Origin of the sequence: Thalassospira povalilytica (genome assembly GCF_002844235.1) — a bacterium.
Taxonomy (GTDB): domain Bacteria; phylum Pseudomonadota; class Alphaproteobacteria; order Rhodospirillales; family Thalassospiraceae; genus Thalassospira; species Thalassospira povalilytica.
The window spans coordinates 576182-983613 of sequence record NZ_PGTS01000001.1; the positions used below are offsets into that span (position 1 = coordinate 576182).

Consider the following 407432-nt stretch of genomic DNA (forward strand, 5'->3'; position numbering starts at 1 on the left):
AGTGCTCTTGGATCGTCCATCGCGGCAAAGGCGTCATTGACCTGACCGACATCAAGTGACATGCGACGAACAGTCCCGTCACCAACCAGTGTGAACCAGTCTTCCGGGGCGGTTGCATCTGTGTTGATTTTAAGTTGTTGCGTGTTCGACGGTTCGGGTGCACTCAATCCACCCAGTTTGAGCATGCGTGCAACCTTGATGCCCGAACGCAGGATCGAGTCATCAATGACCATAATGGTGACCGTTGCACCGGAAATAATATTCAGCTCATGGTCTGCATCTTTTGTTGCGGCAACCAGGTCAAAGCCGACATATCCCTCGGTGAGTGACGCGATCCGCTCTTCTGGAATGCCAATAAGAACAATCGGTTCGGAATGCTTTACTAGTTTGACACCGATGATCCGGGCCTTTGAGTCAACAGCAACCATCACATGGATTGGTTTGCCGGAATAGCCGGTGGTGCCAACAAAATCAGAGGTAATAAAGGCCCAGCCGATTTGGTCGCCGTTCTTGAGAACCGGTGCTACCGGCGTGTCTTTTTGAATCGGGCCATAACCATCAGCACCCTTGACCAGGGATGCCGCGGGAACCTTATCAAGAAACTGTGCCAGAACAGGTTTGGTTTGCGCAGTTGCCGGGGATGCACACAGCACAACAGAAAGAAGGCAAACAACAGCAACAACCAGAAGCCAATGCAGGGGCGTCATCGCGCGCGGGGCGTGGTGTCTGGTCTGAGGATGAAGCGGGACACATGGGGTGTTCATGAATTCAAACCTTGTAGGGAGGCGCGCGTGCGCTTGCAGGCGCAGTCGGGGCTGTGTCTGCGTGGTCAAATGACAGGGGCACCGTCGCCCGGATGACAGCGCGGGGATGCCCGAATGCATCAGTCTTGTTGGGAAGTTCGAGCGCAGATCCGTTCAGACAATTCATACAATTTGGGCAATCGCATTCGACAGGAGCGGGAACCTTGTTGCCGTTCCGGTCGATCAATATTGTCACGGGATTTTGGTCTGCGGAGCAGATCGTGATTTGAACAAGGTCAGTAGGTGTGGCGTGCTTCGTCACGTGGGAAAACGCTTGAGCAACACCGGTTCCGGTCAGGGAAAGTGCGATCAGAAATACCAGAAATGTGCGAAGCATTTTTTCCATAATGCTTCTCATATTTCATTGTGGATTCTGGATCCTTGATACTGGTCAAGCGGGAAGAAGCTCGCCTGTCAATCGATTGCAGAGGACCTATAGATGTTGAGATTGGTTCAAGTCGTTTCTGAACCAATCGTGACAAATAATGAACTCGTTTCATTGCGGGACGAACAACCAGCGAGCAGAGTATGAATGAGGACAGGTTCAAGACCCAACCAGCAAACGTATCTGGAGCAATAAGTCCGCAAACAATTTCCTTGGCAAAGGTACTTTGAGAAAAATGTCAGCTTTTCTGTCAATTCTGCAGGTTTTTGTCATCTTTTGTGACAATCGATGACAACTTATCTGGCAATCGGAAATGCTAAGACATTGATTTCGCGGAAAGTCGAATGTCAGCTTTTGTGGCACCTGACATTTTCCCGAAAATTTATGCCGCCTGAAGCCGACGCATATATGCGTCGGTACCGCCAATGGTTTGTCATAATTCGGGGTAATGGGATTTTTGTTCAGCGTGGATAAGCGGTGCAGAAGCCTTTCTTGCCCCTGAACTAAATCAGTTGCCAAACGTCTTTCCAATAAGAGTTCCAATCAAGAGGAAAGACGTAAGATGCTTCAGCAACGCGAGTCATCAATTGACGCCCTTCGCGCGTTCGCCCTGTTCGGGATACTTGTGGTCAATTTGCCCTTCTTTGCGATTACGTTCGGTTTTGCTGGCGGGGGATGGCAGGACGGGGATCCGCTTTGGTTGAATGTGCTTGCCGCGAGCGTGATTCAGGGATTGTTTGAAAGTAAATTCATCCTGATTTTCTCGGCCCTGTTCGGGTTTGCTGCGTTACAGCAGTTCAAACGATATGGGGTCGGTTTTTATGTTCGGCGGCTTTGTGTGCTGGCAATGTTCGGCGTTGTGAATCTGGTATTCCTTTTCGAAGCAGACATTTTGCTGCCCTATGCGGTGATCGGGCTGCTTTTGTTGAGTGTTCGGCATATGTCTGTTCGCGGGCTTTTGGTTTGTGGTGTTGCTCTGTGGGCGATGGCTGTGCTTGGCAATGCGCTTTTCGGGGTGAACCTGACAGTGAACCCGTCGCCTTATGTCGCGCCGGAAATACCGGTTTCGGTGGTTCTGGCCACAGGCAGTTTCGCCGATGTAATGGCGGTACGTCTTGAGAGTTGGGCCGGTTTCCAGCTTTATTGTCTTTGGAGCAACTATCTGCTTGTTGCGGCTGCCATGGTCTCGGGCCTTGCTGCCGCGCGGTTTTGTGATGAAAACGGCTTTGAAGCCCTTGTTGGCAAATTACGCACCATTGCGGCGTTTGCCGCCTTTCCGGGAATCGCTGGAAGCCTTTTTTATGGGACGATTGCATCGCTGCCCGCAGCATTTGAGCCAGAACGATTCTTTATGATGACATTGGTGATGCGTCCGCTGTTTGCGGTGCCATTGTCCATTATTCTTGTCGCATATGGTCTTTTGGCTTTTCGTGCAACGGCTTCTCGCAGTTTGGTTGCATTCATTGCGCCGGCCGGTCGCATGTCGCTGACAATCTATTTGGGGATGTCATTGGCCATGGGGTTGGTGTTCCTTGGTTACGGTGCCGGTATGCACAATCAGGTTCGTCTGGCTGATTGTTTGTGGATTTCAGTCGTGATGTATCTGGGCTGGATCGTTTTTGCCAAGTTTTGGTTCCGCTTTGCATCACGCGGACCGCTTGAATTGATTTTGGCCGTTCTGACAAGGCCGAATTCGCGACAGGGAGTTGTGTCGGTTGGCAGTTAAGCCGCAACAGTCAGAAATGCAAAAGGGCGCCAGTTTGGCGCCCTTTATTATTAGGAGCGTGGCCCAAGCCTTGGCCTTAACTGGTTACCCCGGCACCGATTGCCTGTTCCAAATCTGCGAGAAGGTCAGACGGGTTTTCCAGCCCGCAGTAAATGCGCACAAGTTGCGGATCCAGTTGGAAATGACGAAACGCACTGATTTCATATTTCTGGTGCAGTACAGCAGCCGCGGGAACGACCAGACTTTCAGGTCCCCCCCAACTTACGCCTAACCTGAATGTTCGAAGGGCGTTGCTGAAATTCCGAATGTCGACCGTCTTATCAAGAATGATGGAAAACAGGCTTGAATGGCCATGTAATGTACGTTTCCCGCAATGGTCACTGAACCCGGTATAGAGCACTTGGGAAACCTTAGGGTGCTGGGTCAGGCTTGCGGCCAAATACTCGCCGGTTTGAGCGTGTCGTTGCATGCGCAGCTCAAGTGTGTCGAGGCCGCGGAGTAAAAGCCATGCTTCAAACGGACCGAGTTTCCCGCCGAGATAGGGGAAGGTTGAACCGTTGATTTTATTGATCAGGTCCTTTCGCCCGGTGACGACGCCGGCAACCGTGTCGCTGTGACCAGACAGGAATTTCGACGCGGCATGGATGACAAGATCGATACCGTGCTCGGCCGGGCGCTGAAAAACCGGTGTGGCCCACGAGTTGTCGATAACGGTGATCACGTTTTTCTGCTTTGCAGCTTGGGCCAGGTTTTCCAGGTCCTGTAGCTCAAATGTCAGAGACGTCGGGCTTTCAAGGAACAATAGTTTTGCACCTGAAATGGCGTCAATTACGGCATCTGTCTTGGTGCCATCGACATAATCGATGGCGACCCCCATTGGTCTGAGCATGGTTTCAAAAAGTCGATATGCATCGGAATAGACATTGTGAACGGTGACGATCCGGTCTCCGGGTTCGACAAGTGCCATGACAGTTGCACTGATTGCCCCCATCCCGCTTGCAAAGGCGCGGGATGCTTGGGTGTTTTCCAATCTTGCAATTTCCCGTTCAAATGCCATTACGGTGGGGTTGTCACCACGCGCATAGATGGGGCCGCCAGGATTTCCGGCATAGGCGTTCGCCATGTCGTCAAAGTCGCGAAATGCAAATAATGACGTTTGATAGATCGGCTGGGAAACCGCCCGGAAGTGGCGCTCGTAGTTGGGATCAAATGCGCCGTGATGCCGGGTCTCGTGGTCTTGCAGCGGAAGTGGCTTTGAAGGCAGCTCGTTCATGATGAAAGCTCCTTGATCAAGAGTGTTTTGCGATCAGAAAACGTCAGAGAAACAGCAAGGAGTGCCGTCAGGCCGGCCGCAAGCGCAGGTGCCATGACAATTCCGTCCAAGCCGAATGCCATGGGCAAAAATAGAGCTAGCGGTATTTGAATGTAGCCCTGTGGTGCCATGCTGACGATGGCTGCGCGCCGCGCATTGTGAGCAGCCTGGAACCGCGATACCATTGGTTGATAAATGCCAACGAACGCGATTTGTATGGCAAGGATATCGAGCAGATGCGCACCAAAGGTGATCAATTCCGCTTTGCTGACGAAGGCCGCAATCAACCAGTCCCCGAACAGGAAGGCAATAACTGCGCAGGTCATCGAAAAGCCCGCGCAATAGAGAAGGATGCCCTTAAACACGGCCTCAAACCGTGCCTGATTACCTGCACCCGCAGCGTAGCTCAGGATCGGTTGCGCACCCAGGCAAAATCCGATGATCGGAAGAATGGCAAGAAGCACAATACGTAACGAGATGGCCAATCCAGCCAGTTCTTCTTCGGTGCCATGCGTGGTGGCGGCCTGCATCAGAACGGCAAAGCATATTGAAGCCAGAATGGTGGTTGTACTGGCTGGAATGCCAAGCTTGCCAAACGGTATGAGGGCTTTGCGCCAAGAAAGTGTGCGAAGGGCCCCGACATCGGGATGTATTCGGCCAAGGCGTCTTTTGAAGTAATAGACATACGCACAAAGGGCTGCGATCTGCGAGATGATCGTTGCCCAAGCCGCCCCTGCCACCCCCAAATCCAATCCGAAGATGAGTATCGGGTCCAGCACCATGTTCAGACCAAACGATCCGAGCAAGGTATACATCGAAAACCGACTGTTACCTTCGCCGATTGCAATGAAATCGCAAACGATCTGCAACAGCACCAACACAGAGCAAGCCCCGAGAATTCGCATGTAAATGGAAGCTTCGGTGAAAACCTCGTTGCGCGCACCGAGCAGATGCAGAATTGGGCCGTTAAACAATGTGATCAGGATGGCAACGGCAACACCAAAGCCAATGGCCAAAGCCAAGGAAAGGGACGCGCTTCTTGCGGCATCATTGACATTGTCCCTGCCAAGAGCGCGACCGATTTCGGTTGAGGCCGTCAAACCCAATCCGTGCCCGATTGCACCGACCAGCATGAAACAAGGAATGGATAAAGTTACACCCGCCATCGCACTAAGTGCATATTGGGAAACAAAAAAGGCGTCGACGACCTGATTGATGGCATTGATCGAAAGCCCTGCCACAGATGGCAGGGCCAGTCGCAGGATCAATCGCATGATCGCCGGATCATTCAGGTCCGGAAGAGCACGCTTTCGCATCAGGAAGCATCCTCATCGCGGACAAAGTCCGGAACATACAGCCGGTCATCAAAGAAGCGTTCGCGCAGCAACATGACAAGAAGGGACGTCTTGTGGGGGAACCGAACCTGTTTAATGCCGGCAAAGCCCGAACGCAGAAGGTTGCGGATTTGCTGATTGTGGCCGGCATCAGGTTCGCCAACAATGCGCTGCGTTCTTGGGTCATCAAGGAACATGTAATGCATCAGAGACGGCAGCCATGCGGTCAGATATTCCTTGCCGCGAAATGTTTCTTCACCAATGGCAACATGCCAGCCGCGATCAAAGTCATCTGCATCATAATGTTCGCCAAGGCGATCTTCTTGTGCCCAGTAGAGCTCGAAATACCCAAACGGGATGTCGTTGAAATACCCTATCAGCGGTTCGGTTCTGGGGTCATCCAGTCGGTTTTGGATGAAGGCTTTGTGCTTTTCCTCTGAGCCGGATTCTTCCCAGAAGACATCGACACGCGGGTCGTTCATCCATTTATGGAAGCACCCGAGATGACGCCGGATATCTGCGCGTTCGAACCGGATTGTTTTGTCAATCCAGGGAATGTAACGCGCATAAAGTGTGTGCGAGGCACTTGGACGACGGACTGGATGGCGACGTCCGTTGGTTGACATGTAACTCAACGGGAGAGGGTCGCGTTCGGGATGGGACAACCAGTTCAGCGTCAATTGATAGAGATAGCGTGAACTGACAACAAGGCCGTCATTGGAATGAGAGATCAAACCGCTGCGAACCATGTTCGCTGTCCATTCCGGGTCCAGTTGCGGGGGAAGTTTGATTTCAGACCGGGAAGGATGCGCAATCAGAAGCGCCTCGCCCAAGGCAGCCAAACCCTGGGCATCCAGAACGTTCAATGTCAGGCTTGCGACATCATCAAGGATGATCTGGTTTGGTGACAGGGTGAAATAGAAGTCATGATTTTCACTTTCACCACATAGCTGAATATGTCCGTTCTCGATGGATGAACGCCATTTTCCCGCGTTCTGAAAGTGCGGAATTTCCAGTTTTCGGGATGAGTTTTGAGTTGGCGTTTCTAATGCAATGACATTCATGTCCGGATCTCCTGATGTCGAAGTTTCCAACCCGGTTGGGTTCGTTAAGTCGCTGTAGTCCGGACGGATGAGGGGATGCGAAGTTCAGGTGCATTTTTTCGGTTCGAGATGCAGAAACTTCTGAACTTGGCGCGCGACGGTTCGTCTTCGGTGCAAATGCTTGAAACTTGCTTTGCCAACGTGGAGACGACCATGAATGGTTCTCAGGCGGTAAATGCCGCGTCCTTAAACCCATCAAACGAACCGATGTCAAAGCCCGGATTTCGTTCAATTTCAGACGATGCTGTTGGTTTGCCATGGGCGGTGGAACCCTGGGGAATGACGGGATATCCGCATCAAGTCATTGACCGTTTTTGTAGTGACGATCCCGACCGCCCGGTCATCCTGACAACAGATGAGGTTTGGTCACGAAAGCGCCTGAAACAAACGTCAGATGCGATTGCATGCGCCTTGATTGCCAAAGGTGTCGGGCGTGGTGATGTTGTTGTTGTGGCGCTTCCGAAATCGGCAATGGCGATTGCCGCCATTCTGGGTGTCTGGAAGGCGGGCGGGGCCTTTGTTCCCGTGGACCCACAGCACCCCGAGACCAGAAATCAGCACGTATTGAAAGACTGCGGTGCACGTTATGCTGTTACCACCGGCAGGGATTTGACGGTTCTTGGTCAGCAGGCGCTTGATGTTGTTCTTGTCGATGAGCTCGACATGTCGGAAACCGACTTCCTTGCCGTTGCCCCGCTTGCCGATCAGCTTGCCTATATTATCTACACGTCCGGTTCGACTGGTAAGCCCAAAGGGGTCATGGTGGATCATGGCCCGTTGATTGACCATCTGAATGCTACCGGGCCGATCTATCTGATGGATGAAGATTCGCGAGAATTGCCGTTTCTTCCATTTTCATCGGATGGCGGTCATGAACGCTGGATCGTGCCGTTGATGGCAGGTGGCAGTATTTTGTTGCCTGACCAATTGCTTTGGACGCCGGAAGACACGGTTAACGCCATTCGCAAACATGGCGTGACCCATGCTTCATTTCCGACCAGCTATGTCCATGAGTTGGCAGGATGGCTTCGCGAGAAAGGCCAGACTCTTGATCTGACACTTTGTTCCTTTGGCGGTGAAGCGATGCCAAAGGAAACCTTCAACCGGATCGCGCGGGCCATCAATTCTCGTTATCTGATCAACGGTTACGGTCCGACGGAAACCGTGATGACACCCATGTTGTGGCGTGTCGATCAGGACCGGCTTTGTGAAACCGTTACAGCCCCGATCGGAAGACCGGTCGGAGATCGTTGGGCCTATATCCTGGATGCGGATGGCAACGCGGTCGCACCTGGCGAAATCGGTGAGATACATCTTGGCGGCTATTGTGTTGCGCGTGGCTATAACAACTTGCCTGAAAAGACCGCCGATCTGTTCATTCACGATAATTTTGCGCTCAATGATCATGCACGAATGTATCGCACCGGTGACTTGGGCCGCTTCCTTCCCGATGGCATGATCCAGTTTGCCGGACGGGTCGATGATCAGGTTAAAATTCGTGGACATCGTATCGAACCGGCAGAAATTGAAACAGTTTTGCGCGGCTTTGATGATGTTGCCAACTGTGTCGTCATCGCGGCTGAAATTGCTTCGCGGTTGGAACTGATTGCCTATGTCGTGCCGCGTTCCGGAGCATCGGTTGATACGCGATCAGTTCGTGCGCGTTTGCAGGACCTGCTGCCAAGCGCCATGGTGCCTGGTTACATCATCGAAATGACGATGTTGCCGCTTAATGCCAATCATAAGGTCGACAAATCACAATTGCCGCTGCCGCGTCGCGAGGGGGCCATAACCAAGCCAGCCAATGACGACGAGTCCGCTTTGCTGGAAATTTGGAAATCCGCGCTGGGTCTTGATGAAATCGGCGTGACCGATAATTTCTTTGAGATCGGCGGGAATTCGATAACTGCCCTGCGTGTATTGGCAAAAGTTCGTGATCGGTTTCCTGAACGTGACGCTGAAATTACAGACCTTTTTAACTTTCCAACCATTCGAAGCTTTTTGTTGGCGCTGTCTGAGCCTGACTGCAAGCCGGGCGCGGATATCGTGCATTTGCAGCAAGGCAAGCCCGATCAGCCGGTTCTTTATTGCTTCCCCGGGCTGCTTGTCAGCACGCGCGAATATATGAAGCTGGTGAAAAGCCTGGGCAAGGATCAGTCCGCTGTGGGCTTCATGTGCCACTCGCTTACAGACAATCAGGAACTTGATGTTTCGGTCACCGATATCAGTTCGCGTTATGCAGAGCTGGTTTATCGGGAAGCGAAGGGACGCACCTGCGCCTTTCTGGGGTGGTCCTGGGGTGGTTTGCTTGCATACGAAGCTGCGCGAATGCTGGGCAACGACATTGATTTGCGCGTGATCGGGATGGTCGATGTCTGTGACATGGACGATGATTTTGATCTGAACGCACGGCCAAAATTCCAGCCGGGGCAGCGTGCCGAGATTGAAGGGCGCATTCGGGCTTGGTTACAGAAAACCAGGATGCGCGAAGAATGGGAACGGCTTCTGGCGCTGATGGATGACCTTGCCTATGCGCAGTTTGTTCATTTTGTGGGGAAAAGCGAATTCGGGCTGCCCACGGACGGGCCGGGGATTGGCACGCGCGAACATACGTTCTGGGTGCTAATCGATAATGCCCTTGTTTTCCGCCGTCACGAACTTTGGCCCTATGACGTGCCGATTGCTTCATGGCTTGCCGGCGATACGGTCAGTCGAAAACTTGATCTGATTGATTGGCAGTCACTTTCACGTCTTGCCGAAGCCCCTGAACATATTCCCGGAACGGATCATCTGACCATCATCGGTGATCCGGCATTCCACAAGCGGTTTGGCAAACGTTTGACGAACGCTTTCGCACAACCAGCCGATATTAAGTTTTCAGGCAAATAGAAGGACTTGAACGATGGATAAATTGGATCTTGTCGGGATCGGAATTGGTCCTTTCAATCTTAGTCTTGCTGCGCAGCTCGACGGGGTTGCTGATGTGTCTTCAATCTTTCTCGAGCAACGTTCTGAATTTGCCTGGCATCCGGATATGATGCTGCCCGGTGTCGAGCTTCAGACGTCGTTTCTGAAAGATTTGGTGACGCTGACCAATCCGACCAGCAAATGGTCGTTCCTGTCTTACATGGTCGCCCGGAAACGCATGCTTGATTTTATGAACGCCGATTTCTCTGCTGTGCCAAGGCGGGAATTCGCAGCTTATCTGAAATGGGTTGCAGACCATCTTGATGGTTTGGCCTTTGACAGTTCAGTTCGCGAAGTCACTTTCGATGGCCAGGACTTTAAGGTTCGCACGGATCATGCAAGTTACGTCGCGAACAATCTTGCCATTGGTGTCGGCAAGCCTGCATTTGTTCCGGCCTGGGCGCGCCAGTTGCCCAAGCATAAATGCTTCCACACAAGTCAGGCAAAGTCGAATTTGCCAAAGCTGCGCGGCAAGAAAATTGCCGTCATTGGCGGGGGGCAGAGTGGTGCTGAACTTGTTGAGTATCTGCTTGGTGGCAACATCAAAGATGTTGAAGAAGTTCTCTGGTTGTCGCGGCGCGACAATTTCGAACCTCTTGATGATACTCCTTTTGTGAATGAATATTTCACCCCCGGATATGCCGATGTGTTCGCAGGTTTGCCGGATGCCTGCAAACAGGATCTGATGTCTCGGCAAAAGCTTGCCAGTGATGGTGCATCGCTTTCGACGCTCAAGTCGATTTATCAACTGCTATACCGGCAGCGTTACCTGCAGGAGGGCAATGTTGCCGGCCGGCTCCTGCCGCAACGTGAAGTCTTTCAGGTTCAGCAAGACGGCGAAGCAATGAGGATTGCTGCCCGGAACGGGCTCAATCAGGATGTCGAGTTCTTTGATGCGGATGCGCTGATTCTGGCAACCGGTTATGAAACAACATTGCCGGAATTCATGGCGCCACTGCGTTCACGTCTGGAAGTGGGGGCGTCTGGTGCGTACCGTCTGGATGCGGATTTCCGTGCCCAATGGGATGGACCATCGGACCGCAACATCTTTGTTCAAAATGCCGGCAGGATCGATTTGGGGATCTTTGAGCCTCAATTAAGCCTGATGGCTTGGCGAAGTGCCAAGATTGTAAATGCACTGACAGGCAAGAACGTCTTCAATCTCGATCAAAATCCACCGATTGTTGACTGGGTTGCAGGAAGTGGTGACCTGGCTGGTGGTGCCGTCGTGCAAGCGTGGGGCTAGGGATTGCAAACTGAAACCTGCAGCCTGTTCGACGTTGGGAACAGGCTGCAGATCGCTAAACCTTATGCCGGACGTGTCAGTTCTACATTATGAAGAGCCTGACGGCATCGCTGATCGGCCTGATGGATATATGCGCAAACAGATGCTTTGGAGACGCCGATATCCTTTGCTATGACGTTTTGTGCGAAACCATCCACGCGGTGACGGTAAAATGCAGTGCGCACGTGCGATGGAAGTTCCTTCAACGCATTTTCGATGATGCGTAGGGCTTGGCAACCACTTAGGCGTGCCTCCGGGCAGTTGGCGTTTCCAGCCGGACAAAATTCGGTTTGGTCACTGTCAGCGAAAAGAGTGCGTTCGAACGTAATTTGGCGGACCTTGTCGATTGCCATGTTTCGTGTAATTCGCGTAATGAAGGCACTTGGTGTGGTGACCTCGTCATCGATCTTTGCTGTAAGCAGTTTGGCATAGGTATCTTGAACAATGTCATCTGCCAGATGGGGACATTTTACGATAGATCGCGCCACGCGTCGCAATTTCCCTTCTTGATTTTTGGCGATGGTTAGCAAGGCTTGTCGTTGAAGTTGGCCTTTGGGAAGTGGATCAGTTTGGTTCGCTTGATGCATTTCCAAGTGTCTCCGTTGGTTTGCTCGTTAGTGAAAATAATAGTCACTTGCAAATCTGGGACGTGGTTTGCACTCTCCACTGGGTCGATCACCATTTGTCATTCGGACGGATCTGACGCACATCAGATCCGTCCGTTGTTCATATGACGGGATTTTCGCAGAGACTCAGTAAGGAATTCTGCAGTGCGGATCTATGCCGCAGGAAAGCGGGCTACCTAATGGAAATCTAAAGCTTTGCCAGCGGGCAGGTCGGGCAAATGTCGACGGATGTCAGCAGGTAGCGAAGGCAACAGACGCGTCTTGATGGACTGCCATCCTCGGATTGTTTGGTGCTATATGGATTTGCCATCGGGTTTCGATTGCCATCAGGTCGCTTGGCATCGCTGATCAATGGCAAAAGCGATATCCGGGTGTTTTTCAGGACATGTTTCTCAACGTAAGAAACAACAACACCGATATTTGACCAGAACACTTTTGGTGAGACCTTTGACGATGCAGCCAGTGACGCAACCATCGGTTCGAGATGGCCGTCAATCAGGCTTTCAAGATGTGTCCAAGGATCAGGTGCAGCTGATTGGTCTTTCATTTCAGACAATTGCCAATCTCGAATGTCGAAGCCTGTAGGACATTGATTGTCATCTGTTTTCAGGCTGACGAAACCGGGCTGAAATGGGAGTACGACTTCGCCCGCCGCGGCCATAACCAGCATCGGGGATAAAAATATTCCGAAATACCATTGTGACCACATCGAAATGGCAGCCCGGCGATCATCATTCGGATATTTTGCCTGGCAATAGTGATCAAGAATTGGTGCGAGACATTCAGGATCATGGAGTGCGAAGCAGTCAATTCCGTTGCTTTGCGCGGCCAGAATATGATGTCGGTCACCGAGCCCCTGATAGGGACCCTGAAACAGGTCGGTCTTGATATTCGACAGTGCGCGGGTGATAGGTGCATCGCCGACGGAAGAAGAAGCGTTGTTTTCAGAACCGTTCTGGAGGGGAAGCGAGTTCATCATGTTGCACCTCTTCCGATGCGTAAAAGCAGCCAGACCATGATTGGTCCTGCGATGATGGCCGCCATCAGTCCGGCCGGGATTTCCCAGGGGAAGAACAACATCCGCCCAAGCCAGTCAGCGGCGATCATCAAGGCCGCCCCGATCAGTGCTGCCCCGATCATATGCGACAATGCATGACGCAATCCGGCCAGTTTTGCCAGATGTGGTGCAATCAGACCCGCAAAGCTTAGAGGGCCGACCAATAAAGTTGCCGCCGCTGTAAGGATCGATGCAAACAGCAACATCACCCCGCGCGAGAGTGAAAGATCGACACCAAGGGACTTTGTTGTCACCGGCCCCAATGGAAACAGGTTAAGCCAACGGGCAAAGGCCGGCAGGACGGGCAAGGAGGCAACCGCGATGCTTGCCAGTATCGTCGCACGGTCAAATCCAAGGCCGTAAGTAGACCCGGAGCTCCAAGCCAGCAGGCGTGTTGCACGGGGATCACCACCGGCCATCAGAAATGCGATAAATCCGTCAAACAATGCGCTAATCGCTATACCTGCGATCAAAATTCGTTCCGGTGCATAGCCGGACTTGCGGGTGAGCGCAAAGATCGCCCCCAAGGTGATAAAGGCGCCAATCGTTGCGCCCGCGATTTGCAACCAGGCCGTTGGGGCATCCATCGAAAACACGATCGCGATCATCCCGATTGCCGCACCTGCACTGACGCCAAGGCTTTCGGGACTTGCCATCGGGTTTGCCGTCATGCGTTGTAGCACGGTACCCGCAATCGCCAGCATGGTCCCGGCTGCCATCGCACCGAGAATACGCGGACCGCGCCAAGGCCAAACGGTTTCAAGCGCGCCATTCCATTGAAGTTCCCAGTCACCGTGAACGTCACGACCGATCAGGATCGCACCCGTCACCACCACGAACACACCAGTCAGAACAAGCAAATGGTTTCGAAGGTGACCCCGGTCAGCTGTGCTGACGGCGATCGTGTTTTGCGGCGGTTGTGCATCACTTCGAAGTTGCCGGATCAGGATGATCAAAAGCGGGCCACCCAGAATACCCGTCAGGGCACCCGCAGGTACCAGTGTCCCGATATATCCCGATAAAACCTGCACGCCCTGGTCTGCGGCACATAACAGCAAGGCGCCAAAAGCCGCAGACATCATAAGTTTTGTTCGTAATCGCCTGATGCCAAGCATACGTGTGATGGCCGGACCGGCCAGCCCGACAAATCCGATGATGCCAACTGCGGCAACAATTGTCGCCGTTAGCCAACACCCGATCAAAAGACATAGCAGTCGCAGTCGCGCTGGCGACGCGCCAAGGACAGTTGCCTGATGATCACTGAGATTAAGCATCTCAAGCGGGCGGGCCAGGGTAGCTGTAATTGCGGCGCCCACCATGACCTTTACGGTCAGAGGTTCAAGGATATACCAACCGTCTTGGGTAAGGTCGCCACTTCCCCATATAAAAAGACTTTTGAGCCATTCATGGTGGATAATCGCCAGCGCAGTTGTCACAGCCCCGCAATAGAGCGCGATGATCATGCCCGTCAGGATGACGATCAACGGCGAAAAGCCACTGCGACGCGCCAAGGCAAAAACCAGAAATCCGACACAGAGGGCGCCCAACAGTGCGATCGTATCCTGACCAATCACGAGTGCGCCTGGCACATAAAGGGTCACCAGTGTCAGCACCAGCTTTGCGCCGCCCGCAAGCCCCAATGTAGACGGCGATGCCAAGGGGTTCTTTAACGTGTGCTGAAACAGTCCACCGGCAATCGCAAGCCCGGCACCCGCGACAAGCGCAATCAAAAAGCGGGGGACCCAGCCCTGAGTGAGCAACAACGATCGCGTATCGGATCCGGTGGCAAGGTCGATTATTTCGGTCGGATTCAAGCTGCCGACCTCAATGTCGAGCGACAGCAGGGTTAACACAGCTGAAAGGACGCACAGCACAGCCGGAACCGCATTTAGTTGGATGGGGTGTTTATACATGGCTTGGCTTGTCATGATGCGAATTCCCCATGATCTGCACTTTGCGCTGTCAGACTGCTGGCAAGAAGGTCCGCAAACCGCCCGGCGGCATAGAGCCCGCCAAATGTCGCAACTGGTGGCATCGTGATCAGTCCAAAGCGCTTGATGGAGGGGAGCTCCGAAAGGATCGGGCTATATTGAATGGCGCGGTCAACAGTGTCGGGAACCGGTTCGATCGCGATGAGAGCTGCGTCTGAATATTGCGCGATCTGATCAATTGTTACGGTGGCAAAACCCCAGTGATTGGTGGGGCCTGTCCAGGCATTTTTGATGGGAAGTCGATCAATCACATCCTGCATCAGGCTGTTTTGCCCATAGACGCGCATATGGCGCGGCGAAAGCATGCTAGTGACAAGCACCGAGCCGGCCCGTGACGTGGTCAGCCTGCTTGCCGCCTGATCTATCTTACTTTGGGTATTGGAAATCAGTGTATCGGCAGCATGTGGGTGCCCCGTAACGTCAGCAATTTTTCGTGCCGCTGCCATCGCATTCAGGAAGGGTGTTTTCTTCCTGTCATAAATGTCGATTTTCTCAATCGGGGCCAGATCTGAAAGACTGGCATACTGGTTTGCATAGAAACTGCTGGTCAATATCAGGTCAGGCTCAAGTTGCGCCAATCTTTCCAGACTTGGTTGAAAGCGTGCCCCAAGATTGATGACACTTTCCGGAACTTCCGGCTTCTGAACCCAGGCGCGATAGCCAGGCACATCGGCCATGGCCAGTGGAACAATCCCCATGGCAAGTGCGGTTTCTGCAATTGCCCCATCGGCGATGACCAATCGTTTGACAATGTTCGCCATAGCAGGATGTGCGAAGGTTGCAGGCAGAATTGGCGCAAGCGTTGCGAAGGTGTAGGCACCTGTAATGCCCTTGAGAAAAAGCCGTCTGGAGTATGCGCGATGGTTTTCATGCATTGAAATTGTCCCCATCACACATTGGCAAGGGCAATCGGGTGCCCGTGGGCAGGGTGGGGATGCACCAGCATATCCATACCAAAGATGGTACGAAGCATTTCTGACTGCATGATTGTTGAAGGCGGCGCATCTGCAATCAAATGACCGCCTTTAAGAGCGACAATCTGATCGGCAAATCGGGATGCCAGATTGATGTCATGCAAGACCGCAATAATGCAAAGGCCATCCTGTTTGCAAAGCTGTTCGAGTAAAAGCAGGATTTCGTATTGATGCGAAAGGTCCAATGCGGAAATCGGCTCATCAAGCAAAAGACAGGGGGCTTGCTGTGCAAGTGTAACCGCGATCCAGGCCCTTTGGCGTTCGCCACCTGAAAGGGTGTTGACCGCGCGTTTGCGAAGCGGGCCTAGTCCAGTCAAAAGGATAGCGCGTTCAATAGCTTGTTTGTCATGTTCGCGCAGGCGGCCAAACGGTCCATGCCATGGGTAACGTCCAAGTGCAATCAGCTCTTCGACGGTATAATCTGCGCCGTGCCCCGGGTCCTGTGCAAGATAGGCAACGCTTTTGGCAAATTCGCGCGCACTAAACTGTTCCACGTCATTCCCGTCAAGCGTGACAGATCCACTTGTTGGTTTGTTCAGTCCGGCGAGCATTTTAAGTGCGGTGGATTTTCCGGACCCGTTATGTCCGACAATCGCCGTCAGGCAGCCTGCGCGAAAAGTCACGGATATGTTGTTAAGGAGTGTCACACCCTGGGCCGTTTCAAAGCAGGCCTTTTGCATTCCAAGGACAGCGGGACGATCAGATATATCCATGGCCATAATTTGCTCTCGATAAACGCAGAAAATCCGCGGTGAACGCGGATTGCGAGATTGGGTCCGGGGCGCAATCGCGCGCCCCGGAATATTCGGTTACCAGTCGTATTTCAGAGTTGCGGCGATGGTCTGTCCTTCGATCTGGTAGCAGTAACCATTGTTACAGATACTGGCATCGTTATCGGCAAGGTTGGTGCCGTTAATCGCAAGGGTCAGGCCTTCAAGCTTGTTACTAAGTGCCGCAAAGTCATAGCGGATCGCAGCATCAAGCAGCGTATAGGGCTTGTTCTTGCTCGTGTTGGTATAGTTGGCATAGCTTGAGTCGGTGTAGCGAACACCGGCACCAAAGCCCCATCCATCAAGCGGGCCTTCATTGAAGGTGTAGTTCGCCCAAGTGGATGCTGTTTTTTCCGGTGTTACGAGCGGGGTGTTGCCGCGATAGGAACCTTTGACGATTTTGGCATTGTTGTAGGAAAGGTTCCCGACCAGGCTAAGGTTCTCGGTTACATTGGCGCTGCCTTCGACCTCAAGGCCACGCGTTTCCAGTTTGCCGATTGAGTCATAGTACGAACCGATAGACCCGCTATAGCCAGCATAGCGGGCGACATTGTCCTCGGTCAGGCGATAGGCGGAAACCGTGAAGAAGCCATCAAATCCGACCGGTTCGAATTTGATTCCGGCCTCATACTGCTCGCCCTCGGTCGGGGTGAGCATTTTGCCTTCGGAATTCTGACTGGTGCTAGGCAAAAAGGACGTACCCCAACTGACATAGGGGGATATGCCGTTATCAAAGGCATAAAGCGCACTGAGGTTAAAGGTCGTTGCCGTGTTGTAGTCGGTCGAACCTTTATTGGTCAGTCGGCTGATACGTTTGCGTTCAGCATAGTCAAACCGCACACCACCATTCAGATGCCAGTTGCCAAGTTCAATCTGGTCCTGAACATAGATGCCGGATTGATTGTAGGTTACATCATCAAATGTTGTGTAGGCTGGTGTCGTGCCGGAAATCGACCGGTTCGGATCATTGAGATAGAAGATGTAGTCACTGAGTACACCGCTTGAACCGAAACGGTAATCCGACTTGGAATACATCAGATCAAGACCGGTCAGGACTTCGTGTTTGGCATCGGCAGTCTCGAAAGTCGTGATGACCTGGTTGTCGACCTGCGCGCTCCAGAGGGTTTCCTCAACTGCCTGTGCTGCGCGATGGTATTCCGTATTGGAGTTCTTCCACCCGCCGCCGGTCACGCCGCCAGTCAGGTAGCGAGCCTCAAGATCGAAATACCCGAAGCGCGCTTTCTGCGCCAAAGTGACAGGCGCGTTGTTCAGGTCATGGGTCAAGTCATAGCCGACTTGGAACTGATCCTGCTTCTGGTAGTCGTAATCCGCGTCACTGGTCCGGTAATCAAGGATCGCGCCATTAAGGTTCAGAAGGGTTGCCGAGGCGTCCGTTTCGTCATGCTGGAAAAGGGTATAGATGGTCAGATCGGTATCCGCGTTGGGTTGCCAACGAATTGTTGGCGCGAACATTTGCCGATCATCCTGAATTTCGTTGCTGGTTTCGCCAAAACGCGCCATTCCGACAAAGCGTGATGCCCAGGTCCCGTTTTCTGTCAGGCCAAGATTGTAATCAAACCCGCCTTCGTATGAGTCGGTGTTGGTGAAGCGGCCATAGACATTGTTTTTTGCACCAAGGTGGGGGCGTTTGGTAACGCTGTTGAGCAAGCCCCCCGGTGTTGATTGCCCGTAAAGAGCTGCGGTGGGACCCTTAACGATTTCAAGCTGTTCAAGGCTGTAGGGTTCGGTGCGAAACGTCGCATAGACGCCTGTCATCTGGCGCAGGCCGTCACGGTAATCGCCATAAATATGCACAGGGTAGCCACGAACATAAACCTGATCAAAGCGCGGATCATATCCGTAATTGTTGGTTGCTACCCCGGCGGTATAAGCAACTGCATCTTCGATGCTGGCAACGGCGCGGTCTTCGATTTCCTGGCCTGATACGACGGAAATACTTTTTGCTGTTTCAATCAGGGCTTTGCTGGTTTTTGTACCTGCACTGCTTCGCGTGGCGACATAGCCATGTGCGAGGTCCTCTGAGTCCTGGGCGTTTGCTTCGACATAGACCGGGTCAATGACGTTTGCTCCGCTGCTGTCTGATGTTTCCAGCTTGGTAAGGGAAACCGTATTCTTGCCAGTAAAGCGATAGCTGACGCCACTGCCGGAAAGAAGGATTCTCAATGCATCGGCAGGGGAATACGTGCCGTTAAGGGCCGTGCTTTGCAATCCGGCAACCCGATCAACATCATAAAAGAGTTGCAGATTTGTCTGGTTGGCGAAGGTCAAAAGCGCCTGATTAAGGTCCTGAGCCGGGATGGAAAAATCGATTGCGGATGATGTGTCACTTTGCGTTTCCGTATTTTGCTGCGCGGTTGCAGGCGTCGATACCCCGGCAACAACAATACCCGCAGCCAATGCGACCAAGCTGACGCTATGTGCCAGACGATGGCCAAACCCGTTTACCAATCCGGCTTTGCCGGTTTTTATTACCTGCATTACGCAGACCCCCATTCTCGAAAGTTTTTCCGTAACGCAAATGATTGTCATTTGCTTGTATTGGATGAGACGGGATTTGCGTTCAGACTCAGTAAGATAAATTTCAGTTTTTTGATTTTTGTGTCGATAAAGACCAGAAGCCCAAGAAAAACGGGCCTCTCAGAATACAGAAATCCTTAGTAAAGAACGGTCATTAGCGGTGTTATCGAGATATTTTGTACCCCAAGTTCCCGTGCAATCAGTTCCAGTCCGGCCTGGGGATCGGTCATGTCAAAGACACCGCTGACAAGCTTGCGTGCCGCAGTCTCGTTCGCAATCATGATTTTGCCGCGCTGGTACCGCGAGAATTCCGAGACAACTTCGCGCAGTGTGACGCGATCAAATATCAGTTTGCCTTTTTGCCAACTAAGCGCACGGTCGGGTTTGATTGTGGACACCGGGCTGATTGAATGGCGGTTATAACGGACGGCCTGATTTTCCGCCAAGATCGCTATTTGCTCTGATGTTGCCGAGTTTGGCTTGACTTCAACCTGATGTTCCAACACGGCAACATTGGTGTGGTCATCAAAGCTGTTGACGATAAACCGGGTGCCCAACGCCTGCACCTGGCCATGCGGCGAGGTGACGGTGAAAACACGCTTGTTCGCACGTTCCATGGGGACAGCTTGAAAATCGGCAAGCCCGCTAATCAATGCGATGTTTCGGATTTGATCGGTAAACTGAACCGCGATTGCACTATCGGGGCCCAAGGTGACGGTACTGCCATCCTCAAGTGTAATGGCCCGCACTTCCCCGACAGCAGTGTGATAATCAGCGCTGAGGAAAATGGTCGGGTCACCAAACATAATGCGCGTAGAAGCAACCGCCAGCAGCAAGCTTGCGGCAAGTGCGACGTAGCTCCAGCGGCGTTTCTTTGCCGAGGGGGCCTTGGATGACGGTTTTGCAGGATGTTTAAGCTCGACAACCTTTGATGAAGGGCTTTCGGTTGTGCTATCTTTTGATCGGATTGCTTCATCCATTACAGCAAGCGCATTGTTGGCCTCAATGAAAGCTTGCTGGTTTTCCGGTGCGGCATTCAGCCAAATGTGGAGCTCTTCATGTTCAGATGTGCTGAGGTCGCCATTGATCATTTTCGCAACCCAATCGGCCGCGGCCAGATCAATGTTTTTCTGTGTTTCTTGCATCTGGCTCACGTTACCAACCCGCACTTGCCGACAACCCGGACAAAGCGTCCTTATCTGTTGGACGATAAAACTGCAAGAAATGCGTAAAAACTTTGTGCAATTTCATGACCGGCTTTCCCGCATGCGCTTCATCACATGGGCAATAGCGCGCGCGACATGTTTCTGCACGGAGCTGTCAGAAATGCCGAGCTGTTCAGCCGTTTCGCGATAGGTCAGCCCTTCAACGCGCACAAGAGTAAAGATTTCGCGCGTTTTTTCAGGCAGCTCATCAAGCGCGCGGCGTACATATTCAAGCTCAGACTGCCCTCCGACGATCTGTTCTGGCGAGGGTGAATTATTGGGAATGACATCAAGGGGAATGTCATCGGCACCGGCAACCGGGTTTCGCTTTTGCGCCCGAACGTGATCAATCGCAAGATTATGGGCGACGCGGTACAGGTAGGAACGGACATGGGTGACTTCGTTTGCCTTATCGGGGCTGGCATGTTCCGACACACGCAAAAATGTCTCCTGTGTCAGATCCATTGCTGTATCTGCATCACGCAAAAGGCGTGTCAGATAAATCTGCAATTCCCTTTGGTGAGACTGAAAGAGTTTTTTGAGGTCAGTTATTGCCAAGTCACATACCTGACTAAGGTGATGGGTTTTTATGGAGTTATCAAAAATAATACTCATTCGCAATTAATTAGTTGTGCAGGGTGTATGAAATTTGCATCCTGCACGTGTGTAAGGTGAATGTGTGTGGTTGCCTGAATACAGCTTGGGAAAGCAGCCATCTTCGTCGGGCCATACAGAAGCAGTCTGAAAAGTATGAGGTTAACCGTCATGTTTGCGGAAAGCTGCGTCGTGCAAAAGCTGGCATTAACCCGTGATGGAACCTTCGGAGGCTTTGGTGCCCCGGATATTTTGAAAGCGACCATTGCAATAATTGACAGGCAACGCCTTGGCCCGGAGGAAATCGAAAGTCTGGCGAGCAGATATTTACATACACACGAACAGCAAAGACGGCTGTCTTTCGAGTTTCCTCAGCGACGTGACAGTTTCACAATCGGACGGTTGGCTGCGAAGCTTGCTTTGAAATGTCATCTCGATGATGTGTCACCACATGATATCGCCATCGGTAGCGGTGTTTTTCACCAGCCTATTATTATGGGTACATCTGTCGGGTGTTGTGAACTTGGTGTGTCGATTTCTCACTCCGACGAGATTTGTGTTGCCGTTATTCACCATAAAGGTCACCCGATCGGCGTCGATGTTGAGCAATTGGCAGAGGCCGACATTGTGCCCGTTCTGAGTGATGTTGACGCGAGTTTGCGGCAACAGTTCTTCGAGCTTTCTCTGAATGAGCATGAGGCTGCATCCATACTTTGGTGTGCACGCGAAAGCTTGGGCAAGGTGCTGGCAACAGGTATGACTGTGCCGCCCAAACTGTATGAGCCGACCTTAGTATCGGAAGTCGGGGCAGGGGTCAGATTGAACTACAAGACCTTCACACAATACCAGACACAAGTTATGCCAATTGACAAAGCATGGTTGGCGATAACGCTTCCTGCGCAGACAAAAATTGATTTCGGGTGGCTGGAGGCACTCAGCAGTTGACGTGCCTCAACTATCTATCCCGGACGGATCTAGCATGTTGAAAATGTGTCGTGTTTTCTGTCACTAGGCACATTTTCCTTCATCCACTGTCTGTTTGTTGGAGTACTGTTATTGTCACAACGTTTGCACGGTTCCCTTTGCGTGTTCTTGCCAGCAGGCACCGCAGATGGATAGGTCCGCTTTCCTCCATCGCCCTCACCCCACCTGAAAGCTTTTGATTTGACTCTGATATCGGGCGTTCCTAAATAAGAACAAATAGAGAACATTTGTTGTGTTTGGGTAAGATGCTTGCTGAACGGATCAGGGATGCCCGGGCTGTCTTGGCACGGGCCGAAAAAAGTTGGAGGGGAAATGTATCCTGTTTTCCCGGCAAGGCAGGCGGTGTGGTCGGCTGCCTGTTTGGCGGTATGGCCTTGTCACGCAATATCAGCATCGGCGGTTTTGTGCCGGTTGGTATGCATGAGGTGATCTGTGCCCATGATGGTGGGGCGGCGTCGATTTTGGCCTGGTATCTGGCCCGGATTGCTCCGCAAGAGCAGAGGGCAGGATACGGAAGGTTACAAGGCTGCGAGCAAGACAGATCGCAAGGAAAACCGCAAAACAACGCACAGGACCATGCCCAGTCAAACCGGTCTGTTTTCTGGGTTCGGCAAAGACGGGCGATTGATCAGGGCGGGTTTTATCATCTGGCCTTGCCGATCGGGCAAGCAACGGATCCGCCGCCCTTGATGATGACAGTCGATCAGCAGGATATCGCCTTATGGAGCTGTGAGGAGGCCGCCAAATCCGGGCAGGTCGCATCGATTATTCTGGAAACCACCGATTACGACCTGACATCGGCAAGGCGTCTGCAACTGGCCTGTGAAGCGGGTGGAACCCGGATGATTGTTTTGCGTCGGGCATTTCATGGCGGGCGGTTGATGCCATCAAGTGCACTGACACGCTGGAAGATCGAACCGGCCCCAAGCACGCCAGATACCAAGACAGGGAATATTCATCATCTCAGCCTGATCGGGGGACGCGGGGTCCGACCGGGAAGCTGGAAAGTCAAAACCGATGCATCAACGTTTTCTTTATCTGTGGTTGACCCACTGGAAGACGGATTGTCAGAAAATCAGCAGGACCACGGCCGATACCCGCCACAAGGTGGACCAGGACGTGTCATCTGAAAACAGCAACCCCACCGAACCGGCAGATGATGCTGACGGGCCACATGTCATCACGCGCGCCGATCACAAAGGGGTTCTGGTGTGCGGCCTGAATGCCCGGGCCCGGGACGCGGGATTATACGGGGGCATGCGTCTGTCCGATGCGCGCAGTATCCTTCCCGGTTTGCACGACAGCCCCGAGGATGAGGCGCTTTATGACATGCATCTGGCGGGATTGATCCGTTTGATGGATCGATACAGCCCCTGGGTCGCGCCGGATCGGGAATTGCATGCGCACGGCCTGCAAGGCGATGGCGGATTATGGCTGGAAATCACCGGCGGCAGTCATTTGTTTGGCGGGGAAACCGCCATGATCGGTCACATCCTGCGTGATGTGAAATCCCGGGGCTATGGCGCCAGAATTGCCATTGCCGATACGGCCGGGGCCGCTTGGGCTGCTGCGCGCCATCATCCTGGTGCGCCGGCCGAGCATATCCTGTCCTTGCCCGCCGATCATGAAATCGCGGCAGGATTTCCGGTTTCGGCCCTGCGTCTGTCGGATGACATCATCGCCCTGTTGTCGCGGCTTGGCCTTAAGCAACTGGGCGATATTACACCCTTGCCGCGCGCCAATATCACCACCCGGCTGGGACCCGATGTGTTGCGCCGTCTTGATCAGTTTTATGGGCGCTTGCCCGAACATCTGAACTTCAAATTGCCCGATACCCCCTGGCTGATCAAACAAAGCTTTGGCGAACCGCTTGGCGATGCGGTCAATCTGGCACTGGCGATCGAAGACATGACCGGCAAGCTGTGCGAGATGCTTGCGGCTGAAAATCTGGGCCTGCGGCGGATATGTGTCCGTTCGATCCGGGTGGATGGTCATGCCCATACCATCACCACGACAACCGGGACCCCGTGTCAGTCCGCACCGCATATTCTGCGATTGCTGGGCGAAAAGATGCCCGGTGTCGATACCGGTTTCGGTATCGAGAAGATCATTGTCCATGCGCCGTGGGTCGAACATGTCGCCTTTCGCCAGGCCCGCCTTGACCATCAGCAGGATGACAGCAGTGACGGGCTTGCACTGGGGCAGCTGATTGACCGGATTTGTCATCATCTTGGACCAAATGACATTCTTTATCGTCCGGCCCATCACGCAAGCCACATGCCCGAACGGGCCGCCATTCGCCAATCCCCGGTTGGCGGGGCAAGGCCGGCACGGCTGCCAGATGCCCCGTTGCCAAAACGTCCTGTCAGATTGCTGGAGCCCCCCGAGCCGGTGGAAGTCATCGCACGCAGTGCCAATGGCGCGCCAACGCGGCTGCGCTGGCGCAAAATGATTGTGGATATCGCCTGTGCCGAGGGGCCTGAACGCATCTGTCCGGAATGGTGGGGGCATCTTGATGACGATCATTACGCCCTGTCGCGAATGACACGCGACTATTTCCGGATCCGTGATCAGAAAGGCCGGATGTTATGGCTGTTGCGCACCGGACATGCGGGGCAGGATATCTGGTCAATCCACGGGATTTTCGGGGGATGATGCCATGACACAGCAAGCCATTCGCACCGATGAACCGGTCTATGCCGAACTTCAGGTCAGCAGCAATTTTTCCTTTTTGCGCGGGGCATCCCATGCCGAGGAACTGGTTTTGACCGCCGCGACCAAGGGATTGCATGCCATTGCGCTGACGGATCGCAACACATTGGCCGGTGTCGTGCGCGGACATAGCGCACATCGCAATTATGCCGACCGGTTAAATTACATTGTTGGCTGCCGGCTTGATCCGATGGATGGCCCATCCTTGCTGTGTTATCCGACCGATCGGGTATCCTATGCGCGATTGTGCCGGTTGCTTACCCTTGGCAAGCGCCGTGCGCCCAAGGGGGCGTGCGAGATTTATCTTGCCGATATTGTCGATCACAAGGACGGGCTGCTGTTCATTGCCGTGCCACCACAGGTGCCGGATGATGCATTTCCCAGCGATCTGGTACGGCTCAAATCATGGTTCGGGGGGCGATTGTGGCTCTCTGTCGGGCGGTTCATGGACGGGTTCGACAGCGAACGCCTTGCCTTTACTGAGGAAATCGAAACCCGTCTTGGCATTCCTGCGGTCGTGACCAATGATGTTCATATGCATCTTCGGTCGCGCAAACCCCTGCAGGATGTGCTGACCTGTATCCGCCATCATTGCCGGATCGAGGATGCGGGCTATCGGTTATTCCCCAATGGGGAACGCCATATCAAGTCGCCGCGTGAAATGGCACGTCTGTTTCCTGATCATCCCCATTGGCTTGCCCGCACGGTCGAGATTGCCGATCAATGCACCTTCAGCCTTGATGAATTGCGCTATGAATATCCCGATGAAAATGACGGATCGGGCGAAGGTACACAGGAACGTCTGATCCGTTTGACCTGGGAAGGGGCGGCAAAACGCTATCCCGAAGGGGTGCCCGACAAGGTCAGAAACCTGATCGAGACCGAGCTTAAACTGATCGACGAGCTGGGCTATGCCCCCTATTTCCTGACGGTGCATGACATTGTGGCCTTTGCCCGGTCCAGGGGAATTTTGTGCCAGGGGCGGGGATCGGCGGCCAATTCATCGGTTTGTTTTTGCCTGCATGTCACATCGGTTGACCCCAATAAGGTGGAGTTGCTGTTTTCGCGCTTCATCAGCAATGCCCGTAATGAACCGCCCGATATCGACGTTGATTTTGAACATGAACGCCGCGAAGAAGTCATTCAGTTCATCTATGAACGATATGGCCGTGAACGTGCCGGATTGACCGCGACGGTGATTTCATACCGGTCGCGCAGTGCCATTCGTGATGTCGGCAAGGTGTTCGGCCTGTCCGAAGACACCATTGTCAAACTGACCAAAACCATCTGGGGATCAAGCAGCAAGGGTGCGCATGACACCATGATGCGCCAATCGGGCATTCATCCCGATGAGCCAAGGCTTAAGGCCGTGCTTGATCTGGCGGGCGAACTCACCGGATTTCCCCGCCATTTGTCGCAACATGTCGGTGGGTTTGTCATTACGCGCGGGCCGCTTTGTGAACTTTCGCCGATTGCCAATGCGGCGATGGCCGATCGCACGACGATTGAATGGGACAAGGACGATATTGATGCGCTGGGCATTCTCAAGGTCGATATCCTCGCCCTCGGGATGTTGACCTGCATTCGCAAGGCACTGGATGATTTGCGCGCGCACAAGAATATTGATTATGACCTTGCGACCCTGCCCAAGGAAGACCGGGCAACCTACCGGATGCTTGAAAAGGCCGACAGTATCGGGACTTTCCAGGTGGAATCGCGTGCACAAATGAGCATGCTGCCCCGTCTTAAACCCAAAAGCATCTATGACCTGACCATTCAGGTGGCGATTGTGCGCCCCGGTCCGATTCAGGGCGGCATGGTTCATCCCTTCTTGCAGCGGCGCATGGGACGGGAAAAGGTCGAATATCCGTCCAAACAGCTTGAAGCCGTTTTGAAGCGAACCTGTGGCGTGCCGCTGTTCCAGGAACAGGCGATGCAGATCGCCATTGTTGCCGCCGGCTATTCCGGCGGAGAAGCCGATAACCTGCGCCGGGCCATGGCGACCTTCAAACGCACCGGCACGATCGGCGAACATCGCACCAAATTCATCAATGGCATGCTCAAAAACGGCTATGATATCGAGTTTGCCGAACGCTGTTTCAAACAGATCGAAGGCTTTGCCGATTACGGATTTCCCGAAAGCCATGCGGCAAGCTTTGCCATTCTGGCCTATGCGTCATCCTGGCTGAAATGCCATCATCCGGATGTGTTTTTATGTGCGCTTTTGAACGCGCAGCCGATGGGGTTTTATGCCCCGGCGCAATTGGTCAATGATGCGCGCAATCACGGGGTGCGCGTGCTTGAAATCGATATCAATCACAGTTTCTGGGACAACCGGCTTGAACGTGAAATGGGCCGGGCCAGCGGCTATCACGCGGTGCGGCTCGGCTTTCGCCAGATCAAGGGATTTGGCGAACTTGATGCCCTTGCCCTGATGGCCAATCGTCCGGCTGGCGGCTTTCAGGATATCTATCTGATGGCGCGTCAGACCGGTCTGTCACCCGCGGCCCTTGAAAAACTGGCCGAAGCCGATGCGTTTGGATCTCTTGGTCTGTCGCGGCGCGAAGCGCTTTGGGCCGTCCGGCGCTTTGGCAAGGGGCGCAAACCACCCGCTGCCTTGCCCTTGTTTGAAGCAGCCCAGAATTTCAACCACAATATGGGGGTATCAGCCGAATTCGGGCCGGAAGCCCCGGTGGATTTGCCGGTTATGGGGCCGGGCGAAGAAATCATCGAGGATTATGCAAGCCTGCGCTTGTCGCTTAAGGGGCACCCGATCAGCATGTTGCGTGATGCCCTTGGCGGGGCCGGTATCAGCAAGGCGACGGATCTGGCCCGGGTTCGCGACGGCGACCGGATCAGTCATGCCGGTCTTGCCATTGTGCGTCAACGTCCAGGTACGGCATCGGGGGTGGTGTTCATCACGCTTGAGGATGAAACAGGCATCACCAATCTGGTGGTCTGGAACAAGGTAATGGAAAAATACCGTCGCGAAGTTATGACCGCTACGGTGATGGGGGTAACCGGCAAGCTTCAGCGTGAAGACGGCGTGACCCATATCATCGCCGACAAGCTGGTTGATCTGACCCCCATGTTGCAAGGATTGACCGAAAACAACAGAATTGCGCGCAGCAACAATACCCATCCGCGCAATCTGCGTTGGGCAAGCGGGCTTGATGGTTTGGGTTCCTCACCTGCATCAAAGGCGCAAACTGCCCCGACCCTGAAAATTGACAGTCATGATTTCCATTGACCGCCCAACAGATGCGGCGATTTTCTGTGCCGCAGTTATCGGGATTGGGGCAGCAATGCCTATGCTTCGAACCCTTCGTCTTCGTCGGCGGAATAGTCTTTTAGCTGATCAATGATCGACAGGGCCTTGGCAGACGGGTTTGCCACGCCCTCGTCAATCAGCAGCTTTTCAAGGTCACATGCCATTTCCCCCAGTCTGGGGAAGCCATATGTTTTTGCCGTTCCGGAAATGCGGTGGACTTCCATCAGAAGAACTTCGAAATCATCCCGGTTCGGAGTTTCGCAGTAACGCGACCAGGTGCTTACGATAAAGTCGATTTTCTCAGAAGTTTGCTCGGCATAGCGTTCACGCAACGCAGCAATTTTCGACTGAAAGCTGTTCATGTTTATCGAAGCGTTCATGACTATAAAATCTCCAGAACACGATTGAGGTGTATTCTACTGTTGATGGATATCCATTCCTTGGACGGTGCGGTTTGCGGGCTTCGTCCTTCTTCCCCCAGAAAGCAGAACTGCCCGCCCGAGAAAACGTTTTCCGGATGCAGCAGATACTCGTCAGACACGCCGGGAAGTGCGATGGTCACAGGCAGATATCCCGACTTTACCAGTGTCGTGATCAGATTGTCTTTCGCATCCAGAAGTGCGAGTGGACGGAACCGGCAACTTCCGCGTTCACCAATCACCCCGAATCTGGACTGTTCGTTCATGATATAGGTGACACCGGTTTCCAAACCAAGTCCGTCCTCGACCGGCATAAGCGGCCGGATCGATTTCCTCTTGAGAAAAGTCTCAAGAGATTCAATGCACGAGCGCGGCACATTGGCCGAAATCAGGACCGGCAAACAACCGGTGGAAAAGGTTTCCACAATATCCTTGAGAATGGGCACGCTGCCCGCCCCAGCCTTGAGCAAAAGCAGTTTGGGTTCTTTGCGTTTGACCAGGATTTCGATTTTCGGACTGTCGCCGATTTCATCCTGTTCCGATCCGAATGAATTGCGCCCCCAGAAAATGATCTTTTCAAGCATGGTTGCGGCAATACCATCGAGATCGATATCAAGCATCGATGCAGACTTCCAGATCACATCGACCGCACCAAGATTAAGCAATTCATTGGCCAGTGTATGGCGTTGCTCGCTTAATGAACTCAGAACGATGATCGATGTATCGGCCTCGGACAGAATTTCGCGGGTGGCAGAAATACCATCCTGATGGGGCATCGCGATATCCATCGTGATGACATCGGGCTGCAATCTTCGGGCGGCTTCAACGGCTTCAAGTCCGTTTTCGGCTTCCCCGACAATTTCGATTTCCGGATGATCCTCGCAAAGGGCAACCAAAGCCATTCGCATAAAGACGGAATCATCACAGATAAGCAGGCGTACCGGGCGTTGACCGCCTCGTTCTTGGGCAGCAAATTTTGTTATTGTCGCTGTCATTTTATCCACTCCTCTCCAGACGGGATCAGATCAACGGATCCAACGGATTTGGCAGCACATCGATATCCAGCGTTGCCGTCGTTGTCGCCACAGTATTGCTCGAAGAATCTTCAACCGTCGCCGTGATCGACAATTGCAGATCGTCTTCGGTGTCCGGCGTGATCGCCAGACCCACCAGATCCAGAAGCTCAAGCGTATAGGTGCCATCCGGGTTAAGCGTTCCGGCATTAAGCGTCGCACCGTTATCCACCCCGTCAATTGTCAGGGTGACATCCTCGGTAAGGGCAAGATCACTTACCGTAATCAAAAGCGGCGTGGGCGAGTCCTCGATCACAGCAGCAGAAAGCGACAGATCAAGTGTCGGTGCATCTGCGATATTGAGAACTTCCAGATTGATATTGGCAATCGTGCTGTCACTGGTGCCACTGATCGGATCACTGACAGTGGCGGTCACGGTCAGAAGCGAATCCCCCGGTTCCAGCGCGGTGACGGTCAAACCGACGAGTTCAGCCTGTGTCAGGGTCCAGCTACCATCGGGGTTTTCGATCCCGGCGGACAGGGTCGCATCGTTAGGCAATCCTTCGATGGTGACTTCAAGTACCTCGGTCGGGGACAACACACCAACATCGATGGTCAGACCACAAGCAGTGTCTTCGAGGCACAGTGCCGGCAGCCCCAGATTAAGCGTCGGGCCTTCTGCGACATTGAGGACCTCAAGATTGATATTGGCAATTGTGCTGTCGCTGGTGCCACTGATCGGATCATTGACAGTGGCGGTCACGGTCAGAAGCGAATCACCCGGCTCAAGGACAGTGACAGTCAGCCCAACAAGTTCGGCCTGGGTCAGGGTCCAGCTGCCATCCGGATTCTTGATGCCAGCCGACAGGGTCCCATCATTGGGCAGCCCTTCGATGGTGACTTCCAGTACTTCTGATGGTGCCAGTACACCAACATCGATGGTCAGACCACAAGCCGTGTCTTCGAGGCACAGTGCCGGCAGTCCCAGATTAAGGGTCGGGCCTTCTGCGACATTCAGGACCTCAAGATTGATATTGGCAATGGTGCTGTCGCTGGTGCCACTGATCGGATCATTGACGGTGGCGGTTACAGTCAAAAGCGAATCACCGGGCTCAAGGACAGTGACAGTCAGCCCGACAAGTTCGGCCTGGGTCAGGGTCCAGCTGCCATCCGGGTTTTTGATGCCGGCCGAAAGGGTCGCATCATTGGGCAGCCCTTCGATGGTGACTTCAAGAACTTCCGATGGTGCCAACACACCAACATCGATTGTCAGACCGCAAGCAGTGTCTTCCAGACACAGCGCCGGCAGCCCGAGATTCAGGGTCGGGCCTTCTGCGACATTGAGGACCTCAAGATTGATATTGGCAATGGTGCTGTCGCTGGTGCCACTGATCGGGTCATTGACGGTGGCGGTTACAGTCAGAAGCGAATCACCGGGCTCAAGGACAGTGACGGTCAAACCGACCAGTTCTGCCTGTGTCAGGGTCCAGCTGCCATCCGGGTTCTTGATGCCAGCCGACAGGGTTGCATCATTGGGCAACCCTTCGATGGTGACTTCCAGTACTTCTGATGGTGCCAGTACGCCAACATCGATGGTCAGACCACAGGCTGTGTCTTCCAGACACAGTGCTGGCAGGCCAAGGGTCAACTCAGGACCGTCTGCAACGTTTTCAACCTGAACCGTAAGCGTTTCAGAGACAGATGCAGAGTCTGAGCCATCAACCGAAGTCGCGGTAACTGTCAGATCGAACGAGCCATAGTAATCAGCAGGCGGCGTGATGGTCAGACCAGCCAGCTCACCGGCAGTCAGGGTGACGGTCCCATCCGGGTTTACAGTACCAGCCGACAAAGTAGAACCCGCCGGGATGTCGCTGATGGTGACCGACAGGGTTTCATCCGCATCGGTCAGGCCAGCGGTGATGTCGAGCGCAATGGCGCTGTCTTCGTTGCCCGAAGCCGGATCAACACTGAGTGTCGGAGCGTCTGCCTGGGCATCAACGGTGACGGCAAGTGTTTCACTAACAGATGCCGTATCCGATCCTTCGGTCGAAGTCGCCGTCACGGTCAGATCAAACGAGCCACTGAAGTCTTCCGGCGGGGTGATGGTCAGACCTGCCAACTCACCAGCGGTCAGGGTCACAGTCCCATCCGGGTTTACGGTACCAGCCGACAGGGTGGACCCAGCCGGGATATCACTGATGGTGACCGACAGGGTCTCGTCTGCATCGGTCAGACCAGCGGTGATGTTGAGTGCAATGGCGCTGTCTTCGTTACCAGAGGCAGGATCAACGCTCAGCGTCGGAGCATCAGCAACCGGATCAACGGTGACAGACAGGGTATCGGCTATGGATGCGGTATCCGCACCATCCGAAGACGTTGCAGTCACAGTCAGATCAAACGACCCGCTGAAGTCTTCCGGCGGGGTAATCGTCAAGCCAGCGAGTTCCGCAGCGGTCAGGGTAACCGTTCCATCCGGATTAACGGTACCAGCCGAGAGGGTGGAACCAGCCGGAATGTCACTGATGGTCACCGACAGGGTCTCATCCGCATCGGTCAGGCCAGCGGTGATATCAAGCGCAATGGCGCTGTCTTCATTGCCCGAAGCCGGATCAACGCTCAGCGTCGGAGCATCGGCAACCGGATCAACCGTAACCGACAGGGTATCGGCGATCGACGCGGTATCTGCACCATCCGAGGAGGTCGCCGTCACAGTCAGATCGAATGAGCCACTGAAGTCTTCTGGCGGCGTGATTGTCAAACCAGCCAACTCACCGGCAGTCAGGGTCACAGTCCCATCCGGATTGACGGTGCCAGCCGACAAGGTGGAACCAGCAGGAATGTCACTGATGGTCACCGACAGGGTTTCGTCCGCATCGGTTAGGCCAGCGGTAATGTCGAGAGCAATGGCGCTGTCTTCGTTGCCGGTTGCCGGATCGACACTGAGTGTCGGGGCATCGGCAACCGGATCAACGGTCACAGACAGGGTATCGGCGATCGACGCGGTATCCGCACCATCGGAAGACGTTGCAGTCACGGTCAGATCAAACGACCCGCTGAAGTCTTCCGGCGGGGTAATCGTCAAGCCAGCAAGTTCTGCAGCGGTCAGGGTAACCGTTCCATCCGGATTAACGGTACCAGCCGACAGAGTGGAACCAGCCGGAATGTCGCTGATGGTCACCGAGAGGGTCTCATCCGCATCGGTCAGGCCAGCGGAGATATCGAGCGCAATGGCGCTGTCTTCGTTACCAGAGGCAGGATCAACGCTGAGCGTCGGTGCGTCAGCAACCGGATCAACCGTAACCGACAGGGTATCTGCAATCGACGCCGTATCCGCACCATCGGAAGACGTTGCAGTCACAGTCAGATCAAACGATCCGCTAAAGTCTTCTGGGGGTGTAATTGTCAGGCCTGCCAACTCACCAGCAGTCAGGGTCACAGTGCCGTCGGGATTAACGGTACCAGCGGACAGAGTGGAACCAGCCGGGATGTCGCTGATGGTGACCGACAGGGTCTCGTCGGCATCAGTCAGACCCGCGGTGATGTCGAGTGCAATTGCACTGTCTTCGTTGCCCGAAGCCGGGTCAACGCTGAGCGTCGGTGCATCAGCAACCGGATCAACAGTAACCGACAGGGTGTCGGCAACGGATGCCGTGTCTGCACCATCCGAGGAGGTGGCGGTTACAGTCAGATCAAACGACCCGCTGAAGTCTTCCGGCGGCGTAATCGTCAAACCAGCGAGTTCCGCAGCAGTCAGAGTGACGGTTCCATCCGGATTAACGGTACCAGCCGAAAGAGTTGAACCAGCCGGGATGTCGCTGATGGTGACCGACAGGGTCTCGTCGGCATCAGTCAGACCCGCGGTGATATCGAGCGCAATGGCAATGTCTTCGTTACCTGTTGCCGGATCGACACTGAGTGTCGGGGCATCCGCGACCGGATCGACAGTGACCGAAAGCGTATCGGCGATCGACGCTGTGTCGGCACCGTCACTCGACGTTGCAGTGACGGTCAGATCAAACGACCCACTAAAGTCTTCCGGTGGGGTGATGGTCAGACCTGCCAACTCACCAGCGGTGAGGGTAACCGTCCCATCCGGGTTTACAGTGCCAGCCGACAGGGTTGCGCCTGCGGGAATGTCACTGATGGTGATTTCCAGGCCTTCACCGGCATCGGTTACGCCGGCCGTGATATCAAGCGTGATGGCACCGCCATCTTCAGCGCCGCTGGCGCCATTGACCGTCAGGGTCGGGGTGCCGGCAACGGCTTCAACCGTTGTCGAGACGTTTTCGGTAACGGTTTCGGTGCCGGCTCCGGACGTGGTTTCAGCGGTTACCGTGAAATCAAGGCTGCCATTGTAATCGTCAGGCGGGGTCAGGGTAAGACCGGCCAGCTCGCCTGGGGTCAGGGTGACGGAGCCGTCGGGATTGACGGTTCCGGCAGAAAGAGTGGTACCGGCAGGCAGGCCGTCAACAGTGACTTCGACAACACTTTCACCGCTTTCAACGGCGACACTGATATCGAGAGGTGTTGCAGCATCTTCCAGCACGGCACCATCGAAGCTGACAGTAACACTTGGCAGTGCGCCAGCATCGACCACATCGACAGTCGCACTTTGGGTCGTGCTGTCGGTTGTGCCATTGATGGTGTGTGTCACGGTGACATCCACCGTGAAGGAGATATTGACGGTTGTCGAAACCGTGAGGGTCAAGCCCGCAAGGTCGCCTTCGGAAAGGGTCCAGCTGCCATCCGGGTTCTGGGTGCCGGCACTGAGCGTTGCATCAGCGGGCAGACCGGTGACGGTGATTTCTGCGGTAACATCGGCCTCAAGCGGATCGAGGGTGATGGTCAGATCGGACGGAACATTTTCTTCGATGACCGGATCGATATCGATCGTGACGGCCGGTGCATCAGCAACCGGATCAACCGTAACCGACAGGGTGTCAGCGATGGACGCCGTATCTGCACCATCCGAAGAGGTAGCTGTCACAGTTAGATCAAACGACCCGTTAAAGTCTTCCGGCGGGGTGATGGTCAGACCTGCCAACTCACCAGCGGTCAGGGTGACGGTGCCATCCGGATTAACGGTGCCAGCCGACAAGGTGGAACCCGCGGGGATATCACTGATGGTGACCGAGAGGGTTTCATCCGCATCGGTCAGGCCAGCAGTGATGTCGAGTGCAATCGCGCTGTCTTCGTTGCCCGAAGCCGGGTCAACACTGAGCGTCGGGGCATCTGCAACCGGATCAACGGTGACAGAGAGCGTATCGGCGATGGATGCGGTGTCTGCGCCATCCGAAGACGTTGCAGTCACAGTCAGATCAAACGACCCGCTGAAGTCTTCCGGCGGCGTGATCGTCAGACCGGCCAGCTCACCGGCAGTCAGGGTGACGGTGCCATCAGGGTTTACAGTACCAGCCGAGAGGGTGGAACCCGCCGGGATATCACTGATGGTGACCGAGAGGGTTTCATCCGCATCGGTCAGGCCAGCAGTGATGTCGAGTGCAATCGCGCTGTCTTCGTTGCCCGAAGCCGGGTCAACACTGAGCGTCGGGGCATCAGCAACCGGATCAACCGTAACCGACAGGGTGTCGGCAACGGATGCGGTATCCGCACCATCGGAAGACGTTGCAGTCACAGTCAGATCGAAGGACCCACTGAAGTCTTCCGGCGGGGTAATCGTCAGACCGGCAAGTTCTGCAGCGGTGAGGGTCACAGTCCCGTCCGGATTAACGGTACCAGCCGACAGAGTGGAACCCGCCGGGATATCACTGATGGTGACCGAGAGGGTTTCATCCGCATCGGTCAGGCCAGCAGTGATGTCGAGTGCAATCGCGCTGTCTTCGTTGCCCGAAGCCGGGTCAACACTGAGCGTCGGAGCATCAGCAACCGGATCGACGGTGACCGACAGGGTATCTGCGATGGATGCCGTGTCCGCGCCGTCACTCGACGTTGCGGTGACGGTCAGATCAAACGATCCGCTGAAGTCTTCCGGCGGTGTGATCGTCAGGCCTGCCAGTTCCGCAGCGGTGAGGGTCACAGTCCCATCCGGGTTTACGGTACCAGCCGACAGGGTGGACCCAGCCGGGATATCACTGATGGTGACCGACAGGGTCTCGTCTGCATCGGTCAGACCAGCGGTGATGTTGAGTGCAATGGCGCTGTCTTCGTTACCAGAGGCAGGATCAACGCTGAGCGTCGGAGCATCAGCAACCGGATCGACGGTGACCGACAGGGTATCTGCGATGGATGCCGTGTCCGCGCCGTCACTCGACGTTGCGGTGACGGTCAGATCAAACGACCCGCTGAAGTCTTCCGGCGGGGTAATCGTCAAGCCAGCGAGTTCCGCAGCGGTCAGGGTAACCGTTCCATCCGGATTAACGGTACCAGCCGAGAGGGTGGAACCAGCAGGAATGTCACTGATGGTCACCGACAGGGTTTCATCCGCGTCAGTCAGACCGGCAGTGATGTCGAGCGCAATGGCGCTGTCTTCATTGCCGGTTGCCGGATCGACACTGAGCGTCGGTGCATCTGCCTGGGCATCGACGGTGACGGCCAGTGTTTCACTAACAGATGCCGTATCCGATCCTTCGGTCGAAGTCGCCGTCACGGTCAGATCAAACGACCCGCTGAAGTCTTCCGGCGGGGTGATGGTCAGACCGGCCAACTCACCGGCAGTCAGGGTGACAGTCCCATCCGGGTTTACTGTGCCAGCCGACAGAGTGGATCCCGCCGGGATGTCGCTGATGGTGACCGACAGGGTCTCATCCGCATCAGTCAGACCAGCAGTGATGTCGAGCGCAATAGCGCTGTCTTCATTGCCCGAAGCAGGGTCAACGCTGAGCGTCGGGGCGTCTGCACCGTCATTTGCAGCAAGTTCAAAAGACTCGCTATCGACGACTTCACCGGTTTCAGTGTTGATGACAGTGACAGTAACATTGTAATTGCCGATGGTTTCTTCGGTAATGGCAACGCTCAGCCCATCAAGTTCATCAACGCTGACCTGCCAGATCCCGTTGCCGAGATTGTCACCGGCAGAAAGGGTCGCGCCATCAGGCATGCCCTGGATCAGGATGATGTAGATCGAGGTGGAGTTATCTTCGAAAACATTGATGTTCAGTGTCAGGTTTTCACCACCCGCACCTTCGACATCATTTACCGAAAGAACATCGGAGCCCGAAGCCCCCGCCGCCGCATCATCGGCACTGGCACCAGCAATGGTTGTGGTACCGCCACCACCCCCGCCGCCGCCCACCGAGCGGGCAGCCGCAGATGAGCCGCCAGAACCCGATGTGCCACCAGCGCCACCCCCGCCGCCAAAGCCGTTGCCAAAGGTGTCGCCGGTGTCAGGCTGGGTAACCGGTTGCAGAGGCGGGCTGTTGGTTTCAATAATTTCCTGCCCGTTTCCTGCGATCGGGGCCTGATTGTTTACGATTTTGGTCGAGGAGGCATTGTTTCCGGTCCCGCCCAACTCTATGTTTGAAACAGAGCTGTCGCCATCCTGAAGGACAGATTCATTGTAGTTTTCGGAGGAGTTCGAAATATCGGGTGACTGCGTGTAGCCTTCATCCGGGGCCGCTTCGATACGGGGGTCATACCACTGACGGCTTCCCGTATGAACGCTGGAAAGCGAGGTATCCTGTCGCAGAGACACCTGAAGGCTCTGGCCATCGTCAGCCTGAACTTTCGGTGTGTTGACTTGTCCCTGATCACGTATGTCAGCCATCATTCGTCTCCAAGAATTCCGTCGGCGAACAGGATTTCGCCCATAGATTTGTCGTTATTCCGATGAATTCTGGAGAAGCGGGCGCAACAAAGAAATGCACTTTTGGTTGCAAAATGTTATTAAATTGTAATGCCTGGTGTACAATTGAATTGGGGTCTTTTTTGACACAAAGCCTGACCATCATGATCGTGGATGACGATCCTGATATCACAAATCTTCTTGAGGTTTATTTATCCGAAGAAGGGTATGAGGTCGTTGTTGCCCATACAGCCCAGGCAATGTGGGAATTGTTGGATAGCCAGACAATTGACCTGATACTGCTTGATATCATGTTGCCGGACGGAGACGGTTTCGACCTGACGCGGAAGTTGCGCGAAACGCTGACTTCGCCGCTGATCATTCTTTCGCGCAAAAGTGACAGCATCGACCAGATTGTCGGTCTTGAGCTTGGCGCGGATGATTATGTCACAAAGCCGCTGGAACCGCGTAACCTGTTGGCACGCATAAGAAGTTTGTTGCGCCGAACCAATCTGAACAATGCCGCCCAACCTGCAGCACCCGCAGCGGGCGACAAGCACATCCGGTTTGCCGAGTGGTCACTTGATGCCCAGACACATCGTCTGACGCATGACAATGGTGACGAGTTTACGCTGTCGGCAAACGAGGCAGAATTGCTGTATTTCCTGGCAAGCAATAGCGGTCAGGTTCTGTCGCGCAATGACCTTTCTGTCGCGGTGAGTGGCCGGGAATGGGAATATATGGACCGCAGTATCGATATCCTGATTGCGCGTCTGCGCAAACGGATTGAACGCGAACCCGCCGAGCCGGAATTCATCCAGACGGTGCGCGGCAAGGGATATGTTTTCAGCAGTTCCGGTGACAATTGACCGTTCGCCGGATGTATCGGCAAAAACAATCGCGTAACAATTCGCTACAGACCCAAAACTGAAAGGTGTTTCCGCCTCGTACTAAACTCCGAGCATGAACTGAGCTGGCAATTCGCAACCAGGGAAATTTCATGTCAGAGTCAACGACGAGCCAAACACAGGTTTTGCAGGCAGCAGGAAAGACACGCGGCATTCGTTTGAATGAAGCGCTAACCCTGTTTGCTGCGTCTGCAATGCTGAACCTGCTGGCTCTGGCGATGCCGGTTGCGATCCTTCTGGTTTATGACCGGGTATTGCCGAGCTCCTCTATTCCGACATTGACGGTCTTGCTGATCGGCATCGTCATCGTGGTGGCGTGCGACATGCTGTTGCGGTTCTCGCGGCAGGCCATTCTGGCCAAGGTTTCCGCCCGGCTTGATTATTCCCTTCGTGAAAAGACATTTTCGCGCCTGTTGCGTCAGAGCTTCCCGACGGCGGCACGCATTCCGTTCGGTGTTCTGAGTTCGACCTTCAATATCGCCAACAGCAAACGCGAATTTACTCTGCTGCGGGCACAGCTGATCGCAGATTTGCCATTTCTGATCGGCATTCTTTCGATCGTCGGGCTGATTGGTGGCTGGCTGGTCATGATGCCGATCACATTGCTGATGCTGTTTGCAATTGTCATTTCGATCTTGGCTGTTCTTCATACACGGGCGTCAAAAAGCTACTTCGATAGCGAAGATGCGCGTCAGCATTTTCTGTCGGGTGTTTTTGACAATCTTGGCCATGCCAAATCGCTGGCATGCGAGGTCGCGCTTTCCGACAAGTTTGTGAACATTCAGGGCGCGCATTCAGAAAGCCTGCGCCGGATGAAGTTCCTGTCAGCATCCAGTGTCGAGATCTTTACCTTTGTCACCCAGGCCCTGATCGGGTCGGTGATCGTGGTTGGTGCGCTTTCGGTTTTGTCGGGCAATATGACATATGGTGGTCTGGCGGCGTGCACGCTTTTGACCGGTCGTTCGATCGAGCCGCTTAAAACCTGCTATCAGTTCCTGATGCAGTTCCAGCTGCACCGTCTGAACAAACAGCGTGAAATCCTTAAACTGAAGCTGGGCCGTGCGACCGATGCGGCACCGTCAGCGGTCAAGTTGCCGCGTTGGAGTGCCGCGCCGAAACTTTCGCTTTATCAGGTCAGCGTCTGCCGGGTCGGTGAAGATCAGGCCTGCCTTGAAGACATCACGGTTGATATCGAACCGGGCACGATTGTCAGCATCGAAGGCGGCCGCGGTGATGGTAAAACCACATTTTCGCGAGCGCTTCTGGGGCTGTGCCCGATCGTGGGCAATATCACCATCAATGGTATCCGCCTTGAAGGCAGTTCGGCCGAACTCATTCGCAGCAACACAACCTACATCGGGACATCGCCCCAGTTGCCGGAAGGAACGGTGATTGATGCGCTGACCATGGGCAACCAGGATAACTATGCCGATGTGCGTTATCTGAGCCATCTGATCGGACTTGATCAGGCGGTCAAACGCCTGCCCAAGGGATATGCAACCGAAATCGGTTCAACCAATACCGCACTGCCGACCGGCTTCCTGCAAAAGATCGCAATCGTACGTGCCCTGGCGCTGAAGAAGAAGTTCATCATTCTTGATGATGCAACATTCGGTCTTGATGCCAACACCGAAATCCGTCTGTCGCGGTTGATCAAGGCCCTGTCGGGCAAGGCAACTGTCCTGATTTTCAGCGACCGTGAAACCCTTAAGGCTGTCTCGTCGCGGCGCTTCAAGCTGTCCGAAGGCCACTTACAAGAAATCAGAACCGTGGAGGCGAGAGCAAAATGACGCTTACTCCAGTTACCACAGCAGGCCGCACGACAACCGAGAATGCCAAGAATCCGTTCGAGGAACTTCGCTTCGAAGGTCTTCACAGGCTGTTCGTCAAGGCAGGTTTGGCTGTTACGACAACAGACCTTGCAACCATCACGCAGAATTATGAGCGTTTGCAGCTTGAAGATATTGCCAAATTCTCGCTAAGCCTTGGCGCATCCCCGGAACTGGTGAACGGATCGTTGCGCGATACGCTGTTCTTCGGGTTGCTGTGTGTTTTCGAAACCCGCGAAGGCAATCTGATTGCCATTACCCCGAACGGGGACGGCCCGCCCATCTGTTTGCGGATCGATAATGGTCTGGAAACAGAAATGCCGGCACTTGATTCGATCGGGCGTGCATTGGTGTTTTCGGTTGCCGAAAACAATCGCAGCAATGCCGGTTCAATCCGGGCCACCATTTTTGAACAGATTTCGCAATATCTTGACGGGCACGGACCGCTGATTGCGTTTTTGACGCTGGTATCAAGTACCCTTGGTCTGGCATTGCCGCTATTCACACTTGCCATTTATGACCAGGTTCTGGCCGCCGAAAATACAACAATCCTTGCCTATGTGATTGTCGGTTTCATGCTTGCCGTGGTGGGCGAGTTTTGCGCGCGGATGATCCGTGCCTGGATATTGGCCAAGGTTTCCGCCAATACCGAATTTCGGGGCAATACCCGGATTTTCAGCCGTTTGCTCAAAATCTCGCACACCGAATCCCGGATGTTTGACAGCCGCCTTGGCCTGACCAGGATGCGCGATGTTGAAACCGTGCGTAACTTCATCACCGGACCGGTCGGCATGGCGCTGATCGAAGGCCCGGTCAGCATCATCTATTTCATTGCACTTGCGGTGTTGGGTGGGTGGCTTGCGGCGGTGCCGGCACTTGTGGTTGGTGGTGGTGTGGTGCTTATTCTGGTGCTGTTGGCGCCGCCGTCATCACGCAACATGCTGACGATCCAGAAGGCCGATGATTTCAATCTTGTCTGTCATGAAATTGCCCGTCGTCTTTTGACCATCAAACTGGCGGCACGTACGCAGAACTGGCTCAACAGGTTCCGTGATGCATCAGCCCGCCTGTCAGAAGCAGACCGTCTGCGTCAAAGCAAATTGCATCTTGCCCGTATCATTTCGTCGGGTCTGGGGTCGCTTGCTGTCACAGCAACGCTTGGATTTGGCACGATTGCCGTTCTGGACCAGAATTTGACAGTCGGTGCGCTGATTGCCTCGGTTGCGCTGGTCTGGCGGATCATGTCCCCGGTGCCATCAATGCTTGAAGCCAAGCTGCGCTGGAACGACACCAAAAATTCGATGGATGTCTCGCAGGCCAATGCCGACATGATGTTTGACAATTCGGCGGCCGACGGCACGGGCAACCAGATCAAGGGCATCAATGGCAACATTTCGCTCAGCGGTGTGACCATTACCTTCCAGCGCGGTATTTCCCCGGCACTTCGCAATGTGTCACTTGAAATCACCGCGGGCGAAACCATTGCCATTACCGGTCATAGCGGTTCGGGCAAGTCGGTTCTGCTTGATGTGATTGCCGGGACAACCGCCCCGCAGATCGGCACAATCACGATTGATGGCGTATCGCCAAGCCATGTGCCGCCGAACGTTTTGCGTCAATCGATGTCCTATATGTCACGCGATACGATTCATCTGCCCCTGACCATTCGTGAATATCTCGAACATGCCGATCCGTTCGACAAGACGATCTCGGCAGAACTGATCTGCAAGCAGATGGGCCTTGAATTCGAAGTTCAGCGGTTGCCAAACCGCTATAACACGTCGCTTTGCGATCTGGACCCACGAAGCAGCCTTGGTCGCATTCTTTCGATGGCGCGTGCGTTCTATTGCCGTCGCGGGTTGCTTCTTCTTGATGAACCCGATGCCGCCAGCATTCAGTCGCGTCATCTTTTCATGTCGGAAATCGAAGAAAGACGCGGCAAATCGACAACCATTTTCACCACGCACGAGCCGGAATATCTTCGTGTTGCCGACCGCGTGCTGGTTCTTAATCAGGGAATGCTGGTGCGCAACTGTGCGCCAAGCGAACTGTCCCAGAAGCGGGGAGCTTGATCATGAGCAAGAACAAGTACGCCATCCCACAGGGCGATACCGGGAAACCAAACAACAGCAAGTTTACGGTCGACGCCCCTGTGACGGCAATCCAGCTGTTTGACAAAAAATCCACCCACCGGCCGGCCATGTTTACGGTGGTCTTCATGCTGGTCTTCTTCCTTGGGGCAACTGTCTGGTCAACCCAGACACCGATGGCCGAGATTTCGGTCAGTTCCGGCGAAATTGTGCCGGTTGGCGCGATCCAGCGTATCCAGCATCTCGAAGGCGGGATTTTGTCGCATCTTGCGGTCAAGGATGGTCAACACGTTACCGAAGGACAGTTGCTTGTCAGTCTGGCCCCCGATATCGCGCAGTCCGAACTTGAACAGCTTGAAACCCGTTTGATGGCCGTCACCATGAAATACGGGTTGCTGAAATCCGCCGCCGAAGGAACGACACCCGCCGAACTGATGCAGACCGGTGTCTATTCCGAAATTGCCGAAACGGCATTGAAAGCGTTGAACAGTCGTAAACAGCGTCTGGTAAGCCAGCTTGATGTTCTTCGTCAGCAGGAACGCGAACGCAAGGCTGAACTGACAACGATCACCCACCAGTCCAATGCGCTGGGCGAACAAATCGATCTGATGCAGAATCAGGTCGACGGGCGTCAGATTCTGGTCGACAAGGGACTTTTCCCGCGTCTGGACTTCATTCAGGATCAGCGTGAACTAGCCCGTCTTCAAAGCGAACGTATGGCATTGATCCTGGATGCGGACCGTATCAATGAACGTGTTGTCGAAGCACGCCAGCGTATGATCGAAATGGAAATGACGTTCCATGCCGAACTGACAGCCGAACTCAGTGCGCTTGCCACCGAGGCCGCTGAACTTCGTCTGGCAATCAAACGTGCGGTTGATCGTGTCAAACGTCTGGATATCACGTCCCCGGTGTCGGGATACGTCAAAGGGATCGATATTGAAACGATCGGCGGGGTGATTACCCCGGGTGCGCAGATCATGGAAATTGTGCCTGATGACAGCGAACTGATCGTTGAAGCCCGTCTGTCGACAAATGATGTCGGACATGTGACCGTCGGTCAAAGTGCCAAGATCAAAGTTCTGACATATGACTATACCCGCTATGGAACAATCGAGGGCACGGTACAGCGTGTTTCGCCATCGACATTCTTTGACGAAGACGGAACCCCGTTCTTCAAGGCGGACATCGCCATGAACAGCTATATCGTGGGTGAAGAGGACAAATTCCTGGTCAGTCCGGGCATGACGGTTCTGGTCGATATCATCACCGGCGAGAAAACCCTGTTCAAATATCTTGCATCCCCGATCATCAAAAGTTTCGATGGCGCATTGCACGAAAGATAAAAGGTTACATTGAAATGATGGCAACCAATGGTTTAACATCATAAAATAGTTAAACCATTGGCGGCGAATGAGTGACTTATATGTTCAGTGTCAATCCGTTAAGGCATGTGTGGGTCGTTGATGATGACCCGTTGATGCATGAGGTTTGGTTTGCTGCAATTGGAGAAGATCAGGAATTCGAGCTGAAGCTCTTTCATTCCGGCGCAGAAGTGATCAATGCGCTTGAAGAAACATCTGGTCCCCAATTGCTGGTGATTGACATGAATTTGTCAGATACAAGCGGCGATCAGCTGTTGCAGGAATTGCGCAACTTGCCAAACTTTCACCGAACAGCGGTCATTATATGTTCTGCCAACCTGTCATCTTATAACGATGAAGCTGGCACGACATTGCCGCCGATTGGCTGGATGAAAAAGCCCCTTAATCTGATTTCGATCAAAAACCAGATCCGTACGTTTTGGCGTGAGATCGGGTAATCAATCACAAATCAATCAAAACAGGCTTTGAAGAAGAACAATCAATGCCGATGATTTGCATCGGGCGATGATGCAAAGCCTTTTCTGGCAGGGGGGATTGCATAAGGGCCTATTGGCTTTTGGCAAGCTGCTTCTGGACCCAGTGCATGACCTTGTTCACCAGTCGGTCGGGTTCGATTGGCTTGGTGATATAGTCATTCATTCCGGCATCCAGGCATTTTTCCTTTTCACCCGACATTGCATTGGCGGTCATGGCGATGATCGGAATGTTTGACATGACAGGGCCAAGAATGCCGCTTCTGATCTGTTTGGTGGCTTCGAACCCGTCCATGCCCGGCATCTGACAATCCATCAAGACCGCGTGAATCGGCTCGGAAGCATGGCGCATGGTTTCGAGTGCCTCGGCACCGTTGGTTGCGGTCAGCAGGGTGAAATCCATTCCTGACAGCAATCCCTTGGCGACTTCGATATTGATGGCATTGTCATCGACAATAAGAATGGTCGCCAGTTTGTCAGATGCCGCATTGGCATCAGCGGTACTGGTTTGGGGGACGTCGGCAGTTATCGGTTGCAGGGCCTTTGTCCCGGACGGCGTATGCGGGGCGGGTTGCTGGCGATGATCCGGATCAAGATTGACAACCAGTTCGGAATAGCTGACCGGTTCGGACAGCCAGTTTGTCTTACCCGAATATTTTATCGGATTGCGCCGGAAGTTCTGCACGATCAGCAAATGCGGTGGCGTATCGCCATCGGTTGTCAGGTTGCTTAGAAACGCACAGAACTTTTCAAGTTCGCGATCGGTGTGATCGGTAATTGCAACATCGGGCAGCGGCCGTATTTTGTCTGATACCGCGTCTGTCTTTATGTTGATGACATCACCGCCAAGCCGTTTGATCAGGCGCGATACCGCAATGACAGCTTGTTCATGCGCAAGATCAAGCAAGACATATTTGTCTTTCAGAAGTGCCGGAACAGGACGCTTTTTGGCGGTTTTGGCATCGAAATACACATGGAAGAAAAAGCGGCTTCCGGTTCCTTTGGTGGAATCAAAATTGATGTCGCCATGCATCAGCCCGCAAAGCTGCCGACAGATCGACAATCCAAGGCCGGTGCCACCGAATTCAGATGAAATGGATGTGTCTTCCTGGGTGAAAGCGGTGAAAAGCTTGTGTTTGTTTTCTTCTGAAATGCCAATGCCGCTATCTTCGACGGAAACATCAAGGCGAATGCGTTCGCCTTCAACTTTGCTTGCGACAAAAATACCGACATATCCCTCGTCGGTGAATTTTATGGCATTGCTCAGAAGATTATTGAGCACCTGCTTCAAGCGTGTGGCATCGCCATACAGTTCAATATGATCAAGATCCACCGTATCAAGGATCAGGTCCAGACCCTTTTCACGTGATCGAATGACCGATGAACTTGCAATGGCTTCAAACAGTTGCAGGGGATTGAACGGCTTGCTTTCAAATTCGAGTTTCCCGGCTTCGATCTTTGACAGATCAAGGATGTCGTTGATCAATGTCATCAGGGTCGAACAGCTGGTTTCGGCCATCAGCAGGTATTTGCGCTGATTTTCGGTCAGTGGATCGCGTTCTATCAGTTTGTGGGCACCGACCATGCCGTTTAACGGGGTGCGCATTTCGTGACTGACATTCGAGATAAAAGCACTTTTCATGTCGCTTGCCTGCAGCGCCTTTTTGTGAGCTTCGGCAAGTTCGGCTGTACGTTTGGCGACTTTTTCCTCAAGCTCGGCATTGGCGCGGCGGATCTGGCGTTCGGCGATCCTTTCCTGGGTCACATCACGGGCAATTACCGCAGCCCCGGTGATCCCGCGACCGTCGCTAATGATCGGGGAACAGGTCAAAAGAAGTTCTTTTTTGTCGGTGCTGGCCGAAACAAATGTAGCGTCAAAGGACACAGGTGTTTTTGACGTCGTGACCTGTTTGATTTTTTCGACAAAATCGACATCCGGCAGGATGTTCAGATCGGCGATATTGCGCCCTATTACTGCATTCGGGTTTATTCCAAACATCTTTTCGGCGGTTTCATTGATGCTGGAAACCGTTCCGGATCGCTTGAGACCGATCACCCCGTCAGAAGAACTGCGGATGATTGCTTCATGTTCTGCGCGGGCATCGGCAAGCTGGATGCTGCTGCGATATCCCCGCAGCAAAAGCAACAGGGCAATGGTCATGATGATGATCGAAACTGCGGCAAAACCGTATGTCGACAGGCGCCTTTTCCAGATCACGTCGGCGACCCGTTGCGATGCTATTGCGGCATACAGGTGCAATACCGATGCCGGGTTTGACGCAAACTGAATGGTGGATGCCTGAATATAAAATCGACGGTTCGAACTGAGTTCAGTCGCGGTAATCAGGCCGGTTTGTTCGTTTTCGCGGGTGTCGTAATCTTTGTCCCAGCGATGTTCCGGCAGCAAATCCCGGCTGAACCGGTATTCTTCAAGCGGATGGGCAATATAAAATCCGTCATCATCGGTCAGGATGATTTCGAAATCGCCGGTGGCTTCCTTTTGCAAACGCGTCAGAAAGTTCTGCGCGTTGACATTCATGATCAAAAAGCCAAATCGCGTCCCGTCTTCGTTAAAGATCGGCAGGGACAACCGCAAGGTTGGGCGTATCGGGTACTCGATACGGCCAAATTCGCGGTTCAAATTGATGCGCGAGAGAAACAGTTCATCAGGTTCGAGTGCTTTGGAAGGGGCAAAATAGTCGCTTGCCCCTTTATCCTGTAACATCGGATCGGGTACAGCATAAATATTGCCGCCCTTGCGGTTTACCCGGATAAGTTCGGATCCGGCATCGTTACTCCGTATAATCCGCAATTGATCGATCGATGCATTATTATGAAGCATCGCGATGAAAATCGTCTCAAGACGAAGCTTCCACTGCTCAAAACTGGTGCCATCAAACGGGTCAATGCCACCATTGCTCTCCGCCCGCGTCAGTCCCGAGACAGGCGGGGTTGCATGTAGGAAGTTCAGATTGTCACGAAACCGCGAAAGATCATTGAGCAGAACCGAGCGCCCCTGCGCAAGAAGCTGTTGCAGGTCCTGATTGGTGTCGCTGAAGACTTCCTGTTCAACCGACTTTTCGTAAAAGAAGATGAAGCCCGAAGCAGCGCTCAGCAAACACAAAATGCATATCGGCAAAAGCCACCGAGATGTATCCTTCACATTCCCTGTCACGAAGCTGCGCATGCATTGGTTCCTCAAGTCACCTTATCTGGGCGACTTTGTTTGGGTGGCTTCGCCTATAGATTGTGTTTGTTGAGAAGGATTTAAACATCACAACCGAAATTAGCCCGATTGTTTCAACCGTGCGCCACAATGCAATCATAGCGTGTAATGAATTTCGGTCAATTGCGCGGGTAAGCAAACGCGATTTTCCTGCTGAAACCGGGCAGAAGTCGTTTCAACAAACTGCCATTTCCGGTATGCTCACAACGTCAGAAAAAGGACAGGCCTGCTTGGCAGCAGGTGTATTTAACCTTTTCAAATCCACAGGAATTTTGACGGTTGCAAGAACCCCATTTTGATCTGAACTGGGATGACTTAAAGCATCTTCTGGTATTGTCACGCGAAGGCACCCTGTCCGCAGCAGCAAGGGTTCTTGATACGTCGCGCGTAACGGTCAAGGCGCGGATATCCAACCTTGAAAACAGTATGGGGGTGCGTCTGTTTTCACAGGACAAGACCGGCTATAAACTGACCCGGGACGGGCGTGATCTGGCCAGCTATGCACTTGAATGTGAACGTCAATTACGGCTTGCTTTTGCGCAGCAGAACAGTCCCGCAGCCCCGCGCCTGAAAATCCGCGTCGGTGTTGTAGAAGGTATCGGGAACGGGTATCTCGGTGAAAAGATTTCCTGGTGGCTTCGTGGACAGAATATTGATTTTGAACTGGTTTCACTGCCCAAGCAGGCCCGGATCACGAACAGAGAAGCAGATATCTGTGTAACCCTGGAAGAACCCGAAGGTGAAAACATCATCAAAAAGGTTCTCACACCCTACACATTGGGTATCTATGCCAGCGAAGGCTATATTGCCGAACACGGCCCGCTTAAGGGATCGCAGGATGTTCTTGATCATATGTGGGTCGGATATGTCCGGGATCATATTTTCTCTCAGACCCTGAATTATCACGAAGAACTTTCACCAAATCTGAAATATGCGTTCCGCGGAACCAGCATGGTGTCGCAATTATTTGCCACGGCTGCCGGGTTGGGACTGGGGATTTTCCCGATCTATCTGATTTCGGAATTTGATCTGGTGCGGGTCTGTCCGGAAATTGCATTCGAGCGCAAATACTGGATTTCCTCGTCGAGCGACCTGCATCGGTTTCCCGGTTTGATGTCCGTTTGGAAATTTCTGCTCGAAACCTGTCAAAAAGACCGGCGACTGTTCTTTGAAGGAAATTAGCGGGACCGGATTTCTCCGGCCCCGCCAACTGTTCGGATTGCTTTATCCTATTGCGCGTAGATCAGGTCAGGAAGCCACAAGGTAATCCATGGCACATAGGTGATCAGGATCAGGGCAACAATCATGATCGCGATAAACGGCAGACAGCCGCGCAAGACATCGCGCAGCGACATCTTTGATACCCCCATCGCGACAAACAGGTTCAGGCCGACCGGCGGTGTCAGCATGCCGACCGAGAAGTTCACAACCGTGATCAGGCCAAAATGCACCGGATCAATACCGACTTGGGCGGCAATCGGCTGAAGCAACGGGGCAAGAACGATGATGGCCGATGCACTATCAAGGAAAAAGCCGGTCACCAGCATGACAACATTGAACAGGGCCGCGATGGTGAAGGGATCGCTCGTATTGCTCAGAACCTGTGATGACAGGTTCCCCGGCGCCCCGGTGATCGTCAGAAGCCACGAAAAGGCCGATGCCCCGGCTGTGATCAAAAGCAATGTCGCGGCAATGGCACCCGACGATTTCAGGATGCTTTTAAGCTCGTCAACGCCAATCTGCTTATAGATGACGGCCCCGACAAACCAGCCATACATGCAGGCAACTGCCGCGGATTCCGTGGGGGTAAAGATACCGGAATAAATGCCGCCCAAAAGCAGGAAGGGCAGACCAAGACCCCATGCCGAGCGACGAATGGCCAGAAGGAAGGCCGCGCGTGTCGGGAAGTCTTGGCGCGGATAACCGCGACGGATGGCAAAAATCACACAGGCTGCAATCAGAAGCGCGCCAATCAGAAGGGCCGGACCAACACCGCCGGCAAACAGTTTGCCGACCGATGCCCCGGTAACAGAGCCATAAATGATCAAGCCGATACTTGGCGGAACAATCGGGCCAAGCGTTCCGGCCACCGTGATCAGGCCGATAGCAAAGAAGCGGTCATAGCCCGCGGCCACCAGTGCCGGGAACATGATGCTGCCAATGGCAATGACCGTTGCCGGACTTGATCCCGAAATCGCCCCGAAAAACAGGCAGGACAGAACGGTTGCCGCAGCAATACCGCCCGGGATCCAGCCAACCAGAACGGTGGCAAGATCGACCAGTCGTTGCGACAGGCCGCCAATGCGCATCAGTTCGGATGCAAGAATGAAGAACGGAATGGCCATCAACGAGAAATTGTTCATGCCTGCGAACATGCGCATCGGAACAATTACCGGATCAAATGGTCCCCAGAAACCGACGGCAACAACAACGGCAAAGGCCAGTGCCGCAAAGATTGGCAACCCAAATAGCAAAAGGCCGCCGAATGAAAGCAATAGTCCTGATAACATTATTCTTTTGCCCTGTTAAAAACCGGGAATCAGCTTCGCGAAAAGCAGCTTACATGGCGCGAAGGTTTTCTTCTGATGCTGCGATCTGCTTGCCCTGTCGCAACTGCACGAACGCATAGCCATAGCGAAACAGCGACAGGAGCCCGGAAACGGGAATGATTGCGTAGATTGCTGCGACCGGGATGCGCAAGGCAGGCGACAGCTGGCCACGATCAAGCGTATTGAGGAAAAGTTTCCCGCCGAAATAGACCAGTGCACCGGCAAAAAGTATTCCGAGAACAATGGCAATCATTCGAAGAACGGGGATGTGTTTTTCCGGAACAAGTGCATCAAGAAGGTCGACCGAGATGTGGCTGCCAAGCCGGATGCCGATACTGATGCCGACAAAGCTCATTACGATGATCGAATAAAGTACAACTTCTTCGGCCCAGTAAAGCGGTGCGCTGAAGACATAGCGCATGACCACCTGAAGAAATGTCAGGCAAATTGCGACGGCCATCAGAAAGATCATGGATCCGTCTTCGAGCCGGGCAAGAGCCTTGTCAAATTTTTCGAACATGTTGCCGTCCCATTGTCAAAAAACCGACTTGCAAGAATGCGTTCCTGCAAGTCGGTCCATCATTTCAAAATGTGCAGATTACTTGGGGCCTGCGCCGGTAACTGCATAAATGGAATTGATCAGTTCCGGTGTAACTACATCGGCGAAGGCTTCATGGACAGCGAAACTGCCTTTGATGAAGGCTTCTTTTTCAGCATCGGTCAGGCGATGGACGGCAATGTCCGAGCTGATTTTTGCCAGTTCTTCTGCCTCATACTCATTGGTGAGTTCGCGGGCCAGATCACGGGCATTGTCGAATGCGGTAACAACAATGGCGCGCAGATCATCCGGAAGCGAGTTCCAGGCATTTTCGCTCATGACTGCGGCATAGCCGTGATAGGCATGTGACGACAGGGTCATGTATTTCTGAACTTCATAGAACTTCATCGCAACGATGTTGGCGATCGGGTTTTCCTGCCCGTCAACAACACCGGCCTGAAGGCCGCCGTAAACTTCGGCAAAGGCCATCGCGGTCGGGTTTGCACCCCATTCATTGTACTGGGTCAGGATGACCGGTGCCTGCATGGTGCGCATTTTGATGCCGGCAAGGTCTTCTACCGAGGTGATTTCGCGCACATTGTTGGTGATGTTACGGAAACCGGCACCCCAGAAGTTGACGCCATGCATACCGTGCTGATCAAGGGTATCAAGGATCGAACGACCGACTTCGCCGTCAAGAACCTTGACCATCATTTCTTCGCTCGGAAGGATGAAAGGAAGATCAAGAACCTGAAGCTTCGGTTCGAAGTTACCCAGGGTCGCGGTCGGCGGAATTGCAATCTGTACCAGATCGTTTTGCAGCTGCTCGATAATGTCGACATCACCACCGAGCCCACCAGCCGGGATCACATTGATCTCGATGCGGCCATTGGATTTTTCTTCGACTTCTTTTTCGAATGCGCGTGCTGCCTTGCCATTGGGCGTGTCTTCCATAAGAACATGCCCGAAGGTAAAGGTGAATTCCTGTGCCATGGCTGGTCCGTTGAAGCCGGCCAAAGCGATTGCAGTTAATGCCGCAAATTTGAACTTGCTGTTCATTGATGCCTCCGTACTGATAGTAATTATCTGATTGTTGCTGGTTGTTCGACCAGTTTTCGACCCCGAAGACGATCTGCCATCAGGGGGTAGTTGGTGCGGGCTTCGATGAGATCATCGACATTCAGTTCGGCCCGAATGGTTTCAGCTGCGAACTGTCCGGCTTGGGCAAGAATGCCGCTGTTTGGGGAAACAATCTGGCTCAGGCCAAGGCGTTCCCAGGTCCCGACTTTTTTGCCAAGGTCAAGGAAGCCGCAAGCGTTGCATGACACGACAAACGCCTGGTTTTGAATTGCGGTAACGGTCGGGACAGTTTCCCAGAATTTCTTTTTGGTTACCGGGTCACCAGCGCCGCCTTTGATGCCGCCAGACCAGAATGAAGAGGTGACTGCAAGAATTTCTACACCCTGTCTGAAATGCTCAAGTGCAATTTCAGGGAACAGGGTCTCATAGCAGATCACAATGCCGATTTTGCCCAGTGCGCAGTCAAAGGTCGTGCGATTGTAGTCCGGCGTGTAATACAGCTTTTCAATGCCCGGGAAGAAGCATTTGCGGGTGACACCAACGATGCCTTCCGGACCGATCAGGGCCGCGCTGTTATAGATGGTGCCAACCATCGACGAACGTTCGTTGAAACCGACGACGGTATAGATTCCAAGGGTCTTTGCCGCTTCGACAATCGCATTGAGTTCCGGGCCGTCAACATCAACCGATCCCTCATTCCAAAGCCGTTTCAAGCCGCCTTCTTCATGTTTGAAAAAGCTGGTCAGATTGGCTTCTGGAAAGACGACAAGATCACTACCGTTCGATGCTTCGAGCTGCATCTGATTAAGGATGAAAGCAAGATTTTCATCAATACCACCCAACTCTACGGGTTGGTGTTGGACCGCACTTGCTACGACCTTGCTTTGCATGGAGTTACTACCCTTCGCCTGTCAAATTGTTATCCAAAGAGCTTGCTGCCCTTGTTTGTTGGATAAACATTATCGAGGCCCGATCCGGGCGAACAGGTAGTCACTGCTTGCGCTATGTGTAAGAAAACTTACACCATGCGTGTTTATGGTAATTGTTTCAGTGGATTATTTGATGTGCGGCGCTTAACAGCGCATCGGTTGCGGGCCGCACATCACGGCATCTTATCGGTTCAGATCGACCAGATGCGTTGGGCGTTGCGGTGGGTCAGGGATGCGCGTTCGGTTTCTGACGCACCGGCGATCAGGGCCTGTGTTACCGCCATCCATTGGTCCAGTGATGAGTTCAGGGTGCAAACCGGGCTGTCTGATCCCCACACCACGCGATCCCAGCCAAAGCATTCAATGATATGTTCGACATAGGGACGCAGGGTTTCGAGTGTCCAGTCGGGTTTGGCATAGGCCGTGATGCCGGAAATCTTTGCATTCACATGCGGGCGTTTTGCAAGTGCTGAAATGGATTGTGCCCAATCGGCGAAGCCGTCCCCGGCAATATCGGGAACACCGCAATGATCAAGAACAAACACCGTATCAGGGCAGGCATCGACAAGATCGCGGGCCAAAGGCAACTGGCGTTGCAGAACACATATATCAAAAGGAAGCCCCTTTTGGCCGATCCGTCGGACATTCTCGCGGAACAGGGATCCTTGTGACAGGTCGTCAGGCACGACATGCAGCACCCGGCGAATGCCCTTGACGATATCAAGATCAAGCGTATCGAGGAATGCTTCACAATCCCCGGATTCCGGTCTTGCAGATGAAATTGCGCCGCGCATGAGGCTGCCGGGCTGTGCCATCAATTCCCCGACAAAGGTGTTTTCGGCGGCGATATCGGTTGGCGCGCAATCGACTTCCATATGCAAGACGCCCTCGATCCCGATCCGGCGTGCAGTGGTTTCATAATCCTGAAACGTCCAGTCACGATCCAAAGCAGCGACATCCTTAAGCCAAGGATAGGTGATCCGGTCGCGTGCAACGAGGTGAAGATGCGTGTCGATGAACATGGCGTTTCCTCTTTGGTTCGGCGTTTCCCGGTTGTCACGCGACAGGTGGTGCTACCTTGCGTCCCGGCGATCTTATGTTTTTTCAGCTGTAAGGTGATTTCTTGTGGAGTTCAACTTGACTCACCGATCAAGTCAAGTTTAAATATAAAAGATGCTTCCGAATATGAAAGTCACAGCAAGAATGACCTCGGAAGTGATAGTCGGTCGGGAAAGACCGTTCCTTCAGGGAGGATAGAATGAAAACGTTATTGAGCGGTGCGTCCCGTGCCGTGCTTGCGACTGCATCTTTGACGGCAGCAATTTCTGCATTCGGCACCGCGCAGGCGGGTGAATTTGACGGCGTAACCATCGAGGCAAAGCTTATCGGTGGTCAGCAATATGAAGCACTTTATGCCCGCATTCCCGAATGGGAAGCCGCCACCGGTGCCAAGGTAAATATCATCTCGAAAAAGAACCATTTCGAGCTGGACAAGGAATTCAAATCCGACATCGCAGCCGGAACCACCGACTGGTGCGTCGGATCGAACCATTCGTCTTTTGCATCCCAGTACCCGACCCTTTATACCGACCTGACCGGTCTGGTGGACAAGGGTGTGGTGGCCGAATTCGTGCAGGCCAATATCAAGGCCGCGACCTTTGACGGCAAACTTGTGATGTTGCCGCGTGCACAGTTCGATGTGTCGGCACTTTATTATCAAAAAGACCTGTATGACGATGCCGAAAAGGCCAAGGCATTCGAAGCCAAGTTCGGTTATCCGCTTGCCGTGCCGGAAACCTGGGAACAGGTAAAGGATCAGGCGACCTTCTTTGCCGATCCGCCGAACTTCTATGGCACCCAGTATGCTGGCAAGGATGAGGCAATTGTCGGTCGCTACTATGAAATGGTCGTTGCCGAAGGCGGCAAACTGTTTAATGACGATTTCTCGCCGGCTTTTGATTCCGAAGAAGGCAAGCGCGCCCTTCAGTGGTTTGTCGATCTTTATAATGCCAAAGCCGTTCCGGCCGGCACGACCAACTATCTCTGGGATGACCTTGGCAACGGCTTTGCGTCGGGCACCATTGCGCTGAACCTGGATTGGCCGGGCTGGGCTGGTTTCTTTAACGATCCGTCATCTTCGAAAGTGGCTGGCAATGTCGGTGTCGCACCGGCCCCCAAAGGATCGGCAGGTGTGCGCACCGGTTGGTCGGGCTTCCACGGTTTTTCTGTGACCGAAGATTGCGCGAACAAGGAAGCCGCGGCGTCGCTGGTCGAATTCCTGACCAACGAAGACAGCCAGAAACTTGAAAGTGCGGCCGGACCGCTTCCGACCCGCACCGCAGTTTGGGATTACATTTCCGAACAGGCCAAAGACGATCCGTATCGTCGTGAAGTGCTGGCGGCATTCAAGGAAACTGCGGCAACTGCTTTTGCTGTCCCGCCGACCCCGCTTTGGATCGAAGCAACCAACCTGATCTATCCTGAACTTCAGGCCGCCATTCTTGGTGATAAATCGGTTGATGATGCGCTTGCGGATGCGTCCGAGGCCGTTGACGATCTGATGCAGGAAGAAGGCGTCTACTAAGCCAGACTTGCGGCGGCGCAATTCGCAATTTCGGGTGTTGCGCCGCCTGACCATCCTCTGACCCAAATGCGCGGGCACAGGTCCGTGCCGATCAATGGGACATCCCGATGAATCGCTTGAAGCTTCCACCGTGGTTGGTTCTTTTGTTGCCAGCCATCATTATTCTATCGGCCGTCGTGCTGATCCCGCTCGTCCTGTCATTATATTCGAGTTTTACCTCGTATCGGCTGACCCGGCCTGACAGCATTTTCAACTGGGTGGGCTTTTTCAACTATGAAAAGGCCCTGACGGATGTGAAGTTCTGGGCGGCTTTCGGGCGAACAGTTCTGTTGCTGACCGTGGCACTCAATCTTGAGATGCTGTTTGGTCTGGGGCTGGCTTTGATGGTGTCCAAGGTGACGCAGGGACAACGTCTTTTGCGCACCATGATGATGTTCCCGATGATGTTTTCGCCGATCCTGGTCGGCTTTCAGTTCAAATTCATCTTCAATGACAATGTCGGTCTGGTGAATAACGCGCTTCAGTCGCTTGGCATCACCGATCAGGCGATCCCGTGGCTGGTTGACGGGCAATTGGCGATGTTTTCAATCATCTTTGCCGAGATCTGGACCGCAACCTCGGTCTTTGGAATTCTTATTCTTGCCGGTCTGTATGCGATCCCGCGTGATCCGCTGGAAGCTGCGAAGGTCGATGGATGCACCGCATGGCAGTCGTTCCGTTATGTGACCCTGCCGTTCCTGATGCCCTTCATCTATATCGCGATGGCGATCCGGTCCCTGGATGTCGCACGTGCCTATGACATCGTGCAGATCATGACCAATGGGGGTCCGGCACGTCGTACAGAATTGCTTTGGACCCTGATCGGGCGGACCGGCTATGTCGATGCCCGCATGGGGTACGCCAATGCCATGGGCTATATTTCGATCTTTCTGGCGATTTTCTTCACCATCTATTTCTTCAAGAAACTGACGCAGTCGCGCAAAGAACTCGGGATGGGGGCGTAAATCATGGCGAGTAACCTTAATCATCGCATGCGCCGCTATACCCTTAAGGGCCTGCACTTCTTTGGTCTTTTCAGTGCCATGATGGTGCTGTGTGTGCCGGGCCTGTGGATTGTTCTGAATTCTTTCCGCCCGACGGTCGAAATCATGGCCAAACCGCCGGTCTGGATCCCCAACGAGCTTAACCTTGATCATTACCGCGCCATGTTCAGCGGTATCGGCGAGGGCGGGGTGCCGGTTCTGACCTATTTTGCCAACTCGCTGGTTATTTCGGTTACCTCAACCGTGATTGCCATTCTGATCGGGATGGCAGGCGGCTATGCCTTTGCGCGCTACAAGTTCAATTTCAAGGGCGGCATGTTTGTCGGTCTGATGGTAACGCGGGCTGTTCCCGGTGTGGCGCTTTCGCTGCCGTTATTCATCCTGTTTGCGCGGATCGGGATCATCGATACCCATTTTGGTCTGATCCTGGCGTATGTCGCATTGAACATTCCGTTCACGATCTGGCTGATTGACGGGTTCTTCCGACAGGTACCGCCGGAACTTGCCGAGGCTGCCGAGATCGATGGCTGCACCCGTTGGCAGGCATTCTGGCGTGTCGAGTTCCCGGTCGCCCGTGCCGGTATTGCATCGGCGGGCATCTTTGCCTTCCTGACATCGTGGAACGAATATGCGCTGGCATCCCAGCTGACCCGTTCGACCACGTCAAAGACCATGCCGGTCGGGCTTCTCGATTTTACGTCTGAATTTACCCTGAATTGGGGCGGGATGTGTGCGCTTGCGGTGTTGATGATTATCCCCGCGCTGATCCTGACATTCCTCGTGCAGAAACATCTCATTGCCGGCCTTACTTTTGGCGGTGTGAAAGGATAATAAAATGGCTCAGGTCCACCTTCGCGATGTCGTCAAAAAATACGGCCCGCTTGAAGTTGTTCATTCCATCAATCTTGATATCGCGGATGGCGAATTTGTCGTGCTGGTCGGCCCGTCGGGCTGTGGCAAATCGACGACACTGCGCATGGTTGCCGGTCTCGAAGGCATTTCCGGCGGTGAAGTGCAAATTGGCGGACGTGTTGTAAACGATCTGCCACCACGTGAACGCAACATCTCGATGGTGTTTCAGAACTACGCGCTTTATCCGCATATGACGGTGCGTGAAAACCTTGGTTTCTCGCTCAAGATTGCCAAACAGTCACAGGCCGAAATCGACAAGGCCGTTGACGAAGCCGCCGAAATCCTGTCCCTGACGCCGTTGCTTGATCGTAAGCCGGGCGCATTGTCCGGTGGTCAGCGCCAGCGTGTGGCGATGGGGCGTGCAATTGTCCGTCACCCGGAAGTCTTCCTGTTTGATGAACCGCTTTCAAACCTTGATGCCAAGCTGCGTACCCAGATGCGTGTCGAAATCAAAAAGCTTCATCAGAAACTGAAATCCACCATCATCTATGTCACCCACGATCAGGTCGAAGCCATGACGCTGGCCGACCGGATTGTGATCATGCGCGATGGCCATATCGAACAGGTCGGCACGCCCCTTGATGTGTTTGAAAACCCGGTAAACACCTTTGTCGGGACTTTTATTGGCTCCCCGCCGATGAACCTTCTCGATGGTGTGGTGAAAGGCAATGAACTCGAATTTGCCGACGGCACCCGTCTGCCGGTTCCACCCGGCTATGCAATACAGGACGGTCAGGCTGTGACCTTTGGTGTGCGGGCCGACAATATCATGCCGGTTGGTCATGCCCTGCCACGTGGTGAACATATGGCGGAGGTCGAAATGGCGGTTGATCTGACAGAGCCGCTTGGTACCGAGACCCTTCTGTTTGCGACCCTTGCCGGAACCGAAGTCCAGGCCAAGATGCTAAATCCGCGTCCGGTCCAAAGTGGCGAGCGCATGACGTTCCAGATCATGCTCGACAAATGCCATCTGTTTGATGCCGAAACCGGCGCAAGCCTTCGTAAGTGAGGTTGATCAATGGCGCGCATTACATCTGCAAATGCCTTTATGGTCGATCTTGAACCCAAGGTCGTGCGCACGGATGCGATTCAGTCATTCAATTCACAGGAAACGATCTTTGTTGTTTTGCGTGATGCGGATGGCGCCAAGGGCATGGGATACAGCTACACCATCGGTGATGGCGGGCCAGCGATCCTGTCGCTGTTGAAAGAAACGCTGTTGCCGCGCCTGATGGGACAGGATGCCGATCGGGTCGAAGCCATCTGGCGGGATCTGTTGTTCTGTTCGCATGCCACGGCGGTCGGACCGATCATGTCGCTTGCGCTCGCGGCAATTGACACGGCCCTTTGGGACATGCGCGGCGTTAAAACCGGCTTGCCGCTTCATATTCTGGCGGGCGGGGCAAAATCATCGGTGCCGATGTATACGACCGAAGGCGGGTGGCTTCATCTGTCACCCGATGCACTGGTCGAAGATGCCATTGCCTCAAAAGAAGCCGGTTTTCTTGGCTCCAAGGTAAAGATCGGCAAGCCGACCGTGGCACAGGATTGCGAGCGTCTGGAGGCGGTCCGCAACGCACTTGGTGATGATTATGAAATCATGACCGATGCCAACCAGTCGATGACATCAGGTGAGGCCAAGCGTCGCCTGCCGATGCTTGAACGCCTTAACATCGCATGGTTTGAAGAACCGCTTCCGGCTGATGATATTGCGGGCCATGCCCGGTTGCAGTCCCAGTCACGCGTGCCGGTCGCTGTCGGTGAAAGCATGTATAGCCCCGGTCAGTTTGCCGATTACATCGCACAGGATGCCTGTGAGATTGTGCAGGCCGATGTGGCCCGGATTGGCGGGATTACGCCATGGCTTAAGGTCGCGCATCTGGCCGAAGCCCATAACATCGCGATCTGCCCGCATTTCCTTATGGAACTGCATGTAAGTCTTGTATGCGCGGTGCCCAATGCGCCCTGGCTTGAATACATCCCCCAGCTTGAAGACATCGCAGCCCCGATGGCACGCGAAGGCGGTAATGCCCTTGCACCGATGACGCCGGGCCTCGGGATCGAATGGGATCACGACAAACTTGCCGCACTAACGGTCGCAGGAAGCGCATTCGAAATTACGGAGGCACATCAATGACCCGTCATGGACAATTGATCGGGATCGGCGCGGACGCCATTGCCGAATATAAACGGCTTCACGCCGATGTATGGCCCGGCGTGCTTGCCAAGATAACTGATTGCAATATCCGCAATTATTCGATTTTCCTCAAAGAACCGGAAAACCTGCTGTTTGCCTATTTCGAATATGTCGGCACCGATTTCGAAGCCGACATGGCGAAAATGGCCGCCGACCCGGAAACCCAGCGGTGGTGGTCTCATTGCATGCCGCTTCAGCGTCCGCTGGACAGTCGGGCCGAAGGCGAATGGTGGGCCGAAATGCCGGAGGTCTTCCACCATGACTGATCTGCGCCAAACCGTCGAAATGCCAGAAAAGGTCACACCGGTTGTGATTTTCGGATCGGGGTCCATCGTGACCGATGCCCATCTTCCGGCCTATCGCGATTTGAAGGTGCCGGTGGCCGGGATTTATGATCCCGATCTCGCCAAGGCACAGAAAGTTGCAGGTGCGTGGGGCACAATTGCCTTTGAAACGCTTGAACAGGCTGCAAGTCAGGCTGGTGTCGTCTTTGATCTTGCCGTGCCGCCCGCAGCCATTCCGGAATTGCTCGAAGCACTGCCCGATGGTGCGATTGCCGTAATTCAGAAGCCGCTTGGTTCCGATCTGGGTGAAGCGAACCGCATCATCTCGGTCCTGCGTCGCAAAAACATCAAGGCCGCTGTCAATTTCCAGCTTCGTTTTGCGCCGAATTCACTGGCGATCAAGGATGCCATCGCCAAGGGCCTGCTTGGCGATATCGTTGATTTCGATGCGTGGCTGGCCCTTGACACGCCGTGGCATCTTTGGGCGTTTCTTGCCGATTTACCGCGTGTCGAGATCCTGTTGCATTCGATCCATTATCTGGATTTCGTCCGCGACTTGCTGGGTAATCCGGCGGGCGTCCATGCGCGCACCATTGGCCACCCGTCATCAACGGTTTCCAATACCCGAAGCGCGATCATGCTTGATTACGGCCGTGACGTTCGCTGCAACCTGTCGATCAATCACAATCATGCCTTTGGGCGCAAATTTCAGGCCTGCGAATTCCGGATCTGCGGCACCAAGGGGGCGGCCTATATGAAAATGGGCGTCAACCTTGATTACCCGAAAGGCGAGCCCGACGAGCTGTGGCTGAACACCGATGGGGAATGGCGCCAGATTGATCTGGTCGGCAACTGGTTCATCGAAGCCTTCCACGGGCGTTTTGCCCAGGTACAGCGTTTTGCGGCCGGGATGGATGATGCGCTTGAAGGTTCGGCCGAGGACGCATGGCATACCATGGCATTGGTCGAGGCCGCTTATGAAAGTTCGGCCCTTCCGATGCATCCGATCAAGGAGGCACCCGATGCTTGAGCAAACCAAATATTACGAAGATTACGAAATCGGCGAAGGGCGCGACACGGTTGGCCGTACGATCACGGAAACGGACTTTGTGGTTCATGCCGGTCATTCCGGGGACTTTTTCCCGCATCATCTTGATGAGGAATTCTGCAAAACCTTGCCGTTCGGACAACGGATCGCCCATGGCACGATGGTCTTTACCATCGGGGTCGGTCTGACCGCGACGATTATCAATCCTGTGGCATTTTCATATGGTTATGACCGTATGCGGTTCGTCAAACCGGTCTTTATCGGTGATACGATCAAATCGCGGGTCGAAATCATCGCCAAGGAAGTGATGGAAAAACGCCCGGGTTACGGACGGGTGACCGAACGTTTGACCGTCACCAAGCAGAATGGCGAAACCGCCCTTGTGGCTGATCACATCTATATGGTGGAGATGAAGCCATGACCGCACCGTTCCTGCATCTTCATCCCGATGACAATGTGCTGGTGGCCCGGGCATCTGCCCCGGCCGGAACGGAAGTCAAACTGGCTGACAGCACGGTTACGCTTGCCCATGCCATCCCGCTTGCCCACAAGATTGCCTTTCGCGATATCGCGGCGGGTGAACGCATCCTGAAATACGGGATGCCGATCGGTATTGCGACGGCTGATATCGCCGCAGGCACGCATGTTCACATCCACAATATCCGTTCTGCCTATACCCCGACCCATGCGCTTCAGGATGCGGATGGGCAGAGCCCGGAGACGCCGAAATGACAGAAAAATTCCAAGGCTATTTGCGTTCTGACGGGCGCAAAGGGATCCGCAATACAGTCGTTGTCGCCTATCTGGTTGAATGTGCGCACTTCGTCGCATCGAAAATCGTTGCCGGTTTTAATGATGAAGACGTGCAACTGATCGGATTTCCCGGATGTTTCCCCAATGAATATGCCGCCCGTGTGATGGGACAGCTTTGCACCCATCCCAATGTCGGTGCGGTTCTGTTTGTATCGCTTGGCTGCGAAAGCTTTGACAAGGTGCGCGCAAAGGGAACCGTTGCAAGCACCGGGCGCCCGGTTGAAACCCTTGTCATCCAGCGATCCGGCGGCACAGCCAAAACAGTTGAAACCGGTCGCGCCTGGGTACGTTCCGCACTTGATGAAGTCGCCAAGGTCGAACGTGCCCCGATGGGGGTCGATGAATTGATCATTGGCACGATTTGCGGCGGGTCTGACGGGACGTCTGGCATTTCCGGTAACCCGGCGGCGGGGAAGGCATTTGATCTTCTGATCGCCGAGGGGGCTGCTTGTATCTTTGAAGAAACCGGCGAACTGATCAGTTGCGAAGACATCATGGCCGAACGTGCCAAAACCCCGGAACTGGGCGAAGAACTTCGCGCGGCGGTGCAAAAGGCCGAACGGTATTACGCAACGCTTGGCTATGGCTCGTTCGCGGCCGGCAATGCCGCAGGCGGTCTTTCCACGATCGAGGAAAAAAGTCTGGGTGCCTATGTCAAATCCGGGGACAGCCAGATTTCCGGTCTGATCAAACCGGGCGATGTGCCGCCGCGCGGCGGGCTTTATCTGATGGATGTGGTGCCCGATGGCGAAGTCCGGTTTGGCTTCCCCAACATTTCGGACAATGCCGAAATCGTCGAGATGATCGCAAGTGGCGCACATATGACCCTGTTTGTCACCGGGCGCGGATCGGTTGTCGGATCGGCCATATCCCCGGTCATCAAGATCTGTGCAAACCCCGATACCTATCGCGCCCTTGAAGGCGACATGGATGTCAATGCCGGTGACATCATCGAAGGCAAACGATCCATCGCCGAGGTCGGTCAGGAAATCCGCGATCTGGTCGTCAATGTCGCCAAGGGCGCGCAAACCAAATCCGAGGCCCTTGGGCATCGGGAATTCATTCTGACTTACAAATCATTTGATCCGATCGGGCCGTCGTGCCTGCCAGCGGTCTGAGGAGGAATTATGAAAAGACTAGAAGGAAAACTGTGTTTGGTCACCGCTGCCGGTCAGGGCATTGGCCGGGCATCGGCCGAACGGCTTGCGGCCGAAGGCGGGCGTGTGATTGCAACTGACGTCAATGACGCTGCCCTTGCCGAACTTGGTGCCATTGACGGCATCGAGGCCCGCAAACTTGATGTCACCGACAAGGATGCGATCACGGTATTGATCAATGACATTGGTCCGGTCGATGTTCTGTTTAACTGTGCCGGGATTGTTCACAACGGCACCATTCTTGAAGCAACCGAAGAAGAATGGGACTTTGCGTTTGAATTGAATGTCAAATCCCAGTTCCGCATGATCCGTGCGGTCCTGCCCGGTATGCTTGAAAAAGGCAAAGGTTCGATTATCAATATGGCCTCTGTTGCGGGGCCGGTAACAGGGCCGGTCAACCGTCTGATCTATTCGGCGTCAAAGGCGGCAGTTGCCGGCATGACCAAGGCAATTGCCAATGATCACGTTACCCAGGGCATTCGGTGCAACGCGATTGCACCGGGAACCGTGGACAGCCCCAGTCTGCATGAACGTCTGCGGGCGACGGGGGATTACGAAGGTGCGCTTAAGGCATTTATCGCGCGCCAGCCGATGGGCCGTATCGGCAAGCCGGACGAAATTGCAGCACTGGTTGCGTATCTCGCATCAGATGAAAGCGGCTTTACCACCGGTGCTGTGCATGTTGTTGATGGTGGCTGGACCGCCTGATCAGAATTTGAACAAAGGATTGGACGTAATATGAAGTTCGCACGTTACGGAGAACGCGGTGCAGAAAAGCCCGCACTGGTCGATGCCAATGGCAATCTGCGCGACCTTTCGGCCCATGTCGATGATATCGCGGGTGACATTCTGACCCGCCTTGATGATCTGAAATCAATCGATCCGGAAAGCCTGCCGCTTGTCGAAGGCAATCCGCGTCTTGGTGCCTGTGTCGGTCAGACCGGCAAATTCATCTGCATCGGTTTGAACTATGCCGATCACGCCGCAGAATCCGGTATGGAAGTCCCGCCGGAGCCGGTGATTTTTGCCAAATATACCTCGGCAATTTGTGGTCCGAATGATCCGATCATTATTCCGCGCGGCTCGGAAAAGACCGACTGGGAAGTCGAACTTGGTTTCGTTATTGGCAAAAAAGCCAAATACGTGTCCGAAGCCGATGCACTTGATCATGTTGCTGGTTTCTGTCTGATCAATGACGTTTCCGAACGTGCCTATCAGATCGAACGTGCCGGCCAGTGGTCCAAAGGCAAATCATCAGACAATTTCGGCCCGACCGGTCCGTGGCTTGTGACCCCCGACGAGGTGGGCGATTTTGACAATCTTGGCATGTGGCTTGATGTGAACGGCGAACGGGTTCAGGACGGTTCGACCGCGACCATGGTTTATCGTGTGCCGCACCTGATTTCCTATTTGTCTCAGTTCTTTACCCTGCATCCGGGTGACATCATTTCGACGGGCACGCCCCCGGGTGTCGGTCTTGGCTTCAACCCGCCGCGTTACCTTAAGGCCGGTGATGTGGTCGAACTGGGCATTGATGGTCTGGGCACCCAGCGTCAGGTCTGCGTGAACGACGACTGATCCAATTGTATGACAAATAAAAAGCGCGGCATTGTGATGATGCCGCGCCTTTTTGTTTCGTGGATTTTGGCTTACCAGCCGGTTTCAAGCAACCCGTTCGCATCGCCAAGTTCCGGTGCAGCACGGGATGATGACGGGCGCACACCATCAATGCGCAACGGCAATTTGGTGGTTTTCATTGCAACATCACCGCGTTCGATATTCTGAACCATATCAAGTGTCTGCAAAACGCCGCTTGCAACCACGCCGTCCCAATCCATCACCGGGGCCGCCCAGATATCGTTGGCAACGAAATCATCCATCCAGCTTGCGCTGGTTCTGGTTTTAAGCTGTGCGGCAAGACCGGCCTTGATTTCATCGCGCTGTTTGAAGGCATCCAGTCCGGCGATTTCAGGCGCAAGGCCGGTGATCGTTGCCAGAAGGTCAAGCTTGCCCATCGCAATGGCGATATGCCCGTCAGCAGTTTCATAAACTCCGTACGGTGCTGCCAGATAGGCATGGGCCGGATTGTTTTTTGACCGTTCCGGGGTGCGGTTGCCGTCGTTAAACCAGGTGGTCAGCAATTCAAATTGCAGATCGGCCAGAACTTCGATCAGGGATGTCTCGACATAGCCACCGATATTTTGCGTCGCCTTGCGATACAAAAGGGCCAGAACCCCGTGTGCCAGGGCCGATCCGGCCAAAACATCGGCAATCGGAAGGCCCATGGCAACCGGGCCATGGTCGCGTCCACCGGACAACCACATGACCCCTGATCGTGCCTGTGCCAGCAAATCCTGCCCCGGAAGGTCCACCCACGGGCCATCCGATCCATATCCGGTTACGGTGCCATACACGACGGTGGGATTGATTTTTTTGACGGCTTCATAGCCAAAGCCAAGGCGTTCCATCACGCCGGGACGGAAGTTCTGCAAGATGACGTCGGCATCACGGACCAGTTGGGTCAGGCGGGCCTTGTCATCATCGGATTTAAGGTCGACCGCAACCGAACGTTTGTTGCGGTTGATCGCGTGAAAGATCGTGCTTTCACCGGCAATCCTGGTGTCGGTCAGATACAGATAACGCGACAGATCGCCAAGGCCGGATCGTTCGACCTTGACCACATCCGCGCCAAGGTCCGCCAGTTTCAGCGCGCAATAGGGGCCGGCAAGAAACTGCGAGAAATCAAGAACCTTAAGTCCCTTAAGCGGCAGCATGTCATTCATGGTCAAAGCTTTCGTCAAAACGTGTCTCAAGGGTGATAAGGGCCGATTTAGGATCGGTTTTTCCGGTCAGCGCATCGAGAAGGATGTGCGATGCGTCTTCCTGAAACGCCATATAGCCGTCATGGCGCGGACGCAGCCACGCGGCTTCGTGGGTCATGCGGGTATTGCTGTAACAGGACCCGACCGGCGCATTGACCGCCGGATCCCCCCAGGCAACCGCGTTGCCCGGTTGACCGTTATGGGTGGCATAAAGGCCGCGCTGAACATCGGCCGACGCAACCCAAAGGGCGAATTCAACGCAAAGATCGGGATGTTTGGTTTGTGATGACACCGCAATCCCCGTGCCACCAAGGGCGGAGCCAAGCGGGCCGGACGCGCCAAGCGACGGCATATCGTGGAAGACAATGCGATTGGCCCGGTAATTGGCCCGCGCGTAGGGCGCGTACAAATAGACATACGGGCACAGGGCAAATGTATTGTCCTCACACAGGGCATCAAGTGCTGCAATCGGATCCATTGTCAGGCAGGCAGGATCCACCAGATCAGCAAGCGTTGCCATCGCCCCGATCACATCAAGGGCGGCGGTGTGATTGATTGCCGTGCCACGGGTAACCGGAAAAGGCGCGCCGGAATTTGCCAGCAAGCTGAAGAATGACATCAGAACATGGGGGGCCAGAAGCGGCCATACGACCCGGCCGTCTTTGGCCAGCGCAATCACATCGGAAAATGTTTTGACGGGCGCAGAAACAAGGTCCGGGCGGATGGCTTGCACCTGGCAGGCGGCATCAACCGGCAGGGCCCATTGATGACCGTCATAGGAATAGCTTTGATAGCTTTTGCCCACGGTTTCGGCAAACAGACGTTCAAGCGCAGTTTTTTCGGCAAACCTGTCGATCGGCAACAGGCAGCTTTTTTCAACAACAGCCCCGACATGGGGATGATCAATGATGATCAGGTCATAGGTTTCTGCCAGTTCTTCGACCGGGGTGCTTTCAAACCCCTGAAGCGATCGTTTGTCCCAGACAATATCCGCATCGGGATGCCGGTCGCGGAATGTTTGGCTGGCCGCGACAAGCGGGTCATATCCCCGCGGATCAGACCAGGTCATGCCCCTGATTTTCTTGTGTTCAGTCATTCTTGCGTTTCCTCCTTGCCGCAGTTTAATGCTGAACATTTATAAATGAAAGAATGTTTTATATTTGATATTATGATTTGCGTATCACGGGGTCAGTTGCCACAATGAGGCTGGCCCGCATATACTCCGCCGACCGAAATCAACCGGTTTTTATCCGCCTGCGAGGACATATGAACGGCAAGACCGACGACCAGATTGATCAGGAAAAATACCGTGCCCCGGCATTGTCAAAGGGGCTCGATATCCTTGAACTGCTTGCCTCTGAAGTGGACGGATTGTCGCAGATCGCCATTGCCAAGCAGCTGAACCGCAACACGTCCGAAATCTTCCGGATGCTGATGGTGTTGTGTCAGCGCGGCTATATCGAACAGCGCGAAGAAGACGACCGTTATCAACTGACGACCAAGATGTTTGAAGTTGCACACCGTCATCCGCCGATCCGTCGCCTGACCTCGATCGCGGGCGATGCGATGCAGCGTCTTGCCAATGAAGTGAACCAGTCGATGCATCTGGCGATCATTCATTCGGGCAAGGTGCTTGTGATTGCGCAGGTCGACTGTCAGGACAACAACATCACCGCTGTTCGCCTGGGCGCGCAGATCAATATTTTTGACACGGCATCGGGTCGGGTGCTGGCGGCGTGGATGGATCAGGATGGGCTTGATAGCCTGATGAAGGATGTCGGCACCGAACCGGCAGACAAGTATCAGGCATTTCTTGATGACCTGCCCAAGGTGAAGGAAGCGGGATATTGTGAATCACAGTCGCTGACCATTGCGGGGGTCTTGAACCTTTCTGCGCCGATCTTTGATTTTTCGGGCAAGGTCGTGGCGGCATTGACCGTACCGTTTATCCAGCGCCTGTCGGGAACGTCGGTGGCATCGGTCGAAGAATGCCGTGAACGTCTGATCGCAGTGACAAAGGATATTTCCCGCCGTCTTGGTGCCGGCGCACATAGCTGATTGCGCCGAACGCCAACAGGCACCCGAGAACATCGCTGTGGTGCCTGTTCCTATTCCTAGGTGTTGTCGCTGGTGTGCTTGCGCAATTTGCGATGCAGGAAATCGATGAAAATGCGCACCTTGGCCGACAGGTTGTGACGTTCCGGATACACGGCATAAATATCGGCATCGACATGGGCATATTGCGGCAGCACGAGTTGCAGGCGGCCTGCTTTGACGTGTCGGGCAATATCCCATTCGGACCGCAACATGATGCCAAGCCCGTCCATCACCCAGCCCAGTGCAATTTCACCGTCATTGCTGCTGAGTGTGCCGTGCACCTTGACCGTTTCGGAATGCTGACCCCGCTGTAATTTCCAGACATCATAAACATCATTGTCCTGACGCAGGATGATGCAATTGTGGTTGATCAGGTCCGAAAGACTGCGCGGCATGCCGTGCTTTTCGATATAGGACGGGGCCGCACATAAAAACCGCCTGTTGGCGAGCAGCTTGCGCGCAGTGATACGCGAATTGGGCAATCCCCCGAACCGGATGCCAAGATCAATGCCTTCTTCAACCATGTTCATCGGTGCATCGGTCAAAAGAAGCTGGACCTCGACCTCGGGATAAAGGTGGGAAAACTCCGAAATCACCGGGGCCACATATTCACGCCCGAACCCGAATGTTGCATTGATGCGCAAAAGCCCGCTCGGGGTTTCGCTGGCATGGGAAACCCGTTCTTCGAGTTCTTCGATTTCGCGCATGATCTGGATCGCGCTTTGGTAATAGGCCTCGCCTTCGCTGGTCATGCTGATCCGGCGGGTGGTCCGGTTCAACAAACGCACTCCAAGTCGATCTTCAAGTTTGGCCAGCCGTTTGCTGACCGCAGGCGGCGACAGGTTCAGCTCCTGGGCGGCTGCACTCAGGCTGCCCTTGCGGACCAGAAGAACGAAAAAGCCGAGATCACTGTCTGATGACATTCTTAACCTGTGCGACACAATGAAATGAATAATCAGAAATTATAATGAATAACTAAAAAATCTACACTGCAAGAGTCATTCGGGCAAATGATTCAAGCCAAATACGCGTGTCCTACTGCGCCACAAAAGCCCGTAATGACATCAGGGAAACAGCTGGTGACGGGGCCGGGTGTGCTTTGCCGTCCCTTCGTGACCAGCCGGTGCCAACAAAGTTGGTGCTGTTCATTCTACGGGAGGAATACCAATGCGTAAGCTCGCAATCGCGGCAGCCATGGCTGCAACCCTGGTTTCAACACAGGCATTTGCCGAATATCCGGAAAAGACGATCAACTACATCATTCCGTTCAACGCGGGTGGCGAGTCTGATGTTTCCGCACGTTTCCAGCAGCCCTATCTGGAAGAACTGGCTGGCCAGTCCTTTGTGATCCAGTACATGGCGGGTGCCGGCGGTGCACAGGCCTGGTCACAGCTTAACGGCATGGAAGGTGACGGCTATACGATCATGGGCATCAACCTGCCCCATACGATCCTTCAGCCTATGGAAAAGGACGTTGGGTACGAAACCAAGGACCTTACCTATATCAACTTCTTCCATTACACCCCGAACGCCCTGTTCGTTCCAAAAGACAGTGAATTCCAGTCGCTTGGCGAACTTGTGGAATATGCAAAAGCCAATCCGGGCCTTGTCACGCTGAGCGGTTCGGGATCGAATTCGGCCAACCATCTGGGGCAGGTTCAGTTTGATGAACTGGCCGGTATCACGACCACCTATGTCCCGTTCAGCGGCACCGGTCCGGCGGTTACCGCGATCCTTGGCAGCCAGACCACCGGTGGTTTCAACTATGTCACGTCCGGTGTGAATAACGGTGATGGCATGCGTATGCTTGCTGTTGCGTCCGAACAGCGCGTCAAGGCATTCCCGGATGTCCCGACCTTCAAGGAACTGGGTTACAACATTGTCGGTGGTGCATTCCGTGGTGTTGCCGTTCCAAGTTCAACCCCGGAACCGATCCGCGAAAAGATTTCGCAGCTGATCACCGATGTGAACAACAACCCGGAATTCCAGAAAAAGATGGAAGATGCGGGCTTTGTTCTGACCGACATTTCCTATGACTTCATCAATGACTTTGTCGCGGCCAAATCCGAAGAATACCGCGAAATCGCAGAAAAACTGGGCATTGCCAACCGGTAAGTGCCCGGTCTGAAACATTTGAAACTGCGACAATAAAAAGATTGGGATTGGAAAGGTCCATCGTCATGGAGCTCTTGGGTTATCTTGTTAATGCCTTGACGCCACTAAATATTCTTATGGCACTTGGTGGCGTCATTCTGGGCACTGTAATCGGTGCTTTGCCGGGACTCTCGGCAACCATGGCGGTGGCCGTTCTGGTCCCGTTTACCTTTACCATGGATCCGGCGACCGGTTTGATTGCACTGGGTGCGATCTATACCGGCGCCATTTATGGCGGTGCCTTTGCCGCCATTCTGGTCAACACACCGGGAACCCCGTCGGCGATCGCCACGACCTTTGACGGTTTCCCGATGGCCAAACGTGGTGATGGCAGTCTTGCAGTAACACTGGCGACGCTTGCTTCTGTTGTAGGCGGGCTCGTCGGGGGTGTGTTCCTGTTGCTGCTGTCACCACCGCTGGCAAAGGTGGCACTTGCCTTTGGCCCGCCGGAATATTTCTGGTTGGCGATTTTCGGACTGACTTTGATTTCGGCCCTGTCGGTTGGCAACACCATCAAGGGATTGCTGGGCGGCTGTATTGGTCTGATGCTGGCGATGGTGGGTGTTGCTGTGGTGGGCGGTGATATCCGCTTTACGATGGGCACCCATATGTTGCTGGGCGGGTTTGATATCGTATCGGCACTGATCGGGCTTTATTGCATCCCGGTTCTGATTGATCTGGTTGCAACGCCTGACCCGCATTTGAAGGTAGAGCAGGGCAACCGTGGCATTCGCCTGCGCGAAGCATTCGGCATCGCCTGGGAAAGCAAATTCAACGTTCTGCGCAGCTCGATCATCGGGACTGTGATCGGGGTTTTGCCCGGTGCGGGTGGATCGATTGCCGGACTGGTTTCCTATTCCGAAGCACGCCGGTCATCGAAAAAGCCCGAAACATTCGGCAATGGCGCACCCGATGGCATTATCGCAACGGAATCTGCCAATAACGCAACAGTTGGTGGCGGTTTCATCCCGACCCTTGTTCTGGGTATTCCCGGTACGCCACCCGATGCGGTCATTCTTGGTGCGTTGCTGGTACAGGGGATCAAGATTGGTCCGACGCTGTTTTCCCAGCAGGGCGATATTGTTTACACCTTTATCTTTGGTCTTTTGATTGCAACGGCCCTGATGTTGCCGGCCGGTTTGCTGATCGGGCGCTATGCCTACAAGTCGATTGCATCAATCCCAAAGACCCTTCTGGTTCCGACCATTGCCTTTTTGACCGTTGTCGGCAGCTTTGCCATCCACAGCAACCTGCATGATGTGCAGATGATGCTGGCGCTTGGTGTGATTGGCTGGCTTTTGAACCGGTGCGGTTTCGCGCCGTCGCCGATTGTGCTTGGTCTGGTGCTGGGACAGATCGCCGAACAGGGATTTGTGCAGTCCTATCTGATCGGCAACGCGACCCATAATCTTGCCGGTATGTTCTTTGGGCGTCCGATCAGTCTGGCAATTGTTGCCCTTGCCGCCTTTACCCTGCTTTATCCGCTTGTCTTCTCCAAACGCAAGGAAAACGCCAAGAAGCGCGCGCTTGATGCGGCACGCAGCTATGCCGACAGTCAGGGATCAACCACCGTGGGTGACGTCGAGCCGGTTGCAAAAAGCGGTTTTGCACCCCTGGCAGGATTGAAAAAACAGCTGGCAAAACCACGTGATCATGCGGGCATGTTCTTGTCTGTATTGCTGATTGGTGTGGCTGTCTGGGCATTTGCGGAAACATCTGCCATGACCCCGATGGGGTCGGTCTTCCCCAGCACGATTTCGGTGGCGATCATTGTCATGTCACTGATGCTTCTGGGGCTCAATATATTGCGTAAACCGGCAGGTCCGGAGCAAGGGGGCGATGCTGACAATAGTTCAAATGCACGCCGGGTTGCTTTGGTCATTGCCATGGTTGTCTGGGTGGCGGTGATCCCGATGGTCGGCTTTGGCATTGCTGCCATTCTGGCCTTCCTGATTTTGGGACGCGTTGCCTGTTACGAGCATATGTCGGCCAAGCGCATCCTTGGCGAAGCGGTCGGCGGGCTTGTGATTGTCGGGGGGCTTTATCTTCTGATGGCCGAAGTGCTGCTGATCAGAATGCCAACCGGCGCGCTTTTCTAGGACACGCTTCAAACCCGTATAAAATTAATCTGCAAACTGAAGAGACTTGTGATGAAGAACTATCGTATTGCTGCCATTCCGGGTGACGGAATTGGTAAAGAGGTTGTTGCGGCCGGTGTAGAAGTACTTGATGTCTTGGCAAAGCGGGATGGTGGCTTCACCATGAGCTTCGACAGCTTTGACTGGGGATCGGATTACTACAAAAAACACGGCATCATGATGCCGGCCGATGGCCGCGATCAGATCAAGGATCATGATGCGATCTATTTCGGTGCCGTGGGTGCGCCCGATGTCCCCGATCATGTGACCCTTTGGGGGTTGCGTCTTGCGATTTGTCAGCCGTTTGATCAATACGCCAATGTGCGCCCGACCCGTATTTTGCCGGGCATTGAAAGCCCGCTTCGCAATGTCAAACAGGGCGAACTGGACTGGGTGATCGTGCGCGAAAACTCCGAAGGCGAATATGCCGGGCAGGGCGGTCGATCGCATGTCGGCCTTCCCGAAGAAGTCGCAACCGAAGTTTCGATTTTTACCCGTGCCGGTGTCACGCGCATCATGCGGTTTGCCTTTGACCTTGCCCGGTCACGCTCGCGCAAGAAACTGACCGTGGTCACCAAAAGCAACGCCCAGCGCAACGGCATGGTGATGTGGGATGAAATCGCCAAGGAAGTGGCGGCCGAATATCCGGATGTCGAATGGGACAAAATGCTGGTTGATGCAATGACCATGCGCATGACCCTGCGCCCGGAAACCATTGATACCATCGTTGCCACCAACCTGCATGCCGACATTTTGTCTGATCTTGCCGCTGCCCTTGCCGGGTCGCTTGGCATTGCACCGACGGCAAACCTTAATCCCGAACGCAATTTCCCGTCGATGTTCGAACCGATCCATGGGTCGGCGTTTGATATTACGGGCAAAGGCATCGCCAATCCGGTCGCAACATTCTGGAGTGCGGTGATGATGCTCGATCATCTGGGGGAAAAGGCGGCATCGGATCGTTTGATGCGTGCGGTGGAACGCGTTACCGCTGATCCGTCCCTGCATACGCCCGATCTGGGAGGTAATGCCACCACCCGTCAGGTGACCGATGCCGTGATTGCGGCAATCCACGGCGATAACGTCTGATCGTGGGGCAGGCAGATGACAGGGGATGACATGATGTCTGGCATTGGCGATAGCACGGCAATCAAAAGGTTCCTGACGGAGCTTTTTGAAACGGCTGTGCGTGCTGCTGATCCGGATATCTGTGTGCCGGCGCATCTGCCTGCGCCGCCAAACGGACGCACGATTGTGATCGGTGCGGGCAAGGCATCGGCAAAGATGGCGCGCGCACTGGAACAGAACTGGTCAGGGCCATTGTCGGGATGTGTGGTCACGCGTTATGGACATGCGGTACCGACCGACCATATTGAAATCATAGAGGCATCCCACCCGGTCCCCGATGCCGCGGGACTGGCGGCAACACCGAAGATCACCGAACTTGTGCGCGATCTGCGGGAGGATGATCTGGTCATTTGTCTGATATCGGGCGGGGGATCGGCGTTACTGGTTGATCCGGTTGCGCCGCTGGATCTTGCCGGGTTGCGCGACATCAATCGTGCCCTTTTGAAATCCGGTGCGGCAATTGACGAGATGAATTGTGTTCGCAGGCATATTTCAAACGTCAAAGGCGGTCGTCTGGCCGCGATGTGCCATCCGGCACGCGTTGTGACCCTGGCGATTTCCGATGTGCCGGGTGACAGTCTTCTGGATGTGGCATCGGGGCCGACTGTTGCTGATCCGACAAGCTGTGCAGACGCGCTGGCAATTATTGACCGATATGACATCGCGCTTCCCGATGCTGTGCGGGCCATGCTTGAAAATGGCGAAACCGAAAGCATCAAGCATGACGATCCGCGCATTGCAAAATGTGAGGCCGTTCTGATTGCAACACCGCAAATGGCGCTGGAAGCTGCCGCGCGAAAGGCGCGTGATATGGGAATTGCCGCCCATATCCTTGGCGATGCGATCGAAGGTGAAGCATCTGACGTCGGAACGGTCTTGGCCGGTATCGCACGTCAGATCGTGCTGCGCGGGCAGCCGTTTGCACGTCCTTGTCTGTTATTGTCCGGTGGCGAAACAACCGTCACCGTAAAGGGCAACGGGCGCGGCGGGCGCAATGTGGAATTCCTGCTGGGGTTGGCGGTTGCGCTTAATGGTTTGTCCGGGGTCTATGCGATTGCCGGGGATACCGATGGTGTTGACGGGCTCGAAGAAATTGCCGGTGGTCTGATCACACCCGATACCCTTGATCGCGCAATTGGTATCGGGATCAAGGCGCAAGAATATCTTGCAAACAATGACGGACACAGTTTCTTTGAGCGGCTTGGCGATGCGGTGATTACCGGGCCGACTTTGACGAATGTGAATGATTTTCGTGCAATATTGATTAATTGATATCTGAATTAAGTCCCACAAGGAGGAAATGGCTGAAATGGCTGGTAAACAACATAAGATCGCGGTGATCGCCGGGGACGGCATTGGCACAGAAGTCATGCCCGAAGGTGTTCGCGTCCTTGAAGCAGCCGCCGAGGTCTATGGGATCGATCTTGCGTTTGATACGTTCGAATTCGGGTCCTGCGACTATTATCTCAAACATGGCCAGATGATGCCCGATGACTGGAAGGCACAGATCGGTAATCACGATGCCATTTTCTTTGGTGCGGTTGGTTGGCCCGATACGGTGCCCGATCATATTTCGCTGTGGGGATCGTTGATCCAGTTCCGGCGCGATTTCGATCAATATGTCAGTCTGCGCCCGGCAAAACTGATGCCCGGTGTGCCATCACCCCTTGCCGGTCGCAAGCCGGGCGATATTGATTTCTATGTGGTTCGTGAAAATACCGAAGGCGAATATTCGTCGGTTGGCGGGAAAATGTATCCCGGCACGGATCGCGAGATCGTTATTCAGGAAACCGTCATGTCGCGGATCGGTGTTGACCGTATCCTGAAATATGCGTTCGAGCTGGCCCAAAAACGCCCGCGCAAACATCTGACATCGGCGACCAAATCCAACGGCATTTCGATCACCATGCCCTATTGGGATGAACGTGTTCTGGAAATGGCAAAGTCCTATCCGGATGTAACCTGGGACAAATATCACATCGATATTCTGACCGCACAGTTCGTCATGAACCCGGATCGCTTTGACGTGGTGGTCGCATCGAACCTGTTTGGCGATATCCTGTCCGATCTTGGTCCGGCCTGTACCGGGACCATCGGTATTGCGCCGTCGGGCAATATCAACCCGGAACGCAAATTCCCGTCGCTGTTCGAACCGGTGCATGGTTCGGCCCCGGATATCGCCGGCAAGGGTATTGCCAACCCGATCGGCCAGATCTGGTCAGGTGCGATGATGCTGGATCATTTGGGCCATACCGATGCCCATGACGGCATCATGCGCGCGATTGAAAAGGTCCTGTTGTCGACCGAATTGCGGACGGCCGATCTTGGCGGTACGGCAAATACGGTCACCTGTGGCAAGGCAATTGCCGATGCGGTTCGCGAACAAGGCTAACCTCCCCAAGAAACGATAAGAACAGTTTCCCTTATGTCCTGACCCGATCACGGCTTATTGCGGTGATCGGGTTTCTTTATGGCCGGTGACATGGGCCCATAACCGTTCGGCAAGCGCACTTCGGCGATGGCGCGGGCGGGTGATGCGGATTTCAAGCGGGATCGACGGGGCCGGGTTTGTGCCCGTGTTCGTGCCCGCGACAAAGGGCTGAAATGACTCGGATATCTCGAAGGGCTGTAGCTGTCCTGTTTCAAGATCACGCGCAATCAGGCTTTCCGGAAGCCATGCGAAACCGGCACCATTTCTGACCATCGAATGCAATGTCGCCGCCAGATGGGATGTGAAATTGGCGGTGCCTTGCGGTGTGATTTCGCCGTTTTGATCGCTGGCGGCAATGATCCGGCCAAGCCCGGATTCCGTGCTGTAGGCCAGATACGGCACGGGCGTCTTTGTTGCGTGCGCACTTGCGGCAAGTGACGGACTTATCACGGCCATCAGCCTGTCATGCCCGATCACACAGCTTTGAAACAGCGATGGCTGCAAACCATCAGGCGTATTGGAGGCATCGGGTCCATCTGGCCGGGCATGGGCAATCAGAAAATCTGTCTCACCCTTGAGCATACGGCTTTCACAGGCCTGCATGCTGTCTGACACCAGATTAAGCGGGCCCAGTGCGATGTCTTCATTCTGGCGGCGCAGCCATTCCGGGATGAAGGTAAAGGACAGCGCATGGGTTGCTGCAATATTCAGCGACGCATTGGCTGTTTTCGCAAGTTCTGCGGCCTCGCGCTTGGCCTGTGTCAGGGAAAAGCAGATTGCCCGTGCATGGGACAGGAAATGTTCCCCGGACGGGGTCAGGGAAACAGAATGCGTGGTGCGTTCAACCAGGGACGCCCCGACCCAGGTTTCAAGTGCCCGGATACGTCGGCTGAATGCCGGTTGGGTGATGTTTCTGATTTCGGCCGCACGTGAAAAATTAAGCGTCTCACACAATGCGATGAAATCTTCAAGCCAGCGCAATTCCATTCTGGTTATGCCAAATCTGTATAAATATAGACCCAGTTCACATTGGATGAGAGGGCTTTGCAAGCCTTAATATGTAGTCATTCATCACATTTACCGACGCCCATTACAGAGAGCTGGTCATGCAAATCGTCGATATCGTCGAAGTTACAAAACCCATCGCATCCCCGATCCGCAACGCCTATATCGATTTTTCGAAAATGACGGCCAGCTTGGTGGCGGTTGTCACCGATCAGGTGCGGGATGGCCGCCGGGTGGTCGGATATGGTTTTAATTCCAACGGACGTTACGGGCAGGGCGGCCTGATCCGGGAACGGTTCCGGGATCGCGTATTGTCGGCCGATCCGAAAAGCCTGATCAATGATGCGGGCGATAACCTTGACCCGCATCGCATCTGGGCGGCGATGATGCAAAATGAAAAGCCTGGCGGGCATGGCGAACGATCGGTTGCGGTCGGGACCATGGATATGGCGGTCTGGGATGCGGTGGCGAAAATCGCCGGAAAACCGCTTTTCCGTCTGCTTGCCGAAACATACGGGGTCGAAGCCGATCCCAGGGTCTTTGTTTATGCCGCGGGCGGTTATTACTATCCGGGCAAGGATCTTTCGGCATTGCGTGCTGAAATGCGCGGATACCTTAATCGCGGCTATACGGTTGTTAAAATGAAGATCGGCGGGGCATCGATTGACGAAGACCGCCGCCGGATCGAAGCTGTTCTGGAAGAAATCGGCAACGAGGCCCAGCTTGCGGTCGATGCCAATGGTCGCTTTGATCTGGAAACCGCAATTGCCTATGCCAAGATGCTGCGCGAATATCCGCTGTTCTGGTACGAAGAAGCCGGCGATCCGCTCGATTATCAGCTTCAGGCTGCCCTTGCCGATTTTTATCCGGGCCCGATGGCAACAGGGGAAAACCTGTTTTCCCATCAGGATGCCAGAAACCTGTTGCGTCATGGCGGCATGCGCCCGGATCGGGACTGGTTGCAGTTTGACTGCGCGCTTTCATACGGGCTTGTTGAATATCTGCGCACGCTTGATGTTCTTAAGGTTCACGGCTGGTCGCCGAAACGCTGCATTCCGCATGGCGGGCATCAGATGTCGCTTAATATCGCAGCCGGTCTGGGACTTGGTGGCAATGAAAGCTATCCCGACCTGTTCCAGCCTTATGGCGGTTTCCCCGATAGCGTAAAGGTCGAACAGGGCTATATCACCATGCCTGAACTGCCCGGCATCGGGTTTGAAGGCAAATCCGATCTGATTTCGGTGATGCGCGAACTGGCCGAATAACGCGCCCTGCAAACAAACACCCGACAATCGCGCACATGGTGTTGCGGTTGTCGGGTGTTTGCATTTGATCCGGGCGGACCGGGTTACTTCGGATCGTAAAGACGGGTCGGATTGTCGATCAAAAGGGCGCGTTGCTGTTCGGGTTTGGGGGCAACGCGTGCAATATGGTCAACCAGTTTGCCATCGTCTGGCACATGGCTTTTCATGTTGGGATGTGGCCAGTCCGTGCCCCAGATCACGCGATCGGGAATGTCTTCGACGATCGCCTTGCCAAAGGCCACCACATCGTCATAGGGCGGGCCAGCAACTGTCAGGCGTTCCGGGCAGGTGACCTTGACCCAGATATGGTCATTTTCGCGCACCAGTTTGCGGAAACGCTCAAAGTCCGGGTGATCAACGCCCTTGGTCACATCGGGGCGGCCCAGATGATCAATCACCACGGTTACCGGCATATCGATCAGGAACTGCTCTAGACCCGGCAGGTCGGCGGCTTCGAAATAGACAACAATGTGCCAGCCATAAGGTTTGATCTTTTCAACGATCTTGAGGAAATGGTCGCGCGGCGTATCATCAACCAGTCGTTTGACGAAATTGAACCGCACCCCCCGCACGCCAGCCGCATCAAGTTCATCAAGATGTTCCTTGCTGACATCCGGGCGGACGGTGGCAATGCCGCGATAGCGACCATCTGACGCCAGAAGTGCATCGACAAGCGCGCGGTTATCCGCACCATGACAGGTCGCCTGAACGATGACGGATCGATCAACGCCCAGATATTTGTGCAACTCAAACAGTTTGTCCTTGCCGGCATCGACCGGGGTGTATTTCCGTTCCGGTGCAAACGGAAAATCTGCCTCTGGCCCGAAGACATGGCAATGGGCATCCCAGGTTCCTTCGGGCAGGGTGAATTTCGGTTTGGACGGGTTGGGATGGAAGGGCAGATAATCTGGCGATGGGGGCATGGGTATCCTCGTAAATATCGTCAGGCGCCCGGCAGGCAGCGCCATATTTGGCGGCCGTGCTGGGACGCAGGATCAAGGCAAGTGGTGGTAAAGCCAAAACTTGGTCGGGCCGGATCACCCGACATATTTTGCAAGGAATTCGGCCGTGCGGGCATGTGCCACATCCGCCGCATCCGCGACATAGGACGGGCGCGCATCATTGGCAAAGGCATGACCGGCGTCATACATGTGAATTTCCATATCCGGCAAATAGGCCTTGGCCTGATCAAGCATTTCGGCGGGAACATGGTCATCCTTGCTGCCGAAATGGCCAAGGAATGCAGCCTTGAGCGGGCGGTCAAGATATTGCGGCAAACGCGTGCCGTAAAACGCAACACCTGCCGCAATATCAAGATCCTGTGCCGCGCGCAGAGCCAGTCCGCCACCCCAGCAAAAACCGATCACACCGACTTTGCCCCCATTGGCAGCAAGTGCTTTGACCGCGGCATCGATATCGGCAACGGTTTTCTCAAGATCGGATGCCAGCATCATGTCGCGGCCACGCGGGGCCTGATCAAACGGAATTACCGCATCGCGTTCCTGACGGTCAAACAGGGCCGGGATCGCAACTTCATAGCCAAGGGCTGCATATTTGGCCGCAACTCCTTTGAGCTGGTCGGTCACGCCGAAGATTTCCTGAAGGATAACAATCCCGCCGCGACGTTCGCCGACAGCCGGTTCAAACCAGCAATTCAGCGAATGGCCATCCGATGCGGTAATGGTCTTCATCATGTCATGTGTTCCTGTTGTCTTGTGCCTGTGATGGTCAATGCGTTACCGGCAAATCAGACCGGCAACGCATGATAGATCGCGGTTATTTGCCGACCGGAATGCCGGCTTCTTCAAAATATTTGATCGCGCCCGGGTGATAGGGCATCAGGTTTTTCGGGGCCATCTTTTCTGGTTGGGCACGGGCAAAGGCACCAAAGGTTGCCTTAAGCGCATCGCGTCCTTCGGCGATAGCCTTGGTCAATTTGTAAACCAGATCGTCGCTGACATCTGCGTTGGTCATCAGAACCCAGGGGATCTGCATCAGGTTGACGTCATAGTTCTGAAGGCCATTGATCTTTTCGTTCTGTTTCATCGAAACGATATCGCCGGCGGGCAAAAAGCCCTTGAACAGTGACGTGCCGATCACGGAATTATCCAGCGAGATATAGCAAAGACCGCCACGGTCCTGAAGTTTCACGCTGGCCTGCTGACCGGCACCGGCATTCAGGCTGACAAGTGCGATATCCACCAGACCGTCACCAAGGGCGTTGATCCCGGCAACAAAATTGGCAACCGGAACCATCTGGAAATCTTCGTATTTCAGGCCGGCATTGGCAAGGCCACCCATGATGTAATAGGGGATGATGGTCGATGACGTATATTCCGAGGCAATGCGAAGCTCGGATGCCCGATTTTTAAGGTCATCAACCGATTTAAGGTTGAGATCACAAGGCGCCATCAGGCCGGTGGTCAGCGGGAACATCGTTCCGACCAGACGCATATTGCCATTGGCGCGGTCATAGTTGCCCGTCCCGGAATAGGCATATTCCGCTTCGACACCGTTGGAGAAACCGAAATCAACCTCGCCCGAATTGATCAGCGGCAGATACCCGACCAGCGGCTGGGTCCGCGCGATGATGCCCGCATCATTGGCGACTTTGGCAACGGCCTGACCGGAATTATAGGCAAGTGATCCTTGTGCGCCGGTGGCGACCGTGACGACCTGGGCGGATGCGGCACTTGCACTGATTGCAAGGCCAATCAGCCCGGCAGACAATGCCTTGGTGAGTTTGTTCATTTTCAGTTTCCTCCTGATTTCACTTCGTTCTTTTGGTGTGTTCCCTGAAACCGCAGGCCGACAGCCAGCAAAATGGCTGCGATTGCGGCGATGATGTGAAGTTGAATGCTGAATGCGGCGGGCAGGAAGCCCAGCGGCAAGGCGGCAAAGCCAAGAATGGTAAAGGCGATGCGCAACATCGGCCCAAGACCACGCGACCAATACCCGACAATCCCGGCGGTTACGGCAATCACCCCGATGATCGCAAGACCAAGGTTAAGGGCAATATCGATCCAGCTTCCCTGCATCAGAATTGCCGGGGTTTCGACAAAGATGAAGGGCAGGATAAAGGCCGCCCAGCCAATGCGCATGGACGCAATCCCGGTGGCAAGCGGATCATCCTCGGTGATTGTTGCCGCGGCAAAGGCGGCAAGGGCAACCGGCGGGGTAATCATCGACATCATCCCGAAATACAGGATGAACAGATGTGCCGCGATCGGATCAATCCCGGCTTCGACCAGGGATGGTGCAACCAGTGCAGCCAACAGGACATAAACGCCCGATGTCGGCATGCCCATGCCAAGGATCACACAAATCACCGCTGATACGGCAAGCAGCAAGAAGGCGTTTGATCCAACCGCATCGACCAGAACCAGTGTCAGGGCAAAGCCAAGCCCGGTGATGTTGAGAATACCGATCACGAACCCGGCCGCCGCCACCACAAGGATCAGGTCAACCATCCCGGTTCCGGTTTCAACAAAGGTCCGGCCCAGCATTCGGGGTGTCAGTCGATATCCGCGATACCCGCGCACGAAACCGACAATAACAATTGCAACCGCCGCCATAAGTGCGGAATCTTCGGGATCCATCCGCCACCAGAACAGGGCAGCCAGAAGGACAGCAAACGGGATGATAAAGTGCCAGCCTTCTTTCAGAACCTCGCGAACCGTCATGGTGTCCGTATCGGCAGGCTGAATATTATCGCGTCCGGCAATCAGATCGACCTGGGTGAAGACGCTCAGATAATAAAGGATGGCTGGAATAAGGGCGGCGCCGGCGACCGTGAAATAGGAAATATCAAGGAACTCGGCCATCAAAAAGGCCGCCGCCCCCATGATTGGCGGGGTAAGCTGCCCGCCGGTTGACGCCACGGCTTCAATCGCACCGGCATCGCGTTTGGTATAGCCGCCGCGCTGCATCAGCGGGATGGTCACCACCCCGGTGGTGACGACGTTCGATACCGCACTGCCCGAAATCGATCCGAACAATGCCGACCCGACAACAGAGATTTTGGCACTGCCACCCCGTGATCGACCGGTGGCCGCCATGGCAAGATCGGTAAAGAAGTTCCCACCCCCCGCAGCAAACAGCAATTTGCCAAAAAAGACGAACAGCATGACGATGATCGTGCCGACCGCAAGAGGGGTGGAAAACACCGCATTCGGGTCAAAGCCGATATACTGGACCATCCGTTCAATGGTCAGCGCCTTGCCGATCAACTGACCGGGCACCTTGTCGGCGAACAGTGAATAGACCATGAAAACAAGGACGATGGCAAAAAGCATCCAGCCGGTCCGCCGACGGATCCCTTCGACCACGCCAAGCGTTACCACAGCACCAATCAGGGTAATCTGCCAGGGACGATAAGCCTGTTCTTGCAGCAGCCAGACAAAATCAAGTGCTGCATACATCAGAACCGCAAATATGATCGCGGCAACCGTGCCGTGGAACCAGCCGATGGTTTGCTTTTCCTCGCCGCGGAAATTGAACTTCAGATAGGCGATGGTCAAAGCCATGCCGAGCTGGAAGGCCATATATTGTTGTGGCAAGACAGCAAAGCCCAAGCGGATCGGTGCTTCAAGATTCCAAAGAATACAGGCAACCACCATGCTTGATGCCAGCACGGTAATCAGATGATTGCGCAGGGATGCCGAATTGATCATGGCCGTGCCCCCGTTTTTGCGCATATCGGCACGGCCCCGGCATGATGCGGGATCAAAAGGCAATGGATCGTCGCCAGACGCGCATCGGAAAACAATGCGCTGGTGTGTTTTGCCACACGCGGGTTCCGCGTCATGGGCTTCCTCCTACTTCCTTGTTTGTTCTTGTTATTATTGTTTTTGTTTTCGGCGGGGCATCGTCATCAATCGATGAAAACGGTCCCGTCAAACAGTTTGCGTGCCGTGCGCAGCAGGCCAGCCTTTTCGACCGCACCGTCTTTGGTCTTTTCGATGATCACGCTCATTTCGCCGGACGGATGTTCGACCGAAATCGTGCTGAGATCGGCGATATTGCCAACAGCAACGCTTGCGGCCGGTGATCCCGGCAGCAGACAGGCCGTTGCCACACTGACCGCGCCCAATACCCCGATCGAGGCATGGCAACGATGCGGGATGAAGGTCCGTGTGGAAATGGCACCGCCATTTTGGGCGGGCGAAACCATGGTCATTTTGGGAACGGATGCGTCGCTGACATCGCCAAGATTCATCAACGGCCCGCATTTCAGGCGGATGCTTTCAAGTTTGGCGCGAAGGGCAGAATTGCCTTCCAGGTCTTCCCGGCTTTCTTGCCCGGAAATGCCCATGTCGGACGCACGCAGGACAACAACCGGCATGCCGTTATCGATCATGGTGACGGGAACGCCGTCGATCACATCAACTTCGTTTCCGGTCGGAAGCAACGCACCACAGGTCGTTCCGGCAGTGTCACTGAACAAAAGCGGGATCGGTGCAGATGTGCCGGGAACGCCGTCAATGCGGGCGTCCCCGCCATAAACCGCTTTGCCATTTGGCGTTTCGATGGTTGCGGTTGCCGTCTGTCCGGTGTTTTCCATGAAGATGGAAACTTTGGTTTGCCCGGATGTGGCCGCAACCAGTCCCCGTTCAATGGCAAACGGCCCAACCCCGGCAAGGATATTGCCGCAATTCTGTTGATCGGTCACAACGGCGCGATCAACGAAAACTTGCAAGAACAGATAATCGACATCAATGCCCGGGCGATCGGATTTTTTGACAATGGCAACTTTCGATGTCAGGGGATCTGCCCCCCCCATCCCGTCAATTTGTTTGGCATCGGGCGATCCCATGACACGCAGCAAAACCGCGTCGCGTTCTGCAATGTCATTTGGCAAATCTTCTGCCAGGAAATAGCCGCCCTTTGACGTGCCGCCACGCATCCACATGCAGCGGATGCCGCCGGTTTGCTTGATCCCCCTAGACATATTTCAGGCCTTTTTCAGCCAGACGCGGGCGCATGTCATAAATATCCAGACCCAATTCCCCGGCCATCAGGCGGGCACGTGTCTTGGCTTCTTTTTCTTCGCGTGCGATCGACTGTTTCAGGACATTTTCCGCATTGGCATTGGGGACGACGCAAACACCGTCATCATCGGCCACAATGACATCGCCGGGATTTACCAGGGCACCAGCAATCGTCACCGGCACATTGACCGAACCAACCGTTTCCTTGACCGTGCCCTGTGCCGAAACAGCCTTGGACCAGACCGGGAATTTGATTTCGGTAAGATCAAGCACATCACGTACACCGGCCTCGATGATCAGGCCGCGGACCTTGCGATGCATCAGCGACCGGGCAAGAAGTTCACCAAAATACCCGGCATCACAGGGCGAGGTCGGCGATACGACCAGAATGTCGCCTTCCTGACACTGTTCAACCGCAACATGGATCATCCAGTTATCGGCCGGTGCGATGGAAACCGTTGCGGCATTTCCGGCAATGCGTGCGCCCGGATAGATCGGGCGCATATGCGACTGCAAAAGCCCGGTCCGGCCCTGTGCTTCGTGAACGGTGGCAACACCACATTTACCCAGACCGTCCACAATCGAAAGATCGGTACGGGTAATATTCTGCACAACGACGCCACCCATTACAGTTCATCCACGGTGCGCGGATAGACCGACTGGAAACCTTCGGCATATCTGGCGTTACGACCACCGGCCTGACCGCCCGAATTGCGGCGGAAATGGTTGCCGCGGTTCTCAGCAACATTTTCATAATAGTGCCAAAGATGTTCCTGGCCTTCCATGCACTGGATCGCCGCCCATTTCTGATCCCAGACATCGGTGATATCGAGGAAATGGTCAGGCTTCCATTCCATCTGTTCGGTCTGGTGGGGTTCAAACAGATAAAGCTGCGGCGCACCCAGAACCTTTTCACCCGGGTTGTGGCCCCAGGCCTGTGCGATCATGCGGCATTCAATCGCCACACGCGTCGCATAGGAATGGTCGGTATTGTAATTGTCGACAAAGCTGTGGCTCAGCATGAATTTCGGCTGAACAGCACGAATGGTGTCGACCAGTTCGAATTTCTGATCACGGGAAAGTTCAAGCGGGTAATCACCGACATCCATGAACTTGATGTCATGAACGTTAAGCGCCTTGGCAGCGTTTTCGGCTTCCTTGCGACGTTCGGTTTTGACCCGCTCCATCGTGCAGCCTTCCTGCTTCCACAGCTTCGCGGATTCACCGCGTTCGCCATAAGAAAGGCAAACGACCGTGACGTCGTAACCTTTCTTGGCATGCAGCGCGATCGCGCCGCCGCAGCGCCAGACAAAATCCGCAGAATGCGCACTGATGACCAGTGCGGTCGGTTTGGTGGTGGTCACGTTTCTGACTCCCTAGCTTGGTTTGGTTTTGTGAAATCATGCTAGGTGCCAAGCCGCGTCAGGTGAAATAGAACCAATGGTATTTGCTATAAGTTCTTTCTATAATGTGTGCGCGATCACAGGGAGAACGTCCTTAATGAGCCTGCAAAATCCGAACCTTAAACATCTGCGTGCCTGTCTTGCAGTGGCCCGCCGTCAAAGCATCAGTGCCGCTGCCGAAGACGTTTACATGTCCCAGCCTGCCGTGACGCAGGCAGTGGCAAAAGTCGAACGTCTTCTGGGGGTGGAACTGTTTGATCGCAGGCCCGAAGGCGTGTTTGTGACCGAACCGGGAAAGATATTTGTTCGCCGTGTTGAACGTTTGCAGGATTACCTTGTGCAGGCGACCGCCGAGATCATGCGCATCGGGCGGCGCAATCGCGGTCATCAGGTCAAATTGCATCAACTGGTCACCGGCGTGCAATTGCGCGCATTGATTGCCATTTCCGAGGCGGGCAGTTTCAGTCTGGCGGCACGCAATGTCGGTGTGTCGCAGCCATCCTTGCACCGGGCGGCGCGCGAACTTGAACAGCTTTGTGCCGTGCCGCTGTTTGAAAAGGCCAGTACCGGCATCCTTTTGACCAAACAGGCCGAAACATTCGTGATGTTTGCCAAACTGGCACTGGTCGAACTGGGGCAGGCCGAAGACGAAATTGCATCCTGGAAGGGCGGGCGTGGTGGCCGCATCGTGATTGGCAGCATGCCGCTGGCGCGCAGTGCGATCCTGCCCAACGCGATCAATGCCATCATGGAAGAATTCCCCGATACCCGATTGCGGGTGGTCGACGGACCTTATCAGGATTTGTTATTCGGGTTGCGGCACGGTGATATTGATCTTCTGATCGGTGCCCTGCGCGATCCGGTGCCGGTCGATGATGTGGTTCAGCACAAATTGTTTGATGATCCATTGGCAATTGTCGGGCGAGTTCATCATCCGTTGCTTCGCCAGAAAAAGCTGACACCTGCCGATCTTGCTGCGTATGGCTGGGCGGTGCCGCTACGGGGGGCTCCGACCCGGGATTATTTCGAAACCATGTTCCCGGTTGATGGTGGACTGCGCCCGCAAAGCATCGTTGAAACCGGGTCATTGATCCTGATCCGGCGGATGCTGTCAACCAGTGACAAGCTGACCATCATTTCGCGCCATCAGATCATGCAGGAAGAAAAATACGGTGAACTGACCATGTTGCCGATTGATCTTCCTGATACCGAACGTCCAATCGGGCTTACAGTGCGCAAAGGCTGGTCGCCAACATCGATACAGCAAAACCTGATAGAGCGACTGGAAGCGATCAGCGAAAACATTGCTACTTTGTGGTAGGCACACCTGATCCGGAAAACGGACCTATTTGCATTTTGAATGCCGATTTCGGGCAATCAATTTTCCCTGACAGCCACGAAATGATAGCAGTGAGGCAATGACTTCACATCTGCCGCCTTATGGCGGCCCATCACAACAAAAAATCAGATCGGGAACTTCAAGAACATGACAGTCACCATCAATACCATCGCCTTTCTGGGGTTCGGCGAAGCTGCACAGGCCTTTGTAAAAGGTTGGGGCCATGACATCGTGCCGGTCACACGGGCTTTTGACATCAAGACAACAAGTGCCGATACCGCCATCCGCGAAGCCAAGAATGCCGATTATGTCGCTGTCGGTGTCACCGGTGCAGTCAGTGGCCAGGTCGCCCTTTCGGGCGCGGAACTTGTTTTCTCGCTGGTGACGGCGGATCAGGCAGCAACGGTTGCCCGTGACGCCGCGGCATCGATTGAACCGGGGGCGTTTTTCTTTGATTGCAATTCATGTGCGCCGGGCACCAAGCGCCGCAATGCCGAACTGATCGAAGCAGCAGGCGCGAAATATGTTGATATGGCGGTGATGGCGCCGGTTTATCCGAAATTGCACAAAACCCCGATCCTGCTAAGCGGTCCGCATGCCGAGGCGGCAAAACCGGTTCTGGAATCTCTTGGCATGGAGCCGGGTATTGCCGGTGACACCGTCGGGGCCGGATCGGCGATCAAGATGGTGCGATCCGTGATGATGAAAGGGCTCGAAGCACTGTTTGCCGAATGTGTCCTGGCCGGGCGTCGTGCCGGTGTTGATGAAACCGTGCTGGCATCCCTTGATAAAACCTATCCGGGTTTCGACTTCATGGAAAAGGCCGCCTATATGCTTGAACGGTCCATGACGCATGGCATTCGTCGAGCAGCCGAAATGGAAGAAGTCGCACTAACGGTCGAGGAACTTGGCCTTAATAACGGTATGGCCAAGGCCACTGTCGATTGGCAGCGAACCATTGGTGAATTGAAGCTTGATGCCGGGGATCTTGGCTATCGCGAACGGGCCGACATGATCCTTGAGGCGATGGCAAAGAAGTAAATCCGTTCTGAGTTTGACCGGAAATGTAAAAGGCAGGGTTCGCACCCTGCCTTTGCCGTATCTGGATGAAGCTTGCAGATCACAAATGATTACTCTGAGGCGTTCGGCACCGGCGGGGTGCCATGGGTATGGAAGGATGGAATGGTTTTCAGTCCCCATGCCTGACCCTTTTTGCGGTCGCTTTCGGTCCAGGTGACGGTTTCCCAATCGGGTTGCAGGATCAAACGCGCGCCGGCGTTGCAAACCTCGACCCGGTTGCCGGCCGGTTCATAGACATACAGGAAGAACGTGCCCTGAACGGCGTGCTTGTGCGGGCCTGTTTCGATGAAAACATTGTTTTCAAGGAAGATGTCGGCCGCGCGCAGCACGTCCTCGCGCTGATCAAGTGCATAGGTCACATGGTGGAAACGGCCCGGCGTGCCGGTCGCATCCTTGGTATAGGCAATGTCGTATGTCTTGTTATTGACGGTGAACCAGCACCCGGCAAGCACGCCGCTATCAAGCATGATCTGTTCGGTGACGCGTGATCCCAGTGCCTTTTGCATGAAGTCACGAATGGCTTCGACATTGGTGGCCAAAAGGTTCAGGTGGTCAATACGGCGCACGGCAACACCACGGCCGTGATAACGCTGCGCGATATTTTTAAGAGCCGGCTTTTCTGAATCCGGGGCCTGGTATTTGACCGTGTCGTAATAAAGTTCAAACACATGGCCATCCGGATCGGTAAAGCGATACGCCCGTCCATGGCTCATGTCGCCATCGACCCAGCCAATGCCGCATCCCATTTCCTCGATCACTTTGACGCGGCGCATCAGGGCTGCTTCGGAACTTGCGCGATAGCCGATATGGCCGACGCCGGTGGTGTCGGATTTGGTCAGTTTCAGGCTGTGGAACTCGTAATCGTCCCAGGCGCGCAGATAGACAGAATTTTCATCACGGCCGCTTTCGGTCAGACCATAAACATTGACGAAGAAATCCAGGCTTTCTTCGAATTTGTTGGTCAGCAACTCGACATGACCGAGATGGGCAACATCAAAACAGGGTTCAGACATGTCCGTTTCCTTTCAGTATGGGCGTTATCGGATCGCGGCGTTACAGAAGTGCATAAACCAGCGACGGGAAAGCAATCAGCACGGCAAGACGCACGATGTCTGAAATGACAAACGGCATCACACCACGGAAAATCTGACCAATCGGGATGTCGGGCGCGACCGACTTGATGACAAAGGCATTCATGCCCACAGGCGGTGTGATCAGGCCAAGTTCGACCGTAATCACGGTCAGAATGCCAAACCAGACCGGATCAAACCCGGCGGCAATGACAATCGGGTAAACCACCGGTACGGTCAAAAGCAGCATGGCAATACTGTCCATGACACAGCCCAGCACGACATAAAGGGCCAGCACACAGAACAGAACCGCATAAGGCGGCATGTCAAGCTGTGCAACCAGTTCGACCAGCGAATGGGAAATGCGCGACACCGACAGGAAATAGCCAAATATTTCCGCCCCGACCAGCATGAAGAAAATCATGATCGACAGGGTCAGGGTTTCGCCAATCGCCTCGATGAACTGCGTACCGGTCATGCCGCGGACAAAGGCAAGGATCATGGTAAAGAACGCCCCGACAGCTGCAGCTTCGGTCGGGGTAAAGAACCCGCCATAAATCCCGCCAATGATAAAGGCAAAGATCGCCGCAAAAGGCAAAAGCCCCTTAAGGCCGATAATCTTTTCCATGATTGTTGTCGGCTGGCCGGGTTTGGCAACGTCGGGTTTGAAAAACACGATGGCAGCAATGGTTGCGCAATAAAGCACAAGACCCAGCAAGCCCGGAATGATCCCGGCCATGAACATCTGGCCAACCGAATGCTCGGTAATCAGCGCATATAGCAAAAGCGCAATTGATGGCGGGATCATGATGCCCAGCGTGCCGCCGGCAGCAAGCGTCCCGGCAGCAAAGGATGGCGCATATCCGTTCTTCTTCATTTCGGGCAGGGCAACGCGTGCCATGCTGGCAGCGGTGGCCAGTGAAGACCCGGAAATGGCGGAAAACACGCCACAGGACGTGACAGCAGCCAATCCCATACCGCCGCGCCAGCCGCCAAAGAATGTCTTCGCACCGTTAAACAATTCGGCCGACATGCGGGCTTTGGAGGCAAAAACACCCAGAAGGATGAACATCGGTACCGGGCTGAAACCATAAGCGGTCAGGGTTTCAAACGGTCCCTTTTCAAGCAGGGCAAAGGCCGGTTTGAATGCGACAATAAAGCCAAAGCCGACAAAGCCGACCGCCGACATCGCCAGTGAAATCGGGCAGCGAAACGCAATCAGCAACAGCATGACCGCAACGCAGATAAGACCAATCAGGGGCGCGCTCATGGTCGTTTAGCTCCTGAAACAAGATAGTCAATTGCAAGCAGGGTGCAGCGCAGGGCAAGGAACGCCAGCGCGCAGGATGCAAGGCTGTAGACAATGTGAAGAGGGATCAGAAGATCCTGACTGGATTCACCGGACCGTCGCATGCGACCGGCAACTTCGAAAAACCGAACCGTCATGCCAGATGACAGGGCGGCAAAGCCGAACATGTAAACGGCTTCAAGGATCATTTTGGTGCGGCGGCGCAGATTGTCGGTAAACAGATCGACAATCACCTGTCCCTTGTCGACGCCATAGGGAAAGGCCAGAAGAACCATCGCCATCATGCCATAGCTGACCAGTTCGACCGCCCCGGTAAAGGTGACATCAATGCCGCCATTCGTCGCGGCAAAGATCGTGCGTGCGATGACATCGACAAGCGTGACTGTCATGATAAAGACCAGAAGAACCCCGCTACCGATCCGCATCGCCTTGGCGATGCGGTCGGTCAGGTCAAGAAGGAAGAAAGCCTTGCGGGCAGGCTCTGTGGTCGAGCTTACTTGCATGTCGCGGCAAGTTCCTTGGCGCGGGCATAGACTTTGCGGGCCGGAAGACCGCGGCTTTCAAGATCGGCCAGATAGGTTTCCGTTGCTTTGTCCAGAACCGGTTTCCAGGCCGGGTTGTCAACGCCGCCTTCAACCGTCAGGAAGGTGTGACCGGCATCCTGTGCCTGTTTCAGGCCCTTGGCATCAAGGGCGTCAAACAGGTTCCCGGCCTTTTCCGACCATGCCATGCCCGAATTTTTCGTAATCACGTCCTGAAGGTCTTCGGGAAGGTCTTCAAAGCTGTCTTCGTTCATGGTGACAAGGAAGGACAGGGTGTAAAGGTCCCCGACGCTGGTATGGGCCTTGGCCAGTTCATTAAGACGGAATGCCAATGCGCCTTCCCATGGAAGGGCAACACCGTCAATCACTTCAAGCTGCATGGCCTGATAGGATTCCGGGGCCGGCATGCCAAGCGGTTGCGCACCTGCTGCTTCAAGGATATTGGCAACCACAGATGTCGGACGGCGAATGCGAAGGCCGGTCAGATCATCCGGGGTGGCAATCAGCTTGTCCCCGGTATGCAAAAGACCCTGACCGTGGGTGAACAGGAACAGGGGCCGGGTGCCCTTGTATTCACCGGAAATCAGGCCTTCGTCATACAGGCTCTGGATGATGCAGGAACCATGGGCAGCATTCTTGATCAGGCCCGGAAGCTCCACCACCTGGGTCAACGGAAAGCGGTTGGCGGTATAGCCCTGAATGGCGGCGGCGACATCGGCAATGCCGTCTTCGACCGCTTCATATTGTGCGGGCGGTGCGGCAAGGGTTGCGGACGGATACATTTCAACTTCGATCCGGCCATCGGATTCCTTGGCGATGGTGTCGGCCCAGACCTGGAACAGGTCCTTTTGCATGCCGGCAACCGGCGGCCATTGATGCGAAAAGCGCAGGGTATAGTCGGCGGCCTGTGCCTGATTGAACGAGACAGCAAGTGCCGATGTCATGACACCGGCAATCAGTAATTTGCGAAACATCATTTTCCTCCCGAGTGTTACGCAACGATTGGGGGCTTTGCATGCCGGGTCCGATGACGGCCCGTGCCACGAAAGCCAATTTGTTTTGTCTAATTGCGTTTGGCGACGTCTTGATCGCCGCAACCATGTTCGTGCTGCTCTGTCCAATGATGTTCAGGGCAGAGGCATAATTTTGGGTACCATTCGGGAGGTGCGCGGGGAAATTGAATGACCGGCAGGTCTATTCAAAATTGTTAATCGATGTTTGGAATGCGCCGTGTGACGCCAATGTCGGCTATCGGGCAGTAGGGGCCGGATGCGGAGAAACTGCCAGCAAAACACATGGGCGGTCGGTCGGTTTGGTGCTGGACCGACCGCAAATGTTTTGGTTGTGCTGATCTAATTGCTGCTGGCGACTGCGCCGGTTGCGATCATTTTTTCGATTTCACTGTCATTGTAGCCCAGCGTGTTTTTAAGGATATCGCTGGTATGTTCGCCAAGCAGCGCGGGCGGTGTTGATTTGTCCGGCCCCTGACCGTCAAAGCGGATCGGACCGCGAACGACCTGCATATCACCGGCAACCGGGTGAGTGACGGTTTCAATCAGTTCATGGCGGATGACATGTTCCTGATCAAGCGCGTCGCCGATGCTCAGGATCGGGGCATTGGGCACATCAAATTCACTCAGCCGGTCGAGCCAGTAATCGGTGCTGTGTTCCTGCATTCGAGTACAGATCACCGGTTCGAGTTCATCGCGGTTTGTTAGCCGGTCCTGATAAAGCGCAAAATGTGGATCAGTGATCAGGTCTTCTCTATCCAGACAGCGGGCAAAATTGTGCCAGAACCGTTCGGTCAAACAGGCAACAATCACATAGCCGTCCGATGTGGGGAAAGAGCCGTATGGCACAATGCTGGGATGGCGGGTACCGACCGGTTCAGGGCTTTTGCCCGAGACAAAGTAAATCTGGGAAAGATACCCCTGCATCGCGATCAGGCTATCTAGCATGGCGATTTCAACGTGCCGTCCATGACCGGTCTGATTGCGTTCATGCAGGGCGGCAAGCACGCCAAACAATGAAAAAATACTGCCCGCCATATCCCCCAAAGGCAGGCCAAGCTTGTTCGGGGCTTGTCCCGGTTCACGGTTTATGCTCATCACACCCGAAAGGGCCTGGGCAACGATATCGAATGCCGGTTTGTTGCCGTGCGGGCTATTTTTGCCAAAGCCGGTAATCGAACAATAGATCAGTCCCGGATGATCTTTTTTCAGGGTTTCATAACCAAGACCAAGCCGGTCCATAACGCCGGGCCGGAAGTTTTCCAGAACGATGTCGCTTTGTGCGGCCAGTTTTTTGGCGATCTCGATGCCCTGTTCCGATTTCAGATCAAGACTGATGCTTTTTTTATTGCGGTTAAGCGCGATGAAATAGTGACTGAGCGGGCCATGAAAAGGCGGAAAGTTGCGTGTTTCATCGCCTTTTTCAATCGGTTCGACCTTGATAATGTCAGCCCCCAGATCGGACAGCACCATGCTGGCATAGGGGCCAGACAGGATGCGTGAAAAGTCCAGAACCTTGACCCCCGAAAGCGGGCCTGAACGATGTTCGGTTTGATTTTGCATCGTCATATCAATCTGCCTTCCGCACGATTTTCATGACAGCCGTTGCCGTGGCAACAAGCCGGTCGCCCGACACAAGATCGGCATCGACAAACATCATTGATCCGCTGCCATGCCGGATGGTGGCGTGGGCTTCGATCAGATCGCCTGACTTTGCCGCACTGACAAATCGGGTATCCATCTGAACCGTTACGGTCGGCTGACGGTCAGCGGCCTTCCAGGCTTCCATCGCGATCACCTGGTCAAGCAGACCGGTAATGACGCCGCCATGAACAGAACCCAGCGCATTTTGATGCTGCTGACCGGTGTGTAATCCATAGATTTTCCGGCCTTCTTCCCGGCGCGAAAGAAGCGGTCCAATAAGATCGACATAGCCCTCTATCGGGACTTTTCGCCAATCATGCCGGCTTGATACGTTTCCTGTCATTGAAGCACTACCCTGATTAGATTTGGACGCTGTTTACATCATCGCGGATTTTTATAAGCGCGTTGGCAAGTTTGGGGATTTCCGCGTTTTTAAGGCGTTCACTGATGCCGATTGCGACAAGTGATCGCAGCATTTTGCCATCCGATCCAAAGACCGGGACGGCAACAACGGTAACCCCGGAAATATAGGCCCCCTGATCGACGGCATATCCGTTGTGGCGGACATCTGCGACTTCATTTTGCCATTCGTCAAAGCTTGGCGGGTGATCCCAGGCCAGTTTGTCGAACTTTGTTCGCAACTCTTTCGGATCGGGATTGTTGAAGGCCGCATAGCAACGGCCCGTTGCCGAAATCAAAAGGGGAAAACGACTGCCAAGGTCGACCTGCAAGCGGAATGGCAAGCTTGATTGCGACAGGGCAACCACGACCATCTGGCCGGGTTCGGAAATCTGTGTGGCAATGCCGGTAACCCCGAATTCCTTGGAAAGTTCGGACAGGTGCGGCTGTACGAGAACCGAGAAAGTGTTCTTCTGAAGGGCGGATCTGGCAAGTGGCAGAATACCGATGCCAATCGAATAACGTTTGGTTTTCTCTTCAAACTCAACGAGTCCCTCATCCTGAAGAACGCGCAGGATGTGCAGACATGTGCTGGGAACAAGACCCAGCTCGCGTGCAATCGGATTGACGCCGATCGGATCGTTCGATTTTGCCAAAAAACGCAGGATAGCCAAGGCACGCGTTACGGCGGGGACCTGTCTTTTGTTAGGTGCAGCTTTTTCTGAGTCAGTCATGTCCAGTCTCAAATACAGTGAATTTGTTGTCTATATACAATAAATGAATCATATTGACAATGATGTTCTGATCTCACTACCGTTGTCAACGATCACTTCGGGGCGCTGATGGCGAACCGGACAACAATTCGGGAGGAGACCGGACATGACCCGCTTGACGGATTTTCGATCCTACGGGGATGCCCAGAAGCATTTTTCAAGAGATGCCCTTTGGGCGCTTTTTGATGGAACGCGTGATGACTTCAACATCGCGCATGAATGCGTCGATCGTCACGTTGACGGCGACAATGTTGCTGTACGTGTTGCGCATTCCGAGGGCCGCGATGAAGTCATCACCTTTGTCGAGCTGGCGAAACTTTCATCGCAGTTTGCCCACTATCTTGCCGGGCGTGGTGTTGGTAAGGGCGACCGTGTTGCTGTCATGCTTGAACCGTCATTGGCGTTTTACGGGGCGCTGTTCGGGGCCATAAAACTCGGTGCGGTTGCCGTGCCAATGTTCACCCTGTTTGGCCCGGAAGGCATCCGGTTGCGCGCCGATGACTGCCAGCCGAGTGTGCTTTTTACTAATGAAGAAAAGGCAGGCGATGCGACAGCGGCCGGGAACCTTGATGTTGTTATTGTAAATGACGGGTTTCTGAATTCAATCGCGTCGCTGCCGACGGAATTTGCGTGCAACTCTGCCGGTGACGATCTTGCCGTGCTTCAATATACGTCCGGAACGACGCGGCTTTTGCCAGCGGCGGTGAAACATACGCACCGGTCGCTTGTGACATTGATGGTTGCGGCATTGTACGCAACAGGCATTCGTCCGGGCGACCGGTTCTTTTGCCCTTCATCCCCGGCATGGGGACATGGATTGTGGCATGGAACGCTTGCGCCACTCGCACTTGGTGTTTCGACCGGAACATTCAGTGGCAAGTTTGATGCGGTCCGCCTTCTTAAGGCGATCAGCGATTACAAGATCACCAACATGTCGGCCGCGGCCACGCATTATCGCATGATGCGCAACACCGGAAAGGCCGAAGACTTTTCATACTGCATTGAAAAGCTGTCCTTTACCGGCGAGCCGATCGACAGCGAAAGCGCGCGTTACATCGAAAATCTGTTCGGGACCAAAGTCTGTTCGATGTATGGCACCACCGAAATCGGTGTGATCCTTGCCAACTATCCCGGCGCCCCGGACTTTGACGTTCGCGAAGGATCGATGGGCAAAGCCGTACCCGGCGTCGAAGTCGAAGTTCAGGATGCTGATGGCAATCCGGCGAAGGCGGGCGTAACCGGCGAACTGATGGTCAGAAAACAGGGAGAATGGTTCCACACCAAGGACCTCGGCCGTGTTGATGAAGACGGCTATTTCTATCATGCCGGCCGTGCCGACGACGTCATCATCTCGGCGGGATGGACAATGAGTGCCGTCGAGATCGAAGACGCCATTCTTAAACATCCCAAAGTCGCCGAAGCGGCCGCCATCGGTGTGCCTGACAAGGTGCGCGGTCAGGTGGTCAAGGCCTTCATCGTGCTCAAAGACAGCTATGACGACAGCCTGACCGAAGAAATTCAGGATCTGGTTCGCACCAATCTCAGCCGGCACGAATATCCCCGACATATCGATTACGTGGCCGATTTGCCGAAAACACCGGCGGGCAAGGTCAATCGCAAAATTCTCAGAGATCAAGAAGCACAACAGGGAACTGCCGCCTGACGGCCGCAGTTGCCATTACGGAATTCAAGGAGGAAACAAGCATGAACGAGATTTCACAAAGACGGTTCCCGAAAATCACCGCCGAAGGTGTCGAAGAACTGAGCAAACGCATCGGCGTTAAAATCGAAAAGACGGTTGAACCGTGGTGCTATGAGGCAACCCGGGACAATATCCGCCACTATGCGCATGGCATTGGTGATGACAATCCGCTGTGGTGTGATCCTGAATATGCAAAAAACACCCGTTACGGCGATGTGATTGCGCTGCCGAGCTTCCTGTTTGCGACCAGCCGCATCATCTCGGGATATGTCGGTGGTTTGCCGGGCGTTCATGCTATGTGGTCGGGGGCGGACTGGACTTGGCACAAGCCGATTTACCGCAACACCGAAATCCGTACCGAGGCCTATCTCAAAGATCTGGTCGAACATAATACCCGCTTTGCCGGTCGTGCGATTCAGCAGATCTACCACGTTGATTTCTATGATGCGAAAACCGGCGACATGCTGGCCGAAGCGGATAGCTGGTGTTTCCGTACCGACCGCGACCATGCCCGTGAAAATGGCACGAAATATACCGAAGCCCGATCCAGGCCGGTCCGCGTCTATACCGACGAAGAACTTGCCGAATACACAAAATACTACGAGCAGGAAACCATTCGCGGTGCTGAAACCCGTTTCTGGGATGACGTGGCCGAGGGCGAAGAACTGCCGACCATGGTCAAAGGTCCGATGACAGTTACCGGTTTTGTCGCCTATGCGCAGGGTTGGGGCGGTCTTTATATTCGGGCCAACAAGCTGGCCTGGAAGCTTCAGCAAAAGCATCCCGGTGCGGGGATCAAAAACCGCTTTGGCATTCCCGATTGTCCGGAACGTGTGCATTGGGAAGAAGAGTTTGCTTTGGAAGTCGGCGCGCCTGGTGCATATGACTATGGACCCGAACGTACGTCCTGGTTGCAACATCAGATAACCAACTGGATGGGCGATGACGGTTTCCTTAGCCAGGCAAAATGTCAGGTGCGTCGTCACAATCCCGAAGGCGACATCATCCTGATCCATGGCGAAGTTGCGCGAAAATACGAAAAAGACGGGCGCTACTTCGTTGAAATTCGCCAGCGTGCGGAACAACAGGACGGTGAATTGTCGGCCATCGGTTCGGCAATTGTCGAACTGCCCAAGCGCTGATCTTTTTCACGCGTCAACCTGTAGGAGGCAGGGTTGGACAGCATTGGAAAGATATTGCAACGCCTAGAGGACACCCTTCATTGGGGAGGGTGCCTTGCCCTTGTGATCGTCGCGGTTCTGATCAACGCAGATATCGTGATGCGTCTTGTCGCGGGCATTCCGGTTCAGATCCAGTTCGAAATGACCGAGCTGTATCTGATGCCGGCACTGGCAACGCTTTCTCTGTCCCGGGTGTACCGGGACGGAGGCCATCTTGCACTTGATTTCATGACCAAGGATCTTTCCGGCCTGTTTGGAAAGATTGTCAGCAGGGGGCGTACGCTGCTTGCCGGGGTCTTCTTTTGCGCGGTGACCTATATGTCCGGGTCATTCGCGCTTAAGGCATTTCTAAGAGGCGAGATCGAATACGGGGTCATCGACTGGCCCCTTGGATGGGCCTATGCCGCAATCCCCCTGGGCTGCGGCGTTATTTCATTGAGACTGCTTTATGACACGCTCCAAAAACCGGCGGCTTAAGGTGTCTTGAATTCATCAATGTCTGGGAGGATACCAAGATGAAGAATACGGGAAAGTTACTGACAATCCTTGCCGGTGTCTTTGGCATCGGGATGAGCGTGAATGTCGCGCAGGCGGAAACGCTGCGGCTGGGGGATTTCCAGTCGACCAGCCATGTCGTGTCGCTTGAAGGAACAACGCGCTGGATGTTCGCCGTCGAACAGGCAACCAACGGGGCAATAAAATTCGAACATTTTCCGGCACAGCAGGCCGCAAAATCCGCAGCCCAGCTTGATGCGGTCAATAACGGTATTCTTGATGCGGCCCTGCTTGGCACGCTGTATCACAGTGAAGTCTTGCCGCTGAACTCGGTTATCGGGTTGCCGGGTTTCTATGGCACGGCGGTGCAGGGGACCGAAGCCCTGCAAAGCATGCTGGCCGAAGGTCCGCTGCGTGACGAGCTTCTTGATGCCGGTGTCATGCCGATCTTTGGCTTTGTCCTGCCGCCTTATCAGGTATTGGCCAAAAAGCATCTGGGCGGGGTAAGCGACTGGAAGACGCTTGATATCCGCACGTCTGGTTCGACGCAGGCGATGACTGCACGCGCGCTTGGTTCGGTTGGTATTTCGATCCCGGGACCGGAAGTCTACACCGCAGTTGAACGCGGACGCCTTGACGGGGTTCTGTTCCCGCTGGCATCGGTGCCGGGGTACAATTTGCAGGAAGTCGTCAGCCACATTTCGACCAACGGATCGTTTGGCGGTTACAGCTTTGTCATGGTTGTCGGTCGTGACAAATTCGAAAGCCTGCCGGCTGATGTGCAAAAGATCATGTTGGAAAAAGGCCGTGAAGTTGCAACCCATGTTGCCCGGGTTCAGGATGATTCAGTAGGCAGCCTTGCTGCGGAATGGAAAGCACAGGGCATTGAGGTCTACCAGTTCAGTGACGCAGAACTCACGGAACTGGGCGATGCGATGCAGCCGGTTACCGCAGACTGGATGGAACGTATTGGCGGGGAAAAGGCACAGCTAGTTCTTGATAGCTATCGTGCCCTGACCTCGAAAAAATAATCATAAATATCCGATATTTACCCTGACGGGTGGTTGTGTTCGCAGCCACCCGCTTCAAGGAGCATTTGTTCCATTCATGTTTACGTTTTTCCTGATCCTCGTCGTTCTTGCGGTGCTGATGATTTTGCGAATGCCAATTGCATTTGCCATGGGAATTTCAGGTTTCCTTGGCCTTGCCATGCAATTGGGGATGAAGCCGGCACTTTCTGTTCTTGAACGGACGTTTTTTGATACGTCGTCATCCTTTATCCTGGTGTCCATTCCGTTATTCATCCTTATGGCGGAATTGCTGACCGCCGGGGACGTGACACGACGCGCCATTATCGCCTGTCAGAACTGGGTCGGGCATTTCAAGGGCGGACTTGCCATGGCAACGGTTGCGGCATCTGTTCTGTTAGCAGCCCTTGTTGGCAGTTCGACGGCCTCGACCGCGGCCATGGCCGCGTCGGCCTTTCCGGAAATGCGCAGGCACAAATATCATGATCGCCTTTCGGCTGCCGTCGTTTCGGTCGGTGGGACATTGGCCGTGGTGGTTCCGCCAAGTATCGTTCTGGTCGTGTATGGCGTTTTGACCGAAACATCGATTGGCAAACTGTTCATTGCCGGCATCTTGCCGGGTCTTTTGACCGCAGCGGGTTTGTGTACGGTGATCAAGCTGATTGCCAACCGGACGGACTATGCACCAAAAGGCGATCCGTTTGAATTGCGCAAGGCCGCGCGATCAAGTGTCAATGTCTTGCCGATTGCCTTGCTGATTGTTGCGGTGATCGGGGCGATTTACGGTGGTTTGACTTCCCCGTCCGAGGCAGCCGCCCTTGGTGTTATGGGATCGCTTATTGTGGTCCTTGCCCAACGAACCCTGACGATCAAGGGGCTGGGCACATCCATCAGCAGTTCGATCCGCGCCACCGTCATGATTGTCGCGATCATTGCCTGTTCGGCGATCTTTTCTAATTATCTGGCATTTACGCGTGTCACCCAAAGCATTCTGGAATTCGTTTCGACCACAGACATGTCGCGCGAAGTCATTCTGGCCCTGATCGTTTTGATCTTGCTGGTGATGGGGATGTTCATGGATCAGTTGGCGATCTTGTCGCTGGCCATGCCATTGGCGTTTCCGACTGCCATGGCGCTTGGTTATGATGCGATCTGGTTCGGGATCATTGCGACCAAAACAGTCGAGATCGGTCTTCTGACCCCGCCGCTTGGTTTGAATGCCTACGTGGCTTCCGCGCAAACCGGGGTGCCGTTAGGGACAATTTTCCGCGGAATTGTACCCTTCCTGATCATGGAGATCATTGTTCTGATCGGATTGATCATGTTCCCGGAAGTGACACTGTTTTTGCCGGATCTGATGGGAAAGTGATCTTTTGAACGGGCGCGCCCGGCGGGTCGGTATCCGGGCAAAATCGGCAATTGTTATTTATCTTATCAACTTGTTTTACAAGTTGGCATTGGGTAGTTTTGGTCTTTGTTTGCCCCAATGAAAGTCTGATCATGACCCGGTCTGTTCTTGCGATTACGGATATTCGTCCTGCCTATACCGTGCAGCTTGCCAAGCGATATGACCTTCTTCGTTATGATCAGATCGATGACAAGGCGGCGTTTCTTGATCGCATGGGCGACAAGATAACTGCTGTTGTGACTTCGGCCAGGTTTGGACTGTCTGTCGATCTGATGGACCGGCTGCCAAATCTTGAAGTGATTACAAGTTTCGGGGTCGGGTATGACCAGATTGATCTCGAGGCGTGCCGGGCGCGCGGAATCCGGGTTTCAATTACCCCCGATATCCTGACAGATGACGTTGCCGATACTGCCATCATGTTGATGCATGCGACCTTGCGCAAACTGGTTGCCGGTGATGACTGGGCGCGCAGTGGCAAATGGGCATCGGTCGGGCCGATGGCATTGACCCGCTCAGTGCGGGGCAAGAGACTTGGCATTGTCGGCCTGGGCCGGATCGGTCAGGCGATTGCATCGCGTGCCGCGCCAAGCGGGCTTGAAATCGGTTATTTCGGACGCAATGCAAAGCCGGTCGATTACCGGTTTTTTGATCGTTTGACCGATCTGGCGACATGGGCCGATATCCTGATGCTGTCCTGTCCGGGCGGGCCCGCAACAGAGGGGATCATCAATGCCGATGTGCTGGCGGCATTGGGGGAAAACGGCTTTGTTGTCAATGTGGCGCGCGGTTCTGTCATTGACGAGCCTGCCCTGATCAAGGCCCTTGAAGCCGGGCGGATTGCCGGTGCCGGGCTCGATGTTTTTTATAACGAACCAAACATGGACCGGGCTTTTGCCGCGTTAGAAAACGTCGTTCTGTATCCGCATCATGCCAGCGGTACTGTTGAAACCCGCGATGCCATGGCGCAGCTTGTTGTTGATAATCTTGATGCCTGGGATACGCGCGGGGAACTGATCACGCCGGTCGCGTGACCGCGAATGTGACCAGTTGCCAGGCCCCCTGATCTTTGATCTTGGCGGGCAATTGCCGGTCGGGATAATGTAGCGTCATGACAGACGAAAATCTTACGGTCCGACTGAAAATTGAACTGCCCGACGGTGTTCGGCTTGGCTATGGCAAGGTCGATCTGCTGCGGGCGGTGGATGCGCATCACTCGATCTCGGCAGCGGCGCGGTCGATGGGGATGTCCTATCGCCGGGCGTGGTTGCTGATTGACGAGCTTAATCGCAGCTTTGCCGATCCGGTGATTGAAACAAGCATCGGCGGGCGCGGCCATGGCGGTGCAAGGTTGACCGCCACCGGCATGCGGGTGATCGAACTTTACGAAGCAGCCTGCACAAAGGCCCGGGCCGCCCTTGATGACGAGCTTTGCGAACTTGCGGGCCTGCTTGGTTCGGATATGCCAAATAATTGAATTTCAATATTTGTTAGCGCTAACATCATCAGATCGCCTGGTCGGCAACCTGACCGTCGACCGTGACGGATTTGATGACAGCGAAGACTTTCTGACCAAGACCGAGTTTCAGGCGGTGTGCCGACCATCGGGTGATGCGGGCATGCAGGACCGGTTGGCCATTTGCTGTGTCGTGTTGATGGCGGCCATCCGGATCATGGCCAAGCCGCAGGCTGATATCGACGGTATCGCGGTTTTCCTGGCTGATCTTGGTGATGGTGACCGGAATGACGTTATTGGCACTGATGCCGGTCGGTGCGGTTTTCGCGATCATGACATCGCGCGCACGGATATGCAGCCTGACATTCGGATTGGCCGGACGGCCGAGATAGGGCACAACAAGCCGTTGTCCGGCGCAATCAAGAAAACTGACTTCGGCCTTGGGATCGCGACTGACAATCCGGGCCGAAAGAACGGTACCGGCATCAAACCGACCGGCGAGGGGGGGCAAGTCGGTGCGACCCAGCATTTCAAATACCGATCCGCTGGCCAGTGTTTTGCCCTGATCAATCACCACCATATGGTCGGCAAGCCGTGCAACTTCGTCAATCGCATGGGTGACATAAAGCATCGGTATTTTGCGATGATCACGAAGCCATTCGAAATAGGGCAGGATTTCCTGTTTGCGGGCATGATCAAGTGCCGATAGCGGTTCATCGAGCAGCAGGATATCGGGGTTTGATAACAGCGCACGGCCAAGAGAGACGCGCTGTTTTTCCCCGCCGGAAAGTGCGGCAGGACGGCGTCCCATCAGCGGCAGAATGCCCAGCATTTCAAGGATGGCGCTTTGTTCTTCGCGCGGCAGTTTCTGTGCATTGCGGCGCGCCCCGAAATACAGATTTTCACTGACAGTTTTATGGGGAAACAGGCGAGCATCCTGAAACACATAGCCGACCCGCCGTTTCCGTGCGGGCAAATTGATCCGTTGGCGATGGTCAAAGACAACCCGGTCACTGATTTCGATATGGCCCTGACGGGGTGTTTCCAACCCGGCGATAATATTGATCAGACTGGTCTTGCCACTGCCCGATGGCCCGAACAGGGCGGTGATGCCGGTATCAGGAATGTGGAAGTCCGCATCCAGATCAAATTTGCCAAGCTTGTGGCTGATCGAAACAGTGATGCTCATGCCAGTGCCCTTTTGCGGATGTGGCGCATGGCAATTTCAGACAGTAACAATCCGGCAAAAGCCAAGCCGATCGACAGGGCAGCCAGCCGTGCCGCGGCAAGTTCGCCGCCCGGTGTCTGAATGGCGGTATAGATCGCAAGCGGCAATGTCCGTGTTTCGCCGGGAATATTGGAAACAAAGGTAATGATTGCGCCAAATTCGCCCAAACTGGCAGCAAAGGCCGTAATCGCACCGGCAATGATCCCCGGAAGTGCAAGTGGCAATGTCAGCGAGAAAAAGCGATCAACCGGCCCTGCGCCAAGTGTTTCAGCGGCCTGATAAAGGCCGTGATTGACGTTTTCAAGGCTGAGCCGGATGGCCCGGACCTGAAACGGGAAACTGACAATGGCCGATGCCAATGCCGCCCCGGTCCAGCTAAAGACAAAGCGGATATCAAAGGTTTCATAAAGCCACGAGCCAAGCGGGGCGCGGGTGCCAAACCCGATCAAAAGCAAATAGCCCATCACCACCGGCGGCAGGATCAGCGGCAAATGCACGATGGCATCAAGGATGAAGCGCCCCGGAAACCGGCCCAGTGCAAGTGCTGTGGCGACAAGAATGGCAAAGGGCAGGGCGCATAAAACAGCAACGCCCGAAATCCGCAAGCTCAGTAAAAGGGCCTCGATTTCGGTGGGCGTTAAACTGATCATTGCGGGGGCGTACCTGTTTTGAGTGTCTCAACCGGATCAAAGCCATAATCGGCAAAAATTCGACCCGCGTCATCCCCCAAAAGCCAGGCAAGGAATTTTGTGTTGCGATCGGTATGTGCATCCCTGGTCAGGGCGACCGGATAGGTGATGGGGAGATGGCTGTCTTTGGGGAAGGTTGCGACAATTTTGACATCTTGTGCAATTGCCGCGTCGGTGCCATACACAATTCCGAATGGCGCCTCGCCGCGCTCCACCAGGGCAAGGGCCGCACGCACATTATCAGCGCGCGCAAGACGGGATGACAGTTCATCCCACTGCCCCAGTTTGGAAAGCGCCTGCTTGGCATAAATACCGGCAGGAACATGGTCCGGGTCGCCAACCGCAATCCGGTCATCTTTTCCCAGCAGTGCCACAAGTCCAGGGTCCCCGGTCAGGGAAACCGTTTCAACCGGACTGTCGGTTGGCGCAATCACCACCAGCGAATTGGCAACAACATCGTGGCGCGTGCCCGGCGCGATCATGTCCTGATCAGACAGCCAGTCCATCCATTTCTGATTGGCCGAGATGAAGATATCTGCCGGTGCCCCCGCCGCGATTTGCCGGGCGAGTGTCGATGAACTGGCAAATGACATCTGAATATGATCGCCGGTTTGGTCTTCATAAGGCCGGGCTGCTGCGGTCATTGCATTGGTCAGGCTGGCCGCAGCAAAAACCGTAATGGTGTCCGCGCGAACGGAAAGTGACGCAAAAAGAATCACCGGAAGAACAAGAAAAGGGGCGAGATAGCGCATGGGGCAGGGTTCCTGACCGGTTATGATATATCGTTATATTTCATTGGATATAGCGACGCGTCAAGCAATTGATGCGATGGCCATTATGCGTATCGGGTGCCTTATGGCGGGTTCGTGTCCGCATAAACAAACAGCCCGCAAAAAGCGGGCTGTCGGGATCGGGTGATGAAGAATTCGGCGGTGGTTACTGGCAGACCGCCGCGCGCAGCGGATCGTCAGCATCCATGTCAAACCATTCCGTCATGTCGGTCGGAAAGCCGTTTTCATCAAGATTGTTATCGGCAGTGATATAGCCGCGTTTGCCCGATGCACAGTCCACAAGATGGGTCAGTGCCAGTGTTTCGGCACCTTTTTTCAGCAGCAATGTGGTGACCCGTTTCTGATCAGGATTGCCGGGATTGGTGACAAGCTTGTCACGGTCAATGGCGGTAAAGCGATTGATCGGCGCAGAAATCAGGGTCCAGGGGGCGAACGGGTTTTCGTCGGTGAAGGTCTGAATAACGGTGATGGTATCGGGAAGGCGGGCGTCATAGCGTTCAAACCAGCTATATTCATCCCAGATCATATAGCAGAACATCGCAACAGCCGCGATGAAGGGGATGACATATTTCGGTGCCTTGCGCCCCCACAGGCGAAAAAGCAACATGACCACCCCGGCCGCAGCAAACCCAACGACAACCGTCGTGAAAATAAAGACATACATGCGTGCGGCTCCCAGTTCCCTGTTATATTTGTTCGGGCCTTTTTTTAATGCCCTATCATCGGATTAGCGCAGTATCCGGTTGAGCTCAAGTTCGCCTTTTGGATCACGTTTGGCAATCTGTGCCAGAAACAGCCCCGAGGCGGCAATTGCATCGGACAATGCGTTGTGGGCGCGAAATGGTGGCAGGTTATGACTGCGTCGCAAATTATCAAGTTTCAGCGCCCCAGATTTCATCGGTTGCCCGCTGCGATGCAGGTCGCGCAATGCCAGAACCAGGGTATCAACCGTTGGAATTTGCAGTGGCGCACCAAAACATCGTTTGCAGGCCTGACCCAAAAAGCCGAGCTCGATCGGGGCGTGATGCGATATCAGAACCCGGCCAGCCATTTGGGGCAGCAAATGTTCCAGTGCGGTGGCAATGTCGGGGGCATCGGCCACGTCGCTGTCAAAGATGCGGTGAACAACAACCGAACTTTCACGAAGTTCTCCGCGCGGGCGAACCAGAATATGTTCGCAGCTGGCGAAATCGACACCAAGCTGGCGGATAATCACCCAGCCCAGGCTGACGATCTCGTCGCGTTTGGGATCAAGACCCGTGGTTTCGAGATCAAGGGCGATAAATTCGGTTTCCATCACGGACCGGGCCGGATCGGCAGGCGGGATATCATAATAGCGGCGCAACGGGCCGGTGGCCTTGCGCTGGATGAAATCGCGATAGAGCTGACTGTCGAAGATTTTCTGGCGCAACCCCATACCGATCAGGTCCCGCTTTTGCCAAAGGCGTGTTCAAGAGCACCCTGAAGGTTCTTGATCACCGAAAAGGCATCCTTAAGGTGGCTGCGCTCAAACGCAGACAGGCTTTCAGGATGAAGGAAGTTATCCGGGGCATCCCCGCGCCGGATTTGCCGGACCTGATGTTTCAGGCGCGTGATGCTGATGAATTCGAACGCATCAAGCAGATCGGATGCCCCCTGTGTGCTGATGGATGGCAATGGTTTGATGGCATGAAGACGTTCGAAGGTATTGACTGCTTCGACCCCATTTGCCAGCGCGTGGATACGCGCAATATCAACAATCGGGACCACGCCATTATGTTTCAGATCAAGGGTCCGGTCATGTTCCCCGCCGCGGATCATCACAAAGTTTTTAAAGAAGCCTAGCGGCACGTGATGGGTCAGGGCATTACCAACCATATAGGCCTGGAAAATACGGTTGTCGCGGGCCTTTGACACAATCAGGCGGTGCAGATTGTCAAACAGGCTTTTGGTGCCGTGGATCGGGCGCAAGTCGAACCAGACCGAACATAGCATCAGGGCCTTGGGTTCGGGTTGTTCGATCCATTTGTTGAAATATTGCTGCCAGACCCGTACGGGCTGACGCCACTGGTCGGTTTTTGCCATCATCTCGCCCGGGCAAAAGACATAGCCAACCGTATTCAGCCCGTCACAGACAAAATCAGCCAGCGCCTTGAACCAGGCCCCGTGCTGTTCGGGATCATAGGTGTCATCAATGATCAGGCAGTTATCCTGATCGGAAAGGGCGGTTTGTTCCTGTCGGCCCTGGGATCCGCCAGCCATCCAGACATAGGGAACGGGCGGCGGGCCAAGCTTTTCTTCGGCCAGTTGCAAAAGCCGCACGGTTGCCGCATCCGACAGGGTAGTGACGATATGCCCGGCATTTTGCGATGTTGCCCCCGCTTCGATCAGGTGGCTGAGAAGTTCGGGAACCTGTTCGATCACCTTTGCCATGTCTGCCGGATTGGTCAGTTTGCCGATCCGTCCGGCCATGTAAACGGCGGACAGGGATTGACGCGCCAGCAGGTTGTTGGTGGTGATCATGCCGACCGCCTTGCCGTCTTTCATGACCGGAAGGTGACGCACATTGTGTCGCGTCATGGTCAGAAGCGCGTCAAAGGCATAATCATCGGGATGAACCGAGATCGGGTTGGCAGTCATGATTTCGGTTACCGGTTCATCATAACTGCGTCCCTGGGCAACAACGCGATTGCGAAGGTCGCGGTCGGTCATGATGCCTGCAATCTCGTCGGCACCCTCGGTGATCAGCAGGCAGGAAACCCGTTCCTTGCTCATCAGTTTTCCGGCTTCAAGGATGGTGGCCGATTTGTCGATACTGACAAGATCGCGGGCAATCAGGTCGGCGACCTTGATGCTCATGAGTTTGAGCTGATCGTCATCGCGGCTTTCAATCAGTTGCATGCCGCTGCGCAGCCGGTCGCCCCCCATCTGGGCAAAGAAATATTTGAATTGCGGGTATTTCCCGGCCAGTTCGTGAAAGTCCTTTTCCGGCAACAGGTAACACAGGCTGTCTTCAAGGGTGGTGATGTTATTGGCAGCCTTGCCATTGCGGAACATTGCGCGCACACCGAAACATTCCCCTTCGGACAGGCGGGCAAGAAGCTGGCCGTCCGGATCGCGGGTTTCGGTGCCGCCAGTCCGGATGATGTAAAGATGAAGGCATTGTTCTTCGGGGGACAGGACCTTGGTGCCGGCGCGGAAATACCGGGCCGTCAACCGTTTGGGCAGGGCATTGATTTCTTCGTCAGGCAACAGCGCAAACGGGTGATGCTGTTTGAGAAATTCCGCGATTTCTTCGAGTTCGATGCTCATGCCTTTTGTCCTCCGCCAGAGGCTGTTTGATTTAATTTGCACAGCGCGGCCGGTTGGTGGGCCAACATAAATCAATGCAAACCAAATAAAACAGACCCGCCGTCATTGTTGCCTGATAGCAACCGAAAAGAAAAGCCCCCGGACCAGTGATCCGGGGGCCTGCAACAGATTTGGCAAACCGGTTGACCGATTAATGGTCAACCGCGCCACCGGCTCCTTTCGGAACGCGGATGTCTTCAACCATGTGCTGGATATGTGCCGGCGGTTCAGCGGTGACTTTCGACACAGCAAAAGCAACGATGAAGTTCAGGACCATACCCACGGTACCAATGCCTTCCGGCGAGATACCGAACAGCCAGTTGTCCGGCGTGTTGGCAATGATCGGATCGAAGAACACACCTTTATAGGCAAGGATATAGCCCATGGTGAAGATCAGACCCGTCAACATGCCGGCAATCGCGCCTTCGCGGTTAACCTTCTTGGAGAAGATCCCCATGATGATAACCGGGAACAGCGAGGATGCCGCAAGACCGAAGGCAAACGCGACCACCTGTGCCACGAAGCCCGGCGGGTTGTACCCGAGATAACCGGCAATCAGGATCGCAACTGCTGCTGCGATACGTCCTGCCATCAGTTCCTGGCCTTCTGTCATGTCCGGTGTGAAGGTACCTTTGAGAAGGTCATGCGACACGCCAGAGGAAATCACAAGAAGCAGGCCGGCAGCAGTCGACAGCGCAGCGGCGATACCGCCCGCAGCAACCAGTGCAATGACCCAGTTCGGAAGCTGTGCAATTTCCGGGTTGGCCAGAACCATGATGTCACGGTCCACGCTCAGCTCGTTGCCAGCCCAGCCATATTCGGCAGCCTTGGCAGCGAATTCTGCGTTCGCATCGTTGTAATACTGGATGCGACCGTCACCGTTCTTGTCCTCGAAGCTCAGAAGGCCGGTTGCTTCCCAGCGCTTCATCCAGTCCGGACGTTCTTCATAGGACAGGTTGCCGTCTTCGGCACCAACTTCACCGGTCTGGATGGTTTCGGTCAGGTTCAGACGAGCCATCGCACCAACTGCCGGGGCAGTGGTGTAAAGCAGCGCGATGAAGACCAGCGCCCAACCAGCCGACGAACGTGCGTCACGCACTTTCGGCACGGTGAAGAAGCGAACGATAACGTGCGGAAGACCGGCAGTACCAACCATCAGGGCGGCGGTGATGGCAAAGACATCAATCGTCGACTTGTTGGTGGTCGTGTATTCAAGGAAGCCGAGTTCCGTCACGACATTGTTGAGGCGTTCAAGCATATATTCGCCGGTACCATTGACGGTCGAGCCGAATGCCAGCTGCGGCAGCGGATTGCCGGTCAGCTGGAAGGCAATGAAGATCGCCGGAATGGTGTAGGCAACAATCAGAACGCAATATTGTGCAACCTGGGTATAGGTAATGCCCTTCATGCCGCCAAGAACGGCATAGATGAAGACGATGCCCATACCGACGATCAGACCGGTAAGAATTTCGACTTCAAGGAAGCGCGAGAACACGATACCGACGCCGCGCATCTGGCCTGCCACATAAGTGAACGAAATAAAGATCAGGCAGATAACAGCAACGATACGGGCCGCTTTGGAGTAATAGCGATCGCCGATGAATTCCGGCACGGTGAACTTGCCGTATTTACGCAAGTAAGGTGCCAGAAGCATGGCCAGCAGGCAGTAGCCGCCGGTCCAGCCCATCAGGTAAACCGAGCCGCCATAGCCAAGGAAGGCAATGAGGCCAGCCATAGAAATGAAGGAAGCAGCCGACATCCAGTCTGCTGCGGTCGCCATGCCGTTGACGACCGGGTTAACACCTTTGCCAGCGACATAGAATTCGCCGGTGGTGCTCGCCTTGGCCCAGATCGCGATGCCGATATACAGCGCGAAGCTCAAGCCTACGACGATATATGTAAGGGTAGTAAGATCCATTTTGTCTGTCTCCCCAGATCCAGCGTCAATCGTCGTCTTCGTGAACGTCGAACTCGCGGTCCAGTTTGTTCATCTTCGACACATAAACGAAAATCAGTGCGACAAAGACATAGATGGACCCCTGTTGAGCAAACCAGAAACCAAGCTGGAAGCCCGCTATTTCGATACTGTTAAGGGCATCGACAAACAGAATGCCGAAACCGTAGGAAACGATGAACCAGATCACAGTCAGAGTTGCGACCAGCTTCACGTTTCTCTTCCAGTAGGCTGCGCTTTGTTCATCCATCGCGCGTCTCCTTCCTAGAATTGATAACTTCCCCTGCCGACCGTTTGTTGTGTTTTTGTCAGTCGGCCGCATGTACTAAGCGGCAATGAAACTGTAACGACACACTCATTGCCTTCTAAGCTCGATACCAGTTTTCGGGATTCCCCAGAAGCTAATCATTAGTCGTATAGAACAGTGCGTTAGCGACGGTCTGGTTGAATGAACCGGCCAAAATCACAAAGATTTCCGCCAGTTTTTTCATTGTGCAATGCGGTATTTTTGGTTGAGTTTTCGGGGTGAATAAAACACTCATAGATTGCCGTTTGGCAGTGTTCCGGATGCTTTTGGTCTGTTTGGGGGCGATTGCCTGTGATGGTTTGCACATCGGTTGCGGATCAAATTTGCGCGTCGCTTGCACAAAAAATTGCCCGGCGCGGTTGCCCGATCACCAATTTCGACAAAGTTAGAGGGTGTCCTGCCCCCGCGTGCGGCTTGCATGCGGGCATGTGCGGTTTGAAGTTGTTAAGCGCAAGCACGTCGGTTACAAACGGGCACAGCTTTTCAGGCATGAATATGTGCATGCCGTCGTGATCCGGTCCCGATGGGGACGGACCCAATGACATTTGGATGGGGAATTTAATGGCATCCTACCAGTATATTTACGTCATGAAGGACCTGACCAAGATCCTTCCGGGCGGTCGTGAACTTTTCAAGGGCATTACGCTGTCGTTCCTGCCGGGCGTAAAGATCGGTGTTCTGGGGAACAACGGTGCGGGTAAGTCGACCCTGCTCAAGATCATGGCAGGCATCGAAAAGGATTTTGCCGGTGAAGCATGGCCGGCAGAAGGTGTTCGCGTTGGTTACCTTGAACAGGAACCGCAGCTGAACCCGGCCAAGGATGTTCTTGGCAACGTCATGGAAGGCTGCGGCCAGGTTGTTGACGATCTTGCGCGCTTTAACGAAATTAGCGCCAAATTCGCCGAGCCGATGACCGATGACGAGATGAATGATCTCCTTGCCGAGCAAGGTGAACTTCAGGAACGCATCGATGCGGCCAATGGCTGGGATCTTGAGCGTACGCTTGAAATCGCCATGGATGCGCTGCGCTGCCCGCCCAAAGATGCCGATGTGTCCAAGCTTTCCGGTGGTGAACGCCGCCGCGTTGCGCTTTGTCGTCTGCTGCTGGCCAAGCCGGACATTCTGCTGCTTGACGAACCGACCAACCATCTTGATGCGGAATCGGTTGCGTGGCTTGAACGTCACCTGGAAGACTATCAGGGTACCGTCATTCTGGTTACCCACGATCGTTACTTCCTTGATAACGTTACCGGCTGGATCCTTGAACTCGACCGTGGTCAGGGCATCCCGTATGAAGGCAACTATTCATCCTGGCTGGAACAGAAGCAGAAGCGTCTGGAACAGGAAGCCCGTCAGGAAGGCAGCCGCCAGAAGCAGCTGGCAACCGAGCTGGAATGGATTCGCCAGAACCCGAAAGGTCGTCAGGCAAAATCCAAGGCCCGTGTCCGTGCCTATGATGATCTTGTCGCCGAAGCGGCCAAGGCGGTGCCGGATTCGACCAAGATCGTTATTCCGATTGCCGAGCGCCTTGGTAACGAGGTTATCACTGCCGAAGGTCTGACCAAGGCATTTGGCGACAAGCTTCTGTTTGATGATCTTCATTTCCGTCTGCCGCCGGGCGGTATCGTTGGTGTGATCGGCCCGAACGGTGCCGGTAAAACCACGCTGTTCAAAATGCTGACCGGAACCGAAACCCCGGATTCCGGAACGCTGAAGATCGGTGAAACCGTCAAGCTTGGCTATGTCGATCAGTCGCGTGACTCGCTTGATCCGAACAAGACCGTCTGGCAGGAAGTTTCCGACGGCCTGGACGAGATCCTTCTGGGTAAACGTCCGATGTCATCGCGTGCCTATGTTTCGCAGTTTGCATTCAAAGGTGCGGACCAGCAGAAAAAAGTCGGTCAGCTTTCCGGTGGTGAACGTAACCGTGTTCACCTTGCCAAGATGCTGAAATCGGGCGCAAACGTGCTGCTGCTTGACGAACCGACCAACGATCTTGACGTTGATACGCTGCGCGCGCTTGAAGAAGGTCTTCTGGAATTTGCCGGTTGTGCTGTGGTTATCTCGCACGATCGCTTCTTCCTTGACCGTATTGCGACCCACATCCTGGCTTACGAAGGCAATTCGCATGTCGAATGGTTCGAAGGCAACTATCAGGAATACGAGGCGGATTACAAACGCCGCTATGGTGAAGAAGCAAGCCGCCCGCACCGCATCAAATACAAGCCGCTTACCCGTTAATTCGGGCAAGGGTATTGTGAATTGCGAAAGGCCACCTTCGGGTGGCCTTTTGTTTTTGGCGCGCAATGGGCTTATTTTCGGACAAAGAAAAAGCCACCATCTGGAAATGGTGGCTTTGAAATTTTGATGGTGTGGTCTGTGACCTAAAGGCCGGTTTTTGCCTTAAGGGCGCTGGTCAGGGCGCTGACATCATCGTTATTTTGCTGGATCACCGAGGTGAATTCGTCACGCTGGGTGATGCCCATGCTCAGACCTTCGATCGAAACATCAATGATCTTGTAATGGTTATCAAACAGACGCATACGCCAAACGATATTGACCGGCGGGCCATCAGGGCGGACGAACTGTGAATTGACGAAGGTGTCCTTGTTCTTTTCCGTCTCGCTGCCGACAACGAACTGTTCGCCGTTAAAGGCTTTGAACTGGTTGGCATAATTCAGCGCGAGATAGTTCTGAAGAAGCTTGGAAAACTCGTCGATTTCTTCCTTGGAAATGGAACGCCAATAGCGGCCGAGCACAAAGCGCGACACAACTTCCATTTCGAAGTAGCGATCCATCAGGGCAACAAATTTCTGGCGGCGGACATCATCGCCAAGCGTCTGGTCGGTCAGTTCGGCCATTGCCTGATCGGCAAGGGACTGAATGACATTGGCCGCACTTTGGTCAACGGCGACCTCTGCGATCACCGGGGATGCGGTGGTCGCGGCCATAACCGGGCCAGACCAGACCGCAGAAACACCAAAAAGTGCGGCTGCTGCGGGGATGATGATCTTGCTCTTGGTCATGGCTTGCTCTTACTGGCTTGCGGCTTCGACGGCGTCGTCAAAGCTGAATTCAGCACTTTCATCCTCGACCGCCGAAGCCGGTGCAGGTGCGCCGTTGCGAATCAGGGTGTTGCGCTGCTGACGATACAGGCTGCGCAGGGCTGCATAATAGTCGATTGACGATTTCTGCAACTCGTTAAGCTGATTGACGGTCGCATAGCGATAATGCAATGCGCTCACACCGATCGAGCCAAGATAAAGTGCTTCGGCGGTGTCGCTATTCTGTGCGCCCCAGGTCAGCGGGTTGGCAACATAGTCAACACCTAGGCCAACACTGTCACGCAAGTTGGACGGACCAATCAGCGGCAGAACAATATAAGGACCGGCACCGACGCCATAATGCGCAAGGGTCTGACCGAAATCTTCACGACGGTACGGAATGCCGAAATCGGCAGCGACGTCGTTGAAACCAAGGAAGCCCAGCGTCGAGTTCATGATGAAACGCTGGAACGAGGCCGCGGCCTGATCCGGATCACCCTGAAGCAATGCGTTGAGTGAGTTCAGCGGTTCGTTCAGGTTGCGCACAAAGCTTGCAACCGACGTCTTGACGGGTTCCGGCGCAATATCGCGGTACCACATCGCAGCGGGGTACAGAACCATGAAATCGACTGCGCCGTTTACACCGTGCACAACACGGTTTACCGGTTCAATTGGGTCGAAATCGCTCATATCCTGTGCGGGCTCTGTTGATGCACAAGCCGTCAGCAAGGACAGCGAACCAGCAGCACAGAGTGAAAGTAGAGCTCGAAACTTCATTATTTTCAGCCAACCGATTTTCGATACATAGACTTCCTTGACCCAAGACGTTTTTCGCGCGGGAACACCAAAAAACGTTACCGATCAACTTCCTGCTCTCGAAGTCGGATCATGTATCGCGTACGCCTCGAATATTTATGTGGTTAGCATAGGGCGAAATTAAACGCCAGCATACAAAAAGTTGAAAGGGTTCAAGCCGTTTTACCGTGTGACCTTTTTGCCATACCTCGTTTGGGTGGGAAAATAGTCGTTGATTAAATATAAACATATCTTTATATCTGTTTTTCGTGAATGGGAGAAACGGCTATGGAACAGGTTTTGGCAAGATTGCGCGCAGCCGCCGAAGCGACACGGCTTCGGTTATTGGCGATTTGCGCGGAATGCGAACTGACGGTCAGCGAGATCACGCAGATCATCGGCCAAAGCCAGCCACGTGTTTCCCGTCATCTGAAATTGCTGTGCGAAGCCGGGTTGCTTGTGCGGTTCCGTGAAGGGACCTGGGTGTTTTATCGTACGCCGCATTCCGGCCCGGGGGCCGATCTGGTGCAGCCGGTTCTGGCTTTGTTGCCGGCCGATGATGAAATTTTGTCCCTTGATCGGGCGCGCCTTGATCAGGTCAAAGCCCAGCGTGAAAAAATCGCCACCGAATATTTCCGCGCCAATGCCGAAGACTGGGACCAGATCAGATCCCTTCATATTGACGAGGCTGTTGTTGAACAGGCCCTGCTTGATGCGGTTGGCGATCTGAGCGGCGGGCGTATTCTTGATATCGGTACGGGAACGGGCCGGATACTGGAACTGCTGGGCCGAAATGCCGAAGAAGGTGTCGGTGTGGACATGTCGCGCGAAATGCTTGCCGTGGCGCGTGCACGCCTGCAACGTGCCGATCTTTCCAATTGTCTGGTGCGTCAGGCCGATATGTATCAGCTGCCGTATCCGGGGGGCATGTTTGATGTCGTGACCCTGCATCAGGTTCTTCACTTTGCCGAAAAGCCCGATGCGGCAATTGCCGAAGCCGCCCGCGTTCTGGCGCCTGGGGGCAGGCTGGTGGTTGTCGATTTTGCTCCGCATGATCGCGAAGAATTGCGGGAAGAGCACGCGCACCGGCGCCTTGGCTTTGAAGATTCGTCGATCAGTACGTGGTTTCGCGCATGTGAACTTGTATTCGACAATGTCATAAACCTGCCCGGCAAGCCGCTGACCGTCCGGATCTGGACAGCGCATGCCGCAACCCAGGCCGCCACACAGACACCAGATAAAAACACCGACAGGGCTGCGGAATAATCCGTATCGCCCGAGATCAAAAATAAAGCCCGATCCAAGGGAAAGCGAAGACAGGATTGAAATGATGACGGTTCAAGAAAAACAGGCAGCACGCAACGATCTGCGGGTTTCATTCGAATTCTTTCCGCCCAAAACGGAAAAGATGGAAGAAACCATGTGGCGATCGATCCATCGTCTTGCGCCGCTGAACCCGTCCTTTGTTTCGGTGACCTATGGCGCGGGCGGTACCACGCGTGATCGCACACATGGCAGTGTCACCCGAATTCAGGGCGAAACCGGCATTCCTGCGGCCGCGCACCTGACCTGTGTTGGTCATACCAAGGATGAAATCGAACAGATCGCCCGTAAATACTGGGACGAAGGCATTCGTTCGATCGTGGCCCTGCGCGGTGATCTGCCCGATGCCGGTGATACCTATGAACCGACCCCGGGTGGTTATCCCTATGCGGTTGATCTTGTTGCCGGGCTTAAGGAAATTGCCGATTTTGATATTTCGGTGTCGGCCTATCCGGAAATGCATCCCGATGCACCAAGTGCCGATTTCGAGATCGATTATCTGAAACGCAAGATCGATGCCGGGGCCAACCGTGCGATCACGCAGTTCTTCTTTGATAACGAGACCTATCTGCGGTTCCGTGACAAATGTGATGCTGCTGGCATCACGGCCCCGATTGTTCCGGGCATCCTGCCGGTGACCAATTTTGCATCGCTTTTGAAATTTGCCGATATGTGTGGGGCATCTGTGCCCGAACGCTTGCGCTGGCGTTTTGACGGTCTGGACGAAGATCCGGAAACGCGCCGCATGGTTGCATTCCACGAAGCCATTTCACAGGTTGAAGGGTTGATGAAGGAAGGGGTCAGCGACTTCCACTTCTATACTCTGAACCGTGCCGAACTGACCTATGCCATCTGTCATGCGCTGGGTATCCGCGGAACGGACAAGGCTGCGGCCTGAGTTCCGATTACCGATAACAGCAAAGCCTGACTGAAAGACTGGATGAAAAAGATGAATGATCGCAAGGAACGCGTCGCCCTGCTGCGCAAACGGGCCGAACAAAAGATACTGATCCTTGATGGCGCCATGGGCACCATGATCCAGAAACACAAACTGACCGAGGAAGATTATCGCGGTGAACGGTTTGCCGACTGGAAACAGGATGTCAAAGGCAATAACGATCTTCTGTCTCTGACCCAGCCAGACATCATCAAGGACATCCATCTGCAATATATTGCGGCAGGTGCTGACCTTCAGGGGACCAATACCTTCAGTGCGACGACCATCGCGCAGGCCGATTACGGCATGGAAGATCTGGCCTACGAGATCAATTTCGAAAGTGCCAAGATCGCGCGTCAGGCCTGCGACGAATGGGAAGCCGCCCATCCCGGCGATGTGCGTTTTGTGAACGGTGCCATTGGTCCGACCAACCGCACGGCCTCAATCTCGCCGGATGTGAACAATCCGGGCTATCGCGCGATCACCTTTGATCAGCTTAAAGACGCCTATAAGGAAGCGGCCAAGGGCCTGCTTGACGGTGGTGCAGATACGCTTCTGGTCGAAACCATTTTCGATACGCTCAATGCCAAGGCCGCATTGTTTGCCATCGACGAAGTTCTTGAAGAACGCGGTGAAGATGTTCCGGTCCTTATTTCGGGTACCATCACCGATGCATCGGGCCGTACCCTTTCAGGGCAGACCACCGAAGCATTCTATAATTCGGTCCGTCACGCCAAGCCGTTTTCGATCGGTTTGAACTGCGCACTTGGTGCTGCGCAGCTGCGCCCCTATGTGCAGGAACTGTCACGCATTGCCGAATGCCGCGTTTCGGTTTATCCCAATGCCGGCCTGCCGAACGAATTTGGTGAATATGATCAAAGTGATGCGGAAATGGCCGCACTGGTCAAGGAATGGGCTGAAACCGGCATGGTCAATTTGCTGGGCGGATGCTGTGGCACGACACCGCCGCACATCAAGGCGATTGCTGATGCCGTGGCCGATGCCAAGCCACGGGCGCTTCCGAAAATTGAACCCAGAATGCGTTTGTCCGGCCTTGAGCCGTTTGACGCTGCGTAAACCCGATATTGATTGCTGAAAAGAGATCGAACAGACCCATGACCGACATTTCCAGATTTATCAATATTGGTGAACGCACAAACGTTGCCGGATCGCTGAAATTCAAAAAGCTGATCGTTGACGAAGATTACGATGCAGCCCTTGAGATTGCCCGCCAGCAGGTCGAAAACGGCGCACAGATCATCGACATCAACATGGATGATGCGATGCTTGACGCCGAAACGGCGATGGTCAAGTTCATCAACCTGATTGCGGCCGAGCCCGACATTGCGCGCGTGCCGATCATGGTCGACAGTTCCAAATGGAACGTCATCGAGGCCGGTCTTAAATGTCTTCAGGGCAAGGGGATCGTCAACTCGATCAGTCTGAAAGAAGGCGAAGAACCCTTTATCGCCCAGGCCAAACAATTGCGCCGTTACGGTGCGGCTGTTGTTGTCATGGCCTTTGATGAAAAAGGCCAGGCCGACACCGTTGATCGCAAGTTTGAAATTTGCAAACGCAGCTATGACGTTCTGGTCGAAAAAGTCGGCTTCCCGCCGGAAGACATCATTTTTGATCCGAACATCTTTGCGGTCGCAACCGGGATCGAAGAACACGACAATTATGCGGTCGACTTCATCGAAGCCTGCAAGCTGATCAAAAAACACCTGCCCTATGCCAAGATTTCCGGCGGTGTTTCGAACGTCTCCTTCTCGTTCCGGGGCAATAACCCGGTCCGCGAAGCCATGCATTCGGTCTTCCTGTATCACGCCATCCAGGCCGGTCTTGATATGGGGATCGTCAATGCCGGGCAGCTGGTCGTTTATGAAGAAATTCCGGCAGAACTGCGCGAACGCGTCGAAGACGTCATTTTGAACCGTCGTTCGGATGCGACCGACCGTCTGCTTGAGGTTGCCGAAAAATACAAGGGTACGGGCGGTCCGGAAAAGAAAGCCGATCTGGAATGGCGCAAAAAGCCGGTCAATGAACGTCTGGCCCATGCGCTGGTCAACGGTATTGCCGAATTCGTCGAAGAAGACACCGAAGAAGCCCGCCAGCAGGCCGACAAGCCGCTTCATGTCATTGAAGGGCCGCTGATGGATGGGATGAACATTGTCGGTGACCTGTTTGGTGCCGGCAAGATGTTCCTGCCCCAAGTGGTGAAATCCGCCCGTGTGATGAAAAAGGCCGTCGCCTATCTGATCCCGTTCATCGAAGAAGAAAAAGACGGTGTGCGCGAAAGCAACGGCAAGATCCTTCTGGCGACGGTAAAGGGCGATGTCCATGACATCGGCAAGAACATCGTTGGTGTGGTTCTGCAATGTAACAATTTCGAGGTCCTTGACCTTGGTGTGATGGTTCCGACCCAGAAGATCATTGAAACCGCCAAGGCCGAAAAGGTCGACATGATCGGTCTTTCGGGCCTGATTACACCGTCGCTTGAAGAAATGACCTATGTTGCTGCCGAAATGGAACGCGAAGGTCTGGATATCCCGCTTCTGATCGGTGGGGCGACCACGTCAAAGGTACATACCGCGGTCAAGATCGCACCGAACTATAACAAGTCGGTCGTTTACGTGATTGATGCATCGCGTGCGGTGGGTGTTGCAAGCCAGCTGGTTTCGGAAACCCATCGCGAACGATTTGCTGCTGAAATCCGCAATGAATATCTGGCGATGGCGGAAAAACATGCCGCCCAGCAATTGCAGAAAAAACGCTTCGCCCTTGCCGATGCGCGCGCCAACAAGGTGCAGCTTGACTGGGGTGCCTATGACGTTCCGGTGCCGGCAAAGCCGGGGATCACCGTGTTTGATGACTTTGATCTTGAAGATCTGGTCGCGCGCTTTGACTGGAAGCCGTTCTTTGAAACCTGGGAACTGCATGGTCGTTTCCCCGATATCCTTAAGGACGAAAAAGTCGGCGAAACTGCGCGCGGTCTTTATGACGATGCGCAGGAAATGTTGAAACGCATTGTTGCGGAAAAATGGTTCAAGCCGCGTGCGGTTGTTGGCATCTGGCCGGCAAACTCGGTCGGCGATGATATCGAAGTCACCCCGGCCCCGGATCAGAATGAACCGGTCATGCTTCATACCCTGCGCCAGCAGATGTTCCGCGAAAACAACAAACGCCCGAACCGGGCTTTGGCCGATTACATCGCGCCGAAGGAAAGCGGCAAGACCGATTATATCGGTGCCTTTGTTGTGACGGCGGGACCGGAAGTCGAACAGATTGCCTCAAAGCTTGAAGCCGAGCATGACGATTACAATGCCATTCTGGTCAAGGCGCTTGGTGATCGCTTTGCCGAAGCCTTTGCCGAGCGTATGCACGAAAAGGTCCGCAAAGAGCTTTGGGCCTATGCTGCGGACGAGAATCTCGGCAATGATGATCTGATTGCGGAAAATTATCGCGGTATCCGTCCGGCACCGGGATATCCTGCGTGCCCGGAACATACCGAAAAACGCACCCTTTGGTCGCTTTTGAATGCCGAGGAAAATGTCGGCGTTTCCCTGACCGAAAGCTGTGCGATGACCCCGGCTTCGTCTGTCAGCGGTTTCTATTTCGCCCACCCCGAAGCCAAATATTTCGGCCTTGGCAAGATCGAACGCGATCAGGTCGAAAGTTATGCCGAACGCAAAGGCATGACCATGGCCGAGGCAGAACGCTGGTTGGCACCAAACCTGAATTACGATCCACGTCAGTCATAATGATCTGAAGTCATGATGATCTGACCGGTCGCATTGAAAAGCCCCGCAGACTGCACTCTGCGGGGCTTTTTCGTTGCGGGGCTCGTTGGGTAAAGGCCGTGACAGTGTCAGAGCCCGTGTCAGTGTGTCGCCTGACAGAACTTTCCGCGTTCGGTAATGCCGACAATGACAATGGCAATCACACCAAGACAGAAATATCCCCCCAGAAGCGGGATCACCGTGCCGTCAAACTTCTGGCCGATAATGCCCCCGGCAATCACGCCGATCAGGGTGCTATAGACGCCGATCATTGAAGACGCGGTTCCGGCAATGGCGCCAACCGGTTCCATGGCCAGCGAATTGAAATTCGGCATGGTCAGTGAAAAGCAGAACAGCGTCATGGTAAGGCCGATACCAAACAGCCAAAGCGGCGGCTTGCCGTCAAAACCGATTGCGATCAGAACGTTGACCAGACTGCTTGCCGTCATGAAGAACAGGGCGACATGGGAAATCTTGTGCATGCCAAGTTTCCGCACCAGACGGGCATTGACGAAGGACGAGAAACTCATACAGGCCGCAATCATGCCAAAGGCAAGAGGGAACCAGACGCCCAGTCCATAGACCTCGGTCTCGAAGATTTGCTGTGCCGAACCGATATAGGCCATCAGACAGGCAAACATCATGCCCATGACAGTGGCATAACCAAATGTCTGGCGGTTGGTCACTGTGGTTCTGATGTCACGGGCAATCCGGCGAACCGAGAGTTTATGCCGATATTCCGGATGCAGTGTTTCGGGCATCCGAAGCAGGTACCAGCACACTATTGCAATCGCGAGGACAAGCGTACTGACAAAAATCATGTGCCAGTTTGCCAGTGCCAGAATCAAGCTGCCCGATGCCGGGGCGAACACCGGAAGAATGATGAACACCATCATGACAAAGGACATGACGCGCGCCATTTCGCGACCTTCAAAACAATCGCGCGTGATCGCCATGGTCAGAACGCGCGGGGCAGCAGCACCAAGTCCCTGGACGAAACGGGCAATAAGCAAATGATCATAGCTGTCGGCAAAGATCGCCATGACCGTACCGACGGCATAGATGCCAAGTCCGGCGATCAGGGTCGGCCGGCGACCAAAACTGTCGGCAAGCGGGCCATAGACGATCTGCATCAGGCCAAAGGCAATCATGAAGACATAAATCAGCATCTGCATGCGGTTGCCGTCTTCGATGCCGAAATCGGCAGCAATCGGGCCAAAGGCCGGTAACAGGTTGTCAATCGACAGGGCGACAAGCCCGATGGTAATGGCCATCAGACAGACAAATTCAGCAAAGCCGGGTAGCGGTCGTACCGCAGTGCTACCCGTGGGTCGGGGATCATTCATTTTTGGATTCCGTATCAACACGGTTTGGGTGGCGTCAGAAATTCTGAACAGACGGCGAAGAATGCTGCATTTCCCCCGTCGATGGCAATGATCGTTTTTTGAAAGCTGTTTGGTTGTGGACACCGGCTGACGGGGGAGGGCGCGGCCAAAGATCGGAAAATATCCTTGATGTTTCGGGTGTTTACCCTTTATTCGCAGCAATCGCTGATCCTATGATCAACCCCATCGGAACAGGACCCCTTCGTATGTTTGCTCTGCGGTGTTGCGGCAATGGCTGAAAAACTGATCAAATCCAATCTGGTACTAAGCCGTCTGCGCCGTCTGGTGAAAAGCGAGCAACTGGTCCTGTCGCTTCTGGCGCTGGTGGTTGGTGCGATGGCCGGGGGCGGAACGATCCTGTTTCGGGACGGCATTTTGCTGGTGCAGGCGCTGGTTTATGGGTGGGGCGAAGAATCCCTTCATCAGCATCTGATGGGATTGTCGAACTGGCATCTGGTTCTTGGCCCGACCGCGGGCGGGCTGGTCGTCGGTGTTTTCATCTACAAGTTTTTACCCGGTCAACGCCCGCACGGGGTTGCGGATGTTATTGACTCTGCCTCGTTCAATGATGCGCGCATGTCGACCCGGTGCGGCATCAAAAGTGCGATTGCCAGCGCGGTGTCACTGGGAAGTGGCGCGTCACTTGGCCGCGAGGGGCCGGTTGTCCATATGGGCGCGTCCTTTGGGGCTTGGCTTGCACGCGTGTTGCATTTGCGCCGCGGGGCGGCGCGCACCTTGTTGGGATGCGGGGTAGCATCGGCCGTTGCCGCATCCTTCAATGCGCCGCTGGCAGGGATGTTTTTTGCCCATGAAGTGGTTCTTGGCCATTATGCCCGGACCGCTTTTGCACCGATTGTGATGTCGTCGGTGATGGGGACGGTGATTACCCGTCTTTATTACGGATCGGAAGTGGCGTTTTTGATCCCGCTCCATAACATTCAGTCGTTCTGGGAATTTCCCGCATTTGCACTTTTGGGGTTGCTGGCCGGGATCACCGCAATGCTGACGGTGCGCGCCATTCCCGTCGTTCAAAAGGTTGCCGATACCACGCGTGCGCCGCTTTGGTGTCGGCCGGCGATTGCCGGTCTGGTGGTTGGAATTGTTGGTCTTGGCTTTCCGCAGATCATCGGTGTCGGTTATGGCGCGATGAATGATGCGCTTTATGAAACATACAGCCTGACATTTCTGATCGGTCTGTTGTTTGCCAAGGCGTTTGTCGTGGCGATCTGTATGGGGCTTGGCTTTGCAGGCGGGATGTTCAGTCCCAGCCTGTTTCTTGGTGCGATGCTGGGCGGTGCGTTCGGGATTGTTGCCACCCACGCCTTGCCGGATTTCTCGTCCGGGCACGGGGCATATACCCTGGTCGGGATGGGGGCGGTGGCGGCTGCTGTTCTGGGGGCGCCGATTTCCACAACCCTGATCGTGTTTGAGCTTACCGGCGACTATCAGCTGACCATTGCGGTGATGCTGGCATCGGTTCTGGCATCGGTAATCATGGATCAGGCCAATGGCGGATCATTCTTCCACTGGCAGCTTAAAATGCGCGGGCTGTCGACCAATTGGGGGCGGGAGGTCAATCTTCTGCGCATGATCAAGGTTGCCGACATCATGAAGCGCGAATATGTCACCGTGCCTTTATCCCATGATTTACCAAGTGTTCGATCAGCCCTTTTCAATGCCCCCTATGCGGAGCTTTTTGTCGTTGATGACAAAGGCAAACTGCATGGCACCATTACATTGACCGATTTGCGCAATGCCGCATTTGATACGGATGCCGCCCAGAATATGACGGCCGGCGAAGTGGCGCGGTCAAAACCGCCGGTCCTGTTCCGCACTGACAGCATCGAAAAGGCCATCCGCCTGATGGAGCAAACCGGCGAGGAACATTTGCCGGTGCTCAATAACGGTGAAGATCGCGAGATGATCGGCTTTGTCCACGAAAAGGACGCGATGATGGCCTACAACAACGCGCTTCTTGAATTGCAAAGCGAAGAACGCGGCGACGCCCCGCCAAAGCTGTTCTGACGTTATCAAAGTCCCCGCATGAAAAAGAGCAGCACCGAAAGATGCTGCTCTTTTGCGTGGTCGGATCACAGACTGGTCTTTATGCAGCCAGTGCCGTGTCACCGGCTGATTTCCGGGTTTGCTGTCCACTTAGAAGCTGGGCTGTAAGGCGACTGTCCAGACCGGCAACATCTTCGGGAAGATTTGTTGCGGATTGTTCGATCTGATCAAGTTCCTGACGTGCCTGGCGTCGTTCGAGTTCAGCCTTTTCTGCCTTTTCATCATCCTTTATCGGAATTGAATTGGCATCACGCAGCGCGGTTCTGAATTCTTCTTCGGCGTCTTTCTTGGCGTTCAAGATGTCAGCTTCGGTAGAGTCAGATTGTGAGGATGACGAAAACACATCGCCCGCCGCATTGCTGTTCGGGTCATTGTCATTGCCTTGAACGTCAGCCATGGCAGACGCAAAGCTTGATGACCCCGAACCGATATTCTGAAATTCAAGCATGACGGACTGCATCGCATCGGAAAGCTGGCTTTTGGATGTGCCGGTTTCCGAATTGGTTTCGCCCGTTGTCAATACAGGTACTGCGCTACCTGCGCTAAAACCTTCGATACCTTCGTGTGCACCTGACCGCTCCGAAGAGCCGGCCCGGGAAGACATTGGCAACCCGTTGCCCAATCCAAAAATAGTACTCATGCCGAGATACCCTTCTTGTGGGATGCACAAAGCATCCCTGACAGCGGCAAATTTGCACAAACCACCGTCAGAGGATGCTAACCACCTGGAAACAAGCAATTCCCGGACCACATGAAGCAGGACAATCTTCTTGAGCGGACGGTAATTTAGGTGAATTGAATTTTGCGTGCGCGGCGGCCCCCGAAAGATGTGCAGCAGGCAAAATATACCGATACCAAAGAGGGTTATGAGCACCCCGCCTTATCCATTAGGCTGTTTGGCCTTGAAAACATGTCTGGCGGCAATGACGGGACGGGGATGAAGCTTCATCTGATTGCAGGGGCACGGCCGAATTTCATGAAGATCGCCCCGTTATGGCAGGGCTTGCGTGCCCATGCGGATATCAAGGCGGCTTTCATTCATATGGCGCAGCATCGCGATGCGGAGATGACGTCAACGATCTGGCGTGATCTGGGAATGGCGGATCCCGACCATATTGTGCAGTGGCAATCCAGTACCAATCAGGACCGGATTGCGCTGATGATGGCCGGTTATGAAAAGCTTTGTCGCCAAAATCGCCCGGACGCGGTCCTGGTGGTCGGGGATGTCAGTGCGTCACTTGCCGCGGCGATGACGGCCTCGAAGCTGCAAATACCGCTGATCCATCTTGAGGCCGGATTGCGGTGCTTTGATTTGTCTGTTCCCGAAGAACGCAATCGCATGACCATTGACCGGTTGGCGGACCTGCATCTGACCCCGTCTGTCGATGCGGACGAAAACCTTCTGGCCGAGGGGATCACGCCAGACCGCATCAGGCGTGTCGGCAATATCATGATTGATACCTGTGTCATGATGAATGATGCGATATGCAAGGATGTGACAACAGAAACGCTGGGGCTTGCCGGGGGGGGATATGTGCTTGTAACGCTGCATCGTCCGAGCAATGTTGATGATCGCGCAAAGCTGCGCCGGATCTGTCATGCAATTGGTGACATTGCCAGCCATGTTCCTGTTTGCTGGCCACTGCATCCCAGAACCCGCCATCAACTTGAACAGATTGACGGCATTGCGATGCTTGAACAAAGCGGGGTGAAGGTCTTGGCGCCGCTTGGGTATGTATCCTTTGGGGCCGTGATGGCAAATGCCGGACTGGTGGTAACCGATTCCGGTGGTGTGCAGGAAGAAACCAGTTGGCGTGCGATCCCCTGTCTGACCTTGCGCCCGTCAACCGAACGACCGGTTACGATTGACTTGGGGACAAACCGTCTTGTCAGCATTGAAGGTCTGTCCGCCACGGCAATCGACGCCATGACCGGGCAGTCCGCCCCGGAACGGCAGGAGTGTGAAATCCCGCTTTGGGATGGTCAAACGACCGGGCGTGTCATTGCGGAACTTGACCGATTCCGCAGAAACGGTGGCGTCAGGAAATAATCTGCGCCATCACCTTGTTGCCCAGGGCTTCGTTGCGCATGTCAAAGCCGCCAGTGGACAGGCTGCTGTCATCGGTATTTTCAGCCATATTTCGCGCGACGGTTTCGGGCATCGTGCCGTTATCGGTGACCGTATCCGTTTCCACGCTAGCGTCAGTACCGGATTCAGATTCCGAGCTGTTGTCAGGAAGGCTGCTTTGTGACGGGGTTGCATCCTGCGGGGCGGCAGCCATGATTTCCGACAGGCTGACCACACCGTCTTCGTTGGTATCAAGCGGGTCATAGGTGCCCTCGGACCCCATGGAAGCCAGCATGCTGTTCATGACGGTATCTTCGCTGCTGCTGTCATCGCTTGAAAGCACTGCCCCGCTTGGCGGTGTCATGGATGCCAGATAGTCATCTTCCGATATGCTTTGGGCATCGGACCCGGCCATGACATTCCAGAGATTTTCAGACATTTCATCGCTGACCCCATCGGGGGCCGATGCCATGAATTCATCCTTGGTCAGCGTTCCGTCGCCGTCGGTATCCATGTCAGAGAACAGGCGCTGGGCATCAAAGCTGCTGTTGCCGTCGGTGGTGGTGCTGGTTTCCTGCAACTCAAGAAGCATCGACATGATGGAGTCTGAAAGCTGACCGGTGATGGCTTCGCTTTGCGATGTCATTTCCGACATGCTGTCGGTGCCGGTCGATCCGCTGCCCTGCAAGGCATAAAGCGAAAATCCGCCAAATGCTTCAATGCCCGAAGAACCGTCGCTGCCTGTTGATGAATTGGCAGACTGGCTGTTCTGGCTAAGTATTTGCGCGATGCTGCCGCTCATGCTGCTGATGCCGCTCATATTTCTACCTTCATTCAGAATTGCGTTGTTATCTGAACTCACGCGAAAGACCGGAAAAACTGGCGCAAAAAGTTTTTGAAGATCGGGAAAGGGGTGGTTGATGTTCCTGTTTCGTTGCAGAATGGAAAAAATACCCGGCCGCATCCGATGCAAGGCTGGTCCTTGGAACACAGCGTGATATATATGCCGCCATGATGGATGATCCCTTCGAAATTGATGAATTCGCCGCCAGTCCGGAAATGCGTCTTGGTGATGCACCGGCCCCGGCATATCTCGATAATCTGAATGCCGAGCAGCGCGATGCTGTTGAAACGCTTGACGGGCCGTTGCTGGTTCTTGCAGGGGCGGGCACGGGTAAAACCCGGGTTTTGACCACGCGGCTTGCGCATTTGCTTGAAACCAAGGCCCAGACCGAACGTCTGCATCCGCAGCAAATCCTTGCCGTGACCTTTACCAACCGTGCGGCGAAGGAAATGCAGGAACGTGTGGCACAGGCATTGGGCCGTCCGGTCGAAGGTTGGTGGCTGGGAACCTTCCACTCGCTCTCGGCGCGATTGTTGCGCCGTCATGCCGAACTGATCGGGCTGCAATCAAACTTCACGATCCTTGATAGCGACGATCAGGTCCGTCTGCTCAAGCAGATCATGGACGCCGAACAGATCGACCCGAAAAAATGGCCGGCCAAGCAGCTGATGGGCATTATTCAGCGCTGGAAGGACAAGGGCCTGACGCCGGAACGGGTCAATGAAAGTGTCGAATTCGCCAATGGCGGGGCCAAACATCTTTACAAGATTTATCAGGAACGGCTGAAAGTTCTGAATGCTTGCGATTTCGGGGATTTGTTGCTGCATTGCCTGACCCTGTTCCAGCAGCATCCCGAAGTTCTGAAACAGTATCAGAACACCTTCCGCTATATTCTGGTTGATGAATATCAGGATACCAACGTTGCGCAGTATTTGTGGCTGCGCGCCATGGCGATGGTTCATCGCAATATTTGCTGTGTCGGCGATGATGACCAGGCAATCTATAGCTGGCGCGGGGCCGAAGTCGGCAACATCCTGCGTTTTGAATCCGACTTCCCCGGTGCCAAGGTCGTGCGCCTTGAACAGAATTATCGGTCCACCCCGCATATTCTGGCCGCCGCATCGAAACTGATCACCTTTAACGATGGACGTCTGGGCAAGCAGCTTTGGACGGAAATCGACACCGGCGAAAAGGTCTTTGTCAAAGGTGTCTGGGATGGCGAGGCCGAAGCGCGTCTGGTTGGCGAAGACATCGAAGCCCTGCAATCAAAGGGTATTGGTGCATCCCAGATGGCCATTCTGGTCCGTGCCGGTTTCCAGACCCGTGAATTTGAAGAACGTCTGATCACGTTGGGCATCCCGTACCGGGTTGTCGGCGGTCCACGTTTCTACGAACGTCAGGAAATCCGTGATGCGCTGGCCTATATCCGACTGGTCGCGCAGCCTGATGACAGTCTTGCGTTCGAACGTATTGTCAATGTGCCCAAGCGCGGGGTTGGCAAGGCCACGCTTCAGACCCTGCATCAATATTCCCGTGATCAGGCGATTTCATTGCCTGCGGCGGCGCGTGATCTGATCGATACCGAAGAACTCAAACCCAAGATGCGCCAAAGCATTGGCGGGCTTTTGGGGGATTTCAAACGCTGGCGCGAAATGCTGGCAGGCAGTTCCCATGTCGAGGTGATCGAAACCGTCCTTGATGAAAGCGGCTATACCGATATGTGGCGGTCCTCCAAGGAAATTGATGCGCCCGGTCGTCTGGAAAACCTCAAAGAACTGGTGTCTGCAATTGGCGAGTTCGAAAACCTGACCAGCTTCCTTGAACATGTTTCGCTGGTCATGGAAAACGAACAGAATGACGCGCAGGAAAAAGTCACCATCATGACCCTGCATGCGGCCAAAGGGCTTGAATTCGACTATGTCTTCCTGCCCGGTTGGGAAGAGGGCGTCTTCCCCCATCAGCGCGCCATGGATGAAAGTGGTGTTAAGGGGCTTGAGGAAGAACGTCGTCTTGCCTATGTCGGGATTACGCGCGCGCGCAAACGTGCAACCATTTTATATGCCGCGAACCGCCGCATCTATAATCAGTGGCAATCGGCGCTGCCGTCGCGCTTTGTCGACGAACTGCCAGATGAGCATATTGAACGGATCAGTGATACCGGTCTTGGCGGACATGGGGGGAATCATTCACCCGGTGCCTGGGGGGCTGATGACTGGATGAAAATGCCAAGCTGGGCCAACGAGGGTTCAAACAACCGCAATCCGGTTTCCGGCGCATCCGAGCGCAAATTTGCATCAAGTGGCTGGCAGGATCGCGTGCGTAAAAACGTGATTGATGTAAAGCCGGATGGCGAAACCAGCTATGCGACCAGTTCGAAATCATCGAAATACAAGGTTGGCGATACAGTGCGTCACCGAAAGTTCGGACCGGGAACGGTGCGTGCGGTGGATGGCAACAAACTTGAAATCCATTTCGAGGGTGCCGGCACAAAGAAAGTGGTCGACAGCTTCATTCTGCCGGGGTAAGCCCCGGTTCAAATATTCACGGAATACCGAACTAACCGGGCGGCGATCGCAAGCGGCCCTGACAAGCGAGAAGCGATATGACCCAACCCGTTCTTTGCTATAACTTCCAGTTCGAAGTTGATGGCGCCTATGCCGAGGCCTTTGCCGAAGGCCTATACGAATATTGTGATGCATTGTCGCATTTCGAACGTCCCGGTGACCCGAGTGCGCCCTGGAGAATCGAAGGTTTCTCGGGCGAGATGTTTGACAAGCCGGCAATTGAAACGGCGGTGTCGATCATGGCATCGGCGGTCGGGGTTGATGCGCCGGTTGTGACATTTGGTACATATGAGCCCAAAGACTGGGTCAGTGAAAACCTGCGCAGCTTCAAACCGATTTCGGTCGGGCGTTTCTTTGTCCATGGTTCGCATTGGGACGAAGATCTGCCGGTCGCAAAAATCGGGCTTCAGGTGGATGCCGGTCTGGCATTCGGTTCCGGTGAACATCAAACCACCAAGGGGTGCCTCGCAGCAATCGACTGGGTGGCAAAACGCGGTCCGCGCCATAATGCCCTTGATATGGGGTGCGGGTCGGGCATCCTTGGCATGGCATGTGCCAAAACCTGGCGCAGCACGGTGATGATGGCCGATATTGATGCCGCATCGGTGCGCGTTGCACAGGAAAATGCCCGGGTTAACAAGATCGCCGATCTGGTCACCGCCATCCATTCAAACGGTTTCCAGGATACCCGTATCCGTGACGGCGGTTATTACGACATTGTTTGTGCCAATATTCTGGCCCGTCCGTTGCGCGCCATGGCCCATGATCTGGTCGGGACATTGTCACAGGACGGCGTTGTGATCCTTTCGGGGCTGCTGTCCGAGCAGGAACAGTTTGTTCTTTCGGCCTATCGCGAAGTCGGCCTGTCGCTGATCAAACGGTTCAAGGTTGAAAACTGGACCACGCTTCTGGTCGGCTAAGCCATCAGGCTTCCGGCAAATCGATACAGCCCCAGAATGCCCAATGTGACGATCAGCACACCTACGGCGATCATCAAGGGTTTTCTGGGGATGACTTTGACCAGTACAGCCGCCAATGGTGCGGCCGGGACCCCGCCCAGAACAAGGGCCAGTGCCGCCATCCCGAAGCTTTCAAGCCCGAACGATCCGGCAAAGGTCACTGTAATCGCCACAGTAACGAAAAACTCCGCAGCCGCAGATGTACCAAGCATGCGGTGGGGTTCGCTGCCGCGATAAACCAGGGTGCTGGAGACAATCGGTCCCCAACCACCACCCCCGACAGCATCCAGAAATCCGCCAATCAGGCCAAGCGGCGTCAGACCGCGCATTGCCGCAGGCGGCTGAACCTTGCGGATGGCTTTGGCAATTACCAGCACACCCAATGCCGACAGATAAAGCGCAACCGCCGGGGCAAGGTATTTGCCAATCCCCGAGGACAGCAAGGCTGCGCCGACGCAACCGCCGACCGCACCGGCAATGGCCAGAACCCGGACCATCCGCCAGTCCACATTTCGGGCAAAATGATGCGCGGTCCCTGAAACAGCGGTGGTTGCGATTTCAGCGGCATGCACAGTTGCACTGGCATGGGCCGGCGGCAATCCGATTGTAATCAGCAATGATGTCGATGTAAGGCCATAGGCCATGCCAAGTGCGCCATCAATCAACTGGGCGACAAAGCCGATCAGAACGATCCACCAGAAATAGTCATCCATAAGACCACAGGCTCCTGCTGCGGGGATACTTTCCGGAAGTGTAGCAACTTGCCCGAAGCGCGATATGGCATTTTGGTTTCGGCCCGGCATTCCCGGTATGCATTAATGCCACGCGACATTTTTATGAATTTGGCGATGTGCCGGGATCGACCGCCTCATATTCCTACATTCGAATAACTATATATAAGTGGTAATCAGTTTACTACTTATGTATAGTCCACATCGCGCGTGACAGCGATGATATATTAAATCAGTAAGGGAGATGTCCTTGGCTGAATTTGAACATCGAATACTTGTGGTTGATGATGAACCGGTAATCCGCAAATTGCTGACCCGCGTTCTGGAGCGAGCCAACTTTGAGGTTGTGCAAGCCGTTGATGGCCTTGACGGGATCGAGCATCTGCAAAAGGATGCTGGATTGCGGCTGGTCATTTCCGATTTGCGCATGCCCAACTGTGGCGGCCTTGATTTTGTGCGTCGCGCCATTGGCGAATTTCGCCGTGATTTTGAATTCATCCTCCTGACCGGGGATGGTGACAAGTCAGACGCGATCGATGCGTTGCGTCTTGGCGTGCGTGAATTCCTTGATAAACCGGTGGATCGTGCGGACCTTGAAGCCGCCGTTCAGAAGGCGCAGGAACGTTTGCTTGAACGGGATCGCGAACATGAACGCGTCCGGAAACTTGAACTTGAAAATGTCAGCAAGGCAAAGACGCTTGATGACATCACGCGCAAGCTGGGTGGTGCCGAACAGGAAATGATCGACCGGCTCAGCCTGATTTCCCAATACAGGGATATTGAAACCGCCGAACATTGCGTGCGGGTCGGACTTTATTCCCAGTTGCTTGCCGATATGGCCGGACTTGATACGCAAACCCAGCGCTCCATTCGCCTTGCCGGTATTCTTCATGATATCGGCAAGGTCGGTGTGCCCGACAGTGTCCTTCTGAAAGAGGGGCCGCTGACGGATGCCGAATTCGAAGTCATGCAGCGTCATACCGAAATCGGTTTTTCGATGCTGAATGCGTCGGACAATCCGGTGCTTGATCAGGCGGCACAGATTGCGCGTTACCACCATGAAAAGTGGGAAGGCACGGGATATTGCAACGGGCTTTCAGGCGCAGACATTCCGATGGTTGCGCGCATCGTTTCCATTGCCGATGTGTATGATGCCCTGCGCAGTTCACGGCGTTACAAACCGCCATTCAGCCACAGGGAAGCCGTCGACATCATCACCAAGGGCGACGGACGCACGACGCCAGACATGTTTGACCCGAAACTGATGTCGCTGTTTCTTGAACATAATCAGCGCTTTGAGTCCATATTTGACAGCATGCCAGACCAGATGGTGTAAAGCCGGAGACGTTTAGACGATGAGCCAGAACGTAGACGTGATTTTGCACCGTACGCGAAATCGCATTGCCGATTTCATGTTGCTGGTCATGGTGATTGGCGGATTTCCGGCGCTGATTGCATCGTTGCTGCGTGAAACCAAACAGCCATTCTGGGTGATTGAAACCATCCAGCTTCTGGTGTTTGTTGCCGTGGTCGCAAGCCTCGTGCTGCGCCGTCGGCTTGAAACACGGACAAAATCGCATGTGATTGTCGGCGCAATGACAGTGTTGTCGTTGCTTTATATCATCATGTTTTCGCCGGCCAGTGGCATGGCGCTGATGATCGTATCAACAGTGACGGTGGCCATATTCCATCCGCTGGTTACGACATTCCGGTATGCGCTTTTCTGTTTTCTGACCATTACGGGCATCGGCATCATCCGTGTTTATGATCTTGACGGATTTCTGATTGATGATGCAGGCATGGTCGCACACACGTTGCCGGTGTGGATTGCGACATTGTTTGGCTATGCCTGGATGAGCTCGGCCGTGGTTGTCGGGGTCATCTGGATGCGCCAGGCGCTGTTGCAGATGAGTGTTGATCAACTGTTGTCCAAACGGGAACTGGTTTCCGGCAAGAAGTTTCTGGAAGAAATCCGTGTCAGCGCAGGGGAAGTTGCCAACTACTTTTCGTCGCTGGAACGTGTTGAAGACGTATCATTTCGCCCATCCTTGCAGCGGTTTGCCGAATTGCTCAATTGCGAACGGGCCAGCTTGTGGTTGCAGAATGACGATGGTGATGTGGCATGCTTTGGCCTTTACGATGCCAATAACCCTGATGCATCGCATGAAGGACTGGTTCTGCGCCGCAAGGATCTGCCGCGGTATTTTGCCGCCCTTGAAACCGGGCAGGCGATTGATGCCGAAAATGCCAAAGAAGACCCGCGGACATCGGAATTTACCGAAAACTACCTGATTCCCTTGAATATCGGGGCGATGCTGGATGTGTCGCTGATGTCGGTTGCCGGTCGCATGGGCGTTGTCTGTTTCGAGACCGTCGGAAGGACCCGCGTCTGGCGATCAGACGAGGTTGTCTTTGCCCATATGGCAGGCGGACTTCTTGCCGCGGCGGCCGGGATCAAGTCGATCATGGAAGCCGACGAGGCACTTAATTTCTCGCGCAGGCGGTTCGAGGCGGTTGCCAATTACACCTATGACTGGGAAAGCTGGGTGTCGTCAGACGGGCGTCTGGTGTGGGTCAACCCGGCTGTGGAACGTATTCTGGGCTATTCGGTCTCGGAATGCATGACACTTGAAAACTATCCGTTGCCGTTTGTCGCACCCGAAGATCAGGCGCGTGTACGCCATTATCTGGATGAAGGCCTGTCCGGGCTTTCGGGCAGTGATCGGGAATTCACCGCCATTCATAAAAATGGCAACCGGGTCAGTATCGGAATGTCCTGGCAACAGATTGCCGATAGTGACGGAACCAATCTGGGGGTTCGCATTTCATGTCGGGATGTCACCGAACGGGTGCGGTATCGCCGTGATCTTGAATATGCCAAAACCGATCTTGAAGCCAACCAGCGCCGTTTGCGTGCGCACTTCAATAACGCGAAGATCGGCGTGTTTTACTGGACCCCGGATCGTACGATCATTGAAGTCAACGACACCGCCTGTCAGTTGTTCGGGTTCAGCGCCGAGGAGTTTGTTGGCAAAAAGCTTGAACTGATTGTGCCGCCATCGGAACGCGCCCGGTTGGGAACGCTGATCAATGAAATCATGGAAACCCGGACCAGTGTGAATAACCGGTTCGAAAATGTGACGCGCAGCGGCAAGCGTCTGGTGTGTGAATGGTATGAAAGCCCGATCTTTGACACCAACGGGCAACTTGATTGTATTGCAAGCTTTGCGCTCGATGTGACAGACCGGCAGCGCTATCAGGAAACGCTTGAATCCATTTATCGCGGTGTACGCTATCAGGTCGGTGAAGACTTTTTTGACAACCTGACCAAGGTGATGTGCGAAGCATTGGGCATGCATTATTGCCATGTCGGGTCGATCGAAAATGGTCGCGTAAAGCCGGTTGCCCATTACAGCCATGACAAATCGCGCGGCGGGCTTGATTTCGAAGTCAAGGGATCGGCCGCCGAAAGGGTTATTGATAACGGCATCTTTGTCTGCCCGGACAATTTCAAGGAAGTGACAAGCGGCGTGCGCCGGGTGACCGACCTTAATATCCGCGGATATGTCGGGGCGGCACTGAAGGACAGCGAAGGCAACCCGATCGGGATATTGGCAACGGTTTCAGAACAGCCGATTGCCGATCCGGAACTGGCGCGGTCGATTGTTGAAGTGTTCGCTGCGCGTGCGTCAGCAGAATTGCAGCGCCTTCAGGCCGAACGCAAACGTGAAAAACTTGAACAGCAATTGCGTCATTCGCAGCGCATGGAAACGATTGGTGTTCTCGCAGGCGGGATTGCGCATGACTTCAACAATATTCTGCAACCGATCAGCGGTTATGCCGAACTGCTATATACGGATTTGCCCGAAGATTCGCCGCTGCGCGAAGATGTCATGGAAATTCGTCAGGGGGCAGATCGGGCGCGCGATCTTGTCAAACAAATCCTGTCATTTTCGCGCAATTCCGAAACCGAACGGTCGCCGATTGATGTCGCATCCATGATCAAGGGAACGGTCAGGTTCGCGCGCGGATCCATTCCATCTACCGTATCGCTGGTCAGTAACCTGGCACCCGACACCATGTCGATCCTTGGCAATGCCACGCAGCTTGACCAGTGTCTGATGAACCTGATCACCAATGCCTATCACGCGGTTGGTGAAGAGGGCGAAATAAAGATCGAAGCCGCACCGTTTGAGCTGACCGACGACAGTGCCGAAATGCATCCGCTTTTGACACCGGGGCCCTATATCCGCATTTCGGTGATTGATAACGGCACGGGCATGGATGCCGATACCGCCAAGAAAATCTTTGATCCGTTCTTTACGACCAAGGAACCGGGCAAGGGCACGGGGCTTGGCCTGTCGACGGTGCATGGCATCATTGCCGGTCACAAGGGCGAAATCACGGTCTATAGCCGATTGGGGCAGGGGACGCGTTTTTCGATCCTGCTGCCGGAATATGACCGCGAGGAAGAAGGCGAGGAGCGTATTTCGCGTGGTCTTGTTTCAAATGCCAGTGGTCATCTGGCGGTTGTCGATGACGAGGAAAAGAACCTCAAGCTTTGTTCGCGGATGCTTGAACGCATTGGTTATACCGTTGAAACCTTTACCAATGGTGCCGATGCGATTGAAGCGATCAAAGCCCCGGATGCAAAGTTTGACGGTCTTTTGACCGATCAGACCATGCCAAACATGACCGGGGTGAAGCTGGTGGAATTGCTCCGTCAGTCCGGACATGACATTCCGGTTGTCGTCATGACGGGATATGCCGCCGATGATATCGTGGCGGCCTATAAGGATCTTGGGGTTGAGACCATTCTGGCAAAGCCGGTTGATGTGGTTGAACTGCACGATGCACTGGCCACTGCCTGCAAGGGCGCGACAGAACATGCACCGTCATCCGAGAAACCCACACCCGATGCGTTGTCAACCGATGCGGTCGCACATGAAACAGCCTTGCCGGGGGAACCGCTGCCATGACGGGGGATATGCGATAAGGCGGGGCTGCGGGCGGCGGCGGGGCCTTGATAAGGGTTATCGCCCGCCGGAAACATCAAGGATCGCCCCGGTAACATAGGACGCGTCATCTGAAATCAGCCAATAGATACTTTGTGCGACTTCATCGGCATTCCCCGCACGGCCAAGCGGGCAGCCCGGCCCCAGTTCGGAAACCCGTTCCGGGCGTCCTGCGCTGGCATGGATGTCGGTATTGATAATCCCGGGTCGCACCGCATTGACGCGAATGCCTTTGGGGCCGAGTTCCTTGGAAAGTCCGATGGTCAGCGTATCGATCGCGCCCTTTGATCCGGCGTAATCGACATATTCGCCAGGTGATCCAAGCTTGGCTGCCATGGACGAAACATTGACGATCGATCCACCGTTCGTAAGCATCCGCGCCGCTTCACGGGCAACCAGATACGCACCAAGCACATTGGTATCGAACACATTTTTCATGCGGTCGACATCCATATCGGCAAGGGTGCTTTTGGGGGCGACAATGCCGGCATTGTTCACGACACCGTCGATTGCGCCAAAACGTTCATAGGCGGTCCGGAAGAAATCGATGACGCTGTCTTCGTCGCGGACATCGCATTTGCGGGCAAATGCATTGCCGGTAACGCCCGCGCGTTCGCACAAGGCACGGGTTTCGTCAGCACTTTGCTGATTTCCGACAAAGCTGAAAGCGACATTCCAGCCGCGACTTGCAAACAGCACTGCTGCCGCGCGACCGATCCCGCGCGAACCGCCGGTAATCAGAACCGTTTTTGCCATAACCACCCCGAAACAGTTTTGTTGTTTTGGCTACTATGGCGCGGATGGTGCGTGATGGTCAAAAAGAAACGGCCCTGCTGTGGAGAAGCAGGGCCGTCTCAGAGGGAAAAGACAAAACTGACCGCAAGGATCATGAACCGTGATCCTGCGCTTCGCCATTAGGCATCCGACCATTCCGGGCGGGACTGATCCTTCAATCCTTGCCTTTGGTGTCTGCCGATCCGGTTGGGGACCGGTCTGCTTCATCGTCTGCCAGATGGGCAGGGCCAATATCAAGACCGAGCGCGGCTTTGCGACCAATGGTCAGGCGCTCAAGGCCATCATAGGCCGTCTGACGTCGACGCGATTGTACGACACTTAGGGCAGTAATAGGAAAACGGATCACCGTTCATGGTCTCCTGCAAATTGACGTCCCGACGGGCCATCTTTTTGTCACGGAGATGTAATAAGTTAATCTTTGACTAATGTGCATTGCGAAGCTTGCAACGCATTCATTCCTGTGACGCATGTTACCGCTGTTGGGGGCCGGATCACGGGGTGATTATTTTATAAAATATGCACAAATATCATTGTGGCTTGCGCCGGATCGGCAGTAACCCTTACATAGATTAACTGCCCCACATATCAAAACGAGGACGTCTATGACCATTTCCGGCGATGCCCAACTCGCGACCCTTCTGGAACGCGACAATGTCAACAAGGATGTTAGCGCTGTCATCGCCCTGATTGACGGCGTGCTTGCGGCCGCCGACGGACATAGCCGGACAGACTGGATTGATCTTGTATGTGCCGATCCCAGCGAAGAACTGGTGCAAGTTCTGCTGGCGCTGCGCGATGAACGCAAAGGTCTGTTCAAAATGGCAAAGGATGATTTCAATCCGGCCGAACGGATCGCAGCTCTTCGGAAATATCTTGCGGCAAAGGGTGTGGACGGCTTTATCGTTCCGCGTGCCGACGAACATCAGGGCGAAAATGTCCCGGCTCGGGCTGAACGTCTGGCCTGGTTGACCGGTTTTACCGGGTCGGCCGGGGCTGCTGTGGTTCTGGCGAACAAGGCAGCGGTGTTTGTTGATGGCCGTTACACCATTCAGGTGCGCCAGCAGGTCAATCGCGACCTGTTTGAATATCGTCATCTGGTTGACGAGCCGGTGGTCGGCTGGCTGCATGACAATCTGAAATCCGGACAGAAACTGGCGTATGATCCGTGGCTTCATACCGTGCAGCAGGCAAATCATTTGCGCACAGCATGCGAAGGTGTCGGGGCGGAACTGGTTGCGATTGATACCAACCCGATTGATGCGCTTTGGCGTGACCAGCCGGCCATGCCGCTTGGCCCGGTGCGTCCGCATCCGTTGGAATATGCCGGAAAATCAAGTGCCGAAAAACGTCAGATGATTGCCGGGCAGCTGTCGCGCCTGTCATGTGACAGTGCCATTTTGTCCGCACCTGACAGCATCGCATGGCTTTTGAATATTCGCGGGGCCGATGTGCCGCAAACGCCGCTTGCACTTGGTTATGCGATTATCAACGGTGATGCATCGGTTGAATTGTTCATGGATGAACGCAAGCTGGCTGGTGAAACTGTCGCCTGGCTGCGTGACGAGGCAAGCCTGCGCGCGCCCGGTGAACTTGGCGATGCGTTGAAGGCTATGGGCAATCAGTCCGTCCGCCTTGACGAGGCAACAGCGGGTGACTGGTTGCGGATGCAATTGGCCGAGGCCGGGGCAACCGTTCGTGTCGGACGTGATCCGGTGGCGTTGCCCAAGGCCTGCAAGAATGACGTCGAACTCGAAGGATCGCGCAAGGCCCACAAGCGCGACGGCGAAAAGATCATTCGCTATTTCAAATGGCTTGATGAAACGGCAATCGATGGCGGGATTGATGAACGTACGGCAGCCGACAAATTGCTTTCGCTGCGCAAGGAAGATCCGCTGTTTCGGGATTCAAGCTTTGAAACCATCCCGGGCAGTGGTCCGAACGGGGCGCTTTGCCATTATCGCAACACCCCCGAAAGCAACCGCAACCTGACCCCGGGCGAGATCTTTTTGATTGATTCGGGCGGTCAGTATCTGGACGGCACGACCGACATCACCCGGACCACGATTGTTGGTGAACCGACACAGGAACACCGTGACCGGTTTACCCGCGTGCTCAAGGGGCATATTGCGCTGGCGCGGGCGATTTTCCCGGTCGGAACAACCGGTCAGCAGCTTGATACGCTGGCGCGCATGCCCCTGTGGGAAGCCGGTCTTGATTTTGATCATGGCACCGGGCACGGGGTTGGGAGTTACCTTGGCGTTCATGAAGGTCCGCAACGGATTTCAAAGGCCCCGAACAGCATCGCACTCAAACCGGGTATGGTTCTGTCAAACGAGCCGGGCTTTTACAAGGAAGGCGAATACGGCATCCGGATTGAAAACCTGATTGCGGTTTGCGAGATTGATGCACCGATCGGGGCGGACCGTCAGATGCTCGGTTTCGAGACCCTGACATTCTCGCCGATTGAACGCAAATTGATCGATCCGGAATTGATGACTGCTGACGAGTTGCAGTGGCTGAATGATTACCATGCCCAGGTCTATGCCATGTATGCCGATGAATTGGACGAAGATCATCGGGAATGGCTGCAAAAGGCAACCGCACCGATCAAGAAGAAAGTCATCTGATCTGGCCATCGGATGCCATGATGTGAAAAAGTTGAGCCGTCCCGTCCCGCGGGGCGGCTTTTTGTTGTTTCGGGCACTGACAAGCGCGCGGGAATGGCTTAAAGAGTATCTATTGGATCGATTCAATAGAAGGCGGAAAACCGCTTCTGATAATTGGAGGAAGACATGGCTGAAGTCGAAACACAGTGGATGGCAAACCCCAACCGCTATGACGACGAAACCTGGAACCGCTGTGGCAATAGTGGCCTTATGCTGCCGAAAATCACGCTTGGCCTTTGGCAGAATTTCGGCGGCGTGGATGTCTATGAGACCCAGCGTGCGATGATCCGCCGCGCCTTTGACCGCGGTGTGTTCCATTTTGATCTGGCCAATAACTATGGCCCGCCCCCGGGATCTGCCGAAGAAAACTTTGGCAAGGTATTGAGCCAGGATCTTGGCAAACATCGCGACGAACTGATCATTTCGACCAAGGCGGGCTATCGTATGTGGCCGGGGCCGTTTGGCGAATGGGGATCACGCAAATATCTGATTTCCAGTCTGGATCAGAGCCTCAAGCGGATGGGCCTTGATTACGTTGATATTTTCTATTCCCATCGTGTCGACCCCAACACGCCGCTTGCCGAAACCATGGGTGCACTTGATCAGATCGTCCGGTCGGGCAAGGCGCTTTATGTCGGGATTTCTTCCTATTCCCCGGAAATGACCCGTCAGGCGCACGCGATCCTTAAGGATCTTGGTACGCCCTGCGTCATTCACCAGCCGTCCTATTCGATGATGAACCGCTGGGTCGAGAATGGCTTGCTTGATACGCTGTCCGAACTTGGCATGGGATGCATTGCCTTTTCGCCGCTGGCACAGGGGCTTTTGACCAACAAATACCTTAACGGTGTGCCCGAAGAATCACGCGCCGCCCTGGAAGGTTCCTTCCAGAAAGGCATGTTGTCGGAAGAAAATCTTGATCGTGTCCGTGCACTTAATGAAATCGCCAAACGCCGCGGGCAGAGCCTTGCGCAGATGGCGATTGCGTGGGTATTGCGGCGTCCGGAAATCACATCGGCCCTGATTGGTGCCCGTCATGTGCAGCAGCTAGATAACAGCCTTGATGCGCTGAACAATCTTGAATTCAGCGCAGAAGAGCTGGCGGAAATCGACAAATATGCAGCCGATGGCGGTCTGAACCTTTGGCAGAAGTCATCGGACAGCAAGGCACCTGTCTGATCCGGTTTGCAGATAAGCTTATGAACAAGGCCCCGAACGGTATTGCGTTCGGGGCCTTGTTACATCCAAGGTCATTTTTCAGCCATTGGCATGGTTCCGGCCAGATCGCGCAATGTATCGACCACGGCCTTGGCCCCGGCACTGAGCGGGCGATCATGAAGCCAGGAAAGCATCACCTTGCGCGAGAGTTCCGGGCTGACGATCCGGCGGGCCTTGAGCCGCCCGGTTGACAGTTCCATCACAAGCGAACTGCGCGGCAAAACCGTATGCCCGACATTGCGATGAACCAGATCGACCAGCACACGCAATGCGTCGGCTTCGACCACCGGGGTCAGGGGGCGGCCGGCACGAAAGGCTGCTTCCTGCATTTTGGCCCGCAAACCGTGTTTGTTGGTTGGCATGATCAGCGGCAGTGACAGGACATCTTCATAGGCGATTTCGGTTTCCTGTTCGCCAACCTGTGACGGGTGGGAAATCAGAAACAGGTCTTCGCGCCAAAGCGGTTCGGCATGCAAACTGCGCGAAATCATGCCGTCATGCAAAATTCCGATATCAAGACGACCTGACAGCAAGCCTTCCTGTACATCACCGGTCAGGTCTTCGGCAACCGAAATATTCAGATCGGGATAGTGGGCGCGAAGGCGTTCAATCAGTGCCCCGGTAATGACAATCCCGGCACTTGGCGGGACGCCGACATGGACATGCCCGGTGACCTGGCTGCTGCGCGCTGTCAGGTCCGCTTCAAGGCGGGCCAGATCGGCCAGAATGACGCGTGCACGTTCGGCAAGCATTTGCCCCGCTTCGGTCAGTTTTACACCACGGCCGGTTCGTTCAAGCAGCTTGGTTTCAAGCGTTTCTTCAAGCAGGTTAAGCTGGCGGCTTAACGCCGGTTGGGAAAGGTTCAACCGTTCGGCTGCGCGTGACAGGCTTCCCAATTCGGCAATATGCACGAAACTTCGCAGCTGTTTGATATCCATGGATGACGGTTCCAAGCCGGATTTGTTGATGCGATCCCCTAAGATATAGCCAAAGCTGATATCTGATAGCAATTAATTCGAATTGAATAATGGCACCTTGCGGGTAACACTGAGCCCGAGAGAGGATCGGAGACCACCATGACATCACAGCCCCACGCGGATGCAGATGCCCCGACGGCATCTGCCCAGTCATCACCTGTCAGCACACAGAAAAGCGCAAATGCGGAAAAGCCGGTTGGCTCCGCTTTGACGATTGTGTTGCTCGCGACCGTCGCGCTTGCGATGAAGGGGCTGCTTGCCAAATTCGTGTATGCCACCGGTATGACCGTTGATGGTTTGTTGCTGTTGCGGTTTCTGATTGCGATGCCGTTCTTTTGGCTTGGCGTTATGCTGTTTGGCAAACAGCGCCCAGGTGATCGCAAGATGCAACCGGTCGATCTGGCATGGGGGGCGCTGTATGGCGGATTGTTCTTTTTGGCATCGCTGTTTGATTTTACCGCCGTATCCCTGATCGATGTGACCGTCTCGCGGATCGTGCTGTTTACCTTTCCTGCGGTGGTGATGATCCTGGAAGCTTTGCACAAACGGCGTTTCCCGCCATTCCGTCAGGTGGTGTGTTTTGTTGTGACCTATATCGGTCTGATGCTGGTATTGGCGCCGGGCGGTTTTGACATGGTGTCAGGCGGTTTGTGGTATGGCGCGGCCTGGGCGTTCGGATCGGCATTGACCTATGCCTGTTATCTGTATTTCGGGCAGCGCATGATCAAAACCATCGGGTCGATGCATTTCGCGGCCCTGATCAACACAATGGCGGGGCTGTCGATGGTTCTTTACGAGCTGGTGGTCCAGAAGCCTTTGAACCTTAATCCGGCTGGAATTACATGGACGGCGGGCATTTCGATCTTTTGCACCGTGATCCCGTTTTTCCTTTTGTATGAGGGGATCCGGCGAATTGGTGCGACCCAGGCATCCCTGATTTCCCTGTCAGGGCCGGCAATGACATTTTTTGCTGCCTGGCTGTTCCTGGGCGAAATTCTTACGGTTCCGCAAATGATCGGTTTTGCGGTTGTAACCTTGGGGGTGGCATCATTGAAAAACAGCTTCAGCCTTGCGGGGCTGGGGCGGTTGTTGGCACGGCCATTTGCCCCCAATACAAAACCGTAACCAGCCGGTGACCTTGCAGGTTTGCCGCCTTACCAGCGGCGGACTTCGATTTCATGTTCGGGAAGGCGTTCACCGCGCCGCCATTTCAACGGATCAATGAATTGCCCGGCCCAGATGCCGGTTCTGCTTTGTCTGGCGCGGGCTTCGATCGCGCCATATTCGGGCATCTGATCGGGGCGTGCGACCGCCATGCCTCGGGCAATCAGACTTTGTCCGATATCCATGCCATTGGCATTGCGACAAATGGCCAGATTGCGGTGATAGCGATTCTTGCCCTGAACCCGGCAGGTAATCGGGGTGGCCACCAGAAGATTGGTGGTGACTTGCCATGCCTCTGCACCGCAGGCCGTGCTTTGACCATTCACCAGGCATTTTTGGAACCGGTTCATGGCATCCGCGCCCCACAGGTCCACACGCCGAAATCCGAATTCCAATGTGTCGGCATCAATGGCCCGCGCCGTTCCCGACAATGTTTCAAAATCGGGGTCGGCTTTGGCCATGGGCGGTGCGCCTGCAAGCAGCAGCACAATGCATAAAATCAGAAACCGGTGGGGATCAGGAACGGCCATCAAGGGACCTCAATACAGGTCGCTGTAACGGATTTCATCAAGCTGGGCGAAAACGACCTTCCATTTTTCGTCCTGTTTCAGCAGGGCAAAGGCATAATCACAGTCAAAGATCAGGTTGTTTTCCGAATTGCCAAACCGGAAGGACACGATCGCACGTGCCCCGCCGGGAAGTGCGGAATGCTGTTCGACCACCATCGATTTGGCCATGGCCAGATCCGCATTTTTCAACTCGTCAAAGAATGACTGATGATATTTGTGCAGATCCTCGGCCTTGGAAATTGCATGAACACCGGAAAGGTCATTGATCAGACAGGGAAAGTGATAAAATTCGTCAAGCGCGCCTTCATCGAGCTTAAGATGTGCATCTACGTAGCGGCGAAAAAAACTTCCGAGATCTTCCATCTGCACCCATTCCTTCGGTCATGGACCGCCATTATTGCGTGGCAATCAGATCAAGCCATCCTTGCTCATCAAGAACAGTCACACCCAATTCTTCTGCTTTCTTTAATTTGGAACCTGCACCGGGTCCTGCAACAAGATAATCTGTTTTTGCCGAAACCGAACCCGCTACTTTAGCACCAAGACTTTCGGCTTTGACCTTTGCCTCGTTGCGCGAAAACAGTTCAAGTTTACCGGTAAACACAACGGTCTTGCCGCTAACCGGGCTGTCGGAAACGGTCGGCGCTTCGACATCGGTGATGGTCAGCAACGATTGCAGGTCATCAAGCACCGCCAGATTGTGTTCTTCGGCCATGAACTCGATCAGATCCTTGGCAACGCCGGGGCCGATCTGATCGATATTGATCAGTTCACGCAATGCGTCACTATCGGCCTGATTGGCGGCAATCATGGCGTTGCGCCATTCGCCCAGTGACCCGTAATGCCGGGCAAGCAGTTTGGCGGTTGCCTGACCGATCTGGCGAATGCCAAGCGCATAGATGAACCGGTCAAGCCCGATGGTCCTGCGTTCATTGATCCCGTCAAACAGCTTGGTTGCGGATTTATCCCCCCAGCCTTCAAGCTTTCTGATCGCATCGCCATGATCCGTTTCAAGCCGGAAAATATCGCCCGGTGATTTGACCCAGCCCAGTTCAAAGAATGTCTCGATATTTTTGGCCCCCATGCCGTCGATATCAAACGCATTGCGCGATACGAAATGTTTGAGCCGTTCAACCGCCTGGGCCGGGCAAATCAGACCACCGGTGCAGCGGGTGACAGCTTCGCCTTCTTCGCGCATGGCATGGCTGTGACATTTCGGGCATTCATCGGGGAACTGATATTCCTCGGTTCCCTCGGGGCGTTCATCAAGGATGACTTCAACCACCTGCGGGATCACGTCACCGGCACGCTGAATGACCACCATGTCACCGACCCGCACACCCAGACGTTCGATCTCGTCACGGTTATGCAGGGTGGCGTTTGACACAACAACACCGCCGACCGTGACCGGTTCAAGACGGGCAACCGGGGTAAGCGCGCCGGTGCGGCCAACCTGGATATCGATGGCATTAAGGCGGGTGCGGGCCTGCTCGGCCGGGAATTTATGGGCAATGGCCCAGCGCGGCGAACGGCTGACAAAGCCAAGCCGCAGCTGAAGTTCAAAATCATTGACCTTATAGACGATGCCATCAATGTCGTAATCAAGGTCCGGACGCTGTTTTGCCAGTTCGTCATAAAACGCCATGATATCATCGGCATCGTTCAGTCGGCGTGTCAGCGGGTTGATGACAAAGCCCCAGCCAGCGACCTTTTGCAAAAAGTCCCACTGTGTCTGGGCCAGACTTTCGGACAGTTCGCCAAAGCTGTAGGCAAAGAAACGAAGCGGGCGTTTCGCGCTGATGGAAGGATCAAGCTGGCGCAAGGAACCCGCAGCAGCGTTGCGCGGATTGGCAAATGTTTTGCCGCCGGTTTCTGCCTGTGTCTCGTTCAGCTTTTGAAAGGCGGATCGCGCCATATAGACCTCGCCGCGGATTTCGACCACATCGGGCGCATCGTCGGGCAGGGTTTTGGGGATGTCGTCAATATGGGCGACATTGGCGGTGACATCTTCGCCTTCGGCCCCGTCACCGCGGGTTGCCGCCGTAACAAGCGTCCGGCCTTCATAGCGCAGCGAAAGCGAAAGCCCGTCAATCTTGGGTTCGCCCACGACTTCGACCGGGCTGTGCGCCGTCAGGTTCAGGAAACGGCGGATACGGGCAAGAAAATCGACAATGTCCTCGCGTGAAAACGCATTGCCAAGCGACAGCATCGGACGGGCGTGCTTGACCTTGGCAAAGCCTTCGGCCGGGGCCGCACCGACTTCCTGTGTCGGGCTGTTTTTCTTAAGCGTCGGATAATGGGATTCAAGTTCGATCAAGCGATTGAACAATGCGTCATATTCGGCATCGGGAACGAGCGGTTCGTCATTGACGTAATAGGCTTCGTTATAGGACCGAACGCGATCGGAAATTTCCGCATGCTGTTTGCGTGCCTCGGTGCTGGTGGCGGGCATTTCCGGAAGGCTTGTGTTGTTTGACGCATGTTCGGCGTTCATATTCTTTTTGTTCCGTATTCGAAGTGGGTTCGGCGTGAATTGCCGGATCTTAATTGGGTTGTTCAAGCAGGCTGTCAGCCGCTGCGCGGGCCTCGGCGGTGACGGAATGCCCGGCCAGCATGCGGGCAATTTCTTCGCGGCGCGCACCATCAACCAGGGCGTCGACACGGGTCACCATGGTGCCGTCTGTTTCGCGCTTGGCAATATAGAAATGGGTGCGTCCGCGTGCGGCGACCTGCGGGCTGTGGGTAATCACCAGGATCTGGCGTTCCTTTGCCAACAGATACAAACGCTGTCCGATGGCAGCAGCAGTGGCACCGCCAACACCGCTGTCAACTTCGTCAAAGACAAGGCTGGGGACGGCTGATACACGTGCCAGAACGACCTTGAGCGCAAGCAGGAACCGGGATAGCTCGCCGCCTGATGCGATCTTGTTCAGCGCGCCCGGCGGGCTTCCCGGGTTGGTGGCAACGGTGAATTGCACCCGGTCGATGCCATCAATGCCCCATTCATTTTCATCAACCAGTTCGATATCGGTAACGAAGCGGGCCTTTTCCATGCGAAGCGGCGGCAACTCGGCATTGATCGCGCCGTCAAGCTTTGCAGCGGCTTCCTTGCGTGCAGCATGCAGCTTTTGTCCGGCTTCGATATAGGCATTGCGATGTTCGCCAACCGCAGCGGTCAGACGCGACAATTCCTTTTCCCCGAATTCAAGCTGATCAATCTGGGACCGGAAATCCTTCATCAGGGCATTCAGGCCATCGACGGGCACGTTATATTTGCGCGCGGCAGCCCGAAGGGCAAAAAGCCGTTCCTCGACATTTTCCTGATGGCCGGTATCAACATTCAGATCGGCAAGGGTGGCAGAAATGGCGCGATTGGCTTCTTCAAGTTCGATGGCTGCACGGTCCAGCGCCTCGATGATCGGCTCAAACCGGCCATCGGCCTTTTCAAGTTCACGTTCAAGGCAACGCTGGGCGCTGCGCAGTGCGCTTTCGGCGCCCTTGCCGCGCGAAAGTTCGGTGCCGGCATCATTGAGGGCGGCAACCAGCTTTTCACCATGCATCAGGAACTGGCGTTCCTCGGCAAGGCGTTCTTCTTCGCCTTCTTCGGGACCCAGTTTTTCAAGTTCATCGACCGCGTGGCGAAGCCATTCTTCTTCTTCGCGCGCCTTGTCGATGCGTGCGCGTGCAGCGTTGAGTTCTTTTTGCGTTTCCCGCCAGGCGCGCCAGTGGTCGCGCACCGTCATGGCAAGCGCCCCGAGATTACCATGGGCATCAAGGGTGGCGCGGTGGGTTGTCGGGTCAAGCAGGCCGTGCTGATCAAATTGCCCCTGAATTTCGACGCAATAATTGCCAACATCGCGCAAAAGCCCGACCGAAACCGACTGGTCATTGACATAGGCCCGCGACCGTCCGTCCGCGGTTACCACGCGGCGTACCACCAGTTCTTCGCTTTCAAGATCGATATCCTGATCGGCAAGCAGCCGGAAAACCGGGTGTCCCTGTGGCAGGGTGAAGGTGGCGGTGACGCTGCATTTGTCGCAGCCATGGCGGACCAGTCCGCTATCGGCGCGTGCGCCCAAAGCAAGCCCCAGAGAATCCAGCAAGATGGATTTACCGGCCCCGGTTTCACCTGTCAGGACGCTAAGTCCGTCATGGAAATCCAGATCCAGCTTGTCGATAAGGACTACGTTCCGAATGCTGAGGCGTCGAAGCATTTCTGGGTACTGATGTTGTTAACGGGGCAGCAGACAGTTTGGTCAAACAGCTTTGCGACTTGCAGAGTGCCCAATACCGACCCGGCTTGCAAGTATTGCAACACCCGGCACGTGATCAAAAACCGGGATCTTGTGCGGTCGGAGCAGAAGCGATTGGCAACAGGACCTTATTATCATTTGTTCCTGTTGTGTTCTATGGTTGTTTTGCCCCGGATGTCAAGAAGACCTGATGGTGATCAGGTCTTTTGCACGAGCGGCCTAGAAAAGGTCGGTGATCGACTTGGTTGCGGAATCCCACCAGCTTTCTTCGGTGCGTTCGGCACCGGCATCCCCGACCAGAAGGCTGTAGGATTCGCTGTAATATTCGCTGCCCGGGAAGTTGTGGCCAAGGACGGCTGCGGTGCGCTTTGCCTCACCCTCAAGACCCAGTGCCAAATAGCATTCGGTCAGGCGTGCAAGTGCTTCGGGAACGTGGGTTGTGGTCTGATATTTGTCGATAACCGATTTGAACCGGTTGATCGCAGCCAGATATTCCTGACGGTCCTGATAATAGCGCCCGACGCTCATTTCCTTGCCGGCAAGGTGATCGACCGTAAGGTCCTTTTTCAGTTTGGCGTCGCGGGAATATTTGCTGTCGGGGAAACGGCGGATAACGTCATCAAGCGCCTCCATGGCGTGCTGGGTCATCTGCTGGTCACGGCCGACATCAGAAATCTGTTCATAGTAGGACAATGCCTTGAGGTAATAGGCATATGGCACATCCGGGTTGGCCGGATGAAGCGAGATGAAGCGATCAAGTGCGTTGATGGCATCATCATATTTGTTGTCCTGATAATAGGAATAGGCCGACATCAGGGTCGCCTTGGTCGCCCAGACCGAATAGGGGTGCTGGCGTTCGACTTCGTCAAATGCCTGGGCAGCCTTTTGATATTCCTTGGCGTCCAGAAGATCCTGTGCACCGTTATACAGTTCGGATACCGGACGTTCGACATATTCCGGTGCCTCATTGCTTGAGCAGGCAGCAAGCAGAATGGCCATGCCACATGTTGCAATGATGTGTTTGGCGCGAACGGTACTAAGCACTGTGACCTATCCTTGAATTTTGTGACGCACTCACGGGAAAATCCGCCGGACTATATCATGTGAAGGGCGTGGTTGGGCAAGTAGTTGTGTCGCCAATCGGTGACTTTTATGCCCGATCTTGAGCCTGTGCTTTGATCTGTGCGGGAAAAACGCGGTCAGACAACAAAAAAGGCGACCCGACGGGCCGCCAATTTCGAATGTTTTGTGCCGGATTCCAAAACCCGTTATCGGTTTACGCAGTCGCCAGAACCGGTGCTGATGCACCATGCAGTGCTGATTTCGGCATCGGGACAACCTGATAGGCGCTTTCATCGGCCAGCAATGCCTGAAGCAGCAGGTTATTGACGTGGTGACCCGATTTATAGGCGGTTACCTTGCCCTGAAGCTGCAAGCCGGCAGTATAAAGATCGCCCAGCGCATCAAGGATCTTGTGGCGAACGAATTCGTCTTCGTAGCGCAGGCCTTCTTCATTCATGACTTCATCGCCCGACAGCACAACCGCATTGTCAAGTGAACCGCCACGGGCCAGACCGGCTGAACGCATGGCTTCGACTTCGTGAAGGAAGCCAAATGTGCGGGCACGTGCGATGTCGGCCACGAAAACACCGTCGTCGAATTTGACATTCATGCGCTGGTTGGCAATGGCCTTGCTGGCGAAATCAATTTCGAAATCGATTTCAAAGCCGTGGGCCGGCTCAACACGTGCTGTGCAGCCGTTATATTCGACTTCAACTGCCTTGAGCACTTCGATGACCTGACGCGGGGCATTTTGTTCCTCGATGCCGACACAATCGATCAGGAAGTTGAACGGTGCGGAACTGCCATCCATAACCGGAACTTCGTCGGCATCGATATCGATCAGAACGTTATCAATGCGCGATCCGGCCAGGGCAGCCATCAGATGTTCGATGGTGCCGATCTTGATGCCACGGGATGCGTCGCCCAGGCAAGTGCACAGGCGGGTGTCGATCACGCCATCGTAACGTGCCGGGAACAACGGCTGGTCATCCAGATCCGTGCGGCGAAATACGATGCCATGATTAACCGGGGCAGGGTGCAGTGTGATGCGGATCTTGTGACCGGAATGCAGACCGACGCCCGCACAGCCGATGGACGCTTTAAGCGTGCGTTGACGCACGTAATCGTCACCAGAGACGCCTGTCTGCGCGATGGCAGCACTAAGGTCGGCGATGTTGTTCACAGGAACCCCCAAATCAGGTCAGTCAGGTTGCAATCAATCTTGGTCGAAGTCATTGGCAGGGCCGTAACCCTTACTTCGTTAGCTTCAGACACTACAGAGGTTGTGAAAATCACTCAAATCACTCTTTGTTACGCTTTGTAAATTATCGAAAACGGCGAAAATTACAAATAAAACAATGACTTGAATTTATATTTCTCTGTTCTGAAACAACGATGTGAAACATTTCATTTCACAGGTGCCGGTCTTGGGCGTCAGATAAAATGGTCTGCCTATAAAAAAAGGAAGGCCGAAGCCTTCCCTTTCATCGCGCGGAGTTTTGCCGTCAGTTCGCCTGACGACGAAGGAAGGCCGGAATTTCAAGAAGGTCATCAGACGCGCCTTGCGCCTTGCCCCGGGAAGCGGGCTCCTTCTTCATGACAGAAGCACTGTCTTCGCCAAGAGACATTTCAGTCTGACGCGGTGCCGGTGCCTGCGGTTGCGAGACTTTCGGCTCTGCGTGCTGATGCGGTTCCTTGACGGTTTTGTTCTTGCCAAACAGACTGCTCAGAACCGAACGCGGAGAGGTTGCGTTCTGGGCATCTGCAGCTTCGAAGACGTCCGGGCTGTGACTGACCTGATCGGCTTCGCTTGGCGAAACGGCGCGCGGCGGGATAAAGGCCATGTCGCCGTTGCTGTTGGTTTTTTCCATCGGCTTGTTGGCGCGCAGAACCGGTTTCGGTTTCAGAACCGTCTGGCCCATTTCAATGGAACCGGTTTCCTGTGCTTCGGCCTGATGGCTCAGTTCCGGCTGCTGTGCGCTGCCGGTTGCGGCAAAGCGTTCGGCCGGAATGTGATCGATGGATGCGCCACCGGCATAATCGCCACCGCCCGACTGGGTGGTTTCAGCAACGCTGGCTGCTGCGTTGGCAGCGCCATGCTGACCAAAGGACGGCATGGACGGCTTTTCAGCCGGCTGTGCAGCTTTGGGCTGTGCAACGGAAACGGTGGTCGGCTGCGGACGGCGTACTTCTTCGGCGTCGATGCCCGTGGCAACAACGGAAACACGCAGTGCACCTTCGATGGTCGGATCAAAGGTCGAACCAAAGATGATGTTGGCTTCGGAAGCGACTTCTTCGCGAATGCGGTTTGCAGCTTCGTCAACTTCATACAGGGCCATATCCATGCCGCCGGTGATGTTGATCAGGACCGCACGTGCGCCCTTCATCGATGCATCTTCCAGAAGCGGGTTGGCAATGGCGGCTTCGGCTGCTTCAAGCGCACGTTTTTCGCCGGATGCTTCGCCGGTGCCCATCATCGCCTTGCCCATTTCGCTCATTACGGTGCGAATGTCGGCGAAGTCAAGGTTCACAAGACCCGGAACCATCATAAGGTCGGTAATCGAACGGACACCGTTGCGCAGAACATCGTCAGCCATCTGGAAGGCATCTGCGAAAGTGGTTTTTTCGTTCGCAACCCGGAACAGGTTCTGGTTCGGAATGATGATCAGGGTGTCGACATATTGCTGAAGCTGTTCGATGCCCTGTTCGGCAGTACGCATACGGCGCGTACCTTCGAAATGGAACGGTTTGGTAACGACACCAACGGTCAAAATGCCGGCTTCCTTGGCGGCACGTGCAATGACCGGGGCTGCACCGGTACCCGTACCACCGCCCATACCGGCGGTGATGAATACCATGTGGCTGCCTTCAAGCTGGGCCTGAATGTCTTCGATGGATTCTTCGGCGGCGGCACTACCGGCATCCGGTCGTGCGCCTGCACCAAGACCCTGGGTAATCTTGCGGCCAAGCTGCATCTTGCGCGTGGCTTTGCTTTGGGTCAGGGCCTGTGAGTCTGTGTTGGCAACGACAAAATCGCATCCTTCGAGTTCGGACGCGATCATGTTGTTAACGGCGTTGCCGCCCGCACCGCCGACACCGATAACGGTGATCTTCGGCTTTAGATTTTCTTCCGTTTCAGGGACGGAAAAATTGATTGTACTCATTGTTTGCTCTTCCTCTCCGCGCTTTAGAGCTGAGGGTCAGGACCTATTAATTTGGTTCGAATGGTCATTCGGATTAATGCGGATACGCGGATCAAGACCGAAGGAAGATGAATATCTTTCAAGGTTTTGAGACAAAGTAGCCCGCGAAAATCCGATTGACCCGAAGGGCAGTGTTTATATTTACGAACTCCGGCGTCAAATCCCTTGCCCGGGGTGCCAACCCGCTCTGCGGGCTTTTCCTTGGATTTCGCAAATATAAACACTGCCATTCCAATCAAATTAATAGGTCCTGACCCTTAAGATCACACAAGCCTTCCCTTTGCCTGTGCGTACCCGAAATGCATCGGGCACAAAGACCTCCGAGTCCGTTTTAGCGGGCAAAGAGTTATTGGCTTGTTAATGCGCGCGAAAGTTTTCGAAAAAATGCAGAAAAAAATGCACTTGTTTTTCGATTGCGCAGATTTCTGCGCCAGTCAGGGGAAAGGGCCGCAGGAAACTAGAAGTTTTCCTTGAACCAGGCCCCGAGACGGCCCCAGCGACCGCCCGATTGATGGATCGATGCCATCGCTTCGCTAAGGGGGTCATTGCCTTGTTCAACCGCCCGCAGCAACAAGCCTGCGCAGGCCGAAAATGCCGGGCCGGCGGTTGCTTCTGCAAGGCCGGTCACCCCGTGCGGATGGGCAACGGATGCCGGACGTTCAAACATCTGGTTGGCGAGATCGGCAATGGCATTCAGCTGACTTGCACCGCCGGTCAGGACAATGCTGCGTCCGCCGATTTGGGTCAGGCCGTGTTCTTCAAGCTGATCACGGATCAGTTCAAAGGTTTCTTCAAGGCGCGGCTTGATGATGTTGATCAGCATCGAGCGCGGCACATGGTTGAAGTTGTTTTCGTCTTCGTCACCAATGATCGGGACCGCAAGGATTTCCTGATCATCAGACGGTGATGTCAGCGCACTGCCATGCAGGGTCTTCATCCGTTCCGCGTGATTAAGCGACGTATTAAGGCCATAGGCAATATCGCGGGTGACATGCGCGCCACCAACCGGGATCGAGGCTGTATAGATCACCTGGCCGCCATTGAACACGGCAACGCTTGTTGTGCCGGCACCCATGTCGATCACGGTTGCGCCAAGGTCACGCTGATCAGGGGTCAGTGCCGAAAGACCGGATGCCAGCGGCGTGACCACGGTTTCCTCGATCGCCAGATGGCAGCGTCCCAGAAGCGTATCAAGGTTGCGCAATGGCGCGGTCTGGGTGCGCACGAAATGCAGATCAAGACCAAGCGTCGATCCATACATGCCGCGCGGATCGTTCATCGTACTGGCCCCGTCAAGCCGGAAGCCGAGCGGAACGGTGTGGATCAGTTCGTCACCGGCCTGACGCAGAAGGGCTTCTTTCTGGTCATTCAATTTGCGGATCTCGAGATTGCCGATCGGGCGCGACCCCAATGGCAGTTCAACCGTGTGGGTTTCTGATTCCGGGCGACCACCCGACAGGTTCACAATGACCGATTCAATGGTCTGACCCGCCATTTTTTCAGCCGCATTGACCGCTGCAAGTACGACTTCCTGTGCAGCATCAAGATTGGCGATCGAACCGCTTTGAAGGCCCTTGGACATGTTGTGTCCGATACCGATGATTTTCGGCGGATGGTCCTTTTCGCGTCGCGCAATGAAACAGCAGACCTTGGACGTTCCAATGTCCAAGGCCGCAATCAATCCTGATCTTGTCTTGCTGCGTGCCAATTTAATGCTCTGAATTATTCTAAAGTTATTGGAGGGAGGCGAACCTGCCCCAGGGTCATGACCCAAGTTATTAAGCCCGTTTTCCATCAAAAGCGGTTGCAATTTGGTTAAGGCAGCACCGAGTCTTCTGCATGTCACCATGCTTTTCACGGAAATGTCCGATTTTGCGATGCGATAGCGATCCTATATCAATCACGGGTTTCTCGGGCGGTTGATGTCATGCTGTACTGCAACGTTACAGGTGTAGCTTGACACTCAACTGTAACGTTGCAGTAATCAAGCGCCGAAACAATAACCGTACAGGGAGGAAGCAAAATGTTTCTTGGCAAGATGACGCGTGCCGGGCTTGGCATGATTGCGGCACTGGGGCTTTCCACAAGCATCGCATCCGCACAGGAAAGCGTGGAGGTTCTGCACTGGTGGACCGCCGGTGGCGAGGCAAAGGCGCTTCAGGTTCTGAAAAAGGATCTCGAAGGTCAGGGTGTTTCATGGAATGACATGCCGGTCGCAGGCGGTGGCGGGGAACAGGCAATGACTGTTTTGCGCGCGCGCGTGACATCGGGCAATGCACCGACAGCTGTTCAGATGCTGGGCTTTGATATCAAGGACTGGGCGGGCGAAGGTGTTCTGGCCAATCTTGATGAACTTGCCAGCAAGGAAGGCTGGGATGCGGTTGTTCCCGATGCGCTTAAGGGCTTTTCAAAATATGATGGCCACTGGATTGCAGCCCCGGTCAACGTGCATTCGACCAACTGGGTCTGGGCCAACAAGGCGATCTTTGACGAGCTTGGCCTGAAACAGCCGGGCAACTGGGATGAGCTGATTGCGGCCCTCGACAAGATCAAGGCTGCTGGCTACACCGCCGTTGCCCATGGTGGTCAGGCCTGGCAGGACGCGACCATCTTTGATGCGGTCGTCATGGCAACAGGCGGACCTGATTTCTATCAGGCATCGATGATCGATACCGATCCCGACGCACTTGGTTCCGACACCATGAAAACCGTGTTTGAACGCATGGCGAAGCTGCGCAGCTATGTGGATGACAATTTCTCGGGCCGTGACTGGAACCTTGCGACCGCGATGGTGATCAACAAGGAAGCCGGTGTTCAGTTCATGGGTGACTGGGCCAAGGGTGAATTCCTGAATGCGGGCAAGGTGCCCGATCAGGACTTTATGTGCTTCCGCTTCCCGGGAACGCAGGATGCCGTCACCTTTAACTCTGACCAGTTTGTCATGTTCAAGGTCGGTGAAGACCGTCAGGACGCCCAGATGAAACTGGCATCAGCAGTGATGTCGCCAACCTTCCAGTCGGCGTTCAACGTGGTCAAAGGATCGGTTCCGGCCCGTACCGACGTTCCCAATGATGCCTTTGATGCCTGTGGCAAAAAAGGCATGGCAGAACTGGCAGCAGCCAACAAAAAAGGAACGCTGTTCGGGTCCATGGCCCATGGTCACTCGGTCCCGGCCGGTGTCAAAAACGCCATGTATGACGTGATCACAGCCCACTTCAATGGCGAATACGATGCCGAGACCGCGGTCGAGGAACTCGTCAACGCCGTTGAGTCTGCACAGTAAGAATAAAAATGATCCTCGGCGGTCGGGTTTCCGACCGCCGAACCGAATTGCGGAAGTGCGGAGCATCATCAATGCAATACTCACTGCCCGGCAAGGCAGAAGCCACCCTGCGGGAAATCCTTCCGCGGCTGGTGCTGAGCCCCAGTCTGTTTTTAATCCTGTTATTTGTTTACGGTTTCATCCTTTATACCGGTTATCTGTCGCTTACCGACAGCCGGATGTTGCCATCCTATGATCTGCAAGGGCTTGATAACTACGCCCGCTTGTGGGGGCAGCGTAACTGGATCACGGCCCTTCAGAACCTTGCGATTTTTGGCATTCTTTACATTCTGATTTGCTCTTTGCTGGGGCTTGTTCTTGCCATCTTTCTGGATCAGAAAATCCGGGGCGAGGGCATTTTGCGCCCGATCTATCTCTATCCGATGGCGCTGTCCTTTATTGTGACCGGGACAGCATGGAAATGGTTTCTTGATCCGGGACTTGGTCTTGAAAACACCATGCATCTGTGGGGATGGGAAAGCTTCACCTTTGACTGGATCAAGGATCGCAATATGGCGATCTATACCGTGGTGATTGCCGCGGTCTGGCAGTCATCGGGCTTTGTCATGGCGATGTTTCTTGCCGGATTGCGCGGGATTGACAGCGAAATCCTCAAGGCCGCGCAAATGGACGGTGCCGGTCGCTGGAGCCTGTATACCAGGATCATGATCCCGCAATTGCGACCGGTCTTTTTGTCGGCTTTCGTGGTGTTGGCCCATCTGGCGATCAAGGCCTATGACCTTGTCATCGCGCTGACCAATGGCGGGCCGGGACGGGCGACCGAACTTCCGGCAACCTTTATGTATTCCTATACCTTTACCCGCAACCAGATGGGGGTTGGTGCGTCATCGGCGGTCATCATGCTGGCGATGATCGCATCCATTATTGTGCCCTATCTGTATGCAGAACTCAGGGAGCGTCGGTAATGGCACATTCTTCGCAACCTGCATTTTCATCGGCCCGTTTGCTGCGCGCATGCCTTTATGCGGTCCTGATCCTGTTTGCGGTTTATTATCTTTTGCCGCTGTTTGTGATGCTGGTGAATTCCGTCAAGACGCTTGATGAAATTCGCGGCGGTAACATGATGGCTTTTCCCGAAAACTTCACGTTCGAACCGTGGCTGACAGCCTGGTCCAGTGCACAGATCGGGGTCGAGCCAACCGGGCTTAGCCCATATTTCATCAACAGCATTTTGATGGTCGTGCCGGCGGTAACGATTTCGACCTTCCTTGGGGCGTTGAACGGGTATGTCCTGACCAAATGGCGGTTTCCAGGTGACAAGATTGTTTTCGGGCTGATGCTGTTTGCCTGCTTTATTCCGTTCCAGATCGTTCTGATCCCGATGGCGCGTGTGTTGGGCACCATCGGACTGGCCGGGACAACAAGTGGTTTGGTTCTGGTGCACGTGGTTTACGGGCTTGGATTTACCACGCTGTTTTTCCGCAACTATTACGCGGCTTTCCCGGACGAACTGATCAAGGCCGCCAAAATGGATGGTGCCGGGTTCTGGCGGACCTTTACCCGCATCCTTCTGCCAAGTTCGGGACCGATCATTGTGGTTACCGTGATCTGGCAGTTCACCAATATCTGGAATGACTTCCTGTTCGGGGCCTCCTTTGCCGACTTTGATTCGATGCCGATGACGGTTGCGCTGAACAACCTTGTGTCATCCTCGACCGGGGTCAAGGAATACAACGTTCACTTTGCCGGTGCGGTGCTTGCCGCCTTGCCGACCTTGATCGTCTATGTCGTATCGGGCCGCTATTTCGTACGCGGGCTGATGGCAGGCGCGGTCAAGGGTTAGGCCAAAAACAGAAAATTCAGGGGAAGAACCATGTCATTTCTTCAGATCGACAAGGTATGCAAAAGCTTCGGACCGATAAATGTCCTGCGCGATATTTCATTGGATGTCGAAGAAGGCGGATTTCTGGTGTTGGTCGGGCCGTCGGGCTGCGGCAAGTCGACCTTGCTCAATACCATCGCCGGGTTGGAAAAACTGACCACCGGGGAAATCCGGATCGAAGGTAACGTGATTGACGATCTGGAACCGGCAGATCGCAATATTGCCATGGTGTTTCAAAGCTATGCGCTTTATCCGAATATGAATGTCGGGCAAAACATCGCCTTTGGCCTTGAAATGCGCGGCATGCCCAAGGATGAGCGCGACGCGAAGGTCGCCGAAGTCGCCAAAACGCTTCAGATCGAACATCTTCTGGATCGCAAACCCGGTCAGCTTTCCGGTGGTCAGCGACAGCGCGTAGCCATGGGGCGGGCCCTTGTGCGAAATCCGAAACTGTTCCTGTTTGATGAACCGCTTTCAAACCTTGATGCCAAGCTGCGTGTGGATATGCGTACCGAGATTAAACGGATGCATCAGACGTTTGGCAGCACGATTGTCTATGTCACCCACGATCAGATCGAAGCCATGACCCTGGGCACGCGCATTGCGGTTCTTAAGGACGGGATTGTCCAGCAATATGGCACACCGGCCGAAATCTATAACGATCCCAGCAACATGTTTGTTGCCGACTTCATGGGCAGCCCGGCCATGAACCTGATCCCGGCGACTGTGCGGGGCCATGCAATCGAAATGAGCCGTGCGGGGGATGATCCGCTTGTTCTGTCCTTTGACGCCCTGCCGGTTACGGTCAGTGCGCGCAACGGGCAGGATGTGATTGTCGGCATCCGGCCCGAAGCCATAACCGATGCGGCCGGGCGCGGTGGCGAAAAATCCATTCAGGCAACCTGTCGTATCGACGTTGTCGAACCTGCGGGTGCGGATATCTATGCCATCACGACACTGGGCGGCAAAGAGGTCGTTACCCGCCTGCATCAGGACTGGTCCGGATCAGCCAATCAAGCAGCCGATTTGCTTTTCAATCTTGAAAAGATTGTGTTTTTTGATCCACAAAGCGGTGAACGGTTGCGTTAATTACGCGTTCAGCCCGGAGGTTGGGAAAACTGTCTGATCCATATCTGACCGGAAAGGGGGCAACATCCCCCCGGTCACGCCCCACACTTAAAACCATTGCCGAGATGACCGGGCTTGGGGTCACGACGGTATCGCGTGCGTTAAAGGATGCGCCCGATATCGGCGCAAAAACCAAGGAACGTGTCCGCAAGGTCGCCGATGCGGTCGGCTATCACCCTGATCGCGCCGGTGTAAGGCTGCGCACCGGCAAGACAAATGTCATCAGCCTGATCCTTGATCAGACCGACAAGGTGCCGGAATTCGCCCGGCGCATGATTGTCGGCATTTCAGAAGCCATTCGCGGCACGCCATATCATCTTGTGGTGACGCCGCAATCGCGTCTCGATGATCCGATGGACCCGGTGCGCTATATCCTTGAAACCCGGGCCGCGGATGGGGTGATCCTGACCCATATCCGGCCCGATGACGAACGGGTTCATGCCCTTAGGCAAAGTGGGTTGCCCTTTGTCACCCATGGACGGTGCCAGACGATACAGGATCATGCCTATCACGATTTTGATAACCGTGCCTTTTGCCGGATGGCGGCAGAACGCATGATCAAACGCGGGCGCAACCGTCTGGCGCTTTTGGCACCGCCGTCGGAATTTTCATATTATCAGGAAACATTGGCCGGACTTGCCGAAATCGCCGAACCGGCCAACATCCCGTTCAGGGTCCTGCCCGGTGTCGATCTTGACAGCAGCATCGAAGTCCTGCGCCAGGCGGGCATGGCCCTTCGTCATCAGGAATATGTCCCGGACGGGATCATTTGCGGCAGTGAATTATGTGCCATGGCGCTGATTGACGGCATGACGCAATCCGGGCTTGAGGTTGGCAAGCATGCCGACGTCATCGCCAAGGAAACGTCGGATTTGCTGGATCTGACGCGCCCGCGGATCGACAGTTTGCGCGAAGACCTGATTGTTGCCGGTCAGCAACTGGCTTCGCATCTTCTTGATGTGATCAAAGGGGCGGAACCCGATACGTTGCAAACGCTTAGCGAACCGAAACCGGTTTGGCGCGTCAATCAGTCCTGATTGGTGATTTCAGGCGGCCGTTCTAGACCGCTCCCTCCTTCTTTGGGGGATTACGGCGCTTTTCCGCCGCCCCCGGTGTCAGACGTACAAAGGTACGATCAGGCAAACGCAAATCGACAATCAGGATGTCGCGTTCAAGAAGGTCATGTTCGCGATCAAGCATCTCAAGCCGTTGCCAGGCCTTGTCCATGTCATGTTCGGGCAAACGGATGAACATGCCGTTCGACAGCTGAATATTCCAGCGACGATGACCGATACGCTGTGCGCCGGTGACCTTGGCATAAAGATCCGGGATGCTTTGAATGGTCTGAAGCATTTCGGCGGCATGTTGCGGGGCATCGTCCCCGACCAGAACCGGCAGATCAAGATAATCCCCAAGTTCATAGTTCTGAAGCTGTTCACCGTCCCCATCAATCAGGACGTGACCGCGATCTTCGGTCTGCCACAGTGCAAGTGGCTTACGTTCAACAATCGACACGATCAGGGTATCGGGCAACTGGCGTTCAACCGTTGCGGTGCGCACCCATGAAAGCTGCTCGATCCGTTCGCGCGCGGCATCAACGTCAAATGTAATGATCGGTGTGCCCGGCTTTTGACCGATTGCCGCCAGAAGCGCGTTGGTGTCGGTTTTTTCGCGGCCTGAAACTTCGATATTCTTGACCGTCATGCCCAGTTCAGCGGACAGGCGGACGCTTTCATCTTCGGCAATGGCAATCCATTTGTCTGCCTTGCCGGTATACCAAAGGGCTGCGGGAATGATTGTAATGACCCCGACAAAGCCCGCCCACCACATGACACGCGCCACCTTTTTCAGGTTGGAGGCGATGCCATGCTTTTTATCAAGCTTTTCGCGACGTTCGCGTGCCTGTTCTTCAAGCGTGCCAACGGGGCCTAGCGTTCGCATGAAGCATCCTCCACCATCCATGCGACGATATCGGCAAAGCTCATGCCGTCATGGCGGGCCGCATCTGGAACAAGTGATGTCGGTGTCATGCCGGGCTGGGTATTGATTTCGAGGATGGCCAGCCGGTCCTGTTCCGGGTCATAGCGGAAATCTGCGCGCGCCACACCACGACAGCCCAGCGCACGGTAAGCCTGCTCGGCATGGCGTTGCAGACGGTCGCGAAGATCGCCGTGAATGTCGGCTGGAATGATGTGTTCGGACCCGCCCTGGGCGTATTTTGATTCAAAATCATAAAAGGCATGGTTGCCGGTCAGGATTTCGATGACTTCCATCGCCTTGCCATCCTTTACCGCAACCGTCATTTCGCGCCCGGCAATGAATTCTTCCTGCATGACGCCATCGCCATGAACCCAATCGCGCGCCAGCATGTTCTGTTCTTCTTCGGGGGTCAGAATGATTTCGACACCGACAGAAGACCCTTCGTTATTGGGTTTAAGAACATAGGGCGGCGGCAGTGCCTTGCCATTGGCGATGTCGCCCCGGCTTACCCAGACATGTCGCGCACAGGGGATTTCATATTCGGCAAACATCGCCTTGGCCGACATTTTGTCCATGGCAATGGCCGATGCCCGGACACCGGAATGGGTGTAGGGGATGTTCAGAATTTCAAGCAAACCCTGAACCGCGCCATCTTCGCCCCAGCGGCCATGCAGGGCATTGAAAATCACATCGGGTTTGGGATCGATTGCGGCGATCTGGTTGGCAAGGTCCCGGGTCGCATCGATTTCGGTGACCTGATACCCCTTTTCACGCAGGGCCTTGGCGCATTCGCGCCCCGATGAAAGGGATACTTCGCGCTCTGCTGACCAACCGCCCAGAATGACAGCGACATGTTTGCTCATGCGTCTTTTCCTATGATCGAGTGGCCAAGGCGTTCGCCAATGCGCCGGATTTCCCAGCGCAGCTCAACGCCGCTATGTTCCTTAACCCGTTTGCGGACTTCATCGCCCAACTGTTCAAGATCAAGGGCGGTGGCATTGCCCGTATTGATCATGAAATTGCAATGTTGCTCGGACATTTGCGCCCCGCCGATAGTCAGTCCGCGACATCCCGCCGCATCAATGACTTCCCATGCGCGGTCGGGCACCGGATTGGCAAAGGTCGATCCGCCCGTCCGCGACTTGATCGGCTGGGACCCGGCGCGGGCCTGCTGGATTTCGTCCATACGTTTGGCAATTTCATCGGGATCGCCCGCTGTGCCGCGCAGGATGGCCGATGTGAAAATCCAGTCTTCGGGCAAATCGCAATGGCGGTATGACATCCCCATTTCATCGGGCGTCACGGTGTGTTTGATGCCCTTGCCGTCAATGGCGGTGGCGGAAATCAGAACATCCTTGATCTCGCTGCCATAGGCCCCGGCATTCATCCGAAGTGCCCCACCGATGGTTCCCGGAATACCCGACAGGAATTCAAGTCCGGCGATCCCGGCCTGCTGTGCCACTTGCGAGACATTCAGATCAAGTGCGCCGGCACCGACATGCAGATCGCCATCCTTGATCACGGCATCGGTAAACGGGCGGCCCAGGCGGATTACAACACCGCGAATACCGCCATCACGCACCAGAAGGTTCGATCCTACCCCGATCACGGTGACTGGCATGTCATCGGGTTTGCCTTTAAGAAAATCGGCAAGATCGGCTTCATCGGCCGGGCGGAACATCACATCGGCCGGGCCGCCAACCTGAAACCAGGTGACTTTTGCCAGTTGTGCGCCTTCACGCAGCTTGCCGCGAACCTTGGGCAGGCGATCGATCAGCGGTGTGTGGTGTCCCGGCGTGCTCATGGATGTCTCAGTTCTTCAGGGCTTCGAGTTGTGCGGGCAGGGCGTTGGCCCATGCACTGATGGAACCGGCACCAAGACAGACGACAAGATCGCCCGGCTTGGCTTCGTTCCTGATGACTTCGGCGAGTTTGTCCGGGCCTTCAAGGGCACTGACATGGCGGTGGCCACGGTTGCGCAACCCTTCGACCAGGGCGTCACGTGATGCGCCTTCGATCGGGCTTTCACCGGCTTCGTAAACATCGGCGACAATCACGCTGTCGGCATCGTTAAAGCAGGTACAGAAATCTTCAAACAGGTCATGCAGGCGCGAATAGCGATGCGGTTGCACTACGGCAATGACATTGTTCTGCGTCGCTTGGCGGGCGGCTTTAAGAACCGCTTTGATTTCGACCGGGTGGTGGCCGTAATCGTCAATGATGGTGACGCCATCGACTTCACCGGTTTTGGTAAAGCGGCGCTTGACCCCGGTAAAGCCGTCAAAGGCGGAAACGATTTTGTCGTCTGGAATGCCAAGTTCAAGCGCAACCGTGATCGCCGCAAGCGAGTTCGATACGTTGTGGTCGCCAACCATCGGCAGACGGACATCCTTGATCACGCGTTCTTCGCTATCGACACGTTCGCGAATGACGACGTCAAAGATGCTTTCGCCGATATTGGTGCGCACATTGACCGCGCGCACATCAGCCTGTGGCGAGAAGCCGAAGGTAAAGATACGACGATCCGTGACCTTGCCAATCAGGGCCTGAACTTCGGGATGGTCAATGCACAGAACGGCAAATCCATAGAACGGAATGTTCTGAACGAAGTTTTTGAAGGCTTCGCGCAGCTGATCGAAATCTTTCCAGTGATCAAGATGTTCCGGATCGATATTGGTCACAACCGAAATGGTGGAAGGTACTTTGACAAAGGTACCATCAGACTCATCGGCCTCAACCACCATCCAGTCGCCTTCGCCAAGGCGGGCATTGGTGCCGTATGAATTGATGATCCCGCCATTGATCACGGTCGGATCAAGCCCGGCAGCATCAAGCATGGTTGCCACCAGCGAGGTGGTGGTGGTTTTGCCATGCGTGCCACCGATCGCGATTGCTGCCTTAAGGCGCATCAGTTCTGCCAGCATTTCCGAACGGCGGACAACCGGGATCATTTCTGCGCGCGCGGCGACGACTTCGGGGTTGTTCGGTTTGACGGCGGTGGAAATGACAACGACCTTGGCATCTTCGACGTTGGACGCCTGATGACCGACAAAAACCGTGATGCCCAGATCGCGCAGGCGCTGCACATTGGCATTGTCCGAAATATCCGATCCCTGAACCGAATAGCCCAGGTTATGGAGAATTTCGGCAATGCCGGACATGCCGATGCCACCAATACCGACAAAGTGGATGGTGCCGATGTTGAGCGGCAGGGTATTCATTGCATGTCTCCTCATACCTTCTGGGGGTCTTTATTCATGTTCTCGTTATTCGGGCTTCCGGCCGGGTTCAGCCCCAGCATATCAAGCACCATATCGGCCAGCCGTTCGGCGGCATTGGCGCGACCGCTGCTTTTGGCGGCCTTTGCCGCGCGCGTCAAGGCCGCCGGATTGGTTAAAAGTTTCGCCAGCCGTTCGGATACCAGTTCGCTGGTAAAGCGATCCTGGGGCAGCAACCATGCGCCACCGGCATCCTCAACCTGCTGGGCATTAAAACGTTGATGATCATCAATGGCATGGGGCAGGGGAACCAGAAAACCCGGACGTCCTGCCGCGGTCAGTTCGGCAACTGTTGATGCCCCGGATCGTGCAATCACCAAATGGCAGTCCCGCAATTTTTCGGGAATATCGTTGATGAAGGACGCAAGGGTCACATCAATCAATGATCCCTCATAGGTCGCGCGCACGGCATCGATATCTTCTTCGCGGGCCTGCTGGGTGACGTGAAGACGTTTGCGAATGTCTTCTGGCAGGCTGACCAACGCATTTGGCAGCACCTCGGACAAGATGCGTGCTCCTTGCGAACCACCGGTGATCAAAAGGCGGATCGGACCATCGGCCGTAGGCGCCTCATACTCACTTGCGGCAAGGGCTGCGACTTCGGCGCGCACCGGGTTGCCGGTCCAGATGACCTTGCCTTCATCGCCGGACGCAATCATCGTCACTTTGGCAAAGGATGTGGCAATGCGTTCTGCATGGCTGGCAACCAGTCGGTTTGCCCGGCCCAGAACCGCATTCTGTTCATGAATGGCATAGGGGATGCCAAGCCATTTTGCTGACATGGTGGCCGGGATCGATGCATATCCGCCAAAGCCGATCACGGCGGCCGGTTTTGCCTTTTTGATCAGGGATCGCGCCTTTAACGTGCCAAGGCCAAGGCGAAATGCGCCGGTCAGACGACCCTTGATGCCTTTGCCGGCAATGCCACCGGCTGGCAGGATGACGGTTTCGATGCCTTCAACACCCTCGGTATAGCGGGCCGCACGGGCATCCGTGAAAAACAGAACCTTGGCACCGCGTCGGACCAGTGATCTGGACAAGGCAACAGCAGGGAACATATGTCCGCCGGTTCCGCCAGACGTGACGGCAATCACCTGACCCGCAAGCGGTGTGTCAGTGGCCGAAATATCAAGTTTGGTGAAGTCAGTCATCTTGTCCACATGTGAAACGACGTCGCATCGGGATGATCCCGCACAGTTACCCCATCAGAACCCGATAAAGGTTAATATCCCTTCAAACCGGGTATGGAATAAGGTCGGATTTTGTCGTTTTGATGCAGAAAATTCAGGTCAGGCAAAACATCCGGAAAACAGGTGTTATTCACCCGGACGTTTACGCGTAAGCGCAAGAACAAATCCCATGCCGATCGCAATGCCGATGGTGGCCGACCCGCCATAGGAAACGAACGGCAGGGTCATGCCTTTTGGCGGGACCAGTTGCAGGGTGGAGGCCATGTTAATGACCGCCTGCAAGCCGAACTGAACCAGAATGCCCGTCACGGCCAGAACCACAAACAGGTTGCGTTCCCCCATCAACCGCGAAAGCCCGCGCATGATGATAAAGGTAAAGACACCGACCACCAGCACACAGAACAGCAATCCGAATTCTTCACCGGCAACGGCAAAGATAAAGTCGGAATGGGCATCAGGGATGGAATTCTTGACCCAGCCTTCGCCGGGACCGCGGCCCATAATGCCGCCACTCATGAAGGCTTCCATGGATCGTTCGATCTGATAGTTGTCACCAGATGCCGGATCAAGGAAGCGATCCACACGGGACTGAACGTGCGGCAGGATCAAATAGGCACTGACCGCAAGGCCAACCGCGCCCAATCCAAGACAGAACACCAGAATGATCGGAAGTCCGGCCAGGAAGATCTGTACCGACCAGATGGACGTGACAACGACGGTCTGGCCAAAGTCCGGCTGGATCATCAAAAGAAAGATGCAAACCGCCAGCATCAGACAACTGACGATATAACCCGGGAAGTTCGGGTTCAGCCGACCTTCGGCAAACATCCATGCGACAACCACCGCAAAGGCCGGTTTCAGGAATTCCGATGGTTGCAGGTTGATGCCCGCAACGTTGATCCAGCGTACCGCACCCTTGATGTCCGATCCGATGAAGGGGGTAATGATCAAAAGGAAAATTACGCCCAAAAACATAATCGATGCCAGGCGCCGCACCCATTTCACGGGCAAAAGCGATATGCCGAACATGCATCCGGCCGCCATGCCCAGAAATACGAACTGACGGGTCACAAAGTGGAAACTGTCAACATTGATGCGATCGGCCACCGGCGGACTTGCCGACATGACCAGAAGCGCACCGATGCCCATCAGAAGAATGATTGCCGCCAGCAGCCAGCGATCAACCGTCCACCACCAGATGCCCAGAACAGATGTATCGGCACGTGAAAAGGCGATATTGGTGTTATTGCCAAACAACGATTTCATGCGCGTGCCTTCCCGTTTGTGCCGGCATTTGCCAGGCGGGAATACAAATTGCGGAATGCATCGCCGCGTGCCTCAAAACTTTTGAACTGATCAAACGATGCACAGGCCGGGGTCAACATGACAACCGGTGCATCCTCGCCGTCTGATCTGGCATCTTCAAAGGCGGCTTTGGTCGCGATATCAAGAGTTTTGCACTTTTCCCATGGCAGATCGTCGCCAAGGGTCCGGGCAAAGGCATCTTCTGCCTCGCCGATCAGATAGGCCTTCTTGATGTGGGGATAGAATTCCTCAAGCCCGGCGATGCCGCCTTCCTTGGGTTTGCCGCCAACAATCCAGTAGATGTTCTGATAGGCCGAAAGCGCCTTTGCCGATGCTTCGGCATTGGTGGCCTTGCTGTCATTGACGAAAACGACATTATCAATCGTACCCAGCCGTTCCTGCCGGTGGGCAAGTCCCGGAAATGTCATGATCCCGTCAATGATGCGGGTGGCATCAACACCGCGCGCCCTGCACAGGCCATAGGCAAAGGCGATGTTTTGCCAGTTATGTTTGCCCGGCATGTGGGTTACGGTGGCAAGATCAAGGATCGGTGTTTGGGCACCGCTAAGATCATCAATCAGCCAGCCCTTTTCATCGACATAAATGCCGTGATCGACCGGGTTCTTGACCGATACTTCGATAATGTGACGACCGCCTTCGCGGGCCAGTTCAACCGCCATCTTGGCACAAGGTTCATCATCAACCGAAATGATCGCCCATTTCGGACCCTTGTTACGTGCAAAGATCTGGCGTTTTGCCCCGATATAGCCATCCATCCCGCCATGACGGTCAAGGTGATCCGGGGTGATGTTCAAAAGCGCACAGGCATCAAAGGCCGCATGTTCAAGAAGGTCAAGCTGATAGGATGACAGTTCAAGAACAAGGCAATCATCGGCTGTTGACGGTTCAAGGCCAAGGGCCGCATTGCCAAGATTGCCGCCCGCCTGGGTTTTGATCCCGGCCTGCGTAATGATATGGGCGGTCAGGGCGGTGGTCGTTGACTTGCCATTGGTGCCGGTGATCGCCAGTGTCGGAACATCGGGCTGTGCGGTGCACAGAAGTTCGACATCGCAAATGATCGGCTTGGCCGCCCGACGTGCCTTTTCCGCGGCCGGATGCGGGGTCGGAAAGGTGGATGGAATGCCCGGACTGATCACCAGCATATCGGGTTCGGTCCAGTCACATTCCGCCAGATTGATCGGGGCAAGGCCCAGTGGTTCGATCTGTTCGCGGCCCGCGGGATTGTCATCCCACGCCCAGACGACGGCACCGGAATTGATCAATGCCTTTACGCTGGCAAGGCCGGATTTCCCGAGCCCCAGGACCGCAATGGTTTTGCCGCGCAGATGCGAAAGATCAATCACGATAGGACGTCCTTACCGGAGTTTCAAAGTAGCAAGACCAACCAGCGCCAGAATGACCGCGATGATCCAGAACCGGATCACGATGGTCGGTTCCTGCCAGCCTTTTTTCTCGAAATGGTGATGAAGCGGGGCCATGCGGAAAACGCGTTTACCGGTCAGTTTGAACGATCCCACCTGAATGATCACAGACAGGGTCTCAAGAACAAACAGGCCGCCAATAATCGCCAGAACAAGTTCATGTTTGGTTACAACCGAAACAGCACCCAGGGCACCGCCCAGGGCAAGCGATCCGGTATCCCCCATAAACACCATCGCCGGCGGGGCATTGTACCAAAGGAAACCAAGACCGGCCCCAACCAGGGCGCCAAGGAAGATGGTAAGCTCGCCCGATCCGGCGACGTAATGAACCTGAAGATATTCGGCAAACTGTACGTTACCGATGAGATAGGTGATCAGCGCAAAACTGGCAGCGGCAATCATCACTGGAACGATGGCAAGACCGTCAAGACCGTCCGTCAGGTTGACCGAGTTCGACGCGCCGACCATGACAAACATGGCAAACGGAATAAAGAACCAGCCAAGATCAAGCAGGAAGTTCTTAAAGAACGGGAAGGCAAGGGCGGTCGAAAGCGGATCAGCGGTATTGTAGGAAATCCACCAGGCAGCAAGGGCCGCGATCGAAAACTGCCCCAGCAGTTTGAGCTTGCCCGGAAGGCCTTTGGTGTTTTTCTTGGAAACTTTAAGATAGTCGTCAAGGAAACCAAGAAAACCATACCCGATGGTGACAAGAAGAACCGCCCAGACATAGGGGTTTTTCAAATCTGCCCACAGCAGGGTCGCAATCGATGTCGACAGCAACAGCAAAAGCCCGCCCATGGTCGGCGTGCCCTTTTTGGTCAGAAGATGGCTTTCAGGGCCGTCTTCACGGATCGGCTGGCCTTCGCTTTGTTTGGAACGCAACCAGTTGATCAGATGGGGGCCAATTACAAAGGCAAGGATAAGCGACGTAATGATCGCACCGCCCGTCCGGAAGGTAATGTACCGAAACAGGTTCAATACCGGCATCTGATCAGACAGTTGATAAAGCAGATTATAGAGCATTGCTCTTGTCGTTCCTTCTGCGACTTAATTCTGTGTTTCTGCGGGGCTATCCACCACGCCACAGGATTTTAGGGCCGATACAATTTTCGAAACGTAAATGCCAAGCGATCCTTTGACCAAAACCACGTCTCCGGACCGCAAATCGGCCTTTATCGGTTCAATCGCGTCTTCGGCGGTATCAAAGTGACCGGCATTTTTGTCTTCAGGCAGGGTCTTGTCGAGTTCAGCCATCAGCGGACCGACGCAATAAACCCGATCAATTTCAAGTGCGGTTAGCGGCTGATGCAAATCGGCATGCAGGCGAACGGCATCGTCGCCGAGTTCGCGCATATCGCCCAGAATGGCAATCTTGCGGCCACCATCGCCCGGTTTGGTTTGCGACAGAACCTTGATCCCGGCCATCATTGATGTCGGATTGGCATTGTATGCATCATCAATCAGGGTAAAGGTGCCTTCGCCTGACGGGACCTTGACGGTCGAGATTTCACCGCGCCCAGCAGGCGGGGTCACATCGGCCAGATCCTGTGCGGCGCGCAGCGGATCGGCCCCGATTGCATCAACACATCCAAGAACCGCCAGCGAATTCAAAACCCAGTGTTCGCCGGGGCACCCGATGAAATATTCAAGATCCCGGCCACCGATACGGGCGCGCACAGCACTGCCATCGGTGACAATGTTGGCTTCAAACAGGCGGTAATTGGCCATCGCATCGGTGCCAAAGCACTTGATATTGCCAAGTCCCAGTTCCTTGGCGCGCCGTGCCAAAGCAAAGTAATGCATGTTGTCACGGTTCAGAATTACCGCACCATCCGATTCAAGACCGTCGAAAATCTCGGCCTTGGCCATGGCGATTTCGGCTTCGTCCTTGAAGAATTCGGTATGCGCGCCAACCACGGTGGTAATCAGGGCGACCGATGGTTTGACCATCTTGACCAGCGGGCTGATTTCACCCGGATGGTTCATGCCGATTTCAAAAACACCATATTGCGCATCGACCGGAAGGGTCGCCAGACTGATCGGCACACCCCAGTGGTTGTTGAAACTTGCCGGGCTGGCATGGGTTTTACCCTGCTGGGACAAAACATATTTAAGGGCTTCCTTGGTGCCGGTCTTGCCGACACTGCCGGTAATCGCAACGATTTTTGCCGAACTGCGCGCACGACCTGCAAGGCCAAGGCGCACAAGCGCATCCATCGTGTCATCAACCAGAAGAACCTTGTCGCTATTGGTGATACCGTCGGTATCAGAAACCATGACGGCACTGGCACCGGCATCAAGGGCGGCCTGTGCAAATTTGTGCCCGTCGAAATTCGGGCCTTTAAGTGCGATGAAAAGATCGCCTTTACTGACTTTTCGGCTGTCTATCGAGATCCCGGTAACCGCCCAGTTCCCGGTCGTTTTGCCACCGGTTGCGGTTTCGGCATCCTTTGCCGTCCATAAAACAGCCTTTGTCATAACGTCACTTTCATTTCACTCAGGCCGTTACGGCCTGGGCGCCGTAACGGGAATTCAGGTCAATTGCCGCCTGCAAGGATGCTGCGGGCAACAGATGCATCGTCAAACGGAAGAACCGTATCACCGACAATTTGGCCTCTTTCATGGCCTTTTCCGGCGATAATAAGGACATCGTTACGTTGCAGGATGCCAATGCCGCGTTTGATGGCCTCTGCCCGGTCGGCAATTTCAACCGCACCTTCGCATTTGGCCTTGATCGCCGCACGAATAAGGGCGGGATCTTCGCTGCGCGGGTTGTCATCGGTGATGATGGCGATATCGGCAAAGTCATGGGCAACGGCACCCATCAACGGGCGTTTGCCGGTGTCGCGGTCTCCGCCGGCACCAAATACACAAACGATGCGGCCTTTGCAATGCGGGCGCACAGCCTTGATCACGGTTTCAAGCGCATCAGGCGTATGGGCGTAATCGACAAATACCGGTGCGCCAAAACTTGTCTTGCCCACCAGTTCCAGACGACCACGGACACCTTCAAGTTTTTCAAGCGCCAACACGGCCTGATCAAGATCGGCACCCGATGCCACAACAACCGAAAGGGCCGCAAGGGCGTTCATCACCTGGAAGCTGCCCATCAGGGGAAGATGAATGCTGTATTCACCCTTGTTGGCCAGAAGCGTGATTTTGGTGCCGGTGCTGTCCGGGGTTGCCTTGACCAGTTTGATGTCATCGGCATTCTGCCCGTAAGACAGAATATTCACGCCGCGCTTTTCACACATCTTTTTCAACAGCGCGAACTGTTCGACATCGGCATTCAGAACAGCAGTGCCGTCCGCCACCAGAAGGTCGGAAAACAGGCGTGCCTTGGCGGCAAAGTATTTTTCGAACGTGCCGTGATAATCAAGATGATCACGCGACAGGTTGGTAAAGGCCGCCACGGTGACCTTGACCCCGTCAAGACGATACTGGTCAAGTCCGTGCGAACTTGCTTCCATTGCGACATGGGTGACGCCGATGCCGCACATTTCATCAAGACTTTGGTGTAGGGCAACCGGGTCGGGGGTGGTCAGTGATCCGGGGATCTTGGCGCCGGCGGCACGAATGCCAAGGGTGCCGATGGACCCCGACATATTGCCAAGGATCGTCCACAGCTGTTCGGTAAAGATCGCCGTTGATGTTTTGCCATTGGTTCCGGTGATCGCCGCAATATTTGCCGGCTGCTTGCCATAAAAGCGCGCGGCAAGCTGGGCATAGCGTTTGCGCGGATTTTCAACCGGGATAAGGGGAACTGTCGCGGCCGTCGGTCTTGGCGTGCCGTCCTTTGCCAGGATTGCGGCAGCCCCAAGTTTGATTGCATCAGCAATATATTTGGAACCATCGTCGCGGGCACCGGACAGGGCGGCAAACATATAGCCATCCTTCACGGTGCGTGAGTCTGCTGTCAGGCCCGTGATATTCGGGTCCTGTCCTTGGGCATGTTTCAATGCCGCCTGATCACCTGCCATGAGCTCAGAAAGACGCAAGTTTGCGTTCCCCCTTGCGAAGTTCGATCTGCAGCGCTTGCTCGATCTCCGGCGCCTTCGCATTCGCCGGTTCAATGCCCAAAAGGGGAGCAATACGTGTCACAACCTTGCCAACCGCAGGGGCGGACACCCAACCTGCTGTGGCAAATCCATAAGTTTCTTTGGTGCCTTTGGGCTCGTCCAGCGTCACCAGAACCACATATTTCGGGTCCTGCATCGGGAAGGCGGCGACAAAGGTCGACATGCGGGCGTTCTTGACATAGCGCCCGTTCACAAGTTTTTCCGAGGTGCCGGTCTTCCCGCCAAGGAAGTAGCCGGCAACTTCGGCCTTTTTGCCGGAACCTTCGGTGACAACCAGTCGCATCAGGCGACGCAGCTGTTCCGAAGTTTTCTGGGAAAACACACGTTCGCCGGCCGGTGCACCATCCTGTTTAAGGATCGTGGACGGGCGGCGGATACCACCATTGACGATGGTTGAAATGCCATTGACGACCTGAAGCGGGGTGACAGCCAAACCATGACCGAACGAAATCGTCATGGTGTTCACTTCGCGCCACGGATTGGGCACAAGCGGCCCGCCGACTTCCGGAAGCTCGATTTCCGGTTTGTCGAGCATGCCAAGCTTTTTCAGGTATTTTTTCTGGTTCTCGCCGCCAAAGGCCATCGCCATGCGCGCCGATCCGATGTTGGAACTGTGGACCAGAATTTCCGGTACCGTCAGCCAGCGGTTTTCAGCGTGGTAATCGCGGATCGAGAAACGCGCAATCCGCAGCGGTTCGGTCGCATCGTAAACCGAATTGAGTGTCGATGTGCCGGTTTCAAGGGCGATGGCGGTGTTAAACAGTTTGAAAACCGACCCCATTTCATAAACGCCAAGGGTCGACCGGTTGAACCGTGCATCTGCCGGGGCCTGACCCGGGCGATGGGGATCAAAATTCGGAAGTGACGTCATCGCGATGACTTCACCGGTATAGACATCCATGACAAGACCTGCAGCGCCCACCGCGCTATAGGTCTCCATCGCGTTTTCGACTTCTTCTTCGAGTGCGAATTGCACACGGGTATCAAGCGACAGCTGAAGCGGGCCGTTATTGATGCGCAACTCGTTATCGAATTCGCGTTCGGCGCCAGCAATGCCGTTATTGTCGATGTCGGTAAAGCCAAGCACGTGCGAGAACAGCCGCCCATGCGGATACACTCGGCGTTCCTCGCGCTGGAAATTCAGACCGGGAATGCCAAGCGAGTTGACTTCATATTGCTGTTCAGGCGTCAGGTTACGGCGCAGCCATACGAATGCCTTGCGCGAGCTCAGATGCCGGATCAGGGTATCACGATCAAGATCGGGCAAAACCGTCAACAAAAGATCGGCAGACTCAACCGGGTCCTTTACCACGCGGGCATCGGCATAAAGCGAGTTGGTCGGAAGATCGGTGGCAAGCAACAGGCCGTTGCGATCAATGATGTCGGCGCGTTCGGTTTTAAGTTCGCGCGCATCGGTACCCGATGCCACAGCCGGTTCGTTGCCCTGGCGCAAGACCGATGCGTCTACCAGGCCATAGGTGATCCAGCAAAAACCGATGATGAACATCGCGCCGGTGATGAAAATACGGTTGCGGGCCGTTTCAAGTGCAAGACGTTCACGCTGATCGGGCCCCAGTTCCGGACGGTCACCACGCAGCCAGTATGAGAAACGGGTAAAGCTCATTGCGCACCCCCGGTCTCGGCGACTGATGGCGCGTCCACAATCATGGTTTCGGCAGCCTCGGCATAGGCGCGATCGCCCGGACGCGGGCGGGGTACAGGCATGAAGGCAACTGCTTCGCCGAACTTGTCGATGCGGTATTGATGCATGTCGGAATCTTCGGGCAGATCATCGATGCTGGCCATTTGCAGCACTTCGATCTGGGCCAGGCTAAGATATTCGCGCGAAAGCTTTTCGATCCGTTCCGGATTGTTCAGGTAGCTCCATTCCGCTTCAAGCACGTGGATGCTTTCCTGTTCGGCCAGAATGTCGGACTGGATTTCCGCATAATGCTTTTCGAGGCGTTCGACTTCGTGGCTGACCCAATAGGTGCCAGCGCCAATCAAAATGGTCAGGAACAGGCCGATAATTGTTACCGCACGGGTCATTTCGGACCTCCGTGCTTGTTGGCTGGCTGATCATTGCGGGCAACAGCACGCAGCTTTGCCGACCGGGCGCGCGGGTTGGCACGAATTTCGTCTTTTTGGCCGGTCACCGCCTTGCGGGTGATGGTCGTAAAGGTCGGTGTGGCGACTTCCGGCTCACCGGGCAGGCGGCGCGACATTTTCTTGGGATCGCCCGAACGCGCCTTCATGAATGTTTTGACCAGGCGGTCTTCGAGCGAATGGAAAGTCACAACCACCAAACGTCCGCCCGGCTTTAACAGTGTTTCGGCCGCATCCATCGCACGTTCAAGCTCGCCAAGCTCGTCATTCACATAGATGCGCAATGCCTGGAACGTGCGGGTGGCCGGGTCAATGCCGTCCTTGGATTTGCGCACGACCGAGCGCACAGCACGGGCAAGCTGTGATGTGGTTGTAAACGGCTCATCTGCGCGCATCTCGATGATCTTGCGGGCAACCTTGCGCGATGCCCGTTCCTCGCCATAACGATAGATGACATTGGCAATGTCTTCTTCTTCGGCGGTATTGACGAAATCGGCCGCAGTGGGGCCAGACATCGACATGCGCATATCAAGCGGGCCGTCTTCGCGGAATGAAAAGCCGCGATCGGCCTGATCAAGCTGCATTGACGACACGCCGATATCGAGAACGATACCATCGACCTGTTCGGGGCCAGCGGCCGGGATCAGGCGACCCATATCGCCAAAGCATCCTTCGACCATGTGGAAACGGCCGTCATATTCGGCTTCAAGTTTCCGGCCGGTTGCAACCGCACTCGGGTCGCGATCAATGCCATAAAGCTCGCATTTCGCGGAATCAAGAATGGCGCGGGAGTAACCGCCTGCGCCAAAGGTGCCATCGACCATGATTTCGCCGTCACACGGTGCAAGAGCGTCAAGCACCTCACGAAGCAGGACCGGCTTGTGCGGGCGATCTTCGGTGGCGAAACGGATGTCCTTGTCGCTCATGATGCGTCCTCCTCGTTCGGGGTGCCGGGACGTGCACCTTTAGGGAGTTCGTTCATCGGTTTGAGCTTGAGCGTCGCACCACGATTAAGCGTGCGGGTCCGGCTGGCTTCTTGCAGGGGCTTGAAGATGTCCGGGTTCCACAGGCGGAAGGTGCGACCACGGCCGACAAAGGCGACCTGATCTTCGATACGGGCAAATTCGATCAATTCAGCGGGCAGAATGATACGACCTTCGCCGTCATAAGGAAGCATATGCGAGGAGCCAAGGATGGTGTCTGCCAGATCGTCGGCCTCGTCAGAGAACATATCAAGTTCATCAAGCGACGCGGCGATGCGTTCCATGTGGCTGTGGCTGCAACCTTCGAGCGCGCATTCCTTGTGGGATTGATACAGGTAGATACCGGCGAATTCTTCCATCTCAAGGGCCGCACGGAACCGTTTGGGGACGGATACGCGTCCCTTCCGGTCCAGCTTGTGAATGTGCGTCCCTGTGAACAGCACTTCGCCATTCCCCTGATCAAAAGTCCGATTTCAAAGTTCGACGTGAACAGGTCCGCCTCAACGGCCGGTCGATGTTTGAAATGGATATGCCCCGCATGGCACAGAATTTATGCCTGCTTATGGGGTATCATGGGAAATGATGGGGGTCAATGGGATTTGATGGGGTCAAATGTGACGATTTGGTGTGTTTCTGCGGATTCTGCGGTACATGCGAAAAGCCTGAATTCCCTCAAAAACACATTGAATCACGGTCTTATCCATCTTCTGCCCATAAAATCCCAATTCGGTTCCATGGGAACCCATGAGGCGACCATAAAAAGACCCGATCCATGGGTTTTGATGGTCGGATCGAAAATTGGAATATGATGGGGCGTTCGAAGACAATTTGCGATTTGGCTCCCAATCGGGTTTGATGCGCGGGCGAACTCCTGCAAAATGTCGGGACGGTATTTCCGGAAACCCGGGGCGTTTTACGTCTTGTGATGCCCGGATGGTTTCCGGATATGCAGTAGCAAGACCGATCAGATATTTGGTCAAATACTGGCGCGGGGCTGCGTCAGTGAAATGAAGGATGCGATTGTTGCGGATAAAAGCTGCCATTGTGTTAATGGGTTGCATGGTTTGTGCCGGAATATCAGGGACCTTTTTCGCATGGCCCGGTGTTGTCGGGGATGCCCGTGCGCAAGGATTGACCATGGACAAGGCCGGCGGCAGCAGTTCCTCGCCCGAGGTGACGTCACCGCAAATGCGCGAACTTTTGCCGCTGATCATGAAGCAGCTTCAAAATAATCCGGAACTGATGTCGCAATTTGGACTGGGCGGGCTTTCGGGGCTGGGGGCGCTTGATGGTGCTGCGGGTTTGTCGGGTGATGCCGGAACCGGGACTGCCAATATCCCGGGGCTCAATGACGCAATTGCCAAGGCCCTTGCCCAAAAAAATGGTGCGACGGGTGGCGTACCGGCAGGCATTCCCGAACAGGTAAAGCTTTACCGCGAACAATATCATCCGGTCGATATTGATCAGGATGGCCGTATCAGTGCTGACGAAGCCGCATCCTATTCAAGCTGGATGTTCAGGCGGCGTGACATCAATGGCGACAGTGTTCTGGTGGCACGCGAATTTGCCGCAGTTGAACAATTGCCCGGAACGGCCGATGCCAATCGCCAGCGGCTGCGCACCGAAAGCCGGCGTCTGGAATTATTGTTTCCGACATATGATGCAAACAACGACCAGATGATCAGCAAGGATGAGTTCCTTGATCAGGTGCGTGTTGCTTATGACAAAAAACGCGGAACCGATCCCGACATTGATCCGTTTTCATTCCAGACGGTTCTGCCATTCTGACTGGTGACAGAATTGCAATGGAAACACCATATGACAGCAAAGCAATAATCTGGCATCCGTATCACGCGGCAAGCCGGTCAGGATGGAGAAGCTAATGGATACCAACGAATTTTTCGCCCCTTTCCGGGCAACGGCGGATGACGGCAACAGCGCGGATGCCGCAGTTGCCGACAATGTTGGTGTCGAAAACGGTGAACCGGCGGCAACCACCGCGCAAGCACCAGCAAAAATCACGGCCAATGCGCTGGGCAAGACAACATCGACCGCGACCAAACAGGATGGTGGCAAGGCTGATCGGACGCCTGTCTGGATTGACCTGTTGTCGCCAACGCCTGACGAAATCCACGATATCGAGGAACGCTTCGGGATCGAGGTGCCGACCCGCGAAGAAATGCAGGAGATCGAGCTGTCATCGCGTCTGTATGACGAAGAGGGCGCACTTTTCATGACGGTTTCGGTTCTGACCCGGGCGACCACGGATGCGCCGCAAACAACGGCCGTGACTTTTATCCTGGTCAAGAAAACGCTGATTACCCTGCGCTATGCCGATCCGGTTCCCTTCAAGACATTTATCCGCCGGGTCAAACGCAGCCCGTCACTTGCCAACAGTGCCGAGGCGGTGCTGTTTGGTTTGCTTGAGCAGATTGTCGACCGTCTGGCCGATTTGATGGAACAGACAGCAACCGATCTTGAAAACCTGTCCAATCAGGTGTTTGCAAGCCCCGAAGACATTGCCTCGGATCAGGATCACCGTGAAACCCTTCGTCAGATCGGGCGTACCGGCAACCTGTCTGGCAAGGCCAAGGACAGCTTGCTGAACCTGCATCGTCTTGGCTTGTTCCTGTCGACCCAGACGCGCCTGAAAAAGGATGCGAAGGCGCGGCTCAAAGTGATTTCGCGCGATATCGTGTCGATCACCGAACATGCCAACTTCATCGCCAACAAGGTCACCTTCCTGCTTGATGCGACCCTTGGTATGATCAGTCTTGAACAGAACAATATCATCAAGATTTTCTCGGTCGCAGCCGCGGCGTTCCTGCCCCCAACCCTGATCGCCAGCATTTATGGCATGAACTTCGAATTCATGCCGGAACTGGGATGGGAATTCGGCTATCCGGTCGCCATCGGTTTGATGATCCTGTCCGCGGTTTTGCCGCTTTGGTATTTCAAGCGCAAAGGCTGGCTCTGATCATTTGGCAATATTGGTGGGGTGTTTGTCATTTGCGCCAGACAAATTGCTGCTAAAGTCTGTGCCCTGATCTTCCCGTATTGTTATCGGAGCCCCACCCATGACCCGAACCGCCCTGATCCTGATTGATTGGCAGCAAGGATTTGATGATCTTTCCTATTGGGGGAACCGCAATAACCCCGATGCCGAAACCAATGCAGTGCGGTTATTGACCCATTGGCGCGCAAACGCCTGGCCGGTTATTCATGTCAAACACAACTCGACCGAGCCACAATCGCGGTTGCATCCTGATCATCGCGGAAATGCCTTCAAGGCGGCACTCGCACCGATGGAGGGCGAGGCGGTCTATGGCAAAAACGTCAATTCGGCCTTTATCGGAACAAGTCTTGAGGCGGACCTGCGCGCACAGGGGATTTCAAAACTGGTGCTATGCGGGATCACGACCGACCATTGTGTGAATACTAGTACACGGATGGCCGGGAATCTTGGCTTTGATGTTGTCATCGCCGCGGATGCCTGTGCGACCTTTGATCGAAGCCTGCCTGACGGGCGGGAATTTCCGGCGGAACTGGTGCATGATGTGGCACTGGCAAGCCTGAATGGTGAGTTCGCAACCGTCAAAAATGTTGACCAGATCATAGCTTCGTGACCGGGGTGCTGATCGGTAATTGACTTGCGTTCGCAAGTAACGCACCTTCGGCCCCTGATTCCCGCATAAGGTGCCTTTTGATGACGTCTGCAGAAACCAAAATCGATACGCATGACAAGCTTCGTGCGATTTACGGTGAACCCATGGGGCTTGCCGTTGACAAATGCCTGTCGCGGCTTGATCCGCATTGCAAGCATTTCATTGCACTGGCACCCTTTGCGGTCATTTCTTCTGCTGATGCCAATGGCGACGCCGATGTCAGCCCGCGTGGCGACGGACCGGGTTTCATCAAGGTTGTCGATGACAACACCATCGTCATGCCGGACCGTCCGGGCAACAATCGCATCGATACATTGGCCAATATCGTCGACAACCCCAAAGTCGGGATGCTGTTTTTTGTGCCGGGCGTGAATGAAACGCTGCGTGTGAATGGCAGGGCTGAAATCAGCACCGACCCGGCGTTGCTTGATCTGTTTGCCGATACGCCCAAACCGCCGATCACCGCGATCAAAATCACGGTGGAGGAAGCCTTCCTGCATTGTGCAAAATCACTGATGCGCTCCAAGCTTTGGGACGCTGGCACACAGATCGATCGCAAGACGCTTCCGACATTGGGCAAAATGATCAAGGATCAGACCGCGGCCGATTTCCCGGTCGGTACCCAGGAAGAGGCAGATCAGCATTTCGCGCAATCCATCGCAGAGCGCGGGTGAAACCCGGCGTGTTCGGAAGATGCATCTGATCGCACAAGGCGGTGACAAATCCAGTCATCGCCTTTTATTTTGGGAAATAATACCAGATGGCCTGTAAGCCGGGTTCTGTCCATGCGGCGAACCGCACTGGATGGCTATTCATCTGGGACGTCCGTCGCCGAACGCCTCCTGCAACCAACCCGAATGGTGGTGCGAAAACCCACCTGCCGACAATGCCGAAGCACCCGGCCGACCATTCCTATTAGGTTTTGCTCCCGGTGGGGTTTACCATGCGTCCCGCATTGCTGAAGGACCGGTGCGCTCTTACCGCACCCTTTCACCCTTTCCGACAGGCTTGCGCTGTGTCGGTGGTTTGCTTTCTGTGGCACTTTCCCTAGGGTCGCCCCCGCCAGACGTTATCTGGCACCGTGTCTCCGTGGAGCCCGGACTTTCCTCCCCCGTTGTAAACAACAAGGGCAGCCATCCGGCCATCTGGTGGTGCGGATGTAGGTCACATCGATCTGAACGTCAAGCAAAAGCGATGGGGTGGGGAACGTACAAAGCAGCCTATTTGCCAATCATATTGGCAAGGGCAGTGGCAATTGACATGCATTGCCCGTCAAGCACACCCGAAATGTTTTCCGGACGCCAGCGGCGCTGAAATGCGATGGTGCGTTTGATGCGATCATCGTTCTTTTTCGTCTGGTCCTGACCGCTTGCGGGCCAGCCATAACCGATCTGGTCAAGAAGCTTGTCAAAAGCTTCCTGATCAACCGGATGTGCTGTTTCATGGTCTGGTTCGGGCCACATGCCGATGCCGTTTGCGGCAAGCAGTTTCCAAGGAAACAGTTCGCCCGGATCTTCCTTGCGATCCGGGGACATGTCGGAATGGGCTATGACGCGATCAGCGGGGATATTGTGGCGTGCCAGAATTTCCTGACACAGACTGATCACCGATCCGATCTGAATGTCGGGAAAAGGGCGATAGCCAAATTCATGCCCCGGATTGACGATTTCAATGCCGATCGAATGGGAATTCACATCATCGCATTCCTGCCAGCATCCGCGCCCGGCGTGCCAGGCGCGTTTGTCCTCGTCAACAAGGGCGAAGATGCGTCCGTCTTCTTCGATCAGGTAATGACTGGAAACCGAACTTTGCGGATCACACAGGCGTTCAAGCGCATCTTTGCCGGTCTGCATCCCGGTATAGTGCAGAACCAGTATATCGACCGGGCAGCCTTCCGGTCGCGGTCCGAAATTGGGCGACGGGCAGGATATGATTTCCCCCGGTTTGTGATCTCGTGACTGCCCGGATGCCATCTGGATCAATCCATGCCCTGTGTTTTGCGCTGAACGGGTTTGCGCAGCATGATGACGGTCACCCCGCATAGCACGACAATCCCGCCAATGATCTTAAGCATTGAAAAGGCTTCGTCAAATACGACAAACGATCCCAGAACGCTGATCACCGGGGCAAGCAGCGACCATGGCACAACCGCGTTCACATCCTGTGTTTTAAGCAAGTGATACCAGAAGCCATATGCAACGATCGATGACATCACAACCGTGAAGCTCAGATTGGCCCAGGCCACCCAACTGGCGTCAAAGACCGCCTGCACCGATCCCGGTTCGAACGCCAGCGACAGGATCAGCAATTGCGGGGTCGCAAACAGCGCCATCCAGCCATTGAGCTGGAAGGTATCAATATCACCAAGCTTCTTGATCATGACATTGGCAACAGCCCACATGAAGGCGGCAAACACCACAAGCAGCAGCGGAAGCTGAAGATCGGTCATGGTCGGATCCCAGAACATGATCGTCACGCCAACAAAGGCCAATGACATGCCCGAAAGCCTTTTCCAGCCAAGCCGGTCATTAAAGAAATAGGTGGCAAGCATTGATGAAAACGGCACGCCAAGCAGGACAATAATCGCCACCGGCCCGGCATCAATCATCGACAGAGCAAAGAACAGTACCCCGAAATGAAGACTGCCGAATGTAACGGAAATGATCGCCAGACGGCCCATGCGCCCGCGTGGCACCCGGGTGAACGGGATCAGCAGGATCGCCACCGCGGCAAAGCGTATGGCCGTAAGCATAAAGGGCGGAATTTCCGCAACGGCACCTTTGACGGTCAGCATGTTGATGCCCCAGATGACGGCAACGGACAGGGCCATAAGCATTGCTTTAAGCGGCATGGAGCAGGCTTTCAATAAGGGGCGGCACGCGCATGTGCCCAATAACGATACATTCCTTTGTCATCTGTTTGAGGGCAAACGACAAATGAGTTCTTTTCAATCGAGAATATCTGACCGTGCCAGAATTACGCGCAGGACAAGTGTGACCCGGTCTTTACATCACGTAAAGCAGCAGGGCGCAAAAGATGCCAGATGGAATTTTCGGGGGCCGGTTGGGCTCTTATCCCAGACCGAGTTCCTCGCGCAGCATTTCAAGTTCCAGCCAGCGTTCTTCGGATGCTTCAAGCTCGCTTCTTGCGGCATCAAGGCGGTCGACCTTTTTCTGAAATCCGGTCGGGTCCTTGGTGAACAGGGCGCTGTCCGAAAGCGCGTCCTCAAGCGTTTTGATTTCCGCTTCCAGCTTTGCCATCGCCCCGGGCAGGTTGTCATATTCGCGCTGATCCTTATAGCTCAGCTTCGAAGATGATTTCGGTTTTGCCGGTGTTGATGATGTGCCTGTTGATTTCTTGGTCTGCTTGGCGGCGGATTTGTCTTCTTTGACCGGTTCTGCGCGCGAAAGTTTGCGCTGGGTGATGTAATCGGAATAGCCACCTGCATATTCAACAGCCGTTCCGTCGCCTTCCATAACGATGGAAGACGTCACAACACGGTCAAGGAAGTCACGATCGTGGCTGACCAGAAGAAGCGTGCCTTCATAGTCATCCAGCATTTCCTGAAGCAGATCGAGCGTATCCATATCCAGATCGTTGGTCGGCTCGTCCATGATCAGAAGGTTGGTCGGCTTTGCCAGCAATTTCGCCAAAAGCAGACGGTTGCGTTCCCCACCCGAAAGGGCGCCAACGGGGCTTCTGGCCTGTTTTTCATCAAACAGGAAATCGCGCAGATAGCTGACCACATGGCGCGGATTTCCGCGCACCATCACCTGGTCGCCGCCAACATCACACAGCGTATCCCAAAGCGTCTTGTCGTCATCAAGCGCGATACGCTTCTGATCGAAATAGCTGGGATTAAGGTTGGTACCGATCTTGATCGTGCCACTGTCAGGTTCAAGCTGCCCGGTCAGCATTTTAAGCAGGGTGGTTTTACCCGCCCCGTTCGGGCCGATGATGCCCACCTTGTCGCCGCGCAGGATACGGGTCGAGAAATCGGCAATGATCTGGCGGTCGCCAAATGACTTGGCGATGTCGGTGGCTTCGATCACGACCTTGCCCGACGTTTCGCCGGCCTCGGCGGCAAGCGACACATTGCCGATGCGGTCAACCTGTTTGGAACGCTGTTCGCGCATGTCGTAAAGACGGCGCAGACGGCCCTGGTTGCGTTTGCGGCGGGCCGAAATGCCCTGAACGGACCAAACGGTTTCCTGTGCGATCAGCTTATCAAGCTTTGCGCGTTCTTCTGCTTCCTTGCGATAGATTTCCTCGGACCATTCTTCGAACTTGGCAAAGTTGATCGCCCCCTGATGCATGACACCGCGATCAAGCCAAAGGACACCGTTCGACACTGCATTCAGGAATGCACGGTCATGCGAAATCACCACGACGGCGCCGCGGAAATTCTTGATCTCGCCTTCAAGCCATTCAATGGTCGGAAGGTCAAGATGGTTGGTCGGCTCATCAAGCAACAGAACCTTCGGATCGGCAATCAGGGCACGCGCAATTGCCGCACGGCGGCCTTCGCCGCCCGACAGGCTTTTGGGATCGGCCTTCGGATCAATATTGACCGACGCCAGCAACATGTCGGAACGATAGGCATATTCCTGTTCATGTTCGTCCAGTGCCGAAAGAACGAAATCTTCGACCGTGTCATAGCCGTCAAATTTCGGTTCCTGATTAAGATAGGCAACCTTGCAGCCCGGCTGGACAAAACGTTCGCCGCCATCGGCTTCGATTTCGCCGGCGATGATTTTCAGAAGGGTGGATTTCCCGCCGCCGTTACGTCCGACCAGACATAGCCGGTCACGTTCGCCAATGGCAAATGACACATCGGAAAACAGATCATTGCCGCCAAAGGTCAGGCGAATGTCATTAATATTGATCAGCGGTGGCGCCATGGGAAAACCGATAAGCTTGAGTTCAGAAAACAGGTCACTGTGACAGGTCCCCTGCAAACAGCAAATTGGGTGCCGTTGCAAGGGAAATCATCTGTCAGCCGTTACGTCCCGCTGTTTTGCAATTAGCGGATACCGCGTTCCTTGCGGATTTGATCCCACGCGGCATTGATGCGGGCCATCTTGTCATTCGCCTGTTCGATAAATTCAGGCGGCATGCCCTTGGCCATCAGGGTGTCGGGATGGTTTTCGCGTGACAATTTGCGATGTGCTGCTTTCAGTTCATCGTCACTGGCATCGCGGGTCACGCCAAGCTGTTCATAAGGATCGGCACCGTTCGATGCGGTATAGGCATGATGGACGCGGTCAAAGTCGACATCGGCAAACCCGAAGATATGGGAGACTTTTTTCAAATATGCCTGTTCTGCCGGATGCAATTCGCCATCGGCCATCGCGATCTGGTAAAGCGCTTCAAGAATGCCTTCCAGAAGGGCGTGTTCGCCGCGGAACATGGTGGCGATTTGCCGCGCATAGATTTCAAACCCGTCCGAGGATGCGCGCGCCATATCAAAGATACGCCCGACATTCTTTTCCTCGCCCGGCGGGATATGAAAGACGCGTTTGAATGCGTTGATTTCATCACGGCTGACATGGCCGTCAACCTTGGCCATCTTGGCGGCCAGCACGATTACACCCGTGGCAAAGGCAACCTGTCTCGGGTCATGCCCGCCAAGCTGCGGTCCGCCATTTGCCGCACTTTTGATCTTGTCAACGACATGGCCGGCTGTTGCGCCAAGAATTGCGCCAAGTGGTCCGCCCAAGGCAAAACCTGCGGCTCCGCCAATAATTTTGCCCCAGATACTCATGCTGTACTCATGCTTTGCTCATGGGTGAATTGCGTCCTGATTTCTGTGTCGAATGCGGCACGGTGGTATTCGTCCGGCAAGATTACCATCTTTCCAGAACAACCAACATAGTTCGCAGAGCGCGGAAATAAATGGCGAATTGGCTTTATTTCCGACTGAACACACCCGGTTTCACCCGTCGGTCTATACTTAAGTGTTTATTGATCTACTTTGGGTGGGGTGTTTCTATGACAGCCGTGTAACAAGAACAATAACGCACATGGACTGGATTTTAGGGGGGTGAAACATGTCTTTCTTGTCGCGTATGAAGCTTGTCTATCAGATTTCACTGATAAGTATTGTCGCACTGGTCATTTTTGCTGTTGTCGGAACGACCCAGTTTGTCGCAGATCAGCAACGGCAGTCCGCACAGGAAATTGCAAAGGCCGCGACCGCCGATCAGCTTGTGGTGGACGGAATTTCTCGGGAATTCCTTAATGCCCGACGCCATGAAAAGGATTTTGTTCTTCGTAAAAGCGAAGAATATATAACCTCTCATAGCGAGGCGGCGGCTTCGGTGCGTAACGGGCTTGAAGAACTTGCCGGGCGCAAGGAAATCGGTGAACTGATCGGTCAGGTAGATCAGGCAAGAGCCGCCTTTGAAGATTATGTCAGCGAATTTGCCAATGTGGTCGAACTGCAACGCAAGGTCGGACTTGATACCAGTTCCGGCCTACTTGGTGAAATGCGCGAAGCTGCCTCCGAAGTGGAAACCGCGCTTGGCAAGATTGCCCAGCTTGAAGCGATGCTGGGGCTTTCCAACACCAAGGATATTTCAATTGCGGTTCTTAAAATGCGTCGCGATGAAAAGGATTTCCTGGCAACCCTTGATCCTGTCTATGTCAGCAATGTGGATGCCACAGCCAAGGGATTTGACGCGGCCCTGCAAAAGGCAGGCAGCATTCAGGACGAAAAGAAGGCCGAACTGGCCAAGCTGATGACATCCTATATCGCGGACTTCAAGGCGCTGGCAGATGCCGTTCTTGCCCGCGAGGAATCGCTTGCGCAACTCAGTGTCTATTACAGTGCGGTTGAACCGGTTCTGGTGGAACTCAGCAATTCCATCGGCGAGGTCGCCGAACGAATGCAGATGCAGGCCGAAGAAATCGCCCATACCGGGGTTCAGGTTACCTTTGCAATCTTTATCGCCGGTGCACTGGTGCTGATTTTGTTATCGATCATTCTGGCGCGTGCGATCGTACGCGCGATTACCGGCCTGACAGGCAAGATGGCCCGTTTGGCCAGGAATGACTTTGACGTCAAACTTGAAGAAGCAGATCGCAAAGACGAGATCGGCGAAATGGGGCGGTCGGTTGTGGTGTTTCGTGAAAACGGACTGGAACGCCAGAAACTCGAAGCCCAGCAGCGCGAACTGGATGAAAAGCAGCGCAGACGCATCGAAAGCCAGGAAAAGCACATTCGCGAATTTGACAATGATGTTGTCGCCATGATGAGCGAGGTGGGAACCGCCGTGCAGCAGCTCCATGCGGTATCGGAAACCCTGCGCAGCAGTGCGGCCACGGCCAATGAGCAATCAACAACCGTTTCGGCCGGAACCGAAGAAGCATCGTCAAATGTCCAGCTGGTTGCGACCGCGGCAACCGAACTTTCGGCATCGATCCATGAAATTGCCGGGCAGGTCAGTGATACATCGCAAATGGCCATATCGGCCAGCCAGCGCGCGCAGACAACCAACGAGGATATCCAGGGTCTTAATGCTGCCGCCGTGCGCATTGGCGAGGTGATCGGTCTGATCAACGATATTGCGGGACAGACCAATTTGCTTGCGCTGAACGCAACGATCGAAGCCGCCCGGGCGGGCGAAGCGGGCAAGGGATTTGCCGTGGTCGCAAGCGAGGTCAAAAACCTTGCCAATCAGACGGCAAAGGCCACCGAAGACATCACATTGCAGATCAATGAAATCCAGCAGGCAACGCTTTCGGCCGTTGAGGCAATTGACGAAATCGTGCGCATGATCACCGATATCAGCGAACGTGCATCGGCTGTTGCTGCTGCTGTTGAACAGCAAACCGTTGCCACCAGCGAGATTTCGCAGAATGTCGAACAGGCCGCTTCGGCGACCAGTGAAATTTCATCGGCAATGCAGGGCGTGTCATCGGCGGTTGCCGGCACCACAGAAGCCGCAAGTGACGTGCGCGGTTCGGCCGACAACCTTGGTCGTCAAAGTGACAGTTTGAGTGAACGGATTGATCAGTTTCTTGCGCGGATGCGGGCTGTCAGCTGATCGGTTATCAGACTACCTGATGTCACAATTCTATCCGAAAGGAGGGGGAAGATTCGTCTTCCCCCTTGTTTTGTTTGTGGGCGGTGCAAATGTATTTCGGTATCGCGCATGCGAGCACGGATGCGAATTTTGTTTCGCGTCAACGCGCTGACATCGGTGTCGAAAACGGGTACTTGTCACAAAACTGTAACAATTCCCTTCTGATAAACCAGCCACCGTATCCCAAACTAAAAGGTTTGGGGCGACCGGATGTTTGTGCAGTGCCGTTGTAGGTTGGCTTGTGCCTGTCATGTCGCGTCTCACACTTTTGGACAGGTCCGGTAAGGCTTGGGGGTTTAGATGAATTTCCTTTCACGCATGAAGCTTCTTTATCAGATTTCGCTGATCGGGGCGGTGGCGCTTGTGATCTTTGTGGTTGTTGCAGCGGTACAGTTCGTTGCCGACCAACAGCGCCAGTCAGCGCAAATGGCAGCGCAGGAAGCATTTGATGATCGGTTGATTGCCGATGAAATATCGCGTGATTTCTTGCATGCCCGTCGGCGTGAAAAGGACTTTCTGCTAAGGCTCGATGAAAAATACGTCACCCAGCATGCCGAAGTCGTCGAACGTGTAAGTTCTGGGTTGGCAACGCTTGAAGCTGATCCGGAACTGGCGGAATCTGCTGCTGAAATCGCGCAAATCAAGGAAGCCTTTGCAAACTATGCTGCGGAATTCAAAACCATCGTTGCCCTGCAACGTGAAATCGGTCTGGACGAAGAAGGCGGCCTTTTGGGCCGTTTGCGTGGTTCGGTCCACAATGTCGAAGAAGCGCTTGCGAAATATAAGGCAGACAATCTGACCGTCATCATGTTGATGATGCGTCGCCACGAAAAAGACTTCCTGGCCCGTATCGATGAAAAATACGTCGATCGTATTGATCAGCGTCTGGCCGAATTCGGACCGGCACTGGCGGCATCCGACATTCCGGCTGCGGAAAAGGCCAATATCACAAAGTTGATGAATTCCTATGTCGCGGACTTCAAGGCGCTGGCAGGAAAGATCCTGCAACGAAATGCCGAACTGGGATTGTTGTCAGATTATTACGCACAGGCCGAACCGGTTCTTGAAGCGCTAAGCGCATCCATTGCCGAAACCGCCGCGCTGGAAAAACAAAAAGCTGAACAGATCGCCAAAACCAGCCTGACCATCACGGTTGCGATGTATGTGATCGGGGTGATTGCGCTTCTGGGGCTTTCTGTTCTGTTGTCGCGCGCGATTGTCCGTGCCATCGGCGGATTGACCAACAAGATGACCCGTCTGGCTGAAAACGACTTTGACGTTGATATCAACGAGGTCAATCGTGCCGATGAAATTGGTGAAATGGGTCGTGCGGTTCTGATTTTCCGTGAAAACGGGATCGAGCGTGTCAAACTTGAAGCGGCCCAAAAAGCCGATGACGAGCGCCGCCGCAAACGCATGGAAACCCAGGAACAGTATATTCAGGAATTCGATCAGGCAGTTGTCGCCGTGATGGCCGACGTTGCTGTTGCTGTCAAACAGCTTCATCAGGTGTCAAACGTTCTGCGCAGCAGTGCAGACACAGCAGCAGACCAGTCGATGGCCGTTTCATCCGGCGCAGAAGAAGCGTCATCAAATGTGCAGCTTGTGGCAACGGCTGCGACCGAACTTGCCGCATCCATTAACGAGATTTCCGGTCAGGTGACCGAAACATCGTCCATGGCCCAATCGGCGACCGAACGGGCACGGTCCACCAATGACAATATCCAGGGGCTGAATGATTCCGCTATCAAGATTGGCGAAGTCATCGGGTTGATCAGTGATATTGCCGGTCAGACCAATCTGTTGGCCCTTAACGCCACGATCGAGGCCGCCCGTGCCGGTGACGCCGGCAAAGGCTTTGCCGTGGTCGCAAGCGAGGTCAAAAACCTCGCCAACCAGACCGCCAAGGCGACCGAGGATATCACCATCCAGATCAATGATATCCAGCAGGCGACCGGCATTGCTGTCAGTGCGATTGATGAAATCGTGACCATGATTGCCGAAATCAGCGAACGGGCTGCCGCCGTCGCCGCTGCGGTGGAACAGCAAACCGTCGCCACCAGCGAGATTTCGCAAAATGTCGAACAGGCAGCCGCCGGGACCGAGGAAATTTCATCGGCGATGCAAGGTGTGTCTGCTGCTGTTGGCGAAACCAACAGTGCCGCAACCGAAGTCCATCATTCAGCGGACAATCTTGGCCGTCAAAGCGGGGACCTTCGGGCCCAGATTGACGGTTTCCTGGAACGGATGCGCTCACTTTAATGACGAAATGTCGATAACAAACAGCAGCCGGGTCTTTACCCGGCTGCTTTTATTGCGATAAAATCCCGACAAACTTGTGGCGTTTTACAGAAATAGACCGCAATAACAGTATAGATACGAAAGCAGGAAATGTCGGATGGCTGATAAACCACGTATTGTTTCATCGTCGCATCTTGTATCGGAACGCGCCGCAGAACTCTCGGAGCTTGAATTCGCCCTGATCCTTTCAGGCAACGCATTCAACCGCTGGATGGTTCGATGCATGCGCGCGGCCGGGATGCCGGATGTATCGGTTCTCGACATTCTTGTTCTACACAATGTCAATTCGCGCGAACGCGAAAAAAGCCTTTCGGAAGTGTGCTTTGTGCTCAATGTCGAAGACAGCCATCTTGTGAATTACTCGCTTAAAAAGCTTCGCAAGCTTGGCCTTGTCGAAGGTGTGAAGCGCGGCAAGGAAGTCCATTACGGCACGACCGCCGACGGGCGCGCCATGTGCGAAAAATACCGCGAAGTCCGCGAAGCCTGTCTTGTCGAAACGTTCCAGCGCCTTGGTGTGAATAGCCAGGAAGTCGGCGATGTTGCCAAGACGCTCCGCGCCATTTCCGGTGTCTATGATCAGGCATCGCGCGCAGCAAGTGCGATGTAATCCGGAAACGCACATCCCGGCGTGCATGCGCGAATGCATGTTGCCCCAGTGCTTCCGATCAATTTGTTTCTGACCAATGCGTTTCTGATCAGTGTGTGTCTGATCAACATGCTTTTGATCAATGGAATCCAGCAGGCGGTGGTCCCCACGGGGACGCCGCCTGTCTTTGTTTGATCCGTCCGGATCCGTTTTTCGCGCGGCCGAAGATGTGATGTTGTTCGGCGCAATCATACGTTTCCCAACGGTTTGACCACAGATGTGGGGTCGGGCAAAGGCCGGGCGTTGCAGATTTTGCATGGTAGTTATGAAATTACATTGACAATTTGTCAGTAAAATGTGATCAAGATGTCGGGTGATTAATTTGGAGTCTCTGTTATCCTGACTCCACGCCTCAACACACAGGGAGACTTATCAATGCTGAAAAAAGCACTTTCGACGGTTGCTGTTGCTGCCATCACCATGTCGGCCGGTTTGGCGGCTGCGGCAGAAAAATGGGATATGGCAACGCCGTACCCGGATGCGACCTTCCACACCCAGAATATTATCGAATTTGCCAAGGACGTGAATGACGCGTCGGGTGGTGAACTGACCATCACCGTTCATTCCGGTGGTTCGCTTTTCAAACATGCAGACATCAAGCGTTCGGTTCAGCGCGGTCTGGTTCCGATCGGCGAAACCCTGATTTCGCTGCTGGCCAACGAAAACCCGATCTACACCGTTGATGCGATCCCGTTCCTTGCAACGTCCTATGACGATGCGAAAAAGCTTTGGGAAGTCTCGCGTGCCGGTATCGAAGCCGCACTGGAAAAAGACGGCCTTAAAGTTCTCTATGCGGTTCCGTGGCCGGCACAGGGTCTTTATACCGCAAACCCGGTGAACAAGGTCGAAGACCTCGAAGGTGTTAAATTCCGCGCTTACAACTCGACCACGTCGCAGCTTGCCGATCTGACCGGCATGGTTGCCACCCAGGTTGAAGTTCCGGAAATCCCGACTGCATTTGCAACCGGCATTGTTGAAGCAATGATCACCTCGCCGTCGACCGGTGCCAACTCCAAGGCATGGGACTTCGTTTCGAACTTCTATGACGTTCAGGCATGGCTTCCGAAAAACATGGTCGTCGTGAATGCAAAGTCGTTCGACCGTCTGCCGGCTGAAACCCAGAAAGCCGTTCTTGACGCTGCTGCCAAAGCCGAGACCCGCGGTTGGGAAATGAGCATGGCCGAAGCTGACGAGAAGAAAAAAGTTCTGGCAGACAACGGCATGAACGTTGCTGCGCCGAGCGATGAACTGAAGGCCGGTCTGGCCAAAGCCGGTGAAACCATGGTTTCCGAGTGGCTTGAAAAAACCGGCGATGAGGGTGCTGCCATCATCGACGCCTTCAAGAACTAAGGTTCTTTCGTCTTTCGGGATCGGGCAGACGTCGTCCTCTGTCCGGTCCCGGACAAACCCCACAATTTGATGTTACTGTTCTTAGGGAACAATCAATCAGCATCGCGACATCGCGGGCGGAAAGGGGACTGCTGTGCGCAGATCACTAAATTACTTATTCAAGTTCAGTGCCGGGCTGGCCGCAGTTTTTATGGTCGCGATCGCACTTCTTATTCTGGCGCAATCGCTTGGCCGTCTGGTTGGAATTGCGGTGCATGACGCGAACGAGCTGGCCGGTTTCTGTCTGGCGGCGGGAACGTTCCTGGCACTTGGTCCGGCACTGCGCGCCGGGACCCATATCCGGGTCATGATCATATTGTCCCACCTTCAGGGCGGGCTGCGCCGCGTGATCGAAAGCATCACGCTTCTGGCGGCAACTTTCCTTGGCGGATATTTCGCCTGGTGGATGGCGGTTCTTGCCGAAGAAAGCTTTTCCTATGGCGATACGTCGCCCGGTGTTCTTGCCTTTCCGCTTTGGATCCCACAGGCCGCAATGGCCTTTGGCCTGATCGTCTTTACCATCGGCATGATCGAAGCACTGGTTGATACCGTTGCCGGTCGTCAGGCTGCCTTCGCTGCTGGCGAAGCAAACGAATTGAACGAATAGGGGACGGTCGTGGAAGTACTTGAAATTGGCCTGATCCTGATGGGGCTGTTGTTCCTGTTCCTTGGGGCAGGATTGTGGGTTGCCCTGTCACTGTTTGCCATCGGCGTTTTCGCACTTGATTTCTTTACCAGTGCCCAGACCGGTCCGATCATCGCAACGACTGCCTGGTCAAGCCTGGCGACATGGTCGCTGGCCCCGCTGCCGCTGTTTATCTGGATGGGGGAAATTCTGTTCCGGTCACGCCTGTCAGAAGACATGTTTACCGGTCTTGCACCCTGGCTCAATAAACTCCCGGGTCGTCTGTTGCATGTGAATGTTCTGGGCTGTGGCATCTTTGCTGCGGTGTCGGGATCGTCTGCTGCGACCGCTGCGACCATCGGGCGCATGTCGATCCCGGAATTGCGCAAGCAGGGCTATGCCGACAAGCTGATCCTTGGCACGCTGGCCGGGTCGGGGACGCTTGGCCTTTTGATCCCGCCATCGATCATTCTGATTGTCTATGGCGTGTCTGCCGAACTGTCGATTGCGCGTCTGTTCATTGCCGGTGTTTTGCCCGGTGTCATGCTGATCATTCTGTTCATGAGCTTCGTTGGCATCTGGGCCACGATGAACAAGGACAAGATGCCCCCGGCGGAACCAAGCATTCCGTTTGGCGAAAAAGTCCGCGCATCGGGTCGCCTGATCCCGGTGATTGCCCTGATCTCGGCTGTGATCGGGTCGATCTATGGCGGTGTTGCCACCCCGACCGAAGCCGCGGCTTTCGGTGTTGTCGGTGCGCTGATCCTGTCGCGGCTAAGCGGATCCTTGACCAAGGAAAGCCTGATTGACGGGATCATGGGGGCGACCCGCACATCCTGCATGATCTGCTTTATCCTGGCAGGGGCGGCTGTTCTGACCGTTGCCATGGGCTTTACCGGGATCCCGCGTGAACTTGCGGCCTGGATTGCGCTGATGGATCTGTCGCCCTATGCGCTTTTGGCGGCACTCACCGTGTTCTTCATTGTTCTTGGTTGCTTCCTTGACGGGATTTCGGTGGTGGTTCTGACCACCTCGGTCATCCTGCCGATGGTTCAGGCTGCCGGGATCGATTTGTTGTGGTTTGGTATCTATGTGGTGCTGGTGGTCGAAATGTCGCAGATCACCCCGCCCGTGGGTTTCAACCTGTTCGTTTTGCAAGGCCTGACAGGCAAGAACCTGTTTGCCATTGCGCTGGCTGCTTTGCCGTTCTTCTTCCTGCTGTTGCTTGCTGTTTTGCTGATTACCGTATTCCCGGAAATCGCAACATGGCTGCCCCAGCAGATGAATGGCTGACCGGCCTTTTGAAGATCTGATCGTTCGCACAGAATTTTATGACTACAGATGCCCAAGGAGTAAGCATCATGGCTTCTCACGACCAAAATTCCCCCGCTTCGCAGACATCGGGACAGCCGAAATGGCAGTTCTGGATCGATCGCGGCGGTACCTTTACCGACATCGTGGCGCGTAAGCCGGACGGATCGCTTGTCACTCACAAGCTGCTTTCGGAAAACCCGGAACGTTATCGCGATGCCGCCATTCAGGGCATTCGTGAACTGCTTGAAGTCCCCGCTGGCGAGAAAATCCCGGCCGAGAAAATCGAAGCCGTCAAAATGGGCACTACGGTTGCGACCAACGCCCTTCTGGAGCGCAAAGGCGACCGCACGGTTCTGGTCACCACCAAGGGCTTCCGCGATGCGCTGCGCCTTGCCTATCAGAACCGCCCGCGTCTGTTTGATCGCAATATCAAACTGCCCGAAACCCTTTATGAAAGTGTGATCGAGGCCGATGGTCGTTTCGACGCCCAGGGGACGGAACTGACCCCGCTTGATCGCGACAATCTGCGCAAGGACCTTCAGGCGGCGTTTGATTCCGGCATTCGTGCCTGTGCCATCGTCTTCATGCATGGGTATCGTTACACCGCCCATGAAAATGCTGCGGCTGAAATCGCCCGTGAAGTCGGCTTTACCCAGGTTTCGGTCAGTCACGAAGTCAGCCCGCTGATGAAGCTGGTATCGCGCGGCGACACCACGGTTGTGGATGCCTATCTGTCGCCGATCCTGCGTCGTTATGTCGATCAGGTGGCGTCCGAACTGGGCGGCGTGAAACTGATGTTCATGCAGTCCAACGGTGGCCTGACCGATGCCGCCAAGTTCCAGGGCAAGGACGCAATCCTGTCCGGTCCGGCGGGCGGTGTTGTCGGCATGGTGCGTACCGCTGAAATGGATGGCTTCAAACAGGTCATCGGTTTCGATATGGGCGGCACGTCGACCGACGTTTCGCATTATGACGGCGAATATGAACGCGATTTCGAAACCCAGGTTGCCGGTGTGCGCATGCGTGCGCCGATGATGAAAATCCACACGGTTGCGGCCGGTGGCGGTTCGATTCTGCATTTCGATGGTGCACGTTTCCGCGTTGGCCCCGACAGTGCCGGTGCAAACCCGGGCCCGGCGGCCTATCGCCGTGGCGGTCCGCTTGCGGTGACCGATATCAATGTCATGTTGGGCAAGGTTCAGCCGGACTTCTTCCCCAATGTCTTTGGCCCGGAAGGCAACGAGCCGCTTGATGCCGATGCGGTACGCAGCGGTTTCGAAGCCATGGCTGCCAAGATCAAGGAAAGCACCGGTCAGCTCAGAACACCCGAAGAAGTCGCCGAAGGATTCCTGCGTATTGCCGTTGAAAACATGGCAAACGCGATCAAACAGATTTCGGTTCAGCGCGGCTATGACGTAACCGACTATATCCTGCAATGCTTTGGCGGTGCCGGTGGGCAGCATGCCTGCCAGGTGGCCGATACCCTTGGCATGACCAAGGTCTTTGTCCATCCGTTCGCCGGTGTTCTGTCGGCTTATGGTATGGGGCTTGCCGATATTCGTGCGATGCGCGAACAGGCGGTCGAGGCGAAGCTTGCCTCTGATGCGCTTTCCGGTCTGGATGAACAGCTTGATGCCTTGGCCGTTGATGCCCGTGCCGAACTGCATGAACAGGGTATTGGCGATGCCAAGATCACCATGCTGAAAAAGCTGCATCTGCGCTATGATGGCACCGACACCCCGCTGATCGTTGATTTCGGTGATGTCGATAGCATCAAGGCCCAGTTTGAAGAACAGCACAAACAGCGTTATGGCTTTGTCATGGACGAGAAACCGCTGGTCGTCGAAGCCGTTGCGGTTGAGGCCATCGGTGAAACCCAAAGCCTTCCGGATGCCGAAGCCGAAGCAACCAACGACAATGTCGCGATCACAGCCCTTGCGACCCGTCCGGTTGTGTTTGATGGCAAAACCGAAGATACCCCGTTCTACAAACGTGAAGACCTCAAACCGGGTGCGACCGTGCGCGGTCCGGCCGTGATCGTCGAGCCGGTTGGCACCACCGTGATTGATCCGGGCTGGGAAGCCAAGGTCAATGGCCGTGACCATCTGGTTCTGACCCGTGTGGTTGCCATGAAGCGGTCTGAAGCCATCGGGACCCAGGCCGATCCGGTGATGTTGGAAGTCTTCAACAACCTGTTCATGAATATTGCCGAACAGATGGGCGTTACCCTTGCCAACACCTCGTACTCGGTGAACATCAAGGAACGTCTGGACTTCTCATGCGCCCTGTTTGATCAGGAAGGCCAGCTGATCGCCAACGCACCGCACATGCCGGTCCATCTTGGATCCATGGGTGAGTCTGTTCAGGCGGTTATGCGCAACAATGTCGGCACCATGAAGCCGGGCGATGTCTATATGCTGAACGACCCGTATAACGGCGGGACGCATTTGCCTGACATCACCCTGATTACCCCGGTCTTTGGCGATGATGGCAAGGACATCCTGTTCTATGTCGCATCGCGTGGTCACCATGCCGATGTCGGCGGGATTACGCCGGGGTCGATGGCGCCGAATTCACGCATTCTCGAAGAAGAAGGCGTTCTGATCGACAACTTCAAACTGGTTGATCAGGGCAAGTTTGACGAAGCCGGCCTGACCGCCCTTCTCGAAGGGGCAAAATACCCGGCCCGTAACCCGTATCAGAACATCGCCGATCTGCGCGCACAGATCGCCGCCAACGAAAAAGGCGTGCAGGAACTGCGCAAGATGGTCGATCACTTTGGCCTTGATGTTGTTCATGCCTATATGGGCCATGTTCAGGACAATGCCGAAGAAAGCGTTCGTCGCGTGATTGATGTTCTCAAGGATGGCGAGTTCTCCTATGAAATGGACAATGGTGCGGTCGTTAAGGCCAAGGTCACCATCCATAAGGAAACCCGTTCGGCGACGGTCGATTTCACCGGCACGTCCGATCAGCTTGATAACAACTTCAACGCCCCGTCGGCTGTGACCCGTGCAGCGGTTCTTTATGTCTTCAGAACCCTTGTTGATGATGACATTCCGCTCAATGCCGGGTGCCTGAAGCCGGTCAATCTGATCGTGCCCGAAGGATCGATGCTCAATCCGCGTTATCCGGCCGCCGTTGTTGCCGGTAACGTTGAAACGTCCCAGCATGTCACCGATACCCTTTATGCCGCCCTTGGTGTCATGTCGGGTGCACAGGGGACCATGAACAACTTCACCTGGGGCAATGATACGCATCAGTATTATGAAACCATCTGTGGCGGTTCGGGTGCCGGTCCTGATTTTGACGGCACCAGCGGTGTTCATACCCATATGACCAACTCGCGCCTGACCGATCCGGAAGTTCTTGAATGGCGCTTCCCGGTCATGCTCGAAAGCTTTGAAATCCGCAAAGGGTCGGGCGGTAACGGCAAATTCAAGGGCGGCGATGGCACGACCCGTCGTGTCCGCTTCCTCGAAGACATGACCGCATCGATCCTGTCCAACCACCGTCGCGTACCCAACCAGGCCGTTGCCGGTGGCGAGCCGGGCAAACTTGGTCGCAACGCCATCGAACGTGTCGACGGTACCGTGATCGAGCTGAAAGGCACCGACGGGGCAGAAATGCACCCGGGTGATGTCTTCATCATCGAAACCCCGGGCGGTGGCGGTTACGGCAAGGCCTAAGGGGTCTTGCCAACCCCATCTTCCGGTTTGACCAGAAACACCGGTTTTCCCCCAAACCTTCGGTGTTTCTGGTCCGGGGTTTTAACCCCGGCCTCCCTGTTGAACTTCCTGCCGCCCCTGAGTTTCCTCACGGGCGGCTTTTTCTTGATGTTGGCAATATCGTCCCTACATGCATGAGGGGACACTTCATTAAAAATCAACGACATTGCCATAGGCTTCACTCAAGGATCGGGTTGCCAAAGCTTGCCCGCACAGGCTGCAATCGCGATCCATCAGGTCGACCTGAACAGACAGGATGAGAGCACCGTGAAATTCTTTATTTTGAACCAGCGCTATTTCGTCATTACAAGCGTTGCGCTTCTGACCGTCATTTCCGTGATTTGTGCCGGCGTGATCGATAGCTGGTTCTGGGTGCCGGCGGTGGTGTTCGGTCTGTTGCTTCTGGTCGGCATTCATGATCTTCATCAGACCAAGCATTCCATCCTGCGCAACTATCCGATCAGTGCGCATATCCGCTTCATCCTTGAAAGCTTCCGCCCTGAAATCCGCCAGTATCTTCTGGAAAGCGATCAGGACGAAATCCCGTTCAGCCGTCAGGCCCGCGGCCTTGTCTATCAGCGCGCCAAGGGTGTCGAAGACAAACGCCCGTTTGGTACGATCGAGGATGTCTATAAATCGGGTTATTCCTGGATCACGCATTCGGTGGCGCCAAAACACATCACCGATACCAATTTCCGGGTTCGGGTTGGCGGGCCACATTGCAAGAAACCCTATGATTGCAGCTTGTATAATATCTCGGCCATGAGCTTTGGCGCGCTTTCGGGCAATGCGATCCTGGCGCTGAACAAGGGGGCGAAAAAGGGCGGCTTTGCCCATGATACCGGCGAAGGCAGCATTTCGCGCTATCACCGCGAAGGCGGTGGTGATCTGATTTATCAGGTGGCGTCGGGCTATTTCGGGGCACGCAATGAAGACGGCACATTTTCCGAGGAAAAATTCGCCGAAACGGCCGCCGACCCGCAAGTCAAAATGATCGAGCTCAAGCTTAGCCAAGGGGCAAAGCCCGGTCATGGCGGCATGTTGCCCGCCGCCAAAATCACCAAGGAAATTGCCGATGCCCGTGGTATTCCGATGGGACAGGATTGTGTATCGCCTTCGGCCCACAGTGCCTTTTCAACACCGATCGGCCTGATGGAATTCATTGGTCGCTTGCGTGATCTTTCCGGCGGCAAGCCGGTCGGGTTCAAGTTGTGTATTGGCCATCGTCGCGAATTCATGTCGATCATCAAGGCAATGCTTGAAACCGGGATCACGCCCGACTTCATCGTGGTCGATGGCAAGGAAGGTGGCACCGGTGCCGCCCCGGTCGAATTTGCCAACCGTGTCGGCATGCCGATGCAGGAAGGCCTTACCTTTGTTCACAATGCGCTGCGCGGGGCGGGCCTGCGTGATCAGATCAAGATCGGGGCCGCGGGCAAAATCATCTCGGCCTTTGATATTGCGCGAACCCTGGCACTTGGGGCGGACTGGTGCAATGCCGCACGCGGTTTCATGTTTGCGCTTGGCTGTATTCAGGCGCAAAGCTGTCACACCAACTGCTGCCCGGTCGGCATCGCGACACAGGATAAAATCCGTCAACGCGCTTTGGAACCGGGTGATAAAAGTGAACGCGTGGCACGGTTCCATAAAAATACCATGCATGCGCTGGCCGAAATCACCGGTGCAGCTGGCCTGACCGATCCGCGCAATTTCATGCCCTATCACTTCATGGTCCGCCAGAAGGACAACGAATTCATCGATGGCAACGAAGCCTATCCTTACCTGCCCGAAGGTTTCCTTCTGGCAGATAAAGAGATCGAGGAACTTCATGAATGGCATTCGCGCTGGGGCCGCGCATCGGCCGATACCTTCGCGCCCAAGGAAATCCCGTTTGGTCCCTATAAGCGCGCCAAGGCAATTGCCGGCGAAAAGGCCGCGCAATAGACGATATCAGGAGCCGCTTGCACCATGGCTGTTAAACGTATCGTTGCAAATTTTGCGGTGGATGACATCGCCAAGGCTGTCGCGTTTTACGAGGACATCCTTGGCCTTGATACCGTGATGGACCATGGCTGGATCAGAACCTTTGCCGTGGCGGGGCAAACCATGACAACCCAGGTCAATTTCGCCACCGAAGGCGGATCGGGAACCCCGGTGCCCGACATGTCGATCGAGGTCGATAACCTTGACGAAATCCTTGGCAAAATGACCGATGCCGGGATTGCCATCGAATATGGCCCGGCGGATGAACCATGGGGTGTCAGGCGGTTTTACGTCCGCGACCCGTTTGGCAAACTGATCAATATCGTCATGCATACATGAACAAAGCCCGGCCAATTTGGCCGGGCTTTGTTGTTAGCGTTGAAACAGTTCGGCGCGGACCGCAACCAATCCTTCACGTGTGATGCGATAAGGCGCACCGGCGCGCGACCGGATGAAGCGGCGTTTGCGCAGTTTCTTGAACACCTCGATCGTGCAGGCGGTCAAAAACCAGCCGTCGCGTGTGATGCAATCTGCTTCGAGGATACGGTTGCGGTCGTCTTTGATCACCTTGATCAGGCCGCCTTGCGCAAGTGCATGCAGCACGCGCTGTTCATTCTTTGAAATATTCACTGTCAGAGTCCGAAAACCAGTTGGGAAAACGGTTTCCGATCGGGGCGGGCACAACAATACCGGCCACGCGCACCCGTTTCATTAGCGGGCAGGCGATCCGATCTGCTGATCAGCGGTCTGGAAAGGTCAGGCTGTCAAACCGCGATCAGCGGCTGTGCCGGGACTCTGACATAAAAGCTCCGAATAAGGTTCGCCGCCAAATTGCCAATCTGGCGGCGTTTCGTCAAGCGGCGCGCTGCATTTCCACGGTCGGGACCTCGCGGTCTGGCACCGGGCCGGTCACGAGGAAGCCGAACTTGCGGTAAAACGCCTTGGCGCGTTCATTATGGGCAACGACCTTAAGGCGGACATTGCTGCGTGCACCTTTTTCCGACAGGGCATCAAGGGCCGCCATCATCAATGCCTTGCCGGCACCGCTGCCATGTGATGCCGGATCAACCATGATCCAGTCGATTTCCGGGCTGTTGTGGATGGCGATGACATAGCCCAGAAGAATGTCGTCTTTGGTCGCGACATAGACAGTGTGGTTATCACTGCCAAGGGCATTTTCAAAAACACTGGTCGACTGTTCGACATAGCGGGCAACCAGATTGGTTGCGGCATCGCCCATGCCTTCGATGAAATAGGTTGAGTCCGTCGCGCGCTTGGTCAGGTCGCGAATGAAAGGAAGATCGTCGGCAGTGCCGTTGCGGATCTGCATTTTGTAAGCTCGTGTGCGTTATTCTATTTTTCGGGTTTGCAACCCGTCACGCAGTCTGAGCCAAAATCCATACCATGTGGTTAATGGATCACGCTTGTTGCAATGATTTTTTAACCGACCTGAAACCGGTCAAAACGCCAAAGTCCCTATTTCTGGCGGTTTTTCTTATCGCGATACATTTCAAGATCGGCAACCGCCATCATTTCTTCGAAATTTTGGTTAATTGGTTCAAAGAAAACAGACGCCCCCGAACTGATTTCGGGTGTCTCGCGGATCGGTGCTTTGGCGTTGGGGATGTTGAGTTTGATATTCGCAAGCGCGTTGCGCACACGGGTGATGATGGTAGTAAGATCCCCCCGGTTCCGGACATAGCCAAGCACGGCAAATTCGTCACCGCCGACGCGACCGCAAATATCAACCTCGCGGATGCTGTCGGTGATCGCCTTGCCAACCGCACGAAGGGCGGCATCCCCGGCGGCATGGCCATAATCGTCATTCCAGCGCTTCATATTGTCGAGATCAAAGAAAATGACCCCGATATGATGGTGATAGCGTTTGGCGATGCGGATTTTCTGATGGGCAAGCATCTCAAATCCGGCGCGGTTATTCAGCCCGGTAAGCGGATCTGTCATCGACATTTCGCGCATGACTTCGAACTGTTCATACAGGCGCAAGTCGGCCTCGATCAGATCGCGGAAAACATCAAGCAGTGTCTGAAGGGGCTCCTCATAGCTGGTTGGCTGGCGATCAAACACGCACAGGGTGCCAAAAACCTCACCATTCGGCCACAGAAGGGGTGTGCCGAAATAGGAGACATAACCGTCATCAGTCAGTTCGGGATTGTCGGCCCATTCCGATTTTCCGCGGGCATCTGGTTCATAAAAGGGCGCTTTTTCCTGAATGACGCGTCGGCAGTAAATGTTGGAATCAAGTGGTTCCGCCTTGCCGGAAATGTCGCGATGCGGATTTTCCGCATTCTGGCTGGTTACAGCCGCCCGGTATCCTTGGTCCTTGTTATATTCGACAACATAACCGGATGTCGCACCAAGAAGCCGTGTCATCACATCGACAACGCGTTGCCATTTCGCAAGCGAGGCCTGTATGGCCTCATCCTGTGAGATCCATTCAAGTTTATGGTGGGTCGCCATTCTAACCGCCTTCGTGTCTTTCTGCCTGACCATTGAAACCGATAAGCGGTTCTGTCCCGGGCCTTTGATTTTTATATTTGTCCCGCGCGCGGGGAGAACAAGCTGTCTTTTCCATCATTTACGCCCAAAAGCCCGCCGGGCCGCAGGACCAGAATGGCGGCAAGCAACCCGAATACCGCGACATCGCGATAGGCGCCGCCGAAATATCCGGACCAGTATGCCTCTGTCAGGCCGATGACAAATCCGCCCAACCAGGCCCCGCGCATCTGCCCGATGCCACCAAGAATGGCCGCGACCAGTGCCTTGAACCCGAAAAGTGTACCGGAATGAAAGTTAATCACGCCATAACGCAACGCCATTACAGCACCGGTAATGCCGCATAAAAATCCAGCCAGAACAAATGATTGCTGTTCGATGCGTTGCAACGATATGCCGCACAGACCAGCAGCAATGCGATCCTGGCTGATTGCGCGCCATTGGCGTCCGAACCGGGTATTTGCCATCATCCAGATCAGGACGCCACCAACCGCAACGGCCATGCCGATCGACAGAACGTCAAATCCAAGCATGCGCACAACGAACTGATCGCTGCGCAGGACCGGAAACGAATATTGCCACAGCGGCGGCAGATTGAAATTGCGGGCCGATATGACAAGCCGGACAAACTCCTGAATGAACAAAACACATCCAAGCGATGCCACGATCACGGCCCGGCCACCCGCGGCCTTGCGTCCGAGCTGCCCGAAGACATTGCGCCAAGTCAGATGGCTAAGTCCGGAACCGACAAAGACCGCCATCGCGGTTGCCCCGATCACGATCAGAAAAAGGTTCCATCCGGCAAGCGATGATAACAGCAAACCGCCAATCACCGTTGACAGGGCCGCCGTCATGACGATTTCGCCAAAGGCCAGATTAATCCGTCCGATCAACCCGTAAATCAGCGTGAAAGACAGCGCGAGCAATCCGTAAATCGCCCCGCGAGACAGGCCATTGATACCAAGTTGCAGCCCATAGGCCAGATCGCGGGAAACTTCGGGGACATCGGGCGTCAGACCGTGCTGATCAGGGTTTTCATACCGATCAAGCGCCTGCCTGCCGACACGATCAAGCCAGAACCGGTTCAGGATCGAAAGATGGGTCGGGGAAATCGGTCCGAACCGGCTGGTTTCGATCCCGATCAGGGTACCGGGACCGTTGGGCTTGTCCGCATGTGAAAACAGACAGCTCATCTGATGGACCGGCAGGGACGATATGGCCGATGGTGACGGAGCTTTGTCGGGAACCGTGCGGGCATTGTCCAGTATGATCTGATAGTGCAGGGTGATGCGCGTCTGATCGGTGATTTCGTCAAATCGGGTCAGAAGCCGGATTTTGGGTGCTTCGTCTTCAATACCGGGAAGGGCAATGCGGCAGATGTTGAATTGCCAGGGATCATCGGGCTGACAAGCGCCAAGGCCGATCGCCAGAAATGGCATCAGCAGCATGAAAGGCCAGCATCTGAAAGCCCGGAACCGATGACGCACGCAATTCCCCGGCAGAGTTCGTGATGACATATCCTGCTTGATTTTCAGGTTTTTACAAGAAAACGATGCCATCTCTTGCCGGAATGTTGCCCGTTTTTCTTGCGATCAGGATCAACAGGTTCCAGACTTGCGCCAATCAGATTGATGATTTCATAAAAGGAGACGCCCGCATGGCAGACGTGATCGACTATACGATCCATGGCGAAGAAATGCAGTTGGTCGAAATCGAACTGGATCCGGGCGAAGGTGTCCGGGCCGAAGCCGGTGCCATGATGTATATGGGCGATGGCATTGCCATGCAGACCGGGACGGGCGGGGGCCTGTTTTCCGGGTTCAAGCGCATGCTGACCGGTGAAGGATTCTTTATCACAAGCTTTGTCCATGAAGGATCGGGCAAGGGGCATGTTGCCTTTGCTGCCCCCTATCCCGGCAAGGTGGTGGCACTTGATCTGGCGGAACTTGGTGGTGAAATCATCTGTCAGAAGGATGCGTTCCTGTGTGCTGCGGCCGGGATCGATATTGATATCGCCTTTTCCAAAAAGATCGGTGCGGGCCTGTTTGGTGGTGAAGGTTTCATCCTTCAGCGGCTGAGCGGTGATGGCATGGCCTTCATGCATGCCGGGGGCACGATCATCCGCAAGGATTTGCAAGCAGGTCAGACCTTGCGCGTGGATACCGGGGCGCTGGTGGCAATGACGCCATCCATTGATTATTCGATCAAATTTGTTGGCGGATTTACCAATGCGCTGTTTGGCGGCGAGGGACTGTTTGTCACGACCCTTGAAGGTCCGGGCACGGTCTGGCTGCAAAGTTTGCCATTCTCGCGCCTTGCCGATCGCATTGCCGCGGCCCTGCCGCAGGATCGCAACAAGGGCTAAGACGGGCCTGCCGGCATCAAGATGGATGTGTCGTGCCCGCATGTTTTGACGGGCGCGACAGATTTATCGGGCTTGAATTTTTGCCAAACCGGTCAAAAGGTATTACCAATTTCGATCATCTCGGCGTAAGGTGTCAGCCCTTATCGCGTAATCCGGATCAGACCCCACATCATTCTGGTCCGGTTTGCGACCGCCACCAGGATTGAAAAGACCAAAGAGCAAAATCATGTCAGATCGCCAATATGAACGCATCAAAACCCCGGAAAGCCTGATCAGCGCCCTGCGCGAGATGCTGGGCGATCGGCTGTCAACTGCGCAGGCTGTGCTTGAACAGCACGGCAAGGATGAAAGCTGGCACGAGGCATCGCCGCCCGATGCGGTGGTTTTTGCAACCTCGACCGAAGAAGTCGCCGAAGTCGTCAAGCTGTGTGTTGCCCACAATGTCCCGATCGTTCCGTTTGGCACGGGCTCATCGCTTGAAGGGCATGTTGCGGCATTGCGCGGCGGGATTTGCATTGATGTATCGCGGATGGACGCGATCCTTGAGGTCAATAACGAGGACCTTGATTGCCGCGTTCAGGCCGGTGTAACTCGCGAACAGCTTAATGATCACTTGCGCGATACCGGTCTGTTTTTCCCGATTGATCCGGGTGCGAATGCATCGATCGGTGGCATGACCGCAACCCGCGCATCGGGCACCAATGCGGTACGGTATGGCACCATGCGCGACAATGTGCTGAGCCTGACGGTCGTGACCCCGGAAGGCAAGATCATCAAAACCGCCAACCGTGCCCGCAAATCATCGGCCGGTTATGATCTGACCCGTCTGTTTGTCGGGTCCGAGGGTACGCTTGGTGTGATCACGGAAATCGGTTTGAAGCTTTATGGCATCCCGGAAGCCATGTCGGCTGCTGTCTGTGCCTTCCCGACGGTCGAGGCCGCGGTTGATACCGTGATCCTGACCATCCAGGCCGGCATTCCGGTTGCCCGGATCGAATTCCTTGATGAATTGCAGGTCCGCGCGGTCAACAACTATTCCAAGCTTGATCACAAAGAAGCCCCGACCCTGTTCTTTGAATTCCATGGCACCGAAGCCGGTGTGAAAGAACAGGCCGAGTTTGTTCAGTCCGTGGCCGAAGAATACGGTGCCGAAGAATTCCAGTGGGCAACCCGTCAGGAAGACCGCAACAAGCTGTGGGCCGCACGTCACAAGGCCTATTACGCGTCGCTTCAGCTGGAACCGGGCAAGGCCGGCATGCCGACCGATGTGTGCGTGCCGATTTCAAAACTGGCCGAAGCCATCACCGAAACCCGTGCGGATTGCGATGCCAGCCCGCTGACCTGCACCATCATCGGTCATGTCGGCGATGGCAACTTCCACACACTGATCCTGCTCGATCCGGAAGATCCGGCACAGATGGAAGAAGCCAACCGCCTGCACAAGCGCATGGTGGAACGTGCCCTGAAACTCGGCGGGACCTGCACGGGGGAACATGGCATCGGTTATGGCAAGCTCGATTTCATGGTGGCCGAACATGGCGAAGATACGATTGCCATGATGCGCGCCATCAAAGCGGCCATTGATCCCAAAGGTCTGATGAATCCGGGCAAGCTGATCCCCGGGCTTTGATATCATCATACAATTTGGAAAAGTGTTGCAAAACGGGGCCATTGGGCCCCGTTTTTGGTCAGAATCGGAATGACAGTGAAATCGATCCGAACTGGTCAGCACCGCTTTGGGCGGTGAATTCCGGGGTGCGATAGACATGGGTGTAGGTCAGGCGCGCCTGGCCGATGATCATCGCAAAACCGATCTGAAGGTCCCCGACCAGCGGTTCCTTGTCGACCGAAGCACTGTCGGCAAAGGTATTGCCATCAAGGGTGATATCGCGCACGACATAGCGGCCGGCAAAGCCCGCAAAAAGATACCCGCTGACCGGGAAGCCTTCTGTATCCGGGACAAAGAAGTCCGAACCGGGCAGGCTTGGGCGAATGCGCGGCGGGCCGTAATCGGCAGGCAGGTCAAAGCCCATACGGAACATTGTCCCGATTTCGGCATTGGTGAACGCATTGCCAAGGGTCACCGCCCCGTGCGGTGTGGCATCAAACTCAATGCCTGAAACATCGGCTTCAAACCAGCTGCGATATTTCCGTTCATAGGTCAGGCCAATGATCGGTTCATTCTTGATCTGGTTGTCCCAGCCTTCCGGGCGTGGGCTGTCGATCAGTTTATGCACGAAATCCTGCGTTTTGTCGGCAAGGGATGCCGGGCCGACAACGCCCAGCGTCAGTTCAAGTGTGTCGATGCGCGAATAGTTGCTTTCGCCATCATCGGATTTCAGTCCGGTATCAGACAGAAGCCCCGCCGTCCCGTACAGCATCCCGGCCCAGGGGCGATCATCGGGCTGGTGTTCGGCGATGGTTATGTCATCGGGGGTATACATGGTCTGGCCCAGAGAATAGCTGGTGCGAATGCGGCCTTCGGATGCGAAAAACGGCACCTGTTTGGCAACGTTCAAAAAGGCCGCAGGCGCACTGTCTTCTGGCGAAACAAAGGCCAGTCGCACACCGTTGGTGTAATGCTGATCACTGTTGGTCGGTGTGAAAAGGTCGTTTTCAACCGAAAGCGACACACCCCATTTTTCATCCGGCGTACGCGTTGATTGCGGCCCGTCTGCCGTATTGGTCTGGGCATGCAGGGTTCCCATCCCGGCGACTAAGGCAATCAGTGACGCTGAAAGTACGACAAGATGACGAACTGCCGGGGCCTGATACATAATGAATTATCTCATGAACGCAGATGGTTGCAGGGAAACATGTGGAAGTTCGGATATTAATTGGTCCTGACCCTATGACCACAGAATTTGGACAATTTGTGGCGGGTTTGTAAGTGCTGTCCGGATGCGGGGCCCGATTACAGAAAACCGGGCCAATCTATTGTAACAGTGAAACAATACGATGCCATGATTGTTCCCGCAATGATGTGATCTGTTTATCACAATTTCGGCTTTGCGCACAAAAACGCCGCCAGTGTGGCGGCGTTTGGAGGGTGTTCTGGTTTGTTGGGCTGGTTACGGCACCTGTCGACGCAGACGTGCGACATCGGCGTGACTGGTGTCAATGATCCCGCGATAGGCATGCCAGCTTGAATAGCCAAGCAACGGCATCATGATCGCCAGTCCGAACATGAAGACGACCATGCCACAGGCGGCAAGAATGGCAATCACCGCAGCCCAGCCAATCAGAACTTTCCAGTTTTTGCGAAACGCATTCACACTGATGATGACAGCGGTAATCACATCAACATCGCGATCAACCAGAAGCGGGATCGAGACCACCGAAATGGCAAAAACAATGATCGCCAGCGCACCGCCAAGGATGGAACCGGTAATCAGGAATGTAATCGCATCGCGCGAAAAGAATGTTTCCCAGATCAGGGCATCAAGTGACGGCATGGTTCCGTTGTAAAACAGCGCGAACAGCAACATCGCAATCCGCGTCCATGCCAGGAAGAACAGCATCAGCACAACACCGATCGCCCCGATCTGTCCGGGGTTGCGGCGAAAACCGTTCAGGCTGTGCCAGATGGTAACATTTTCGCCCATCTCAAGGCGGCGGCTGGTTTCGTAAAGGCCCACGGCGACAAGCGGTGCCAAAAGCATAAAGCCCGCAGCCAGCGGCAATGTCAGATAAGGCTGTCCGGTTCGAAAGATGCTCAGGATCACGAGCCACCCAGCCAGGACGCAAAGCGCACCATAGGTCAGGCCAATCGCCGGTGTCTGTTTGAAGTCCCGCCAGCCGGCCTGAAGCCATTTGCCGGACTGGTCGGTTGTGATGGTCCGGATCGTAATACCGTGCAGTCCGTTGTCGACCGTGTTTTCTGGCGTTTGAATTGTTGTATCGGTCATTTTCATCCTCCCTGCCGCGGAAAAGCGCGATGATCTTTCGATTTGAATGAAAGTCAGGATTGAATTTATTGTTTTCTAAAATGTATCATTTTAATCGACGATTTCCAGTATCCAGTTGATTTTAAACTATGTATTTGGCTCGAAAGGTGTTTCGAAACTGGAATTTATGGTTTGGTTACGGCCTGTTCGATGCTTGTTTTTATTTGTTAAAAATTGTGCGATTTCTGCGCGATGCTTGACCCGTGTCCGGGGGCTGCTCACATGTTATGGGCCGGGGCGATAAGGCGGTGGAAAAATGCTTCCCGCAAGATCGCGCACCATGTCGTGTAATGAATGCAACATTCTCTCGCCATTTTCTGTTGCGACAGATGTCACGAGCCCTATGATTTTGGACTGAAAATCAAACCATTGAGGGTCACGGCCAAACGGCAGTGTGACCTTGCGAGCGAGCGGAGCCTGACTGTTGAAAAAGATCCTTGCCGTAATCGGTGCGTTAGTAGTGGTGCTTGTAGCCGCATTGCTGATCATTCCGTCCCTGATTGACTGGAATGGCTACAAGGCACAGATCACCCAGGCCGTCCGGGATGCGACGGGCAGGGAGCTTGTTCTGACGGGCGACCTGTCGATGTCGCTGATCCCGTCGCCGTCGCTTTCGGCAAGTCAGGTGACCTTGGGCAATTTGCCTGGTGCACAGGATGCCGACATGGTTTCGATTGAAGAGGCGCGGGTTTCGGTTGCCCTGATGCCGCTGCTTACCGGCAATATCCAGGTTACTGAAGTCAGCCTGATTGATCCGGTTATCGCAATCGAGACATTTGATAACGGTACGAACAATCTGGTCTTTGATCCGGCAGCCGCGCCGCGTTCCGGACCGGATGCAGGCACGATAACAGTTCCGCAAACAGAGCCCCAGACCCCGGCAGCCAACGAGGAAAATGGTGGCAGTGCCACAACCGGGACTGAGGAAACCGCATCGGGCAGTGATTTTGCAAGCACGATCAAGATCGATCGTCTTGAAATCGAAAATGCCACCATCATTTACCGCACCCCGGGTTCGGTCGAACGTATCGAGGGTCTGACGGTTGGTGTGTCGGCCGACAGTCTGAATGGTCCGCTCGAAGGGGAAGGGTACGTTTTCTATCGCGGTATCCCGCTGACATTTGGCTTTAATGTCGGTCAGATCAGTCAGGTTGCGCCATTCCCGATCAGCCTGAAAGTCGGCATCGACAAGGTTGACGGTGGTGTCACCGTTGCCGGGCGCGTCGATCTTTCAACCGACAATCCCGGCTTTGATGGTCAGATTGACGGTGATTTCAAGGACCTTCGCGAGGCGGCCCTGCGTATTGCCGGCGATGGTGCGGAAATCCCCGATATTGCGGCAAAGCCGCTTGATCTTGGTGGTCACATCACCGCGAATGCAAAGTCGGTCACATTAAATGATCTGTCGATCCGCTTTGGCGAGACCCGTGGTTCGGGCGCCATTGCCATTGATCAGGAACCCAGCATGCGTGCCGATGTCGCATTGCGGTTCAACCAGCTTGACCTTGATAGCATTCTGGTTCTGGCAGATATGGGCGACGGGGCCGGGGCTGCATCGGGTTCGTCATCGACAGATACCGCAACTTCGGGCAATGACGGTGCAACCGATGGCAGCGCGCAATCCATCCCGTCGCAAAGCTCGGTTAAAAAGGGTGACAGTGCAAATGCACCGATCATTCCGGCTGATCTGACAGCCGCGATCGATTTTGAAGTCGAAACCCTTATTTATAATCAGACCCCGGTTCACAATGCGCGGGTCAATGCCGCGATTGCCAACAGCAAGATCACCCTGAACGAGGTTTCAGCGGGCCTTCCGGGCGGGACAGACTTTGCCGTGTTCGGCAGCATTTCAGGCGAAAAACCCAAACTGTCTGCGGCGCTGAGCTATGAAATGGCATCGGAAAATATCCGGGCGGTGATCCGTTGGCTGGGTGTTGATGTTGACGGTGTTCGTGCGGACAGGCTGCGCCGGTTCTCACTGACTGGCGGGATCAAGGGAACGCCCGATCAGTTGAACATCTCCGATCTTGACCTTCGAATTGATGACACCGCCATTCGTGGTGCGGTTGTTGCCAATCTTGGCGGATCGGGGCTGCCGGCACTTGGTATCGGCCTGAAGCTCGACCGGATCAATCTTGATCAGTATGTCGCAACCGCCCAGACCGGTGGCGATGCATCCGCAACGACGTCGGGCAGCGCGGGCAATGGCACCGCAACCGGAACGTCCGCCACGGGCGGGGCTGAGAACGGTGCTTCAAACGCGACCGCGGCCAAGGAAGACATGGTCAAGGTCATCAAGGACGCATTGGCGCCACTTGATGGGCTGGCGGCAAATTACCGGCTGGCTGCCGATGAAATCATTTCGTCGGGTGTTGCTGTGCGCGGCATCATGATTGATGGCAGCATCAAGGGGCGCGATATCACCCTTGGCAATTTTGCCGTTTCAGATGCCGCAGGGCTGAGTGCATCGGCAAAGGGTACCTTTAATGGCAGTGCCGATATTCCGGCTTTTGAAAATCTGTCTGTCCGGGTAACCGCAAAGACGCTGGAACCGCTTGCCAAGCTTACGGGCATTACGCTTCCGGCACCGGCAAGCAGCTATAAAAGCATTCAGGCAAATCTTGGCCTGAATGGTCCGATTACTGGTCCGACCCTTAAACTTGATGTGTCCAACCCGCTTATGCAGGTGGCACTTGATGGTGTGGTGTCACAGATGCTGGGCGCCAATCCGGGACTGGATGGCAAACTGGCGGTGCAGGCATCCAGTCTGAACCGCGCGCTTGATCTTGTTGCACCGACCTATACGCCATCAGGCAATCTTGGCCGACTGGCTGTTTCCAGCACGGTCAAGGGCAATGCGCAAAATGTTGCGCTTGATGATCTGAAGTTTGTGCTTGGTGCGTTCGAAACCGCGGGTAAGGTGACCTTTGACGGCAGCCAGGCACAGCCGAAACTGACGGTCGCACTTTCTGGTGGCAAACTGGTCGTCGATCCGTTCGTGCCTGCACAAAAGCGCGCTGGTCTTATGCACGGTATTGGCAGTGGTCCGCGCAAGGCCGCGTTCAATCTGCCGGCAAGCATGACCGCAACACGGGTTGATGCGCGTGATGGTACGCCGTGGGATGATACCGTCATTGACGTATCGGCATTGCGATCGATTGATGCCGATATCGCCATTGCGCTTGATCAGCTTGATTTCGATACCTACAGCCTTGTTAACCCGGATCTGAAGGCAATCCTGGTTCAGGGACTTCTGACGATCTCGAACTTCAAGGGACTGTTGGGGGATGGTGATCTTGCCATCAACGGCACGTTTGACGCACGTAACACGGATGTGCCGCAACTTGCCCTGAAGGGGGATCTTGATGGTGCGCGGATCGAACGGCTGACGCCGATCAAGGTGGCCAATGATACGATTATTGGCGGTGCGAACCTTAAATTCGATGTTACGGCAGCGGGCAATACGTCACGCCGTCTGGTTTCGGCCCTGAACGGCACGGCCAATCTGGTTTTGACCGAGGTCCGGTTCAGCAATGCGTCAAAACGGTCGAATGATCCGAAGCTCAATATCGAAGCCCTACTACGTCAGGGGCCACAGGCAATGGTCGTCGAAGGGGTTGGCAACAACGATCTGCTGCAATCGCTTGAAGGTGACATCACCATCACCAAGGGCATTGCCAAGACCACCCGTGTCGAAGCGCTTTCGCGTGTCGGGACGGCGGATGCCGATGCGACGCTTGATCTTCCGAAATGGGTGATGGATACGACCGCAGATTTCGATTTTTCCAAGAAGATCGAAGAACTGCCGCCGTTCAGCGTTTATGCCAAAGGCAAGATCGATGATCCGGTCATTACCGGACGCATGGACAAGGTTGCGGTCAAGGTTCTTGATAACATCCTTGATAAGGCACTTGGCGGAAGCAGCTCAGGCAACAGTGATACCGGATCAGGTGGCAATTCACCCGAAGATGCGGCAAAGGGCCTTTTGAAAGGGCTTTTGAATCAATTTGGTCGCTAGGTGTGCGGCATCGTGATGACACAGAAAACGGCCCTGCATTGCGGGGCCGTTTTTCGTTTGTCCTCAGACGGTTGTTCGTATGTTGTAATATAACGGCAAAAAAACCTTAACAAACGGGCTCGGCTTCGACATGATCCGCGCGTCGATTCCCTTTTGTGGTAACGGTTGATTATGTCGGTTAAAAAAACTGCTCTGGATAAGGACCTCAAGTGGCAAAAGCGCATGGATGCCGGGATGGGCGCAACTGCGTCGATCAGTGCAAAACTTGGTCTTGCCATTGTTTTCCTGCTTGCCTGTAGTGCGTTTGTCGCCTTTCACATGGGTGGACTGCCGCAAAGTGGCTTCCTGATCGCCGCTGCTGTGATCGGCGGTTACATGGCGCTCAATATCGGTGCCAATGATGTTGCCAACAATGTTGGTCCTGCGGTCGGCTCAAAAGCACTGACCATGGTTGGTGCGCTGTTGATTGCCGCCGTTTTCGAAGCCGCAGGTGCGATCATTGCCGGTGGCGACGTTGTCGGGACCATCAAGAACGGCATTATCGATCCAAACCAGATGCCTGATGCCCAGACCTTTGTCTGGGCGATGATGGCGGCGCTTTTGGCGGCTGCCCTTTGGCTGAACCTGGCGACCTGGCTCGGGGCGCCGGTATCAACCACGCATTCGATCGTTGGCGGTGTGATGGGTGCTGGCATGGCTGCCGTCGGGCTTGGCGCCGTCAACTGGCCGACCATGGGCACCATTGCTGCCAGCTGGGTGATTTCCCCGGTCCTGGGTGGTCTGATTGCCGCGGGCTTCTTGGCCTTTATCAAATTCCGCATCATCTATACCGCAGACCGCGTTGCGGCCGCACGCAAATGGGTTCCGATCCTTGTGGGCGTGATGGTTTCGGCATTCTCGATGTATCTGATGATGAAGGGTGTGAAGAAAGTCTGGAAGGCCGATACCCCGGTTGTGATTGCCATTGGTATCGCCGCATTCTTCATTACGGTCATTCCGGTTCGCAAGGCCGTGATCCGTGCATCGGCATCGATGACCGGACGGCGTAAGGAAATTGCATCGCTGTTCCGTATTCCGCTTGTTGTGTCGGCAGCTCTTTTGTCCTTTGCCCACGGCTCTAACGACGTTGCCAACGCGATTGGCCCGCTTGCAGCCATCGTATCGGGTGTGGATAGCGGTGAAATCGTGACCAAGGCCCCGATCCCGATCTGGGTTATGGTGATTGGTGCGCTTGGTATTTCGGCTGGTCTGATCCTGTTTGGTCCGAAACTGATCAAAACCGTTGGCTCCAAAATCACCAAACTTGATCCGATCCGTGCCTATACGGTTGCACTTTCGGCGGCATTGACCGTGATTGTGGCCTCGGCACTCGGTCTTCCTGTCAGCTCGACCCACATTGCGGTCGGCGCGGTGTTTGGTGTCGGTTTCCTGCGTGAAAGCCTGTCGCATCGTCGTCGTCAGGTGGCACCGCCGATGCTGGTGGACGCGCCGGAAGGCGAACAGTCCGACGAACATCTCGAAGCATTGCGTCAGATTGATCCGAACGAAGCCGAACGGGCCGAGAAGAAACTGCGCAAGCGGCTTCTGGTGCGCCGTCGCTATGCGGTGACGATTGCAACAGCCTGGGTGGTGACGGTTCCGGCCGGTGCCTTCCTTGGGGCGCTGCTGTTCTTCACCATTCGCGGTATCATGCTGTAATTGCAATAAGAATAAAGTTTCGCGGCACGGCGTCCCACTTTCCCCGGGGCGACTTGCAGCGATCTGCAGCGGCGGTCAGGGTAACCTGGCCGCCGTTTTTCCTTGACCATACGGGGGGCGGGGCGTAAACAGCGCCCCAACCAAAGTTACCCGAACCCGGTCTTGATCGTCGCCCAGTAAGGTGGGCCGCGAGATTTGTTATGCGTGGGTTCACCTTTTTGAAGGACGAAAAGATGAAAGCGATCATTTTCGGCATTCTGGCAATGGCAGCGACTGTTGTTGCGTCGAACATTCTGGTCGAATACCCGCTTCCGGGTGTGTTGGCAGATTGGCTGACCTATGGCGCCTTTACCTATCCGGTGGCGTTTCTGGTAACCGATCTGACCAACCGTGCACGCGGTGCAGGGGCCGCACGTATTGTTGTGCTGGCGGGCTTTGCCCTGGCTGTTGTGTTGTCGCTGATCCTTGCGGATACGCGGATCGCCATTGCGTCCGGTACTGCTTTCCTGATTGCCCAGATGCTTGATGTCACCATCTTTGACAAACTGCGTCAGGCAACCTGGTGGAAAGCACCGCTTGTTTCATCTGGCATCGGTTCGGCTGTTGATACGGCATTGTTCTTTTCGATCGCCTTTGCCGGTACCGGTCTTCCGTGGGATACCTGGGCATTGGGTGATTTCACCGCCAAGGTGATCATGGCGCTGACCTGTCTTGCGCCGTTCCGTCTGTTGATGGCGGTGGTAACGCCGCGCCTGAATGCGGAACCGGCACAGGGCTGATATGACGCGCCAAGCCTTGTGGTTTTGAACGAAGGGGCGCATAAAACGCCCCTTCAATTGTTTGTCCAATCAACCGGAATAATCCCGATCCATGAAAGTCGATCTGTTCGATTTCGAATTGCCGCGCGAACGCATTGCCGAACATCCGGCAAATCCGCGTGATGCTGCACGCATGCTTGATCTGTCTGCTGGCGGAATGACCGACCGTATCGTGCGCGAACTGCCCGATATTTTGCGCCCGGGTGATTTGCTTATTTCCAATGATACCCGCGTGATCCCGGCGCGCCTGTTTGGCAAGCGCGGAGACGCCAAGGTCGAAGTCACCCTGCACAAGCAGGAAGGACTGGCCGAATGGGTGGCGTTTGCAAAGCCGGCCAAAAAGCTTCGGATCGGGGAAACCTTCAAGGTCAATGACGAATTCGAAGCCGAAGTGCTTGATAAGAAGGATGGCGGCGAGGTTACGCTGAAATTCAACCGTTCGGGTGCCGACCTGATCGCGGCACTTGAAAAATACGGTGTCATGCCGTTGCCGCCCTATATCCGTCGCGAAGCCGGCGGCAGTGATCAGGACAAATCCGATTATCAGACCATCTTTGCCCAAAAAGATGGTGCTGTTGCAGCCCCGACGGCGGGCCTGCATTTTACCCCGGAACTTTTGGCCAATCTGGATGCGCGCGGGATCAATCGCCGCACCATTACCCTGCATGTCGGGGCGGGCACGTTCCTTCCGGTCAAGGTTGATGATACCGATGACCATAAAATGCATGCGGAATGGGGATCGATCAGCAAGGAAATCGCTGATCTGATCAACGAAACGCGCGCCAATGGCGGACGCGTTGTTGCGGTGGGTACGACGTCGCTGCGCCTGCTTGAAAGTGCGGCGCGCGAAGATGGTGTGGTTGAACCGTTCGAAGCGGAAACCGACATCTTTATCACGCCGGGGTATAAGTTCCGCGCGGTCGACATGCTTTTGACCAACTTCCATCTGCCGCGTTCGACCCTGTTCATGCTGGTTTCGGCCTTTGCCGGGTTTGAACGCATGAAGGCCGCCTATAACCACGCGATCGAAAACGAATACCGTTTTTATTCTTATGGCGATTGCAGTCTGCTTGAATGCGCCAGTAAAATTGATGCACGGACATAAATTGTCATGACCGAATTTCGCTATGAATTGCTTGCCCAGGATGGCAAGGCCCGTTTGGGGCGCATCCACACCGCGCACGGCGTGATCGATACGCCGACTTTCATGCCGGTGGGGACTGCCGCCACGGTTAAGGGCATGTTGCCGGAAAACGTCGCCGATACCGGTGCGCAAATCCTTCTTGGCAATACGTACCATTTGATGCTGCGTCCGGGTGCGGAACGCATTGCGCGTCTTGGTGGCCTGCATAAATTCATGAACTGGGACAAGCCGATCCTGACTGACAGTGGCGGGTATCAGGTCATGTCGCTGGCAAAATTGCGCAAGATCACCGAAGAAGGTGTCACCTTCAAAAGCCACATTGACGGGCGCAAGTTTAACCTGACGCCGGAACGCTCGATGGAAATCCAGCATTTGCTGGGCTCGACCATCACCATGGCCTTTGATGAATGCACGCCGTTCCCGGCAACCGAGCAGCAGGCCCGCGAAAGCATGCAGATGTCGATGCGCTGGGCCAAGCGGTCCAAGGACGCCTTTGTCGAACGCGAAGGCTATGCGCTTTATGGCATTCAGCAGGGCAGCGTTTTTGAAAACCTGCGTCGTGAAAGTTCGGAGAAGCTGGCCGAGCTTGATCTTCCGGGCCATTCGGTTGGTGGTCTTGCAGTTGGCGAAGGCCAGCAGATCATGTTTGATACGCTTGATTTCTGCGTCGATATGCTGCCGGCCAACAAGCCGCGTTACCTGATGGGGGTTGGCAAGCCGTCTGATCTTGTTGGTGCGGTGATGCGCGGGATTGATCAGTTTGATTGCGTTCTTCCGACCCGTTCGGGCCGCAATGCGCAGGCCTTTACCCATCGCGGGACCTTGAACCTTAAGAATGGCCGTCATCGCGATGATGATCGTCCGCTTGATGATCAGTGCAATTGCCCGGCTTGTACAAAATATTCGCGGGCCTATCTGCATCATCTGATCAAGGCGGGTGAAATTCTGGGTGCGGTTCTGCTGACCTGGCATAACCTTGCCTATTATCAGGATTTGATGCGCGGCATGCGCGAAGCCATTGCCGAAGGCCGGATGGAGGCCTTTGCGCGCGATTTCCATGCCGGACAGGAAGGCGGGGATATCGATCCCGTGCCGATCATCGAAGATTAAGGAGGCTGTCATGGCCGATCAGACCATTTACGACAATCTGACCATGCTGGGCGGTGACACGGTACAACCGGCATCCCCGGACGAAGCCGTTCTTGAACGTGTTCAGAACCCGCAGGCCGGAACAGATTACTGTGTGCGCTTTGTCGCACCGGAATTCACATCCCTTTGCCCGATCACCGGGCAGCCCGATTTCGCCCATTTGGTCATCGACTATGTGCCGGGTGACTGGTTGGTCGAAAGCAAATCGCTGAAGCTGTTTCTGACGTCGTTCCGCAATCATGGTTCATTCCATGAAGATTGCACGATCAAGGTCGGCAAACGCATTGTTGAAACGCTTGATCCGAAATGGCTGCGCATTGGCGGATACTGGTATCCGCGCGGCGGTATTCCGATTGATGTGTTTTATCAAACCGGTGCCGCACCCGAAGGTGTGTGGATCCCGGAACAGGGCGTAGCCCCGTATCGCGGGCGCGGATAGTCTGGCGCATCGGTCTGGATTGGCGGACCGATGGCAAAGAATTCAAAGGGCTGCCTTGTTTCGCAAGGCCGCCTTTTTCGTGCGATTTTGGCAAGGGTATGATCAGTTGTTGATAATTATTCGCATTGTCATTTTCAATTGATCCTGCTAAGTCAGAAGCCGGGCAGGGGAACCTGCCGGGTTTGTGTTACTGGCTTGGTTGGAAAACGGCGATGGCGCGCCAAAGCGCATCAGTCCTTATTGCGAGTTTTCAGGAAAACTATGAACAGCTTTTGCGGTTTCTGACCCGAAAGCTGAATGGTGATTCCGAACGTGCCGCCGATGTTGCCCAGGACACCTTTGTGCGCCTTGCCAGAACGCCAGATACTGACGACGAGATCGATAATCCCCGGGCCTATATCTATCGCGTGGCGGGTAACCTTGCGATTGATCAGATCAGAAGCGACCGCCGCCAATCGGCCCATCATGACGGCGCAGATGGTGCATCGGAAATCAGTGATCCCGAACCCGGCCCGGAAAGAATTTATCTGTCGCGTGAACAGGTCAAACTGCTTGATCAGGCATTGAACCAGTTGCCGGAAAATGCCCGTGCAGCATTGCTGATGTTCCGGGTCGAAGGTTTGTCCCATACCGAGATTGCCGAGAAACTTGGTGTTTCCAACAGCATGGTCGCGAAATATATTGGTCGCGCCTTAAAGCATTGCCGTGATGCGCTTTTGGCAGGGGGCGAAAAATAATGTCAAAAAAAATGGCATCATTTGTTCTGCTCACTCGTCTTAATAACAGGAATAGCCGTTTGTCAAAGGCGGCACAGGATCGGGGACGGTTACTTTGAATTCGGGTGCATCCGCACATCAGCAGCCAGCTCTGCAAGGCTATGACAATGACATGGTCGCATTAAGCGATCAGGCCATTGACTGGCTTGTGCGTCTGCAATCCGATGATGCGACGGATCATGATCGTCAGGCATTTGCCAAATGGTCCGCCCAAAGTGATGCGCATATGCGCGCGGTCCGCGATGCAGAGGCGTTGTTCGGGGCGGTGGATCAAACGCAAACCGCGCAGGATTGGACGGGGCACGTTGCGCCATTGTCACCAAATGCAGCAAAGCCAAATAGCCCAGCACGAACAAAACGGCGTCCGGCAGCCCGTTCTGTTGCAAGGTTTGGCACACGCCGGTTTGCCCTGACGGCTGCATCGCTTTGTGCATTTGTTTTGATGATTGTGACCGGGGCTGGCATGCAAAGCGACATCTGGGCACGCTGGAATGCACAATACAGCACTGATATCGGGGGGGCTAAAACCGTCAATCTGCCGGACGGTACGGTGGCCCACATGAATACGGCGTCGGCCTTTTCCATTGATTTCTCTGACGGGGTGCGACGGGTTGATCTGGCCGCGGGCGAGGTGATCTTTGATGTGGCCAAGGATGCGCAACATCCCTTTATCGTTTCCGCCCAGGGTGGCGAAGCCATGGCCGTTGGCACCGTCTATGGCGTTCGCATCAAAGATGATCATGTGAATGTTACGGTGCGCGAAGGTATCGTTGAAGTCAGTACCGGTGTCGGAAGCAGCATACGCCTTTTGGCCGGGGATCGCGCCGTTTATCAGGATGGTCGTGGCCCGCAGGCAGATGGAACCGTTGACCTGGCTGCGTATGGAAGCTGGCAACGCGGCAAGCTGATCTTTAACAACCGTCCCTTGGGCGATGTGATTGATGAAGTTCAGCGCTATAAGGCCGAACGCATCGTCATTGCCCGTGATGCAGTCCATAACTTGAAAGTTACCGGTGTATTTGACATTGCTGATCTTGATGCATTGCTTGATACGCTGGAACAGGCAATGAATGCCCGGGTTGTCAGGTTGCCGCTTTTGACGGTGATCTACTAAATCCTGTTCCCGGCTAGTCGGTTTTCGGGCCTTTTCCAATAAAATCGAAAAAAATTGAAAAATCCGGTGCAAATCGCGTTGGGTCAGATCGTCTTAAGGTCAAAAGCGAATGATTTCGGTTCTTATAATCATTCGCAAACAGGGGAATGACCGGAAGACTTATGATGAATTCAACGAATATGATGGCGCAGGTCGCAGTTAGTCAAAAAGCTGCGCAGCGGAGTGGGACTTTACGTAATGGATGGATGCGCCGTCTGGCTGCAACCACGGTGATCTCGGGGATCGCGGCAACGTGCCCGATCGTCGCACACGCGACCGAACAGCAAGCACCGGTATCGATTGATGCTGAAGTCGCGCAGTCGACTGTCGTACGCCTTGATATCCCGGCACAGGAACTTGACCGTGCGCTGACCAGTTTTGCCGATCAGGCCAACCTGAAGCTGCTTTTCCCATCCCAGGGACTGAACGGGCTGCAAGCCCCGGAACTTAAGGGCGAGATGACTGTTGATGCGGCTCTTGATCGTCTTCTGAGCGGAACGGGTCATTTTTGGCGCTACACCGATGGTGGCACGATTACAATTGAGCCGCTTTCCGAAACTGGCGAAAACGTCACCGACGCCATCCGGATTGAGGCAAACAGTGTCGGCGAAAAGGCGGATGGCCCTGTTGAGGGATATATCGCCACGCAATCACTGGCCGCGACCAAGACCGGGACACCGATCCTTGAAACATCACAAAGCATCACTGTCGTGACGCAGGATCAGATGGAAGATCAGGGTTCGCAAACCATCATGCAGGCCATGCGCTATACCCCCGGTGCCTTTACCGGACAGGTCGGGGCGTCAAACCGCTATGATTATGTGATCCTGCGCGGGCTGGTAGACCGGTCGATTGATAATATTTATCTTGATGGCCTCAAAACCATGGGCGATGACTCGACTTATAGCTCGATGCAGATCGACCCGTATTTTGTTGAACGCGCAGACGTTGTCAGAGGCCCGGCTTCTGTCCTGTACGGACGCAGTTCACCGGGGGGGATCGTTGCGCTTTCAAGCAAAAAGCCGCAGTTCGAACAGCAGGGCGAGATTGAGGTTTCCTATGGCAACCGCAATCAACGCGGTATCGGTTTTGATCTTACCGGTCCGCTTGATGACGCCGGAAAGCTTGCTTTTCGCGTGACGGGCAAGGCGGACGCAGCAGACACCCAATATACCGGTACCGAAGAAGAACGTTACGCGATTGCACCTTCGCTGACGGCGAACTTCACGGATGATACCCGTGTTACCCTGATGGCATATCTGCAAAAGGATCCCGAAGGCGGAACCCATAACGGTCTGCCCTCAGAGGGCACCTTGTTCCCGCGCAATGGCAAATACATCTCGACCGGATTTTTTGATGGTGACCCGTCGCTCGAAGCGTTCGAAAGAACCCAGAACATGGTCGGATATCAGTTCGAACATGATTTTGATGACAGTCTGACAGCGCGCCAGAATTTCCGTTTTCTTGATGCATCGGTCCATATCGATCAGATCTATCAGACCGGCTGGGATGGATCGTCTGATAACCTGAACCGGCGCTATGGCGGTGGTGACGAAGACATGCGCGCCTATGCCGTCGATAACCAGCTTCAGGCCGAATTTGCGACAGCGGATATCGACCATACCGTTTTGGGTGGCTTTGATTATCAGCATCGCCGCGTTGAAAATGCCTGGCAGTTCCCAAGCGCATCAAGCATCAATGCCTTTAACCCGGTATATGGCAACACCGGTGTGACGATTGGCGCGCCGACAAACAGCAAAGTGCAGACGCTTGAACAAGCCGGTCTTTATCTTGAAGACCAGTTGGAATACGAAAAATGGCGTTTTTCCCTTGGTTTGCGCCAGGATTGGGTCGAAACCACCAAGCATGACCGCCTGACACAGAAGAACACCGGTGAAGACCGTCAGAAGCTCACCAAGCGGGCAGGGGTGCTTTATCTGTTTGATAATGGTGTCGCGCCGTATGTCAGCTATTCCGAATCTTTTAACCCAAGCCTTTATTCCGATGTCGCGGGCAATCCGATCGAACCGTCAGAAGGCACGCAGTATGAGGCGGGTGTGAAATACCAGCCCGAGAACGGCAACCTTCTTTTGAGTGCGGCGGCCTTCTATCTAGAGCAGGATAATGTCGCGATTTACGACTCATCGACCTATGCCTATGATCCGGTCGGCAAGATCGTCAGTCAGGGGCTTGAGCTTGAAGCACGTGCGAACCTGAACGAAAACCTGAGTGTGATGGCGTCTTATACCTATACCGACGCGGCCTATGACGCGCCGGGCGATACCAAGGACGGCAAACAGCCGATGCAGGTGCCTGAACATATGGCATCACTTTGGGGCAACTATTCGTTCTATTCCGGGGCGTTGAATGGCCTTTCCATTGGTGCCGGTGCACGGTTTGTCGGTGAAATGGCAGCCAATGAAACCAACACCATCACGGTTCCGGATTACACCATCTTTGACCTGTCGCTGAACTATGACATGGCCAATGTCGGTCTTGAAAACACCGACCTTCGGGTGAATGTGAACAACCTGCTCGACGAAGAATATGTCGCGTCCTGTTTGATCACGTCATCATCGGACAACTGTTACTATGGCGAGGAACGTTCGATCCTTGCGACCGTGCGCTATCGGTTCTGATGAGCACTACTTTCCAATCAAGGGCCGCAGCATCGTGCTGCGGCCTTTTGCGTTTCAGGCAGATGATTATATAAGGCAGCAGAGAGAGGCCCAAACAAGACAAGCCCGACTGATGCCATGACCACCAAGACGCGCAAGACCATCACCTTTGACATGCTTGAGGCCAAAGCCCGTGAAATCGGCTTTGATGTCTGTGGGGTGGCGCGTCCGGAAATTGATCCGCGCAATCAGCAGCGTCTGGATGAATTTGTTGCCGCGGGTGAATACGGGTCGATGGCCTGGATGAATGATCCCGAACGTCTGCCGCGCCGGCGCGATCCGGAAATGCTGTGGCCGGATGTCAAATCGGTGATTGTTCTGGGCAGCAATTATGGCCCGGCCGAAAATCCGATGGCGCTGCTTGATCACCCGGACCGGGCGATGATTTCGGTTTATGCCCGCAACAAGGATTACCACGACCTGATCAAAAAACGCCTGAAACAGCTGGCCCGCTGGCTGGTTGAGCAATCCGGTGGAACAGAACAGGTCAAAGTGTTTGTTGATACCGCCCCTGTTCTTGAAAAGCCGCTTGGCCAGTCATCGGGGATTGGCTGGCAGGGCAAGCATACCAATCTGGTATCGCGGGAATTTGGCAGCTGGCTGTTTCTGGGCGAGGTCTTTACCACCATCGAATTTGCACAGGCAGAACCGGAAATCGATCATTGCGGGTCATGTTCGAAATGTCTTTCAGCCTGTCCGACTAATGCCTTTCCGGCGCCTTACAAGCTTGATGCGCGCAAATGCATTTCCTATTTGACGATCGAACATGACGGGCCGATCCCGGGTGAATTCCGAACGGCAATGGGCAATCGTATCTATGGCTGTGATGATTGTCTGGCGGCCTGTCCCTGGAACAAATTTGCCAGCCGCACCGAAGAACTTGCCTTTATCCCGCGTGCCGAATTGACCGCACCGCGACTGGCGGATTTTCTTGATCTTGATGATGCGTCATTTCGTGCATTCTTTACCGGGTCACCGATCAAGCGCATCGGACGGGCAAAGTTTTTGCGCAACGTTCTGATCGCCGCAGGCAACAGCTGCTCAGAACGGCTGATCCCGAAAATCACCGCCTTGCTTGCCGATGAAAGTGCTCTGATCCGTGCCAGTGCCGTTTGGGCGCTTTCGCGTTTGATGAGCAACACGGCATTTGATGCCCTGAAGGCTGAACATTATGACACCGAACAAAGCCCGATTGTGCGCGACGAATGGGATTTGGTGCCGGTCGCGGCCTGATTACAAATCCATATCGAATTTCACAAAATCAAAGTGATAGCGAAGTCCGCCCTTGGGATCGGTAAAGCCGATGCCATAGCCCGGGCCAAGCGGGTTGCGATCTTCGAGTTCTTCTTCCTTTTCATGGCGGAAATCAAGCGGCTCCCCGCATTGGGTGCTGTTGGCCAGAACAAATGGCACACCAAGCCAGGTTCCGGTTGCCGGTCGGTGAAGATGGCCAAAGAACAGATGTTTGATCTGTCGGTTTGCCTGAACGATCTCGCCAAGTTCATGTTCAACATCAAGCCGGATCGTATCCATGAAAGGCAAACCCATTTCAAAGGGCGGATGATGCATGAACAGGAAAGTCGGTGTATCGCGATGGGCGGCAAGTTCGTCACGCAGCCATGCAAGACGACGATCACATAACGTGCCGTGATGATGATCGGGAACGATGCTGTCCATCATCACAAAGCGAACCCCGCCAATTGTTTGACCGAAATTGACAAAGCCGTTGGCATCAATATCGGTGGTCGGGAACGCATCGCGGAATGCTTCGCGGATATCATGATTACCCGGAATGACCAGATAGGGAATGGCAAGTTCCGAAAGGATATCAACAGCATGTTCGTACTGTTCGGATGTGCCACGATGGGTAATATCCCCGGTAATTACACAAATTTCCGCATCACGGTGCAGTGCATTGACTTCGCCAATAACCTTGCGCAGCGTTGCCGCAGCATCGGGCTTACGCGACATGTCGTTGCGCGACAGAATATGAAGATCGGAAAGATGTATGAATTTCATGACGATGCCCTATCATGATCAAAAGCATTTGAAATCATGTTCGTTTTTCCCAGACATGAAAAGATATAAACGCCGATGGATGACAGCGTTCGTAAAAGATCAGTGACAATTGCCGGGCACAGAACCAGCTTTTCGCTTGAAGATGCGTTCTGGCAGGAACTGGTCGGTATTGCCGAACGCCGCAACGTGACCCTGGCGGAGCTTGTTGTCGAAATTGATTCCGATCGCGACGGGAATCTTTCAAGTGCGCTTCGCCTTTATGTGTTGCGTGACCTTCAAAACCGCCTCGCCAGCCAAACGTCAAATCAAACGCCCGGCCAAACCCAAACTGGCCCCGGTGCAGCAGGTGCACCCGATGATGCACCCGGTCCGGACAAACAGGCATAAGGTCGATGTGTGGTATTGCCGGGCTAACAGCACCAACTGATCAGCCGGCAATGGCGCGCATGTTGCAAAAACTGTCCCATCGTGGCCCTGACCATCAAGCAATATGGACAGAGCCGAATGATGCCATGGGTGGAGCGGTTGCACTTGGCTGTGCGCGGCTCATGACCACGGATCCCGATCCATCTGCGGATCAGCCATTGGTGACATCAGACGGGAAATTCGTTCTGGTATTTAATGGCTATATTGCCGGTCACCGCCGCAAGATTGCCCGCCTGAACAATGACGGTGGTTTGCCACGCAGTTCCAGTGACGCCGAACTTGTCTTGCAAGTGCTGGCGCGTGCCGTTGCGGATGATTGCGATGTTGCCGATATTCTGGCCAGTCTTTCCGGGCAGTTCGCGCTGGCACTTTGGGACCGGACGCAAAGGCGGCTTTGGCTGGCCTGCGATCCGTTGGGGATCAAGTCGCTTTATGTTGCGCATCGCACCAATGGTGACATTGCCTTTGCTTCGGAACTGGCGGCACTTGATGAAATACGGGCAGGCCAATTCGATGACAGCATTGCATCAGATTACTTTGCCCATCTGTTCGTGCCTGCCCCGGCAAGCGGTTTTCGCCAGACAGAACGTCTGAAGCCGGGAACGGTCCTGTGTTGGCAGGATGGCAAAATATCGCGCAGCATAATCGCCCATCCGGCAACCGCCGAACGCCCGGGGCAGGCCATACCGGATGTAATCGCGAATTTGCGCCAACATGTTCGTCAATCGGTTGCCGATGCGATGGATGTTGATTGCACCCTTGGCTGTCTGGTTTCAGGCGGGCTTGATAGTGCCGGTGTAGCGGCAATCGCATGCGACATTGCGCGCGCGCATGATCGTGATCCGCCACCTGCATTCACGATGGGGTTCGATGACCCGGGACGTGATGAAACCGATGCGGCACGTAAATTGTGTGCGCATCTCGGACTTGAATTAAGCATTGTTTCGGCCCCGCAAAAGGCGGACGAGATTTTAGATATTCTGACAGCGGCACTCAGAGCCGTCGGAGTACCCTTTGCCAATCCTGCGATCGTTTTGAACTGGAAGCTGGCAGAACGGGTGGCGCGGGATGTGCGGGTCTGTCTAAGTGGTGATGGTGGTGATGAGCTGTTTGGCGGTTACCCGCGATATCGCGCCGCACGGTTGTTTGACAGTGCCTGGCACTATCTGCCAGCAAGCCTGCGGCGATTATCGGCACAGGCCGGACAGGGGATTGGCAATCGCGCATTGTCGCGGTTCCTGACTGGCGGCCAAGGGGATGCAAAGACAGCATTCACGGTTTGGAATAACCGTTGTGCGATTAGCCAACTGACGGCGGGTTGGCATCCCGATGATGGCGGTTTTGACGTTAAAAGGCCGCTGGCCGATCAGATGATGACGTTTGATCGTGATGTGACCTTGCCCGGTAATCAGCTTGTCATGGCTGATATTTGCGGGATGGCGTTCGGGCTTGAATATCGGCCGCCATTGTTGGGCCATGATATCGTACGCAAAGCATCCCAGGTGCCGGGGATATCCCACCTGCGCGGGGGCGGCAAAGCGGTTTGGCGTGAAGTCGTTGCGCCGTTTCTTCCGTACTGGCATCTGCGCAATCGCAAGATCGGCTTCAATCCGCCTGTTGCAAACTGGCTGGCGATGCTGGGGCCATACATCTGGGGGGACGAGACCCGGATTTTGCAAAACCTGTTTGCGCATACGGGAATGACATCAACCGAACAACGCAAATGCTGGAAGCGTGCCATATCGGGACGGGATATGGACATGTCGTTTAGTGTTTGGGCGCTTCTGGTTTGGGCGGTCTGGCCAATGGTTCGCAACGGGAAATAGCCAATGGCAGGAACAGCGTGGTTTTGCCTTATGCCGTGCTGTCACCGGCAATATTGCGCGACCGGCGATAAAGATTAAGGGCGGTCAGCGCGGTTGGCGCCAGTTGAACGACCTGGCGCGACAATGAAAGCACGCGTTCTTCGTCAAGGTTGCTGTCTTCAAACACCGACTGGGTCGTTTCGCACAATTCCGACAACTGACGTAATCCAAAGGTCCCCGACGTGCTTTTAAGGGCATGGACTTCGTTGCGCACGGTTTTCAGGTCATCTTCTGACAGGGCCTTGTCGATTTTGACCAGCCGTGATTCCGTTTCATTGATGAATATGTCGATGCCGCATTTTGCGCCTTCATCCCCGGCATCATTGTAAAGCTGTTCAAGAACACGGATATCAAGCACCGGGCTTGTCGGGGATTCCGGACGTGGCGGGCGACCAATGCGTGCGCTTTTACTGCGCAGATGAGGCGGGGGCGAGTTTTTAGACTGGGCGTTGCTGACCGTTCCCGGTGCACGCGAAATCAGGTCATGCATGGTTTCGATCAGCTTTTCGCGCTGGATCGGTTTGTTGATAAATTCATCGACCCCGGATTGGCGGGCAATGACATTCCAGTCGCGCGACTGATGTGCCGACAGCGCAATGATCGGGGTTTGTGAAACCGGTCCTGCCATGTGGCGGATACGGCGGGTGGTATGCAAGCCGTCCATATCGGGCATTTCAACATCCATCAGGATCAGGTCGGCATTGACCCCGCGGCGCAGCATGTTCAGAACCGTTTGTCCGTTGCTTGCTTCAACGATGCTGTATCCTTCGGCTTGAAGGATACGACGGGCGACCATGCGGTTGCTTTCGCTGTCATCGGCGATGATGACGGTCCCGATCTTGGAATCATTGGCCGAATTTTCGAGATTGATTTTATCAAGCGGCAGAAGCTGTGGCTTGACGAAGCAAACGGAAATCATGCCGCCATCGGCAAGTTCGGTTTCGTTGAAAATCAGATCTTCTTCGGCAACACCGGTGATCAATTGCTCCCACGCCGGATTGGCATAGACAATCCGTTCGTCCGCGTCAAAAAGAGCAATGCCTGCTTGCGTCTGCGCAAGTGCATCAATGATCCGATGTTCCATTGGCCACCTACCGATTCGGTGCCCAGTCCCTTACCAAAAGGCACAAAGATTCTTTTTGGGTGAAACGTTCACGTTTCTTGTATGACTCTTAATATTGTTACAGTTTTTTCTAATAAGTCCATGATTTTTAACAGTCACGGATCTAAGTCACTCAAAACGCGTGAAACACTTGTTTGAAACATGTGTTTCAATGACCGCAGCAGGTGAAACATATGTTGCGAAGTGCGAAGCCATGTGGCGTAATTTCAGGTGTCCTGTTGCACAAAGGTGCCTGATAGATGGGTTTGTATTCCGATCTGCGCGAAAAACTGATTTCCGACTATGGCAAGCTAAGTCCGCAGATGCAGAAAGCGGCGCGCTATATTCTGGATCATCCCAACGAGGTCGCCTTGCGGTCGATGCGCGCACTTGCCGCGGCTGCCGATGTTCCGCCCAGCACGATCACCCGTCTGATGGGGGCGATCGGGGTTGGCACATGGCAGGAATTTCGCGATCACTATCAGAACCGGTTGCTTGATCAGCCCGCAAGCTATGCCCAGCGGGCCCGTGAAACGCAAAGTACCGAACATGATGCCAATCGTGACGAACATTTGCTTGAAAGCATCGCGCGTACCGAAATCGACAATATCGGCGCTGCGTTCAATCCCGATCTGATGGCCGGAATGATCAGGGCATGTGCCGCAATCGAAAATGCGCGCCATGTCTATATTGTCGGGCGCGGGGCTGCGTATCCGGCGGCATATCAGTTTGCATATGCCTATCGGCTGTTTCGCGATAACGGTGTGCTGGTTGATGGTCATGCCGGCGCATTCGGGGATGAATTGCGCGGTATCGGGCGTCGCGATCTGATGATTGCGGTGGCGGCCAAACCCTATATCCGCGATACGGTCCGCGCCGTTGATTTCGCGCGCAGCCAGCATTGCCCGGTAATCGCAATCAGTGATTCAGACGTTTCCCCGATTGCACTTGATGCCATGACCAAACTGGTTGTGCGCGATACGTCGCAATCATTTTTCCAAAGTTTTACCGCTGCGTTGTCGGTCATGCAGGCGCTTGTTGCCCTGCTTGTCGCGCGTGGCGGTCAAAAGGCCCTGCAGCGGATTTCCGCAGCAGAAGAACAACTTGCTGCTTTCGATACCTATTTTGAAGACTAGGGCAAAACTGCAGCCCCATACGGATTTCCGAACATGACGACTGTGTCAAATACCAATCCCGTTCCCAATGCCACCACCCGTGTTCTGCATCGTTCCAGTACGGCGACACCGCCGCGTGCTGTTCGCGGTGAAGGCATTTATATCTTTGATCAGAATGGCAAAAGCTATCTTGATGCCTGTGGCGGTGCGGCCGTGTCATGCCTTGGTCATTCCGACCCGGATGTTCGTGCGGCAATGCATGCCCAGATCGATCAGATTGCCTATGCCCATTCCGGGTTCTTTTCATCGGATGCGATGGAAGAACTGGCTGATGAACTGGTGGCCAACGCACCGGCCGGTATGGACAAGGTCTACTTTGTGTCTGGCGGGTCGGAGGCTACCGAAGCCGCTCTTAAGATGGCGCGTCAGTATTTCCTGGAAATCGGGCAGCCGGACCGCAAATACGTGATTGCACGTCGCCAGTCCTATCATGGCAATACGCTTGGTGCCTTGTCGGTGGGCGGCAATATGTGGCGGCGCAAACAGTTCGAGCCACTTTTGATCACCGCAAGCCACATTGCACCAGTGTATCAGTATCGGGACCAGCGCCCGGATGAAACGCCGGAGACCTATGGTCTTCGTGTGGCCAATGAGCTTGAAACTGCAATCCTTGAACTTGGCGCCGATAGTGTTGCGGCCTTCGTGGCCGAGCCGGTTGTCGGTGCGACGGCCGGTGCCCTTGCACCGGTGCCGGGCTATTTCAAACGCATTCGCGAGATTTGCGATCAGTACGGTGTGTTGCTGATCCTTGATGAAGTGATGTGCGGCATGGGGCGTACCGGAACCCTTCATGCGATCGAACAGGAAGGCATTTCCGGCGATCTGCAAACAATTGCCAAGGGACTTGGCGCCGGATATCAGCCGATTGGTGCGGTTCTGGTTTCCAAAAAGATCAATGACGCCATTGCAACCGGTTCGGGCTTTTTCCAGCATGGCCATACTTATCAGGGGCATGCCACGGCCTGTGCGGCGGCACTGGCAACCCAGCGGGCAATCCGCGATCGTGACTTGCTAGGCAATGTGGTCAAACAGGGGGAAAACCTTGTGAACGGGCTTCAGGCAAAGCTTGGGCAGCACCCGTTTGTTGGCGATATTCGCGGTCGCGGACTTTTCCGAGGGGTCGAACTGGTCGCAAACCGTGAAACCAAGGACCCGTTTGACCCGGCGCTCAAGATCAATGCGAAAATCAAAAAGGCGGCGTTCGCCCGTGGTCTTATGGCCTATCCGATGGGGGGCACAATTGATGGCGTGCGCGGGGATCATGTGCTGTTTGCGCCCCCGTTCATCGTTACCGAAGACGATGTTACAAAGATTGTTGATCTGTTTGCAGCTGCACTGGATGACGTCTTTGCCGCCGAGGGGCTGGCATGATGGCATATGGTGAAACCCCGTTTCTGATTGCCGCGGCCCCCAATGGTGCGCGCAAGACCAAAACCGATCTTCCCAACATTCCGATCACCCCGGCCGAGGTCGCCCGCGAGGCGGTTGCCTGCCAGAAGGCCGGGGCAGCAATGATGCATCTGCATGTGCGTGATGATGATCAGAAACACAGTCTGGATGCCGGGCGCTATCGCGAGATGTTGACCGAAGTGCGCAATGCCGTCGGCCCGGACATGCTGTTGCAGGTCACGACCGAGGCGGTTGGCATCTATGATGCCGATGCGCAGATGGCCATGGTGCGTGCGCTTGTGCCTGATGCGGTGTCGATTGCCATTCGCGAAATCGCCCCGCCAAATGCCGACCTTGATCAGGTCCGGGCATTTTGCGAATTCATGCGTGAAGCGGGTATCTTGCCGCAATTCATTCTTTATGCCCCCGAAGATGTCGCGCGTTTCAACCAACTGGTCGAAGCGGGAATTCTGCCCGGCGAAAAGTTTCCGGTTCTTTTCGTGCTGGGACGTTACACGGTTGGTCAGATGTCCAATCCTGTCGAGTTGCTGCCATTCATCGGGTCCAGCCCGTATGTGTCGGAATGGATGCTGTGTGCGTTTGGTGCGTTTGAAAATGCATGTATCCTGACCGGGGCCGGACTGGGTGGTCACGGGCGTATCGGATTTGAGAATAATCATCTTAAGGTTGACGGATCATTGGCACAGGGTAATGCTGACCTTATCGCGCAGGCAAGAGACGGTGCGCGTTTGATGGGCCGCAAGATCGCGACAGGCGAACAAGCAAATCAGATCATGCAACCATTATGGTAGGAGGCCTCATCGCAAGCACTTGAAATGCTGAAAGTTTGAATTTTATCAGGAGGTTTTGGGGTTATGGGCTTTAAATTCAAAGCGCCCAACCCTATAATCTGGAAGTCGAAACACCTGATTTAACTGGTGTTTCCCTATAATTCGACTGTTCCGTCCAGAATGGTTGGATGCCTTATAACAGGGTGTACAAGGGAGCTAATCCTAATGAAAAAACTAATTGCAGTAGCGACTGCCGTGGCAGCGATTGCTGGCGCATCGCTTTTTGCTGGTCAGGCATCAGCACAGGAAAACCGTTTCATCACCATCGGTACCGGTGGCGTAACCGGCGTTTACTACCCGACCGGTGGCGCGATCTGCCGTCTGGTGAACAAGGATCGTAAAGAGCACGGCATTCGTTGCTCGGTCGAATCCACCGGTGGTTCGTCCTACAACATCAACACCATCCGTTCGGGCGAACTGGACCTTGGTGTTGCACAGTCCGACATCCAGTACTATGCCCTGCATGGTGAGAAAGCATTCTCCGAAGTCGGTCCGTTCGAAGATCTTCGTGCTGTCTTCTCCGTCCATCCGGAGCCGTTCACCGTTGTTGCCCGTGCAGATGCCGGCATCAAAACCTTTGACGACCTCAAAGGCAAGCGCGTGAACATCGGTAACCCGGGTTCGGGTCAGCGCGACACCATGGACATCGTTATGGCAGCCAAAGGCTGGACTCTTGACGATTTCGCACTGGCATCCGAGCTCAAGCCGGCTGAACAGTCCCAGGCGCTTTGCGACAACAAGATCGACGCGATGATCTACACCGTTGGTCACCCGTCCGGTTCGATCCAGGAAGCAACCACTGCCTGTGATTCGGTTCTGGTTGAAGTTGCTGGCGATGCAATCGACAAACTGGTTGCCGAAAACCCGTATTACCGTGTTGCCACCATTCCGGGCGGCATGTATCGCGGTAACCCGGATGACGTCAAAACCTTTGGTGTTGGCGCAACCTTCGTATCCTCGACCGCAACCGATGCGGACGTTGTTTACCACGTTGTTAAAGCAGTCTTTGACAACTTCGACGATTTCAAAAAGCTGCATCCGGCTTTCGCGAACCTCGTCAAAGAAGAAATGGTCAAAGACGGCCTGTCGGCACCGCTGCATGACGGCGCTGTCAAATACTACAAAGAAGCAGGCCTGATGTAATTCAGGCAGGAACGGAGGGCAGGTTTCTGCCCTCCGTTTTTCTTTCTTTCGCCCGCTGGGTACGACCAAAAAATTGAATTAAACGGTATCGTTGATCGATACCAGGGTACTCCGTGGGCGACCGGGTGTGTGTCGACGGAGATTTTTTGATTCTGGAGACCAGAACAAAAATCTTTGTTCAGACCGGGAGTTTGTAATGACCGACGTGAAAAACGCGAACCAGGGTGCGTCTGATCAGGACCTGCAGGATCTTATTGCAGAAAATGATACAGGTGCGCGCCAGCCGAGCGGCATGACAGCAAAGGTCTTGCTGTATGTTGCCGTGGCGTGGTCGTTGTTCCAGCTGTGGCTGGCATCACCATTGCCCTATCTTGTCAGCTTTGGCGTGTTCAATTCGACCGAGGCACGGTCGATCCATTTGGCTTTTGCCGTCTTTCTTGCATTTCTGGCCTATCCGGCCTTCAAGACATCGCCGCGCAGCTATATTCCGATCCTTGACTGGGTTCTGGCGGCGGCTGCGGCGTTTTGTGCTGCCTATATTTACATCTTTTACCGCGACCTTGCCGGGCGTCCGGGACTTCCGATTACCCAGGACCTGGTTGTGGCCGGTGCCGGTCTGGTGCTGTTGCTTGAAGCAACCCGCCGTGCACTTGGCCCGCCCTTGATGTGTGTTGCGGTCCTGTTCCTGGTGTATGTCTTCTTCGGGAATGCTGCCTGGGTGCCGGAAGTTCTGCAATGGGCAGGGGCCAGCTTCTCCAAGGCGATGTCGCACCAGTGGATCACGACCGAAGGCGTATTCGGGATCGCGCTTGGCGTTTCGACAAGCTTCGTCTTCCTGTTCGTGCTGTTTGGATCGCTTCTCGATAAAGCCGGTGCAGGCAACTATTTCATCAAGGTGGCGTTTGCTGCTCTTGGTCACATGCGCGGTGGTCCTGCAAAGGCCGCTGTTCTGTCATCGGCAATGACCGGTCTTATTTCCGGGTCGTCGATTGCCAACGTTGTGACCACCGGAACATTCACCATTCCGCTGATGAAACGTGTCGGCTTCTCGGGCGAGAAGGCCGGTGCGGTCGAAGTTGCATCCTCGGTCAATGGTCAGATCATGCCGCCGGTCATGGGGGCTGCTGCCTTTTTGATGGTCGAATATGTCGGCATTCCGTACCCGGAAGTCATCAAGCATGCCTTCCTGCCGGCAACGATTTCCTATATCGCGCTGATCTATATCGTTCACCTTGAAGCACTCAAGGCGAACATGAAGGGCCTGCCGAAACGGGTGACCTCGACGCTGTCGCAGACCCTGATCCGATCGCTGATGTTTGTGCTGTCGCTGATTGTTCTGGCGGGGCTGGTTTATTATGCCATCGTCTTCCAGAAACAGCTGTTTGGGGCCGCCGTTGGCTGGGTCGTCGCCATTGAATGTGCGGTGATCTATCTGGCCGGTCTGTATTACGCGGCGAAATATCCCGATCTGGAAATGGATGATCCGAACCAGCCGGTTGTCGAATTGCCGCAACTTGGCGAAACGGCAAAGGCCGGTCTGCATTATCTGCTGCCGGTGGTGGTTCTGGTCTGGTTCCTGATGATCGAGCTGAAATCACCGGGACTTTCGGCCTTCTGGGCGACGGTTCTGATGATCTTCATCATGCTGACCCAGCATGCGGCCAAGGCATTTTTCCGCAAAACCGCGGATTATGCAGCCGGGTTCAAACAGGGCTTTGCCGATGTCATCGACGGTTTTGCGACCGGTGCCCGTAACATGATCGGCATCGGTGTCGCGACGGCGGCGGCCGGTATCATCGTCGGTACCGTATCGCTGACCGGTATCGGACAGGTGATGGTTGAATTCGTCGAACTGATTTCGGGCGGCAATCTGATGCTGATCCTGATCTTTACGGCGGTGATCAGCCTGATCCTGGGCATGGGGCTTCCGACCACGGCAAACTATATCGTGGTTTCCAGCCTGATGGCACCGGTGATTGTCGAACTTGGCGCGGAAAACGGCCTGATCGTGCCGTTGATCGCAGTTCACCTGTTTGTGTTCTATTTCGGGATCATGGCCGATGTGACCCCGCCGGTTGGTCTGGCATCCTTTGCCGCGGCCGCGGTATCGGGATCTGATCCGATGAAAACAGGTGTGGTGGCATTCTTCTATTCGATGCGTACCGCGGTTCTGCCGTTCCTGTTCCTGTTCAACACCCAGCTTCTGATGATCGGTCTGGATCATCCGGTGGATGTGGTGATGGTGATCATTGTTTCGACAATAGCCATGCTGGTCTTTGCCGCAGCAACGCAGGGCTACTTCTTTGCCCGGTCCAAGCTGTGGGAAAGTGCGGCATTGCTGCTGATTGCCTTTACCCTGTTCCGTCCGGGTTTCTGGCTTGATCTGATCGAGCCGCCTTATGACAACCTTCCGGCAGCATCGATTATCGAAGATGCCGAAGGCATGCCGGAAAATTCCAGCATTCTTCTGGATGTTGAAGGCATCAATATCGAAGGCGAAGAAGTTTCCAAATCCGTGATGCTGCCGCTTGGTCCGGCAGGTTCTGGTGAGGATCGCCTTTACAATGCGGGTATTGCCGTTCGCAACGAAGATGGTCGCATCTTCATTGACGATCTGGTCTTTGCCGGACCGGCCGAAAAAGCCGGCCTGGATTTCGATTTCGAAATCACCGCAGTAAAGGTCGAAGCTGATCGTATGCCCAAGGAAGTGTTCTTTATCCCGGCATTCTTGTTGCTGGGTGGGATCATTGTTCTGCAACGCCGTCGCAAGCGCAGTGAAGAAGCGCTTGGCACAGCCTGACAGGGAGAATGAACATGTATAAGGATATTCTGGTTACAGTAGACCTTGATCATGAGTCTTCCTGGAAGAAGGCCGTGCCGGTCGCGATCAAGCAGGCGCAAAGCTTTGGCGCGCGTTTGCATGTTCTGACCGTGGTGCCGTCTGTGGGCATGTCAATGGTCGGGCAGTTCTTCCCCAAGGGATATGAAGGCAAGGTTCTTGAAGCCTATAATCAGCGGCTGCATGAATTTGTGTCCGAACATATCCCCTCCGATATCAAGGTTCAGCATATCGTGGGGCAGGGCACCGTGTATGAGGTGATCCTTAAGATGGCCAAGAAAACCAATTGCGATCTGATCGTGATCGGTGCCCATCGTCCGGAACTGAAAGACTATCTGCTTGGGCCGAACGCGGCCCGCGTTGTCCGCCATGCCGATTGTTCGGTGATGGTGGTACGCGACTGATTTCGGCTTTTCCGATCAAAGCCGGGATGTGCAAAGGGGCGATGCAATGCATCGCCCCTTTGTCTTTGGAACATCGCCGGGACGCGAAAGGTCTTATTTGGCTGCGCACGGGTTGGCGGCACAGGGATTTGCAGCGCACGGATTTTTCGCAGCGCACGGATTTGCGGCACAGGGATTGGCTGCGCACGGGCTGCAGGGATTGACGATTTTTTTCGCCGCACACGGATTGGCCGCACACGGATTTGCAGCGCACGGGTTCGCCGCACAGGGATTGGCCGTGCAACTTGCCACTTCGGCGGTCGGCGACGGAAGCGGCGCTGCCATTGCCATCGGGGTTGCCATTGCAATGCCGGTGCCCATGGCCAGTGCCGGAAGCAATGCTTTTTTGGCGAAGCTCTGTGATTTCTTGGTCATTCTTGCCTCTCTGAAAGGTCCTGTTCGATCAAAGCCCGACGGCCGATGCTGCCGATCGGTGCAGGCACTATGGGCCAAAATGACAGACGGGCGGCGTCACATGGTTTCACTGTTGTGTGAGAGCTTTGTGTATGGTCAGCACCCGGCAATTGCCCCGGTTATCACGACTTCACAATGATTTGGTCGGATAAAACCGGATTTAAATCCTCAAACTGATTGAAAGAACGGTCACTTTTACTCATCTTGATGATAATAAAGACGACAGATCAAAGTCGTCGGGCGGGCTAAAGAAACCGTGAGAACCAAGTTCGATCAGGACGGAATTCGCATATGAGAGTTGGGGACAGTATCGCATCTATTCATAAAATGTGCGCAGCGGCATTTCTGTTGGGGATGATTGCCGCCACATCGGCACAGGCAGATGACGGTGATATACCGTCTGTTGTCGAAATCCCGTCAGGCTGGTTCTGGCAAGGATCGGATTCGGTTGAACGCCAGTATGCCTATCAGATTGACGAGCAGGTCTATGGTCACGATCTGAGCCGGCGCAATCGCTGGTACGATATCGAAGCTGACAAATGGCATGTGCATCTTCTGAGTTATCATATTGCCAAAACGCCGGTGACAAACGATCAGTACGCGGCTTTCATCGATGATACCGGGCACCCGGCACCGGAAATGACGCGCGATGAATGGAACCGGCAGGGGCTGATCTATAACTTTGACACCATACAGCCGTTCCTGTGGTCAAAGGGCAAACCACCCAGAGGGCGCGGCAACCATCCGGTTGTTCTTGTGTCCTGGCAGGATGCAGAAGCCTATGTGCAGTGGCTTGGCGAAAAGACCGGCAAAAAGTGGGCCTTGCCCAGTGAGCTTCATTGGGAAAAGGCGGTACGGGGACCGGAAGGCGCATTTTATCCGTGGGGCAATATTTTTGATCCCGATCGGCTCAATAGCGGTGACCGCGGACCGTTCGACACAATGCCGGTCGGGCAGTTCGAACCCGGTCCGTACGGGTTGTATGACGGTGCCGGTCAGGTGTTTGAATGGACATCAACATCGGCTCAGGCTGGCTATCGGCTGGTCAAGGGCGGGTCATGGGATGATCGGGGATGTGGTGTCTGTCGGCCGGCGGCGCGGCATGGGCGTCCGGAACATCTCAAACATATCCTGATCGGGTTCCGGGTGATGTATCTGGACTGATGGACTGTCCGGTCCATAGCCCGTGTGCGATGTTTCCATTGTTAAATCAGGTCGTTTTGATGGAACATTGTTGCAAACCAGCGTGAAATCACTAACTCTTGATCGGTGTTCATTCGCCCGCGGGCATGAATGCCGATAATTCTGCCTTTGCGGAAATTCTGAGCGGATCGCAAAGATGCTGGTGTTTGTATGACCGATATTGAAATTGACTGGGCTTCACTGCCGACGGGCCAACTGGAACGGATGTTGGCTGCCGGTCGAGATGTTATGGAATGCCATCGTGTCTTGACGGCAACCGGCGACAACATTGTTGGTGAACTGATCAAAGGGGCGGGGGCCTTTTATGAATGGTCCCATTACCCCGAAGGCGATGTCTATGATCGCCAGTCACATGCGCAATTCTATTATCATGCCCATCCCAAAGAAGAACGTCGTGAATGGGATGAACATGGCCATTTCCATACATTCATGCGTCCGCGCGGCATGCCCGACCATTGCGAGCCAAAACAGATTGAAGGGTTTGAATATCCCGAAGGCCCGAATGACGCATTGTCTCATCTGATCGCTTTTTCGATGGATGAATTCGGTTTTTGTCAGCGGCTGTTTACCACCAATCGCTGGGTAACCGGTGAAGTCTGGTATGATGCAGATGACGTGATCAATATGCTTGACGGGTTTCTGATCGATCATGCCCAGCCGTCCTGGCCGGTGAACCGGTGGGTATCGGGGATGATGGTGCTGTTCCGCCCGCAAATCGAAGAATTGATCCGCAAACGCGACATTGCAGTTGCCAACTGGCAGGAAGCCCATCCTGATCGCGATGTTTACGAAGACCGCGAACTGGAAGTCACATCAACCGAAAATGTCACCGTTGTTGATCAGATCCGCGCGATCGGTGACGAGTTGGGACGACGGCGCAAGGCCGCATAATTGCTGCGTTCCAATTTCGGATCGAGAAAACAAAATGGCCGGCTGCATGTATTTGCGCCGGCCATTTTCATATGAAAATGCGGGATGGTCCTGAACCGGTGTTACTTGGTTTTCAGGAATTCGATGATATCAGCGACGTCTTCATCTTTTTTGAGTTTGAACGCCATTTTAGAACGTTCCTTTGAACCGGCAATCTCGCTGAGTTTCGCAGACGGGTCTTTGAGGTAGTCGGTCAGGAATGCTTCGTCGGCGACAAAGCCTTTTTCGCAGGCGGCCAGATAACCGCGCCCGTATTTGTAGCCCTCAACAGTGCCGCATTCACGTCCGACTGCCCCGGCAAGACTTGGCCCAACCTTGTTCACGCCGGCTTCAATGCTGTGGCAGGCAGCGCAGCGTTTGAACAGTTTCTCGCCATTTGCGGCATCCCCGGCCATTGCTGGCGCGGTTGCGAGGATGACCAGAGAACTGGCGACAAAAGACAGTTTGCGCAAATAGGTCATTGTGGATCTCTCTCTTGGTTCTTTTGACGATCGGTACAATCTGTTTTCGGACTACCATTTCGCAGGGTAAACGCAAGGTCAACACGGCAGAACATCACTGGAAAAAATTGCCATGTCATCCGGTATTGGAAAATCTCACTGAGACTTACCATATCTGATAAGTCAGGGATTTGAGTTTCATCAATTAATCAGGATGAATTTACGGTATTTCCTGATACGTCGGGTTGGCGCATATGGTTTGTTTTTCACAGGCCAAATTGTACGGCAGAACGCGGTTGTGAAGGTTTCAGTTGAACAATGAAAACTGCAGGATGTTTGAAAATCAGCAACTTGTCGTCCGCACGGGGAAAATATGTTTGTCGATTTAGTGCCAAAAGTATAATCTGCTTGTGCGAATTGGCAGCCAGTTGAGAAGCGTGCCAGGAGATATCTATTGCCACGTATCACAAAAGACGATCTGAACAAGCTGGTTCAGGACCCTTCGGGGGATAACCGCGCTGAGACAGCCGATAAGATTAGCCGTGAATTTTCCACGGATACACTCTCGGAGAGTGAACGTGTTCTGGCTGAAGATATCTTTCGACTGATGATCCGCGATGCCGAGATCCGCGTGCGCAAGGCGCTTGCGAAGAACTTGGCCCAGACCCCGCTTGTTCCCCATGATGTGGCCGCAACGCTTGCCCGTGATGTGGATGAGGTCGCGCTTCCGGTTCTTGAATTTTCCGAAGTTCTGAACGACGAAGACCTGGTCGATATCATTGGTGACAATGCCGACAGTGTCGAAAAGCAGCGCGCCATTGCGTCGCGTGCCTATGTTTCGGAAATTGTATCTGCGACCCTTGTCGATATCGGTCATGAAGACGTAATGGTCGACCTGATGTCAAACCAGGGTGCTGAAATCAGCGAAGTTTCCCTGCAAAAAGTCGTCAATGATTTTGGCGACAATGAACGCATCCAGAAACCGATGATCGAACGCAATCACTTGCCGATTACCATTGCCGAACGGCTGGTGACGCTGGTGTCCGAACGGATGCGTTCGCAACTGATTTCGCGCGGGCACATCCCCGAAGGGATCGTTAACGCGGTCATGACCCAGTCACAGGAAAGCGCGACAATCGGGCTTCTGGGCGATGGTGTCGAAGATCGCGACGTCGAATTGCTTGTCGAACATCTTTATACCAACAACCGTTTGACCAGCGGGTTGATCCTGCGCGCTCTTTGCATGGGTGATGTGTCCTTCTTCGAGGCGGCGCTGGCCAAGCGGGCCGGGGTGTCGCTGATCAATACGCGCATTCTAATTCATGATAGCGGGCCGTTTGGTCTTGAGGCGATCTATAACAAGGCCAAGCTACCTGAACATTTCTTCCCGGGTGTCCGTGCCGCGATTGAAGTCGCGCGCGAAACCACCTTTGATGGCGGAGAACAGGACAAGGAACGCTATTCGCGCCGGATGATCGAACGGGTTTTGACCCAGTATGGCGATCTTGGTGTCGAATTCGATTCAGATGACGTCGATTATCTGATGGGGCGGATGTTGCAATTGCCAAGTGAACGGGCAATGCATACCTGATTGTTTTGCTGCTGAAATTGCCGGAAATTTACCAAACCGCCCGATCCATGATCCGGGCGGTTTTCTTTTGCGCGATTCCGGTTGGGGCAGGCAGCAAAAAGGCGCTGTGTGATGCACAGCGCCTTTTTGATGTGATCGGATGTTAGTGGTTATTCAAGGAACGTGTTTGGCATCCACAATGCCAGTTCCGGGAAATACATAACCAGAAGCAATCCAAGTACCTGAAGCAGAACAAAGGGAATGATGCCTTTGTAGATCTGCTGGATCGAGATCGATTTCGGCGCCACACCTTTAAGATAGAACAGTGCAAACCCGAAGGGTGGCGTCAGGAAGCTTGTTTGCAGGTTGACTGCGACCAGAACCGCGAACCATGTCAGCACCTGTGCATGGGTGGCATCAACACCACCGATATCAAGATGATGACCGAAATCAAGCTGGGCAATTACCGGGGCAAAAATCGGCAGAACGATCAGGGTGATTTCGACCCAGTCAAAGAAGAAGCCAAGAATGAAGACAATCAGCATCAGCAAAAGCAGAATGCCCCACGGCCCAAGTCCCGCCCCTTCGACAAGGTCAATCACCAGATCATCCCCGCCAAGCGAGCGGAAGACATAGGAAAAGACCGTTGCACCGGCAAACAGGAAGAACAGCATCGCACCGGTCAGGGCAGAGCGTTCGCAGACGTCCTTAAGGACCGGCCATTTCAGACGTCCCTTGACCAGGGCCAGGAAGGTCGCACCAACGGCGCCGACACCGGCGGCCTCGGTCGGGGTAGCAAACCCGGCAAAGATCGATCCCAGAACCAGAACAATCAGGAAGACCGGCGGCAGGAAGCTGCGCAGCATCATCTTGACCAGATCCATGCCGTGAACCGCTTCGCCCTCGGGCAAGGGCGGTGCAAGGGACGGATTGAGCTGGCAGCGAACAAAGATATACAGCGTATAAAGACTTGCCAGAAGCAGACCCGGAATGATCGCGGCCAGGAACAGGTTGCCGACCGATACCGACAACAGATCAGACATCAGAACCAGCATGATCGATGGCGGGATCAGAATGCCCAGTGTGCCGGATGCGGCAATCGTACCGGTGGCCAGCGACGGGTCATAATTGCGTCGCATCATGACCGGCAGGGCCAGAAGCGTCATCATGACAACCGATGCACCGATAATGCCGGTGGTGGCAGCCATGATGGTGCCCATCAGGGTGACAGACAGTGCAAGCCCGCCCGGAACTTTCCGCAGCAGCATGTTGAGGCATTCCAGAAGGTCTTCTGCAACGCCACTTTTTTCCAGCATCGTGCCCATATAGATGAACATCGGCACCGCAACCATCACCATGTTTTCGGAGATGCCGCCCCAGATGCGTGAAACGATATTGAAAAATTCAATAAACGAGAAAATGTCATAGGCCATGCCAAGGAAGCCAAAGGCAATCCCGATGCCCGAAATGACAAATGCGACCGGAAGTCCCGTGAAAACAAGAATGCCCAACGAGGCAAACATGAACAGCGGAAACCAGTCTTCGATATAGAAGTTACCCATTTTGGATGTATCCCTGTTCCGCTTAGTCTTCGACTTTGGCGATATCGCCAAGGTCTGCGTGATGAGTACCGACATAATAGCCGGCACGCTTGTGCAGGTCGGTCGGACCAAAGACAAAAACGAAGCATTTCAGGAAGATGGAAATGCCCGCCATGGCAAGAAGGCCAAAGCCGATCGGAATGGTGGACTTGATAATCCAGCGATGGGTCAATCCGGTCGCAGCGGCCGAAACCTCGTGGCTGTCATAGGACCGGGCAACAAAATCAAAACCGAAATAGATAACCAGTGCACAAAACGGCAAGACACACAAAATGCCGCCGATCATTTCAATGATGGCGCGTGTGCGCGGGCGCAGATTGTCACGAATAAGTTCGATGCGAACGTGGGAATCACGAACATAACCATATCCAAAGCACAGCATGAACAGGCCGGTATGCAGGTGCCATTCAAGTTCTTGCAGCTTGATGGAGCCCTGACCGCCGAATTTGCGCTGGATCACGTCATAGATGATGACGAACATCAGTGGAATGGCAAGCAGGGAAGCGAGCTTTCCCGCGCGGGTAACAACATTGTCCATGCTGTCACTGATTTTTAGTAGCGCTTCCATAGAAGTCTCCCGGGTCTTTTTTATTCGCGGTCAAGGCCGGGGGCACCTGGCACCCGGCCTTGCCGAGACTTGTTCTTATTGACTGCATTAGCAGTCAGTCAGACCTGTCGGATTAGTCGAGATAACCGATGTCTTTCCAGATTTTGTAGTTCGCACGGAACTCCTGGAGGCTCTCATAGGCCATTTTGAAGTCAGCATCATCAGCCGAAAGTTCGGCCGCAACTTCTTCCCATGCTCCGCGCATCGCGCCCAGCATTTCAGGGGACCATTTCTTGATGTTGACGCCTTTTTCCTGCAACTCTTTCAAAGCCGCGAACTGAATGGCTTCACCTTCGGCAAAACCGTAAGCCAAGTTGTCGTTACAAACGGCTTCGATCTGTGCCTGCTGGGTTTTGTCCAGTGCGTCCCACTTTTCCTTGTTCATCATCAGATCAAAGAAGGTCGACTGCTGATGCCAGCCCGGGAAGTAGTAATATTTCGCGACCTGGTGGAAGCCGAGCTTAAGGTCAATTGCCGGCATCGAGAATTCGGTGGCATCAATGGTGCCAAGTTCAAGGGCCGGGTAAATGTCACCTGCTGACAAAAGCTGGGTGGAAACGCCAAGCTTTTCCATGACCTTTGCGCCAAGGCCGAAGAAGCGCATTTTCAGACCTTTAAGGTCTTCAACCGTGTTGATTTCCTTGGAGAACCAACCGGATGCTTCCGGTGCGATCAGGCCGCAGAACAGCGACTTGATGCCATGTTCGGCATACAGCTTGTCAAAGATTTCCTGACCGCCGCCAAACTTGACCCAGGCCAAGTATTCACCAGCCTGCGGACCGAACGGAACCGAGCCAAACAGCTGCAGCGCCGGAACTTTACCTGCCCAGTAGCCCGGTGTGGAGAATGCGGCATCAATCGAGCCGGTCGAAACGGCATCGAAAACTTCAAGTGCCGGCACAAGTGCACCCGGCTCATAGAATTTGATTTTGATGTTGCCACCGGAAACTTCGTCGATCTTGTCGTCGACGCGCTTACCAAGCGTACCAAGCTGGGTCAGGCTACCCGGATAGGTCGAGCCCATTTTCCAGCGAACACGCTCCTGAGCATTTGCATCAGACGGCGCCACAGAAAATGCAGCTGCAGCAAGAACAGCGGCACAGGTTGCCGACTTGAGCAATTTAGAAAAAGTCATTCGTCTTCCTCCCTAAGAAGTCCGAAATTGGTAATACCACGTGAGGTCGACTACCGCCTTTTGCTTTTATTATTGGGCGGTTTTCTCCCCGATCTTTATGTTGCAGGGCGAAGCATAAGCGTATTTCGCAAGTATGGGCAAGTTTGTTTAGCCCGTTGCGCAAGAAAATATCTTTCCGTTCGGGCAAAAAAGAACTTGCATTACTATTCAAAAGTAGGAATTGCGCACTGAAATGCCGATTTCATCCGGCTTTTGGTGATGGTGTGGTTAGAATCCTTATAAACTACATAGTTTTTGCCATTCCGCCGAATTTAATAGGGCGGAGTCGGCATTTTGCCAGATGGAATCGGGGGTGCCGATTTTGGCCGGGCAGGGAATAACTTGTCGCGGGGTGGGCACAGCTACCGGAATGGATAGTGGGCATGGGGTGCCCGCATCATGAAACCGCTCGGGCCATTGCATCTGCAACACCGTCAAAGGGGGATGGCACACATCATCGATCAGGCCGGATGGGAAGGGACCGATCAACATGAAGTTTCAGGGATGAAAACACCGGAAATAAAAACGGGCGATCTTTCAATGAAAGACCGCCCGACTGATGGTCGGAGCGAGAGGATTCGAACCTCCGACCCCTGCCTCCCGAAGACAGTGCTCTACCAGGCTGAGCTACGCTCCGTCAGTGGGCGGAGGTTTAGCCCGTCTTTCGGCGCGGATCAAGCATAATCCGGCTGTTTCGGGTGAAAAAAAATCGTCGAAATTTGATGTTTCAGCACCCGGTTGCCCGAAAGCGATAAAGATCACCTCTGGGCTGGGGTGAACCGGGGTGAAAGTTGCCGATCACGTCGGGTAAAACGCAAAAGGCCCCGAAACGCCGAAACGTTTCAGGGCCTTTGAATGATGGTCGGAGCGAGAGGATTCGAACCTCCGACCCCTGCCTCCCGAAGACAGTGCTCTACCAGGCTGAGCTACGCTCCGTCATTCTGCGAAGCCGGGTGATACTGGTTTATGAAGCATGACGCAAGATATTTTTACGACAAACTTCAACGACCCCGGCATGCGTTTGGGGTATGGCCGTTAATAAGGGCGGGAAATACAGAACTCTACCGCTTCGATCATCGCATCCTTGATCGCGCCATCTTCAAAACGGGCAAGTGTATCAATCGCCATCTGGCCGTATTCGCGGGCCCGGCCCATGGACGCATCAAGGGCATCATATTTGCGAATAAGGGTCTGCGCCCGGTCAAGGTCGCCGTCTTTGAAATCCTGATCTTCCATGCAGCGGCGCCAGAATGCTTTTTCTTCATCATCGCCCTTGGCATAGGAAATAATGACCGGCAGCGTCACCTTGCCATCGCGGAAATCATCACCGACGGTTTTGCCAAGGGTTGCCTGATGGGCCGAATAATCCAGAACATCGTCAATCAGCTGGAATGCCGTGCCAAGATAAATGCCATAAAGGCGCAGGGCTTCTTCGTCTTCGGCGGACCGGTTGGCAATCACCGCGCCAATTTGTGACGCCGCGCCAAACAGGGCCGCAGTTTTGGCGGTGATAACTTCAAGATAGGCTTCCTCGGTCGTGCCCATGTCGTTTGCCGTCGACAGCTGAAGGACTTCGCCCTCGGCAATGACAGCCGATGCCTGTGCCAGAATATCAAGAACGCGCAGCGATCCGGTTTTGACCATGACCACAAAGGCGCGCGCAAACAGGAAATCCCCGACCAGAACGCTTGCTTCGTTGCCAAACAGGGCATTTGCCGATGCCTGACCCCGGCGCAGCTGGCTTTCATCGACCACATCATCATGCAGAAGCGTTGCGGTGTGGATGAATTCGACACATGCGGCAAGATCAACCGCATGCGGGCCGTCGCCATATCCGCACAACCGGGCTGCGGCCAGTGTCAGCATCGGACGCATACGCTTGCCGCCGGCTGCAACCAGATGGGTTGCCAATTGCGGAATCAGGGCGACTTCGCTGTGCATGTTGTCGATGATCACCTGATTGACACGCTTCATATCGGCGTCGACAAGGTTGATCAGTGAATCAAGGCTCGGCTGAGTCTTAGGCTGCGGTGCGGTATTGGTCACGCTGTATTCCGACTATCTCAATGGCATCTTCGCTGCCTGCTTTGGGCGAAGATCGCAAATAACACCAGGCGGCCTCAACATAGATAGGCCAAGGCACCATGGTCAAGTGGACAAATCGTATCGGGTGATCTGGATTTCTCCCGATAAATTGCGGTTTTGCCGACAGAATTTTGAAATCTCTGTCTGCAAGCCCCTACATTATATTACATATAGTCTGTTCCTGTCGTCCCGATCCAAAGGTGCAGGACGCAGGCAACACCAAAGTTTCAGGGGAAATGCCAGATGATTGAACTCTTTCGCAGCAATGATCCGATCGAACTGAGCTGGGCGCAATCGGTCTTGGCGGACGAAGGAATCACAAGCCATATCTTTGACTATCATGCCAGCATCATCGAAGGATCGATTGGCGCACTTCCCCGCCGGCTGATGGTTGATGGCGAAGCCGAAAGCCGGGCGAAATACATTCTCGATATTGCCAGACGCGATCTGGATGCGCATAACGCTGCGACCAATTCATCCTCCGACGCCTTGGCATCGGAATAACACAGCAGGCAGGGCCTTGATCCGATGGCAAGCGCAGTGGCAGCAATAGACGTCCCTGATTTTCCGGAAGCACGCATCAGTCATGATTATCTGCTGGGTGGGGCGGTGACGTTGAAACAGCCGGTGGACGGCTATCGCGCGGCAGTCGATGCGGTATTGCTGGCGGCTTCTGTTTCGATCAATTCCAGGCGGGATGAAAAAATTCTGGATGTCGGGGCGGCTGTGGGGTCGGCCGGGCTTTGTGTTGCCAAGCGGCTTGAGGATGCAAAGGTTACCGGGGTCGAACTCCAGGATGACTTGTACGCACTGTTTTGCCGCAACGTCGTGGAAAATGAACTGGCGGGCCGGGTCAACCCGGTTCACGGTGATATCAATGATGCCAGCTTGCCGCTTGTCGCGGAAAGCTTCGATCAGGTGATTTCAAATCCGCCCTATTATGCCGGGGGCACGCGACCGGCCAATGAAAGCCGCGCGACCGCTCATCAGGAAGGCAGTGCCGATCTGAAAGACTGGATCGGTTTTTGCCTGAAGATGGTTCGGCAAAAGGGCCGCATTACCCTTGTGCATCGTGCGGATCATCTGGACCGTATCATCGGGCTTTTGCATGGTCGTGCCGGTGATATGACAGTTTACCCGATCTGGTCCAAGGCCGATTCAGATGCACCTTTGCGGGTCATTGTATCGGCCAGAAAGGGTGTGGCATCCCCGCTTTGCATGCGGCGCGGGATTGTTCTGCATGATGCCGCGGGGGCATATTTGCCCGAAACCGACATACTTTTGCGCAATCCGTTGCCATTGCCCGGTTTCTAAATCGCGCAGAGTTCCCTATAAGTGCGACATGGCTGTGGCTTGTGTCACGGAAATTTGGGTGCTTTGGGACCGGATATGCTGAGCTTTTCGAAAATAATCTTTACTGCCTTGGTCATTGTTGTCGTCTGGCAAGGTTTCAAGCTGTTTAACCGTGCCAAGCAGGTCCCGACCAAGGATCAGCCCAAGCAAACCCGCGCTCAGAAAAACCAACAGTCCGCGCCCGCCGCGCAGGAAATGGAAAAATGCCCTGATTGTGGTGTTTACCATGCCGAGGGTTCAGCCCATCGCTGCGATGCCTGAGTCTGATATTCTTGCCCGTAAATAAAAGCGTTCCGGGCTACGACTTTGGGTGAAATTGCGTGAATTTTGCTTGGAAATCCGGATCGGATCGTTGATCTATGTTGCTGCAATGCGGCATAAGAAGGCCGGCCCGGATGCAAGGGTTGCAAATTCAGCGTGTCTCAGGGCTTTTGCGTTCTTGACCGCGAGGGGGCAGGGCGGTAGCTTGCCGCTCTAATTTATAGGCAACAGTAATAGAGAGTTCGCGCCATGGCGCTCGACGGGTCGCAACGTCCCCCTTCATTCCAGGAAATCATTCTTCGACTGCAAAGCTATTGGGCTGATCAGGGATGTGTCATCCTTCAGCCATATGACTTGGAAGTCGGTGCCGGTACCTTCCATACCGCGACAACCCTGCGCGCGCTTGGTCCGGAAAGCTGGAATGTGGCTTATGTGCAGCCATGTCGTCGCCCGACCGATGGTCGTTATGGCGAGAACCCCAACCGTTTGCAGCATTACTACCAGTTCCAGGTTCTGCTGAAACCGTCGCCCAGTAATTCGCAGGATCTGTATCTCGGATCGCTGAAACATCTGGGCATTGATCCGATGGCCCATGACATCCGTTTTGTCGAGGATGACTGGGAAAGCCCGACCCTTGGGGCATGGGGCCTTGGCTGGGAAGTCTGGCTTGACGGTATGGAAGTCACCCAGTTCACGTATTTCCAGCAGGTTGGCGGTTTTGAATGTAATCCGGTTCCGGTCGAGCTGACCTATGGTCTGGAACGTCTGGCGATGTATATCCAGGGCGTCGAAAACGTTTATGACCTTGATTATAACGGTCAGGGCGTGACCTATGGCGAAGTGTTCCTTCAGAACGAAGTTGAACAATCGACCTATAACTTTGAAGTTGCGAACACCGATATGTTGTTCCAGCACTTCAAGGATGCACAGGCCGAGTGTGCGGTGAATATCGAACGCGGTCTGGCACTTCCGGCCTATGAACAGGCGATGAAAGCAAGCCATCTCTTTAACCTTCTTGATGCGCGCGGCGTGATTTCGGTTACCGAACGTGCGGCCTATATCGGTCGTGTTCGTGACATGTCGAAATCCTGCTGCGAGGCGTGGCTGCGGTCGCGCGGCCATCTGAAAGAGGAGGCATAAGTTATGGCCGAGTTGCTGCTTGAACTGTTTTCCGAAGAAATCCCGGCCCGTATGCAGGCCCGTGCAAGCGAAGACCTGTCGAAACTGGTGACGGATGGTCTGAAGGCCGCCGACCTTGCATTCGATAATGTCGAGGCACTTGTGACCCCGCGTCGTCTGGCGCTGATCATTGACGGTTTGCCGGAAAAGCAGCCTGACCTGCGCGAAGAACGCCGCGGTCCGCGTGCCGATGCCCCAGAAAAGGCCATCAGCGGGTTCCTTGCCGGCAACGGCGTGACCCTTGAACAGTGCGAAAAGCGCGAAACGCCCAAGGGTGTCTTCCTGTTTGCAATTGTCGAGCAGAAAGGCCGCCCGGCATCCGAGGTGATCAAGGACATCATCGAAGATGCGATGAACAAACTGCCATGGCCGAAATCCATGCGCTGGGCTGATCAGAAAGTCCGCTGGGTTCGTCAGCTTGACCGTATCCTGTGCCTGTTTGACGGCAAGGTGATCCCGGTAACCTATGGTCCGGTAACGGCTGGAGACAGCACCCGTGGTCATCGCTTCCTGGCGCCGGCGGAATTCAGCGTTGCCAATGCTGCGGAATATAAGGAAAAACTGCGCGCCGCCAAGGTCATGATTGACCGCGAAGAGCGCAAGCAGGTCATCCTTGATGGTGCCAAAAAACTGGCCGCTGCCGAAGGATATGAGCTTCTTGAAGATAATGGTCTTCTTGAGGAGGTTTGTGGTCTGGTTGAATGGCCGGTTCCGGTCATGGGCAAGGTCGACGACCAGTTCATGGACATCCCGCGCGAGGTGCTGGAAACCTCGATGCGTGAACATCAGAAATATTTCGTTGTTGAAGACAAGGACGGTAAACTTGCCGCGCGCTTCATCACGATTTCCAACATGGTGACTGCCGACAACAACGCAAAAATCATCGCCGGTAACGAGCGTGTTCTGCGTGCGCGTCTGCATGATGCCAAATTCTTCTGGGATCAGGATCGGAAAGTGACGCTGCAATCGCGTCTGCCGAAACTTGATAACATCGTCTTCCACGCCAAACTTGGATCACTTGCCGAACGCGTATTGCGTTTGCGGGGCCTTGCGCGTGAACTGTCTGCCGACATTCCGAATTGCGATGTCAAACTGGCAGACCGTGCGGCAGAAATCGGCAAGGCCGATCTGGTGTCGCAGATGGTGTTCGAATTCACCGAACTTCAGGGACTGATGGGTAAATACTACGCCGAAAATGACGGCGAAGCCCCGGAAGTCGCCAATGCCATTGCCGAACATTATGCACCTGCCGGCCCGTCGGATACTTGCCCGACGGCCCCGGTGTCGGTTGCTGTTGCACTGGCAGAGAAGCTCGATACCCTTGCCGGGTTCTTTACCATCGATGAAAAGCCGACCGGTTCAAAAGACCCGTTTGCACTTCGTCGTGCGGCACTGGGTGTCATCCGTCTGGTTCTGGAAAACGGTTTGCGTTTGCCGCTGCGTCGCGCATTTGCATTTGCCGTTTCCCAGTATCCGGCAGCCATTCGTCGTGACGAGGCGGTCGAAGACCTTCTGGCCTTCTTTGCTGACCGCCTGAAAGTCCATCTGCGTGAACAGGGTGTGCGCCATGATTTGGTCTCAGCCGTGTTTGCACTGGATGGCGAGGACGATCTTGTCCGCCTGCTGGCCCGTGTTGAAGCGCTTTCCGATTTTGTCTCTGGTGAAAGCGGCGTCAACCTTATGGCTGGCTACAAGCGCGCGTCCAACATCCTGCGCATCGAAGAGAAAAAGGACAATACGTCCTATGACGCGGACGTATCCGCATCTCTTCTGCGCGAGGAAGAAGAACGCAAGCTGTATGAGGCGCTCATTGATGTCCGGCATAAGGCCCTGCCACTTCTGCGTGACGAGGATTATGCCGCGGCTATGGCCGAATTTGCGCGGTTGCGTGAACCGGTCGATGCATTCTTCGAAAAGGTCACGGTAAATAGTGACAATGCAGACGAACGTGCCAACCGGCTTAAGCTGTTGGCGCAAATTCGCACTGCGTTGCATGACATTGCCGACTTCTCGAAGATCGAATCGTAAATAGGTCAAGGTTGCGGGGCTTTCCCCATCCGGGGAGGCCCAAAAGGGGCCTTGACCAGATGAGGAAAAGGCAAGATGACCAAATGGGTGTACGGTTTCGGTGGCGGTAGCGCCGAAGGCCGTTCGGATATGCGTGAACTTCTGGGCGGCAAGGGCGCGAACCTTGCCGAGATGAGCAATCTCGGACTTCCTGTTCCGCCCGGCTTTACCATTACAACCGAAGTTTGCACGGCGTTTTATGACAATGACCGTGCCTACCCGGATGGTCTTGATGCCGAAGTGGAAAATGCGCTGGCCGCTGTTGAAAAGCTGGTCGGGCGCAAATTTGGCGATGCCAAGGACCCGCTTCTTGTTTCCGTGCGTTCCGGTGCCCGTGCCTCGATGCCGGGCATGATGGACACGGTTCTTAACCTTGGTCTGAATGACGAAACCGTTGAAGGCCTTGCGACCGTTTCCGGCGACCGTCGCTTTGCCTATGACAGCTACCGCCGTTTCATTCAGATGTATGGTGACGTCGTTCTGGGCGTCGACCATTACCATTTCGAAGAAATCCTTGAAATTCACAAGGAAGACAAGGGCTATTCCCTTGATACCGAAATGGGTGCCGATGACTGGGCCGAAGTCGTTGGACAATTCAAAAAGAAAGTCCAAAGCGAACTCGACGCCCCATTCCCGCAGGACCCGCGCGAACAGCTTTGGGGCGCGATTGGTGCCGTATTTGGCAGCTGGATGAATGCACGCGCCAACACCTATCGCCGTTTGCACAACATCCCGGCAAGCTGGGGGACCGCTGTCAACGTTCAGGCCATGGTCTTTGGCAATATGGGCGATGACTGCGCGACCGGTGTTTGCTTCTCGCGCAACCCATCGACCGGGGAAAACCGGTTCTATGGTGAATATCTGATCAATGCGCAGGGCGAAGATGTGGTTGCGGGCATCCGTACCCCGGCACCGCTGACCAAGATTGAACGCGAAGAATCCGGTTCTGATCTGACATCGATGGAAGAAGCCCTGCCGGGTGTGTTTGCTGAACTTTGTGATATCCGTGACAAGCTTGAATCCCATTACCGCGACATGCAGGACATGGAATTCACTGTTGAATCGGGCAAGCTTTACATGCTTCAGACCCGTGCGGGTAAGCGCACCGCCAAGGCTGCCCTTCGTATCGCGGTTGAAATGTGCCGCGATGGCGTGATTTCCCAGGAAGACGCATTGCGTCGCGTTGACCCGGCGCAGCTTGATCAGTTGCTGCATCCGACCCTTGATCCGGATGCGGAACGCAAGGTTGTCGGCATGGGACTTCCGGCATCGCCCGGGGCCGCATCCGGTCAGATCGTGTTTTCTGCCGAGGCAGCCGAAGAATGGGTTTCGAACAAAGGCCGCAAAGTCATTCTGGTGCGTATTGAAACCAGCCCGGAAGATATCGCGGGCATGCATGCCGCCGAAGGCATCCTGACATCGCGCGGTGGCATGACCAGTCACGCCGCCGTTGTGGCACGCGGAATGGGAACGCCGTGCGTTTGTGGTGCTGGCGCGATCAAGATTGATTATGCCAACAAAACCATGATTTCCGGTGGTGTGACCCTTAAGGAAGGGGACGTCATTACCCTTGATGGCAGCACCGGTGAAGTCATGCTGGGCGAGGTGGCGACCCTTAAGCCCGACCTTTCGGGCGATTTTTCCCAGTTGATGGAATGGGCAGACGCCGTGCGCCGCCTGAAAGTCCGTACCAACGCCGAAACCCCCGATGATGCGGAAACGGCACGCGGTTTCGGGGCAGAGGGCATTGGTCTTTGCCGCACCGAACATATGTTCTTTGATCCGGCCCGGATCATTTCCATGCGTGAGATGATCCTGGCTGAAACAGAACAGGGTCGCCGTGCCGCGCTTGACAAGCTTCTGCCTTACCAGCGACAGGACTTCATTGATCTGTTCCGGATCATGAAGGGGCTTCCGGTGACGATCCGTCTGCTCGATCCGCCACTTCATGAATTCCTGCCTCATGGCGATGCCGAAATCGCCGAGGTGGCAAATGCGGCCGGTGTCTCTGAGGCCATCGTCAAGCGTCGCTTGCTTGATCTTGCCGAAGCCAACCCGATGCTGGGCCATCGTGGTTGCCGTCTTGGCATCAGCTATCCTGAAATATATGAAATGCAGGCGCGTGCGATCTTTGAAGCCGCGATCGAAGTTTCAAAGGATGGCGGTGATCCGGTGATTCCGGAAATCATGATCCCGCTGATCGTTGGCAAAAAGGAACTCGAAATCCTCAAAGCTGCCATCATCAGGGTTGCGGCCGATGTCGAAACCGAAAAGTCGGCAAAGCTGAACTTCCTTGTGGGTACCATGATTGAACTGCCGCGTGCAGCCCTGCGCGCCGGTGAAATCGCCGAAGAAGCCGAATTCTTCAGCTTTGGCACCAACGATTTGACCCAGACAACCTTTGGTCTGTCACGTGATGATGCATCGCGTTTTCTTGATACCTATATCGCCAAGGATATCTTTGCAGGCGACCCGTTCGTATCCCTTGATCAGGAAGGTGTTGGCGAACTGGTCGGGCTTGCAGCAGAACGTGGTCGTGCGACCCGGGGTGACATCAAGCTTGGTATCTGCGGGGAGCATGGCGGTGATCCGTCATCCATCGCGTTCTGCGAGGCACAGGGGCTTGATTACGTATCCTGTTCGCCATACCGCGTGCCGATTGCACGTCTGGCAGCAGCACAGGCGGCCCTTGGTCGCAAATAGGCGCGACCGGGACTGACTTCGCACGGCGGCAGGGAAACTTGCCGCCGTTATTTATGACCCGCTTCTGAATCCGGGTCGTTGCGGTGGTCGATGTGTTTCATGATCAGCATCCCGCCAACCGACAGCCCGAGAAGCAGCAGCACAATTCCGCCGATCTTGAACATTTTTTCGTACAGGGTCGCGCGGTGGAATTCTTCTTCCTGCAAATAGGTCATGCGTTCGATGACCTCGTTCATATGGGCGCGGTACCGGGTTTCGGGTTTAAGCGTGCTTTCATAGCGCACGGCACGCAGCAACATGTTCAGGCGCTCAACCGCATCGAAATAGTTTTCCTCTGTCATCCGCGCCTGTGCCAGGGTTGGCTTTAGTGGTGGCTGTTCATGCGGGCCGAGAAAGTGACCGGGATAATTTTTCAGATCCGGCCATTCATGATCAATGCAGTCGCGAACCGTGGTCACGATTGCGCCACACGGCACGATCTTTTGCGGATAGAACCGTAACAGAACGCCTTGGGCCATCTGTTTGATCTCATTGCCCTTACGGTTATAGATCTGAGTGATGGTGGCAAGTTCCGCGGTGGTTTCGTCGATTGACATATCCGGAACCGGCCTGTCGCTGATGCCCGGCGGCATTTGCTGTGCCAATGCAATGTTTGGCGATGTCGCCATGACGCAAAGCGAAGAAAACAATGCGATCAAAAGCGGGGCTGCGTGACGCAGTTTCATTCCGGTTACCTGTTTTGTTCCGGCCTTAACATAGGGGTTATTACCCCTTTCGAACAGGTTTGAAAACAAAACGGGCCCCGAATTCGGGGCCCGGTTGCAAAATTTTGCGATCACGTGATGGGTGGATTATGCCGCGGTTTCGGGCAGTTTGACCCAGCCCGGAACATGAACCGTGATTTTTGCATCGCCGGCAACAAGGTCGGCATCATCGCTAACCCGTTCCAGACGGATCAGGGCAAGACCGCCATTTCCGTGCACAGACCGAATGGTTCCAGCTTCCTTGTAACCGTTCATGATGATGGTTCCGGCTTCCGGTGCCGGGCCCTCAACCGAGATCGGCAGCAGGCGCTTGCGCACAAGGCCGCGATATTTGGTGCGCGCTGTCAGTTCCTGGCCCATATAGCAGCCTTTTTTGAAATCGACACCGCCTAGCTCCTCAAAGCCGTTTTCAAGCAGGATGGATTTTTCGATCTCAAGTTCTTCGCTGCCATTGGGCAGGCCAAGTGAAACGCGAAGCTGATGATATGATTCTTCATCGCTTTCCGATGCGCCAATTGCCGCCATTTCAGCCAGCTCATTCCTGGGCAGCAAGATGCGGGCCCCCATTGCGCTCAGGCGCGGGTCAACAGCCTTGATGCCATTGGCAATGCGTCCGGTCGTACCCGGTGTCGTGTCGGTAAACAGGTTCGCAAGGGCATCTTTGCCGAAAACGGCGATAACGTCGTAACTGTCGGTGACATCGGTCAGTTCGACCTTTGCGCGCAGTTTATACATGCGCAGTTTCTTGAACAGTTCGGCGGCGCGTTCGCCATTTTCACCGCGTTCGCTTTCCAGAAGAAGGCTTTCCTCATCCTGTTGATAGACAAAGAAATCAAACAGGAATTTCCCCTGCGGTGTCAGCAGCGCGCCATATCCCGATTTGGTGGCAGAAACGGTTTCGACATTGTTTGACACCAGCCCTTGCAGAAAGCTGACGCGGTCCGGTCCGCTCACGCGGATGACGGCGCGATCACTCAGAACGGCGTAAAAAGACTCACTCATAATCGTATTGGCTCCGATCTGTCGGATTTGTTTGGGCGAAATGTGGGGCAATCAGCTAAATTTCGCAAGGGTAGACTGCGGGGATAAAGCCCGCACGATCTGCAAGAAAACCCTTCATAAAACGCCTGTGAGCAGATAGAACCAAACTTATGAAAATCTTGATGCTTGATCATTCAATCGGCTTTGATCCCAAGGATCGCGAAGCCCGCCCGCTGGGAACCTGCCAACGTGCTTTCATTGCGCTGGCCGAGGCCCTTGTTGCCCGTGGTCACAAGGTCGAAGCGCGCCGCAATGGCGGCATCGACAAGGATGCAAGCGGTGTAGCATGGCGACAACTTGATGCCGAATTGCCGCCCTTTGGTGGCGATGCGGCCAATACTGTTATTGTCTGGCGCGATCCTGCTTTGTTCAGCCATCCTTCGGTACCGGCAAATGCCACGGTTGTTCTGTGGTTTGACGGTGATCCGGCGCGACTGAATGCGGATGAAGTGCGATTGGTGCTTCAGGAAAAGAAAGTACAGGTCATCTTTACCGATGATGCCCAGGCCAAATCATTTGATGCGGACCTTGCCAAAAAGCCGATCGTGGTGAAACCGGGCGCAACAGCTGCCTTCACCATGGCGTCGAACATGCATTGGGCATTTGAATCGCGCGATGAACTGGCGGTGACGGTTGCCAATACCAAAACCGGCATTGCCCAGATCATTCGTATCTGGGATGCCTATGTCGCGCCCAAGGCACCGAATGCGATCCTTGAAGTGTATGCCTATGACCTGTTTACGGCGATGGCAGGCGAGAATGATGATGTTTCCGATGACATCCTTGATCTGGTCCGCGGTGCCATTGACAAGGGTGTGCGGGTCTATCATCCCAAGCCCGAAGCCGACATGGCCGAAACGGTTGCGAATGCGCGTGCGTTCCTCCATCACGGCAAATACGGCAGCGACAATGTCGGACAATGGATCGTTGACGCGCTTGGTGCGGCAACGCCGGTTGTTTCCTATGGCGGGATTGCCCGAAACCGGATCGAGGACGGCAAGACCGGCTATATCGTTCCGGACGAAGCCGCATACGGAAATATCACAGCCCAGCTTCTGACCGACCGCGCATTCTTTGCCAACCAGTCCGAAGCTGCGCGCAATGATCGCCGCGAATGGATCCATGTTGCAGGCGAGCTGGAGAAACTTTAAGCCGTGCGTCTTCTGTTTATCACGTCCAACCGTCTTGGTGACGCGGTGCTGTCGACTTCTGTCCTGCGCCATTATGTTGAAACCTTTCCCGGTATTCGCGTGACGGTCGCCTGTGGCCCGGTCCCAGCACCCATCTTCAAGGCCGTTCCGAACCTTGAACGCATCATCGAAATGCCCAAGCAAAAACGCGGCGGGCACTGGTGGAAGCTCTGGAAATCGGTTGTTCTGAACTGGTGGGATGTGATTGTCGACTTACGCGGCAGTGCCACTGCCTATGTATTGCCGGGGTGGAAGCGGGTGGTGCAAAAAGGCAATGATGACAATTTGCATCGGCTTGAGCAGCTTGGCGCGCTGATTGATGTCACTCCGCCGCCTTTGCCAAAAATCTGGATCGATCAGGAAAGCCGGGACCGTGCCGACGCGTTGCTTGGCAATGTCAAAGGTTCGCTTTTGATTGTCGGGCCGACCTCGAACTGGGTTGGCAAGACCTGGCACAAGGAACGTTTCATCGAAACGGTTGCGACCCTGACCGGGAAGGGGGCTGTACTTGAAGACGCCCATGTTATGGTGGTTGGTGCACCCAATGAACGCGAAATGGCAGAGGAAGTGATCAGTTCCATTCCAGATGGGCGGTGTTCGGAAATCTTTGGAACGGAAAGCCTGTTGACCGTCATGGCCTGTCTGGAGCGTGCCGATCTTTATCTCGGGAATGATTCGGGCCTTATGCATATGGCTGCGGCGTCCGGATGTCCGACACTGGGATTGTTTGGTCCGTCGCGTGATGAACATTATCGGCCTTTTGCCAAATGGGGTCGTGCGATCAGGACTGATTGGTCGTACGACAAGATCATTGCAAACCGGACCAGCCGTTTCTCACAGGAAAACCTGATGGAAACATTGCCGGTCGAAAAGGTTGTCAAAGCCGCAACCCAACTGGTTGCCGAACATCGTCTTGCAGGAAAAACAATGACTGATGCAGCACCGCGTATTTCAGTTGTTCTGTGCGCCCATAACGAGGAAAAGCGTCTTGCCGCCTGTCTGGAAAAGGTCAGCTTTGCCGACGAAATTGTTGTGGTCTGCGACAAATGTACTGACCGAACCGAGGAAATTGCCAAGGAGTTTGGTGCCAAAACTGTTGTTGGCAGTTGGGATATCGAAGGGCATCGTCGTAACAGGGCAATCGAAGAAGCAAGCAGCGACTGGATTTTCGAGCTGGATGCGGACGAACATGTCAACGAGGAGCTGGCCATCGCAATCCGCAAGGCGGTCAATAGCGGCACCTATGACCGTTATCTGATCCCGGTCGACAACTATGTTGGCAAACGGTTGGTGCGATATGGCTGGGGGGCGTCATTTGGGACGTCTGCCGTTTGGCGCCTTTTCCGCAAGGGGCACAAGGTATGGGGTGACCAACGGGTTCACCCGGCAATCAAAATGACCGGGCGGCAGGGGCCGAAACTGAATGGTGCCTTGGTGCATTTTGTGGATCGCAATATCTCGGACATGATCCGTCGGCTTGATAGCTACACCAATGCGCGTGCCGCAGATTTGCGGGCAAGCGGGAATATCGGAACATTCCGTCATAATTTCCGGCGGATTTTTTCGCGCTTCTGGCGCTGTTTCGTATCGCGTAAGGGATACAAGGAAGGCGGGATGGGCTTTTTGATCGCGCTTCTGGCGGCCCTGTTCCCGATGATTTCCTATCTCAAAGCCCGCTATGACGATGAATAACCGAACTCAGATGGGAATTGGTGCATGACAATGCTGCTGCAAACCATGGCTGGAAGTCCGTTTGGCGGGGCCGAGGAGTTTTTTGTGCGCCTTGCCTGCGGTTTTCAGCGTGCCGGTATTGATCAGCATTGCGTTGTCCGCCCGAACGAGGGACGTAATCCGGTTCTCGCGGCCAATGGTGTATCCTTTGATGAATTGCCGTTTGGCGGGCGTCTTGATTTGAGAACCCCTTGGGGATTGCGCAAGCAAATCAAAAAGCACAAACCCCGTATTGTCCTTACTTGGATGAACCGGGCCAGCCGGATGACACCATCGGGTGAGTTCACCAAGGTCGCCCGGCTTGGTGGCTATTACAAGCTCAAGAATTTTCGTGATTGCGATCATCTGATCGCAAATACCAAGGACATTTGCGACTATCTTGTGCGCGAAGGGTGGCCGGTTGAACGCACCCATTACCTGCCAAACTTTGTGGATGCGGTCCCGGGCATAGCGATTGATCGAGCCGAATTCAACACGCCGTCCGATGCGCCGCTTATTCTAGGGCTGGGACGACTGCATGAAAACAAGGGGTTCGATACCCTGATCCGTGCCTTGGTGGATGTGCCGGGGGCCTATTTGTGGATCGCGGGCGCTGGTGATTTGAAAGACGACTTGCTGAAACTATCCGGGGAATGCGGTGTTGCTGATCGCGTACGTTTGCTGGGTTGGCGGCGTGACGTTGCCAACCTGTTTGCGACCTGTGATGTCTTTTGCGCGTCGTCGCGTCATGAGCCGCTTGGCAATATGGTGATCGAGGCATGGGCGCATGGCAAGCCGGTTGTTGCCCAGGCGAGTCAGGGACCGGTCCAGTTGATCACCCAAGGTGAAAGCGGATTGCTGTCCCCGCTCGAAGATGCAACCGCATTGGCAAATGATCTTCGCACGGTCCTTGACGACAAGAGCTTGTCCGAGACATTGTCAGCAAACGGTCGTGCGGCATTTGAAGCCGAATTCACCGAAGACGTAGTGGTTGCCAGATACAAGGCTTTCTTTGACGAGGTTGCGCGTTAATGTGCGGAATTGCCGGTTATATCGCCAAGGATAAGCAAACCCTTGATCCCGAAATTCTTGATCGCCTATGCACGGCGTTGGGGCATCGCGGGCCTGATGGCGAAGGGCGATATGTAAAGGGGCCCGTCGGGTTTATTCAAACACGTCTCGCGATTATTGATCTCGATACGGGTGATCAGCCGATTTATCATGAAAATGGCAGTGCCTTGGTCGCCAATGGCGAGATCTATAACTATGTCGAGCTGCGCAAAAGCCTGTGTGAAGCCAGTTTCAAAACGCGTTCAGACAGTGAAACAGCACTTCGGGTCTATGCCCGTGACAATATTGACGGCTTTGATGCCCTGCGCGGTATGTATGCCTTTGCCATTCATGATGCTGTAGAGAACCAGGTTGTTCTGTGCCGGGATCCGTTTGGTATCAAACAGCTTTACTATGTCGAAACGCCGGAATATTTCGCCTTCGCATCCGAAGCACAGGCATTGATCGCGGCTGGTCTGGTTGGTCGGGATGTGCGTGCAGATGCCCGTTCCGAATTATTGCAGGTTCAATTCACAACCGGCAGCGATATGATTTTTGACGGGATCAAGCGGCTTCTGCCGGGCGAGACCATTGTGCTGAGCAATGGTCGGATCATTGATCGTCGCCGTCGTCAGGTTCTTGGGGACAGTGCTTCGGTCGGCACACATCTTGAAGCAGCGTTGACCGACTGGGACCGTGTGTTCGAAGAATCCGTCAGGGTGCATCAACGATCAGACGTTGATTACGCCATGTTCCTTTCAGGCGGGGTTGATAGTGCATCGTTGCTTGGCATGATGCACCGGCTGAATGAGCGTCCGGTAACGGCCTATACAGCAGCGTTTGAAGCATCAAGCGTGCATGATGAACGAGAAATTGCGCGCGATGTTGCCAAGGCCTGTAACGCCAATCATATCGAGGTCATGTTCTCGGAACGTGATTTCTGGACGCTTCTGCCGGAAGTCGCTGCGCGGATGGATGATCCCGTTGCAGATTACGCAATTCTTCCAACCTACAAACTGGCCAGCGAAGCCGCACGCGATTTCAAGGTCGTGCTGTGCGGCGAAGGCGGGGATGAGCTGTTTGGAGGGTATGGGCGGTATCGTTCCGTGATGCGACCGCTTCTTCTGGGCGGGCGCGTAATGCGGTCCAAGGGTGCGTTCGACAAGATTGATGTATTGCGTCCCGATGTGCTTGAAGGATGGCGCGACGGGATTGCTGCATCGGAAAGTCGCGAAAACCGCGGAAAGCGTTCGAGACTCGCGGTGGCGCAGGCGGTGGATTGTTCCGACTGGTTGCCAAATGACTTGCTGATCAAGCTTGATCGTATGCTGATGGCGAACGGGCTTGAAGGGCGAACACCGTTCCTTGATCCGATGGTTGCCGAATTTGCCTATCAGTTGCCGGATCGTCTTAAAGTTCGCAAGGGAGTTGGCAAGTTCCTGCTGCGCAGCTGGCTGGAACGCTGCTTGCCGATGGCCCATCCCTTTGCGAAAAAACGTGGCTTTACTGTGCCGGTTGCAGAATGGATTTCAGGACAGGGTAAGCGACTGGGACCTTTGGTTGCCAATCAGGCGGGCATACTTGAAATCGCCGACCCGTCAAAGGTCGAAAAACTGTTCAATACACCGGGAAAGCGCGAAGGTGCGGCTTGCTGGCATCTTCTTTTCTATGCGCTGTGGCATCAGGCCAATGTTTTGGGCCATGCTCCGGAAAAAGATGTGTTTGAAACACTGGCACCCTAAAGACTGCACCCAACCCTGATTTAGGACAGGAGGCGGCTATGCCCAAGATCAGATCTTCAGTCTGGATGATTGTCCCAAATCTTTTGCGGACCCTTTTTCGGGGGGATGTCAGCTGGAAGTCGAAAGCTTTGCTGCTTGGCGGACTGGTCTATTTGATCAGTCCGGTCGATCTTTTGCCTGATATTCTTGTCGGGATTGGCTGGCTTGATGATCTTGTCATTGTGCCGTTGCTGGGGTGGTTGTCCTATCGAAGTTTGCCACCAGCGATCCAGGACGATGTTGGTTCTTTTGATCAGCGTGCTGCGAAATCGACGCGCCGGGTCTGGCTTTACCTTTTGCTTCTTGTCGTCGCGATAGTTGTCATTGCCATTTGGGGGGATGCCCAATACCCGGTCTCGCCAACCCAGCCAGGGTTGGCCGAGTGACACTGTCGACTGACACAATTGTCATGATCCGGACAGCAGGTTTGACGGGGTAGGGATCGAAGACTAACCTTTGGTCATAAAAACCGTCAGACAGGGAAGAAAGTCATGAGTGATACATTCCGTGCATTGGTTCTTGATCAGCAGGACAAGTCCGTTTCGGCCAGTTTCAAAAATCTGACGACAGAAGATTTGCCAGAAGGTGATGTTCTGGTTCGGGTGAAATGGTCGACCCTTAATTACAAGGATGGCATGATTTTGAACGGATTGGGGCGCCTCGTTCGATCCTATCCGCATGTGCCTGGCGTCGATTTTTCCGGTGAGGTCGTTTCATCAACAGACCGGCGATATAAACCGGGCGATGAGGTCATCCTGACCGGCTGGCGCGTGGGTGAGGCCCACTGGGGTGGCTATGCTCAATATGCCCGTGTCAAGGCGGATTGGCTGGTTCCGCTGCCAAACGGGCTGGGGGCGGATCAGGCCATGGCCATCGGCACGGCGGGCTTCACTTCCATGCTGGCGGTTATGGCCCTTGAGGAGCAGGGTGTTTCACCTGATCAGGATGGTGAGGTTCTTGTAACCGGTGCTGCCGGGGGTGTCGGGTCAGTTGCGGTTTCGATATTGGCGGCGCTGGGATACCGGGTTGCCGCATCGACCGGGCGTGCCGAAACACATCAGTATCTTCGAGACCTGGGCGCAACGACAATCGTTGATCGCAACGAATTGACCGATACCAGCAAGCCGCTTCTAAGCGAGAAATGGGTTGGTGCGATTGACAGTGTCGGCAGCAGCACACTTGCACATGTATTGTCAGAAATGAAGTATCACGGTGTGGTGGCGGCATGCGGTCTTGCCGGTGGTCCGGATCTTCCGGCTACGGTCATACCGTTCCTGCTGCGCGGGGCTCGGCTGATCGGAATTGATTCGGTGATGTGTCCCTATGCCTATCGTGTGAAGGCTTGGGAACGCCTTGCTAGACAATTGCCGACCGATCATTTGTCCGCAGCAACGACCAAGGTTGCCTTGTCCGAAATTCTGCCTTGGGGGGAGAAAATCCTGAAAGGTCAGGTCAAAGGTCGAGTTCTGATTGACGTGCAGGATTGCTAGTAAGGTCAAAACCATGCAGAATCAGCAGGTTCCCGATCGGTACTTTCGGTAAACGGGGCCCGTCAATTTGTTAGCTGGAAGTCAACCTGATGCTTGAACAACGGTTTCGCATTCTTCTTGTGGAAGATAACCCCGGTGATGCGTTTCTTGTCCGCACACTCCTTGAGGAGACTGGGGAGCCGTTTGATATTGAACATCGCAGCGATCTGACTTCCGCCATGGCCGTGCTGAACGGAGAGGGTCCTGATGCGGTTTTTGATGTGGTTTTGCTGGATCTGACATTACCGGATTCTTCGGGCGTGACGACCATCAGCCGCATCAGGGACTGTGCCAACACAGCACCGGTTGTTGTGTTGACCGGACACAAGGATGAAGAACTGGCTTTCGAGGCGCTTCAGCATGGAGCAGAAGATTATCTGACCAAGGAATTCCCGGATGGTCGCACCATTCGCCGGTCCATCCGCTATGCGATTGAGCGATCACGCGCCGAGCGTGCTCTTAAGGAAAGTGAAGAACGTTATCGCAAACTGGTTGAACTTGCCCCCGAATTGATTTCCATCCTGAGCGGGGAAGAAATCGCCTATATCAATCAGCAGGGGCTTTCGATCCTCGGCGCAGACGATAGTGCAGCCCTTATCGGTCGTTCCTTTATGGAAATGGTTCATCCGGCAAGCAAGGAAACGCTGGGCGAATATATTGCCCGTTACAGGGATGGATACACCGGGCGTGCAGATTTCACCATCATGTGTCAGCGCCCGGCTGGGGACAATGTGGAACTCGAAGTTTCCGCCATTGCATTTACCCATGAAGGGGCGCCGGCGATGCTGATGCTGGCCGAAGACGTTACCGAGAAGCGCAAAATCGAACGCCAACTGGTCCAGACGTCCAAGCTTGCGACCCTTGGTGAAATGGCGGCTTCTGTTGCCCATGAAATGAACCAGCCGCTGAATGTTATTCGCATGGCGGCCGATACCTGTGCGCTTCAATATGATCTTGATGCGGTCAAGCCAGCCTTTCAGCATGAAAGACTGGCGCTGATCAGCAGCCAGACCGAACGCATGTCGGAAATCATCAAGCACCTACAGATCTACAGCCGGCCCGATGATGATGACTTCGTGCCGTTCGATCCGATGCGTGCTGTGGCAAGTTCGGTGGACATGATTGAACATGACTGTCGGCTTTCGGGCATTGAAATCGAAGTGGTGCCACCTGCCCAGGCCTGTCTGGTCAATGGTCGCCAGGTTCAGCTTGAACAGGTTCTTGTCAACATGCTGACCAATGCCCGCGACGCGATTAACGAAAATGGCGATGATGGAAATATCGGCGGTCTTATCCGGGTCAGCGCCATGGTCGACAAGACCAATCAGGTGCTTAAGCTGGCGGTGAATGACAATGGCGGTGGTGTTCCCGAAGCCGCCATTGATCTGTTGTTCCATCCGTTCTTTACAACAAAGGATGTTGGAAAGGGCACGGGCCTTGGACTGTCGGTCAGTTTTGGCATTGTGGAAGCAATGGGCGGCAAGATTGATGTCAGGAATGAAGGTGATGGTGCATGTTTTGAAGTTACACTTCCCATCGTCAGCTTTGATGCAAGCGACGCAGACCAGACGGAATATGAGCCGGAAGAGCACCCGGGCGGGGACACGGGATTGAATGCGGAAACGCGTCAGAACATCAGAATTCTGGTGGTGGATGACGAAGTTGACGCCATGGAAATCATATCGGGATATCTCGAAGCACAGGGCTATAACGTTTCTGCGGCCAGTGACGGTGAAGATGCGCTGGCACTTGCAGCGGTGGTGCAGCCCAATATTCTGATTACAGACATCCGGATGCCACAAATGGACGGCAATGCCCTGGTCAAGGAACTGCGCAGCCGCGACCCGGCATTGCCGGTTATCGTGATGACCGGGCATCCCGGCGATGCAGAGCGTCCGGTAGACGATGATGGTGCCGATGCCCCGGTGATGGTGATGTCCAAGCCACTCAACCTCAAGGAGCTTCTGGGTATTCTGGATGAATTGTCGGAAGTCTGTATTCAATGATGCCAGAGTAGATGCCGGAGCAGTACAGGATCCGGTCAAAGAAAAAGCCCGGTCGTAGCCGGGCTTTTTTGTATTTGATGTCGGGCAGAAGGCTGGTTGCTTTTAGGCTTCCCAACCAAGCTGCATGGCAATTTTGACAGCCTGTGTACGATTGGCCGCGCCAAGTTTCTTGAAAATGCCGGTCAGATGGACTTTGACCGTGATTTCACGAACCGTAAGCTGCTTGGCGATTTCCTTGTTGGAAAGCCCTTTGGTCAACAGGCCAAGAACTTCACGTTCACGATTGGTTAGCTGACGCAGGGGGTTGTCGGGTGCAAGGCCTTCAAGATCAATTTCGCCAGGACGGATTTGCGAGCCGTCATCTTCAAGCAATGCAGAAGGAATGTATTTCTCCCCTGACAGGATTAGGCGCAACGCATTGATCAGCGATTTGCCTGACAATGTTTTGGGGAGATACCCTGATGCACCATGCTCAAGAGCATTGAGAACGTCGCTGCGCTTTACCGAGCCTGACAAGATCACGACAGGAATCTCCGGATGCTTCTGGCGCATGACCGTCAACCCCGACAAACCGTTCATGCCCGGCATGTTGAGATCAAGGATTGTCAGCTCAACGTCTGTTTCCCCGTCAACGACGGCAAGTGCTTCTGCGAAATCCTTCGCCTGCGCGACTTCAACTTCCGGCGCTGCGATTTTAAGGAAGGAAGTAATCCCGTCTCTGACGAGATCGTGGTCGTCTGCTAGCAGGATGTTCATTTTTATGCAGTACCCGTTCTTGTCCGAAGCTCTGACATCTGATGATTGGCCCCGGAAACGCTCCCCGTACTGACGACACGGTTACGCGCAATAGTTAGATTATAATTCAAGCGTCCCCCCCGGACGCGTGCGCAGCATTCAACAAAACCGGGGTCGTGTCAAACGGCAGGATAGTTTCTGAAAGCCTCAACTATTCGATCAGATAGGTCAGCTTGTGCGGGAGTCAATGTTTTATCCCATATTGCATAGTATGCGGGAGGCGCAAGGCCATTTCCGGAGGTTGGAAATCAGACGGAAATCGAAAGGCTTGGCTGGTCGATGCTATCGGCGCGTGCATTTTTTGTCGCGGATTCTTCCGCTGAGAATACAGGGCTGTCGTCGTTGCTGGTGGCCCGCTGCAGACTGGCCTGTCGGAAGGCCGCCATGTCAGCACCTGAAGGCGCATTCGGCGCAAGGGCGGCGTTCTGCAATGTCGCCAGTGCGCGATCACGGTCGGCCTTGCTGCCCGACATCGAAACGCTGACATCAACATGCCCCCCGATAGCATAGGCATTGCCATCCGGGCCTATCTGATAGGTATATTGCGGGGCCGATCCATATGGGCCTGCTGCGGCCGCATGGGCTTCTTCTTCCTGACGCACGGCAGAATCCCGGGCCTGCAATTGTGACACAACGGCTTTTTCTGCGGGATCAAGATCTGTGCTGTTTGACGTCGCAGAAGAAGCGTCACCATTTTCTTCATTGGTTTTGACAGCGTCGCGATACTCGGCCCGGCTTACGCCACCGGCGACGGCCTGTGCTTCGGTCAATGTTCTTGGATCAACGATGCGCGTCCGCAGGCTGTTATTATCTTCTCCCCCGATGGAATAGGGGGAGGCAGCAGTTCCTGATTTAGAATTTTTCTGGACTTCGACTGCTTCATATTCGGCCAGAACGCGCCCGTCAGACGTTTGCGCGATTTCCCGAACATTCAGGATCACGCCCATTCCGCCGCTATTCGGATTTGCTATGGTTTGGCCCGCTGCAATCATTGATGTCGAAGTGGTTTCCAAGTTTTAACGCAAAAGACTATACATCGCAGGTTATCAGAAAATGCGCACGGAGTCTTGCACCGGATTCCAATGCCGGTGTGGGGGGCGCTCATGTCTTGCGCAGCGTGTGGCTTGCTGATATCAGGAAAGCCAAATTTCGGCGGTACGGTAATCGTCGCTGCAATCAATTCAATCAGGAATTCATACGCATATGTCCGACTTTGTTATACCCGCCAACGAAAAAGTACTCGTTACGGGCGCAGCAGGTTTTATTGGTTCTCACCTTTGCCTGAAATTGCTGGAACAGGGGTCAACCGTCGTCGGACTGGATAACGTCAACGACTATTATGATGTTAACCTGAAAGAAGCGCGACTTGCCCGTCTGGAAGGCAAGCCCGGTTTCAAATTTGTGCGCATGGACCTTGAAAACCGCGAGGGTATCGCGGATTTGTTTGCAACGGAAAAACCGACATATGTTGTGAACCTGGCTGCGCAGGCCGGGGTGCGGTATTCAATCGAAAATCCGCATGCCTATATCGATGCGAACCTTGTCGGTTTCACAAATATTCTTGAAGGGTGTCGCCACAATAATGTGAAGCATCTGGTCTATGCTTCAAGCAGCTCGGTATATGGCATGAACACGGAAATGCCTTTCTCCGTGCATCACAATGTCGATCACCCGATAAGCCTTTACGCAGCATCCAAAAAGGCAAACGAGCTGATGGCGCATACCTATAGCCATCTCTATCGCTTGCCGACGACGGGTCTTCGTTTCTTCACGGTGTATGGTCCGTGGGGACGCCCGGACATGGCCCTGTTCCTGTTTACCAAGGCTATTCTTGAAGGGCGTCCGATCAACGTCTTTAACGAAGGCAAAATGCGGCGTGATTTCACCTATATCGATGACATTGTCGAAGGTGTTTACCGTTGTATTTCCACGGTTGCCCAACCAAATCCGAACTGGAATTCGGCCAAACCCGATCCGGCGACCAGTTCCGCGCCGTATCGCGTGTTCAATATCGGCAATAACAGCCCGGTCGAACTGATGTATATGATCGAGATCATCGAAAAGGCATTGGGCGTTAAGGCCGAAAAGAATATGCTGCCGATGCAGGATGGCGATGTGCCGGCGACTTATGCCGATGTCGAAGCACTGACCGATGCCGTCGGCTTCAAACCGGCAACATCGATTGAAACCGGGATCGGCAACTTTGTTGAATGGTACCGATCTTTTTACGGGTAAGATAACTTGAAATTTGCCGCGATCTTCGTGCTGTTCGCCAATGCATTTTCGGCGGGCATGATGTTTCTGGCCAGCGTGTTTATCTCGCGCTATGGCGGCAAGGAACTCTTTGGCTTCTTTAGCGTGGTACTGGGGGTGGTTGTAATCGGCGCCAAGATTACCACGCTGGGCCTTGATGTTGCGATTGTGCGTTTCCTTCCGAAATATCGTGCGGAGGGGCAGCTCTCTGCGTCAGGAGGGATAAAGCGCGCAGCAATCGGAATAACCCTGTTTTTATCCGTCGTTAGTGCAATTTCATTTGCGGTAATGCTGCATTATTTTCGCGGTTTTCCGGTGCCTGTCGCGACAGCAGCTGCCACCGCTTTACCGCTGGCAGCATTGTTGGGCGTATTCCAAAACATAATTCGTGCAGACGGGAACGTTTCGCGGGCTGTGGTCGGTGAGGCGATCGTAAGGCCAGCTGTTTTTATGGCACTCATCCTGACCATGCACTTCCTTTGGATTCCAAGCATTGGGAATTTCGGGATTGGTCTTGCTTACAGTATCGCTCTTGGAATGTCTTTGTCGGTTAGTATCGCCCTGGTAGTGTCTGACAGAAAGGTAAACTGGGGCGGGCGGATAACCTTGCGCTCCAAGCATTTGCGCGAATGGTTATCTCACGGTATTAACCTGCTGCTCTCAGAGTCATCAACAGCGCTCCTGAATCAGGCACCTATTCTGCTCGCGGGTGTCCTACTTTCAGCTGCTGAAGCCGGTGAAATGAGTGCAGTTATAAGACTGGCAATGCTCGTTATATTTGCCTTGACTGCAGTGCAATCAATCATCACACCTTTCTTGTCTCAAGCAATGTCCAGAAATAATACTAAAGAATTGCAAGCGCTGGTGGCACGCGCATCGGCATTTACGATGATTGTCGCCGTGCCTGTCTGCGGAGGATTTGTTCTGCTTGCTCCACAGTTGCTAGGCTTCTTTGGTGACGGATATGTAACGGCAGTTCCATTGTTGCGGATCATGTTGGGGGCGTATTTGCTTTATGCTGCCGCAGGACCCGCCGTAGCCTTACTTACGATGACGGGGCATCACAAAGTGGCGAGAACAGTCGTATGCTCGGCTGCCACTGCCATGATAGTTCTGGGGGCCATATCGATGACTTTTGGTGGACTTGTTCCAGCGGTGTGGGTGGCGGCCTTGATAGTTGCGGTTTATCCACTAATCCTTGCAATCCTGTGCCGCAAGACGCTTGGGGTGGATCCGACGGTACTGTCATTGCGTTATTTGGTCGCCAGGTAACCTGCCAGCACGCTCTCGCCATAGCGCAAAGTCTGCTGGCAGTTGTCCACTGCATGAAACGTGATGATGCGATTTCTGCAAACTGCGGCGCATCAGGCATTTGCCATCATTGGCGATCTATTTTGGGGAAATGGTGCTGCTGGGGAGATTTGAACTCCCGGCCTCTCCCTTACCAAGGGAGTGCTCTACCCCTGAGCTACAGCAGCCCGATATCATCAGGCAATCCGGTGGGGGATGGTGCTGCTGGGGAGATTTGAACTCCCGGCCTCTCCCTTACCAAGGGAGTGCTCTACCCCTGAGCTACAGCAGCGTATGCCCCATGCGGTGCGGGCGGGTTATAGGCCACGGATCAGCAATTGGTCAAGCCCGAAATATGCGAAGTTTTCCGAATGATTGTCCAAGGCTGCTTTTCGCCCTGTTTTCGTCAAGATCGGCTGTAATTTTTCGCCTGCTGTTTTATAACAGGTCCAAGGATTGAACCCGTACGCACACCGGAACCCAAATCGAACCATGACTGCAAAGAAATCCGATATCCGCCCGGCGGTGAATGAAGAACGCCTCAAGCGTGAGGCCGAAGCTCTTCGTGCCAATCTGGCCAAGCGCAAACAACAGCAGCGATCGCGCAAGGAGAGCGCTGGCGACTCTGATACCAAAGGCAGTTCGAACGAGTAGCTGAGCAACCAGATTGCGAAGCTGCCACCCGTTATCGTCGGCCCCAAAGCGGTGCGATCGCACCAAGCAGCCATAAAGCGCGTAACGGCGTATCGTTTGGTTGATCTTGAAGGTCAGGCACGGGTAAAACCGAAGGTGCAGAAAAGCACAGGGACTGTTTCGCAACAAAGGGGTGGCACTATGTCGGTAAGACCGGATCACTGGATACGCCAGATGGCGCAGGAAAAGGGCATGATCGAGCCGTTCGTTGACGGCTTCAAGCGCGACGGCGTGATCTCCTATGGTGTCAGTTCTTACGGCTATGACGCCCGTGTTGCCGACGAGTTCAAGATTTTCACCAATGTCGACTCGGCCATTGTCGATCCCAAGGAATTTTCCGATAACGGGTTCGTCAATCGCCAGACCGATGTCTGCGTGATCCCGCCCAACAGTTTCGCACTGGCGCGCACCGTGGAATATTTCCGCATCCCGCGCGACACGCTTGTGATCTGTCTTGGCAAATCGACCTATGCCCGTTGCGGCATTATCGTCAATGTCACCCCGCTTGAACCCGAATGGGAAGGCCATGTGACGCTGGAATTTTCAAACACGACACCACTTCCGGCACGTATTTATGCCAATGAAGGTGCCTGTCAGTTCATTTTCCTGAAAGCCGAAAGCGAATGCGATACCTCCTATGCGGATCGCGCAGGGAAATATATGGGCCAAAAAGGTGTCACATTGCCGCGTCTGTGATAAAGGCATGGCAACCAATCTGGCATCAAGATGCCAAGACGCGCGTTCGCTGCGCGAGCAAGCGCAGCACAAAGAGGATTGAATGGACAAGATCAAGATTTCCGGTGGTCGCCGGTTGCAGGGCAAAATTGCAATTGGCGGCGCCAAAAACGCGGCACTTCCCCTGATGGCAGCCGCCCTGCTGACAGATGAAACGCTGACCCTTTCCAACTTGCCGCATCTGGCGGACATCACCTCGATGGCGAATCTTCTCGCCCAGCATGGTGTTGCGTTGCATCTGAACGGGCATGCGCCCAATGGCGGGCACACTGGCCGCGTTCTGGAAATGACCGCCAAGGAAATCACCTCGACCACGGCACCTTATGACCTGGTCCGTAAAATGCGGGCATCGGTTCTGGTATTGGGTCCGATCGTTGCACGTTGCGGGATTGCCCGTGTGTCGCTGCCGGGCGGTTGTGCGATCGGGAACCGTCCGGTTGACCTGCATCTCAAGGCACTCGAAGCCATGGGGGCTGAAATCCACCTTACAGAGGGCTATATCGAAGCTCGCGCACCCGAAGGCCTGAAAGGCGGGCATGTCCTGTTCCCGCAGGTTTCCGTCGGGGCGACCGAAAATGCACTGATGGCGGCGTCGCTTGCCGATGGAGTTGTCACGATTGCCAATGCTGCCCGCGAACCCGAGGTCGCGGATCTTGCCCATTGCCTTGTTGCAATGGGGGCGGAGATTGAGGGTATCGGCACTGACACCCTGAAAGTTACCGGCAAACCGCGCCTGCATGGTGCGGAATATTCGGTTGTACCCGATCGTATTGAAACCGGCACCTATGCGATTGCAGCGGCCATCACCGGCGGTGAGATCGAGTTGACCGGAACCCGCATGGATCTGATCGAAAGCCTGGTTGATGCGATGCGCAAGGCCGGCGTCGAAATCGAAGAAACTGCTGACGGCATGAAAGTACGGGGTAACCGTGCGACCCTTCGCGGTGTTGATGTCATGACCGAACCCTATCCGGGGTTCCCGACCGATATGCAGGCCCAGTTCATGGCGCTGATGTCGGTTGCCAATGGCGCTTCGATGATTACCGAGACCATTTTTGAAAACCGCTTCATGCATGTGCCTGAACTGGGACGCATGGGGGCGGATGTGAATGTGCATGGCCGCTCCGCAATCGTACGCGGCAGCGCAAAGCTTTCAGGTGCCGAAGTGATGGCGACCGATCTGCGTGCATCGGTATCCATGGTGCTTGCGGGCTTGGCAGCCGAGGGCGAGACGGTTATTAACCGTGTCTATCATCTTGATCGCGGCTATGAGCGGCTTGAAGAAAAACTTGCGGCCTGTGGGGCGCAAATCGAACGTGTCCGCGTTCCGGCCTGATTTGCCGGTGGTGATCGCACAGCGATCGGGACAACAGACAAACGCGTAAGGCGACTGATTTATGAGTGACGAAAAGTTGGTGCTTGCCCTGCCTAAGGGGCGCATTCTTGACGAGGTGATGCCACTGGTCCGATCCGCCGGGATCGAACCGGAAGCGGCATTTGATGATCCGAAATCCCGGGCACTTCGGTTTGCCACCAATCATCCGCATATCGATATCATTCGTGTTCGCAGTTTTGATGTTGCAACCTTTGTTGCCTTTGGTGCCGCCCATATCGGTGTCTGCGGCAATGATGTCCTGATGGAATTCGACTATCCCGATATTTACGCGCCGCTGGATCTGAATATCGGGCATTGCCGCCTGGCTGTTGCCGAACCCGAAGACATGATTGATGGCGATGATCCGTCACGCTGGTCGCATGTTCGTGTTGCCACCAAATATCCGCACGTAACCCGGACCCATTTTGCGGCCCGCGGTGTGCAGGCCGAATGCATCAAGCTTAATGGTGCGATGGAGCTGGCCCCGACGCTTGGTTTGTGCCGTCGTATTGTCGATCTTGTTTCGACCGGCAACACGCTTAAGGCCAATGGTCTGCGCGAGATTGAACATATCGCCGATGTGACATCGCGTCTGATTGTGAACCGGGCTGCTCTTAAGACACGCCCGACTGATATTCAGCCCTGGATCGACCGTTTCTCCGAGGTAGTCAATGCCGCTTAAGCTTTCCATTACGGACGCCAATTTCGAGGAAGACTTTGTCAAGCTTCTGGGCATGAAGCGCGAATCGGATGCCGATGTTGATGCCGCTGTTGCCAATATCATCGCCGACGTTCGCGCACGCGGTGACGAAGCCGTTTGTGAATATACCAATCGCTTTGACCGTCTGAATATCGATGCCAAGGGCATGGCGGTCAGTGCTGCCGAAGTTGATGCCGCGATTGCCGATATTGATGCGGACTTGCTTAAGTCGCTGGAACTGGCCGCCGAACGCATTGGCGCCTATCACGCCAAGCAAATGCCGGCAGACGAACGTTACACCGACGAAGCCGGGGTTGAGCTTGGCTGGCGCTGGCGCGCTGTTTCAGCAGCCGGTCTTTATGTGCCCGGCGGTTTGGCGTCCTATCCGTCATCTGTTCTGATGAATGCGATCCCGGCCAAGGTGGCCGGTGTTGAACGCCTTGTCATGGTTGTGCCGACCCCGGACAACAAAATGAACCCGCTGGTTCTGGCCGCGGCCCGTATTGCCGGTGTCGACGAAATTTACCGTATCGGCGGCGCACAGGCGGTCGCAGCCCTTGCCTATGGCACCGAAACCATCAAGCCGGTCGACAAGATCGTTGGTCCGGGCAACGCCTTTGTTGCCGCGGCCAAGCGTCGCGTTTTCGGTCAGGTCGGCATTGATATGATTGCCGGTCCGTCGGAAATCCTTGTGGTTGCTGATGGCAGCAACGATCCAAGCTGGGTCGCAGCCGATCTGTTGTCGCAGGCCGAACATGATCCGGTTGCGCAGTCGATTCTGATTACCGATGACGCCGGGTTTGCCGATCGCGTGCAACAAGCCATTGATACGCATCTTGAAACGTTGCCACGTGCAGAAATCGCGGGCGCAAGCTGGCGCGACTTTGGTGCAATTGTCTTGGTCGAAAATCTGTCGCAGGCTCCGGCCCTTGTGGATCGGATCGCACCGGAACATCTTGAACTGGCGGTCGATGACCCGGACGCCCTGGCAGAAGACATTCATCATGCCGGCGCGATTTTCCTGGGTCGTTACACGCCGGAAGCCATTGGTGACTATGTCGCCGGGCCGAACCACGTTCTGCCAACCGCCCGTTCGGCACGGTTTTCTTCCGGTCTTGGGGTTCTGGACTTCATCAAGCGTTCGTCGCTGATCAAGTGCACACCCGAAAGCCTTGCCAAAATCGGGCCGGCCGCAATTGCACTGGCAGAAAGTGAAGGTTTGCAGGCACACGGACTTTCAGTAGCGATCCGGTCAAACCAGATGTAAGCTGTTGCAGTGCAGCGCGTAAGGGGACCGCAGGGAGAAAGCCATGGCTTCAAATCAGTGTATCGCCGGTATTTATCTTGATGAAAAATACAAGGTGCGTCGCCGTCCCGAGGTCGAGCACGAGCAGGCTGTGGCAATTTACGACCTGCTGGAAGAAAATCACTTCGAGCCCGCTGGCGGGTTCGAAGGCCCGTATTCGGTTCATATGCGCATCGAAGACAATCGCATCTATATGGATGTGCGTGGCGATGATGACAGTGAAAACCTGACCACCATTCCCGTGCCTTTGTCGCCGTTCCGCCGGATCGTCAAAGATTACTTCATGATTTGCGAAAGCTATTATGACGCAATCAAGAAGGCGAGTGCAGCCCAGATCGAGACGATCGATATGGCGCGGCGCGGCCTGCATAACGAAGGGTCGGAGCAATTGCGCGAGCTTCTGACCGACAAGGTGACGATTGATGAAAATACGGCCCGTCGCCTGTTTACGCTGATTTGTGTTCTTCACATCCGGGGTTAAGGCGACGTGGCAGAAGAACTTCCCGGCTCGGTTCTTTTTGCCTGCAGTTACAATGCCGTTCGTTCCGTGATGGCGGCCGCGTTGTTGCGTCATTATCACGGAACACGCGTTTATGTTGAAAGTTGCGGCGTACGTGCGGGCGATGTTGACGGTTTTGCCATCGCCGTGATGGATGAAATCGGGCTCGATATTTCATCCTACAAATCCAAGACATTCGATCAGCTCGAAGACGGGTTCTTTGACCTGATTATCACCATGTCGCCCGAGGCCCAGCACCGTGCGGTGGAGATGACCCGCACGATGGCCTGTGATGTCGAATTCTGGAATACCTTTGACGCCACCATGATCGAAGGATCGCGCGAAACCAGACTTGATGCCTATCGTCAGGTCCGCGATCAGATCAAAAAGCGCATCCTTGACCGTTTCCCGGTCGGCCCGGCACCGAAAATCTAGAAAGATCAGCTGGCCTCTGTTGCCAGATGGTCGAATGCCGGTCCATCAAGAACGAAAATCCGTTCATCAGTTGCGTGACGCATCCCAAGTTTTTCGTAAAATCGTTGGCCCACCATATTTTCGGCATCAACCGACAGCCTGATATAACTTTTGCCGGACGCGCGTGCCCGGCGGGCGACATTGGCAACAAGATGCCGGGCGAAACCGCCCCCGCGATGAGACGGCGCGACATAAAGGTCCTGGATATAAAGCCCGGCTTTGCCGCGAAATGTTGAATAGCTGGGAAAAAACACACAAACCGCGACCGGCGTCTGGTGATCGGTTGCGATCAATGCCTCGAATGCCGGGCTCTCGCCAAAGCCGTCACGGACCAAATCATCGGGCGTGCTTCTGAATTTGTCCTCACAGCCGGTAGTTTTGGCAATTTCAAGCAGCATGGCATGGATGGCGGGGGCGTCGGGCTTTTGGGCCAAACGAATTTCCGGGTGGCTGGGCATCCGTACTTTCCTTTGAAACGGGGCGATTGGTTGTTGGAACAATACGCGGGCACAAGGCCGGGGCAAAGGATCAATCACCATTTATGTGGACTTGTTGCCAATCCGGATAATGGTCGCAACCCCGCACCGGTCAGATCAAATATTGCTGCCATGCCAAAGATGCAGTGCTGAGACGCCCACCATGACATGCGAAAGAACTTGACCTTTTGCCCGGTTCAGAGCAGTTTGCGCCCCACCGGTATTTTGATATTGCAATACGAAAGCTAGGAGTCACATGGCTAAAGAAGACGTTATCGAGTTTCAGGGCACCGTCGTTGAACTTCTGCCCAATGCGATGTTTCGCGTGAAGCTGGACAATGACCACGAAATCCTTGCCCACACCTCGGGTAAAATGCGCAAGAACCGTATTCGTGTTCTCGCAGGGGACCGTGTCAGCGTCGAAATGACCCCTTATGACCTGACCAAAGGTCGTATCACCTTCCGTTTCAAGTAATCTGGAACCAGTTCCAGCGCAAATTGACCTTGTCTGGCGCGCAGTTTACCCTTTGCGCCCAGGGCAACTTGTTGCTGTTTACGGGGATGTGCATATTTGAGCACGTCAATCCCACGGTTTAAGATCCGATATCCGGGAGCTACGTCTTGTCGAAACTGATACTGGCATCTGCATCGCCGCGCCGTCTTGAGCTGCTTGCGCAGATCGGAATTGTGCCAGATCAGGTGGTCCCGGCAGATATCGACGAAACACCCACGGCCGATGAAAGTCCGCGCCGGCTGGCGCTTCGCCTTGCCGAGGAAAAAGCCCGTGCTGTTGCAAAAGGCAATGGCGGGGCTTTTGTGCTTGCGGCGGACACGGTGGTCGCATGCGGCAACCGGGCCTTGGGCAAGGCCGGGGATCAGGCCGAAGCCCGCAAGTTCCTGACACTGCTTTCGGGGCGTCGCCATCGTGTTTATGGTGGCATATGCCTGATTGCACCGGATGGCACGGAACGGTCGCGTGTGATCGAAACGCAAGTCAAATTCAGAAATCTCGGGCACGAAGATCTGGATCGTTATTTGTCGCATGATGAATGGAAAGGAAAGGCAGGCGCCTATGCCATCCAGGGACATGCGGCAACCTTTGTAAAGGCGATTTCCGGGTCCTATTCGAATGTGGTCGGACTGTCACTGTGCGAGGTGGATGGTCTGCTGCGCGGCCTTGGCTATCAAACAAAAGAGGTCTGATCATGTCGGCTGGCGGACATAACCGGGACCGCCTGCTGATTGATGCGATTGCGCTTGAACGCAGGGTCGCGCTGATCAGGAATGACCGCCTTTGCCGTCTGTGGATTGATCGCGGCGGCCCGGCACGGTTTGATATCCATCTTGGACGTGTGTCCAAAATTCTTCCTGAAATGGCGGCCGCAATGGTTGCGCTTGACGGTCTGGAAGGCGGCTTGTTACCGTTTGACCGCCATGACGGCCCGTTGCACGAAGGCCAGTGGGTTGTGGTTCAGATCGCCCGCCTTGGTTTTGAAGACAAGGGCGTGAAACTGACCGGGCGCATCGCGATCGAAGGTGTCGGGATGATCTTGCGTCCTGGTGGTCGACTGATTGAGCTGCCCAGAAAACTCAAAGATGCGCAACAGCGCGCCAACCTGCTTGCGATCCTGAAAAACATCCAGTCACACGACGATGGCATCATGTTGCGTTCCGGTGCCACAGATTGGGACGAAGACGCGATTGCCGGTGAATACCGGCTGCTAAGCGCCCAGTGGCAAAAGGCCGAGGCCGCACTGGCAAACCCGCGTAAACCGTTGCTGGTCTGCAAGGCGCAGTCGGAACTAGATCAGATGATCGAACGCCATCTGATGGCGGGGCAGGAATGCCTGGTCGACGGGGTCGATGAATTTGTTCGATTGCGCGGCATGTTAAAGGCACGCGGAAAGGCCGAAGATCATCTGTTGCGTCATGGCGGGTCACGTTTGCTGTTTGATGGTCACGATATCGAGGCCGATATTGCCAATGCCCTGATTTCAAAAGTCCACCTTGCCGGGGGCGGATGGATCGCAATTGATCAGGCAACAGCGTTATGTGCGATTGATGTTAATGGGGCCGGCGCAGATAGCGGACGTGATCCGGAAACCCGTGCAATAGACATCAATCTGCGGGCTGCGGACGAAATTGTCCACCAGATCAGGCTGCGCAATATTGGCGGTCTTGTGGTGATTGATCCGTTGCGGATGAAAAGCCGTGCCGGGCGTGACAAATTCGATGCCGCGATCAAGGCCGCGTTTGGGCCGGAACTTGATGGTGCCGTGCAAATTGGCGGATTTACCAGGTTGGGTCTTTATGAATTCAGCCGTCAGCGCGCCGGCGAATCGCTGGCAGCACGGATTCTGGTCAAACAGGATCAGGCACAGCTTAATGCTGTTTCGGCATTGAACAATGTCTTGCGAAATGTGGTCGGGGAAAGTCGCGCGGGACTGGCGGGAACGGTGCGTTTGTATGTCGCCAGTGACATTGCGCAAAGACTTGCTGAAAGTGACGATGCGCGCCAGATACTGATCAGGGTGTTTGGAACGGTCCCGCAAATCCTGGCCGATCCGGCCCTTGAAAACGATAGTTACCGGTTGGAAAAGAATTAGGATGACCCAAGAAAATACAACGAAAACAGTCAGCTCCGAGTGCGTGGTTTGCGGCAAGCCGGCAGACGACAAATACAAGCCGTTCTGTTCCAGACGCTGTGCGGATCGCGACCTTGGGAAGTGGTTGAATGAAAGCTATGCAATTCCCGCGACCGAGCCGCCGGAGTATCTGGAAGACCTTGAAGATGAAGAAGAATTTTAATCGCAAAAAAAATGCGATTTGAGGCTAGACAAGCCCCAAAGGAGTTTGTATAACCCCGCTCGTTCCGCAGGGAACACTCCGGAGACGGAGACGAAAGTCGGATTTGCCCAGGTAGCTCAGTTGGTAGAGCAGTGGACTGAAAATCCGCGTGTCGGTGGTTCGAGTCCGCCCCTGGGCACCACTTTCGGTAGCCAAAAAAACCCGGCCTTATGGCCGGGTTTTTTGTTTTCTAAAGCTCGATTCCCAGAAGTATTTCGACACCTTTCGCATCCTGACCCTTACCCATTAGCGATTTTGCGTTTTCCGGGTAAAAGTAGCCTCTTGCCGACTGACCATCATCGCAAAGCACCCACCAGCGCGCTTCGAACGGAGTTTCCGGGCTTTTTGCAGCGTAATGCCCCTTACATTGATTGGTATCAGACAGGGCCACATTGAATGCGCCCGCGACTTTGTTGTACTCGATGGTCAACTTTTGGCTGCCATAGAATGAACCCGGCCAGATAAGCGTCATTTCCGCTTGTCGCTGATTATCAAGCGGGTCGGAGTTGGCGGCGGTCTCGTAAACAGTCGGGCAGGAGATTATCGTGCTGCCCGGTTCGGCTGGGGAAGTTGGGTTGCTGTACTTTGAGAGCTGAAGAGAAGAAATAAAAGACTCCGTATCTAGTGCCGTATCACCACAATACTTCATCTCAACATATGTATCGATTGCACCTCTGTCGTTGTCAAAGGTGAGTTCTTTTTTTCCGCGAATACCAAACTTGGCGACCTGACATGATTCTCCGTCAGGTGTTACGAGGTTGCCAAAGTATCCTGCTTTGCTTCCTGTCTCGTTTTCCACATAGGTAACACCTTCCAGTTTGGTGTCCGGTTTTGCAGTTTTTAATATTTTGGATTCAAAAGCATCTCTGCTTTTTAACGATGAAATCGTCGCAGTACTGAACCAGCCTGTGGGGACGTGTTCGATATGAACTTGTCCCTGGCCACAAGCCAAGGTGATGTCTTCGTCCAGCACCTGCCCGTTGTTACGTGACCTTTGCTGAACGGCGCTTACAGGTACATTTAGGACAGTGAGGGCATTAAAACGCGCTTGTTCAGAACCAATATTTTTCCATTCGGAAAATGTGTTCTGCTGTGTGGTTTGACATCCGGAGAGAGCAAGTGAACATCCAGCAGCTATTGCGATTACTAAGTTTCTATTAACCATAAGAAATTCTGACACTTCTAAAATTGACGTGATGTTTGATGGTCGACGCCGTGTGCGATGATATTCATGGAATACTAATGAACACCTTATCGACAACACAGACTTTCATACAAACGCATACAATCACTAATTGCAATGTAGGTAATGTAAATATTGCTATGATCGCGCGAAGCGTAGCATCGGTTCATCGAGAGCGAGGCGAATTTAAGGAACTTCAAGTTCGTGTCTGATGGAGAAATTTACCCTCTTAGGCGCCGACGACCCTTACATATACAAAGCAGGAGAAGTGAACAGAATCGTCTTAACGACAGCTATGTTATTGGTGCGCCGAAGTTGGGTCGTGGCTCTGTTCTGACCGCCTCTATGCAGTGAACTGATAGAAATGAACCGAATTCCCCAAAATCCTTTTCAAATGAAAGCCACTCCATGTCCGAAAGTTTGTTCGGGGTTTTAGAGCTTGATTTTGTTGGTGTTTGCACCTTTTGTTGCGGAAATTTTACATTCCGGTACGCTTTGAAATCAGACGGCAGCAAAATGTTATCGGAGTTCGCGTAACGAACCGGTGGCTCCCGCGTCACCGAAAACTGGATGCCCAGGGGACAAACATGACTGAGAAGCAGATCGAGATCGAACTGAAACTTCGGATCGATCCGAAACACGTTGCGCGCCTTAAGAACGCGCCGGTCCTGCGCGAGGTCAAGGAAGGTCGGCGTCTGATGACGACGCATCTTGTCTCTATTTACCATGACACGCCCAAGCTTGCCCTTGCCAACAAGGGGCTTGCGATCCGCGTGCGCAAAAAAGGCACCAAAGGCTGGGAGCAAACGGTCAAGACGTCCAACGGCCTGCGTGAAGCACTGCCATCGCGTCATGAATGGACGGTGGAACTCGAAGACGGTGTGCTTGATCTTGATCTGTTTACCGATAAGGACGTCAAAAAACTTCTGAACAAGTTTGCCCGAAAAAAGAAGATCGACCGTATTTTCGAAAGCGACCTGAAACGAAGTGCCGTTGATTTGACCTATCGCGATGCCGTCATGGAACTGGCGATCGATCAGGGCGTGGTGCGATCAGGTGAAAAGGAAGTTCCGATTTCCGAGGTCGAGTTTGAACTTAAAAAAGGCCATCCGGCGGCACTTTTTGATCTCGCACTTGAACTGCAGCGCACGGTTCCGTTGTTGTTAAGCATGCGCTCCAAGGCATCGCGCGGGCGTGACCTTTATCTTGATCGGGGCCCCGGCGCGTACCGCGCGGCCCCGGTTGAACTGACCGATGACATGTCGGCTGAAACGGCATTTCGCACCATGCTGGGGCAGGGGCTTCGGATGATTCTCAGCAACGAGGTCTGTGTTCGTCAGGATCTTGATGTTGAAGGCTGCCATCAGATGCGCATCGGAATGCGTCGATTGCGGGTCGCACTGAACCTTTTCAAAAGAAACCTTCCGGCTGGCGAGGCCGTCTTGCTGCGCCGTTTGCTTAAATCATGCAGCAAGGGGCTCGATGGTTTGCGCGATTGGGATGTTTTCCTGGGCGAGACCCTGCCCCTGATCGAAGAACGTTTCCCCGATCACCAAGGCGTTGCCGAATTGCGCATCGCAGCCCAAAAACAGCGTGCCAAGGCATTGGACGCGGCCCGGGTGATGCTTGATGCGCCGGAATATGGTCAGCTTCTTTTGATCCTGGGGGCCTGGGCAAGTTATTCGCGCTGGGCATCAGGGGCCAGTGCCGAACAGATGAAGGCAATGGCATCCCCGGTCACTGATCTGGCAACACCGCTTCTTGATCGGGCCTATAAGCGGGTCACCAAGCGGGGCGAAAATGTCGCCGAACTCACTACGCCGCAACTTCATGCCTTGCGCCTTGATGTCAAACAGATGCGCTATGGGACCGAGTTTTTCGGGTCGGTCTATCCGGCCAAAAAGGTCAAAAAGTTCCGCTCCAGACTGACATCGATGCAGCAAATTCTGGGACAGCTTCAGGACGCCGCCGTTGCCGAGGCAAGGCTTTCGGCCCTGACGCCCGACCTGTCAGCTGACGGGCATGTTGCGGTCGGACTGGTGTCGGGGTGGTTTGGCGCACGCGTCGAACATGAACTTCCTGGCCTTGAAGAAGCCTGCAAGAACTTCACAGAACAAAAGTTGTTCTGGAAGTAAATGACCCGTTTGCTGCGGGGCGGGTGAAGCCGGGTGCCTAAGATGCCGCCTGCTTCATGTCCTGATAGGCGCTAAGGGCGCGTTCACGGCCTTCTTTGACGCCGATAACCGGTTCGGGGTAGTCGGTGCCCAAACGGACGCCAGCGGCCTTGAGGATCAAGGGTGATGCTTCCCACGGTTTGTGGATGTATTGTTCGGGCATGTCACGCAGTTCCGGAACCCATTGACGGACATAGTCACCGGCCGGATCAAACTTTTCACCCTGAAGTACCGGGTTGAAAATGCGGAAATACGGGGCCGCATCCGCCCCGCATCCACCAATCCATTGCCAGGAAAAGGCATTATTGGCCGGGCAGGCATCAACAAGCGTATCGTCAAACCATGCCAGCCCCGCGCGCCAATGAATCAGCAGATGCTTGACCAAAACCGAACCGACAATCATCCGGACCCGGTTATGCATATAGCCGGTGTGCCAAAGTTCGCGCATGCCGGCATCGACAATGGGAAAACCGGTTTGGCCTTTTTGCCAGCGTTCAAGGGCGTCCTGATCTTCTGACCATGGAAAATGCGCAAACTGCCCCTGCAACGGCACGGATCGCAGGTCTTTGGCATGAAACAGAATGTGATGGGCAAATTCGCGCCATCCCAGTTCGGACATGAATTTTGACGCAGTTTTCCCCTGTGCCGGATGGGCATCGGCATAGTGGTTCGCGCTATGCCACACCTGATAGGGGCTGATTTCGCCAAAACGTAAATGCGGGGAAAGCTCGGACGTTACCCGGCGGTCTGGCCGGTCGCGCAGATCGGCGTAATCAACCAGACGATCATCGATAAAATCAAACAGCTGGTCTTTTGCCCCTTGTTCACCCGGGGTGAAACGTTCGGCAAGGCCACCGGCCCAGTCAAACGGTTTGGGGCCAAGATCAAGGGCCGAAAGGCTTACTTCGTCACCAAGGTCAGCATCGCACAGCGCAATCGTGTCCGGGGCGGCAATTGGCGTACGGGGCGGTGGAAATTTCTGGCAGGCCCGCCAGAACGGGCTATAGACCTTGAAATCAGTGCCGTTACCGGTTTTGACTTCCCACGGTTCAAAAAGAAGATTGGCCTTGAAGCTTTCACATGTCAGGCCGCGATCAGACAATGCGGATTTGATGTCGGTATCGCGTTCTGTTGATGGTTTGTCATACAGACGGTTCCAAAACACCGCCTTGACGTTGCACGACCCGATGATGGTCTCAAGAACCCCATGCGCGTCACCGTGAAACAGACGCAAGGATGGGGTTTTGGTTGGTGACTTTGCCGCCAGGCCATCAATGCCTTGCGCAAGGGCAGACACGCTTTTTTCAAGCCACCAGCGCGTTGCCCCGCCAAGCTGACCGTCAATGACCGGATCAAGAATAAAAACCGGCAGCACCGCACCGTCATGCTCGGACGCCCACTTTACAGCCGCACGTAAGGCAGGATTGTCTGCCAGACGCAGATCGTTGCGAAACCACATGATGGCGATCGGGCGTTGGGTCATTGGTATTCCTGAAGTTTGTGGTCCTGCGGGGATTTCAAAGCCGGAGGGGAGAGAGTGTCGTGACTGTGACAGCGTATTGAGGGGATGTCACGCCACTCTCTCTGGCTCGGGGTACATCAAGCATTACGTTTCAGAATTTCGATCAGTTCACCGAAGCTGTCAGAAAGTTGGTTTTTATCCCAGCCGGCAAATCCAAGAACCAGCCCCTTGGGCAAGGTTTCTGCATTTTCGGGTGATTTGTCATGGTAATAGGATGAAAGAGCCCGGCAATCCAAACCGGCCTCGACCATTTTTTCCTGAATGAATATATCGTCATGGCCACCTGTCAGTCGGGCGCACAGGTGCAATCCGCCATCCGATGGCATTGCCGCAAGCAATCCTGACGCGCTGTTTGCAATCAGATCTTTGAGATGGGCGCGTCTTTCCCCGTATCGCATCCGCATTTTGCGGACATGACTGCCAAAATGTCCTTCGGCAAAGAATGTACCAAGGGCCGCCTGTGCCGTTGGTGCCGGAACACCGTCGGCAAAGCCGCGCATGCCACGAAAAGCCGGGATCAATGCCGGTGGCAGAACAAGATAGCCAAGCCGAATACCGGGAAACAGGACCCGTGAAAACGTCCCGACATAAATCACCCGATGATCGGTATCGAGCCCCTGAAGCGATGAAAGTGGCGGCCCGTCATAGCGGTAATCGCTGTCGTAATCGTCTTCAACAATCCAGGCGTCATGGGCCTGTGCCCATTGCAAAAGTGCCAGTCGCCGCGACAGCGACAATGTGGTGCCCAACGGGTAATTGCGCGACGGGGTGGTCACAATCACCCGGGACGGGGACGGCGTTTGGGATAACCGTGCAACACATAACCCTTCATCGTCGACCGTCACCGGATGCACAATGGCGCCACTTGATGCCAGAACTCCGCGAATGCCCTCATAACCGGGGTCCTCGGTTGCGATGATATCGCCCGGATCAACCAGGGCACGGGCAATCAGATCGAGTGCCTGCTGGGCACCGGAAACCACCATGACCTGATCGGCGTGGCAATTAACCCCGCGCGACTGGCGCAGCCATTTGGCAATTTCCGCCCGCAATTGCGGCAATCCCATCGGATCATCGGGAATGGTCAGGTCGATATTCGGCGCACGCCAGGCGCGGCGCAAAAGGCGCGCCCACATGTCAAACGGGAAACCGTCCAGATCCGGCGTTGCCGGGTTGAACGGGCGGGCAACGCGAAAACGCGGAAACCGTCGCTGATATGCCAGCATCCGTGATGCGCTTTGACTAAGATGCAATGCGCGCGCGTCCGATCCTCGCGACGGGGCCGTTCCGGTTTGTGACACGGTTTGCATGTCACGATCGGGGAGTGAGCGGGCAACAAAGCTTCCAGCACCAATACGGGTTTCAAGATATCCTTCCGATGTCAGCAAATCGAAACTGGTCACCACCGTATTGCGCGATATTCCCAGTGACTTTGCCAGATCACGACTTGCCGGAAGCCGTTCCCCGGGATGCAGCCGCCCGTCCAGAATGGCCGACCGGATGCCGTGATAAAGCCTGCGATAGGCCGTGGTTGCGCCGGGCTCATTGTCCCCGTCGATCTGGCTTGGGTAAATCCAGCTGTAATCACTGCGTGGCATCGGCGGTCCTGCGGGTTAAATTGGATCTATCATTTTTACTATAATGGACCTTTTTAAAAGTCCAATTCTAACGATGATGGCACCATTGATTGCCACCCGAATAAAAGAACGAGACCGCCATGGCTGATATGACCTTGCCCGAACAATATGAAGTCCATCCCCACACCAAAGTTGTCCGCGGACCCAAACGCGCGTCTTATGACCGTGAACTTGTGCACGGCATTATTGATGATGCGCTGATTTGTCATGTCGGCACGGTGGTCAATGGTCGTCCGGCCATGATCCCGACCGCGCATTGGCGTGTGGGTGAACGGATTTACATCCATGGTGCGTCAAAAAACCGCATTCTGGCGGCGATTGCCGATGGCGCAGAAGCCTGCCTGTGCATCACCCATCTTGATGGTCTGGTGATGGCGCGTTCTGCCTTTCATCATTCCGCCAATTACCGGTCGGTCATCATTTATGGCAAGGGCGCGGTTGTAACCGATGACGCCGACAAGATGGAACATTCGCGCCTGTTTGTCGAAAAGCTTGAACCGGGGCGCTGGGATAAAATCCGCCAGCCAAACAAACAGGAACTCAAAGCCACGATGTTCCTTGGATTTGATCTTGAACAGGTTTCGGCAAAGGTTCGCGCCGGCGATCCGGTCGATGATGACGACGATTATGACTGGCCGGTATGGGCCGGTATCCTGCCCAGTACGACCCACTGGGGCACCCCGATTGACGATACCCGCATCAAACCCGGGTTCGAGGGGCAGGGATATCTTCGGACATCTTCGTGATTAAATGAAAAAGGGCTGGCAATCATTTACCAGCCCTTCGTCTGTTCGGATAGCGATCTGTTTGATCAGCCTGCCATGGCAACCGCGATCTTTGCGCCCAGGCGCGCATTGTTGCGCACAAGGGCAATGTTGGCTTCAAGGCTTTTGCCTTCGGTCAGCTGCGTGACACGTGCCAACAGGAACGGGGTGGCATCACGTCCGTGAATGCCTTTTTTCTGCGCTTCGGCCAATGCATCATCAATCGCGCCTTCGATTGCTTCACGGGCCAGTGCCTTGTCGGCTTCTGGCGGGTTGCCAATCACAGCACCGCCTTCAAGACCGAATTCCCATTTCGATTTCAGGAACGCCGCCAAATCTTCCGGGCTATCAAGGCGAAGCGGTGCCTTGTGACCGCTTTCGACCGAATAGAATGCCGGGAATTCATCGGTGCCATAGGCAATAACCGGAACGCCAAGCGTTTCAAGATGCTCAAGCGTTTTGGGGATATCAAGGATCGCCTTGGCCCCAGCACAGACAACCGCAACACTGGTTTTGCCAAGTTCGGTCAGATCGGCCGATACATCGAAATTGCCGGCGAGATCACGATGAACACCACCGATGCCGCCAGTCGCAAAGACACGAATGCCGGCTTTTTCTGCCAGAATCATGGTTGCTGAAACCGTGGTCGCACCATCGCGTTTCTTGGCAATGCAATATGGAATATCGCGACGCGACAGCTTCAGAATATCCGTGCCCTTGGCAAAATATTCGAGTTCTTCGGGCGACAGGCCGATCTTGCAGCGACCGCCAATCACGGCGATGGTGGCAGGGATCGCACCGTTATCACGCACATCCTGTTCCACAGCCTGTGCTGTTTCAAGGTTCTGCGGATAAGGCATCCCGTGCGAAATGATGGTGGATTCAAGGGCCACAACCGGCTTGCCGCTTGCCAGGGCTTCTGCGACCTCGGGGGCGATATCGATATAGTCAGACATTCAATCTGCTCGTCTTGAAGTTAAAGTTTTAAAGGCCAGAATTAAACAGGTGGGCCTGATAAATCCAGCCCAAACCACGCCATCTGATCATGCATTGGGAATGGCTGCCTTGCGCGGGCAGGTATATCGTTGCCCCTGTTGCAACGGACTTGTGCCAGCGATCCGATTGTAAGCAACTGATTTGATGGATATCCTGAAACAATACCACGTTGTGAAAGTCCATCTGAAATGCATGCCAAGCTCACCCTGACGCGCGGACTTCTGACCTTCATGGCAGTCGGAAGTGGCCTGTCTGTCGCCAGCCTTTATTACGTGCAACCGCTTCTTGAATTGCTGGCCCGCGAATACGGGTTAAGTGAAACCAGCGCCGGACTTCTGGTGACGGTTGCGCAGCTTGGCTATCTGACTGGCTTGATTGCGGTTGTCCCGCTTGGTGATCATCACGAACGGCGCAAACTTTTGACGGTGACGTCGGCTCTTACGGCACTTGGATTGCTCGCCATGGGGTTGGCGCCATCGTTTCTGATGCTGGTGGCATTCAGTATTTCGGTCGGCATTACCTGTGTGACGGCGCAAATTCTGGTGCCGCTTGCCGCCCACCTTGCGGCCGATGACAAGCGCGGCTCGGCGGTGGGGGCTGTGATGAGCGGGCTTTTGCTGGGGATCTTGCTGGCGCGTACTTTTTCCGGTGTGATGGCCGAGCTCGCCGGTTGGCGATCGGTCTTTATTGTCGCATCTGTCCTGATGGCGTTCTATGCGGTTGCGTGCTATCGCATCATTCCCAATATTCCGCCGACCTCGCATACCAGCTATCGCGCACTTTATCTGTCGATCCTGCATCTGTTCAGGGATGAGGCGGTTCTGCGGCGGCGCAGCCTGATTGGCGGGTTGCAATATGCTGTCTTCGCGATTTTCTGGACGTCGATGGCCTTCATGCTGGTGCGCCAGTATGACATGTCCGAAGCCGTCATAGGGCTTTATGGACTGATCGGGGTGATCGGTATTCTTGCAGCGCGCATCGCTGGCCGTTTGGCTGACAAGGGCTGGGCACGACTTAGCACCGGCGGGTTCCTTTTGACCACCATATCAAGCTGGGTGTTGCTCTATTGGGGGCAATGGTCGCTGGTGGCCTTTGCCATCGGGGTGGTGTTGCTCGATCTTGGTATTCAGGGCACGCATATCTCAAACCAGAGCGAGGTGTATCGTCTGAGTGCCGAAGCCCGCAGCCGCCTGACAACAGGCTATATGGCCAGCTACTTCTTTGGTGGAGCCTGTGGATCGGCAAGCTCGGCTGTTGCTTATGGCATGGGGGGATGGCCCGCTGTGGTGGCCCTTGGATCAACCGTCTCGATCCTGTGTGCGATGATCTGGGCTGTGACCGAATTGCGCCTGCCGTTGCGACAGATGAAACACGGGGCCTGAACCCGGACAGGGCCCGTATAGGAAACGGTACGGCACACAAAGCAAAACGGCCGCCCCATCGGGACGGCCGTTTGCACAAGAATGATCTAAGCGATGCTTAGTTCTTTTCTTTGTCGACGAGCTGGTTTGCAGCAATCCACGGCATCATCGCGCGCAGTTTGGTACCAACTTCTTCAATTTCATGTTCGGCGTTCAGACGGCGGGTTGCCTTGAACATCGGCTGGCCGCAATGCATTTCCTGAACGAAGTCACGAACGAATTTGCCTTCCTGAATGTCAGCAAGAACTTCTTTCATGCGTTCTTTGACCGATGCGTCGATCACGCGCGGGCCGGTGACATAGTCGCCGTATTCTGCGGTGTTCGAGATCGAGTAACGCATGTTGGCCATGCCGCCTTCATACATCAGGTCAACGATCAGCTTAACTTCGTGCAGGCACTCGAAATATGCCATTTCCGGAGCATAACCAGCTTCGGTCAGGGTCTCGAAGCCGTATTTGATCAGCTGGGTCAGGCCGCCACACAGAACTGCCTGCTCGCCGAACAGGTCGGTTTCGCATTCTTCACGGAAGGTGGTTTCGATAACGCCGGAACGACCGCCACCGATTGCCGATGCATAGGACAGTGCAACTTCAAGCGCGTTGCCCGAAGCGTTCTGTTCGATAGCAACCAGGCACGGAACACCGCCGCCACGCTTGTATTCGGAACGAACGGTGTGACCCGGGCCTTTCGGCGCGATCATCATGACGTCAAGGTCAGCGCGCGGCTCGATCAGGCCGAAGTGAACGTTCAGACCGTGTGCGAACAGAAGTGCGGCACCCTGTTTAAGGTTGTCACGCAGTTCGTTTGCATAGATCGCTGCCTGGTGTTCGTCCGGGGTCAGGATCATGACAACGTCTGCCCATGCGGCTGCTTCGGCCGGGGTCATGGTTTTCAGACCGGCAGCTTCGGCTTTCTTGCGCGAGCTCGAGCCTTCACGAAGGCCAACAACAACTTCTTTAACGCCGGAGTCATGCAGGTTCAGTGCATGGGCATGGCCCTGCGAACCGTAACCGATGATGGCAACTTTTTTGGTCTTGATCAGATTAACATCTGCATCGCGGTCGTAATAAACACGCATCTTTCGATACCTCTGGACGTTGGACCACGCTTATGTCTGTGCGTGGTGGATGGTAATAATGATTTCGGGAACATATCCCGATGCCTTGCCCGGTGCGGATCACCAGGCAGGGCAAACTCACATCGTTAGTGTGCCGCGCGAAATCGCAGCCACACCGGTACGCGAAATTTCCGAAAGCCCCAGTGGCGCCATCAATTTGATGAAGGCATCAATCTTTTCGGGGCTGCCGATGATTTCATAAACGAAGGAATTATTGGTCGCATCGACTGCGCGGGCCTTGAAGATGTCGGCAATACGCAGGGATTCAACACGCTGTTCACCCGTGGCGATCACTTTGACCAGTGCCAGTTCACGTTCGACACTCGGCCCGGCAAGTGTCAGGTCACTGACCTTGTGAACCGGGACAAGACGCGAAAGCTGTGCCTTGATCTGTTCGATTACCATGGGCGTGCCCGAGGTAACCACAGTGATGCGCGACTGGTGGGCATCGGCGTCGACTTCGGCAACGGTCAGGCTTTCAATGTTATAGCCACGACCGGAAAACAGGCCGATCACACGGGCCAGAACGCCTGATTCGTTGTCCACCAGAACGGATATGGTGTGTTTCGAGATTTCGGTTTCTTTCACGGTTTCGCTCCGTAAGTACTCGGCCAGGAGGCACATTTAGGCATCTTTGTGCCGCCCGCGCCGGCCTTTTAATTATGGTTTGATGAGTTCGTCTCGCACATTGGTTGGTGCGGATCAGACCAGAACCATCCCTTCGTCGGAATCAATGGCTTCGTTGCCGTCGGTTTCCTGCCCAAGCAGCATTTCATTATGCGGCTTGCCCGATGGAATCATCGGATAGCAGTTTTCCTTGTCATCCACGGCAACATCCAGAATCACCGGACCATCAATCTCGAGCATCTTCTTGATGGCATCATCAAGATCGGCCGGATTGTTACAGGTCAGACCGGTAAAGCCGAATGCCTCGGACAGTTTGACGAAGTCAGGCAGGGTCTCGCTATAGCTTTCGGAATAGCGCGAACCGTGCAGAAGCTGCTGCCACTGACGAACCATGCCCATGTAACGGTTATTCAGGATCACGGTTTTGATCGGCAGACGATACTGCGTCATCGTCGCGCATTCCTGAATGTTCATCATGATGGACGCATCACCGGTAAAGCACACAACCGTCGCATCGGGATGGGCAACCTGAACGCCAAGGGCGGCCGGCATGCCATAGCCCATGGTGCCAAGACCACCGGACGTCATCCATTCATAGGGGTGTTCGAACCCGAAATGCTGGGCTGCCCACATCTGGTGCTGGCCAACATCGGTGGTGATATAGGTCTTGCGATCACGGGTAAGCGCATGAACACGACGGATAACGTGCTGCGGCTTGATAACGTCTTTGGGCTGCTTATAGGACAGGCAGTGTTTGCCACGCCATCCTTCGATTTGATCCCACCAGCTATCAAGTGCGGTCGCATCGATCTTGTACTGTTTGGCTTTCCAGATCTTGATCATGTCTTCAAGAACATGACCGACATCACCAACAATCCCGATATCGACCGGAACGTTTTTGTTGATCGAGCTTTGATCAATATCGATCTGGATTTTCTGCGAATTCGGGGCAAAGAAATCAAGGTTGCCGGTCACGCGGTCATCGAAACGCGCGCCAATCGCGACCATAACGTCGCAATCATGCATCGACATGTTCGATTCATAGGTGCCGTGCATCCCGACCATGCCAAGATACTGCTTGTCCGATGCCGGATAGGCGCCAAGCCCCATCAGGGTCAGCGTGATCGGCGCACCGGTCATGCGGGTGAATTCGGTCAGAAGCTTGCAAGCCTGGGTGCCGGAATTGATGACACCGCCGCCGCAATACAGGATCGGCTTTTTCGCCGATGCCAGCATCTCGAGCGCTTCTTCGATCTGGCTGCGTTCGCCTTTGACGACCGGGTTATAAGTGCGATGCTGAACCTGGGCCGGCTCCATATAGGGGGCCTTGCCAACAAGGATGTCCTTGGGAAGGTCGATCACAACCGGACCCGGGCGGCCGCTTGATGCAACGTGGAAGGCTTCGTGCATGGTGCGTGCAAGACGATCCGGATTTTTCACCAGATAGTTATGCTTGGTGCACGGGCGGGTAATGCCGGTGGTGTCGGCTTCCTGGAAGGCATCATTCCCGATCAGATGGGTCGGGACCTGGCCGGTCAGGCAGACAACTGGAATAGAATCCATCAACGCGTCGGTAAGGCCCGTAACAGCATTTGTCGCACCCGGTCCCGAGGTCACCAGCACAACGCCGACCTTGCCGGTCGAACGGGCGTAACCCTCAGCAGCGTGGACAGCAGCCTGTTCATGGCGCACTAGAACGTGACGAATCCGGTTTTGTTTAAATATCTCGTCATATAGCGGTAGGACAGCGCCGCCAGGATAGCCGAACACGACTTCCACACCCTGATCAGCAAGGGCCTGCAACACTACTTCCGAACCGCTTAAAATACGTTCTGCCATGATTTTCGAGCCTCTTTACTTAACGACAACAACGTGTCGCGTGATAACCGCGTGATTGAAACATGATCCAATTATCCTCAAATTGGAGTTGAAAAATCCGCCGAAACGGCGGTTTTCCGCCATTTCGGCGGGGGAAGCGCCAACCTATCGCCTCACTTTGGCGTGGTCAACAGAAATTGGTTAATATCATGACGCATTTTTGCTGCCAAACTTTCCGAATATTGCGCGTCGATGATTTCCTTGTCGCTCATCTGGTGGCGAAACCACGTCAATTGGCGCTTTGCGTAACGTCGGGTTTCGCGTTGTGATTTTTCCCGGGCGGCGGGCAAATCGATCTCGCCGGCAAGGTATGCGCCAAGCTCGCGCACGCCCACGGCCTTCATGACCGGCGCCGTGTCAGGAAGCCCAAGCGCAATCAAATCGCGGACTTCATCGATCGCGCCCTGTTCAAGCATAAGGTCAAAACGGCGATTGCAGCGGTCATAAAGAATATCGCGCGGCGGCATGTAACAAAGTTTTTTGAACTTCATATTGGCGGGCGGGGGAACCATCGGTTCCTTGTGCCAGGAAGCCAACCCGCGACCGGTATGGGCAAAAACTTCGGCAGCGCGAATCATCCGTTGCGTATTGGTGCCATCGAGTGTTGCCGCGGTCTCAGGATCGTTCTTTTTAAGCTTTTCAAAGAAGGCGGCATGGCCAATATCCTCGAGTTCGGCGGTCACACTGTCGCGAATCCGGCTCGGAACATCGGGAATGGGGGCGATTCCCTCGGTCAGGGCATTCAGATACATGCCCGTTCCGCCCGTTATGATCGGCAATTTTCCCTGCGCGTGGCAGTCATTGATTTCGGCCATCGCCATGTCGCGCCACTTGCCGGCCGAACAGGCCTCGCGTCCGGACAGCACACCATAAAGCCGGTGTGGTGCACGCGACGTCTCACTTTCATCGGGGCGGGCACTCAGGACACGGAGTTCGGAATAGACCTGCATGCTGTCGGCATTGATCACCACCCCGTCAAACGCTTCGGCCATATCAAGCGCAAGTGCGGATTTGCCGCTGGCAGTCGGGCCAGCAACGATCAGGACCGGGGCAAAAGACAAATTGGCATTCACAGCCGACATAAAAGGCACTTCCAAATTCAAACACGTGTCAAAGGCCGGTCAGTCTATTGACTTCGATGCCAAAGGCATAGCGATTTGGGACAATAACCGGCTGCAAAAAACACGTAAGCATGTCGCCGATCATCAAAGTTCTCTTGCCACAGTCGGGCGCAATTCGGATAAAGGCGACAAATCTGTTTTATGCCTTTTCCGCCAAGGAGCCCGCAGACCATGAAATTGGTACTGACCCTGATTGCCGCCCCCAATTCAAATGCGCTGACCAAAAACGTGATTGATCAGGCCGCAATCGCCTTGACCGGTGCCGGTGCGCTGGTCGGGGATGTTACCTGGCTGGCGGATGGCGAGGCATGCGATCTGATTTTTGATGGCATTCCACTTGATGTGGCCGATACCAGCCTCGCCGAGGCGGAGCTTGGCGTGGACGCCGTCACCCAGAAAATCGCCACCCGGCGCAAGAAGCTGCTGATTGCCGATATGGACAGCACCATGGTCACCGGGGAAACCCTTGACGAACTGGCCGAGTTTGCCGGTGTAAAGGAACGTGTTGCCGCGATCACCGCGCGCGCGATGAACGGGGAACTTGATTTCGAAGCCGCCCTTGATGAACGTGTCGGCCTGCTTGAAGGCATGTCGACCGACATGCTGCAAGAAGCGTGGAAAACCGTGGAATATACCGGTGGGGCCAAGACCCTTGTTGCAACCATGAAGGCCAACGGGGCGTTTGCGGCACTGGTATCGGGCGGATTTGATTTCTTTACCGGTGCGGTTCGCGCCGAGCTTGGTTTTGACTATGATCAGGCCAATGTCCTGATCGAAAGTGATGGCAAACTGACCGGCAAGGTTCAAAAACCGGTTCTGGACCGTCAGGCCAAGGTCGATGCCCTTGAAACCCTTTCAGCCCAGCAGGGCATTACGGTCGATGATGCAATTGCGGTTGGCGATGGCGCCAATGATCTTCAGATGATCTCGCTTGCCGGGACCGGTGTTGCCTTCCACGCCAAACCGTCGGTGCAGGAACAGGCACGCATTTGCATCAATCATGGTGATCTGACGGCGTTGCTTTATCTGCAAGGTTACAGCAAGGCCGATTTCGTTTCCTGATATCGGACACTATATCGTACACACCCCAAAGAAAAAGGGCGGCCTGCCAAGCAGGTCGCCCTTTTTTCGTATCATCGTGTTCGGGATGCTTATTCAGCAACCGAAAGTGTGAGGCCGAAGTAACGCGGACCGGCCGAGGTTTCGATCAACATCAGGATGGTGCGTTTGTCATCATCGACCGCGGCTTTGACGGCCTTGGTGACGTCTTCGACAGTTGTGACCGAGCTGTGCGAGGCCTCGATGATGATATCACCGGGACGAACGCCTTTTTCAGCCGCATAGCTGTCACCCGAAACATCGGTGACAATCACGCCTTCGGTACCTTCGGCAAGATTGTAACGCTGACGAAGTGCGTCATCGACATTGGCGACCTTGATGCCCAGTTCGGCAATGCTGGCTTCGGCGATTGCCGGGGCTTCATCGCCTTCGGACGGGCTTGCGCTTGCGGCAATCACTTCTTCTTCAAGTTCGCCAAGCTCGACCTGTACGGTCTGTTTCTTGCCATCGCGCCAGATCACGACATCGACATCCTTGCCGATTTTGGTTTCGGCAACGATACGCGGCAGGCGACGCATGGACTCGACATCCTTGCCATCAAATTTCAGGATGACGTCACCCTGTTTGATGCCGGCTTTCTTGGCCGGGCTGTCGTCAGAAACGCCGGCAACCATTGCGCCGGTCGCGCTATCAAGGCCAACCGAGTCCGCAATATCGTCGGTCACGGTCTGGATGTGAACACCAAGCCAGCCCCGACGGGTACGGCCATATTCCTTAAGCTGATCAACAACACCCTGTGCAATGGCCGACGGAATGGCAAAGCCGATGCCAACCGAACCACCGGACGGAGAATAGATTGCGCTGTTAATACCGATCACGTCGCCATCTAGGTTGAACAACGGCCCGCCAGAGTTCCCGCGGTTGATCGAGGCATCGGTCTGGATGAAGTCATCATACGGACCCTGGTTGATGTCGCGGTTACGGGCGGAGATGATGCCGGCCGTTACTGTGCCGCCAAGACCGAACGGGTTGCCGATCGCCATTGCCCAGTCACCGATACGCGACGCGTCCGAGTCTCCCCATTTTACAAATGGCAGGTCATCCTTCGGTTCGACTTTCAAAAGGGCGACGTCGGTTTTCGGATCGCGACCGATCAGTTCGGCATCAAGGGTTTCACCATCATGAAGACGGACGCTGATTTCATCGGCACCATCAATAACGTGATTGTTGGTCACAATGTAACCGTCAGCCGAGATGATAAAGCCCGAACCAAGTGCCGTTGCGCGGCGCTTTTGCGGGGCCTGACCACCTTGGCCACCCTGGCCATTGCGATCCATGAAGTCACGGAAAAGGTCTTCGAACGGCGAACCCGGTGGGAACTGGAAATCCGGTCCCTGGCGTTCAGCGACCATCTGGCTGGTAGATATATTCACGACACTCGGCAGAAGCTTTTCGGCCAAGTCTGCGAAACTCTCAGGAGCGGGGCGGGCATTCGCGATATGCGAAACACTGGTCACGCCAAGGAGAACAATCACCAGTGCAGCGCTAACCTTCGACCGCACCGGGTTGTAAAATGCTTTTAGCATGTGTCTGATCCTGTTCGTTGCCGCGTTCACGGTATTTGTAATTCTGTTTTGCAGCGCGCGATGGGGCGTTTATTTTACCCGTCGCTTAAGTAACCAAATTAACCCCGACTTTGGCAGAATTTGGGCGGCTCTTGGAAAAATCAAGGAATTCTCGGCACAAAGTCGTGACGTTCCTGTCATATCTGGCGGTTTTCGGGGCCTAGAGCCAAACACGTACCGCCCAGATTGCGCCAATGGCAACGACCGCTGCAATCAGTCCACCGATGCGCAATTGTGACTCAGGGATTTCCTGAACCAGTTCCAGCACCCTTTTCGCGCCGCCGGGAAACAGCGAATAAAACATGCCCTCCAGCGCGATGGCCAGAAGTATGGCTGTAGCAAGTTCCTTCATGGGCGTGGACGTTCCGGCGGTTTTTAAAGCCTGCCTTACGCAATGCGCCAGCAGGACTTGATTATGAAAACAAAAAGGGCGACCTGATGCCAGTATCAGGTCGCCCTAGTGTTTTGTCTAGCGGCTTGTGCTTGGAGCCGACTGATTAAAGTATTGGAAAAACTCGCTGTCTGGTGAAAGCACCATGGTCGAGCCATTCGAAAGCGCCGTTTTGTAGGCTTCCAGCGAACGGTAGAATTCGAAGAATTTCGCATCCTGACCGTAAGCTTTACCCAAAATAACGTTCCGCTGTGCATCACCTTCACCCCGCAGGACTTCTGCCTGGCGGTTGGCTTCGGCGATGATGCCAATACGTTCACGATCGGCTTCTGCCTGGATTTTCGCCTTGAGCTCTTCACCCTCTGCGCGAAGCTGTGCGGCTTCGGCGATACGCGAAGAACGCATACGGTTATATACCGCCTGCGACGTTTCCTGCGGAAGGTCGGTACGACCGATACGAACATCAATCAGTTCGACACCGAATTCCTTGGCCGGATCAACCAGGGTCGCCTGGATCTTTTCCATGATCTGTGCGCGGTTGTCCGACAGCATTGCAACAAGCGGGGCCTGCGCAAGTTCACCACGGATGACCGAGTTCAGACGCTGACCAAACAGCTGCACAAAGTTGGCAGAATTGGTGGCACGCTGACGGAAGGTCAGGGGATCGATAATTCTCCAGCGGGCAAAGCTGTCAACATTGACACGCTTCTGGTCCGACAGAAGAACCTGCTGTACCGGCGGATCGAGTTCAAGAATACGACGCTCGTAATATTCGACGTTCTGGATCGGCAGTTTGAAATGCAGACCCGGTTCGGAAACCGCATGAACGGGATTACCGAACTGAAGAACAAGTGCCTGCTGGTCCTGACGAACCGTAAAGACACACATCGAACCAACCACAGCGGCAATTACAAGGACGACGCCAGCGGCAATAAGTTTAGGACTTGCCATTAGTTGTTGCCTCCTGCATTCGCACGTTTCTGAACTTCCGGCAGCGGCAGATACGGGACAACGCCGTTTCCATCGCCTTTCTGATCAAGAATGATCTTTTCGGATTTGTTCAGGATGTCCTGCATGGTTTCAAGATACAGGCGACGTGTGGTCACGTCCTGCGCGGTCAGATAGGAATTATAGACCGAGGTAAAGCGTTCCGCTTCACCTTCTGCTTCCTTGGTCACGCGGTCCTTATAGGCGCGCGCCTGAAGAACCTGACGTTCTGCTTCACCCTTTGCACGCGGGATGATGTCGTTGCGATAGGCCAGTGCCTCGTTCTGGGAACGGTCACGGTCCTGACGGGCACGCTGCACGTCGTTGAACGCATCGATAACATCACGCGGCGGATCCACTTTCTGCATCTTCACTTCTGCAATGAAGATACCGGAATCATAACCGTCCATGATTTTCTGAAGCAGGGTACGGGTCTGTTCCTCAACCCGGACACGGCCAACAGTCAGGGCCTCTTCCAGATTGGTTTTCCCGATCACTTCACGCATCGCACTTTCGGATGCCAGCTTGATGGTGTTTTCCGGATCGCGAACATTGAACAGATATGCGCCCGCGTCGCTGATGCGCCACTGAACAACATAATCAATGTCGATGATGTTCTGATCACCGGTCAGCATCAGGCTTTCTTCCGGAACGTCACGCGAACCGTTCGATGCCACCGTGCCTGCACCGCGATAGCCAACCTCGATCTGGTTGGTACGTTCGACATTCGGCTTGATGACTTCGCCGATCGGGGCGGGCAGGAAGTAGTTCAGACCAGGGCCCGTGGTGCCGACCCATTTGCCAAACAGAAGTGTCACACCCTGTTCGCCCGGCTGCACACGATAGAAGCCGGTCAAAAGCCACAACCCGATGACTGCGATACCGATCAGGACAAAGCCCTTGTAACCGCCACCACCGGGGAACAGCCGTTTCAGGCGTTCCTGGCCTTTACGAATCATTTCATCAAAATCAGGGGGCGTATTTCCGCCGCCGCCACCACCCTGGGGACGCTGTCCCCACGGATTCTGGCCGCCGCCGTTATTTCCGCCGCCACCCCAGGGGCCGCCGCCCCCTTGTGAATTCCAAGGCATCGAGTGTTTTCCTCTTCTTGCCGTTCGGTGTTTATCTTTGTTTACCGAGCTTGGGGACGTTACCCCCAACGCATGCTCCGTCCAACAAGATCCAGTGTGCCATTCTGGCGTGGATCCAGACCACGTGACAGCCGTGATTTGGCCCGATTGACATTTCGCACGATCAAGGCCGGTAAAACCGGGCAAAGTTCGGGCGATCAGTCCGTTACCACCAGTCCGGCAACATGTTGATCATATGCCATTTGGTGGTGCAACCGATTGCAGACCATAGCAAACTCACGAAATCTTGTTGGACGGAGCATGCCCTTAGGCCTTATATGACAGCTTGCCTTGCAAAACAATGTTACGCGCCTGCAAGTTCTGTGTGATCACGGACTTAAGCCAAAATTTGGAGACCGCAATATGACTTCGCTCAACCGTGAACAGATTGTCGCCGCACTCGACAGCGTCATCGACCCGGTCGACGGCAAATCAATCACAGCCAAGGATATGGTGCAAGGTATTGATATCAATAATGAAGTCGTCAATGTAATGATCGCGGTCGATCCAAAGCGCGGCCCCGCACTCGAAGATTTGCGTCAAGCCGCCGAAAAGGCCGTGGCTGCTGTGAACGGGGTCACAACTGCCCGTGTCGCCCTGACGGCGGAACGACCGGCGGCTGCAAGTCAGTCCGCGCCACAACAACCAGCGGCTGCGCGTCCGGCCCAACCCGGACAGCGCCCGCAAGGGGCCGGTCAGAAGCCGCTTGAACTGCCAACCGTGCGCAGCATCGTCACCGTCGCATCGGGCAAGGGCGGGGTTGGCAAATCGACCACTTCGGTCAACCTGGCGCTGTCGCTGGTGGCCAAGGGGCTCAAGGTCGGGCTGCTTGATGCCGATATTTATGGACCCAGCCTGCCGCGTATGATGGGGCTTCGCGCTGCCAAGCCGACCCCGTCATCCGAACATCAGGGCAAAATGATCCCGCCATCGGCCTTTGGCATCCGCATCATGTCGATCGGATTCATGGTTGATGAAGAACAGCCGGTTATCTGGCGTGGACCGATGGCAATGGGCGCGCTTGAACAGCTTCTGCGCGATACCGACTGGGGCGATATTGATGTGCTGGTGGTCGACATGCCCCCGGGGACCGGCGACATTCAGCTTTCCATGGCACAGCGTGTGCCGGTGACCGGTGCTGTTATTGTTTCAACCCCGCAGGACATTGCCCTTCTGGACGCCAAAAAGGGCCTGAACATGTTCCGCAAGGTCAATGTGCCGGTCTTCGGCCTGATCGAAAACATGTCCTATTACAAATGCCCGGAATGCGGCCATGTCGATCACGTCTTTGATCACGGCGGCGCGCGCAAGGCTGCCGATGAACTGGGGGTTCCGTTCCTGGGTGAAATCCCGCTGGATCTTAAAATCCGTCTGGGGGCCGACGAAGGCAAACCGATTGTCCAGACCGAAGCCGATGGCGAACATGCCAAGGCCTATGGCGCAATCGCCCAAAAGATTGCAACCGCGATCGAAGAACGCGTCGGCCCGGCCGAGGCACCCAAGAAAAAGGGCCTGTTCCCCAAGATCAGCTTCAAGTAACCAGCTGTTTGAACGCCTGAAAATGCAAAACCCCGCCAGATTGCTCTGACGGGGTTTTGTTTTGAAATCGGGGTTGTTTACTGAACGGCTTCTGCCATGAAGGACGGCATCCAGCCTTCGTTCAGTTCGCGCAGTTCGGAAAGCGTTACCTTGTCGCCACCATCGATGGTGACAGAATCGCCGCCTGCCTGACCAATGATCACTGCTGCAACGTTCGAGCTGCTTGCCGCATTCAGGACTTTGTCCGGGTCGCGGGTTGCGATCACGTAGCGACCCTGGTCTTCACCAAACAGCCACGCGATTTCGCTGCCAACTTCCGGAAGATGCAGTTCAGCACCGATATTGCCGGCAAGGCACATCTCGGCAACCGTAACCAGCAAGCCGCCATCGGCGATATCGTGGCAGGTCCGCACCAGACCAAGTTCGATCAGTTCGCGGACCAGCGTACCGGCACGCTTTTCAGCATTCAGATCAACCGGCGGCGGTGCACCTTCTTCGCGACCTTCGATGGTCTTGAGATACAGCGACTGGCCAAGCTCACCGGTGGCCGCACCGATCATGATCAATGCACTGTCATCGCGCTTGATACCGATCGTTGCGTGGTGACCAAGATCGGAAATCACACCAACGCCACCAATTGCCGGGGTCGGCATGATGCCAACGCCGTTGGTTTCGTTGTAAAGCGACACGTTACCCGAAACGACCGGGAATTCCAGCGCAATGCAGGCTTCGCCGATACCCTGACATGCGCCAACGAACTGACCCATGATGCGCGGACGTTCCGGGTTGCCGAAGTTCATATTGTCCGTGATGGCAAGCGGCTTGGCACCGGTTGCAACCAGGTTGCGATATGCTTCGGCAACGGCCTGTTTGCCGCCTTCGACCGGATCGGCCATGACATAACGCGGGGTGCAATCGGTGGTGGCTGCAATGCCTTTGTTGGTGCCGTCAACGCGCACGACACCGGCATCGCCACCCGGGCGAACAATGGTGTTGCCCATGACCAGATGGTCATACTGTTCCCAGATCCAGCGACGCGATGCCAGATCGGGCGATGCGATCAGGGTCTTGAGCGCGTCGATATGGCTGACTTTTGCGGAAATGCTGTCGGGATCAATGCGATCCTGTTTCGGGGTCGGTTCCCACGGACGGTCATATTCCGGCGATGCTTCGGCCAGCGGATCAATCGGAAGATCACCGGCAATGTCGCCATGCCATTTCAGAACCATGCGTTTGGTATCGGTCAGAACACCGATGACGGCAAAGTCGAGTTCCCATTTGTCAAAGATCGCCTTGGCGGCTTCTTCGCAACCGGGTTTCAGAACCATCAACATGCGTTCCTGCGACTCTGACAGCATCAGCTCATAGGGCGTCATGCCTTCTTCGCGCATCGGAACCTTATCAAGCCACAGTTCGACACCAACGCCACCCTTGGACGCCATTTCGAACGAGGACGAGGTCAGACCGGCCGCACCCATATCCTGAATGGCGACGATCATGTCGGTTGCCATCAGTTCAAGGCAGGCTTCAAGCAGAAGCTTCTCGGTGAACGGATCGCCGACCTGAACGGTAGGACGCTTTTCTTCGCTGTCATCATCGAACTCGGCCGATGCCATGGTTGCGCCATGGATGCCGTCACGACCGGTTTTCGAGCCGACATAGACAACCGGGTTGCCGATACCGGCCGCCGCCGAATAGAAAATATTGTCCGCATCGGCCAGACCCACGGTCATCGCATTGACCAGGATGTTGCCATTGTATGATGCGTGGAAGTTGGTTTCGCCACCGATGGTCGGAACACCCATGCAGTTGCCATAACCGCCGATCCCTTCGACAACACCGCTCAGAAGATGGCGGGTTTTCGGATGGTCGGCCTCGCCAAAGCGAAGGGCATTAAGGTTTGCAATCGGACGTGCGCCCATGGTGAAGACGTCACGCATGATGCCGCCAACGCCGGTTGCTGCACCCTGATAAGGTTCGATAAAGGACGGGTGGTTGTGGCTTTCCATCTTGAAGACAGCAGCCTGACCATCACCGATGTCAATCACACCGGCGTTTTCACCCGGACCCTGAATGACCCAGTCAGCCTTGGTCGGAAGGGTTTTAAGCCATTTTTTCGACGACTTGTAGGAGCAATGCTCCGACCACATGACCGAGAAAATGCCAAGTTCGTTGATGTTGGGCTCGCGACCCATGATTTCGAGAACGAGTTTGTATTCTTCCTCGTTCAGGCCGTGTTCCTTGACCAGTTCCGGCGTGATCGGGGTGTTGAAATCAAGTGCACTCACGATGCTGCCTCCACCAAGCTTTTGAACAGATTGCGGCCATCAGTGCCACCATGGAGCGGATCAATCGCATTTTCCGGATGCGGCATCATGCCAAGAACGTTGCCGGCCTCGTTAATGATACCGGCAATGTTGCGCTGGGAACCATTAAGGTTGGTTTTGGGATCGACAACACCATCCGCATCGCAATAGCGCAGGATCACGCGACCTTCGCCTTCAAGGCGGTCAAGCGTTTCGCTATCGGCAAAGAAATTGCCGTCATGATGGGCAACCGGATAGTCGACAACTTCGCCAACCTTGTACTGGTTGGTAAAGCGGGTATCGGCGTTTTCGATTTTCAGATGCGTGTTCTTGCAGATGAATTTCAGGCTGGCATTGCGCATCAGCGCACCGGGCAGCAGGCCTGCTTCTGTCAGGATCTGGAAACCGTTACAAACACCAAGAATGGTCACACCGGCTTTGGCGCGATCAGCAACTGCGCGCATGATCGGGGATTTGGCAGCCATGGCGCCGCAACGCAGATAGTCGCCATAGGAAAAACCACCCGGAACCATGATGATGTCGGTCTTTGGCAGTTCGGTTTCGCCATGCCAGACTACGATCGGTTTGGTGCCGGTGGCCTGCTCAAGTGCTGCAATGGCGTCATTCTCCCGGTTGATACCGGGGAAGAGGATGACAGCGGATTTCATGAAATACCGTCTCTCGATTAATGTCCGTTACGTGATCGCGAAAGACAAAGGCCCCGCATCGGCAAAGCCCCGTCCAGGCGGTTAGGCCAGCTCGATGCTGTAGTCTTCGATCACGGTATTGGCGAGAAGCTTCTCGCACATTTCCTTGACCTCGGCTTCGGCCTTGGCGGCATCGGTGCCATCCAGTTCGAGTTCGATGAATTTGCCCTGGCGGACGTCGTTGACGCCATCAAAACCCAGACCCTGAAGGGCGTGGTGAACGGCTTTGCCCTGCGGGTCAAGAACACCGTTCTTCAGGGTGACATGAACACGTGCTTTCACGAGAAGCTCCTTTAAGTTCGCAGGCGCGGGGCTCGCGCGACTTTGTTTGCAAACAGAACGCTGTCCGGCATTCGCCGCCGGTCAGCCATAAGAAAAGGCCGCGCGAGCGCGGCCTTGGGGTGTTATTTGGTCGCGTCTTTGTTCAGCGACTCTATTTCGGCGGACTCAGGGAGCACACCAAGACGGCGCGCGACTTCCTGATAGGCCTCTTCGACGCCGCCGAGATCGCGACGGAAGCGGTCCTTGTCCATCTTTTCGTTGGTGATGGCGTCCCACAGGCGGCAGTTGTCGGGGCTGAATTCATCAGCCAGCACCAGCTGCGCAAAATCGCCTTCCCAAACACGGCCGAATTCAAGTTTGAAATCGACCAGTTTCAGACCGATGCCGCGCATCAAGCCACAAAGGTAATCATTCACACGCAGGGTCATGCCAACGATTTCCTCAAGCTCTTCGGGGCTTGCCCAGCCCAGAGCAAGGATATGCTCGTCAGAAACCAGCGGATCGCCAAGCGCGTCGTCCTTGTAATAGAACTCGACGATCGGGCGGGGCAGACGTTCGCCTTCTTCAAGGCCAAGACGCTTTGCCATGGAACCGGCAACGATGTTGCGGACCACCACTTCGATCGGAACAATTTCGCATTTCTTGCAAAGCTGTTCTCGCATGTTCAGACGGCGAATGAAATGGGTCGGAATGCCGATTTCCGCCAGACGGGTCATGACGAATTCGGTGATCATGTTGTTCAGGACGCCCTTGCCGGCAATCGTGCCGCGCTTCTGAGCGTTAAACGCAGTGGCGTCATCCTTGAAATACTGAATGATCGTACCGGGCTCTGTACCTTCGTAAAGAACCTTGGCTTTACCCTCGTAGATGGGCTGCTTTCTGGACATTGGCGGGATCTTTCACATCTAGGCCCGCACGGCAACTGCGCAGGCACCCTGAAATTCGCGCCCCCCGTATAGCAGTGCTGGGCGAGAAACTCAATTGTCGCTTAAGCTCTATTTACGCAAACTTGATAATCAAAATTTGCAACCGTCCGGGCATCCATCCCGGGACGGTCTGTTTTGCACTGCAAACATCTGGCAAAGTTGCGTTTTCTGCCTGATCGGGGCCTAAAGGTTAACCGGATGGAACGGTGTGGTGTCAGGCTGCCCGTCGGCAAATAACCAGACCGGACGACGTGGCAGTTCGTGTTCGCTTGTGGGAATCGCCGGCAAACCGATCAGGGACGAACAAACCGTTTCAAATCCCATATTGCTGCGCACCAGCATTGCATCGGACCGGATGTCATGATGATCGGGATCGGGGGCCTCGATGCCGGTATCGGCCAGCAGGGCCTGCCAGGCAAACCAGTCATCTGCTTCCGGGTTCGGTGCCGGGGCCGCACGAAACCGTGGCAGATTGCGGCGTGTGCGCGCACTGTTTGCCGTATCGTTCAGATCATGGGCCGTCAAAATCGACAATCCTTCGGGGATGTCGGTAATCTCGATTTTTCCTGTCCCGCGATTGGCCAGCCAATAGGCATCCCGGTTATCGGCAATAACCATGTTGAACGGGCGATAGGCATCGCCATCAAGGGCCGCCAGCGACTGTGCCGCATCAATGGCATCGGCATGATCAAGGGCCTCAAGCGGCAATTCCCCGCGGGACCGTTTGTCCTCGGCCGGGCCAAGGGTGCCAAACCGGTTCAGAACGGCCGCGACAACGCCATCTTCGTTGACACCAAGCCAGGTGCCACCGGCCGTCTCATCCAGCCCGGCCACAACATCGGGACGATCATCCCAGTGACGTGCCGGGGATTTCCACGGGCGATTGTTCATTTCGTCGCGATTGGCGCCGATGATCACCGGCCAGTCATGGTCGGGGCGGCGTAAAATAATGACTGTGCACATGAGCCAGATCAAAGCGCGATGAAAGATGATTTGTCAAATTCAAAAGTGTCGAACAAAGGGGTGAAAAATACCCCGCTTATTCTCAAATATTAATTCAGAGGACGGGCGCAACACACCCAGTGTGAAAGCCGGTGCAACATCCAAGGAGGGCTCGATATGAACAGCTTTAATGATCGTGAACGTGGTTTCGAAGCAAAGTACAGTTTTGATCTGGAACAGGATTTTCGTGTCGAGACACATCTTTATAAAATGCTGATCGCCTGGGCTGGCGAACAGATGGGCATGTCCGCCCAGGAAAGTCAGGATTATGCCGTCAAGGTCGTGGGCGAAGTGGTTGCCAATCCGCGTGACAATGGCGTTGTTGCAATGCTTCTGGCGGACTTCGGGCGCAAAAATGTCGATATCACGGCCTCTGAACTCAATGCCAAACTCGAAGAACTACGTCCGGTTGCGCGCGCAGAAGTCCTGACCTGACGGTCAGGATGCAGGCCTTTGCCAAAAACTTCTAGTTTGCAAACCACTAGGCGGTCTCGTATCCTGCGTCTTGTAATAAAAGACGAGTGGGTGCAACCTTTTGGTGTGATATTATGCACCAGGGGCGTAAGGGTGCTAATCAGGTAGAAGAAGGGCAAAGGCTTTGCGTATCCTTTTGGCGGACGATCACGATCTGGTTCGTGAGGCGATATCACTTCTGTTTCAGCAGTATTTCGACGATTGCGAAGTCGCTGAGGCCGGTGCATTGGAACCGGCGCTGGATTTGATTGACGAAAACAATTCATTCGATCTTGTGTTGCTTGACCTGCGTATGCCCGGCATGAACGGTCTGGAAGGGTTGAAACGTGCACTTGAAAAAGTCGCGCCATCGACCTTTGTGGTTCTGCTGTCGGGTGCCTATCGCAGTGAAGATGTGCGCAACGCCATCGAGGCCGGGGCACATGGTTTCATTCCCAAAACCCTGCGCGGGCAGGCCCTGGCAAATGCGGTTCAGCTCGTTCTGGCCGGGGAAAAATACCTGCCATCGTCGATTCTGAATGATCTGAGCGACGGCACGATTGGTGGTGGCGACGGTGATGGTCGTCTGGCCGGCGGTTTCGGAAGTGATGGCGACTTTGGCCGTTTGACGCCGCGTGAACGTGAAGTCCTGGCACTGCTGTCCGAAGGGCGCCCGAACAAGGATATCGCCCGTCATCTCGACCTGCGCGAGATCACGGTCAAATACCATCTCAAAAACATCTATCGCAAACTCAATGTGTCCAACCGGGCACAGGCGGTGAAAATGGCGCTCGAAGATATGGCGCGCACCGGAAGTTTGTAGTATCTTCGTCAAAGGCAGCTCAGTTTGTGGCGCAAATCCCGGCTCGTGATTTCACGGGCCGTTTTTTGTTGCGAAAACCGGTTTGCGTTCCCTCGTAATGTCACCTGAAACGAGGAAAAATTCATGACTGTCAAAATTGCATTGATCGGCGATTTCAATCCCGATGTCACTGCCCATCAGGCGATCCCGAAGGCGCTTGAGATCGCTGGCAATCGCGCGGGCATATCGGTTCATCATGACTGGATTGCGACCGCATCGATTGATCCGGAAAATATTGCATCACAGCTTGGCCGTTATCAGGGTATCTGGTGTGTGCCCGCAAGCCCGTATCAAAGCTTTGACGGTGCCCTTGCCGCCATCGGGTATGCCCGCCGGAACAAGGTGCCGTTTCTTGGCACATGTGGTGGTTATCAACATGCGGTTCTTGAATATGTCCGTAATGTGCTTGGTTTTGGGAATGCCGCAAATGCCGAAGTCGATCCTGATGCGGAACTTCCGATTATTGCGCCGCTGGTCTGTGCATTGATTGATCAGGACGGCGGAATTGATCTGGTCAAAGATAGTCTGATCCAGTCCCGTTATGGCCAGGACCGGATCACGGAAACCTATCGTTGCAGTTATGGTTTTAACCGTGACCATGTCGGGTTGCTTGAAGGTCATTCGATGCGCGTTTCGGCCTGGGATCAGGATGGGGACCCGCGTGCTGTCGAAATCGTTGATCATCCATTCTTTATCGGAACAGCGTTCCAGCCCGAACGATCTGGATTGCGCGGCGAGTCCCATCCGCTGATTTCAGCCTTTGTCGATGCGGCAATGATGCTTGCGGCATAGCTGTTTTCTGCCCGTTTTTTGGGGCAAGCATCACATGGCCGCAAAAAAAAAGCGCCCCCGGGGACACGGGGGCGCAGTTTCTGAGAACAGGGAGCTCTCAGGCTGGTTCGGGCCGGTTGTGGGCCCGGACATCTGGTGATGGGGATATCGCAGGGGTGGTGGACGCGATGGGGGCGGGCGTTCTGCCCGATTGCATGATGATGACCCCGACCAGAATTACAGAGGTGGCAACCAGATCGGTCGCGGTAACCGTTTCACCAAGAATCAGGGTCCCGGTCGCAAGGCCGATGACAGGCGGGATATAGGTCGAACTGGCTGCTTTGATCGCGCCGAGTTTTTCGACAACATAGTAATAGCACATATAGGCAATGCCGGTGCCAAACAGGCCAAGCCCGATAAACAGCCCGGCCGTTGCCAGCGGACTGACAAAGATCGCATCAATCCCGTCAAGATCACCCACTACAAGCAGGGTGGCCGACGACAGGCCAAGCTGATAGGTGCAAAGCGCAATCGGGGAGATGCCAAGCGGGCTTATGAATTTGCGCGCATAAACAAAGGACAGCCCGACACAGGCAGACCCGAATGCGATATAGCCGACCCCGGCCGGATCAATTGCCCCGGCACTGCCTTCCCACGGGCGGGCAATGGCGGCAATCCCCGCAAAGCCAAGCAACAATCCCCCGACAGAACGCAGATTGATCGGCTCTCCCTTCAGGAACAGCAGGGCGGCGATAAAGGTGAAGAACGGAATGGCACCTGCCAGGATCCCGGCAATGCTTGATGGCAGGATCGCGATGCCCTTGGCAAAGGCGTAATAATAAACCGACGCTGCCAGAAGCGACATCACAACGAAATGATGGGTATGTCGCAGGTGCCGCCAGGCAAGTTTTCGGCGCAACAACGCAATCAGAAATAACGGCACAAAGCCCATGGTTACCCGAACCATCACAATATGCATCGGGCTGACATAGTGGCTGGCGGTTTTGTTAAACAGATAGGTCAGCCCCCAGACAAGGGCGAGAAATCCGAAAACGATATAGGCATTCTTCTTCATGTCGGAAAACTCGAATTGCGAAGTTTCCACGACATTTACTGATTTACCGTGTATCTTACAAATCATGCTATCTGGATCATAATATAGAAAAACTGCATTATGTCGCCATATCCGCCCCTGAAGACGCTTCCGGCTTTCGAGGCTGCATTACGTCTGCAAAGCTTTTCACTGGCTGCCGATGAACTTAATGTCACGCCCGGTGCGGTCGGACAGCAGATCCGCAAACTCGAAGAATGGCTTGGCGTTGAACTGTTCACCCGTTCGGTGCGACAGGTCTACCCGACCGCAGACGGGCTGGCCTATGCCGCTCGTATCGGTCCGGCCTTGCAGCAGATTTCCGATGCCAGTGCGCAATTGCGCCGACGGCAGGATCATTCCGTTCATTTCGCCATGCCGCCGAGCTTTGCCGCCAAGTGGTTTTCATCGCGAATGGCCCGGTTCCTGATCATGCATCCGACCACGGCCCTTCATGTCGGATCGACCGAAGAAAAGCCGAACTTCGATCAGGATGGCCTTGATATTGCGGTTCGCTACTTTGATGGCAATGACGACAGTCTTGAGGCAGTGTTGCTGTATCGCGGGCAGGCTGCTGTTTATTGCGCGCCATCATATCGTGATGAACTCGGCCTTGAAACGCCGGGGGATCTTGTACGCGCGACCCTGATCAATGATACCAAACATCACTGGTGGGCAGACTGGCTTGCGACCTTTGCCGGAATTGATCCCGATCAGACCCGGGCACTGAAGCATATCGATATTGATCAGACCGCCATGGTAATCGAGGCGGCCATTCATAATCAGGGGGTGGTGATCAGCAACCCGCTTCTGGCCGAAGAAGACGTCAGCGAAGGCAAGCTTGTTCACCTTTTTCCCGAACATGTTCTGACCGTGCCGTTGGGCTATTACCTGGTGCATCCCAAAAAGCGGGAATTGCGCAGTCAGGTCAGGCTGTTTCGCGACTGGCTGCTTGAAGAAGCCCGCGACCTTGTCTCAAGCCAGCGGCTCTAACGAAAAAAGCCCCGGCCAGGGACCGGGGCTCTGATATCTGAACCGGGTTGCCGTTAGTCGGCAAACACGCGGGCAAAGATCGTGTCGACATGCTTGGTGTGGTAACCAAGGTCAAACAGCGCTTCGAGCTTGTCCAACGGAATACGTGCGGTGACGTCTTCGTCGGTTTTCAGAAGCGACAGAAGATCGCCTTCGCGGTTCCAGACCTTCATCGCGTTGCGCTGAACAATGCGGTAAGAATCTTCGCGCGAAACACCATGCTGGGTCAGGGTCAGCAGCACGCGCTGCGAGAAGACCAGACCTCCCATCTGATTAAGGATCTCGTCCATGCGTTCCGGATAGATCACCAGATTTTCAACAACGTTGGTCAAACGCATCAGTGCGAAATCAAGCGTTACGGTCGCATCCGGGCCGATGTTACGTTCGACCGAGCTGTGCGAAATATCGCGCTCGTGCCACAGGGCAACGTTTTCCATCGCCGGGATTGCCATCGAACGGACCAGACGGGCAAGACCGGTCAGGTTTTCGGTCAGAACCGGGTTACGCTTGTGCGGCATCGCCGAGGAGCCTTTCTGCCCCTTGGAGAAGAATTCTTCGGCTTCGCGCACTTCGGTACGCTGAAGATGGCGAATTTCAGTTGCCAGATGTTCGATCGAGGACGCGATAACACCAAGGGCTGCGAAATAGGCGGCATGACGGTCACGCGGGATCACCTGGGTCGAAACCGGTTCCGGCTTCAGGCCAAGCTTGGCTGCGACATGTTCTTCGACGCTCGGATCGATATTGGCAAATGTGCCGACCGCACCGGAAATTGCACAGGTGGCGATTTCGTCACGTGCCGCGACCAGACGATCACGGTTACGTTTGAATTCCGCATAGAAAGTCGCAAGCTTAAGGCCAAAGGTCACCGGCTCTGCGTGGATGCCGTGCGAACGGCCCATGCAGGGGACATCCTTGGTTTCATAGGCGCGCTTTTTAAGGGCGGCCAGAAGCTTGTCCATATCTTCAAGAAGAATGTCGGTTGCCTGGGCAAGCTGCACGTTAAAGCAGGTATCCAGAACGTCCGAGCTGGTCATGCCCTGATGGACAAAACGGGCTTCTTCACCGACCTGTTCGGCCAGTTCGGTCAGGAACGCGATCACGTCATGTTTGACTTCGGCTTCGACGGTATCGATGCGATCAATGCGGTCCTGGGTATAGGGCTTGTCGCCTTTTTCCCAGACAAGCTTGGCGGATTCAGCCGGGATAACACCCAGTTCAGCCAGTTTGTCAGCAGCGTGAGCTTCGATTTCGAACCAGATACGGAATTTGTTCGCCGGTTCCCAGATGGCTGTCATCTGCGGACGGGAATAACGGGGGATCATGCGGTCGCCTCCGGGCATAATGGTTGGGCGCCGGGGCATGATGTGAATGATCGGAATGCGTGATCAGTTGCACGATCATAAGGCCGGCACGCTTTCACCGGGTCGGATAGTCCATTCCGGGGCAATTGGCAACCCTGCAGACGGTATGGCAGGGATGTGAACGCATTTTTACCGCCCAAAAACTTGTCTTCTGTTAGAAATATAGCAACTTAGATAATATATGCAGTGTTGATCGAAACGCTGTCAGTGCATTCAGCCTGACAATCCGATTGTTGAGTAGGCGGGAAATTAATGGCGCGTGAAGCCGACGGGGCCAAGAGTCACCAGAAAGAACCGACCGGCAGCCAGATGACCGACGAGAACCATCTTGCGAGGCTCGTGGATCTGGGGATCGCACTTTCCGCCGAACAGGGGCGCGAAGAGCTTAATCAGAAAATCCTGATGGCGGCGCGCGAATTTACCAATGCCGATGGCGGGTCGCTGTATCTTGTAAACCGCGAAGAAAGCGAACTGCATTTCCGCATTCTGGTCAATGACACGCTCGATACCTTTTTCGTCAGCGGCCGCGAGGCTGAAAAGCCGTTCCCGCCATTGCCGCTTTATGATGACGAAGGCCGCCCGAATTACCGCAATATCGCAACCTATGTCGCGCTAAGCGGCAAGGCGATCAATATCGAAGATGCCTATTGCGCCAAGGGTTTCGATTTTTCGGGAACGCGTGCCTTTGATGCCAAAACCGGTTATCGGTCAAAATCCTTCCTGACGGTGCCGTTGAAAAACACCCGTGGCACGGTCATTGGCGTTTTGCAGCTGATCAATGCGCGCGATGACAAGGGAAATGTCATTGCCTTTGATCCGGTGATCGAACCGATCATCAATGCTCTTGCCAGTCAGGCGGCGGTGGCCATTGAAAACAGCCGTCTTCTGGTCGCCCAGCGTGACCTGATGGAAAGCTTTGTCCATGTACTGGGCCATGCCATCGATGCCAAATCCCCGCATACGGCCGATCATTGTTCGCGCGTGCCGGTGATTGCGCGCATGCTGGCACAGGCAGCTGTTGATGACAAACGCGGGCCGTTTTCCAATTTCTATCTGACCGATATGGAATGGTATGAGCTTGATCTTGCCGCCTGGCTTCATGATTGCGGCAAGATCGTTACGCCCGATCACGTGATCGAAAAGGCCACCAAGCTTGAAACCATCCATAACCGCATTCATGAAATCCGTACCCGGTTCGAAGTCCTTAGACGTGATGCCGAAATCGACATGCTCAAACGCCAGCTTGCCGGTGAGGATGCCGGTGTGTGCGAAGCCGATTTCAACGCGCGCGTCAGCGAACTGGAAGCACAGTTTGCGCTGGTGGCCGATGCCAATATCGGTGATGCGGAAATCGACACCGATGCCATCTATGCCTTGCATGATATCGCGGAACAAAAATGGACCCGCCATTTCGACCGGACATTGGGTCTGTCATGGGCAGAAAATGAGCGGCTAAGCGATACCGAACTTGCAACCTTGCGCGAACCGGGCCCGGAAAATCTTTTGATGGATCGCGAAGATCACATCTATCAGGGCTTCAACCGCGGAGAACTTTACAATCTTTCGGTCCCGCACGGGACGCTGACATCCGAAGAACGCCAGGTGATCAATGATCATGTGGTGATCACGCAGGATATGCTTGCCCAGTTGCCCTATCCGCGCGAATTGCAACGTATCCCGGCGATTGCGGGCAATCATCACGAAAAAATGGACGGCTCGGGATATCCGCGCGGCCTTACCGGTGATGATATGGGGATCCTCGAAAAAGTGATGGTGATCGCCGATATCTTCGAGGCACTGACCGCGGTCGACCGTCCCTATAAACGGCCAAAGCTTCTGTCTGAATGTATCGCAATCCTTGCCGATATGCGCGACAAGGGGCAGATCGACAATGACCTGTTTGAACTGTTTCTGGTCAGCGGGACATATCTGGATTACGGCCGTAAATATCTGCGGTCCGAGCAGTGCGACGAAGTCGATATCGAACAATTCATCCTTTCCAAATAGCAGCCCGTCCTTGCACCGATAAAAAAACGGACCGCCACAGGGACGGTCCGGCAAGTTCAGGGTGCAATTATTGGGGGCTTCTTATGAGATGCTGTCATGGAAATGACAGGCGACTTCCTGGGTTTCGGAAACCCGGTCAAGTGTTGGTGATGCGGTTGCGCATTTGTCCTGTGCAAACGGACACCGGGTTCTGAAAACACAGCCCGATGGCGGTGACAGCGGACTTGGCAGATCCCCGGTCAGAACGATGCGTTCCTTGTTGCGTTCGATCTCGGGATCGGGGATCGGCACGGCTGAAATCAGCGCCTTGGTATAGGGGTGCCTTGGTGCGGCATAGATGCTGTCACGATCTGCCAGTTCCATGACATTGCCCAGATACAGCACCATGATGCGGTGGCAGATATGGCGCACGATCGATAGGTCATGGCTGATGAAAATCAGCGACAGATCAAACTCACGCTGCAATTCCTGCAACAGATTGACGATCTGGGCCTGAATGGACACATCGAGTGCCGAAACCGGTTCGTCACAAACAATCAGTTTCGGTTCAAGGATCATCGCACGCGCAATCCCGATACGCTGGCACTGACCACCCGAAAATTCATGCGGATAACGGTTGATCATCTGCGGGAGCAATCCCACACGCGCCATCATGCGTTTGACCCGGACCTTGATTTCATCCTTGCCCAGTTCGGGTTTGTGGGTCACCAGCGGCTCGGCAATGATTTCGCCAATCGTCATGCGGGGATTAAGGCTGGCCAGCGGATCCTGGAAAATGATCTGAAGATCACGGCGCAGCGGCTGCATTTCACGGTGCGGGGCGCCGACAATATCTTTGCCAAGCCAGGCGACCTGTCCGCTTGATGGCGGGATCAGTTGCAGGATCGCCCGGCCAAGGGTCGATTTGCCACAGCCGGACTCCCCGACAACGCCAAGTGTCTCGCCGGGATAAAGGTCGAAATTCACCCCGTCCACGGCGCGAAGCTTGCGGTCTGGTGCAAAAAGTCCCTTGCCCGGTACGGAAAAATGCACCTTGAGATCGCGAACGGACAGGATCGGACTGGTTGCTTTTTTCGGTTTGTGCGCGGTGATTGCGGTCATTGTCCATCCTCCCGGAAGCAGGCGCTGGCACGGCCCTGATCAAACACCGTAAGAACCGGGCGTTCGGCACAGCACCGATCCATGACATAGCCACAGCGTTCCTGATAGGCGCACCCTGTCGGCAGGTTTTGCAGGTTGGGCGGCTGACCCGGAATGGCAAACAGGCTTTCCTCATTGGCGTGATCGATGCGCGGCATCGATTTCAGAAGCCCTTCGGTATAGGGATGATGACTGTCGTAATAGATGTCGCGGACAGATCCGGTTTCGACCACGCGCCCGCCATACATCACCATCACCCGGTCACACAGGCCGGCCACCACACCAAGATCATGGGTGATCATGACCGTGGCGGTGTTGAAGTCCTTTTGCAGGTCGCGCAACAGATCCAGAATCTGAGCCTGTACCGTCACATCAAGGGCGGTGGTCGGTTCATCGGCAATCAGAACTTCCGGATCGCACAAAAGCGCCATGGCAATCATCACGCGCTGGCGCATGCCGCCGGAAAATTCATGCGGATACATGTGCACCCGCTGGGCCGCACCCGGAATGCCAACACGATCAAGCATCGCGATTGCACGTTTAAGGGCCTCGGCCTCGGACATGCCGCGATGTTCGACCAGCACTTCGGTCATCTGTTTGGAGATTTTCAGATACGGGTTCAGCGACGTCATCGGATCCTGAAAGATCATCGACATCGAAACACCGCGGATCTTGTTAAGTTCGCGCGCAGGCAGGTTCAGGATTTCACTGTCCTTATAGCGGACCGACCCGCTCGATGTGCCATTCTTGGCCAGAAGCCCCATGATCGACATGAAAATCTGGGTTTTTCCCGACCCGGATTCCCCGACCACGCCAAGTGTTTCGCCCGGATCAAGATGGAAGTTGACGTTATTGACGGCTGCGACTTCCCCGTCCGGGGTCTGGAAACGGGCGGTCAGGTTTTCGACTGTCAGAATATGATTTGTTGTCATGATATGTGTCCTTGCCGTCCCTTATCTGTCTTTCGGATCAAGCGCATCGCGCAAACCGTCACCGATGAAGTTGAAACAGAAAAGGGTGAGTGCCAGGAACAGGGCCGGATAGATCAGCATCCAGGTCGATGCTTCAATCACTTTGGCCCCTTCGGAAATCAGAACTCCCCAGCTGGTCAGCGGTTCCTGCACGCCCAGTCCAAGGAAGGACAGGAAGCTTTCGGTCAGGATGACCTGCGGGATGGTCAGGGTCATATAGACAATCACCGGCCCCAGAACGTTGGGGATGATGTGCCGGAAAATGATCTTGAAGTTCGAAACACCCGTGGCGTGGGCGGCCTCGATAAATTCGCGACGGCGCAGGGATAAGGTCTGACCGCGGACAATACGCGCCATGGTCAGCCATTCAACCGCACCAAGGGCGACAAAGATCAGGAAAATGTTTCGGCCAAACACCACCATCAACATGATGACAAAGAACATGAAGGGCAGGGAATAAAGCACATCGACAAAGCGCATCATGATGTTGTCGACCTTGCCGCCGAAATACCCGGCAACCGCGCCATAGGTCACCCCGATCGCCAGCGACACCGATGTCGCAAGCAGGCCGACCGCCAGTGAAACCCGCGCACCATACAGAACACGGATAAACAGATCGCGCCCGTTGCCGTCGGTGCCAAAGATATGGCCGTTTTCCCAGTTCGGACCTTCCTGGATATAGCCCCAGTCGATCTGGTCATAGGCATAAGGACTAAGAAGCGGGGCAAAAATCGCCAGCAGGGTAATGATCCCCAGAATGATCATCGACCCCACAGCCGCCTTGTTGCGAAACAGGCGGATACGCGCATCCCGCCACAGGCTGCGGCCTTCGATTTCCGCGGGCGCGCCTGCTGCTTCGAGCATTGCAGTCTTTTCAGATTTATTCATCATCAGCGTGACTTCAATTTTGGATCAAGAAGGCCGTAAACCATATCGACCAGGAAATTCAGCATGATGATCATCACCGCATAGACAATGACCACGCCCATCACCAGCGGGTAGTCACGGTTGAGTGCCGCCTTGATGAAATAGGTGCCGATACCGGGCACGCCAAAGATGCTCTCGATCACCACCGATCCGGTCATCACAGCCGCGGTTGCCGGACCCAGATAGGACACAACCGGCAAAAGTGCGCCTTTGATCGCATGACGATTGACGACAAGCGTTTCACGCAAACCCTTGGCGCGCGCGGTGCGGATATAGTTGGAATGCAGAACCTCGACCATGGAGCCGCGGGTCAGACGCGCGATATAGGCAATCTGGGGCAGGGCAAGGGCAATGATCGGTAAAATCTTGTACTGGATTTCACCATCTCCCCATCCCGCCGTCGGCAGGATCGAAAGATACAGCCCGAACACCAGTGACAAAAGCGGTGCCATCACAAAGTTCGGAATGGCAATGCCGATCATGGCAACGCCCATCACCGCAAAATCAACCGCACTGTTTTGCCGAAGGGCGGCATAGGTGCCAAATCCGACCCCGAAGACAAGGGCAATGGCAATTGCACTCAGTCCAAGCTGCATGGAGGCCGGCGCACCGGCCATGATCAGTTCGGCAACGCTGAAGTCGCGGATTTTGATCGATGGGCCAAAGTCGCCCTGAAACAGCTTTCCGATATAGATCGCGTATTGTTCGATCAGCGGCTTATCAAGATCATAGGCCGCCTTGATGTTCTTTTCGATTTCGGGTGGCAATGCGCGTTCCTGATCGAACGGGCCGCCCGGTGCAATACGCATCATGAAAAAGGCCACCGTGATCACGATGAACAATGTCGGGATCGCGATCAACAGGCGCCGAATGGCGTAAGATAACATAATTCTCTCTCATCCCCGTCGGGGTGGCCACAGGCTGCGGGCGGGAGGAACACCACGCAGCCTGCGACACGAAGTCAGGATTTACTCGGCAATGTCGAGCCAGCGGGTCAGGTGGCGATCCGGGGCGTTATCGATCCAGCCCTTGATCTTTGGCGAGACAAGCTGTTTCGAGACATAGTAGTAAATGGGGATGTAAGGCTGTGCTTCCATCATGATGGCTTCGGCCTGATGCATCAGATCGGAACGCTTTTTAAGGTCGCCTTCCTTTTCGGCCGCCAGCATCAATTCGTTGTAACGCGGGTTGTCGAATGCGGAATAGTTCAGCGGCCCGGTGCGTTCTTCTGCCAGGAACAGGAAGTTCTGTGCATCGTTGTAATCGGCAATCCAGCCAGCGCGGGCGACTTCAAAGTCACCAACTTTCAAATCGGCATAATGGATTTTGCCTTCGGAATTGAACAGTTCGGCTTCGACACCGATCTGTTTCCACATGTTCTGTGCGGCAATCGCGATACGCTTGTGGTTTTCCGATGTATTGTAACGCAGGGTGAATTTAAGCGGGTTGTCCGGACCGTAACCGGCTTCTGCCATCAGCTTTTTGGCTTCGGCAAGTTTTTCGGCATAGGGCAGGCCTTTCCACGAAACATAGGCCGGTTCCGTGTAGTTGCCGGTTCCCGGCGGAACAAAGGAATAGGCCGGCAATTCACCGGTCTTCAGGACCGCATCGGTAATGGCTTCGCGGTTGATCGCCAGTGAAAGCGCCTTGCGCACGCGGACATCCTTGAATTTGTCCTTATCAGTGCGGATCGCATAATAATAGATACCGGCATAAGGCGCGATGCGCAGGCTGTCTGCCAGATTGTCACGCAGCCATGAAATCTGTTCGGATGCGATGTCGCGCGCAACGTCAAGTTCATCGGCACGGAAACGGTTCTGCATCGCGGTGCGATCTTCATAGGTGTAATAGATCACCTCGTCGATCGGAACATTGGCAGCATCATAGAATTCTTCGTTCTTGACCAGTTTGGTGTGAACGTTCGGAAGCCACTCGACCAGTTTATACGCGCCATTGACCACGATATGTTCGGGCTTCACCCAGTCTTTGCCGTATTTTTCAACGACATGACGGGGAATGGCAAATGCGGTCTGGTGGGTAAGCTGTGCCAGGAAATAGGGGGCAGGTGCCGTCAGTTTGACTTCAAGGGTGTGATCGTCAATCGCCTTTACGCCAAGTTTGGCACCCTCTTTGCCGGTATTGACCGCCTCGGCACCTTCGATGATGTAAAGGAGGGATGCGTATTCCGCACCCAGTTCCGGATCAAGAAGGCGTTCCCAGCCGGCAATGAAATCCTGTGCGGTGACCGGCGTTCCATCCGACCAGTTATGGTCGCGGATTTTGAACGTATAGGTCATGCCGTCTTCTGAAACCGTCCAGCTTTCTGCTGCACCGGCGACCGGCTGTCCATCCGGGCCATAGGTCAGAAGGCCAAGCGACATATCATCGGAGATACGGCTGGTCTGAATGGTGGAGATAAAATGCGGATCCATCGACTGGGGCTCGCCGTCATTGCCGATGCGCAGGATTTTTTCAGCCTGGGCATGGGTACTCGACAGCATGGTCATGGAGCCCGCAATCAAGGCTGTCCCAAGGACAAAGGCACGTGAGGATTTCAGTAATCCGTTCACGAGACCTTTTGCAGTCTTCGTGTTTTCTGACATGTGTGATGTCTCCCTCAACAATTATGATTTGTTGCGTACGTACTCCCTGAAAGTACGTACGCAAAAATACTGAGGCTGCCATGCGTCAACTGCAAGTCAGATTTCACTTTATTGACGCAATTGGTCGAAATTTGCGCATTTTTATAAAAATGCAGGTGATTTTTTGCGTGATGAGCAAATTATGCCCAATTTTGTGCGGTCCAATTTCCAGATTGGTTCGATTGGCCGGAAACCTGTTTATTGGTGTGTTTCCGGCTGGTTTTTGTGCCCAGGGTTGTGGGGTGTGGTGTGAAATACTTCACATTCAAGGGTTTGGGCATGATCGGGGATGGTCGAATCGGCCCTTTGGCGGGATGATTCGTGTCACTGCGTGATGCAGTAATCTCGCATTTGTTATTAATAACTATTTGCAATTAGGCACGATTGGTGTATTTGCTGGCTACTCGCCCATGCAGCCCTCCCAGTCATTGCTTATTCATGCTTTCACCCACAGGTTTCCGAAACAGTCTGCTTGCTGATTTTGAACAGGAGCGCGAAAGCCTGTTGCGTCTTGCTGCCCGTAAAATCGGGGATGTCGAGGAAGCGCACGACATCGTTCAGGATGCCTTTGTTCGCGTGGCTGGCGCATCGGTGCAATCGGTTGAAGACGGACCGGCATATTTGCGCACCATCGTGATCAATCTGGTGCGTGACCGGATGCGCAGGCGCAAGGTGGCGGGGCATGTTGTGGACAGCCAGCAAGAAACCAATCCGATCGAATGGGCGGCGTCAGACACACCATCGCCAGAACAGATCATCTATCATCGTCAACGTCTTGGTGCCTTTGAACAGGCGCTAAAAAGTCTGAGTCCGCGATCACGTGAAGTCTTCATCTTGCGTAAGTTGCATGGTAAGAGCCATGATGAAATCGCATCGGTGACAGGCCTGTCACAATCCGCGATCGAAAAGCACCTTTACCGGGCTTTGACCGCGTGCCGCGATATCCTGAAAAACTTCGACTAGGCGATGGTTGTGAACGATAAACCACAATTTCAGGATCAGGACACGAGTATCGGTGATCAGCCGGACCGTGACCAGATCACGGCGGTACAGCCATCTGATGAACTGATCGATCAAGCCATCGCCTGGCACGCCAAGGCAGGTATTGATGATCGGGCGTCGCCTGTATATGCGGCCTATCAGGACTGGTGTGCCCAAAGCCCGGCGCATCAGAAGGCCGCAGACAAAGTCAGCGCCTTTATGGTCGATGACGGCTTCAATGTTGTCTTGTCGCGGATGGAGGCGGAACTCGCCTCATCAACAGCGGGGGATGCCGATCAGCCCGGTTTGATCTCTGCCCCGAACGGTGACAGGTCGGCGGATGCTTCCGGCCCGCATCGGGGCTTGCGCCATCCGTATCGCAAATCACGCCCAATGTCACAAACCTCTGCGCGCCCGGTGGGGCGCCGTCGCGCCGGCGGGTTGATCGGTATGCTTGCCGCTGCGTGTTGTGTGGTTGTGCTGGCTGTGGTCGGGGTGGAAGTCTTTGCGCCCGCGCCAAACGGTCAGCAATTGGTGGCGACCCGTAACATTGTCGATGAAACCTTGCCCGATGGCAGCCAGCTTACCCTTGCACCCGGCACGGCTTTGACCTGGTCACTGACCAATTCCGAAAGACGGATCGATCTCGAAGAAGGGGCCGTGACCATCAAGGCCGCACATGACACGGCGCGCCCCTTGGTCGTTCATACCGCGATCAGCGATGTGACGGTTGTCGGAACCCGTTTCATCGTCATCAGCGATCAGGACAGCAATGAAGTCGGCGTTGCAGAAGGCATCGTCAGAGTCCGCGAACGTCAAACCGGCCAGCATAGCGAAGTGACCCTTACAGCCGGGCAGGGGCTTGTCGTTGATCCATCGGGTAAATTTGTGCGCCGTGATGTGACCGAAGGACAAATTGACAATGTCGCAAAAGGCTGGCGGGTCTTTTCACCCAAATCGCTGGGCGATGTTGCTGCAGCCATCCGGCGTCAAAGCGGGGTCAATTTGCTGATTGATCCGTCGATTGCCGGTCTTGATGTCCGTGGCCGGTTCAATCTTGTAGATGACGAACAGTCCATCGGGCTTTTGGTGCAGTCGCTCGGACTGAACCGCTATGATTTGCCATTCGGGTATGTCCTGCTGACCAGCCGGGGGTGATCCCCGGTTCGGTGCATTTGCGCCCTGTTTAGACACCCGTCTGTTTTTCCGACTTTAAAATGAAATAAATTCTGTCCGGTTTGTCATTTGGCCTGCGTCCATATTTGCGAGTGATACGCAATAACGTTTTTGGATGCCATCAGATGATCATGAAGAACGGACTTTTAACCCCGGCAACAATTTGCTCCGGGGCAGGGCACAATACCGCCCGAAGTCTGAAATTACGCTTGGCATATGCAACACTTCTGGTCAGTTGTTTTGGCATTCCGGCCCATGCACAAACCGGCCCGACACCGCAAACGGATCAGGCAGTCCCGGTCGCCCAACAGGATCAACCCGCCCCGATATTCCAGTTTGATATTCCGTCACTTCCGTTGATGCAGGCCCTTGAACGGGTATCCGAACTGACAGGTACGGCCTATTCCGCGGTTGCCGATGTCAATCTGGCACAGGACGGCAATGCCATTTCCGGGCGCTTTGATCTGCAATCAGCCCTTCAGACATTGTTTGATGGAACCGATCTGACCTTTTCGCTGACGGATGGGCAGATCGTGATCCTCAAACGCGTTGACGCGCAGTCGACAGGCGGTACGACAACCGCCCCGATCGTTGTCCAAGGCAGTCAATCACCCGGTATCGCACTTGGCAGCGGAGCAGACAGCGGATCAACCGTTTACGGCGAACAGCTGATCAAGGGATTTGTTCAGGGCAATAACGATCCGAACATGGTGTTTCGTGCCAATCCGAATGTTCAATATGTCGTTCAGGGGCAGCGCGACGAAGACGGTGCCAGCGCAACCGCCGAACAGGACCTTCGTCCGCAGACATTAAGCATATCGGGCGGGGCAATTGATCAGAACAATATCCGGCTTGACGGTGTTGGTATCAATTCGCTGGGCGGTACGGATACAAGCTATAATGGCGAAAGCAACCTGCCCGATGATGATAAAAACTCGATCAATGCCGATGACCTGTACGGGTTGCATCCGCAAAGTGTTTATGTCGATGCCTCCATCTTCAAACAGGCAGAAATTATCGACAGCAACGTGTCGGCAAAATATGGCGGGTTCCAGGGCGGCGTAATCAATTACGAAGTCATGGATCCAAGCGACAGGCCGACATTTTCCGCCAATATCAGCCGTACGGGTTCAAACTGGACCGAATACCACCTGAAATCAGATGAAACGCCTGATGCGACTGCACGCGAACCCCGTTTCACCAAGCTTATGTACGGGACGTCGGCCAGCGGCCCGGTTGCCGATCAGTGGGGGGTTGTGGTGTCGGCCGGACGCAAAACCGCAGAAGCCACAAAATATGCTGGCGATGATTATTATGGTCGGGAAGTCTCGACCGAAAGCACTGCTGACAATGTGCTGGGCAAGCTACAGTTCAAAGGCAATGACGGCATCAAGCTGACAACCCAGCTTGTCTATGCCCCTTATAGCCAGGAATGGGAAGCGGCTGAAAACTATAACAGCAAGATGGATGTTACCGGCGACGGGCTTAGCACCTATGTCGGGTTGGAAATGCCGATTGAATATGATGGTTATGGCCTTTCCAATCTGAAACTCGATACCCGTCTGTCGTTCAATACATCGGAAAATGCCCGTGAATCCGAAAGCAATGTGCGTCGGCAAATCCGGTCCGGTGTTGCCGGATCGGCCTATGAAAACCTGTGTGATGCAACGAACTGTTATGACGGTTGGTATGGCGATCTGACCCAGACGGAACAGGATCTTGGCTATACGACGGATCTTACCGGTAATCTTGGAAACGGTGACATTCTGGTGGGGGCGGATCTTCATTCGATCCGCGCTAACCGTCGTCGTCCCGAAGATGTCTATTATTATTATTCGACCTCGGTAAATTCCGCGATTGTCTGTGCCGATGCCGATGATCCCGCCTGTGATGACGGTGACCAGGTATCGAGACGACGCGTCCATTATGATGCCTTTTCCGGAACGGCAAGTTTTTCCACGGCGGCTCTTTATGCCGAATATGGCATGAATTTTGACAACGTTCCGTTCGGTGAAGTCGAAGTTCGTCCGGGCTTGCGGCTGGAACGTGAAACGTTTCTGGGCAATACCAATCTGGCACCGCGTTTTAACGCCACGTATTACACCGACTGGGATGTCAGTTTCACAGCGGGCTGGAACCGGTATTACGCGGCGAACATGCTAAGCTACGCATTGCGGGACGCCACACCAAGCACAACAGTGGAAAACCGCACCGGAACGACCAGCGGCGTAGATATCATCTATTCCGACGACTGGTCGTATCTGTCATCGGGCAACAAATACAACTTCAAGGGATCTGACCTTAAAACCCCGTTTACGGATGAACGCATGGCGGCGGTAACGTTCCCTTTGCCGTTCCTGGGCGGAAACACCCGCCTGAAATGGGTCGAACGCAAAGGACGTGAACAGTTCTCGCGCGATTCCACAGACAGCAGTCTTTCGACCTATACACTGTCGAACGAAGGATCGAGTTCCTATTCTTCCTACTCGATGGAATGGAGCAAAAAAATCGGAACCGACCCGTGGGGTGGTCAGCACGCCTTTAGCATCAATGGCCAGTATTCCGAACGTCAGACATCCAACAATACCTACTACGCCACCAGCGACGAGACCGAGGGTGCCTATTACAATGGCAACGTGATTCCGACCATGGATCTCGGTGTTCTGACGGGCAATCTCGATGAGCCGATCTTCGTTAATGTCAGCCTGTATTCCAGCTATCTCGACGATACCCTGCGCACTGGACTGGTTGGCCGCTACACCACGGGATATGACACCATCACCGATAGCGGGTCCGACATCACCATCAATGGCGAGACTTATGACATTTATGAAGACGGCTATAACAAGGCCCGTTTCGATCTTGATATGTCGCTCGATTATGACGTCATCCGCGAAGACAACCGCGTCCTGACGCTAAATGCCTCGATTGACAATGTGCTCAATCGTGGTGGTGGTCACACGCTTTCTGCATCAACCCCCTATCGCAAGGGCCGGGCTTTCTGGCTTGGCCTGACTTACACCTATTGAATTTTCCACAATCGGCGCGCTGGCACTTTGCTGGCGTGCCTTTCTTTGTTTCAAGGGAAAACCCGCAATGAGAGTTTCGATATCCCGTCTGATCGCCATTGGTATGGTGTCAGGTTTGTTGGCGCTGCCAGGAATTGGTATGCCCTCAGTATCCTTTGCCGCGACCGGCGACCTTGCCCTTTCCGATATCTATAAGGGCATAACGATGGGGGTTGTTCGCATCAATGTCGTCAAGAAAAGCTATAACGAAATCGTCGCCGAAGAACGCGAGAAAAAGGAAAATGGCGAAGATTTCTGGCTGCCGCCCGATGAACGTCGCAAGGACGATAATGACGACGAAGAAAAGGAAGACCCGAACGAACCCGAACATGACTGGGAAAAGAAACGCCGCAACAAGGCAACCGGGACCGGCTTCTTCATTTCCCACGACGGCCTGATTGTCACCAACGAACATGTCGTGCGCGACGGGGTGCGGTTCATCGTGATCCTGACTGACGATCGCCGTCTTCCGGCAACGTTGGTTGGAAAGGACTTCCTGACCGATCTCGCCGTTCTCAGGGTTGATATGCCCGATGATATAGAGCCGTTGAAATGGGGAAGTTCCCACGCTGCTGCCGTCGGGGACCCGGTCTTTGCGGTCGGATATCCGTACGGGTTTGATCAAAGCCTGACCACCGGGGTGATTTCGGGCAAGCAGCGCGAACTCACCAAGGGGCAATATAACCCCTATATCCAGACCGATACCGCCGTTAACAAGGGCAATTCAGGCGGACCACTTTTGTCGATGGATGGCAAGGTGATCGGCGTTAATTCCGCGCTTTATACCCGGTCCGGTGGCAATGAGGGGCTGGCATTTTCAATTCAGTCCGAGCATGCGCAGGGCATTATCAGCTTGCTGGTGGCAGATGGTGAAATCAAACGCAGCTGGTTTGGCATCGCCTATAGCGAAGTCAAAAAAGGCATGGGAAAGCTGCTTGGAATGGAACGGGACGAAGGCATGCTGGTGTCACGGGCGCCTGACGATGAACCTGCCTATAAGGCCGGTATTCGTGCCGGTGACGTGATCGTCGCGGTCAATGGTGAAACCGTTCAATCGCGCATGAATTTCCGTATGCAGGCCGCAATGGTCAAGGGCGAAGCCACGGTCACTGTATGGCGCAATGACGGTTATCGCAGCTTTACCCTGATCCCCGATGACATGGACGAAGCCAAATCCCGCCGCCGGGCCCAGGAACGCGAAAAAATGGGGCTTGGCAGCAAGGACAAGGATGACGGGCGCAAGGAAGTTATGGGCATGGACCTTGTTCCGGCCAATGAAAAAGCCTGGAAAAAACTTGAACTTCCGGTGGGAACGACGGGGCTTGTCGTAGACCGCATGGAAACCATGAGCCAGGCCTCGCGTGCAGGCTTTTCCAAGGGGGACTTCATTACACAGGTCAATGACGTCGCCATGAAAACCCCCGAAGATTTCGAAACCATCATGCAACGCGCCCTCGACGAAGATCAGCAATATGTTCTGGTCCGCTATCTGCGCAAGGGCGAGGATCGCGTGCGTATGATGGACGTGCTTGAGATGGTCGATCTCGAAGCATACTGACAAAGCGCCTTATCACAGCGGGACAGCAGAAATGCTGTCCCGCTTTTTATGTCGTAACACTCGGACCGATCCATTCCCGATGTCGCGGGCGGGGGCGTAATCGCCAATCATCCGTCAATTCGGTCTTCAAGAAAAAGACCGGCGGAACGCCAGGTGCCTGTTGCGGCAAAACGCCATGTGATCAGGTGTTTGAGGCGTATGAATGCGCATTCGTACCTCTGATGGATGGCTTGCACGTACAAGGCTATAAAACCGGACGCCGTGCTTTTCGCATTCGGGCAAAGTCGCGACATCAACCACACAAGGGGATGTTTAGACATATGGTCTCGTATTTTTGGACGCGGCGATTGGGATGCATGATGGTGCTGGGCGGTCTTGCGATCTCCACAACGGCAATCATCATGGCCCTGAGCAGCGATGCCTACGCCCAATCGGCAACGCCGGGGCAAAAGGAAATTATCCGCGAACAGGTAAATCCCCAGACCGAAGATGCTCTGAAACCATGGCTGGGCGGCGACTGGCAGATCGGCGTGCTTGGCCGGGTCAGTTCCAATCCCTATCGCGGTGCAGACAACACGGATCTGACCGGATTGCCCATGCTGGCCTATGATGCCGAACGCCTGCATGTCGGCATTGATGGAATCAATGCAAAGGTTTGGGAAAACAAATTTGGCAGCGTGTCTTTGCTCGGCAATCTGCGGATGGAGCCATTCGATCCCGATGATTCTCCGTATCTCAAGGGGCTTGAAGACCGGGACATGGCATTCGAAGCCGGACTTGGCGGATCATTGCGTCTGTGGCGGGGTGAAGTGAAGGCAAGCTATCTGACCGATGTGAATGATGCTTATGGCGGACATGAAATTGATGTCGGCTATTACATCCCGACCAATTGGGACAAGTTCAATTTCAATATCGGCGGTGGTGTCACTTGGCAAAGCGAAGAACTGGTTGATTACAATGTTGGCGTAAAACGCAGTGAAGCGCGCAGTGACCGGGGCTTCTATGCACCGGATGCGGCCTTTGTCCCCCATCTTGATTTCAGCGTGATCTATCCGGTGACCGAAAGCTTTGCCGTGATCGGGACAAGTGATGTGCGCTTCCTGCCCGATGAATATACCGACAGCTCAATCATCGAAGATGACTATGTCATCAGTGCGGGACTGGTGCTGGTTTATACCTTCTAGGGTCGGCAATTCGAAATGATCTGATCCATCTTTACCCCAAAACTTTCCGGTGCCAGTGATGGTGATCGGGGTGGGCCGGTTTCCCCGCTGTTTTTGACCGGCCCACAATTTTTTCGACTATTGCAAAGCCAGCTCAAGCAAATCCCATTTGTTGCCATACAGATCCTCAAACACCGCAACTGTGCCATATGGCTCGTGTCGCGGGGCTTCAAGAAACCGCACACCGGCCCTTGTCATGCGTGCGTGGTCGCGCGCAAAATCATCGGTATTGAGGAAAAAGCCCACCCGGCCGCCTGTCTGGTTGCCAATCGCATTTTCCTGATCCGCACCGGATGCCCGGGCCAGCAAGATGCGGGTTTCCGTCGCAGCCTTCGGGGCAACGATGACCCAGCGTTTCCCGTCCCCCATATCCGTATCTTCAATCAGATCAAACCCGACCTTGTCGGTATAAAAGGCAATGGCGTCGTCATAGTCGCGCACAATAAGCGCGCACAAACCGATATGGGGCATGATGAATTCTCGTTATGCGATGGGTGACCAGATGCGGTCTATATCAGGCCAAGCGTCTTGAAGGAATTATATCCGGCATGACTGATGATGATATGGTCATGCACGATGATTTCCATCGCTTTGGCGGCATCAATGATCTTGCGGGTCATGTCGATATCACCCTTTGACGGGGTGGCATCACCGCTTGGGTGGTTGTGTACCAGAATGATCGCCGATGCATGCAGTTCAAGTGCGCGTTTTATCACCTCGCGCGGATAGACCGGGGTGTGATCAACCGTGCCGCGCTGATGACATTCATCGGCAATCAGGCGGTTCTTGCGATCAAGAAACAGCAAATGCAGTTCTTCGGTCTTGAGATGCCCGATCCGGACCCGGCAATATTCGATCAGCTGTTCCCAGCTCGCAATCACCGGCAATTCCATGGCACGTTCACGCGAAAGATGCCGCGCGCCGGCTTCGGCAATTTTGATGGCCGCGATCCCGGCATCGCCCAGTCCCTTGGCGGTTTGCAAATCTTCGGGGCGGGCGGCAAGGACATTGGCAAAGCTTCCGAATTGCGCAATCAGTGCCTTTGCCAATGGTTTGACGTCCCCGCGCGGCATCGCCATGCACAGCATCAATTCCAGAAGCTCGTAATCGGCCAATGCATCGGCACCCCCCTTGATAAAACGTTCACGCAGGCGCTGGCGGTGGCCGTGATAATGGGGTTTTGCAGGCTTGGCCGATTTTGATGCTTTGTCATCTGCTTTGGATGCGATGTCTGCATCGACCGGGGTGGCGTTACCCGATGCCAGATGATCGCGGGTCTGATCAAAAAAGACCCGCGTGCCGTCATCAATTTCAGATGGGGTGGGGATATTCGGGGCAGAAGCAGGTTTGCGATCTTCGGTTTCGCTCAATTCTGCTTCCCCCGTTTGGCCCTTGTTTATTCTGCCGCAGCGGGCAGGTCATAGGGCGGCTTGTCCAGACCGGCCGGGGATCGGGTAAAGATTTCAAACCCGTCATCCGTCACGCCGAGCGAATGTTCAAACTGTGCCGACAGTTTGCGGTCTCGCGTTACGGCTGTCCAGCCATCTGGCAAAATTTTGCACGCATAGGTTCCCTGATTGATCATCGGCTCAATCGTAAAGATCATGCCAGGTTCAAGAACCAGACCTTCGCCCGGCTTGCCGTAATGCAGGACATTGGGCGCATCATGGAATACCTGGCCAAGGCCATGCCCGCAGAAATCACGCACGACCGAAAAACGTTCGCTTTCGGCATAGGACTGGATCGCATGACCAATATCGCCAAGGGTCGCGCCCGGCTTAACCGCATTGATGCCCCGCCAAAGCGCTTCATAGGTCACATCAACAAGACGCTGCGCCATGACTTTGGGTGTGCCTGCGATATACATGCGTGATGTATCGCCGTACCAGCCATCAAGGATAACCGTGACATCGATATTCATGATGTCGCCATTGGCCAGTTTCTTGTCACCGGGAATACCGTGACAGACCACATGGTTGATTGATGTGCAGATCGATTTCGGAAAACCGCGATAGCCAAGGCAGGCCGAAATCGCGTTATGGTCGCGGATATATTCGTCGCACAGGCGGTCAAGTTCACCGGTGGTTACACCGGGCACCACATGCGGGGTAATCATATCAAGCACTTCCGCTGCCAGCTTGCCTGCGGCGCGCATGCCTTCAAATGCTTCGGGTCCGTGAAGTTTGACTGTTCCGTTCGCCACCCGAAATCTCCTTACGTTCGGCTAAGTATATCTGTGTTTTATAGTCCAATGACATAAAGCCAGACGCCGAAATTGGCAAGGATTGGCTGATATGCAGGGATTTGGGATCGGTGCTTACAGGCCGACAATCGGTAACGCGGACCGCACGGTCACGGCATCTGTATCAATCGAACAGTCATAGGCAATCGCCTCGACCCCGTTGCTGCGCGCGGCCTTGAACCGTTCGCCGTAATGGGGATCAATATCGGTCGACAGGGTAAAGCGATCACAATCGGTACGCTGGATCAGGTAAAACATCACAGCCCGATGACCTTCGGCCACCATATCGGCCATTTCATCAAGATGCTTGGCCCCGCGTGCGGTGACGGCATCGGGGAATTCGGCAAGACCGGGCACATCTTCATCGCGTTTCAGATGCACATTCTTGACTTCGACATAACAAAGCCCGCGATCGGGGGCCGACAGCAGGATATCAATCCGCGAGTTTTTGCCGTATTTGACTTCGCGTTTCAGGGTCTCATAGCCCGCCAGTTCCGGGACCTTGCCCGACAGGATCGCTTCTTCGACGATGGCATTGGGATGGGCGGTATTGATCCCGATCCAAGCATCACCGATCTGGCACAGCTCCCAGCTATATTTCAGTTTGCGTTTCGGATTGTCCGATTTTGACAGCCAGACATCAATGCCCGGCTCCTTAAGGCCGATCATCCCGCCCGGATTGGCGCAATGGGCCGTAATCATCTCGCCATTATCCAGTTCGATATCGGCAAGGAAACGTTTGTACCGCTTGATCAGTTTGCCATGGATCAGGGGCTGGGGAAGCTGCATGAAAAACCTTTCGGGAAATCTGTCCTGACAGAAACTGTCAGTTTGGGGCGGCGATCAGGATGCCAATTTTGCGGCAAATCGGTCATACATCAACCCCTTGCAAACACATGCCCGTATCGGAACCATCATGCGTCAAAGCCTGCGCGCCAAAATCATTGCCGTTTGCGATCGCAAAATCGCGCAAAAGGGATCGGATGGCGGCCTGTCATTCTATGCGTTCTTTGCCAACCGCAACGATGATCCAGCGCTTTTGATGGAAGCCGCAACCTGGTGGATCGAAACCCATCAGCTTGATCATTTTGAAAAGGCCACCAAAATCCGTGGTATGCTCTTAGCCGGGATGTGAACCAATTGCCTCTATGTCTTTATTTTGCGACAAAACGATGGTCGGGAAACCATCAGGTAGCTGAACCGGTGAAAGCAACTGGCGAAGCTGCGAAGCTTTAACATGCTTTTGCCTGTGCAGAGTCTCGCACAGGCTATCGAACACGTCAGAATTCAGCAAAAAATATTGTTCGAGCAGGCTGAAATGATGTTCTCGCAGCCCGCGGAGAGCTTGGTTGTTGTGCTCGATCTCCATCGGATTTGTTGGGGTGGGATAGAAAATTTGATCAGGCTGTTGGCCTAGAAATCGTTTGGCTGCGTCCATCCAATGCTCATAATCTCGCTGTGAGCCATCATGGATAACACCAAGTTTGAATTTCTCTGCCGCTTGACCGGCAAGACAACATAACATTGCCCAGTGATATTCATTTGATGCAGCAACTTGATGCTTCAAACCGGAGCCAATGGTTGCCCCCAAACTGAGCTCCGACGGCTTGGTTATGATTTCGACATAGCCAGGAATCTCGTCAACAGCGGCAAACATCAGCGCGTGGCCTGCTTCGTGTATTGCGACCGTTTGACTATCCCTCTTTGAAAATGCCGGGCGTACAAAGTGTTGTATGTTCCACGCAAGCGGGCTTGTCAGTTTGCCGATTACAAAAGCGATGATCGCGCCAAGACAGAAAAGCGCAAAAGCCGCGGCCAAGGCTGCGAGTTCTGCCGGATTTTGGCTGAAATAGTGATATGTCGCGCCGCCTGAATCCGAAACAAACCACATGGAACACGCAATAAAAAACAGTCCGGCAAGCCAACTGCGCACACTCATTGCAATCGGGAAAAGCAGTTGGGTCAGGATCAAAAACACCGGGAACAGCAGCAAATAGCCAAAAAGCGTTTTAGAAAAATCATCTGCGGGATCATCAATCTTGTTGAAAACAACAAGAATTGCAGCAATCAGCAGAACACAGAGGAAAAGCCCGGCAACGCTTTTGATTGTAGCCTTTCCGGCAAATCCGAACCTTCTGAATTTCACGTGTTTTTCCCCGAACTGTCATCGCCAAGGAAATCAACCAGGCTGACCTGACCCGATCCACGGCGCAGCGGCTTGGGCTGGCTGTCATCGGGTGCCCAGGCCGTCAGATAGATCACCTGAAACTTCGCATGAATACGGCCATCTTGGCGGGTATGGCGTTCGTGATAGATCGCGGCCGCACGGGCAAGGGTGCTGCGTTTGGTGAATTTCTTGGACCGTTTGGCGATCAGGTTGCTTTCACCCATCCCCGACAGATCGCGCATCAGTTTAAGCGCATCGGGATAATCAATGGTGATGTCATCGGCATCAACCACCGGCAGGGCAAAGCCACTGCGCTGAAGCAATGCACCGGCATCCTTCACATCGACGAACGGTGATACACGCGGGGATACGCCACCTTCTTCCTCGGCCTCGGCAGCCATCAGGGCTTCGCGCAAATCACGCAATGTATCGCCGCCCAGCATACAGGCCAAAAGCAACCCGTCGGGTTTCAGAGCCCGGCGTGCTTGCAACAGCATGCCCGGAAGGTCATTGACCCAGTGCAGCGACAGGTTGGACAGGATCAGATCAAGCGAACCTTCGGCAAAGGGCAGGAATTCCTCGTCCGCGACAAGGGCCGGTTTGCCATTATTGGCCCGCGCATTGCGGGCATAGCTGGTTGAAATATCGGATTGATACAGTGTTTCAATACCGCCGCGCGTGCCAATGATCTGGCCCAATTCGCCACTGTGGCAGCCAAGATCAACTGCCATGGGGAATGTGCGTGTGGTATCATCAAGCCGGTCGGCAAGCCGTTCGGCGGTTTCGGCAAACAGGAAATTGTAATCCTGTGCCCTGGTTGCCGCACGGTCGCGGCGCAGCTTTAATATGTCTCGATCAAAGACAGTGATCGGATCGGCCATGAGGCGGGATGCTCCGGCAAAAGTCGTTAAAAATGTTACGACCTAGATAGAGCGTCTTGGTCCGCCGCGCAATCAGCCATCAAACCATTCAGCCATTCGCACCGTTCATGCGCAACGGAAATGCGCCGGGACGATGGATCCATTGGCTTGGTCGAAATGCGACTAGGCGTTCCGCCCCGTCATAATTTGCCAGCATGGCACCGCCCATGATGATTTCGGCATTGCCGGTAATCTGCAACATGTCGCCATTGGTAAAATCAACAAATACCAGTCCGGCCCGCGGATTGATCAAAAGATTGCCCAGCGTGTTAAAGAACCGGTTTCCGGCATAATCGGGAATGATCAGGGTTCCGTCATCCTCGATATGGACAAAGCCCGGATTGCCGCCGCGATGCGATACATCGACATCCCGCCTTTGATCATCATGATCGATATAGGACGCGATGAAAAATGTGTCGCTGCGCGCAATCAATGCACGGGCATCGTTTGAAAGGTCATGCTCGCCACGGGTAATTGTGGCGCCTGCGGGCGCAGAATGACGGGCAATGTCGAGATCGCGCGGGGTGATATATTTCGGGCAATTGCCAAAACTGTGCCCGACCGTGATGTCAAATGATGTCTCATTTGTGCGACTGATTGTCCCATTCAGACGATTGCGCCGACGGGTATGAAGCTCGATCCCCAGTAATCCGATGGCATCGCCGTCTTCCATCCCGGCATCAGCCGGGTCATTCCCGTCGCGCGGTAGCGTTACGGCAAGGTGATAGATATCTGTCGCAAACAAAAAGCCCGGCTTGTTGGCGCGAAGGGTGGCCCACGGTCTGCCATCGGGATCGACACTGCCCAATACGACGAATGGCAGTTGCGGGTAAAACAGGCGGTGCTGTTCGATCAAATGATCGCGCAGCACCTTGCGCCCGACTTCCTCCATACGGGCATCGACACCCAGAATTTGCTGAAGACGGATTTCTCCAGCATGCCAGGGGGTGGGGGCACCATCCGACACAGGCGGTCGGGGGAAGTGCGGGTTGTGGGTGTCGATGCGATCAGACATGGGGGCGTCCTTCAAACAAGGGGGCAGCAGGCAACAGGCAACAGGCAGGTGGCAGTAGGCATGGGGTCAGGACCGGGCGTTCAGGAAGAGGCCAGCATCTCGGCCGGGGCATGCATGAAGGGCACAAAACCCGGCAATTCTTCGATCCGCGACAGCCAGTCGCGCACCTTGCCATAGCCCGCAAGATCAACATTGCCTTCTGGCGCGCGGGCGACATAGCTGTAAAGTGCGACATCGGCGATGGTCGGATGATCGGCTGCCAGCCAGTTCTGGGTGTTCAGATGGGCTTCCATTAAACCAAGGATGGCATGGGCGCGCGCAATCACTTCATGGGGGTCAAAAGGTGCGCCAAACAGGGTCACAAGACGGGCGGCACCGGGGCCAAATGCGATCTGACCTGCCGCAACCGACAGCCATCGCTGTATGCTGGCGGCACCTTTTGGGTCTTCGGGCAGCCAGTTGGTCACCCCCTGCTTCTTGGCAAGATAGACCAGAATGGCATTTGAATCGGAAATCACCGTCTCGCCATCCTGCAGGACAGGAACCTGCCCAAACGGATTAAGTGCGAGAAAGTCGGGCTTCTTGTGCGCGCCGCTGGCAAGATCGACTTCGACCAATTCATGATCAAGCCCCAAAAGGCCAAGCATCAAGACCGCACGATGGGCATGCCCGGAAATCGGATGGTAATAGAGTTTCATGGCAGGTTTCCCTGTGATTGCGCTGTAAATGTCGTGCCATGATGTCTGTTTCGTAAAACTTATAGAATTCTCATCATCTGCAATTTATTATTCCGTTAAATGAAATAATATTCGTTGCGAAGGAGGCGATACATGGATCGCTTTAACGCCATGAAGGTCTATGTGCGTGTGGCCGAGGAACAAGGCTTTGCCGCTGCGGCCCGCGCCCTGAATATGAGCCCTGCCGCCGTCACCCGGACCATTGCCCAGCTTGAAGATATCATCGGCGCGCGGCTTCTGATCCGCACGACACGCACAGTCACAATGACCGAGGCCGGGACACGCTACCTGGCTGATTGCAAACGGTTGCTGGCGGATTTGCACGAAGTCGAAGCTGCGGCTGGCGGGGCATATGCCCGCCCAAGCGGGATGTTGTCGATTACCGCACCTGTGCAGTTCGGACAGATGCATGTTGCCCCGATTGTCGGACGCTATCTTGATCAATATCCCGACATGCGCGCACGCCTGATGCTGTTTGACCGCATCGTCAATATCGTCGAAGAAGGCATCGACCTTGCGGTGCGGATCGGTCATCTTGCCGATTCATCGCTTTCTGCCATCCGCATCGGGCAGGTGCGCCAGGTGGTTTGTGGCGCGCCGGCCTATTTTGACCGTGTCGGGGTGCCTGAAATCCCCGCGGATCTGGCCGGGCACCGGATCATTGCCACCACCGGTTCATCGGCAAGGCTTGATTGGCAATTCAACACATTGTCGGGGGCCGGGCGCAAAATACAGGTATCCCCGGATGCCAGATGGCAGACCAATTCGATCGAAGCGGCGCGAAAAGCCGTAATTGACGGGTGGGGGATCATGCGCATGTTGTCCTATCAGGCCGCACCCTTCATTTCCAATGGCAGCCTCCAAACCGTGCTTGATGATCATGCCCCCGACCCGGTGCCGGTTCATCTGGTCCATCCCGAAGGCCGCCACGCCCCGGCAAAGGTCCGAAGCTTTATCGATCTTGCGGTCGAAATCCTGCGATCAAACCCGGTTTTGAATTCCGATTAGTCATGCCGGGCTGACCGAGGAACCTGGGTCTATTTGCCTTGATGATCTGCCGTTTGATCAGTCAGTTCCCAGCGTGCATCGATTTCCTGAAGCATATCCTCGGTCGATAGCTGCTGACCCATGCGCCCGCGTTTGACAAAGCGATGATCAAAGGAAACAGCACCATTTGTCCGGACAAGATCACGAAATTCGTCAATGAAGCTTTGTTCAAATTTGCTGTTAAAGGTGTTGAACAAAACCACCCGTTTGCCATCAAAACGATGATGGCGGGCAAATTCCCAGATCGGCGGTACAGGGCTGTAAAGCCAGATCGGTGATCCGAGATAGATCGTGTCATAGGGGCTAAGGTCAATCTCGGCGGGTGTCACAGCCGCCTGATGGTTGCGGGCATCGATTAAAGCCCTGATCCAGCCGATAATGCCAAGTTTGTAATCGGGGGCCTCAATCCGGAAAATGCGCGCGCCAAGCTGATCTGCGACATGATGGGATGCAAGGGCCGTGTTCCCGGATCTGGAAAAGAAAACGACCGCGGTGGTGCTTTCAGACACAGCTTCACGCTGTTGCGCGCTCAGGAACTTTTCGGCCTGACGTGCCTGACTGTTTTCTGTTTGTGTGACAAAAAGCGTAACGGAAAGTGCGCCAATTACCGCGATGGCGACAATACCGATCACAATCCAATGCCATAACACCATGATGTTTTCTTATGCCTGTTGCAGGTTCAAAGGAGACAGGATTTCGATCGGATGGCCTATATTGCGCAGTTCAAAGGTGCCGTGGGAATGCCAATTGCCGGGCCGGATGGCTGCAAAGGCATCCGATACCAGTACTGTCTGCGACAGTTCCTTGCACTTTGCTTCGATGCGGGCGGCTTCGTTGGCAGCACTGCCGATAACGGTGAATTCAATCCGTTCCTTGGTTCCGATATTGCCATACATCACCTTGCCGGTATGAAGCCCGATCCCGAATTCAAGGGACGGTTCCCCGCGTGCCTTTCGGTCCTCATTGATTGTTTGCGCACGCTTCATCGCGTCATGGGCAACGGCCAGCGCCGCATCACAGGCATCAATGTCGCGCTCATAACGCTCAAACGGAAAAATCGCCAGTGACGCATCACCAATATAGCGCAAGACCTCGCCGCCACCGGCAATTACGGCACCTGCGGTAATGTCGTAATAGTCATTCAGAACTTCCAGAAATCCCTGAAATCCATATCGCTCGGCCAATTTGGATGACTGTCGAAGATCGCAGAACAGGATGACGGCTTCGATCAGGTCGCCGTCACCGCGCTGGATTTGTCCGGACAGAACACGGTCGGTGGAATAATTTCCAAGATAGGCCCTAAGGATGTCGCCAACCAGACGGCGTTGCGACAATCCCTTGATTTCAGCGCTAAGCGGAAGTCGCAGACGTTGCAAAAGTGCGACGGCCTTTTCGTCAAATCCGCCGGGCGCATTTGTTGTCCAGCTAAATATCGTGCCTTCCTGACCAATGAGGTTGGTTTTGCGGTCGTCAAAACCGGTCAGTTGAATGATGTAGTCGGTAGCACCTTCGGCGGCGAAGCGACTGAAAATCTCGAAGCGGTCGCGGTCCCTGCCATTGATCTGATATCGGGCTTCTTCCTTGCCGTTCAGGAATGTCTCGCGGACGGGGCTTTTTAGCCATGCGTCGCTTTTTTCAAGCCCGCGGTCATAGGTTTCGGCAACAATGCCTTTGCCGCGTGACCAGGAATAGCTGCCCGCGACAAAAAGCGGATGAAGCATTGGCATCCCGATATGCACACGGATCAGATCAAGGCCGGCTTCGTTCAGCTTTTCCACCAGTTCGGTCAGAAGCGTTTCGACATCCCATCCCTGAATGGAGCGCCGGTGCAACCAGTTGCTCAGTTCATCGTAAAGGCTGTCGCTTGTCATCGAATTCATGAAGTCCCCGTGATTGCTACCGGATGCGTTAACTTATCTGGGAATTGACGGACGGTATCGCACGGCATCAAGGAAAAGTTTGAAGGCTGGCGAATGGTGACGACGGCTCGGATAATACAGATGATACCCCGGAAGCGGCGGCACAGCATCATCAAGTACCTTGATCAATTTGCCTGAACTTAATGCATTGGTCACCTGATCTTCAGGAAGATAGCCAAGACCAACACCGTCAAGCGTCGCATCAAGAATCAGATCAATGGTGTTAAAGACGAGCGGCCCGTCCATCCTGACCCGGATTTCTTCGCCATCCTGCATCAAGCGCCATGCATTGAGGGTTTCCGAACTCGGAAGACGCAGATTAATGCCGCGATGTCTGGCGAGGTCCCGCGGGCTTTTAGGGGCAGGGTGGCTTTCGAAATATTCTGGCGACCCGACGATGCACATCGGGATATCTGCGCTGATCCGCATGGCAATCATATCGCGCGCCACATGTTCGCCCAGACGGACGCCTGCATCAAAACGGTCGCTGACTACATCGGCCAATCCGTAATCCACCGTGATCTCGACCGTAATATCGGGATTGGATTTCAAAAGGGCGGACATTGCCGGATTAAGCACCGTCTTGGCAGCATGTTCGACAGAGGTGATCCGGATCGTTCCGGCGGGCTTGTCACGAAATTCGCTTAGATCAGCGATGCTTTGATCAAGTTCATGAAGCATCGGTGCAAGTTGATCGACCAGTCGCTGGCCAGCTTCGGTTGGCGCAACACTTCGCGTTGTGCGCGCCAGCAACCGAACCCCCAGCCGTTCTTCAAGGCGACGGACAATTTGGCTAAGTGCTGATTGCGACAGGCCAAGTTTACCGGCAGCACGGGTAAAACTGCGTGCTTCGGCAACGACGACAAAGGCTGTGAGATCGGCCATTTCATCCCGGCGCATTTATCACCTGACTTATAAGTTCATGCACAATTCAGTATCTAATCACTTTCTTGGCGATGCGCTACCTTTTGTTTGTCGCTGATTGATCGACGGTTTCGGACTGTCCTCTGTTCCCGGACCCGACATATGTGACGCAGAGTTTCTGAAATGTCCGCAGGACGGACAGAGTTGCAATGATAGGAGAGTTAAGATGTCTCGCATGTCGAAGGAGCGTATGGAAGCAGCATTCAAACAGCTCGAAACCATTTCGCCGGAAGACTACGCAAAGGTCCAGGGACTTGCGGAGATTGTGCGACCGTTGCGCAGCGTGATCCACAAGACCCCGGATGATTACGGTATGACCGGCTGGCATGATCTGGTGATCCCGTCAGATGATGGCGTGCCGCTGGAAGCCTGGTACATCCCGGCAAAGGGCGGTGAAAGCAACAAGCTTGTGATTTTCAACCATGCACTTCCGATGTGTCGTGCCGGCTTCCCCGGGCATCTTGGCGCACCATGGAGTGCCTATGACGCGGTCGAAATCGACTTTGTCATTCAATACAAACATCTTACCGATGCGGGCTATAACGTCCTGACATACGACATCCGCAATCATGGCAACAGCGGGGCTGCCAATGGCGGGCTAAGCGGGATTGGACAATGGGAATGGCGCGACTGCGTCGGTGTAAAGAAGTTCGTCGATAACCACCCCCGTCTGTCGAAAATGAAGGTAGCACTGTATAGTCAGTGCATGGGTGGAAACTCGCAATATCACGCCATTCATCGCCATCCGGAGCTTTTTGAAAATGTCAGCTGCATGGTCAGCCCGATGGTCGTTTCAATGTCGGCAATCTATGACGCTTTCTCGGAGCTTCAGGGCGTTTCGCAATATCAGGAACTGATCGATCTTGAATTGCTCAAGATGGGTGGTTTTGTTGCAGCCGAAATGACCCCGCATCTTTGGGCGCCAAGTGTCACGATGCCGGTTCTGATGGTGCAGGTTCTCGAAGATGCATGGACCCGCAACCCGGTTGACGGACAGACAACCTTTGATCTTCTGGGCAGCAAGGAAAAGGAACTGTTTTGGATCGAAGATACGCCCCACCGGTTCAAGGATGGCTATAACCATTTCGGTCGCCATCCGGAAAACGTCCTGTCGTTCCTTGCAAAACATATGGGCTGATACTGTACTGATATCCAAAAAACGCGAATGCCTTAAATGCGGCATTCGCGTTTTGCGTGTGATATCGTGGGTCGGTTGGTGATGCTGATGTGACTGGGGATCACGGGAATGGTAATGGCGTTGTTGCGCACGGTTGGCCGGATCGGGATTGATGCCATCCTGCCGCCGCGCTGTGGCGGGTGTGGCGCGATTACCGAAACCACCCATGCGGTCTGTGCCGATTGCTGGGCGGGATTACGGTTCATATCGGCCCCGCAATGTGCCTGTTGCGGTTATCCGTTTGAACTTGATGATAGCGCTAACATCAACGGAAATGAACAGCCTGACGGACAGGTGCTGTGTGGAAACTGTCTGCAAAAGAAACCGGATTTTGATCTGGCGCGGGCTGCACTTGTTTATGATGATCACAGCCGCGATTATCTGCTTCGGTTCAAACATGCTGATCGCACCGATCTGACCCCGCTTTTGGCACGCTGGCTTTATCAGTGTGGCAAGGGAATCTGGGATCAGGCGGATTTGATTGTGCCGGTCCCGCTGCATCGGCGGCGGTTATTGCATCGTCGCTATAACCAGTCGGGATTGCTGGCCGCCAGATTATCAAAAATGACCGGTATTCCCTGGGATGGATTGGTGCTGGGGCGCAAGCGAAACACGCGCAGTCTTGGCGGGCTTGGTCCGTCATCGCGCAAACGTGAAGTCGGCGGTGCTTTTGCCATTGATGACACGCGGGCGCAGCTTTGCGGGCTTGATGGCGGGCGGGTTGTTTTGATTGATGATGTGCTGACAACCGGGGCAACCGCCAATGCCTGTGCCCGGGCGTTGAAGCAGTCGGGCGTCATGCACGTATCTGTGATCACGGTTGCACGCGTCGTACGATGACGCGTTGCAAAAAATCTGTTATACAGCCGTCATCAGAACAGTTTTCCGCGCCGTATCAAATGTTCAAAGCCCGGTTTACGGGGCTTTTGGCATGATCGGCTGCTTGAAAAAGGATGAATGCCCAATGGCAAAAGTTGAAGTATATGCCACCGAATGGTGCCCCTATTGCAAACGTGCCCGCAAGCTTCTTGAAGAAAAAGGCGCGAAATATCAGCTGATCGACGTGATGATGGAGCCGAAGCGCAAAAAGGAAATGATGGACCGTGCCAATGGCCGTCATACCGTGCCGCAGATCTTCATCAATGACGAACATATCGGCGGCTGCGACGAACTGATGGCGCTTGAAGCTGCTGACAAGCTTGACGCAAAACTGTCAGCATAAATCAGGTCATCCTGACCTGCACATGTTAAAAACCCCGGCCTTTTTGTGGCCGGGGTTTTTTGTTGGTGGCACGGGGGACGGGGCGAGACTGATTTGCGAAAATCAGGAAAAGACCCTTTCCATTTCCTTGCGGAATGCGATTGCCGGGTCTTTGGCGTCAAATTCGACATCATCCCAGGTCAGGGTTTGGTCCATCCCGACCGGGCGTTTGATTTTAAGATGGTGGGCAAGGCCGATCGGCAGCGCATTGCGTGCACGCGATGTGCTGGCCGGGGAGAGTTTGCCATACACCGTATAGCCTCCTTCACCATCCAGCATTTCACCGGGTTTAAGATCGCGCTTGGCGGTGGCGACCGCATCGCCCGACCAGGCGCGTGATGTGCCGGTTGCCTCACCGCGCAGGGCCGCCGATGCCACCGAAATGCCCAGTTCCAGCCCGATCAGGTGATAGGGTTTATACATGGTGGAATATTGCCCGCTTGGATCGGTCAGAAGGCCATATTCGTTAAAGCATCTGACGACATAGTCACTGGGGGCTTCAAATGTCACATAAACGCCCCAGCGCAGATCGCGAAAGACCGGGCGGGTGTCACGTTCAAGACTTGAAACAACTTCGACCGTGCCTTTGCGATCAAGGATGCCGCCGCTTTCACGCGGGCACAGCAATCGGGGAAGGTCATCAACCCCGCAGGCCGGGAATTGCAATCCGCAATCCTGGGGCACAAGATCACAGGCATTGGAAACAGCGGCCATTTCAATGGCGGATTTGGTGCCATCAAGGAAGCTGTTGAAAATTTGCGGGTTCATGCCACCCGCCTGTGCCTGTTCGGGTGTCAGACCATAGTGATGCCAGACATCATCAGGTGTGACATGATGATAGATCGGAAGATATTTGGTGCCCTTGCCGGCGCAGGTTACCGGCAGGCCAATGGCGCGCGCCCAATCGACCATTTCCGAAATCAGGGCCGGTTGATCGCCATAAGCCATGGAATAGACAAGACCGGCGGCCTCGGCCCGCTTGGCAAGAAGGGGGCCCGCAAGCACATCGGCCTCGACATTGACCATGACGATATGGCGACCATATTCGATGGCCTTTAGCGCAAAGCGAATGCCGGCAGACGGGCTTCCGGTTGCATCAATGATGACTTCAAGCCCGTCAGCGGCAATCAGGGCGTCGGCATCATCGGTGATCCAGGTCGTTCCGTTTTTATACGCACTTGCCGGATCGGTTGCCGAAAACCGGTCATCGGACCAGCCAACGCGGCGCAATGCCGCCTTGGCCCGGTCGATGCCAAGATCTGCGATGCCCAGCACATGGTAGCCCGGATGATGTCCGGCCTGACTTAAAAACATCGATCCGAATTTACCGGCACCGATAATGCCAACCCGGACCGGATTGCCTTCATCGGCACGCTTGCGCAGTTTTGCATCGAGATTCATTTAACTTCACTTCTCCGGCAGGTGTTATGCGGCGGTGCGCTTGGCGACCAGTTCTTCAAGGCAGTTATCCGCAAGCGGTTCGATCGGCGTGAAATCGCGGTGCGCAATCCACGGTTTGCGATTGAATGCCCGAATATGGTTCGAAACCGCACACAGGCTGAGATACACAATCGTGCGGTCAAACGGGCTGATATTGGGCGGGCTGGCATGGACCAGATTGCCGTGGAACATCACAACCGAGCCAGCCGGACCAATCGGGGCTTCGCAGCCGCCATCATCGGCAAGTTTGGTCACGGTTTCACGATCAAGCGTCCAAAGCGGATAGGACGTGGTTTCAAGATCATGACCGGCCTGAAGCACACCTGCCTTGTGGCTTTTGGGAATGAAAAGAAGCGGGCCATTGGCCGGGGTCACGTCTTCGAGGAACAGGGCAATGTTGAACGCGCGCGGTTCGGGCATTTCATCATCGCGTTGCCATGTGCCGTAATCCTGGTGCCACTGCCAGACAGCGCCATCAAAGGCGGCCTTGGCGTTGATTTTGTACTGATGCATGTAGACCTGTTCTTCAAGATACTGAACAACCGGTTCGATCAGGCGGGGATGGGCGCCAAGACGGCGGTGGGCTTCGTTATAGGTATGTGCGGCAAAGGCGGTTCGGGCGACGCCGGATTTCTCGCGCCAGACCTCTTCGCGGTCGGATGCGTAAATCTGTTTGGCTTCGGATAACAGCAGGGCGGCTTCTTCGCGTGAAAAAAGTTCAGGCAAAAAAACAAAGCCATCTTCGCGAAATTTCGCGAGTTCGGTCTCACTGAGTTTCATGACGTTTCCTCCGCGCCGCACATTCTTGTTTATTGTGTTGCGGCTGATGCCCGCTTCGGGCGGTTAATTGGTGTGGTGATCGGTATCCTTCATATTCGAGATCAGGCGATGCTTGGCATTGTGGGTATGTTCAATGGCCAGCATTTGGGCACGGTCGCCATCGCCGGCACAGATCGCGTCGGCGATGGCTTCATGTTCCGTCCAGATCGGATCGCGGGACGATCCGGTCTGCAGGTCTGCATGCATCACACGCCGAATTTGCAACCAGACGGCCGCTGATGCTTCGGGCAAAAGGGGGTTGCCCGACAGACGATAGATCGTTTGATGAAATGCGACGTCGGCTGCAACAAGTTCTGCGGTGTCGCCGCTGCCCAGGGCGTGGTTTCCCTGTGTGATGGCAGCCCGCAAAGCCGATTCCCGGTCCGGGGCGTTGGATTGGGCGGCAAGACGGGCGGCGAGCCCGTCAAACGCTTCTCGCAGGTCATAAACGTGACGGACCAGATCGGCATCAACGGGTGCCACGCGATAGCCGCGCCGCCCCATCGGTTCGACCAGTCCGTCACGACGCAGCAGCCCCAGAGCTTGCAACACGGGTTGCCGCGAGACATTGAGTTCCTCAGCCAGCGCTTCCTGACGCAAAGGTGTCCCGGGAGGGAGAGCACCGGAACACAAGGCATCAACCAGGCGGTCATGCACTTCGTCAGTCAGACTTTTTCGACCGGAAAGAGGTTCCATCTTCGATCCTTCTTAGGTGTACGGAATACTGTATACAGTAATTTCGACCAGGGAAAGATGTAAGTTGCAATCAGGACTGTTTTGGGGGCATGCGGTTGATCACGTGCCCGCGCGGACGCGACGTTTTGTCATTGCGTACGGGTGCTGGGCATCATGACCGAAAGGCGGTGCGATGGTGATAAGGTGCGAAGTTCGCACTGATCGAATTGCGTATTGTCGCGCGTGACCGACAGGGTCATCATGGCAGGGATAATGATAAAAAGGAGAATGCATCATGACCCGTTTCATTGCTGCCTGTGTCCAGGTCAATTCCCGTGACGTCATGTCCGACAACCTTGCGCGTGCGGCGACCTATGCGCGCGATGCCCATGCGGCAGGGGCCCGGTTGATCGCATTTCCTGAAAACGTATCCATGATGTCCTTTGGCGGGGAAAATGTCCGCGCCGCAGCCTTTCCCCAGGAAGAACATCCCGGCCTTGGCTTCTTTGCCGATCTGGCCCGGGAACTTCAATCCACCCTGATTGTCGGATCGCTGCATGTAAAGGTCGCGGGTGAAGACCGGGTGGCAAACCGCTGCTTTGTCATTGGGCCCAATGGCAATGTCATCACGTCCTATGACAAGATCCATATGTTCGATGTCGATCTTGCCAATGGGGAAAGTTACCGCGAAAGCAAAACATTCCGTCCCGGCGACACCGCCAAACTTGCGGAGACCGAGTTTGGCAAGATCGGTGTGTCGGTTTGCTATGACGTGCGGTTCCCGCATCTGTTTCGCGATTACGCCAAGGCCGGGGCCAAGATCCTGAGCATCCCGGCGGCCTTTACCCGAACCACCGGACAGGCGCACTGGCATACGCTTTTGAAGGCGCGGGCGATTGAAAATGGCTGCTTTGTCATTGCCGCTGCCCAATGTGGCGATCATCCGGGTGGGCGCCAGACATTCGGCCATTCCCTGATCATTGATCCGTGGGGCGAGGTTTTGGCCGATGGCGGGACCGATCCCGGCTTTGTCACAGCCGAGATCGATCTGTCGCGCGTTGATGAAATCCGGCGCATGGTGCCGTCCCTGCAAAATGGTCAGACCTATAAGCCGTGCTGACCATGTGCCGGTAAGGTTTGAGGTTCGAGGTTCGCGGTCTAAGGTCTGATGTCGAAGTGGTCAGGAATAACTGACCACTTCGAACTCGATATTATCGGCATCGCGGAAATAGAACCGCCGACCGGGTTCGTAATCGGCGTGATTATGGGTTGTGAAACCCGATGCCTTGATCTTTTCTTCGGTCGCATCAAGGTCATCGACCACCACGGCAATATGGTTCAGGCCACCACGCGTCTGGTAGGTGTTGTCGCGTGCATCACAGGCGCCGTTTGAACTGTCGGCTTTGCCGGGTGCATAAAGTGCGACGTAACTTGAACTGTTGCCAACGTGATAGGTTTCCCCGTTATGGATCGACGGGCCTTTCCAGCGGACGTTCCATCCGAACCAGTCATGCAGGAGACTTGCCGTTCGGGCGGGGTCAGAAACGGTAAAATTCACGTGTTCCAGAAATGCTTCACTCATGGCGTTTCCCTTTCAATGTAAAGGAGAAGGGTGGGTTTGTTCCTTGGTGGTAATTCCTGAAGTAAGGTTGAGGTCAAGGGCCAAATTGCATTGAATTTGCAATTTTATCTGATTGGGATGACAGATTGCTCACAGGGCCTCACGAAACAGTGTCGCAACGTCATTTCGATTTTCGGGCTGTGCGGGGCACTCTTGGTCATCACGGAAACCCAAGCGGAGAGACAGCACCAATGTTGAAGAAAACACTGACCGGGGCGATTGTCCTTTTTGCCATGTCGGGCGCAGCCCTGGCGGGTGAGCAATATGTCGACGAAACCGGCTTTGCGATCAGCGGCTATGACGCGGTGGCCTATTTCAATCTGGCGCAAAAAGACGATGGCATGATGCAGCCCCATGCCGTGCCGGGCCGTGCGGACATTACTGCCGATTATAACGGGGCGACCTGGGCCTTTGCGACGGCTGAAAACCGCGACATGTTCCTGGCCGATCCGGCAAAATATGCCCCGAAATATGACGGGCATTGTGCATATGGTGTTGCCAAGGGGGCAAAGGTTCCTGCCAACCCGAACCTGTGGCGGATCGTTGATGGCAGCTTGTATCTTAACATCACCCCGGAAGTCGCCGAAACCTGGAACAGCGATATCGCCGATTACATCATGGATGCCAATGATGAATGGTCCGATCTTGAACCGAAATCGGCGTCTGATGACAGCTGGATGGAGATGAGCGACAATGACGGCACCTATGACATGGCAGCACCGATCAAATAAGCGTTAAGCCCCATACCACCCATAGCGCCCCCATACTGCCCCCGATATTGCCCCCATGACAAAACACCCCGGCCAGAATGGTCTGCCGGGGTGTTTTTTGATCGGTTACGGATCAGATCAGGTCAGGAACCGCGCAATGCGCTGACCACCGGGCGGCGATACAGCAAAAAGGCGGGCAGGGTTGCCAGGATCAATCCAATAATGACAAAGCCGCCCGCCAGCATCAGTTCCGATGATCCGAGCGATGCCTGCATGGCCATGCCGGTTTCGGCGGTAAATATCCGCGATACCGATTGCGCCACCATCCAGCCAAGCCCAAGACCGCAAATCGCGCCGGTAATCACCAGCAGGGAGACATAACTCCAGATCGCGGAAAAGACATAACTGCGCGGCGCACCAAGGGCCCGCAGAACGGCAAACTGTTTGCGATAAAGCTGCATCAGCGCAAGGATCGCAGCCAGAATTGCCGCAACCACAAGCGCTTGTGACCCCAGCGCCATGGCCCGCATCACCGATCCGGCATTGCCAAGCAGACGATACATCTCGACCAGGACTTCGGCCGGGAAAAAGGCGGTGGAATGGTCGGTGCGATAATCGGACCGGATGGTATAGGCCGCGGCAACGCTTTTGGGTCTGACGACGATGGCAGGGACACCGGGCAATTCATCAAGATCAAAGGGCGGGCCGATGCGGGTTACGTGGTGATCGCCATCATGTTCGTGCGCGTGATCATGGGCGTCTTCGTCGTGATCAGTCGCATGGTCATGATCGCCATCATCATGGGTATTGGCTTCTTCATGTTCATGATCTTCGTGATCTTCATGCGCTTCGCTGCCGTCATGATCATGTTCATCGCCGGCAGGTTCATGATGCCCGGTCGGCAGGGCATGAAGATCCCAGACCTGTTCGACGGCAACAATGATGGCGCTGTCCCATGGCGTGCCGGTCGGCTGCATTTTGCCAACTACATGCAGTTCCGCACCGTGATGATGATCAAGGACTTCTTCGGGACCATGGCCGTGGCTGGGTTCAAATTCATCGCCAATAGCAAGCGGCACGGCAGCACCGACGACGGCCTGTTCGATGGTTTCAAACACATGCCCGCTGGCAAGCCCGCCAGACAGATAAGTTACGAATTGCGGCGTTGATCCGACAATCGAATGCCCCTTCCAGCTGTCGCCAAAAGCAAGCGGAGCGGCAATTTCAACCCGCGGATCGTCAAACAGCTTGCCCCAATAAGGACCATCAAGAAGATTGATGGCGCTATGTTGCAGGAAGATCGAATTCATGACGATTTCCGTCTGGCTGCCCGGGGCTGCGATCAGGATATCAAACTTGTCGGCCGCCTGTGCGCTGCCCTGACGGAGTGCACGTTCCTGTGCCGTCAGGCCAACACCGATGGCAACCGCAACCGCGATCAGAAGAACAAACAGAATGTTCATGATCCAGTGCCGTTTCAGACTGGCCATCACGATGGGAAACGGGTTCATGCAAGCTCAGCCTTTTCCTTGATGTTAGCGCTATCATCAATCAGGGCACCCTTGTCAAAACGCAGAACACGACCGCAGCGATCAATCACATCCTGATCATGACTGACGGTGATGATGGTGCGGTTCGACCCGGCCAGCGAAAACAGCGTTTCGGTTGCGGTTTTTGATGCTGCGTCATCAAGGCTTGCGGTTGGTTCGTCGGCCAGAATGACGGGGGGATCAAACAGCAGGGCACGGGCAATGGCGACACGTTGTTGTTCGCCGCGTGACAAATCAGATGTGCTTTTGCGCGCCAGCGGTACGCCCACCTGATCAAGAAGTTCGTGGGCGCGTTTACGGGTGGCGTCATTAATGCGCCAACCGATAAAACTTGCCGGGATCAGAACGTTGTCAAGCGGGGTGACTTCATCAATCAGGTGGAAATCCTGAAACACGAAACCGATGGATTTGCGCCGCCAGCGATCTGTTTCACCTTCGCCCAGGGTGGTGATATCCGTGCCGTTCCAGATGATCTTGCCGTGGCTTGGCTTCAAAAGGCCGCTGATCAGATACAGCAGGCTTGATTTACCTGATCCGGACGGGCCGGAAATGCCGACGGTTTGCCCGCGATCAATCGCAAGATTTCCGATCTGCAACACAGGGGGCTGGTTTTTCCCGTAATGCAGACTGAGTTCTTCGATGCGCAAAAGCACGTCAGAGACGGGCTCAGATAAGTTCGAACTGGGCATCGACAAGTCGGACAAGGCTGACAAAACCGGTTTCCTCATCTTTGGCTTCACCGAGTTCAAGAATACCGGTGGTAATGATCGGACGATTGAATGCCACCGCATCAACCGTATCGCGGGTGCGGACAAAAACGATGTCACTTGGCCAGTCTGCCGATGTTTCACAGAACGGGCAGACCGCCATCGGGCGCTGGGTCAGGACAAAAAAGGATGCATCTGCCTTAAGCGGCGGGGCCATGAAACCCGGAACCGTGATGATTTCGCGCGATGCGGCAAAGGCTTTTGCCTCGGCGGAAAATTCGGCCTGTGTTTTGTAAAGGTCGCGAATTTTGATGCGGCTTTGCGCGCATGCCGGACGGGTCAGGGCAAGACCGATTGAGGCAGACGCACCGGCAATGAATGTGCGGCGTCCGATGGGCATGAGAAGTCTCCGTCAAACAGAAGCGCCGGTCGCAGCGAACTGCGACCGGCAAAGATGGTGGTCAGCGGATGGCTTATTTCGAAGCCATGCTTTCCTGGATTTTCGAGGCATGCGCCATGACGTGGTAGATGAAGTTCTGTTCAACCACACCCTTGAACAGGTGCGACCACGGACCGGCTGCAAAGATTGCAACATCGTCGCCCGCGTGGGTTTCGCTGCTCATCGGGACCAGTGCCTGCTGAAGGTAGTCAATGTCGGTGGTGTCAACATTGGTCAGATCAGCACGAAGGTTGTCTTTCAGGGCACCCGGGCCGTTCATGTAGCCAAGGGTGGTGTAAGGCTTGCCATCATCGCCTTTTTCTTCGGACAGGCCGAGGATCGGGTTGCCGCGGCTTGCATAACCCGAAATGGTCATGGTGTGCGCGTGGTCGGCGGTGACAATGATCAGGGTGTCATTCAGGTTGACCTTGCCCATGGCTTCCTTGACGGCATCGTTCAGTGCGACGGTGTCTTCAAGGGCGCGTGCGGCATTGCCGGCATGGTGGGCGTGGTCAATACGACCTGCTTCGACCATCAGGAAGAAGCCCTTGTCATTGTTTGCAAGAATATCAATCGCCTTGCCGGTCATTTCAGCAAGCGACGGTTCGCCGGCTGCATCTTTTGCACGGTCGGCTTCATATTCCATGTGCGAACGGTCAAACAGGCCCAGGACCTTTTTGGTTTTGGCCGGGTCAAGTTTGTTGAACTGTTCCTGGTTCCAGATGTATTGCGCACCGGCACCGTTGGCTTCTACCCATTCTTTCGGAAGATCGCGACCATCGGAACGCTGGCCCATTTTGCCGGCATCTTCCGGGTCTTCCATGGTTTTGTCCATGAACATGCGACGACCGCCGCCCATGGCAACTTCAAACCCGTCACCGCCTTCTTTCCATTCGATCATCTGAAGGGCGATGTCCTTGCAGCCGCCTGCCTTTGCTTCTTCGGTCAGGTCGCTGTCGCTTTCCCAGTTACGGTCGGCAGTGTGAACATAGTTCGCAGCCGGGGTCGCGTGGGTCAGGCGGGCGGTGGAAATCCAGCCGGTCGACATGCCTTTTTCTTCGGCCTGTGCCGCGATGCTGGTCAGCGGATGTTCTTTCTGTGCTTCGCAATCACGACGGGCGACTTCCTTGGAAACGCCGATGGTGCCGTTATTGAGCTTAACACCGGTAACCATTGCCGATGCGGTCGGTGCCGAGTCAGCGATCTGGGCGTCATGGGTGTAGGTTTTCGACAGTGCCACGTTCGGGAACTGACCGAAAATCAGGCTGTTGCTTTCGCCGTCAACGCCGCGCTTCTGGCCTTCGAAGATACGGGCCGCGGTAACGGTCGGAATGCTCATGCCATCCCCGACGAACAGGATGATGTTTTTGGCACGGTTGGTGTTGTCCTGTTCCATCAGCTTCTGCTGAAGGGTCTGCTGTGCAGCAAGGAAATAGGAATCGTTTGCCTGCGGAAGCTGATCAGCCGCATAGGCAACGTTTGCGCACATGGCACCAGCCAGCGCGGAAGCCACAAGAAGGCGTTTCATTTCGATAGTCTCCCTTATCGAATAATATGCTCGCTGCTATCTGCCCAACAGCGAATGCGGCGGGAGTCTAGTGTCTGTGAAAGGCGCTTTCGTGAAGCAAATATGATTGATCTGTTACAATGTTCGGATGAACCGGAATTCGCCAATTTCCGCGATTTCAAAAGTCTGACGATATGTTTTTACTGGTGTGGTGCGGTCGTGTGCGTGGCATCATAAGGTGCTGTTATTGATCGATAATTTCGAAAAAACAGCAATCCGGGCAAATCCACAAATGTGTGACTTGTTGGTATGATGTTTCGAAAGAACCGATTGTTCATTTGAATGCCGATTTTGCCAGACCGAACCTTGCGACCGTGACCGATCCTTCGGGCCCGATCATTCGTTTTCAGGCTTAGCCGGCTTTTGCGCAACGATCGCCTGTTTGACAGAAACCGGTAATCCGGTATCGCTGTCGCGGACGGGGCCTTGCTGGGTGGTGATGATATTCCAGTCGGCAAAGGTTTTGTTCAATTCATCCGGGCGCAGCAGAAATTCCGGTGACCGTGGCCGGCCAAAACGTTCATTGCCGACCATGAAGGTCTCATAGATCAGGGTGCCGCCCGGGCTTGTTGCGGCCCGCAGATGATCAAGCAGCGGGCGATGGAGGTAATTGACGACGACAATCAGATCAAACTGACGGTTTTCAAGGGGCCAGTTCCCGGTTTCAAGATCAGCCTCGATCCAGTTGATCACCCGGTTGCCTGACTGTTCAATACGCGAAAGATCGCGATCAATTGCCGTAACGTCCCATCCCCGTTTGGCCAGCCAGAAACTGTGCCGTCCGGCGCCGCAGGCAAGGTCGAGTGCGCGGTTATGTCCCGGCGTTGCCACAGGGCAATGCTGTGTGATCCAGTCCGATGGCAATTGGGATGACATTTTTGTAAATCTTGTTTATTGAAGGTTTCGCATGTGACTGGCGGAATGCGCCCGGTCAGGCCATATTACAGATACCTTAATTCTGCGACATATCGGTTTCCACAAGTACCATCATGATTCTTTTTCAGCTTAAATGCGAACATGATCACGAATTTGAAGGCTGGTTCAAGGACGGCGCGACCTATGACATGCAGGCCGCAAGCGGCGATTTGTCCTGTCCGGTCTGTGGCACGTCCAATGTGGGCAAGGCCCTGATGACGCCGCGATTGCGCACATCGCGGCAAAAGGAACTGGCAGCGGAAAAACAGCAGCAAAAAGCCGTGGCCGAAGCAACCAAGGCCGCGATTGCCGAAATCCGCAAACAGGTCGAAACCAATTGCGAGCATGTCGGTGACAAATTTGCCGAGGAAGCCCGCAAGATCCATTACGGCGAAGCTGAAAAACGCGGCATCTATGGTGAGGCATCGCTGAAGGAAACGGTCGAACTCGTCGAAGAAGGCATCGACGTCCACGCCTTGCCCTGGGGCGATGACACCAAGAAAAAGAACTGACAGCACATCAGGCCGACGGGTGTCTTGATATGCAAGTTGCAATCATCGAAAGTTGCCTGCAATTGCATTGAAAGATTTCTGTTCCTCCCCATTTGAATGGCTGGAGCTATTCGGAGGGAGAGGTTCGGGGAAGCGAAAGCACCGCAATTTCGGTATTCCCGGCATTGGCTTGAAAACCAGAATGGCCTGAAGGCCATCACAGAAATCGTTATCTGATCAGACGGCTCTCCCACGCGCGGACCATAAACCGTGTCCGGTTCAACCGACTGAAGAAGAGTGTGGGGAGATGAAGATTGATTTTAACGAACTGAATCTGAAGACCCTTCTTGATAATTCCATCGTCGGCGTGGTGATCCATGACTGGGATACATCGATCGTCTATGCGAACCCGCGGGCGATGGATTTGCTGGAAATGAGCTACGATCATCTGATCGGAAAAACATCATACGATCCGCAATGGCACTTTGTTGACGAACAGCACAGGCGGTTGATGGTTTACGAATACCCGGTCAACAGGGTGCGTAAAACCAACACCACGATGGTCAACGAAGTCTTTGGCAAGGTGAATGAGCAAACCGGTGACGTCAGGTGGTTTCTGGTAAATGCCTATGTCGAACGCCAACCCAATCTGCCCGATGGCAAAGGCTTCATTGTTGTTTCCTTCAATGACATTACCGACCGGCAGAACCTGTTTTCCTATGAACATATTCTGGAACATGCCGGGGATGTGGTCATCGTTACCGAAGCCGATCCGATAGAGGCACCGTTTGGCCCGAAAATCGTCTATGTGAACAAGGCGTTCGAAAAGCTGACAGGATATTCGCGCGACGAAGTCATCGGTGAAACACCGCGCATATTGCAAGGCCAACTGACCGATATCGAAGCCTGTCGACGCATTTCCAGGGCCCTGCACGAAAAAACCAATATCCGCGAGACATTGCTGAACTATTCCAAAACCGGAAAGCCATATTGGCTTGATATGAGCATCATGCCGCTTTTTGGGCGAAATGGTCAGGTTACCCATTTTGCGGCGATTGAACATGATGTGACGGAATCAGTGTTCAACGCGCAGCAGCTTGAACGGCGAAATGCGGAGCTCAGGCAAATCAAGGACTCGCTTAACAAGCTTGTTCAGGAAAAGACCCGTCAGCTTCGCGAAGCCAATATGAAGCTTGAGCAGCTTGCCTATTATGATGCGTTGACCGGCGTTCCCAACAGGCGCAGCTTCACCGACCAGTTGCAAAAGATGTTCGGGTTTTGTGTGCGCAACAGTTACCCGTTGCTGGTCGGCATTTTTGATATTGATGACTTCAAATATGTCAACGATACGCACGGTCACGGCGTAGGGGACGAGGTGCTGGTGCAATTGGCGCGTGCGGTTGACGATCAGTTCCGCATCGAAGATGTGTTTGGCAGGATCGGCGGCGAAGAATTTGCCTTTGCCTCAATCGTCAAAGAGCGCAAAGCAGCGGACATCCTGTGTGCCAGGGTGCTGTCAAATGCACGGTCATGTCAGGTTGAACTTGCCGACGGTCAGCATGTGTCGATCACTATCAGTCTTGGCGCATGTTTCGTGGTTCCGAGCAACGGCATCGATACGGACAAGGTCATGCAGGTCGCCGACCGGGATCTGTACGAAGCCAAAAGGTCGGGCAAGAACCGGTTTGTGATTTCGCAATGTTAGGGGCCGTTTCGCGGCCCCGGGTTCAGGCGACCCCGGGTTCAGGCCGCCTCGGGCTTGCGGGCGATGACCATGTAATTGACGTCAAGATCGCGCGGGGCGGGATACCAGGTATCCTTGATCGGGTTATAGGCAACACCGGTGATATCGGTCAGTTCCAGACCGGCACCACGCAGGTATCCCGACATTTCCGACGGTTTGACGAATTTGCGCCAGTCATGGGTGCCAGCCGGCAGCCAGCGCAGAATGTATTCGGCGCCGATCTTGGCCAATGCCAGTGACTTGATGGTGCGGTTAAGGGTCGCAACAAACATCAGTCCGCCCGGTTTGAGAACCGATGCACAGGCCTGCATGAAGAATTGCGGATCATCGACATGTTCGATGACTTCCATATTGAGCACGATATCAAACTGTTTGCCTTCATCGGCCAGCATTTCCGGCGTGCAGCAACGATAGTCGATTTCAAGACCGGACTGTGCTGCATGAACCTTGGCGACTTCGATGTTGTTTTCCGCAGCATCGATCGAGGTCATTTTGGCCCCCATCCGTGCCAGCGGCTCTGACAACAGGCCTGCACCACAGCCGATATCGATGATTTCGATATCTTTAAGAGGTTCGATCTGTGCGGGGGCACGTCCGACATGGGCACAGATATTGTCCCGCAAAAGCTGCAAACGCACCGGGTTGAAGCGGTGCAGCGGTTTCATCACGCCATTCGGATCCCACCATTTTTCTGCCATCGCGGAAAAACGCGTGATTTCCTCGGCATTGGCGGTGCGGCTGGTTTTGGCGGATGCGTCCGACATGGCGTGGCTCCAAAGGCGTGACATCAGTATGTGTGTTCTGTGCCCTGTTTACGCGGGCCTGATCGGCAAGGCAATACTCAGCTGACAAATGCGCGCGCCCATCGTCGCCGATCGGGCATCAAAACCATGTCTGAGGTGATCTGCATTGCCGGTATGGATCGTCAGGGTTTTTGGGTAAGTTTCGCACGATATTTCACTGAATTTGCCTGCGCGGAGCCATTCGGGACATATTTGGCTTATAAAAATTGCTCTGACGCAATTTATCGGCTGCGTTGATGCTTGTTTCGCGATGATTATGGAAGTATTGATAACGCCGCCCGAAACAGGGGACGCGCCGATACGATGGCATTGCATCCCTGCCAGGGAACCGGATCACATACCGTCTCGTTCGGATCGCCGATGGACGGAGAGCATAGCGGGGATACTTCATGGCCCGTATTGTCATGAAATTTGGCGGCACTTCGGTCGCTGATGTTGATAAAATCAAAAACGTAGCACGTCGGGTCAAGGCCGAGGTGGACGCTGGCAATCAGGTTGCTGTGGTCGTCTCTGCCATGTCTGGCAAGACTAATGAACTGGTCGGTTGGGCGCAGGAAGTCTCGCCGATGTATGATGCACGCGAATATGATGTCATCGTATCGTCGGGTGAGCAGGTTACCGTCGGGCTTCTGGCCATGGCGCTGCAAAGCATGGATGTGCCTGCGCGTTCCTGGCTTGGATGGCAAATTCCGATCAAGACCGACGGCGCACATGCCAAGGCCCGTATCAAGGAAATCGACACCACCGAACTTGACAAGCGCATGAATGGCGGCGAAGTCGTTTGTGTGGCCGGGTTCCAGGGGATCGCACCGGACAACCGGATCACCACGCTCGGACGTGGCGGGTCGGATACGTCTGCTGTGGCGCTTGCGGCGGCACTGAATGCGGATCGTTGCGACATCTATACCGATGTCGAAGGGGTTTACACCACCGATCCGCGCATCGTGCCCAAGGCCAAGAAGATCGAAAAGATTACCTACGAAGAAATGCTGGAACTGGCTTCGCTGGGTGCGAAGGTCCTGCAAACCCGTTCTGTCGAGATGGCCATGAACCATCGCGTCCGGGTACAGGTCCGCTCGACCTTTAGCGAAGCAGAAGGAACACTTGTTGTAGACGAGGACGAAATCGTGGAACAGGAAGTCGTCAGCGGAATTGCCTATAGCCGTGACGAAGCCAAGATCACCTTGGTTAAAGTCGCTGATAAGCCGGGTATTGCCGCTTCTATTTTCAGCCCGCTGGCTGATGCGAATATCAATGTCGATATGATCGTGCAGAACGTCTCTGAAGACGGCAAAAGCACGGACATGACCTTTACCGTTCCGCGGGGTGAATTCCAGCGTGCGCTTCAGGTCATCGAAAAAAACAAGGACAAGATCGCCTATCAGGAACTTCTGAGCACTTCGGATGTTACCAAGGTGTCGATCATTGGTGTCGGCATGCGTTCGCATGTCGGTGTCGCGCGCAAAATGTTTGAAACCCTTGCTGAAAAGGGCATCAACATTCAGGTCATCTCCACCTCGGAAATCAAGGTCAGTGTTCTGATCGCCGAGGAATATACCGAACTTGCAGTTCGTGCCCTGCACACTGCTTATGGTCTTGATGACGAATAATTTCGACAGTCCGATCGCTTTTGCGCGATTAAGCCACTGTTAAATTACGTGTAATACTACATACTGGTCGCAACGATGTGTTTCGGCCATTTGTGATGAAATGGCAGGGGATCAATCGGTCTCCTGCATTTCTGCTTTGGGGTACAGAAAATATGAGTGATCCGAAATTCGACGCAGCACACGCGCGCCTTGAAAAACTGTGGGCAGCGGGCAAGGAATTCCTTGGAACCGATTATGCCATCTTGGCTGGCGCAATGTCGTGGGTGTCTGAACGTCATCTGGTTTCGGCGGTCTCAAATGCGGGCGGTTTTGGTGTAATTGCCTGTGGCTCCATGACCCCGGACTTGCTGTCGGCCGAAATTGCGGCGACCAAGGAAATGACCAAAAAGCCGTTCGGCGTCAATCTGATCACCATGCATCCGCAGCTTGATGATCTGATCGAAGTTTGCCGTGAACATAATGTCGGTCATGTGGTTCTGGCTGGCGGTTTGCCGTCGTCAAACTCGATCAAGCAGGCCAAGGAATTCGCCAAGGTTGTCTGCTTTGCCCCGGCGCTGGTTCTGGCCAAGAAGCTGATCCGTTCGGGTGCCGATGCGCTGGTGATCGAAGGCAGTGAAGCCGGTGGCCATATCGGCCCGGTATCGCTGACCGTTCTGGTTCAGGAAATTCTGCCAAACATTTCCGACATTCCGGTTTTCTGTGCCGGTGGTATCGGACGCGGCGAAGCAATTACCGGTCTGCTTGAACAGGGTGCGGCGGGTGTGCAGATCGGGACTCGTCTGGTGTGTGCCGAAGAATGCATTGCCCATCCCGATTTCAAGAAGGCCTTCATTCGCGCAAGCGCGCGTGATGCTGTCACCACCGTGCAGCTTGATGACCGTTTCCCGGTTATTCCGGTCCGTGCCCTTGCCAACAAGGGAACCGAGGAATTCCGCGAAACCCAGCGCAAAGTCATTGAGAAATTCCGTTCAGGCGAACTCGATCAGGGTGCCGCCCAGCTTGAAATCGAACATTTCTGGGCCGGGGCATTGCGCCGCGCCGTGATCGATGGTGACGTCGAAAGTGGATCGGTTATGGCAGGGCAGTCGGTTGGTATGGTAAAGAAAGAACAACCGGTTACCGAAATTCTGCAAGAGTTGGTCGAACAGGCCGTTCATTCCCTGATTAAGAGAGACGACTAAGCCAAATGAGCATTCCCTCCGCCGCAGTCTCTGGTCCGCGACGCCTTTTAAAGCGCGTCCGTGACGTTATGGCTGGGCCGGGGACTGCGGAAGAGCGTCTGGGACAGATCGTAACCATCATTGCTGCGGATATGGTGGCAGAGGTGTGCTCGGTCTATGTCATGCGCGCGGGCGAAGTGCTTGAACTGTTCGCGACATGTGGTCTGTCCAAAGAGGCGGTCCACATGACCCGCCTGCGCGTTGGCGAGGGCATTGTCGGTTTTGTTGCCGCCCATGCCCGTCCGCTTAATCTCAAGGATGCGCAAAAGCACCCGAACTTTGCCTATCGCCCGGAAACCGGCGAGGAAATCTATCATTCCATGATCGGTGTGCCGATTTTGCGCGGTGGTCGCATTATCGGGGTTCTGGCCGTTCAGAACCGTACCGAACGCCTTTATTCCGAAGACGAACAGGAAGCGCTTGAAAACGTAGCCATGGTGCTGGCCGAAATGGTCGCCGGTGGCGAACTGGTCAGCCGTGAAGAGCTGCTTCCGGCTGATGGGATTGCATTATTGCCGTTGCGTCTGGGCGGGGCGCGTCTGGCACCCGGGATCGGCAAGGGGCTTGCCGTTCTTCATGAGCCGCGCATCGTCATTGATCGCATGGTGTCCGAAGACCCGGAAGAAGAACTGACGCGTCTGCGCGAAGCCATGCACGGGCTTCAGAACCATCTCGACAAGATGCTCGAAGCAGTATCGGGTATTGATGGCCTGAACGAGGCCGACGATCCGGGCGACATTCTTGAAGCCTATCGGATGATTGCCCAGGATACCGGATGGCTTAACCGCATCACCGAGGCGGTTCATACCGGCCTTACCGCAGAAGCCGCGGTGCAAAAAGTTCATGACGATACGCGTGCGCGCATGGCGCAGGTCTCCGACCCGTATTTGCGCGAACGTCTTCATGATCTCGAAGATCTGGCCAACCGGTTGTTGCAGCATCTTTCCGGGCAATATCAGTCCCCGGCATTTGGCGATCTGCCTGATGACATCATTCTGGTTGCGCGCAATATAGGTCCGGCCGAACTTCTTGATTATGATCATACCCGGTTGCGCGGTCTGGCGCTTGAAGAAGGGTCGCATACCTCGCACGTGGCGATCGTTGCCCGTGCGCTTGATATTCCGGTTCTGGGCGGAGTCAAAGGGGTTCTCGACAAGGTCGAGGCCGGTGATCCGCTGATTGTTGATGCTGACAATACCCAGCTGTTTGTCCGCCCGACCGAAGATGTGCGCGCCGTAATTGATGGCGCCCTTAAGGCCCGGGCGGAACGCAAGGCGCTTTATGCCCAGATGCGCGACATGCCCGCACGCACCACCGATGGTGCGGACATTTCGCTTAATGTGAATGCCGGTCTTTTGATCGATGTTCCCCATGTGGTGGAAAGCGGTGCGGATGGTATTGGCCTGTACCGGACGGAAATTCCATTCATGGTGCGATCGGCCATGCCCGATATCACCGACCAGACGCGTCTTTACGACCGGATTTTCGAACAGGCGGACGGACGTCCTGTTGTGTTTCGGACCCTTGATGTCGGGGGTGACAAGTTGTTACCCTATTGGGAGGACATGACAGAAGAAAACCCGGCAATGGGGTGGCGGTCGATCCGCATCACCCTGGATCGCCCGGCAGTGCTTGTGCATCAGTTGCGCGCCCTGATCCGGGCCGGTCATGACCGGGATCTGTATGTCATGTTCCCGATGATCGCAGAAGTGGCCGAGTTTGATCAGGCCAAGCAGCTTCTGGATCAGCAGCTTAAACGTGAAGCCGAACGCGGATTTGTACCGCGCAAGGTCGAAGTTGGCGCAATGCTCGAAGTGCCCGCCCTGATCTGGCAGGCCCCGACATTGCTTGACCGGGTGGATTTCCTGTCGGTTGGGACCAACGATCTGTTGCAGTTCATGTTTGCTGCCGATCGCGGTAACCCGCGGATCGAAGGACGGTATGATACCCTGTCACCGAGTGTATTTGCATTTATGCGGCAATTGGTGACATTGTGTGACCAGCGGAATGTCCGCCTGACCATTTGTGGTGAAATGGCGGGGCGGCCGCTCGAAGCGATGGCTCTCATCGGTTTGGGAATCAAACGATTGTCAATGGCGCCTGCATCTGTCGGTCCTGTGAAGGAAATGGTCAGAAGCATGTGCAAGGCTGAAGTTGAAAGATATGTCCTGACGATAATGGACAGTTCCACCAGATCTCTGCGTTCGCGTCTTAAGGCTTTCGCAATAGATCATGGTGTAAAACTTTAAAAAACATCGCTTTTGGTGGGGGTATCTGCTATTTTTATTGCTAGATCGTAACGTGGGGGTGCGGAGTTGGCGATCAAAAAGCGAAAGGAAGATCATTTGGGTGATGAGTCCCGTGAACGCCTGCGTTTCAGGCCTTTATCCGGGGACCAGCCATCGAATGATGTTGTGATGGACGCAGAGAATAATCAGTTCGGCGGTGGAAGTGCCGATGTCGGAAGCCTGCTTAAGGCGACCCGTACCGGATTGGGGCAATCAGTCGAAGACGTTTGCCGTATGCTCCGTATTCGCAAAATCTATATCGAAGCCATTGAAAACAGCGACTATTCGATCTTGCCGAATGGTCCCTATGGTCTTGGCTTTGTAAAGGCATATGCCGAACATCTTGGATTGGACGGGGCAGAAATGACCCGTCGTTTCCGCGAGGAAAGCAATGCGCCTGCGGTTCGCAGCGAATTGTCATTCCCGAAACCGGTTCAGGAAAGCCGTGTGCCCGGTGGGGCGGTGCTGCTGATTGCCGTGATGCTGGGTCTTGGTGCTTATGGCGGATGGTACTATCTGTCGAGCCAGGGCAAAACCATTGCTGATCTGGTTGATCCGTTGCCCGAACGCCTGGCAAGCTATTCGGCAAAGCCGGTCGAGCCGGCTGAACCGCGTAATCTTGAAAACGCAGCCGAGGCACAAGCCGCCGAGGCCGATGTTCCTGCAACAGCACCGGTAACCCCGGAAACGGCGGCGAATGACGCATCTGATGCGCCAGTCACCCCGGTCGTGCCGTCACAGGAAACTGCAACCGCGACAGAAGAACCGGTCGCGGAACCGCAATCGGCACCGGCCGCCGAAGTTGCAGAAGCAACCGAGGCAACCGGCGCATCTGATGCACCGGCACCGGTTGTGGCCGAAGAACCCGCAGCCACGCCGGAAACGGCACCTGCGCCGGCTGAACAGCAACCTGCTGCTTCGGCATCGACATCGGCACCGGCGGCACCCGCAGCGGAAGTTGCGTCGGTTCCTGCGGCACCGGAAGTCGAAGAGGCGGGCGGTGCCCGTGTGTTCGGGGCGGTCAATGTTGACAGCCGTGTCACGATTTCGGCGGTTGAGACCAGCTGGGTCCGCATCCGCGAGTCAGATGGCAATGTGCTTCTGACCCGTATGCTGACGGCAGGCGATACCTATAAGGTGCCGAATCGTGATGGCCTTAAACTTGAAGTCGGCAATGCCGGTGCGCTGACCTATAGCATCGACGGTGCGGACGCCAAGCCGGTCGGCGATTACGGTGCGGTGATTTCGGACTTTTCGCTTGATGTCGATGATCTGACACAGGCTGATCAGCCGACTGCACAGTAACTTTTCTGCCATCGAACTGGCACGGAACTGTGATCTGATGACGAAGGCGACCCGATGGGTCGCCTTTTTCGTGTCAGATATGCAAAATCTGGCTGAAAATCTGTCAGGCAACGGTTTCTAATCTGTGCCTGATAAGCTATATACACCCCCAAGACATCTTGAACATTCTGGAACACGAAATGAGCGTCCGCCCATATCGCGATATTGAACGCCGCCAAAGCCGCAAAATCCGTGTTGGTAATGTGGAAGTTGGTGGAGATGCGCCGATCTCGGTGCAGTCGATGACCAATACCCTGACCACCGATGTGAACGCGACAGTTGCGCAAATCCATCGTCTGGAAGAAGCGGGTGCGGATATTGTGCGTGTTTCCTGCCCCGATCAGGAATCAACCGCAGCCCTGAAAGACATCATCAAACAGGTGCATGTCCCGATCGTTGCCGACATTCATTTCCATTACAAACGCGCGATCGAGGCGGCCGAAGCCGGCGCTGCGTGTCTGCGCATCAATCCGGGCAATATCGGATCGACCGACCGCGTGCGCGAAGTCGTCAAGGCAGCCAAGGATCATGGTTGTTCGATGCGCATTGGCGTGAATGCCGGGTCGCTCGAAAAGGAGCTTCTGGAACGGTACGGCGAACCGTGCCCTGAGGCGATGGTCGAAAGTGCGCTTAACCACGCCAAAATCCTTGAAGATCAGGATTTCCGCGAATTCAAGATTTCGGTAAAGGCATCGGACGTGTTCCTTGCGGTTGCTGCCTATTACGGTTTGGCCGAAGCATGCGATTATCCGCTGCATCTTGGCATTACCGAGGCCGGTGGTCTGCGCGGTGGTACGGTAAAATCGTCGATCGGTATGGGCAACCTTCTGTGGGCCGGTATTGGTGATACGCTTCGTGTGTCGCTGTCGGCTGACCCGGTCGAGGAAATCCATGTCGGGTTTGATATTCTGAAATCGCTTGGCCTTCGGACACGTGGTGTTCAGATCATTTCCTGTCCGTCCTGTGCGCGTCAGGGCTTTAACGTGGTTGAAACCGTGGCAGAGCTTGAAAAGCGTCTTGCCCATATCTCGACCCCGATTTCCCTGTCGATTATTGGCTGTATCGTCAATGGCCCGGGCGAAGCCCGCGAAACCGATATCGGCCTGACCGGTGGTGGTGGCGGAAATCACAAGATGTATATTTCCGGCCGTCCCGATCATAATATCAGCACCGAAAAGATGGTCGACCATATCGTCGAACTGGTCGAAGAACGGGCTGCCAAGATCGAAGCCGAAGAAGCAGCAAAACAAACCGCAGCGGAATAGCAACGCTGTATTGATCAATTTTGGCTTTCCGCCACACCGGCGGAAAGCTATTTTCATGTTCGCATGAATTTGCGCAACGCGGATTTTCGCGCAAATATCTGGAATTCAAGTTAGATCGGAGACCCAAAGTGGCATCGCTTCAACCCGTCCGTGGCACGCACGACCTTCTGCCGGAACAGAACCGTCTGCAGGATTATATCGCGAATACTGCACGCGAAATCGGCGAGTTGTATGGCTACCACCGGATGACCACGCCGATCTTCGAATTTACCGAAGTCTTTGCCAGAACCCTTGGCGATACATCCGATGTCGTGACCAAGGAAATGTATACGTTCGAAGATCGCGGCGGCGAACAGATCACGCTGCGCCCCGAAGGAACGGCGGGTATTGCGCGTGCCTATATTTCCAATGGCATGCAGCAGATGTCCCCGGTCAAGGTCAGCTATTATGGCCCGATGTTCCGGTATGAACGTCCGCAAAAAGGCCGCCAGCGCCAGTTCCACCAGATCGGTGCCGAACTTCTTGGCGTCGAACAGGTCGCAGGCGACATCGAAATGATCGGGTATGGCGCACATATCCTTAAACGCCTTGGCCTCTGGGATGATATCACGCTTGAACTCAATACCCTTGGCGATCCGGAAAGCCGTGCGGCTTATCGCGATGTTCTGGTCGATTACTTCAAGGGCCATTTTGACAAGCTGTCAGAAGACAGCCGTGCGCGTCTGGAAAAGAACCCGCTGCGTATCCTTGATTCCAAGGATGAAGGCGACCGCGAACTGGTAGCCAATGCGCCGCTGTTTTCGGAATATCTGAATGACCACAGCAAGGAATTCTTCAAGGGCCTGACCGAAGGTCTGGGGGATATCGGCATCAGCTATGAGCTGAACCCGCGTCTGGTGCGTGGTCTGGATTACTATTGCCATACCTGTTTCGAGTTCACGACCAACACCCTTGGCGCACAGGGCACTGTAATGGCCGGTGGCCGTTATGACGGCCTGATTTCGACCATGGGTGGTCCGCAGACCGCCGGTGTTGGCTGGGCGGCCGGTGTGGAACGTCTTGCCCTTATGGTGGGCGAAGCCCCGGCCGGTGCGCGACCGGTGGCCCTGATCCCGATGGGGGATGCGGCCGAGGCAAAATGCAGAAGTCTGGCCCAGACTTTGCGCGAAGCCGGTGTGGCTGTCGAGCTTGGCTATTCAGGCAATATGAAAAAGCGCCTGAAGCGCGCGGACAAGGCAAATGCCAGCCGGGCCGTGATCCTTGGTGATGACGAACTGGCCAAAGGTGTCGCCCAGTTGCGCGATCTCGATAGTGGCGAGCAACAGGAAGTCGCACTCGATCAGCTTGCTGATGTGATCGGCAAAAAGTGAGAACAGCGTGACAGACGGACCAACGCATGAGGATGCCGGAGACTGGCCGCTTGATCGCCTGATGGTGATCGGCACCAATCATCGGCGCTCAAGCGAGGATACCCGCGACCGTCTGTTCATCGAAGAAGCCCGCCTGCCACAGTTTCTGGCCGCGATCGAGCAGGCCCGTCTGGGGCAGGCCGTGGTGGTTTCGACCTGTAACCGCACCGAAATCCATTTGCTGGCGTCTGAGGCCGAGCGCGGTCGCGAACGTCTGATCGATCTGATGTCGCTTTGGGCTGATATTGATCGTGATCAGCTGGCAACCGAACTTTATATCCGCGCAGGCCGGGATGCGCTTCGCCACATGTTTGCGGTGGCCGCATCGCTTGACAGTCTGGTGATTGGCGAACCCGAAGTCTTTGGTCAGGTCAAGGATGCGCATCGCATCGCGCGCAAGCATGATCTGGTCGGGCGCGAACTGGAACAGGTTTATCAGACCGCCTATGCGATCGCCAAAAAGGTCCGAAGCCAGACCGGTATCGGACAGGGCGCGGTTTCGATTGCCGCAGCGGCCCAGTCGGTTGCCCGTGACCTGCATGGTGATCTTAAGGATTGTACCTTGCTTGTTGCCGGGGCAGGCGACATGGGCGAACTGATTGCTGCATCGCTTGCCGAACGGGGCATCGGACGCATTCTGGTGACCGATCGCCTGACGGCCCGGGCGCGGCTGGTGGCCAGACGGCTTGATTGTCACTGGTCGGAAATGGATGACCTTGACCGGCTTCTGGCCGAGGCGGATCTGGTTCTGACCGCCGGTGGTTCGCGGCGATACATGATTGACAAGGACCGCGCGCTTGCCGCGGTCAAACGCCGCCGGTTCCGACCGGTTCTGATGATTGATACCGCCGTTCCGGGCGATATCGATCCGCAGGTCGATGAAATTGACGAAGTGTTCTTTTACCGGATCGAGGATCTGGAAAAGATCGCTGCCGAAGGACGCGGCGGGCGCGAGGAAAAGGCAGACGAAGCCTGGGCGCTGATTGAAACCGAACTTGATGGCTTTGTTCGGGATCGTGCGCAACGGGCGGCTGTTCCGGCCATTGCCGATTTGCGCAAACGGTTCGAGGCCGTCCGTGAAGATGCGCTGCGTGAAAGCCACGGGGATGCGGAAAAGGCAACCAGACTTCTGGTCAATCGTCTTTTGCATGCACCGACCCAGGCCCTGAAAGATTTGGCGACGACAACAGACGGTGTTGGCACCGTGGAATGGGTCAAGGCCCAGAAATTGTTGGCACGCCTGTTTGAACTTGAAGACAAACCGGTCGACGCGGCAAAAAGCCCGACCGATCCGAAGCAGGAGAATGAAGAGTGAGTCTCGACCTTGGTAAACTTGATGGTGTTGTGCGCCGGTTTGACGAACTCAACGCGCTTCTTTCAAGCGGCGAGCTTGATGGCGAAGGCTTTGCCAAAATGTCGCGCGAACATGCCGAGCTGGCCCCGGTGGTCGAGGCGATCGAGGCCTATAAACGCCTTCTGAGCGACCTTGAAGAAGCCGAAGAAATCCTGGCTGACCCGTCCGGCGATCGCGACATGCGTGAAATGGCAGAAACCGAGAAATACGAAATTCTTGAAAAACTGCCCGAAGCCGAACGCCAGATGAAGCTGATGCTGATCCCCAAGGATAGCGCAGACACCAAAAACGCCATTCTTGAAATTCGTGCAGGCACCGGCGGCGAGGAAGCCGCCCTGTTTGCAGCCGATCTGTATCGCATGTATCAGCGTTACGCCGAAGGCCGCGGCTGGAAGTTCGAACAGATGGATGCCAGCGAGAACGACCTTGGCGGTTACAAGGAAGTCATCGTCAACGTGTCGGGGACGGACGTGTTTGCGCGTCTGAAATTTGAAAGTGGCGTGCACCGTGTGCAGCGTGTCCCGGTGACAGAAGGCGGCGGTCGCATTCATACGTCTGCGGCAACCGTTGCGGTGCTGCCCGAGGCCGAAGAAGTCGATATCCGCATTGATCCCAAGGATCTGCGTATTGATACATACCGTTCGCAAGGGGCCGGTGGTCAGCACGTCAACACGACCGATAGTGCGGTGCGCATCACCCATATCCCGACCGGTGTGGTTGCCGCCAGCCAGGAAGCAAAATCGCAGCACAAGAACAAGGAAAAGGCGATGAAGATGCTGCTTTCGCGCCTGTATGACCAGGAACGCGAAAGCAAGGACAGCGCACGCGCGGCGGATCGCAAGTCACAGGTCGGATCGGGGGATCGTTCCGAGCGTATCCGCACCTATAACTTCCCGCAGGGGCGCGTATCGGATCACCGCATCAACCTGACCCTGTATCGTCTGGATGATTTCATTGCCGGTGGCCCGGCCGTCGATGAAATGATCGATGCCCTGATTGCCGAAGAACAGGCACAGAAACTGGCCGAGATCGAAGGGTAAGCATGTCCGCAACACTCGGCACATTGATGGCAGAAGGGGTCGCAGCCCTGAATGAGGCGGGCATTGAAAATGCCCGGATGGATGTGCGCATCTTGCTTGCACGTGCGGCCGGTGTTGATGGCGGGCGGATTTCGGCATGGCCCGAAGACGAAGTCGCGGCTGACAAGGAAACACTGTTTCGTGACATGATTGCGCGGCGCAGCGGGCATGAACCGGTCGGACGGATTTTGGGGGAACGCGATTTCTGGCGTCATACTTTCAAACTGGCCCCCGAAACGCTTGAACCGCGCCCCGATAGCGAAACCCTTGTTGAATGGGCGATTGATTTCCTTGAAGACAATGATGCGCCGCGCATTGTCGATTTTGGTACCGGCACCGGGTGTTTGTTGCTTTCGACCATTGGTGATTTGCCCGGATCAAGCGGTATCGGTCTTGATATCAGCGAAGGTGCGGTTGCCTGTGCGCGGGAAAATGCCCGCGCCCTTGATCTGGACGGGCAGGTGGAATTCCGGGTCTCGGATTGGGATAGCGCCCTTGGTGATCGCGAACGTGCGGACGGGTTTGATCTTGTGATGTCCAACCCGCCCTATATCACCCGGGACGAGATGGAAACACTGTCACCGGAAGTTCAGAAATTTGATCCGCGCATTGCCCTGACCGATGAAGGGGACGGACTGGCGGCCTATCGGGTGCTGTCACAGGTTGCCTTTGATCTGGCAAAGCCGGGTGGCTTCGTGATTTTCGAGATTGGCCGCGGTCAGGAAAAAGACGTTGGCCAGTTGCTGGTCGAAGCCGGTTTTGTCGGGGTGGAATATCGCGAAGACCTTGGCGGTATTGTGCGCTGTGTCGCGGCAAAGAAAACGCGCTGTTCTGTTGGTCGTTGCGTAATCTGAGTTTTGCGTCCCTGTGATGTAAAAAAAGCGATTGGCAGTGAAAAAAACAGTTGGAATAACAGATCAAGCCATATAGGTTGGTTTTAACGGGCCGGGTGCCCGACGCGCTTATGAGAGCGCCGTGTTCCCCAGTAAACAGTTAACAATCTCCGTTCCATTGATGGATCCCGGCAGGTTTGTGTAGGTGCCGTTTTGACCGGTGCTGTTTAGCGGGAAATATGTTTTTCAGACGGAGTGGTTCCGGGGCCTTTGATGCCACCGGATTGTTCTTCAACACCAAAGTCATGTTGATATGAGAAATAACAATAAACGTCCGCGCGGACGGCAACAGTCTAACAAACGTCCAGTAAATCCAAAATTCCAGAATTTTGACAGCAATGGGCCGGACGGCCGTGTTCGCGGCAACGCCCAGCAGGTCTACGAAAAATACGTTTCGCTTGCCAAGGATTGCACTGACGATCCGGTTCTTGCGGAAAACTTCTATCAGCACGCTGAACACTACCACCGCATTCTTCAGGCGGCACAGGAGTGGGAAAACCAGCGTCGCGAAGAACGTGGCGAAAACAATCGTCAGCGCAACAACCGTGGCAACCGTGACGACCGCAACGACGCCCAGTCAAACCAGGGCGACGACCAGCAGGGCGACAACACCGAAAACGTGGAAAACGCGTCCAACGACAGTGTTGCAACCCCGGCGGATGCAGACGGTTCGGCTGGTGAAAACACCGAAACTGCTGCAAGCGACGATGGTGACGACAAGCCGAAACGCGCAACCCGCACCCGTCGGACCGACGGTCGTGCAGCCGGTCGCGGTCGCCCGCGCAAAACCGACGATGCCGATGCGTCCGACAAGCCCGCAGCAGCAGATGCCGCTGGCGACGACACCCCGGCTGATGCCGAAACGGCAGAGCAGGGTGACGAAACCGAAAAGAAACCGCGCCGTGCCGCAAGTGGCACCGCCCGCACCCGTGGCCGCCATCCGACAGCGCGTCGCGGGCGCAGCCGTGCGGCAGGCCGTGATGACGAAGAAGCCGTTTCTTCTGACGAAGGTACGGAACCGGTTTCGGCCTGATCTGCCGGTCACATCATCTCAACATGACAAACACCCCTGTAAGTCAATGACTTGCAGGGGTGTTGTCGTTTCCGGGGGAATTTCCGGTCCCGGATGGCTGTTTAACGCGGTGTAACTGTAAAACAATATATCGGAATATATCGTGCAACCTGAGATTATTGTTGGTATCAATTTATAAAAATCACAAATAATTCCGTAAGGTTACTGCCGGTCAAAGAACACAGGTGGTGACCACCGAAAGGCGCGCATAGTCGGGGAGTGGTTGATGGGAACAGGTCTGTTTCGGGTCATCATGGTGCTGTTATGGGCACTTGGCGGGATGGTCATCGCCCTTGGTTTGTTTAATGGTGACTATGAACTGGCCCTGCTTGGCGGGGTATGTTTCATCATCCCGATGTTCCTGCCGCTGATTGTGATTGCCATTAACCGGTCACGACCGGCTTCTTCGAAGTCCAAGAAGACCCTGTCACCGGCCCAGCAGGCCAAAATCAAGGCCGAAGGACAATGGGCCAAGCGCGAAGACCTGACGGCACGCAAGCTTCTTGAAAACAATCCGCTGCTTGTTCTGGGGCGCTGGGGGGATGAAAAACGCCTGGTCGGGGCGTCAGGTTTGAAACGTGTCATCACCTTTGCCACGTCACCTGACGAATATTACCGGTCGTCGGCCGAACCCAATGCGTTGCTTCATACCGGCAATCTGTTCGTCTATGAACGGGTCGGCAGCATCTATCGCGCGGTTCATGATCGCCGTGCAAAAATGGGTCAGAAGCTGATTGTGCTGGATCCGCACGGACAAAGCGGGGCTGAAACCCATCAATTCAATCCGTTTGATTTTATCCGTCAGCAGGGCGAAGGGCTGATTACCGATACCGGGCTGATCGCCGATACCCTGTTGGCGCCGATGTTTGTCCAGGAACTTGACGAACAGGAAGTGCGAACTGCGCGCACCCTGTTACAGGGCTTCATCGTTCATACCATTCAGAAAAGCCTTAAGGAAAACAGGAATTTGGGCGAAGTCCGCCGCAACCTGATCATGCCTTCTCACCGGTTCTACAAGATCCTTGAAGAACTGATGGGGATTGAATCCGCCGATGGGCGGATTTCCGAGGTCGCACTGAATATCCTTGATATGACCGAAGATCAGCGCATGAAGATCATCGAGGCCTGCCGTAATGCGACGGCGGAATTCGATCATCCGCAAATCTCGCGCCTGGTCAGCAGCAGCAGCTTCACCATCGATGATATCGTATCGGGCGGCGTTTCGATTTTTGTCATCGGGCAGCTGGCCGGGGAAACCCCGGATGTTCAACCATCCTTCAGCCGTGTGATGCTGGCCGGGATGATGAACCTGATCAATCAGCGCGGCTGGAAATCGGGGGATCCGGAATTCCTGATTCTGCTGGACGGGGTGGAACGGGTCGGGCGCATGCCGCTGTTTGAACGGCTTCTTGGCGGCGGATATGGTGATGGCATGGTGGTCTGGCCCGGATTTAGCGGTGTCAGTGGCCTGATGGATGTGTGCCTGAACTGGGAAAACGTTGTCGGGCGGGTTGATGCCATTTCGGTGCTTAGCCAGGAAGGGGCGTTCAACCTTGACTGGGTGTCGGGGCTGACGGCGATGTCACGCTTTGACGATACCGGTGGCGGGGCCGATACCACACGCCCGGTGCATTTGCGCCCACAGGACAACCAGCCGATCCTCAGATCAGCCGAAGTCGCACGGTTCCCAAAGGAAGAACAAATCCTGTTTCGCAAGGGATGCCCACCGATCCGGGCCTGGCGACTTGACTGGCATCATGATGAAATGTTTGCCGGGATGGCTGTTCACGCCCCGACATTCAATCCGGAAAGCTAGAAACGCTATTCGGGGGCGGCGGTCATCAATGGACGACATCCTGCCGGTATTTGATGAACCACCGGCAGGATGGAAATTTCGGGAATATTCGGGTCAGTCGATCGTGATCGCATCACCCGGGGTGATGGTCACATCGTCAAGGGCCTCGACATAGACACCCATATAAAGGTGGTTCACGCCCTTGCGCAGCATCAGGGGCACATTGATGTCGGAAACGGCGGTGTCGGGATTGACACTTGTTGCCTTGCACCGGGTGATCGGGTGAATGACCCGGAATGATCCGCCATTGATCTTTATGATCTGGCCTTCTTCCCATTCCAGTTCTTTCCACGGATCAAGTCCGTCAATCAGCAAATTGCCACGGAACCGCATGGGATCGACTTCGCCCTGGACGATGCGGGTGGCGAAATCGCGGATGGATGCCAGATTGAGAAGCGAAATATAGGGTTCGCGCATATCGCCAAATTGGGTTTCAGGTGCGGAATAGATTTTCGGCGTGCCAGCGACGTCGTTTTTCAGAAACGCCTTGAGGAAATCCTCGATCACGGTGCGGCCCATGGCATCGTCAAGCTTGCCCTTGCAGATTGCCCGGCCATTTCGCAAAACCGTCAAGGTCGCGGTGTCCTGATCATATTCGGTGCCAAGTTCGGCCAGTTTGGGGGTGTTGACCAGTTGCAGGAAGTTGCTTTTGCGCGCCCATTCCCGCACACCGTCTTGTCCCAGCGATGACTGGGTGGCGACGACAAACCGGCGGTCATCGGCAAGCATTTTATGCGCCGTGATTTTGGCGTCTGGCATATCGATGCCGCGCATTCCCTTGACCGGGTATCGTTTGATGGCTTTGAGCTCGACCGTCATGGTGTGTCTTCCTGTATGGCGCTTGGGCATGGTATCGGTTCGGGGCGGAATACATGCCGTAAACGGTGACGTTAATTCGTTGTTTTGCCAAGAGCAACCCCAACATTCATACATGTTTCAGGGCAGTCCGAGCGTCTCTGGAATAATGACAGAATTCCGTGTTGCGGCGCACAAATAATTCTTGCAACTTTTGTAGGGGTATATGGTTGCAAACAGGCTAGAGTGAGACATATCAATGTTGTCGCTGTTGAAATAATCTATAATTTTAGAATTCGGCAATGACGCCAAGGCCGTGGATGCTTCAAAGAAGGTCCACATCGTATGGATACTGTTGACTCAAGGAGTGGCAGGAATGGAATTCGAAAAGTTTACGGACCGGTCCAAAGGATTTCTGCAGTCTGCGCAATCGCTTGCGCTGCGTGAAAACCATCAGCAATTTGTACCGATCCATCTTCTGAAAGTGCTGCTGGATGACGAAGAAGGTCTGGCAGCCAATCTGATCAAGGCAGCTGGCGGTAAGCCCAAACTTGCCCAGGAACGCTGTGCGCAGGAACTGGCAAAATTGCCAAAGGTTTCCGGCGGCAATGGTCAGATTTACCTTTCGTCGGAATTTGCCCGTCTGATTGATCAGGCACAGGAAGTCGCCAAAAAGGCCGGTGACAGCTATGTCACGGCTGAACGGCTGTTGCTGACCATCGCACTTGATCCGAAATCGACCGCGGGCAAGGTTCTGGCGGATGCCGGTGTAACCGCACAGGGCCTTAATGGGGCGATCAATGACATCCGCAAGGGCCGCACCGCAGACAGTGCGGGCGCGGAAAATCAGTATGACGCCCTTAAGAAATATGCCCGTGACCTGACCGAGGCAGCGCGCGAAGGCAAACTTGATCCGGTCATTGGCCGTGACGAGGAAATCCGTCGTGCCGTTCAGGTCCTGTCGCGCCGGACCAAAAACAACCCGGTAATGATCGGTGAACCCGGTGTCGGTAAAACCGCGATTGCCGAAGGTCTGGCATTGCGCATCGTCAAGGGTGACGTGCCCGAAACGCTTAAGGACAAGAAACTTCTGTCGCTTGATCTTGGGGCGCTGATTGCCGGTGCCAAGTTCCGCGGCGAGTTCGAGGAACGCCTCAAAGCGGTCTTGAGCGAAATTGAATCAGAAGCCGGTCAGGTCATTCTGTTCATTGACGAGCTGCACACCCTTGTCGGGGCTGGCAAGGCCGAAGGTTCGATGGATGCATCCAACCTTCTGAAGCCGGCACTGGCGCGCGGTGAGCTGCACTGCGTTGGTGCGACCACGTTGGACGAATATCGTCAGCATATCGAAAAGGACGCGGCACTGGCCCGGCGTTTCCAGCCGGTCTTTGTATCCGAACCATCGGTTGCCGACACGGTATCGATCCTGCGCGGCATCAAGGACAAATACGAACTCCATCACGGGGTCCGGATTGCCGATACCGCACTGGTGGCCGCTGCAACGCTTTCGAACCGCTATATCACGGATCGTTTCCTGCCTGACAAGGCGATCGATCTGATGGATGAGGCATCATCACGTCTTCGGATGGAACTTGATTCCAAGCCCGAGGAAATCGACGAACTTGATCGCCGTATCATTCAGCTCAAGATCGAACGCGAGGCCCTGAAAAAAGAACAGGACAGCGCGTCACAGGATCGTCTTGGCCGTCTGGAAAAGGAACTGGCCGAACTGGAAGGCAAATCGGCCGAACTGACCGCGAAATGGGAAGCCCAGAAAAAAGAACTGGCGGCATCAACCCATATCAAGGAACAGCTTGACCAGGCGCGCGGTGAACTTGAACGCGCCATGCGTGATGGCAAACTCGACCGTGCCGGACAGCTTCAATATGAAGAAATCCCGGCCCTGATGGCATTGCTTGAAAAGGCCGAAAATGATCCGTCGCGCGGCATCAAGGAAGAAGCGGTAACCGAAAAACATATCGCATCGGTGGTATCGCGCTGGACCGGTATTCCGGTGGACAAGATGCTTGAAGGTGAACGTGAAAAACTTCTGGAAATGGAAGACACGTTGCGCAAGCGGGTTGTTGGTCAGGATGACGCCGTGCGGTCGATTTCGAACGCGGTGCGCCGTGCTCGTGCCGGGCTTCAGGATCCAAACCGACCGATTGGTTCGTTCCTGTTCCTTGGCCCCACCGGGGTTGGTAAAACCGAACTGACCAAGGCGCTGGCACAGTTCCTGTTTGATGATGAACAGGCCATGGTGCGGATTGATATGTCCGAATTCATGGAAAAACATGCGGTCGCGCGTCTGATCGGTGCGCCCCCGGGCTATGTCGGTTACGAAGAAGGCGGTTCCCTGACCGAAGCGGTACGGCGGCGTCCGTATCAGGTTGTGCTGTTTGACGAAGTCGAAAAGGCACATCCCGATGTGTTCAACGTCCTGCTTCAGGTTCTTGACGAAGGTCGTCTGACCGACGGGCAGGGCCGGGTTGTCGATTTCCGCAATACGCTGATCATTCTGACCTCGAACCTGGGCGGTGAAATTCTTGCCAACCAGCAACCGGGTCATGACAGCGGCGAAGTCCGCAATCAGGTCATGGAAATTGTCCGGGCATCGTTCCGTCCGGAATTCCTGAACCGTCTGGATGAAACCATCCTGTTCCATCGTCTGGCCCGCGAACAGATGGGCAAGATCGTCGAAATCCAGCTTGGCCGTCTTGAGAAGCTGCTGTTTGATCGCAAGATCGATCTCAAGCTTGATGATGCTGCCAAGGACTGGCTGGCAGAAAAAGGGTATGACCCGATTTACGGTGCGCGCCCGCTTAAACGCGTTATTCAGCGTTATCTGCAAAACCCGCTGGCGATGCAGATCCTTGAAGGCGCGATCAAGGATGGCGATACCGTGCCGGTCTCGACCGAAGGAAGCGATCTTTTGCTGAATGGCAAAAAGGTCGAGGTGGTTGAATAACCCCGCCTGACATTACAAATGCAAAACCCCGGCATATGTCCGGGGTTTTGTCTTTTTCGGGTCATGATTACCCGGCACTATCGGTTTGCGATAAGATAGACAGATCAGACAATATACAACCACGTAAACGACCGGGACATCACATGCAGTCAAAACCGTTTTCATCCATGCAGCGCCTTGGCGCGATCGCACTTGGTGCGCTTGTTCTTTCAACCGGGATGTCCCAGCCATCTGTGGCGCAATCCTTTTTTGACAAGGCCAAGCAAACGCTTGGCGATGCCTTGAATTCATCGGGATCAGGCAATTCGTCAGATGCCACGAGTGCGGCGGTTTCGGCCCTGTCATCGGATACGGTGGAGCAGGGCCTTAAACAGGCGCTTGATATGGGGGTTGATCTTGTTACCAGTCAGCTTGGCGCGACCGATGGCTTCAATGCCGACCCGGTGGCCCATATCCCGCTTCCCGAAAGTGTCAAATCCGCCCAGAAACTTTTGAGTGCCGCCGGGCTTGGCAGTTATGCCGACGAGATCGAGCTGCGCATGAACCGGGCGGCCGAACAAACCATGAGCGATGCGGGGGATATCCTGGTCAATGCGGTCAAACAGATGACTGTTGCCGATGCCAAGGGCATCCTTGAAGGACCGGATGACGCTGCAACCATCTATCTGCGCCGTGTTGCCGGTTCGGACATCGAAGGGCGCTTGCGCCCGGTTATTACCGATGCGCTGGCCGATACCGGTGCCCTGTCGCTTTATGATCAGATGGTCGGGCAATATGACACATTGCCGTTCGTCCCCGATCTCAAGGCGTCACTGACCAACCATGCGACGGAAAAGGCGATGGACGGTCTGTTCCATTACATCGCGCTTCAGGAAGCAGACATTCGTTCCGATCCGACCCGCTGGACGACAGATATCCTCAAAAAGGTTTTCTCGGCCGCGCAATAGGGGCATTGGAGCCGGGGCCGTGGATGCAAACAACCGGTTTTGATCAGCGGTATTGTTCGGGAAGGTCTTCCCAGCGATCACGCATGTCGGCAAGGGTTTCGTCGGGAACCTGATGGATGCTGCCGAATTTGCCGTGGCATTCGACGATCAGAAGTTTGATATCAAGCTGTTCGGCCATGTCGATATAGGCCTTCATTTCCCAGAACCGGGTAAAGGTGTTTGAGACGATGACATTCCTGCCATCTGTCAGGGCCTCGTGACATTTGGCTTCGCATTTGGCGTGGGTGTGCCGAAGCCGGCGGATGTCAAATTCATAGAAGCCCTGACGGTCGACCATGAACATGTCGGCTTCCAGATGTAGCGCGCCGGTTGCCGATGCCAGATGCACGGCCAATGTTGATTTCCCTGATCCGGGAAGACCCCGGATCAGGGTTAGTGTTTGAAGCTTTCCGTCTTTGACGCCAGGCATTTCGACAGTTACTGGCCTTTGCGCTTGCGCTGATAAAGGCCATCAAGCTGTTTGCCATAGGCTTCGCGGATTTTATGGCGACGGATTTTCATCGACGGCGTCAGCATTTCGTTATCGATGCTGAACGGGGCTTCGGCGAACATGAAGCTGCGGACCTTTTCAATCGTCGACAGGCGTTTGTTGACGCGATCAATGGCATCACGGATGGCTTTGCGGAAATCTTCGTTTTTCGCCAGCACATCGATATTGTTTTCAATCGAATTGTCGCGGGCGAATTCGCGCATGAAGTCTTCTTCCGGCCAGACAACCGCCACCAGATAGGGCAGGGCATCGCCATAGACCATGGCCTGCGAGATTTCGGTCTCAAGCGTCATCAGGCCTTCGATCCGCTGGGGTGAAATATTGTCCCCGCCGGAATTGACGATGATGTCCTTCTTGCGATCGGTGATGATCAGGCTGCCTTCTTCGTCAAACATGCCGATATCGCCGGTATGAAGCCAGCCATCAACAATGGTTGCTGCCGTCACATCGGGCAGGTTCCAGTAGCCTTTCATCATGCTTTCGCCGCGGAGAAGGATTTCGCCATCCGGGGCAATCTGTACCTCTGCGCCGACCATGGGCGGACCAACGGTGCGCAGTTTGTTGTTTTCGGCACGGTTACATGAAACAACCGGGGCGAATTCGGTCTGGCCATATCCCTGCAAAATGCGGATACCGCACGATACAAACAGAACACCCAGTTCATAGTTCAGCGGCCCGCCGCCCGATACCATGGCCTTGATGCGGCCACCGAAACGTTGGCGCAACTTGCGCCGCAACAGCAATTCACATGCAAGGTTCTGAAGCTTTTCCACAAATGTCAGGCGCTGCTTTTCGTAATTCTTGCGCCCAAGACGGAGTGTCAGTTCAAACAGCTTCTGTTTGATGCCGCCTTCTTTTTCGACCATGCGGCTCATGCGCTGATAAAGCATTTCATAAAGACGCGGCACCGCGGTCATGATGGTCGGGCGGACTTCGGCAAGATTGGCCGCAAGCTTATCAAGGCTTTCGGCATAATAGATCTGCGCGCCGATACTCATCGGGAAATAAAGCCCGGCTGTATGTTCGTAGGAATGCGACAGCGGCAGGAATGACAGGAAGATTTCATCTTCGATGCCAAGGGTATCAATGATGTCGAATGCCCCCATGCAGTTCGACAGGATTGCCCCGTGCGCAAGCATCACACCCTTGGGCGAACCGCCGGTACCCGACGTATAGATCAGGCAAGCCAGATCATCGCGTTTGATCCCGTTGACCCAGCTGTCGATATCATGCGCAAGACCGCGCCCCTTGGCAATCAGGTCATCCCACCGTGAAATGGTGATATCGCCAACAAAGCTCTGTCCCCATTCTTCCATCATGATGGCGTGACGGCAGCGCCCGCTATCAAGGGCGGCATGCAGGAAGGGCTGGGCGAGTTTCTTGGTCGATATGATGGCAATGGCCGCACCACTGTCTTCGATCGCGTGCAAATGATCGCGTTCGGTATTGGTGGTATAGGCCGGGACTGTCATTGCACCCACGCACATGATGGCAAGATCGGCAATCCCCCATTCCGTGCGGTTTTCCGACACCAGCAAAACCCGGTCCCCGGGACGCACGCCGATATCATAAAGCGCACGGGCAAGGGCGCGGACCTGATCGGCCGCCTCAAGCCAGGTGGTGGGGACAAATTCATTGGTTTCGCTGTTTTTGGTCCAAAGAAACGGTGCGTCACCATATTTCTTGGCCTGTGCGAAAAACATCGAGGGCAAGTTTTGCCAGTCGGCATAATCCTGCAAGCTCGTCATGACATTTCCTTGCCTTGTTATCTTTTCCCGTGGTCGGCAATCTTTGGGTTGCCCTGTACTGGTTGTTCTCTTCAAATCGTTCAGATCGCGCAAGATGCAAGCTGGACCAATTTAAATGAACGTTCCAAGACAATTTTGTTATCAGGGATTGCATCGTTTGGCAGCCTGAAAATGACGAAATTTGCGTCTGCCGGAATGCTTTTCACAAAGAACATTGAATTTTCGGGAAATTTTTCACGCAATCGTGCCGGCGATGACGTGATCTGAACACATTGTCGGGCCATCTTCATGACGGTTTGCTGTTGTTCGGATCGACGGTAACGATATGATCGGTTGGATCGCCCGGAAATCGATCCGCATTCAGGGCTGGTGATATGGCATCAAGCAGCTATATATCGGTATCGGGATGTGACTGCGCGGCATGCGGATCATGACGGCGCAGAACGGGGCGAAAGCAAGAGATTAGTCTGGAGGACAAATGAACGCGATCAACAAGAATTTGCCGACCTGGGATCTGACGGATCTCTATAACGATCCAAAAGACCCCGCTATCCGGCGCGATCTTGATGATGCAAAAAATCGCAGTCAGGCGTTCCAAAAAAGCTATCAGGGCAAATTGAACGATCTGTCGGGCGACGAACTGGCAGGCGCGATTGCCGAATATGAAGCCATCAGCGAGATTTGCGGTAAAATCGGCTCCTTTGCACAGCTGCTTTATGCCGGTGACAGTGCCGATCCCGCAATTGGTCAGTTCTATCAGTCGGTTCAGGAAGAAATGACGGCGATTTCAAGCCTGTCGCTGTTCTTCGGGCTTGAGCTGAACCGGATCGAAGATGACGCGCTTGATGCGAAATATGCCGAAAGTGCGGAGCTGCGCCGGTATCGCCCGTGGCTGAATGAAAACCGGGCCTTCCGCCCGCACCAGCTGTCTGACGAAGTCGAACAGGTTCTTCATGAACGCCGTGTCGCCGGATCAAGCGCCTGGGTGCGCCTGTTTGATCAGACCATGGCCGATCTGCGCTTCCCGATTGATGGCAATGAGCTGACCATGTCGGACGCATCAAACATGCTGTCCTCGACCAAGGTGGAAGATCGCAAAAAGGCCGCCAAGGCAATTGGCGATGTTCTGGGCAAGAATATCAAGCTTCTGGCGCATATCACCAACACCCTTGCCAAGGACAAGGAGATTGATGATCGCCTGCGCAAATTTGCCACCCCGGTATCGTCGCGCAACCTGTCCAACCAGGTCGAAGACGAAGTGGTTGATGCGCTTAACACCGCCGTTAAAAACAGCCATGCCGATCTGTCGCACCGTTATTATCGCCTGAAGGCAAAATGGTTCGGTGTCGATCAGCTTGATTACTGGGACCGTAACGCGCCGCTTCCTGATGACGATGATCGTCAGATCGATTGGGAAACCGCACGGTCGACCGTGCTTAAGGCTTATGGTGAATTTTCACCGGAACTGGCCGCCGTTGGGCAGAAATTCTTTGATAATCCATGGATCGATGTGCCGCCGCGTGCCGGTAAATCATCGGGTGCCTTTGCCCATCCGACCGTACCGTCAGCCCATCCCTATTTGCTGCTGAACTATCACGGCAAAACGCGTGATGTGATGACCCTTGCCCATGAACTGGGCCATGGTGTGCACCAGGTTCTGGCCGGTGAACATGGCTACTTTCTGTCTGATACGCCGCTGACCCTTGCGGAAACCGCATCGGTATTTGGCGAAATGCTGACTTTCCAGTCGATGCTGCGCTCGGAAACCGATCCGAAGATGAAACGCATCATGCTGGCCGGCAAGGTTGAGGATATGCTCAACACCGTCGTGCGTCAGATCGCGTTCTTCGAGTTCGAAAAACGCGTCCATGACAAGCGCCGCGAAGGTGAATTGACCGTTGATGAGATCTGCGAGATCTGGCTTGCCGTACAACATGAAAGTCTGGGCGATGCCATCCGGTATGAGGACGAGTACAAATATTACTGGTCCTACATTCCGCACTTCATCCATTCGCCGTTCTATGTGTATGCCTATGCCTTTGGTGATTGCCTTGTGAACTCGCTTTATGATGTTTACGAACACGCCGAAGACGGCTTCCAGCAGAAATATCTTGATATGCTGAAAGCTGGGGGCACCAAACATCACAAGGAACTTCTGGCACCGTTCGGTCTTGATGCATCCGACCCGGCCTTCTGGCAACGGGGTCTGAACATGATCAAACGCATGATCGACGAGCTGGAGGAGCTTTCCTGACATGAATGCAGACGACGATGATTTTACCCCACCTTCCGAAGAAAACAGGTTTGGCGGGCGGGTTCGTCGTTATGCAAGGGTGGGGGCGTCGGCCGGGAAACTGGCCGCACGCCTTGCCACCGGAAAGGTGTTCGGCGGCGAAATTGATCACGCCAAATATGCTGCCGAACTGACCTCGGCCCTGGGCGGGTTGAAAGGCCCGCTTATGAAAGTGGCCCAGATCCTTTCAACCATCCCCGATGCCCTGCCCAAGGAATATACCCAGGCCCTGGCACAGCTTCAGGCCGATGCGCCCAGCATGGGCTGGCTGTTTGTCAAACGCCGGATGCGCAGTGAACTGGGGGCGGGATGGCAATCAAATTTCACTGAATTCAGCCACGATGCGGTGGCCGCTGCATCGCTTGGACAGGTGCATAAGGCAACCCTGCCCGACGGGCGCGACGTGGCCTGCAAGCTGCAATATCCCGATATGTCGGCAACGGTTGAGGCCGACCTTAAGCAGCTTCGCGCCGCCTTTGCGATCTATAAGCGCTATGACAGTGCGATCGATGCTGAAAATATCCAGAACGAACTGACTGCACGCCTGCGCGAAGAACTTGATTACGCCCGCGAAGCCAAACATATGCGCCTTTATGGTCACATGCTGGCCGGTGAAAATACCGTGCATGTTCCCGAACCGGTAGACGGGCTGACCACCGGGCGGCTTTTGACCATGACCTGGCAAAACGGACAGAAGTTCCAGAAATTCCTTGATAGCAATCCCGATCAGGATGCGCGCAATCAGGTGGCGCTTAACATGTTCCGGGCCTGGTATGTGCCGTTTTACCGTTATGGCGTCATTCATGGTGACCCGCATCTGGGTAATTACACATTGCGCGATGACCTGTCGGTCAATCTTCTGGATTTTGGCTGTATCCGAATCTTCAAGCCCGATTTCGTCAAGGCAGTGATCACGCTTTATGAAGCCCTTCGTGACGAGGACGAGGAAAAGGCCGTTTCCGCCTATGAAAGCTGGGGCTTTGAGGCGCCGTCACGCGAACTGATTGATGTGCTTAATATCTGGGCCAGCTTTGTTTATGGCCCGATCCTTGATGACCGCGAACGCAAAATGGGCGAAACCAATTCGGTTGCCTATGGCGCGGAAGTCGCCGCCAAGGTCCATCAGGAACTGCGCCGTGTCGGCGGGGTCAAGCCGCCACGTGAATTCGTGCTGGTCGATCGCGCCGCTGTCGGGCTGGGGGCTGTGTTCCTGCGCCTTGATGCGCATGTGAACTGGTATCGCCTGTTCCATGATCTGGTGGGCGATTTTGATGTCTCTGAACTCGAATCCCGTCAGAAAAAGGCCCTTGATCTGATCGGGCTGGAACGCCCGGAAGATTGATAACCCGCTTATAAGTCGCGACGATTCGTGGTTCGAGGCGGCGGAATCGGGGCTGGTTTTCGCCAAACAGATCGATGTTTGATCGCATCCGAGACAAAAAACACTTCCGTTTCTCACGCGAACGATAAGTTTTTTTGCGAACTTTTTCATAATTCAAGCGTTCCCAGATCAATGCCAGTCAGGCATTTGATGCAGACTTGCGCGTTTGTTTGTAAGATAATGTTCACTTTCTGCGTGGGGTGAAAATAGGGGAAACTGCTGTAAATCAACGTTCTATTGTGTGATGGTGCGGATCAAGACCTGTTCCGTTACGGAAATAAAATGTGCGAAAATCCGCACATAACGCAATTTCGCGGTTGTTAATCGAAATTCAGTTAAACTGATTTTTTATAGGTTTTTGATATTGTGGTTGTTGGTGGGAAATCGCATCTTGCTTTCAACGCAGACATGGCGGGGCGTCATTGATTGTTTGTCCTGAGCACCAATGGCGGGTGGGACCTGACATGTCACCAAGGCTTTATGCCTCGGAATGCGTGGTGGGAAAGTGGGCGGTTTCTTCTGCGTTAGCTGGAAGAACCGCCTTTTTTCTTTCCGGGCAAGGGTGCCGGTAGCCGGATCAAAACAGAATGCGTGATGACATTCTGAAACCGGTTACTTCGCAATAACAACAAGAATTACCGTGCTTACCATTACATTAGGGAAGGAGGTCTAACGCGATGAAACTGGCCGTTCCAAAGGAAATATGGCCCGGAGAGAAGCGCGTTGCCGTCACACCAGAGACCGTCAAGAAGCTGAAGGCTCTGGGGTTCGACGTCGCAATTGAGGCTGGTGCCGGAATTGACGCCGCCATACCGGATGATCGCTTTGTCGATGCCGGTGCAACCATTGCCAAGACAATGAAAACGACCGTGAAGGATGCCGATGTCATCTTCAAGGTTCGCCCACCTGTCATTGATGGCAAAACCAACGAATTGACGGCTTATAAAAAGGGGGCTGCTGTTGTTGCCCTGCTTGAGCCCTATGACCGCAAAGACCTGATCGATGCGATGGCCAAGGCCGGGGTTGATGGCTATTCCATGGAACTGATGCCGCGTATTTCGCGCGCCCAGTCGATGGATGTTCTGTCGTCGCAATCCAACCTTGCCGGATATCGCGCGGTTCTTGACGCCGCCCATGAGTTCGGCCGGATCTATCCGATGATGATGACGGCTGCCGGCACCTTGCCGCCCGCCCGTGTTGTTGTGGTCGGGGCCGGTGTTGCCGGCCTTCAGGCCATTGCAACGGCCAAGCGCCTTGGTGCCGTTGTGTCGGCATTTGACGTGCGCCCGGCGGTCAAGGAACAGGTCCAGTCGCTTGGCGGTACCTTTATCGAAGTCGAAGACGACAATGCATCGGATGCAGAAACCTCTGGCGGCTATGCCAAGGAAATGTCGGACGACTATAAGAAAAAGCAGGCCGAGAAGCTCAAGGAAGTTCTGGCCAAGACCGACATCGTCATTACGACCGCGCTTATTCCCGGCCGTCCGGCCCCGGAAATTGTCACAGCCGACATGGTTGCAGGCATGAAGCCGGGCTCGGTGATCATTGATCTGGCTGCGGAACGCGGTGGCAACGTTGCCGGTGTGAAGCTTGGCGAAACGGTTCTGACCGACAATGGCGTCAAGCTGATCGGTCCGGCAAATATCACAAGCTCGGTCGCGACCGATGCAACCGCGATGTATGCCAAGAACCTTTTGAACTTCATTACCCTTTCTGTCGACAAGGACAAGGGCGCACTGGTGTTTGACGGCGAAGACCAGATCATCGCCGAAACCAGGCTCACCCACGACGGAAAGGTCGTCCATCCGAAATTCGGCGGGGAGGAGGTCGCAAATGGCTGATCAATCCGTAGCCCAGAATGCAAATGAACTGCGTGATGCCGCCCTTGGTCTGGCAGAAAAGGCTGCAAAGCTTGCCGACAGTCTGGCAAGTGGCGCAACCGACGCAGCAAACACCGCCACGGTCGCAGTCCAGGGAACGGGCGTCAGCCCGACGGTTCTTGGTCTGACCGTGTTCGTACTGGCCTGTTTTGTCGGCTATTACGTGGTATGGAAAGTCACCCCGGCCCTTCATTCACCCCTGATGGCGGTTACCAACGCCATTTCGTCGGTGATTATTGTCGGTGCACTTCTTGCAGCAGGCCCGGTGGAGATGAACTTCTCCAAGATGATGGGCTTCATCGCGGTGGTGTTGGCATCGGTCAACATCTTTGGCGGCTTTATCGTCGCCCAGCGCATGCTGCATATGTTCAAGAAAAAGAAGTAGGGGGAACACACAATGTCGGAAAACCTTTCGGCTTTCCTGTATCTGGTGGCCTCGGTCTGCTTCATCCTGTCGTTGCGCGGACTTTCGTCACCTGAATCGGCCCGGACCGGGAACATTCTTGGCATGGTGGGTATGGCAATTGCCATCTTTACCACGCTGGCATCCCCGGCGGTGCTGTCTTATACCACCATCATTGTCGGCATCCTGATTGGCGGTGCGATCGGTACGGTGATCGCCCTTAAAATCCAGATGACCGCCTTGCCACAGCTTGTCGCGGCCTTCCATTCGCTTGTCGGTCTGGCAGCGGTGTTTGTTGCCGGTGCGGCCCTGTATTCGCCCGGTGCCTATGGCATCGGAACGGCGGGCAATATCGGTGCGGCCAGCCTGATTGAAATGGGGCTTGGCGTTGCCATCGGTGCGATTACCTTTACCGGATCGCTGGTTGCATTCGGCAAGTTGCAGGGCATTGTTTCGGGGACGCCGGTACGCTTCCCGGGGCAGCATATGCTGAACCTGTGCATCGGGATTGGCATTGTTGTCTTTGCCATCATCCTTGTTGCAACCGAAAGCCACACGGCCTTCTGGATCCTGGTGGCGCTGGCGCTTGTTCTGGGCATCACGCTGATCATTCCGATTGGCGGGGCGGACATGCCGGTCGTTGTTTCCATGCTGAACTCCTATTCCGGCTGGGCAGCATGTGGCATCGGCTTTACCCTGCAAAACAATGCGCTGATCATTACCGGTGCGCTGGTCGGTGCGTCGGGGGCGATCCTGTCCTACATCATGTGCAAGGGCATGAACCGTTCGATCTTCAACGTCATCTTTGGTGGCTTTGGTGCCGAAGGTGAAGCTGCCGCTGCTGGTGGCGGTGATGGCGATCGTGCGGTCAAATCCGGCTCGGCCGATGATGCGGCCTTCATCATGAAGAATGCATCGAACGTGATCATCGTTCCGGGCTATGGCATGGCAGTCGCACAGGCACAGCACGCCCTGCGTGAAATGGCCGATATCCTCAAGGCCGAGGGTGTCAATGTCCGCTACGCCATCCATCCGGTCGCAGGTCGAATGCCCGGTCACATGAACGTGCTTCTGGCCGAGGCCAGCGTTCCCTATGACGACGTTCTGGAAATGGAAGAAATCAACCGTGATTTCGGATCCGCCGACGTTGCCTTTGTCATCGGGGCCAACGACATCACCAACCCGGCCGCCAAAACCGATCCGGCCAGCCCGATCTTTGGCATGCCGATCCTTGAAGTCGAAAAGGCCAAAACGGTCCTGTTCGTCAAACGCGGCATGTCAGCCGGTTACGCTGGCATCCAGAACGAACTGTTCTTCAAGGACAACACCATGATGCTGTTTGGTGACGCCAAAAAGATGTGCGAAGAAATCTTCATGCATCTTGATAACTGATCAAACCATTCGGTTTGAAAATGAAGAAGGCGGCTCCGATGGGGCCGCCTTTTTTTCGTCGGAGTGGTTGCTTATAACCCCAAGCTGTCGGAGGATTTGAACATCATGGATCGGAAGGTCATATGTTTCGAATAGTCAGGGTCTCGCTTTTTATGGTGGTTATTCTGTCGATTGCGCTGGTCGCGTCGATGGGGTTGAATATTCTGACCTATGTGCGTCTGACCGATGAAGACCCGATTGCGACCCTTTATTTCGAACCGGTTTCCGATGATGTGTTTACTGCGCATCTGGTGTCCGATGATCCCGGTGTCAGCGGGACTTATGAGATCCTTGGCGATCAGTGGCGGATTGATGCGGAATTCATCAAGCTGAAGCCCTGGGCCAATATCATTGGCATGGATGCGCGTTATCAGCTTGTGCGGTTCGAGGGCCGCTATCGCGATGTGGTGCGGCAAAATACCGCACCGTTTCGGGCCTATGAGCTTGGGGCGGGCGATGCGCTTGATCTGATCAATTATCTGGCAGAATGGAATTTTCTGGTCGATGCCGAATATGGCAGTTCGACCTACACCGATATCAAGGAAGATACGGTGTATCGTGTTTATCGCACCCAGTCGGGGATTATCATCCGGTCCGAACCGATGCCCGATCCGATTGGGTATGAGCCAACGATGCTTGATGATATCCGGGCCTGGGTGTCGGGAAACTGATGTGAAATCAGTCGCGTTTCAATAGGCAAGAAAAACCAAACCCGCCCGGATTTCTCCGAGGCGGGCTTGGCGCACGGGTCCGAACTTGGCAAGCCAAATTCGATCGTACAGTCACGTTCGAGATACCCCGAAAGTGAAAAAGACTAGAAGCCTTCGCGCTCGATGCGCTTACGCTCCAGCTTGCGGGCACGACGGATTGCTTCCGCCCCTTCGCGAGCTTTCTTCTCCGACGGCTTTTCAAAGTGGCGACGGAGTTTCATCTCACGGAAAATGCCCTCGCGCTGCATCTTTTTCTTAAGCGCTTTCAGAGCCTGATCGACATTGTTGTCGCGAACGATTACCTGCACGGAAACCACGCTCCTTTCAAAAAAACAAAAACACCCGGAGTGCGGAATGCTCCCCGGTTGGATTTACGGTCAAGCTGACCGTGGCCTGTATATAGTGCAAACCGGCCAAAAAGAAAAGAGGGAAGGGGATATTCGCCTTTGACGTTTATACATGCCTGCACCGCAAAACGCCAAGGCATGGGAGGTGAATTTCCGATGTCGGTTTTGTGATGGGATGCTTTGGGTGAATTATATAGTAAAAATAAAATCAAAAGTTGCTATAATGCGTTGACAAAATTCAATATATCGCGGGCCACCAAGGGTGATCAGCCCCGGATATCAAAACGCACAAGACAAGGTTGGTTCAAAAACGGGTAGGGTCCACAGATGGAAAACAGTCTGCGCGAAGCGGCAATTGCCCATGCGCCGTTCTTTGTTACAGCGCCGGGCGATACCGATGCCCTGTTTGTCGGTGTTGTCTGGTTTGTGATTCTGGCGGTGTTTTTGATCGGGGCGTTTTATCTGAATATCCATGCCTTGCCCGAACGGTTGGCCCATCACGCCAATCACACCCAAATTCAGCTGATCGGTGTTCTGACGCTTTTGGCGTTATTTACCCATAATAACGTGTTCTGGGTGGCGGCACTGGTTCTGGCGGTGATCCGGTTCCCCGATTTCATTTCCCCGATTCAGGCGATTGCCAATGCGCTTATGGCAATGGCGCAGGCCAAGGGGGCGACCATAAGCCCCGGTGATGCGACCCAAAGCCCGTCGCCAAGCCCGTCGCCAAGCCCGTCGTCAAGCCCATCGGGAACCCCGGCGCCAAACCCGTCACCAGCAACGGCACATGGGACAACCGATGTGAAACCGGCGGACGGGGCAGCCAACCCTAATCGGTCATCCGGGGACGCGCGTCAGGAGAATCCGAAAGATGTTTGAGCTTCTTCTGTGTTCGATGTTCACCATCCTGCCCGATTTTCTGGTGCGCCGGTATGTCCAGGGCAAACGGATCGGCAAGGAATTAACCCTGTTTTCCGTCTGGTATGAGCTTCGCTATGGCATTACGGCCTGTGCGATCCTGACGCTTAGTCTGGTGACGTTGATTTTCTATTTCCATCCGTCGACAACCAATGTGTCGTCCTTTTTCCGGACCATCACAATTCTGCCGGAAAAGGGCGGGCGCGTGGTCGAGGTTTATGTCGATAATGATGACGATGTGGATGCCGGGGACCCGTTATTCCGCCTTGATAACCGGGTTGAACGCGAAGCCGTTGCCATGGCCGAACAGCGTATTGCCGAAATCCGTGCCCAGATGGATGTGGCGCGTGCCGATATTGCCGTGGCCGAAGGCAATGTCGAACAGGCGCGCGGGGCCTATAATCAGGTGCGCGACGAATTGAAGGTCAAATCTGACCTGCTGTCGCGCGGCACCAATGCGGTTTCAAGGCGCGAAGTCGAACGGCTGGAAGTATCACTGACCACACGCCAGGGCGGACTTAATGCCGCGGAGGCCAGCCTGAATGTCATCAAGACCAAGCTCGACAGTCTTCTGCCCGCCCAGCTTGCCAATGCGCAGGCAGCCTTGCGATCGGCTGAGGCTGATTTGTCCAAAACCGTTGTCCGCGCCGGGGTAAAGGGCAATATCCAGCAATTCGCCCTTCAGGTCGGGGATTTTGTCAGTCCGATCTTGCGTCCGGCCGGTATCCTGATCCCGGAACGGGACGGGGAAACCATATTCCTTGCCGGTTTTAACCAGATATCGACACAAGTGGTCAAAACCGGTGTGATTACCGAAGTCACCTGTGCGTCCCTGCCATTTGAAATCATCCCGATGGTGGTGATTGACGTGCAGCCGGTGATCGCCGCCGGTCAGTTCCGACCAAGCGACCAGTTGCTTGATATCACCGAACGGGCCAAGCCCGGTACGTTCCTGGTCAAGATGGTGCCGCTTTATCCGGAATCGATTGCCGATGTGCCGCTTGGCAGCAAATGTGCCGGCAATGCCTATACCAACACCCATGACCAGCTTGAAAATCCTGATATCGGAACCGGCGAATGGCTGTTCCTGCATATGGTGCAAACCGTCGGTGTGGTTCATGCGCTATTGTTGCGGGTTCAGGCCCTGCTATTGCCGATCCAGACGCTGGTTCTGACCGGGCACTAGGGATGGGGTATTCCCGGGACGCGCCGGGGGATTGCAAGGATGAGTGTCGCTGGCATCGCAGGTGTTGCTTGCAAGGGCCGGTATCGTCGGGATGTTTTGCACGCCGGGGCTTTACAGCCGGGCGGTTTTGGATGGATATAGTGCTATGTCGATCCTGAAAATTGCCCGGATGGGCCACCCGGTTCTGCGCAAGGTCGCCGACCGGGTCGAAGACCCGCTTGATCCCGAAATTCAGCGCCTGATTGCTGATATGAAGGACACCATGAAGGATGCCGGTGGCGTTGGCCTTGCGGCACCACAGGTGTTTCAGTCAAAGGCGATCATGGTCTATTACGTGCCCGCGATGCGCCAAAGCGACGATCCCGACGATGCGGCCATTCCGCTTTCGGTTCTGATCAACCCGGAAATTGAACCGGTTGGCGATGAAATCGTTGATGGCTGGGAAGGGTGCCTGTCGATCCCGGGGCTTCAGGGGGTGGTACCGCGCTGGAACAAAATCCGTTATCGCGGGTTAAATGAACAGGGCGAAGAAATCGAACGCATTGCCGGTGGGTTCCATGCCCGGGTTGTTCAGCATGAATATGATCATTTGATCGGAGTCATGTATCCCGAACGTATGGAAGACATGACGCTTCTTGGGTTTAACGAAGAATTGCGCGAATACCCGCCCGAGACTACATTCAGGCAGGCTTGTGCATCGCGAAGTGATGACGATGCGCAAGACGCCAGATCACCTGACGAGGAGGCATAAATGACCGTGTCCGAAAGCATGAGCCGCCTGCAAGCCCAGCGCGAAGCACTGGTCGAGGCCGCCCTTGAACATATCCCCTTTGACGGCTGGACCAGACAGGCGCTGCTGGCCGGGGCAGAGGATCTTGATCTTGCGCCGGGTGAAGTGGACCGGTTGCTGCCCAATGGTATCCGTCAGGCCATTGTGACCTATGTCGAAATGACCGATCGCAAAATGATCGCCGCCCTTGATGAGAAGGGGCTGGAAAACATGAAAATCCGCGACCGGATTGCCACGGCGGTCAAAACCCGGCTTGATCTGGTGGAAAATCAGAAAGACGCCGTGCGCGGTGCGCTGGCCTTCATGACCCTTCCGCAAAATGCTGCCCTTGGGCTTAAACTGACCCATGGCACGGTTGATGCGATGTGGGTTGCCGCCGGTGATACATCGACCGATCATAACTGGTACACCAAGCGCATGTTGCTGGCCGGGGTGTATGGATCGACGCTGGCTTACTGGCTGGATGATACATCCGATGACCATGCCGACAGCTGGGCGTTCCTTGATCGCCGGATTGGTAATGTTCTGCAAATCCCGAAAATCACCGCCAAGCTGGGCAAGGTCGGAAAATTTGCCACAGCCCCGTTCAAGCTTGGTGCAAAGGTCGCCAATTGCATGCCGACCCCGGGGCGGCTGCGCCGTCAGTTCGGGGGCTGAGCCGACCGACTGCCAAGCATAAAGACAAAATCAGAAACGCCACCGGCAGCAATGCGATGGCGTTTTGTTTTGGGTCGGGGAACTCTTTGGGTCGATGGTCCGGAAGGCGGACCTAAAAGGTATTTTCAAGAAAACTCAGAAGCGTTCTGTCCGGGGCGTTTGCCCGTTTCATGTCCTCGGCCAGGTCGACGGTGAAGGCTGATCCGAAAAGATGGCGCGGGCTGTCGCCATTGGTTTTGCGCTTTGCCTTGTCATCGGCGGACTGGATTTCTTCAAGGGTCGGTTTGGCTACCAGCGCAACCAGTTCGGACGGCGGCGTTCCCATCCAGATGCCTTTGCGGTTTTCCTTGGCAAATTCCTGATCGCGCAAATAGGTCGCACAGCTCGGATGGCTGTCGCAGCTGACCATATCGACCATTGCCCACCCGGCACGCAGGATCAGCCGGTTAAGGTCATTACGCCCGATGGTGCATTCGGTCAGCATCGGGAACAGCTGCACATCCGAGACCTGCTGACATTTGATGGCATAGTTGTCGATGATGCGATCAAGTGCCTGGGATGCGGCGGCACCGCACTGGAATTCAACCGATCCCGCACGGCAAATCATGCCCGGTTTCGGGGCGCGAATGCCAAACAGTTCAACAATCAGATTGCCAAAACGAAGCTTGTCGCCTTCGACAACTTCGGGAAATCCGGCCGCACCCGGTGCGGCATATGCGCCATTCAGGCGGATTTCAATGGCGCCAAGCCCGGCAAGCATCGCAACAATGATCAGAAGTTTCTTCATCACGTTCAGTCCGTAAAGAGTTTCCTGCCTGATCAACAGCAAACCCGATGCCAATCTGCTGGGCATAAAATGCCAACCGGTGATATTGATGCGTAACGTAATGAAATACATAGCAAAAAGCCCCGGATGCATAGGCTGTCCGGGGCTTTGAATATTGTGTGACCTTACGGTCGGGGCACTTTATTTGGGAAGAACCCAGGTCACGTGACCCATTTTGCGTCCCGGCTTTGCTTCGGCCTTGCCGTAAAGGTGCAGTTTTGCATTCGGCTCGGTCAAAATTGCCTGCCAGTCATTGATGTCATCGCCCAGAAGGTTCTTCATGCGGGCTTTGGAATGGTGGGCCGGATCGCCCAGCGGCAGGCCGCAAACAGCGCGGATGAACTGTTCGAACTGGCTGGTGATGCAGGCATCAATGGTCCAGTGACCGGAATTGTGCGGGCGCGGGGCCACTTCATTGACCAGGATGTCACCATCGGTCGTGACAAACATTTCAACCGCCAGAAGGCCGACGAACTCCATCGCACTGACCAGCTTGATTGCGATGTCTTCGGCCTTTTTTGACAGGCTGTCGGCAATTTCAGCCGGGGCGACGGTCACATCAAGAATGTGGTTGGTATGCACGTTTTCGACCGGGCAGAAGCAGGCGGTATCACCCTGAACGCCGCGTGCGACAATGACCGAGATTTCACGCTCAAAGGAAATGAAACCTTCAAGGATGGCCTCGGCCCCCTTCATCTCGTCCCAGGCTTCGGCCAGATCGGTATCGGCGTTGATTTTGACCTGTCCCTTGCCGTCATAGCCAAGTTCGGTGGTCTTGAGAACCGACGGGCGGCCAAGTTTGGCGACCGCTGCTTCAAGATCGGCAAGCGAACGGACGGCTTCGAATGGGGCGGTGCCAATACCGTGTTCGTTGCAGAAGGTCTTTTCACGCAGGCGGTTTTGCGAAATATGCAGGCATTTCCAGCCCGGGCGTACCGGCACCAGTTCCGACAAAAGCTTTACGCTGTCATGCGGGACGTTTTCAAATTCAAACGTGACGACATCGACATCCTCGGCAAAGGCGCGCAGCGCATCCAGATCGGTGTAATCGGCAACGGTTGCCTTGGCGCAAACCTGTTCGGTCGGGCTGTCGGCTCCCGGCCCAAACACATGGACCTTATAGCCCAGTTCAGCCGCACAGAAGGCGGCCATACGGCCAAGCTGCCCGTTGCCCATGATGCCAATCGTGCTTCCCGGTGCGATGATGCGCGTGTCGAAATCCTGCGTCATTTAATCCTCGATCAAAAATTTTCCCGGTAGGAAAACATTGCCTGTCGTCAGGCCAATTTCAAATCTGTGACGGGCAAAACAAAAACGCGCCCGTTTGGGCGCGCCTGTCTTGGGTCATGGTGCCGGATCAACCGGTTCGTCGGCGACCGATGCGGTCTGGGCTGCGCGCCAGTCATCAAGGCGTGCGGCAAGTCCGTCATCCATCAGCGCCATGATTTCGGCTGCCATCAGACCGGCATTCTTTGCACCCGCCGATCCGATGGCAAGGGTGCCAACCGGAACGCCGCCCGGCATCTGCACGATGGAAAGCAGGCTATCAAGGCCCTTAAGCGTGCGGCTTTGAACCGGCACACCCAGCACCGGAAGCGGCGTCATGGCCGCTGCCATGCCCGGAAGATGGGCCGCCCCGCCCGCACCGGCGATAATGACCTTAAGGCCGCGCGACTTTGCCGTTTTGGCATAGTCATACAGGCGATCAGGGGTGCGATGGGCCGAAACGATTTTCTTTTCGTAAGGGACGTTCAGCGCATCGAGGACATCTGCTGCGTTTTTCATGGTTTCCCAGTCGGACTGGCTTCCCATGATAATGCCGATGACCGGTGTTTGATCGCTCATGTTGGCGGCTCCGTATTCGGGCGGTTTCGTGAAGGGCCGCATTATATGCAGCACGGGCCATCATGCAAGCCTGCTTGCAACATGCCAGACCCGCAGAATCCTTTATATTTTCCTGTCCGATCTTCAATTATTCCGCGCTACCCGGAAGGGTAGCGATACTATTCTTACTGTCGATTGAAAATTAATATGAAATGATTGTACTTTTGATTTATTATTTACCAATCACTCATATAACTGTGCAGGTAGCACGGGAAGGTCAGACATGAAAGTCACAAGGCCCGGTTCGTTGACACCCTCCATGGGGGGCGGGGATGGCAGATACCCATCCAATCCGTATGGTGTACTTGCCTATGGCAGGGATGCCGGAAGTCGACGTGCGCCCAGCCGCGAACATCAGGTTGATATCGATACGGAAACGCATCCCGACACGGTGGATGACGTTCCCTTTCACACGCCTGATATGGCCAATGTCCTTGGTATTCCCGACAGTCAGGTAACCCCGGCCGTTGAACAGGCCATCGGCCGGTTGATGGTACGCATCAACAGTCTGACGGAAAATGTCAATGAGCTGAAAAAGCGGCAGGCACGTCTGGCCCGCACCGAAGGCCGTGATCCGTTTACCGGGGCGCTCAGCTATCCGACCTTTATGCAGATTCTTGAAAACGAGGTTTCCCTGATCGGTACGGACCGCACCAACAGGACGGTTCTGATCTGCGAACTGTTTAACATTGACGATATTCTTCAGCGTTATGGACAGGGCTGCAAACACGGCCTGTTCAACTATGTCCGCAGAATCATGGCCGATTTCGTGATGGCACCGCATCATCTGGGCTATCTGGGATGTAATGACTTTGTTGCCTTGATGTATAATGTCGATCGTGACGATGTGTTGCAGCGTGCCGATGCGATAACGCGCTGGCTTGAACAGAACCCCTATTCGCATAACGACAAATTCATCTATGTCGTGCCGGTCTTTGGCCTGTATCAGGCGACCAATGGCGATACGGCCCAGTCGGTTCTGAATTCTGCGGATGCCGCCTTGCGCGCGCAAAAGGAAATGCGCCTCGCCCAGCTTGACCGTATCCCGTACGGCATCTGATTGCTTCACATATGCATTGAATGCCCGATGCAAGGCTTGCCTTGCATGTTTTTTTGTGTGGTCTTCAAAAACACAAACCCCGCATCGTCAATTGATGGTCGGGGTGCGGTTCGGATCAAATTTTTAAAGGGTGTCGGGGCGCTTTCGCGTATGGGCAAAATCGGCGTTCCACGCGGGCGCAATTTCCGGCCCGGTCAGGCAATAATATCGGGCACGAGTTGCGACTCGACATAGCGAATTTCATCTTTTAACGCGAGTTTGCGCTTTTTCATGCGGCCCAGACGCAATTGGTCATGGTGCGGGGCCTGAACCATCTGTTCGATGGCGATATCAAGATCGCGGTGTTCCTCGCGCAATGAAAGAAGTTTCTTTTCAATCTCGATCTGATTGATTTCGTCCATTTTTGATCCAGCTTAATAATCAACGCGAAGGGATTCTGATAATACCAGAATTGAGGTGGGCAACCCATATGATTTGTATCACCCTTTGCGGGCGGGACCCTGAAATCAGGATCCGGACTTTAAAATAATGATGGCGACCTTGGGAAGGAAACACATGCGGATCGGGATTTTGACCAGTGGTGGCGATTGTGCCGGGCTGAATGCTGTTATTCTGGCGGTCGTGCGCCGCGCGGTTCTTGGCTATGGCTGGGATGTGGTCGGTATCCGTCAGGGTACACACGGCCTTATGCAGGACCCACCCCAGGCGATTGATCTTAATGATCAGGTCAATAATGACGGCATGTTGCGTCTTGGCGGGACCATTCTTGGCACGATCAACAAAGGCGATCCGTTTCATTATCCGATGCCCGATGGCAGTTTTGCCGACCGCTCGCAGGAAGTGATTGATGGCTATCACAAGCTTGGACTTGATGCGCTGATCGGGGTTGGCGGGGATGGCAGCATGGCGATCCTGCATCGGCTGGCCCAGATGGGGGGCATCAATCTGGTCGGTATTCCCAAAACCATCGATAACGATCTGGCCCAGACCGAATATTCGGTCGGCTTTACCACCGCGGTCAATGTCGCGGTCGAGGCGCTGGACCGCCTGCAACCGACTGCCGCATCCCACGATCGCATCATGATCCTTGAGGTCATGGGGCGCGATGCCGGGCATATTGCGTTGTTTGCCGGGGTTGCAGGTGGGGCAGATGCCATTCTGATCCCGGAAATGGATTACGATCTTGATGCGTTGACCGAACATTGTCTCAATATCCGTAAACGCGGGCGCAACCATGCGCTGGTGATTGTCGCCGAGGCGGTCAAACGCGATGACGGGGCGGCCGTGACCCAGGGCGATGACGGCCAAAAGGTCCGCTATGGCGGGATCGGGCACTGGCTGGCCGATGAACTTGGTGCGCGTACGGGCTGGGACACCCGGGTTACTGTTCTCGGGCATGTTCAGCGCGGCGGAACGCCATCGCCGCGTGACCGGGTGATTGCATCGGCCTTTGGGGTTCATGCGGTCGATCTGATTGCCGAACAGAAGTTTGACCGGGTTGTCGCCTGGTCAAAGCGCAAGGTTGTCGATGTGGCGATGGCCGATGTTATTGTCGGTCCGCGTCTGGTTGATACGGCGGGCACGATGGTCTCGACGGCAAAGGGGCTTGGTGCTTATCTCGGGCATCCGCCAAAGGTCGCGCGCACGGCAAAAACCGTGTGACGATCAGACAAAACAAAAAACGATACGAGCAGGTAACAATGGATCAGGATGAAGTCTGGACCTTTACGGTCGGGATGTATGGTCGCGACGGTGTGGCAAAGCTGTGTCTGGAATTGCAGGAACGCTGTGGTCTGGATGTGAACATGCTGCTGTTCATGTTCTTTCTTGGTCAGAAAGGATTGGCACCGCACAGCGTCAGCGCCCTGGAAGAAGCCGTGCGGGACTGGCGCGACAACGTGATCGTTCCGTTGCGCCAAACCAGACGCTTTTTGCGTGATGACCCGCGCGCAACCGCCCAGGAACTGCGCCAAAAGGTCAAATCAGACGAATTGCAGGCAGAACGGATTGAACAGCATATCCTGTGTGACGCGGTAACGCCGATCCCGTCGGATGACCCGTTTGCCGGGGCACGGGCATATCTGTCGCCCACCCGGTTCGATCTGGAACAGGGCGAATGTGATCAGGCGCTAAATCGCCTGATCTCGCTGATGGGGTTGGTCGCGGCCTAAGGCCGCGATGAACGTTCAGGCCCGGTTTTTCGGCTTGCCGGTGACCGGGATGTGATTGGCGGCATCCTCATCGCCCCAGCGTGCGGTGTCGGGCAAATCGATATCAAACAGATCAAGTACCCGCCCGCAACTTTGCGTGACCATTTCATCAAGCGATTGCGGTCGGGCATAAAAGGCCGGAACCGGCGGGGCAATGATCGCACCGTTTTCAGTGGCCTGCGCCATGTTGCGGATGTGCCCGGCATGCAGCGGGGTTTCGCGCACCATCAGCACCAGACGGCGGCGTTCCTTGAGCATCACGTCAGCTGCGCGCGCGATCAAATTGTCGGCGACTCCGCTTGCGACCTCGGCCAGGGACTTCATCGAGCAGGGGGCAACCACCATCCCGCGTGCCCGGAACGATCCCGACGCAATGGATGCTCCAATGTCGGCATTGTCATGGATGACGTTTGCCATCTCCTTGATATCGCGGATTTTAAAATCGGTCTCATAGGCGATGGTGCGTTCGGCTGCCTTCGAAAGAACCAGATGAGTCTCGATTGGTGTGTTTTTGAGCAATTCTAAAAAACGTATGCCGTAAATCACACCCGATGCGCCGGTTATGCCGATGATAAGTCGATCTTTTTGCGTCATGCCGATCCTTGCTGGACTGTGTTCTGGTTCACGATTGTGATTGAAACACTGGAAATCATGTTACGAAATTAATACCATCTTCTTGTGGGCAATGTCAGATATAAGGAGTAGGCGAATGAGCGTTCAAAGCCATATCGAAGCTCTTACTGCCAAACATGCTGCACTTGAGCAGGAACTCCACCTCGAGACGCGCCGACCGGCGCCCGATGATTCCCTTGTCGCAGACATTAAACGTCGCAAGCTTGAAATCAAGGACGAGATAAACCGAATAAACCATTAGCCGTTTGAGCATGGCCAAACGCGTGATGAAAAACATGCGATAAACCATGCAGACGGTTTGACGACCTCACAGATTTCCTAACTCTTGCTTTTGCCGCCTCCGATTGTCGCCCACGCGTGAGGCGGCAACTTTATGTCTGCGCTTTAAGGCGCCCGGCGACATTCCCGCTTCACTGATGACACCTGATCCGATACGCCCGTGCGGCCCAAGTCGATCACGGCGCAATGGATTTTAGTGATTTTAATCCGCAAAAAATGGCGGAATACCGACGCTCTACCAATGTCTAAGGGGTAAGTGCGCATTAAATAGGTATTATGATGCCGATTTAATCGCTCGCCACAAAAACGCGGTCCGTATGGGCACAAGATCCATCATCGCGGGAGGAATTTTCGCCAATGACTGGTCGTTATCAGGAAACCTATGATCGCTCCCTTGCTGACAAGGAAGGTTTCTGGGCAGAAGCTGCCGAAAACATCACATGGTACCGCAAATGGGACCGCGTTCTTGATGACAGCAATGTGCCGTTTTACCGATGGTTCACGGGTGGCGAGGTCAATACCTGCTATAACGCGCTTGACCGGCATATCGAAAACGGGCGCGGGGACCAAACGGCCCTGATCTATGACAGCCCGGTCACCAACACGGTCGAAAAAATCACCTATCGCCATCTGCGCGACGATGTGGCCCGCCTTGCCGGGGCCCTGCATGCACGCGGTGTGACCAAGGGCGACCGGGTAATCATCTACATGCCGATGATCCCGCAGGCCGCGATGGCAATGTTGGCGTGCGCGCGCATCGGGGCTGTGCATTCGGTGGTGTTTGGCGGGTTTGCATCAAACGAACTTGCCACGCGCATCAATGATGCCAAACCGAAACTGATCCTGACGGCCAGTTGCGGCATCGAAGGATCGCGCATCATTGAATACAAACCGCTTCTTGATCGTGCGATCGAACTTGCCGACCATAAACCGTCATCGGTCATTCTGTATCAGCGCCCGCAATGTGACGCCTTGCTGATCCCCGGGCGGGATTTTGACTGGACCGTGGAATGTGCCAAGGCCGCGCCATCGGATTGTGTGCCGGTGGCGGCGACCGATCCGCTTTATATTCTTTATACGTCCGGGACAACCGGTCAGCCCAAGGGCGTTGTCCGCGACAATGGTGGCCATATGGTTGCCCTGCACTGGTCGATGAAAAACATCTATGACGTCGAAGCCGGTGATGTTTACTGGGCGGCGTCCGATGTCGGCTGGGTGGTCGGGCATTCCTATATTGTCTATGCGCCGCTTCTGGCGGGCTGTACGACCGTGATGTATGAAGGAAAGCCGGTCGGCACCCCCGATGCCGGTGCCTTCTGGCGGGTGATTTCCCAACACAGGGTCAAGGTCCTGTTCACCGCGCCAACCGCATTTCGTGCGATCAAGCGTGACGACCCCAAAGCCGCCCATATGGCGAATTACGATCTTGGCTGTCTCAAGGCGCTGTATCTGGCCGGTGAACGGTCCGATCCCGACACCCTGCAATGGGCGGAAAAAAGCCTTGGCGTGCCGGTGATTGATCACTGGTGGCAAACCGAAACCGGCTGGTCGATCTGTGCCAATCCGCGCGGTATTGAACTGTTGCCGATCAAGTACGGATCACCGACGGTTGCGGCCTGTGGCTGGGATGTTCAGGTTCTTGACGAGGCGGGCAAACCGCTTGAACGCGGGCAGATCGGCGCATTGGCCGCCAAGCTGCCATTGCCGCCCGGCACCTTGCCGACGCTTTGGCAGAATGACGACCGGTTCAAGTCATCCTATCTTGAAGAATTCCCGGGCTATTACGCCACCGGTGATGCCGGTTTCATTGATGAAGACGGCTATATCTATGTCATGTCGCGCACCGATGACATCATCAATGTCGCCGGGCATCGGCTGTCGACCGGGGCAATGGAAGAAGTTCTTTCCGGTCATCCCGACGTTGCCGAATGTGCGGTCATTGGGGTGCATGACGATCTTAAGGGGCAATTGCCGCTTGGTTTCATCGTCCTGAAATCCGGTGTCACGCGGCCCCATGATGCCATTCTGGCCGAAGTGGTCGCCATGGTCCGCGATCAGATCGGACCGGTTGCGGCGTTCAAGCAGGCAACCGTGGTTGACCGGCTTCCGAAAACACGATCGGGCAAAATCCTGCGCAAGACCATGCGATCGATTGCCGACGGGGAAACCTATAACACGCCGGCCACCATTGATGATCCGGCGATCCTTCCGGAAATCGCCGAGGCACTCAAGGAAATCGGATACGCGAAATAACACCAACCAAAGATCCCGTAAGCACGGATACTCCCGGCTCTTTCATCACAGAGCACACCTTGCGCCTGCCATCCCCGATTGGCAGGCGTTTTTTCTTGGGCGTTGTAGGAATGGCGGAGGTGTTGGCTCTGTTCGGTCCGGTCCGGTCCGGTCCGGTTCGGTTCAGTTCAGTTCAGTTCAGTTCAGTTCAGCTCAGCTCGGTGCGGGGTTGCCGGACTTGGTGAAAGGGCTGGCTGTCAGGATTGTTCTGCCATCGGGATGCGCGTGTGACCGGGGGTGAGGATCCGGTAAAGGACGATTGCACTGATGAACCCGATCAGAAGCAACCCGGCTGATGCCCAGATCGCAGATTGCGGTCCGAAACGGGCAATCAGCTGATCATATAGGCTGGGCGCGATGGCCGACAAAAAGAAGCCCGGGATCAGCAATCTGCCAACCTGTTGTCCATATCCGCGCCGCCCGAAAATCATCAATGGCAATGTCCCGCGCGTTATGGTCAGAACGCCGTTGGCAGCACCATATAAAAACGTGAATGCCATCGCCGCCATCACATGGGGATCCCCGATCAGAACCAGCAAAAAGGAGACCGGCAGGATCGCGGTCGCCAGCACCGTCAGCCTGGTTGGCGCAAGCCGTTTGCCAAACAGTACTTCGGCCGCCCGTGCGATCGATTGACCAATCCCGCGCAGACTGGCTGTTTCAATGGCAATCACGGTGCCCAGGCCAAGCCCGATCAGAACCGCGATCATATGGGCTGACATCGCGGCATTGACGACATTCAGAACCGTCACAATCACCGCATAGAGAATGCCGCACAGCTGCTTGTTTACCGGTGTTCCTTCGCGGGTTTGGGCTTTTGGATTTGCCGCGATATTACCAGGCGGGGCATGGGCCGTTGGTGAAGATGGGGCGGGGGTATCGGTTTCATCGTCACTGTTGGGCGAAGCCGGCGGCAGCATCAAATGCAGCGGAACCGTCAAAAGGGCAAATCCGGCATAGCTTGCAAGGGCGGTGGTGATGCCAAACTGGCTTTCGATCAGATGACCGACCGGCCAGAACACGGTGGATGCAAGCCCGCCAAACAGGGTGATCTGTCCCATGGCCCGACCGGCATTCGGACCGCCGATGCGCGCCAGTGTGGCAAAGGCAGCATCATAAAGCGTCGCGCGCATGGCAATGCCCAGAATGATCCAGCCAACGAAATGCCAGAAGATCTGATCGGCAAAGGCCAGCGTCAAACAACCAAGCGCGTTAAGCACCGATCCCGCCAGCATCACCGGTCGTCCGCCCCAGTGATCAATCAGCCGCCCGCATGTCGACGAACAGATCCCCATGACCAGAAGTGCCGATGAAAACCCGGCATAGACGATTGCACTGTCCCAGCCATGTCGTGCGGCAATGATCGCACCGAAATTCCCGATCAGGTAATAGGCCGTCCCCCAACTGATCAATTGGGCAAGGCCAAGGGCAATAACAGTGCGTGGACGGATCATTTGTCGAGCGGACCGGGAAGAACCGGTTTGTCCTCGCCAAGGGATCGTTGCATCAGAATGGAATCAAGCCAGCGCCCAAACTTGAAGCCGACATTATGGAAAACGCCGGTTTGCTCAAACCCGAATTTGCGATGAAGGGCAATCGATGCGTGATTGGCGCTGTCACCGATCGCTGCGACCATCTGACGCCAGGGACCGTTTTCGCAACGCTCGATCAGATGGTCCATCAAAAGACTGCCGACACCCTGACCGGCGCAATCCGGGGCCACATAGATCGAATTTTCTACGGTATGGCGATAGGCCGTGCGCGGACGATAGGAACTGGCATAGCAATATCCGACGATGTTCCGATCATTGATCGCCACCAGATAGGGCATTCCCTTGTCACGGATTGCATGAAACCGGATGGTGATTTCATCCTGTGTTGGCGGAATTTCTTCGAACGATGCCGTCCCGGTCAGCACATGGTGGCGATAAATCGCGGTGATGTGCGCCATATCTGCATCGCATGCATCGCGCACGGTTATGCGGGTAACTGGGATCGGGCCGCTGGTAGTCAGGCACATTTTATTGTCCGGTGTTGATTTGTTTGACCAGACAGTACGGCGAATTCTATCATAACGTAAGTTTTGAAATCTTATGCATGTCATAAGGAAAAGTTTGATATGCGTGCTCTTAATCTTGATCAGCTTCATGCCTTTGCCGATGTGGTCGCACTTGGCAGTTTTTCGGCAGCCGCCGCCAAACTTAATCTGAGCCAGCCCGCGATCAGCCAGCAGGTGCGCCAGCTTGAAGAACGGCTTGGCGTCAAGCTGATTGAACGGGTGGGCAAGCGGGCCGAACCAACTGCTGCCGGGCAGGCATTGCTGGCCCATATTGGCGGGATTGATGCATCGATCCGTTCTGCACTGGATGCGGTTTCAAGCTTTGCCGATGGCCCGGCGGGTCAGGTGCGGATCGGCACCGGGGCAACGGCCTGTATCTATTTTCTGCCAGCCATTCTGGAAAAACTGCAACGGGCCTATCCGAAGCTCGAAATCATGGTGCGCACCGGCAATACCAGCGACATTGTCCGTGCGATCGAAGACAACCAGCTTGATATCGGGCTGGTAACCATGCCGTGCAGCGGCAGAAGCCTGTCGATCATGCCGGTCATGACCGATCCGTTCGTGGCAATCTTTGCCGGGGATGCGGATGTGCCCGATATAATTCATCCCCGGGATCTCGAAACCCAGCCGCTGGTGCTTTATGAACGCGGTGGTTTGACCAGAACCCTTGTTGATGACTGGCTGCGTGATGCCGGGGTTGCCGGACATTCGATCATGGAACTTGGCAGTGTCGAAGCCATCAAGGAACTGGTCGGGGCGGGGATCGGGGCGACAATTTTGCCGGAAATGGGCGCACGCCTGGGCCGCACCCAGTTTCCGGTTACGACCCGGCCGCTTAATCCGCCATTATCGCGGGAACTGGCCATCGTCATGCGCCGGGATAAAACACTGACCCCGGCATTGCGCGAAGTCCGCAACAGCCTGATGGCAGCAGCGCAAACCCGCAAGTCGTCCTGACAAATGCGGGGGCGCGTGCGATACGGCCTAGTCTTCTTCGGGCACGTAAAAGGTCGGAAATTCCGCGTTGGGTTCGGGCATGTGCATGGTAACGCCCGCACGGTTGATCATTGCCATGATGTGATCAGGGGGCAGGCAGTCGGTAAAGAATGCACTGACATCGGTGATCGAGCCACCCCGCACCACAGCGTTCCGGCCGAATTTGGTATGATCGGCAACAAGGTATGATTTGCGCGCATTCTTGAGGATTGCCGAACGGGCGCGGACTTCCTGTTCATCGAAATCCAGAAGACTGCCGTCCGGATCAATACCACCGACGCCGAAAATCCCGTAATCGACCTTGTAGCTGTTAAAGAATGCCTCGACCTCGGGGCCAAGAACATCGCGGTCACGGTTACGCAACCGGCCACCAATCAGGGTGACATCAAAGCTGTCATTGGTTGCAGCAACATAGGCGACATTCAGATTATTGGTGAAAATCCGCAGGTCGCGATGCTGAAGCAACGCGCTTGCCACCAGTTCCGGTGTGGTGCCGATCGAAAAGAACAGCGACGCCCCGTTGGGGATTTCACGCGCGACAAGGGCGGCAATCTTGCGCTTTTCATTGACGTTCAGAACCTTGCGCGCCCGATAGGCGATATTTTCATGTTCAAGTGCCGGTTCGACGCCGCCGTGGCGACGGCGCAGCAATCCTTCGTCACACAGGGCATTCACATCACGACGGATGGTTTGCGGGGTGACGTCAAAGCGTTCAGCAAGCTGATCAATGGTGCGGAAACCATCGGCGCGGACAAGTTCAACAATGCCAGCCTGGCGTTCAGTTGGACGTTTTTGCATGGAAACGTTTCTTCGGTGTTGTTCGTTCGAAAGCAGGCGAATGGTATGTCGCGCATATGTCGGTTGCGTTACGGTTTAGCGGCAATCGTGTGAAACAAACTTTATGCAATAAGTGCCGGGCAACCCAAAGAAAAAAGGCCGCCCCGTGGGCGACCTTTTGAAACGTATCAGGACCGGAAAAGGTTTTCTGCCGCTTCCATGTAATCGGAAGTTTTCGGCTCTTCTTTTTTCTCTTCGGTCTTTTTGCCCGGATAATCCGGTTCCGGATTGATCTGCAATTCTTCGGGCAGCGGATCGGGCTCGACGTCACGGGCGATTTTTTCCGGGTTCTTCGAACGTGCGATCACGACCTGTTTTTCCAGATCAAGTTCGGTGCAAAGACCCATGGTCACCGGGTTGCGCGGCGTCAGGTTGGCGGAATTCCAATGCGTACGGTCACGGATTTTACCGATGGTGTCCTTGGTGGTACCGATCAGTTTGCAAACCTGTGCATCCGACAGTTCCGGGTGATGCTTAAGCAACCAGGCAATCGCATTCGGGCGATCCTGACGCTTGGAAACCGGGGTGTAACGGGCACCTTTGGACTGCGCGCGCGGACGCGGCAAATCGGTTTTCGCCATCTTAAGGAATTCGCGCGGGTCTTTTTCGCAACGCGCGATTTCTTCCTTGGTCAGCTGCCCGTTGGCAACCGGGTCAAGACCGACGATGCCCTGGCCAACGTCACCATCCGCAATTGCCTGGATTTCAAGCTCGTGAAGCTCGGTAAAGGCGGCAATCTGCCGGAACGACAAGCCGGTATTGTCGATAAGCCATACAGCGGTTGCTTTGGGCATGAGGGGCTGTGCCATAATTCCTCCTGTTTCCTTCTTTCTCTCTGGAGACCGGCAATGGGTATGAGCCCAAAAAGCGCGGGAATCTATGCCCCAGAATATAATCTCTTTTGGTGGTCCGGCAATGCTGCAAAGGCAACCAAGGGGTGAACCAAGGGTTGCTGCGCATCGTCGGACCCGCCATTGCGTTCTTTTCGATCAATGTGCGGGTAAATGCAACAATCTGTTGCGGACTTGCGAAAAGAATATTTCTTTTCGATCTGCAAACATCGTCATGTTGCGATGGAAAGGTCCGATAAACGGTTCGGACCGATATCCAAAAACGATCAACTGACTTCCAGTATCACTTTTCCGATGTGTGCGCCACCCTTCAATATGCCATGGCCTTCCTCTGCCTTGGCCAGCGGAAGGGTTTTGTGGATGACTGGTGCAATCTGTCCGTTTGCAATCATCGGCCAGACCTTTTCGCGCAGTGACTGTGCAATTGCACCCTTGTTCGCAACCGGCTGGGCACGCAGTGTGGAGCCCATCAATGTCAGGCGCTTAAGCAACAGCGGCGTGAAATTGGTTTCGGCCTTCGGACCGCGCAAAAAGGCAATGATCAGAATGCGGGCGTCAAAGGCCGCGGCCTTGAAATTGCGGCTTACATAGTCACCGGCAACCATATCAAGGATGACATCGGCACCCTTGCCATCGGTTGCGGATTTCACATCTTCGACGAAATCGCGCGTTTTGTAATTGATTGAAACATCGGCGCCAAGATCGCGGCAGGCCTGACATTTTTCATCGCTGCCTGCGGTTGCGATCACTTTGGCCCCGAATGCCTTGGCCAACTGGATCGCTGTTGTGCCGATCCCCGACGTGCCGCCATGCACAAGGAATGTTTCACCAGATGTCAGCTTGGCCTTGTCAAAAACATTGTGCCAGACCGTAAAGAAGGTCTCAGGAAGGCCCGCGGCCTGAACCATCGTAAGGTTCTCGGGAACAGGAAGGCATTGCGCCGCCGGTACAGCAGCATATTGTGCATACCCGCCACCGGTCACCAGCGCACAGACTTTGTCCCCGACCTTCCAGTCGCCTACTTTTGGGCCGGTTGCAACGATCTCGCCCGCAAGTTCAAGGCCCGGGATTTCGGATGCGCCCGGCGGTGGCGGATACATGCCGGCAACCTGCATCAGATCGGGGCGGTTGATCCCGGCGGCCCGAACCCGGACCAGAACATCATCATCGCCGATTTCGGGAATATCGGCTTCGGCCAGTGCCAGATAGGGGGCATCGGCGTCCTTGCGAATTTCGACAGCCTGCATTTTCGTTGGCAATTGGGCGTGCGACATTGCGACCTCCGTGGCGAATTGTGGATTTAGTACCTATCTAGGGTCAGGACCTGTTAATTTTGTTGAAATGGTCAACCGGTCTTTGGCGCAAGTTAGCCGCCAAAATGTCCGGACACCAGTGCGATAAATCTAACAGGTCACAAGCCAAACCGACATCCCGTTACCCGAACCGGGGCAGGGATGTTGGTAAAAAAGCGACTGCAGGAAATGGAGGATGAGTGTGGAAGAAGAAGATCTTGGCATTGTCAGCAAGCGTGAATTTGGCCTGCCGCGCAACCTCGAAGGCATTTCGGTTGAAAGCCTGAAAGAATACCGGACCGCACTGGAACAGGAAATCAAACGGGTCGATGCGGCACTTGAACATCGCAAAGGTGCCCATGCCGGGGCCGAGGCATTGTTCAAAAGTTAAGTCCGAAACAGTTTCGGGTGGTGCAGCAAGGATTGACGGCCTTTCCAAATACTAGACGTGAGGATAATTTTTTTAAACCTGGGGTTAATTGAAATTTAAACTTCCCGTCTTATATGTGGAATAGAGGGTCATCTGTTGACCCCCTTGTCGAACGTGATGTTTCGATGCCTCCCTGTTAAACTGAGCCGCCCTTTTAGGGCGGTTCTTTTTCTTTGTCTTGTATATTCAATTACTTGTATTGCTTGTAGTTCTGCGGGCCATGGCAGTGCGCATCTGTAAAATGTGCAAAAGGGTACGGGTTAATACGTATTGTCACATTTGTGCCATGAATAGCCTTGACCGCTTATGAACCGCTGGCTAAAGTTCGCTCACCAAGAAAAATAAAACTAAAAAGTCCGGCAAGTTTAGCAGGTTGAGGTGAGGCCGCCCCGCAAGTGGGCGGTCTTTCTATTTGGCCGAACCGTGCCTTGAAGCAGTTCGGCACCTTTCCAATATAAACAGGATGACACACGAGCATCCACCGGCGTCCGAAAAGGCGTCATATCAAAGCAATTTTGCGGTTGTTCATTTCTCGCGGACATATGACGAAGCCTTTACCCTGCTTGTCGAGGCCCGTAACTATCTCGCCGCTCACAGAAGTCAGCATCGTAAAAAGAACAACAGCGGCGAAGCCATGGTCCGCTGTCTGGAAGAAATGCGCATGACCACGCGCCTGATACGGGCAATGGCATGGCTTCTTGCGGTACGTGCTGTCGAAGAAGGCGAAATCGGCTGGGAAGAAGCAATCGATACCGATGACCTGATGGTGGATCTGCGCATTTGTCTCGAAGAACGCAGTGACGCGTGTCAGTTCCTGTCGCCGGGATTGCTGGATCTGATGGACCGGGCACAGGCACTTTATATGCGTACTGCGCGCATGGAGCTACAGGTCGCCGCACGCTGTGCAAACTGACTGCTCGTTTTAATCCCTGACATCAACGGATCACTTGACGGCCGGGCGTGGCTTCGACGCGCTGGCGCAATCTCGCATGTAAGTAGATGTGTGGGGGAGAGGCCGAAGCGCGGGCAACAAGTCTTTGCCGCACGGAACCCCATGCCACAAAAATGCGGATCAGGTGCGCGATTGAACCTGAAAGACCTCAACCGGTTCGGCAAAGCCTTTCATCTGGCGGGTGCCCATCGAAACAAACTTCGCACGGCTGCCGCTATAGGTGTTTTTGACATTGCCTGACACCAACGTTTCATCCCCGCCAGCCTGGGCGCAAACGCGCGCGGCAAGCTGCACAACGCTGCCAAACAGGTCGTTTTCTTCGGCAATGGCTTCGCCGGCATTGATCCCGATGCGGATCTGGAATTTCAGGTCCTGGGTGGCGTTGTGATTGGCCATATTCTTCTGGATTTCAATGGCAGCCTCGACCGAGCTGGCAGAAGACGGGAAGACGGCCATGATGCCATCCCCCATATGTTTGACTTCCTTGCCGTAATTATTGATCAGTGCGGTGCGCACAATCTGGTTGTGGATATGAACCATCTGCTGTGCACCATGATCACCCAGTTCCTGGGTTTTGGCCGTCGAATTGACAATGTCGGTAAACATCAGCGCGTGAAGCTTTTTGCCTGCGCCACCTTGCGGATTGGCCGCGGGCTTTTCGCTCCAGTTCGCTATCGCACGCGATACCGATGACATGATGCTTTTCTCATCCTTCAGATAGGCATCCATCGATTCGCGGCCCGCGCCGTACATATCCTTGTATTTCGGCTCAAGAATATAGTCATCGACATTCTTGCAAAACGTATCGGCCATATTCTTGTTTGCGCCCAGCGCCGAAATGCAGTCGCGCAAAACGGCCCGGCCATCTCTTTGTTCGAGTGCATTCTTCTCGCTACACGCATCACACGCGCCTGCGACATACAGATTGACGCCAAATTTGTGATAGGCATCGAGAACCGGCACCGTGCGTTTGATCGCCTGCATTGATCCGGAAATGAAGTTCTTCATCTGCTCGCGGGTTGCACGCATTTCACGCGTTTCGACCAGTGGCCGGTCGGGCGTATCATCAATCGGGGCGTCTGGGGTTTGATCCTGAACGGAGTCCGCGGTGTCATCATCTGTATCGGATGCCATCCCGTCGCGTTCAAGTTCAGCCGCCATTTCGGCGGCGGACATCCGTGATCCGGACGATGGCGTGCTGTTTGATGCTCCACGGGTGCGGCTTCGCTGTGCCGGGCTGGTTCGCGCGGGTTTTGGCGATCGGCCAGATGATGGCTTGCTGCGTGCGCGTCCCTTGAACTTCTTGGTTAATGCCATCAGCATCGGCACGACACTGGCAAGGAAACCGACCGTAAAGGACATGAAATTGGCTTTGTCGTAAAAGCCCTGACTGATCTGCATGCCCATATTGGGCAGATATTCCAATCCTTTGGCCGCAACCAGCATGGTCGCCAGACCGATGGCGATGGCCACGCAAAACGCGATCATCATCTTAAGGGCCAAGCCAAGAATGCTTTGGCTTTCTGCCGCGGATGTGCGCTTGGGGCTTGCGGGTTTCGGTGCCTTTGCCTCATCGCTGCTGCTGGCGTCCGCGCCATTGCTTTCGGTTTGCCTTGTCGGCTCGGGTGTCGGGGCGGTCGGCTTCTGGGCCGCTGCGGGACGGTTGGCTTTGGGGCGGCTTTGGGCATTGCTGTTTTCAAGGTTGCCCTGGCCACGGGTCTCATAGACCACATACTCGTCCGAGCTGTTGGTCGCGTGGTTATAGACTTCGCGAATCACCTTGACGCCCGAAACATGTTTCGCGCGTTCGATCTGCTTTGCCTCTTCTTCGGCCTGCTTTTTTTGCGCACCGGTAAAGTGGCCGTGGATCTGCCAACGGCCTGAACGGTCTTTGATATAGACCTCATAACTTACCTGGTTACGCGCCGCCACCTGGTTCATCTATAACCCTGGTCGATTTGACAAGCCAAAGAGGGCGGCACGTCAGGTGCCACCCTATCCAAACGAAATAGAATTATGGCAAAAAAATGCCCGGAGAACCACCAGATATGCTGCATGGCAGATCATCCTTATGGTCATTCCAGGTTTCGTAGTGCGAGCAAGGGTGCAATCAATGGTTCTGCCAAAGAAAAACGCCCGCAGCATCAACAAGATGCGACGGGCGCTGATCCCACAGAACACATGAATGTGTTCTTTGCTTAGTTGCCGATATTGAAACCAGCGAAGCGCTTTTTGAATTTCGCAAGCTGCCCGCCGCTGTCCAGAAGACGGTGAACACCAGTCCAAGCCGGATGGCTTTTCGGATCGATGTCGAGCTTCATCACGTCACCAGGGTTGCCCCAGGTCGACTGCGTGGTGAAGGTGCTGCCGTCAGTCATCTGAACGGTGATCTCATGGTAATCGGGATGGATATCTTTTTTCATCGCCTAATCACTCCGGAATTTGAAGCGCGGTGTATAGTGTAAAAAATCGGCTCGCGCAACCCCTGTAACCGGGAATTATCCGATTAACGCCAAATGAGGGGAGTGCAGTAGCGATCTCGCGGTCATGTAGCAGCCACGCGCGTACGTTTCAAGCTTTTCTCGCAAGCGGTATCTTATGCATACTTGCACAGCACACTTTATATAGTATGGTGCGCCGACAATTGATTATCGCCTTGCCGGGGCAGATGCGCTTCCGGCGACAGACGGAGAACAAGACTGTGGCCCTTGAGGAAACCCGCTTCCATCAGATTGCAGATGAAACCATCGAGACCCTTTCCGATGTCATCGATGACGCGCTGGGCGATGACCTTGAAGTCGATTTGCAATCCGGAATCCTGACAATCGAACTCGATTCGGGCGAACAATTCATTATCAACAAGCATGGCCCGAACCGTCAGGTCTGGTTGTCCTCACCGGTCAGTGGCGCAAGTCACTATGACTTTGATGAAGACAATGAAACCTGGACCTCGACCCGCGGTTCGACCACGCTCCATGATCAGCTTTCTGCCGATCTGGCGGTGAAAACCGGAAACAAGCTTGATCTTGGCTGATCGCTGATCGGCTATATCGTTCCCTATGCATGCGGGATAAAGGGCCTTGGCGCGTACACCTACTGCTTCTGCAAGACTGATTGACCGGGAAACCAGTCGGAACCTGTCCTCGTTGCGGGCCATTGTTCCGTTTGTTCTGAAATATCGATTACAGCTGATCGGTGCGCTAATTGCGCTGGTGACGGCATCGGGAACCGTGCTGGCGCTGGGCAATGGTCTGCGCATGCTGGTCGATGAAGGCTTTGCCGACGGTGATGGCGGGTTGCTTGATCGCGCGCTTTTTGTGCTGTTTGCGGTGACCCTGCTTTTGGCTGGCGCCAGCTATATGCGCTTTTTCCTGGTGTCCTGGATTGGTGAACGGGTGGTCGCCGATATCCGTTCTGCGGTTTATCGTCACATCGTCCGGCTGGATTCGGAATTCTTTGAAGTCACCCGTACCGGTGAAGTTCTGTCGCGGCTGACGACCGATACCACGCTTTTGCAATCGGTCATCGGATCGAGCGTTTCGATCGCGCTGCGCAATGCGCTGATGTTTGTCGGCGGTTTGACGATGCTGGCAATCACCAGCCCCAAGCTGACAGCACTGGTCCTGCTGGTGGTGCCGCTGGTAGTGGTGCCGATTGTCGGCTATGGCCGTCGGGTGCGTCGCCTGTCACGCGAATCCCAGGACCGGATTGCCGATGTCAGTGCCTTTTCCGAAGAAACCCTCAATGCATTGCGCACGGTTCAGGCCTATACCCACGAAGATATCGAAAGCAAACGCTTCAACGATCATGTCGAAGGCGCGTTCAGAACGGCCGTGGCCCGTATTTCGGCCCGGGCACTTTTGACCGCCATTGTCATTGTCATGGTGTTTGGTGCGGTCGGCACCATCTTGTGGATCGGCGGGCATGATGTTCTTGACGGGGTCATCTCGGCCGGGGAACTTTCCGCCTTTGTCTTCTATGCCGTGGTGGTGGCGGGCTCGGTCGGTGCGATCAGCGAAGTGATCGGTGATCTGCAACGCGCAGCCGGGGCGGCGGAACGCCTTGTTGCACTGCTTGAAACCGAACCGCGGATTGCCGCCCCCGAAACGCCACAGCCGATGCCTGTCCCTCATCAGGGGCATGTCAGCTTCGAAGATGTCACCTTCCATTATCCGGCTCGTCCGGATCGTTCGGCCCTCGAAGGATTGACGCTTTCGGTCAAACCCGGCGAAACCGTTGCCCTGGTCGGGCCGTCGGGGGCTGGCAAGACAACCGTGTTCCAGTTGCTGTTGCGCTTCTACGATCCGGCAAAGGGCACCATTCGTGTTGATGGTGTCGATATTCGCATGGCTGACCCGGTTGCGGTACGTGAACGGTTTGGCCTTGTTGCCCAGGATCCGGTGATCTTTGCCGCCAATGCCTGGGACAATATTCGCTATGGCCGACCCGATGCCAGTGATGCGGATGTCCGCGCTGCGGCCGATGCCGCCCATGCCAGCGAATTCCTTGATCGTCTGCCGGATGGTTTTGATACCTATCTTGGGGAAAAAGGGGTCCGGCTTTCCGGTGGTCAGCGTCAGCGTATCGCGATCGCCCGTGCCATCCTGCGCAATCCGTCGATCCTGCTGCTTGACGAAGCCACCAGTGCCCTTGATGCCGAAAGCGAACAGGTGGTCCAGCAGGCCCTTGAAACCATCATGAAGGACCGCACCACCCTTGTCATCGCCCACCGTCTGGCAACGGTACTGCATGCGGATCGCATTGCGGTGATTGATGATGGCAAGCTGGTCGCGATTGGCACCCATCAGGAACTGCTCGAAGCATCACCGCTTTATGGCCGTCTTGCCAAACTGCAATTCGACCGCGACGCAGCCTGATCCGATCTCGACGTTTAAGGACTGACCCGGCGAAAGTTCCCGCTGCTATCAGGCAGACGTCGCTGCCCTTACCCTTATATCGGGCAGGGCGGTCTGATCAGCCCGCCAGCATCCTCGGGTACATCGGCACTTGTACTGCCCGCTGACGTATCCCGTTCCTGTATCCCGAACATAAAAAAAGCCTGCTCCGATAAAACGGGCAGGCTTTTTGCGATGCGATTGTGCGATGATGCTTACTGGGCGCTGGCGATCTTGCGGTTATCAAGCGACAGCTCGGCATATTGCTTGCGCAGGATGTCGGCATCGGCCAGGAAGGTTTTTAGCTCATCCCCCTTAAGCTTTTTGCCGCTGGGCATCTTGACGCGGATCGGGTTGACCTGGGCGTTGTTTTTCAGGATCTCGTAATGCAGATGCGGACCGGTCGAAGCGCCGGTGGTCCCGACATAGCCGATCACATCGCCCTGCTTGACGCGCGATCCCTGTTTCAGCCCCTTGGCAAAGCCCTTCATGTGGGCATAGGCGGTTTCATAGGAATCATTGTGGCGGATGCGGATGTAATTGCCATAACCGCCATTGCGACCGATTTTGGCAATCGTTCCATTACCGGCGGCAAAGATCGGCGTTCCGCGCGGCGCGGCAAAATCGATGCCTTTATGCATTTTGGTATAGCCAAGGATCGGATGCTTGCGCTTGCCAAAACCGGAAGACAGACGCGCGCCATTGATCGGCGTACGCATCAGGGCACGGCGATAGGATTCCCCCTTCTGATTATAGAAGTCGGTTTCGCCATTGCTGTCGGTATAGGAATAAAGACGCACTTCATGGCCGCTCAGCGTCATGCTCGCATAAAGCAGATCGCCATAGCGCACGCGCTCGCCCTTGTCGTTTTCAAGTTCCTGATACATCACTTCAAAGCTGTCACCCGGCTGGATGTCACGCTGGAAGTCGACTTCATAGGAATAAAGCTCGATCAGGCTCATCAGCACCGGGATCGGTACGCCATTGCGTTCGGCGGCCAGAAACAGGCTCTGCTCGATGGTGCCCGATGCGACATTCTTTTTGGTGGTTAATTCGATCTTGTCAGATGACGCTTCAAAACCGCTATCGGTGCGAGACACGGAAACAATGGTCTCGGGGTCAGGCTGGAAGCTCAGTTCGTCAAGAAGCTCGATGCTGTCTTCCATCGGCGCGGAATAGACAAGATCAAACTCCTGACCGGCCCGCAATTTGCGCGGATTGTAAACATCGCGCAGCGCCTCGATGGCGTTATAGGCCACGGTCCGTTCAAGCCCGGTTGCGGTAAGGGTCGCCATAAGGTTGGATCCTTTTTCAAGGATCACGGTTTCGCGGCGTGGTTCGATGTCGGGGATGCTTGCCGTTTCGGTTACGCTCCCGACCGGGGAGGTCATAACATTGCTTTCGGCTGCACTGGCAGAAAGGGCAGTATCTGTGGCGTTGGAATAATGATCGGATAACAGATATCCGGCCGTTCCCCCCAGAATTGCCATAACAGTAGCAATAGAAACCAAGTCTCTTCCGGCCATTGCCGTAGAACTCCCCTAATAACCAATAACCAGTTCGCTCAAGCCCGTTGCTCTTCGTGGCAACATCGGCTCAAACCTTATACATAAAAGCTCAAGCGATGTGAAACGCGAATTCGCAGCGACCATATCCGTTCCCATGGGATTATAATGGCGCGATTTCCTTTACGAACCGTTGAAGGTTTTTCAGGCCATTGCTCTTGATGGGCGGCGCTGAGATGCCAGTCGACAATGGCAAGAACAAGGCAGATCGGCAGCCTGCTGAAATTGCCACTTTTTCCCGTGCCGATCCGCCGGGAAATCAGCCCTTGCGGATCGCAAAATGCCCGCATCGATTTGCATACATATATATGTGCCCCGAATACCGTCTGAGCCGGTGGCAATGGCGCGCCAGGTTTCGATGGCGGGCGGGCTTGCATTCGAGGGTGCTGTGTAAAAGTCATGTGCCCATTTCAACCAATGGTCGGTGATCTGTTTTGGCCCGTTTCCGGTGCTTTTTCGCACATGTGATGTTTTTGCATTTTTCCTGCAGTTTTTTCCAAAAAAGG

344 protein-coding genes, 5 tRNA genes, 1 other RNA gene and 1 pseudogene (1 of these 351 cut by a window edge) are annotated in these 407432 nt (G+C 54.7%); 182 read left to right on the top strand and 169 right to left on the bottom strand.

Annotation, left to right across the window (positions count from 1 at the left end; all coding sequences use genetic code 11):
- A protein-coding gene (locus CU041_RS02500; RefSeq protein ID WP_212733753.1) for a NosR/NirI family protein crosses the window boundary here: on the bottom strand, positions 1 to 764 show its start. It extends 1504 nt beyond the left edge of the window; only the first 764 of its 2268 coding nucleotides appear in the window; the start codon lies at positions 762 to 764; its stop codon lies beyond the left edge, outside the window.
- 986 nt (positions 765 to 1750) lie between these two features.
- Between CU041_RS02500 and CU041_RS02510 the strand changes: the two genes are divergently transcribed.
- Positions 1751 to 2914: a DUF418 domain-containing protein gene (locus tag CU041_RS02510; RefSeq protein WP_101245628.1), complete on the top strand. Its 1164-nt coding sequence runs from the start codon at positions 1751 to 1753 to the stop codon at positions 2912 to 2914.
- Between the two features lie 76 nt (positions 2915 to 2990).
- On the opposite strand, the gene CU041_RS02515 is transcribed toward CU041_RS02510, so the two are convergent.
- Genes CU041_RS02515 through CU041_RS02525 form a run of 3 tightly spaced genes read right to left on the bottom strand, consistent with a single transcriptional unit; the run spans position 2991 to position 6624 of the window.
- On the bottom strand, positions 2991 to 4187 hold the full coding sequence (locus CU041_RS02515) for an aminotransferase class I/II-fold pyridoxal phosphate-dependent enzyme (RefSeq protein WP_101245629.1): 1197 nt from the start codon (positions 4185 to 4187) through the stop codon (positions 2991 to 2993).
- Entirely contained in the window at positions 4184 to 5500 is a 1317-nt protein-coding gene (locus tag CU041_RS02520) for an MATE family efflux transporter (RefSeq protein WP_170310092.1), read from the bottom strand. Before CU041_RS02520 ends, CU041_RS02515 begins: the two co-directional genes overlap by 4 nt.
- 41 nt (positions 5501 to 5541) lie before the next feature.
- Positions 5542 to 6624 (bottom strand): GNAT family N-acetyltransferase, encoded by a 1083-nt coding sequence (locus CU041_RS02525; protein WP_101245631.1) that lies wholly within the window; start codon positions 6622 to 6624, stop codon positions 5542 to 5544.
- Positions 6625 to 6942: 318 nt separating this feature from the next.
- Between CU041_RS02525 and CU041_RS02530 the strand changes: the two genes are divergently transcribed.
- On the top strand, positions 6943 to 9552 hold the full coding sequence (locus tag CU041_RS02530; protein WP_170310093.1) for an amino acid adenylation domain-containing protein: 2610 nt from the start codon (positions 6943 to 6945) through the stop codon (positions 9550 to 9552).
- Positions 9553 to 9565: 13 nt separating this feature from the next.
- Positions 9566 to 10876: a lysine N(6)-hydroxylase/L-ornithine N(5)-oxygenase family protein gene (locus tag CU041_RS02535; protein ID WP_101245633.1), complete on the top strand. Its 1311-nt coding sequence runs from the start codon at positions 9566 to 9568 to the stop codon at positions 10874 to 10876.
- 62 nt (positions 10877 to 10938) lie between these two features.
- Here CU041_RS02535 and CU041_RS02540 read toward each other — a convergent pair whose 3' ends face one another.
- From CU041_RS02540 to CU041_RS02575, 8 genes are all read right to left on the bottom strand, one after another.
- The gene (locus CU041_RS02540) at positions 10939 to 11502 is read right to left on the bottom strand and encodes a sigma-70 family RNA polymerase sigma factor (RefSeq protein WP_101245634.1); all 564 of its coding nucleotides are present in this window, start codon (positions 11500 to 11502) and stop codon (positions 10939 to 10941) included.
- 226 nt (positions 11503 to 11728) lie between these two features.
- Complete coding sequence (gene fhuF, locus CU041_RS02545; RefSeq protein WP_170310094.1) at positions 11729 to 12517, bottom strand: siderophore-iron reductase FhuF; 789 nt, start codon at positions 12515 to 12517, stop codon at positions 11729 to 11731.
- The gene (gene fhuB / locus CU041_RS02550; protein ID WP_101245636.1) at positions 12517 to 14526 is read right to left on the bottom strand and encodes a Fe(3+)-hydroxamate ABC transporter permease FhuB; all 2010 of its coding nucleotides are present in this window, start codon (positions 14524 to 14526) and stop codon (positions 12517 to 12519) included. The genes fhuF and fhuB overlap by 1 nt, the downstream gene beginning before the upstream one ends.
- Positions 14523 to 15464, bottom strand: coding sequence for an ABC transporter substrate-binding protein (locus CU041_RS02555; RefSeq protein WP_170310095.1), 942 nt, complete (start codon positions 15462 to 15464; stop codon positions 14523 to 14525). The genes fhuB and CU041_RS02555 overlap by 4 nt, the downstream gene beginning before the upstream one ends.
- A gap of 14 nt (positions 15465 to 15478) precedes the next feature.
- On the bottom strand, positions 15479 to 16282 hold the full coding sequence (locus CU041_RS02560) for an ABC transporter ATP-binding protein (protein WP_324788354.1): 804 nt from the start codon (positions 16280 to 16282) through the stop codon (positions 15479 to 15481).
- 90 nt (positions 16283 to 16372) lie between these two features.
- Positions 16373 to 18832, bottom strand: coding sequence for a TonB-dependent siderophore receptor (locus tag CU041_RS02565; RefSeq protein WP_170310096.1), 2460 nt, complete (start codon positions 18830 to 18832; stop codon positions 16373 to 16375).
- 176 nt (positions 18833 to 19008) lie between these two features.
- Complete coding sequence (locus tag CU041_RS02570; protein WP_101245639.1) at positions 19009 to 20016, bottom strand: FecR family protein; 1008 nt, start codon at positions 20014 to 20016, stop codon at positions 19009 to 19011.
- Positions 20017 to 20118: 102 nt separating this feature from the next.
- Positions 20119 to 20691, bottom strand: coding sequence for an RNA polymerase sigma factor (locus tag CU041_RS02575; RefSeq protein WP_082817801.1), 573 nt, complete (start codon positions 20689 to 20691; stop codon positions 20119 to 20121).
- Positions 20692 to 20841: 150 nt separating this feature from the next.
- On the opposite strand from CU041_RS02575, the gene CU041_RS02580 reads away from it, so the two are divergent.
- From CU041_RS02580 to CU041_RS02595, 4 genes are all read left to right on the top strand, one after another.
- Positions 20842 to 21615 carry a 4'-phosphopantetheinyl transferase family protein gene (locus CU041_RS02580; protein ID WP_170310097.1) on the top strand — a complete coding sequence of 258 codons (774 nt, stop codon included), beginning with the start codon at positions 20842 to 20844 and terminating at the stop codon, positions 21613 to 21615.
- Between the two features lie 728 nt (positions 21616 to 22343).
- Positions 22344 to 22784, top strand: a complete 441-nt coding sequence (locus tag CU041_RS20890; protein WP_233432982.1) for an ImuA family protein — start codon at positions 22344 to 22346, stop codon at positions 22782 to 22784.
- Complete coding sequence (locus CU041_RS02590) at positions 22774 to 24309, top strand: Y-family DNA polymerase (protein WP_101245902.1); 1536 nt, start codon at positions 22774 to 22776, stop codon at positions 24307 to 24309. Before CU041_RS20890 ends, CU041_RS02590 begins: the two co-directional genes overlap by 11 nt.
- 4 nt (positions 24310 to 24313) lie before the next feature.
- Positions 24314 to 27616 carry an error-prone DNA polymerase gene (locus CU041_RS02595; protein WP_101245642.1) on the top strand — a complete coding sequence of 1101 codons (3303 nt, stop codon included), beginning with the start codon at positions 24314 to 24316 and terminating at the stop codon, positions 27614 to 27616.
- 59 nt (positions 27617 to 27675) lie between these two features.
- Here the strand turns inward: CU041_RS02595 and CU041_RS02600 are convergent, their stop codons facing one another.
- From CU041_RS02600 to CU041_RS02610, 3 genes are read right to left on the bottom strand one after another with little or no spacing between them, the layout of a single operon-like run.
- Complete coding sequence (locus tag CU041_RS02600) at positions 27676 to 28017, bottom strand: Hpt domain-containing protein (RefSeq protein WP_068518774.1); 342 nt, start codon at positions 28015 to 28017, stop codon at positions 27676 to 27678.
- A 2-nt stretch (positions 28018 to 28019) separates the two neighbouring features.
- Positions 28020 to 29051 carry a response regulator gene (locus CU041_RS02605; RefSeq protein WP_101245643.1) on the bottom strand — a complete coding sequence of 344 codons (1032 nt, stop codon included), beginning with the start codon at positions 29049 to 29051 and terminating at the stop codon, positions 28020 to 28022.
- A 25-nt stretch (positions 29052 to 29076) separates the two neighbouring features.
- On the bottom strand, positions 29077 to 36792 hold the full coding sequence (locus CU041_RS02610) for a beta strand repeat-containing protein (protein ID WP_170310099.1): 7716 nt from the start codon (positions 36790 to 36792) through the stop codon (positions 29077 to 29079).
- A 161-nt stretch (positions 36793 to 36953) separates the two neighbouring features.
- Between CU041_RS02610 and CU041_RS02615 the strand changes: the two genes are divergently transcribed.
- From CU041_RS02615 to CU041_RS02635, 5 genes are all read left to right on the top strand, one after another.
- Entirely contained in the window at positions 36954 to 37679 is a 726-nt protein-coding gene (locus CU041_RS02615) for a response regulator (RefSeq protein ID WP_170310100.1), read from the top strand.
- A gap of 131 nt (positions 37680 to 37810) precedes the next feature.
- Positions 37811 to 39508 carry an ABC transporter transmembrane domain-containing protein gene (locus tag CU041_RS02620; RefSeq protein ID WP_101245646.1) on the top strand — a complete coding sequence of 566 codons (1698 nt, stop codon included), beginning with the start codon at positions 37811 to 37813 and terminating at the stop codon, positions 39506 to 39508.
- Positions 39505 to 41619 (top strand): ATP-binding cassette domain-containing protein, encoded by a 2115-nt coding sequence (locus CU041_RS02625; protein ID WP_101245647.1) that lies wholly within the window; start codon positions 39505 to 39507, stop codon positions 41617 to 41619. Before CU041_RS02620 ends, CU041_RS02625 begins: the two co-directional genes overlap by 4 nt.
- A 2-nt stretch (positions 41620 to 41621) precedes the next feature.
- Positions 41622 to 42983, top strand: coding sequence for an HlyD family type I secretion periplasmic adaptor subunit (locus CU041_RS02630; RefSeq protein WP_101245648.1), 1362 nt, complete (start codon positions 41622 to 41624; stop codon positions 42981 to 42983).
- A gap of 80 nt (positions 42984 to 43063) precedes the next feature.
- Positions 43064 to 43459, top strand: coding sequence for a response regulator (locus CU041_RS02635; protein ID WP_101245649.1), 396 nt, complete (start codon positions 43064 to 43066; stop codon positions 43457 to 43459).
- Between the two features lie 109 nt (positions 43460 to 43568).
- On the opposite strand, the gene CU041_RS02640 is transcribed toward CU041_RS02635, so the two are convergent.
- On the bottom strand, positions 43569 to 46613 hold the full coding sequence (locus CU041_RS02640) for a response regulator (protein ID WP_212733754.1): 3045 nt from the start codon (positions 46611 to 46613) through the stop codon (positions 43569 to 43571).
- A 131-nt stretch (positions 46614 to 46744) separates the two neighbouring features.
- Between CU041_RS02640 and CU041_RS20540 the strand changes: the two genes are divergently transcribed.
- A complete protein-coding gene (locus CU041_RS20540) occupies positions 46745 to 47020 on the top strand; it encodes a hypothetical protein (RefSeq protein WP_170310103.1) in 276 nt (91 codons plus the stop codon).
- The gene (locus tag CU041_RS02645) at positions 47001 to 47903 is read left to right on the top strand and encodes a LysR family transcriptional regulator (RefSeq protein WP_068519432.1); all 903 of its coding nucleotides are present in this window, start codon (positions 47001 to 47003) and stop codon (positions 47901 to 47903) included. The genes CU041_RS20540 and CU041_RS02645 overlap by 20 nt, the downstream gene beginning before the upstream one ends.
- A gap of 47 nt (positions 47904 to 47950) precedes the next feature.
- Here CU041_RS02645 and CU041_RS02650 read toward each other — a convergent pair whose 3' ends face one another.
- From CU041_RS02650 to CU041_RS02670, 5 genes are all read right to left on the bottom strand, one after another.
- Positions 47951 to 49231, bottom strand: coding sequence for a TRAP transporter large permease (locus CU041_RS02650; RefSeq protein WP_068519433.1), 1281 nt, complete (start codon positions 49229 to 49231; stop codon positions 47951 to 47953).
- A 49-nt stretch (positions 49232 to 49280) separates the two neighbouring features.
- On the bottom strand, positions 49281 to 49790 hold the full coding sequence (locus tag CU041_RS02655) for a TRAP transporter small permease (RefSeq protein ID WP_101245651.1): 510 nt from the start codon (positions 49788 to 49790) through the stop codon (positions 49281 to 49283).
- 78 nt (positions 49791 to 49868) lie between these two features.
- Positions 49869 to 50867 (bottom strand): TRAP transporter substrate-binding protein, encoded by a 999-nt coding sequence (locus CU041_RS02660; protein ID WP_101245652.1) that lies wholly within the window; start codon positions 50865 to 50867, stop codon positions 49869 to 49871.
- Between the two features lie 23 nt (positions 50868 to 50890).
- A complete protein-coding gene (locus CU041_RS02665) occupies positions 50891 to 51778 on the bottom strand; it encodes a carbon-nitrogen hydrolase family protein (protein ID WP_082817846.1) in 888 nt (295 codons plus the stop codon).
- A gap of 230 nt (positions 51779 to 52008) precedes the next feature.
- Positions 52009 to 52839, bottom strand: coding sequence for an amidohydrolase family protein (locus tag CU041_RS02670; protein ID WP_101245653.1), 831 nt, complete (start codon positions 52837 to 52839; stop codon positions 52009 to 52011).
- 236 nt (positions 52840 to 53075) lie between these two features.
- On the opposite strand from CU041_RS02670, the gene CU041_RS02675 reads away from it, so the two are divergent.
- The 12 genes from CU041_RS02675 to CU041_RS02730 all read left to right on the top strand — a co-directional run bounded on the left by CU041_RS02675 (position 53076) and on the right by CU041_RS02730 (position 63433).
- On the top strand, positions 53076 to 54401 hold the full coding sequence (locus CU041_RS02675) for an ABC transporter substrate-binding protein (protein ID WP_068519438.1): 1326 nt from the start codon (positions 53076 to 53078) through the stop codon (positions 54399 to 54401).
- A 107-nt stretch (positions 54402 to 54508) separates the two neighbouring features.
- Positions 54509 to 55405, top strand: a complete 897-nt coding sequence (locus tag CU041_RS02680; protein WP_068519439.1) for a carbohydrate ABC transporter permease — start codon at positions 54509 to 54511, stop codon at positions 55403 to 55405.
- A gap of 3 nt (positions 55406 to 55408) precedes the next feature.
- Entirely contained in the window at positions 55409 to 56275 is an 867-nt protein-coding gene (locus CU041_RS02685; RefSeq protein WP_101245654.1) for a carbohydrate ABC transporter permease, read from the top strand.
- 4 nt (positions 56276 to 56279) lie between these two features.
- Positions 56280 to 57365: an ABC transporter ATP-binding protein gene (locus CU041_RS02690; RefSeq protein WP_101245655.1), complete on the top strand. Its 1086-nt coding sequence runs from the start codon at positions 56280 to 56282 to the stop codon at positions 57363 to 57365.
- Between the two features lie 9 nt (positions 57366 to 57374).
- Positions 57375 to 58493 carry a mandelate racemase/muconate lactonizing enzyme family protein gene (locus CU041_RS02695; RefSeq protein WP_101245656.1) on the top strand — a complete coding sequence of 373 codons (1119 nt, stop codon included), beginning with the start codon at positions 57375 to 57377 and terminating at the stop codon, positions 58491 to 58493.
- On the top strand, positions 58490 to 58819 hold the full coding sequence (locus CU041_RS02700) for an L-rhamnose mutarotase (RefSeq protein ID WP_068519443.1): 330 nt from the start codon (positions 58490 to 58492) through the stop codon (positions 58817 to 58819). Before CU041_RS02695 ends, CU041_RS02700 begins: the two co-directional genes overlap by 4 nt.
- Positions 58812 to 59867 carry a Gfo/Idh/MocA family protein gene (locus CU041_RS02705; protein WP_101245657.1) on the top strand — a complete coding sequence of 352 codons (1056 nt, stop codon included), beginning with the start codon at positions 58812 to 58814 and terminating at the stop codon, positions 59865 to 59867. The genes CU041_RS02700 and CU041_RS02705 overlap by 8 nt, the downstream gene beginning before the upstream one ends.
- Positions 59860 to 60306: a MaoC family dehydratase gene (locus CU041_RS02710; RefSeq protein WP_068519445.1), complete on the top strand. Its 447-nt coding sequence runs from the start codon at positions 59860 to 59862 to the stop codon at positions 60304 to 60306. Before CU041_RS02705 ends, CU041_RS02710 begins: the two co-directional genes overlap by 8 nt.
- Positions 60303 to 60617 carry a UxaA family hydrolase gene (locus tag CU041_RS02715; protein WP_101245658.1) on the top strand — a complete coding sequence of 105 codons (315 nt, stop codon included), beginning with the start codon at positions 60303 to 60305 and terminating at the stop codon, positions 60615 to 60617. The genes CU041_RS02710 and CU041_RS02715 overlap by 4 nt, the downstream gene beginning before the upstream one ends.
- A complete protein-coding gene (locus tag CU041_RS02720) occupies positions 60614 to 61816 on the top strand; it encodes a UxaA family hydrolase (RefSeq protein WP_101245659.1) in 1203 nt (400 codons plus the stop codon). Before CU041_RS02715 ends, CU041_RS02720 begins: the two co-directional genes overlap by 4 nt.
- A 9-nt stretch (positions 61817 to 61825) precedes the next feature.
- On the top strand, positions 61826 to 62563 hold the full coding sequence (locus CU041_RS02725; RefSeq protein WP_212733755.1) for an SDR family oxidoreductase: 738 nt from the start codon (positions 61826 to 61828) through the stop codon (positions 62561 to 62563).
- 30 nt (positions 62564 to 62593) lie between these two features.
- Positions 62594 to 63433, top strand: a complete 840-nt coding sequence (locus CU041_RS02730; RefSeq protein ID WP_068519449.1) for a fumarylacetoacetate hydrolase family protein — start codon at positions 62594 to 62596, stop codon at positions 63431 to 63433.
- 71 nt (positions 63434 to 63504) lie between these two features.
- Here the strand turns inward: CU041_RS02730 and CU041_RS02735 are convergent, their stop codons facing one another.
- Both CU041_RS02735 and CU041_RS02740 read right to left on the bottom strand, forming a co-directional pair.
- Positions 63505 to 64638 (bottom strand): CaiB/BaiF CoA transferase family protein, encoded by a 1134-nt coding sequence (locus CU041_RS02735; RefSeq protein ID WP_101245661.1) that lies wholly within the window; start codon positions 64636 to 64638, stop codon positions 63505 to 63507.
- Complete coding sequence (locus tag CU041_RS02740) at positions 64631 to 65773, bottom strand: ABC transporter substrate-binding protein (RefSeq protein WP_170310104.1); 1143 nt, start codon at positions 65771 to 65773, stop codon at positions 64631 to 64633. The genes CU041_RS02735 and CU041_RS02740 overlap by 8 nt, the downstream gene beginning before the upstream one ends.
- Positions 65774 to 65943: 170 nt before the next feature.
- On the opposite strand from CU041_RS02740, the gene CU041_RS02745 reads away from it, so the two are divergent.
- Positions 65944 to 66735 (top strand): IclR family transcriptional regulator, encoded by a 792-nt coding sequence (locus CU041_RS02745; RefSeq protein WP_101245663.1) that lies wholly within the window; start codon positions 65944 to 65946, stop codon positions 66733 to 66735.
- Positions 66736 to 66791: 56 nt separating this feature from the next.
- Here the strand turns inward: CU041_RS02745 and CU041_RS02750 are convergent, their stop codons facing one another.
- Positions 66792 to 67697, bottom strand: coding sequence for a LysR family transcriptional regulator (locus CU041_RS02750; protein WP_101245664.1), 906 nt, complete (start codon positions 67695 to 67697; stop codon positions 66792 to 66794).
- 244 nt (positions 67698 to 67941) lie between these two features.
- Between CU041_RS02750 and CU041_RS02755 the strand changes: the two genes are divergently transcribed.
- From CU041_RS02755 to CU041_RS02775, 5 genes are all read left to right on the top strand, one after another.
- On the top strand, positions 67942 to 68889 hold the full coding sequence (locus CU041_RS02755; RefSeq protein ID WP_101245665.1) for a tripartite tricarboxylate transporter substrate binding protein: 948 nt from the start codon (positions 67942 to 67944) through the stop codon (positions 68887 to 68889).
- Positions 68890 to 68954: 65 nt separating this feature from the next.
- Positions 68955 to 71027, top strand: a complete 2073-nt coding sequence (locus CU041_RS02760; protein WP_101245666.1) for a tripartite tricarboxylate transporter permease — start codon at positions 68955 to 68957, stop codon at positions 71025 to 71027.
- Between the two features lie 51 nt (positions 71028 to 71078).
- Positions 71079 to 72155, top strand: coding sequence for a tartrate dehydrogenase (locus CU041_RS02765; RefSeq protein ID WP_101245667.1), 1077 nt, complete (start codon positions 71079 to 71081; stop codon positions 72153 to 72155).
- Positions 72156 to 72185: 30 nt separating this feature from the next.
- A complete protein-coding gene (locus tag CU041_RS02770) occupies positions 72186 to 73466 on the top strand; it encodes a glycerate kinase type-2 family protein (RefSeq protein ID WP_407702971.1) in 1281 nt (426 codons plus the stop codon).
- 37 nt (positions 73467 to 73503) lie between these two features.
- The gene (locus tag CU041_RS02775; RefSeq protein WP_068519456.1) at positions 73504 to 74586 is read left to right on the top strand and encodes a tartrate dehydrogenase; all 1083 of its coding nucleotides are present in this window, start codon (positions 73504 to 73506) and stop codon (positions 74584 to 74586) included.
- A gap of 54 nt (positions 74587 to 74640) precedes the next feature.
- On the opposite strand, the gene CU041_RS02780 is transcribed toward CU041_RS02775, so the two are convergent.
- Positions 74641 to 75612, bottom strand: a complete 972-nt coding sequence (locus tag CU041_RS02780) for a LysR family transcriptional regulator (RefSeq protein ID WP_101245668.1) — start codon at positions 75610 to 75612, stop codon at positions 74641 to 74643.
- Positions 75613 to 75731: 119 nt separating this feature from the next.
- Here CU041_RS02780 and CU041_RS02785 point away from each other — a divergent pair, with 119 nt between their 5' ends.
- A complete protein-coding gene (locus tag CU041_RS02785) occupies positions 75732 to 76895 on the top strand; it encodes a mandelate racemase/muconate lactonizing enzyme family protein (RefSeq protein ID WP_101245669.1) in 1164 nt (387 codons plus the stop codon).
- An 83-nt stretch (positions 76896 to 76978) separates the two neighbouring features.
- Here CU041_RS02785 and CU041_RS02790 read toward each other — a convergent pair whose 3' ends face one another.
- From CU041_RS02790 to CU041_RS02820, 7 genes are all read right to left on the bottom strand, one after another.
- On the bottom strand, positions 76979 to 77857 hold the full coding sequence (locus tag CU041_RS02790) for an amidohydrolase family protein (protein WP_101245670.1): 879 nt from the start codon (positions 77855 to 77857) through the stop codon (positions 76979 to 76981).
- 114 nt (positions 77858 to 77971) lie between these two features.
- Entirely contained in the window at positions 77972 to 78628 is a 657-nt protein-coding gene (locus CU041_RS02795; protein WP_101245671.1) for a dienelactone hydrolase family protein, read from the bottom strand.
- An 82-nt stretch (positions 78629 to 78710) separates the two neighbouring features.
- Positions 78711 to 79685: a TAXI family TRAP transporter solute-binding subunit gene (locus tag CU041_RS02800; RefSeq protein WP_101245672.1), complete on the bottom strand. Its 975-nt coding sequence runs from the start codon at positions 79683 to 79685 to the stop codon at positions 78711 to 78713.
- Between the two features lie 2 nt (positions 79686 to 79687).
- On the bottom strand, positions 79688 to 81631 hold the full coding sequence (locus CU041_RS02805) for a TRAP transporter permease (RefSeq protein ID WP_101245673.1): 1944 nt from the start codon (positions 81629 to 81631) through the stop codon (positions 79688 to 79690).
- Between the two features lie 176 nt (positions 81632 to 81807).
- Positions 81808 to 82884: a 4-oxalomesaconate tautomerase gene (locus CU041_RS02810; RefSeq protein WP_212733757.1), complete on the bottom strand. Its 1077-nt coding sequence runs from the start codon at positions 82882 to 82884 to the stop codon at positions 81808 to 81810.
- Positions 82877 to 83551 (bottom strand): 4-carboxy-4-hydroxy-2-oxoadipate aldolase/oxaloacetate decarboxylase, encoded by a 675-nt coding sequence (locus tag CU041_RS02815; protein WP_101245675.1) that lies wholly within the window; start codon positions 83549 to 83551, stop codon positions 82877 to 82879. The genes CU041_RS02810 and CU041_RS02815 overlap by 8 nt, the downstream gene beginning before the upstream one ends.
- On the bottom strand, positions 83551 to 84288 hold the full coding sequence (locus CU041_RS02820; RefSeq protein ID WP_068519465.1) for a PIG-L deacetylase family protein: 738 nt from the start codon (positions 84286 to 84288) through the stop codon (positions 83551 to 83553). The genes CU041_RS02815 and CU041_RS02820 overlap by 1 nt, the downstream gene beginning before the upstream one ends.
- A 136-nt stretch (positions 84289 to 84424) precedes the next feature.
- On the opposite strand from CU041_RS02820, the gene CU041_RS02825 reads away from it, so the two are divergent.
- On the top strand, positions 84425 to 85648 hold the full coding sequence (locus CU041_RS02825) for a LysR family transcriptional regulator (RefSeq protein ID WP_101245676.1): 1224 nt from the start codon (positions 84425 to 84427) through the stop codon (positions 85646 to 85648).
- A 165-nt stretch (positions 85649 to 85813) separates the two neighbouring features.
- Complete coding sequence (locus tag CU041_RS02830; protein WP_212733758.1) at positions 85814 to 86707, top strand: NAD(P)-dependent oxidoreductase; 894 nt, start codon at positions 85814 to 85816, stop codon at positions 86705 to 86707.
- A gap of 89 nt (positions 86708 to 86796) precedes the next feature.
- Here CU041_RS02830 and CU041_RS02835 read toward each other — a convergent pair whose 3' ends face one another.
- The 7 genes from CU041_RS02835 to CU041_RS02865 all read right to left on the bottom strand — a co-directional run bounded on the left by CU041_RS02835 (position 86797) and on the right by CU041_RS02865 (position 93454).
- On the bottom strand, positions 86797 to 87759 hold the full coding sequence (locus CU041_RS02835) for a catechol 2,3-dioxygenase (RefSeq protein WP_101245677.1): 963 nt from the start codon (positions 87757 to 87759) through the stop codon (positions 86797 to 86799).
- Between the two features lie 40 nt (positions 87760 to 87799).
- Complete coding sequence (locus tag CU041_RS02840) at positions 87800 to 89086, bottom strand: TRAP transporter large permease (protein ID WP_101245678.1); 1287 nt, start codon at positions 89084 to 89086, stop codon at positions 87800 to 87802.
- Entirely contained in the window at positions 89083 to 89628 is a 546-nt protein-coding gene (locus CU041_RS02845) for a TRAP transporter small permease (RefSeq protein WP_068519469.1), read from the bottom strand. The genes CU041_RS02840 and CU041_RS02845 overlap by 4 nt, the downstream gene beginning before the upstream one ends.
- Positions 89619 to 90641: a TRAP transporter substrate-binding protein gene (locus CU041_RS02850; protein ID WP_101245905.1), complete on the bottom strand. Its 1023-nt coding sequence runs from the start codon at positions 90639 to 90641 to the stop codon at positions 89619 to 89621. The genes CU041_RS02845 and CU041_RS02850 overlap by 10 nt, the downstream gene beginning before the upstream one ends.
- A 378-nt stretch (positions 90642 to 91019) precedes the next feature.
- A complete protein-coding gene (locus CU041_RS02855; RefSeq protein ID WP_101245679.1) occupies positions 91020 to 92246 on the bottom strand; it encodes a CaiB/BaiF CoA transferase family protein in 1227 nt (408 codons plus the stop codon).
- Between the two features lies 1 nt (position 92247).
- Positions 92248 to 92664 carry a PaaI family thioesterase gene (locus CU041_RS02860; protein WP_101245680.1) on the bottom strand — a complete coding sequence of 139 codons (417 nt, stop codon included), beginning with the start codon at positions 92662 to 92664 and terminating at the stop codon, positions 92248 to 92250.
- Positions 92665 to 92680: 16 nt separating this feature from the next.
- Complete coding sequence (locus CU041_RS02865) at positions 92681 to 93454, bottom strand: IclR family transcriptional regulator (protein WP_101245681.1); 774 nt, start codon at positions 93452 to 93454, stop codon at positions 92681 to 92683.
- A 145-nt stretch (positions 93455 to 93599) separates the two neighbouring features.
- On the opposite strand from CU041_RS02865, the gene CU041_RS02870 reads away from it, so the two are divergent.
- The 7 genes from CU041_RS02870 (at position 93600) to CU041_RS02900 (ending at position 100781) form a co-directional block, all read left to right on the top strand.
- A complete protein-coding gene (locus tag CU041_RS02870) occupies positions 93600 to 95156 on the top strand; it encodes an acyl-CoA synthetase (protein ID WP_101245682.1) in 1557 nt (518 codons plus the stop codon).
- A 41-nt stretch (positions 95157 to 95197) separates the two neighbouring features.
- Positions 95198 to 96337, top strand: coding sequence for an FAS1-like dehydratase domain-containing protein (locus CU041_RS02875; RefSeq protein ID WP_068519474.1), 1140 nt, complete (start codon positions 95198 to 95200; stop codon positions 96335 to 96337).
- Between the two features lie 54 nt (positions 96338 to 96391).
- Positions 96392 to 96853 carry a TRAP transporter small permease gene (locus tag CU041_RS02880; protein WP_197460850.1) on the top strand — a complete coding sequence of 154 codons (462 nt, stop codon included), beginning with the start codon at positions 96392 to 96394 and terminating at the stop codon, positions 96851 to 96853.
- A 38-nt stretch (positions 96854 to 96891) separates the two neighbouring features.
- Positions 96892 to 97902, top strand: coding sequence for a TRAP transporter substrate-binding protein (locus tag CU041_RS02885; RefSeq protein WP_212733760.1), 1011 nt, complete (start codon positions 96892 to 96894; stop codon positions 97900 to 97902).
- Between the two features lie 76 nt (positions 97903 to 97978).
- On the top strand, positions 97979 to 99268 hold the full coding sequence (locus CU041_RS02890) for a TRAP transporter large permease (RefSeq protein WP_101245683.1): 1290 nt from the start codon (positions 97979 to 97981) through the stop codon (positions 99266 to 99268).
- A 131-nt stretch (positions 99269 to 99399) separates the two neighbouring features.
- On the top strand, positions 99400 to 100338 hold the full coding sequence (locus CU041_RS02895; RefSeq protein WP_101245907.1) for a 2-hydroxyacid dehydrogenase: 939 nt from the start codon (positions 99400 to 99402) through the stop codon (positions 100336 to 100338).
- Between the two features lie 77 nt (positions 100339 to 100415).
- Positions 100416 to 100781 carry a winged helix-turn-helix domain-containing protein gene (locus CU041_RS02900; protein WP_101245684.1) on the top strand — a complete coding sequence of 122 codons (366 nt, stop codon included), beginning with the start codon at positions 100416 to 100418 and terminating at the stop codon, positions 100779 to 100781.
- A gap of 28 nt (positions 100782 to 100809) precedes the next feature.
- Here CU041_RS02900 and modC read toward each other — a convergent pair whose 3' ends face one another.
- The 8 genes from modC to CU041_RS02940 all read right to left on the bottom strand — a co-directional run bounded on the left by modC (position 100810) and on the right by CU041_RS02940 (position 109002).
- Positions 100810 to 101949: a molybdenum ABC transporter ATP-binding protein gene (gene modC / locus CU041_RS02905; protein WP_101245685.1), complete on the bottom strand. Its 1140-nt coding sequence runs from the start codon at positions 101947 to 101949 to the stop codon at positions 100810 to 100812.
- A complete protein-coding gene (gene modB, locus CU041_RS02910; protein WP_170310105.1) occupies positions 101946 to 102638 on the bottom strand; it encodes a molybdate ABC transporter permease subunit in 693 nt (230 codons plus the stop codon). Before modB ends, modC begins: the two co-directional genes overlap by 4 nt.
- On the bottom strand, positions 102635 to 103429 hold the full coding sequence (gene modA / locus CU041_RS02915; RefSeq protein WP_101245686.1) for a molybdate ABC transporter substrate-binding protein: 795 nt from the start codon (positions 103427 to 103429) through the stop codon (positions 102635 to 102637). The genes modB and modA overlap by 4 nt, the downstream gene beginning before the upstream one ends.
- 184 nt (positions 103430 to 103613) lie before the next feature.
- Entirely contained in the window at positions 103614 to 104132 is a 519-nt protein-coding gene (locus CU041_RS02920) for a hypothetical protein (protein ID WP_101245687.1), read from the bottom strand.
- Positions 104133 to 104195: 63 nt separating this feature from the next.
- Positions 104196 to 104885: an exonuclease domain-containing protein gene (locus CU041_RS02925; protein WP_068519482.1), complete on the bottom strand. Its 690-nt coding sequence runs from the start codon at positions 104883 to 104885 to the stop codon at positions 104196 to 104198.
- Between the two features lie 5 nt (positions 104886 to 104890).
- Positions 104891 to 106759, bottom strand: a complete 1869-nt coding sequence (locus CU041_RS02930) for a DUF294 nucleotidyltransferase-like domain-containing protein (protein ID WP_101245688.1) — start codon at positions 106757 to 106759, stop codon at positions 104891 to 104893.
- A gap of 190 nt (positions 106760 to 106949) precedes the next feature.
- Positions 106950 to 108716, bottom strand: coding sequence for a sodium:solute symporter family protein (locus tag CU041_RS02935; protein WP_068519484.1), 1767 nt, complete (start codon positions 108714 to 108716; stop codon positions 106950 to 106952).
- Positions 108717 to 108741: 25 nt separating this feature from the next.
- Positions 108742 to 109002 (bottom strand): DUF4212 domain-containing protein, encoded by a 261-nt coding sequence (locus tag CU041_RS02940; protein WP_068519485.1) that lies wholly within the window; start codon positions 109000 to 109002, stop codon positions 108742 to 108744.
- A gap of 618 nt (positions 109003 to 109620) precedes the next feature.
- Here CU041_RS02940 and ettA point away from each other — a divergent pair.
- Positions 109621 to 111300, top strand: coding sequence for an energy-dependent translational throttle protein EttA (gene ettA, locus CU041_RS02950; RefSeq protein ID WP_101245690.1), 1680 nt, complete (start codon positions 109621 to 109623; stop codon positions 111298 to 111300).
- Positions 111301 to 111443: 143 nt separating this feature from the next.
- Here the strand turns inward: ettA and CU041_RS02955 are convergent, their stop codons facing one another.
- Both CU041_RS02955 and CU041_RS02960 read right to left on the bottom strand, forming a co-directional pair.
- Complete coding sequence (locus tag CU041_RS02955; RefSeq protein WP_101245691.1) at positions 111444 to 112085, bottom strand: MlaC/ttg2D family ABC transporter substrate-binding protein; 642 nt, start codon at positions 112083 to 112085, stop codon at positions 111444 to 111446.
- Between the two features lie 9 nt (positions 112086 to 112094).
- Positions 112095 to 112793: an MlaA family lipoprotein gene (locus CU041_RS02960; protein ID WP_228196350.1), complete on the bottom strand. Its 699-nt coding sequence runs from the start codon at positions 112791 to 112793 to the stop codon at positions 112095 to 112097.
- Between the two features lie 393 nt (positions 112794 to 113186).
- Here CU041_RS02960 and CU041_RS02965 point away from each other — a divergent pair, with 393 nt between their 5' ends.
- From CU041_RS02965 to metH, 4 genes are all read left to right on the top strand, one after another.
- Positions 113187 to 114164 carry an ArsR/SmtB family transcription factor gene (locus CU041_RS02965; protein WP_068519490.1) on the top strand — a complete coding sequence of 326 codons (978 nt, stop codon included), beginning with the start codon at positions 113187 to 113189 and terminating at the stop codon, positions 114162 to 114164.
- A gap of 61 nt (positions 114165 to 114225) precedes the next feature.
- On the top strand, positions 114226 to 115119 hold the full coding sequence (gene metF, locus CU041_RS02970; protein ID WP_407702973.1) for a methylenetetrahydrofolate reductase: 894 nt from the start codon (positions 114226 to 114228) through the stop codon (positions 115117 to 115119).
- 51 nt (positions 115120 to 115170) lie between these two features.
- Entirely contained in the window at positions 115171 to 116235 is a 1065-nt protein-coding gene (locus CU041_RS02975; protein ID WP_233432983.1) for a homocysteine S-methyltransferase family protein, read from the top strand.
- Between the two features lie 38 nt (positions 116236 to 116273).
- Entirely contained in the window at positions 116274 to 118919 is a 2646-nt protein-coding gene (metH, locus tag CU041_RS02980) for a methionine synthase (RefSeq protein WP_101245693.1), read from the top strand.
- A gap of 119 nt (positions 118920 to 119038) precedes the next feature.
- Here the strand turns inward: metH and CU041_RS02985 are convergent, their stop codons facing one another.
- Entirely contained in the window at positions 119039 to 120283 is a 1245-nt protein-coding gene (locus tag CU041_RS02985) for a multidrug effflux MFS transporter (protein ID WP_101245694.1), read from the bottom strand.
- 270 nt (positions 120284 to 120553) lie between these two features.
- On the opposite strand from CU041_RS02985, the gene CU041_RS02990 reads away from it, so the two are divergent.
- Entirely contained in the window at positions 120554 to 122347 is a 1794-nt protein-coding gene (locus CU041_RS02990) for a chloride channel protein (RefSeq protein ID WP_101245695.1), read from the top strand.
- 79 nt (positions 122348 to 122426) lie between these two features.
- On the opposite strand, the gene CU041_RS02995 is transcribed toward CU041_RS02990, so the two are convergent.
- A complete protein-coding gene (locus CU041_RS02995) occupies positions 122427 to 123026 on the bottom strand; it encodes a hypothetical protein (protein ID WP_170310106.1) in 600 nt (199 codons plus the stop codon).
- Positions 123027 to 123296: 270 nt separating this feature from the next.
- On the opposite strand from CU041_RS02995, the gene wecB reads away from it, so the two are divergent.
- The gene (gene wecB / locus CU041_RS03000; RefSeq protein WP_170310107.1) at positions 123297 to 124436 is read left to right on the top strand and encodes a non-hydrolyzing UDP-N-acetylglucosamine 2-epimerase; all 1140 of its coding nucleotides are present in this window, start codon (positions 123297 to 123299) and stop codon (positions 124434 to 124436) included.
- Here wecB and CU041_RS03005 read toward each other — a convergent pair.
- Positions 124426 to 125274 carry an EF-hand domain-containing protein gene (locus tag CU041_RS03005; RefSeq protein ID WP_170310108.1) on the bottom strand — a complete coding sequence of 283 codons (849 nt, stop codon included), beginning with the start codon at positions 125272 to 125274 and terminating at the stop codon, positions 124426 to 124428. The genes wecB and CU041_RS03005 overlap by 11 nt on opposite strands.
- A gap of 194 nt (positions 125275 to 125468) precedes the next feature.
- On the opposite strand from CU041_RS03005, the gene CU041_RS03010 reads away from it, so the two are divergent.
- Together CU041_RS03010 and CU041_RS03015 are read left to right on the top strand one after the other, a co-directional pair.
- Positions 125469 to 127823 carry an ATP-dependent helicase gene (locus CU041_RS03010; RefSeq protein ID WP_101245699.1) on the top strand — a complete coding sequence of 785 codons (2355 nt, stop codon included), beginning with the start codon at positions 125469 to 125471 and terminating at the stop codon, positions 127821 to 127823.
- Positions 127824 to 127900: 77 nt separating this feature from the next.
- Entirely contained in the window at positions 127901 to 128782 is an 882-nt protein-coding gene (locus tag CU041_RS03015; protein WP_068519495.1) for a 50S ribosomal protein L11 methyltransferase, read from the top strand.
- On the opposite strand, the gene CU041_RS03020 is transcribed toward CU041_RS03015, so the two are convergent.
- A complete protein-coding gene (locus CU041_RS03020; protein ID WP_101245700.1) occupies positions 128779 to 129534 on the bottom strand; it encodes a sulfite exporter TauE/SafE family protein in 756 nt (251 codons plus the stop codon). The two genes, CU041_RS03015 and CU041_RS03020, sit on opposite strands and share 4 nt — an antisense overlap.
- A 268-nt stretch (positions 129535 to 129802) precedes the next feature.
- Here CU041_RS03020 and CU041_RS03025 point away from each other — a divergent pair, with 268 nt between their 5' ends.
- Both CU041_RS03025 and CU041_RS03030 read left to right on the top strand, forming a co-directional pair.
- Entirely contained in the window at positions 129803 to 130888 is a 1086-nt protein-coding gene (locus CU041_RS03025; protein WP_170310109.1) for an HD domain-containing phosphohydrolase, read from the top strand.
- Between the two features lie 19 nt (positions 130889 to 130907).
- Positions 130908 to 134531 (top strand): PAS domain S-box protein, encoded by a 3624-nt coding sequence (locus CU041_RS03030; protein WP_101245702.1) that lies wholly within the window; start codon positions 130908 to 130910, stop codon positions 134529 to 134531.
- Between the two features lie 54 nt (positions 134532 to 134585).
- Here the strand turns inward: CU041_RS03030 and CU041_RS03035 are convergent, their stop codons facing one another.
- Both CU041_RS03035 and CU041_RS03040 read right to left on the bottom strand, forming a co-directional pair.
- Positions 134586 to 135323 carry an SDR family oxidoreductase gene (locus tag CU041_RS03035; RefSeq protein WP_101245703.1) on the bottom strand — a complete coding sequence of 246 codons (738 nt, stop codon included), beginning with the start codon at positions 135321 to 135323 and terminating at the stop codon, positions 134586 to 134588.
- Between the two features lie 193 nt (positions 135324 to 135516).
- A complete protein-coding gene (locus tag CU041_RS03040) occupies positions 135517 to 135708 on the bottom strand; it encodes a hypothetical protein (protein ID WP_068519500.1) in 192 nt (63 codons plus the stop codon).
- A gap of 256 nt (positions 135709 to 135964) precedes the next feature.
- Here CU041_RS03040 and CU041_RS03045 point away from each other — a divergent pair, with 256 nt between their 5' ends.
- Together CU041_RS03045 and mgrA are read left to right on the top strand one after the other, a co-directional pair.
- Positions 135965 to 137989, top strand: a complete 2025-nt coding sequence (locus CU041_RS03045; protein ID WP_101245704.1) for an aminopeptidase P family protein — start codon at positions 135965 to 135967, stop codon at positions 137987 to 137989.
- 165 nt (positions 137990 to 138154) lie between these two features.
- The gene (mgrA, locus tag CU041_RS03050; RefSeq protein ID WP_101245705.1) at positions 138155 to 139207 is read left to right on the top strand and encodes an L-glyceraldehyde 3-phosphate reductase; all 1053 of its coding nucleotides are present in this window, start codon (positions 138155 to 138157) and stop codon (positions 139205 to 139207) included.
- A 71-nt stretch (positions 139208 to 139278) separates the two neighbouring features.
- Here mgrA and CU041_RS03055 read toward each other — a convergent pair whose 3' ends face one another.
- Positions 139279 to 140184 carry a LysR family transcriptional regulator gene (locus CU041_RS03055; RefSeq protein WP_068519503.1) on the bottom strand — a complete coding sequence of 302 codons (906 nt, stop codon included), beginning with the start codon at positions 140182 to 140184 and terminating at the stop codon, positions 139279 to 139281.
- Between the two features lie 138 nt (positions 140185 to 140322).
- Between CU041_RS03055 and CU041_RS03060 the strand changes: the two genes are divergently transcribed.
- Positions 140323 to 141348: a DMT family transporter gene (locus CU041_RS03060; protein WP_101245706.1), complete on the top strand. Its 1026-nt coding sequence runs from the start codon at positions 140323 to 140325 to the stop codon at positions 141346 to 141348.
- Positions 141349 to 141377: 29 nt separating this feature from the next.
- Here the strand turns inward: CU041_RS03060 and CU041_RS03065 are convergent, their stop codons facing one another.
- The 8 genes from CU041_RS03065 to ftsA all read right to left on the bottom strand — a co-directional run bounded on the left by CU041_RS03065 (position 141378) and on the right by ftsA (position 152248).
- Entirely contained in the window at positions 141378 to 141848 is a 471-nt protein-coding gene (locus CU041_RS03065) for a thermonuclease family protein (RefSeq protein ID WP_228196362.1), read from the bottom strand.
- A gap of 78 nt (positions 141849 to 141926) precedes the next feature.
- Positions 141927 to 142319 carry a hypothetical protein gene (locus tag CU041_RS03070; RefSeq protein ID WP_068519506.1) on the bottom strand — a complete coding sequence of 131 codons (393 nt, stop codon included), beginning with the start codon at positions 142317 to 142319 and terminating at the stop codon, positions 141927 to 141929.
- A gap of 31 nt (positions 142320 to 142350) precedes the next feature.
- The gene (gene ligA / locus CU041_RS03075) at positions 142351 to 144450 is read right to left on the bottom strand and encodes an NAD-dependent DNA ligase LigA (protein WP_101245708.1); all 2100 of its coding nucleotides are present in this window, start codon (positions 144448 to 144450) and stop codon (positions 142351 to 142353) included.
- 49 nt (positions 144451 to 144499) lie between these two features.
- A complete protein-coding gene (gene recN, locus CU041_RS03080) occupies positions 144500 to 146170 on the bottom strand; it encodes a DNA repair protein RecN (RefSeq protein WP_101245709.1) in 1671 nt (556 codons plus the stop codon).
- 258 nt (positions 146171 to 146428) lie between these two features.
- Complete coding sequence (locus CU041_RS03085; protein WP_082817856.1) at positions 146429 to 147253, bottom strand: outer membrane protein assembly factor BamD; 825 nt, start codon at positions 147251 to 147253, stop codon at positions 146429 to 146431.
- Between the two features lie 232 nt (positions 147254 to 147485).
- Positions 147486 to 148454 (bottom strand): UDP-3-O-acyl-N-acetylglucosamine deacetylase, encoded by a 969-nt coding sequence (gene lpxC / locus CU041_RS03090; RefSeq protein ID WP_082817857.1) that lies wholly within the window; start codon positions 148452 to 148454, stop codon positions 147486 to 147488.
- 322 nt (positions 148455 to 148776) lie between these two features.
- Complete coding sequence (gene ftsZ / locus CU041_RS03095; protein WP_101245710.1) at positions 148777 to 150435, bottom strand: cell division protein FtsZ; 1659 nt, start codon at positions 150433 to 150435, stop codon at positions 148777 to 148779.
- Positions 150436 to 150931: 496 nt separating this feature from the next.
- A complete protein-coding gene (gene ftsA, locus CU041_RS03100; protein WP_369813527.1) occupies positions 150932 to 152248 on the bottom strand; it encodes a cell division protein FtsA in 1317 nt (438 codons plus the stop codon).
- Between the two features lie 249 nt (positions 152249 to 152497).
- On the opposite strand from ftsA, the gene CU041_RS03105 reads away from it, so the two are divergent.
- From CU041_RS03105 to CU041_RS03125, 5 genes are all read left to right on the top strand, one after another.
- Positions 152498 to 153757, top strand: coding sequence for an ABC transporter substrate-binding protein (locus CU041_RS03105; protein WP_101245711.1), 1260 nt, complete (start codon positions 152498 to 152500; stop codon positions 153755 to 153757).
- A 71-nt stretch (positions 153758 to 153828) separates the two neighbouring features.
- Positions 153829 to 154722 (top strand): carbohydrate ABC transporter permease, encoded by an 894-nt coding sequence (locus CU041_RS03110; protein WP_101245712.1) that lies wholly within the window; start codon positions 153829 to 153831, stop codon positions 154720 to 154722.
- The gene (locus CU041_RS03115) at positions 154722 to 155600 is read left to right on the top strand and encodes a carbohydrate ABC transporter permease (RefSeq protein ID WP_068519512.1); all 879 of its coding nucleotides are present in this window, start codon (positions 154722 to 154724) and stop codon (positions 155598 to 155600) included. Before CU041_RS03110 ends, CU041_RS03115 begins: the two co-directional genes overlap by 1 nt.
- Positions 155601 to 155630: 30 nt before the next feature.
- Positions 155631 to 156728 (top strand): ABC transporter ATP-binding protein, encoded by a 1098-nt coding sequence (locus CU041_RS03120; protein ID WP_101245713.1) that lies wholly within the window; start codon positions 155631 to 155633, stop codon positions 156726 to 156728.
- A 20-nt stretch (positions 156729 to 156748) separates the two neighbouring features.
- The gene (locus tag CU041_RS03125) at positions 156749 to 157804 is read left to right on the top strand and encodes a LacI family transcriptional regulator (RefSeq protein WP_206926980.1); all 1056 of its coding nucleotides are present in this window, start codon (positions 156749 to 156751) and stop codon (positions 157802 to 157804) included.
- Positions 157805 to 157826: 22 nt separating this feature from the next.
- Here the strand turns inward: CU041_RS03125 and CU041_RS03130 are convergent, their stop codons facing one another.
- From CU041_RS03130 to CU041_RS03200, 15 genes are all read right to left on the bottom strand, one after another.
- The gene (locus CU041_RS03130) at positions 157827 to 158708 is read right to left on the bottom strand and encodes a cell division protein FtsQ/DivIB (protein WP_101245714.1); all 882 of its coding nucleotides are present in this window, start codon (positions 158706 to 158708) and stop codon (positions 157827 to 157829) included.
- Positions 158696 to 159610 (bottom strand): D-alanine--D-alanine ligase, encoded by a 915-nt coding sequence (locus CU041_RS03135; protein WP_068519516.1) that lies wholly within the window; start codon positions 159608 to 159610, stop codon positions 158696 to 158698. Before CU041_RS03135 ends, CU041_RS03130 begins: the two co-directional genes overlap by 13 nt.
- The gene (murB, locus tag CU041_RS03140; RefSeq protein WP_101245715.1) at positions 159607 to 160551 is read right to left on the bottom strand and encodes a UDP-N-acetylmuramate dehydrogenase; all 945 of its coding nucleotides are present in this window, start codon (positions 160549 to 160551) and stop codon (positions 159607 to 159609) included. The genes CU041_RS03135 and murB overlap by 4 nt, the downstream gene beginning before the upstream one ends.
- A 7-nt stretch (positions 160552 to 160558) precedes the next feature.
- Positions 160559 to 161968, bottom strand: coding sequence for a UDP-N-acetylmuramate--L-alanine ligase (gene murC, locus CU041_RS03145; RefSeq protein ID WP_068519518.1), 1410 nt, complete (start codon positions 161966 to 161968; stop codon positions 160559 to 160561).
- Between the two features lie 11 nt (positions 161969 to 161979).
- Positions 161980 to 163176, bottom strand: coding sequence for an undecaprenyldiphospho-muramoylpentapeptide beta-N-acetylglucosaminyltransferase (murG, locus tag CU041_RS03150; RefSeq protein ID WP_101245716.1), 1197 nt, complete (start codon positions 163174 to 163176; stop codon positions 161980 to 161982).
- 165 nt (positions 163177 to 163341) lie between these two features.
- A complete protein-coding gene (gene ftsW, locus CU041_RS03155; RefSeq protein WP_068519520.1) occupies positions 163342 to 164481 on the bottom strand; it encodes a putative lipid II flippase FtsW in 1140 nt (379 codons plus the stop codon).
- Positions 164478 to 165884: a UDP-N-acetylmuramoyl-L-alanine--D-glutamate ligase gene (gene murD / locus CU041_RS03160; protein WP_101245717.1), complete on the bottom strand. Its 1407-nt coding sequence runs from the start codon at positions 165882 to 165884 to the stop codon at positions 164478 to 164480. The genes ftsW and murD overlap by 4 nt, the downstream gene beginning before the upstream one ends.
- A gap of 12 nt (positions 165885 to 165896) precedes the next feature.
- Positions 165897 to 166985 carry a phospho-N-acetylmuramoyl-pentapeptide-transferase gene (gene mraY / locus CU041_RS03165; RefSeq protein ID WP_068519522.1) on the bottom strand — a complete coding sequence of 363 codons (1089 nt, stop codon included), beginning with the start codon at positions 166983 to 166985 and terminating at the stop codon, positions 165897 to 165899.
- 24 nt (positions 166986 to 167009) lie between these two features.
- Positions 167010 to 168440, bottom strand: a complete 1431-nt coding sequence (locus CU041_RS03170; protein WP_101245718.1) for a UDP-N-acetylmuramoyl-tripeptide--D-alanyl-D-alanine ligase — start codon at positions 168438 to 168440, stop codon at positions 167010 to 167012.
- Positions 168441 to 168499: 59 nt separating this feature from the next.
- Entirely contained in the window at positions 168500 to 169960 is a 1461-nt protein-coding gene (locus CU041_RS03175; RefSeq protein WP_101245719.1) for a UDP-N-acetylmuramoyl-L-alanyl-D-glutamate--2,6-diaminopimelate ligase, read from the bottom strand.
- Positions 169947 to 171665, bottom strand: coding sequence for a peptidoglycan D,D-transpeptidase FtsI family protein (locus tag CU041_RS03180; protein WP_068519525.1), 1719 nt, complete (start codon positions 171663 to 171665; stop codon positions 169947 to 169949). The genes CU041_RS03175 and CU041_RS03180 overlap by 14 nt, the downstream gene beginning before the upstream one ends.
- Entirely contained in the window at positions 171662 to 172090 is a 429-nt protein-coding gene (ftsL, locus tag CU041_RS03185; protein ID WP_101245720.1) for a cell division protein FtsL, read from the bottom strand. Before ftsL ends, CU041_RS03180 begins: the two co-directional genes overlap by 4 nt.
- Positions 172087 to 173073 carry a 16S rRNA (cytosine(1402)-N(4))-methyltransferase RsmH gene (gene rsmH / locus CU041_RS03190; protein WP_068519527.1) on the bottom strand — a complete coding sequence of 329 codons (987 nt, stop codon included), beginning with the start codon at positions 173071 to 173073 and terminating at the stop codon, positions 172087 to 172089. Before rsmH ends, ftsL begins: the two co-directional genes overlap by 4 nt.
- Entirely contained in the window at positions 173070 to 173573 is a 504-nt protein-coding gene (locus tag CU041_RS03195) for a division/cell wall cluster transcriptional repressor MraZ (RefSeq protein ID WP_068519528.1), read from the bottom strand. The genes rsmH and CU041_RS03195 overlap by 4 nt, the downstream gene beginning before the upstream one ends.
- 165 nt (positions 173574 to 173738) lie before the next feature.
- The gene (locus tag CU041_RS03200; RefSeq protein WP_233432984.1) at positions 173739 to 174344 is read right to left on the bottom strand and encodes a hypothetical protein; all 606 of its coding nucleotides are present in this window, start codon (positions 174342 to 174344) and stop codon (positions 173739 to 173741) included.
- On the opposite strand from CU041_RS03200, the gene CU041_RS03205 reads away from it, so the two are divergent.
- The 4 genes from CU041_RS03205 (at position 174319) to CU041_RS03220 (ending at position 177469) form a co-directional block, all read left to right on the top strand.
- Complete coding sequence (locus tag CU041_RS03205; protein WP_233432985.1) at positions 174319 to 174918, top strand: EF-hand domain-containing protein; 600 nt, start codon at positions 174319 to 174321, stop codon at positions 174916 to 174918. The two genes, CU041_RS03200 and CU041_RS03205, sit on opposite strands and share 26 nt — an antisense overlap.
- A 94-nt stretch (positions 174919 to 175012) precedes the next feature.
- Positions 175013 to 176107: a magnesium/cobalt transporter CorA gene (gene corA, locus CU041_RS03210; RefSeq protein WP_101245722.1), complete on the top strand. Its 1095-nt coding sequence runs from the start codon at positions 175013 to 175015 to the stop codon at positions 176105 to 176107.
- A gap of 100 nt (positions 176108 to 176207) precedes the next feature.
- Positions 176208 to 176756: a cysteine hydrolase family protein gene (locus tag CU041_RS03215; protein WP_101245723.1), complete on the top strand. Its 549-nt coding sequence runs from the start codon at positions 176208 to 176210 to the stop codon at positions 176754 to 176756.
- A gap of 80 nt (positions 176757 to 176836) precedes the next feature.
- Positions 176837 to 177469 (top strand): pyridoxamine 5'-phosphate oxidase family protein, encoded by a 633-nt coding sequence (locus CU041_RS03220; RefSeq protein WP_101245724.1) that lies wholly within the window; start codon positions 176837 to 176839, stop codon positions 177467 to 177469.
- Positions 177470 to 177547: 78 nt separating this feature from the next.
- On the opposite strand, the gene rnpB is transcribed toward CU041_RS03220, so the two are convergent.
- The 5 genes from rnpB to CU041_RS03245 all read right to left on the bottom strand — a co-directional run bounded on the left by rnpB (position 177548) and on the right by CU041_RS03245 (position 182559).
- An RNA gene (gene rnpB, locus CU041_RS03225) (RNase P RNA component class A) lies at positions 177548 to 177944 on the bottom strand.
- Between the two features lie 71 nt (positions 177945 to 178015).
- On the bottom strand, positions 178016 to 178768 hold the full coding sequence (locus tag CU041_RS03230; protein ID WP_101245725.1) for an N-acetylmuramoyl-L-alanine amidase: 753 nt from the start codon (positions 178766 to 178768) through the stop codon (positions 178016 to 178018).
- Between the two features lie 5 nt (positions 178769 to 178773).
- Positions 178774 to 179646: a DMT family transporter gene (locus CU041_RS03235; protein WP_068519534.1), complete on the bottom strand. Its 873-nt coding sequence runs from the start codon at positions 179644 to 179646 to the stop codon at positions 178774 to 178776.
- A 220-nt stretch (positions 179647 to 179866) separates the two neighbouring features.
- Positions 179867 to 181696 carry an ATP-binding cassette domain-containing protein gene (locus CU041_RS03240; protein ID WP_101245912.1) on the bottom strand — a complete coding sequence of 610 codons (1830 nt, stop codon included), beginning with the start codon at positions 181694 to 181696 and terminating at the stop codon, positions 179867 to 179869.
- Between the two features lie 122 nt (positions 181697 to 181818).
- Entirely contained in the window at positions 181819 to 182559 is a 741-nt protein-coding gene (locus tag CU041_RS03245) for a TerB family tellurite resistance protein (protein WP_101245726.1), read from the bottom strand.
- Between the two features lie 286 nt (positions 182560 to 182845).
- Here CU041_RS03245 and CU041_RS03250 point away from each other — a divergent pair, with 286 nt between their 5' ends.
- The 9 genes from CU041_RS03250 (at position 182846) to CU041_RS03295 (ending at position 197207) form a co-directional block, all read left to right on the top strand.
- Positions 182846 to 184843: a methyl-accepting chemotaxis protein gene (locus CU041_RS03250; RefSeq protein ID WP_101245727.1), complete on the top strand. Its 1998-nt coding sequence runs from the start codon at positions 182846 to 182848 to the stop codon at positions 184841 to 184843.
- A gap of 339 nt (positions 184844 to 185182) precedes the next feature.
- Positions 185183 to 187144, top strand: a complete 1962-nt coding sequence (locus CU041_RS03255; RefSeq protein ID WP_101245728.1) for a methyl-accepting chemotaxis protein — start codon at positions 185183 to 185185, stop codon at positions 187142 to 187144.
- A gap of 136 nt (positions 187145 to 187280) precedes the next feature.
- Positions 187281 to 187790, top strand: coding sequence for a winged helix DNA-binding protein (locus CU041_RS03260; protein ID WP_068519538.1), 510 nt, complete (start codon positions 187281 to 187283; stop codon positions 187788 to 187790).
- A 414-nt stretch (positions 187791 to 188204) separates the two neighbouring features.
- The gene (locus CU041_RS03265; RefSeq protein ID WP_068519539.1) at positions 188205 to 189179 is read left to right on the top strand and encodes a TRAP transporter substrate-binding protein; all 975 of its coding nucleotides are present in this window, start codon (positions 188205 to 188207) and stop codon (positions 189177 to 189179) included.
- 133 nt (positions 189180 to 189312) lie between these two features.
- Complete coding sequence (locus CU041_RS03270) at positions 189313 to 189825, top strand: TRAP transporter small permease (protein WP_068519540.1); 513 nt, start codon at positions 189313 to 189315, stop codon at positions 189823 to 189825.
- Between the two features lie 9 nt (positions 189826 to 189834).
- Complete coding sequence (locus CU041_RS03275) at positions 189835 to 191136, top strand: TRAP transporter large permease (protein WP_101245729.1); 1302 nt, start codon at positions 189835 to 189837, stop codon at positions 191134 to 191136.
- A gap of 68 nt (positions 191137 to 191204) precedes the next feature.
- Positions 191205 to 194846 (top strand): hydantoinase B/oxoprolinase family protein, encoded by a 3642-nt coding sequence (locus CU041_RS03280; protein WP_101245730.1) that lies wholly within the window; start codon positions 191205 to 191207, stop codon positions 194844 to 194846.
- A 306-nt stretch (positions 194847 to 195152) separates the two neighbouring features.
- Complete coding sequence (locus CU041_RS03290; protein ID WP_101245913.1) at positions 195153 to 196829, top strand: FMN-binding glutamate synthase family protein; 1677 nt, start codon at positions 195153 to 195155, stop codon at positions 196827 to 196829.
- A gap of 24 nt (positions 196830 to 196853) precedes the next feature.
- Entirely contained in the window at positions 196854 to 197207 is a 354-nt protein-coding gene (locus CU041_RS03295; protein WP_101245732.1) for a VOC family protein, read from the top strand.
- 33 nt (positions 197208 to 197240) lie between these two features.
- On the opposite strand, the gene CU041_RS03300 is transcribed toward CU041_RS03295, so the two are convergent.
- From CU041_RS03300 to CU041_RS03315, 4 genes are all read right to left on the bottom strand, one after another.
- Positions 197241 to 197498, bottom strand: a complete 258-nt coding sequence (locus CU041_RS03300; RefSeq protein WP_101245733.1) for a YjhX family toxin — start codon at positions 197496 to 197498, stop codon at positions 197241 to 197243.
- A 223-nt stretch (positions 197499 to 197721) separates the two neighbouring features.
- Positions 197722 to 198198 carry a GNAT family N-acetyltransferase gene (locus tag CU041_RS03305; protein WP_101245734.1) on the bottom strand — a complete coding sequence of 159 codons (477 nt, stop codon included), beginning with the start codon at positions 198196 to 198198 and terminating at the stop codon, positions 197722 to 197724.
- 146 nt (positions 198199 to 198344) lie between these two features.
- On the bottom strand, positions 198345 to 199346 hold the full coding sequence (locus CU041_RS03310) for a sensor domain-containing diguanylate cyclase (RefSeq protein WP_233432986.1): 1002 nt from the start codon (positions 199344 to 199346) through the stop codon (positions 198345 to 198347).
- Positions 199347 to 199417: 71 nt separating this feature from the next.
- Positions 199418 to 200830, bottom strand: coding sequence for a branched-chain amino acid ABC transporter permease (locus tag CU041_RS03315; RefSeq protein ID WP_170310111.1), 1413 nt, complete (start codon positions 200828 to 200830; stop codon positions 199418 to 199420).
- Between the two features lie 209 nt (positions 200831 to 201039).
- On the opposite strand from CU041_RS03315, the gene CU041_RS03320 reads away from it, so the two are divergent.
- Complete coding sequence (locus tag CU041_RS03320) at positions 201040 to 201747, top strand: TIGR00266 family protein (protein ID WP_101245915.1); 708 nt, start codon at positions 201040 to 201042, stop codon at positions 201745 to 201747.
- Between the two features lie 226 nt (positions 201748 to 201973).
- Positions 201974 to 203377, top strand: a complete 1404-nt coding sequence (locus CU041_RS03325) for an FAD-linked oxidase C-terminal domain-containing protein (protein ID WP_101245736.1) — start codon at positions 201974 to 201976, stop codon at positions 203375 to 203377.
- 58 nt (positions 203378 to 203435) lie between these two features.
- Here CU041_RS03325 and CU041_RS03330 read toward each other — a convergent pair whose 3' ends face one another.
- Together CU041_RS03330 and CU041_RS03335 are read right to left on the bottom strand one after the other, a co-directional pair.
- A complete protein-coding gene (locus tag CU041_RS03330; RefSeq protein ID WP_068519549.1) occupies positions 203436 to 204524 on the bottom strand; it encodes a lipid A deacylase LpxR family protein in 1089 nt (362 codons plus the stop codon).
- A gap of 294 nt (positions 204525 to 204818) precedes the next feature.
- A complete protein-coding gene (locus tag CU041_RS03335; RefSeq protein WP_068519550.1) occupies positions 204819 to 205655 on the bottom strand; it encodes a DUF2189 domain-containing protein in 837 nt (278 codons plus the stop codon).
- A 463-nt stretch (positions 205656 to 206118) separates the two neighbouring features.
- Here CU041_RS03335 and CU041_RS03340 point away from each other — a divergent pair, with 463 nt between their 5' ends.
- From CU041_RS03340 to queG, 10 genes are all read left to right on the top strand, one after another.
- Positions 206119 to 209712, top strand: coding sequence for an AsmA family protein (locus CU041_RS03340; protein ID WP_101245737.1), 3594 nt, complete (start codon positions 206119 to 206121; stop codon positions 209710 to 209712).
- Between the two features lie 171 nt (positions 209713 to 209883).
- Positions 209884 to 211410 carry an inorganic phosphate transporter gene (locus CU041_RS03345; protein ID WP_101245738.1) on the top strand — a complete coding sequence of 509 codons (1527 nt, stop codon included), beginning with the start codon at positions 209884 to 209886 and terminating at the stop codon, positions 211408 to 211410.
- A 233-nt stretch (positions 211411 to 211643) separates the two neighbouring features.
- A complete protein-coding gene (locus CU041_RS03350) occupies positions 211644 to 212189 on the top strand; it encodes a VUT family protein (RefSeq protein WP_068519726.1) in 546 nt (181 codons plus the stop codon).
- Positions 212190 to 212280: 91 nt separating this feature from the next.
- The gene (gene queA, locus CU041_RS03355) at positions 212281 to 213333 is read left to right on the top strand and encodes a tRNA preQ1(34) S-adenosylmethionine ribosyltransferase-isomerase QueA (protein ID WP_101245739.1); all 1053 of its coding nucleotides are present in this window, start codon (positions 212281 to 212283) and stop codon (positions 213331 to 213333) included.
- Positions 213334 to 213339: 6 nt separating this feature from the next.
- Entirely contained in the window at positions 213340 to 214482 is a 1143-nt protein-coding gene (gene tgt, locus CU041_RS03360) for a tRNA guanosine(34) transglycosylase Tgt (protein ID WP_101245740.1), read from the top strand.
- 10 nt (positions 214483 to 214492) lie between these two features.
- On the top strand, positions 214493 to 214960 hold the full coding sequence (gene queF, locus CU041_RS03365) for a preQ(1) synthase (protein ID WP_068519555.1): 468 nt from the start codon (positions 214493 to 214495) through the stop codon (positions 214958 to 214960).
- A 212-nt stretch (positions 214961 to 215172) separates the two neighbouring features.
- Entirely contained in the window at positions 215173 to 215697 is a 525-nt protein-coding gene (locus CU041_RS03370) for an RNA polymerase sigma factor (protein ID WP_068519556.1), read from the top strand.
- Positions 215698 to 215791: 94 nt separating this feature from the next.
- Positions 215792 to 216850, top strand: a complete 1059-nt coding sequence (locus tag CU041_RS03375; RefSeq protein WP_101245741.1) for a FecR family protein — start codon at positions 215792 to 215794, stop codon at positions 216848 to 216850.
- A gap of 245 nt (positions 216851 to 217095) precedes the next feature.
- Entirely contained in the window at positions 217096 to 219528 is a 2433-nt protein-coding gene (locus CU041_RS03380; protein WP_233432987.1) for a TonB-dependent siderophore receptor, read from the top strand.
- A 117-nt stretch (positions 219529 to 219645) separates the two neighbouring features.
- Positions 219646 to 220800 (top strand): tRNA epoxyqueuosine(34) reductase QueG, encoded by a 1155-nt coding sequence (gene queG / locus CU041_RS03385; RefSeq protein ID WP_068519558.1) that lies wholly within the window; start codon positions 219646 to 219648, stop codon positions 220798 to 220800.
- On the opposite strand, the gene CU041_RS03390 is transcribed toward queG, so the two are convergent.
- Entirely contained in the window at positions 220801 to 221586 is a 786-nt protein-coding gene (locus CU041_RS03390) for a phosphodiesterase (RefSeq protein WP_101245742.1), read from the bottom strand.
- Between the two features lie 75 nt (positions 221587 to 221661).
- On the opposite strand from CU041_RS03390, the gene CU041_RS03395 reads away from it, so the two are divergent.
- Positions 221662 to 221973, top strand: coding sequence for a ribbon-helix-helix domain-containing protein (locus CU041_RS03395; RefSeq protein ID WP_101245743.1), 312 nt, complete (start codon positions 221662 to 221664; stop codon positions 221971 to 221973).
- Between the two features lie 59 nt (positions 221974 to 222032).
- Positions 222033 to 223838: an asparagine synthetase B family protein gene (locus CU041_RS03400; protein ID WP_267893498.1), complete on the top strand. Its 1806-nt coding sequence runs from the start codon at positions 222033 to 222035 to the stop codon at positions 223836 to 223838.
- Between the two features lie 28 nt (positions 223839 to 223866).
- On the opposite strand, the gene CU041_RS03405 is transcribed toward CU041_RS03400, so the two are convergent.
- Positions 223867 to 224961 (bottom strand): response regulator, encoded by a 1095-nt coding sequence (locus tag CU041_RS03405; protein WP_068519561.1) that lies wholly within the window; start codon positions 224959 to 224961, stop codon positions 223867 to 223869.
- A 278-nt stretch (positions 224962 to 225239) separates the two neighbouring features.
- On the opposite strand from CU041_RS03405, the gene CU041_RS03410 reads away from it, so the two are divergent.
- The 9 genes from CU041_RS03410 to CU041_RS03450 all read left to right on the top strand — a co-directional run bounded on the left by CU041_RS03410 (position 225240) and on the right by CU041_RS03450 (position 235327).
- Complete coding sequence (locus CU041_RS03410) at positions 225240 to 226115, top strand: MurR/RpiR family transcriptional regulator (RefSeq protein ID WP_068519562.1); 876 nt, start codon at positions 225240 to 225242, stop codon at positions 226113 to 226115.
- A 33-nt stretch (positions 226116 to 226148) separates the two neighbouring features.
- Entirely contained in the window at positions 226149 to 227525 is a 1377-nt protein-coding gene (locus tag CU041_RS03415) for an aspartate aminotransferase family protein (protein ID WP_101245745.1), read from the top strand.
- Complete coding sequence (locus CU041_RS03420; protein ID WP_233432988.1) at positions 227522 to 228355, top strand: BKACE family enzyme; 834 nt, start codon at positions 227522 to 227524, stop codon at positions 228353 to 228355. The genes CU041_RS03415 and CU041_RS03420 overlap by 4 nt, the downstream gene beginning before the upstream one ends.
- Before the next feature lie 204 nt (positions 228356 to 228559).
- Positions 228560 to 229537: a TAXI family TRAP transporter solute-binding subunit gene (locus tag CU041_RS03425; RefSeq protein WP_068519564.1), complete on the top strand. Its 978-nt coding sequence runs from the start codon at positions 228560 to 228562 to the stop codon at positions 229535 to 229537.
- Positions 229538 to 229733: 196 nt separating this feature from the next.
- Positions 229734 to 232337 (top strand): TRAP transporter permease, encoded by a 2604-nt coding sequence (locus CU041_RS03430; RefSeq protein ID WP_101245746.1) that lies wholly within the window; start codon positions 229734 to 229736, stop codon positions 232335 to 232337.
- Between the two features lie 14 nt (positions 232338 to 232351).
- Positions 232352 to 232780, top strand: coding sequence for a universal stress protein (locus tag CU041_RS03435; RefSeq protein WP_068519566.1), 429 nt, complete (start codon positions 232352 to 232354; stop codon positions 232778 to 232780).
- Between the two features lie 46 nt (positions 232781 to 232826).
- Complete coding sequence (locus tag CU041_RS20545; protein ID WP_170310113.1) at positions 232827 to 233372, top strand: hypothetical protein; 546 nt, start codon at positions 232827 to 232829, stop codon at positions 233370 to 233372.
- A 152-nt stretch (positions 233373 to 233524) separates the two neighbouring features.
- The gene (locus CU041_RS03445; RefSeq protein WP_101245748.1) at positions 233525 to 234397 is read left to right on the top strand and encodes a formylglycine-generating enzyme family protein; all 873 of its coding nucleotides are present in this window, start codon (positions 233525 to 233527) and stop codon (positions 234395 to 234397) included.
- A gap of 189 nt (positions 234398 to 234586) precedes the next feature.
- Complete coding sequence (locus CU041_RS03450) at positions 234587 to 235327, top strand: DUF6969 family protein (RefSeq protein WP_101245749.1); 741 nt, start codon at positions 234587 to 234589, stop codon at positions 235325 to 235327.
- A gap of 101 nt (positions 235328 to 235428) precedes the next feature.
- Here the strand turns inward: CU041_RS03450 and CU041_RS03455 are convergent, their stop codons facing one another.
- Entirely contained in the window at positions 235429 to 235827 is a 399-nt protein-coding gene (locus tag CU041_RS03455) for a c-type cytochrome (protein WP_082817864.1), read from the bottom strand.
- 433 nt (positions 235828 to 236260) lie between these two features.
- On the opposite strand from CU041_RS03455, the gene CU041_RS03460 reads away from it, so the two are divergent.
- The gene (locus tag CU041_RS03460; protein WP_068519570.1) at positions 236261 to 237397 is read left to right on the top strand and encodes a DUF2336 domain-containing protein; all 1137 of its coding nucleotides are present in this window, start codon (positions 236261 to 236263) and stop codon (positions 237395 to 237397) included.
- 149 nt (positions 237398 to 237546) lie between these two features.
- On the opposite strand, the gene CU041_RS03465 is transcribed toward CU041_RS03460, so the two are convergent.
- The 6 genes from CU041_RS03465 to CU041_RS03490 form a co-directional block, all read right to left on the bottom strand.
- A complete protein-coding gene (locus CU041_RS03465; protein WP_101245750.1) occupies positions 237547 to 238938 on the bottom strand; it encodes a TRAP transporter large permease in 1392 nt (463 codons plus the stop codon).
- Between the two features lie 22 nt (positions 238939 to 238960).
- Positions 238961 to 239545: a TRAP transporter small permease subunit gene (locus CU041_RS03470; protein ID WP_068519572.1), complete on the bottom strand. Its 585-nt coding sequence runs from the start codon at positions 239543 to 239545 to the stop codon at positions 238961 to 238963.
- Positions 239546 to 239657: 112 nt separating this feature from the next.
- Entirely contained in the window at positions 239658 to 240719 is a 1062-nt protein-coding gene (locus CU041_RS03475) for a TRAP transporter substrate-binding protein (RefSeq protein ID WP_068519573.1), read from the bottom strand.
- A 599-nt stretch (positions 240720 to 241318) separates the two neighbouring features.
- Positions 241319 to 241395, bottom strand: a tRNA-Pro gene (locus CU041_RS03480).
- Between the two features lie 222 nt (positions 241396 to 241617).
- Positions 241618 to 241694: transfer RNA gene (locus tag CU041_RS03485), tRNA-Pro, on the bottom strand.
- 99 nt (positions 241695 to 241793) lie between these two features.
- Positions 241794 to 242804, bottom strand: coding sequence for a polyprenyl synthetase family protein (locus tag CU041_RS03490; protein WP_101245751.1), 1011 nt, complete (start codon positions 242802 to 242804; stop codon positions 241794 to 241796).
- A 282-nt stretch (positions 242805 to 243086) separates the two neighbouring features.
- On the opposite strand from CU041_RS03490, the gene CU041_RS03495 reads away from it, so the two are divergent.
- The 6 genes from CU041_RS03495 (at position 243087) to ppdK (ending at position 250406) form a co-directional block, all read left to right on the top strand.
- The gene (locus tag CU041_RS03495; RefSeq protein ID WP_068519575.1) at positions 243087 to 243347 is read left to right on the top strand and encodes a putative signal transducing protein; all 261 of its coding nucleotides are present in this window, start codon (positions 243087 to 243089) and stop codon (positions 243345 to 243347) included.
- Positions 243348 to 243371: 24 nt separating this feature from the next.
- Positions 243372 to 244157 (top strand): tRNA1(Val) (adenine(37)-N6)-methyltransferase, encoded by a 786-nt coding sequence (locus tag CU041_RS03500; protein WP_068519576.1) that lies wholly within the window; start codon positions 243372 to 243374, stop codon positions 244155 to 244157.
- 75 nt (positions 244158 to 244232) lie between these two features.
- Positions 244233 to 244457: a hypothetical protein gene (locus CU041_RS03505; protein ID WP_101245752.1), complete on the top strand. Its 225-nt coding sequence runs from the start codon at positions 244233 to 244235 to the stop codon at positions 244455 to 244457.
- 249 nt (positions 244458 to 244706) lie between these two features.
- Positions 244707 to 245597 carry a glycine--tRNA ligase subunit alpha gene (locus CU041_RS03510; RefSeq protein WP_068519578.1) on the top strand — a complete coding sequence of 297 codons (891 nt, stop codon included), beginning with the start codon at positions 244707 to 244709 and terminating at the stop codon, positions 245595 to 245597.
- Positions 245598 to 245600: 3 nt separating this feature from the next.
- Positions 245601 to 247664, top strand: a complete 2064-nt coding sequence (glyS, locus tag CU041_RS03515; protein WP_101245753.1) for a glycine--tRNA ligase subunit beta — start codon at positions 245601 to 245603, stop codon at positions 247662 to 247664.
- 75 nt (positions 247665 to 247739) lie between these two features.
- Complete coding sequence (ppdK, locus tag CU041_RS03520; protein ID WP_101245754.1) at positions 247740 to 250406, top strand: pyruvate, phosphate dikinase; 2667 nt, start codon at positions 247740 to 247742, stop codon at positions 250404 to 250406.
- A gap of 47 nt (positions 250407 to 250453) precedes the next feature.
- Here ppdK and CU041_RS03525 read toward each other — a convergent pair whose 3' ends face one another.
- Both CU041_RS03525 and ygfZ read right to left on the bottom strand, forming a co-directional pair.
- Positions 250454 to 251131 carry a hypothetical protein gene (locus CU041_RS03525; RefSeq protein WP_170310114.1) on the bottom strand — a complete coding sequence of 226 codons (678 nt, stop codon included), beginning with the start codon at positions 251129 to 251131 and terminating at the stop codon, positions 250454 to 250456.
- Positions 251132 to 251257: 126 nt separating this feature from the next.
- Positions 251258 to 252172 (bottom strand): CAF17-like 4Fe-4S cluster assembly/insertion protein YgfZ, encoded by a 915-nt coding sequence (ygfZ, locus tag CU041_RS03530; protein WP_101245756.1) that lies wholly within the window; start codon positions 252170 to 252172, stop codon positions 251258 to 251260.
- 161 nt (positions 252173 to 252333) lie between these two features.
- Between ygfZ and CU041_RS03535 the strand changes: the two genes are divergently transcribed.
- The 7 genes from CU041_RS03535 to CU041_RS03570 all read left to right on the top strand — a co-directional run bounded on the left by CU041_RS03535 (position 252334) and on the right by CU041_RS03570 (position 261477).
- On the top strand, positions 252334 to 253362 hold the full coding sequence (locus tag CU041_RS03535; protein WP_233432989.1) for a glycosyltransferase: 1029 nt from the start codon (positions 252334 to 252336) through the stop codon (positions 253360 to 253362).
- A 3-nt stretch (positions 253363 to 253365) separates the two neighbouring features.
- Complete coding sequence (locus CU041_RS20895) at positions 253366 to 255093, top strand: glycosyltransferase family 9 protein (RefSeq protein WP_233432990.1); 1728 nt, start codon at positions 253366 to 253368, stop codon at positions 255091 to 255093.
- A 24-nt stretch (positions 255094 to 255117) separates the two neighbouring features.
- A complete protein-coding gene (locus CU041_RS03550) occupies positions 255118 to 256143 on the top strand; it encodes a glycosyltransferase (protein WP_101245758.1) in 1026 nt (341 codons plus the stop codon).
- On the top strand, positions 256143 to 257903 hold the full coding sequence (asnB, locus tag CU041_RS03555) for an asparagine synthase (glutamine-hydrolyzing) (protein WP_101245759.1): 1761 nt from the start codon (positions 256143 to 256145) through the stop codon (positions 257901 to 257903). The genes CU041_RS03550 and asnB overlap by 1 nt, the downstream gene beginning before the upstream one ends.
- A 38-nt stretch (positions 257904 to 257941) precedes the next feature.
- Positions 257942 to 258328, top strand: coding sequence for a YkvA family protein (locus CU041_RS03560; protein ID WP_233432991.1), 387 nt, complete (start codon positions 257942 to 257944; stop codon positions 258326 to 258328).
- Between the two features lie 105 nt (positions 258329 to 258433).
- Entirely contained in the window at positions 258434 to 259432 is a 999-nt protein-coding gene (acuI, locus tag CU041_RS03565; protein WP_101245761.1) for an acrylyl-CoA reductase (NADPH), read from the top strand.
- Between the two features lie 89 nt (positions 259433 to 259521).
- A complete protein-coding gene (locus CU041_RS03570) occupies positions 259522 to 261477 on the top strand; it encodes a response regulator (protein ID WP_101245762.1) in 1956 nt (651 codons plus the stop codon).
- Between the two features lie 102 nt (positions 261478 to 261579).
- Here CU041_RS03570 and CU041_RS03575 read toward each other — a convergent pair whose 3' ends face one another.
- Entirely contained in the window at positions 261580 to 262233 is a 654-nt protein-coding gene (locus CU041_RS03575; RefSeq protein WP_068519590.1) for a response regulator, read from the bottom strand.
- 287 nt (positions 262234 to 262520) lie between these two features.
- A complete protein-coding gene (locus tag CU041_RS03580) occupies positions 262521 to 263219 on the bottom strand; it encodes a putative metalloprotease CJM1_0395 family protein (RefSeq protein ID WP_233432992.1) in 699 nt (232 codons plus the stop codon).
- A 256-nt stretch (positions 263220 to 263475) separates the two neighbouring features.
- On the opposite strand from CU041_RS03580, the gene CU041_RS03585 reads away from it, so the two are divergent.
- On the top strand, positions 263476 to 264507 hold the full coding sequence (locus CU041_RS03585; RefSeq protein ID WP_101245764.1) for an NAD-dependent epimerase: 1032 nt from the start codon (positions 263476 to 263478) through the stop codon (positions 264505 to 264507).
- A 6-nt stretch (positions 264508 to 264513) separates the two neighbouring features.
- Positions 264514 to 265797, top strand: a complete 1284-nt coding sequence (locus tag CU041_RS03590; RefSeq protein ID WP_101245765.1) for an oligosaccharide flippase family protein — start codon at positions 264514 to 264516, stop codon at positions 265795 to 265797.
- Between the two features lie 131 nt (positions 265798 to 265928).
- On the opposite strand, the gene CU041_RS03595 is transcribed toward CU041_RS03590, so the two are convergent.
- Both CU041_RS03595 and CU041_RS03600 read right to left on the bottom strand, forming a co-directional pair.
- Positions 265929 to 266003 (bottom strand) — tRNA-Thr (locus CU041_RS03595).
- A gap of 29 nt (positions 266004 to 266032) precedes the next feature.
- Positions 266033 to 266107 (bottom strand) — tRNA-Thr (locus CU041_RS03600).
- Positions 266108 to 266307: 200 nt separating this feature from the next.
- Between CU041_RS03600 and CU041_RS20550 the strand changes: the two genes are divergently transcribed.
- From CU041_RS20550 to CU041_RS03630, 7 genes are all read left to right on the top strand, one after another.
- Entirely contained in the window at positions 266308 to 266469 is a 162-nt protein-coding gene (locus CU041_RS20550; RefSeq protein WP_170310115.1) for a hypothetical protein, read from the top strand.
- A 180-nt stretch (positions 266470 to 266649) separates the two neighbouring features.
- On the top strand, positions 266650 to 267204 hold the full coding sequence (dcd, locus tag CU041_RS03605) for a dCTP deaminase (protein ID WP_101245766.1): 555 nt from the start codon (positions 266650 to 266652) through the stop codon (positions 267202 to 267204).
- 82 nt (positions 267205 to 267286) lie between these two features.
- Positions 267287 to 268579, top strand: a complete 1293-nt coding sequence (gene murA / locus CU041_RS03610) for a UDP-N-acetylglucosamine 1-carboxyvinyltransferase (RefSeq protein WP_101245767.1) — start codon at positions 267287 to 267289, stop codon at positions 268577 to 268579.
- A gap of 61 nt (positions 268580 to 268640) precedes the next feature.
- Complete coding sequence (gene hisG, locus CU041_RS03615) at positions 268641 to 269300, top strand: ATP phosphoribosyltransferase (RefSeq protein ID WP_068519595.1); 660 nt, start codon at positions 268641 to 268643, stop codon at positions 269298 to 269300.
- A complete protein-coding gene (gene hisD, locus CU041_RS03620) occupies positions 269290 to 270585 on the top strand; it encodes a histidinol dehydrogenase (RefSeq protein ID WP_101245768.1) in 1296 nt (431 codons plus the stop codon). Before hisG ends, hisD begins: the two co-directional genes overlap by 11 nt.
- Before the next feature lie 43 nt (positions 270586 to 270628).
- Positions 270629 to 271105, top strand: a complete 477-nt coding sequence (locus tag CU041_RS03625) for a UPF0262 family protein (protein WP_068519597.1) — start codon at positions 270629 to 270631, stop codon at positions 271103 to 271105.
- Positions 271106 to 271111: 6 nt separating this feature from the next.
- Positions 271112 to 271558, top strand: a complete 447-nt coding sequence (locus tag CU041_RS03630; RefSeq protein WP_068519598.1) for an arsenate reductase ArsC — start codon at positions 271112 to 271114, stop codon at positions 271556 to 271558.
- A 5-nt stretch (positions 271559 to 271563) separates the two neighbouring features.
- Here CU041_RS03630 and CU041_RS03635 read toward each other — a convergent pair whose 3' ends face one another.
- Positions 271564 to 272055, bottom strand: a complete 492-nt coding sequence (locus CU041_RS03635) for a GNAT family N-acetyltransferase (RefSeq protein ID WP_101245769.1) — start codon at positions 272053 to 272055, stop codon at positions 271564 to 271566.
- 274 nt (positions 272056 to 272329) lie between these two features.
- On the opposite strand from CU041_RS03635, the gene infA reads away from it, so the two are divergent.
- The 5 genes from infA to CU041_RS03660 all read left to right on the top strand — a co-directional run bounded on the left by infA (position 272330) and on the right by CU041_RS03660 (position 275062).
- Positions 272330 to 272548, top strand: coding sequence for a translation initiation factor IF-1 (infA, locus tag CU041_RS03640; protein ID WP_007092059.1), 219 nt, complete (start codon positions 272330 to 272332; stop codon positions 272546 to 272548).
- Positions 272549 to 272694: 146 nt separating this feature from the next.
- Positions 272695 to 273276, top strand: a complete 582-nt coding sequence (locus CU041_RS03645) for a Maf family protein (RefSeq protein ID WP_101245770.1) — start codon at positions 272695 to 272697, stop codon at positions 273274 to 273276.
- A 2-nt stretch (positions 273277 to 273278) separates the two neighbouring features.
- Positions 273279 to 274679 carry a ribonuclease E/G gene (locus CU041_RS03650; RefSeq protein WP_101245771.1) on the top strand — a complete coding sequence of 467 codons (1401 nt, stop codon included), beginning with the start codon at positions 273279 to 273281 and terminating at the stop codon, positions 274677 to 274679.
- Between the two features lies 1 nt (position 274680).
- Positions 274681 to 274881, top strand: a complete 201-nt coding sequence (locus tag CU041_RS03655; RefSeq protein ID WP_101245772.1) for a DNA gyrase inhibitor YacG — start codon at positions 274681 to 274683, stop codon at positions 274879 to 274881.
- Between the two features lie 105 nt (positions 274882 to 274986).
- Positions 274987 to 275062: transfer RNA gene (locus CU041_RS03660), tRNA-Phe, on the top strand.
- A gap of 48 nt (positions 275063 to 275110) precedes the next feature.
- Here CU041_RS03660 and CU041_RS03665 read toward each other — a convergent pair.
- Entirely contained in the window at positions 275111 to 276085 is a 975-nt protein-coding gene (locus CU041_RS03665; protein ID WP_101245773.1) for a hypothetical protein, read from the bottom strand.
- 605 nt (positions 276086 to 276690) lie between these two features.
- Between CU041_RS03665 and CU041_RS03670 the strand changes: the two genes are divergently transcribed.
- Positions 276691 to 278238, top strand: a complete 1548-nt coding sequence (locus CU041_RS03670; protein ID WP_101245774.1) for a CYTH and CHAD domain-containing protein — start codon at positions 276691 to 276693, stop codon at positions 278236 to 278238.
- A 37-nt stretch (positions 278239 to 278275) separates the two neighbouring features.
- Here the strand turns inward: CU041_RS03670 and CU041_RS03675 are convergent, their stop codons facing one another.
- Together CU041_RS03675 and pdxR are read right to left on the bottom strand one after the other, a co-directional pair.
- Positions 278276 to 279760 (bottom strand): cryptochrome/photolyase family protein, encoded by a 1485-nt coding sequence (locus tag CU041_RS03675; RefSeq protein WP_101245775.1) that lies wholly within the window; start codon positions 279758 to 279760, stop codon positions 278276 to 278278.
- Positions 279761 to 279876: 116 nt separating this feature from the next.
- The gene (gene pdxR / locus CU041_RS03680; protein ID WP_101245776.1) at positions 279877 to 281397 is read right to left on the bottom strand and encodes a MocR-like pyridoxine biosynthesis transcription factor PdxR; all 1521 of its coding nucleotides are present in this window, start codon (positions 281395 to 281397) and stop codon (positions 279877 to 279879) included.
- A gap of 119 nt (positions 281398 to 281516) precedes the next feature.
- Here pdxR and CU041_RS03685 point away from each other — a divergent pair, with 119 nt between their 5' ends.
- Positions 281517 to 282182: a pyridoxamine 5'-phosphate oxidase family protein gene (locus CU041_RS03685; protein ID WP_101245777.1), complete on the top strand. Its 666-nt coding sequence runs from the start codon at positions 281517 to 281519 to the stop codon at positions 282180 to 282182.
- A gap of 65 nt (positions 282183 to 282247) precedes the next feature.
- On the opposite strand, the gene CU041_RS03690 is transcribed toward CU041_RS03685, so the two are convergent.
- Entirely contained in the window at positions 282248 to 283156 is a 909-nt protein-coding gene (locus tag CU041_RS03690; RefSeq protein ID WP_101245778.1) for a pseudouridine-5'-phosphate glycosidase, read from the bottom strand.
- 228 nt (positions 283157 to 283384) lie between these two features.
- Between CU041_RS03690 and CU041_RS03695 the strand changes: the two genes are divergently transcribed.
- On the top strand, positions 283385 to 284578 hold the full coding sequence (locus CU041_RS03695; protein WP_212733761.1) for an MFS transporter: 1194 nt from the start codon (positions 283385 to 283387) through the stop codon (positions 284576 to 284578).
- A gap of 97 nt (positions 284579 to 284675) precedes the next feature.
- Here CU041_RS03695 and ilvC read toward each other — a convergent pair whose 3' ends face one another.
- The 4 genes from ilvC to miaA form a co-directional block, all read right to left on the bottom strand.
- The gene (ilvC, locus tag CU041_RS03700; protein ID WP_068519609.1) at positions 284676 to 285695 is read right to left on the bottom strand and encodes a ketol-acid reductoisomerase; all 1020 of its coding nucleotides are present in this window, start codon (positions 285693 to 285695) and stop codon (positions 284676 to 284678) included.
- 117 nt (positions 285696 to 285812) lie between these two features.
- Positions 285813 to 286322, bottom strand: coding sequence for an acetolactate synthase small subunit (gene ilvN / locus CU041_RS03705; protein WP_369813528.1), 510 nt, complete (start codon positions 286320 to 286322; stop codon positions 285813 to 285815).
- Positions 286323 to 286436: 114 nt separating this feature from the next.
- Entirely contained in the window at positions 286437 to 288200 is a 1764-nt protein-coding gene (locus CU041_RS03710) for an acetolactate synthase 3 large subunit (RefSeq protein ID WP_101245779.1), read from the bottom strand.
- 152 nt (positions 288201 to 288352) lie between these two features.
- The gene (miaA, locus tag CU041_RS03715) at positions 288353 to 289321 is read right to left on the bottom strand and encodes a tRNA (adenosine(37)-N6)-dimethylallyltransferase MiaA (protein ID WP_101245780.1); all 969 of its coding nucleotides are present in this window, start codon (positions 289319 to 289321) and stop codon (positions 288353 to 288355) included.
- 210 nt (positions 289322 to 289531) lie between these two features.
- Here miaA and serB point away from each other — a divergent pair, with 210 nt between their 5' ends.
- Complete coding sequence (gene serB, locus CU041_RS03720) at positions 289532 to 290422, top strand: phosphoserine phosphatase SerB (protein WP_101245781.1); 891 nt, start codon at positions 289532 to 289534, stop codon at positions 290420 to 290422.
- 89 nt (positions 290423 to 290511) lie between these two features.
- Here the strand turns inward: serB and CU041_RS03725 are convergent, their stop codons facing one another.
- The 4 genes from CU041_RS03725 to hflK form a co-directional block, all read right to left on the bottom strand.
- A complete protein-coding gene (locus tag CU041_RS03725) occupies positions 290512 to 292005 on the bottom strand; it encodes a DegQ family serine endoprotease (RefSeq protein WP_068519614.1) in 1494 nt (497 codons plus the stop codon).
- Positions 292006 to 292204: 199 nt separating this feature from the next.
- Complete coding sequence (locus CU041_RS03730; RefSeq protein WP_068519615.1) at positions 292205 to 292396, bottom strand: DUF2065 domain-containing protein; 192 nt, start codon at positions 292394 to 292396, stop codon at positions 292205 to 292207.
- A gap of 117 nt (positions 292397 to 292513) precedes the next feature.
- Positions 292514 to 293386 carry a protease modulator HflC gene (gene hflC / locus CU041_RS03735; protein WP_068519616.1) on the bottom strand — a complete coding sequence of 291 codons (873 nt, stop codon included), beginning with the start codon at positions 293384 to 293386 and terminating at the stop codon, positions 292514 to 292516.
- Positions 293386 to 294513 carry an FtsH protease activity modulator HflK gene (gene hflK / locus CU041_RS03740; protein ID WP_068519617.1) on the bottom strand — a complete coding sequence of 376 codons (1128 nt, stop codon included), beginning with the start codon at positions 294511 to 294513 and terminating at the stop codon, positions 293386 to 293388. Before hflK ends, hflC begins: the two co-directional genes overlap by 1 nt.
- Before the next feature lie 402 nt (positions 294514 to 294915).
- On the opposite strand from hflK, the gene CU041_RS03745 reads away from it, so the two are divergent.
- A complete protein-coding gene (locus CU041_RS03745) occupies positions 294916 to 296091 on the top strand; it encodes an Mrp/NBP35 family ATP-binding protein (RefSeq protein WP_101245782.1) in 1176 nt (391 codons plus the stop codon).
- 77 nt (positions 296092 to 296168) lie between these two features.
- Here CU041_RS03745 and purL read toward each other — a convergent pair whose 3' ends face one another.
- The 5 genes from purL to CU041_RS03770 form a co-directional block, all read right to left on the bottom strand.
- Positions 296169 to 298382, bottom strand: coding sequence for a phosphoribosylformylglycinamidine synthase subunit PurL (purL, locus tag CU041_RS03750; protein WP_371833721.1), 2214 nt, complete (start codon positions 298380 to 298382; stop codon positions 296169 to 296171).
- Positions 298376 to 299065, bottom strand: a complete 690-nt coding sequence (gene purQ, locus CU041_RS03755; protein ID WP_101245784.1) for a phosphoribosylformylglycinamidine synthase subunit PurQ — start codon at positions 299063 to 299065, stop codon at positions 298376 to 298378. Before purQ ends, purL begins: the two co-directional genes overlap by 7 nt.
- 81 nt (positions 299066 to 299146) lie before the next feature.
- A complete protein-coding gene (gene purS, locus CU041_RS03760) occupies positions 299147 to 299386 on the bottom strand; it encodes a phosphoribosylformylglycinamidine synthase subunit PurS (RefSeq protein WP_008891731.1) in 240 nt (79 codons plus the stop codon).
- A 122-nt stretch (positions 299387 to 299508) separates the two neighbouring features.
- Positions 299509 to 300273 carry a phosphoribosylaminoimidazolesuccinocarboxamide synthase gene (purC, locus tag CU041_RS03765; protein ID WP_068519621.1) on the bottom strand — a complete coding sequence of 255 codons (765 nt, stop codon included), beginning with the start codon at positions 300271 to 300273 and terminating at the stop codon, positions 299509 to 299511.
- A 222-nt stretch (positions 300274 to 300495) separates the two neighbouring features.
- Complete coding sequence (locus CU041_RS03770; RefSeq protein WP_101245785.1) at positions 300496 to 301275, bottom strand: NRDE family protein; 780 nt, start codon at positions 301273 to 301275, stop codon at positions 300496 to 300498.
- A gap of 156 nt (positions 301276 to 301431) precedes the next feature.
- On the opposite strand from CU041_RS03770, the gene CU041_RS03775 reads away from it, so the two are divergent.
- The 3 genes from CU041_RS03775 to CU041_RS03785 all read left to right on the top strand — a co-directional run bounded on the left by CU041_RS03775 (position 301432) and on the right by CU041_RS03785 (position 303421).
- Entirely contained in the window at positions 301432 to 301749 is a 318-nt protein-coding gene (locus CU041_RS03775) for a DUF1476 domain-containing protein (protein WP_068519623.1), read from the top strand.
- A gap of 163 nt (positions 301750 to 301912) precedes the next feature.
- Complete coding sequence (locus tag CU041_RS03780) at positions 301913 to 302590, top strand: response regulator (protein WP_068519624.1); 678 nt, start codon at positions 301913 to 301915, stop codon at positions 302588 to 302590.
- A gap of 123 nt (positions 302591 to 302713) precedes the next feature.
- Positions 302714 to 303421, top strand: a complete 708-nt coding sequence (locus CU041_RS03785) for a CTP synthase C-terminal region-related (seleno)protein (RefSeq protein ID WP_101245786.1) — start codon at positions 302714 to 302716, stop codon at positions 303419 to 303421.
- 97 nt (positions 303422 to 303518) lie between these two features.
- Here CU041_RS03785 and CU041_RS03790 read toward each other — a convergent pair whose 3' ends face one another.
- On the bottom strand, positions 303519 to 304505 hold the full coding sequence (locus CU041_RS03790; protein ID WP_233432993.1) for a DMT family transporter: 987 nt from the start codon (positions 304503 to 304505) through the stop codon (positions 303519 to 303521).
- A gap of 69 nt (positions 304506 to 304574) precedes the next feature.
- Between CU041_RS03790 and CU041_RS03795 the strand changes: the two genes are divergently transcribed.
- Positions 304575 to 305483, top strand: coding sequence for a LysR substrate-binding domain-containing protein (locus CU041_RS03795; RefSeq protein ID WP_101245788.1), 909 nt, complete (start codon positions 304575 to 304577; stop codon positions 305481 to 305483).
- Positions 305484 to 305536: 53 nt separating this feature from the next.
- Here CU041_RS03795 and purB read toward each other — a convergent pair whose 3' ends face one another.
- Positions 305537 to 306847 carry an adenylosuccinate lyase gene (purB, locus tag CU041_RS03800; RefSeq protein WP_101245920.1) on the bottom strand — a complete coding sequence of 437 codons (1311 nt, stop codon included), beginning with the start codon at positions 306845 to 306847 and terminating at the stop codon, positions 305537 to 305539.
- A 291-nt stretch (positions 306848 to 307138) separates the two neighbouring features.
- On the opposite strand from purB, the gene CU041_RS03805 reads away from it, so the two are divergent.
- Positions 307139 to 308893, top strand: a complete 1755-nt coding sequence (locus CU041_RS03805) for a GAF and HD-GYP domain-containing protein (RefSeq protein WP_101245789.1) — start codon at positions 307139 to 307141, stop codon at positions 308891 to 308893.
- Positions 308894 to 308974: 81 nt separating this feature from the next.
- Here CU041_RS03805 and CU041_RS03810 read toward each other — a convergent pair whose 3' ends face one another.
- From CU041_RS03810 to CU041_RS03830, 5 genes are all read right to left on the bottom strand, one after another.
- Positions 308975 to 309994, bottom strand: coding sequence for an ABC transporter ATP-binding protein (locus CU041_RS03810; protein WP_101245790.1), 1020 nt, complete (start codon positions 309992 to 309994; stop codon positions 308975 to 308977).
- Complete coding sequence (locus CU041_RS03815) at positions 309991 to 310965, bottom strand: ABC transporter ATP-binding protein (RefSeq protein ID WP_101245791.1); 975 nt, start codon at positions 310963 to 310965, stop codon at positions 309991 to 309993. Before CU041_RS03815 ends, CU041_RS03810 begins: the two co-directional genes overlap by 4 nt.
- Positions 310966 to 310986: 21 nt before the next feature.
- Entirely contained in the window at positions 310987 to 311895 is a 909-nt protein-coding gene (locus CU041_RS03820) for an ABC transporter permease subunit (protein WP_101245792.1), read from the bottom strand.
- On the bottom strand, positions 311895 to 312818 hold the full coding sequence (gene oppB, locus CU041_RS03825; protein ID WP_068519632.1) for an oligopeptide ABC transporter permease OppB: 924 nt from the start codon (positions 312816 to 312818) through the stop codon (positions 311895 to 311897). The genes CU041_RS03820 and oppB overlap by 1 nt, the downstream gene beginning before the upstream one ends.
- 81 nt (positions 312819 to 312899) lie before the next feature.
- Complete coding sequence (locus CU041_RS03830; protein ID WP_101245793.1) at positions 312900 to 314534, bottom strand: peptide ABC transporter substrate-binding protein; 1635 nt, start codon at positions 314532 to 314534, stop codon at positions 312900 to 312902.
- Between the two features lie 477 nt (positions 314535 to 315011).
- Here CU041_RS03830 and CU041_RS03835 point away from each other — a divergent pair, with 477 nt between their 5' ends.
- The 5 genes from CU041_RS03835 (at position 315012) to CU041_RS03855 (ending at position 322540) form a co-directional block, all read left to right on the top strand.
- Positions 315012 to 315536, top strand: coding sequence for an RNA polymerase sigma factor (locus tag CU041_RS03835; protein WP_101245794.1), 525 nt, complete (start codon positions 315012 to 315014; stop codon positions 315534 to 315536).
- A 9-nt stretch (positions 315537 to 315545) separates the two neighbouring features.
- On the top strand, positions 315546 to 316712 hold the full coding sequence (locus CU041_RS03840) for a FecR family protein (protein ID WP_170310116.1): 1167 nt from the start codon (positions 315546 to 315548) through the stop codon (positions 316710 to 316712).
- Between the two features lie 227 nt (positions 316713 to 316939).
- Positions 316940 to 319759, top strand: a complete 2820-nt coding sequence (locus CU041_RS03845; RefSeq protein ID WP_170310117.1) for a TonB-dependent receptor — start codon at positions 316940 to 316942, stop codon at positions 319757 to 319759.
- A gap of 139 nt (positions 319760 to 319898) precedes the next feature.
- The gene (locus CU041_RS03850; protein WP_170310118.1) at positions 319899 to 321356 is read left to right on the top strand and encodes a trypsin-like peptidase domain-containing protein; all 1458 of its coding nucleotides are present in this window, start codon (positions 319899 to 319901) and stop codon (positions 321354 to 321356) included.
- 320 nt (positions 321357 to 321676) lie between these two features.
- Positions 321677 to 322540, top strand: coding sequence for a MipA/OmpV family protein (locus CU041_RS03855; protein ID WP_233432994.1), 864 nt, complete (start codon positions 321677 to 321679; stop codon positions 322538 to 322540).
- A gap of 117 nt (positions 322541 to 322657) precedes the next feature.
- Here the strand turns inward: CU041_RS03855 and CU041_RS03860 are convergent, their stop codons facing one another.
- From CU041_RS03860 to sfsA, 4 genes are all read right to left on the bottom strand, one after another.
- A complete protein-coding gene (locus tag CU041_RS03860; protein ID WP_101245798.1) occupies positions 322658 to 323050 on the bottom strand; it encodes a VOC family protein in 393 nt (130 codons plus the stop codon).
- A 38-nt stretch (positions 323051 to 323088) separates the two neighbouring features.
- Entirely contained in the window at positions 323089 to 323949 is an 861-nt protein-coding gene (gene radC / locus CU041_RS03865; protein WP_101245799.1) for a RadC family protein, read from the bottom strand.
- Positions 323950 to 323975: 26 nt separating this feature from the next.
- On the bottom strand, positions 323976 to 324782 hold the full coding sequence (map, locus tag CU041_RS03870) for a type I methionyl aminopeptidase (protein ID WP_101245800.1): 807 nt from the start codon (positions 324780 to 324782) through the stop codon (positions 323976 to 323978).
- A gap of 114 nt (positions 324783 to 324896) precedes the next feature.
- Positions 324897 to 325610, bottom strand: coding sequence for a DNA/RNA nuclease SfsA (gene sfsA, locus CU041_RS03875; protein WP_101245801.1), 714 nt, complete (start codon positions 325608 to 325610; stop codon positions 324897 to 324899).
- A gap of 127 nt (positions 325611 to 325737) precedes the next feature.
- On the opposite strand from sfsA, the gene CU041_RS03880 reads away from it, so the two are divergent.
- Positions 325738 to 325956: a DUF6500 family protein gene (locus CU041_RS03880; protein WP_101245922.1), complete on the top strand. Its 219-nt coding sequence runs from the start codon at positions 325738 to 325740 to the stop codon at positions 325954 to 325956.
- On the opposite strand, the gene CU041_RS03885 is transcribed toward CU041_RS03880, so the two are convergent.
- From CU041_RS03885 to CU041_RS03900, 4 genes are all read right to left on the bottom strand, one after another.
- The gene (locus tag CU041_RS03885; RefSeq protein ID WP_101245802.1) at positions 325942 to 326967 is read right to left on the bottom strand and encodes a hypothetical protein; all 1026 of its coding nucleotides are present in this window, start codon (positions 326965 to 326967) and stop codon (positions 325942 to 325944) included. The two genes, CU041_RS03880 and CU041_RS03885, sit on opposite strands and share 15 nt — an antisense overlap.
- On the bottom strand, positions 326964 to 327869 hold the full coding sequence (locus CU041_RS03890; RefSeq protein WP_101245803.1) for a methyltransferase domain-containing protein: 906 nt from the start codon (positions 327867 to 327869) through the stop codon (positions 326964 to 326966). Before CU041_RS03890 ends, CU041_RS03885 begins: the two co-directional genes overlap by 4 nt.
- 88 nt (positions 327870 to 327957) lie before the next feature.
- Entirely contained in the window at positions 327958 to 328923 is a 966-nt protein-coding gene (locus CU041_RS03895) for a pyridoxamine 5'-phosphate oxidase family protein (RefSeq protein WP_212733762.1), read from the bottom strand.
- Positions 328924 to 329003: 80 nt separating this feature from the next.
- A complete protein-coding gene (locus CU041_RS03900; RefSeq protein WP_101245804.1) occupies positions 329004 to 329621 on the bottom strand; it encodes a glutathione S-transferase family protein in 618 nt (205 codons plus the stop codon).
- A 132-nt stretch (positions 329622 to 329753) separates the two neighbouring features.
- Between CU041_RS03900 and CU041_RS03905 the strand changes: the two genes are divergently transcribed.
- A complete protein-coding gene (locus CU041_RS03905; protein WP_101245805.1) occupies positions 329754 to 330668 on the top strand; it encodes a LysR family transcriptional regulator in 915 nt (304 codons plus the stop codon).
- 29 nt (positions 330669 to 330697) lie between these two features.
- On the opposite strand, the gene CU041_RS03910 is transcribed toward CU041_RS03905, so the two are convergent.
- The 3 genes from CU041_RS03910 to CU041_RS03920 are packed head-to-tail and all read right to left on the bottom strand — an operon-like array spanning position 330698 to position 333511.
- Positions 330698 to 331360: a flavodoxin family protein gene (locus CU041_RS03910; RefSeq protein WP_101245806.1), complete on the bottom strand. Its 663-nt coding sequence runs from the start codon at positions 331358 to 331360 to the stop codon at positions 330698 to 330700.
- Positions 331361 to 331369: 9 nt separating this feature from the next.
- Positions 331370 to 332587, bottom strand: coding sequence for an adenylate/guanylate cyclase domain-containing protein (locus tag CU041_RS03915; protein WP_101245807.1), 1218 nt, complete (start codon positions 332585 to 332587; stop codon positions 331370 to 331372).
- Between the two features lie 33 nt (positions 332588 to 332620).
- Entirely contained in the window at positions 332621 to 333511 is an 891-nt protein-coding gene (locus CU041_RS03920) for a LysR family transcriptional regulator (protein WP_324788541.1), read from the bottom strand.
- 205 nt (positions 333512 to 333716) lie between these two features.
- Between CU041_RS03920 and CU041_RS03925 the strand changes: the two genes are divergently transcribed.
- The 3 genes from CU041_RS03925 to grxC all read left to right on the top strand — a co-directional run bounded on the left by CU041_RS03925 (position 333717) and on the right by grxC (position 335949).
- Positions 333717 to 334688 carry an alpha/beta hydrolase family protein gene (locus CU041_RS03925; protein ID WP_233432995.1) on the top strand — a complete coding sequence of 324 codons (972 nt, stop codon included), beginning with the start codon at positions 333717 to 333719 and terminating at the stop codon, positions 334686 to 334688.
- A 114-nt stretch (positions 334689 to 334802) separates the two neighbouring features.
- Positions 334803 to 335567 (top strand): ComF family protein, encoded by a 765-nt coding sequence (locus tag CU041_RS03930; RefSeq protein ID WP_170310119.1) that lies wholly within the window; start codon positions 334803 to 334805, stop codon positions 335565 to 335567.
- A gap of 124 nt (positions 335568 to 335691) precedes the next feature.
- Positions 335692 to 335949: a glutaredoxin 3 gene (gene grxC, locus CU041_RS03935; RefSeq protein ID WP_101245924.1), complete on the top strand. Its 258-nt coding sequence runs from the start codon at positions 335692 to 335694 to the stop codon at positions 335947 to 335949.
- Positions 335950 to 336051: 102 nt separating this feature from the next.
- On the opposite strand, the gene CU041_RS03940 is transcribed toward grxC, so the two are convergent.
- The 3 genes from CU041_RS03940 to CU041_RS03950 all read right to left on the bottom strand — a co-directional run bounded on the left by CU041_RS03940 (position 336052) and on the right by CU041_RS03950 (position 338943).
- The gene (locus CU041_RS03940; protein ID WP_101245811.1) at positions 336052 to 337389 is read right to left on the bottom strand and encodes an NAD(P)H-dependent oxidoreductase; all 1338 of its coding nucleotides are present in this window, start codon (positions 337387 to 337389) and stop codon (positions 336052 to 336054) included.
- A 24-nt stretch (positions 337390 to 337413) separates the two neighbouring features.
- Positions 337414 to 338208: a phytanoyl-CoA dioxygenase family protein gene (locus CU041_RS03945; RefSeq protein ID WP_068519650.1), complete on the bottom strand. Its 795-nt coding sequence runs from the start codon at positions 338206 to 338208 to the stop codon at positions 337414 to 337416.
- Positions 338209 to 338271: 63 nt separating this feature from the next.
- Positions 338272 to 338943, bottom strand: a complete 672-nt coding sequence (locus tag CU041_RS03950; protein ID WP_068519651.1) for a GntR family transcriptional regulator — start codon at positions 338941 to 338943, stop codon at positions 338272 to 338274.
- Positions 338944 to 339217: 274 nt separating this feature from the next.
- On the opposite strand from CU041_RS03950, the gene CU041_RS03955 reads away from it, so the two are divergent.
- Positions 339218 to 340042, top strand: a complete 825-nt coding sequence (locus CU041_RS03955; protein ID WP_101245812.1) for a carbon-nitrogen hydrolase family protein — start codon at positions 339218 to 339220, stop codon at positions 340040 to 340042.
- A gap of 60 nt (positions 340043 to 340102) precedes the next feature.
- On the opposite strand, the gene CU041_RS03960 is transcribed toward CU041_RS03955, so the two are convergent.
- Positions 340103 to 340504, bottom strand: coding sequence for a VOC family protein (locus CU041_RS03960; protein WP_101245813.1), 402 nt, complete (start codon positions 340502 to 340504; stop codon positions 340103 to 340105).
- Positions 340505 to 340734: 230 nt separating this feature from the next.
- Here CU041_RS03960 and CU041_RS03965 point away from each other — a divergent pair, with 230 nt between their 5' ends.
- The gene (locus tag CU041_RS03965; protein ID WP_101245814.1) at positions 340735 to 341274 is read left to right on the top strand and encodes a YHS domain-containing (seleno)protein; all 540 of its coding nucleotides are present in this window, start codon (positions 340735 to 340737) and stop codon (positions 341272 to 341274) included.
- Between the two features lie 122 nt (positions 341275 to 341396).
- Here CU041_RS03965 and CU041_RS03970 read toward each other — a convergent pair whose 3' ends face one another.
- The 5 genes from CU041_RS03970 to CU041_RS03990 all read right to left on the bottom strand — a co-directional run bounded on the left by CU041_RS03970 (position 341397) and on the right by CU041_RS03990 (position 346392).
- Positions 341397 to 342764, bottom strand: coding sequence for an FtsX-like permease family protein (locus CU041_RS03970; protein WP_101245815.1), 1368 nt, complete (start codon positions 342762 to 342764; stop codon positions 341397 to 341399).
- On the bottom strand, positions 342761 to 343492 hold the full coding sequence (locus CU041_RS03975) for an ABC transporter ATP-binding protein (RefSeq protein WP_170310120.1): 732 nt from the start codon (positions 343490 to 343492) through the stop codon (positions 342761 to 342763). The genes CU041_RS03970 and CU041_RS03975 overlap by 4 nt, the downstream gene beginning before the upstream one ends.
- Positions 343470 to 343910 carry a hypothetical protein gene (locus CU041_RS03980; protein ID WP_101245817.1) on the bottom strand — a complete coding sequence of 147 codons (441 nt, stop codon included), beginning with the start codon at positions 343908 to 343910 and terminating at the stop codon, positions 343470 to 343472. The genes CU041_RS03975 and CU041_RS03980 overlap by 23 nt, the downstream gene beginning before the upstream one ends.
- Before the next feature lie 73 nt (positions 343911 to 343983).
- Positions 343984 to 345477, bottom strand: a complete 1494-nt coding sequence (locus CU041_RS03985; RefSeq protein WP_101245818.1) for an alkaline phosphatase — start codon at positions 345475 to 345477, stop codon at positions 343984 to 343986.
- Between the two features lie 375 nt (positions 345478 to 345852).
- On the bottom strand, positions 345853 to 346392 hold the full coding sequence (locus CU041_RS03990; protein ID WP_101245819.1) for a class I SAM-dependent methyltransferase: 540 nt from the start codon (positions 346390 to 346392) through the stop codon (positions 345853 to 345855).
- A 113-nt stretch (positions 346393 to 346505) separates the two neighbouring features.
- Between CU041_RS03990 and CU041_RS03995 the strand changes: the two genes are divergently transcribed.
- Both CU041_RS03995 and CU041_RS04000 read left to right on the top strand, forming a co-directional pair.
- A complete protein-coding gene (locus CU041_RS03995) occupies positions 346506 to 346943 on the top strand; it encodes a DUF1178 family protein (protein WP_101245820.1) in 438 nt (145 codons plus the stop codon).
- 286 nt (positions 346944 to 347229) lie between these two features.
- Complete coding sequence (locus CU041_RS04000) at positions 347230 to 348627, top strand: sensor domain-containing diguanylate cyclase (RefSeq protein WP_101245821.1); 1398 nt, start codon at positions 347230 to 347232, stop codon at positions 348625 to 348627.
- 38 nt (positions 348628 to 348665) lie between these two features.
- Here CU041_RS04000 and ubiG read toward each other — a convergent pair whose 3' ends face one another.
- Complete coding sequence (gene ubiG, locus CU041_RS04005) at positions 348666 to 349430, bottom strand: bifunctional 2-polyprenyl-6-hydroxyphenol methylase/3-demethylubiquinol 3-O-methyltransferase UbiG (protein WP_101245822.1); 765 nt, start codon at positions 349428 to 349430, stop codon at positions 348666 to 348668.
- Positions 349431 to 349858: 428 nt separating this feature from the next.
- Here ubiG and CU041_RS04010 point away from each other — a divergent pair, with 428 nt between their 5' ends.
- From CU041_RS04010 to CU041_RS04060, 11 genes are all read left to right on the top strand, one after another.
- Positions 349859 to 351079 carry an aspartate kinase gene (locus CU041_RS04010; RefSeq protein WP_068519662.1) on the top strand — a complete coding sequence of 407 codons (1221 nt, stop codon included), beginning with the start codon at positions 349859 to 349861 and terminating at the stop codon, positions 351077 to 351079.
- A gap of 152 nt (positions 351080 to 351231) precedes the next feature.
- Positions 351232 to 352260, top strand: a complete 1029-nt coding sequence (locus tag CU041_RS04015) for an NAD(P)H-dependent flavin oxidoreductase (RefSeq protein ID WP_101245823.1) — start codon at positions 351232 to 351234, stop codon at positions 352258 to 352260.
- Positions 352261 to 352265: 5 nt separating this feature from the next.
- Positions 352266 to 354548, top strand: a complete 2283-nt coding sequence (gene ptsP / locus CU041_RS04020; RefSeq protein WP_068519663.1) for a phosphoenolpyruvate--protein phosphotransferase — start codon at positions 352266 to 352268, stop codon at positions 354546 to 354548.
- Between the two features lie 168 nt (positions 354549 to 354716).
- A complete protein-coding gene (locus CU041_RS04025; RefSeq protein ID WP_101245925.1) occupies positions 354717 to 355892 on the top strand; it encodes a helix-turn-helix domain-containing protein in 1176 nt (391 codons plus the stop codon).
- A gap of 179 nt (positions 355893 to 356071) precedes the next feature.
- Positions 356072 to 357196 carry a flavodoxin-dependent (E)-4-hydroxy-3-methylbut-2-enyl-diphosphate synthase gene (gene ispG / locus CU041_RS04030; protein WP_068519665.1) on the top strand — a complete coding sequence of 375 codons (1125 nt, stop codon included), beginning with the start codon at positions 356072 to 356074 and terminating at the stop codon, positions 357194 to 357196.
- 128 nt (positions 357197 to 357324) lie between these two features.
- Entirely contained in the window at positions 357325 to 358566 is a 1242-nt protein-coding gene (hisS, locus tag CU041_RS04035; RefSeq protein ID WP_101245824.1) for a histidine--tRNA ligase, read from the top strand.
- Positions 358567 to 358573: 7 nt separating this feature from the next.
- Complete coding sequence (gene hemA, locus CU041_RS04040; protein WP_101245825.1) at positions 358574 to 359920, top strand: glutamyl-tRNA reductase; 1347 nt, start codon at positions 358574 to 358576, stop codon at positions 359918 to 359920.
- Positions 359917 to 360999, top strand: a complete 1083-nt coding sequence (prfA, locus tag CU041_RS04045; RefSeq protein ID WP_068519668.1) for a peptide chain release factor 1 — start codon at positions 359917 to 359919, stop codon at positions 360997 to 360999. The genes hemA and prfA overlap by 4 nt, the downstream gene beginning before the upstream one ends.
- A gap of 2 nt (positions 361000 to 361001) precedes the next feature.
- Positions 361002 to 361892, top strand: a complete 891-nt coding sequence (gene prmC / locus CU041_RS04050; RefSeq protein ID WP_101245826.1) for a peptide chain release factor N(5)-glutamine methyltransferase — start codon at positions 361002 to 361004, stop codon at positions 361890 to 361892.
- A 292-nt stretch (positions 361893 to 362184) separates the two neighbouring features.
- Positions 362185 to 362964, top strand: a complete 780-nt coding sequence (locus CU041_RS04055; RefSeq protein WP_101245827.1) for a DUF4167 domain-containing protein — start codon at positions 362185 to 362187, stop codon at positions 362962 to 362964.
- Between the two features lie 265 nt (positions 362965 to 363229).
- Complete coding sequence (locus CU041_RS04060) at positions 363230 to 364819, top strand: type IV secretory system conjugative DNA transfer family protein (protein WP_101245828.1); 1590 nt, start codon at positions 363230 to 363232, stop codon at positions 364817 to 364819.
- A 93-nt stretch (positions 364820 to 364912) separates the two neighbouring features.
- Here the strand turns inward: CU041_RS04060 and CU041_RS04065 are convergent, their stop codons facing one another.
- Complete coding sequence (locus CU041_RS04065; protein ID WP_101245829.1) at positions 364913 to 365677, bottom strand: MOSC domain-containing protein; 765 nt, start codon at positions 365675 to 365677, stop codon at positions 364913 to 364915.
- 352 nt (positions 365678 to 366029) lie between these two features.
- Between CU041_RS04065 and clpB the strand changes: the two genes are divergently transcribed.
- Complete coding sequence (clpB, locus tag CU041_RS04070) at positions 366030 to 368621, top strand: ATP-dependent chaperone ClpB (RefSeq protein ID WP_068519673.1); 2592 nt, start codon at positions 366030 to 366032, stop codon at positions 368619 to 368621.
- Between the two features lie 143 nt (positions 368622 to 368764).
- On the top strand, positions 368765 to 369568 hold the full coding sequence (locus tag CU041_RS04075; protein ID WP_101245830.1) for a DUF4197 domain-containing protein: 804 nt from the start codon (positions 368765 to 368767) through the stop codon (positions 369566 to 369568).
- Between the two features lie 43 nt (positions 369569 to 369611).
- Here the strand turns inward: CU041_RS04075 and CU041_RS04080 are convergent, their stop codons facing one another.
- Together CU041_RS04080 and CU041_RS04085 are read right to left on the bottom strand one after the other, a co-directional pair.
- Positions 369612 to 370037 carry an ATP-binding protein gene (locus CU041_RS04080; protein ID WP_101245831.1) on the bottom strand — a complete coding sequence of 142 codons (426 nt, stop codon included), beginning with the start codon at positions 370035 to 370037 and terminating at the stop codon, positions 369612 to 369614.
- A gap of 8 nt (positions 370038 to 370045) precedes the next feature.
- A complete protein-coding gene (locus CU041_RS04085; RefSeq protein ID WP_101245832.1) occupies positions 370046 to 371866 on the bottom strand; it encodes an AMP-dependent synthetase/ligase in 1821 nt (606 codons plus the stop codon).
- A 478-nt stretch (positions 371867 to 372344) separates the two neighbouring features.
- On the opposite strand from CU041_RS04085, the gene CU041_RS04095 reads away from it, so the two are divergent.
- The 6 genes from CU041_RS04095 to CU041_RS04120 all read left to right on the top strand — a co-directional run bounded on the left by CU041_RS04095 (position 372345) and on the right by CU041_RS04120 (position 379925).
- Positions 372345 to 374120 carry a M3 family oligoendopeptidase gene (locus tag CU041_RS04095; RefSeq protein WP_101245834.1) on the top strand — a complete coding sequence of 592 codons (1776 nt, stop codon included), beginning with the start codon at positions 372345 to 372347 and terminating at the stop codon, positions 374118 to 374120.
- 1 nt (position 374121) lies between these two features.
- Positions 374122 to 375501, top strand: coding sequence for an ABC1 kinase family protein (locus CU041_RS04100; protein ID WP_101245835.1), 1380 nt, complete (start codon positions 374122 to 374124; stop codon positions 375499 to 375501).
- 716 nt (positions 375502 to 376217) lie between these two features.
- Positions 376218 to 377381: a Re/Si-specific NAD(P)(+) transhydrogenase subunit alpha gene (locus CU041_RS04105; RefSeq protein WP_068519679.1), complete on the top strand. Its 1164-nt coding sequence runs from the start codon at positions 376218 to 376220 to the stop codon at positions 377379 to 377381.
- Positions 377374 to 377805, top strand: coding sequence for an NAD(P) transhydrogenase subunit alpha (locus CU041_RS04110; protein ID WP_068519680.1), 432 nt, complete (start codon positions 377374 to 377376; stop codon positions 377803 to 377805). Before CU041_RS04105 ends, CU041_RS04110 begins: the two co-directional genes overlap by 8 nt.
- A gap of 12 nt (positions 377806 to 377817) precedes the next feature.
- Positions 377818 to 379215, top strand: coding sequence for an NAD(P)(+) transhydrogenase (Re/Si-specific) subunit beta (locus CU041_RS04115; protein WP_101245836.1), 1398 nt, complete (start codon positions 377818 to 377820; stop codon positions 379213 to 379215).
- A gap of 122 nt (positions 379216 to 379337) precedes the next feature.
- Positions 379338 to 379925, top strand: coding sequence for a hypothetical protein (locus CU041_RS04120; protein ID WP_101245837.1), 588 nt, complete (start codon positions 379338 to 379340; stop codon positions 379923 to 379925).
- A 143-nt stretch (positions 379926 to 380068) separates the two neighbouring features.
- On the opposite strand, the gene rpsU is transcribed toward CU041_RS04120, so the two are convergent.
- On the bottom strand, positions 380069 to 380272 hold the full coding sequence (gene rpsU, locus CU041_RS04125; RefSeq protein ID WP_008891676.1) for a 30S ribosomal protein S21: 204 nt from the start codon (positions 380270 to 380272) through the stop codon (positions 380069 to 380071).
- A gap of 366 nt (positions 380273 to 380638) precedes the next feature.
- Here rpsU and CU041_RS20900 point away from each other — a divergent pair, with 366 nt between their 5' ends.
- The 4 genes from CU041_RS20900 to CU041_RS04145 all read left to right on the top strand — a co-directional run bounded on the left by CU041_RS20900 (position 380639) and on the right by CU041_RS04145 (position 383862).
- A complete protein-coding gene (locus CU041_RS20900; RefSeq protein ID WP_233432996.1) occupies positions 380639 to 381190 on the top strand; it encodes a hypothetical protein in 552 nt (183 codons plus the stop codon).
- The gene (locus CU041_RS04135) at positions 381183 to 382415 is read left to right on the top strand and encodes an HlyD family secretion protein (RefSeq protein ID WP_068519685.1); all 1233 of its coding nucleotides are present in this window, start codon (positions 381183 to 381185) and stop codon (positions 382413 to 382415) included. The genes CU041_RS20900 and CU041_RS04135 overlap by 8 nt, the downstream gene beginning before the upstream one ends.
- 145 nt (positions 382416 to 382560) lie before the next feature.
- The gene (gene def, locus CU041_RS04140; protein ID WP_101245926.1) at positions 382561 to 383166 is read left to right on the top strand and encodes a peptide deformylase; all 606 of its coding nucleotides are present in this window, start codon (positions 382561 to 382563) and stop codon (positions 383164 to 383166) included.
- Complete coding sequence (locus CU041_RS04145; protein WP_068519687.1) at positions 383167 to 383862, top strand: COQ9 family protein; 696 nt, start codon at positions 383167 to 383169, stop codon at positions 383860 to 383862.
- Between the two features lie 112 nt (positions 383863 to 383974).
- Here the strand turns inward: CU041_RS04145 and CU041_RS04150 are convergent, their stop codons facing one another.
- The 3 genes from CU041_RS04150 to purE form a co-directional block, all read right to left on the bottom strand.
- Positions 383975 to 384715, bottom strand: a complete 741-nt coding sequence (locus tag CU041_RS04150) for a thermonuclease family protein (protein WP_233432997.1) — start codon at positions 384713 to 384715, stop codon at positions 383975 to 383977.
- Positions 384716 to 384829: 114 nt separating this feature from the next.
- Positions 384830 to 385918 (bottom strand): 5-(carboxyamino)imidazole ribonucleotide synthase, encoded by a 1089-nt coding sequence (locus tag CU041_RS04155; protein WP_101245838.1) that lies wholly within the window; start codon positions 385916 to 385918, stop codon positions 384830 to 384832.
- Between the two features lie 114 nt (positions 385919 to 386032).
- Complete coding sequence (gene purE, locus CU041_RS04160; protein WP_068519690.1) at positions 386033 to 386533, bottom strand: 5-(carboxyamino)imidazole ribonucleotide mutase; 501 nt, start codon at positions 386531 to 386533, stop codon at positions 386033 to 386035.
- 262 nt (positions 386534 to 386795) lie between these two features.
- Here purE and CU041_RS04165 point away from each other — a divergent pair, with 262 nt between their 5' ends.
- The gene (locus CU041_RS04165; RefSeq protein ID WP_228196486.1) at positions 386796 to 387632 is read left to right on the top strand and encodes a GGDEF domain-containing protein; all 837 of its coding nucleotides are present in this window, start codon (positions 386796 to 386798) and stop codon (positions 387630 to 387632) included.
- A 194-nt stretch (positions 387633 to 387826) separates the two neighbouring features.
- Here the strand turns inward: CU041_RS04165 and CU041_RS04170 are convergent, their stop codons facing one another.
- The gene (locus CU041_RS04170) at positions 387827 to 388033 is read right to left on the bottom strand and encodes a YdcH family protein (RefSeq protein WP_068519692.1); all 207 of its coding nucleotides are present in this window, start codon (positions 388031 to 388033) and stop codon (positions 387827 to 387829) included.
- A gap of 154 nt (positions 388034 to 388187) precedes the next feature.
- On the opposite strand from CU041_RS04170, the gene CU041_RS04175 reads away from it, so the two are divergent.
- Both CU041_RS04175 and CU041_RS04180 read left to right on the top strand, forming a co-directional pair.
- Positions 388188 to 389294, top strand: coding sequence for an ATP-dependent 6-phosphofructokinase (locus tag CU041_RS04175; RefSeq protein ID WP_101245839.1), 1107 nt, complete (start codon positions 388188 to 388190; stop codon positions 389292 to 389294).
- A 38-nt stretch (positions 389295 to 389332) separates the two neighbouring features.
- Positions 389333 to 389803 carry a TIGR02444 family protein gene (locus tag CU041_RS04180; RefSeq protein ID WP_101245840.1) on the top strand — a complete coding sequence of 157 codons (471 nt, stop codon included), beginning with the start codon at positions 389333 to 389335 and terminating at the stop codon, positions 389801 to 389803.
- 15 nt (positions 389804 to 389818) lie between these two features.
- On the opposite strand, the gene CU041_RS04185 is transcribed toward CU041_RS04180, so the two are convergent.
- Complete coding sequence (locus CU041_RS04185; RefSeq protein ID WP_068519694.1) at positions 389819 to 390436, bottom strand: UbiX family flavin prenyltransferase; 618 nt, start codon at positions 390434 to 390436, stop codon at positions 389819 to 389821.
- 115 nt (positions 390437 to 390551) lie between these two features.
- On the opposite strand from CU041_RS04185, the gene CU041_RS04190 reads away from it, so the two are divergent.
- On the top strand, positions 390552 to 390716 hold the full coding sequence (locus tag CU041_RS04190) for a YdcH family protein (RefSeq protein WP_082817874.1): 165 nt from the start codon (positions 390552 to 390554) through the stop codon (positions 390714 to 390716).
- Between the two features lie 380 nt (positions 390717 to 391096).
- Positions 391097 to 393007 (top strand): annotated as a pseudogene (locus CU041_RS04195) (propionyl-CoA synthetase); the annotation flags it as partial.
- Positions 393008 to 393243: 236 nt separating this feature from the next.
- Here the strand turns inward: CU041_RS04195 and CU041_RS04200 are convergent.
- Both CU041_RS04200 and CU041_RS04205 read right to left on the bottom strand, forming a co-directional pair.
- Complete coding sequence (locus tag CU041_RS04200) at positions 393244 to 394500, bottom strand: MFS transporter (RefSeq protein ID WP_101245841.1); 1257 nt, start codon at positions 394498 to 394500, stop codon at positions 393244 to 393246.
- The gene (locus tag CU041_RS04205; protein WP_101245842.1) at positions 394497 to 395066 is read right to left on the bottom strand and encodes a GNAT family N-acetyltransferase; all 570 of its coding nucleotides are present in this window, start codon (positions 395064 to 395066) and stop codon (positions 394497 to 394499) included. Before CU041_RS04205 ends, CU041_RS04200 begins: the two co-directional genes overlap by 4 nt.
- Positions 395067 to 395165: 99 nt before the next feature.
- On the opposite strand from CU041_RS04205, the gene CU041_RS04210 reads away from it, so the two are divergent.
- Complete coding sequence (locus CU041_RS04210; RefSeq protein WP_101245928.1) at positions 395166 to 396065, top strand: LysR family transcriptional regulator; 900 nt, start codon at positions 395166 to 395168, stop codon at positions 396063 to 396065.
- Between the two features lie 27 nt (positions 396066 to 396092).
- On the opposite strand, the gene CU041_RS04215 is transcribed toward CU041_RS04210, so the two are convergent.
- From CU041_RS04215 to CU041_RS04225, 3 genes are all read right to left on the bottom strand, one after another.
- A complete protein-coding gene (locus CU041_RS04215) occupies positions 396093 to 396902 on the bottom strand; it encodes a DeoR/GlpR family DNA-binding transcription regulator (protein WP_068519700.1) in 810 nt (269 codons plus the stop codon).
- Between the two features lie 167 nt (positions 396903 to 397069).
- Positions 397070 to 397750, bottom strand: a complete 681-nt coding sequence (locus CU041_RS04220) for a DUF1013 domain-containing protein (RefSeq protein WP_068519701.1) — start codon at positions 397748 to 397750, stop codon at positions 397070 to 397072.
- Positions 397751 to 398058: 308 nt separating this feature from the next.
- A complete protein-coding gene (locus CU041_RS04225; protein WP_233432998.1) occupies positions 398059 to 399066 on the bottom strand; it encodes an NAD(P)H-quinone oxidoreductase in 1008 nt (335 codons plus the stop codon).
- A gap of 214 nt (positions 399067 to 399280) precedes the next feature.
- Here CU041_RS04225 and CU041_RS04230 point away from each other — a divergent pair, with 214 nt between their 5' ends.
- On the top strand, positions 399281 to 399475 hold the full coding sequence (locus tag CU041_RS04230) for a DUF1192 domain-containing protein (protein ID WP_101245844.1): 195 nt from the start codon (positions 399281 to 399283) through the stop codon (positions 399473 to 399475).
- A gap of 502 nt (positions 399476 to 399977) precedes the next feature.
- Positions 399978 to 400427 carry a DUF1465 family protein gene (locus tag CU041_RS04235; RefSeq protein ID WP_068519704.1) on the top strand — a complete coding sequence of 150 codons (450 nt, stop codon included), beginning with the start codon at positions 399978 to 399980 and terminating at the stop codon, positions 400425 to 400427.
- Positions 400428 to 400586: 159 nt separating this feature from the next.
- Here the strand turns inward: CU041_RS04235 and CU041_RS04240 are convergent, their stop codons facing one another.
- Positions 400587 to 402407: an adenylate/guanylate cyclase domain-containing protein gene (locus CU041_RS04240; protein ID WP_101245845.1), complete on the bottom strand. Its 1821-nt coding sequence runs from the start codon at positions 402405 to 402407 to the stop codon at positions 400587 to 400589.
- 257 nt (positions 402408 to 402664) lie between these two features.
- Positions 402665 to 402889 carry a 50S ribosomal protein L31 gene (gene rpmE, locus CU041_RS04245; RefSeq protein WP_068519706.1) on the bottom strand — a complete coding sequence of 75 codons (225 nt, stop codon included), beginning with the start codon at positions 402887 to 402889 and terminating at the stop codon, positions 402665 to 402667.
- Between the two features lie 278 nt (positions 402890 to 403167).
- On the opposite strand from rpmE, the gene cyaY reads away from it, so the two are divergent.
- Positions 403168 to 403500 (top strand): iron donor protein CyaY, encoded by a 333-nt coding sequence (cyaY, locus tag CU041_RS04250; protein ID WP_228196492.1) that lies wholly within the window; start codon positions 403168 to 403170, stop codon positions 403498 to 403500.
- A 46-nt stretch (positions 403501 to 403546) separates the two neighbouring features.
- Entirely contained in the window at positions 403547 to 405343 is a 1797-nt protein-coding gene (locus CU041_RS04255) for an ABC transporter transmembrane domain-containing protein (RefSeq protein ID WP_068519707.1), read from the top strand.
- A gap of 233 nt (positions 405344 to 405576) precedes the next feature.
- Here the strand turns inward: CU041_RS04255 and CU041_RS04260 are convergent, their stop codons facing one another.
- A complete protein-coding gene (locus CU041_RS04260) occupies positions 405577 to 406872 on the bottom strand; it encodes a M23 family metallopeptidase (RefSeq protein ID WP_228196493.1) in 1296 nt (431 codons plus the stop codon).
- A 198-nt stretch (positions 406873 to 407070) separates the two neighbouring features.
- Positions 407071 to 407432 (bottom strand): hypothetical protein (locus CU041_RS20800; protein ID WP_212733763.1); only part of this gene is annotated, 362 nt, incomplete at its 5' end.

Bases quoted from the DNA above. Each gene is read 5' to 3' on its own strand.
- CU041_RS02510 (WP_101245628.1), top strand. From the start codon at position 1,751: ATGCTTCAGCAACGCGAGTCATCAATTGACGCCCTTCGCGCGTTCGCC.
- CU041_RS02515 (WP_101245629.1), bottom strand. From the start codon at position 4,187: ATGAACGAGCTGCCTTCAAAGCCACTTCCGCTGCAAGACCACGAGACC.
- CU041_RS02520 (WP_170310092.1), bottom strand. From the start codon at position 5,500: ATGCGATTGATCCTGCGACTGGCCCTGCCATCTGTGGCAGGGCTTTCG.
- CU041_RS02525 (WP_101245631.1), bottom strand. From the start codon at position 6,624: ATGAATGTCATTGCATTAGAAACGCCAACTCAAAACTCATCCCGAAAA.
- CU041_RS02530 (WP_170310093.1), top strand. From the start codon at position 6,943: ATGACGGGATATCCGCATCAAGTCATTGACCGTTTTTGTAGTGACGAT.
- CU041_RS02535 (WP_101245633.1), top strand. From the start codon at position 9,566: ATGGATAAATTGGATCTTGTCGGGATCGGAATTGGTCCTTTCAATCTT.
- CU041_RS02540 (WP_101245634.1), bottom strand. From the start codon at position 11,502: ATGCATCAAGCGAACCAAACTGATCCACTTCCCAAAGGCCAACTTCAA.
- fhuF (WP_170310094.1), bottom strand. From the start codon at position 12,517: ATGAACTCGCTTCCCCTCCAGAACGGTTCTGAAAACAACGCTTCTTCT.
- fhuB (WP_101245636.1), bottom strand. From the start codon at position 14,526: ATGACAAGCCAAGCCATGTATAAACACCCCATCCAACTAAATGCGGTT.
- CU041_RS02555 (WP_170310095.1), bottom strand. From the start codon at position 15,464: ATGCATGAAAACCATCGCGCATACTCCAGACGGCTTTTTCTCAAGGGC.
- CU041_RS02560 (WP_324788354.1), bottom strand. From the start codon at position 16,282: ATGGCCATGGATATATCTGATCGTCCCGCTGTCCTTGGAATGCAAAAG.
- CU041_RS02565 (WP_170310096.1), bottom strand. From the start codon at position 18,832: ATGCAGGTAATAAAAACCGGCAAAGCCGGATTGGTAAACGGGTTTGGC.
- CU041_RS02570 (WP_101245639.1), bottom strand. From the start codon at position 20,016: ATGCAAGAAACACAGAAAAACATTGATCTGGCCGCGGCCGATTGGGTT.
- CU041_RS02575 (WP_082817801.1), bottom strand. From the start codon at position 20,691: ATGAGTATTATTTTTGATAACTCCATAAAAACCCATCACCTTAGTCAG.
- CU041_RS02580 (WP_170310097.1), top strand. From the start codon at position 20,842: ATGTTTGCGGAAAGCTGCGTCGTGCAAAAGCTGGCATTAACCCGTGAT.
- CU041_RS20890 (WP_233432982.1), top strand. From the start codon at position 22,344: ATGATGACAGTCGATCAGCAGGATATCGCCTTATGGAGCTGTGAGGAG.
- CU041_RS02595 (WP_101245642.1), top strand. From the start codon at position 24,314: ATGACACAGCAAGCCATTCGCACCGATGAACCGGTCTATGCCGAACTT.
- CU041_RS02600 (WP_068518774.1), bottom strand. From the start codon at position 28,017: ATGAACGCTTCGATAAACATGAACAGCTTTCAGTCGAAAATTGCTGCG.
- CU041_RS02605 (WP_101245643.1), bottom strand. From the start codon at position 29,051: ATGACAGCGACAATAACAAAATTTGCTGCCCAAGAACGAGGCGGTCAA.
- CU041_RS02610 (WP_170310099.1), bottom strand. From the start codon at position 36,792: ATGGCTGACATACGTGATCAGGGACAAGTCAACACACCGAAAGTTCAG.
- CU041_RS02620 (WP_101245646.1), top strand. From the start codon at position 37,811: ATGTCAGAGTCAACGACGAGCCAAACACAGGTTTTGCAGGCAGCAGGA.
- CU041_RS02625 (WP_101245647.1), top strand. From the start codon at position 39,505: ATGACGCTTACTCCAGTTACCACAGCAGGCCGCACGACAACCGAGAAT.
- CU041_RS02630 (WP_101245648.1), top strand. From the start codon at position 41,622: ATGAGCAAGAACAAGTACGCCATCCCACAGGGCGATACCGGGAAACCA.
- CU041_RS02635 (WP_101245649.1), top strand. From the start codon at position 43,064: ATGTTCAGTGTCAATCCGTTAAGGCATGTGTGGGTCGTTGATGATGAC.
- CU041_RS02650 (WP_068519433.1), bottom strand. From the start codon at position 49,231: ATGTTATCAGGACTATTGCTTTCATTCGGCGGCCTTTTGCTATTTGGG.
- CU041_RS02655 (WP_101245651.1), bottom strand. From the start codon at position 49,790: ATGTTCGAAAAATTTGACAAGGCTCTTGCCCGGCTCGAAGACGGATCC.
- CU041_RS02660 (WP_101245652.1), bottom strand. From the start codon at position 50,867: ATGAACAGCAAGTTCAAATTTGCGGCATTAACTGCAATCGCTTTGGCC.
- CU041_RS02665 (WP_082817846.1), bottom strand. From the start codon at position 51,778: ATGCAAAGCAAGGTCGTAGCAAGTGCGGTCCAACACCAACCCGTAGAG.
- CU041_RS02670 (WP_101245653.1), bottom strand. From the start codon at position 52,839: ATGTTCATCGACACGCATCTTCACCTCGTTGCACGCGACCGGATCACC.
- CU041_RS02675 (WP_068519438.1), top strand. From the start codon at position 53,076: ATGAAAACGTTATTGAGCGGTGCGTCCCGTGCCGTGCTTGCGACTGCA.
- CU041_RS02680 (WP_068519439.1), top strand. From the start codon at position 54,509: ATGAATCGCTTGAAGCTTCCACCGTGGTTGGTTCTTTTGTTGCCAGCC.
- CU041_RS02685 (WP_101245654.1), top strand. From the start codon at position 55,409: ATGGCGAGTAACCTTAATCATCGCATGCGCCGCTATACCCTTAAGGGC.
- CU041_RS02690 (WP_101245655.1), top strand. From the start codon at position 56,280: ATGGCTCAGGTCCACCTTCGCGATGTCGTCAAAAAATACGGCCCGCTT.
- CU041_RS02695 (WP_101245656.1), top strand. From the start codon at position 57,375: ATGGCGCGCATTACATCTGCAAATGCCTTTATGGTCGATCTTGAACCC.
- CU041_RS02700 (WP_068519443.1), top strand. From the start codon at position 58,490: ATGACCCGTCATGGACAATTGATCGGGATCGGCGCGGACGCCATTGCC.
- CU041_RS02705 (WP_101245657.1), top strand. From the start codon at position 58,812: ATGACTGATCTGCGCCAAACCGTCGAAATGCCAGAAAAGGTCACACCG.
- CU041_RS02710 (WP_068519445.1), top strand. From the start codon at position 59,860: ATGCTTGAGCAAACCAAATATTACGAAGATTACGAAATCGGCGAAGGG.
- CU041_RS02715 (WP_101245658.1), top strand. From the start codon at position 60,303: ATGACCGCACCGTTCCTGCATCTTCATCCCGATGACAATGTGCTGGTG.
- CU041_RS02720 (WP_101245659.1), top strand. From the start codon at position 60,614: ATGACAGAAAAATTCCAAGGCTATTTGCGTTCTGACGGGCGCAAAGGG.
- CU041_RS02725 (WP_212733755.1), top strand. From the start codon at position 61,826: ATGAAAAGACTAGAAGGAAAACTGTGTTTGGTCACCGCTGCCGGTCAG.
- CU041_RS02730 (WP_068519449.1), top strand. From the start codon at position 62,594: ATGAAGTTCGCACGTTACGGAGAACGCGGTGCAGAAAAGCCCGCACTG.
- CU041_RS02735 (WP_101245661.1), bottom strand. From the start codon at position 64,638: ATGAATGACATGCTGCCGCTTAAGGGACTTAAGGTTCTTGATTTCTCG.
- CU041_RS02740 (WP_170310104.1), bottom strand. From the start codon at position 65,773: ATGACTGAACACAAGAAAATCAGGGGCATGACCTGGTCTGATCCGCGG.
- CU041_RS02745 (WP_101245663.1), top strand. From the start codon at position 65,944: ATGAACGGCAAGACCGACGACCAGATTGATCAGGAAAAATACCGTGCC.
- CU041_RS02750 (WP_101245664.1), bottom strand. From the start codon at position 67,697: ATGTCATCAGACAGTGATCTCGGCTTTTTCGTTCTTCTGGTCCGCAAG.
- CU041_RS02755 (WP_101245665.1), top strand. From the start codon at position 67,942: ATGCGTAAGCTCGCAATCGCGGCAGCCATGGCTGCAACCCTGGTTTCA.
- CU041_RS02760 (WP_101245666.1), top strand. From the start codon at position 68,955: ATGGAGCTCTTGGGTTATCTTGTTAATGCCTTGACGCCACTAAATATT.
- CU041_RS02765 (WP_101245667.1), top strand. From the start codon at position 71,079: ATGAAGAACTATCGTATTGCTGCCATTCCGGGTGACGGAATTGGTAAA.
- CU041_RS02770 (WP_407702971.1), top strand. From the start codon at position 72,186: ATGATGTCTGGCATTGGCGATAGCACGGCAATCAAAAGGTTCCTGACG.
- CU041_RS02775 (WP_068519456.1), top strand. From the start codon at position 73,504: ATGGCTGGTAAACAACATAAGATCGCGGTGATCGCCGGGGACGGCATT.
- CU041_RS02780 (WP_101245668.1), bottom strand. From the start codon at position 75,612: ATGGAATTGCGCTGGCTTGAAGATTTCATCGCATTGTGTGAGACGCTT.
- CU041_RS02785 (WP_101245669.1), top strand. From the start codon at position 75,732: ATGCAAATCGTCGATATCGTCGAAGTTACAAAACCCATCGCATCCCCG.
- CU041_RS02790 (WP_101245670.1), bottom strand. From the start codon at position 77,857: ATGCCCCCATCGCCAGATTATCTGCCCTTCCATCCCAACCCGTCCAAA.
- CU041_RS02795 (WP_101245671.1), bottom strand. From the start codon at position 78,628: ATGATGAAGACCATTACCGCATCGGATGGCCATTCGCTGAATTGCTGG.
- CU041_RS02800 (WP_101245672.1), bottom strand. From the start codon at position 79,685: ATGAACAAACTCACCAAGGCATTGTCTGCCGGGCTGATTGGCCTTGCA.
- CU041_RS02805 (WP_101245673.1), bottom strand. From the start codon at position 81,631: ATGCGCAAAAACGGGGGCACGGCCATGATCAATTCGGCATCCCTGCGC.
- CU041_RS02810 (WP_212733757.1), bottom strand. From the start codon at position 82,884: ATGTCTAGGGGGATCAAGCAAACCGGCGGCATCCGCTGCATGTGGATG.
- CU041_RS02815 (WP_101245675.1), bottom strand. From the start codon at position 83,551: ATGGGTGGCGTCGTTGTGCAGAATATTACCCGTACCGATCTTTCGATT.
- CU041_RS02825 (WP_101245676.1), top strand. From the start codon at position 84,425: ATGAGCCTGCAAAATCCGAACCTTAAACATCTGCGTGCCTGTCTTGCA.
- CU041_RS02830 (WP_212733758.1), top strand. From the start codon at position 85,814: ATGACAGTCACCATCAATACCATCGCCTTTCTGGGGTTCGGCGAAGCT.
- CU041_RS02835 (WP_101245677.1), bottom strand. From the start codon at position 87,759: ATGTCTGAACCCTGTTTTGATGTTGCCCATCTCGGTCATGTCGAGTTG.
- CU041_RS02840 (WP_101245678.1), bottom strand. From the start codon at position 89,086: ATGAGCGCGCCCCTGATTGGTCTTATCTGCGTTGCGGTCATGCTGTTG.
- CU041_RS02845 (WP_068519469.1), bottom strand. From the start codon at position 89,628: ATGCAAGTAAGCTCGACCACAGAGCCTGCCCGCAAGGCTTTCTTCCTT.
- CU041_RS02850 (WP_101245905.1), bottom strand. From the start codon at position 90,641: ATGTTTCGCAAATTACTGATTGCCGGTGTCATGACATCGGCACTTGCT.
- CU041_RS02855 (WP_101245679.1), bottom strand. From the start codon at position 92,246: ATGACGATGCAAAATCAAACCGAACATCGTTCAGGCCCGCTTTCGGGG.
- CU041_RS02860 (WP_101245680.1), bottom strand. From the start codon at position 92,664: ATGACAGGAAACGTATCAAGCCGGCATGATTGGCGAAAAGTCCCGATA.
- CU041_RS02865 (WP_101245681.1), bottom strand. From the start codon at position 93,454: ATGACTGACTCAGAAAAAGCTGCACCTAACAAAAGACAGGTCCCCGCC.
- CU041_RS02870 (WP_101245682.1), top strand. From the start codon at position 93,600: ATGACCCGCTTGACGGATTTTCGATCCTACGGGGATGCCCAGAAGCAT.
- CU041_RS02875 (WP_068519474.1), top strand. From the start codon at position 95,198: ATGAACGAGATTTCACAAAGACGGTTCCCGAAAATCACCGCCGAAGGT.
- CU041_RS02885 (WP_212733760.1), top strand. From the start codon at position 96,892: ATGAAGAATACGGGAAAGTTACTGACAATCCTTGCCGGTGTCTTTGGC.
- CU041_RS02890 (WP_101245683.1), top strand. From the start codon at position 97,979: ATGTTTACGTTTTTCCTGATCCTCGTCGTTCTTGCGGTGCTGATGATT.
- CU041_RS02895 (WP_101245907.1), top strand. From the start codon at position 99,400: ATGACCCGGTCTGTTCTTGCGATTACGGATATTCGTCCTGCCTATACC.
- CU041_RS02900 (WP_101245684.1), top strand. From the start codon at position 100,416: ATGACAGACGAAAATCTTACGGTCCGACTGAAAATTGAACTGCCCGAC.
- modC (WP_101245685.1), bottom strand. From the start codon at position 101,949: ATGAGCATCACTGTTTCGATCAGCCACAAGCTTGGCAAATTTGATCTG.
- modB (WP_170310105.1), bottom strand. From the start codon at position 102,638: ATGATCAGTTTAACGCCCACCGAAATCGAGGCCCTTTTACTGAGCTTG.
- modA (WP_101245686.1), bottom strand. From the start codon at position 103,429: ATGCGCTATCTCGCCCCTTTTCTTGTTCTTCCGGTGATTCTTTTTGCG.
- CU041_RS02920 (WP_101245687.1), bottom strand. From the start codon at position 104,132: ATGTATGTCTTTATTTTCACGACGGTTGTCGTTGGGTTTGCTGCGGCC.
- CU041_RS02925 (WP_068519482.1), bottom strand. From the start codon at position 104,885: ATGGGGTTGCGCCAGAAAATCTTCGACAGTCAGCTCTATCGCGATTTC.
- CU041_RS02930 (WP_101245688.1), bottom strand. From the start codon at position 106,759: ATGAGCATCGAACTCGAAGAAATCGCGGAATTTCTCAAACAGCATCAC.
- CU041_RS02935 (WP_068519484.1), bottom strand. From the start codon at position 108,716: ATGGATCTTACTACCCTTACATATATCGTCGTAGGCTTGAGCTTCGCG.
- CU041_RS02940 (WP_068519485.1), bottom strand. From the start codon at position 109,002: ATGGATGAACAAAGCGCAGCCTACTGGAAGAGAAACGTGAAGCTGGTC.
- ettA (WP_101245690.1), top strand. From the start codon at position 109,621: ATGGCATCCTACCAGTATATTTACGTCATGAAGGACCTGACCAAGATC.
- CU041_RS02955 (WP_101245691.1), bottom strand. From the start codon at position 112,085: ATGACCAAGAGCAAGATCATCATCCCCGCAGCAGCCGCACTTTTTGGT.
- CU041_RS02960 (WP_228196350.1), bottom strand. From the start codon at position 112,793: ATGAGCGATTTCGACCCAATTGAACCGGTAAACCGTGTTGTGCACGGT.
- CU041_RS02965 (WP_068519490.1), top strand. From the start codon at position 113,187: ATGGAACAGGTTTTGGCAAGATTGCGCGCAGCCGCCGAAGCGACACGG.
- metF (WP_407702973.1), top strand. From the start codon at position 114,226: ATGATGACGGTTCAAGAAAAACAGGCAGCACGCAACGATCTGCGGGTT.
- CU041_RS02975 (WP_233432983.1), top strand. From the start codon at position 115,171: ATGAATGATCGCAAGGAACGCGTCGCCCTGCTGCGCAAACGGGCCGAA.
- metH (WP_101245693.1), top strand. From the start codon at position 116,274: ATGACCGACATTTCCAGATTTATCAATATTGGTGAACGCACAAACGTT.
- CU041_RS02985 (WP_101245694.1), bottom strand. From the start codon at position 120,283: ATGAATGATCCCCGACCCACGGGTAGCACTGCGGTACGACCGCTACCC.
- CU041_RS02990 (WP_101245695.1), top strand. From the start codon at position 120,554: ATGGCTGAAAAACTGATCAAATCCAATCTGGTACTAAGCCGTCTGCGC.
- CU041_RS02995 (WP_170310106.1), bottom strand. From the start codon at position 123,026: ATGAGTACTATTTTTGGATTGGGCAACGGGTTGCCAATGTCTTCCCGG.
- wecB (WP_170310107.1), top strand. From the start codon at position 123,297: ATGTCTGGCGGCAATGACGGGACGGGGATGAAGCTTCATCTGATTGCA.
- CU041_RS03005 (WP_170310108.1), bottom strand. From the start codon at position 125,274: ATGAGCGGCATCAGCAGCATGAGCGGCAGCATCGCGCAAATACTTAGC.
- CU041_RS03010 (WP_101245699.1), top strand. From the start codon at position 125,469: ATGGATGATCCCTTCGAAATTGATGAATTCGCCGCCAGTCCGGAAATG.
- CU041_RS03015 (WP_068519495.1), top strand. From the start codon at position 127,901: ATGACCCAACCCGTTCTTTGCTATAACTTCCAGTTCGAAGTTGATGGC.
- CU041_RS03020 (WP_101245700.1), bottom strand. From the start codon at position 129,534: ATGGATGACTATTTCTGGTGGATCGTTCTGATCGGCTTTGTCGCCCAG.
- CU041_RS03030 (WP_101245702.1), top strand. From the start codon at position 130,908: ATGAGCCAGAACGTAGACGTGATTTTGCACCGTACGCGAAATCGCATT.
- CU041_RS03035 (WP_101245703.1), bottom strand. From the start codon at position 135,323: ATGGCAAAAACGGTTCTGATTACCGGCGGTTCGCGCGGGATCGGTCGC.
- CU041_RS03045 (WP_101245704.1), top strand. From the start codon at position 135,965: ATGACCATTTCCGGCGATGCCCAACTCGCGACCCTTCTGGAACGCGAC.
- mgrA (WP_101245705.1), top strand. From the start codon at position 138,155: ATGGCTGAAGTCGAAACACAGTGGATGGCAAACCCCAACCGCTATGAC.
- CU041_RS03055 (WP_068519503.1), bottom strand. From the start codon at position 140,184: ATGGATATCAAACAGCTGCGAAGTTTCGTGCATATTGCCGAATTGGGA.
- CU041_RS03060 (WP_101245706.1), top strand. From the start codon at position 140,323: ATGACATCACAGCCCCACGCGGATGCAGATGCCCCGACGGCATCTGCC.
- CU041_RS03065 (WP_228196362.1), bottom strand. From the start codon at position 141,848: ATGGCCAAAGCCGACCCCGATTTTGAAACATTGTCGGGAACGGCGCGG.
- CU041_RS03070 (WP_068519506.1), bottom strand. From the start codon at position 142,319: ATGGAAGATCTCGGAAGTTTTTTTCGCCGCTACGTAGATGCACATCTT.
- ligA (WP_101245708.1), bottom strand. From the start codon at position 144,450: ATGAACGCCGAACATGCGTCAAACAACACAAGCCTTCCGGAAATGCCC.
- recN (WP_101245709.1), bottom strand. From the start codon at position 146,170: ATGCTTCGACGCCTCAGCATTCGGAACGTAGTCCTTATCGACAAGCTG.
- ftsZ (WP_101245710.1), bottom strand. From the start codon at position 150,435: ATGAGTACAATCAATTTTTCCGTCCCTGAAACGGAAGAAAATCTAAAG.
- CU041_RS03105 (WP_101245711.1), top strand. From the start codon at position 152,498: ATGTTTCTTGGCAAGATGACGCGTGCCGGGCTTGGCATGATTGCGGCA.
- CU041_RS03110 (WP_101245712.1), top strand. From the start codon at position 153,829: ATGCAATACTCACTGCCCGGCAAGGCAGAAGCCACCCTGCGGGAAATC.
- CU041_RS03115 (WP_068519512.1), top strand. From the start codon at position 154,722: ATGGCACATTCTTCGCAACCTGCATTTTCATCGGCCCGTTTGCTGCGC.
- CU041_RS03120 (WP_101245713.1), top strand. From the start codon at position 155,631: ATGTCATTTCTTCAGATCGACAAGGTATGCAAAAGCTTCGGACCGATA.
- CU041_RS03130 (WP_101245714.1), bottom strand. From the start codon at position 158,708: ATGCGAACGCTAGGCCCCGTTGGCACGCTTGAAGAACAGGCACGCGAA.
- CU041_RS03135 (WP_068519516.1), bottom strand. From the start codon at position 159,610: ATGAGCAAACATGTCGCTGTCATTCTGGGCGGTTGGTCAGCAGAGCGC.
- murB (WP_101245715.1), bottom strand. From the start codon at position 160,551: ATGAGCACGCCGGGACACCACACACCGCTGATCGATCGCCTGCCCAAG.
- murC (WP_068519518.1), bottom strand. From the start codon at position 161,968: ATGAATACCCTGCCGCTCAACATCGGCACCATCCACTTTGTCGGTATT.
- murG (WP_101245716.1), bottom strand. From the start codon at position 163,176: ATGACTGACTTCACCAAACTTGATATTTCGGCCACTGACACACCGCTT.
- ftsW (WP_068519520.1), bottom strand. From the start codon at position 164,481: ATGAAATCGTTGTTTGGCAATAACACCAATATCGCCTTTTCACGTGCC.
- mraY (WP_068519522.1), bottom strand. From the start codon at position 166,985: ATGCTCTATAATCTGCTTTATCAACTGTCTGATCAGATGCCGGTATTG.
- CU041_RS03170 (WP_101245718.1), bottom strand. From the start codon at position 168,440: ATGACAAAGGCTGTTTTATGGACGGCAAAGGATGCCGAAACCGCAACC.
- CU041_RS03180 (WP_068519525.1), bottom strand. From the start codon at position 171,665: ATGAGCTTTACCCGTTTCTCATACTGGCTGCGTGGTGACCGTCCGGAA.
- ftsL (WP_101245720.1), bottom strand. From the start codon at position 172,090: ATGACCCGTGCGGTAACAATTATCGGCCTGTTCCTGACCATTTTGATT.
- rsmH (WP_068519527.1), bottom strand. From the start codon at position 173,073: ATGAGCGACAAGGACATCCGTTTCGCCACCGAAGATCGCCCGCACAAG.
- CU041_RS03205 (WP_233432985.1), top strand. From the start codon at position 174,319: ATGCGCGAACTTTTGCCGCTGATCATGAAGCAGCTTCAAAATAATCCG.
- CU041_RS03200 (WP_233432984.1), bottom strand. From the start codon at position 174,344: ATGATCAGCGGCAAAAGTTCGCGCATTTGCGGTGACGTCACCTCGGGC.
- corA (WP_101245722.1), top strand. From the start codon at position 175,013: ATGGATACCAACGAATTTTTCGCCCCTTTCCGGGCAACGGCGGATGAC.
- CU041_RS03215 (WP_101245723.1), top strand. From the start codon at position 176,208: ATGACCCGAACCGCCCTGATCCTGATTGATTGGCAGCAAGGATTTGAT.
- CU041_RS03220 (WP_101245724.1), top strand. From the start codon at position 176,837: ATGACGTCTGCAGAAACCAAAATCGATACGCATGACAAGCTTCGTGCG.
- CU041_RS03230 (WP_101245725.1), bottom strand. From the start codon at position 178,768: ATGGCATCCGGGCAGTCACGAGATCACAAACCGGGGGAAATCATATCC.
- CU041_RS03235 (WP_068519534.1), bottom strand. From the start codon at position 179,646: ATGCCGCTTAAAGCAATGCTTATGGCCCTGTCCGTTGCCGTCATCTGG.
- CU041_RS03240 (WP_101245912.1), bottom strand. From the start codon at position 181,696: ATGGCGCCACCGCTGATCAATATTAATGACATTCGCCTGACCTTTGGC.
- CU041_RS03245 (WP_101245726.1), bottom strand. From the start codon at position 182,559: ATGAGTATCTGGGGCAAAATTATTGGCGGAGCCGCAGGTTTTGCCTTG.
- CU041_RS03250 (WP_101245727.1), top strand. From the start codon at position 182,846: ATGTCTTTCTTGTCGCGTATGAAGCTTGTCTATCAGATTTCACTGATA.
- CU041_RS03255 (WP_101245728.1), top strand. From the start codon at position 185,183: ATGAATTTCCTTTCACGCATGAAGCTTCTTTATCAGATTTCGCTGATC.
- CU041_RS03260 (WP_068519538.1), top strand. From the start codon at position 187,281: ATGGCTGATAAACCACGTATTGTTTCATCGTCGCATCTTGTATCGGAA.
- CU041_RS03265 (WP_068519539.1), top strand. From the start codon at position 188,205: ATGCTGAAAAAAGCACTTTCGACGGTTGCTGTTGCTGCCATCACCATG.
- CU041_RS03280 (WP_101245730.1), top strand. From the start codon at position 191,205: ATGGCTTCTCACGACCAAAATTCCCCCGCTTCGCAGACATCGGGACAG.
- CU041_RS03295 (WP_101245732.1), top strand. From the start codon at position 196,854: ATGGCTGTTAAACGTATCGTTGCAAATTTTGCGGTGGATGACATCGCC.
- CU041_RS03305 (WP_101245734.1), bottom strand. From the start codon at position 198,198: ATGCAGATCCGCAACGGCACTGCCGACGATCTTCCTTTCATTCGCGAC.
- CU041_RS03310 (WP_233432986.1), bottom strand. From the start codon at position 199,346: ATGGCGACCCACCATAAACTTGAATGGATCTCACAGGATGAGGCCATA.
- CU041_RS03315 (WP_170310111.1), bottom strand. From the start codon at position 200,830: ATGCTGCTGATGCCATTTCTGGCGATCGGCCTTGGCGCTTGTCAGCCC.
- CU041_RS03320 (WP_101245915.1), top strand. From the start codon at position 201,040: ATGGCAGACGTGATCGACTATACGATCCATGGCGAAGAAATGCAGTTG.
- CU041_RS03325 (WP_101245736.1), top strand. From the start codon at position 201,974: ATGTCAGATCGCCAATATGAACGCATCAAAACCCCGGAAAGCCTGATC.
- CU041_RS03330 (WP_068519549.1), bottom strand. From the start codon at position 204,524: ATGTATCAGGCCCCGGCAGTTCGTCATCTTGTCGTACTTTCAGCGTCA.
- CU041_RS03335 (WP_068519550.1), bottom strand. From the start codon at position 205,655: ATGACCGATACAACAATTCAAACGCCAGAAAACACGGTCGACAACGGA.
- CU041_RS03345 (WP_101245738.1), top strand. From the start codon at position 209,884: ATGTCGGTTAAAAAAACTGCTCTGGATAAGGACCTCAAGTGGCAAAAG.
- CU041_RS03350 (WP_068519726.1), top strand. From the start codon at position 211,644: ATGAAAGCGATCATTTTCGGCATTCTGGCAATGGCAGCGACTGTTGTT.
- queA (WP_101245739.1), top strand. From the start codon at position 212,281: ATGAAAGTCGATCTGTTCGATTTCGAATTGCCGCGCGAACGCATTGCC.
- tgt (WP_101245740.1), top strand. From the start codon at position 213,340: ATGACCGAATTTCGCTATGAATTGCTTGCCCAGGATGGCAAGGCCCGT.
- queF (WP_068519555.1), top strand. From the start codon at position 214,493: ATGGCCGATCAGACCATTTACGACAATCTGACCATGCTGGGCGGTGAC.
- CU041_RS03370 (WP_068519556.1), top strand. From the start codon at position 215,173: ATGGCGCGCCAAAGCGCATCAGTCCTTATTGCGAGTTTTCAGGAAAAC.
- CU041_RS03380 (WP_233432987.1), top strand. From the start codon at position 217,096: ATGCGCCGTCTGGCTGCAACCACGGTGATCTCGGGGATCGCGGCAACG.
- queG (WP_068519558.1), top strand. From the start codon at position 219,646: ATGACCACCAAGACGCGCAAGACCATCACCTTTGACATGCTTGAGGCC.
- CU041_RS03390 (WP_101245742.1), bottom strand. From the start codon at position 221,586: ATGAAATTCATACATCTTTCCGATCTTCATATTCTGTCGCGCAACGAC.
- CU041_RS03395 (WP_101245743.1), top strand. From the start codon at position 221,662: ATGGATGACAGCGTTCGTAAAAGATCAGTGACAATTGCCGGGCACAGA.
- CU041_RS03400 (WP_267893498.1), top strand. From the start codon at position 222,033: ATGTTGCAAAAACTGTCCCATCGTGGCCCTGACCATCAAGCAATATGG.
- CU041_RS03405 (WP_068519561.1), bottom strand. From the start codon at position 224,961: ATGGAACATCGGATCATTGATGCACTTGCGCAGACGCAAGCAGGCATT.
- CU041_RS03410 (WP_068519562.1), top strand. From the start codon at position 225,240: ATGGGTTTGTATTCCGATCTGCGCGAAAAACTGATTTCCGACTATGGC.
- CU041_RS03415 (WP_101245745.1), top strand. From the start codon at position 226,149: ATGACGACTGTGTCAAATACCAATCCCGTTCCCAATGCCACCACCCGT.
- CU041_RS03420 (WP_233432988.1), top strand. From the start codon at position 227,522: ATGATGGCATATGGTGAAACCCCGTTTCTGATTGCCGCGGCCCCCAAT.
- CU041_RS03425 (WP_068519564.1), top strand. From the start codon at position 228,560: ATGAAAAAACTAATTGCAGTAGCGACTGCCGTGGCAGCGATTGCTGGC.
- CU041_RS03430 (WP_101245746.1), top strand. From the start codon at position 229,734: ATGACCGACGTGAAAAACGCGAACCAGGGTGCGTCTGATCAGGACCTG.
- CU041_RS03435 (WP_068519566.1), top strand. From the start codon at position 232,352: ATGTATAAGGATATTCTGGTTACAGTAGACCTTGATCATGAGTCTTCC.
- CU041_RS20545 (WP_170310113.1), top strand. From the start codon at position 232,827: ATGCATCGCCCCTTTGTCTTTGGAACATCGCCGGGACGCGAAAGGTCT.
- CU041_RS03445 (WP_101245748.1), top strand. From the start codon at position 233,525: ATGAGAGTTGGGGACAGTATCGCATCTATTCATAAAATGTGCGCAGCG.
- CU041_RS03450 (WP_101245749.1), top strand. From the start codon at position 234,587: ATGACCGATATTGAAATTGACTGGGCTTCACTGCCGACGGGCCAACTG.
- CU041_RS03455 (WP_082817864.1), bottom strand. From the start codon at position 235,827: ATGACCTATTTGCGCAAACTGTCTTTTGTCGCCAGTTCTCTGGTCATC.
- CU041_RS03465 (WP_101245750.1), bottom strand. From the start codon at position 238,938: ATGGGTAACTTCTATATCGAAGACTGGTTTCCGCTGTTCATGTTTGCC.
- CU041_RS03470 (WP_068519572.1), bottom strand. From the start codon at position 239,545: ATGGAAGCGCTACTAAAAATCAGTGACAGCATGGACAATGTTGTTACC.
- CU041_RS03475 (WP_068519573.1), bottom strand. From the start codon at position 240,719: ATGACTTTTTCTAAATTGCTCAAGTCGGCAACCTGTGCCGCTGTTCTT.
- CU041_RS03495 (WP_068519575.1), top strand. From the start codon at position 243,087: ATGATTGAACTCTTTCGCAGCAATGATCCGATCGAACTGAGCTGGGCG.
- CU041_RS03500 (WP_068519576.1), top strand. From the start codon at position 243,372: ATGGCAAGCGCAGTGGCAGCAATAGACGTCCCTGATTTTCCGGAAGCA.
- CU041_RS03505 (WP_101245752.1), top strand. From the start codon at position 244,233: ATGCTGAGCTTTTCGAAAATAATCTTTACTGCCTTGGTCATTGTTGTC.
- CU041_RS03510 (WP_068519578.1), top strand. From the start codon at position 244,707: ATGGCGCTCGACGGGTCGCAACGTCCCCCTTCATTCCAGGAAATCATT.
- glyS (WP_101245753.1), top strand. From the start codon at position 245,601: ATGGCCGAGTTGCTGCTTGAACTGTTTTCCGAAGAAATCCCGGCCCGT.
- ppdK (WP_101245754.1), top strand. From the start codon at position 247,740: ATGACCAAATGGGTGTACGGTTTCGGTGGCGGTAGCGCCGAAGGCCGT.
- CU041_RS03525 (WP_170310114.1), bottom strand. From the start codon at position 251,131: ATGAAACTGCGTCACGCAGCCCCGCTTTTGATCGCATTGTTTTCTTCG.
- ygfZ (WP_101245756.1), bottom strand. From the start codon at position 252,172: ATGAGTGAGTCTTTTTACGCCGTTCTGAGTGATCGCGCCGTCATCCGC.
- CU041_RS03535 (WP_233432989.1), top strand. From the start codon at position 252,334: ATGCTTGATCATTCAATCGGCTTTGATCCCAAGGATCGCGAAGCCCGC.
- CU041_RS03550 (WP_101245758.1), top strand. From the start codon at position 255,118: ATGACAATGCTGCTGCAAACCATGGCTGGAAGTCCGTTTGGCGGGGCC.
- asnB (WP_101245759.1), top strand. From the start codon at position 256,143: ATGTGCGGAATTGCCGGTTATATCGCCAAGGATAAGCAAACCCTTGAT.
- CU041_RS03560 (WP_233432991.1), top strand. From the start codon at position 257,942: ATGCCCAAGATCAGATCTTCAGTCTGGATGATTGTCCCAAATCTTTTG.
- acuI (WP_101245761.1), top strand. From the start codon at position 258,434: ATGAGTGATACATTCCGTGCATTGGTTCTTGATCAGCAGGACAAGTCC.
- CU041_RS03570 (WP_101245762.1), top strand. From the start codon at position 259,522: ATGCTTGAACAACGGTTTCGCATTCTTCTTGTGGAAGATAACCCCGGT.
- CU041_RS03575 (WP_068519590.1), bottom strand. From the start codon at position 262,233: ATGAACATCCTGCTAGCAGACGACCACGATCTCGTCAGAGACGGGATT.
- CU041_RS03580 (WP_233432992.1), bottom strand. From the start codon at position 263,219: ATGGGCGTGATCCTGAATGTTCGGGAAATCGCGCAAACGTCTGACGGG.
- CU041_RS03585 (WP_101245764.1), top strand. From the start codon at position 263,476: ATGTCCGACTTTGTTATACCCGCCAACGAAAAAGTACTCGTTACGGGC.
- CU041_RS20550 (WP_170310115.1), top strand. From the start codon at position 266,308: ATGACTGCAAAGAAATCCGATATCCGCCCGGCGGTGAATGAAGAACGC.
- dcd (WP_101245766.1), top strand. From the start codon at position 266,650: ATGTCGGTAAGACCGGATCACTGGATACGCCAGATGGCGCAGGAAAAG.
- murA (WP_101245767.1), top strand. From the start codon at position 267,287: ATGGACAAGATCAAGATTTCCGGTGGTCGCCGGTTGCAGGGCAAAATT.
- hisG (WP_068519595.1), top strand. From the start codon at position 268,641: ATGAGTGACGAAAAGTTGGTGCTTGCCCTGCCTAAGGGGCGCATTCTT.
- hisD (WP_101245768.1), top strand. From the start codon at position 269,290: ATGCCGCTTAAGCTTTCCATTACGGACGCCAATTTCGAGGAAGACTTT.
- CU041_RS03625 (WP_068519597.1), top strand. From the start codon at position 270,629: ATGGCTTCAAATCAGTGTATCGCCGGTATTTATCTTGATGAAAAATAC.
- CU041_RS03635 (WP_101245769.1), bottom strand. From the start codon at position 272,055: ATGCCCAGCCACCCGGAAATTCGTTTGGCCCAAAAGCCCGACGCCCCC.
- infA (WP_007092059.1), top strand. From the start codon at position 272,330: ATGGCTAAAGAAGACGTTATCGAGTTTCAGGGCACCGTCGTTGAACTT.
- CU041_RS03650 (WP_101245771.1), top strand. From the start codon at position 273,279: ATGTCGGCTGGCGGACATAACCGGGACCGCCTGCTGATTGATGCGATT.
- CU041_RS03655 (WP_101245772.1), top strand. From the start codon at position 274,681: ATGACCCAAGAAAATACAACGAAAACAGTCAGCTCCGAGTGCGTGGTT.
- CU041_RS03665 (WP_101245773.1), bottom strand. From the start codon at position 276,085: ATGGTTAATAGAAACTTAGTAATCGCAATAGCTGCTGGATGTTCACTT.
- CU041_RS03670 (WP_101245774.1), top strand. From the start codon at position 276,691: ATGACTGAGAAGCAGATCGAGATCGAACTGAAACTTCGGATCGATCCG.
- CU041_RS03675 (WP_101245775.1), bottom strand. From the start codon at position 279,760: ATGACCCAACGCCCGATCGCCATCATGTGGTTTCGCAACGATCTGCGT.
- pdxR (WP_101245776.1), bottom strand. From the start codon at position 281,397: ATGCCACGCAGTGATTACAGCTGGATTTACCCAAGCCAGATCGACGGG.
- CU041_RS03685 (WP_101245777.1), top strand. From the start codon at position 281,517: ATGGCTGATATGACCTTGCCCGAACAATATGAAGTCCATCCCCACACC.
- CU041_RS03690 (WP_101245778.1), bottom strand. From the start codon at position 283,156: ATGTCTGACTATATCGATATCGCCCCCGAGGTCGCAGAAGCCCTGGCA.
- CU041_RS03695 (WP_212733761.1), top strand. From the start codon at position 283,385: ATGCATGCCAAGCTCACCCTGACGCGCGGACTTCTGACCTTCATGGCA.
- ilvC (WP_068519609.1), bottom strand. From the start codon at position 285,695: ATGCGTGTTTATTACGACCGCGATGCAGATGTTAATCTGATCAAGACC.
- CU041_RS03710 (WP_101245779.1), bottom strand. From the start codon at position 288,200: ATGGCAGAACGTATTTTAAGCGGTTCGGAAGTAGTGTTGCAGGCCCTT.
- miaA (WP_101245780.1), bottom strand. From the start codon at position 289,321: ATGTCGGCTGTGAATGCCAATTTGTCTTTTGCCCCGGTCCTGATCGTT.
- serB (WP_101245781.1), top strand. From the start codon at position 289,532: ATGAAATTGGTACTGACCCTGATTGCCGCCCCCAATTCAAATGCGCTG.
- CU041_RS03725 (WP_068519614.1), bottom strand. From the start codon at position 292,005: ATGCTAAAAGCATTTTACAACCCGGTGCGGTCGAAGGTTAGCGCTGCA.
- CU041_RS03730 (WP_068519615.1), bottom strand. From the start codon at position 292,396: ATGAAGGAACTTGCTACAGCCATACTTCTGGCCATCGCGCTGGAGGGC.
- hflC (WP_068519616.1), bottom strand. From the start codon at position 293,386: ATGGCAAGTCCTAAACTTATTGCCGCTGGCGTCGTCCTTGTAATTGCC.
- hflK (WP_068519617.1), bottom strand. From the start codon at position 294,513: ATGCCTTGGAATTCACAAGGGGGCGGCGGCCCCTGGGGTGGCGGCGGA.
- CU041_RS03745 (WP_101245782.1), top strand. From the start codon at position 294,916: ATGACTTCGCTCAACCGTGAACAGATTGTCGCCGCACTCGACAGCGTC.
- purQ (WP_101245784.1), bottom strand. From the start codon at position 299,065: ATGAAATCCGCTGTCATCCTCTTCCCCGGTATCAACCGGGAGAATGAC.
- purC (WP_068519621.1), bottom strand. From the start codon at position 300,273: ATGTCCAGAAAGCAGCCCATCTACGAGGGTAAAGCCAAGGTTCTTTAC.
- CU041_RS03770 (WP_101245785.1), bottom strand. From the start codon at position 301,275: ATGTGCACAGTCATTATTTTACGCCGCCCCGACCATGACTGGCCGGTG.
- CU041_RS03775 (WP_068519623.1), top strand. From the start codon at position 301,432: ATGAACAGCTTTAATGATCGTGAACGTGGTTTCGAAGCAAAGTACAGT.
- CU041_RS03785 (WP_101245786.1), top strand. From the start codon at position 302,714: ATGACTGTCAAAATTGCATTGATCGGCGATTTCAATCCCGATGTCACT.
- CU041_RS03795 (WP_101245788.1), top strand. From the start codon at position 304,575: ATGTCGCCATATCCGCCCCTGAAGACGCTTCCGGCTTTCGAGGCTGCA.
- purB (WP_101245920.1), bottom strand. From the start codon at position 306,847: ATGATCCCCCGTTATTCCCGTCCGCAGATGACAGCCATCTGGGAACCG.
- CU041_RS03805 (WP_101245789.1), top strand. From the start codon at position 307,139: ATGGCGCGTGAAGCCGACGGGGCCAAGAGTCACCAGAAAGAACCGACC.
- CU041_RS03810 (WP_101245790.1), bottom strand. From the start codon at position 309,994: ATGACCGCAATCACCGCGCACAAACCGAAAAAAGCAACCAGTCCGATC.
- CU041_RS03815 (WP_101245791.1), bottom strand. From the start codon at position 310,965: ATGACAACAAATCATATTCTGACAGTCGAAAACCTGACCGCCCGTTTC.
- CU041_RS03820 (WP_101245792.1), bottom strand. From the start codon at position 311,895: ATGATGAATAAATCTGAAAAGACTGCAATGCTCGAAGCAGCAGGCGCG.
- oppB (WP_068519632.1), bottom strand. From the start codon at position 312,818: ATGTTATCTTACGCCATTCGGCGCCTGTTGATCGCGATCCCGACATTG.
- CU041_RS03830 (WP_101245793.1), bottom strand. From the start codon at position 314,534: ATGTCAGAAAACACGAAGACTGCAAAAGGTCTCGTGAACGGATTACTG.
- CU041_RS03835 (WP_101245794.1), top strand. From the start codon at position 315,012: ATGCTTTCACCCACAGGTTTCCGAAACAGTCTGCTTGCTGATTTTGAA.
- CU041_RS03850 (WP_170310118.1), top strand. From the start codon at position 319,899: ATGCCCTCAGTATCCTTTGCCGCGACCGGCGACCTTGCCCTTTCCGAT.
- CU041_RS03855 (WP_233432994.1), top strand. From the start codon at position 321,677: ATGGTCTCGTATTTTTGGACGCGGCGATTGGGATGCATGATGGTGCTG.
- CU041_RS03860 (WP_101245798.1), bottom strand. From the start codon at position 323,050: ATGCCCCATATCGGTTTGTGCGCGCTTATTGTGCGCGACTATGACGAC.
- sfsA (WP_101245801.1), bottom strand. From the start codon at position 325,610: ATGCAGCTTCCCCAGCCCCTGATCCATGGCAAACTGATCAAGCGGTAC.
- CU041_RS03880 (WP_101245922.1), top strand. From the start codon at position 325,738: ATGCGTCAAAGCCTGCGCGCCAAAATCATTGCCGTTTGCGATCGCAAA.
- CU041_RS03890 (WP_101245803.1), bottom strand. From the start codon at position 327,869: ATGGCCGATCCGATCACTGTCTTTGATCGAGACATATTAAAGCTGCGC.
- CU041_RS03895 (WP_212733762.1), bottom strand. From the start codon at position 328,923: ATGTCTGATCGCATCGACACCCACAACCCGCACTTCCCCCGACCGCCT.
- CU041_RS03900 (WP_101245804.1), bottom strand. From the start codon at position 329,621: ATGAAACTCTATTACCATCCGATTTCCGGGCATGCCCATCGTGCGGTC.
- CU041_RS03905 (WP_101245805.1), top strand. From the start codon at position 329,754: ATGGATCGCTTTAACGCCATGAAGGTCTATGTGCGTGTGGCCGAGGAA.
- CU041_RS03910 (WP_101245806.1), bottom strand. From the start codon at position 331,360: ATGGTGTTATGGCATTGGATTGTGATCGGTATTGTCGCCATCGCGGTA.
- CU041_RS03915 (WP_101245807.1), bottom strand. From the start codon at position 332,587: ATGAATTCGATGACAAGCGACAGCCTTTACGATGAACTGAGCAACTGG.
- CU041_RS03920 (WP_324788541.1), bottom strand. From the start codon at position 333,511: ATGGCCGATCTCACAGCCTTTGTCGTCGTTGCCGAAGCACGCAGTTTT.
- CU041_RS03925 (WP_233432995.1), top strand. From the start codon at position 333,717: ATGTCTCGCATGTCGAAGGAGCGTATGGAAGCAGCATTCAAACAGCTC.
- CU041_RS03930 (WP_170310119.1), top strand. From the start codon at position 334,803: ATGGCGTTGTTGCGCACGGTTGGCCGGATCGGGATTGATGCCATCCTG.
- grxC (WP_101245924.1), top strand. From the start codon at position 335,692: ATGGCAAAAGTTGAAGTATATGCCACCGAATGGTGCCCCTATTGCAAA.
- CU041_RS03940 (WP_101245811.1), bottom strand. From the start codon at position 337,389: ATGAATCTCGATGCAAAACTGCGCAAGCGTGCCGATGAAGGCAATCCG.
- CU041_RS03945 (WP_068519650.1), bottom strand. From the start codon at position 338,208: ATGAAACTCAGTGAGACCGAACTCGCGAAATTTCGCGAAGATGGCTTT.
- CU041_RS03950 (WP_068519651.1), bottom strand. From the start codon at position 338,943: ATGGAACCTCTTTCCGGTCGAAAAAGTCTGACTGACGAAGTGCATGAC.
- CU041_RS03955 (WP_101245812.1), top strand. From the start codon at position 339,218: ATGACCCGTTTCATTGCTGCCTGTGTCCAGGTCAATTCCCGTGACGTC.
- CU041_RS03960 (WP_101245813.1), bottom strand. From the start codon at position 340,504: ATGAGTGAAGCATTTCTGGAACACGTGAATTTTACCGTTTCTGACCCC.
- CU041_RS03965 (WP_101245814.1), top strand. From the start codon at position 340,735: ATGTTGAAGAAAACACTGACCGGGGCGATTGTCCTTTTTGCCATGTCG.
- CU041_RS03970 (WP_101245815.1), bottom strand. From the start codon at position 342,764: ATGAACCCGTTTCCCATCGTGATGGCCAGTCTGAAACGGCACTGGATC.
- CU041_RS03975 (WP_170310120.1), bottom strand. From the start codon at position 343,492: ATGCCCAGTTCGAACTTATCTGAGCCCGTCTCTGACGTGCTTTTGCGC.
- CU041_RS03980 (WP_101245817.1), bottom strand. From the start codon at position 343,910: ATGCCCATCGGACGCCGCACATTCATTGCCGGTGCGTCTGCCTCAATC.
- CU041_RS03985 (WP_101245818.1), bottom strand. From the start codon at position 345,477: ATGAAACGCCTTCTTGTGGCTTCCGCGCTGGCTGGTGCCATGTGCGCA.
- CU041_RS03990 (WP_101245819.1), bottom strand. From the start codon at position 346,392: ATGTCATCCCAATTGCCATCGGACTGGATCACACAGCATTGCCCTGTG.
- CU041_RS03995 (WP_101245820.1), top strand. From the start codon at position 346,506: ATGATTCTTTTTCAGCTTAAATGCGAACATGATCACGAATTTGAAGGC.
- CU041_RS04000 (WP_101245821.1), top strand. From the start codon at position 347,230: ATGAAGATTGATTTTAACGAACTGAATCTGAAGACCCTTCTTGATAAT.
- ubiG (WP_101245822.1), bottom strand. From the start codon at position 349,430: ATGTCGGACGCATCCGCCAAAACCAGCCGCACCGCCAATGCCGAGGAA.
- CU041_RS04010 (WP_068519662.1), top strand. From the start codon at position 349,859: ATGGCCCGTATTGTCATGAAATTTGGCGGCACTTCGGTCGCTGATGTT.
- CU041_RS04015 (WP_101245823.1), top strand. From the start codon at position 351,232: ATGAGTGATCCGAAATTCGACGCAGCACACGCGCGCCTTGAAAAACTG.
- ptsP (WP_068519663.1), top strand. From the start codon at position 352,266: ATGAGCATTCCCTCCGCCGCAGTCTCTGGTCCGCGACGCCTTTTAAAG.
- CU041_RS04025 (WP_101245925.1), top strand. From the start codon at position 354,717: ATGGACGCAGAGAATAATCAGTTCGGCGGTGGAAGTGCCGATGTCGGA.
- ispG (WP_068519665.1), top strand. From the start codon at position 356,072: ATGAGCGTCCGCCCATATCGCGATATTGAACGCCGCCAAAGCCGCAAA.
- prmC (WP_101245826.1), top strand. From the start codon at position 361,002: ATGTCCGCAACACTCGGCACATTGATGGCAGAAGGGGTCGCAGCCCTG.
- CU041_RS04055 (WP_101245827.1), top strand. From the start codon at position 362,185: ATGAGAAATAACAATAAACGTCCGCGCGGACGGCAACAGTCTAACAAA.
- CU041_RS04060 (WP_101245828.1), top strand. From the start codon at position 363,230: ATGGGAACAGGTCTGTTTCGGGTCATCATGGTGCTGTTATGGGCACTT.
- CU041_RS04065 (WP_101245829.1), bottom strand. From the start codon at position 365,677: ATGACGGTCGAGCTCAAAGCCATCAAACGATACCCGGTCAAGGGAATG.
- clpB (WP_068519673.1), top strand. From the start codon at position 366,030: ATGGAATTCGAAAAGTTTACGGACCGGTCCAAAGGATTTCTGCAGTCT.
- CU041_RS04075 (WP_101245830.1), top strand. From the start codon at position 368,765: ATGCAGTCAAAACCGTTTTCATCCATGCAGCGCCTTGGCGCGATCGCA.
- CU041_RS04080 (WP_101245831.1), bottom strand. From the start codon at position 370,037: ATGCCTGGCGTCAAAGACGGAAAGCTTCAAACACTAACCCTGATCCGG.
- CU041_RS04085 (WP_101245832.1), bottom strand. From the start codon at position 371,866: ATGACGAGCTTGCAGGATTATGCCGACTGGCAAAACTTGCCCTCGATG.
- CU041_RS04095 (WP_101245834.1), top strand. From the start codon at position 372,345: ATGAACGCGATCAACAAGAATTTGCCGACCTGGGATCTGACGGATCTC.
- CU041_RS04100 (WP_101245835.1), top strand. From the start codon at position 374,122: ATGAATGCAGACGACGATGATTTTACCCCACCTTCCGAAGAAAACAGG.
- CU041_RS04105 (WP_068519679.1), top strand. From the start codon at position 376,218: ATGAAACTGGCCGTTCCAAAGGAAATATGGCCCGGAGAGAAGCGCGTT.
- CU041_RS04110 (WP_068519680.1), top strand. From the start codon at position 377,374: ATGGCTGATCAATCCGTAGCCCAGAATGCAAATGAACTGCGTGATGCC.
- CU041_RS04115 (WP_101245836.1), top strand. From the start codon at position 377,818: ATGTCGGAAAACCTTTCGGCTTTCCTGTATCTGGTGGCCTCGGTCTGC.
- CU041_RS04120 (WP_101245837.1), top strand. From the start codon at position 379,338: ATGTTTCGAATAGTCAGGGTCTCGCTTTTTATGGTGGTTATTCTGTCG.
- CU041_RS20900 (WP_233432996.1), top strand. From the start codon at position 380,639: ATGGAAAACAGTCTGCGCGAAGCGGCAATTGCCCATGCGCCGTTCTTT.
- CU041_RS04135 (WP_068519685.1), top strand. From the start codon at position 381,183: ATGTTTGAGCTTCTTCTGTGTTCGATGTTCACCATCCTGCCCGATTTT.
- def (WP_101245926.1), top strand. From the start codon at position 382,561: ATGTCGATCCTGAAAATTGCCCGGATGGGCCACCCGGTTCTGCGCAAG.
- CU041_RS04145 (WP_068519687.1), top strand. From the start codon at position 383,167: ATGACCGTGTCCGAAAGCATGAGCCGCCTGCAAGCCCAGCGCGAAGCA.
- CU041_RS04150 (WP_233432997.1), bottom strand. From the start codon at position 384,715: ATGCCCAGCAGATTGGCATCGGGTTTGCTGTTGATCAGGCAGGAAACT.
- CU041_RS04155 (WP_101245838.1), bottom strand. From the start codon at position 385,918: ATGACGCAGGATTTCGACACGCGCATCATCGCACCGGGAAGCACGATT.
- purE (WP_068519690.1), bottom strand. From the start codon at position 386,533: ATGAGCGATCAAACACCGGTCATCGGCATTATCATGGGAAGCCAGTCC.
- CU041_RS04165 (WP_228196486.1), top strand. From the start codon at position 386,796: ATGAAAGTCACAAGGCCCGGTTCGTTGACACCCTCCATGGGGGGCGGG.
- CU041_RS04170 (WP_068519692.1), bottom strand. From the start codon at position 388,033: ATGGACGAAATCAATCAGATCGAGATTGAAAAGAAACTTCTTTCATTG.
- CU041_RS04175 (WP_101245839.1), top strand. From the start codon at position 388,188: ATGCGGATCGGGATTTTGACCAGTGGTGGCGATTGTGCCGGGCTGAAT.
- CU041_RS04180 (WP_101245840.1), top strand. From the start codon at position 389,333: ATGGATCAGGATGAAGTCTGGACCTTTACGGTCGGGATGTATGGTCGC.
- CU041_RS04185 (WP_068519694.1), bottom strand. From the start codon at position 390,436: ATGACGCAAAAAGATCGACTTATCATCGGCATAACCGGCGCATCGGGT.
- CU041_RS04190 (WP_082817874.1), top strand. From the start codon at position 390,552: ATGAGCGTTCAAAGCCATATCGAAGCTCTTACTGCCAAACATGCTGCA.
- CU041_RS04200 (WP_101245841.1), bottom strand. From the start codon at position 394,500: ATGATCCGTCCACGCACTGTTATTGCCCTTGGCCTTGCCCAATTGATC.
- CU041_RS04205 (WP_101245842.1), bottom strand. From the start codon at position 395,066: ATGTGCCTGACTACCAGCGGCCCGATCCCAGTTACCCGCATAACCGTG.
- CU041_RS04210 (WP_101245928.1), top strand. From the start codon at position 395,166: ATGCGTGCTCTTAATCTTGATCAGCTTCATGCCTTTGCCGATGTGGTC.
- CU041_RS04215 (WP_068519700.1), bottom strand. From the start codon at position 396,902: ATGCAAAAACGTCCAACTGAACGCCAGGCTGGCATTGTTGAACTTGTC.
- CU041_RS04220 (WP_068519701.1), bottom strand. From the start codon at position 397,750: ATGGCACAGCCCCTCATGCCCAAAGCAACCGCTGTATGGCTTATCGAC.
- CU041_RS04225 (WP_233432998.1), bottom strand. From the start codon at position 399,066: ATGTCGCACGCCCAATTGCCAACGAAAATGCAGGCTGTCGAAATTCGC.
- CU041_RS04230 (WP_101245844.1), top strand. From the start codon at position 399,281: ATGAGTGTGGAAGAAGAAGATCTTGGCATTGTCAGCAAGCGTGAATTT.
- CU041_RS04235 (WP_068519704.1), top strand. From the start codon at position 399,978: ATGACACACGAGCATCCACCGGCGTCCGAAAAGGCGTCATATCAAAGC.
- CU041_RS04240 (WP_101245845.1), bottom strand. From the start codon at position 402,407: ATGAACCAGGTGGCGGCGCGTAACCAGGTAAGTTATGAGGTCTATATC.
- rpmE (WP_068519706.1), bottom strand. From the start codon at position 402,889: ATGAAAAAAGATATCCATCCCGATTACCATGAGATCACCGTTCAGATG.